General features: G+C 62.6%; 419 protein-coding genes, 13 tRNA genes, 1 other RNA gene and 2 pseudogenes (2 of these 435 only partly in view). 199 read left to right on the forward strand and 236 right to left on the reverse strand.

What is annotated here, in order from left to right; translation table 11 throughout:
• Window positions 1-61, forward strand: partial view of a hybrid sensor histidine kinase/response regulator gene (locus tag BUS12_RS25375; RefSeq protein WP_074300181.1) — the 3' portion only. 2,288 nt of this gene lie to the left of the window's left edge; the window shows 61 of its 2,349 coding nt (coding positions 2,289-2,349); its start codon lies off the left edge, out of view; it ends in the stop codon at window positions 59-61.
• Window positions 62-85: 24 nt separating this feature from the next.
• Here the strand turns inward: BUS12_RS25375 and BUS12_RS25380 are convergent, their stop codons facing one another.
• The 4 genes from BUS12_RS25380 to BUS12_RS25395 form a co-directional block, all read right to left on the reverse strand.
• On the reverse strand, window positions 86-313 hold the full coding sequence (locus BUS12_RS25380; protein WP_074301701.1) for a sulfurtransferase TusA family protein: 228 nt from the start codon (window positions 311-313) through the stop codon (window positions 86-88).
• Window positions 314-469: 156 nt separating this feature from the next.
• Window positions 470-1,504, reverse strand: a complete 1,035-nt coding sequence (locus tag BUS12_RS25385) for a Gfo/Idh/MocA family oxidoreductase (RefSeq protein ID WP_074301702.1) — start codon at window positions 1,502-1,504, stop codon at window positions 470-472.
• Window positions 1,504-2,526, reverse strand: a complete 1,023-nt coding sequence (iolG, locus tag BUS12_RS25390; protein ID WP_074300182.1) for an inositol 2-dehydrogenase — start codon at window positions 2,524-2,526, stop codon at window positions 1,504-1,506. Before iolG ends, BUS12_RS25385 begins: the two co-directional genes overlap by 1 nt.
• Window positions 2,519-3,400 (reverse strand): MurR/RpiR family transcriptional regulator, encoded by an 882-nt coding sequence (locus tag BUS12_RS25395; RefSeq protein WP_074300183.1) that lies wholly within the window; start codon window positions 3,398-3,400, stop codon window positions 2,519-2,521. The genes iolG and BUS12_RS25395 overlap by 8 nt, the downstream gene beginning before the upstream one ends.
• Window positions 3,401-3,679: 279 nt before the next feature.
• On the opposite strand from BUS12_RS25395, the gene BUS12_RS25400 reads away from it, so the two are divergent.
• From BUS12_RS25400 to iolB, 7 genes are all read left to right on the forward strand, one after another.
• A complete protein-coding gene (locus BUS12_RS25400) occupies window positions 3,680-4,726 on the forward strand; it encodes a sugar ABC transporter substrate-binding protein (RefSeq protein ID WP_074300184.1) in 1,047 nt (348 codons plus the stop codon).
• Between the two features lie 203 nt (window positions 4,727-4,929).
• Window positions 4,930-6,102: an ABC transporter permease gene (locus tag BUS12_RS25405; RefSeq protein WP_074300185.1), complete on the forward strand. Its 1,173-nt coding sequence runs from the start codon at window positions 4,930-4,932 to the stop codon at window positions 6,100-6,102.
• Between the two features lie 14 nt (window positions 6,103-6,116).
• Complete coding sequence (locus tag BUS12_RS25410) at window positions 6,117-6,959, forward strand: ATP-binding cassette domain-containing protein (RefSeq protein WP_253190211.1); 843 nt, start codon at window positions 6,117-6,119, stop codon at window positions 6,957-6,959.
• A 97-nt stretch (window positions 6,960-7,056) separates the two neighbouring features.
• A complete protein-coding gene (locus BUS12_RS25415; RefSeq protein WP_074300186.1) occupies window positions 7,057-9,090 on the forward strand; it encodes a bifunctional 5-dehydro-2-deoxygluconokinase/5-dehydro-2-deoxyphosphogluconate aldolase in 2,034 nt (677 codons plus the stop codon).
• Complete coding sequence (gene iolD, locus BUS12_RS25420) at window positions 9,087-11,048, forward strand: 3D-(3,5/4)-trihydroxycyclohexane-1,2-dione acylhydrolase (decyclizing) (protein ID WP_074300187.1); 1,962 nt, start codon at window positions 9,087-9,089, stop codon at window positions 11,046-11,048. Before BUS12_RS25415 ends, iolD begins: the two co-directional genes overlap by 4 nt.
• Window positions 11,049-11,058: 10 nt before the next feature.
• A complete protein-coding gene (gene iolE, locus BUS12_RS25425; protein WP_074300188.1) occupies window positions 11,059-11,985 on the forward strand; it encodes a myo-inosose-2 dehydratase in 927 nt (308 codons plus the stop codon).
• Entirely contained in the window at window positions 11,982-12,779 is a 798-nt protein-coding gene (iolB, locus tag BUS12_RS25430; RefSeq protein WP_074300189.1) for a 5-deoxy-glucuronate isomerase, read from the forward strand. Before iolE ends, iolB begins: the two co-directional genes overlap by 4 nt.
• A 668-nt stretch (window positions 12,780-13,447) precedes the next feature.
• Here iolB and BUS12_RS25435 read toward each other — a convergent pair.
• The 6 genes from BUS12_RS25435 to BUS12_RS25460 all read right to left on the reverse strand — a co-directional run bounded on the left by BUS12_RS25435 (window position 13,448) and on the right by BUS12_RS25460 (window position 20,957).
• A complete protein-coding gene (locus tag BUS12_RS25435; RefSeq protein ID WP_437123878.1) occupies window positions 13,448-15,706 on the reverse strand; it encodes a hypothetical protein in 2,259 nt (752 codons plus the stop codon).
• Window positions 15,707-16,137: 431 nt separating this feature from the next.
• Entirely contained in the window at window positions 16,138-16,587 is a 450-nt protein-coding gene (locus BUS12_RS25440) for an acyl-CoA thioesterase (RefSeq protein WP_074300191.1), read from the reverse strand.
• Between the two features lie 38 nt (window positions 16,588-16,625).
• Window positions 16,626-17,777, reverse strand: a complete 1,152-nt coding sequence (locus BUS12_RS25445) for an iron-containing alcohol dehydrogenase (RefSeq protein WP_074300192.1) — start codon at window positions 17,775-17,777, stop codon at window positions 16,626-16,628.
• Window positions 17,778-17,983: 206 nt separating this feature from the next.
• A complete protein-coding gene (locus tag BUS12_RS25450) occupies window positions 17,984-18,514 on the reverse strand; it encodes an NUDIX domain-containing protein (RefSeq protein ID WP_074300193.1) in 531 nt (176 codons plus the stop codon).
• Window positions 18,515-18,592: 78 nt separating this feature from the next.
• The gene (locus BUS12_RS25455) at window positions 18,593-19,624 is read right to left on the reverse strand and encodes a threonine aldolase family protein (protein ID WP_074300194.1); all 1,032 of its coding nucleotides are present in this window, start codon (window positions 19,622-19,624) and stop codon (window positions 18,593-18,595) included.
• Window positions 19,625-19,718: 94 nt separating this feature from the next.
• On the reverse strand, window positions 19,719-20,957 hold the full coding sequence (locus tag BUS12_RS25460; RefSeq protein ID WP_074300195.1) for a YbfB/YjiJ family MFS transporter: 1,239 nt from the start codon (window positions 20,955-20,957) through the stop codon (window positions 19,719-19,721).
• Window positions 20,958-21,111: 154 nt separating this feature from the next.
• Here BUS12_RS25460 and BUS12_RS25465 point away from each other — a divergent pair, with 154 nt between their 5' ends.
• Window positions 21,112-22,032 (forward strand): LysR family transcriptional regulator, encoded by a 921-nt coding sequence (locus BUS12_RS25465; RefSeq protein WP_074300196.1) that lies wholly within the window; start codon window positions 21,112-21,114, stop codon window positions 22,030-22,032.
• A gap of 177 nt (window positions 22,033-22,209) precedes the next feature.
• Here the strand turns inward: BUS12_RS25465 and alaS are convergent, their stop codons facing one another.
• Window positions 22,210-24,834, reverse strand: a complete 2,625-nt coding sequence (alaS, locus tag BUS12_RS25470; protein ID WP_074300197.1) for an alanine--tRNA ligase — start codon at window positions 24,832-24,834, stop codon at window positions 22,210-22,212.
• Window positions 24,835-25,168: 334 nt separating this feature from the next.
• Between alaS and BUS12_RS25475 the strand changes: the two genes are divergently transcribed.
• On the forward strand, window positions 25,169-26,389 hold the full coding sequence (locus tag BUS12_RS25475) for a CaiB/BaiF CoA transferase family protein (protein ID WP_074300198.1): 1,221 nt from the start codon (window positions 25,169-25,171) through the stop codon (window positions 26,387-26,389).
• 76 nt (window positions 26,390-26,465) lie between these two features.
• Here the strand turns inward: BUS12_RS25475 and BUS12_RS25480 are convergent, their stop codons facing one another.
• A complete protein-coding gene (locus BUS12_RS25480) occupies window positions 26,466-27,029 on the reverse strand; it encodes an RBBP9/YdeN family alpha/beta hydrolase (protein ID WP_074300199.1) in 564 nt (187 codons plus the stop codon).
• A gap of 38 nt (window positions 27,030-27,067) precedes the next feature.
• Complete coding sequence (ggt, locus tag BUS12_RS25485; protein WP_074300200.1) at window positions 27,068-28,813, reverse strand: gamma-glutamyltransferase; 1,746 nt, start codon at window positions 28,811-28,813, stop codon at window positions 27,068-27,070.
• Between the two features lie 251 nt (window positions 28,814-29,064).
• Between ggt and BUS12_RS25490 the strand changes: the two genes are divergently transcribed.
• Together BUS12_RS25490 and BUS12_RS25495 are read left to right on the forward strand one after the other, a co-directional pair.
• Window positions 29,065-30,774: a glutamine--tRNA ligase/YqeY domain fusion protein gene (locus BUS12_RS25490; RefSeq protein ID WP_074300201.1), complete on the forward strand. Its 1,710-nt coding sequence runs from the start codon at window positions 29,065-29,067 to the stop codon at window positions 30,772-30,774.
• Between the two features lie 151 nt (window positions 30,775-30,925).
• Window positions 30,926-31,840 (forward strand): transporter substrate-binding domain-containing protein, encoded by a 915-nt coding sequence (locus BUS12_RS25495; RefSeq protein WP_437123890.1) that lies wholly within the window; start codon window positions 30,926-30,928, stop codon window positions 31,838-31,840.
• Between the two features lie 23 nt (window positions 31,841-31,863).
• On the opposite strand, the gene BUS12_RS25500 is transcribed toward BUS12_RS25495, so the two are convergent.
• Window positions 31,864-32,313: an NUDIX hydrolase gene (locus BUS12_RS25500; RefSeq protein ID WP_074300203.1), complete on the reverse strand. Its 450-nt coding sequence runs from the start codon at window positions 32,311-32,313 to the stop codon at window positions 31,864-31,866.
• Between the two features lie 88 nt (window positions 32,314-32,401).
• Window positions 32,402-32,791, reverse strand: a complete 390-nt coding sequence (locus BUS12_RS25505; RefSeq protein ID WP_074300204.1) for an RT0821/Lpp0805 family surface protein — start codon at window positions 32,789-32,791, stop codon at window positions 32,402-32,404.
• 177 nt (window positions 32,792-32,968) lie between these two features.
• On the opposite strand from BUS12_RS25505, the gene BUS12_RS25510 reads away from it, so the two are divergent.
• From BUS12_RS25510 to yfcF, 5 genes are all read left to right on the forward strand, one after another.
• Window positions 32,969-33,199: a hypothetical protein gene (locus tag BUS12_RS25510; RefSeq protein ID WP_074300205.1), complete on the forward strand. Its 231-nt coding sequence runs from the start codon at window positions 32,969-32,971 to the stop codon at window positions 33,197-33,199.
• Between the two features lie 140 nt (window positions 33,200-33,339).
• Window positions 33,340-33,963, forward strand: coding sequence for a glutathione S-transferase family protein (locus BUS12_RS25515; RefSeq protein WP_074300206.1), 624 nt, complete (start codon window positions 33,340-33,342; stop codon window positions 33,961-33,963).
• Between the two features lie 184 nt (window positions 33,964-34,147).
• On the forward strand, window positions 34,148-36,100 hold the full coding sequence (locus tag BUS12_RS25520) for an AI-2E family transporter (RefSeq protein ID WP_074300207.1): 1,953 nt from the start codon (window positions 34,148-34,150) through the stop codon (window positions 36,098-36,100).
• A complete protein-coding gene (locus BUS12_RS25525) occupies window positions 36,088-36,594 on the forward strand; it encodes a YgjP-like metallopeptidase domain-containing protein (protein WP_074300208.1) in 507 nt (168 codons plus the stop codon). The genes BUS12_RS25520 and BUS12_RS25525 overlap by 13 nt, the downstream gene beginning before the upstream one ends.
• Window positions 36,595-36,629: 35 nt before the next feature.
• Entirely contained in the window at window positions 36,630-37,262 is a 633-nt protein-coding gene (yfcF, locus tag BUS12_RS25530; RefSeq protein ID WP_074300209.1) for a glutathione transferase, read from the forward strand.
• Window positions 37,263-37,303: 41 nt separating this feature from the next.
• Here the strand turns inward: yfcF and BUS12_RS25535 are convergent, their stop codons facing one another.
• From BUS12_RS25535 to BUS12_RS25545, 4 genes are all read right to left on the reverse strand, one after another.
• Window positions 37,304-37,543 carry a hypothetical protein gene (locus BUS12_RS25535; protein WP_074300210.1) on the reverse strand — a complete coding sequence of 80 codons (240 nt, stop codon included), beginning with the start codon at window positions 37,541-37,543 and terminating at the stop codon, window positions 37,304-37,306.
• Between the two features lie 94 nt (window positions 37,544-37,637).
• The gene (locus BUS12_RS38400) at window positions 37,638-37,847 is read right to left on the reverse strand and encodes a hypothetical protein (RefSeq protein ID WP_143788456.1); all 210 of its coding nucleotides are present in this window, start codon (window positions 37,845-37,847) and stop codon (window positions 37,638-37,640) included.
• Window positions 37,848-38,027: 180 nt separating this feature from the next.
• Window positions 38,028-38,104 (reverse strand) — tRNA-Arg (locus BUS12_RS25540).
• A gap of 255 nt (window positions 38,105-38,359) precedes the next feature.
• A complete protein-coding gene (locus BUS12_RS25545; protein ID WP_074300211.1) occupies window positions 38,360-39,190 on the reverse strand; it encodes an undecaprenyl-diphosphate phosphatase in 831 nt (276 codons plus the stop codon).
• Between the two features lie 562 nt (window positions 39,191-39,752).
• On the opposite strand from BUS12_RS25545, the gene BUS12_RS25550 reads away from it, so the two are divergent.
• The 3 genes from BUS12_RS25550 to BUS12_RS25560 all read left to right on the forward strand — a co-directional run bounded on the left by BUS12_RS25550 (window position 39,753) and on the right by BUS12_RS25560 (window position 42,045).
• Window positions 39,753-40,697, forward strand: a complete 945-nt coding sequence (locus tag BUS12_RS25550) for an aldose epimerase family protein (protein ID WP_074300212.1) — start codon at window positions 39,753-39,755, stop codon at window positions 40,695-40,697.
• A gap of 175 nt (window positions 40,698-40,872) precedes the next feature.
• On the forward strand, window positions 40,873-41,601 hold the full coding sequence (locus BUS12_RS25555) for a peptidoglycan DD-metalloendopeptidase family protein (RefSeq protein WP_074300213.1): 729 nt from the start codon (window positions 40,873-40,875) through the stop codon (window positions 41,599-41,601).
• A 117-nt stretch (window positions 41,602-41,718) separates the two neighbouring features.
• Window positions 41,719-42,045 carry a hypothetical protein gene (locus BUS12_RS25560; protein ID WP_074300214.1) on the forward strand — a complete coding sequence of 109 codons (327 nt, stop codon included), beginning with the start codon at window positions 41,719-41,721 and terminating at the stop codon, window positions 42,043-42,045.
• Between the two features lie 698 nt (window positions 42,046-42,743).
• Here BUS12_RS25560 and BUS12_RS25565 read toward each other — a convergent pair.
• A complete protein-coding gene (locus BUS12_RS25565) occupies window positions 42,744-43,454 on the reverse strand; it encodes a pentapeptide repeat-containing protein (protein WP_074300215.1) in 711 nt (236 codons plus the stop codon).
• A 188-nt stretch (window positions 43,455-43,642) separates the two neighbouring features.
• Between BUS12_RS25565 and BUS12_RS25570 the strand changes: the two genes are divergently transcribed.
• Complete coding sequence (locus BUS12_RS25570; RefSeq protein ID WP_074300216.1) at window positions 43,643-43,951, forward strand: DUF2288 domain-containing protein; 309 nt, start codon at window positions 43,643-43,645, stop codon at window positions 43,949-43,951.
• A gap of 266 nt (window positions 43,952-44,217) precedes the next feature.
• On the opposite strand, the gene BUS12_RS25575 is transcribed toward BUS12_RS25570, so the two are convergent.
• On the reverse strand, window positions 44,218-44,415 hold the full coding sequence (locus BUS12_RS25575; RefSeq protein ID WP_074300217.1) for a hypothetical protein: 198 nt from the start codon (window positions 44,413-44,415) through the stop codon (window positions 44,218-44,220).
• Between the two features lie 169 nt (window positions 44,416-44,584).
• Between BUS12_RS25575 and BUS12_RS38935 the strand changes: the two genes are divergently transcribed.
• Window positions 44,585-44,758 carry a hypothetical protein gene (locus BUS12_RS38935; protein WP_171991714.1) on the forward strand — a complete coding sequence of 58 codons (174 nt, stop codon included), beginning with the start codon at window positions 44,585-44,587 and terminating at the stop codon, window positions 44,756-44,758.
• 106 nt (window positions 44,759-44,864) lie between these two features.
• Here the strand turns inward: BUS12_RS38935 and BUS12_RS25585 are convergent, their stop codons facing one another.
• Window positions 44,865-45,470 carry a helix-turn-helix domain-containing protein gene (locus BUS12_RS25585; RefSeq protein ID WP_074300219.1) on the reverse strand — a complete coding sequence of 202 codons (606 nt, stop codon included), beginning with the start codon at window positions 45,468-45,470 and terminating at the stop codon, window positions 44,865-44,867.
• A 123-nt stretch (window positions 45,471-45,593) separates the two neighbouring features.
• On the opposite strand from BUS12_RS25585, the gene BUS12_RS25590 reads away from it, so the two are divergent.
• The 3 genes from BUS12_RS25590 (at window position 45,594) to BUS12_RS25600 (ending at window position 47,667) form a co-directional block, all read left to right on the forward strand.
• Window positions 45,594-46,340, forward strand: coding sequence for an SDR family oxidoreductase (locus BUS12_RS25590; protein ID WP_074300220.1), 747 nt, complete (start codon window positions 45,594-45,596; stop codon window positions 46,338-46,340).
• The gene (locus tag BUS12_RS25595; protein ID WP_253190212.1) at window positions 46,337-47,446 is read left to right on the forward strand and encodes an S-adenosylmethionine:tRNA ribosyltransferase-isomerase; all 1,110 of its coding nucleotides are present in this window, start codon (window positions 46,337-46,339) and stop codon (window positions 47,444-47,446) included. Before BUS12_RS25590 ends, BUS12_RS25595 begins: the two co-directional genes overlap by 4 nt.
• Window positions 47,447-47,590: 144 nt before the next feature.
• Window positions 47,591-47,667, forward strand: a tRNA-Pro gene (locus BUS12_RS25600).
• A gap of 408 nt (window positions 47,668-48,075) precedes the next feature.
• Here BUS12_RS25600 and BUS12_RS25605 read toward each other — a convergent pair.
• Genes BUS12_RS25605 through BUS12_RS25620 form a run of 4 tightly spaced genes read right to left on the reverse strand, consistent with a single transcriptional unit; the run spans window position 48,076 to window position 53,810 of the window.
• Window positions 48,076-48,720, reverse strand: a complete 645-nt coding sequence (locus BUS12_RS25605; protein WP_074300221.1) for a GAD-like domain-containing protein — start codon at window positions 48,718-48,720, stop codon at window positions 48,076-48,078.
• On the reverse strand, window positions 48,717-50,339 hold the full coding sequence (locus BUS12_RS25610) for a polymorphic toxin type 15 domain-containing protein (RefSeq protein WP_074300222.1): 1,623 nt from the start codon (window positions 50,337-50,339) through the stop codon (window positions 48,717-48,719). The genes BUS12_RS25605 and BUS12_RS25610 overlap by 4 nt, the downstream gene beginning before the upstream one ends.
• Complete coding sequence (locus tag BUS12_RS25615) at window positions 50,332-51,687, reverse strand: DUF2169 family type VI secretion system accessory protein (RefSeq protein WP_074300223.1); 1,356 nt, start codon at window positions 51,685-51,687, stop codon at window positions 50,332-50,334. The genes BUS12_RS25610 and BUS12_RS25615 overlap by 8 nt, the downstream gene beginning before the upstream one ends.
• A 23-nt stretch (window positions 51,688-51,710) precedes the next feature.
• Entirely contained in the window at window positions 51,711-53,810 is a 2,100-nt protein-coding gene (locus BUS12_RS25620; RefSeq protein WP_074300224.1) for a type VI secretion system Vgr family protein, read from the reverse strand.
• A gap of 146 nt (window positions 53,811-53,956) precedes the next feature.
• Between BUS12_RS25620 and BUS12_RS25625 the strand changes: the two genes are divergently transcribed.
• From BUS12_RS25625 to BUS12_RS25640, 4 genes are all read left to right on the forward strand, one after another.
• Window positions 53,957-55,123, forward strand: coding sequence for a hypothetical protein (locus BUS12_RS25625; RefSeq protein WP_143788457.1), 1,167 nt, complete (start codon window positions 53,957-53,959; stop codon window positions 55,121-55,123).
• Between the two features lie 9 nt (window positions 55,124-55,132).
• Entirely contained in the window at window positions 55,133-55,903 is a 771-nt protein-coding gene (locus BUS12_RS25630; RefSeq protein WP_074300226.1) for a hypothetical protein, read from the forward strand.
• 39 nt (window positions 55,904-55,942) lie between these two features.
• The gene (tssF, locus tag BUS12_RS25635) at window positions 55,943-57,769 is read left to right on the forward strand and encodes a type VI secretion system baseplate subunit TssF (RefSeq protein ID WP_074300227.1); all 1,827 of its coding nucleotides are present in this window, start codon (window positions 55,943-55,945) and stop codon (window positions 57,767-57,769) included.
• 393 nt (window positions 57,770-58,162) lie between these two features.
• The gene (locus tag BUS12_RS25640) at window positions 58,163-58,534 is read left to right on the forward strand and encodes a Rap1a/Tai family immunity protein (RefSeq protein WP_074300228.1); all 372 of its coding nucleotides are present in this window, start codon (window positions 58,163-58,165) and stop codon (window positions 58,532-58,534) included.
• Between the two features lie 187 nt (window positions 58,535-58,721).
• Here BUS12_RS25640 and BUS12_RS25645 read toward each other — a convergent pair whose 3' ends face one another.
• Entirely contained in the window at window positions 58,722-59,039 is a 318-nt protein-coding gene (locus tag BUS12_RS25645; protein ID WP_074300229.1) for a DUF4148 domain-containing protein, read from the reverse strand.
• A gap of 215 nt (window positions 59,040-59,254) precedes the next feature.
• Between BUS12_RS25645 and BUS12_RS38940 the strand changes: the two genes are divergently transcribed.
• On the forward strand, window positions 59,255-59,392 hold the full coding sequence (locus BUS12_RS38940) for a hypothetical protein (RefSeq protein ID WP_171991715.1): 138 nt from the start codon (window positions 59,255-59,257) through the stop codon (window positions 59,390-59,392).
• A gap of 173 nt (window positions 59,393-59,565) precedes the next feature.
• Window positions 59,566-59,736, forward strand: a complete 171-nt coding sequence (locus BUS12_RS38945; protein ID WP_171991716.1) for a hypothetical protein — start codon at window positions 59,566-59,568, stop codon at window positions 59,734-59,736.
• Between the two features lie 138 nt (window positions 59,737-59,874).
• Here the strand turns inward: BUS12_RS38945 and BUS12_RS25650 are convergent, their stop codons facing one another.
• From BUS12_RS25650 to BUS12_RS25660, 3 genes are all read right to left on the reverse strand, one after another.
• On the reverse strand, window positions 59,875-60,279 hold the full coding sequence (locus BUS12_RS25650; protein WP_143788458.1) for a hypothetical protein: 405 nt from the start codon (window positions 60,277-60,279) through the stop codon (window positions 59,875-59,877).
• Between the two features lie 289 nt (window positions 60,280-60,568).
• Window positions 60,569-60,889 (reverse strand): DUF4148 domain-containing protein, encoded by a 321-nt coding sequence (locus tag BUS12_RS25655; protein ID WP_074301705.1) that lies wholly within the window; start codon window positions 60,887-60,889, stop codon window positions 60,569-60,571.
• A 196-nt stretch (window positions 60,890-61,085) separates the two neighbouring features.
• A complete protein-coding gene (locus tag BUS12_RS25660; RefSeq protein WP_074300231.1) occupies window positions 61,086-61,979 on the reverse strand; it encodes an AraC family transcriptional regulator in 894 nt (297 codons plus the stop codon).
• A gap of 159 nt (window positions 61,980-62,138) precedes the next feature.
• Here BUS12_RS25660 and BUS12_RS25665 point away from each other — a divergent pair, with 159 nt between their 5' ends.
• Window positions 62,139-62,918, forward strand: a complete 780-nt coding sequence (locus tag BUS12_RS25665) for an SDR family NAD(P)-dependent oxidoreductase (RefSeq protein ID WP_074300232.1) — start codon at window positions 62,139-62,141, stop codon at window positions 62,916-62,918.
• Window positions 62,919-62,973: 55 nt separating this feature from the next.
• Here BUS12_RS25665 and BUS12_RS38950 read toward each other — a convergent pair whose 3' ends face one another.
• Entirely contained in the window at window positions 62,974-63,132 is a 159-nt protein-coding gene (locus BUS12_RS38950; protein WP_171991717.1) for a hypothetical protein, read from the reverse strand.
• 203 nt (window positions 63,133-63,335) lie between these two features.
• Window positions 63,336-63,662 (reverse strand): DUF4148 domain-containing protein, encoded by a 327-nt coding sequence (locus tag BUS12_RS25670; protein ID WP_074300233.1) that lies wholly within the window; start codon window positions 63,660-63,662, stop codon window positions 63,336-63,338.
• 318 nt (window positions 63,663-63,980) lie between these two features.
• Between BUS12_RS25670 and BUS12_RS25675 the strand changes: the two genes are divergently transcribed.
• From BUS12_RS25675 to BUS12_RS25685, 3 genes are all read left to right on the forward strand, one after another.
• On the forward strand, window positions 63,981-64,301 hold the full coding sequence (locus BUS12_RS25675) for a hypothetical protein (RefSeq protein WP_253190213.1): 321 nt from the start codon (window positions 63,981-63,983) through the stop codon (window positions 64,299-64,301).
• 308 nt (window positions 64,302-64,609) lie between these two features.
• Window positions 64,610-65,068: a phosphohistidine phosphatase SixA gene (gene sixA / locus BUS12_RS25680; protein ID WP_074300235.1), complete on the forward strand. Its 459-nt coding sequence runs from the start codon at window positions 64,610-64,612 to the stop codon at window positions 65,066-65,068.
• A 134-nt stretch (window positions 65,069-65,202) separates the two neighbouring features.
• Complete coding sequence (locus tag BUS12_RS25685) at window positions 65,203-66,018, forward strand: GNAT family N-acetyltransferase (RefSeq protein ID WP_074300236.1); 816 nt, start codon at window positions 65,203-65,205, stop codon at window positions 66,016-66,018.
• Between the two features lie 144 nt (window positions 66,019-66,162).
• Here BUS12_RS25685 and ppx read toward each other — a convergent pair whose 3' ends face one another.
• Complete coding sequence (ppx, locus tag BUS12_RS25690) at window positions 66,163-67,743, reverse strand: exopolyphosphatase (RefSeq protein WP_253190214.1); 1,581 nt, start codon at window positions 67,741-67,743, stop codon at window positions 66,163-66,165.
• Between the two features lie 211 nt (window positions 67,744-67,954).
• Here ppx and ppk1 point away from each other — a divergent pair, with 211 nt between their 5' ends.
• Complete coding sequence (gene ppk1, locus BUS12_RS25695) at window positions 67,955-70,018, forward strand: polyphosphate kinase 1 (protein ID WP_074300238.1); 2,064 nt, start codon at window positions 67,955-67,957, stop codon at window positions 70,016-70,018.
• Between the two features lie 3 nt (window positions 70,019-70,021).
• On the opposite strand, the gene phoR is transcribed toward ppk1, so the two are convergent.
• The 11 genes from phoR to BUS12_RS25750 all read right to left on the reverse strand — a co-directional run bounded on the left by phoR (window position 70,022) and on the right by BUS12_RS25750 (window position 82,308).
• Window positions 70,022-71,335 carry a phosphate regulon sensor histidine kinase PhoR gene (gene phoR / locus BUS12_RS25700; protein ID WP_074300239.1) on the reverse strand — a complete coding sequence of 438 codons (1,314 nt, stop codon included), beginning with the start codon at window positions 71,333-71,335 and terminating at the stop codon, window positions 70,022-70,024.
• Window positions 71,336-71,462: 127 nt separating this feature from the next.
• Window positions 71,463-72,164 carry a phosphate regulon transcriptional regulator PhoB gene (gene phoB, locus BUS12_RS25705; protein WP_006051991.1) on the reverse strand — a complete coding sequence of 234 codons (702 nt, stop codon included), beginning with the start codon at window positions 72,162-72,164 and terminating at the stop codon, window positions 71,463-71,465.
• Window positions 72,165-72,191: 27 nt separating this feature from the next.
• On the reverse strand, window positions 72,192-72,896 hold the full coding sequence (gene phoU / locus BUS12_RS25710; protein WP_074300240.1) for a phosphate signaling complex protein PhoU: 705 nt from the start codon (window positions 72,894-72,896) through the stop codon (window positions 72,192-72,194).
• Window positions 72,897-72,925: 29 nt separating this feature from the next.
• Window positions 72,926-73,774 carry a phosphate ABC transporter ATP-binding protein PstB gene (pstB, locus tag BUS12_RS25715; RefSeq protein WP_074300241.1) on the reverse strand — a complete coding sequence of 283 codons (849 nt, stop codon included), beginning with the start codon at window positions 73,772-73,774 and terminating at the stop codon, window positions 72,926-72,928.
• A gap of 16 nt (window positions 73,775-73,790) precedes the next feature.
• The gene (gene pstA / locus BUS12_RS25720) at window positions 73,791-74,687 is read right to left on the reverse strand and encodes a phosphate ABC transporter permease PstA (RefSeq protein ID WP_074300242.1); all 897 of its coding nucleotides are present in this window, start codon (window positions 74,685-74,687) and stop codon (window positions 73,791-73,793) included.
• A complete protein-coding gene (gene pstC / locus BUS12_RS25725) occupies window positions 74,684-75,670 on the reverse strand; it encodes a phosphate ABC transporter permease PstC (RefSeq protein WP_074300243.1) in 987 nt (328 codons plus the stop codon). The genes pstA and pstC overlap by 4 nt, the downstream gene beginning before the upstream one ends.
• Window positions 75,671-75,781: 111 nt before the next feature.
• Entirely contained in the window at window positions 75,782-76,813 is a 1,032-nt protein-coding gene (gene pstS / locus BUS12_RS25730) for a phosphate ABC transporter substrate-binding protein PstS (protein WP_074300244.1), read from the reverse strand.
• Window positions 76,814-77,197: 384 nt separating this feature from the next.
• Entirely contained in the window at window positions 77,198-78,556 is a 1,359-nt protein-coding gene (glmM, locus tag BUS12_RS25735; protein ID WP_074300245.1) for a phosphoglucosamine mutase, read from the reverse strand.
• A 28-nt stretch (window positions 78,557-78,584) separates the two neighbouring features.
• Window positions 78,585-79,484: a dihydropteroate synthase gene (gene folP / locus BUS12_RS25740; protein WP_074300246.1), complete on the reverse strand. Its 900-nt coding sequence runs from the start codon at window positions 79,482-79,484 to the stop codon at window positions 78,585-78,587.
• 78 nt (window positions 79,485-79,562) lie between these two features.
• Window positions 79,563-81,452 (reverse strand): ATP-dependent zinc metalloprotease FtsH, encoded by a 1,890-nt coding sequence (ftsH, locus tag BUS12_RS25745; protein WP_074300247.1) that lies wholly within the window; start codon window positions 81,450-81,452, stop codon window positions 79,563-79,565.
• 193 nt (window positions 81,453-81,645) lie between these two features.
• Entirely contained in the window at window positions 81,646-82,308 is a 663-nt protein-coding gene (locus BUS12_RS25750) for an RlmE family RNA methyltransferase (RefSeq protein WP_074300248.1), read from the reverse strand.
• A 200-nt stretch (window positions 82,309-82,508) separates the two neighbouring features.
• Between BUS12_RS25750 and BUS12_RS25755 the strand changes: the two genes are divergently transcribed.
• Window positions 82,509-83,042, forward strand: coding sequence for a YhbY family RNA-binding protein (locus tag BUS12_RS25755; protein WP_074300249.1), 534 nt, complete (start codon window positions 82,509-82,511; stop codon window positions 83,040-83,042).
• Window positions 83,043-83,303: 261 nt separating this feature from the next.
• On the opposite strand, the gene BUS12_RS25760 is transcribed toward BUS12_RS25755, so the two are convergent.
• From BUS12_RS25760 to gloB, 7 genes are all read right to left on the reverse strand, one after another.
• Window positions 83,304-83,819 carry a DUF4149 domain-containing protein gene (locus tag BUS12_RS25760; RefSeq protein ID WP_074300250.1) on the reverse strand — a complete coding sequence of 172 codons (516 nt, stop codon included), beginning with the start codon at window positions 83,817-83,819 and terminating at the stop codon, window positions 83,304-83,306.
• Window positions 83,820-83,851: 32 nt separating this feature from the next.
• On the reverse strand, window positions 83,852-84,328 hold the full coding sequence (gene greA / locus BUS12_RS25765) for a transcription elongation factor GreA (protein WP_074300251.1): 477 nt from the start codon (window positions 84,326-84,328) through the stop codon (window positions 83,852-83,854).
• 151 nt (window positions 84,329-84,479) lie between these two features.
• Complete coding sequence (carB, locus tag BUS12_RS25770; RefSeq protein WP_074300252.1) at window positions 84,480-87,734, reverse strand: carbamoyl-phosphate synthase large subunit; 3,255 nt, start codon at window positions 87,732-87,734, stop codon at window positions 84,480-84,482.
• 215 nt (window positions 87,735-87,949) lie between these two features.
• A complete protein-coding gene (carA, locus tag BUS12_RS25775) occupies window positions 87,950-89,113 on the reverse strand; it encodes a glutamine-hydrolyzing carbamoyl-phosphate synthase small subunit (protein WP_074300253.1) in 1,164 nt (387 codons plus the stop codon).
• Window positions 89,114-89,559: 446 nt separating this feature from the next.
• Window positions 89,560-90,801 carry an MFS transporter gene (locus BUS12_RS25780; RefSeq protein ID WP_074300254.1) on the reverse strand — a complete coding sequence of 414 codons (1,242 nt, stop codon included), beginning with the start codon at window positions 90,799-90,801 and terminating at the stop codon, window positions 89,560-89,562.
• Window positions 90,802-90,993: 192 nt separating this feature from the next.
• Window positions 90,994-92,697, reverse strand: a complete 1,704-nt coding sequence (locus BUS12_RS25785; protein ID WP_074301706.1) for a transglycosylase SLT domain-containing protein — start codon at window positions 92,695-92,697, stop codon at window positions 90,994-90,996.
• 155 nt (window positions 92,698-92,852) lie between these two features.
• The gene (gloB, locus tag BUS12_RS25790; protein WP_074300255.1) at window positions 92,853-93,644 is read right to left on the reverse strand and encodes a hydroxyacylglutathione hydrolase; all 792 of its coding nucleotides are present in this window, start codon (window positions 93,642-93,644) and stop codon (window positions 92,853-92,855) included.
• Window positions 93,645-93,663: 19 nt separating this feature from the next.
• On the opposite strand from gloB, the gene BUS12_RS25795 reads away from it, so the two are divergent.
• From BUS12_RS25795 to BUS12_RS25825, 7 genes are all read left to right on the forward strand, one after another.
• A complete protein-coding gene (locus BUS12_RS25795; RefSeq protein WP_074300256.1) occupies window positions 93,664-94,479 on the forward strand; it encodes a class I SAM-dependent methyltransferase in 816 nt (271 codons plus the stop codon).
• A complete protein-coding gene (gene rnhA, locus BUS12_RS25800; RefSeq protein ID WP_074300257.1) occupies window positions 94,476-94,922 on the forward strand; it encodes a ribonuclease HI in 447 nt (148 codons plus the stop codon). The genes BUS12_RS25795 and rnhA overlap by 4 nt, the downstream gene beginning before the upstream one ends.
• 95 nt (window positions 94,923-95,017) lie before the next feature.
• A complete protein-coding gene (gene dnaQ, locus BUS12_RS25805; protein ID WP_074300258.1) occupies window positions 95,018-95,752 on the forward strand; it encodes a DNA polymerase III subunit epsilon in 735 nt (244 codons plus the stop codon).
• Between the two features lie 48 nt (window positions 95,753-95,800).
• Window positions 95,801-95,875: transfer RNA gene (locus BUS12_RS25810), tRNA-Val, on the forward strand.
• A 153-nt stretch (window positions 95,876-96,028) separates the two neighbouring features.
• Window positions 96,029-97,066, forward strand: coding sequence for a site-specific integrase (locus tag BUS12_RS25815; RefSeq protein ID WP_074300259.1), 1,038 nt, complete (start codon window positions 96,029-96,031; stop codon window positions 97,064-97,066).
• 52 nt (window positions 97,067-97,118) lie between these two features.
• Window positions 97,119-97,463 (forward strand): hypothetical protein, encoded by a 345-nt coding sequence (locus BUS12_RS25820; RefSeq protein ID WP_074300260.1) that lies wholly within the window; start codon window positions 97,119-97,121, stop codon window positions 97,461-97,463.
• 351 nt (window positions 97,464-97,814) lie between these two features.
• Window positions 97,815-98,693, forward strand: a complete 879-nt coding sequence (locus BUS12_RS25825; RefSeq protein WP_143788459.1) for a hypothetical protein — start codon at window positions 97,815-97,817, stop codon at window positions 98,691-98,693.
• A gap of 361 nt (window positions 98,694-99,054) precedes the next feature.
• Here the strand turns inward: BUS12_RS25825 and BUS12_RS25830 are convergent, their stop codons facing one another.
• From BUS12_RS25830 to BUS12_RS38405, 5 genes are all read right to left on the reverse strand, one after another.
• Window positions 99,055-100,422 carry a TolC family protein gene (locus tag BUS12_RS25830; RefSeq protein WP_367117662.1) on the reverse strand — a complete coding sequence of 456 codons (1,368 nt, stop codon included), beginning with the start codon at window positions 100,420-100,422 and terminating at the stop codon, window positions 99,055-99,057.
• A 151-nt stretch (window positions 100,423-100,573) separates the two neighbouring features.
• Window positions 100,574-101,995, reverse strand: a complete 1,422-nt coding sequence (locus BUS12_RS25835) for an HlyD family type I secretion periplasmic adaptor subunit (RefSeq protein WP_074300262.1) — start codon at window positions 101,993-101,995, stop codon at window positions 100,574-100,576.
• Between the two features lie 29 nt (window positions 101,996-102,024).
• On the reverse strand, window positions 102,025-104,154 hold the full coding sequence (locus BUS12_RS25840) for a type I secretion system permease/ATPase (protein ID WP_074300263.1): 2,130 nt from the start codon (window positions 104,152-104,154) through the stop codon (window positions 102,025-102,027).
• 86 nt (window positions 104,155-104,240) lie between these two features.
• On the reverse strand, window positions 104,241-109,217 hold the full coding sequence (locus tag BUS12_RS25845) for a beta strand repeat-containing protein (protein ID WP_143788460.1): 4,977 nt from the start codon (window positions 109,215-109,217) through the stop codon (window positions 104,241-104,243).
• A gap of 11 nt (window positions 109,218-109,228) precedes the next feature.
• Window positions 109,229-109,912 (reverse strand): hypothetical protein, encoded by a 684-nt coding sequence (locus tag BUS12_RS38405; protein ID WP_143788461.1) that lies wholly within the window; start codon window positions 109,910-109,912, stop codon window positions 109,229-109,231.
• Window positions 109,913-110,454: 542 nt separating this feature from the next.
• Here BUS12_RS38405 and BUS12_RS25850 point away from each other — a divergent pair.
• On the forward strand, window positions 110,455-110,661 hold the full coding sequence (locus BUS12_RS25850) for a hypothetical protein (protein WP_074300265.1): 207 nt from the start codon (window positions 110,455-110,457) through the stop codon (window positions 110,659-110,661).
• Between the two features lie 8 nt (window positions 110,662-110,669).
• Here BUS12_RS25850 and BUS12_RS25855 read toward each other — a convergent pair whose 3' ends face one another.
• The 4 genes and pseudogenes from BUS12_RS25855 to BUS12_RS25865 form a co-directional block, all read right to left on the reverse strand.
• Entirely contained in the window at window positions 110,670-111,485 is an 816-nt protein-coding gene (locus BUS12_RS25855; protein ID WP_074300266.1) for a sulfotransferase family protein, read from the reverse strand.
• Between the two features lie 122 nt (window positions 111,486-111,607).
• Window positions 111,608-117,445: a matrixin family metalloprotease gene (locus BUS12_RS25860; RefSeq protein WP_143788462.1), complete on the reverse strand. Its 5,838-nt coding sequence runs from the start codon at window positions 117,443-117,445 to the stop codon at window positions 111,608-111,610.
• An 80-nt stretch (window positions 117,446-117,525) separates the two neighbouring features.
• Window positions 117,526-118,104: a hypothetical protein gene (locus BUS12_RS38410; protein ID WP_143788463.1), complete on the reverse strand. Its 579-nt coding sequence runs from the start codon at window positions 118,102-118,104 to the stop codon at window positions 117,526-117,528.
• Between the two features lie 253 nt (window positions 118,105-118,357).
• Window positions 118,358-119,145: pseudogene (locus BUS12_RS25865) on the reverse strand (DNA adenine methylase).
• A 223-nt stretch (window positions 119,146-119,368) separates the two neighbouring features.
• Here BUS12_RS25865 and BUS12_RS25870 point away from each other — a divergent pair.
• On the forward strand, window positions 119,369-119,722 hold the full coding sequence (locus tag BUS12_RS25870; RefSeq protein ID WP_074300268.1) for a hypothetical protein: 354 nt from the start codon (window positions 119,369-119,371) through the stop codon (window positions 119,720-119,722).
• 114 nt (window positions 119,723-119,836) lie between these two features.
• On the opposite strand, the gene BUS12_RS38955 is transcribed toward BUS12_RS25870, so the two are convergent.
• Window positions 119,837-119,995, reverse strand: coding sequence for a hypothetical protein (locus BUS12_RS38955; RefSeq protein WP_171991671.1), 159 nt, complete (start codon window positions 119,993-119,995; stop codon window positions 119,837-119,839).
• Window positions 119,996-120,181: 186 nt separating this feature from the next.
• Here BUS12_RS38955 and BUS12_RS25875 point away from each other — a divergent pair, with 186 nt between their 5' ends.
• Window positions 120,182-120,352, forward strand: coding sequence for a DUF2191 domain-containing protein (locus BUS12_RS25875; protein WP_074300269.1), 171 nt, complete (start codon window positions 120,182-120,184; stop codon window positions 120,350-120,352).
• 482 nt (window positions 120,353-120,834) lie between these two features.
• Here the strand turns inward: BUS12_RS25875 and BUS12_RS25880 are convergent, their stop codons facing one another.
• Entirely contained in the window at window positions 120,835-121,647 is an 813-nt protein-coding gene (locus BUS12_RS25880; protein WP_074300270.1) for a DUF5677 domain-containing protein, read from the reverse strand.
• Window positions 121,648-122,159: 512 nt separating this feature from the next.
• Between BUS12_RS25880 and BUS12_RS25885 the strand changes: the two genes are divergently transcribed.
• Together BUS12_RS25885 and BUS12_RS25890 are read left to right on the forward strand one after the other, a co-directional pair.
• Window positions 122,160-122,528: a hypothetical protein gene (locus tag BUS12_RS25885; protein WP_074300271.1), complete on the forward strand. Its 369-nt coding sequence runs from the start codon at window positions 122,160-122,162 to the stop codon at window positions 122,526-122,528.
• A complete protein-coding gene (locus tag BUS12_RS25890) occupies window positions 122,519-123,025 on the forward strand; it encodes an HAD domain-containing protein (RefSeq protein WP_074300272.1) in 507 nt (168 codons plus the stop codon). The genes BUS12_RS25885 and BUS12_RS25890 overlap by 10 nt, the downstream gene beginning before the upstream one ends.
• Window positions 123,026-124,029: 1,004 nt before the next feature.
• Here BUS12_RS25890 and BUS12_RS25900 read toward each other — a convergent pair.
• From BUS12_RS25900 to BUS12_RS25910, 3 genes are all read right to left on the reverse strand, one after another.
• Window positions 124,030-125,322, reverse strand: a complete 1,293-nt coding sequence (locus BUS12_RS25900) for a hypothetical protein (protein ID WP_074300274.1) — start codon at window positions 125,320-125,322, stop codon at window positions 124,030-124,032.
• A 32-nt stretch (window positions 125,323-125,354) separates the two neighbouring features.
• Complete coding sequence (locus BUS12_RS25905) at window positions 125,355-126,458, reverse strand: CAP domain-containing protein (protein ID WP_074300275.1); 1,104 nt, start codon at window positions 126,456-126,458, stop codon at window positions 125,355-125,357.
• A 129-nt stretch (window positions 126,459-126,587) separates the two neighbouring features.
• Window positions 126,588-126,956 (reverse strand): hypothetical protein, encoded by a 369-nt coding sequence (locus BUS12_RS25910; RefSeq protein WP_074300276.1) that lies wholly within the window; start codon window positions 126,954-126,956, stop codon window positions 126,588-126,590.
• Window positions 126,957-127,242: 286 nt separating this feature from the next.
• Between BUS12_RS25910 and BUS12_RS25915 the strand changes: the two genes are divergently transcribed.
• Entirely contained in the window at window positions 127,243-129,555 is a 2,313-nt protein-coding gene (locus tag BUS12_RS25915; RefSeq protein ID WP_074300277.1) for a DotA/TraY family protein, read from the forward strand.
• 28 nt (window positions 129,556-129,583) lie between these two features.
• On the opposite strand, the gene BUS12_RS25920 is transcribed toward BUS12_RS25915, so the two are convergent.
• The 3 genes from BUS12_RS25920 to BUS12_RS25930 form a co-directional block, all read right to left on the reverse strand.
• A complete protein-coding gene (locus BUS12_RS25920; protein ID WP_074300278.1) occupies window positions 129,584-129,949 on the reverse strand; it encodes a hypothetical protein in 366 nt (121 codons plus the stop codon).
• 129 nt (window positions 129,950-130,078) lie between these two features.
• Window positions 130,079-131,953 (reverse strand): TraI/MobA(P) family conjugative relaxase, encoded by a 1,875-nt coding sequence (gene traI / locus BUS12_RS25925; protein WP_171991718.1) that lies wholly within the window; start codon window positions 131,951-131,953, stop codon window positions 130,079-130,081.
• Complete coding sequence (locus tag BUS12_RS25930; RefSeq protein WP_074300280.1) at window positions 131,901-132,239, reverse strand: plasmid mobilization protein; 339 nt, start codon at window positions 132,237-132,239, stop codon at window positions 131,901-131,903. Before BUS12_RS25930 ends, traI begins: the two co-directional genes overlap by 53 nt.
• A gap of 262 nt (window positions 132,240-132,501) precedes the next feature.
• Here BUS12_RS25930 and BUS12_RS25935 point away from each other — a divergent pair, with 262 nt between their 5' ends.
• The 11 genes from BUS12_RS25935 to BUS12_RS25980 all read left to right on the forward strand — a co-directional run bounded on the left by BUS12_RS25935 (window position 132,502) and on the right by BUS12_RS25980 (window position 138,318).
• A complete protein-coding gene (locus BUS12_RS25935; protein WP_074300281.1) occupies window positions 132,502-132,822 on the forward strand; it encodes a hypothetical protein in 321 nt (106 codons plus the stop codon).
• A 75-nt stretch (window positions 132,823-132,897) separates the two neighbouring features.
• Window positions 132,898-133,248: a hypothetical protein gene (locus tag BUS12_RS25940; RefSeq protein WP_143788464.1), complete on the forward strand. Its 351-nt coding sequence runs from the start codon at window positions 132,898-132,900 to the stop codon at window positions 133,246-133,248.
• 28 nt (window positions 133,249-133,276) lie between these two features.
• Window positions 133,277-133,474: a 3'-5' exonuclease family protein gene (locus BUS12_RS39470; protein WP_253190215.1), complete on the forward strand. Its 198-nt coding sequence runs from the start codon at window positions 133,277-133,279 to the stop codon at window positions 133,472-133,474.
• Between the two features lie 78 nt (window positions 133,475-133,552).
• On the forward strand, window positions 133,553-133,762 hold the full coding sequence (locus tag BUS12_RS39475) for a hypothetical protein (protein ID WP_253190216.1): 210 nt from the start codon (window positions 133,553-133,555) through the stop codon (window positions 133,760-133,762).
• Window positions 133,763-134,166: 404 nt separating this feature from the next.
• The gene (locus tag BUS12_RS25950; RefSeq protein ID WP_143788465.1) at window positions 134,167-134,532 is read left to right on the forward strand and encodes a hypothetical protein; all 366 of its coding nucleotides are present in this window, start codon (window positions 134,167-134,169) and stop codon (window positions 134,530-134,532) included.
• A 111-nt stretch (window positions 134,533-134,643) separates the two neighbouring features.
• Entirely contained in the window at window positions 134,644-135,177 is a 534-nt protein-coding gene (locus tag BUS12_RS25955; protein ID WP_074300284.1) for a hypothetical protein, read from the forward strand.
• Window positions 135,178-135,468: 291 nt separating this feature from the next.
• Window positions 135,469-135,648, forward strand: a complete 180-nt coding sequence (locus BUS12_RS39480) for an MbcA/ParS/Xre antitoxin family protein (protein ID WP_253190217.1) — start codon at window positions 135,469-135,471, stop codon at window positions 135,646-135,648.
• A gap of 213 nt (window positions 135,649-135,861) precedes the next feature.
• The gene (locus BUS12_RS25965) at window positions 135,862-136,098 is read left to right on the forward strand and encodes a hypothetical protein (RefSeq protein WP_074300285.1); all 237 of its coding nucleotides are present in this window, start codon (window positions 135,862-135,864) and stop codon (window positions 136,096-136,098) included.
• A gap of 115 nt (window positions 136,099-136,213) precedes the next feature.
• Window positions 136,214-136,438: a hypothetical protein gene (locus BUS12_RS25970; RefSeq protein ID WP_074300286.1), complete on the forward strand. Its 225-nt coding sequence runs from the start codon at window positions 136,214-136,216 to the stop codon at window positions 136,436-136,438.
• The gene (locus BUS12_RS39145) at window positions 136,435-136,929 is read left to right on the forward strand and encodes an antitoxin Xre/MbcA/ParS toxin-binding domain-containing protein (RefSeq protein WP_074300287.1); all 495 of its coding nucleotides are present in this window, start codon (window positions 136,435-136,437) and stop codon (window positions 136,927-136,929) included. The genes BUS12_RS25970 and BUS12_RS39145 overlap by 4 nt, the downstream gene beginning before the upstream one ends.
• 246 nt (window positions 136,930-137,175) lie before the next feature.
• A complete protein-coding gene (locus tag BUS12_RS25980) occupies window positions 137,176-138,318 on the forward strand; it encodes a type II toxin-antitoxin system HipA family toxin (protein WP_253190218.1) in 1,143 nt (380 codons plus the stop codon).
• A gap of 483 nt (window positions 138,319-138,801) precedes the next feature.
• On the opposite strand, the gene BUS12_RS25985 is transcribed toward BUS12_RS25980, so the two are convergent.
• The gene (locus tag BUS12_RS25985) at window positions 138,802-139,743 is read right to left on the reverse strand and encodes a replication initiation protein (RefSeq protein WP_216352737.1); all 942 of its coding nucleotides are present in this window, start codon (window positions 139,741-139,743) and stop codon (window positions 138,802-138,804) included.
• Window positions 139,744-140,330: 587 nt separating this feature from the next.
• On the opposite strand from BUS12_RS25985, the gene BUS12_RS25990 reads away from it, so the two are divergent.
• From BUS12_RS25990 to BUS12_RS26015, 6 genes are all read left to right on the forward strand, one after another.
• Entirely contained in the window at window positions 140,331-140,933 is a 603-nt protein-coding gene (locus BUS12_RS25990; RefSeq protein ID WP_074300290.1) for a hypothetical protein, read from the forward strand.
• 764 nt (window positions 140,934-141,697) lie between these two features.
• On the forward strand, window positions 141,698-143,587 hold the full coding sequence (locus BUS12_RS25995; protein ID WP_074300291.1) for an ABC transporter ATP-binding protein: 1,890 nt from the start codon (window positions 141,698-141,700) through the stop codon (window positions 143,585-143,587).
• 157 nt (window positions 143,588-143,744) lie between these two features.
• Window positions 143,745-144,311 (forward strand): TetR/AcrR family transcriptional regulator, encoded by a 567-nt coding sequence (locus tag BUS12_RS26000; RefSeq protein ID WP_074300292.1) that lies wholly within the window; start codon window positions 143,745-143,747, stop codon window positions 144,309-144,311.
• Between the two features lie 171 nt (window positions 144,312-144,482).
• Window positions 144,483-144,908, forward strand: coding sequence for an organic hydroperoxide resistance protein (locus tag BUS12_RS26005; protein WP_074300293.1), 426 nt, complete (start codon window positions 144,483-144,485; stop codon window positions 144,906-144,908).
• 35 nt (window positions 144,909-144,943) lie between these two features.
• Window positions 144,944-145,972: an alpha/beta hydrolase gene (locus BUS12_RS26010; protein ID WP_074300294.1), complete on the forward strand. Its 1,029-nt coding sequence runs from the start codon at window positions 144,944-144,946 to the stop codon at window positions 145,970-145,972.
• 135 nt (window positions 145,973-146,107) lie between these two features.
• The gene (locus tag BUS12_RS26015; RefSeq protein ID WP_074300295.1) at window positions 146,108-146,383 is read left to right on the forward strand and encodes a hypothetical protein; all 276 of its coding nucleotides are present in this window, start codon (window positions 146,108-146,110) and stop codon (window positions 146,381-146,383) included.
• Between the two features lie 105 nt (window positions 146,384-146,488).
• Here BUS12_RS26015 and BUS12_RS26020 read toward each other — a convergent pair whose 3' ends face one another.
• From BUS12_RS26020 to BUS12_RS26030, 3 genes are all read right to left on the reverse strand, one after another.
• A complete protein-coding gene (locus tag BUS12_RS26020) occupies window positions 146,489-147,358 on the reverse strand; it encodes an NAD-dependent epimerase/dehydratase family protein (protein WP_074300296.1) in 870 nt (289 codons plus the stop codon).
• 14 nt (window positions 147,359-147,372) lie between these two features.
• Complete coding sequence (locus tag BUS12_RS26025; protein WP_074300297.1) at window positions 147,373-148,263, reverse strand: hypothetical protein; 891 nt, start codon at window positions 148,261-148,263, stop codon at window positions 147,373-147,375.
• 237 nt (window positions 148,264-148,500) lie between these two features.
• Entirely contained in the window at window positions 148,501-149,565 is a 1,065-nt protein-coding gene (locus BUS12_RS26030; RefSeq protein WP_074300298.1) for a glycosyltransferase family 4 protein, read from the reverse strand.
• Window positions 149,566-150,278: 713 nt separating this feature from the next.
• On the opposite strand from BUS12_RS26030, the gene BUS12_RS26035 reads away from it, so the two are divergent.
• Window positions 150,279-152,114, forward strand: coding sequence for an ABC transporter ATP-binding protein (locus BUS12_RS26035; RefSeq protein ID WP_074300299.1), 1,836 nt, complete (start codon window positions 150,279-150,281; stop codon window positions 152,112-152,114).
• A gap of 98 nt (window positions 152,115-152,212) precedes the next feature.
• Here the strand turns inward: BUS12_RS26035 and otsA are convergent, their stop codons facing one another.
• Together otsA and otsB are read right to left on the reverse strand one after the other, a co-directional pair.
• A complete protein-coding gene (otsA, locus tag BUS12_RS26040; RefSeq protein WP_074300300.1) occupies window positions 152,213-153,652 on the reverse strand; it encodes an alpha,alpha-trehalose-phosphate synthase (UDP-forming) in 1,440 nt (479 codons plus the stop codon).
• A 55-nt stretch (window positions 153,653-153,707) separates the two neighbouring features.
• Window positions 153,708-154,457, reverse strand: coding sequence for a trehalose-phosphatase (gene otsB, locus BUS12_RS26045; RefSeq protein ID WP_074300301.1), 750 nt, complete (start codon window positions 154,455-154,457; stop codon window positions 153,708-153,710).
• 478 nt (window positions 154,458-154,935) lie between these two features.
• On the opposite strand from otsB, the gene BUS12_RS26050 reads away from it, so the two are divergent.
• Window positions 154,936-155,547: an SCO family protein gene (locus BUS12_RS26050; protein WP_429305294.1), complete on the forward strand. Its 612-nt coding sequence runs from the start codon at window positions 154,936-154,938 to the stop codon at window positions 155,545-155,547.
• Between the two features lie 53 nt (window positions 155,548-155,600).
• Complete coding sequence (locus BUS12_RS26055; protein WP_074301709.1) at window positions 155,601-156,062, forward strand: copper chaperone PCu(A)C; 462 nt, start codon at window positions 155,601-155,603, stop codon at window positions 156,060-156,062.
• A 76-nt stretch (window positions 156,063-156,138) separates the two neighbouring features.
• Here the strand turns inward: BUS12_RS26055 and BUS12_RS26060 are convergent, their stop codons facing one another.
• The 9 genes from BUS12_RS26060 to uvrC form a co-directional block, all read right to left on the reverse strand.
• Complete coding sequence (locus tag BUS12_RS26060; protein ID WP_074300302.1) at window positions 156,139-156,633, reverse strand: GNAT family N-acetyltransferase; 495 nt, start codon at window positions 156,631-156,633, stop codon at window positions 156,139-156,141.
• Window positions 156,634-156,748: 115 nt separating this feature from the next.
• Window positions 156,749-157,714: a GGDEF domain-containing protein gene (locus tag BUS12_RS26065; RefSeq protein WP_074300303.1), complete on the reverse strand. Its 966-nt coding sequence runs from the start codon at window positions 157,712-157,714 to the stop codon at window positions 156,749-156,751.
• A gap of 280 nt (window positions 157,715-157,994) precedes the next feature.
• The gene (locus BUS12_RS26070) at window positions 157,995-159,062 is read right to left on the reverse strand and encodes a hypothetical protein (protein WP_074300304.1); all 1,068 of its coding nucleotides are present in this window, start codon (window positions 159,060-159,062) and stop codon (window positions 157,995-157,997) included.
• Between the two features lie 327 nt (window positions 159,063-159,389).
• Window positions 159,390-160,139 (reverse strand): TraB/GumN family protein, encoded by a 750-nt coding sequence (locus BUS12_RS26075; RefSeq protein ID WP_074300305.1) that lies wholly within the window; start codon window positions 160,137-160,139, stop codon window positions 159,390-159,392.
• Window positions 160,140-160,397: 258 nt separating this feature from the next.
• Window positions 160,398-160,471: transfer RNA gene (locus BUS12_RS26080), tRNA-Cys, on the reverse strand.
• A gap of 114 nt (window positions 160,472-160,585) precedes the next feature.
• Window positions 160,586-160,661: transfer RNA gene (locus BUS12_RS26085), tRNA-Gly, on the reverse strand.
• A gap of 65 nt (window positions 160,662-160,726) precedes the next feature.
• Window positions 160,727-160,802, reverse strand: a tRNA-Gly gene (locus BUS12_RS26090).
• A 158-nt stretch (window positions 160,803-160,960) separates the two neighbouring features.
• Complete coding sequence (gene pgsA / locus BUS12_RS26095) at window positions 160,961-161,554, reverse strand: CDP-diacylglycerol--glycerol-3-phosphate 3-phosphatidyltransferase (RefSeq protein ID WP_074300306.1); 594 nt, start codon at window positions 161,552-161,554, stop codon at window positions 160,961-160,963.
• 176 nt (window positions 161,555-161,730) lie between these two features.
• Window positions 161,731-164,016 (reverse strand): excinuclease ABC subunit UvrC, encoded by a 2,286-nt coding sequence (uvrC, locus tag BUS12_RS26100; protein ID WP_074300307.1) that lies wholly within the window; start codon window positions 164,014-164,016, stop codon window positions 161,731-161,733.
• A gap of 112 nt (window positions 164,017-164,128) precedes the next feature.
• On the opposite strand from uvrC, the gene earP reads away from it, so the two are divergent.
• Window positions 164,129-165,361 carry an elongation factor P maturation arginine rhamnosyltransferase EarP gene (earP, locus tag BUS12_RS26105; RefSeq protein ID WP_083640745.1) on the forward strand — a complete coding sequence of 411 codons (1,233 nt, stop codon included), beginning with the start codon at window positions 164,129-164,131 and terminating at the stop codon, window positions 165,359-165,361.
• On the opposite strand, the gene BUS12_RS38415 is transcribed toward earP, so the two are convergent.
• Window positions 165,353-165,580: a hypothetical protein gene (locus BUS12_RS38415; protein WP_143788466.1), complete on the reverse strand. Its 228-nt coding sequence runs from the start codon at window positions 165,578-165,580 to the stop codon at window positions 165,353-165,355. The genes earP and BUS12_RS38415 overlap by 9 nt on opposite strands.
• Before the next feature lie 34 nt (window positions 165,581-165,614).
• Here BUS12_RS38415 and efp point away from each other — a divergent pair, with 34 nt between their 5' ends.
• From efp to BUS12_RS26120, 3 genes are all read left to right on the forward strand, one after another.
• On the forward strand, window positions 165,615-166,172 hold the full coding sequence (efp, locus tag BUS12_RS26110; RefSeq protein ID WP_074300308.1) for an elongation factor P: 558 nt from the start codon (window positions 165,615-165,617) through the stop codon (window positions 166,170-166,172).
• A 286-nt stretch (window positions 166,173-166,458) separates the two neighbouring features.
• Window positions 166,459-166,662, forward strand: a complete 204-nt coding sequence (locus BUS12_RS26115; protein WP_074300309.1) for a CsbD family protein — start codon at window positions 166,459-166,461, stop codon at window positions 166,660-166,662.
• Between the two features lie 114 nt (window positions 166,663-166,776).
• Window positions 166,777-168,159 (forward strand): sigma-54-dependent transcriptional regulator, encoded by a 1,383-nt coding sequence (locus BUS12_RS26120; RefSeq protein WP_074300310.1) that lies wholly within the window; start codon window positions 166,777-166,779, stop codon window positions 168,157-168,159.
• A gap of 96 nt (window positions 168,160-168,255) precedes the next feature.
• On the opposite strand, the gene nagZ is transcribed toward BUS12_RS26120, so the two are convergent.
• The 22 genes from nagZ to BUS12_RS26230 form a co-directional block, all read right to left on the reverse strand.
• Window positions 168,256-169,284: a beta-N-acetylhexosaminidase gene (gene nagZ / locus BUS12_RS26125; protein ID WP_074300311.1), complete on the reverse strand. Its 1,029-nt coding sequence runs from the start codon at window positions 169,282-169,284 to the stop codon at window positions 168,256-168,258.
• Window positions 169,285-169,340: 56 nt separating this feature from the next.
• Window positions 169,341-169,751 (reverse strand): holo-ACP synthase, encoded by a 411-nt coding sequence (acpS, locus tag BUS12_RS26130; protein WP_074301711.1) that lies wholly within the window; start codon window positions 169,749-169,751, stop codon window positions 169,341-169,343.
• A gap of 19 nt (window positions 169,752-169,770) precedes the next feature.
• Window positions 169,771-170,535, reverse strand: coding sequence for a pyridoxine 5'-phosphate synthase (pdxJ, locus tag BUS12_RS26135; protein WP_074300312.1), 765 nt, complete (start codon window positions 170,533-170,535; stop codon window positions 169,771-169,773).
• Window positions 170,532-171,404, reverse strand: a complete 873-nt coding sequence (recO, locus tag BUS12_RS26140; protein WP_074300313.1) for a DNA repair protein RecO — start codon at window positions 171,402-171,404, stop codon at window positions 170,532-170,534. Before recO ends, pdxJ begins: the two co-directional genes overlap by 4 nt.
• Window positions 171,391-172,290, reverse strand: coding sequence for a GTPase Era (era, locus tag BUS12_RS26145; RefSeq protein ID WP_074300314.1), 900 nt, complete (start codon window positions 172,288-172,290; stop codon window positions 171,391-171,393). Before era ends, recO begins: the two co-directional genes overlap by 14 nt.
• Before the next feature lie 54 nt (window positions 172,291-172,344).
• Window positions 172,345-173,475 carry a ribonuclease III gene (rnc, locus tag BUS12_RS26150; protein WP_074300315.1) on the reverse strand — a complete coding sequence of 377 codons (1,131 nt, stop codon included), beginning with the start codon at window positions 173,473-173,475 and terminating at the stop codon, window positions 172,345-172,347.
• Between the two features lie 176 nt (window positions 173,476-173,651).
• Complete coding sequence (gene lepB / locus BUS12_RS26155; protein WP_074300316.1) at window positions 173,652-174,545, reverse strand: signal peptidase I; 894 nt, start codon at window positions 174,543-174,545, stop codon at window positions 173,652-173,654.
• An 18-nt stretch (window positions 174,546-174,563) separates the two neighbouring features.
• Entirely contained in the window at window positions 174,564-176,357 is a 1,794-nt protein-coding gene (gene lepA, locus BUS12_RS26160; RefSeq protein ID WP_074300317.1) for a translation elongation factor 4, read from the reverse strand.
• 171 nt (window positions 176,358-176,528) lie between these two features.
• Complete coding sequence (locus BUS12_RS26165; protein ID WP_074300318.1) at window positions 176,529-176,792, reverse strand: glutaredoxin family protein; 264 nt, start codon at window positions 176,790-176,792, stop codon at window positions 176,529-176,531.
• A complete protein-coding gene (locus BUS12_RS26170) occupies window positions 176,789-178,345 on the reverse strand; it encodes a DegQ family serine endoprotease (RefSeq protein WP_074300319.1) in 1,557 nt (518 codons plus the stop codon). Before BUS12_RS26170 ends, BUS12_RS26165 begins: the two co-directional genes overlap by 4 nt.
• Window positions 178,346-178,373: 28 nt before the next feature.
• On the reverse strand, window positions 178,374-179,417 hold the full coding sequence (locus BUS12_RS26175; RefSeq protein WP_074300320.1) for a MucB/RseB C-terminal domain-containing protein: 1,044 nt from the start codon (window positions 179,415-179,417) through the stop codon (window positions 178,374-178,376).
• Between the two features lie 4 nt (window positions 179,418-179,421).
• The gene (locus tag BUS12_RS26180) at window positions 179,422-180,048 is read right to left on the reverse strand and encodes a sigma-E factor negative regulatory protein (protein ID WP_074300321.1); all 627 of its coding nucleotides are present in this window, start codon (window positions 180,046-180,048) and stop codon (window positions 179,422-179,424) included.
• Window positions 180,049-180,131: 83 nt separating this feature from the next.
• Window positions 180,132-180,731, reverse strand: a complete 600-nt coding sequence (gene rpoE, locus BUS12_RS26185; protein ID WP_006051939.1) for an RNA polymerase sigma factor RpoE — start codon at window positions 180,729-180,731, stop codon at window positions 180,132-180,134.
• Between the two features lie 101 nt (window positions 180,732-180,832).
• A complete protein-coding gene (locus BUS12_RS26190; RefSeq protein ID WP_367117664.1) occupies window positions 180,833-181,336 on the reverse strand; it encodes a protein YgfX in 504 nt (167 codons plus the stop codon).
• A 14-nt stretch (window positions 181,337-181,350) separates the two neighbouring features.
• Window positions 181,351-182,589: a beta-ketoacyl-ACP synthase II gene (gene fabF / locus BUS12_RS26195; protein WP_074301713.1), complete on the reverse strand. Its 1,239-nt coding sequence runs from the start codon at window positions 182,587-182,589 to the stop codon at window positions 181,351-181,353.
• Window positions 182,590-182,820: 231 nt separating this feature from the next.
• A complete protein-coding gene (gene acpP, locus BUS12_RS26200) occupies window positions 182,821-183,060 on the reverse strand; it encodes an acyl carrier protein (protein ID WP_004197638.1) in 240 nt (79 codons plus the stop codon).
• A 153-nt stretch (window positions 183,061-183,213) separates the two neighbouring features.
• A complete protein-coding gene (fabG, locus tag BUS12_RS26205; protein WP_074300322.1) occupies window positions 183,214-183,963 on the reverse strand; it encodes a 3-oxoacyl-ACP reductase FabG in 750 nt (249 codons plus the stop codon).
• A gap of 72 nt (window positions 183,964-184,035) precedes the next feature.
• Window positions 184,036-184,968 (reverse strand): ACP S-malonyltransferase, encoded by a 933-nt coding sequence (gene fabD, locus BUS12_RS26210; protein ID WP_074300323.1) that lies wholly within the window; start codon window positions 184,966-184,968, stop codon window positions 184,036-184,038.
• A 101-nt stretch (window positions 184,969-185,069) separates the two neighbouring features.
• Window positions 185,070-186,059: a beta-ketoacyl-ACP synthase III gene (locus tag BUS12_RS26215; protein WP_074300324.1), complete on the reverse strand. Its 990-nt coding sequence runs from the start codon at window positions 186,057-186,059 to the stop codon at window positions 185,070-185,072.
• Entirely contained in the window at window positions 186,059-187,165 is a 1,107-nt protein-coding gene (plsX, locus tag BUS12_RS26220) for a phosphate acyltransferase PlsX (protein WP_074300325.1), read from the reverse strand. Before plsX ends, BUS12_RS26215 begins: the two co-directional genes overlap by 1 nt.
• 172 nt (window positions 187,166-187,337) lie before the next feature.
• Window positions 187,338-187,517 carry a 50S ribosomal protein L32 gene (gene rpmF, locus BUS12_RS26225; RefSeq protein ID WP_074263835.1) on the reverse strand — a complete coding sequence of 60 codons (180 nt, stop codon included), beginning with the start codon at window positions 187,515-187,517 and terminating at the stop codon, window positions 187,338-187,340.
• A gap of 99 nt (window positions 187,518-187,616) precedes the next feature.
• Entirely contained in the window at window positions 187,617-188,261 is a 645-nt protein-coding gene (locus BUS12_RS26230; protein WP_074300326.1) for a DUF177 domain-containing protein, read from the reverse strand.
• A 271-nt stretch (window positions 188,262-188,532) separates the two neighbouring features.
• Here BUS12_RS26230 and BUS12_RS26235 point away from each other — a divergent pair, with 271 nt between their 5' ends.
• Window positions 188,533-189,150: a Maf-like protein gene (locus BUS12_RS26235; protein ID WP_074300327.1), complete on the forward strand. Its 618-nt coding sequence runs from the start codon at window positions 188,533-188,535 to the stop codon at window positions 189,148-189,150.
• A complete protein-coding gene (locus BUS12_RS26240) occupies window positions 189,147-189,866 on the forward strand; it encodes an SAM-dependent methyltransferase (RefSeq protein ID WP_074300328.1) in 720 nt (239 codons plus the stop codon). Before BUS12_RS26235 ends, BUS12_RS26240 begins: the two co-directional genes overlap by 4 nt.
• Before the next feature lie 36 nt (window positions 189,867-189,902).
• On the opposite strand, the gene BUS12_RS26245 is transcribed toward BUS12_RS26240, so the two are convergent.
• Genes BUS12_RS26245 through BUS12_RS26260 form a run of 4 tightly spaced genes read right to left on the reverse strand, consistent with a single transcriptional unit; the run spans window position 189,903 to window position 192,992 of the window.
• Window positions 189,903-190,907, reverse strand: coding sequence for a S49 family peptidase (locus BUS12_RS26245; RefSeq protein WP_074300329.1), 1,005 nt, complete (start codon window positions 190,905-190,907; stop codon window positions 189,903-189,905).
• A gap of 18 nt (window positions 190,908-190,925) precedes the next feature.
• Window positions 190,926-191,318 (reverse strand): Rieske (2Fe-2S) protein, encoded by a 393-nt coding sequence (locus BUS12_RS26250; protein ID WP_074300330.1) that lies wholly within the window; start codon window positions 191,316-191,318, stop codon window positions 190,926-190,928.
• Window positions 191,315-191,974, reverse strand: coding sequence for an HAD-IA family hydrolase (locus tag BUS12_RS26255; protein WP_074300331.1), 660 nt, complete (start codon window positions 191,972-191,974; stop codon window positions 191,315-191,317). The genes BUS12_RS26250 and BUS12_RS26255 overlap by 4 nt, the downstream gene beginning before the upstream one ends.
• Window positions 191,967-192,992 (reverse strand): RluA family pseudouridine synthase, encoded by a 1,026-nt coding sequence (locus BUS12_RS26260; RefSeq protein ID WP_074300332.1) that lies wholly within the window; start codon window positions 192,990-192,992, stop codon window positions 191,967-191,969. The genes BUS12_RS26255 and BUS12_RS26260 overlap by 8 nt, the downstream gene beginning before the upstream one ends.
• Window positions 192,993-193,723: 731 nt before the next feature.
• Here BUS12_RS26260 and BUS12_RS26265 point away from each other — a divergent pair.
• The 6 genes from BUS12_RS26265 (at window position 193,724) to BUS12_RS26290 (ending at window position 201,227) form a co-directional block, all read left to right on the forward strand.
• Complete coding sequence (locus tag BUS12_RS26265; RefSeq protein WP_074300333.1) at window positions 193,724-197,089, forward strand: Rne/Rng family ribonuclease; 3,366 nt, start codon at window positions 193,724-193,726, stop codon at window positions 197,087-197,089.
• A gap of 163 nt (window positions 197,090-197,252) precedes the next feature.
• The gene (gene moaA, locus BUS12_RS26270; protein ID WP_074300334.1) at window positions 197,253-198,362 is read left to right on the forward strand and encodes a GTP 3',8-cyclase MoaA; all 1,110 of its coding nucleotides are present in this window, start codon (window positions 197,253-197,255) and stop codon (window positions 198,360-198,362) included.
• Window positions 198,363-198,375: 13 nt separating this feature from the next.
• Complete coding sequence (mobA, locus tag BUS12_RS26275) at window positions 198,376-198,990, forward strand: molybdenum cofactor guanylyltransferase MobA (protein ID WP_074300335.1); 615 nt, start codon at window positions 198,376-198,378, stop codon at window positions 198,988-198,990.
• 93 nt (window positions 198,991-199,083) lie between these two features.
• Entirely contained in the window at window positions 199,084-200,379 is a 1,296-nt protein-coding gene (moeA, locus tag BUS12_RS26280) for a molybdopterin molybdotransferase MoeA (protein ID WP_074300336.1), read from the forward strand.
• Window positions 200,380-200,451: 72 nt separating this feature from the next.
• On the forward strand, window positions 200,452-200,727 hold the full coding sequence (locus BUS12_RS26285) for a hypothetical protein (protein WP_074301714.1): 276 nt from the start codon (window positions 200,452-200,454) through the stop codon (window positions 200,725-200,727).
• Window positions 200,727-201,227 carry a GNAT family N-acetyltransferase gene (locus BUS12_RS26290; protein ID WP_074300337.1) on the forward strand — a complete coding sequence of 167 codons (501 nt, stop codon included), beginning with the start codon at window positions 200,727-200,729 and terminating at the stop codon, window positions 201,225-201,227. Before BUS12_RS26285 ends, BUS12_RS26290 begins: the two co-directional genes overlap by 1 nt.
• Before the next feature lie 27 nt (window positions 201,228-201,254).
• On the opposite strand, the gene BUS12_RS26295 is transcribed toward BUS12_RS26290, so the two are convergent.
• The 5 genes from BUS12_RS26295 to pncB all read right to left on the reverse strand — a co-directional run bounded on the left by BUS12_RS26295 (window position 201,255) and on the right by pncB (window position 207,283).
• Window positions 201,255-202,733, reverse strand: coding sequence for a DNA recombination protein RmuC (locus tag BUS12_RS26295; RefSeq protein ID WP_074300338.1), 1,479 nt, complete (start codon window positions 202,731-202,733; stop codon window positions 201,255-201,257).
• On the reverse strand, window positions 202,730-203,719 hold the full coding sequence (locus tag BUS12_RS26300; RefSeq protein ID WP_074300339.1) for a 2-hydroxyacid dehydrogenase: 990 nt from the start codon (window positions 203,717-203,719) through the stop codon (window positions 202,730-202,732). The genes BUS12_RS26295 and BUS12_RS26300 overlap by 4 nt, the downstream gene beginning before the upstream one ends.
• Window positions 203,720-203,774: 55 nt before the next feature.
• The gene (locus BUS12_RS26305; RefSeq protein ID WP_074300340.1) at window positions 203,775-205,202 is read right to left on the reverse strand and encodes a sodium:proton antiporter; all 1,428 of its coding nucleotides are present in this window, start codon (window positions 205,200-205,202) and stop codon (window positions 203,775-203,777) included.
• A gap of 92 nt (window positions 205,203-205,294) precedes the next feature.
• Window positions 205,295-205,957: a LutC/YkgG family protein gene (locus BUS12_RS26310; protein ID WP_074301715.1), complete on the reverse strand. Its 663-nt coding sequence runs from the start codon at window positions 205,955-205,957 to the stop codon at window positions 205,295-205,297.
• 129 nt (window positions 205,958-206,086) lie between these two features.
• On the reverse strand, window positions 206,087-207,283 hold the full coding sequence (gene pncB, locus BUS12_RS26315; RefSeq protein ID WP_074300341.1) for a nicotinate phosphoribosyltransferase: 1,197 nt from the start codon (window positions 207,281-207,283) through the stop codon (window positions 206,087-206,089).
• A gap of 265 nt (window positions 207,284-207,548) precedes the next feature.
• On the opposite strand from pncB, the gene fdxA reads away from it, so the two are divergent.
• From fdxA to BUS12_RS26355, 8 genes are all read left to right on the forward strand, one after another.
• Window positions 207,549-207,872 carry a ferredoxin FdxA gene (gene fdxA, locus BUS12_RS26320; protein ID WP_074263818.1) on the forward strand — a complete coding sequence of 108 codons (324 nt, stop codon included), beginning with the start codon at window positions 207,549-207,551 and terminating at the stop codon, window positions 207,870-207,872.
• A gap of 238 nt (window positions 207,873-208,110) precedes the next feature.
• A tRNA-Asn gene (locus BUS12_RS26325) sits at window positions 208,111-208,186 on the forward strand.
• A 60-nt stretch (window positions 208,187-208,246) separates the two neighbouring features.
• Window positions 208,247-208,322: transfer RNA gene (locus BUS12_RS26330), tRNA-Asn, on the forward strand.
• A 203-nt stretch (window positions 208,323-208,525) separates the two neighbouring features.
• Window positions 208,526-208,999 carry a CreA family protein gene (locus BUS12_RS26335; RefSeq protein WP_074300342.1) on the forward strand — a complete coding sequence of 158 codons (474 nt, stop codon included), beginning with the start codon at window positions 208,526-208,528 and terminating at the stop codon, window positions 208,997-208,999.
• 62 nt (window positions 209,000-209,061) lie between these two features.
• Window positions 209,062-209,889, forward strand: coding sequence for a helix-turn-helix transcriptional regulator (locus BUS12_RS26340; RefSeq protein ID WP_074300343.1), 828 nt, complete (start codon window positions 209,062-209,064; stop codon window positions 209,887-209,889).
• A 159-nt stretch (window positions 209,890-210,048) separates the two neighbouring features.
• Window positions 210,049-210,717 carry an AzlC family ABC transporter permease gene (locus BUS12_RS26345; RefSeq protein WP_171991755.1) on the forward strand — a complete coding sequence of 223 codons (669 nt, stop codon included), beginning with the start codon at window positions 210,049-210,051 and terminating at the stop codon, window positions 210,715-210,717.
• Complete coding sequence (locus BUS12_RS26350; protein WP_074300345.1) at window positions 210,714-211,037, forward strand: AzlD domain-containing protein; 324 nt, start codon at window positions 210,714-210,716, stop codon at window positions 211,035-211,037. The genes BUS12_RS26345 and BUS12_RS26350 overlap by 4 nt, the downstream gene beginning before the upstream one ends.
• Before the next feature lie 266 nt (window positions 211,038-211,303).
• Window positions 211,304-212,083, forward strand: a complete 780-nt coding sequence (locus tag BUS12_RS26355) for a DUF4088 family protein (RefSeq protein ID WP_074300346.1) — start codon at window positions 211,304-211,306, stop codon at window positions 212,081-212,083.
• Between the two features lie 63 nt (window positions 212,084-212,146).
• Here BUS12_RS26355 and BUS12_RS26360 read toward each other — a convergent pair whose 3' ends face one another.
• From BUS12_RS26360 to BUS12_RS26370, 3 genes are all read right to left on the reverse strand, one after another.
• The gene (locus BUS12_RS26360; RefSeq protein WP_074300347.1) at window positions 212,147-214,327 is read right to left on the reverse strand and encodes an ATP-dependent helicase; all 2,181 of its coding nucleotides are present in this window, start codon (window positions 214,325-214,327) and stop codon (window positions 212,147-212,149) included.
• A gap of 107 nt (window positions 214,328-214,434) precedes the next feature.
• Window positions 214,435-214,689: a hypothetical protein gene (locus tag BUS12_RS26365; RefSeq protein ID WP_074300348.1), complete on the reverse strand. Its 255-nt coding sequence runs from the start codon at window positions 214,687-214,689 to the stop codon at window positions 214,435-214,437.
• 108 nt (window positions 214,690-214,797) lie between these two features.
• Complete coding sequence (locus BUS12_RS26370) at window positions 214,798-215,247, reverse strand: hypothetical protein (RefSeq protein ID WP_074300349.1); 450 nt, start codon at window positions 215,245-215,247, stop codon at window positions 214,798-214,800.
• Between the two features lie 338 nt (window positions 215,248-215,585).
• Here BUS12_RS26370 and BUS12_RS26375 point away from each other — a divergent pair, with 338 nt between their 5' ends.
• The 5 genes from BUS12_RS26375 (at window position 215,586) to fumC (ending at window position 221,932) form a co-directional block, all read left to right on the forward strand.
• Window positions 215,586-215,804, forward strand: coding sequence for an RNA-binding S4 domain-containing protein (locus BUS12_RS26375; RefSeq protein WP_074265967.1), 219 nt, complete (start codon window positions 215,586-215,588; stop codon window positions 215,802-215,804).
• A gap of 153 nt (window positions 215,805-215,957) precedes the next feature.
• Window positions 215,958-217,358 (forward strand): MATE family efflux transporter, encoded by a 1,401-nt coding sequence (locus tag BUS12_RS26380; protein ID WP_074300350.1) that lies wholly within the window; start codon window positions 215,958-215,960, stop codon window positions 217,356-217,358.
• Window positions 217,359-217,449: 91 nt separating this feature from the next.
• Complete coding sequence (panS, locus tag BUS12_RS26385; RefSeq protein WP_074301716.1) at window positions 217,450-218,409, forward strand: ketopantoate/pantoate/pantothenate transporter PanS; 960 nt, start codon at window positions 217,450-217,452, stop codon at window positions 218,407-218,409.
• Between the two features lie 416 nt (window positions 218,410-218,825).
• Complete coding sequence (locus tag BUS12_RS26390) at window positions 218,826-220,448, forward strand: phospholipase D family protein (RefSeq protein WP_083640746.1); 1,623 nt, start codon at window positions 218,826-218,828, stop codon at window positions 220,446-220,448.
• Window positions 220,449-220,531: 83 nt separating this feature from the next.
• Window positions 220,532-221,932: a class II fumarate hydratase gene (gene fumC / locus BUS12_RS26395; protein ID WP_074300351.1), complete on the forward strand. Its 1,401-nt coding sequence runs from the start codon at window positions 220,532-220,534 to the stop codon at window positions 221,930-221,932.
• Window positions 221,933-221,986: 54 nt separating this feature from the next.
• On the opposite strand, the gene BUS12_RS26400 is transcribed toward fumC, so the two are convergent.
• From BUS12_RS26400 to BUS12_RS38960, 4 genes are all read right to left on the reverse strand, one after another.
• Window positions 221,987-222,493: an acyl-CoA thioesterase gene (locus tag BUS12_RS26400; protein ID WP_074300352.1), complete on the reverse strand. Its 507-nt coding sequence runs from the start codon at window positions 222,491-222,493 to the stop codon at window positions 221,987-221,989.
• A gap of 133 nt (window positions 222,494-222,626) precedes the next feature.
• Window positions 222,627-223,727 carry a GlxA family transcriptional regulator gene (locus tag BUS12_RS26405; RefSeq protein ID WP_074300353.1) on the reverse strand — a complete coding sequence of 367 codons (1,101 nt, stop codon included), beginning with the start codon at window positions 223,725-223,727 and terminating at the stop codon, window positions 222,627-222,629.
• A 52-nt stretch (window positions 223,728-223,779) separates the two neighbouring features.
• Window positions 223,780-225,084: an MFS transporter gene (locus BUS12_RS26410; protein ID WP_074300354.1), complete on the reverse strand. Its 1,305-nt coding sequence runs from the start codon at window positions 225,082-225,084 to the stop codon at window positions 223,780-223,782.
• A 162-nt stretch (window positions 225,085-225,246) separates the two neighbouring features.
• Window positions 225,247-225,390 (reverse strand): hypothetical protein, encoded by a 144-nt coding sequence (locus tag BUS12_RS38960; RefSeq protein ID WP_171991720.1) that lies wholly within the window; start codon window positions 225,388-225,390, stop codon window positions 225,247-225,249.
• Between the two features lie 219 nt (window positions 225,391-225,609).
• On the opposite strand from BUS12_RS38960, the gene BUS12_RS26415 reads away from it, so the two are divergent.
• Together BUS12_RS26415 and BUS12_RS26420 are read left to right on the forward strand one after the other, a co-directional pair.
• A complete protein-coding gene (locus BUS12_RS26415; RefSeq protein WP_074300355.1) occupies window positions 225,610-226,323 on the forward strand; it encodes an ArsR/SmtB family transcription factor in 714 nt (237 codons plus the stop codon).
• A 169-nt stretch (window positions 226,324-226,492) separates the two neighbouring features.
• Window positions 226,493-229,165, forward strand: coding sequence for a DUF6600 domain-containing protein (locus BUS12_RS26420; protein ID WP_074300356.1), 2,673 nt, complete (start codon window positions 226,493-226,495; stop codon window positions 229,163-229,165).
• Between the two features lie 195 nt (window positions 229,166-229,360).
• Here the strand turns inward: BUS12_RS26420 and BUS12_RS26425 are convergent, their stop codons facing one another.
• Window positions 229,361-230,332 (reverse strand): thymidylate synthase, encoded by a 972-nt coding sequence (locus BUS12_RS26425; RefSeq protein ID WP_074300357.1) that lies wholly within the window; start codon window positions 230,330-230,332, stop codon window positions 229,361-229,363.
• A gap of 91 nt (window positions 230,333-230,423) precedes the next feature.
• Complete coding sequence (locus BUS12_RS26430; protein WP_074300358.1) at window positions 230,424-231,815, reverse strand: sigma-54 dependent transcriptional regulator; 1,392 nt, start codon at window positions 231,813-231,815, stop codon at window positions 230,424-230,426.
• 536 nt (window positions 231,816-232,351) lie between these two features.
• Between BUS12_RS26430 and BUS12_RS26435 the strand changes: the two genes are divergently transcribed.
• The 9 genes from BUS12_RS26435 to BUS12_RS26475 all read left to right on the forward strand — a co-directional run bounded on the left by BUS12_RS26435 (window position 232,352) and on the right by BUS12_RS26475 (window position 240,872).
• Window positions 232,352-232,852 (forward strand): hypothetical protein, encoded by a 501-nt coding sequence (locus BUS12_RS26435; protein WP_074300359.1) that lies wholly within the window; start codon window positions 232,352-232,354, stop codon window positions 232,850-232,852.
• 70 nt (window positions 232,853-232,922) lie between these two features.
• Window positions 232,923-233,423, forward strand: coding sequence for a hypothetical protein (locus BUS12_RS26440; protein ID WP_074300360.1), 501 nt, complete (start codon window positions 232,923-232,925; stop codon window positions 233,421-233,423).
• Entirely contained in the window at window positions 233,420-234,067 is a 648-nt protein-coding gene (locus tag BUS12_RS26445; protein WP_253190219.1) for a hypothetical protein, read from the forward strand. Before BUS12_RS26440 ends, BUS12_RS26445 begins: the two co-directional genes overlap by 4 nt.
• Before the next feature lie 29 nt (window positions 234,068-234,096).
• The gene (locus BUS12_RS26450) at window positions 234,097-235,491 is read left to right on the forward strand and encodes a hypothetical protein (RefSeq protein WP_074300362.1); all 1,395 of its coding nucleotides are present in this window, start codon (window positions 234,097-234,099) and stop codon (window positions 235,489-235,491) included.
• 75 nt (window positions 235,492-235,566) lie between these two features.
• Window positions 235,567-236,277, forward strand: coding sequence for a C39 family peptidase (locus BUS12_RS26455; RefSeq protein WP_074300363.1), 711 nt, complete (start codon window positions 235,567-235,569; stop codon window positions 236,275-236,277).
• Between the two features lie 6 nt (window positions 236,278-236,283).
• Complete coding sequence (locus BUS12_RS26460; RefSeq protein ID WP_074300364.1) at window positions 236,284-237,087, forward strand: peptidase C39; 804 nt, start codon at window positions 236,284-236,286, stop codon at window positions 237,085-237,087.
• A gap of 115 nt (window positions 237,088-237,202) precedes the next feature.
• Window positions 237,203-238,645 carry a hypothetical protein gene (locus BUS12_RS26465; RefSeq protein WP_074300365.1) on the forward strand — a complete coding sequence of 481 codons (1,443 nt, stop codon included), beginning with the start codon at window positions 237,203-237,205 and terminating at the stop codon, window positions 238,643-238,645.
• 228 nt (window positions 238,646-238,873) lie between these two features.
• Window positions 238,874-240,241 (forward strand): sigma-54 dependent transcriptional regulator, encoded by a 1,368-nt coding sequence (locus BUS12_RS26470; protein ID WP_429305610.1) that lies wholly within the window; start codon window positions 238,874-238,876, stop codon window positions 240,239-240,241.
• 103 nt (window positions 240,242-240,344) lie between these two features.
• Complete coding sequence (locus tag BUS12_RS26475; protein WP_074300366.1) at window positions 240,345-240,872, forward strand: dihydrofolate reductase; 528 nt, start codon at window positions 240,345-240,347, stop codon at window positions 240,870-240,872.
• Window positions 240,873-241,020: 148 nt separating this feature from the next.
• Here BUS12_RS26475 and pmbA read toward each other — a convergent pair whose 3' ends face one another.
• The gene (gene pmbA, locus BUS12_RS26480) at window positions 241,021-242,391 is read right to left on the reverse strand and encodes a metalloprotease PmbA (protein ID WP_074300367.1); all 1,371 of its coding nucleotides are present in this window, start codon (window positions 242,389-242,391) and stop codon (window positions 241,021-241,023) included.
• A gap of 180 nt (window positions 242,392-242,571) precedes the next feature.
• Between pmbA and yjgA the strand changes: the two genes are divergently transcribed.
• Together yjgA and mog are read left to right on the forward strand one after the other, a co-directional pair.
• Window positions 242,572-243,183 carry a ribosome biogenesis factor YjgA gene (gene yjgA / locus BUS12_RS26485; RefSeq protein WP_074300368.1) on the forward strand — a complete coding sequence of 204 codons (612 nt, stop codon included), beginning with the start codon at window positions 242,572-242,574 and terminating at the stop codon, window positions 243,181-243,183.
• The gene (gene mog / locus BUS12_RS26490) at window positions 243,164-243,790 is read left to right on the forward strand and encodes a molybdopterin adenylyltransferase (protein ID WP_074300369.1); all 627 of its coding nucleotides are present in this window, start codon (window positions 243,164-243,166) and stop codon (window positions 243,788-243,790) included. The genes yjgA and mog overlap by 20 nt, the downstream gene beginning before the upstream one ends.
• A gap of 79 nt (window positions 243,791-243,869) precedes the next feature.
• Here the strand turns inward: mog and orn are convergent, their stop codons facing one another.
• Window positions 243,870-244,478 (reverse strand): oligoribonuclease, encoded by a 609-nt coding sequence (gene orn / locus BUS12_RS26495; RefSeq protein WP_074300370.1) that lies wholly within the window; start codon window positions 244,476-244,478, stop codon window positions 243,870-243,872.
• A gap of 140 nt (window positions 244,479-244,618) precedes the next feature.
• Between orn and BUS12_RS26500 the strand changes: the two genes are divergently transcribed.
• The 3 genes from BUS12_RS26500 to BUS12_RS26510 all read left to right on the forward strand — a co-directional run bounded on the left by BUS12_RS26500 (window position 244,619) and on the right by BUS12_RS26510 (window position 247,246).
• Window positions 244,619-245,878, forward strand: a complete 1,260-nt coding sequence (locus tag BUS12_RS26500; protein WP_074300371.1) for a M48 family metallopeptidase — start codon at window positions 244,619-244,621, stop codon at window positions 245,876-245,878.
• Window positions 245,875-246,810: a ribosome small subunit-dependent GTPase A gene (gene rsgA, locus BUS12_RS26505; RefSeq protein WP_074300372.1), complete on the forward strand. Its 936-nt coding sequence runs from the start codon at window positions 245,875-245,877 to the stop codon at window positions 246,808-246,810. The genes BUS12_RS26500 and rsgA overlap by 4 nt, the downstream gene beginning before the upstream one ends.
• A gap of 115 nt (window positions 246,811-246,925) precedes the next feature.
• Complete coding sequence (locus BUS12_RS26510; protein WP_074301719.1) at window positions 246,926-247,246, forward strand: putative signal transducing protein; 321 nt, start codon at window positions 246,926-246,928, stop codon at window positions 247,244-247,246.
• Window positions 247,247-247,284: 38 nt separating this feature from the next.
• Here the strand turns inward: BUS12_RS26510 and BUS12_RS26515 are convergent, their stop codons facing one another.
• The 6 genes from BUS12_RS26515 to rpsP form a co-directional block, all read right to left on the reverse strand.
• Window positions 247,285-248,223 carry a CobD/CbiB family protein gene (locus BUS12_RS26515; protein ID WP_074300373.1) on the reverse strand — a complete coding sequence of 313 codons (939 nt, stop codon included), beginning with the start codon at window positions 248,221-248,223 and terminating at the stop codon, window positions 247,285-247,287.
• A 127-nt stretch (window positions 248,224-248,350) separates the two neighbouring features.
• Entirely contained in the window at window positions 248,351-249,031 is a 681-nt protein-coding gene (locus tag BUS12_RS26520; RefSeq protein ID WP_074300374.1) for a CoA pyrophosphatase, read from the reverse strand.
• Window positions 249,032-249,132: 101 nt separating this feature from the next.
• Window positions 249,133-249,519: a 50S ribosomal protein L19 gene (gene rplS / locus BUS12_RS26525; RefSeq protein WP_020069334.1), complete on the reverse strand. Its 387-nt coding sequence runs from the start codon at window positions 249,517-249,519 to the stop codon at window positions 249,133-249,135.
• A gap of 143 nt (window positions 249,520-249,662) precedes the next feature.
• Window positions 249,663-250,430 carry a tRNA (guanosine(37)-N1)-methyltransferase TrmD gene (gene trmD, locus BUS12_RS26530; RefSeq protein WP_074300375.1) on the reverse strand — a complete coding sequence of 256 codons (768 nt, stop codon included), beginning with the start codon at window positions 250,428-250,430 and terminating at the stop codon, window positions 249,663-249,665.
• A 25-nt stretch (window positions 250,431-250,455) separates the two neighbouring features.
• Entirely contained in the window at window positions 250,456-251,190 is a 735-nt protein-coding gene (gene rimM / locus BUS12_RS26535) for a ribosome maturation factor RimM (protein ID WP_074300376.1), read from the reverse strand.
• 132 nt (window positions 251,191-251,322) lie between these two features.
• Window positions 251,323-251,577, reverse strand: coding sequence for a 30S ribosomal protein S16 (gene rpsP, locus BUS12_RS26540; RefSeq protein ID WP_006050280.1), 255 nt, complete (start codon window positions 251,575-251,577; stop codon window positions 251,323-251,325).
• Between the two features lie 172 nt (window positions 251,578-251,749).
• Here rpsP and BUS12_RS26545 point away from each other — a divergent pair, with 172 nt between their 5' ends.
• Both BUS12_RS26545 and BUS12_RS26550 read left to right on the forward strand, forming a co-directional pair.
• Complete coding sequence (locus BUS12_RS26545) at window positions 251,750-252,949, forward strand: PQQ-dependent sugar dehydrogenase (protein WP_437123881.1); 1,200 nt, start codon at window positions 251,750-251,752, stop codon at window positions 252,947-252,949.
• 127 nt (window positions 252,950-253,076) lie between these two features.
• Window positions 253,077-253,544 (forward strand): TM2 domain-containing protein, encoded by a 468-nt coding sequence (locus BUS12_RS26550; RefSeq protein WP_074300377.1) that lies wholly within the window; start codon window positions 253,077-253,079, stop codon window positions 253,542-253,544.
• Window positions 253,545-253,576: 32 nt separating this feature from the next.
• Here the strand turns inward: BUS12_RS26550 and BUS12_RS26555 are convergent, their stop codons facing one another.
• Together BUS12_RS26555 and BUS12_RS26560 are read right to left on the reverse strand one after the other, a co-directional pair.
• The gene (locus BUS12_RS26555; RefSeq protein ID WP_074301721.1) at window positions 253,577-254,704 is read right to left on the reverse strand and encodes a PA0069 family radical SAM protein; all 1,128 of its coding nucleotides are present in this window, start codon (window positions 254,702-254,704) and stop codon (window positions 253,577-253,579) included.
• 123 nt (window positions 254,705-254,827) lie between these two features.
• Complete coding sequence (locus BUS12_RS26560) at window positions 254,828-255,316, reverse strand: Lrp/AsnC ligand binding domain-containing protein (RefSeq protein WP_074300378.1); 489 nt, start codon at window positions 255,314-255,316, stop codon at window positions 254,828-254,830.
• Between the two features lie 169 nt (window positions 255,317-255,485).
• Here BUS12_RS26560 and BUS12_RS26565 point away from each other — a divergent pair, with 169 nt between their 5' ends.
• The gene (locus BUS12_RS26565) at window positions 255,486-256,772 is read left to right on the forward strand and encodes a D-amino acid dehydrogenase (RefSeq protein WP_074300379.1); all 1,287 of its coding nucleotides are present in this window, start codon (window positions 255,486-255,488) and stop codon (window positions 256,770-256,772) included.
• Window positions 256,773-256,911: 139 nt separating this feature from the next.
• Here BUS12_RS26565 and BUS12_RS26570 read toward each other — a convergent pair whose 3' ends face one another.
• The 6 genes from BUS12_RS26570 to BUS12_RS26595 form a co-directional block, all read right to left on the reverse strand.
• On the reverse strand, window positions 256,912-258,702 hold the full coding sequence (locus tag BUS12_RS26570; protein WP_074300380.1) for an acyl-CoA dehydrogenase: 1,791 nt from the start codon (window positions 258,700-258,702) through the stop codon (window positions 256,912-256,914).
• Between the two features lie 101 nt (window positions 258,703-258,803).
• Window positions 258,804-259,739: an electron transfer flavoprotein subunit alpha/FixB family protein gene (locus BUS12_RS26575; RefSeq protein WP_074300381.1), complete on the reverse strand. Its 936-nt coding sequence runs from the start codon at window positions 259,737-259,739 to the stop codon at window positions 258,804-258,806.
• Window positions 259,740-259,762: 23 nt separating this feature from the next.
• The gene (locus BUS12_RS26580; protein ID WP_074300382.1) at window positions 259,763-260,512 is read right to left on the reverse strand and encodes an electron transfer flavoprotein subunit beta/FixA family protein; all 750 of its coding nucleotides are present in this window, start codon (window positions 260,510-260,512) and stop codon (window positions 259,763-259,765) included.
• Between the two features lie 292 nt (window positions 260,513-260,804).
• A complete protein-coding gene (locus BUS12_RS26585) occupies window positions 260,805-261,605 on the reverse strand; it encodes a MetQ/NlpA family ABC transporter substrate-binding protein (protein WP_074300383.1) in 801 nt (266 codons plus the stop codon).
• 84 nt (window positions 261,606-261,689) lie between these two features.
• Window positions 261,690-262,343: a methionine ABC transporter permease gene (locus BUS12_RS26590; protein WP_074300384.1), complete on the reverse strand. Its 654-nt coding sequence runs from the start codon at window positions 262,341-262,343 to the stop codon at window positions 261,690-261,692.
• Complete coding sequence (locus BUS12_RS26595; RefSeq protein WP_074300385.1) at window positions 262,333-263,367, reverse strand: methionine ABC transporter ATP-binding protein; 1,035 nt, start codon at window positions 263,365-263,367, stop codon at window positions 262,333-262,335. The genes BUS12_RS26590 and BUS12_RS26595 overlap by 11 nt, the downstream gene beginning before the upstream one ends.
• A gap of 238 nt (window positions 263,368-263,605) precedes the next feature.
• Here BUS12_RS26595 and BUS12_RS26600 point away from each other — a divergent pair, with 238 nt between their 5' ends.
• On the forward strand, window positions 263,606-264,517 hold the full coding sequence (locus BUS12_RS26600; RefSeq protein ID WP_074300386.1) for an alpha/beta hydrolase: 912 nt from the start codon (window positions 263,606-263,608) through the stop codon (window positions 264,515-264,517).
• 33 nt (window positions 264,518-264,550) lie between these two features.
• On the opposite strand, the gene BUS12_RS26605 is transcribed toward BUS12_RS26600, so the two are convergent.
• The gene (locus BUS12_RS26605; RefSeq protein ID WP_074301722.1) at window positions 264,551-265,474 is read right to left on the reverse strand and encodes a histone deacetylase family protein; all 924 of its coding nucleotides are present in this window, start codon (window positions 265,472-265,474) and stop codon (window positions 264,551-264,553) included.
• Between the two features lie 215 nt (window positions 265,475-265,689).
• On the opposite strand from BUS12_RS26605, the gene mltB reads away from it, so the two are divergent.
• The gene (mltB, locus tag BUS12_RS26610) at window positions 265,690-267,030 is read left to right on the forward strand and encodes a lytic murein transglycosylase B (protein ID WP_074300387.1); all 1,341 of its coding nucleotides are present in this window, start codon (window positions 265,690-265,692) and stop codon (window positions 267,028-267,030) included.
• 156 nt (window positions 267,031-267,186) lie between these two features.
• Here mltB and cysM read toward each other — a convergent pair whose 3' ends face one another.
• The 17 genes from cysM to gyrA form a co-directional block, all read right to left on the reverse strand.
• The gene (gene cysM, locus BUS12_RS26615) at window positions 267,187-268,089 is read right to left on the reverse strand and encodes a cysteine synthase CysM (RefSeq protein ID WP_074300388.1); all 903 of its coding nucleotides are present in this window, start codon (window positions 268,087-268,089) and stop codon (window positions 267,187-267,189) included.
• A 287-nt stretch (window positions 268,090-268,376) separates the two neighbouring features.
• Window positions 268,377-268,760, reverse strand: coding sequence for a ComEA family DNA-binding protein (locus BUS12_RS26620; protein WP_074300389.1), 384 nt, complete (start codon window positions 268,758-268,760; stop codon window positions 268,377-268,379).
• 76 nt (window positions 268,761-268,836) lie between these two features.
• Window positions 268,837-269,829 carry an ADP-glyceromanno-heptose 6-epimerase gene (gene rfaD / locus BUS12_RS26625; protein ID WP_074301723.1) on the reverse strand — a complete coding sequence of 331 codons (993 nt, stop codon included), beginning with the start codon at window positions 269,827-269,829 and terminating at the stop codon, window positions 268,837-268,839.
• A gap of 77 nt (window positions 269,830-269,906) precedes the next feature.
• Window positions 269,907-270,911 carry a D-glycero-beta-D-manno-heptose-7-phosphate kinase gene (rfaE1, locus tag BUS12_RS26630; protein WP_074300390.1) on the reverse strand — a complete coding sequence of 335 codons (1,005 nt, stop codon included), beginning with the start codon at window positions 270,909-270,911 and terminating at the stop codon, window positions 269,907-269,909.
• Entirely contained in the window at window positions 270,877-272,280 is a 1,404-nt protein-coding gene (locus BUS12_RS26635) for a UDP-glucose dehydrogenase family protein (RefSeq protein ID WP_074300391.1), read from the reverse strand. The genes rfaE1 and BUS12_RS26635 overlap by 35 nt, the downstream gene beginning before the upstream one ends.
• A gap of 134 nt (window positions 272,281-272,414) precedes the next feature.
• A complete protein-coding gene (gene lapB / locus BUS12_RS26640) occupies window positions 272,415-273,590 on the reverse strand; it encodes a lipopolysaccharide assembly protein LapB (protein ID WP_074300392.1) in 1,176 nt (391 codons plus the stop codon).
• Between the two features lie 61 nt (window positions 273,591-273,651).
• Entirely contained in the window at window positions 273,652-273,945 is a 294-nt protein-coding gene (locus tag BUS12_RS26645; protein WP_074300393.1) for a LapA family protein, read from the reverse strand.
• Window positions 273,946-274,316: 371 nt separating this feature from the next.
• Complete coding sequence (locus BUS12_RS26650; protein WP_074300394.1) at window positions 274,317-274,643, reverse strand: integration host factor subunit beta; 327 nt, start codon at window positions 274,641-274,643, stop codon at window positions 274,317-274,319.
• Between the two features lie 32 nt (window positions 274,644-274,675).
• Window positions 274,676-276,409, reverse strand: coding sequence for a 30S ribosomal protein S1 (rpsA, locus tag BUS12_RS26655; RefSeq protein WP_028200080.1), 1,734 nt, complete (start codon window positions 276,407-276,409; stop codon window positions 274,676-274,678).
• 169 nt (window positions 276,410-276,578) lie between these two features.
• Window positions 276,579-277,265: a (d)CMP kinase gene (gene cmk / locus BUS12_RS26660; RefSeq protein ID WP_074300395.1), complete on the reverse strand. Its 687-nt coding sequence runs from the start codon at window positions 277,263-277,265 to the stop codon at window positions 276,579-276,581.
• A 35-nt stretch (window positions 277,266-277,300) separates the two neighbouring features.
• Window positions 277,301-278,605, reverse strand: a complete 1,305-nt coding sequence (gene aroA, locus BUS12_RS26665; RefSeq protein ID WP_074300396.1) for a 3-phosphoshikimate 1-carboxyvinyltransferase — start codon at window positions 278,603-278,605, stop codon at window positions 277,301-277,303.
• A 19-nt stretch (window positions 278,606-278,624) separates the two neighbouring features.
• Window positions 278,625-279,566: a prephenate dehydrogenase gene (locus BUS12_RS26670; protein ID WP_074300397.1), complete on the reverse strand. Its 942-nt coding sequence runs from the start codon at window positions 279,564-279,566 to the stop codon at window positions 278,625-278,627.
• Window positions 279,567-279,646: 80 nt separating this feature from the next.
• The gene (hisC, locus tag BUS12_RS26675) at window positions 279,647-280,759 is read right to left on the reverse strand and encodes a histidinol-phosphate transaminase (protein ID WP_074300398.1); all 1,113 of its coding nucleotides are present in this window, start codon (window positions 280,757-280,759) and stop codon (window positions 279,647-279,649) included.
• 66 nt (window positions 280,760-280,825) lie between these two features.
• A complete protein-coding gene (pheA, locus tag BUS12_RS26680; protein WP_074300399.1) occupies window positions 280,826-281,908 on the reverse strand; it encodes a prephenate dehydratase in 1,083 nt (360 codons plus the stop codon).
• A 53-nt stretch (window positions 281,909-281,961) separates the two neighbouring features.
• The gene (serC, locus tag BUS12_RS26685; RefSeq protein WP_074300400.1) at window positions 281,962-283,044 is read right to left on the reverse strand and encodes a 3-phosphoserine/phosphohydroxythreonine transaminase; all 1,083 of its coding nucleotides are present in this window, start codon (window positions 283,042-283,044) and stop codon (window positions 281,962-281,964) included.
• Between the two features lie 190 nt (window positions 283,045-283,234).
• Window positions 283,235-283,843, reverse strand: a complete 609-nt coding sequence (locus BUS12_RS26690) for a DUF2059 domain-containing protein (RefSeq protein ID WP_074301724.1) — start codon at window positions 283,841-283,843, stop codon at window positions 283,235-283,237.
• A gap of 114 nt (window positions 283,844-283,957) precedes the next feature.
• Window positions 283,958-286,588 carry a DNA gyrase subunit A gene (gene gyrA, locus BUS12_RS26695; protein WP_074300401.1) on the reverse strand — a complete coding sequence of 877 codons (2,631 nt, stop codon included), beginning with the start codon at window positions 286,586-286,588 and terminating at the stop codon, window positions 283,958-283,960.
• A 483-nt stretch (window positions 286,589-287,071) separates the two neighbouring features.
• Here gyrA and ompA point away from each other — a divergent pair, with 483 nt between their 5' ends.
• The 6 genes from ompA to BUS12_RS26725 all read left to right on the forward strand — a co-directional run bounded on the left by ompA (window position 287,072) and on the right by BUS12_RS26725 (window position 292,108).
• Window positions 287,072-287,719: an outer membrane protein OmpA gene (gene ompA / locus BUS12_RS26700; RefSeq protein WP_074300402.1), complete on the forward strand. Its 648-nt coding sequence runs from the start codon at window positions 287,072-287,074 to the stop codon at window positions 287,717-287,719.
• 221 nt (window positions 287,720-287,940) lie between these two features.
• A complete protein-coding gene (ubiG, locus tag BUS12_RS26705) occupies window positions 287,941-288,639 on the forward strand; it encodes a bifunctional 2-polyprenyl-6-hydroxyphenol methylase/3-demethylubiquinol 3-O-methyltransferase UbiG (RefSeq protein ID WP_074300403.1) in 699 nt (232 codons plus the stop codon).
• Window positions 288,640-288,664: 25 nt separating this feature from the next.
• Entirely contained in the window at window positions 288,665-289,378 is a 714-nt protein-coding gene (locus BUS12_RS26710; protein WP_074300404.1) for an HAD-IA family hydrolase, read from the forward strand.
• Between the two features lie 122 nt (window positions 289,379-289,500).
• Window positions 289,501-289,870, forward strand: a transfer-messenger RNA (tmRNA) gene (gene ssrA / locus BUS12_RS26715).
• Between the two features lie 268 nt (window positions 289,871-290,138).
• Window positions 290,139-291,329, forward strand: a complete 1,191-nt coding sequence (locus BUS12_RS26720) for a Fic family protein (RefSeq protein WP_074300405.1) — start codon at window positions 290,139-290,141, stop codon at window positions 291,327-291,329.
• Window positions 291,326-292,108, forward strand: a complete 783-nt coding sequence (locus BUS12_RS26725) for a substrate-binding domain-containing protein (RefSeq protein ID WP_074300406.1) — start codon at window positions 291,326-291,328, stop codon at window positions 292,106-292,108. The genes BUS12_RS26720 and BUS12_RS26725 overlap by 4 nt, the downstream gene beginning before the upstream one ends.
• An 82-nt stretch (window positions 292,109-292,190) precedes the next feature.
• Here BUS12_RS26725 and BUS12_RS26730 read toward each other — a convergent pair whose 3' ends face one another.
• Both BUS12_RS26730 and BUS12_RS26735 read right to left on the reverse strand, forming a co-directional pair.
• Window positions 292,191-292,457, reverse strand: a complete 267-nt coding sequence (locus BUS12_RS26730; protein WP_074300407.1) for a hypothetical protein — start codon at window positions 292,455-292,457, stop codon at window positions 292,191-292,193.
• A gap of 111 nt (window positions 292,458-292,568) precedes the next feature.
• Window positions 292,569-293,648, reverse strand: coding sequence for a substrate-binding domain-containing protein (locus BUS12_RS26735; protein WP_074300408.1), 1,080 nt, complete (start codon window positions 293,646-293,648; stop codon window positions 292,569-292,571).
• Window positions 293,649-293,740: 92 nt separating this feature from the next.
• On the opposite strand from BUS12_RS26735, the gene BUS12_RS26740 reads away from it, so the two are divergent.
• Genes BUS12_RS26740 through BUS12_RS26755 form a run of 4 tightly spaced genes read left to right on the forward strand, consistent with a single transcriptional unit; the run spans window position 293,741 to window position 299,072 of the window.
• The gene (locus BUS12_RS26740) at window positions 293,741-294,280 is read left to right on the forward strand and encodes an NAD(P)H-dependent oxidoreductase subunit E (protein WP_074300409.1); all 540 of its coding nucleotides are present in this window, start codon (window positions 293,741-293,743) and stop codon (window positions 294,278-294,280) included.
• Window positions 294,277-295,836, forward strand: coding sequence for a formate dehydrogenase beta subunit (locus BUS12_RS26745; protein WP_074300410.1), 1,560 nt, complete (start codon window positions 294,277-294,279; stop codon window positions 295,834-295,836). The genes BUS12_RS26740 and BUS12_RS26745 overlap by 4 nt, the downstream gene beginning before the upstream one ends.
• Window positions 295,837-295,850: 14 nt before the next feature.
• Window positions 295,851-298,811 (forward strand): formate dehydrogenase subunit alpha, encoded by a 2,961-nt coding sequence (gene fdhF / locus BUS12_RS26750; RefSeq protein ID WP_074300411.1) that lies wholly within the window; start codon window positions 295,851-295,853, stop codon window positions 298,809-298,811.
• Between the two features lie 9 nt (window positions 298,812-298,820).
• Window positions 298,821-299,072: a formate dehydrogenase subunit delta gene (locus BUS12_RS26755; protein WP_074300412.1), complete on the forward strand. Its 252-nt coding sequence runs from the start codon at window positions 298,821-298,823 to the stop codon at window positions 299,070-299,072.
• Between the two features lie 70 nt (window positions 299,073-299,142).
• Here BUS12_RS26755 and BUS12_RS26760 read toward each other — a convergent pair whose 3' ends face one another.
• Window positions 299,143-300,855: an FAD-dependent monooxygenase gene (locus tag BUS12_RS26760; protein WP_074300413.1), complete on the reverse strand. Its 1,713-nt coding sequence runs from the start codon at window positions 300,853-300,855 to the stop codon at window positions 299,143-299,145.
• A gap of 79 nt (window positions 300,856-300,934) precedes the next feature.
• On the reverse strand, window positions 300,935-301,990 hold the full coding sequence (locus tag BUS12_RS26765; protein ID WP_074300414.1) for a cation diffusion facilitator family transporter: 1,056 nt from the start codon (window positions 301,988-301,990) through the stop codon (window positions 300,935-300,937).
• 142 nt (window positions 301,991-302,132) lie between these two features.
• Here BUS12_RS26765 and BUS12_RS26770 point away from each other — a divergent pair, with 142 nt between their 5' ends.
• Entirely contained in the window at window positions 302,133-303,980 is a 1,848-nt protein-coding gene (locus BUS12_RS26770; RefSeq protein WP_074300415.1) for a tetratricopeptide repeat protein, read from the forward strand.
• 125 nt (window positions 303,981-304,105) lie between these two features.
• On the opposite strand, the gene BUS12_RS26775 is transcribed toward BUS12_RS26770, so the two are convergent.
• The gene (locus BUS12_RS26775; protein ID WP_074301725.1) at window positions 304,106-305,401 is read right to left on the reverse strand and encodes an MFS transporter; all 1,296 of its coding nucleotides are present in this window, start codon (window positions 305,399-305,401) and stop codon (window positions 304,106-304,108) included.
• 329 nt (window positions 305,402-305,730) lie between these two features.
• Here BUS12_RS26775 and BUS12_RS26780 point away from each other — a divergent pair, with 329 nt between their 5' ends.
• Entirely contained in the window at window positions 305,731-306,276 is a 546-nt protein-coding gene (locus tag BUS12_RS26780) for a GNAT family N-acetyltransferase (protein WP_074300416.1), read from the forward strand.
• A 120-nt stretch (window positions 306,277-306,396) separates the two neighbouring features.
• Here BUS12_RS26780 and BUS12_RS26785 read toward each other — a convergent pair whose 3' ends face one another.
• The 3 genes from BUS12_RS26785 to BUS12_RS26795 all read right to left on the reverse strand — a co-directional run bounded on the left by BUS12_RS26785 (window position 306,397) and on the right by BUS12_RS26795 (window position 310,913).
• Window positions 306,397-307,155 carry a DUF2968 domain-containing protein gene (locus tag BUS12_RS26785; RefSeq protein ID WP_074300417.1) on the reverse strand — a complete coding sequence of 253 codons (759 nt, stop codon included), beginning with the start codon at window positions 307,153-307,155 and terminating at the stop codon, window positions 306,397-306,399.
• Window positions 307,156-307,498: 343 nt separating this feature from the next.
• Window positions 307,499-308,995: a gamma-glutamyl-gamma-aminobutyrate hydrolase family protein gene (locus tag BUS12_RS26790; RefSeq protein WP_074300418.1), complete on the reverse strand. Its 1,497-nt coding sequence runs from the start codon at window positions 308,993-308,995 to the stop codon at window positions 307,499-307,501.
• Window positions 308,996-309,155: 160 nt separating this feature from the next.
• On the reverse strand, window positions 309,156-310,913 hold the full coding sequence (locus tag BUS12_RS26795) for a cation:proton antiporter (protein ID WP_074300419.1): 1,758 nt from the start codon (window positions 310,911-310,913) through the stop codon (window positions 309,156-309,158).
• A gap of 165 nt (window positions 310,914-311,078) precedes the next feature.
• Between BUS12_RS26795 and BUS12_RS26800 the strand changes: the two genes are divergently transcribed.
• The 10 genes from BUS12_RS26800 to guaD all read left to right on the forward strand — a co-directional run bounded on the left by BUS12_RS26800 (window position 311,079) and on the right by guaD (window position 323,955).
• The gene (locus BUS12_RS26800) at window positions 311,079-311,765 is read left to right on the forward strand and encodes a DUF2848 domain-containing protein (protein WP_074300420.1); all 687 of its coding nucleotides are present in this window, start codon (window positions 311,079-311,081) and stop codon (window positions 311,763-311,765) included.
• 7 nt (window positions 311,766-311,772) lie between these two features.
• The gene (locus tag BUS12_RS26805) at window positions 311,773-313,140 is read left to right on the forward strand and encodes an MFS transporter (protein WP_074300421.1); all 1,368 of its coding nucleotides are present in this window, start codon (window positions 311,773-311,775) and stop codon (window positions 313,138-313,140) included.
• A 123-nt stretch (window positions 313,141-313,263) separates the two neighbouring features.
• Window positions 313,264-313,941 (forward strand): GntR family transcriptional regulator, encoded by a 678-nt coding sequence (locus tag BUS12_RS26810; RefSeq protein WP_074300422.1) that lies wholly within the window; start codon window positions 313,264-313,266, stop codon window positions 313,939-313,941.
• A gap of 33 nt (window positions 313,942-313,974) precedes the next feature.
• Window positions 313,975-315,354: an amidase gene (locus BUS12_RS26815; protein WP_074300423.1), complete on the forward strand. Its 1,380-nt coding sequence runs from the start codon at window positions 313,975-313,977 to the stop codon at window positions 315,352-315,354.
• Between the two features lie 88 nt (window positions 315,355-315,442).
• Window positions 315,443-315,952 carry a disulfide bond formation protein B gene (locus tag BUS12_RS26820; RefSeq protein ID WP_074300424.1) on the forward strand — a complete coding sequence of 170 codons (510 nt, stop codon included), beginning with the start codon at window positions 315,443-315,445 and terminating at the stop codon, window positions 315,950-315,952.
• 405 nt (window positions 315,953-316,357) lie between these two features.
• Window positions 316,358-317,902, forward strand: a complete 1,545-nt coding sequence (xdhA, locus tag BUS12_RS26825; RefSeq protein WP_074301726.1) for a xanthine dehydrogenase small subunit — start codon at window positions 316,358-316,360, stop codon at window positions 317,900-317,902.
• Entirely contained in the window at window positions 317,902-320,376 is a 2,475-nt protein-coding gene (xdhB, locus tag BUS12_RS26830) for a xanthine dehydrogenase molybdopterin binding subunit (protein WP_171991722.1), read from the forward strand. Before xdhA ends, xdhB begins: the two co-directional genes overlap by 1 nt.
• Window positions 320,361-321,368, forward strand: a complete 1,008-nt coding sequence (xdhC, locus tag BUS12_RS26835) for a xanthine dehydrogenase accessory protein XdhC (RefSeq protein WP_074300425.1) — start codon at window positions 320,361-320,363, stop codon at window positions 321,366-321,368. Before xdhB ends, xdhC begins: the two co-directional genes overlap by 16 nt.
• 72 nt (window positions 321,369-321,440) lie before the next feature.
• Window positions 321,441-322,475, forward strand: coding sequence for an adenosine deaminase (locus BUS12_RS26840; RefSeq protein ID WP_074300426.1), 1,035 nt, complete (start codon window positions 321,441-321,443; stop codon window positions 322,473-322,475).
• 124 nt (window positions 322,476-322,599) lie between these two features.
• Window positions 322,600-323,955 (forward strand): guanine deaminase, encoded by a 1,356-nt coding sequence (gene guaD / locus BUS12_RS26845; protein WP_143788469.1) that lies wholly within the window; start codon window positions 322,600-322,602, stop codon window positions 323,953-323,955.
• Window positions 323,956-323,974: 19 nt separating this feature from the next.
• Here the strand turns inward: guaD and BUS12_RS26850 are convergent, their stop codons facing one another.
• Window positions 323,975-324,664, reverse strand: a complete 690-nt coding sequence (locus BUS12_RS26850) for a DUF4136 domain-containing protein (RefSeq protein WP_074300427.1) — start codon at window positions 324,662-324,664, stop codon at window positions 323,975-323,977.
• Between the two features lie 181 nt (window positions 324,665-324,845).
• On the opposite strand from BUS12_RS26850, the gene pepN reads away from it, so the two are divergent.
• The 5 genes from pepN (at window position 324,846) to BUS12_RS26875 (ending at window position 329,752) form a co-directional block, all read left to right on the forward strand.
• Complete coding sequence (gene pepN / locus BUS12_RS26855; RefSeq protein ID WP_074300428.1) at window positions 324,846-327,548, forward strand: aminopeptidase N; 2,703 nt, start codon at window positions 324,846-324,848, stop codon at window positions 327,546-327,548.
• Window positions 327,549-327,729: 181 nt separating this feature from the next.
• Window positions 327,730-328,011, forward strand: coding sequence for a type II toxin-antitoxin system RelE/ParE family toxin (locus tag BUS12_RS26860; protein WP_074300429.1), 282 nt, complete (start codon window positions 327,730-327,732; stop codon window positions 328,009-328,011).
• Between the two features lie 17 nt (window positions 328,012-328,028).
• Window positions 328,029-328,484, forward strand: a complete 456-nt coding sequence (locus tag BUS12_RS26865; RefSeq protein WP_074300430.1) for a HigA family addiction module antitoxin — start codon at window positions 328,029-328,031, stop codon at window positions 328,482-328,484.
• A 121-nt stretch (window positions 328,485-328,605) separates the two neighbouring features.
• The gene (locus BUS12_RS26870; protein WP_074300431.1) at window positions 328,606-329,622 is read left to right on the forward strand and encodes a class 1 fructose-bisphosphatase; all 1,017 of its coding nucleotides are present in this window, start codon (window positions 328,606-328,608) and stop codon (window positions 329,620-329,622) included.
• Window positions 329,623-329,676: 54 nt separating this feature from the next.
• Window positions 329,677-329,752 (forward strand) — tRNA-Thr (locus tag BUS12_RS26875).
• A 55-nt stretch (window positions 329,753-329,807) separates the two neighbouring features.
• Here the strand turns inward: BUS12_RS26875 and BUS12_RS26880 are convergent.
• The 3 genes from BUS12_RS26880 to BUS12_RS26890 all read right to left on the reverse strand — a co-directional run bounded on the left by BUS12_RS26880 (window position 329,808) and on the right by BUS12_RS26890 (window position 332,941).
• Window positions 329,808-332,045: a TOMM precursor leader peptide-binding protein gene (locus BUS12_RS26880; RefSeq protein WP_074300432.1), complete on the reverse strand. Its 2,238-nt coding sequence runs from the start codon at window positions 332,043-332,045 to the stop codon at window positions 329,808-329,810.
• Window positions 332,046-332,216: 171 nt separating this feature from the next.
• Entirely contained in the window at window positions 332,217-332,570 is a 354-nt protein-coding gene (locus BUS12_RS26885) for a BMA_0021/BMA_0022 family TOMM bacteriocin (protein WP_074300433.1), read from the reverse strand.
• Between the two features lie 23 nt (window positions 332,571-332,593).
• Complete coding sequence (locus tag BUS12_RS26890; RefSeq protein ID WP_074300434.1) at window positions 332,594-332,941, reverse strand: BMA_0021/BMA_0022 family TOMM bacteriocin; 348 nt, start codon at window positions 332,939-332,941, stop codon at window positions 332,594-332,596.
• A gap of 621 nt (window positions 332,942-333,562) precedes the next feature.
• Here BUS12_RS26890 and BUS12_RS26895 point away from each other — a divergent pair.
• On the forward strand, window positions 333,563-334,381 hold the full coding sequence (locus tag BUS12_RS26895) for a hypothetical protein (protein WP_074300435.1): 819 nt from the start codon (window positions 333,563-333,565) through the stop codon (window positions 334,379-334,381).
• 48 nt (window positions 334,382-334,429) lie between these two features.
• Here the strand turns inward: BUS12_RS26895 and BUS12_RS26900 are convergent, their stop codons facing one another.
• Entirely contained in the window at window positions 334,430-335,491 is a 1,062-nt protein-coding gene (locus BUS12_RS26900) for a saccharopine dehydrogenase family protein (RefSeq protein ID WP_074300436.1), read from the reverse strand.
• Window positions 335,492-335,631: 140 nt separating this feature from the next.
• On the opposite strand from BUS12_RS26900, the gene BUS12_RS26905 reads away from it, so the two are divergent.
• Entirely contained in the window at window positions 335,632-336,225 is a 594-nt protein-coding gene (locus BUS12_RS26905) for a TetR/AcrR family transcriptional regulator (RefSeq protein WP_074300437.1), read from the forward strand.
• Window positions 336,226-336,264: 39 nt separating this feature from the next.
• Here the strand turns inward: BUS12_RS26905 and BUS12_RS26910 are convergent, their stop codons facing one another.
• Window positions 336,265-337,476: an MFS transporter gene (locus tag BUS12_RS26910; protein ID WP_074300438.1), complete on the reverse strand. Its 1,212-nt coding sequence runs from the start codon at window positions 337,474-337,476 to the stop codon at window positions 336,265-336,267.
• Window positions 337,477-337,601: 125 nt separating this feature from the next.
• Window positions 337,602-338,528 carry a LysR family transcriptional regulator gene (locus BUS12_RS26915; protein ID WP_074300439.1) on the reverse strand — a complete coding sequence of 309 codons (927 nt, stop codon included), beginning with the start codon at window positions 338,526-338,528 and terminating at the stop codon, window positions 337,602-337,604.
• A 118-nt stretch (window positions 338,529-338,646) separates the two neighbouring features.
• Here BUS12_RS26915 and BUS12_RS26920 point away from each other — a divergent pair, with 118 nt between their 5' ends.
• From BUS12_RS26920 to BUS12_RS26925, 3 genes are all read left to right on the forward strand, one after another.
• Entirely contained in the window at window positions 338,647-339,771 is a 1,125-nt protein-coding gene (locus tag BUS12_RS26920; protein WP_074300440.1) for an aldo/keto reductase, read from the forward strand.
• An 811-nt stretch (window positions 339,772-340,582) separates the two neighbouring features.
• Window positions 340,583-340,732, forward strand: coding sequence for a hypothetical protein (locus tag BUS12_RS38965; RefSeq protein WP_171991723.1), 150 nt, complete (start codon window positions 340,583-340,585; stop codon window positions 340,730-340,732).
• Between the two features lie 232 nt (window positions 340,733-340,964).
• The gene (locus tag BUS12_RS26925; RefSeq protein ID WP_074300441.1) at window positions 340,965-341,561 is read left to right on the forward strand and encodes a chorismate mutase; all 597 of its coding nucleotides are present in this window, start codon (window positions 340,965-340,967) and stop codon (window positions 341,559-341,561) included.
• Between the two features lie 14 nt (window positions 341,562-341,575).
• On the opposite strand, the gene BUS12_RS26930 is transcribed toward BUS12_RS26925, so the two are convergent.
• Together BUS12_RS26930 and BUS12_RS26935 are read right to left on the reverse strand one after the other, a co-directional pair.
• Window positions 341,576-342,733 (reverse strand): exonuclease domain-containing protein, encoded by a 1,158-nt coding sequence (locus tag BUS12_RS26930; RefSeq protein ID WP_074300442.1) that lies wholly within the window; start codon window positions 342,731-342,733, stop codon window positions 341,576-341,578.
• 427 nt (window positions 342,734-343,160) lie between these two features.
• On the reverse strand, window positions 343,161-343,364 hold the full coding sequence (locus BUS12_RS26935) for a cold-shock protein (protein WP_074300443.1): 204 nt from the start codon (window positions 343,362-343,364) through the stop codon (window positions 343,161-343,163).
• A 414-nt stretch (window positions 343,365-343,778) separates the two neighbouring features.
• Between BUS12_RS26935 and BUS12_RS26940 the strand changes: the two genes are divergently transcribed.
• Together BUS12_RS26940 and BUS12_RS26945 are read left to right on the forward strand one after the other, a co-directional pair.
• Window positions 343,779-344,027 (forward strand): hypothetical protein, encoded by a 249-nt coding sequence (locus BUS12_RS26940; protein WP_074301728.1) that lies wholly within the window; start codon window positions 343,779-343,781, stop codon window positions 344,025-344,027.
• Window positions 344,028-344,569: 542 nt separating this feature from the next.
• Window positions 344,570-345,721: a porin gene (locus tag BUS12_RS26945; RefSeq protein WP_074300444.1), complete on the forward strand. Its 1,152-nt coding sequence runs from the start codon at window positions 344,570-344,572 to the stop codon at window positions 345,719-345,721.
• Window positions 345,722-345,838: 117 nt separating this feature from the next.
• Here the strand turns inward: BUS12_RS26945 and greB are convergent, their stop codons facing one another.
• On the reverse strand, window positions 345,839-346,408 hold the full coding sequence (gene greB, locus BUS12_RS26950) for a transcription elongation factor GreB (protein ID WP_074300445.1): 570 nt from the start codon (window positions 346,406-346,408) through the stop codon (window positions 345,839-345,841).
• 119 nt (window positions 346,409-346,527) lie between these two features.
• On the opposite strand from greB, the gene BUS12_RS26955 reads away from it, so the two are divergent.
• Window positions 346,528-346,604 (forward strand) — tRNA-Arg (locus BUS12_RS26955).
• An 85-nt stretch (window positions 346,605-346,689) separates the two neighbouring features.
• A tRNA-Arg gene (locus tag BUS12_RS26960) sits at window positions 346,690-346,766 on the forward strand.
• Window positions 346,767-346,844: 78 nt separating this feature from the next.
• On the opposite strand, the gene BUS12_RS26965 is transcribed toward BUS12_RS26960, so the two are convergent.
• The 5 genes from BUS12_RS26965 to BUS12_RS26985 all read right to left on the reverse strand — a co-directional run bounded on the left by BUS12_RS26965 (window position 346,845) and on the right by BUS12_RS26985 (window position 351,769).
• Window positions 346,845-347,333 carry a phage protein NinX family protein gene (locus tag BUS12_RS26965; protein WP_074300446.1) on the reverse strand — a complete coding sequence of 163 codons (489 nt, stop codon included), beginning with the start codon at window positions 347,331-347,333 and terminating at the stop codon, window positions 346,845-346,847.
• An 83-nt stretch (window positions 347,334-347,416) separates the two neighbouring features.
• Window positions 347,417-349,789, reverse strand: coding sequence for a RelA/SpoT family protein (locus BUS12_RS26970; RefSeq protein WP_074300447.1), 2,373 nt, complete (start codon window positions 349,787-349,789; stop codon window positions 347,417-347,419).
• Window positions 349,790-349,870: 81 nt separating this feature from the next.
• A complete protein-coding gene (gene rpoZ, locus BUS12_RS26975; protein WP_031359151.1) occupies window positions 349,871-350,074 on the reverse strand; it encodes a DNA-directed RNA polymerase subunit omega in 204 nt (67 codons plus the stop codon).
• Between the two features lie 60 nt (window positions 350,075-350,134).
• Complete coding sequence (gene gmk, locus BUS12_RS26980; protein ID WP_074300448.1) at window positions 350,135-350,815, reverse strand: guanylate kinase; 681 nt, start codon at window positions 350,813-350,815, stop codon at window positions 350,135-350,137.
• Window positions 350,816-350,845: 30 nt separating this feature from the next.
• Window positions 350,846-351,769 (reverse strand): YicC/YloC family endoribonuclease, encoded by a 924-nt coding sequence (locus BUS12_RS26985; RefSeq protein WP_074301729.1) that lies wholly within the window; start codon window positions 351,767-351,769, stop codon window positions 350,846-350,848.
• Between the two features lie 239 nt (window positions 351,770-352,008).
• Here BUS12_RS26985 and rph point away from each other — a divergent pair, with 239 nt between their 5' ends.
• The 5 genes from rph to BUS12_RS27010 all read left to right on the forward strand — a co-directional run bounded on the left by rph (window position 352,009) and on the right by BUS12_RS27010 (window position 356,387).
• Entirely contained in the window at window positions 352,009-352,761 is a 753-nt protein-coding gene (gene rph / locus BUS12_RS26990; protein ID WP_074300449.1) for a ribonuclease PH, read from the forward strand.
• 76 nt (window positions 352,762-352,837) lie between these two features.
• On the forward strand, window positions 352,838-353,428 hold the full coding sequence (gene rdgB / locus BUS12_RS26995; RefSeq protein WP_437123891.1) for an RdgB/HAM1 family non-canonical purine NTP pyrophosphatase: 591 nt from the start codon (window positions 352,838-352,840) through the stop codon (window positions 353,426-353,428).
• Between the two features lie 5 nt (window positions 353,429-353,433).
• The gene (hemW, locus tag BUS12_RS27000; protein WP_143788555.1) at window positions 353,434-354,654 is read left to right on the forward strand and encodes a radical SAM family heme chaperone HemW; all 1,221 of its coding nucleotides are present in this window, start codon (window positions 353,434-353,436) and stop codon (window positions 354,652-354,654) included.
• A gap of 65 nt (window positions 354,655-354,719) precedes the next feature.
• Window positions 354,720-354,809 (forward strand) — tRNA-Ser (locus tag BUS12_RS27005).
• An 810-nt stretch (window positions 354,810-355,619) separates the two neighbouring features.
• Window positions 355,620-356,387, forward strand: a complete 768-nt coding sequence (locus BUS12_RS27010) for a DUF1376 domain-containing protein (protein WP_083640634.1) — start codon at window positions 355,620-355,622, stop codon at window positions 356,385-356,387.
• A gap of 265 nt (window positions 356,388-356,652) precedes the next feature.
• Here BUS12_RS27010 and BUS12_RS27015 read toward each other — a convergent pair whose 3' ends face one another.
• Window positions 356,653-357,318 (reverse strand): LexA family transcriptional regulator, encoded by a 666-nt coding sequence (locus tag BUS12_RS27015; RefSeq protein ID WP_074300453.1) that lies wholly within the window; start codon window positions 357,316-357,318, stop codon window positions 356,653-356,655.
• A 132-nt stretch (window positions 357,319-357,450) separates the two neighbouring features.
• Between BUS12_RS27015 and BUS12_RS27020 the strand changes: the two genes are divergently transcribed.
• From BUS12_RS27020 to BUS12_RS27030, 3 genes are all read left to right on the forward strand, one after another.
• Window positions 357,451-357,900: a hypothetical protein gene (locus BUS12_RS27020; RefSeq protein WP_074300454.1), complete on the forward strand. Its 450-nt coding sequence runs from the start codon at window positions 357,451-357,453 to the stop codon at window positions 357,898-357,900.
• A 90-nt stretch (window positions 357,901-357,990) separates the two neighbouring features.
• On the forward strand, window positions 357,991-358,422 hold the full coding sequence (locus BUS12_RS27025; protein ID WP_074300455.1) for a nuclear transport factor 2 family protein: 432 nt from the start codon (window positions 357,991-357,993) through the stop codon (window positions 358,420-358,422).
• 2 nt (window positions 358,423-358,424) lie between these two features.
• Complete coding sequence (locus BUS12_RS27030) at window positions 358,425-359,879, forward strand: MFS transporter (protein ID WP_083640635.1); 1,455 nt, start codon at window positions 358,425-358,427, stop codon at window positions 359,877-359,879.
• Between the two features lie 54 nt (window positions 359,880-359,933).
• Here BUS12_RS27030 and BUS12_RS27035 read toward each other — a convergent pair whose 3' ends face one another.
• Window positions 359,934-361,112 (reverse strand): DSD1 family PLP-dependent enzyme, encoded by a 1,179-nt coding sequence (locus tag BUS12_RS27035; RefSeq protein WP_074300456.1) that lies wholly within the window; start codon window positions 361,110-361,112, stop codon window positions 359,934-359,936.
• On the reverse strand, window positions 361,109-361,819 hold the full coding sequence (locus BUS12_RS27040; RefSeq protein ID WP_074300457.1) for an HAD-IA family hydrolase: 711 nt from the start codon (window positions 361,817-361,819) through the stop codon (window positions 361,109-361,111). The genes BUS12_RS27035 and BUS12_RS27040 overlap by 4 nt, the downstream gene beginning before the upstream one ends.
• Window positions 361,820-361,890: 71 nt before the next feature.
• Between BUS12_RS27040 and BUS12_RS38970 the strand changes: the two genes are divergently transcribed.
• Window positions 361,891-362,055 (forward strand): hypothetical protein, encoded by a 165-nt coding sequence (locus BUS12_RS38970; RefSeq protein WP_171991724.1) that lies wholly within the window; start codon window positions 361,891-361,893, stop codon window positions 362,053-362,055.
• Between the two features lie 134 nt (window positions 362,056-362,189).
• On the opposite strand, the gene BUS12_RS27045 is transcribed toward BUS12_RS38970, so the two are convergent.
• Window positions 362,190-362,420, reverse strand: a complete 231-nt coding sequence (locus BUS12_RS27045) for a hypothetical protein (RefSeq protein WP_074300458.1) — start codon at window positions 362,418-362,420, stop codon at window positions 362,190-362,192.
• A gap of 326 nt (window positions 362,421-362,746) precedes the next feature.
• On the opposite strand from BUS12_RS27045, the gene BUS12_RS38975 reads away from it, so the two are divergent.
• A complete protein-coding gene (locus BUS12_RS38975) occupies window positions 362,747-362,923 on the forward strand; it encodes a hypothetical protein (protein WP_171991725.1) in 177 nt (58 codons plus the stop codon).
• A gap of 452 nt (window positions 362,924-363,375) precedes the next feature.
• A complete protein-coding gene (locus tag BUS12_RS27050) occupies window positions 363,376-366,669 on the forward strand; it encodes an efflux RND transporter permease subunit (protein WP_074300459.1) in 3,294 nt (1,097 codons plus the stop codon).
• An 83-nt stretch (window positions 366,670-366,752) separates the two neighbouring features.
• Here BUS12_RS27050 and BUS12_RS27055 read toward each other — a convergent pair whose 3' ends face one another.
• The 5 genes from BUS12_RS27055 to BUS12_RS27075 form a co-directional block, all read right to left on the reverse strand.
• On the reverse strand, window positions 366,753-367,277 hold the full coding sequence (locus BUS12_RS27055; RefSeq protein ID WP_074300460.1) for a hypothetical protein: 525 nt from the start codon (window positions 367,275-367,277) through the stop codon (window positions 366,753-366,755).
• A 26-nt stretch (window positions 367,278-367,303) separates the two neighbouring features.
• On the reverse strand, window positions 367,304-367,663 hold the full coding sequence (locus BUS12_RS27060; RefSeq protein WP_074300461.1) for a hypothetical protein: 360 nt from the start codon (window positions 367,661-367,663) through the stop codon (window positions 367,304-367,306).
• 242 nt (window positions 367,664-367,905) lie between these two features.
• Window positions 367,906-368,115, reverse strand: a complete 210-nt coding sequence (locus tag BUS12_RS27065) for a hypothetical protein (RefSeq protein ID WP_074300462.1) — start codon at window positions 368,113-368,115, stop codon at window positions 367,906-367,908.
• A gap of 132 nt (window positions 368,116-368,247) precedes the next feature.
• Window positions 368,248-368,616, reverse strand: a complete 369-nt coding sequence (locus tag BUS12_RS27070) for a nuclear transport factor 2 family protein (protein ID WP_074300463.1) — start codon at window positions 368,614-368,616, stop codon at window positions 368,248-368,250.
• A 123-nt stretch (window positions 368,617-368,739) separates the two neighbouring features.
• A complete protein-coding gene (locus BUS12_RS27075) occupies window positions 368,740-369,045 on the reverse strand; it encodes an NIPSNAP family protein (protein ID WP_074300464.1) in 306 nt (101 codons plus the stop codon).
• Between the two features lie 192 nt (window positions 369,046-369,237).
• On the opposite strand from BUS12_RS27075, the gene BUS12_RS27080 reads away from it, so the two are divergent.
• The 3 genes from BUS12_RS27080 to BUS12_RS27090 all read left to right on the forward strand — a co-directional run bounded on the left by BUS12_RS27080 (window position 369,238) and on the right by BUS12_RS27090 (window position 371,671).
• Complete coding sequence (locus BUS12_RS27080; protein WP_143788470.1) at window positions 369,238-369,762, forward strand: energy transducer TonB family protein; 525 nt, start codon at window positions 369,238-369,240, stop codon at window positions 369,760-369,762.
• 260 nt (window positions 369,763-370,022) lie between these two features.
• The gene (locus tag BUS12_RS27085; protein WP_074300465.1) at window positions 370,023-371,330 is read left to right on the forward strand and encodes an MFS transporter; all 1,308 of its coding nucleotides are present in this window, start codon (window positions 370,023-370,025) and stop codon (window positions 371,328-371,330) included.
• Between the two features lie 143 nt (window positions 371,331-371,473).
• Window positions 371,474-371,671 (forward strand): hypothetical protein, encoded by a 198-nt coding sequence (locus tag BUS12_RS27090; protein WP_429308437.1) that lies wholly within the window; start codon window positions 371,474-371,476, stop codon window positions 371,669-371,671.
• Between the two features lie 178 nt (window positions 371,672-371,849).
• Here BUS12_RS27090 and BUS12_RS39685 read toward each other — a convergent pair whose 3' ends face one another.
• Both BUS12_RS39685 and waaC read right to left on the reverse strand, forming a co-directional pair.
• Window positions 371,850-371,975: a hypothetical protein gene (locus BUS12_RS39685; RefSeq protein WP_283204759.1), complete on the reverse strand. Its 126-nt coding sequence runs from the start codon at window positions 371,973-371,975 to the stop codon at window positions 371,850-371,852.
• A 475-nt stretch (window positions 371,976-372,450) separates the two neighbouring features.
• The gene (gene waaC / locus BUS12_RS27095; protein WP_074300467.1) at window positions 372,451-373,458 is read right to left on the reverse strand and encodes a lipopolysaccharide heptosyltransferase I; all 1,008 of its coding nucleotides are present in this window, start codon (window positions 373,456-373,458) and stop codon (window positions 372,451-372,453) included.
• A 219-nt stretch (window positions 373,459-373,677) separates the two neighbouring features.
• Here waaC and BUS12_RS27100 point away from each other — a divergent pair, with 219 nt between their 5' ends.
• On the forward strand, window positions 373,678-375,084 hold the full coding sequence (locus BUS12_RS27100) for a chloride channel protein (protein WP_074300468.1): 1,407 nt from the start codon (window positions 373,678-373,680) through the stop codon (window positions 375,082-375,084).
• 372 nt (window positions 375,085-375,456) lie between these two features.
• Here the strand turns inward: BUS12_RS27100 and BUS12_RS39840 are convergent, their stop codons facing one another.
• The 6 genes from BUS12_RS39840 to map all read right to left on the reverse strand — a co-directional run bounded on the left by BUS12_RS39840 (window position 375,457) and on the right by map (window position 379,648).
• Window positions 375,457-375,768, reverse strand: coding sequence for a YXWGXW repeat-containing protein (locus BUS12_RS39840; RefSeq protein WP_074301732.1), 312 nt, complete (start codon window positions 375,766-375,768; stop codon window positions 375,457-375,459).
• Between the two features lie 244 nt (window positions 375,769-376,012).
• Window positions 376,013-376,267 carry a cell division topological specificity factor MinE gene (gene minE, locus BUS12_RS27110; RefSeq protein WP_074263652.1) on the reverse strand — a complete coding sequence of 85 codons (255 nt, stop codon included), beginning with the start codon at window positions 376,265-376,267 and terminating at the stop codon, window positions 376,013-376,015.
• Between the two features lie 14 nt (window positions 376,268-376,281).
• Window positions 376,282-377,097 (reverse strand): septum site-determining protein MinD, encoded by an 816-nt coding sequence (gene minD, locus BUS12_RS27115; RefSeq protein WP_006048490.1) that lies wholly within the window; start codon window positions 377,095-377,097, stop codon window positions 376,282-376,284.
• A 92-nt stretch (window positions 377,098-377,189) separates the two neighbouring features.
• A complete protein-coding gene (gene minC / locus BUS12_RS27120) occupies window positions 377,190-378,038 on the reverse strand; it encodes a septum site-determining protein MinC (protein WP_074300469.1) in 849 nt (282 codons plus the stop codon).
• A 157-nt stretch (window positions 378,039-378,195) separates the two neighbouring features.
• Window positions 378,196-378,729, reverse strand: coding sequence for a GNAT family N-acetyltransferase (locus BUS12_RS27125; RefSeq protein WP_074300470.1), 534 nt, complete (start codon window positions 378,727-378,729; stop codon window positions 378,196-378,198).
• Between the two features lie 133 nt (window positions 378,730-378,862).
• Window positions 378,863-379,648, reverse strand: a complete 786-nt coding sequence (gene map / locus BUS12_RS27130; protein WP_074300471.1) for a type I methionyl aminopeptidase — start codon at window positions 379,646-379,648, stop codon at window positions 378,863-378,865.
• A 511-nt stretch (window positions 379,649-380,159) separates the two neighbouring features.
• On the opposite strand from map, the gene BUS12_RS27135 reads away from it, so the two are divergent.
• Window positions 380,160-381,152, forward strand: coding sequence for a ferritin-like domain-containing protein (locus BUS12_RS27135; protein WP_074301733.1), 993 nt, complete (start codon window positions 380,160-380,162; stop codon window positions 381,150-381,152).
• 124 nt (window positions 381,153-381,276) lie between these two features.
• Entirely contained in the window at window positions 381,277-382,581 is a 1,305-nt protein-coding gene (locus BUS12_RS27140) for an Nramp family divalent metal transporter (RefSeq protein WP_074300472.1), read from the forward strand.
• Here the strand turns inward: BUS12_RS27140 and BUS12_RS39690 are convergent.
• Genes BUS12_RS39690 through BUS12_RS27155 form a run of 4 tightly spaced genes read right to left on the reverse strand, consistent with a single transcriptional unit; the run spans window position 382,578 to window position 386,078 of the window.
• Window positions 382,578-382,709, reverse strand: a complete 132-nt coding sequence (locus BUS12_RS39690) for a hypothetical protein (protein WP_290439580.1) — start codon at window positions 382,707-382,709, stop codon at window positions 382,578-382,580. The genes BUS12_RS27140 and BUS12_RS39690 overlap by 4 nt on opposite strands.
• Window positions 382,710-382,714: 5 nt before the next feature.
• On the reverse strand, window positions 382,715-383,926 hold the full coding sequence (locus BUS12_RS27145; protein WP_074300473.1) for an SAM-dependent methyltransferase: 1,212 nt from the start codon (window positions 383,924-383,926) through the stop codon (window positions 382,715-382,717).
• Window positions 383,923-384,783, reverse strand: coding sequence for a DUF1365 domain-containing protein (locus BUS12_RS27150; protein WP_083640637.1), 861 nt, complete (start codon window positions 384,781-384,783; stop codon window positions 383,923-383,925). Before BUS12_RS27150 ends, BUS12_RS27145 begins: the two co-directional genes overlap by 4 nt.
• On the reverse strand, window positions 384,780-386,078 hold the full coding sequence (locus tag BUS12_RS27155; RefSeq protein ID WP_074300474.1) for an NAD(P)/FAD-dependent oxidoreductase: 1,299 nt from the start codon (window positions 386,076-386,078) through the stop codon (window positions 384,780-384,782). The genes BUS12_RS27150 and BUS12_RS27155 overlap by 4 nt, the downstream gene beginning before the upstream one ends.
• Window positions 386,079-386,398: 320 nt before the next feature.
• Here BUS12_RS27155 and BUS12_RS27160 point away from each other — a divergent pair, with 320 nt between their 5' ends.
• A complete protein-coding gene (locus tag BUS12_RS27160; RefSeq protein WP_143788471.1) occupies window positions 386,399-387,238 on the forward strand; it encodes an alpha/beta fold hydrolase in 840 nt (279 codons plus the stop codon).
• Window positions 387,239-387,245: 7 nt separating this feature from the next.
• On the opposite strand, the gene BUS12_RS27165 is transcribed toward BUS12_RS27160, so the two are convergent.
• The 4 genes from BUS12_RS27165 to BUS12_RS27180 all read right to left on the reverse strand — a co-directional run bounded on the left by BUS12_RS27165 (window position 387,246) and on the right by BUS12_RS27180 (window position 390,659).
• Window positions 387,246-387,464, reverse strand: coding sequence for a hypothetical protein (locus tag BUS12_RS27165; protein WP_074300475.1), 219 nt, complete (start codon window positions 387,462-387,464; stop codon window positions 387,246-387,248).
• A gap of 273 nt (window positions 387,465-387,737) precedes the next feature.
• Window positions 387,738-387,828, reverse strand: a tRNA-Ser gene (locus BUS12_RS27170).
• A 150-nt stretch (window positions 387,829-387,978) separates the two neighbouring features.
• Window positions 387,979-389,271, reverse strand: a complete 1,293-nt coding sequence (gene serS / locus BUS12_RS27175) for a serine--tRNA ligase (protein ID WP_074300476.1) — start codon at window positions 389,269-389,271, stop codon at window positions 387,979-387,981.
• 74 nt (window positions 389,272-389,345) lie between these two features.
• A complete protein-coding gene (locus BUS12_RS27180; protein WP_074300477.1) occupies window positions 389,346-390,659 on the reverse strand; it encodes a replication-associated recombination protein A in 1,314 nt (437 codons plus the stop codon).
• A gap of 184 nt (window positions 390,660-390,843) precedes the next feature.
• Between BUS12_RS27180 and cytX the strand changes: the two genes are divergently transcribed.
• From cytX to BUS12_RS27195, 3 genes are all read left to right on the forward strand, one after another.
• On the forward strand, window positions 390,844-392,160 hold the full coding sequence (gene cytX, locus BUS12_RS27185) for a putative hydroxymethylpyrimidine transporter CytX (RefSeq protein WP_074300478.1): 1,317 nt from the start codon (window positions 390,844-390,846) through the stop codon (window positions 392,158-392,160).
• A 298-nt stretch (window positions 392,161-392,458) separates the two neighbouring features.
• Window positions 392,459-392,752, forward strand: coding sequence for a hypothetical protein (locus BUS12_RS39490; protein WP_074300479.1), 294 nt, complete (start codon window positions 392,459-392,461; stop codon window positions 392,750-392,752).
• Window positions 392,753-392,755: 3 nt separating this feature from the next.
• Window positions 392,756-393,280, forward strand: coding sequence for a helix-turn-helix transcriptional regulator (locus tag BUS12_RS27195; protein WP_074300480.1), 525 nt, complete (start codon window positions 392,756-392,758; stop codon window positions 393,278-393,280).
• A gap of 37 nt (window positions 393,281-393,317) precedes the next feature.
• Here BUS12_RS27195 and speB read toward each other — a convergent pair whose 3' ends face one another.
• Window positions 393,318-394,307, reverse strand: a complete 990-nt coding sequence (speB, locus tag BUS12_RS27200; RefSeq protein ID WP_074300481.1) for an agmatinase — start codon at window positions 394,305-394,307, stop codon at window positions 393,318-393,320.
• 150 nt (window positions 394,308-394,457) lie between these two features.
• On the opposite strand from speB, the gene BUS12_RS27205 reads away from it, so the two are divergent.
• Window positions 394,458-395,381, forward strand: a complete 924-nt coding sequence (locus BUS12_RS27205; protein ID WP_074300482.1) for a LysR family transcriptional regulator — start codon at window positions 394,458-394,460, stop codon at window positions 395,379-395,381.
• An 81-nt stretch (window positions 395,382-395,462) separates the two neighbouring features.
• Here the strand turns inward: BUS12_RS27205 and lolA are convergent, their stop codons facing one another.
• The gene (gene lolA / locus BUS12_RS27210; protein ID WP_074300483.1) at window positions 395,463-396,179 is read right to left on the reverse strand and encodes an outer membrane lipoprotein chaperone LolA; all 717 of its coding nucleotides are present in this window, start codon (window positions 396,177-396,179) and stop codon (window positions 395,463-395,465) included.
• A 92-nt stretch (window positions 396,180-396,271) separates the two neighbouring features.
• On the reverse strand, window positions 396,272-398,587 hold the full coding sequence (locus tag BUS12_RS27215) for a DNA translocase FtsK (protein WP_074300484.1): 2,316 nt from the start codon (window positions 398,585-398,587) through the stop codon (window positions 396,272-396,274).
• Window positions 398,588-398,913: 326 nt separating this feature from the next.
• Between BUS12_RS27215 and trxB the strand changes: the two genes are divergently transcribed.
• The 3 genes from trxB to BUS12_RS27230 all read left to right on the forward strand — a co-directional run bounded on the left by trxB (window position 398,914) and on the right by BUS12_RS27230 (window position 401,565).
• Window positions 398,914-399,915: a thioredoxin-disulfide reductase gene (gene trxB / locus BUS12_RS27220; RefSeq protein WP_074300485.1), complete on the forward strand. Its 1,002-nt coding sequence runs from the start codon at window positions 398,914-398,916 to the stop codon at window positions 399,913-399,915.
• A gap of 257 nt (window positions 399,916-400,172) precedes the next feature.
• Complete coding sequence (locus BUS12_RS27225; RefSeq protein ID WP_074301735.1) at window positions 400,173-400,931, forward strand: Smr/MutS family protein; 759 nt, start codon at window positions 400,173-400,175, stop codon at window positions 400,929-400,931.
• A 13-nt stretch (window positions 400,932-400,944) separates the two neighbouring features.
• Window positions 400,945-401,565, forward strand: coding sequence for a trimeric intracellular cation channel family protein (locus BUS12_RS27230; protein ID WP_074300486.1), 621 nt, complete (start codon window positions 400,945-400,947; stop codon window positions 401,563-401,565).
• 26 nt (window positions 401,566-401,591) lie between these two features.
• On the opposite strand, the gene BUS12_RS27235 is transcribed toward BUS12_RS27230, so the two are convergent.
• From BUS12_RS27235 to BUS12_RS27255, 5 genes are read right to left on the reverse strand one after another with little or no spacing between them, the layout of a single operon-like run.
• On the reverse strand, window positions 401,592-402,353 hold the full coding sequence (locus BUS12_RS27235; protein WP_074300487.1) for an IclR family transcriptional regulator: 762 nt from the start codon (window positions 402,351-402,353) through the stop codon (window positions 401,592-401,594).
• Between the two features lie 44 nt (window positions 402,354-402,397).
• Window positions 402,398-403,159, reverse strand: coding sequence for an amino acid ABC transporter ATP-binding protein (locus BUS12_RS27240; RefSeq protein WP_074300488.1), 762 nt, complete (start codon window positions 403,157-403,159; stop codon window positions 402,398-402,400).
• Entirely contained in the window at window positions 403,156-403,806 is a 651-nt protein-coding gene (locus BUS12_RS27245) for an amino acid ABC transporter permease (protein ID WP_074300489.1), read from the reverse strand. The genes BUS12_RS27240 and BUS12_RS27245 overlap by 4 nt, the downstream gene beginning before the upstream one ends.
• A gap of 21 nt (window positions 403,807-403,827) precedes the next feature.
• Window positions 403,828-404,544: an amino acid ABC transporter permease gene (locus BUS12_RS27250; protein ID WP_074300490.1), complete on the reverse strand. Its 717-nt coding sequence runs from the start codon at window positions 404,542-404,544 to the stop codon at window positions 403,828-403,830.
• 40 nt (window positions 404,545-404,584) lie between these two features.
• The gene (locus BUS12_RS27255; protein WP_074300491.1) at window positions 404,585-405,418 is read right to left on the reverse strand and encodes an ABC transporter substrate-binding protein; all 834 of its coding nucleotides are present in this window, start codon (window positions 405,416-405,418) and stop codon (window positions 404,585-404,587) included.
• A 398-nt stretch (window positions 405,419-405,816) separates the two neighbouring features.
• On the opposite strand from BUS12_RS27255, the gene zwf (BUS12_RS27260) reads away from it, so the two are divergent.
• Entirely contained in the window at window positions 405,817-407,280 is a 1,464-nt protein-coding gene (gene zwf / locus BUS12_RS27260) for a glucose-6-phosphate dehydrogenase (RefSeq protein ID WP_074300492.1), read from the forward strand.
• Between the two features lie 112 nt (window positions 407,281-407,392).
• Here the strand turns inward: zwf (BUS12_RS27260) and BUS12_RS27265 are convergent, their stop codons facing one another.
• The 4 genes from BUS12_RS27265 to BUS12_RS27280 form a co-directional block, all read right to left on the reverse strand.
• The gene (locus tag BUS12_RS27265; RefSeq protein ID WP_074300493.1) at window positions 407,393-408,511 is read right to left on the reverse strand and encodes an ABC transporter ATP-binding protein; all 1,119 of its coding nucleotides are present in this window, start codon (window positions 408,509-408,511) and stop codon (window positions 407,393-407,395) included.
• Window positions 408,512-408,627: 116 nt separating this feature from the next.
• Window positions 408,628-409,485, reverse strand: a complete 858-nt coding sequence (locus tag BUS12_RS27270) for a carbohydrate ABC transporter permease (RefSeq protein ID WP_143788472.1) — start codon at window positions 409,483-409,485, stop codon at window positions 408,628-408,630.
• Window positions 409,475-410,416 (reverse strand): carbohydrate ABC transporter permease, encoded by a 942-nt coding sequence (locus BUS12_RS27275; protein WP_074300495.1) that lies wholly within the window; start codon window positions 410,414-410,416, stop codon window positions 409,475-409,477. The genes BUS12_RS27270 and BUS12_RS27275 overlap by 11 nt, the downstream gene beginning before the upstream one ends.
• 149 nt (window positions 410,417-410,565) lie before the next feature.
• A complete protein-coding gene (locus tag BUS12_RS27280) occupies window positions 410,566-411,813 on the reverse strand; it encodes an ABC transporter substrate-binding protein (RefSeq protein ID WP_074300496.1) in 1,248 nt (415 codons plus the stop codon).
• Between the two features lie 505 nt (window positions 411,814-412,318).
• Here BUS12_RS27280 and zwf (BUS12_RS27285) point away from each other — a divergent pair.
• The 3 genes from zwf (BUS12_RS27285) to BUS12_RS27295 all read left to right on the forward strand — a co-directional run bounded on the left by zwf (BUS12_RS27285) (window position 412,319) and on the right by BUS12_RS27295 (window position 416,566).
• Complete coding sequence (gene zwf, locus BUS12_RS27285; RefSeq protein WP_074300497.1) at window positions 412,319-413,779, forward strand: glucose-6-phosphate dehydrogenase; 1,461 nt, start codon at window positions 412,319-412,321, stop codon at window positions 413,777-413,779.
• 188 nt (window positions 413,780-413,967) lie between these two features.
• Complete coding sequence (gene pgl, locus BUS12_RS27290) at window positions 413,968-414,672, forward strand: 6-phosphogluconolactonase (RefSeq protein WP_074301736.1); 705 nt, start codon at window positions 413,968-413,970, stop codon at window positions 414,670-414,672.
• The gene (locus BUS12_RS27295) at window positions 414,650-416,566 is read left to right on the forward strand and encodes a bifunctional transcriptional regulator/glucokinase (RefSeq protein ID WP_074300498.1); all 1,917 of its coding nucleotides are present in this window, start codon (window positions 414,650-414,652) and stop codon (window positions 416,564-416,566) included. Before pgl ends, BUS12_RS27295 begins: the two co-directional genes overlap by 23 nt.
• Window positions 416,567-417,259: 693 nt before the next feature.
• Here the strand turns inward: BUS12_RS27295 and BUS12_RS27300 are convergent.
• Window positions 417,260-418,480 carry a Bcr/CflA family multidrug efflux MFS transporter gene (locus BUS12_RS27300; protein WP_074300499.1) on the reverse strand — a complete coding sequence of 407 codons (1,221 nt, stop codon included), beginning with the start codon at window positions 418,478-418,480 and terminating at the stop codon, window positions 417,260-417,262.
• Between the two features lie 197 nt (window positions 418,481-418,677).
• Here BUS12_RS27300 and BUS12_RS27305 point away from each other — a divergent pair, with 197 nt between their 5' ends.
• From BUS12_RS27305 to BUS12_RS27320, 4 genes are all read left to right on the forward strand, one after another.
• Window positions 418,678-419,319, forward strand: coding sequence for a hypothetical protein (locus BUS12_RS27305; RefSeq protein ID WP_253190221.1), 642 nt, complete (start codon window positions 418,678-418,680; stop codon window positions 419,317-419,319).
• Between the two features lie 233 nt (window positions 419,320-419,552).
• Entirely contained in the window at window positions 419,553-420,845 is a 1,293-nt protein-coding gene (gene hemL / locus BUS12_RS27310) for a glutamate-1-semialdehyde 2,1-aminomutase (protein ID WP_074300500.1), read from the forward strand.
• A gap of 75 nt (window positions 420,846-420,920) precedes the next feature.
• Entirely contained in the window at window positions 420,921-422,054 is a 1,134-nt protein-coding gene (ribD, locus tag BUS12_RS27315; RefSeq protein ID WP_074300501.1) for a bifunctional diaminohydroxyphosphoribosylaminopyrimidine deaminase/5-amino-6-(5-phosphoribosylamino)uracil reductase RibD, read from the forward strand.
• Window positions 422,055-422,068: 14 nt separating this feature from the next.
• Window positions 422,069-422,686 (forward strand): riboflavin synthase, encoded by a 618-nt coding sequence (locus BUS12_RS27320; RefSeq protein ID WP_074300502.1) that lies wholly within the window; start codon window positions 422,069-422,071, stop codon window positions 422,684-422,686.
• Window positions 422,687-422,719: 33 nt separating this feature from the next.
• On the opposite strand, the gene BUS12_RS27325 is transcribed toward BUS12_RS27320, so the two are convergent.
• The 7 genes from BUS12_RS27325 to BUS12_RS27355 all read right to left on the reverse strand — a co-directional run bounded on the left by BUS12_RS27325 (window position 422,720) and on the right by BUS12_RS27355 (window position 430,059).
• Entirely contained in the window at window positions 422,720-423,271 is a 552-nt protein-coding gene (locus tag BUS12_RS27325; RefSeq protein ID WP_074300503.1) for a hypothetical protein, read from the reverse strand.
• Window positions 423,268-423,840: a transglycosylase SLT domain-containing protein gene (locus BUS12_RS27330; protein ID WP_074300504.1), complete on the reverse strand. Its 573-nt coding sequence runs from the start codon at window positions 423,838-423,840 to the stop codon at window positions 423,268-423,270. Before BUS12_RS27330 ends, BUS12_RS27325 begins: the two co-directional genes overlap by 4 nt.
• Window positions 423,837-424,397 carry a PAAR domain-containing protein gene (locus BUS12_RS27335; protein ID WP_143788473.1) on the reverse strand — a complete coding sequence of 187 codons (561 nt, stop codon included), beginning with the start codon at window positions 424,395-424,397 and terminating at the stop codon, window positions 423,837-423,839. Before BUS12_RS27335 ends, BUS12_RS27330 begins: the two co-directional genes overlap by 4 nt.
• Window positions 424,398-424,471: 74 nt before the next feature.
• Window positions 424,472-425,062, reverse strand: a complete 591-nt coding sequence (locus BUS12_RS27340) for a hypothetical protein (protein WP_074300506.1) — start codon at window positions 425,060-425,062, stop codon at window positions 424,472-424,474.
• Between the two features lie 74 nt (window positions 425,063-425,136).
• Window positions 425,137-426,501: a hypothetical protein gene (locus BUS12_RS38425; protein WP_143788474.1), complete on the reverse strand. Its 1,365-nt coding sequence runs from the start codon at window positions 426,499-426,501 to the stop codon at window positions 425,137-425,139.
• Window positions 426,502-426,533: 32 nt separating this feature from the next.
• Window positions 426,534-429,254, reverse strand: a complete 2,721-nt coding sequence (locus tag BUS12_RS27350) for a type VI secretion system Vgr family protein (RefSeq protein ID WP_083640642.1) — start codon at window positions 429,252-429,254, stop codon at window positions 426,534-426,536.
• 436 nt (window positions 429,255-429,690) lie between these two features.
• A complete protein-coding gene (locus tag BUS12_RS27355; protein WP_074300508.1) occupies window positions 429,691-430,059 on the reverse strand; it encodes a winged helix-turn-helix transcriptional regulator in 369 nt (122 codons plus the stop codon).
• A gap of 96 nt (window positions 430,060-430,155) precedes the next feature.
• Here BUS12_RS27355 and BUS12_RS27360 point away from each other — a divergent pair, with 96 nt between their 5' ends.
• Together BUS12_RS27360 and BUS12_RS27365 are read left to right on the forward strand one after the other, a co-directional pair.
• Window positions 430,156-430,740 carry a glutathione S-transferase N-terminal domain-containing protein gene (locus BUS12_RS27360; RefSeq protein WP_074300509.1) on the forward strand — a complete coding sequence of 195 codons (585 nt, stop codon included), beginning with the start codon at window positions 430,156-430,158 and terminating at the stop codon, window positions 430,738-430,740.
• Between the two features lie 156 nt (window positions 430,741-430,896).
• Window positions 430,897-431,304 (forward strand): ACT domain-containing protein, encoded by a 408-nt coding sequence (locus BUS12_RS27365; RefSeq protein WP_074300510.1) that lies wholly within the window; start codon window positions 430,897-430,899, stop codon window positions 431,302-431,304.
• 37 nt (window positions 431,305-431,341) lie between these two features.
• Here the strand turns inward: BUS12_RS27365 and BUS12_RS27370 are convergent, their stop codons facing one another.
• From BUS12_RS27370 to BUS12_RS27385, 4 genes are all read right to left on the reverse strand, one after another.
• Window positions 431,342-432,133 (reverse strand): molybdopterin-dependent oxidoreductase, encoded by a 792-nt coding sequence (locus BUS12_RS27370; protein WP_074300511.1) that lies wholly within the window; start codon window positions 432,131-432,133, stop codon window positions 431,342-431,344.
• A gap of 2 nt (window positions 432,134-432,135) precedes the next feature.
• On the reverse strand, window positions 432,136-432,729 hold the full coding sequence (locus tag BUS12_RS27375) for a cytochrome b/b6 domain-containing protein (protein WP_074300512.1): 594 nt from the start codon (window positions 432,727-432,729) through the stop codon (window positions 432,136-432,138).
• 114 nt (window positions 432,730-432,843) lie between these two features.
• The gene (locus BUS12_RS27380; RefSeq protein WP_074300513.1) at window positions 432,844-433,458 is read right to left on the reverse strand and encodes a hypothetical protein; all 615 of its coding nucleotides are present in this window, start codon (window positions 433,456-433,458) and stop codon (window positions 432,844-432,846) included.
• 127 nt (window positions 433,459-433,585) lie between these two features.
• Window positions 433,586-433,891, reverse strand: coding sequence for a putative quinol monooxygenase (locus tag BUS12_RS27385; RefSeq protein WP_074300514.1), 306 nt, complete (start codon window positions 433,889-433,891; stop codon window positions 433,586-433,588).
• Window positions 433,892-434,000: 109 nt separating this feature from the next.
• Here BUS12_RS27385 and BUS12_RS27390 point away from each other — a divergent pair, with 109 nt between their 5' ends.
• Window positions 434,001-434,960, forward strand: a complete 960-nt coding sequence (locus tag BUS12_RS27390; protein WP_074300515.1) for a GlxA family transcriptional regulator — start codon at window positions 434,001-434,003, stop codon at window positions 434,958-434,960.
• A 77-nt stretch (window positions 434,961-435,037) separates the two neighbouring features.
• Here BUS12_RS27390 and BUS12_RS27395 read toward each other — a convergent pair whose 3' ends face one another.
• From BUS12_RS27395 to BUS12_RS27410, 5 genes and pseudogenes are all read right to left on the reverse strand, one after another.
• Window positions 435,038-437,152 (reverse strand): tetratricopeptide repeat-containing sulfotransferase family protein, encoded by a 2,115-nt coding sequence (locus tag BUS12_RS27395; RefSeq protein ID WP_074300516.1) that lies wholly within the window; start codon window positions 437,150-437,152, stop codon window positions 435,038-435,040.
• A 7-nt stretch (window positions 437,153-437,159) separates the two neighbouring features.
• Window positions 437,160-439,625, reverse strand: coding sequence for an autotransporter outer membrane beta-barrel domain-containing protein (locus BUS12_RS27400; protein WP_253190222.1), 2,466 nt, complete (start codon window positions 439,623-439,625; stop codon window positions 437,160-437,162).
• 645 nt (window positions 439,626-440,270) lie between these two features.
• Window positions 440,271-440,381, reverse strand: a pseudogene (locus tag BUS12_RS39695) (ESPR domain-containing protein); the annotation flags it as partial.
• A gap of 300 nt (window positions 440,382-440,681) precedes the next feature.
• Window positions 440,682-441,905: an NHL repeat-containing protein gene (locus BUS12_RS27405; RefSeq protein ID WP_143788475.1), complete on the reverse strand. Its 1,224-nt coding sequence runs from the start codon at window positions 441,903-441,905 to the stop codon at window positions 440,682-440,684.
• Window positions 441,906-442,113: 208 nt separating this feature from the next.
• Window positions 442,114-443,844, reverse strand: coding sequence for an ATP-binding protein (locus BUS12_RS27410; RefSeq protein WP_253190223.1), 1,731 nt, complete (start codon window positions 443,842-443,844; stop codon window positions 442,114-442,116).
• Window positions 443,845-444,022: 178 nt separating this feature from the next.
• Here BUS12_RS27410 and BUS12_RS27415 point away from each other — a divergent pair, with 178 nt between their 5' ends.
• The 10 genes from BUS12_RS27415 to BUS12_RS27460 all read left to right on the forward strand — a co-directional run bounded on the left by BUS12_RS27415 (window position 444,023) and on the right by BUS12_RS27460 (window position 452,434).
• Complete coding sequence (locus tag BUS12_RS27415; RefSeq protein ID WP_074300520.1) at window positions 444,023-444,640, forward strand: response regulator; 618 nt, start codon at window positions 444,023-444,025, stop codon at window positions 444,638-444,640.
• Between the two features lie 84 nt (window positions 444,641-444,724).
• Window positions 444,725-445,330, forward strand: coding sequence for a TetR/AcrR family transcriptional regulator (locus BUS12_RS27420; protein WP_074300521.1), 606 nt, complete (start codon window positions 444,725-444,727; stop codon window positions 445,328-445,330).
• A 119-nt stretch (window positions 445,331-445,449) separates the two neighbouring features.
• A complete protein-coding gene (locus BUS12_RS27425; RefSeq protein ID WP_074300522.1) occupies window positions 445,450-446,139 on the forward strand; it encodes a type 1 glutamine amidotransferase domain-containing protein in 690 nt (229 codons plus the stop codon).
• 163 nt (window positions 446,140-446,302) lie between these two features.
• Window positions 446,303-446,587 carry a hypothetical protein gene (locus BUS12_RS27430; RefSeq protein WP_074300523.1) on the forward strand — a complete coding sequence of 95 codons (285 nt, stop codon included), beginning with the start codon at window positions 446,303-446,305 and terminating at the stop codon, window positions 446,585-446,587.
• A gap of 237 nt (window positions 446,588-446,824) precedes the next feature.
• Complete coding sequence (locus tag BUS12_RS27435; protein WP_074300524.1) at window positions 446,825-448,012, forward strand: AAA family ATPase; 1,188 nt, start codon at window positions 446,825-446,827, stop codon at window positions 448,010-448,012.
• Entirely contained in the window at window positions 448,005-448,697 is a 693-nt protein-coding gene (locus BUS12_RS27440) for a hypothetical protein (RefSeq protein ID WP_074300525.1), read from the forward strand. The genes BUS12_RS27435 and BUS12_RS27440 overlap by 8 nt, the downstream gene beginning before the upstream one ends.
• A gap of 182 nt (window positions 448,698-448,879) precedes the next feature.
• The gene (locus BUS12_RS27445; RefSeq protein ID WP_074300526.1) at window positions 448,880-449,860 is read left to right on the forward strand and encodes an ABC transporter substrate-binding protein; all 981 of its coding nucleotides are present in this window, start codon (window positions 448,880-448,882) and stop codon (window positions 449,858-449,860) included.
• Window positions 449,861-449,969: 109 nt separating this feature from the next.
• Complete coding sequence (locus tag BUS12_RS27450) at window positions 449,970-450,944, forward strand: ABC transporter permease subunit (protein WP_074300527.1); 975 nt, start codon at window positions 449,970-449,972, stop codon at window positions 450,942-450,944.
• Complete coding sequence (locus BUS12_RS27455; RefSeq protein ID WP_074300528.1) at window positions 450,941-451,714, forward strand: ATP-binding cassette domain-containing protein; 774 nt, start codon at window positions 450,941-450,943, stop codon at window positions 451,712-451,714. The genes BUS12_RS27450 and BUS12_RS27455 overlap by 4 nt, the downstream gene beginning before the upstream one ends.
• A 222-nt stretch (window positions 451,715-451,936) precedes the next feature.
• On the forward strand, window positions 451,937-452,434 hold the full coding sequence (locus BUS12_RS27460; protein WP_216352738.1) for a cupin domain-containing protein: 498 nt from the start codon (window positions 451,937-451,939) through the stop codon (window positions 452,432-452,434).
• A 298-nt stretch (window positions 452,435-452,732) separates the two neighbouring features.
• On the opposite strand, the gene BUS12_RS27465 is transcribed toward BUS12_RS27460, so the two are convergent.
• Window positions 452,733-453,500, reverse strand: coding sequence for a tetratricopeptide repeat protein (locus tag BUS12_RS27465; protein WP_074300530.1), 768 nt, complete (start codon window positions 453,498-453,500; stop codon window positions 452,733-452,735).
• Window positions 453,501-453,793: 293 nt separating this feature from the next.
• Between BUS12_RS27465 and ribBA the strand changes: the two genes are divergently transcribed.
• Window positions 453,794-453,907 carry the 5' portion of a bifunctional 3,4-dihydroxy-2-butanone-4-phosphate synthase/GTP cyclohydrolase II gene (ribBA, locus tag BUS12_RS27470; protein WP_074300531.1) on the forward strand. It continues 1,023 nt past the right edge of the window, so only the first 114 of its 1,137 coding nucleotides appear in the window; the start codon lies at window positions 453,794-453,796; its stop codon lies off the right edge, out of view.

The following is a 453,907-nucleotide window of genomic DNA, read 5'->3' on the forward strand; positions in this document are numbered from 1 at the left end:
CTTGCGCAAGCCCTATACGTTAGACCAACTGAGCAAGGTCCTGGACAGTTCCCGGCCTTGATGGATAGAGCATGCGCCGCGCCGCTCAGCGGCGCCGCATCAGGAACACGAACACCTTGTCCTGGCTCGACACTTCGACGATCTCATTGCCGGTCTGTTTGGCGAACGCGGCGAAATCGCGCTGCGAGCCGGGATCGGTTGCAAGCACCTTGAGGATCTGGCCGCTTTCCATGTCGGCGAGCGCCTTCTTGGCGCGCAAAATGGGGAGCGGGCAATTCAGCCCGCGCGCATCGACTTCCTTGTGAACCTGAATTTGCATCGACGATGACCTTCGGGATGAGGCGCCGCGAACGGCGCCGGACAGAGGGGCAATTCTACCGCAGCCGTCATATCCACGCCGGAAGCGGCGTGGATATGAGCGCCATCGCAGAGGCGCCCGCGCAGCGCCTTTGCCGCCCCTCGCACCCCGTTACAGCGTCACCGCCTGCCCAGTCTGCAGCGACTGCCGCAGCGCGCTGCCGATGCGCGTCGCCTCCAGCGCGTCGGCCAGTGTCGCGCCCGCGGACGCCCCGCCTTGCACCGCCGCGACGAACGCCCGCGCTTCGTACAGAAACGCGTCTTCGAAGCGGTCGAAGAAGGTCGGCGTGCATTCGTTGCGAATGCCGGTGGCGTCGGTAATTTCCACGCGGTTCGAACGCGGATTGTGACCGATCGACAACGCGCCTGCCGTGCCGATCACCTCGCTGCCGCTGTCGTTGCCGTGCGCCATCGTGCGCGAGGCGTAGAACATCGCGAGACGCCCGTCCTCGAATTCGCAGATCGCCACGCCATTGTCGACGTCGCCGAATTCGCGCAGCCCTTCATGCAGCGCGATCGTGCCGCTCGCAAACACGCGCCTGGCGCGCGGCTTGCCGAGCAGCCAGCGTGCGACGTCGATGTCGTGTACCGTGCAGTCGAGAAAAATCCCGCCCGAGGTCGGCGCGAAGCGCACGAAGAAACCATCGGGATCGTTCTTGTCGGTGGTCTGCGAACGCACCATGAACGGTCGGCCGATCACCCCCGCCTCGATCTTCTCGAACGCGTCGCGATAGCTCGGATCGAAGCGGCGCATGAAGCCGATGGTGGCCTGCAGATGCGGGTGCCGTTCGGCTTCCGCAAGCACGCGCTCGCACTCCGCCAGATCCAGCGAGAGCGGTTTCTCGCAGAACACATGCTTGCCGGCGCGCAGCGCGTCGACGATCTGTTGCGCATGCAGCGCCGAGGGCGTGACGAGCCACACCGCGTCGACGTCGCGGTCCGCCAGCAACGCGGCGTAGTCTTTGTACAGACGCGGTGCCGGCAACGCTTCGCCGGCCCATGCCAGTTCGTCTTCCACGGGACTGCAGGCGGCGACCAGCGCCGCGCCCGGCACACGATACGCCAGGTTCTCCGCGTGACGCTTGCCGAGCCGCCCGAGCCCGACCACACCCACACGCACGGGCGCGCGATTGGAGGCTGTCGTCATCATGCGCTCTCCCCAAGACGCACCGGCCGTCCTTCGCGCCACGAACGGGTTGCGGCATCGGCCAGTTCCAGCGCCTTCAGTCCGTCCGCCACGGTGGTGCGAACCGGCTTGCCTTGCGTGACCGCTTCGAAGAAATGCGCGATTTCCGCGGCGTACGCCGCGCGATAGCGTTCGAGGAAGAACGCTTCGGGCACGTCGCTCGACACTTCCGTCTTCGAATACGCCACGACTTCCGTAGGACGCACGTTGCCGGCTTGCAGCATGCCGGTACTGCCCAGTACTTCGAAGCGTTGGTCGTAGCCGTAGGCCGCGCGCCGCGCCGTGTTGATCTGGCACAGGCGCCCGCTCTTCGTGCGGATCGTCACGGCCGTCGCGTCGATGTCGCCCGCCTCGGCGATCGCCGGGTCGCTCAGACAACTGCCGGTGGCATGCAGCGTCTCGGCTTCGTCGTCGAGAATCCAGCGGAAAATATCGAAGTCGTGGATCAGCATGTCCTTGAAGATGCCGCCCGAGTGCTTGATGTACTCGACGGGCGGTGCGCCCGGATCGCGGCTCGTGACGATCAGCATTTCCGGCGTGCCGATCTCGCCTGCATCGATGCGCGCCTTCAAGGCGGCGAAGGTCGGATCGAAGCGGCGCTGAAAGCCGATCATGCACACCACGCCCGCGCGTTCCACAGCCTGCGCGCAGGTGCGCGCGCGTTCGAGCGTGAGGTCCACGGGTTTCTCGCAGAACACGTGTTTCTTCTGCGCCGCCGAGTACTGGATCAGGTCCGCGTGGGTGTCCGTGCTCGAACAGATCACCGTCGCGCCGATCGACGCGTCGCCCATGGCGCCGTCGATATCCGCCACCTGTGCGCCGTGCAAGGCGGCCAGCGACGCCGCCGCGTCCTTGTTCACGTCCACCACATACTTGAGCCGCACGCCCGGTTGCCGCGCCAGATTAGCCGCATGAATCCGGCCGATGCGTCCCGCACCGAACACCGCTACGTCGATTGTCTTGCCGCCTGCCACGTCAGTCATCGTATCCTCCAGTGTCTTTCGATTCTTCTACGTTTAATTCCAGCTTGTACGCGAGCGCGATGAACAGCGCCTGGCACAAACAGATGGTGCTGGTGAGCGAGCGGAACGCAAACGCACTCCCCTCTTTCACATAGAGTTGCGTGGTGGCGTAGCGCGCGAGCGGCGACAACTGACTGTCGGTGATCACAAGCGTCTTCGCCTGATGGTGATGCGCCACACGTAAGCAGTACTGCGTTTCCTTACCGTACGGCGCAAAGCTGATCGCGATCACCACGTCGCCCTTGCGGACACTGCGGATCTGCTCGCGATACATGCCGCCGAAACCGGATACCAGATGCACGCGCTTGGGCGTGTGCTGCAGCGCGTAGACGATATAGCTCGCCACCGGAAACGAACGCCGCACTCCGACTACGTAGATGTTGTCGGCCTGCTGCAGCATCTTCACGGCTGCGTCGAACTCCGTGTCGTCGAGGCCCGCTTCGAGTTCTTCGAGTCCGCCGCGCGAGGCCGCGATGAATTCGCGCGCCACCGCGCCGCCCGAAAGCGCGCCCGGCTTTTCGTCGATCAGCTTGCGGATGCGCTGCTGATAGCTCGGCGACGACGTGCCCTGCCCCGTGTACGCCTGACGAAACACCGCCTGCAGATCGGAGAAACCCGAGAAGCCGAAGCGCTGCGCAAAACGCACGACCGCCGACGGATGCACGCCGCAGCTCGCGGCGATATCGCTGGTGCGATCCACCATCACGCTCGAGCGATGCTGCTCGATATAGGTCGCGACACTCTTCAACTGGCGCGGCAACGACTCGTAGTTTTCTGCGATGCGCTGCATCAAATCGTCGACGCTCGGCAATTCTTCTGTGCTGTCTTCCGCCATGGCTGTTCCTTTGCTGCTTTATTGCGCTGCAAAACGGCCTCCACAAAGGCTCTATGCACCGCACTGACGCTGCCGATTATAGGCAGGCACCCCGTCAAATGGAACATATTTTCCATTTTTCTTTGTCATGAAATTTTCATTGCAACACGACGGAAGATGGCCTAATCTTGGTTCTGAGCGATGGTGTTGCGAGCTGCGCGATAGCGCGAAGAGGGCTCGCAGGTATGAGGAAAGACCAGACGCTCCCTTCAATAACGAAGACCGAGAAAGGTGGAGACAATGAGACTTTGCAATGGCAAGGCAACGCTGAGGATTCTGGTAGCGGCACTGGCACTGACGGCGGGATTGGCCGCCACAACCGCGGCCCGCGCGGCCGATGCGCACTTCGTGTTGATCAGCCACGCGCCGGATTCCGATTCCTGGTGGAACACCATCAAGAACGCCATCAAACAGGCCGACGAGGACTTCAACGTCGAGACCGACTACCGCAACCCGCCTAACGGCGACATCGCCGACATGGCCCGCCTGATCGAACAGGCCGCGGCCCGCAATTACGACGGCGTAATCGTCACCATCGCCGATTACGATGTGCTGAAGGGCTCGATCGGCAAGGTCACCGAGAAGCACATTCCGCTGGTGACCATCAACTCGGGCACCGAGCAGCAGAGCGCCGACCTGGGCGCAATCATGCACATCGGCCAGCCTGAATACACCGCGGGCAAAGCCGCCGGCGAAAAGGCCAAGGCTGCCGGCGTCAAGTCGTTCCTGTGCGTGAACCACTACGCCACCAACCCGGCCTCGTTCGAACGCTGCCGCGGCTTTGCCGACGCGCTCGGCGTCGACTTCAAGACCTCCACGCTCGACGCCGGCACGGACCCGACCGGCATCCAGTCGAAGGTGAGCGCGTATCTGCGCAATCACCCGGACACCGGCGGCGTGCTCGCCCTCGGGCCGCTTTCGGCGGCGCCGACCATCAAGGCGCTGCAGCAGATGGGTCTGGCCGGCAAGCTGTGGTTCGCAACCTTCGACTTTGACGACGACATCGCCAAGGCCATCAAGGACGGCACGATCAAGTTCGCCATCGACCAGCAACCGTACCTGCAGGGTTACATCGCGGTAGCGGTGCTGGCCATCGCCAGGCACGACCACACCACCGACCCGGTGAAGATCCGCGAGGCCCTGCAGGCCAACCCGAAGTTCCAGGCACGTCTGTCCACCTACGGTCTTGCCCCTTCCTACGGGCCGCGCAATATCGGCTCGGGCCCGGGCTTCATTACCAAGGAGAATATCGACAAGGTGATCAAGTACGCAGGTCAGTACCGCTAATCAATGTCGCATTGACTTCGGGCACGGGAGAACCGTCCCCGCAGGCATGAAGGAAGCGCGTGCGGCGAGCCGCCACGGGCCCGGCCGCACCCGCTTCCCTTCGCAGGGTTTCATTCGCACTTCACTGCACTTCACTTGCATCAAGCGCCTTTCAGCGAAGCGTCGTCACGACGCCTTCCGCCGGCGCATCAAGGAGAGCTTCAATGGGCGTCGCCAACCCCTTCCACGCCAAACATCCCCCTTCCGAGCAGGATGCCGCAGCAGCTGCGGCAGCGGGCTCCGCAGCAGTATCGGACGAGCGCGTGCGTCGCGAATCGTGGTTCAAACACCTGTTGAGCCGTCCGGAATTCGCCGCGCTTGCCGGCACCGTAATGGTGTTCCTGGTGTTCGGTCTGTCCGCCGGCAACTCCGGCATGTTCAACCTCGACGGCGTGATGAACTGGTCGCAGGTGGCCGCGTATCTCGGCATCATCTCGGTGGGCGCATGTCTCCTGATGATCGCCGGCGAGTTCGACCTCTCGATCGGCTCGATGATCGGTTTTTCCGGCATGATGGTCGCGCTGCCCACCATGTACTTTCACTGGCCGATCGCGCTGTCCATCGTGTTCGCGTTCGCCGGTTCGATGCTGCTCGGCGCGCTCAACGGCTATCTGGTGATGCGCACCCGGCTGCCCTCCTTCATCGTCACGCTGGCCTTCCTGTTTATCCTGCGCGGCCTCACGCTTGCGCTCTCGGTGATGTTTGCCGACCGCACCATCATCTCCGGCGTCGGCGACGTCGCCGCGCACGACTGGCTCGCGCATGCGCTGTTTCAGGGCGTCGCCTTCAAGGGCCTGTTTACCTGGCTCGGACATATCGGCGTGGTCAAGCTGCTCGACAGCGGCCTTCCTCTCGTACCTGGGATTCCGAAAGTCATCCTGTGGTGGTTCGCGCTGGCCGCGGCCTGCGCCTTCATCCTTGCCAAGACGCAGTTCGGCAACTGGATCTTTGCGGTGGGCGGCGATTCCAATGCGGCAAAGAACGTCGGCGTGCCGGTGCGCCGCGTGAAAATCTCGCTGTTCGTCCTGACCGCGTTCTGCTCCTGCCTCTATTCGGTGCTGCAAGTGTGCGACATCGGCTCGGCAGCCGCCGACCGCGGTCTGCAGGCGGAATTCGAAGCCATCATCGCGGCGGTGATCGGCGGCACCTTGTTGACCGGCGGCTACGGTTCGGTGGTCGGCGCATCCTTCGGGGCACTGATCTTCGGCGTCGTGCAGATCGGCATCACGTATACGAACATCGATTCGGACTGGTTCCGTGTGTTCCTCGGCGCCATGTTGCTGTTCGCGGTGCTGTTTAACCACTACGTGCGCAGCCGCGTCGCGGCGTCCCGCTAATCGAGGAGTCCACGATGAACACCCCCTTGAATACGACACCGGGTACGGCTGCGGGTTTGCCCCAGGCCGCGGACACCGACTACATCCTCGCGCTCGAAAACGTCAGCCGCTATTTCGGCAACGTGATTGCGCTGAAGGACATCACCCTGCGGTTGAAACGCGGCGAAGTGCATTGCCTGTTAGGCGACAACGGCGCCGGCAAGTCCACCTTGATCAAGACGCTCGCCGGCGTGCACCAGCCGAGCGAAGGCACCTACCTCGTCGACGGCAAGCCGGTGCGTTTCACCTCGCCTAAAGACGCACTCGATCTCGGCATCGCCACCGTCTATCAGGATCTCGCGCTGGTGCCGCTGCTGTCGGTGGCGCGCAACTTCTTCATGGGACGCGAGCCGCAGAAAAAGCTGTTCGGCTTCATCAACGTGATGGACCTGGACCATTGCGCGACCGCCTCGCGCGACAAGCTCGCCGAAATGGGCATCAATGTGCGCGACCCGCATCAGCCGATCGGCACCATGTCGGGCGGCGAGAAGCAGTGCCTCGCGATTGCGCGGGCGATTCACTTCGGCGCGCGCGTGCTGATTCTCGACGAACCGACCGCGGCGCTCGGCGTGAAGCAAAGCTTCAACGTGCTGAAGCTGATCCACACCGCGCGTGCCAAAGGCATTTCGGTGATCTTCATCACGCACAACGTACATCACGCCTACCCGATCGGCGATTCGTTCACGCTGCTCAATCGCGGCAAGTCGCTCGGCACCTTCACCAAGGACACCATCAGCAAGGATGAAGTGCTCGACATGATGGCCGGCGGCGCCGAGATGCAGAAGATGATCGGCGAACTCGAAGGCGCGACGATCTGATTTGCGCCACGCGGCGCTCGCATGGCTTAAGCCCTGCCCTGCGCTCGCCGCGTGCCCCCTTGCCGTCAGTCCAGCGCTAAGACAAACAGGATATTCCATGGCCCTCACCAGCACTCCCACGCCGTCCGTTGCCAGCCCCACCAGCCGCTTTGCACCGGATCGCAGCCGCGACATCATCTGCCTTGGCCGGCTCGCGGTGGATCTCTACGCACAACAGGTCGGCGCCCGTCTCGAAGACGTATCGAGCTTTGCCAAGTATCTCGGCGGCTCGTCGGCCAATATCGCTTTTGGCTGCGCGCGGCTCGGGCTCGCCTCGGCGATGCTCGCGCGCGTCGGCAACGACCATATGGGCCGCTTTCTCACCGAAACGCTCACCAGGGAAGGTTGCGACGTCAGTCACGTGCGCGTCGATCATGAGCGCCTGACCGCGCTCGTGCTGCTCGGCCTGAAAGACCGCGACACCTTCCCGCTGATTTTCTACCGCGAAAACTGCGCCGATATGGCCGTGGACGAAGCCGATTTCGACGAGGCGTTCATTGCTTCATCGAAAGCGCTGCTGATCACCGGCACGCACTTCTCCACCGAACAGGTCAACCGCGCGAGCCGCCGCGCGCTCGATTACGCGCGTCGCAACGGCGTGCGCACCGTGCTCGACATCGACTACCGTCCGGTGCTGTGGGGACTCACCGGCAAGGCCGACGGCGAGACGCGTTTCGTCGCCAGCGAAGACGTCACCGCACATTTGCAGCGCATCCTGCCGTTGATCGATCTGGTGATCGGCACCGAAGAGGAATTCCGCATTGCCGGCGGCAAGACCGACCTGATCGACGCCCTCGCGATGGTGCGCGCGGTCACGCCGGCGACGCTGGTGGTCAAGCGCGGCCCGCTCGGCTGCCAGATCATCGACGGCGACGTGCCCGCGTCGCTCGACGACGCGCCGATTCAGGGCGGCGTCGAAGTCGAAGTCTTGAACGTGCTCGGCGCAGGCGATGCCTTTGCCTCCGGTTTCCTGTCCGGCTGGCTGCGCGATGAGCCGCTCGAAGCGTGTGCCCGCGCGGCGAATGCGAGCGGCGCGCTGGTCGTGTCGCGACATGGCTGCGCCCCGGCCATGCCGACGCCCGCCGAACTCGACTATTTCCTCGCCGAAGCGAAAGCCGATCCGCAGCGCATGCGCCGCCCCGACCGCGATGCGAAGCTCGCGCGGCTGCACCGCGTCTCTCCTGCCCGCAAGCAGCGGGACGAAGTGCTCGGCTTCGCGTTCGATCACCGCAACCAGTTCTTCGATCTGGCCCAGCAGACCGGTGCGGACGAAGCACGTATCGCGCGCCTGAAGAGCCTGTTTGTCGAGGCCGTCGCGCAGACCGAAAGCAAGCTCGGCTTGCAAGGGCGCATAGGCGTACTGATCGACGACCGCTACGGCCAGGATGCGCTGAACGCGGCCACCGGCCGTGGCTGGTGGATCGGCCGCCCGGTGGAGTTGCCGGGCTCGGTGCCGCTCGTGTTCGATCACGGCCGCTCGATCGGCACCACGCTCACCAGTTGGCCGCAGGAACACGTGGTGAAGTGCCTCGTGCAATTCCATCCCGACGAGCCGGTCGAGCAACGGCTCGAACAGGAAGCGCAATTGCGCGCGCTCTACGACGCCACCCAGGCGAGCGGCCACGAACTGCTGCTCGAAGTGATTCCGCCCAAGCACGCCCATTTGCCGAGCGCGCCGGACACCGTGTATCGCGCGTTGAAGCGTCTCTACAACATCGGCATCTATCCGGAGTGGTGGAAGCTGGAACCGATGGAAGCTGCGCAATGGCAGAGCGTCGACGCCCTGATTGCCGAGCGCGATCCGTACTGCCGTGGCGTGGTGTTGCTTGGGCTGTCGGCCGCCGTCGAACAGCTCAACGAGGGCTTTCGCGCCGCGGCGCAATCGGCCACCTGCCGCGGCTTCACCGTTGGCCGGACGATTTTCCACGAGCCGAGCCACGCCTGGCTCGCCGGCTCGATCAACGACGACGAACTGATCGCCCGCGTGCGGCAGACCTTCGAAACGCTGATCGATTCGTGGCGCAGCGCGCGCGGCAACGCCGCGCCGCATAGCGCCCCACCGCATCAAGCACACCAGGAGCAGGCTGCATGAACCAGCGCATCTTGCATCACGATACGGCCTCTGCCCACCATGCCTCCGCGACGCCATCGACTGCGCCGGCAACTGGCACGCTGCGGCTTACCACGGCGCAGGCGCTGGTCCGCTACCTCGCGGCGCAGCGCGTCAGGACCGAAGACGGCACCGCTACCGAGCCGCTGTTCGGCGGCGTCTTCGCGATCTTCGGGCATGGCAACGTCGCGGGACTTGGCGAGGCGCTGTACCAGCATCGTCATGAGCTGCCGACGCTGCGCGCGCACAACGAGCAGGCGATGGCACATAGTGCGATTGCGTATGCGAAGGCGCATTTCCGGCGCCGGATGATGGCGGTCACCACCTCGATCGGACCCGGCGCCACGAATCTGCTGACCGCAGCGGCGCTCGCGCACGTCAACCGTTTGCCGGTGCTGCTGCTGCCCGGCGACGTGTTCGTCTCGCGTGCGCCGGATCCGGTATTGCAGCAGGTCGAGGACTTTCACGACGGCGGCATCTCGGCGAACGATGCCTTCAGGCCTGTGTCGCGCTACTTCGACCGCATCGTGCATCCCGCGCAATTGCTGACGGCCTTGCCTCGCGCGCTGCGCGTGCTGACCGATGCGGCGTTGTGCGGACCCGTCACGCTCGCGTTGCCGCAGGATGTGCAGGCCGCCGCGTGGGATTTTCCGGCTGACTTCTTCGAACCGCGGGTGGTCGGCTTTCATACGCCGGCGCCGGTTGCCGAAGAAATCAGCGCGGCGGTCGAACGTCTGCGGCAGGCGAAGCGGCCGCTGATCGTCGCCGGAGGCGGCGTGCTGTATGGCCACGCAACCGATGCCCTCCACGCGTTTGCCGCCGCACATGGCGTCCCCGTGGCTGAAACCCAGGCCGGCAAAGGTGCGCTGGCCTGGAACGATCCGCTCAATACCGGCGCGTTAGGCGTGACCGGCTCGCCCGCAGCGAACGCACTCGCGCACGACGCCGATTGCGTGCTGGCCATCGGCACCCGCCTGCAGGACTTCACCACGGGCTCGAACACGCTGTTCACCCAGGCCGACGTAATCGGCATCAATGCGAACGCATTCGATGGCCTCAAACATCGCGCGCTGGTGGTGGAAGCCGACGCCCGCCTCGCGCTCGCGGCGCTCGCGGCGGAGCTAGGCGGCTGGCATGCCGACCGCGCCTGGACTGCGCGGGCCCACAAGCACGCCGCGGACTGGCGCGACACCGTCGGCATGCTCACGCATGCGCCGCAACACGAAACGGTCCTGCCGTACGACGCGGACGTGATCGGCGCGGTGCAGCGCTCGAGCGCCACGTCGGCGACCGACGACATCGTCGTGTGCGCGGCGGGCACCCTGCCCGCCGAGTTGCACAAGCTGTGGCGCGCGGGCCGACCGGGTGCGTACCACGTCGAATACGGCTATTCGTGCATGGGCTACGAGATCGCCGGCGGGCTCGGTGCGAAGCTGGCGCGTCCCGAACGGGACGTGATCGTGATGGTGGGCGACGGCAGCTATCTGATGATGAACAGCGAGATTGCCACTTCGGTGATGCTCGGCGCGAAGCTGATCATCGTCGTGCTCGACAATCGCGGCTACGGCTGCATTAACCGCCTGCAACAGGCCTGCGGCGGCGCACCGTTCAACAACATGTTCGACGATTGCGAGCAAGGCCCGCTCGGCGCACCGCCGATCGATTTCGCCGCGCACGCGCGCTCGCTCGGTGCTCAAGCCGAGCACGTCGCGAACGTGGCCGAGCTCGAAGCCGCGTTGCAACGCGCGCGCGCTGCCGACCGCACGTATCTGATCAGTATCGACACCGACGCGGCCCGCACCACGGACGACGGCGGCTGGTGGTGGGAAGTGGCCGTGCCGGAAGTGTCGGCGCGCGAAGGGGTGCGCGCCGCGCGTGCGCAATACGAAGCCCAGCTTGCCGTGCGCGCCCAGGCCGCCGGCGACACCGAAAACGAATGAGGACGCTCGCATGACTCAGTTCGACGTACGCATTGGCATCAACCCGCTGTCGTGGATGAACGACGACCTGCCGTCGCTAGGCGGCGAAACGCCACTCGAAGTGGCGCTGACCGAAGGACGCCAGATCGGTTATGACGGGTTCGAACTCGGCAACAAGTTTCCGCGCGAACCGCTGGCGTTGAAAGCACTGCTGGCGCAATACGATCTGGCGCTGGTCTCCGGCTGGTATTCGGGAAGACTCGCGCGACGCAGCGTCGCGGAAGAGATCGCCTCGGTGGACGCGCATCTGGAACTGCTGTCGCGCAACGGCTCGACGGTGATGGTGTACGGCGAGGTAGCGGATTCGATCCAGGGCGCGCCGCAACCGCTCTACCAGCGCCCGCGCTTCTTTAGCGAAGCGCAGTGGGACGCGTATGCGGCACGTGTGGACGAGTTCGCCCGTTACACGTTGAGCCGCGGCGTGCGGCTCGCGTACCACCATCATATGGGCGCTTACGTGGAAACGCCGGCGGACGTCGACAACCTGATGGCGCGCACGAGTAACGCCGTCGGCTTGCTGTTCGATGCAGGCCACATCACGTTTGCGGGCGGCGATCCGCTGACGGTACTCGACAAGTATATTGGGCGGGTCTGTCACGTCCATTGCAAGGACGTGCGGCCGGCGGTGATGAAACTTGCGCGCAACCGCAACTGGAGTTTTCTGGACTCGGTGATCAACGGCGCGTTTACGGTGCCGGGCGATGGCGCGGTGGATTTCCCGGCGATTATCGACCGCCTGAAACGGCACGGCTATCGCGGCTGGCTGGTGGTGGAAGCGGAACAGGACCCGGTGATTGCGCGGTCGTATGCTTATGCGGAGAAGGGGTATCGAACGTTGCGTTCGCTGGTGGATGCGCCGCTCGATGCGGGTGCGTCTGCAACGAAGGAGGCAGCATGAGTTTGCTGGTGAAGGCACAGCGCGAGGGCCAGACAATCGCGCGGGTCACGCCTGAGACGGCGGCATGGCGTTATGTGGGGTTTGCGGCTTATCGCATGAGCGCGGACGAAGTCGTGCATGTGTTCGAGCCGGCGCGCGAGGTGTGCATCGTGGTGCTGGCGGGCGCGGTGGACATTGAGACGGCGGATCGCAAATGGAGCAGCCTTGGCTCGCGCGACAGCGTGTTTGAGGATGCGGCGCCGTATGCGGTGTATTTGCCGCCAGGCGTACGGACGACGGTGCGGGCGGTGCGCGATGCGGAGGTGGGTGTGGCGAGCGCGCCGGCCAAGGGCGGGTTTCCGGCGCGGCTGATCGAACCTGCGCAGATGAATCGCTCGACGCGCGGCAAGGGGTTGAATACGCGCTACGTATGCGATATCTTGCCGCAGACTGAGGCTGCGGAGTCCTTACTGGTGGTTGAGGTGCGTACGCCGGGTGGGCATGCTTCGAGTTATCCGCCGCATAAGCATGACACGGACAATGTGCCGCTTGAGAGCTCGCTTGAGGAGACTTATTACCATCGGCTTAATCCGGCGCAAGGGTTTGCTTTTCAGCGGGTGTATACCGATTCGCGGGATATCGATGAGTCGATGGCTGTTGAGGATCATGATGTTGTCATGGTGCCCAGGGGGTATCACCCGGTTATCGTTCCTTATGGGTATGATTCGTACTACTTGAATGTCATGGCTGGGAAGCAGCGGGTTTGGCATTTCAAGAACGATCCGGCGCATGAGTGGATTATTAATAAGGAGTGAGGGGGGGGCCTGCGGCGCCTTTGGGGGTTTTGCCTGCGGCGCCTTGGTTTTTTGCTGCTCTTAGGGTGTTGGCCTTTCCTTGCTTTCTTAGTGGTCTATTAGCTTCGCCCCTGTGCGGGGCAGCACTTACTTTCTTTGCCGCCGCAAAGAAAGTAAGCAAAGAAAGCGGGCTCACACCGCTAGCGTTTAGTGAGCCATCTCGGTCTGCCACCGGAAACGGCCCAACACAAGACCCGCCCTCGCATTCCCACCGCTCGTGACACAGCACTCATCCACCCCACTCCGCACTACGTGCGTCGCGGTCGGGTCTGCATGGGAAGGCGAGTCGCTTGCGAGTATCGCGGCGGCGGTGCCGAGTCAGCTTCCGCAGAAGGAGTTGTGCCCCACGGCGGGGCGCGCAGCGCAACGCTGGAACGGATGACGGCCTTGTCACTAACGGCTATGCCGCGAGGGCGCATCTCGTCTTGGGCCGTTCCCGGCGGCAGACCGGGATGGCTCACTACGGGCTAGCGGTGGCAGCCCGCTTTCTTTGCTTACTTTCTTTGCGGCGGCAAAGAAAGTAAGTGCCGCCCCGCACAGGGGCGACGCCAATAGACCACTAAGAATGCAAGAAAAGACCAACACCGTAGGACCACAACCAAAGCGCCGCGCAAGGCAAAAAAAATGAATCACTTCCTCCGAGCCAAATCCACATCCAAACTCCCATCTTTAGCCATCCGAACAATCCCAAGAGCCACATCCCGCCGGTAGGCATAAAGATCAAACTTCATCACACCAGAACTGGAACCATCCCGAATCAAAGTCCTGGCATTAGTCACAAGCGAATCAAACATCTTGATATCCCCCGACTCGATCCAGACAAAACTCCCCCCCGCCCCCGCAGGCGGCCGCGCCACCACCGCCCCGCTCTCGCGCTGAAACTTCAACACCAACCCCTCATCCGTCACCGTGGCACTCACCAGATGCCCCTGCAAAACAGGCGGCGGAAACACCGTGTACTGATCGAACACCAGCTCATTCCCCTGCAACGCCACACCCTTGCGCACAAACGGCGTCAACGAAGCCAACGGAATATCCAGCGCCCGCAACAACCCCGCCTGCGGCACACCCAACACCTTCACCGACGTCGGCGCATACACCAGATGCCGCTCGTCACGCGCCACAATGGTCCCGCTCATCGTCGTCGGCAACCATACTCCTGGGAAGTGATTCCACAACTTGATGCCCCCCGTCACCTGCAACGCACCGTTCTCCGGCGTCAGCTTCAGATCGTTCAGCGAACGCGGCGCGTAATCCAGCAGATACTCGTTGAACAACGCCGCCATCGCCGGCCAGGGTTCCACCACCTCGCCGCCTATGATGCGAATGTCGTACTGCTCAGGATCGTCAAGGTCCACCGGCTGCCCCGGCTTCTTCGGCACCATCTGCGCATCCAGCGAACGCACGTGAAAACCAATCCGCCCCGAGACGAAGAAGTCGACGTTCTCCATATGAATCAGCGGCGCCGGTCCCGCCGAGTGTCGTTCGTCCGTGAGCGCCGAACCCGGTGTGGCGCCATTAGCCCCCGCAAACGCGGCACGTGTCCCGACCGGTATCGCGCGCGCCTCCGCCGTGCGCAGGTCCTGCGGGACGTGCTGCCATTGCAGCCGCGCCTCTGCTAGCGACGCCTGCTGCTCCCGGATAAAGCTATCGTTGAAACGCGCGCTCGCGCTGCCGGTTTGCTGCACGCTATCGTGTGCGGCACCCGTCAGCGTGTTGTAAGACGGTAGATGCACATCCAGTGCGCCCGCTTCATCGAACGTGAAATACCCCGCCGCCATCTGCTCGCGGTAGCGATACAGGTCCAGCACAAACGGCGCATTCGTATCGATCGGAGTCAGCGCCATGTCGATGTTCATCGGCATCGAGCGCATGAACTTCACATCGCCCCCCTCCACCAGCATGCCGCGTGGCGGCATCGTCGCAGGCCACACGATGTCGTGCAGCGTGCGATCGTCAAGCGTAAAGCGCACGCCCGCCGACGAGGTGTCGATATGCGTGATGGTCATGCGCAGCGCTGGCGGTGGCGTCAGTTTGGCGACCTGCATCACAACGTCGTCGCCCTCAAGACGCGCAATCGGCGTGTCCACTTTCAGCAGATCGGCCATCTTCACGTGCGCCGCCTGCATCAGCTTGTCCGCCCCCACGCCCGCTACTTCGACGTGGTCCGCATGGAACACTAGTTCGTTCGCGTTGCGCATCGACAGCGTGCCGGCCAGTACGATCGGCACCCAGCTATCGCGATGCATTTCGCCGGTAATGCGCAAGGTGCCGCCATCCTGCGGCACGACCCGCATATTGCGCAGCGGCGAGCCCTGGTACTGGAACAGGTAGAGGTTGAAGATCGCCGTGAGCTTGGCACTGTCGAGCGTAACGTCGCCGCGGTGGACGTCGATAGAAACGCTCGTCGGATCGTCGAACACGATCGGCGCACCCGCATGCGTCGGCGTGAGCGTCGCGGCCATGCTGTGGATCATGAAACCGATATCGCCGGTCACCCGGAAGTCCACATCGCGCGCAAACATCAGCGAGCCGTCGATGCCGGAGTCGCGCAGCGTCAAAGGACGGACACGTTGCTCAGTGAGACCGCTAATCGAGGGCACGCGCGCGGCAACGCGCTGTTCGTCGGCAAGCTGACGTTCTTTGGCAACTTCCAGCGCGGGGCGCGCGGCTGCGGCCTGGGCGGAGGACGGCGCTGGAGACTGCGTACCCGGAGAGGCATCGCTCGCCGACGAACTCGCATCCGCGCAAGCGGATACAAGCAACGCCATCGTGACCAGCATCGCAGCCGGAACAACGCGCGCACTCCTTGCCGCTTGTAGCCGTGGCCGCTCTGGCTCGTCCACCGCGACGCCTCGCGCCTCGGCACCAACCTCTGCATTTCGCATGATGTCTCCTCCCTCCCGACACCACGGCGCGAGATCGCGAGCGCGGCACGGGGTTGTCTATGGCAGTAGTGAGGACGGCTTGAAACACCCTGCCGCCCGCTCGCGCCTATGACCTGATTGTCTTTATTTGAGGCCGCGCTGCCGACAAGATTTCTGGAGGACGCTCACCAAACGATCAAGCGTTTGAATCGGCGAGCCCCCTCGCCGCCAGGCCTTATGGACAAGGGCGCAGGCGGATTTCGGAAATACGGATTCAAACAGGAAGAATGGCCCCGCCGAACAACGGGCGGGCACCAGAGGAGGACACACGGGCTGGCCGACGTCGAAACGCCAGCGAAACATGCAATGCCGCAGCGCAATAACCCAGGCGTCGAACTATCCGACGCCCAGCCGCTACGACATCACATCACACGGTTCGCAGACCGTAGTAGCTACGCCGCGTCCGCGTCGACGACAAGCAGTTCAAGCGCCGCGCGCAATTCGCGAGGCAGCGCAACCGGCCGGCGCGTCGCGCGGTCCACATAGACATGCACAAAATGACCCTGTGCGGCCGGCTGCGCTTCGCCGTCCTTGAACAGACCCACCTCGTAACGCACGCTCGTCGAACCGAGACGCACCACCCGCAAACCGGCCTCGACACGCTCGGGAAACACCAACGGCGCGAAGTAGTTGCACTGCGTTTCGACCACCAGCCCGATCGTCGCGCCGTGTTCGACGTCGAGCACGCCGGCACGGATCAGATACTCGTTCACGACGGTGTCGAAATAGCTGTAATAGACGACGTTGTTCACGTGGCCGTAGACATCGTTGTCCATCCAGCGGGTCGTGATCGGCAGGAAGTGACGGTACGCCGTGCGCGGCGCGGGAGCGGGTTTGTTCATCGTCAGCAGGGTGCGGATGGTTGATTAGGGAGGCGTCGTCAGAGCGATTCGGTCAACATGCGGCGATAGTCGTCGGCGCTCGCTTCGCGCGGGTTCGTCTTGTGGCAATGATCGGCAAGCGCGCCCTTGATCACCTTGTCGAACACGCTTTCGTCGACACCCATCTGCCGCAGACCGGTCGGCAAGCCGAGGCGCGCGGTCATGTCGAAGAGTGCCTGAGCGAGATCGGCATTTTCCGCGAGCCCCATCACGCGCCGCATGCGCGCATAGCGGCGATTCGCCACCACCGTGTCCGCGTGCTCGTTAAAGCGCAGTACGGCCGGCAGCACGACCGCGTTGAGCGTGCCGTGATGCAGCGACGTGCGTCCGTTCACCGGCACACCGCCCAGCGGATGCGACAGCGAATGCACGCAGCCAAGCCCCTTCTGGAAAGCCATCGCCCCCTGCATCGACGCGCTCATCATGTGCAGGCGCGCATCGCGGTCGCTGCCGTCGTGAGTCGCGCGTTCGATGTTGGCCCAGCCGCGCTCCAGACCGTCGAGCGCGATGCCGTCGGCAGGCGGATTGAAGGCCGGTGCCAGGAAGGTTTCGATGCAGTGCGCGATGGCATCCATGCCGGTGGCTGCAGTCAGGAGCGGCGGCAGGCCGAGTGTCAGGCCGGGATCGCAGATCGCCGATTTCGGCAGCAGATGCCACGAGTGAAAGCCGAGCTTGCGACCGTCGTTGAGAATCACGATCGCGCCGCGCGCCACTTCGCTGCCGGTGCCGGAGGTGGTGGGAATCGCGATCAGCGGCGCGGCGGCGTCGGTGATCTTGCCGCTGCCGCCTTCGATGGTGGCGTATTCGGTCAGCGTGCCCGGATGCGTGGCGGCGATCGCGACGCCTTTCGCGAGGTCGATGGACGACCCGCCGCCCACCGCGATCAGGCCGTCGCAGCCTTCCTCCTTGTAGCGCGCCGCGGCGGCCGTCACCATCGCTTCAGTCGGGTTGGAGGGCGTGTCGTCGAAAACCGGCACCGCGCCGAGCCGCAGCAGCGCATCGAGCGCGCGCTGCGCGACGCCGGCGGCCACCACACCCTTATCGGTAATCACCAGCGGCCGCTTGATGCCGACGCGCGCGCATTCCGAGGGCAGTTGCGCGAGGGCGTCATAGCCGAGATGGATGTGGGTGAGATAGTAGATATAGGCCATATCAGAGGTGCATTCCGGGTGAGGGGAAAGAAACGCATCGCCGGCGATTGGCTCGCCTCGCGATGCGTGCCTGCGTATTGCACGCGTTCCGCACGTGTTCTGCACACGCTCCGCACGCGTAGTGCATGGGCCGCGTCGGTTGCATGGGTTGCATGGGTTGCATACGCGCGCTCGATTCTGCCTGCGAGCGCCCGCGCTCTATCTCACTATTGACCGGGCCGCTCGACGAACTCGAACGGCAAGCCGCGCCGGCGCATCCATTCGCCAAGCGCTTGCCCGGTGCCGGCACGCCACGGCCGCAATTTGGCCGGCTCGACGAGCCGATACTCGAGCAGTTCCGGCGACAACGCAATCGTGCCATACGCCCGCACGTGATACGCGATAATCAGTTCGTTCTTCTTAATGAATTCGTAGACGCCGACCAGCTCGACGGTCTCGGCCTGCAGCGAGGTCTCTTCGCGGACTTCGCGCGCGATGCCCTCCTCCGGCGTCTCGCCATTCTCCAGAAAGCCGGTGATCAGCGCGAACATGCCTTCGGGCCACGCGGCATTGCGCGCGAGCAGAATCTTGCCTTCGTATTCGACAATCGCCGCCACCACCGGCAACGGATTGTTCCAGTGCACATAGCCGCAGGTTTCGTCGGGACAGGTCTGGCGTACGCGGCCGCCTTCGTGTTCGGGATCGGTGCGTTCGACGAGCGGCGTCGCGCAGCGGGGGCAGAATCGGTAATCACTCATGGCAGCAGGGCGTTGTCTCTTGGTGTGTCGTTGTAGTGGGTGCGCATGGCTGCGCGGATGGGTTGTGGGGCTCGGCGCTCACGCTGCGCACAGTTCGCGCACCTCGCCCGCAAAGCGCGCGACGGTCTCGGGCTGCGTGTCCCACGCGCACATCAGACGGCAACCGCCGGCGCCGATGAACTCGTAGAACTTCCAGCCCTTGGCTCGCATGGCCTTCGCCACGTGGGCGGGCAACTGCGCGAACACCGCATTCGACTCGGTCGGGAACATGATGCTCACGCCGGGAATCTCGGCGAGGCGCGTTTCCAGCAGTTTCGCCATGGCGTTCGCATGACGCGCATTGCGCAGCCACACGTCGCCGTCGAGCAGGCCCAGCCACGGCGCGGAGATGAAACGCATCTTCGAGGCCAGTTGTCCGGCCTGCTTGAGGCGGTAAGCGAAATCGTCGGCGAGCGCGCGGTCGAAGAACACCACCACTTCGCCGACCGGCAAGCCGTTCTTGGTGCCGCCGAAGCACAGCACGTCGACGCCGGCGCGCCAGGTGATCTCCGACGGATGCACGTCGAGCGCGGCCACCGCGTTCGCAAAGCGCGCGCCGTCCATGTGGACTTTCAGATGGCGGCGCTTCGCAATCGCGGCGATCGCGCGCACTTCTTCGACGCTGTAGACAGTGCCCACTTCCGTCGACTGCGTGAGCGTCACGACCTTGGGCTTCGGATAGTGGATGTCGGCGCGGCGCGTGACGACCGCTTCGATCGCATCGGGCGTCAGCTTGCCACCTAGGCCGGGCGCCGTCAGCAGTTTCGAGCCGTTCGAGAAGAATTCGGGGCCGCCGCACTCGTCGGTTTCGATGTGCGCGAGTTCATGGCAGATCACCGAGTGATACGACTGGCACAGCGAAGCGAGGGCGAGCGAATTGGCCGCCGTGCCGTTGAAGACGAAGAACGCTTCGCAGTCGGTCTGGAACAGGTCGCGCAGGCGGTCGCAGACTTGCTGGGTCCAGGAGTCGTCGCCGTACGCGGGTTCGTGGCCGCTGTTGTTGGCGGCGATCAGCGCATTGAGCGCTTCGGGACAGATGCCCGCGTAGTTGTCGGACGCGAAATGTTGCATGGCTGGCGACGCGCCCGGCGACGGGCGCTAGAGAGATGACTGGAAAGCGGTCATTTTAGTGCGCCAGCCGGTAAATTGTTTTTGCCTCGTGCGATTAAGGCGGACCTGGCTTGCGCGGCAGGTGCGCGACCCCAGTCAAACCGAGCGCGCCGAGCAGCAACGCGGCTGCCGCCAGCCACAACGCCGGCGAGAACGAGCCGGTATGGACGGCAATCGGCGCGGCCACCAGCGGCCCGATGATCTGCCCGACGCCGTAGGCCGCGGTCGCATAGCCCATCAGGCCGGCCGCGTGATCGCCGCGCAGGCGGCGCGCCTCGCGCATCGCGAACAGGGTGATGGCGGTGAACGGCAGACCGATCAGCACGCTGCCGAGCGCAAAGCCCGCTGCCGTCGGCCAGACGATGCCCGCTGCCACGCCCACGGCCTGCAGGACGTAGCAAGCGGCGAGCAGCGTGCGGTTGTCCCAGTGATGCGGCAGACGCGCCGCGCCCAATGCGCCGACGATCAGCGCGAGGCCGAACATCGGCCAGAACAGGTCGGGCCATGCCGAGCCTGGCAAGGCATGGCGCGCAATCACGGGCAAGAAGGTCGCGGTGATGATGTAGCCGAAGCCCGGGACGCCGTAGAGCAGGACGAGCCAGAATGCGTCGATGCGGTGGGTTGGAGGGGCTGCGTGGGCGCTTGCGGGCGTTGCGTCGGGGCGGATCGAAGCGGTTGCGGGACCCATTGCCGGCACTGAAGCCGGGTGGCCGAACACCCGCCAGACCAGCGCCGACAACACCGCCGCCGCCAGCCCAAAACCCAGCCAGCCCGCGCGGGCGCCCCAACCGCCCGCCACGCTCACCAGTAGCCCGGTGGCGGCGATTCCCACCCCCGGGCCGGAATAGATCACACCGCCCCACCCGTGCGCGTGCAGCTCGGCAAGCCGCCGCAGCCCCCATTGCGAGGCGAACACGAAGGTCCACGCGCTGACGACGCCCGCCACGAAACGCACGATCGCCCAGATCCAGAACTGGTTGGTCAAGCCCATCGCGAGGGTCAACAGCACGGTGAGCACGAGCCCTGTGCGCACCATCCGCGCCGGTTCGACGCGCAGCGCGGCACACGTCACCGCTCCGACAAAATAACCCGCGTAGTTGAACGATGCTAGCCAGCCACCGTGGCGAATATCGAGTCCGCCGCCGTGCAGCATCAGCGGCAGCAGCGGGGTAAATGCGAAGCGGCCGATCCCCAGCACCACCGCCAGCGCAACCATGCCGGCAATGGCCGCCTGGCGCGCAGCGTGGGGGCCGGTGGGGGCGACAAACTGATGGGACGCGGCAAAGTCGTTCATACAGCACCGAAAATGGCAAAAACGGGGGAAAAAGAAGGCCCATGTGGGACGGAGGCGCAGCGGGCGCCACGACAACCGATGAACCCATCTTAGCTTGACGTTTCAATCACGAAAAATGAATAATTACGATACAAACGATCACATAGAGAGAATTATGGATCTCGCCGCCCTAACGATTTTTCGCGCGGTCGTGCGCGAAAACGGGGTCACACGTGCTGCCGCGAAGCTCAACCGCGTGCAATCGAACGTGACCACGCGCATCAAGCAGCTTGAGGAACAACTCGGCACCGACCTGTTTATCCGCGACGGCCGGCGGCTGGTACTCACGCCCGCCGGCGAGACCTTGCTGCCGTATGCCGAACGCCTGCTCGCACTCGCCGACGAGGCCCGCCATGCGCTGCGCGAAAGCCGGCCCAGCGGCCGGCTGCGGCTGGGCACGATGGAAAGCGCCGCAGCCAGCCGCCTGCCCAGCCTGCTCGCGCACTATCACCAGAGCTGGCCCGAGGTGGCGCTCGAACTCGAAACCGGCACGACCGGCTGTCTGATCGAACGGGTCCGGGAGTTCGAGGTGGACGCCGCGCTGATCGCGACCCAACTCGACCCGGACCGGGACGGCGATCTGTTCGAGAGCGTGCCCGTGTTTCGCGAGGAACTGGTGATGCTGACGCCGCGCGGTCATCGGCCGATTCGCGAGGCGCGCGATATCGCGCTGTCGACGCTGATCGCGTTCGAGCGCGGCTGCGCGTATCGCAGCTACGTCGAGAAGTGGTACATGGAGCACGGCATTCGCCCGGCGCGGGTACTGGAGCTCGGCTCGTACCACGCGATCGTCGCCTGCGTGGCGGCCGGCGCCGGGGTGGCCGTCGCGCCGCGCTCGGTGCTCGAATTGCAGCACGACATGAACAACATCGCGATTCATTCGCTGGGCGATCTGGGCACCGTCGATACGCTGCTGATCTGGCGGCGCGGGCATTTCTCGTCGGCGCTCAAGGCGCTGCGCGAGACGTTGCTGGCGAACAGCAATCTGACGCAGCCTGAGGTGGGGGAGAGTGAGGTTGGGTTGGAAACGGTGTAGGGGTTCGAGTCCTCGTCACATGGTGACGCGGGTAGCTTATCGATACACCAAGGGTTACGGCAGCGGCAAGCAAAGCTAAGACCACCGCCGCATCAAAACAAAAGAGCCGCGAGTTTTTACGCTCGCGGCTCTTTTGCTTCGGGCGCCCTGCCAAGGAGGCAAGGCGATCCCGGTGACTTACAACTGCGCTTCGACCCAGCCCTTCACGCCTGCCAGCGCCGCCGGCAGATTGGCCGGTTCCGTGCCGCCGGCTTGCGCCATGTCGGGACGGCCACCGCCCTTGCCGCCCACCTGCTGCGCCACGAAGTTGACCAGTTCGCCGGCCTTCACCTTCTTGCTCGCGTCGGGCGTCACGCCGGCGATCAGGCTGACCTTGCCGCCTTCCACCGAAGCCAGCACGATGGCCGCGTTCTTCAGTTTGTCCTTCAGCTTGTCGACCGTTTCGCGCAGCGTCTTCACGTCCGCGCCGTCCAGCGTCGCCGCCAGCACGTGCACGCCGGCGACTTCGACTGCCTGGCCGACCAGTTCGTCGCCCTGGCTCGAAGCCATCTTCGACTTGAGCGCGCCGAGCTCCTTTTCCAGCGCCTTCACCTGGTCCTGCACCTGCACGATCCGCTGCGTGAGTTCCGACGGTTGCGCCTTCAGCGCAGCGGCTGCCGCATTGATGCGCGTATCGAGTTCCTGCACGTAGCGCACCGCGTTGTCGCCGGTGATCGCTTCCACGCGACGGATACCGGCCGCCACGCCGCCTTCCATCACGATCTTGAAGAAGCCGATGTCGCCCGTGCGCTGCACGTGCGTTCCGCCGCACAATTCGCGCGAGAAGCCGAGGTCCAGCACGCGCACTTCGTCGCCATACTTTTCGCCGAACAGCGCCATGGCGCCGCCCTTCACCGCTTCGTCGAACGGCATCACGCGTACGATGCCCGGCGCGTTCGCGAGCACTTCCGCGTTGACGATAGCTTCGACCTGACGGATCTGCTCGTCCGTCATCGGCGAGTTGTGCGCGAAGTCGAAACGGGTCTTGTCCGGATCGACGAGCGAACCCTTTTGCTGCACGTGCGAGCCGAGGACTTCGCGCAAGGCCTTGTGCATCAGGTGGGTAGCCGAGTGGTTGCGCTCGGTGCGGGCACGACGCACCGCGTCGATTTCCGCCTTCACGACGTCGCCGATTTTCAGCGTGCCCTGCTCGAGCGTGCCATGATGGCCGACCACATCCGCCTGCACCTTCAGCGTGTCCGCCACCGCAAAGCGCAGGCTCGCGTTGGCGAGCACGCCCGCGTCGCCCACCTGGCCGCCCGATTCCGCGTAGAACGGCGTGTGATCCAGCACGACCACGGCCTGCTGGCCCTGCGACACTTCCTTGACCGCTGCGCCGTCCACGTACAGGGCGATGACCTTCGCGTCGTCGAAGACGATTTCTTCGTAGCCGTGGAACGTGGTCTTCGCGCCCGAGTACTCGAGGCCCTGCGCCATCTTGAACTTGCCGGCGGCACGCGCCTGGTCGCGCTGGCGCGCCATGGCTTCGTCGAAAGCGGCTTCGTCGACCGTCACTTCGCGCTCGCGGCACACGTCCGCCGTCAGATCCAGCGGGAAGCCGTAGGTGTCGTGCAGTTTGAAGGCCAGTTCGCCGTCGAGCGTCTTGCCGCCCTTGGCATCCAGATCCGCCAGCGCGGCTTCGAGGATCGACATGCCGTGCTCGATGGTCTCGAAGAAGCGCTCTTCTTCCTGACGCAGCACGTCGGTCACGCGTTGTTCCGCGTCCTTCAGCTCAGGATAAGCCTCGCCCATCTGCGCGACCAGATCCGGCACCAGACGGTGGAAGAACGAACCCTTCTTGCCCAGCTTGTAGCCGTGACGGATAGCGCGGCGCACGATGCGGCGCAGCACGTAGCCGCGGCCTTCGTTGCCCGGAATCACACCGTCGACGATCAGGAACGAGCACGCGCGGATGTGATCCGCGATCACCTTCAGCGAGTTGTTGCTCAGGTCGGCCACGCCGGTTTCACGGCCCGCCGCCTTGATCAGCGCCTGGAACAGGTCGATCTCGTAGTTGCTGTGCACGTGCTGCAGCACCGCTGCGATGCGTTCCAGACCCATGCCGGTGTCGACGCACTGCTTGGGCAGCGGCGTCATGTTGCCCTGGGCGTCGCGGCTGAATTGCATGAACACGAGATTCCAGATCTCGATGTAGCGGTCGCCGTCTTCTTCAGGCGATCCCGGAGGGCCGCCCCACACGTCCGGGCCGTGGTCGTAAAAGATTTCCGAGCACGGGCCGCACGGGCCGACGTCGGCCATCTGCCAGAAGTTGTCCGACGCGTAGCGCGCGCCCTTGTTGTCGCCGATGCGGATGATCCGCTCCACCGGCACGCCCACTTCCTTGGCCCAGATCTCGTGCGCTTCGTCGTCTTCGTGATAAACCGTGACCCACAGCTTGTCTTTGGGCAACTGGTACACGCCCGTCAGCAATTCCCACGCATAGTGGATCGCGTCGCGCTTGAAATAGTCGCCGAACGAGAAGTTGCCGAGCATCTCGAAGAACGTGTGGTGACGCGCCGTGTAGCCGACGTTCTCCAGATCGTTGTGCTTGCCGCCGGCGCGCACGCTGCGCTGCGACGTTGTGGCGCGCGAGTACGGCCGCGATTCGGAGCCGAGGAACACATCTTTGAACTGCACCATCCCCGAATTGGTGAAGAGCAGCGTGGGGTCGTTGCCGGGCACAAGGCTCGACGAGCGAACGATCGTATGGCCCTTCGATTCGAAGAACTTGAGGAATTTCTCGCGGATTTCGGCGGCTTTCATAGCGTACTGGGGGACGGTCCTGGCTGGATCTGGCGACATGCGGGGGTGATATCCCGATGCGCCAACCGAAGGTTGCTGAAACGACCGATTATACGGGATCGGAGCCCGTAGGCGACGGCGCGCGCCGCCTCGCGAGCAGGATTAGCCGTTCGGCCAGGGTTTGGCCCCGGCTGCCGCGTTTGGGGCATGTCATTCGTCCTATGCCGTCCGGCCGAATGGGCCGGCACCCGGGAATCGCTTAAGATTCTGGACATCGACGCCGCGACGACATCGGCATCGTCACCACAACGCGCGCCGGCGTCATAGCCGGCCAACCTGGAGACATCGAAAGAATATGGGCGCTCTCAGTCATATCCGCGTGCTGGATCTCACCCGCGTACTGGCCGGTCCGTGGTGCGCGCAGACACTCGCCGATTTCGGCGCGGACGTCATCAAGGTCGAACGTCCGGAAGTCGGCGACGACACGCGCCACTGGGGGCCTCCGTACCTGAAAACGCCTGACGGCGCGGATACCCACGAGGCCGCCTACTACCTCGCGGCGAACCGCAACAAGCGCTCGGTGACCGTGGATATCGCCACGCCCGAAGGGCAGCGCATCATCCGCGAACTGGCCGCGCAAAGCGACGTGGTGCTGGAGAACTACAAGGTCGGCCAGTTGAAGAAATACGGGCTCGACTACGCGTCGTTGAAAGAGGTCAAACCGGACATCGTCTACTGTTCGGTCACGGGCTTCGGTCAGACCGGACCGTACGCACAGCGGGCGGGCTATGACTTCATCGTGCAGGGCATCGGCGGCTTCATGAGCATCACCGGCGAGCGAGACGGCTTGCCCGGCGGCGGTCCGCAGAAAGCCGGCGTGGCGATCGCGGACCTGATGACCGGCATGTACTCGACGATCGCCGTGCTCACCGCCCTCACCCACCGCGACCGCACGGGCGAAGGCCAGTACATCGACATGGCGCTGCTCGACGTGCAGGTCGCCATGCTGGCGAACATGAATTCGAACTTCCTCGCGAGCGGCCAGCCGCCGGTGCGCTGGGGCAACGCGCACCCGAACATCGTGCCGTACCAGACCTTCCAGACCCGCGACGGCTGGATCATCGTCGCCGTGGGCAACGACGGGCAATTCCGCAAATTCGTCGAAGCCGGCAGCCGGCCGGAACTTGCCGACGACGAGCGCTTCGCCACCAACCCCGAGCGCGTACGCAACCGCGACACGCTGGTGCCGATTCTCGCGGAGATGGTCCGCACGCTCGGCAAGCAGCAATGGATTTCCGCGCTCGAAGCCGCCGGCGTGCCGTGCGGTCCGATCAACGATCTGGCCGAGGTGTTCGAGAACGAGCAGGTGATCGCGCGCGGGATGCAGGTCGATCTGCCGCATCCGTCCGGCGGCACGGTGAAGCTGGTACGCAATCCGATCAACATGAGCGGAACGCCGCCGCAGGCGCTCACCCACCCGCCAACGCTCGGCGAGCACACGGACAGCATCCTGCGCGACGTGCTGGGGTACGACGACGAACGCATTGCGCAGTTGCGCGGGAAGTCGGTGATCTGAGCGGTGGTCTGAGCGATGATCTGAGCAGTGCCCTGAGCGAGCCGGGCCGCGACACTCGGCCCGCCGCGCCGGCCCGTCACCCGCCCGCGGCACCCCGCGCGAGCGACGCCAGCCACTGCTGACCCTCGTCCCAGTCGCCCAGGCCGCTGTCGGCATTGATATGCCCGCGCGCGCCGATCTCGCGCCAGCGGCTGCCCCACGCCGCAGCACACTCCTGCGAGAACGGGATGCCGCCATACGGATCATCCGTACTGGCAACCACCACGCTGGGAAACGGCAACGCCACCATGGGCACCGGCGCAAAACCGCCGGCATCCCGCGGAAACCCCGGACCGGCCGGATCGGGTACCGCCACCAGCAGTGCGCCCGTCACTTTCGCGAGGCTCCCGGCGCTCGCATACTGCGCGGCCCAAAACGCCACCGTGAGGCACCCCAGGCTATGCGCGGCGAAAGCAACCGGCCCAGCCGACGCCACCACCGCGGCCTCGAGCGTACGGCACCACGCATCGCGCACCGGATGATCCCAGTCCGGCATCCGCACGCGCTCATAACCCACGTGCAAGCGTTCCCAGCGCGTTTGCCAATGCCCTTCACCCGAGTTCATATACCCCGGCAGGACCCAAACCTTCTGCTCGATCATCGCGCTTCCCCGTCGCTATGTGATGGCGGCTGCGCCGCCTACTGAAACACCTTCCCCACGCCCACGCCGCGTGGATCGGCAACCGGTTGCGGCGTCGTGCCGTCAACCCGGATCAACTGCACGTCGCCGTTGAACGACTGCCCCTCGAGCATATAGCCCTTGGCCTTCAACTGCTCGGCCAGATCGCCCGTAAGCGGATGATACGGCTCCCAGTAGATCGTCTTCTGCGGCAGCAACTGGTGATGAAAGCGCATTGCGGCCACGGCGTCGGCCGGCGACAGGCCGAAATCGTAGATATCCGTCATCACCTGGAAAATCGTCGTGAAGATCCGCGAGCCGCCCGGCGTGCCGATCGCGAGGGCCACCTTGCCGTCCTTGAGCAGGAGGGTTGGTGTCATCGACGACAGCGGCCGCCGGCCCGGCGCAATCGTGTTGAGCTCGTCGCCCGTCGTGGCCGAAGTGCCGCTCGCGCTCGCGGGACTCGCGGCACGCGGCGTGGTGACGAAATCGTCCATCTCGTCGTTGAGCAGGAAGCCGCCGCCGTCCACCACTACGCCCGAACCGAACGAGCCGTCGAGCGTAGTGGTATTCGAAACCGCATTGCCCCACTTGTCGACCACCGAGAAATGCGTCGTCTGCGGTTTTTCGGCCGTCGCGTCGGCGAGGCCCGGTTTGACGGGCGCCGCGCCCGGCACCTCGTCGGGGCTCACTTCGTCGGCACGCTGCGCGAGGTAGGCGTCGCCGGTCAGCTTGTCGAGCGGCACCGGCGTCGCATCCGGGTCGTCCAGGTATTGCTGGCGGTCGGCGAACACCCGGTCCTCGATCTGCGCGATCAGGTGGATATACGGCGCGGAATTCAGATCGAGACCGCCGAAAGCCTGCTTCAGATCGGCCTTCATCTTGAGCATCTGGATCAGCCCGACCCCGCCCGAACTCGGCGGCGGCGCGGTGACGACCTGGTAGCCGTTCCAGTCGGCGCTCAAAGGCTGACGCCAGATTGCCTTGTATTGCTGCAGGTCCTGTTTGGTGACGAGCCCATGTCCGTACATCTGGCTCGCGATCAGATCCGCCGTGCGGCCCTCGTAGAATTCGCGCCCGCCATCACTGGCGATACGCGCAAGCGTCTGCGCCAGCTCGGGTTGCGGGAAATTGACACCTGCCTTCAGGTTGGCGAAGTACGCGTCGAAATTGGTCTTGCCGGCGAAGCCGGTGGCGGCGTCGTCGCGGGCCTTCTGCAGACGTGCATCGACCTTGAAGCCGTCGGTGGCGTAGCGGATGGCCGGCGCCAGCACCTGCTTCCACTTCAGCTTGCCGAAGCGCCGCTGCGCCTCCCACAAGCCGTCGACCGTGCCCGGCACGCCCACCGCACGTGCGCCCACCTGGCTCATGCCTGGGACCGCCTTGCCCTTGTCGTCGAGGTACATGTCGCGCGTCGCCGTCTGCGGCGCGCGCTCGAGGTAGTCGAGGAAATAAGGCTTGCCGTCCACGTACAGCGTCATGAACCCACCGCCGCCGAGATTGCCCGCGTCGGAATAGGTCACGGCCAGCGTGAAGGCAATCGCCACGGCGGCATCCACCGCATTGCCGCCTTCGGCAAAGATCTGCTGCGCCGTGTCGGCGCTGTAGCTATCGGGCACCGCGACGGCCGAACCGTCCAGAACCGGTTTCGGCACCGCCGTTTTGGCCAGCGCCGGCGGGGCTGTCACGAGACTCGCGGCGCAGGCGGCAAAAAGCAGCACCGCGGCCGCAGTCAGTTTCAGCCCGATGGGAGTGGCCTTGCTCATGATGGATTCCTTTCAGACGAGTTTCAGGTGCTGCCAGGCGGCCGGTGCGGCGCCGCGTCGGTCGCATCCTAAGGTCGCCGCTCATGCGCCGACAAAGCGATTTACCTCCTGTTACAGCGTGCAACGGCGCCCGAAAAGCCCCTGATCGTTGGCTGGAAGCCGCACTCGGTCTGCCGGAAGGGAAGCTGTCAGGTAGAATTGACAGATAAGTGAGCGCACTGCGCGCCCTCGACCGACCTTCTCCATCTCGCATGAATACCGAACGCAACGACGCGCCAGCGGCATCCAATTTCATTCGCAACATCATTGACGAAGACAACCGCTCCGGGAAGTGGGGCCAGCGCGTGGAAACGCGTTTCCCGCCCGAGCCGAACGGCTATCTGCACATTGGCCACGCCAAGAGCATCTGCCTGAACTTCGGCGTGGCGAGCAGCTATGGCGGCGTCTGCCATCTGCGTTTTGACGACACCAATCCGGAAAAGGAAAGCTTCGAATACGTCGAGTCGATTATCGATGCCGTGAAATGGCTCGGTTTCGAATGGAAGAAAGACGATAACGAACATCTCTACTACGCCAGCAACTACTACGACAAGCTGTACGAGTTCGCCGAGCTGCTGATCGAGCGCGGCCGCGCGTATGTCGACAGCCAGTCGGCCGAAGAGATGCGCGCCAATCGCGGCTCGGCCACGGAAGTCGGCACGCCCTCGCCGTTCCGCGAGCGCTCGGTGGAGGAGAACCTCGATCTGTTCCGCCGCATGAAAGCCGGCGAGTTCAAGGAAGGCGAGCATGTGCTGCGCGCGAAGATCGACATGGCATCGCCGAACTTCAACATGCGCGACCCGGTCATCTACCGGATCCGTTTTGCCCATCACTACCGTACCGGCGACACGTGGTGCGTGTACCCGATGTACGACTACACGCACTGCATCTCGGACGCGCTGGAAAACATCACGCATTCGTTGTGCACGCTGGAGTTCGAAGATCACCGGCCGCTGTACGACTGGATCCTCAACGAGCTGGCCGACGCCGGCATCTTCACGCGCCCGCTGCCGCAGCAGATCGAGTTTTCGCGCCTGAACCTGACGTATGCGATCACCAGCAAGCGCAAGCTGCTGCAACTGGTCACCGAAGGCCATGTGGACGGCTGGGACGACCCGCGCATGCCCACCATCGTCGGCGTGCGCCGCCGCGGCTTCACGCCGGAGGCGATCCAGTTGTTCTGCGAGCGCATCGGCGTGACGAAGGTCGATTCGTGGATCGACATGAGCGTGTTCGAGGGCGCGCTGCGCGACGACCTCGACGCCAAGGCGCCGCGCACGGCCGCCGTGCTCGATCCGGTCAAGCTGATCATCGACAACTTCCCCGAAGGCGTCACCGAGGAATGCAACGCACCCGTGCACCCGCATCATCCGGAGCACGGCACGCGCGTCTTCCCGATCTCGCGCGAACTGTGGATCGAACGCGACGACTTTACCGAAACGCCGCCCAAGGGCTACTTCCGTCTGTTCCCGGGCAACAAGGTGCGTCTGCGCTACGGCTACGTGATCGAATGCACGGGCGCGGACAAGGACGAGAACGGCAACGTGACCGCCGTCCACTGCAATTACTTCCCGGACAGCAAATCGGGCACCGAAGGCGCGAACACCTACAAGGTCAAGGGCAACATCCACTGGGTCAGCGCCGCGGGCGCCGTGCCGGCCGAAGTGCGGATCTACGACCGCCTGTTCAAGGAACCGCAGCCGGATGCCGGCGGCCGCGACTACCTCGAAGCGCTCAATCCGGATTCGAAGCGGGTGGTCAATGCCTATCTGGAACCGGGCGCGCGCGACGCGCTGCCGGAGCAACGCTATCAGTTCGAGCGGCATGGTTACTTCGTCGCGGACCGCGTCGATTCCAGGCCGGGCAAGCCTGTATTCAACCGCATCGTGACGCTTCGCGACAGTTGGGGCAAGCCGGCGTAAGCTGAGTCTGCCAGGCGTGCGGCCGATTGCAGCCGCACCGCGTCCCGGCCGGAGCGCGTGGGTGTCCAGGATGTCCACGCAGTCCGGTCCGTTCGTCGCACAACGGTCCAGCTAGAGTGACGGTGCGCGCACCGCTCCGGGAGGAACGATGATGTTTGCAGCCCGCCGTCCGTCACGCATGCGCACCGCGCTGGTCGCGCTGGCTACGGCATGGCTAGCAGGCTCGTCCGCGCACGCGCAGGAGCTCAGCGGCACACTGCGGAAGATTCACGACAACGGCGTGGTTCTGCTTGGCGTGCGCGAAGCCTCCATCCCGTTCTCCTACTTCGACGGCCACGGCACCGTAGGCTATTCGCAAACCATCGCGCTCGCGATTGTCGATCAGATCAAGAAAACCCTCGGTCTGTCCGAGCTCAAGGTGCGCGAAGTCGCGGTGACTTCGTCGAACCGCATCCCGATGCTGCAGAACAGCCAGATCGACCTGGAATGCGGCTCGACCACGCACACGCATGAGCGCGAAAGCGAAGCCGCCTTCTCCGACAGCTTCTTCCAATACGCAGTACGGATGATCGTGCACCGCAGCAGCGGCATCAGCGACTTTCCCGATCTGGCCGGCAAGGCCGTGGTGACCACGGCAGGCACGTCCGATGAACGGCTGCTACGCGAGCTGAACGTGGACAAGCATCTCAACATGCGCATTGCCAGTGTGCGCGATCATTCGGATGCGTTTGCCGCGCTCAAGGAGGACCGCGCGGTGGCCTTCGTGATGGACGAGCCGATCGTCTACGGCTTCAAGGCCACCGACCCGCACCCCGACGACTTCGTGGTGACCGGTACGCCGCTTGGCTATGAGGTCTACGCGTGCATGTTCCGCAAAGGCGATGCGCCCATGCGCGAGCTTGTGAACGGCGTGATCGAGCGGATGCAGACGTCCGGCGATGCGGAACGTCTCTACAACGTGTGGTTTACACAACCGATTCCGCCCCACGGGATCAATCTCAATTTCCCGCTGTCGGCGGCGATGCGCGCGTTGTTTGCGCATCCGAACGATCGCGCGCTGGACTGAGCGCGCCGCGCCCGGACTCGCACTTACACGCTGCGATGCAGCTCGGCTAGCGACAACGTTGTCTGGAACAGACGCGTCAGACTGCGGCTCGCATAGCGCTCGACTTCCTCCGGCGCGGCCCAGCGATAAGCGTCCATTTCGGGAATCAGCGTGCCGTCCGAGCGACGTGGAAACATCGACGTGCAGACGCAGCGCGTCAGATCGAGCTCGTCGTCATGGGCGCGCGCGGCGAACAGATGCAGATCCTTGTCGCGCCGGTAGACGAACAGGCCGAGGTCCTTCAGACGCTCGGCCGCGATCACGATGCCGGTCTCCTCGACCATCTCGCGCAGCGCCGTGACGTGCGGCGCCTCGCCCGCCTCGCCATGCCCTTTCGGGATATCCCAATGAGAGGTTTCGGTGGCATGCGCGAGCAACACGCGACCGTGCGGATCGAGCAGCACGACACCGCAGGAGACGACGCGCGCGCTCACTATTCGACGCCGCCGAGCAGCCGCAGCGCCCAGACAACAAGTTCAAGCGGTCGTGATGCCATCATGGCCGAGCGCCTTCCGCGCCTGCTCAATGCTTCTTCTGAAGTTGCCACGCGCCGCTGCCTTCGCGGCAGAACTGCGGACGCAACGTCATCGACTGCCCTTTCGCGTTCAGTACCACCGCCAGGTCGCGACAGGTGCGATCGCCTTCCTTCGCAGTGCTCTGCGGGGTGATGGTGGCGTCGATATGCACGCTGTTACCCGTGCCGTCGTTGACCCAGGTGGCGGCTTCGCCATCCTGTCTGGAATCGAGCGCGCCCATCGCGGCCGCCTTCACCGAGTCGATGTCGCGCTGTTTCATGTAGCTGATCGGCGTGTCGCTGAGGAAGCCGAGATTCGCTGCGTAGGCGCCGACGGTTGCAGCCAGCAGCAGTCCGCCCACGGTGACGTGAAACAGGACACGGGTTCGCATCGACATTGAGTGTTCTCCTCGAGAGATCGTTCGGGCGGTCACGAAGCAGTTCGTGATCTGGACCTGAAAAGCATAGCATGTGCCCGACGATTTCGGACTCGTCTCATAGTCGTCGTCTCCACGAATTCATAAGATTGGCTGTTTAGCGCAAAGCCTATGCGCCCACACTATTCCGCCGCCGTCATGGATCTCTCCTTCGCTCTCAAGTTTTTCTCGTTTACGCTCGCGCTCTTCTGCATCGCGCTGGTGCCGTTCTTCGTGCGGCGCGACCCGGCGCCCGTGCCGAGCATCGTCAGCATCGAGGCCCTGCCTCGCCCGAAGTGGCCGAGCCTTGTCACGCGCATGGGCACCGTCACGTTGCTTGCGTCGTTTGTGCTGCTGGTCGGCGGCTGCTATCTGCTGATCAACGGCTGATTGCCGAAGCAGGCGGGCCGTGTGGTCCGCATCCCCACGCGGACGGTTTGAGTGCACCGCCCGCCCCTCCCCAAACTGTATCTGTCCGCTCTCGCCTCGCTCCCCTAGAATGACGCATGCCGCCACCCACTGGACTGCGCATGCTGCAACTACTCGGAAAAATCACGTCGATCAACGTCCGCAAGGTGCTCTGGACCTGCGCGGAGTTGCAACTGCCGTTTGAACAGGAAGACTGGGGCGCCGGTTTCAGGTCAACCGAAACCGCGGACTTTCTCGCGCTCAATCCCAATGCCACCGTGCCCGTCATCAAGGACGGCGACTTCGTGCTCTGGGAATCCAATTCGATCATTCGCTACCTCGCGTCCCGTTACGGCGGCGCGCGGCTTTACCCGGCAGATCCGCAAGCGCGGGCGCGTGTCGATCAGTGGATCGACTGGCAAGCCTCGGAACTGAACCGCTCGTGGAGCTACGCTTTCCTTGCGCTCGTCAGAAAATCACCGGTTCATCAGGATGCCGAAGCGATCAAGGCATCGTCCGCGAATTGGACGCGGCATATCGGCATGCTGGACAGGCAGCTCGAAGCGACGGGCGCGTTCATCGCCGGGAGGGATTTCTCGCTCGCGGATATCCCGATCGGCCTGTCGCTCAACCGCTGGTTCAGCACCCCGCTGGACCATCCACACTTTCCCGCGGTGTCAGACTATTTCCAGCGGCTGACGGATCGGCCGGGCTTTCTCGCCTATTGCCGTAACGGCACGCCGTGAGTACCGCCCCCAGAACGCAAACGGGCTAGCGCATTCCCTGCCCTGAAAGCCGGGCCTCAGGAGCCGCCCCCAGCGGCTTGCGCCCGAAACTGCGCCCCGGGCGTGTGGATTGCTATGCTCTGCAGTTGTATCCTCGGAGCCCTGGGGATGCTGTCCCCGTCCCGCCAACCAGAATGTCGCCAAAATGAAACTTCCGTTGCCGCCCCACGGGCGGTCAAACCGCGTGTATCCGCCGGGCTCGCCCAGCCTGCACGGCCTCGCGTCGGTGATCACCGGCGTCGTCGTGGTGTGCGGGCTGTATTTCGGCCGCGCCGTGCTGATTCCGATCACGCTGTCGGTGCTGCTCAGCTTCCTGCTCGCGCCGCTGGTGGCGGCGCTACGGCGCTTGCGCATGGGGCAGTTGCCGTCGATTTTCATTGCGGTATTCTTCGCGCTCGCCATCGTGCTCGGCGCGGGCGCGCTCATCACGGCGCAAATCGTCCAGCTCGCCGCCGATCTGCCGCAATATCAGGTCGCTATCGAACGCAAGATCGAGACCGTGCAGGAAAAGACCGTCGGCCGGGCCGATGTCCTGCTGGGCCGCGCCGCGCTGACGCTGCAACGGGTCGCGCCGTCGCGCCCGGCGGCGCCGCGCAGTTTCGGCAAAGCGAACCGCAACGCCCCGCCGGCGCCCATGCCGGTCGAAGTGCACGAGCCGGCCCTCACGCCGATGCAACTGGCTCAACGGGCGTTTTCGCCGGTCATCGCACCGCTGGAGACGACCTTCATCGTGCTGGTCGTGACCATTTTTATCCTGCTGCAACGCGAGGATCTGCGCGACCGCCTGATCAGCCTGTTCGGCTCGCGCGACCTGCACCGCACCACCACCGCCATCAACGACGCCGCGAGCCGTCTGAGCCGCTATTTCGTCGCGCAACTGGGCCTGAATCTCAGCGTGGGCGGGGTGCTCGCCATCGGTCTCGCGGGCATCGGCGTGCCGGGCGCACTGCTGTTCGGCGTGGTCGCCGCGCTGCTGCGCTTCGTGCCGTATATCGGCATCTGGATTGCCGCCTTGCTGGCGGTCTGTCTCGCCGCCGCCATCCAGCCGCAGTGGACCATGGCCGTGTGGACGCTGGTCCTGTTCGTGGTCGTCGACCTGGTGGCCGGCCAGGTGGCCGAACCGTACCTGTACGGCCGCCGCTCGGGCCTCTCGCCGCTCGCCGTGGTGGTGGCTGCGATCTTCTGGAGCTGGCTGTGGGGGCCCGTCGGGCTCGTGCTGTCGACGCCTTTGACGCTGTGCCTCGTCACGCTCGGCCGCTATGCCGACCGGCTCAACTTCCTGACCATCCTGCTCGGCGACCAGCCGGCCCTGACACCGGCGCAGACGTTCTATCAGCGGCTGCTGGCGGACGATCCGCATGAAGCCATCGTGCAGGCCGACCGGCTGCTCGGCGAGATGTCGGTGCTCGACTACTACGATCAGGTGGCGCTGGAAGGGCTGCGACTCGCCCGCAACGACGCGCTGCGCGGCGTGCTGACCGCGGAACAACTGATGCGTTTCAACGAGGCGGTGATCGACATCATCGAGAACCTCGAAACGGTAGACGGCCTGCCGGACGGGATCGGGACGACCGGGACACCGGAGACGAACGACGCCGCGCACGCTCACGGCCGTACCGAGCCGCATTACGGCGGCGCTGAAAAGCCGGACCCGCAGCAGGGGCACGGCGCGGACACGGCCACGGTGCTGTGCATCTCGGGACGCGGCGCGTTCGATGAAGTGGCGGCGGCGATTGCCGTGCAACTGCTCGGCCGGCAAAACATCACGACGGTCGCGACGACCTACGAGCAATTCCGCAGCACGCGCAGCGAAACGCGGGAAGCGGACAGCGCGACGATTCTCTGCGTGGTGACGCTCGATGCCGCCGAGTCGCCGCCGTATCTGCGCAACCTGCTCCGGCGCATCCGCAATCAACCTATGCCGGCGACGGTGATCGTCGGCCTGGGCGGCCTGTCGGAAAGCGCCGCGGACGACGACGCAGCGGGCAACGCGAGCAACACGCGCAATGCCACGACGTTTCGCGACCTGATCGAGGAGTGCCGGGCCGCCGCATTCGCCACGCCAACCGAACCCGCGACCCCGCCATGCAGCATCTGAAATACCTTAGCGCCTATCCGGCCGCGCTCCAGGACAAGGTTCGCCGGCTGATCGCCGAACAGCAACTGGGCGCCTACCTCGCCGACAAATATCCCCAGCGGCACACGGTGCAAACGGACCGCGCGCTCTACGAATACGTCGCCGACCTGAAGCGCGAATTCCTGCGCAGCGGCCCCGCCATCGACAAGGTCATCTACGACAGCAAGCTCGACGTCCTGCGGCACGCCCTGGGACTCCATACGACCATCTCGCGGGTGCAGGGCGGCAAGCTGAAGGCGAAGAAAGAGATTCGTATTGCTTCGCTGTTCAAGGAAGGCGCGCCCGAGTTTCTGCAGATGATTGTCGTGCACGAACTCGCGCATCTGAAAGAAAACGACCACAACAAGGCCTTCTACCGGCTTTGTGAGTTCATGCAGCCGGGCTACCATCAGACCGAGTTCGACCTGCGTCTCTACCTGACGCATCGCGAACTGGTGCGCGAGCAGTCCGCCTGATTTCCCACGCTCCACTCCCCGCAGAGGACAACCCCGTGTCATCCACGAATCTTCGGCTCTACACAGACGCGCAATTCGCGAGCCCGTATGCGATGTCGGTCTTCGTCGCCTTGCATGAAAAAGGCTTGCCGTTCGAGCTTTCGACCGTCGACCTCGCCTGCCAGGCCAATCGCGCACCCGACTTCGCCGCGCCGTCGCTGACGCAGCGCGTGCCGATGCTGGTCCACGACGACTTCATGCTATCGGAGTCGTCGGCGATCACGGAATATCTCGACGAGGCGTTTCAAGGCACGCCCCTGTATCCGGCCGATCGGCGCCAGCGCGCGCGGGCGCGCCAGGTGCAGGCCTGGCTGCGCAGCGATCTCATGCCGATCCGCCAGGAACGTTCGACGGAAGTGCTGTTCTACGGGCCTTGCGACACCCCGCTTTCCGATGCGGCTCGCACGGCCGCCGGCAAGCTGTTCGCTGCGGCCGAAGCGCTGCTTGCGGGCGGCTCGCCGAATCTCTTCGGCGAGTGGTGTATTGCCGACGTGGATCTCGCGCTCATGCTCAACCGTCTGGTGCTGAACGGCGATGCGGTGCCGCAACGGCTCGCCGACTACGCGACGCATCAGTGGCAACGAGCGTCGGTGCAAGCCTGGGTCAAGCGGGAGCGGCCGGCGCGTTAACGGTTCGCAGTCCTGCTGTTAAAGGCGCGCGGCTTACGCTGCTAGTGCAGGTCGCAAAAGACCCCGGTCTGGACGTCGATCCATAACATCTGTCCGTTCGTCCTGTGGCTGTACACGAGCGCGCGCGATTCGCGCTGGTTGCGCAGAAAACCCAGTACCGCGTGCAGCGTATGTTTGCCGCGGTAACGCAAAGAGCGTGTAGCCTCGCCGCTGCCAATGACAATCACGATCGGGTTGATACGCACTTTCTGTGCAATCTGATCAAGCGTTGCTGCCGACATATGAGCCTCCGGTGTAGGGTGACACACGGGATAACGTCGACGCCGCTGCAAGCTTGAGCTTCAGGAAGGCACGGTAAGGCAGCGGAGCACTGCGTCACGTGTACAGGTTGATCAGACGATCGCGGTAGACCACGGCAGCGTCGGGCGAGGCCGCTTCATGGATCGGCTTGCCGGCGTAGAAGACGACGCAGCCGTGCACGGAGAGTTCGGGGAGCGGGTCGTTGGGCACAAACCTGGCAACGGCGCGGCGCTCATCGACGCATGCGGGCGTGAGAGACAGGAGTGCTGATTTTGCGGTTGACAATGGCCGGTCCGGTCATATGGCGAGAGCCGCATAATCTCACCGCATTCCAGATAGGTTGATGTCCGATAAATTTCCGTTTCTTTCCTGATTGCGCGGACTTGCGCGAGTGTCGCGCCGCGCGATTGGCGAGGGAGATGACGATTGAATCGCCGCAGTGCAATCTCTGCGACTGGGGATGGGTGGCCCGCCCTACACGATTCGAACGTGTGACCTACGGCTTAGAAGGCCGTTGCTCTATCCGTCTGAGCTAAGGGCGGAAAATACGAGGCGCCGCTGAAATTTTAACCGACCGGGCACTAAACGCCTCGGCCGATCAATAAGCGGCCGTGTGGAACGGCCGCTGCCGGCTGCCCGGCCGCTGTCGCGCGACAGCCCGACCGGTACCGCATGTCAGCCATCCGGCAAGCCTCAACAGCGAGACAGGGGCCGGATTATAACCGAACCGGCCACACAGGCCAGCGCGGCCCCCGTCCGGCTGCCGCGCCCCTCCCCGCATCATCGCCGCTGTGCGCTCAGACCGGTTGCGCGTGCAGCATGAACCAGCCGAGACAAACGATACCCGCGATCACGCAGTACACGCCGAAGCTCGCGAGGCGCCCGCGTCCTTCGAAAAAGCGCATCAGGAAGCGCACGCTGAGATACGCGGCAATCGCGGTCAACACGCCGCCGAGCAGCGCGTCACCGAGCTGGCCCGGCGCATGAAACAGCTTCGGCAGCTCGAGGATGCCCGCCGCGAAAATGATCGGCGTGCCGAGCAGGAACGAAAACTCCGCCGCCTTTTCCGCGCTGAGACCGGCCGCACCGCCGGCGATCATCGTCAAGCCGCTGCGCGAAAAGCCCGGAATCAGCGCGCCGATCTGCGCCAGCCCGACAAAAAACGCCTGGCGAAAGGTCAGCTTCTCCGGCGCCTGATGGGCACGCGCGCGTTGCAGGCGGTCACCGAACCACAACAGCACGCCATTGACGATCAACGCGATCGCCACGATGCGCAGATCGTGGAACAGCCGCTCGAGGCGCTTTTCCAGTACCAGACCGACGAGACCCGCCGGTATCGTGCCGATGATCAACGCCCACATCATGTGGCTGTCGTCGTTGCGGCGGCCGCCGAACGAGGCGAAGAAACCGCCGATCAGCGCGATCCAGCGCTTGCGGAAGTACCACAGCAGCGCGAGCGCCGTGCCGAGATGCAGCGCGACGAGGAACGGCAGCAACTGCGGCGCGTGCTCGTCAATATGCATGCCGAACAGCGCGGGCACGAGCAGGGTGTGACCGAGGCTGCTGACGGGGAACAGTTCCGTGACGCCTTGCAGCACGCTCAGAAAAATCAGAAACGACAAGCTCACGCGGCGGTCCTTTTAGTGAGTGAAGAATCAAGGAACAGCACGCCGGCTGACTGCAGCCGACGCCTGGAAGCGCACCGATTATGCCTGGCCGCTATGTCAGCGCCAAGCGTTTGAGCCACGTTTGGGGAAATTTTGCGGCATTGCGTCACAACTCGAAACGGTTGTTACGCCGTAGCAAGCCATCTGGGCCGCCCGGGCGGCCAAGCTATGCGAGGTGACGAACGGGAGAGACTCGCGTCGCAGGCGGCGGCGCGGCAGGTATCAGGACAGCGGCGCTCAGCGTCCGAGCTGGTAAAAGAAGTACACCGTGCTGACGGCAAACATGCCGAACAGGGCCACGCCCATTGCCATTGCGAGATCCATGACACCTCCGGGAGCCAGTCAGGCCCGGCGCTTTAAACGGCCGGGCGGTCAGACGAATTATCGTCACCCTTGCCGGCGGCGCGAACCCGTAATTGCCCGAGAAGGGTTTCCCCGTAGCCCAAAGCAGCGCAAAATCGGCCTCGCGGCGCCCTTTTGGCGCCGCGCAATGAATCCACCGCTTCCAACCAGACCGTCGAACATGGCCCAATTCCAGCATCAGGACATCATCGAGATCGCACAAGGCGCATCGCTCTTGCGCTTCGCGCCGCAAACCGGCGGCCGGCTACTGTCGTGGCATATCGACGGCCAGCCGGTGATCCACTGGCCCGACGTGGCCGACTGGGACCATCCCACCAAAATCCGCGGCGGCAATCCGCTGCTGTTCCCGTTTCTCGGACGCCATCGCGTCGACGGCCAGATCGGCCGCTGGCGCGACGCCGCCGGCACGGTGCGCGATCTGCCGATGCACGGCTTCGCGCGCGAACTGCCGTTCGCCGCGAGCTTCGAACCTGCCGCAACGGCTGCCACGGCTGCCACCGGGCCCGGTGCAAGCGCCACGCTGCGCATGACGCTCACCGACAGCGACGCCACCCGCACGGGCTACCCGTTCGGCTTCCGCTTCGAAGCGGCCTACCGCCTTGCCGACGATCACACGCTCGACGTCGAACTCACGACCGTCAACACCGGCAGCGCGGCGCTGCCCTACTACGCCGGCCATCACTTCTACTTCTCGCTGCCCCACACGCAACGCGGCGAGACCGTGCTGGAACTGCCGCGCACCGTGCGACGCTACCAGCAGGCCGACGGTTCGATCAGCGCCGCCGAGCCTGGCGAGCCGCGCTACACGCTCGACGAGGCAGGCATTCTCGACCGCTTCCACTGTCTCGACGGCACGCCGGACCAGCCGTTCAAGCTCGTCGCGCCCGGCCTGAACCGCACCATCACGATCGACCTGCAACGACCGGGCTCCGTGCCCTGGTACGCGGTCACGACGTGGACCGAGGCGGCCGGGTCGGACTTCTATTGCATCGAACCCTGGCTCGGCCTGCCCGATGCGATCCACAACGGCCTCGGCCTGCGCTGGCTCGAACCAGGTCAGACCGAGACAGCCGCGCTGCGCATCACCGTCGGCGCGCTGCGCTGATTCGCCACGCATAAAGCCCGCCGCCCACGGCGGTGCGGCTTTTGTGTGCCCGCCGTACCATCCGCGCGGCGCCATTCCGTTTCGCGTGTTGCGCTGCAAAACCGTTAGAATCGGACGTTTTTGCCCACCTGTCGCGTGATCGGGATCGGCGCGCGACAGCGCTTTGCGAGGTCCAATGTTGGGAACAAGAAGAATGAAACGGCTCGCGTGCGTGTCGTTGCTCGCAGTACTCGCCGCGTGCGGGTCTGCACCAGTCGGTCCGGGGTTCTATCGCGTCGAACGGGGCGATACCTTGTCGAAGATCGCCCGCAGCAGCCGGCAGTCGGTCCAGAGCATCGTGCGCTGGAACAATCTGGCGAATCCGGACAGCATCGAGGTCGGCCAGGTGCTGCGCGTGGCGCCCCCCGGCAATTCGGCGCCAATCACGTCGGCGACGGCGAGCAGCGGCGCGCGTAGCAGCAGCCGTGGCGGCGTTGCGGCCGCGCCAGCACCGCGTAGCGCGCCGGACGACGTGTCGCCGTCCCCAACGCCCGCCACCTCGATCTCGCTGATCTGGCCGGCCAACGGCACGGTGATCCGCCGCTTCGACGGTTCGAGCTCGAAAGGCATCGACATCTCCGCTGCCGCCGGCACGCCGGTCGTCGCGGCCGCCGCCGGGACCGTGGTGTATGCCGGCAACGGTCTGCGCGGCTACGGCAACCTGCTGATCATCAAGCACAATGCCGACTATCTGACCGCGTATGCGCATAACCGCGTGCTGCTCGTGAAGGAAGGCCAGAGCGTCACGCAAGGCGAGAAGATCGCCGAAGTGGGCGACACCGACACGGACCGCGTGATGCTCCACTTCGAATTGCGCTATCAGGGCCGCTCGATCGACCCGTCGCGCGCGCTACCGGCACGCTAATTGCGTCTCCATTGGTTTGGACTGCGCGCACGGGAACCTCGGCTCCCGTGCGACGCTCCATCTGAAATGGACCCGGCGAACCGCCGAGTCCGCCACCCCATCTGTGAGGAGCCTCCGATGAAATCTGGCTGGACCGCAACGGCCGTCGCCGTGGTGACGAGCTGCGCCGCCCTGACGCTCGCGAGCCTCGGCGGCTGCGCCAGTTCGACCAAAATGACCTACCTTCCCAGTGGCGACACCGGCTTTGCCATCAATTGCAGCGGCAGCGATGCGAGCGAGAGTTGGGCTGAATGCTACAAACGCGCAGGCGAAGTATGCGGTGCGTACGGCTATGACGTGATCTCGAAGGACGTCGACAACGGCGCGACTTCCGGCGGGACCGTCGGCGGCATCTTCGGTGCGAACGTCAAGAACCGTTCGATGGTGGTCCGCTGCAAGCAGTAACATCGGACAGATTGCGTGGAAACTCGCGCTGAATGTCAATTAAAGCGAATTAGCCGCATCGAATGCAATTTCCATAATCACACGAAAAAAAGCCCGGCTCGAGGGCCGGGCTAACGGGGGTTCGGCGCATATCGGTAAAGGACCGGTTCACCATGCGCCAACACGGAATCTATCAACGCAATGCAGTCCGCGCAATCAATTAATTTGACAGACAGTGTGACTCTGCGCACGGAGTACGCATTCCGTGAACGTAAATAATGAGATAAATCGAATAAAACGAGTCGAATGAAACGGGGCGGTGGCCGCGAACGGGCCACGAAAGGCATCGACCGAATAACGTCAAACCCTTACTGGGCAGGGCACAAAAGGCAATCTCCCGGCACGAAAGTTCAGCCTGACCAGCTAGAAACGTTAAATGTTAAAACGCGCCAATTCTGATTACTGCGACCTGTCGGCTTTAGTGCGAAAGCGCACCCTTCAGTGGATTAAATCGCAAAGTCATCTGGATGCCAGAACCGACTATCATCAGATTTTTTGGATTTATTCGCATCGTGCGGAGCATTTTATCTGTTAAATATGTCGAGATAAACCGCTGATTGAGCGCTTCCGCACATTCGAGATCGACTCGCGCCGGGATTACAGCTCGCCTCGAATGACGCCCGGCGCCGGGCATCGTTCGCTGGCCTGTTGCGGTCGCCTCAGAGGACGCGCAAACCTAGTTCCGTCACCAGCACGGCGGCTTGCTGATGCGAAATCGTCGCGCCCTTGAAGAGTCCCGCGTCGACGAGCCGCACGCCGCTCAGATCGGCGAGGCGCAGGTCGGCGCCGTCGAAGCGGGCGCCCTTGAGGCTCGCGTCCTTGAGACTGCCGCCTTCGAAGATCGCCTCGCGAAAATCGGCGCCGGCCAGATCGGCATCGGAAAAATCCAGTTCCTGCAGCGTGGCCTTGCGAAACGACAGGCCACGCAGATACGCGCCGATCAGCAGCGTTTCGGCAAAGCTCAGACCGAGCGCGCTGCAATCCTCGAAGTTCGCGCCGGTCAGCTTGCAACCGCTGTAACTGACCGAGGCAAGCTTGGCACGACGCCAGCTCGTGTTGTTGAGATCGCTGGACTGAAACACGGCATCGACGAGGTCTGCGGAGGCAAAATCCGCCTGCCGTGCGCGGCAGCGCAGCCAGCGAGTTTGCGTCAACGCGGCGCCGAAAAATGATGTCTCGACGATGCTGCAACGATGAAATTCGGCGCTGCGCAGATCGAGCCGCGACAGGTCCGCGCCCTCGAAGTCGCAGTCTTCGAAGCGCAGCGGCTGGCGGTGGGCGCCGATCAGTTGCTGCACGTCTTCGCGTGCGAGGGTCGCGTCGGCGACGGTGTGAACGCCGGCGGCCGGCGTTGAAGAAGTGAGCGACATGAAGAAGTTGTTCCTGTTCGGTGCCGGCGCGTGCCGCCCCAAAGACCATCACGGTCCGGTAAGGTAAAAACAAAAACCGCGCGCCAATCAGGCGCAAAATCGCAAGCGTACCGGAACCCGCGGCAGCCATGGCGGCCGCGCTCCGATGGTTTATAGTAACGGCCGCCGATCAGCCACCCTCTACTCCGATGACCTCGAACGAAGCCGCCCACAGTCCGCTCTACCTCTCGCTGCTTGCGGAAACCGCGCAAATCGGCTGGCCGGAGCTCGAGCGCTTCTTTGCCCGCGGCATCCTGCTGCACGTCGCACGTGACCTGGATCTGGTGAGCGTCGCCGAGGCCATCGCCAGCGACGATACTACGCAGGTCACCCAGTGGCTCGCATCGGGACTGCTGGAGCGCATCCAGGCCGAGACCGCCGCCGATTTCGCCGCGCGCGATCCGGAACTCTGGGCGGTGGTGGTGTCGCCGTGGGTCTGCGTGCAGGAACGCGGTTGATCTAGCCACTCGCGCTCGCGTGCCCAAGGCGCTCGGCGCTGCGTATTCCGGTTACGGGTTGAAACAAGCGCATACATATCGCGCGGGCCGCGCACCCTAGAATGGGGTCAGCCCGCGCTCTCCGCGCGAACAGTCTGCGCGGGTCAGAAGTGTCGGCGTGCCCGCGCCGGCGCTTCGCCTCCTCGTTTCTCCGGCAGCGACCCATAACGCATGATGCCTGCACAGGCATCCCAGGGCGCTGCCGGCCCCCTTCACCCAGCCGTACACTATTGCGGCGCGGCCTGCTGCGGCGCAGTTTGCACCGTATCCGGCGTGTCGAGCATGGACGGCGGACGGTCGTCGGTGGGTACGCCGTGGTAGTCAGGCGGATCTTTCGGGGGCGGACCGCGATGACCGGAAGCGGGATCGTTCGAGCAGCCCCCAAGGGCCACCGCAGCAAGGACAAGCAAAAGGGCGCGATTCATAGACTCTCTAAAATAATTAATGCTGGCGCGCCGAGAGTCTACCTGCAAAGGGCCGGCCGCTGCAGCGCCGCATTCTTTCCGCGCCACGTTGCGATGTGTGCCGCATGCCCCGTTTCGTGGAGTCTGAACTACTATGTACGCATGGCTGCAATCGTCGAAGGAGGCTGCCATGGACACCGAATCGATCGCGGGTTTCATCGGGCTCGGCGTGGGCCTGCTCGTGCTGATCGGCCTGTCGATTTTCGAATCGCGGACCTACCGGCACGAACACAACGGTGAAGGGATGATGCACCACTGGTTGTCCGAGCATCACATGCTCGACCGGATACGGCGCAAACACTAAGCAGTGTGGCCGTCGCGGTGCGCGATCCGCGCAACGTGCCACCACCTGTTATTGCGACTGAGCTTGCTGCGAGGCACTAAAGCCTGGGCGGCAAGCTTGAATGCGGCTATACGCCGGCCTTCGCCAGCACCACGATCGACACCCCCAGCGCCCCGCTCTGCGTATCCTCATTGCGATACGAATGCGGCACATGCCCCGGAAACGCGAGCACGTCGCCCGTCGTCAGTCCGTGCCGTTCTCCCGCCACGAAAATCGCGACTCGCCCTTCCATGCAGGTGAAATACTCGCGCGTGCCGGGCAGATGCGGCGTGCCGCGCATATAGGCGCCCGGTGCGAAGGCCATCGTCTCGAGGATGCCGTCCGGCATCGGCTCCGGGACCAGCGGACGGATCGTCAAACCATTGCCGCGATTTTGCGCGGAGATATCGTCGACGGACCATTTGCGCACCTTGGCGCGCGGCGAGGCGAGCAACTCGTCGAGCGGGGCGCCGAGCGCACCCGCCACCTTCATCAGCACCGCCAGCGACGGATTGCCCTCGCCCGACTCCAGATTCGCGACCGTCGAACGCGGCACGCCCGACGCTTTGGCGAGCCCCTCCTGCGTGAGCGCGCGGGCATGCCGTAACGCCACCAGATTGCGCGCCAGATGCTGGGCCGCGTGTGCCGTATCCGGTGCGGTCTCGCGAGCGGGTTCGTAAGCGGTCTCGTCCATCGTATCGACTTTCTGACAAGGAGTTGGACATCGCACTCGGCCGTGCGGCGTGGGGTTCCTATTATCGGGCCATCGAGACAGCGCAGGTAAAGCGATCGTCTCGCCCTGAACCGGAGAACCCGCATGAAACGCACCCCCAAGACCCTGCATGGCATCCGCGTCGCGCTCACAGGCGGCACCTCGGGGCTCGGCCTCGCCTTGCTGGACGAACTGCTGGCGCGCGGCGCGAGCGTCGCCTTCGTCGCACGCCACGAGCGGCGCGTGGCCGAAGTGGCCGCGGCGCGCTCGCGAGTGGCCGGGATCGTCGGCGATATCGCGGACAAGCAAGACATCTATCCGCTGGCGACGCAGATCAGCGGCCTGCTCGGCGGCGTCGACGTGCTGGTGAACAACGCGTCGGCGCTGGGGCCCGTGCCGCTCGCGTTGCTCGCCGACACCGAGTGCGAAGACTTCGAGACGGCACTCGCGACCAATCTGCTCGGACCGTTCCGCCTCACGCGCGCCTTGCTCGGCTCGCTCACCGCCGCGGCACGCGAACGAGGCGGCGCAGTGGTGCTGAACGTCTCGAGCGATGCGGCCATCGAGCCGTATCCGACGTGGGGTGCGTATGGCGCCAGCAAGGCTGCGCTGCGGCATCTGAGCCGCATCTGGGACAAGGAGCTGGCGGCCCAGCGCGTGCGCGTGCTGTCGCTCGATCCCGGCGACATGGACACGCCGCTGCATGCACTGGCCGCGCCCGGCGACGACCCCGCGACCTTGAAGCGCCCCGCCGAGGCCGCCCGTGAATTCTCCGATGCCATCGAGGCGGCATTGCAGGCGCTGCGGCAGGCCACCACCGAGACCACTAACGTTGACGGAGTACGAGCATGAGCATGCGCGCTGCCACCCTGCCTGTTCAACGCCCTCACGATGCGCGGCTGCTGGTGATCGATCCGCGCGGGCACATCGAGCATCGTCCCCGTAGCGCCTTCGCGGACTTGTTGCGACCGGGCGATTGCGTCATCGCGAACGACGCGGCAACGCTGCCTGCGAGTCTGCAAGGCATTCACCTTCGCAGCGGCGCGCAGATCGAAATCCGCCTCGCGGGACGTGCGTCGCTCGACCCCGAAGACGTCCAGCGCTTTACCGCCGTGGTATTCGGCGCAGGCGATTTCCGTACGCCGACCGAAGCGCGCATCGCCCCGCCTGAGCTCGCGCCCGGCGATCAACTGACGCTCGGAATACTTGCAGCAACCATCGTGCGGATGCTGGATCATCCGCGGCTGGTCGAACTGCAGTTCCATGGCGATGCGGCCCACATCTGGCGCGCGCTGGCTGAACAAGGCAAGCCGGTTCAGTATTCGCATCTGCACGACCCGCTCGCCTTGTGGGACGTCTGGACACCGATCGCCGCGCAGCCGGTGGCGTTCGAACCACCGTCGGCGAGCTTCGTGCTCGACTGGCGCACCCTCGATGCGCTGCATGCCCGCAGCATCCCGTTTGCGACGCTCACGCACGCAGCAGGCCTGTCATCCACGGGCGATGCGGCGCTCGATCAGTGTTTGCCATTCGACGAGCCGTACCGCATTCCTGCGGCCACTGCCGCGCTGATCGCGGCGACCCGTGCGCGGCAAGGACGCGTCGTGGCGATCGGCACGACGGTGGTGCGGGCGCTGGAACATGCGGCGAGCCGCGACGGCATCGTGCAGGCGGGCGACGGCATCGCGACGCAACGGATCGGCCCGCAGACCCGGTTGCGCGTCGCCGATGTGATCGTCTCCGGCACGCATGAACCGGATACGAGCCACTACGCCTTGCTGCGCGCCTTCACGGATACCTTGACGTTGCTGGGGGCGAGCGAGGAGCTCGAGGCGCATCGTTATCGCACGCATGAGTTCGGCGATTCGGTCTGGATCGAACGACGCGCTTGTCTGCTGCGCGATGGGCAGAAGCGACCCGTCGATGCGCGGGAACGGGAACGGAGTGTGACGTGTTGATGGTGGCCACGAGGGTGGCGCGCGTGTGGACCGCATATGGACCGCGTGTTGACCGTGTGTCGCCTTTTTAACGGCCCCGCTTCAGGTTTTTCTCATTTCGAGATTGACGGCGCCAGGTCAGACAAGATATGATCTTTGATTCGTCGGAGCGTAGCGCAGCCTGGTAGCGCATCTGATTTGGGATCAGAGGGTCGTAGGTTCGAATCCTATCGCTCCGACCATAGAATCAAAGGGTTACACGTTTCGGCGTGTAACCCTTTTTCTTTTTCTGTGCTTGACCCAACAAAGGCCCCAATGATTTGCGGGGCTGGTCCCATACCCGGTGCTCCACAATCCGGCCCGGACTACCAACGTGTCAAACGTTGACAATCGCTGGCGTTGCGACGTACCTCAAGAGTTTCTTGATCGCTTCCCGCACTGGAAAACAACGTTTTGCAGCGGGGTTGCCAGCGCCGCACATCATTTCTCAGGGTAGTGCCCGCCATCAATCGTGCTGTAGGACACTAAGATGGCTCGAACGTCCGCAATCTGTTCGGCCGCACTCTTGTTACGCCAGGTGCGGCATTCTTTATGGACATTCTGCGGGACGGCAAGCCGCTCGAACAGCATTTGGCTGTTCGTCAGCGAGTTCAACTCTTAGGTGCGCCGAAAGGAATCCGCGGAGGCGAAAGCTGACGCAGGATCGTCAAATGTATATCGGCGTTGACCTTCCTGAGATGACCCACGTCCATGCGACCGCCAGCGACTAAAGCGGGCTCAAATCCATACATCTCTTCAGTTTGCAATGGTCCCAGCTTGGCCAACGTCCTTTCAAACATTGGTTTCTTGTCCTCGTCCTTGAGGTCGCATTCGCCGGGTGTCGTGCCAGCAAAAAACATGGAGATTTCATGATTCGGATTCGCCAGGGGTTTCTTCAAATCTTTTTCCAGGGCGATCAGAGAGTGTATGGGGCACGAAACTGTGAGGCTGGGTCCAGTCTTTTCTCCCCAAGCGAATAGCTTCCCAAAGGACGTTCTCGCAATAACGTGGTAGCTGTCGATTTCTTCGAATGGCGTGTCTTCCAGCCACATGTCGAGTACGTCTGCGTAGTCGTCGGGATTCACCGTCCAGAACAAGCCATCACGATAACCGCACCAGCCCTCGCTTTTCCAATAGGCAAGCAATTGATCCGGAAGCACTCCTCGGAATTTTGCGAGGCTCTCGTCAGGTACGGTTACCTGGCTTGTGGCTTCGCCAAACTGCGAGATAAAGAACGAAAACAATTTGTCTCTCATCGCATCCCCTTGCCACGGCACGGTTCAAGTTTTACATTCATCAAAGCGCTTCCCTTACCATTCTTGATCGCATCTTCGGCCATCTCGTCCATCCCGCCTAAACGACCGCCCTGATTCCAACTTGCGCCAATTGACGAGTTGATGTTCGAACTCCCCATCCGGGTCGGATCGGGATTTGCCCAACCTCCGGCAACCATGTCGGGTTCATGCAGTGCGGCGAGCGAACTTGCGACAGAGTCCGCTCGGCTTGCCGATTCAGCAAGTGCATCTGCTGGGTCCATTCCAGATGCCATGAGTGATCGACCTATACTCTTTCGAACCTGGTTGATGAAATCCTCTCTGGCCGCCTCCTGCATTCCATCGGCCACGGGATTTCTGCCAACCGCCGTGTAAGCATCCCGAGCCGCCTGGAATTCATTCGCGGTTAGACCGTTGATCGCGTCCTGCTGTCCGCGCAACTGTTTCGCATATTCTCGCAGATACTCACGCTGTTCTGCTGGAGATAGTTTCTTGAATCCCGGTTTGTCATAGGGATGGAAACATGGCACTTTCTTTTCGGGAAGTTTTTCTTTCGGTCGGATCTTTGCACCGTCGCCGGGGCTTTCCGGGTCCTCTAGTGTCTCGGGTGGCTTGTCGCCCAGTGGCTTCGGATGTTCCACCAACTCACGGCCGGCGTCACCTGCCACATCCCGTTCGGCGCCCGCCATCACCTTCTCTCCGGTGGCGAGAACCTTTTCGGTCGCTCCGACTTCCTTCAAACCAGTTATTGCGGCTTTGCCCTCACCTGCCCCTGTGAACATTGCGGCGATGTCCAGGAGAGTTGAGCCTCCGCGCTGCGCCGGATTGCTCATTTCGAACGGCTCAGATACCGTCGGCGCTGACGCACCCGGATTTGTCATCATCTGCTGCGCAAGCGCACTTTGCGCAGCCGCATCGGTCGGAGTCATGCTTCCGAACGCAGATGCCATGACAGTGGATTGCTGTATGTCTGCACCGGCCTGTGCAGTCGCACCCGTGGCCAGCAAGTTCCACATGTCTGCCGGCAGGTTGCCGATGTTCTTTAGCGCGCCGATCGCACCCTGCCCGGGCTGCTGCACGGCCGCACCCATCTCGGTTCCCTTGTTCTGCGCCCAGTGCCATAGCTTCTGATACCAAGCTTCCTGCTGTGCAGGAGTCAATTTGACTGGCGGATCGGTATTAACCGTCGCCTTCCCGTCGGCGATCGAGCCAGAGGGAGCCGATTGCGCGACGAATATGCCGGGACAGTTGCCGCTATTCAGCGTGCACGAGTCACCAACCCGCACAAGCGGATATCCTTCGATCCGGATGGTTCCCGAACCGCTCGTGGGCTTGATCAAGCCGTTGACCGTACCGGATTTGACGCCACCAGCAGTCCCCAGATCGTCCCCTTGCGTCTTGCCCTGATAAGTGGCGTCTAGCTTATATGCGGCTTGTCCATTGAATCGAACCGTTGCTGCCGCGTTTTCGCTATTTGACAGATCGTGCTGTACAGGATAAGCAACAGGCGGCGTTCCGCCGCCGATAGGGGTTTTGTTGATCGAGGGCGCTGTTCCAATCGCTTTTAGTTTGCTGTCCTTACGCGCACCCAACTCAGCCATGGCTCGTCCCCTGCGTTGGCTGAACCAAAGAGGCGAGCCAGTCCGCGACCTGACGTTTGCGGACCTGATCGTCTGCTTCGTTACGCCATCTAACTTCGAGCCGGGTAGTTTTCCGTCCCTCGGAACGCTGCACGCGCAGGCGCCACGTCAGATATACCTTTCTGGCGTCCGTGTCGATCAACATCGTGTCTATATGCAGATCTGGCGTATCGATATCTCCATCGCTCCACTCGATAAACGCGAAAACCTTATCGTTTGGAAGCTGGAACGTCAGGAGTCCATCCCGAGTCAGATTGGCCAACTCGACGGTCTCACCACCATGAAGATAGTCGGTTTGCTGATCGGGCGGAGCCGCATTCCAGTACGCGAAGTCGAAATCGCGAGGCAGCGGCGCGTCGCTGTTTATGAATGCGTCATCAACGGTCCCCAGCAGATCACATCGTGGCGCCCAGGATCGATTTAGCGGGCCGAAACCAGCCGGAATTTGACTGGGCAAATCGGGGGGTAGTCTGCCCTCCGATGCCGCTAGAAAATCACCGACCGAAATGCGTGCCGCTGCCAGCTCTATTTGCGGTGCGGAGACCCGGCGAGCCTGCGTCGCATTTAGCCACCAACCCGGAGCAAATCCGGTCCCGATCGGATTGCCTGGCCAGTGTGCCTCAGCGAGCGTTTCGGATTGGCCACTTTCCTGCCAAACCTTTAGCAAACTGCCGTAGGTGACTCCCGTTCGCCACGCCGATTTGGCTACGCGTTTGGCCGCAGGTTCGTCCACCTGCACGCGAGCACAACCGCCAAAAGCGCGCTCGTATCTTAGCGAGAATGTCGTGATCGGTGTCGGCCTTGTCAATCGCCAATCGGGTATGCGCACAAGACCCAACGTCGCCAGTCTAATCAGCCGACTGGTGAGTCGAACAATACCGTTGCGCCTGATGAACCACCGCGGGCCTGTGATAGACAGTGTTTTCGACAACAACGTTTGGGTAGTGGGGGAATTGCTCGGCATGCCGAATTCCGGTCCGCTTCGCGGGACGGCAGAAGTGACCCGAAGACTGGCGGTAAATTGCTCGGCAGGCTGCCCGCCCGGGGCATGCGCGGTACCTCGCACCATAACGTCGCAACGAGGTTTCCAGTGGCAGAAGTCGCTCTCGTGCGAGACACTGGAAACGTTCGGATCACCAAGAAATACGTCCGCGACGGTCAGCCCCGGTTGCTCGTCGACAAGGGAAAGTGAACCATCGGTAGCAAACGCCAAGGTCGTTTTAAGGACGACAACATCAAACGTGTCACCGGTGGGTGTGACCCCCGCGTAACCGATCGCATCGAACGGCGTATGGTTAATGAATGACATGACGGCGACCCCTTACTGATTCGTCAAGGATTGATATCTACGTCCTTGCCGATAATTGTTGTTGGTCCGTCTGCCGCGATGCGAATCTGCCCACCCGTAATCGAAATATCACCGTTGCTTTCCATCACGATGCGGGCCTTGCCGACCTTGAGTTCAATCCGATCCCCAGCGGTAACCGTATAGCTCTTGCCCACCATGGTGGTTTTCGATAGCCCGACTTCCTCGGCGCTCGCGAGACCGGCCGCGGAATTGATCGCGCCCGCCACCGTCACGGTATAAGCCCCACCCACCGTGAGCGCCTTGGCAAGCCCCACCGTCTCGGTCGATGTCAGCGCAACCACCAGGTTGTCCATCCCGCTGATGGTCTCATTGCGATTCCCCCCTACCGACAGCGTCTCATTACCGCCCACCTGCTCGGTACGATTCACACCAACAGTAATCGTCTCGTTGTTGCCAACCGTCTCTGTGCGGTTGTTGTTGACCTGCACGGTTTCATCATGGTCAACGGTCTTCGTACGATCGTTACCCACCGTATGCGACTCATCGTTCTCGACCTCGATACGCTGGTCCTTCTCCGCGTGAATCCAGACCTCTTCTTGCCCCTTCATATCCTCGAAGCGGATCGCGTTGGCATTCGCGACTGTCGCGCCCTTGCTCGAACGCGTCAAAAAACCGCTCTGCGTCGCATTGGCCGGCAAATCCCACGGCGGCATGTTCTGCGCGTTGTACACCCGCGAGATGATGAGCGGACGATCCGGATTGCCGTCGAGGAATGAAACGACAACCTCGTCGCCAACGCGCGGAATCTGGATCGCCCCGAATCCCCCGCCCGCCCATGGTTGCCCCACACGTACCCAGCACGAACTGCGATTGTCCTTCTGTCCCAGACGGTCCCAATGGAACTGCACCTTCACGCGACCCAGCGAGTCCGTGTAGATTTCCTCGCCCTTCGGACCAACCACGAACGCCGTTTGCGGCCCCGCAATCATCGGCTTCTGGGTACTCAGCGAAGGTCTGAACGGGATCTTCTTGCGGATGCACACGAAGCTGTTCGAGTACGTCGCGGAACCCTCATGCGACTGATAGTTATTCGTCCCATGATGGCTGACGGAGAGAATCAGAAACTGGCTGTCCTCCTGCGTGCCGGAGTCATGGTCGTAATGCCCGGTCAACTGGAAAAACCGTCCGGGGCTAAGCGTCCGGCAATTGCTCGCGCCAATGAAAACCTTGCCCGCCGCTTCCAGTGCTTCCAGTCGAAACCGCGTCAACTCCTCGCCGCGATCCGTCGAGTCGAATCCGTGCAAGCCAACGTAATCGTAAATCTCGTAGCGCTCGGCATCGCCCTGATCCGTGGTCGTATCGGCCGACACAAAGCGGCGCGCAGCCGGTGCCTTGTAGTCGAACGTTTTCATGCTGATGCGGCCCGACTCGAGTTGCCGGTCGGCGCGCCAGCTCGTCACCACGCTCTCGTTGTCGAGCATCTCACCCGTCGCATATCGCAGCGTGGAGTCGCCATCGATTGCCTTGGCTCCCTGCGAATCGTCCGTGATGATCAGCTTGTGAGCGTCCTTCGTATGCTCGAAATAAAAGTAGAGTCCTTCCTGCTCGAGCAGCCGGCGCACAAAGTTCAGGTCCGATTCGCGATACTGGGTGCAATAGCTATAGGGCTTCGGATCCTTGCGAACGCGAAATTCATAGGACGCCAGCTTCGAGTATTGCGAGAAGACATCGCCAAGGATGTCCTCCACGGTTTTGTCCTGGAAAATACGCGTATCGAAGCGCCGGCCCAACATCCAGATCCACGGGCGCACCGTTGCCGAGTAGGTGGACAGACCGCCGTCGGTACCAAGGTGAATAAATCGCGTGACGTAGCCGTTAAAATAACGTGTCGATCCGTCATTAATCTGTAACTCGATTGACACCTTCTGGGCAATCAGTTGTTTCAGCTGGATGGTTGCATCCTGCGAGACCAGCCCGACCTCAATATTGAAGAGCTGGGACAGCTCGTCACTGCAGCTGAAATCGCTAACCAGCAGCTGGGACTGGCCGGACAGCGGGGTATCGATCGAAAAGAGCCTGCTGTTCTGCAGTCCAAAGAAGCTGCTTGGATCAGACATCTGCATGGCGTTCCCCCGTTTCCTGGTGGTCAGTTATGCGCATACAATGTCGAAGCCCTGAGAGTCCGACAAAATCCGCCTCGCGATTATATTGCGCGTTTCAGGCTATGAACAATCTCGGCAAAAATTAACAATTTAGCGAATGCTTATTAATGTGCAGCAATAATTGCTTCACATTATGCATGTTGAATAAACCAGTAATTTTTTCGCCCACGATTGATCCGATAACGCAGGTAAATATGAGCGATACCGAGTTTTACGCTTGCACCGCCGACAACCCGGGCCCACTCATGGGTAATGGGGGCATGCTCGGGCCCAGCGCATTGCCGGGCGTCGGATTCGGCGGCGCTCGCCAATCGGAGGTAACGCCCGTCCTCGTCGATCTCGGCGGTCTCTACCCGGCCGACTCGAGGGCGGTGTCGCGTTATCTCATCGCCGAGCTCAAATACGACGACAGCCTGACGGCCGAACAACGCGCGAACGATCTGGTGATGCTTCAACAGGCGCTCAGAGAGGTCGAACAGGAGTTCAACAAGACCGAGTTCGGCAAACTGTACAAGGAAGCACAGACGGTCCCGGGTCTCACCGGGGACATTCTCAACGCGTTCTACGCGCCGTCGAATATCGGCGCCACCGCCGCCACTGCTGCGGGCTCCGCGTTGTCGCTGGTGCCCAAAGCGCCGACCTCCGACTTGCTCGATATCCCGGACCAGGCCAGGCAAAAGCTTCTTGCGTGGGCAAGAAAAGGCGGAAACCAGGGCATCAAATCGGCGCAGAAGCGCTTCGGCAATACGCTCAAGCTCGTGCGTATCGACGGCAAGTGGGCCTTCGAAATTCCAGCGGGCAAAAAGGCTGCCGGTTACGTCATCAAAGGGCGTGCGGCGGCCAATGTCGTGCGTATTCCTGCGTATCGCCAGGCGGCACTTGAAGCGCTCGAGGCGAAAAACCGCGTCAACCTCGAAGGGTTTGGAGAAACCCTGGGCGGGCGCATTACCGGCGTGGGTGCGGGCGGATTGCTTGCGCTAGGTCCGCAGGCCATCCTGGACTCGATTGATGCGGACAATCTGCATCAGTTTGCAAGCCTGGAAGCACACAGCCAACCCGCTAACGCAGCAGGCTGGCTGGCCGGCTGGGGCGCTGGTGCCGCGGTGCCTGGCGTCGTGGCGCTGGTGGTGGGGGCGCCTGTGGAGGTGCCGGTCCTTGCCGTACTCGCGGTCGGTTTCGGCGTGGGGCTGACGGTTCAGGTCTTCGTGTCGCGCCACTATGGAAAGCGGATCGGCGGCTGGTGGGACGACCTGGCGGCACGTCACCACTGGTAAGCTGATCCTATGGAAAAGACCCTGATCAGGATGCCGTTCGGCATGTTCGTGTTCAATGCCGTCGCCGGCTTCATGATTGCGACGAGTTTCCCCGTCCTCGTGTGGCTGGTGCCGGTGATGCTCGTGGCTGTCTTCGCCTTCAGCATCTTTGCGGCATTTTTTGCAACCCGCTATAGCGCCTACCACCGGGGCATGAGCATACTCATGCGGCTCAATTTCAGTCTCTTCGCAGCGGCTGTGTGCGAAACCATTGCGGAACCGTTCGGTCTGTCGCAGCGGTCGGTGGTGGCCGTCGTTCTTGCGTACCTCGTGTTGCTGAGTGCCGTCTACCTTATCTACTTCCACAGCGAAAAACGCGCGCACTGGCTTCAATTCGCTACGAGCCTGGCCAGCCCAACCCTCGTCGTCAGGGAGGAGAGAGTCGCCAGGATTGTGCGCCCGCGCACAGCCAGCCGCAGGCCGTCGTCAAGCTGGTATGCGCCGATTGGCTCGGCAATCGGCGTGGCCATGCTGTCGATTGCCGGTGCGTCGCTCGGCACGCACGGCAACGATCAGTTTCAGGCCGCTGTTGGTGCGGCGCTCATCCTGTCGCCGCTGGTGTTTCTGCGCTACATGATGCCGTATTTCGTCGGCATTTCAGAAGTCAGGCGGGTCGAACGGCTGCGCGGCGCGCGTTTCGCTTTCGACAACCTCGAAGCCCTGCAACGCGAGCGTGCCACACTCGGCGTGGCACGCCTGCTTAATCCCCTGTTAAGACAGCCGCCCCGCCCTTCCCGGTAATATCCGCAGGTCCACTGAGCTCGAAGCGGCAACCCGCAAATGGAAGAACTGCTGCCTTTTTACGAACGCGAACTCTCGCTGCTCAGGCAGTACGCGCGCGCGTTCGCCGAGCGTAACCCGAAGATCGCCGCCCGCCTCGCCATGGCGAGCGACAACTCGGAGGACCCGCACGTCGAGCGCATGATCGAATCCTCGGCACTGTTGGGTGCCCGCCTCGGCGCCAGGATCGAGGACGAGTACCCGGAATTCACCGAGGCGCTTCTGGACATGCTGTACCCGCACTATCTGCGGGCAATTCCATCCTGCTCGATCGCGCAGTTCGCGACGGATTCCCGCACCGGCCAACTGACCGAAGCGGTCACGGTCAAGCGCGGGGCGGCGCTGGAGGCTCGCGTGGGCGAGTGCCGGTTTCGTACGGTCTACGATGTGACCGTGCTGCCGCTGCGTTTAACGGAGGCCCGTTATTCCGCGACGGCGACAGCGCCGATGAGCACCCAGCTTCCGGCGCACACAACCGGTCTGGTCTCGATCTCATTCGAACCGGCCGCCGAAGCCGAAGCATTTGCCGCGACGCAAGGCGGCAGTCCGGTGCGGATACACCTAACCGGGCAGCAGAGCTTCGTATCGGCACTCACCGATACCCTGCTGATGCGCCCTACCGCCGCGTTTGCCGAAGCGGATGGGTCCGGTCGGTGGAAAGCGCTCTCGCACCTACCGTTTAGTGCCGTCGGCTTCGAAGATCAGGACGCGCTGATCGGCGGGGAACCGGACGCTCCGGCGGCGTTTCGCCGGCTGATGGAGTTCTTCGCGTTTCCCGAGAAGTTTTACTTTATCGACCTCGATTTCGCGCGCCTGCTGCGGGCCACCGGCTCATGCAAAAAGTTGACGCTGCATATCGCCGTCGCAAACGTGCTAAAGGACTCTTCCGCGGCACACGTATTGGGAACCCTTCGGGCCGACAATCTTCGGCTCTTCTGCACACCCGTCATCAACCTGTTTAAACGCGAAGCGCTGCCGCTTCGAGGCGCGCGCGACGCCCTTTCGTACCCGGTGATCCCCGAAGCACCGCGCGTTCCGAACACTGAAATCTACTCGATCGATTCCGTCTATACGATCGAGCAGACCGCGGCAGGCAAGGTGGTGCGGGAAATTCCGCCTTACCGTTCGATGCGGCACGACGAATCGGCCCAGTCGTCACGAACGTACTGGCTCGCCCGTCGCGATCGATGGGTCGCGCAGCAGCGCCCCGGCTATGAGACCGAGATTTCCTTCGTGAGTATCGGGGCGACACCCGCCGAGCTGGACCCGGGTCCGTTGGGCATCGAACTGACCTGCACCAATCGGGACTTGCCGCCGGCCATGCCGTTCGGCATGCCGGGCGGCGATCTGTTGAATGAGGATGCTTCGTTTGCCTGCACGATTTCCATGCTGCGGGCCCCGACTCGAAGCGCGACGCTGGCGCAGGGCAACAGGAGTCTCTGGCGTATCGTTGCGCAGCTCACGCCAAATGCGCTGTCACTGGACCTTGCCGGTCTCAAAGCCCTGCTTTACCAGCATGCTCATTCGGCGTCGACATCCATGTCGACGCTGATCGACGGAATCGCCGGACTCGATCACCGCCCCTGCATGCGATGGATGCCCGCCAAGCCTCTGGCAAACTTCGTCCGCGGTATAGAAGTGCTGTTGACGATCGACGAGCCCGCCTTCAACGGCGTGAGTCTCGGCGTCTTCATCGGCGTGATGGAACGTTTCTTTGAACCGTACGCGCATTCGAACAGTTTTACCCAACTGGTCGTGCTTTCAAAAAATACGGGTAATGAAATCCGGCGTTGCGCCCCTCGTCAGGGCACCTCCCCGCTACTTTGATACCGAAACTCGCCTTGCCCGACGTCTCCTTGCTACAGTCCCATATCCGAAGCTGAACCCACCGTCCGAAGTCATTGAAGGATCGATCCGTGCGCAAATCTGTATTGCTCATCCTGCTTGCGGCGTGCGCCGCAGCATTCGCACCCGTTAGCGCCGAGGCGCATCCCCGTGTTGTGTGCAAACGGGTCTGGTATCGCGGCCATCTCGTGCGCCGCTGCCGTCAGGTGCCGCCGCCCCGTCATCACCCGCATCGCCGACCGCCCCAGCATCGCCGGGGCAACTACGTCTGACAGGTCCAGGAAAGACTATCGGATGCGCATTTGGAAGGCCGCCGCAGCATCGTCACAATGGCGGCACACAATAGCGCACCCTATTCTTTTGAACCGACAGCAGATGAACAAATCGATCGCCGCCCTGGCACTCATCGCACTTTGCTCCACCGCGCAGGCCAGTCCGGCATCCGATGCCGACAACGGGTTTCTCACCGGCAACTACTTTCGAGGCGGAAGCCAATCGATGCGTGCTGCCTACGTCATTGGCATCCTCGACGGCTTCTCGTACTCCACGGTGTTCGGCGCGCCGGACGCGAGGGTCGAGAAGCTCCGCCGCTGTATCGGCGCCATGAATGCCAATACCCGGGCAGTCGGCACGATCGTGGATCAATACCTCGACGCACACCCTGAGTCATGGAATGAGAAGATGCAGCCGATCGTCCTGCGCGCCATGCGGCAGGCTTGTGCAACGCATGGCGTAGCGATCGACTAAAGGCCGCCAAGGCGTACGAACCAACGAACGGCCGATCCAATACGAACATTGGCCCGCTACCGCCCATTGCGGCGGTAGCGGGCCAATTTAGCCATGAGGCGCGCAGAGGGTACTGCGCGTTCAGCGGGCGATGCCAGCCACCGGATCAGTCGCTAACGGCTCGCCAATCTGACAGCTTGGTCGTGGCTTAGTGACCTACGTAAAGCGAACGCTCGCCGGGATAGCTCGACACGGCTGCGGCGGGCGCGCCCGATTCCGACGAGCCGCTCACGACACCACCGACACCGCTCGTCGAGCCATTCTCAGCAGCAACGCGCGCTTCGGCAGCCTCGATCTGAACGGGGTAAGTAGCTTGGTCGCCACCCGGACGATAGCCGGCCTTTTCAAGCTGGACCAGTTGCGCACGCACTTCGGCGCGCGTCAGCGGCTGGTTCGATTGGGCGAACGACACGACCGGAGCGGAGAGAGCAACAGCAATAGCGACAGCCTTGATAAGCGAGTTCATGATAACGACCTCCAGAGATTGTCTTGGACAGCGCTGCAAACGGGTTTGTGTGCAGCCAGTGATCACAGTGTAGAAAGACCATGACCCAGGGTAAATACCTAAGTTATGAAATCACTTTTCTCGCAAACAGGACAATGGACGAGTCGCTTAACGAACGACGATCAGGTACGAAAACTGCTGTGTCTTCTATCGGTATCTTTGTGAGGAGCCAAGCTATGAAGAAGATCTGTATCGCCGTGGTGGTCGCTATGACAACGCTGTGTGCGACGGCGCCGGCATTCGCCGATTACGACCATCATCGTCATTGCCATTGGGAGTGGCATCACCATCATCACGTCCATGTCTGCCGATAAGCCAGCACCATAAGCGGACGAGTTCACGCCCGGCCTGCTCGCCGGGAGGTCGGTCAGTTGCCCGATGAACGAGACGGACGAACGGGACAAAGGGGGCGAGACAAGCGGCGCAAAAAGGCCTAGACTTTTCGGGCAAGCCTTCCCTATGCGTAAGCAGACACTGGAGGTCAAGCATGACTGCGCCGCAAAAACTGTACGGTGTGACGCTAAAGCCTCGCGCCAAGACACCTCCGCGCAGGCTGATTGAAACGCCTGCCTCCGAAACCCATCCGGACCTGATGGAAGCGGTTCGCCGAGCGGTGGCCGAGCATCGCGAGCTGGCCGATCGGCCGTCCCCGCGTTAAGCCTATTCTTTTTGTTTCATGAAGGCCCGCCTCGAGCGGGCTTTCGGCATTGTTGCCGCGGGGTTGCCGCGGGGTTGTCACGTTGTTGCCCGATGGCGGCGCGCGACGCTCGAGACAGGATCAAGCAGGTCTAACCGATCAATACCGCCGCCTCTGACGACTGGCCATACGCAGACCAAGTCCGCCCATGATCGCGCCGGCGATACCCGTAATCGCCCCCACGATGCCCGCAATGACGGCCACGTAGTTGATCCATTCCGTCTCAGGTGCCTTGGCGGGTGAAGGTGCTGCCGTTGCCGTCGCGACGATCGAAGGAGCGGCTGCAGGCACTTTGTCCGGCGGTGCTTCCGACGGCAGCGGGGACGCTGTGATTGCCGGCGTCGCCACGCTCGATACGGCCGCGGATGGCCCAGGCGCCGCATACAGCCCTTGCGCGAGCGCCATGGATGCGGCTGGGGTATCCCGCGCGATATCGCCGGCTAATGCAGTCGCGCAATGCAGTGAGACAAGCAGCGTTGCCGCGAGCGGGAACAGAGGCCTCATCGAACGTCGCGCTGAATCCGACTCCGCGGCATTTCGTGTGATGGGCAAGACGTGCTTGATGGACAGATGGGTAAGGGTCGATAGGCGCGCCATCCGGTCGCTCCGGTGGAAATACGATCGGGCCATTGTAACGGCTACCCGACGTCTTCCCCGTTACGCTGGTGGGCACGCCCTAAGCAATTGGCCCACTCCCGCACATCTGCGCGGGAGCGGGCCAATCGGTCCAACACAACCTGCCGCACACCCTGGCTTCAGACACACCGCCAGGGAGTCGGCTAAAACGCGTGGCTTAGTGGCCGGCGTAGACCGAACGCGAGTCGCTCACCGCCGACAACGCAGAAGTGCGAACACCCGATTCCGACGAGCCGCTAACCGCACCGCCGACGCCGCTCGTCGAACCATTCTCAGCAGCAACGCGTGCTTCGGCGGCCTGAATGTTCGCCGGATAGGTGGGGTCGTTGGAAATGGACGGGTTGTAGCCGGCCTTTTCGAGCTGGACCAGTTGCGCACGGACTTCGGCGCGGGTCAAAGGCTGGTTCGATTGAGCGAATGAAGCAACCGGGGCAGCGATAGCAACAGCAAGGGCGACAGCTTTGATGAGCGATTTCATGATCATTACCTCCAGAGATTGTTTTTAACGGCGCTGCAAACTGGTTTGTGTGCAGCCGGTAAAGACAGTCTAGAGAGCGACGGACCTAGGGTAAATACCTAAGTTATGAAATCACTTTTCTCCTAAACCTCACAATCGGAATAGGCGCCTGGCATCCGCTCGACGCAGACCGCACGCCGCGCAACAGAACAGGACGCTAAACGATGGCGGTCTTCAACGTCGCCATATCGCGACGCGGTGGCGCGCCAAACATGCGCGCATATTCACGGCTGAATTGCGAGGGGCTTTCATAGCCCACCTGATAGGCAGCCGCTTCGGCGTTCGCTTCGCCCGCCGCCATCAGATTGCGCGCTTCGAGCAGGCGCAACTGCTTCTGATATTGCAGCGGCGTCATCGAGGTGAGCGCCTTGAACTGCCTGTGGAAGGCCGACGGACTCATCTGCGCCACGGCGGCCAGCTCCTCGATGCGTATGGTTTCGGTGAACTGGTCGCGCAAGGCATGAATCGCCGTCACGACTCTTTGCGCATGGTCGTTCGCCAGCACGACTCGCGCGACCTCATTTCCATCAGGACCGCTTAGCAACCAGTAGCAGATCTCCCGCATGATCATCGGCGCGAGGATCGGAATGGCGCGAGGCGTATCGAGCAGGCGCACCATGCGCAATACGCAGTCGGTCAGCGGGCCGTCGAAATTGGCGACAAAAACGCCATGCCCGAGCGGGTCTTCCGGCGTGGGTGGCGTATCGAGGCGCTCCATCACATCGCGCATGACGGCAAGGTCGAACTCGATCACCACGCCGAGAAACGGCTCGGCCGGACTGGCCTTCGCCACCCGGCTGAGCGCCGGCATCTCGACGCTGACCACCAGCGCCTGCCCGGCCCGATAGTCATAGCGCCGGTCGCCGAAGGTCGTCCACTTCGCGCCTTGAACCACGACACAGAGAGCCGGCCTCATGATCAGATGAGAAGGCGGCCGCTCATGGTCCGAGCGGAGAATAGCCATCCCTTCGATGGCCGTCATATACGGGTTTTGCTGGTCGGCGTGCTGATCGGTATAGCGTTTGACGGCTTCGAGCAAGGCATTTGACATGGGAACACCCTCCGCATCTGCATGGCCGCATGTTAGCGCCTCTTGTGGCCCGAGGTGGGCGTGCCGGCAGGATCAGGCAAGAAGTGAGGCAGTTCGGGCATTCAGCGCCGGGAGCGGCCGGCATAAGCTTGCCTCTCCCCACCTAACGCGGAGCGCAGCATGACAGCAGGAAAATCAGCAGAGGCCACACCGAAGATCGCCATCGTCACCGGCGGCAGCCGCGGCCTGGGACGCAACACGGTGCTCCACCTGGCGAAGCGCGGCGTCAGTTCCATTTTCACCTATCGAGCCAATCAGGCGGAGGCCGAGAAGGTCGTCGGTCTCGTGGCCGAGGAAGGTCGGCAAGCGGTCGCGCTGCAGCTCGATACCGGCAAGATCAGTACGTTCGACGCGTTCGTCGGACAGGTTCGGGACTCGCTCGCACAGTTGGGCGCCGAGCGCTTCGACTACCTCGTCAACAACGCCGGCACGTCGCACCACGCACCGTTCGAGCAGACCTCCGAGGAAGAGCTGGACAGCCTCTACAACGTCCATTTCAAGGGGGTGTTTTTTCTGACGCAGAAGCTCGTTCCGCTGATCCAAGACGGCGGCCGCATCGTCAATATTTCGTCGGGGCTCACTCGCGTCGCCGTGCCGGGCAGTGCGTCCTATGCGTCCATGAAGGGGGCGGTCGAAGTGCTGACCCGCTATCTGGCGAAAGAGCTCGGCCCGCGCCGGATCGCCGTCAACACCGTCGCGCCGGGCGCGGTCGCCACCGACTTCAGCGGCGGCATGGTGCGCGACAATCCGGAGATCAACAAGCGCGTGGCGGAGTGGACGGCGCTCGGCCGTGCGGGCCTGCCGGACGACATCGGCCCGATGATCGCCTCGCTGCTCGCCGACGACAACCGCTGGGTCAACGCCCAGCGCATCGAAGTCTCGGGCGGCATGGTGATCTAAACGCCCAAAGGCGCCGGAGCGGCGAGACTCGCCCCTCTGGCGCCGGGAAACCGGCTCAGTGTTTCGGCCGGCTGAACTCGTAAAGACGACGACGCTGCATTTCGCAAATCACCCGCTTGCGCGCAGACTCGCGCCGGTAGTGGCCGACGGCGAAAATCACGGCGAACAGCAACACACAACATCCCACTGCGGTGGCCAAAACAGTCGCGTCCATGGCGGCCTCTTCTCAGGTGCTGCGCTCAGCCGCAGCGGCGTTCAATTACAACTCCGACCCACAACAACCTGCGCGCCGCACGGCGATACCCGAGTGGCAAAACAGGCCAGCCTCTCCTGCGAGAGCCGACCTGCCTGTTACTCGCGAGCGCCCCGAAGGACGCCACGCGACAATCTTCCCGCCACGCTATCCGCGCGGCTTACTTAGTGACCGTAGATCGCCACCGGGGCCGAGTACGTGCTCACTGCCGAGCTGGCGCGCTGGCCGGCTTGCGACGAACCGTTGCTGCCCGAGCCATAGCCGGTTGCATCAGCCTGCGCGGCGCCCTTTTCGGCGGCGACGCGGGCTTCCGCAGCCTGAATGTTGTCGGGGTAGTGAATCCAGTCGTTCGGGTTGTAGCCGGCCTTTTCGACCTGAACCAGGTCGGCGCGCACTTCAGCGCGGGTCAACGGTTGGCTCGACTGCGCAAACGCGGCGAGCGGTGCGGCGATCAGGGCGGCAATAACAGCAGCTTCGATAAACGACTTCATGACGACTACCTCCGAAAATTGTTTTGTGCGGCGCTACAACCACTGGGATGTACGACCGATGAAGACAGTGTATGGCTGGGAAGACCTAGGGTAAATACCTAGATATTGAAAACACTGTTGTCAAAAACATCACAATTACGGGACAGGCCGTGCGCCGCCGGCCTCACTTTGCCAGGGTCCGCCGGCCGGCGCCTGACCATTGTTGACAGTCCGCTTCCTCAGCTCGTCATAGCATCCCCGTACCGGGCCGTCGATCGTTGCCAGCCGCAGGCGCGGCCGCCCGCTAGCCGGCCACGGAACGTACGTGGTGTTTCGCACATGGATCAAAGGCAAAATCGGGAGGGCGCACACATGGTTCTGTTCCTTGACAAGGACATCGCGCACATCGCATGCGTGATGCCGGCAGCGCTGGCCGAGGGCCGCGGCGGATCGATCCTGTCGTCCGGCTACTGGCGGCGCCGGCTCAACCAGCTTCTCGACGCCGCTCATCTGACCCGCGCCCAGTTGGACGCACTGGATCGGCTGCTGCGTCAGCTCGACGCCTTCGACGCCCGACAGCCGTCGCCCGACGCCGCGAATCCATCGTTCATGTCGCTGGACATCTCCACGACGCGCGTCAAACGCCAGAAAACGTCCTGAGCCGCGCACGTCTTTTTGCGAACTGTTGGCTGGGTAACGTTGCTGCGGAATGCGGCTATCTAAGATGACTGCTGGCAAAATTCCGTCGAGTCACGCCATGCGCTATCCGTTTGATATCGCCGTTACCTATGCCTTACTGCTGCTCGTCATGTGTTGCGTTGTTAATCTGACACTCTCCTGAGCGGAGCCGACTGCGCTCAAGCCGCCTCCCCGTTGCCTCCTTGCCTTGCTGTCACGCGCCCCGCCGTGCGACAGTGGTACAACACAGCGTCGCGCGTGTTGCGCCGCTCAAGACCTGGGAGACAAACATGAATCTGATCCTCTGGCGCCACGCCGAAGCCGAAGAGATCGCCCCGAGCGACCTGGCCCGCCAGTTGACCGTGCGCGGCCGCAAACAGGCGCAAGCCGTGGCGAAGTGGCTGCGCGCGCGGCTCGACGACGACGCCGTGATCCTGGCCAGCCCCGCCGTGCGCACCATCCAGACCGTCGAAAGCCTGACCGATCAATACCGCGTGGTGCGCGAACTCGCGCCCGGCGCCAGTGCGGCTGACGTGCTCGGCGCCGCCGGCTGGCCCGAAGGCATTGCACCGACGGTGGTGGTAGTCGGCCATCAGCCGACCCTCGGTCACGTCGCGGCGCAACTGCTTGCCCAAAGCGACACAAGCTGGCCGCTCAAGAAGGCAGGCGTCTGGTGGCTGGCTAGCCGCGAGCGCGACGGCGACGAGCAGGTGGTGCTGCGCGCGGCGATCAGCCCCGATCTTTTGTAAAACACCGAAACGCAAATAAAGGGGGGACCTTACGGACTGTCACCCAATAGTCACGACGCTGCCATGCGAGCGTCACCGGGCGTTACTACATTGGCGAAAAAGCGAAAAACTCTTTTTCGACAAGGAACGCCCACATGCAAGATCTGCCGACGTCTTCCCTGCCGCTCGCTTCGAACCTCGAGACGCGCCGTCGTCTGCCGCGCGCCGAGGAAACCGTCACCGCGCAACACCGGCTGCAAGTGGCCTGGGCACGCACAGATGAAGAGCTTCGCGAAGCGCAGCATCTGCGCTACCGGGTGTTCGCCGACGAAATGGGCGCGCGCCTGACCGGCCCCGCGGGTCTCGACGTCGACGCTTTCGATCACTATTGCGACCACCTGCTGGTACGCGATCTCGATACGCTCAAGGTGGTCGGCACCTATCGTGCGCTGCCGCCGCACCAGGCGGCGCGCATCGGCCGTCTGTATGCCGAAAGCGAGTTCGACGTCTCGCGTCTCACGCATCTGCGCCCGAAGATGGTCGAAGTGGGCCGCTCGTGCGTGCATCCGGATTACCGCAGCGGCGCCGTGATCATGTCGCTGTGGGGCGGCCTCGCGTCGTACATGTTGCACAACGGCTACGAAACGATGCTCGGCTGCGCGAGCGTAGCGATGGCCGACGGTGGTCACTACGCGGCGAATCTGTACTGCGCGCTGCGCGATAGCGCGATGACCGCGCAGGAGTACCGCGCCTTCGCGCACACGCCGCTGCCGGTCGACGAACTGCAAACCGGCGCCCAGGTGGCGCCGCCGCCGCTCGTCAAAGGTTATCTGCGGCTCGGTGCGAAAATCTGCGGCGCACCGGCCTGGGATCCCGACTTCAACACGGCTGACTTTCTGACGCTGCTGCGACTGTCCGAAATCAACGCGCGCTATGCACGCCACTTCCTCGGCGATGCCTTGCCGGGTTAAGCAGAACACTACGGGGTAGGTGCAAAACGGAAACAGCCCGGCAGAGCATGCGCTCCGCCGGGCTGTTTGCTGATCGCTTTGTGGAGCGTGACGCCCGACGCAGTGCCCATCGCACACGCATCGAACCTCGCTTCGCGCGTATCGTCAGTCGTCCGTATAAACGACGCGATAGGGAATGCCCACCTTCTCCCATTCAGCCGCTTCCTGAATCAGGCTGTAGTCGGTCAGCGGATTGTTGCCCACCCACTCCTTCGGCAGACGCACTTCGTAGCCGTTGTTGACGCGCGCCACCGCGATACCCGGCAATCCGACATCCGCACGACGCCGGCACAGCAGTGCGGCGAGGCGCAAGCAGAACAGCAGCGGCCATTCCACTTCACGCGTTTGCGACAGCTTGCCGAGCTTGCCCGCATGCCCCAGCACGAGCGCCGCTAGACGCGCCTGGTCGGTGCGCGAAAAGCCCGGCATGTCGGCGTTGCTCGCGATATAGGCCGAGTGCTTGTGATACGCGCTATGCGAGATCGACAGACCGATTTCATGCAGCGAGGCCGCCCAGCTCAGGAACATGCGATTCTCGACACGCCGCTCCGTATCCGGTTCGCCGAACTGATCGTAGAAGCTCACCGCCAGTTCGCCGATGCGGCCCGCCTGCGCGCGATCCACGCCGTAGCGGCGCATGAAGCCTTCCACCGTGACCGTGCGCATGTCTTCGTGCTGCGAACGGCCGAGCAGGTCGTACAGCACGCCGAGACGCAAGGCGCCGTCGGTGGTGTCGACATAGTCCACGCCCAGTTCGTCGAACACCGCGAGCATGATGGACAGACCGCCCGCCAGCACCGGAATCCGGTCGCTCTTCAGCGCCACCAGTTTCAGGCGGTTGACGTTCTCCGCCTTGATCAACGCCCGCTTCAGGCGTTCGAGGCCGCCACGCGAAATACCGTGGGTGATGCCCGGGTCGTTGAAGCCGTTCGCTTCGACCAGTTCCGCGAGCGCGCGAGCAGTGCCCGACGAGCCGATCGCCTGTTCCCAGCCGGTCTTCTTGTACTCGTTGGAAATGATCTGGATTTCGCGGCCGGCGGCGAGCTCGGCCTGACGCATCGTGTATTCGTCCACGTTGCCCGCCGGGAAGAAGGCCCGGCTATGGCTCACGCAGCCGATATACAGGCTTTCCATCTTGATGGGGGTGTAGTGCGAGCCGATGATGAACTCGGTCGAGCCACCGCCGATATCGACCACGAGGCGCTTGCCCGGACTCGCAGGCACCGAGTGCGCCGCGCCCGCATAGATCAGACGAGCCTCTTCGCGCCCGGCAATCACTTCGATCGGGAAGCCCAGTGCCGCCTGCGCCTCGCCGAGGAATTCGCCGGCGTTCTTGGCAATCCGCAAGGTGTTGGTGGCCACCGCCCGCACGTGATCGGGGTGGAAATCGCGCAGCCGTTCGCCGAAGCGTTTGAGCGCGTCCCAGCCGCGCACCTGCGAGGCGCGGTCGAGCATCTTGTCGCTCGACAGGCCTGCGGCCAGCCGCACGGGCTCGCGCAGCGCATCGACCTGGTAGATCTGGCTGCCGGCATCGGTTTCTTCGACCCGGCCCACGATCAGACGAAAACTGTTCGAGCCAAGGTCGACGGCAGCGAGAAGTTGTGGAGTGTTGACCATCGATTGAGCGGACTCCATACGCGCTAGCGCAGCCTGCTTGTTGCCGGCTCCGCCGTTCAAAGCCACCATTTTAAGCGTACCGGACCTCACGTTGTAACCTTCACGGTGAATGCCTGCGTTATGGTCCCATATGGTCCCATATTCATTGCGTCATATTTACGACACAAGACCGATACAGCGTAAGTTTATAATCAATCGATTGTCATAAGAGCGTCATCATACTGTGAGAATTTCCGAGCGTCTTTCGCCGTCCCTACCTGACCTTCCATTCTCGCTGCCGATGTCCACCCGCTACCCTCTGTTGAATCGCGAACTGGGCATCCTGGGTTTTAACGAGCGCGTGCTGGCGCAAGCCGCCGATCCCGCCGTCCCCTTGCTCGAACGCCTCCGTTTCATCTGCATCACCAGCAGCAATCTCGACGAATTCTTCGAAGTCCGCATGGCCGGGCTGCAGGAGCAGATGCGCGACAACCCGGGTGCGCTGTCGCCGGACGGCATGTCGCTGCAGCACGTCTACGACCTCGTGGTCGAGCGTGCGCAGAAGCTCGTGCATCGCCAGTACCGCATGCTGCACGACACAGTACTCTCCGCGCTTGAACAGGAAGGGATTTATTTTCACGGCACGGAAGCATGGAACGAAGCGCAGACCGAATGGGCGCGCAATTACTTCTTCGACGAACTGCTGCCGGTCCTGACGCCGATCGGCCTCGACCCCGCGCATCCGTTTCCGCGCGTGCTCAACAAGAGCCTGAACTTTGTCGTCGAACTGGAAGGCAAGGATGCCTTCGGCCGCCAGGCGCTGATGGGCATCGTGCAGGCACCGCGTGCCCTGCCGCGGCTCGTGCGCATGCCGCAGGAACTGTCGGGCTATCCGCACGGCTTCGTGCTGCTGAGCTCGCTGCTGCAGCGCTTTGTGGGCGAGCTGTTTCCCAATCTGGTGGTGCGTAGCTGCAACCAGTTCCGCATCACGCGCAATAGCGAACTGTTCGTCGACGAAGACGAAATCACCAATCTGCGCGTCGCGCTGCAAGGCGAATTGCCGGCGCGGCATCTGGGCAACGCCGTGCGCCTCGAAGTGTCGGCGGATACGCCTGCGCATCTGGTGCAGCGCCTGCTCGACGAAAGCAGCCTGTCCGACAAGGACTGCTACTTCGTCGACGGCCCCGTCAATCTGGTGCGGCTCATGCAGTTGCCGGAGATGGTGGACCGGCCCGATCTGAAATTCGTCCCGCACATTCCGTCCATCCCGCCGCAGATCGCCAATAGCGCGAGCCTGTTCGACGTGATCGATCAAGGCGACGTGCTGCTGCATCATCCGTACGAAAGCTTCCAGCCGGTGCTCGAACTGCTGTTGCAGGCGGCCAAAGACCCGAACGTGATGGCGATCAAGCAGACCATCTATCGCACCGGCACTGACTCCCCGCTGATGGACGCGCTGATGCAGGCCGCGCGCAACGGCAAGGAAGTCACCGTGGTGGTGGAGCTACTCGCGCGCTTCGACGAAGAAACCAATATCAACTGGGCGGCGCAACTGGAAGCCGTGGGCGCGCACGTCGTGTACGGCGTGGTGGGCCACAAGTGCCACGCGAAGATGATGCTGATCGTGCGGCGCGTGTCGCACAACGGCAAGACGACGCTCAAGCGTTACGCCCACCTCGGCACCGGCAACTATCATCCGCGCACTGCGCGCCTCTACAGCGACTTCGGCCTGATGACGTCGGACCAGAATATCTGCGAAGACGTCCACCACGTGTTCCAGCAGTTGACCGGCATCGGCGGCGAACTGAAGCTGCACGAGCTGTGGCAGTCGCCGTTCACGCTGCATCCGAAGCTCATCGAAGCGATTCGCGCCGAGGCGGAGCATGCGCGCGCCGGCAAGAAGGCGCGCATCGTCGCCAAGATGAATGCGCTGCTCGAACCGACCGTGATTGCCGAGTTGTACGAAGCATCGATGGCGGGCGTGAAGATCGATCTGATCGTGCGCGGCGTGTGTTCGCTGCAACCTGGCGTGCCGGGGCTCTCGGAGAACATTACGGTACGCTCGATCGTCGGGCGCTTCCTCGAACACCACCGGATTTTCTACTTCTACAACGAGGGCAAGGAAAACGTGTATCTGTCCAGCGCCGACTGGATGGACCGCAATTTCTTCCGGCGTGTCGAAGTGGCGTTTCCGATCAACAATCGCCGCCTGAAGCGCCGCGTGATCGCCGAGGGTCTGTCGGCCTTCCTCGGCGACAATCAATCGGCGTGGCTCATGCAAAGCGACGGCCACTACCGCCGCCGTCGGCCGGGCAAGTCGTCGCGCAATGCGCAGATGAGTCTGCTGGGGAAGTTCTGTTCCTGAGCCTCAGGCCGGTGCGGGCTGGCGCCGCGCCGTGCGCGACACCGGGAAGCGCACGGTGAAGGTGCTGCCGCGCCCTTCTTCGCTCTTCACTTCAAGCTGTGCGTCGTGCCGCTGCAGCACGTGCTTGACGATCGCGAGGCCGAGGCCCGTGCCGCCGGTGTCGCGCGAGCGGCTGCGGTCCACCCGGTAAAACCGTTCGGTGAGCCTGGGAATATCCGCGGCGGGGATGCCGAGGCCGCTATCGGTCACGGAAAAGACCGCGCTGCCGCCATTGGCCTGCCACGTCACGTGAATCTTGCCGCCGTCCGGCGTGTAGCGGATCGCATTGGTCACGAGGTTGCCGAGCGCGCTCAGGATTTCGGTTTCGACGCCAGTGACGGTAAGTCCCTCGTCCGCATCGAAGGTGATGCAATGGTGATCGCTGGACAGGCTCGCCGAGTCGTCGCGCAGATGCCGCAGCACCGCGCGCATGTCGATCATCTGCTCGCTCGGCGGCTTGTTGTCGCCTTCGAGCTTGGCGAGCACCAGCAGATCGTTGACGATATGCCGCATGCGCGCCGCCTGCTGTTCCATCAATTCGAGGTAGCGGGCACGTTCGGCTTCGCTCAACGGCAACTCGCGCATCGTCTCCAGAAAACCCGACAGCACCGTGAGCGGCGTCTTCAGTTCATGCGACACGTTGGCCACGAAGTCGCGCCGCATCGCGTCGGTACGCTCGAGTTCGGTGATGTCCTGCGAGAGCACCAGCTTGCGGTTTTCGCCATACGGAAACACCTGTACCGACAGCACGTTCTGGCGCTTCTCGCCCATCCCGCGCATGATCAGCATCTCTTCGTAATGATGCGAATTCAGATAGCGGACGAAGTCGGGCTGACGCACGAGGTGGGTGATGTGCTGGCGCAGGTCGCGCTTCGCATCGAGGCCGAAGTGCACTTCGGAGATCGAGTTGCACCATTCGATCTGATCGTGATCGTCGAGCATCGCGACGCCGTTCGGCGATGCCTGGATGGCCTGAATGAAACGCGAGTGCTGCTGCTCGACCTGGCGCACCTGGGCGTGCCAGCGCTTCGCGAGCTTGTGCAGCCGGTAGTAGATTTCGCCCCAGATACCCGGCGCGCTCGGCACTTCGCCGTAGACCGGCGCATCGAGCAGACGCCACAGACGCTGTTTGTGGAAGGTGCTAAAGACGCTCTGCGCGAGCAGCACGACGATCGCCACGATCAGTGCAGCCCTGACGTTGACGAACACGCCAAGCAACGCGCACAGAACAGCAAGCAGCACGACCGACACAATGGAACGCGCCCAGATGATGTTCATGTTCTAGCGATCGAAGAGAAGACAATACGCGCCGCGATGGCATCTCGCGGCGCGGGAGTACAAACGGCGCTAGCCGTGATGAAGACGGGCCGGACGCGCGCCAGGCCTATCCACTCACCCAGCCGTATTACGCGCTCTTCGCGAGCCGGTAACCGCTGCCCCGCACCGTCTCAATCATAGCATCGCACCCTGCCGGCTTGAGCGCGGCACGCAGACGCTTGATATGAACGTCCACCGTGCGCTCTTCGACGAACACGTGGTCGCCCCATACCTGATCGAGCAACTGCGTGCGGCTATGCACGCGCTCCGGATGGGTCATGAAGAAGTGCAGCAGACGGAATTCGGTCGGCCCGAGATCGAGCTTGATCTCGCTGCCTTCCGCATGCGCCGCCACCCGATGCGTGGCCGGATCGAGCTTCAGGCCGTTGATCGCGACCACGTCCTCAGTCAGCTGCGGCGCGCGGCGGCGCAACACCGCCTTGATGCGCGCCATCAGCTCTTTCGGCGAGAACGGCTTGGTGACGTAGTCGTCCGCACCGATCTCGAGGCCGAGCACCTTGTCCTGCTCGTCGCCGCGCGCGGTGAGCATGATGATCGGAATGTGCTTGGTCCGCTCGTTGTTGCGCAGGTCGCGGGCGAACGCGATGCCCGACTTGCCCGGCAGCATCCAGTCGAGCAGGACGAGGTCGGGCAACACATCGCTGATCAGGTTCTGCGCCTGCTCCGCGTTATACGCGCGGATCGGGCAATGGCCTGCGTGCTGCAGGTTGACCGAAATCAGTTCGGAAATGGCGGGCTCATCTTCGATGACGAGAATGCTGCTGGGCATCGGCACCTCTTGACCTTTATGCAGGGGTTAACTAAGTGCTTCGCGTTCGAGAGCGTCGCGCGACTTGTGGCGCACGTCGGTCCCCTTGACGATGTAGATGATGAACTCAGCGATGTTCTTCGCGTGGTCGCCGATCCGCTCGATCGCCTTGGCGATGAAGAGGAAATCGAGGCCCACCGAAATCGAGCGCGGATCTTCAGTCATGTACGAAATCAGCTTGCGCACGAAGGCACGGAATTCCTCGTCGATCGCCTTGTCGTCGCGCACGATCTGCGCGGCCGCCACGGTATCGAGACGCGCGAACGCGTCGAGCGCACGGCGCAGGATCGACACCGCCATCTCGCCGGACAGCTTGATCTCGGCGATATTGATGGTGCGCGACGCGCCGTCTTCCATCAGACGCTTGGTGCGCTTCGCGATCTTCTCGGCTTCGTCACCGGCGCGTTCGAGATTCGTGATGGTCTTCGAGATCGCGATCAGGAGGCGCAGGTCGCGCGCGGCCGGCTGGCGGCGCGCGATGATGTTGCTGCACTCTTCGTCGATATCGACTTCCATCTTGTTCAGGCGATCTTCGGCGGTAATCACCTGCTCGCACATGTCCAGATCGAAGTTATTGAGCGCGTTCATCGCATTGACGATCTGCGATTCCACGAGGCCGCCCATTTCGAGGACCTTGGACGAAACGAGATTCAGGTCGGCGTCGAACTGGCTTGAGAGGTGTTTGTCGGACATGTCGTGCTCCCTTATGGTGCTCGCCGGAGTTAACCGAAGCGGCCGGTAATGTAGTCCTCAGTTTCCTTGCGGACCGGCTTGATAAAGATCTTTTCGGTGTCACCGAATTCGATCAGCTCGCCGAGGTACATGTAGGCAGTGTAGTCCGAACACCGTGCGGCCTGTTGCATGTTGTGGGTAACGATCACCACGGTGTAGTCGCTCTTCAGTTCGGCGATCAGCTCTTCGATACGTCCCGTGGAAATCGGGTCGAGCGCCGAACACGGTTCGTCGAGCAACAGCACTTCCGGACGGATCGCAATGCCGCGCGCAATGCACAGGCGCTGCTGCTGGCCGCCCGAGAGACCGTAGCCGCTCTGGCCGAGCTTGTCCTTCACTTCGTTCCACAGCGCGGCCTTGGTCAGCGCCCATTCGACGCGGTCGTCCATTTCCGAGCGCGGCAGCGTTTCGAACATCTTCACGCCGAACGCAATGTTGTCGTAGATCGACATCGGGAACGGGGTCGGCTTCTGGAACACCATGCCGATCCGCGCGCGCAGCAGCGAAATATCGCGCTTGGTGGTCAGCAGGTTTTCGCCGTCCATCAGGATCTCGCCTTCGGCGCGCTGCTCCGGATAGAGCGCGTACATCTTGTTGAAAGTACGCAGCAGCGTGGACTTGCCGCAACCCGACGGGCCGATGAACGCGGTCACCTTGCCTTCGGGAATGCGCAGGTTGATGTTCTTCAGCGCGTGGTACTTGCCGTAGAAGAAGTTGAGGTCGTTGACCTCGATCTTCGGCTGCGCCGACGCTTGGGCACTGTCGCCCTGGGCGGGGTCGAAACCGGCGGGCGCGGTGGGACGCGCGATCGGATTGAGTTGAGTTTCTGCCATGTTCATCGGATTTACTCCGCCCTTACTTTTTCGAAAAGATCGTGCGCGCGAGGATATTCAATCCCAGCACCCCGAGCGTGATCAGGAACACGCCGGCCCAGGCAAGCGATTGCCACTGCGGGAAGGCGCTCATCGCAAACTGATAGATCGTGACCGGCAGGTTTGCGACCGGCTGATTCATGTTCCACGAGAAGAACTGGTTCGACATCGCGGTGAACAGCAGCGGCGCCGTTTCGCCGGCAATCCGCGCGACACCGAGCAGCACGCCGGTGATGATGCCGGCCACCGAGGCCTTCAGCGTGATCGACATCACCATCTTCCACTTTGGCGTGCCGAGTGCGAAAGCGGCTTCACGCAAGGCGTTCGGCACCAGCTTCAGCATGTTTTCGGTGGTGCGGATCACAATCGGAATCTGCAGCAGCGCGAGCGCGAACACGCCGGCCCAGCCGCTGAAGTGCCCCATCTTCGCGACGAACAGCGCGTAGACGAACAGGCCCACCACGATCGACGGCGCCGACAACAGAATGTCGTTGATAAAGCGCGTGACGCTGGCAAGCCAGCCCTTCTGGCCGTATTCGGCGAGATACACGCCGGCCAGAATGCCGATCGGCGTGCCGACGAAGGTCGCCAGCACGATCAGCATCAGGCTGCCGACGATGGCGTTGGCGAGACCGCCGCCATCGGTGTTCGGCGGCGGCGTCGACTGCGTGAACAGTTCGATCGACAGACCGCCGATACCGAGGCGCAGCGTCGTATAGAGAATCCACACGAGCCAGATGAGGCCGAAGGCCATGGCCGCGAGCGAGAGCGTCAGCGCAATCGCGTTCTTCACGCGCCGGCGGCCCTGCAGCTTGGTGCGCATGGCCTCCAGAACCGCGGCGTCGTCCGAACCGGGAATGTTCAAGGTGGACTGGCTCATTTCGCGCCCTCCCCTTTTTCGAGGCGAAGCAGCATGATCTTCGAGATCGCGAGCACGATGAAGGTAATCACAAACAGGATCAGGCCGAGTTCCATCAGCGCCGACGTGTGCAGGCCCGGGTCCGCTTCCGCGAATTCGTTGGCGAGCGCCGACGTAATGCTGTTGCCCGGCGAAAACAGCGAGACGTTATCGAGCAGGTTGGTGTTGCCGATGACGAAGGTCACCGCCATCGTCTCGCCGAGCGCGCGGCCCAGACCCAGCATGACGCCGCCGATCACACCGCTCCTGGTGAACGGCAGGACGATCTTCCACATCACTTCCCAGGTCGTGCAGCCGATGCCGTACGCCGATTCCTTCAGCAGGACCGGCGTGACTTCGAACACGTCGCGCATCACCGAGGCGATGTACGGAATGATCATGATGGCAAGTATGACTCCGGCGCACAGGATGCCGATGCCGATGGGCGGGCCCTGAAAAAACGCACCGATGAACGGAATGCCGCCGAGCACGGTACCGAGCGGCTTTTCGAACCAGGTCGCGAAGATCGGCGCGAACACCAGCAAGCCCCACATACCGTAGACGATCGAAGGGATCGCAGCCAGCAGCTCGATGGCGATGCCGAGCGGCCGGCGCAGCCACGCGGGCGCCAGCTCAGTGAGGAACAGTGCGATGCCGAAGCTGACCGGCACCGCGATAACGAGAGCAATGATCGAGGTCGCGATCGTGCCGTAGATCGGCACCAGCGCGCCGAATTTCTGGCTGGGTGGATCCCAGTCGGCTGTCCACAGGAAGCTCAGACCGAATTGCTTGATCGACGGCCAGGAGGCGACGATCAGCGAGACGATGATGCCGCCGAGCAGCAGGAGCGTGATGATCGCGGCAAGCCGCGCGAGACCGCCGAAAATAACATCGCCGGCGCGACTCGGCGCTTTCTGCTGCGCCGTGCTGCCGGACGTGCTCGACACGAGGGGGATGTCGGACATGGGAACCTATGCACCTGTGACCAAACGCTGCATGACACGACGCCATGCAACCAGTACTACAGCCGCCCAGCCTCACATGAGGCGGGGCGGCTTGTTGCTACGTGCTAACGCTTACTCGGCGACCGGCTTGCCTGCAGCGTCCTTCACCTTGTCTTTCCATTGCGACTTGATTTCCGTCACAACCGATTCCGGCAGCGAGATGTAGTCGAGGCTGTCAGCAGCCGACGTACCGTTCTTGAACGCCCAGTCGAAGAACTTCAGCGTTTCGGCGCCTTGCGGTGCCTTGTCCTGCGTCGTGTGCAGCAGCACAAACGTTGCGCCGACGACCGGCCATGCGTCCTTGCCCGGTTCGTTCGTCAGGATCTGGTAGAACGACTTCGACCAGTCTGCGCCGGCAGCCGCTGCCTTGAACGTTTCCGTCTTCGGCTCGACCACGTTGCCTGCCGAGTTCTTCAGGTCGACGTAGACCATCTTGTTTTGCTTCGCGTACGCCCATTCGACGTAACCGATCGCGCCCGGCAGACGTTGCACGAAGGCTGCGACGCCGTCGTTGCCCTTGCCGCCCGTACCCGTCGGCCAGCTGACCGTTGCGCCTTCACCGACCTTCGACTTCCAGTCTGCGTTGACCTTCGACAGGTAGTTCGTCCAGATGAAGCTGGTGCCCGAACCGTCAGCACGGCGCACCACAGCGATATCCGTATCCGGCAGCTTTGCCTTCGGGTTCAGTGCAGCGATCGCCGGATCGTTCCACTTCTTGATCTTGCCCAGGTAGATGTCGCCGAGCACTTCGCCCGACAGCACCAGTTGGCCCGGGGTCACGCCCGGCAGGTTCACCACCGGCACCACGCCGCCGACGACCGTCGGGAACTGGAACAGGCCGTCCTTGGCCAGCTCGTCGTCCTTCAGCGGAGCGTCCGAACCTGCGAAATCGACCGTCTTGGCGATGATCTGCTTGATGCCGCCCGACGAACCGATACCTTGATAGTTGACCTTACCGCCGCCCGACTTTTGATAAGCGTCAGCCCACTTCGTATAGATGGGTGCTGCAAAGGTGCTGCCCGCGCCGGTAATGTCGGCGGCTTGCGCTGCGATCGCGAAGAGCGCGCCAGCCAGGCCAGCGAACGCGGTTTGCATCAATTTCATGAGACCTCCAGTGGTGTGAGCGGGTGTGAGCGGATTACACGACACCGCGAAGGATAGGGTCTCTTTATGACAGTAACGTGACTAACCGTGAATGAAGCGTGACAGTAGGGTTACTGTCGTGAAAGGCTGGGAGGTTGAATGAAAGCTGTCTGGACGACGCTTTCGCCATGTCTGTAGAGAGTAGGCGAAAAATACGCGGCGCGAACGTTTGCTCGCAATTGAAGGGCTTCTGGAAGAGATTCCAGAGAAAAGAAAGCGTTTTGTAAGTGCTTTACGTCCTGGAAGCGGCGTGAAGAGGCGATGCGCCTGAGGACAGCATGCGGGCAGGCTGCCCCGCCGCGGCAATTCGCCGCGGCGAAGGCCGCTACCCGCTTGAGGTCCTGATCAAGCCGTCTCCTGCTTGACCACGCCGGCGATCGCCTCGGCATGATGGACCGCGTCATCCACGCGCTGGGCCTCGACCATCACGCGCAGCACGGGCTCGGTGCCGGACGCGCGGATCAGCACGCGGCCGTGGCCGTCCAGCGCCGCCTCGGCTGCGCCGATTGCGCGGCGGATCGCGTCGTTACCCTTCCAGTCGGCACCCGCCTGCATGCGCACGTTGATCAGCTTTTGCGGGAACAGCGTGACGCCTTCGAGAAGCTGCGCCAGCGTCTTGCCGCTGCGCTTCATCGCGGCCAGCACCAGCAGCGACGAGACGATGCCGTCGCCGGTCGAATGGCGGTCGAGCGAGAGAATGTGTCCGGAGCCCTCCGCGCCGAGCTGCCAGCCGTGCTCGCGCAGTTGCTCGAGCACGTAGCGGTCGCCGACCGCCGCGCGCACGAACTGCACGCCGGCACGCTGCAACGCCACTTCCACCGCCATATTGGTCATCAAGGTGCCGACCGCGCCTTCCACCTTGCCGTCGGTCTCGATGCGGTCCTTGACCAGCACATAGAGCAGCTCGTCGCCGTTGTAGAGTCGGCCTGCAGAATCGACCACCTGCAGACGGTCGGCGTCGCCGTCGAGCGCAATGCCGAGATCCGCGTGATTCGCCCGCACCGCGCGCACCAGCGCGTCGGGCGCGGTAGCGCCCACGCCGTCGTTGATGTTGAAGCCGTTCGGCGCGACGCCGATGGGGATGACGTCGGCGCCGAGCTCATGGAACACGTGCGGCGCGATGTCGTACGCCGCGCCGTGCGCGCAATCGACCACCAGCTTCATGCCGCGCAGATCGAACGCGGCCGGGAACGTGCTCTTGCAGAACTCGATATAGCGACCGGCGGCGTCGTCGAGACGGCGTGCCTTGCCGAGCTGCTCGGAGGCCGCGCAGGCGAGCGGCTGGTCCAGTTGCTCCTCGATCTTCAGCTCGACTTCGTCGGGCAGCTTGTCGCCGTGCGCCGAAAAGAACTTGATACCGTTGTCGTAGTACGCGTTGTGCGACGCGCTGATCACCACGCCGGCGGCGAGCCGCAATGCGCGCGTGAGATAGGCGATGCCCGGCGTGGGCATCGGGCCGGCCAGCATGACGTCGACGCCCGCGGCGGAAAACCCCGACTCGAGCGCGGCTTCGAGCATGTAGCCCGAAACCCGCGTGTCCTTGCCGATCAGGACCGTGGGACGCTGGCCGCTATGGACCCAGCGGTCGCCGCCCGCCAACACCTTGCCGGCGGCGTAACCGAGCCGCAATACGAAGTCGGGCGTAATCGGCGCTTCGCCGACCTTACCCCGAATGCCATCGGTACCAAAAAAGCGACGTGCCATTGTGTAGTTTTCCTCTCTCTTCCAAGGGTCAGCCGCGACGGGTTGCGTCGTGCATGGCTGCCCAAACTTTTAATGCATCAACCGTTTGCGCGACATCGTGGACACGCAGTATGGCAGCGCCGCGCTCAGCGGCACAGACCGCCGCCGCGATGCTCGCCGCCAGCCGCTCGGGGGCGGCACGGCCAGTGACCGCGCCCAGCATCGACTTGCGCGACATGCCCGCCAGAATCGGAAACGGCGGTTCGCCATGTGGCGCAGTTTCAGGCAAGTGGGCAAGCAAGGCGTAGTTGTGTTCAACCGTTGCCTTGCCAAATCCAAAGCCGGGGTCGACGCTGATACGCCGTTTCGCGACCCCCGCCTGGGTGAGCGCCGCCACCCGCTCTTCCAGAAACGCCCGCACTTCGCTCACCACGTCCTGATAGGCCGGCTCGCCCACCTGCATGGTCTGCGGCTCGCCGAGCATATGCATCACGCACAGGCCACATTGACTGTCGCGCACGGCGTCGATCGCGCCGGGCAGGCGAAAGCCCCAGATATCGTTGATCAGGTCCGCGCCGGCGGCCAGCGCGTGACGCATGACCTCGGGCTTGTAGGTATCGACGGAGAGCGGCACCTGGGCGCCACGCAATTGTTCGATGAGCGGGATCACCCGCTCCAGCTCTTCGTCGAGCGGCACCGGCGGCGCGCCGGGGCGCGTCGATTCGCCGCCGATGTCGATGATGTCCGCGCCATCGACCATCATCCGCTCGGCCTGGCGCAGCGCATCGCCGCGCATCGCGAACTTGCCGCCATCGGAGAAGGAGTCGGGCGTGACGTTCAGAATGCCCATCACCAACGGCCGTTCGAAGGTCAGCGTGAAGCGGCCGCATTGCAGCGGTTCAGGGGTAGGCAAGGACGAAAATGCGGCGTTCGACACGTAACGGGCCATACAGGCAGGCAAATGAGGATGAATGCAAAACGGGCCGGTGTGAAATCACACCGGCCCGTGCTTTGGACGTGGCTTCGATCAGGCCGGTGCAGTCGCGCTGCCCGGCTTCACCTCGGTACCCGTGCTGCCACCCGAGGAGGCGTCGGTCGCCGACGGCGGCGAGCTCTTCGGTGCGCGCGGCGGACGGCCCGCCATGATGTCGTTGATCTGATCGGCGTCGATCGTTTCCCACTCCATCAGGGCTGCGGTCATCGCTTCGACCTTGTCGCGGTTCTCGTCCAGCAGGCGCTTGGCGAGGTTGTACTGCTCGTCCAGCACGCGGCGGATTTCCGCGTCGACCTTCTGCTGCGTCGCTTCCGAAATGGTCCGCGTGAAACCGCGGCCGAACGGCGTAGCGTCGTTCTCGTCGTCGACGTAGACCATCGGTCCGAGCGCATCGGTCATGCCGAAACGGGCCACCATAGCGCGGGCCGTAGCCGTTGCCTTGTTGAAGTCGTCCGAAGCGCCGGTGCTGATCAGGTTCAGGAACAGCTCTTCCGCCACCCGGCCACCGAACAGGATAGCCAGACGATCCAGCAGGTAGTCCTTCGAATACGTTTCGTTGTCGTGCTCCGGCAACTGCCACGTCACACCCAGCGCGCGACCGCGCGGAATGATGGTGACCTTGTGCACCGGATCGGCCTTCGGCAACAGCTTGGCGATCACCGCATGGCCCGACTCGTGGTACGCCGTGGCACGCTTCGATTCTTCGCGGATCACGGCCGACTTGCGCTCCGGACCCATGAAGATCTTGTCCTTGGCATCTTCGAAGTCGATCATCTCGACGATGCGCTTGCCGCGACGCGCCGCGAACAGTGCCGCTTCGTTCACGAGGTTCGCCAGATCGGCGCCCGAGAAGCCCGGCGTGCCGCGTGCGATCACCGCTGCGTCGACGTCGTTCGAAATCGGCACCTTGCGCAGGTGAACCTTCATGATGTGCTCACGACCGCGGATGTCCGGCAGGCCGACATACACCTGGCGGTCGAAACGGCCCGGACGCAGCAGCGCCTTGTCCAGCACGTCCGAACGGTTCGTGGCAGCGATCACGATCACGCCCGAGTTCGCTTCGAAGCCGTCCATCTCGACCAGCATCTGGTTCAACGTCTGTTCGCGCTCGTCGTTGCCGCCGCCCATGCCGGCGCCGCGATGGCGACCGACCGCGTCGATTTCGTCAATGAACACGATGCACGGTGCATGCTTCTTGGCCTGTTCGAACATGTCGCGCACGCGAGCCGCGCCGACACCGACGAACATTTCCACGAAGTCCGAACCCGAAATGCTGAAGAACGGCACCTTCGCCTCGCCGGCAATGGCGCGTGCGAGCAGCGTCTTACCGGTTCCCGGCGGCCCGACCAGCAGCACGCCGCGCGGTATCCGCCCGCCGAGCTTCTGGAATTTCTGCGGATCGCGCAGGAAGTCGACCAGTTCCGAGACTTCTTCCTTGGCTTCGTCGCAACCGGCGACGTCAGTGAAATTGATTGCGTTGTTGTTCTCATCGATCAGACGTGCGCGGGACTTGCCGAACGAGAACGCACCGCCTTTCCCGCCTCCCTGCATCTGTCTCATCATGTAGAACCAGAATCCGATAATCAGGATTGTGGGTCCGAGGTAATACAGCGCGGACACAAGCGCGTTCGGTTCGTCATCGGCCTTGCCGCTCACCTGAACGCCATACTTCATCAGGTCGCCGACCATCCAGATGTCGCCGGGCGACACGATCTGGTACTTCTGGCCGTCTGCTGGAGTGACCGTGAGGTTACGCCCCTGAACGATGACGTTCTTGACCTTGCCGTTCTTTGCGTCATCCATGAACTGCGAATAGGAAACGCCTTCCTGGACACGGGGCTTATCGAACTGCTTGAACACCGTAAACAGCACCAGTGCGATAACCAGCCACACTGCTGCCTTCGAAAACATATTGTTGTTCAAAGCACCACTCCTTCACTCATAGACGGGCGCCTACATTTGCCTTGCGGCACCACTAAAGCATTCTAATCCAGACCGCAGACCCCTGCCATAACGTTTCTCTACCACAGAAATAGCGTCGGAGGCTGTCCCAGTGCCGCTTTTCCGGCAAATCCGAGACTCAAAAAGGTTGCGGAACGCCCGCCGGGCAACCCACCTAAGCGGGCCGTTTCAGATGCTTACCCAAAATAAAAGTTTCGGACGATTTGTCCCGCGATGCTTTCGGCTTGCGGGCTGCCACCGTCTTAAACTGCTGCTTGAACTTTTCGACAATCTGACTGTAACCGCTGCCGTGAAAGCATTTGACTAAAAGGGCACCATCCGGCTTCAGGTGATTCTGCGAAAATTCCAGCGCGAGATCGCATACATGCTCGATCCGCGCGGCATCCGCCAGCGCCACTCCCGACAGGTTGGGCGCCATATCCGAAATTACAAGGTCGACCTGACGCGCTCCGACCAAATCTTCGAGTTGGTGCAGAACGGTGTCCTCGCGGAAGTCGCCCTGAATGAAGACGACGTCGGCAATCGGCTCCATGGGCAGCAGGTCGAGCGCGATGATCGTGCCGTCGATCCCGCCTTCCCGCGTCGCGTCGCGCTTCGAACCCTGCGCCAGCTTGTTGCGGGCGTACTGGCTCCAGCTACCGGGCGCCGAGCCGAGGTCGACGATGACCTGGCCGGGACGGATCAGCTTGTCCTGTTCGTCGATTTCCTTCAGCTTGTAGGCTGCGCGGGCGCGATAGCCCTCCCGCTGCGCCAATTTCACGTAGGGATCGTTGATGTGATCGTGCAGCCACGACGTGTTGAACTTGTTTTTTGCCATTAAACGTTGAACTCTTGCTGCGTAATGCAGCGCTTTTAGCGGATAATACGCGTTTAATTCGCGCGGCTGCCGCCCAATGGGTCATGAACCCCGGGGCCATCAACCGCGATTCTCTGTTGTTCTGACGCGCCGCCCTGCTCGATCGACCGAAGCGATCGGAACTGCAGGCGCCGCCATTTTAGTCGAGTCTCCCACTTTCCATGCCAGCCCTTAACGTCTCTACCGATCAACGCGCCGAGTTGCGCTCCCAGGCACATGCGCTCAAACCGGTGGTGCTCATCGGCGCCGAGGGGCTGACCGATGCCGTGCTGGCCGAGATCAAGGTCCACCTGGCCGCGCACCAGTTGATCAAGATCCGCGTGTTCGGCGACGAACGCGAAGAACGTCTGGCGATCTACGAACAGATCTGCGACGCGCTCAACGCCGCGCCCATCCAGCATATCGGCAAGCTGCTGGTGATCTGGAAGCCGGAAGCGGCGGCCAAACCGGCCACCCGCGCCAAACGCGGCGAACTGCCGAGCGCCCGTGAAGCGGCATCTGACGACGCCCGGCCGGGTAAAGGCCGCGCCCCGCGCGTGGTAACGGTGGTCAAGCCCTCCGAAATCCCGATGCGCAAGCCGAAGCCGAAAAAGGTGGTGGTACGCGGCAACGAACGCGTCACGGCGGGCGGCAATATCAAGCGCGCCAAGAAGCGCCAGGCCAGCGCCAAGCGTCCGCATCAGTCGGTGAAGTAATCTGTGTTGCAACTGCGGGCGGCGCTGCCCGCAGCGCTGAAGTGCGACGGCCAGCGCCTTGTGTGCGTTGGCGTTTCGCGTATTCAGCAAGTTTGAGCTCGCCGCTGAAGTCTGCGTGGCGAGCCGCGAGGCGGCAGAAAAAGATCCATAGTGCTTTGACGCCTGATACGCGTGGTCACCTGCCAGCCGGGAAAGTCTCTTAGTCCCCGCTTCTTAGTCCCCGCTTCTTAATCCCGCTTCTTAGCCCCGCCTCCTGGCCCCTTAGCCGACGATGCCCTTGCCTGCCGCGTCTCGCGCGCCTTCTTGCCCAGCCAAAGTTGCACTCGCCGCGGTGGGCAGCTTCCACACCAGAGCGATAGCCAGCAGGCTCTCGATCAGATAAAACAGGCTCGACACGCCGTGCAATATGCCGAAGCGCATCGCATCAGGCGAATGGGCGACATCCGTGCCGGCCTCGAGCGCAGCCATGCGAATTGCATTCATGAACGGCTGCAGCGCAAAGTAACCGAGCAGCACGCACACCAGCATTCCGGCAATCAGCCAGCGCAGGCGGCGATAGGTGTCGTGGCCGCGGCGGATCAGCACATTGGCCAAGCCGAGCAACAAGACCCCGCAAACCACGCCCAGCACGCCTTCGATGCGGAACAACTGCGCGGCGACCGCGCCGGCCGAGATACGATCAAGCGCGGTAAACAGCACGGGCGCAACCGCATAACCGATGGTGAGCAGACTGCCGACCCAAACCACGGTCAACAGCCGGAACACCCTATGCGGCACGGAGGACAGCGAGGTAGACACCGGTGCGTCCTTCAGACGTAGCTGACGGCAATGATTTCGTACTCGCGCACGCCACCCGGTGCCTGCACCGAGGCCACGTCGCCTTCCGACTTGCCGATCAAGGCGCGCGAGATCGGCGAGCTGATCGAGATCAGGCCATGCTCGAGGTCCGCCTCGTCGTCACCGACGATCTGATACTTGACCGACGCACCCGATTTGAGGTCTTCGAGCTCAACGGTCGCGCCGAACACGATGCGGCCGTCCGCGTCCACCGCGGCGGGATCGATAATCTGCGCGCCGGCCAGCTTCGACTCGATTTCCGCAATGCGGCCTTCGATAAAGCCCTGCTTTTCTTTCGCAGCGTCGTATTCGGCGTTTTCCGAGAGATCACCCTGGGCACGCGCTTCGGCGATCGAGTTGACGACCGCCGGACGTTCAACCGATTTCAGGTGCTGCAGTTCATCGCGCAGCTTTTTCGCGCCACGCGTTGTCAGTGGAATAGTGCTCATAAACAGCTCTAGTGGCAAAAAACGGCCGTAAAAAAATCACCGCGGTTAAGTGCATCCCCGCTGGCGCCTGAGCCCGGGCAAAGCCCATGCCGGTACCTTGAGGGACGCCGCTTAACCGCGGCACTTACATCTTGGACAGGTATTCGAAGCCTTAGTTTAGGCGAGCGTGGAGTCCTTGTAAATCATAGACTTCCAGGTCCTTCAAATACCGCAGACCTTCGACGGCAGCCCGCGCACCCGACATCGTCGTGTAGTACGTGACCTTGTTCGCCTGGGCGCTCATGCGGATCGAACGCGAATCGGCAATCGCAGCACGGGTTTCGTCGACGGTCGTGAAGACCAGCGCGATTTCGCCGTTCTTGATCATATCGACAATGTGCGGACGACCGTCCTTCACCTTGTTGACCACCTTGACCGGCACGCCGGCTGCTTCGATGGCGGCGGCCGTACCCTTGGTCGCGACGATCGGGTAGCCCAGTTCGTGGAGCATGCGGGCCACTTCGACGGCCTTCGGCTTGTCGGCGTCCATCACGGTCAACAGCACCGTGCCCGACTCCGGCAGACGCGAACCTGCCGCGAGCTGCGACTTGAACAAAGCCTCGCCGAAGGTCTGGCCGACACCCATCACTTCGCCGGTCGAACGCATTTCAGGTCCGAGCACCGGATCGACGGCCGGGAACTTGACGAACGGGAACACCGCTTCCTTCACGCTGAAGTACGGCGGGTCGATTTCCTTCGTCACGCCCTGCTGCGCCAGCGTCTGGCCGACCATCGCACGCGCCGCGATCTTCGCGAGCGGCAGGCTGGTTGCCTTCGACACATACGGCACCGTGCGCGAGGCGCGCGGGTTCACTTCGAGCACGTAGATCACGTCCTCTTTCGAACCGTCCGCCTGCGGCACTTGCTGGATCGCGAACTGCACGTTCATCAGGCCGATCACGTTCAGCGCCCGCGCCATCGCGCCGGTCTGGCGCTTCAGTTCGGCTACGGTCTCTTTCGACAGCGAGTACGGCGGCAGCGAGCAAGCCGAGTCGCCCGAGTGCACGCCCGCCTGTTCGATGTGCTCCATCACGCCGCCGATAAACACGGCCTCGCCATCGGAGATGCAATCGACGTCGCATTCGATCGCGTCGTTCAGGAAGCGGTCGAGCAGCACCGGCGAATCGTTCGACACCTTCACGGCCTCGCGCATATAGCGCTCGAGGTCGCGCGGCTCGTGGACGATTTCCATGGCGCGGCCACCCAGCACGTACGACGGACGCACCACCAGCGGGTAGCCGATTTCCTCGGCGAGCCTGAGCGCTTCGTCTTCGGCGCGTGCCGTGCGGTTCGGCGGCTGACGCAGGCCGAGGTCCTGCAGCAGCTTCTGGAAACGCTCGCGGTCTTCGGCGGCGTCGATCATGTCCGGCGAGGTGCCGATGATCGGTACACCGTTCGCTTCGAGATCGAGCGCGAGTTTCAGCGGCGTTTGACCGCCGTATTGCACGATCACGCCGACCGGCTTTTCCTTGTCGACGATTTCCAGCACGTCTTCGAGCGTCAGCGATTCGAAGTACAGACGATCGGACGTGTCGTAGTCGGTCGACACGGTTTCAGGGTTGCAGTTGACCATGATCGTTTCGTAGCCGTCTTCGCGCATGGCGAGCGCGGCGTGCACGCAGCAGTAGTCGAACTCGATGCCCTGGCCGATCCGGTTCGGGCCGCCGCCCAGCACCATGATCTTCTTGTTGTTGGTGGGGTTCGCTTCGCACTCTTCCTCGTAGGTCGAGTACATGTACGCCGTCTTGGTGGCGAACTCGGCCGCGCAGGTGTCGACGCGCTTGTAGACCGGGCGCACGTTCAGTTCGATACGGCGGGCGCGCACGGCAGCCGGCTTCGCGCCGAGCAGCTTCGCCAGACGGCGATCCGAGAAACCGCTTTGCTTCAGATACTTCAGTTCTTCCTTCGACAGGCTCGCAAGCGTGCGGCCGGCCAGCGCCTTTTCCTTCAGCACGATCTGTTCGATCTGCGCGAGGAACCACGGGTCGATCGAGGTCTCTTCGAAGATTTCCGCAGCGCTCATGCCGATACGGAACGCATCGCCCACGTACCAGATCCGGTCCGGACCGGCCTCGCCGATCTCGCGGATGATCTCGTCGCGGCTCGCGGTCTTTTCATCGAGACCGTCGACGCCGACTTCGAGACCGCGCAGCGCCTTCTGGAACGACTCCTGAAAGGTGCGGCCAATCGCCATCACTTCACCCACCGACTTCATCTGCGTGGTCAGACGCGGATCGGCTTCGCGGAACTTCTCGAACGCGAAACGCGGAATCTTGGTGACGACGTAGTCGATGGTCGGTTCGAACGAAGCCGGGGTCTGGCCGCCGGTGATTTCGTTCTTCAGTTCATCGAGCGTGTAGCCGCAGGCGAGCTTCGCCGCGACCTTGGCGATCGGGAAGCCGGTTGCCTTCGAAGCCAATGCCGACGAACGCGACACACGCGGGTTCATTTCGATCACGATCATCCGGCCATCGACCGGGTTGATCGAGAACTGCACGTTCGAGCCGCCCGTATCCACGCCGATCTCGCGCAGCACCGCGAGCGAGGCGTTACGCAGGATCTGGTATTCCTTGTCGGTGAGCGTCTGCGCCGGCGCGACGGTGATCGAGTCGCCGGTGTGGATGCCCATCGGGTCCAGGTTTTCGATCGAGCAGACGATGATGCAGTTGTCCTTCTTGTCGCGGACCACTTCCATCTCATACTCTTTCCAGCCGAGCAGCGATTCTTCGATCAGCAGTTCGCGCGTAGGCGACAGGTCCAGACCGCGCTTGCAGATCTCTTCGAATTCGTCGCGGTTATACGCGATGCCGCCGCCCGAACCGCCCAGCGTGAACGACGGACGGATCACCACAGGATAGCCGCCGCTGCCGGTTTCCGTCGCGATCTGCGCCTGCACCTGCAGCGCTTCTTCCATCGAATGGGCGGTGCCCGACTTGGCCGAACCGAGACCGATCCTGGTCATCGCGTCCTTGAACTTCTGGCGGTCTTCCGCCTTGTCGATAGCTTCCGGCGACGCGCCGATCAGCTCGACCTTGTACTTCTCCAGCACGCCGTGCGCGTGGAGATCCAGCGCGCAATTCAGCGCGGTCTGGCCGCCCATCGTCGGCAGGATCGCGTCGGGGCGCTCCTTGGCGATGATGCGTTCGACCACTTCCCACGTGATCGGCTCGATGTAGGTCACGTCGGCCGTGTTCGGGTCGGTCATGATCGTCGCCGGATTGCTGTTGACGAGAATGACCTTGTAGCCTTCCTCACGCAGCGCCTTGCAAGCCTGTGCGCCCGAGTAGTCGAACTCGCACGCCTGGCCGATGATGATCGGACCCGCGCCGATGATGAGGATGCTCTTGATGTCTGTCCGCTTGGGCATAACGCTCTCGCTAATGTATTCCTGAATTCTTTCCGTTGGCGCGCTTCGCTGCGGCGGCCGGGGCCGGTGTTACTGCCCGGCCTCCCACTTCTGCTGCGGCGGCGCGCTCTGTTCTGTTCGCCTGGGGAGCGGCCCGGCGTTGCATTCTCCGGGGCTCCGCCTGGCGTGGGCGACTTAGGTGGACACCGTCCTGGGTGACCACACAAGCTGACGCCTTAAGCCGCCGCTGCGGCTGCCGTCGTGCCGGCCTTTTTCTGGTCCATCAAGCCGGTGAAGCGATCGAACAGATACGCAATGTCGTGCGGGCCCGGCGATGCTTCCGGGTGACCCTGGAAGCAGAAGGCCGGCTTGTCGGTCAGCGCGAAGCCTTGCAGCGTGCCGTCGAACAACGACACGTGCGTGGCGCGCGCGTTGGCGGGCAACGTGGCCGCGTCGACTGCGAAGCCGTGGTTCTGCGACGTGATCACGACACGGCCGTCGTCCAGATCTTTCACCGGATGGTTCGCGCCGTGGTGGCCGGTCTTCATCTTCATGGTCTTCGCGCCAACCGCGAGGCCCATGATCTGATGGCCAAGGCAGATGCCGAAGGTCGGCACGCCGCGCTCGATCAGCTCCTTCGTGGCCGCGATCGCGTAGTCGCACGGTTCCGGGTCGCCGGGGCCGTTCGACAGGAACACGCCGTCCGGGTTGAGCGCCAATGCGTCAGCCGCGGTGGCTTGCGCCGGCAGTACGGTGACGTGGCAGCCGCGCTCGGCCAGCATGCGCAGGATGTTGTACTTGACGCCGTAGTCGAACGCGACCACGCGGTACTTCGGCGCGTTCTGCGTGCCGTAGCCTTCGCCCAGACGCCATTCGGTCTGCGTCCATTCGAACGATTCCTTCGTCGACACGACCTTCGCCAGATCCATACCGGCGAGGCCCGGGAACGAGCGTGCGAGTTCGATGGCCTTGGCTTCGTCGTCCGAGCCCGCCAGGATCGCGCCGTTTTGCGCGCCCTTATCGCGCAGCACGCGCGTCAGCATGCGGGTGTCGAGGCCGGCGATGGCGACCACGCCTTCGTCCTGCAGGTATTGCGAGAGCGTGCGCTCCATGCGGAAGTTCGAGGCGAGAACCGGCAGATCGCGGATGATGAGGCCGGCGGCATGGACTTTCGAGGCTTCCACATCTTCGGCGTTCACGCCGACGTTGCCGATGTGCGGATACGTGAGGGTCACGATCTGACGCGCGTAGCTCGGGTCAGTCAGGATTTCCTGATAGCCGGTGATAGCGGTGTTGAAAACGACTTCGCCAATCGTATGGCCGGGGGCGCCGATCGAGTAGCCACGAAAGACCGTGCCGTCGGCGAGCGCGAGCAGAGCGGGAGAAAAAGACGGCAACACGGGAGACTCCTTGGGGGAACACCCTGATGCCGACCTGTCTATCCGAGCCGTGCGAGCCGCAGCGAGGCGCATCTTTGGATGCGCGCGCAGGCTCGCTCGCGTACCGCGGCAAACGTCGCAAGGGCGCGATGGATCCATTGTGTGGACTGATCGGCTGGGTGCGGTGCGTTGGCGGCGCGCGGCGGATGAACGGTGTGGGAGAGGTAGGCGCTAGGGTGCGGGTTGATAAGCTCAAACCTTGGAATTATAGCCCGAAACTGCCCTTCCCTCCAAATCCGAGATGGCACCGCGACAGGGTGCGAGGTTCCTCACGCCGCCTCGGCGCCTTGTGGGGCTTGGCTCCCAGCCTGCCTGGCTGGGATCGAAGGAGCGGAATCGGGATACCGTGGTGGGCGGGTCAGACGAGGCTGAATCGGGGCCTGAATCTCGGCCTGACACGCCGCGCATCACGAATGCTGCCCGGTCTGCAGATGGGCGGGTTTGGCCAGCACGCCGCTTGGCAAGACGTACCAGATCGCGCTGGCAATCTGCAACGCGACCAGAATGCCCCACGCGGTGAGGTGCGCGGCGGCCGGATAGTGGCCGGCCGCCGCCGGCCACAGCGACAGCACCCCGCCGACGCCAATCTGGAAGCCGAAAATCAGCAGAAAGATAATCAGCGTGAGGGTGGTGTTGCCCCGGCCGATCAGATGCGCCGGGAAATGCCGCGCCAACACCGCGTAGCTGAGGATGCCCGTGCCGCCGAAGATGCCGTACGCGGCCCACAACAGGCCTGTCGGCAAGGGCGCACCGAACATGATCAGCAACTGGGTGACGACGAAGAGCGCCATGCCGATACCGCAAAAGGTGTAGAGCGAGATGCCGCGCTTCTCCAGGCCGCGCGCCGCAGCCCCGAAACCGACACAACCGGCCATCATCGCAAAGCCGAGAATCGATACCTGAGCCGCGGCCTCGCGGGGCGCGAGGCCCATCACATCGCGCATCCAGGCGCCGACCCACAGCGATTGCATGGCGTAAAAGACGCCCTGCGTGACCACCGAGAATGACGCAATCTTCCAGAACGCCGGGCTTTTGAGGATATGCCACGTGCCCTTGAACTGCGTGCCGAGGCTCGCCTGACGATGGCCGTCGCGGGTCTCCGGCGCGAGGGTCCACAGGGCTAGCGCGACCACGATCGTCAGCACGCCCAGCGCGCCGCACACGGCCCGCCAGCTCGCGAAAGTCAGGACCCAGGTCAGCGGCGACCCCACGGCCACGCCGCCCAGACCGCCGACCGCCATCACGAGCCCGTTCATCAGCGGCAGCCGGGCCGCTTCGAAGTGCTGCGCCAGCGCCTTGAACGCTGCGCCCAGACAAACCGACACGCCCACGCCGATCAGCAGCCGCCCGAGCATCATCATGCCGATGCTGTGCGCCGCCCCGAACACCCAGATCCCGGCGGCCGCGAACAGCAGCGTGCCGGCCGTCACACGACGCGAGCCGAAGTGGTCGAGCAGCACGCCCGCCGGCAACTGCGCGCCCGCAAAGCCGAGGAAATAGAGACTCGTCAGCAGACCCAGATCGGCGGCGGAGAGTCCCAGATCATGGGTGATCAGAGGCGCAAAACCCAGATTGACGCCACGAAACACATAGGAGACGAAGTAACCCGCGGAAAACAGCAGGAACACGCGAAACTGGGTGGACGACATAGGTAGCAAGCAGATTCAGGTCAGACGGAAGCAGGAACGATAAAGGAAAACGCGGGAAGTGGGCGCAAAGACCCCTCAAACGAAAACGCCGTCACCACAGGTGACGGCGTTGAAAAACGAGAAGTGATCGGAGCGCAATTCATGCGCTGCCCCCGCAACGCATGTGGCCACTTCCGTGGGAGCCGCTTTGCTTTAGTTTCCCTTCTTCGCCTTGGCCGCAGTCTTCGGGCGGCTTACTGCCGCAGCCTTCGACGCCTTGCTGGACGTGGCCGGCGCGGCCGCTTTCGACGTCTTGCCCTTGGGTGCGGCGCTCGACGCTGACGATTTGCTGGCCTTGCCCGCCGGATCCGACACCTTTACGACGGCGGTGCGGCCACGACCTGATTTCTTATCGTAGCGCGAATCGCTCTTCGTGTCTGTGATCTGGGTCCCGATCCGTTCGACGCCACCGCCCTGCACGCTGGTCGCGATCCGTTCCGGTCCCGGTTCGCTCGGCATGGCCTTGCCCACCGGCACATGCAGCACGATCACCTGGCCCGGGTTCACCTGGTCGCGGCGCGTGCGGTTCCACGCCTTCAATTGCCCGATCGACACGCCGTAGCGAACGGCCAGCGCCGCCATGGTCTGCTTGCGACGCACGCGAATCAGCATTTTGCGCGTGTCGGGGACGTCCGGTTCCATCGCGAGGACGGCGCTTTCGGCGACGTCAGCGCTAATGTCTTCGTCGTCGTTGTCGTCGCTGCGCGGCACGACGATCGTCGAACCCGGCTTCAGACGCATGCCGACGGGAATCTTGTTGACTTCCATCAGCGTGTCCGCGTCGACGCCGATCTTCTGCGCAATCGCCGCCGGCGCGGCGCGCTCGGTCACCGTGTAGGTCGTCCACGACGACAGGTTACCGGTGAAGGCCTTCAGATTGTGTTCGAAAGCACTCGCGTTATCGAACGGCAGCAGAATCTGCGGCTGTGTCGCGCCGAGGATGACCGGCTTCTTGAACGAGGGGTTCAGCGAGCGGAACTCGTCGGGCGTCATGTTGGCGAGCTTGGCCGCCACGTCGACGTCCATATCGTGCGCGGTGGTCACCGTCACGAAATACGGGTGGTTCGGAATGGACGGCAGCGTCAGACCGTAGGCTTGCGGGTTCATCACGATGTTCTTGACCGCCTGCAGCTTCGGGACGTAGTTACGCGTCTCGTTCGGCATGCGCAGGTCCTGATAGTCCGTCGGCAAGCCCGCCGCTTCGTTGCGCGCGATGGCGCGCTGCACGTTGCCCTCACCCCAGTTGTACGCCGCCAGCGCAAGCTGCCAGTCGCCGAACATGTCGTGCAGACGCGAGAGATAGTCGAGCGCGGCACTGGTGGAGGCGAGCACGTCGCGACGCTCGTCCTGCCACATGTTCTGCTTGAGGTTGTAGGTACGGCCGGTGTCCGGCACGAACTGCCACATGCCGGCCGCCTTCGCCACCGACAGCGCCTGCGGGTTGTAGGCGGATTCGATGAACGGCAGCAACGCGAGCTCAGTCGGCATGTGCCGCTCTTCGAGTTCCTCGACGATGTGATACAGGTATTTTTGCGACCGCTCGGTCATACGTTGAACGTATTCCGGGCGCTGGGCGTACCAGTTGGCCTGCATGTCGACGAGGTCGCTTTGCAGGTCGGGCATCTGAAAACCACGGCGAATCCGTGCCCATAGATCGGCATCGGGGCTCGTCAACTGATCGACAGAACCTTGATCGACATTGATCGTTTCTTTGGCAGAGGCTGTACTGCGAAGGGCGTCGGCTACGGCTTGCTGGGTGGCAGGATTCGGCGTGGCGGTATTGCTACTCGTCGTTGGCCCCTGGCTCGCGCACGCGGCGAGCATGAGGACCAACAACGCACTAAAGATAAATCTCATGAACGTCTCGGCTTCCACAGGACTGGAATTTGCAGCCGATAGTACGAAAGCGAAACGTTTACGTCAATCGGAAATATACGAAAAACCTAGGCAAATCTTAGGCTTGGCAGATTTTTCCGAAATTCAAGGTGAACATGACCCCATGAAACAGCGGGTCAGCGGAACCGGTTCTTCCATTCACGCAACAGTGTGAACGCAGTCAAACGATCCGGCACCGTTTCATGCAACTGTTCGATCAGCGTCGTGTGGATTGCCGGACTGTCGGCGCGCAAAAACGGATTGACCGCCCTTTCGTGCTCGATTGTCGTGGGCAGGGTCGGCACGCCGCGCTCGCGCAGCGCGGTCGCCTTGTCGCGCCACGCCTGCAAATCCACGTTGTCCGGCTCGCACGCCAGCGCAAAGCGGATGTTCGACAAGGTGTACTCGTGCGCGCAGTGGACCTGGGTCGCACCCGGCAGCGCAGCGAGTTCGTCCAGCGACTTGAGCATCTGCGTCGGGGTGCCTTCGAAGAGCCGGCCGCAGCCGCACGCAAACAGCGTATCGCCGCAAAACACGTGCGGCGTGCCGCCCGGATCGGCCGCCTGAAAGTAGGCAATATGGCCGCGCGTATGACCGGGGACGTCCAGCACGCCCAGTTCGAGCGCCGGTGCGGCGATGCTCACGCGGTCGCCGCTTTTCAGGCGGTGGGTTAGGTGCTCGATCGACTCGCCGGCCGGTCCATACACCGGCACGGCCTGGCCATTCAGCAGATCGGCCACCCCGCCGACGTGGTCTTGGTGATGGTGCGTGAGTAAAATAGCGCTCAACCGCCAGCCCCGTTTCGCCAGATAGGCGCGAACCGGAGCGGCCTCACCCGGATCGACGACCACCGCATGGTGCCCGTCCGACACGAGCCAGATGTAATTGTCTTCAAAAGCCGGGACGGGTACGTACTCGAGCGCATTCATAGGCGACGCAATCTTCAATATGTCTGACCGAACGATTATAGACTGGCCCGCCTGGACCGATTCGCCACCCGGACGTTACGTGCTGGAATGGGAACAGGCGCAACTCGACCGCGTGGTGTCGGACGTGTTCGGCTACCACGCGCTGCAGCTCGGCCTGCCGCAGCTCGACGCGCTGCGCGAGAACCGCATGCCGTGCCGCGGTCTCGTGCTGGACGCGGCCAGCGGAGCCAGCGCGCCGTACCGCTTTCCGCGCGCGGGGGGCGCCGCCACGCCCGAACAACATGCCCCGCTCGGCCGCAGCGCGGTCTGGTGCGACCTGCTCGACTTGCCGTTCGAAGCGCAGAGCGTCGACCTGATCGTGATGCCGCACACGCTCGAATTCACCCGCGACCCGCACCGCCTGTTGCGCGAAGCCGAACGCGTGCTGATGCCGGAAGGCCAGTTGATCATCCTCGGCTTTAATTCGCTGTCGCTGTGGGGCGCCCGGCAATCGGTCGGCAAGGTCACCGGGCGGCCGTTCGTGCCGGCCACGCACGACCTGATTGCGTTCACTCGCCTGAAGGACTGGATTAAACTGCTCGGCTTCGACCTTGAGCGCGGACGCTTCGGCTGCTATCGTCCGCCCCTCGTCAGCGACCAGTGGCTCGCGCGCTACGGCTTCATGGAAGCCGCCGGCGACCGCTGGTGGCCGATCTTCGGCGCCACTTACATGGTGAAGGCGATCAAGCGCGTGCGCGGCATGCGTCTCATCGGCCCACTGAAGGTGAAAAAGCCCGTCCTCGCGGCGGGCCTCGCCCCCGCCGCCACCCCGAACACACGCAATCAGAGAAAATGACGTCCGAACTCATCGATATTTATACCGACGGCGCCTGCAAGGGCAATCCCGGCCCCGGCGGCTGGGGTGCACTGCTGCGCTTCGGCGCGCAGGAAAAGGAAATGTTCGGCGGCGAAGCGAACACCACCAACAACCGCATGGAGCTGATGGCGGTGATCGCGGCGCTCGAAGCGCTGAAGCGGCCCTGCAAGGCGGTCGTGCATACCGACTCGCAATATGTCCAGAAAGGCATCAGCGAGTGGATCCACGGCTGGAAGAAAAAAAACTGGATGACCGCGGCGAAGACACCGGTGAAGAATTCCGACCTGTGGAAGCGGCTCGATACCGCGGTCCAGCAACATGAGATCGAGTGGCGCTGGGTGAAGGGTCACGCGGGACATCCGGAGAACGAGCGCGCCGATGCGCTGGCCAATCGCGGTGTCGCGTCGCTGGCGGAAATCTGAAGCGTGCGCTTGCGCCCTTCTGCGTGGGCCGCGCCGCTTCCGTGCTTCTGCTTTTATGTTTCATCAAGCCAAATTTTAGAGCGGGCTAATCCGACATGCGTCAACTCATCCTCGATACCGAAACCACCGGCCTGAATGCGCGCACCGGCGACCGCATCATCGAAATCGGCTGCGTCGAACTGGTGAACCGCCGGCTCACGGGCAACAACCTGCACTTCTACGTCAATCCGGAACGCGACAGCGATCCGGGCGCACTCGCCGTCCACGGACTCACCACCGAATTCCTGCGCGACAAGCCGAAGTTCGCGGAGATCGCCAACGAGCTGCGCGATTTCATTCAGGGCGCGGACCTGATCATTCACAACGCGCCGTTCGATATCGGCTTTCTCGACGCCGAGTTCGGACTGCTCGGCTTGCCGCCGTTCAGCTCGCAGTGCGGCGAAGTGATCGATACGCTGGTGCGCGCCAAGGCCATGTTCCCCGGCAAGCGCAACTCACTCGATGCGCTGTGCGACCGCTTCGGCATCAGCAACGCACACCGTACGCTGCACGGCGCATTGCTCGACTCGGAGCTGCTCGCGGAAGTTTATCTGGCGATGACGCGTGGCCAGGAGAGCCTCGTCATCGACATGCTGGGCGAGGCATCGAGAGGCGGCGACGAAGGCGCACCGCGGGTGGCGCTCAACTCGCTCGAGCTGCCGGTGATCGTCGCCAGCGAAGAGGAGCTCGCCGCGCATCAGGCCGTGCTCGACGGCCTCGACAAGGCGGTCAAAGGGACGAGCGTGTGGCGTCTGCAACCGGTGGCAACCGCCGATGAGCAAACCGCTTAAAAAGTACTTTACGAACCCGAGATCCTCTGACATAATCTCAATCTCTTCGGGTGGTTAGCTCAGCGGTAGAGCACTGCCTTCACACGGCAGGGGTCACAGGTTCAATCCCTGTACCACCCACCAGATTCGCGTGACCCGCAAGACGAAAGGCCCTGAGGCGTATGCCCAGGGCCTTTTTCTTTGTCTGCATAACCTCCAAAAATCCGCATATGGCGGAAGAATGGCGGAAACCCGATAGTGCCCTGACTTCAACATCGAACGATCGGAGCCTTTCGCATGGCTGCAATCTGGAGACGGGGTGACAACTGGCGCGCAGAGGTGCGTAGGCGCGGTTACCCCCTCGTTACACGCACCTTCGATACAAAAGCCCAAGCCGACGCTTGGTCTCGGCGCACCGAAACCGAGATGGATCGCGGCTGCTTCGTCGACCGGACGGAAGCAGAACGCAACACGCTAGGTGACCTTCTACAGCGGTATGCGGACGAAATCTCGCCGCACAAGAAAGGGGGCGACGGCGAAATTATACGAATCCGGAAGCTTCGCAAGGATGTGCTGGCACAGTACAAAATCGCCGCGCTCAGCAGCAAGGTCGTCGCCGAGTATCGCGATCGCCGACTAAGAGGTGACAGCAAGTCAAAACCCGTTTCTGGCTCAACCGTGAACCGTGAGCTAACACTCATCGGACACGTTCTCAGTGTCGCCCGGAAGGAATGGGGTGTTCACATCGAAACCAATCCAGTATCAATCATCCGCCGCCCGCGCGAAAACCGAGGGCGCACCCGCAGGCTATCCTCCGACGAGGAGCTCCGGCTGCTCGCCGAGCTCTCTCCGAGTCCTCGAGACGAGCACGGTCGTTTCGGCCTCGGCGGAACTCGAAACGACTGGGTGCTACCCGTGGTAGTTATCGCGATTGAGACCGCAATGCGCCGCAGCGAGATTCTGTCGCTGTGCTGGGCTGATGTCTTTCTCAATGACAGGTATGTTCGCCTCCACGACAGCAAGAATGGCGAAGCGCGCGACGTCCCGCTTTCCATCCGTGCCGGTGCCACGCTATCCGCCCTGCCCCGGCATATCAGCGGCCGAGTATTTCCGATCACACCAGATGCGCTTAAGAAAGCTTTTGTCCGCGCATGCGATCGCGCGGAACTGGAGAACCTTCACTTTCATGATCTTCGGCACGAAGCGACATCGCGAATAGCTGAACGCCTCGACAACATTCTGGAGCTATCTGCCGTGACCGGGCACAAGACTGTACAAATGTTGAAGCGGTACTACCATCCGCGCGCCTCCGACCTGGCACGAAAGCTGGGCTAGCGAAAAGGCCGCGAATCATCTCAGACGCTACTCATTTAAACGGATAAAAAGCATGAAGTCATATACGCCGACAGAAGCACGTGATCTTCTGGTTAAATTCTTCGAAGCCTTCCCCGAAATGGGGCGGACAGTTCTCAGGGGCGCCGATCTCGAAGAATTCAATGCAGCCGCGGACGCCGCATCGGCCGCCTCCAGTCTTCAGGCCACGACTTCGACGTGTCGCGAGTTGGAGCAATGCCTAGGGCTCATGTTTAACCTCGTTTTCGACTCGCCCCTGTTCAAGGCCAAGCCCCTGTTTGAACGACAGTTGATGATTGATTGCATAGAGGTGACGGGCAGCGCACTCGCCATTGCGGCCGGTACATGGGAATGCGTCGCCGCGGGTACGCCACATTAGATGACTGGACTAGAGATACTTGCAGGAATCAGGAGGGAGGGACGAGAAGCACCAATCCTCGTGCACTTCGTCCGTAACGAGAGCGTACAACGTCCTTGGTCAGCTGCGCGGGCCGAAGCAATTGAAGCACTCTCTGGGCTGAAGCCGTGCCATCCACGTCAGTCTCAGGGCCGCCGACACGTACCACCCCCTAGTTCAGGGGGTGGAATGACAGGCGCAAGGCCTGTCAGATATGGATTTCTACAATTGCTGTAGCAAATCTGTAGCACGCAAAAACCTCCCCTTTTTGCCCCTCCGCCGACTGCTACGTGCTCCCGGCTCGCGTGCGCCCATCCGGCGACAATCGGCCAGATGGGGTCAATCGACGGTCAAGGCCAAATCGTAGACAATGGCGGCAACCATATGCCGCAATTTCACCATTGGGGGCTGACGTTGTCTTCATCACCGATCTCACATGCTGACGCTTCGTACGAGAAGCGCGCGATTGCGTTTCTGGACATTCTTGGCTTCTCTGACCTGATAAAAGAAGGTGGACATGAGCGAGAGATAGGCCAGATCTTTGACCAACTGAAGATTCGTGCTGCACAAGCTGAACGGCACCACGGGAAAGGCCGTATGCAGTTCACCGCATTCTCGGACTGCATCGTTGTATCCGAGGAATTTCTCGATGGCTTCGGCGCCCTCCGCATCGCGAGTTACGCTGGATACCTAGCGCTCGAGCTCTTGGGGTACGGCTTTTTGGTTCGAGGTGGACTAACGGTGGGTGATCTTTACCATCGCGAGGGCGTTGTATTCGGCCCCGCGATGAATGAGGCATACAATCTTGAAAGCAAGATCGCTGTCTATCCTCGTCTCGTGGTGACAGAGTCGTTCAGAGCATCAGCGTTCCAAGGTGTACTCGCGGAAGTTGATGGGCAAACCGACCATATGCGCGTTCAATGGACAATGTCGCAGTACCGCAGCGACTTTGATGGTGTAACACATTACGATATCTTCCATCCGCTAGCACCAACACCTGATCGATTTATATCAATGGGTGGAGGCAAGGGTACGTCCAACGAGATACGAGGACGAGCTTCTATAGCTGCTGTTCGTAACGTTCGCCAACTTCGTTTCAAGGACGCCGTCGCACAAAAGTACAACTGGATGGACAACTACCTCGCAGTCTCCGTTAAGCAATACGGCTGGCAACGTCTGCTCGAAGAGGCCGACGCTCCACCAGTTTCATAAAGAAAGGGCGAGCAAGCGCTCCCCCTTTATCTACTACCATTCCGGCAACGCTTAGCCGCACTGATCTCAGCACGTTGATCGAAGTTCAGCGAAGGTGAAGGTCTGCTGTTGGGGGATCTGAACGTCGCTTTCGGGTCGAACTGGGACGCCCAAAGTTGCTTTGCCAGCACAGGCTCAACCGGCCTAAACGGCTTTGCAGGCCGCTGTACATTTATTTAAATCAGTAACTTGCTGACATTAACCACCCAACCCAGCCACCCGCGATGTGTAGCACATCCTAGACCGTACGCAGCAGCGGTGCCGACAAGCACCGACAACAGGCGCGATGAAGCGAGAACCAAGAATCTCTACTTTACTCATGCTATTCCACGCTCCGGGTCTGCTGATCAACAATATCCCACATCCGCAGCTTGCCAAGCTTAGCTGCCAGTTGAAGTCGCGCAGAACGCCAGTCAGTCAACGCCTGGATACGCTGACGCTTCGCTCCCGCCAAGGACGATTGCGCGTTGAGCAACTCAAGGATATTTCCAACTCCGACCTGGTATCGGCGTTGTGCAGCGGTGTAGGAGCGTCGTGCGACGTCAAGCAGCATGGCAATGTTATCCAGATTGTGTGTCGCAGTCTGCAACGTCTGATAACTCGTCCAAACATCAAGGCCTACCTGCTGCTGCACCTCATTCAGCGTGTCACGCTGCAACTCGGTTTGCGCCTCGGCCTGACGAATCTGGTACGTTCGGGTGAAGCCTTCAAAGATGGGTATGGAAACCTGAATACCCAGATACCATTCGTGTCCGTTGGCAGGAAACTGCGGGAAGCCGACATCGAGAACAGTGGGTTGATTGTTCCAGCTGTACTTTGCGACAAAGCTAACGCTCGGCAACCCTTCCGCGCGTGTCTGCCTTAGTTTTGCCGCGGCCGCTTCGACCTGAGCCTCAGCGGCCAGAACGCTCGGATGAGAACGTTTGGCTTCTTCGATAAGTTCTGCGACCGAATCGTCAAAGTCCGCGTCCGGCGTCACGCCGTCACCGACATCAGGCAAGGTTATCGGCATACTCGGGTCAAGATCCATATCGGAGGCTAGCGTCCCAAGGGCGGATTGCCAGTCTCCCTGCGCTTTCGTCCGGTTGATAACGGCCTCCGCCCACGACGTCTGGGCCTGCAGCTCGTCGGTAATGGGTGCTATACCTTTGCTGACGCGAGCGGTCGCGGCCTTGAAACTGTCGTTTGCGGTCTGCTCGATTTCCTGGGCGGCAGCAAATGCGCCTTGGGCAGCCTGTGCTGCGTAGTAATCTTTCGCCACGTCCGCAAAAGCCTGTTCCAACGCTGCTTCCTGGCTGGCCCGCGCAGCAGCGAGCAGCGCCGTCGCGTTCGCCAGCGCCGCCTTGCGCCCTCCGAAATCGTATAACACCCAGTTCAGCGACACACTCTCAGTTCTGAGTACGCTGTTCCGGTAGTCCGAACTGTATTGGGGATAACCACTGACGTTCGTGGCGGTGTCGTCCCGTACACCCTGCCAGTTACCCGTCACTGTGGGCAAATATGCGGCTCGACCAATGCCGACTCCTGCCGCCTGAATCTTGACCTGCGCCCAGGCCTCGCGCGTTTTGGGGTTGTTGCATAGGCCGCGCTCCACCGCATCCTGCAACGGCAGCGGATTGGGCAACGGGCCAAATGCACAGACACCAGCGCTGCCGTCGCCAAGCATCGCCGCTGCGGCGGTCGCTGGCACCGACCGTCCGGTTAGCATTGGATCAAAAGCCCACGCAGGATATACGCCGCCGCACGCCATCGACAAGACCAATAGCCCGACTGCGCGGCCTCGTGTGTACCGACTCTTTCCCATACCCGATCGGCCAGCCTCCTGCCCATTCCAGTTTCTCTTACCGCTCACGCATGCTCTCCTGGCCCGTCTGCATCACGGGATCGAAGAAGTAGTGCGCCACGCTACGTTTGCCGGTCTTGATCTCGGCCGTCACTTCCATACCGGGTGTCAGGTTGATCCACTGACCGTTGGCGAGGATGCGATTCGTGGGTAGCCGGATGTGAGCGACGAATGTCAGGCCGAGTTTCTTGTCCTGAACTGCATCGTTCGACACAGCGACGACCTTGCCCGTCAGATAGCCGTAACGGGTATATGGAAATGCCTCGATCTTGACGGTCGCAACCTGTCCTGCTTTCACAAATCCGATATCCTTGTTTTCGATATTTGCTTCCACTTCGACCGAATCGATCGGCACAATTTCCATGAGCGACTGCGCAGAAGTAGCGACGCCTCCGACCGTATGAATAGCCAGTTGCTGCACCGTGCCATCTACGGGAGAGGTCAGACTCATCAGCTTCTGTCGGGTATCAGCCTTGGTCTCGTCGTTGCGGCTCTGCTCTAACTGCTGGGTCGCCTTATCGAGTGCATCAAGCTGGGTGCTGCGAAACTGCGATGTGGTCGACTCGATGTCTGCGTGCTGTTCGGCGATACCTTCGACCAGTTCATGAGCATGACTTTGCTGGGCAGCAAGCTCATGCTCTTTCTCTAGTGCGGCCTGTTCCTTGTCGAGATAATCCGTCTGGGCTACGTATTTATCGGCGGCGAGTGACCTGTACTGATTGGCCTGCTGGCGCGCGAGTGGTGCAGTGGCCGCCAGCCTGGCGATTTCCTGGCGAGTCTCATCCAGTTCGGCCTCCCGCTTTAGCAGTTCGGCCTGCGCACTGTTCAGCTTGTCCTGATATTCGCGATACAAGCCATCGGCAAAGTGCTGCGCTTCCTGCTGTTCCGCAGGTGATGCACCCTCGACTTGCGCCATTTCAGGAGAACGGCCCGCGCTCTGCGCCGCGAGCAATGTGCGGGAGCGTTCTGCCGCGAGCGCAGCGTCGATTCGGGACGAACGGGCCTTATCGGCATCTGCAGTTGCCTGGGTTGGGTCGAGCTCCATCAGCAATTGCCCCGCATGTACGCGTTCACCGTCCTGCACGAGAATCCGTCGAACGACGCCCGTAATTGCAGGTTGAATCACTTTTACCCGCTCGTCGGGTAACAGCTTGCCCTTTGCTACCGCCACAATGTCAAGCTGACCGAAGAGTGCAATCAGGATAATCAGGATCGCCAGTAAGACGATGATCCGCATTGTCCATCGTGGTGCGGGATGGACCGGCGTTTCCACCAGTTCGAGATTGGCTGGCAGGAACGCGCGTTCGTGCGAAAGGCGTGGTTGGGTATCGAGTTGATGGCGAATCGACCATGCTGTGCGAAACACGGCACCGTAGCGACGCAGCAGGTCACCCAGCGCCTGTGCTCTTATAGAATTCATAATGAACTTTGCCGTATCTGTGTGTCGTGTCAGCTGTTCTGAAGCGAGACCAGGTGAGAGTAATAGCCACCTAACTCGATCAGTTGTTCGTGGCCTCCGCGCTCGACAATCTTTCCCTTGTCCATCGCGACAATGTGATCGGCATGCCGGACGGACGTCAATCTGTGCGCAATAATGATTACGGTGCGCCCCTGACACATCGCACGCATGTTGTTCTGGATGACCCGCTCGGTTTCAAAATCGAGCGCACTGGTCGCTTCGTCGAATATGAGAATGCGCGGATTAGTCACCAATGCGCGCGCGATCGCGATGCGCTGCCGTTGACCACCAGAGAGATTTGAACCGTGTTCGCCCACGATGGTGTCGTAACCTTCCGACATCTCTGAAATGAAATCGTGAGCGCCGGCGAGTCGTGCCGCGTTGATGACCACTTCCAGCGAGATACCCGGGTCGGTAACGGCAATGTTGTCGCGGATTGACCGGTTGAACAGCAGGTTCTCCTGGAGAACGACGCCAATCTGTCGCCTCAGCCACGCGGGATCGGCGAGCGCGAGATCGATTCCGTCGATGCGCACCCGCCCATGCTCCGGAATGTAAAGACGCTGTAGCAACTTGGTCAGTGTGCTTTTCCCTGATCCTGAGCGGCCCACGATACCGATGACCTCCCCCGCACGAATGTCGAGAGACACGTCGTTCAGGATCGTCGGACCATCCGCTCGGTACCGGAAACGAATGTTCTGGAAACTGATATCACCCTTAAGAGCGGGCAAGGCCTGACGACTTTGCGGCACTTCTGTGCGGGTGTTAAGAATGTCACCGAGCCGTCCCATGGAGATGCCAATCTGCTGGAAATCCTGCCAGAGTTGGGCGAGGCGCAGAACGGGCGCGGCGACCCGTTGGGACATCATGTTAAAGGCGATGAGCTCGCCCACCGAGAGCTTGCCGTCGATTACCAGTTTTGCGCCGAAAAAGAGTGTGCACAGTGTCACGAGCTTGCCGACTAGCTGGATAAGCTGCTGTCCGATATTTCCAAGTTCGCTTACGCGAAATCCTGCCGCCACATAGGCAGCAAGCTGGTTGTCCCAGCGCCGGGTAAATTGCGGTTCGACAGCCATTGACTTCACCGTCTCCGCGCCTGAGATGGTTTCGACCAGGAAAGACTGGTTGTCGGCGCTACGTGCGAATTTCTCGTTCAGGCGGCGGCGCAGCACTGGATTGAGCGTCATCGAGATTGCTGCGTATACAGGCAGTGAAATGACTACGATGAGTGTCAGCCATACGCTGTATACGGCCATGACGGCCAGAAAAATGAAGGAGAAAAACAGGTCGATGACTGCAGTCACTGCCTGTCCAGTCAGGAAGCTGCGGATATTCTCAAGCTCACGCACACGTGCGACGGTGTCCCCTACGCGTCGCGAACCAAAATAGTCCAGCGGAAGCGCGAGCAGATGCCGGAAGAGCCGAGCACCCAGCTCAACGTCGATGCGGTTCGCCGTATGCGAAAACACATAGTTGCGTAGCCCAGTCAGCGAGATCTCGAATATCGAACTGACGAAAAGCGCAATACACACGACATTCAACGTGTTGAACGCACGGTTGACGAGGACCTTGTCCATGACTACCTGGAACATCAGCGGCGACACCAGGCCGAATAGCTGCAGGATGGCGGAGACCAGCAGCACCTCGAGCAGCAGTCTGCGGTATTTGATGACCGCCGGGATGAACCAGGAAAAGTCAAATCGCGCCAGCTCGCCAGCGAGCGACGCACGGGACGCAAACAGCAGCATCTGACCGCCGCAGCGCGCTATCACTTCGTCAGGAGAGCTTGCAGCAGTAGCGCTTGCGCCTGCGTCAAGTATGAGGGCGCGCTCCGAATTGCAACCTGCAACGATGAAGTGCTGACCGTCCTGGTCGAGTGCAAGGGCGGGGAAAGGGGTTCGGGACAGGCGGTCGATTGAAACCCTTACCTTACGCGTCTTGAGGCCTAGCGAACGGGCGGAGAGCGCCAGTTCACTGTCGTTAAACGCGTCAGACTTGATACCGGCAGCGTGACGCAGTTGTTCAGCGTCAGCCGCGATGCCATGGAAGCGGGCGATCAGCACGAGCGCGGCAAGTCCGGGGTCGCTCTCTGCAGCAACATTGTTTTCTTGGTCAGCCATGGAGATTGCAGGTCTCGCGTGAGACCTGCGAAATACGCGTTAATGAAATGCCCGCAACCCAGGTCGCGGGCATTGTGCACAGCCGTTTAGTGCGAACTGGCGGCCAGGACCATGTGGTGCTGGCCGTGCTCGTCGTGCATCAGGTTCGTGCTGCCAGCAGACTGAGGGTTGAAAGACGCCATTCCAGCGATCAACTGGTTGAGCCGGTGATCGACAAACGCCTGGCTGGTGACCGATGCATTCCCACCCGCTGCAGTCGATTGAATCGATCCTGGGTTGAACTGCAGCGCGACCCCGGCGACATCTCCCGTGCTGCCATCTGTTCTTGTGAATGTGCTGTTGGCCAGAATGATGTTGCCGTTCTGACTGACCTCTTCGGCAGTGGCGTTCAGGTTGATCGAACTAATGCCAAGTTGGCCTAGCGTAAATAACTGGTCTGGCTGCCCGTTGCCGACGTCTACCAGCACCCTCAACTGACTCCATGCACTATCGCTGGCGTTCAGTACGCCATCGCCGTTACTGTCGAGTGCATCTAGCGCAGCGAAGCCGGATACAAGGTCTGCATCATCAGTCGCCGAGTTGGGGTTTGCCGGGTCATAGACCAGCATGCCTTCGCCCGGGGTCATCCATGCGGTCTGTACCGACTGACCGTCGTTCTGCATGTCAAAGTAGGTGGTCGAACCCGTAACGGATGTCGTCTGTACCTGGCCACCGGTCAGATTCAATATGACTGGATCGTCTATGCCATCGTCAGGGTCCGGGTCCGGGTCGCCGTCCCCTCCACTGGGGTCGCCGGTATTGCCGCTACCGTCGTCGGTGTCGCTAAATGAACCACTGCTGCTCAAGTCCGCAGTGCTATCGTCTGCAATGGTCTGGCCGTTCAATGTATCGCCAGAGCCGTCCGCCATGACACTCGTATCGTCCCCCCCACTGGTAGTGTCATCGTTGCCGTATATGTCCGCCTGCGAATCGCCCGTCATGACGATGCCGGTTGGCTGGCCGTTTGCTGTTGTGCCGCCCGAGTCGTCATCATTCGCCGTGATCTTGTCGGCGTCGCCATCAGTTCCGCTAATGTAGACTAAAGCGCCTGCGGTCGAGTCAATCGAATTGCCACCGCCATAAATGCCTGCGCTGTCGCCCGCTGACTCGGAGATACCGTCGCTGTTACCGAATATATTGGCCTGCGAATCGCTAGTCATGATAATACCGGTCGGCTGGCCGTTTGCTGTCGTGCCGCCCATTGCATCATTGCTCGCGGTAACGGTGTCGTCGCTTCCGTCGGTGCCGCTGATATAGACCAAAGCACCTGCGGTCGAGTCAATTGAGTTGCCACCGCCATAAATGCCCGCGCTATCACCCGTCGATTCTGAGATACCGTCACCGTTGCCAAATATGTTGGCCTGCGAATCGCTAGTCATGACGATGCCGGTCTGCTGGCCGTTAGCTGTCGCGCCGCCCATCGCATCGTCGCTCGCGTGAACGGTGTCGTCGCTTCCGTCGGTGCCGCTGATATAGACCAAAGCACCTGCGGTCGAGTCGATTGAGTTGCCACCGCCATAGATGCCCGCACTATCGCCCGCCGATTCTGAGATACCGTCACCGTTGCCGAATATGTTGGCCTGCGAATCGCTAGTCATGACGATGCCGGTCTGCTGGCCGTTAGCTGTCGTGCCGCCCATCGCGTCGTTGCTCGCCGTAACATCGTCGTAGTTCCCGTTGGTATCGGTTATATACGTCAGTGCTCCAGCAACGGTGTCGATCGAGTTGCCTCCTCCTGCGACACCCATGCTATCGCCGGTGGTTTCGCTGATTCCGTCATCGCTACCGGTAATGTTGGCCTGACTGTCGGCGGTGAGGACGATCCCGGTGTCTTGTCCGTTAGCGGTAGTTCCGCCGAACTGATCACCATTTCCGGAAACCGCGTCGGCGTCCCCGTTAGTGCCGGTGATATAAGTCAGTGCCCCAGCACCTGTGTCGATCGAGTTGCCCCCTCCTTTAACACCCATACTATCGCCGGTGGTTTCGCTGATTCCATCGTCGCTTCCGGTAATGTTGGCCTGGCTGTTGGCTGCAAGTAGAATCCCAGTGCCTTGCCCATTTGCAGCGGTTCCGCCGAACTGGTCTCCATTTCCGGAAACCGTGTCGGCATCCCCATTGGTCCCGCTGATATAGACCAAAGCACCTGCGGTCGTATTGATCGAATTGCCAGCCCCGTATACTCCGGCACTATCACCGGTCGTCTCGCTGATCGCGTCAGCGGAGCCGTTAATATTCACGGAAGTGTTTCCGTCCAACGCCACCGTCGTTTGGGATGCGTCGATGGTATTGCTCAGCCCAGCGATCGTAATGCTGCTTCCTGAGTCAGCGCTCACGCTGTCGCTTCCGCCATCAATGGTTATGTTGTCGCTTGCGGCACCGACGACGGTGTCGTTGGAGCCTTCGATGGTGACCGAACTGTCTGCCGTCAGGGTGATGGTGGCGTTGCTCAGGTCAATCACGTCACCCGAGGCGGCTGCCACATTGTCACCTGTACCCGAGATGGTTGCCTGGCTGTCGGCGGCGAGATCAATAGTGCTGCCAGAAGCCGTGACGGAATCACTTTGCCCGCTGACGTCAATCGTGCTACCGGTTCCGGCGGTAACGGTATCGCCGATGCCGTCCAGTGTGATGCTATCACTCGTGCTGGCCGTCACCGTGTTATCCGATCCGCTCAGAGTAGCCTGATTGCCCGACGCAATCGACACCGTGCTGTTCGAGACGCTCGCGCTATCGCCAGTCCCCGCGAGGCTATACTGGCCGCCGTTCGCGTTGAGCGTGACGTTGACGCCAAGGATGTTCAGGTTGTCGCCCGATGAACCTGTAACGATGCCGCCGCCATTTAGGCTGCTCACCGTTGCACTGGTGGACACGAAACCGACGTCGGTCGTTGTATCCCCCAGCAGCACCGACACGTCCGTCGCGCCAGCTAAGTTCACCGTGTCGGCGTTGGTCCCCGTGCCTTCGAGGGTAAACGTGTTTCCGGAAATGCTTCCACTACCAGAAATGGTGTTTCCGCCGCCATTTATTGTTCCGGAGCTATTGTTTAATGCGAAAACAGTATTGGCATCGCCCACCACGTCAGATATGGAGTTTTCGGCGAGGGTAACGGAACTCCCCGACCCTTGAAACTGGTTATCTGTGCCGCTATACGTTAATGCATTCCCCGAAAGCGCGGTTGTTGTGACGTTATTATCTCCCGTCACGCTAACCGAGTTGCCCGTGCCGGTAAGAATCGTCGTGTTGTCCGAACCGGCAATGCTGACCTGGGTATTCGCGCCCAGATCGAACTGGGCACCCGTCGTATTCGCCACCTCACCGGTACCCGTCAGGCTGTACTGCCCGCCGCTCGCATTAAGCGTGACGTTGACACCCAGGATGTTCAGGTTGTCGCCCACTGAACCAGTGACGATGCCGCCACCGTTCAGGCTGCTCACAGTCGCGCTGGTGGAGACGAAGCCAGCCTCGGTTGTTGCATCCCCGAGTAGCACCGATACATCGGTTGCACCGTCTAGATTGAGGGTATCGACATTGGTACCCGTGCCTTCAAGCGTAAACGTGCTGCCTGAGGCGTTGCCATCCGCCGAGATGATGTTTCCGCCACCAGAGAGGGTAGTGGTGTCGTTTTGCCCAACCGACACGCTGTTGCTCGAACCATTGATCGTCGCCTGATTACCCTGTCCGATATTGACCGTATTACCAGATGTGGTGATATTGTCACTGGTCCCAGCAAGATTGACTGCATTTCCAGCACCGTTGACGGTGCCCCCTGAATTCGCCTCAAATGTCACTGTCGATGCCGCCCCAGTTGCCGACAGATTCACATCATAACCAACGCCGGTTAGCTGGAAGTTGTCGCCAGCCTGGGCATTGATGACGTGATCGCCGTTCAGGATCGTCGTGTCATAGTCCGCCCCATTTACGTCGATCGTGCTCGCGTTGGTGGTCAAAGTAACGCCGGAAGCGTTAACATCCGATGTAGAGGATGGATCGGCGAACGTCTGGGTCTCGGCACCGGAACTGGAAAAGCTTTCCGTTGATACGACCGCACCGGTCCCATCCGTTATCGTTGATGAGTAACTTCCGTCTGCATTGTGTACATATGCGATATTTTCTACATTATTCCCTAGTGAATCGACGTATATCGCCGAACTGACCTGGTTATTAGTGAAATTTAATGTTTCACCCCCCCCCGAGCTGAAGCTCAGCGTTGACGAGCTTAAATTTCCATTCGAGTCATTGATTTCTATTCCAGAAATATCCGACGGGGTATATGTTTTAACCCCATTTAAGCTTGCATTAGAATATTCTTGCTGGAGCGCAGCTGGATTTTGCTGATACTCATCGGGATAGCTCTCGCCGTTCACGGCCGGGAACGTCCCTATTACACCAAGCGCTGCTGTAGTCAAGGCTGCAAAGGCATCCGTTGATGACGCATTCGCCAGATTTTGACCCTGCCATGCATTTGTTAGAGTTTGCTGGATAGCGCCGTTAGCATTGTTCGGCCCATCCCCATCTATGGTGAAAGTCGCCCCGGACGTAGAAGCGATTTGCTGCTGAACCTGATAGCTAAAGGCGGCTGACCAAGCCTCGGTAAGAGTTCCTACCACTGCTGCTGCATTGCCGTAATTCGGATCATTAGGATTCAGATTTGCAACTGCATTGTACAATTGCTGACCTTGACTGAAATATACAAATTTCCCCATTTCCCAGGTCAAAGCAGAAACGTAGCCCGCAGCATCAGTCTTGTCGGGGTCGGTAATCGCTCCGCCCAGCAGTATCTGCACCTGGCCTGCGCTATTGGTGATCGTCTCCTTTCCATTGGAGTACGCTACAGTGGGATCGCTCGAGAGATAGACTCCTATCGACGCGGCAGTTCCGGCTTGTATGGCATTATCATATTGGTTAATTGATTGAACCAAAATCTGACTATTGTTGATCTCCGCCAGCACGCCCGCAGAAGGAGGATTGCCGCCCCAGATAGCAGCTGCTGGGGTGATCGTATTGTTAAGATTATCTTGACTCACTTAAACCCCCGTTAAAATGATTGCGTTAGCATGGCCGTTTCAATGCACGCCGAAAACGAATTTTTTTGAGATGATATGAAATAAATATCCATCCCACTCTTATCACGATAATCATATAAGAACATTTTTGGCGTTGATCGAGCATCCCGCCTCACATTCGGAAAACTCTTTTCAATATCCGACGCCGTAATACAGACATCTTTCATATCGAATTCCAATTTCGCCATAACCTTCGAAACTCGCCCTTGATCGTCCAGACGCTCAACATAATCGGCCGAGCAAGAATTCGGATGCTCAACCGGTTTTTTCAAAAACGATGGCACATTGGCATATTGGTATCGCCTCAATTTCGATGGCGAATTTTCAACAGGATCTGGATCCTCGGGAACCCCACATATCTCGAAACTAAATAAGGCATTCCTATCAGGAAGCTGATTCATTTTCAGACCAATTGCTTTTGCAAAAAAACTGGCATCTGCTAAATCCCCATGTTGCGCCACACTGTAAATCCCGGAGAGCACGGCATTTACATTTTCCGATGAAGCCGCGACAGTCCCCTGATCGTCTGAATTCTCCTCCGCGAATGCCTTCGAAAAATCAACATTAAAAATCATAGTCAAGCAAACTGATATTGTTGCCAATAAAATTCGAATAAATTTTTTGGCATTAAACTTGATTTCTTGGCAATCTTTCAAAAAAATCTCCGAAAATATTTTAATCCCGAAAAACGTAAACAACAGTTCTTTATTTAAGCATCCACAGATCAAATGATCTACGTAGCAAGCGGAAAAATCAGCGCATCAAGATTGACTTGGGTCGCCAGATCATGCGACATGTTTGCCAAGGTGATACAGTGAATTTCTTACATAAAATTACTTTATGTTATCGGGGTTCGGCACGATTTACAAGGACATCCATCCAACAATTCAATACATTACAATATTTAATGCTTTTGAAACCGAATTGAACTATAGAGAAAGGCAGCTGAATGATTTGTCGATCATGCGAAGGAATATTGAAAGATTATTCATATTGAATAAACTCCATCGCCTATCTGCGCACCGGCTTCGTGAATGCGAGACGTCAAAACAGTTAGCAACAGTTACGAAGAGAGGTATCGGCCAGCGTCGCAGGGAGCCGCGCGAATCGACGACTCCATTTCTGCCGATGATGTCGACGGCGAAGACGGTTTTCCTTATAAGGCTCGGCGAAACCCCTGCGTCCTAATTGAATAGAAATGTATGATCGTTTTAGAAGGATGGACAGGCACATAAGTTTTCATTTAGAACAACCGTGCTGGTTCTCGACTTTCGTCCCAGCTAAAAATGACCAGTTCTTTTCGGGCGGCGGCACGCTCGCCGCTGCCACCAACGCTGTACCGTATTTCGACTGTTTCGATATGGAAGCGCTCGAACTGGGCAAAGCCAGGCTGCTCCACCAGTGAATGCCCGTTCAGATCACACTGACACCGCGCGCATTCAGCTCTGGCTTCATCCAGAAGCTACTGCCTGAATACTTGGCGAACAGGTCTGGCGGAATGCAGGGCCTGCGGTCCTCGAATGCAACCTGCTCACGCACCTTGTGCAATCCGGGCATGCCAATATGGGCGTCGTAGTCCGGCTCGTCGTAGCTGACGTGATCAAAGTCGTGCGCGAAGGGCGTTTCGCCGAGTTCTGTGTACAGTCGTTCCAGCGTACGCCGCGGCTGCTTCGCCAGACCGTCGTAGGGCACGACGATCAGACGCTGCCCGTGCGGCCCAAACCACGCTTCGCGCAGCGTACTCCATGCAAGACCGATCAGGCCACTCTCGGGATTCATCAGCATATCTGCACGCGCGTAGACCGAAGTACCCGGCTGGAACCTGAACATTCGCGAAAGCTGCAGCGGATTTTTCTGTAGCATCCGTTCTATGCTATCGATAATCCAACCGGGCTCTCGCACGCAACAGATAACGCGCGATTCCGGATACAGTGCTCCAAGTAGCGCCATGCGCCCTGTCCAGCTCCGATTTGTGTCGAACACGACATCACCGTCCGGCACCTGCGAGTAATACGAACCGAAAATCCCGCGCAGCAGCTCGGCTCGCTTCGCGTCGTCAAAGAACACACCGAATTCACCTCCGCAGGTTTTGGCGTGCATCGCACCACACAGGCTCGCAACTGGACTGGTCATGGCGGCGTGAAACCGGGGATTCTGGCGCAGCAGCGCGCACAACAAGGTCGAGCCGGAGCGCGGCAGACCGGAAATGAGATGGAATTGCTTGGCCAAGGACGTGGCTTCCCTTTATTTTCATTATCAGTATTCCAGACGATGTGTCGGGGGTACCGAAGAAAACCAACCGCAGCAGTCTGCGCAAACAGAACTGCTGCGATACAGGTCGGTTCGAAAGATCAGTGCGCAGCCGCCAGGTGCAGGTCCGGCGTCATGAGCTCATTCGCAGGCGTGAGGGCGGTCGACGCTGCGCCAACGACGGAGTAGCCCGCCATAGCCTGGATCATCTGGGCAAGACGGATATCGTCCTCCGTGGCTCCTTGCCCATAGAGTAGGCCGGCCCCGGCGAGATCGGTCCCATCAAGCACGCGATTGCTGGACGTTAACTCGTAATACATGATCGAGTTCTGGTCCGCGTTGTCCGCAAAGCCCAGTGCATGACCAATCTCGTGCAACATCACCTGCTCGAACGTCGCATCAGTGCCCGTGTAGGTGAGGTCTCCATCCGGGGCTGCGATGAGCGCGTCCTGCGAAGGGTCTTCGAGCTGGATGCCGACGCTGCCGATTACGTCGTCCGAAGCATGACCGGCGGTATAGCCGATTACACCCGTGCTGGGCGTATCGAGCTGCCCGAAACCGACACGGATATCGGCCTGCGACGGATCAGACACTTCCTTGAACTCCAGACCCGTTGCCGTTGACCAGGTGGCAAAAGCCTGCTGCATCTGACTCAAAAGTGTCGCATCCTCAGCGGCGTCCGCGCCCAAGGGCGCGGTGAAGCCCCAGCTCACAACCTGGCTATCCCACTTTGCACCTTCGAGGACAGCATTACCGCTGCCCGCAGTCGGCGTGGCTGCCGCAATCGTTGCTGCCTGATTTAGCGCGAATTCCGCAGCAGTAGCGCCCGCCTTGTTGCCTCCGGCTAGATCCAGCCCGGCGATTGAGCCGATACCGCTGCCCACGGCCGCCTGAACGGTTGCCTGACTTCCGGCAAAGCCATATCCGCCGAAATCTGCTCCGTAAAATCCGCCGTCAAAATAGTCGGAACCGTCGTAGTCTCCATCGATCATCGCCCCATCCGGATCAAAATAGCCGAACCCGATCTCGCTGCCGCTGGGGTCGTATAACTCGCCCTGATAGGACGTTTCCGCGCCTTCCGCGTTATAGGAGAAGTTGAATTGGGCAACGTCGCCGTTCGACTGGTGAATGGATTCAGATGTCAGTTGGCCGGAACCGTTGGTGCCATTGAAATTTTCCGTGCCAGATGAATCTCCAGTTGGCAAGCCGTTAAAAACGGCTATCTGGGAATCACCTGAATAGAAATTGGTTAACTGGCTCTCCAGTGTCCCCGTGCCATCCGATCCACTGAAATTCTGGGCCTCATACGAAATGTCGTCACCCAAGCCTGCAAAGTACTGAACCTGCGAGCCGACACCGCCGCCGCCGCCGCCGCCGCCGCCGCCGCCGCCGCCGCCGCCGAAGTCTATCGTATTCGAAGTATGAGTACCGCTTCCGTTGCTACCTGTGTACGTGCTGCTGACGGATGACTCTCCTGAGCCAAGTCCTGTGTAGGACGTTTCCGACGAGCCCCCCCCCACGTAGTCGGTCACAGAGGACGTTTCCGTACCAGTTCCGTTCGCTCCCGTAAAATTCTCGAAGATCTCGGAATCACCACTCGGCAAACCCGTGAAGAGTTGAACCTGGGACCCACCGTCGGTCAAATTGAACAAGTTTTCTGAAATCGATCCAGTCAAGTTTGTGCCGCTGAACCATTCGGTCTCCGACGATTCGCCGGCAGACAACCCCGTGTAGAGCGACTCCGTCGAGGTGCCATTCGTGTAGTCGGTCACGGACAGGGTTTCCGTGCCGCTTCCGTTCGCTCCCGTGAAATTCTCGACGACATTGGACTCGCCACTCGGCAAACCCGTGGAAAGCTGAACCTGGGAACTCCCGTCTGTCAGATTGAGCAGGTACTCCGAAATCGATCCAGTCCCATTCGCGCCGCTGAACCATTCGGTCTCCGACGATTCTCCGGTAGACAACCCGGTATAGAACGACGCCGTCGAGGTGCCGTTCGTATAGTCGGTTACCGACTGGGTTTGCGTGCCGCTTCCGTTCGCTCCCGTGAAGTCCTCGAACACTTCGGATTCGCCGCTCGGCAAACCCGTGAAAAGCTGAACCTGGGAACTCCCGTCCGTCAGATTGAACACGTACTCCGAAATCGATCCAGTCGCGTTCGTACCGCTGAACCATTCGGTCTCCGACGACTCACCGGTAGATAAACCGGTGTAGAACGACGCCGTTGAGGTGCCATTCGTGTAGTCGGTTACGGACTGGGTTTCCGTGCCAGTTTCGTTCGCTCCCGTGAAATCCTCGGTGACGGATGACTCTCCTGAGCCAAGACCTGCGTAGGAAATTTCCGACGAGCCCCCTCCCGCGTAGTCGATCATTGACGACGTTTCCGTGCCGCTTCCGTTCGCTCCCGTAAAACTCTCGATAACCTCGGAATCACCGCTCGGCAAACCCGTGAGAAACTGAACTTGGGAACTCCCGTCTGTCAGATTGAACACGTACTCCGAAATCGCTCCAGTCCCATTCGTGCCGCTGAACCAGTCGGTCTCCGAAGACTCGCCGGCCGACAAACCGGTGTAGAACGACGCCGTTGAGGTGCCATTCGTGAAGTCAGTCACGGACTGGATTTCCGTGCCGCTGCCGTTCGCTCCCGTGAAATCCTCGAACACTTCGGATTCGCCATCTGCCAGTCCGGAATCTTGCTGGATTTCCGATCCGCCGGCAATCAGGTTAAGAAGTGTTTCCGTAAGCGAGCCTGTCGCATCGGCTCCGCTAAACCATTGGGTCTGGCCAGAAACACCAGCCGCCAAACCAGTGTATAGAGCCTCAGAAGAGCCTCCAACCGTGTAATTTGTAATCGCCGACGTTTCTGTACCAGTACCGTTCCACTGAGAAAAATTTTCCATCACTTCCGATTCACCACTGCCGAGTCCAGTGAACAGATCGACCTGCGAAAAATCGGCCAGTGTCGTTGAATCCCTCAGATTTATAACGGTCTCCGTCAGTCCCGTCGCATCGAGACCGCTAAACCATGATGTTATCGAAGTCTCGAGAGCGGACAGCCCTGTGTAGATATTCTCGGACGACGTTCCATCCGTGTAATCAGTAATCGCCGATGTCTCCGCGTCCATCCCCGAATAGTTGACGATCTCTTCCGATTCCCCGCTAGGCAGGCCGGTAAAGGTCAACGATTGATACCCTCCCGTGGAAAGATCAACAGTCGCTCCAGTCTCTACGCCAGTACCATCGAGACCACTATAGATTTTAGTTTCGCCGGTTTCGCCCGATGGCAAATCCGTGAATGACTGGACTTCGGATGTTCCGTTACTATAATCGTACACCTGTGAGAGCAACTCACCAGGGTCGCTTTCACTGCCGGCGAACGCCTGGGTAACTGAAGTTGCTTGTACACCCGATCCACTATTGCCGTAGAAGGACGTCTCTGACCAACCACCACCAGAATAATCGGTGATCGACGCTGTTTCGGCACCTGTCGTGGAATACATATCGGTCAGATCCGAAATCCCTTCTCCGATACCCGTATAGAAAGTATCTTGAGATATCTGCCCGTTAGAATAAAAATACTTATCCTCCGCCATATTACCGTCAGACGTAAATGTGGCATCTTCACTCATGTATCCGTCGGTGAAAGCGACTTTCCCCGTCTGCACTCCTGCATTGGTATATGTATTCTCGTAACCGGTTCCTATTGTAATATCGTCGTCCTGCTGACCGTAGATATTGACTCCACCGCGGGCAATGTCCAACGTATAGTTGGACCCTCCTATCAATTGAACGTAGCCGTAACCGCCCTGATCGACCCGAACAGTATCATCACCACCGGTGAGAGTAACGGTTCCCCAAGAGCCGACATCGATCTCGTTGTTGCTACCGTTTATTGCTGTAGAACTGTCTGGTCCTTCGTAAGTCGCAGGGTTGACCGTCACCGACGCATTGTTGGCATCGACAATATCGTTGTTGCCGCTCAAATTATATTGTCCACCTGCCGCGTTCACCGTCACACCGTCGCCTCCGATATTGACTGTGTCGCCCGTGGTACCAGAAACCGTGCCACCCCCATTCAAACTCTGTACGGTCAAGCTGTCGTTGATGCCCAGATCAATCGCAGTCGTCGTATCTCCCAGCAAAGCGGTGATATCTGTGGCTCCGGCGAGATTCAGGGTGTCGGCGCTTGTTCCTGTATCTTCGAGCGTGAAGGTGCTCCCCGAAGCGGAGCTATCGGCCGAAATCGAATTTCCAGCGCCGCTAAATGTTGCTGTTACAGCACCACCGGAAACGGTTGCGCTGTTATTGTCGCCGGTCGCGAAATAATCGGCTGAAACATCGGTGATTGCATTCAGGTTGCCGAAGATGTCAGTTGAGGAGTTCTGGGCAAGCTGTATCGAAACCCCGGAGGCATTGACCTGATTGCCCGTTCCCTCCAGTGTCAAGGCGTTCCCGGAGAGAGATGTCACGGCATTATTTGAACCGGCAATACTGGCTTGAGTATTCGCGCCAAGCGAAATCTGGCTGCTGGTTGCATTCGCCACCTCGCCCGCGCCAGTCAAGCTGTACTGACCGCCACTCGCGTTGAGCGTGACGTCGACTCCCAGGATATTCAAATTATCGCCTGTCGAGCCAGTCACGATGCCACCGCCGTTCAGGCTGCTCACCGTTGCGCTGGTCGACACAAAGCCGGCTTCGGTTGTTGCATCGCCCAGCAACACCGAGATGTCCGTCGCACCCGCCAAGTTCACGGTGTCGGCGTTACCACTTGTGCCCTCAAGCGTGAACGTACTTCCCGATGCATTTCCATTGGCCGAAAAGGTGTTTCCGCCGCCTACAGAAGTCACCGTGTCATTCTGCCCGAGAGCGGTGGAGTTGCCGGACCCATTCACCAGCACACTGTCAGTCGAAGCTGCGCTTACCGCGAGACCGGTTCCGTTTGCAATGAGCGTGGAGCCGCTGCTCGTTGAAATCAACGTATCCCCAGTTCCACCGACCAGCGTCGCCGCTGCATTTCCTGTAGTTAAAGTATTGCTATTACCGCTTATGTCATAAACTGCATTAACGCCCAACAGCTCTGCACTGTAGGTAGCGCCACTTCCGCTGAAGACCGAGATATCATTTACCGCGCCTCCGCTCACCGGAATAGTGCTGGTAAATGCATAATTTGAATTACTAAGATCAATTGAGGTGCGCGAGTTTATTGCACCACTTGAGTCATAAGAAAAGAAATTTTGGCCAGTCAAATTTCCGGTGGCCGGATCTAGAAAATATTGCGATAATAACTCACCGCTGGCCGAGTAACGATCATCTTCGGTTTGCTGACCAGACGAGTTGAATACCTCGACCGAATAGTCTCCCGTCGCGCCCCCTGAAAAATTACCCGATGTGTCTGCAGAAAATCCTTGAATAATGAAAGAGACATTCGTGGGGTTATTCCACCAAACCCCCCCAGTGTTTATTGACGAATCACCTAAACTCTTTTTAAGGTTATACAGGCCACCGCCAACCTCTGCTTCGGTGAGGGTTAGTCCTGCAGCTGCTACCGCCAGTCCAAAATTATAGCTCGCCGCAGCCTGGAAGGCCGGCACATCCGCCACATTGACCTGTCCGTTATATGAGCGCTGGAGATCATCTGGCTTGCCAGCGGCAAAATTGGAATATAAATCGTTATATATCGTTCCACGGGCGTTAAGGGCGGCGTCAGCACCTGAGAGCGCGTCGGCCGAATATGCCTGCTGCGCGAGGGCTGTGAATTGTTGCATTGTTTGAGTAGGGTCATAATCCGCTGGCACCACCAACGGAGTGCTGCCGTTCATGACATAGTTCCCGCTTGAGTCGACGAGATATTTTGCGGCAACGGGATTGCCATTAATATCATAAACCGTAAAATTATCTGGACCAAACCCGCCGGTTCCATCTTGGATTTCAGCCATCATTTTTCCTTATTTATCTTTTTGGAAGCAAACCAAAAATCCGTCGAATATAAGTTAATAGCAATTCACCTGCCAATCCAAATTCAATTTCCTCGAAACAATCTGGCAGCAACCAACCAAAACACTGAACCAGCAACCGCACCTGCTGCGCCAAACAGTTTACTTATCGATAAAAATTCGTGCCAAATATCCAATGGAGCGCTATTCGGAGTATCCGTATACCAACTCCAATTATGCGTAAGATGAACCACAATCAATGCTGAGACAAGTCCAATGGAAACGCCGGCGATCACATAGAAAATCAGATTAGATATTTGCCATCGCTGTGTAATAACGAATAGTAGAGAACATGGCACTGCTGACAAGAGCATTGCCGGTAGCCAAAGCAGGGGAAACGTAAAGCAGTCGGTGAGTATTACGAACAGGGTGCCTGAAATGGGCAAAAGCAAGCCATCCTCGGACCTGTGCAATATCGCCCGTCCAAGGGCCCAACCGAAAATGCAAGTGGTCGCCGCCGTTACACTGAGGAGATATCCAACAGTGATGCGCCCTAGAGCTGGTTGTTTGGCCACATCGTTTTCCTGCATATTTCCTCGATGTATATCTATTTTTCCACGTTTTGACCTGACAGTTCTATCTGGCCCGATTTTGAAGCTTTTCATACCAAGAAAGACGGCTGCAAACGGGATATTTCAATATTGAACAATCATCAAAATTCAAAAAACCAACACAAACCATATGCCAATGGCATACTAAAATTACAACTAAACTACACGTTTATTTCAAAATAATAACTTCCAGCACACCTATTTTATACATTTCTTTACCCGAAAGTAAACCGCGGCCAAATGACAAGTTTTCAGTGTCTGTTTTATGAAATTTGCAGGTCTATCCTTCCGCAAACGTTTTACAAAACTAGAACGGACCTGACGGATCCTCCTTTTCATTCAAGCTATAAATGACAATCTCTTTCCGGGCCGCCCCCTTTCCACCGCCGACGGTGTAATGGATTTTGACAGTCTTAATGTAAAATCCATCGAACGCCCGCCGGATATCCGGATGGTCATTCAGACTTACGATCGCCCTGCCCTTCAACGACCGAAGTCTTGAGGCCATCTCCAGATATTCGGCGAAAGGAAACGGCACACCGTACCCTTCAGTTTTCCAGTACGGTGGGTCTAGATAAAACAGCGTGTGTGGCCGATCGTACTTGTCAATACAGGACTTCCAGTCGAGCCGCTCGACGAACGTGCTGGACAGCCGCAGGTGCGCGGCGGACAGGGTCTCTTCGAGTCGCAGCAGATTCAGGCCCGGTGGCGTTGTCGTAGCCGTGCCGAATGACTGCCCTTCGAGCTTTCCGCCGAAGCAGTTCTGCTGCAGGTAATAGAACCGTGCAGCACGCTGGATATCGGTGAGCGTTCCCGGGACAGTGTCCTGAAGCCACTTGAATACCTGCCGGCTGCTGAGCGCCCACTTGAACTGGCGCACGAACTCCTCGAGGTGGTGCTGCACAACGCGGTACAGGTTCACCAGCTCGCCGTTGATATCGTTGATTACCTCTACCTTTGCCGGCGGACGCATGAAGTAAAGCGCCGCCCCGCCCGCGAAACCTCGACGTAGCATTCATGTGCGGGAAAGCGCGGGATGATGTGATCCGCGAGGCGGCGCTTGCCGCCGATCCATAGAATGATGGGAGTTGCCATATGTGGATTGCCTTGTTGGGAATTTGTTAGAATTCGCCCCGCCTACCGGTAGGTGTCAGGGCCTTGGCTAATTCACTGGCTGATTCAGAGGAAAGGCGACCGGGAAGAAGCTCTAACATCAACCCGGCCGCCCTGTCTTCTCACGCGTCGCAAGACGCGATCAAGGTAACTTTGGTGCGGAACTGCGATTTGAGGGACGCACCACAGCACGGCAAAGCACTGTATGTTTACACAGTTATGTATTTTGCTGTCCGCTGCCGTGAACCTACCCGCCTTCATTCCCCCTTCGCTGACCGAGTTGCGCGCACTCTGGCGTGAGCATCGGGGCAACGAAGACATCGAACGTCTGATCCTTGAGATCCAGCATCAACGCCAGACGCTAATGCAGATGCGCTCACTCGTCGACGCCAGCGTCAAGGAAGTGCGATCGATTTCTCTGGTGCCAGTCGACCACGCCTCGCCGCTGATCGCGCTTCAAACGAGGCTGGTCCAAGAGACCGTACGCGCGAGTGAGGCGGGTGGTCATTTGCCGTCAGTGCAATATCGCGGCAAGAAAAATGAACGCGACGATAGATGAATGGACTTCGGACGATTTCATGCTGTCTGAGCGCACACCACCGCCCTACCATGGCGTTCGCGTTCAGACTGGATCCCCGAACGCCTGCGCCCGCTCTTTCGAGCGGGCGTCTTTTTATTTCGATCTGTGCGCCCAACCGCAGTGTGCGGCGCCTGCTTCGTCATGCGCCAGAATCGCCTGCGCGGTAGAGTCGGTCAGCACGTCCAGCGCGCTCACGTAGATCGGGCGCGTCCAGTCGCAGGCGGTATCAATGATCCGGGTCTTGACCTGCACCTAGGGCCGCGCGCGGTTGCACCTCCCAGTTGATAAAATCCTGGTCACATCGACCCGATCGACCGCGCAGCGGTTTGACGGCGATTCGCGCGCTGTTGCGGAACTTAGGAGTTGTGCAACACCGTGCTTTCGTTAGATGTGAATATTGGGGCACAATGATGTCGCCATTGATGCGAGGAATGTCCTATGCGTACAACTGTCACCATTGACGATGCCCTTTACGAAAAGGCATTGGAAGTGGCCGACCCGGACATGAACAAGTCCGACGTTTTTCGCGAAGTGATCAAGACCTTCGTGCGGGTCGCCAAACGCCTCGAGGCGCTCGGCGGCACCATGCCTGACATGCAGGATGTGTAGCGTCGACGCTCGAAGCGCGGTTAGCATGAGTGTGCTCGTCGACACACCGCTATTGTGACCGCGCAAAGTTGCTGACCCAACAGCGCCGACAAGGACGGAGGACACCTGATCCCCCAAAGCAAATCGACCTGAAAAAAATGCAGTTGCGCAAGGACGTACAACGGCAAAGTCGATCTACGCCAACGACAAGATTTGCGCCGCATCAGATAACCTAGCGAGTTGACGGCAACTAACTGTTTCACTCGATAAGCAACCTTGTCTTGCGCAGAAGACCGTCACCCACCAGCATTGGCTTATAAACCATGCCCTTAACGGCACACGCCACTAAGCCGCGCAAGAAGGACCCTGCAAGCTCATCGCTTGACCACCGCCTCATGCCTTCGGCATGACCTGTGCACAACCGGCCTCTTGCGTGCGGCAAGGCCGCCCGGCCGGTTGCACACAGGCAAGGTCGGTGGACAAGCCGCGCGTCGACTTAGCACCTAGTCGACATTCGCTCCGGAACCGCGCATCTGCTTCCAGCCCTCAACACATAGCTCCATCTCCGCGTGGTTAGGTGAAAGATCAAACCATTCGATCACCGTCGCCAACGCGTGCAGGATCGCAGCGCACGCAGTGAATAGCGTGTCTTCGATATCCGAGCGATCCGGCCGGAAAACGAATCCTGACTTCTCGTCGGCGTTGCCCGGAGAGTGATAGCGACTGAGACTCCACACCGTGCAATGTGCGCCGTCTCCAGACATGGTGCGATATGCCATGTCGTAGAGGTCACTGACGCCACCTGCGTTAGCTTTTTCGGCCCAGTTTATCTTGCGTGGCCCGCGGGCTCCATATTCTGCCGCGACTTCTTTTACTACGGCTGCCAACGATGCGACGCGGTCGGCAGAGAGAATTTCCTTGGACCTATCCGCAGCAAGTAGCGCGTTGGCGAGCTTGCTTCGATGCTGATCCGCATCTTCCTTAATCTGGGCCGGCATCGAATCGTCCACCCTGCAAGCGGCCAACGCGATAACTGTCTCCGTGCAGGATCGGACGAGCGTTCTTGAATCAACAAGAGCGCCCTTCTGCGCCAGCAGGATTGCTGATTGAAACGCCTGAAGCGCGCGGCCGAAACAAAGATTCGCAAACATGTGCGCTTCCGTCATTTCTTCCGCAGGTAAATCAAAGAGAACGCGCATCGCAAGCCTGTCTATCCGCTCCACAATGCCGAACTCAAACGCGAAGTCGGCGCGCAGCTGGTCGGCCCAGGTCGCCAACTCCGGCGACAGGAAGCCGATATCGTTGAATTTGTCCACCCCTGCCCCCTATCCGATCCGGCTGTCCAGCGGCTTCCTCGCAAACAACCCCGTGTCGTCACCGCCCCCCAGTCTCTCACAGAAAATATAGGCTCGGCGTCCGCGGAGGAACACGGGCACTCGGCGGGACGTCGCCCCGAACATCCTAGCGCCTAGCGATCGCAAAGCTTACGTCATGTCAGGGTGCAGCACCCTTTGATACCCTGTTAAAGGGTGCAAAAACCGTCCGCCGATGCTCTTCCTTTCAGGAAGTCAGGGTGTTACACCCTTTAAAGCCCTGTTTTCAGATCGCGCGGCCGCAGCCCGACCGCTTGACTGGCGAAGCGGCACCCAATTACGATTGATGCCATGCGAATGCTCCTCATACGCCCCTCGTCATATCGGCCAGCTACTGGTCGAATTAGTCTGGCTCGCGCGACGCACGCGCGAGTCGACATCACGGGGCGGCCGCGCTGAATCAATGCTGCTGCCTCGCACCGCCAGTAAATGGCTTAGCCCTCGAGGATCGCAGCATGACACCGCAGCAGCAGAATTATTTCGCAATCGCATATCCCCTGTCGTTCGCTCCGCCGTCGCGAACCACCATCGACTGCCCACGCGGCTGGTTCGATCTCTTGGACGAGCTTCTATACCGCCTGGAGCGGCATGCAGAAGAGGCGTGCGCTGCCGGCGAAGCGGTGCCCGTGCTTACCGACATTAAAGAGACGCGAGGAGCCTTGTCGTTCCAGTCGTCGCATGACGATCCGCGCAGTATTGCCGTCATCGCACGGGCAATGAGCCGCAGCCAGCAAATCTGTTCGGACTGCGGTGCACCTGCAACCCGTCGCGACGGCTTCTATCACGTTTGCGTTGCTCATCATCGGGGGGGCTCATGGACCTGATCGTGTTGTTTCTGGATTTTGACGGTGTGGTGCATCCCGAGTCCGTTTTCAAGATCCGCGGCTTGCCGACGCTCGTCGGAGAAGGCCAACTGTTCATGTGGGCAGGTCTGCTCGAGGAAATCCTCGCGGCGTATCCAAACGTTCGCATCGTCCTTAGCACGTCGTGGTGTGTGCACCGCGGTTTCAAGCGTGCGCGCGCTGCGCTGCCAGCCGGCTTGCAGGCGCGGGTGATCGGCTCGACATACCATTCAAAAAAGGATCGAACCCAGTTTCTAGCCATGTCTAGGTTCGATCAAATCGTGACCTGGCTCGCGAACCGCAATCCCAAGCCCCGTCACTGGGTCGCCATTGACGACGACGCTGTAGGCTGGGCAGAGATGAACCTCGACATGCTCGTCCGGACCGATGGTGAGAGGGGTTTGTCAGACCCGTCCGTGCAAAGACAGCTAAGAGACCGGCTGGCCGATTGGGAGAGGGAAAAGGCAGCCAGCGCGTAGCCTCCAAAGACCTGACACGGATAAGAAAAAGCCCCGCGCGGGGCTCTTTCTTTAACTCCTTCTCAGACTCTGATCCGGCACAGGACTACGGGGTGCATTGCGCCAAGCCCGGATTGCTGGCCGAGTTGGCAAAGACAGTACTGGTGTTTAAAGAATATCCCGCAGGGCACGAATAACAGAACGTGTCGTCGTGTCCCCCGGTGCCGCCGCTGCCGGCCCACCAGAGGTTGTTGGCACCCTCTGTGGTACTGGTGTTGCCGGTGCAACCCATGAGCGTCAGTTCGGGGTTGGTCAACGTACCACTCGGTGCTGAGAAAGTAGCTGTCGGGGAGGTGGCCCCAGGCGTGATCCAGTATATAGAGCCCGCGAGCGAACCCGTTGCAACGCCCAACGACGTCCCGTTGTTGACGAAAACGGGATGTGACGCGCAGCGAAGGTGTGCCGTGCCTATCCCGGAGGTCCCATGATAGGTCACCGACTCGCTTACGACTCCACAGTAGCCGACGACGATCGCGTATGGAATGCCCGACCCGCTGCACGAATATCCGCCCGGGCACAGCGCAATATTTGGGGTACACCCCGGGGCAGTCCAGGTCGACCCGGTCCACGTCGGTGCCGCATATTCGGTGTATCCGCCCGGACAGACAGGCGCAGCCGTATAGCTGCAGCTTGGGTCAGACCACGACGATCCGTTCCATGACGCGCCGACCACAGTGGTCCATCCCGCGGCAGTCGAACAGACTGGTGGCGCGGTGTAGTTGCACGTCGGTGTCGTGTAGCCGGATCCGATCCACTGCGCCGGCGTCGTGGTGGTCCAACCCGCGCCCGACGAGCACTGCGGCGCAGGTATCGGCGCGCCAACAAGCGGCGTTGTGCAGGTCGAGTCCACGTAGCCCGGCGAACACCTAACAGGCGTCGCGAACGCAGTACCACCGACGAACAACAGGCACGTGAAAACAGCCAGTTTAAATATCAGGCGATGGAAAGTCATTGTTCCCCCTTCTTCAATATGCGCAATACGTTGACGCGACGGCCGTCCCTGGTATCGACGTCCCGCTCCCGTCCGTGATGCGAACCGTCCACGGACCAGTGCCGATGTTCGGCCCCAAATTGACCTTCGCTGTGTCGTCGACGGACAAGGTCTGCGGGTCAACTTCCATCAGCGCGATGCCTCCCGCAGGACAGACCGGCGCGGGGACCACAGACCCATCGGCAACTGAGTAGTAGGCCATGCGTATCTGATGACCGCCCATCGGCACCCACTCCCCGAACAGACATGACAGCCATTGCCCAGAGCCGTCAGCATTGGTAGCCGCGATGCCGTTTGGAGAGCAGACCGTGCCTGGAGTCGCAATAGCGCCGGCCTGTAGCGTGCCGCTCGCGGTAACGTTTTGGACCTCCGCGATATTGGCTGGACCTGACCCGTTCAACGTCTGGATGTAGACGTTGCCGGAAGCGGAGCGGATAGCCGCACCGTTTCCATCGCCGTAATACGCCGCGTTGCCCCCAATCGTCAGTGCATTGGCATTTGCGAGCGTTGCAGAGGCCGCGTTCACGCTTCCGGTGACGTTGACGTTTCCGCCGACCGTGACGTTGCCGGTTGTAACGACAGCGGCCGCATTCACGGTTCCCGCAGCGTTGACGTTGTTGACGTTGTCGATGTCCTGACCACCGCCAGCGAACGGCGCCGTGATCGGATAGAGGCCGTCCAGACGGTAGTACACAGAATCATTCGATGAGACGTTGCTCAAACCAAGCAGCGCGGCCGGTGTGTTACCCAGTGGGTTAGGCTCGGACCAGCCAGCGCTATACGAGGTGATCGTTCCTGAGTTTGCGATGGCGGAAAATCCGATCGCACCGCTTGAGCCGGCCGCTATCTGCGCGGCGCCGACCACGTCAGCCTTACCCACTGTTGCCACGGGAAGTGAGGTGTATAGCTGACCCTGCAAGGCGCAGTTCGGTGCGACACACCCTGCCGGCGACTTCGTTATGGTTACGAGGTACTGACCGCCCCAGTAGGGAGGATTCACACGTGGCAACTGGATGTACTTGCCTGCGATCAGTTCGTCTACGGTGGGATTGAGCGGGTCCGCTATACCTGAAACAACCGGAGTTGATTGAGTGAGGGCAGTCGCCTGCCTGTTCAGATACCGCTGGACCCCCGTGTTCAGCGTTTCCATCAATTGCCCTTGGGCCGCGAAAATCTGCGACCGCCCAATCTCGACCTGCTGAATCGCCCAGACGGTCTCACCAGCCATGGCAAGCGCGAGTACTATAAGCATTTCGATGAGAGTCATCTTTCCCCTCCGGTTTTACCGCGGCGCGATCGTCAGTTGGAACCAGTGGAAAACGACCACGTAACGTTCACCGGAGAGCCATCGCGTTCGCCTGCGAACGTCGCTGTGTATGTCGTACTCGGAGCAAGCGGTGCCTGCGGAACCAAGAACACCGTTCCGGGAGGCAGAAGCCCATTTGCATCGACGACCGCCGCGCTAGTTGAACCGGCTTGCGCGCCCGTGGGAATCAGGATCTCGCCGGCGACAGCGGCACCGCTGTTGGACGTCAGCGTGAAACTCGACACAGTGAGTTCGGCGCCGGCCTGGTCAGCGCGCACACGGACCATGAGCGGCCGGCCGGGCGACGTGATATTGGGAACAGGGTTCGGCGATTCGGCGGCCATTGCGAGTGCTACTCCCGACTCGTTTGCGAGCGGAACGTGCGCCACGGCCGTTGCCGCCATCTGCTGTCCGGCGGTGATCGGGATATCGTTGGCCTGCGGTGTGCCCGAGGCGTTGGTTACCCCCACGTCCAGGACGCACATAGAACTGATGTTCGATGTGATGGGTGTGAACCCGATACCGAGGGTGGTCTCTGTCGCAACGAGGCCGCTCAGGTGATATACGGAATTCAGCAACCCGGTGACACAGTCATTCCCAGCAGCCGTAGCGTTAGTCAGCGGTGACGCTGTAACCTCCTCACCCACGAATTCTGTGGCCGGAGCCCCTGCCTTGTCCGCACGGGCGAGCGGTGTTTCGGCATAGAAATCGGGCAAGGTCGAGATCTCGTCGTGGGAAAACGCAGTCAGATTGCCGTTCGCAAAATTTACCTCGAGGTACGTGGCATGCGCCAAAGCAGCGCTGTCCAGAATGGGATCATCCGTTAGCTGACCGACACCGAGCGCAGACCGATAACTGTTGACGGCTGCGAAGATCGCGCTCGGGCCAGTGCCCGCCACAAATGGGTTTGTAGCCGACGTAGTCAGCGACGCGCTGGGCGGCGTACTCGGAACGGACGGCGAGGAAGCCGACGCCGGTGCGCTCGCCGTTACCGACGCAGACGCAGGCGAACTGCCTCCGCCACCACATGCGGCAAGAGAGATCGAAAAGCCAGCGGCAAGCACGGCCAAGACACTTTCACTTCGCTTCTTGTTCATTCTGGGACCCTTTGAATTGGTTGTCGTGGAACTACCCGATCAGCCTGCCTGGCTGCCCATAGCTCACGCAATAAATTCGCAGTAGGTCCCAAAATAAATTTCACTCGCCGTATCGACCGTAGCAATGTCTCAGGCGCAGCTGTCTGGAGTACCGCGGAGGCTATCCCCACTCTGGTCTTGTGCCATCCGCCTCGAGTCGACCATGATCTTTGCAATCCACGCATGCGCGGCATGAGCGGCCGTAACGTAGCGGCCCACGTGCGCATCAAGCGTCTGGAGTCCTGCGCTCAAGCCGTCGTCTGTACCGACGGCCTGCTCCATCGCGGAAATGGCGCCACGCAATGCTCGCACCGCGTCCCACAGTTGCATCTCGCGCTGATCACGATGTCCCAGCTGAGATTTGAACGGGAGCCGGATCGGCTCACGCCCTTCAAACTTCACGGTTTGATACCACTGAATTATTTGTTGCGCGACAGGGATAAAATTGGATCCAGCCATGATTCACCTCGACGTAGGTGGGTTTTGGTCAGGCCGCGCTGGGTGTTGGCGCACCCTTCGCGGCCGCTAACGCGACTCTTCAGCGATCATTGAGCCTCGAGATATTTTTCAGGTTTGCAATGAGTTCACGCAACTGCCCCGGTGGTCTTTTTGTTGCAATTACTGACTAAATTGATAATTTTCGTGAAAGAGCGCTGTTGAAAAAATGTTTCCGCGGAAGTTGTTGCGTGAGCTATTTAGAGTCTGAAATGCTGTTCGGATCACAACCAGTACGAGGGTGGTCCAGATGAACCTGAAACGAACGGGCGGATGGTTTTTGGCTTGTGCGCCACTGATATCGCTGGCCGGACCCGCGTCGGCGCAGTCGATGAGTTTGGGCAACGCCAGCTCGCTATTGGCCGCCACAGGCGCGACCGACGAGTCCAAGAATCTGCTGCGGTACATCTTTGGTTCGTTCAGCGACAATCCATTCTCAGGGTTTGGTTCGCCGCCCACCAGCCTGTTGGGCAATCTGTTCCTGTATCTGAACATGTTTGTCTTCCTGATCGCGTCGCTATGGACGGTCTACACGATCACGAGTGGCGTTGTATCTACCGCCCACGAAGGGAAGTTCCTCGGAAAGCGGTACTCAACCGTTTGGTACCCAATTCGACTTGTATGGGGCGCGGCTACGTTGGTTCCCGTGTTTGGAGGCTTTTCATTGGGCCAGGCCATCTATATGTTCTTCACGCTGATCTCTGTCGGCGCAGCAAATACGTTGGCTGGCGTCGCCGTCTTGAGTACAGCCACGTTTACTGCAATGGTGCCGGCTCCGTCCGGACTACCAGCGTCAACGTTACTGCAGTCGTCCATCGCGGAACAGATGTTTTACATGTGGCTATGTGCCGAAACGTTGGCTGCCCAGCCGCTCAATCAGCCGGATTCCATGATGCAAGTTACCGCCTTGGGAACAGCTAACGGTGCAGCGCCTTCGTCTCCTTCTGGGTCGGGCATGAGCGTGCAAAATATCGGCGTGCAGCTGGGCACTGCCGCACAACCAGACGAATGCGGCAGCGCTGGCGTTTCTCTGGCCAATAGCGCTGCGGTCGTCGGATCCAACTCCAGTTTGTTCGGGTTTAAGGTCGACTCGGTCGATTACTCGGCCATAGTCACGGCCATTCAAAATAATGTCCAGCAGGCACACCAGTCGGCTATGTTCGCTCTCTCATCGACCATGCAGGGACTCGCGACCAGCTGGTATCAAAGCTATCTGACGTCCAAAAACGCAGGCAGTGGTAACCAGATTGTTCCGTTTCCATATGCCCAGATCCAGGCCGCAAAGACCCAATACGATGCTACCGTCACGCAAGCCCTGCAACAGGCAGCGGCTGTCAGCGGCCTATCGTCAATTACTCTGTCGGCGCTATACAACATGCAGCAGATGGGATGGGTGGGCTTAGGGACGTGGTACCAGACATTTGCTGAAGTTAATGGCGCAGTGGCGGATGCATCAAAGGTCAACTTTGTCTTTTCAAAGCCGCATTCTGACGACTCGGCTTGGGAAGAGGTAGATGATGAGGCGACTAAAGCCAAACGCCTCGTCTACACAGCGGGGCGAGATGGCTCAGGCGGAGAGAACGGATTCTCTCCGTCCAAAGCCATTAGCTATATGCAGACGCTACTTTGCGATAACACGACTGGCAACTTGTCGATTGGCCAATGCCTGCTTCACGGGATGCAATGGTTGACATTCCAGAACACAGGCGGCAGCCAGCTTGTGAATCCGGTAATCGCTGCAAAGAATCTCGGCGACACACTGATGGTCGCTGGCGAAACTTTGTGGGGGGTATCAGCACTAGCCGCCGCCGAGACGGACGACAGCGGTTACAACCTCATTGGAAAAGCCGCCAAGATCGTTGCAGACACTGTTACGGATGGACAAACGGCGGTGTTGCGCGAGGTCATACAAGCAGCCGTCCGGATCGTCATCACGTTCGCCGGCATCATCTTCTCGATTGGACTGGTTTTATCCATATACGTGCCGCTAATCCCTTTCATCACTTGGTTCTCAGCCGTCCTGACCTGGCTGGCTGTGGTCGTCGAGGCGATCATATCGGCGCCGCTTTGGTCTCTTGTGCACGGGGAAGGTGAAGGCGAGGGAATGGGACAGCGCACGCAACACGGCTACCTGTTCCTTATGAATGTTACCTTTCGTGCCCCCCTTATGGTGCTGAGCTTCTTCGTTGCATCCGCGATGACGATTATCGGCGGCACATTGCTCTATGCGACGTTTGGATCCGCGTTTGCAAACGCGTCAGGCAATTCGATTGTCGGCCTAGCCTCGATCGTGGGTGGCCTCGTTGTGCTGACGGGCCTGATGATTCTTGTCGTGCAGACCAGCTTTAACCTTATCCACCTGATCCCTGACCAGGTGCTCGGCTGGCTAGGCGGAAATCTCGGCGCACACCTAGGCCGCGAGATGGAAGGACGTATCCACGGAATGTTCCTCGCCGGCGGGCGCAACCTGCAGACCAGCGTGTCCGGTGCGATTCAAAAGCCGCAACGCCCTTCCAGCCAGCCCCACGGCGGCTCACTGGGATCCACGAAAGACAAGGCGTAAAGCGGTTGAGGCGCGGCACTCTGCTCCCTTAACGGATCCGCAGAGCGCCGTTCGAAACAACCTTAGCGTCAGCAAGCGCACGACGGCCATTGTGGACGTATGCCTTGACACCCTTTTCCCCGACGGCTTGCCGAGCCTCATCTCGAAGCAGCAGGTTGCCCGGATCGACCCGACGCAGCTCCGACAGAAGCGCATCCCGAACAGCGTTGTGAAACGCTGCTTCGTCCCAGCCTTCCCAGCCTAGAGCACCCTCCTGAAAACGTGCACGGTCGGCCTGGACTACTGCTTCGCGATCGGCACGTCGTCGGTCAATACGGTCAAAGACTGCGTGGGCAAGGGCCGCACCTTCCCGGCCTAACATTTCGCAATGGTCGCCAACCAGGCTGCTCGTCATGATGTCGCTCCAAAGGCATTGAGGATAAGGCCAAGAGTACAGACGGCTGCATGTCTCACGCAACACGGGGCACTAAAGTGTGTCTTTCGCGCGATTTCTTGCAGCAGAAAGAGAATACAGCGAGGTGACCTAGCCTCGCGGGCGATCCACGTCACCGATGTATTCTTGGTCTTCTATGTTCTCCCAATCATCGACACCACCCGCCTGCAAAACGCCCACTTCCGTCATGTCGCCAAAGCTCAGCGCGCGACCTACCGCAGTCTGGTTCAGCGGCAATCCGGCCCGGTCGAAGATGGCCACGGGCGGCATCCGCGCATCAGCCATAGCGGCAACCGTGCGTCGGAAATCGATGTCGCCATCAATCCAGCACTCCGTCCAACCAGTGTGGGCAGCATGGTGCAATGCAAGTTTGGCCGCAAGCACGACATCCGTCGCATCTACTACGACCTGGTCGCGATCTCCCGACACGCGCGCGACAAGGTTTCCAGTCAAGTCGAATAGGTCAAAGTGACGACCCGCGCGATCCAACCCATCGTGAGGTCGCATACGCTTGACGACCGTGACCGGAATCCGGAACATTGTTGACCCAGTCAACGTCCGCTGCGGCACGACCTTAAAGGTGTACTTAGAGGCTTGCTTCGCGGGCGTATGTGATCCACCCAAATGGTTGGTGCCAGGGTTAGAACGGCCAGTGTCCGCCGGCGGCGCTTCTGTATCATCAATTTCATATCCGTTGCGATGCCGCCAGCGTTCCGCCAGATCTTCGCGACCTCGCGCTCTAAGGAATTCCTCGAAACTGGGTGCCGGTGGGAATCGCTCTGCCAGCCGCACCCTCTCGTCCTTGTGGAAGGCAGCAAGCGCCGCCCGTTCCAGATCCTGTTCGTCTTTCAGGACACTCCGCAAGGCGTTCAACGCGACGCCGTGTCCTCGCCAGTTTCTACCTGGCGGCCGTAAAAGCACCTCCCGATAACGCCTCTGGCGCAAGGCAAGCGCTTCTTTCTCACGCGCATGCCGACGGCGTAGTTCGAATAGCGAGGATTTACGGGCTGAAGCCTGCTGCTTTCTCGAGGTGTTGTACTCCGCCCACATCTCGAAACCAGGCATTAGGGGCTCGGCGACACGCGGTCGAACCTCGATCCGCTCGCCCGCGGATTCAAATGCGCCGAGGCGTTTCTCCATTTTGCTCAACGTTGCCGAGCGATGAACATTGGATGCCTTCACAGGGATATCGCCGAGGAAGACCACCGCACCGGAGCCCTTTCTTTCGTACCTGAACCCTTCAGCAGCCAACCGCTCGTGCAGTTCCTGCCAGCTCTTCGCGGCCAAAATAATAGGTGCGGCCCGTTCGATAGCCATTCTTTCGACGGACTTCTCACCAGTCCGATTTTCTTGATCCTGCTTCTTGTACCCAGGCTCTCGCCTGATCGCGGATCTTCGGCCCCCGACCCGTTCCACGGTCCCGCTATCATCTACATAGTACCGGGCGTTCGGCGAACGTTTCCACCCTTGAACTGAGTCAATGCGAGCGATCGCCATGTGGATGGCTTCGAGGTCAAAACCTTTATTCACAGCAACCATCTTGTGCGTCTCTGGATGTACACGATTGACCACGACATGTACATGAAAATTGTCGGTGTCCGTGTGCGCCGCGTAGATCGCTTGATGGCCTGCGAATCCCATTGCCCTCAGAAAAATCGCCATTGCTTCGTCGATCTGCTTCTTTGATGGGGTTTCACTCTCTGGCCAGCTCATCACAAAGTGGGACACGGTGTCCTTGCTGCGCACCGCTTCTTCCGATAGCGCGATCATCTCCGCCGTCCAGGCCGCCCGTCCATCCGTTAGGAATCCGAGTGCACCGCTATAAACGCACTTCTCCGCTCCTTCGCCATCGTCGGGGTTGAGACAGTATCGGATCAACTCTGTTATCCGCTTCGCCTTGCTCGCGCGTCGATCAGGATTTTTGATTTTTTTTATGTTCATCACTTTCTCTTGCGATGCGTTCAATGGCGCGCTTCACGTCAAGCAGCACAGAAGCAGTCACGCCAGAATACGCGCCCCCGCTTTCGTTGTGCACGCGCGCTGCCAGTCCGGCGACCCGTCGAAGTTCCTTGATCATGGCCCGGTCGACACTCGCACTGATAGGTCGCCCAAAGTATCGACGTCGGACCAACTCCGACACACTCAGTCCCGCGATATCCGCGTCTTCGCGAAGGACCTCTTTCTCCTCTACGGTCAGCCTGACATTGACTATCGCATCAAGTCGCTTCTCGCCTCGAATCTCGAACGGCATGGTCAATACTCCAAAAGTCAAATAACCAAACAAATCGGGTCCAGGGTGCCCCTGGCAAGATTGAGATGGCATGTGAGAAGCGAAGCGCCGAACGTGCCATCGTGGTTTGTTGCACACGTGGGCGGAGCCCATGTGTGTGACAAACCCCATCTTGTACTCTCTTTGGCACTTACCTTCGTATTGAAATCACTACGGAAATTATCGCTTTTTGCGTTGTGTTCTGGCAATATGTTTTCGTGAGGATTCCAAATGGATAATTCAAATGCAACAGTACAAAATCGATCAGATCGAACAGTTAGCACAGAAGCTGGTGGCTCTCCCTGCCAACCATAATCGTGACGTTTCGCGGCGGGAGGCGGTACAACTGATGGCGCGTGCGATTCGTGAAGCGCAGGACAAGGGTTACACACTGGAACAGGTTGCCAGCGAGCTCAGTTCGGGAGGCTTCACAATCTCATCGAGCTCGCTCAAAAGTTATCTGGCGGCGGCTAAAACCAAACCAAAGAAGACTCGCGCGCCGACAAAGTCCGCTGCAACCGATCACCAGGCATCGGCCGGCGCCGCATCGCAAACCGCCGGATAGATGCGGTCGTCACGCGTAGGCGTGAGACGCCCACTGTTATCAACAGCTTTGAAACCGTTTTGCAAGGGGTGAGACGTGGCAAGCTCGGCGAATAATTCTTGGCGTTGGTTGGTCCTGCCAGCGCACTGGCTAGCGTGGCTATTTTTGTATCAGGGTGTGGTCGGCAACCACCTGCAAATGCTCGGCCAGCTGCAGCTGCTTATGCCGTTGATAGCGTTCGCATGGCCCCTCTGGTTTGTGCCAAAAACGATCGCTGCGTTTCGCTCTTTCTGGAAAACCGAGCTCGTTAAAACATGGTTCGTGCAACAAGGCCAAAAGCTAATCCTGTCTGGCGTGGATCTCTTTTTTATGACGGCGCTGGAGCCTGTTTTCCTGTTGGGTCGCCGGCTGCTTGAGCTCGCCGGATTTCGCCCACGCAACCGGTAGAAATGCAGCAAGATCCCAACCCCATCCCGTGACTGGTGGCTACCGGCCGTCTCGAGGACGACGAAAAACCCGCTACTTCATCGACACCGAATTCACTGATTTTGAGGCATGCCAGATCATCAGCGTGGCAATCGTCGGTGAGGACGGGCACGAGTTCTATGGCGAGGTTTCGGACTTCGAGCGCCCGTTGTGCAACAACTTTGTGCGCGACACCGTATTACCGTAACTCGGTCAGTTTCCTGGCCGCTCTATCCCTTTCAGTGAGCTTAGGGGTGAATTGAGCCGGTGGTTGACCAGCGTACCGATGAAACCGAGACCCGTCCTGTGCTACGACTTCGACGGCGACTTGGCGTTGGTCAACCATCTGCTCGGCGCCCCCCTGCCACGCGGCTGGAAAGCGGAAAATATCGAGGGGAGGCTCGATGCTGGAAGACTTGCCGAGTACTTCCGCAAGTACGGCGGTGAGCATCACGCGCTACACGACGCTCGCGCGAACTGCTACGCATTCTTTTAGGTTTCCCCGGAGAAACTTGGCCGAGTGCATCAGACCATAAACCCGGTGGTAGGGTAACGCCGGAAACGTTTCCCCGGGGAAAATGCTCAGATCTGAACACTTTTTCTGCCGCCCGAAAGGTGAGCGGTTACGGGACAACTACGCTAAGGACGCCCCCCTTCGCATAAAGTGGCATCGTCGCTAGGTCGCTCCACGCTGCGTGGTACGCGCCGACACAAGTTGAACCCAGCCACGACGCTTTATTGCATGCCGCCGCGCTTAAATACGCGGTGACGCTGGTCGCAAGGACGGCGTGACTTCTGGACATAGCGCGACGGTATCGGCTACATTGCTTTGGCATGAAAGCGGCAGCAAAGCCCAACCGAGGCCCATGCTCCGAACTCACCACACCCTATAAATAGTGAATGAATAATATGCTAGTAATGATGCGCGTTTTTGACGAGAACCAAAAAGAAACGATCTACTTTCAAACCTCAATCAATGCGTCGGCATTGATCCAGATCGCGCGACCGCGGGAAGCGACTATGAGGGAAAAGGGCAAAACGTTCACCCAGGGGGGTGTGGCATTCTTTGGGGAGGAGTTCATCAAGGCCGTGCAAGCCGGCGAGAAGCAGGAAATTGAAAAAACTGCCATGCAGGCCGCAATGGCAGCATGGCTGTCAGATCACATTTTCGGAGGCATAAGCGAGGCGGAATTCCTGCGCTGCGATCTCGAGTTCAACATGCACCCTACAGGTATGGTGGTCTACAACCGGAAGCCTGCAAAGTAGACGCTTCAATGACGAGTCCCGTGATCGCGGGACTCTAGCTAGAGAACCGAGATCGCGCAAATCGTTACGGATCGGCTACTCTATTTGCATTTTTCGTCCGCGGAGAGTCGGATGTTTCTTCCCCGTTTCGTCGTGACTCACAAGTCCGAACTCCTGCTCGGCATCTTGTTCCTGGCGGGCGTCGCCCTAGGTCTTGCGGTGTTGCTAGTACCGCACTCGACAGTCGTCACAATTTTGCTTACCCGCGCGCTAAAGCTCATCCTCGGCATTACAACGATCGTTAACTACGCCGTGGTGGCTCTCCTGTGTGTCGCGTCAACGCTTCTACCGACGCGCTATCGCAACAGCGTCTTGCTGAGCGCTGGCGCCCGCGTTGCGGCAAAGCGTGTCGCGCGCCTGTCGATGCGCGCTGTCGCGGCTCTGCTCGGCTTGAACTGTGTGATCGCGTATTCGCACGATTGGCATGCCCTTGCGGCCGTCCTCTCGGCCACGGTCTGGTTTCTCGCCCTTCGCCGGCTGACTATCGAAAACACCACCGGAATTCCCCACCCTCGCGTCGCGGCCGCATGCGCCGGCTGGCTAATCGGGGTCTCGTTTCAACCGACTATCGGACATTTTGTCGCCCTCGCAATGCATGTAGTTTAATCAGGACCGTTTCAACGTGTTGCCCTACTCAGCGGCTACGAGCCGATTGCGCCGCTTTCGATAGTGACACTAGAAGAGCTAGGGTCTCACCAGTTGCGTTTGCCTGCATCTTCTCGCAGGATCGCTCACTTTCGCATGCGACATTCCGGGCCGCCAATCGCCTGCGCACTCAAGGGGGAATGACCATGAAGGTTCGCAAGCGCATCCGGCGGGCCATGCAGATCACGCTACGGCCGAAAAGCGAGCAGCCTGCTGCGGCCGTCGCTCGGCTGACGGCACAGGTTCAGTGCGATGGTTAATCAGTCAGGAAGTTCCGCGGACTTCGACGCTCAGGCGTGGCTTATCCACTGGTTGGGCAGCCCCGTGCCCGCGCTCGGCGGACGCCCCCCGGGCGAACTGCTCGATACCGCCGAAGGCGTCAGGCTCGTGTCCGAAACGCTAGCAAGAATGCAGAGCGGCGCGTACATGTAGGCTCTCGCGCAGATTGCGGTTGCCCGCTACACTGAATGCATCTAACGCGTCGGAGTCAACGTGGACACTCGACCACTGTACATTGAAGATAACTATCCGGCGAGTCGCGCGCTCACGATACTCGATCGCATATGACCGCGGCCGGACTGCTCGAACTGCTGCGCACCTCTCCCGCTGATCATCGATTGAGAATGGAAGGCTAAAGGCCACGCTATGCTTGAATATCAGGAGAAGACCGTGCAGGAGGTTGCTGTCTGCACCTGCGACCGCTGCGAACGGCGCATGACGCCAGACGACGATTTCAACTGGCATGAAAAACTGTCGATCGCGTATCGGGGCGGTTTCGGTTCGATATTCGGCGACGGCTGCAATATCAGTGTTGATCTATGCCAACAGTGCGTCAAGGAAACGCTCGGCACTTGGCTTCGGATAACTCCCGGCGATGATTGATCTGCGTCAGGATCGGTCAAGGCACTAGAGGGCATTGTGCGCAAACCAGAACGTTCCGTATCGGTGGAGGACATGAATCAGGCTACCGAACGATTGCGCGGTACAGTGCTGCGATATGAAGACCCCACCGATCCAGTTTAGCGCGACATTGATCAAACGCAAACTGATTGGCCTAGTAACTGCAATTGGGGCTGTGGTGTGGCTCGCACGCATCGTTTTTTCAGGATCGGAGCGCCGCAGGCTCGACGCGGCCATGGAGGCGCTGGAGGCGCTGGAGGCGCTGGAGGCGCTGGAGGCGCTGGAGGCGGCAATGATGAATCAGACAGCGAGGCAAATGTGATTGCATGGCGGGTGGTAAAGCTTCGGGTGTTGCCCGGCCATCGCCTAGAAGTCGAGTTTGCGGACGGACTGCGCGGTGTGGTGGACATGTCGAGAGACGACTTCAGCGGTCTGTTTCAGCCACTGGCAGATGAAGCGTACTTTCAGCTCGCGTCGATCAAGGAAGGTGTTGTAGCGTGGCCGAACGGTGTCGATGTCGCGTCAGATGCGATGTACGCCGAAATTTCAGGCGAACCACTAATGCCACACTCAACCACCACCGACGCAGTGTGTAACGTCGATGCGACCGGCGAGGGAACTGACATAAATTCTATCGCGCGGATCATCGCACTGGCCAACGCCACATTTAGCAATCAGCAAAAGGCAATGCGCTGGCTACGGGCCAAACAAATCCGCTTCGGCGGACGTTCACCGATTGAGGTCGCAAGCACCGAACAAGGGGCTCGGCAGGTCGAGCAGGCGCTTGGCCAGCTCGACGAAGGTTACTTCTGACGACACCCGGATGCCCTCGCCCACATCCAGGTTCTCAGCGCGATATGCGCGGCTCGAATGACAACTAAGCTACCCCCAGACCGATCACTCCTTGTCTACAGCGATTTGGACGGAGGCCCCGTCTGGGTTGGCACACTCGACCTCGAAAACAGCCCTGGCGAAGTGTCGGCAGCAGTCCTCGCCAACTTCAGCTACGCGCCTCATTACCTCGAGAGCGCAGGTGCTTTGCCTCTGGATCCGCTGAACATGCCTCTACGCGACCATGGCTTCCGTACAACAAGCCGCTTTCACCTGCTCGGCGCGCTCTTCGACGCGGCTCCGGATGCGTGGGGTCGTAGGGTAATCCGGGCGAGCGGCGACAGTGTGACGGTGTCCGAACGCGACGTGTTCGTGCACGCACGCGGCCTAGGCGCGGGAAACTTGTTCTATAAACCGATACAAGCAAACGATGAACTCGGCGCCGCCACCGAGTTGCCGGCAGCGGGCGACATCCCTAGCCTTACTGACATCCCAACAATTGCGAAAGCGCTCGCCGCGATCGACTCCGGAGATCCGCTCGAGGCCGCATGGCACAGCATGCTTGCGAGTTCATGTGCCATTGGAGGTGCGCGGCCCAAAGCGATCCTTCGCGACGCCTGGAATGACCTGTGGGTAGCCAAATTCCCGCGGCAAAACGATTCGTTCGACAAGCAACGGGTCGAGTGGGCGAATCTGGAGATGGCCCGCGATATCGGCATCACCGTACCAAAGACGCGACTCGTGGAAATCGGGCGCGATGCCGTTCTGCTTGTGAAACGCTTCGACCATACGATAGTCGACGAGAACATCCGCCGGCGGCACTATGTGAGTGCCGCAGCGCTCACCAGCCCACCGCCTGACTTCGACAAGCGGGAAATGGACAAGCCTTTCGGCCAGTCTATCTTTTCGTATGCACGTCTAGCCGAGATTGTTCGCCGGGTTTCGTCCAACCCTGTGCGCGACTTGCAAGAGCTATACGCTCGCATGCTGCTCAATGTCGCGGTGCACAACACAGACGACCACCTGAAGAACACAGGGTTTCTGCGCGACGAGTCAAGCAACGCTGGCAACTTCAGGCTGTCGCCCCTGTTCGACGTGGTCACGCAGGAAGGCAACGCTCGACATATGCTGCACCTTGGGCCGGCCGGCCGGGAGAGCACGTTCCAGAACGCGCTCGACGGTGCTGGTCGTATTGGGCTGCGTCCGCGCGCGGCGGTGGATATTCTCGATCGCGTGCTAGCGGTGACAGAGCGACGGCAGGATTACTACCATCGCGCGGGGCTTGAGGCCGACGAATTGGCGATCGTTGAACGATGTCAGAGCGCATGGCGGGCGATCGGACACAAAAATATCCAAGTGAAATCGCAGTAACCAAACTTCGCACCCCCGGATTGTCCAGCCATGCAGGCACACATTGGAGTATTAAAGGACCCGGCTCTAAACGGAGACGGAGTCAAGGGGTTGGTGCGGCCCGCAGCCGCGTAGCGGCGAGGACACGGCCCCTTGACGCCGTCGGAGTGACCCACGCTCAAGTCAATGGGGAGGGGTTGATTCTTTACCCCTCCCCATTGACGACAGAGGGCGACTCGCTCCCTTCCCGTTCACGGGAAGGGCGGGGGGATGGGCAGCCATTTTTGTCTTCGCGCTGCAAGCGCGCATTTCGAGCAATCGGCAACACACGGGGCGCAGCGCACCTCAAGTTAAGAGTTGTCCACAGGCAATCAAGGTAGAGAAGAGGTAAAAGAAGGTAAACGACTTAATGCCACCCGGTCGATCAATAGCGGCGCCCTGCTCCAAAGGAAGGAGGCGATGCTATCCCGACGCGGCGCGATGCTGTCCCGAGCGGACGCGATGCTATCCCGAGACGAGCGCGATGCTATCCCGATGCCGCGATGCTACCGAGCTAAGCTTACCTCTCGGCATAATCCGCAGCACCAGCTGCTCTCTGCCCTTGGTGCTTGTCTCGATTTCTCCAAAGGCAATCTCAACTCGGGTGAGCTCGGCAGTCGCTCGCGCGAGTGCTGTTTTGAAGTCCCGCATTCGGCCGGTGTATTGCATCTTGTCCTTTAACCACTCCAGCGCGTATCGCTGTACGGAATCGGACGACGTCGCTACAAGACGCTGCAGCGCCTTTGCGATTTCATGCCCACGCCTCATTTGCAGCCGCTTTCCCCAATCAATCAGGGCGAACTCGTGGTTGCTAAACAGAGTCGCCCACTGACTGTCCAGGATAAATTTATAAATCTGTGATTTGTCGTCGTAAGCGAAGCGCTGAACGATGTGAAAGCCTTCGGTATCACCCACTCTGTATTTAATCGTCCCATCTGGCTTCCTTGCTTCGATAAACAGAGTCGCCACGGTCATTGCCTTTATCCGCCGATGGAGCCAAGCGTAGTCACTCTTTCCAGTATTGCGCCCCATGGCGCGCAACAGCGCGGCTCGATTCACCGTAACAGCAGCACCAAGCGGGAACAAGCGAGCTTGGTAGATTAACTGCAAGAGCAAATCGGCATCTGCCTCATCCAATTGCTCTCCGGTATATGTCATCACCACGTCAGCGCGTGTGACTAGCGGAGTTTCACGGTGGAATGTTCGTCTCCCCCGAGCGATGGGCGCGCACAGCGATGACCTAGCGAGATGGTTCGGCATGGCGCGCAAAAATTCCTGCATTTCCGGCAGGATTGCATGCTCGCGGCCGGCCGATCGATCGGCCGCCTGTCGAGCGGCGATGCGAACTTGTGCATCTGCCGTACACTCCAAAAGCCGGTCTAATGCTGAACGGGACACCTGATTCATCGACGCACGTCCGTCGGCAGCCGAGGACGGCCTGAAGGTCGCCGCCCTGCGGTCCGAAGGTGTACATCGTCTGCGTTTAGCTCAGTGTGACCTGCTCGCACCGCGGCCAACCATGCCTGCACGTCGCCGGCGGACCATCTAAGGAAGCCTCGACGCTGAATGCTTGGAGACGGGAGTCGGCCTTTAGATTTCAATTGATACAAGGCGTTGGGACTGATACTAAGCAGCTCAGCGAACTCGCACGCTGTTATTAAAGCAGAGGGTCCCATATGGCCGAAACGGACGCGAAAATCTCGCAAAGAGTGTTCAACGTCTTTCTCCATTTTTCTCTACCTGTTGTTGCTTGAGCCCACATCGTCCCCGTAGCATGTATGGCATTCCATATGCGGATTCGCGGAGGTTATGTGGGACGCCACAGTGCTGCACTACCCGAGATGTCATCTCTGGCCGGCGCGCTTTGCAGGCGCATCAGCAAGGATTCCGGACTAACGCCTCATCAACTTGAACGAATTTTCGGAATAGGCCTTCGGTCATGGGTATATGAGAGCGCTCAGCCATGTACTGGGCAAAAGCTGCGAGGCTCTGCAATGCCGAGTAACGGGAGCCGCTGGAGCCGAATTTGCCGCGAGGTACGTGGCCAAGGTCTGTCCGATTCCGCGTTTTCCGAAATCCTAACCAAGGCGACCCAGCATGGGCTGCTACGACTCTCCATTGCGGACAAGTTTGCGTTGGGTGTTACGGGTGACGGTCGTTGCGATCTTTCAGGGCTGGCGAAAGCAGTCACCGCTCAGAGAAACTCGCTCGAATTATACGAAGCGGGCTTGAGCCGGATGGGTAAGGGCAAAATGCCGATCAGCAGAGGCGGTCAACAAGGCGGAGCGCCTGCGAAACCCCTTGATGCAGAGGAGATGCAGTTGGCTGTCGCGCAATGGGAGCTGCGAGTCAGCCGTGATTGTCTGATCCACGAGGACACTCGCTTTCGGGCAATGGTTTCGTCGCTAGCGTACTTTTTGGGCGAGGTAACCGATGCCGAGTACAGACTTCTGGGCAAGGCCTTAAATACCCCTGGTCTCGAGATGCATCTATCCGAGCAGATGGCGCTGAGCAAACCCCTCATGGTCATGCTCCCGCCCTTCCCCCTGACCAGCACTCGAGGCGGGGAAATGGCGGATTGCGATCGAAATCTGTAGACAACTCGAGAAAGCTGAAAAGGGAAAAAACCTTGAAAAATCAACTGAGATGAGGAAAAATGAATACTGCTTCAAGGCACCTCGTCCGATTCACACGGCAGGGGTCACAGGTTCAATCCCTGTACCACCCACCAGAATTTCTGGTTTAGCGACCGAAGATTAAAGGCCCTCAGACGAAAGTCTCAGGGCCTTTTTCGTTGCTGCGTAACACGCGATTAATTCCGACGATGCAACGACGCGCGAAACCCAAAGTGGATGCGCACTCAACTATCGTATTTGCGTAGCTCTGCGAATTTGTTTGGCGCCGTCCCGAACAACTATGAGTGTATTGGGCGCACTACAACTACCCCGCAATCTCCTCTATACGACGCGCAAAAATGCGACACGCATTTTCCACGCGCCGCCCCCACCCGCACGCCCGCATTCTTCGTACCAAATCGACCACATCCAGGCATCGGTCGCTTGCCACCGCAATAAAGCCACTATATATTCGAGGCTCGGACATCAGTTCCGATCAACATCTTCTTCACTTCACTCAACACTAAAGGGAGGCATCACATGTTGTTCAGCGTGCAGATTGCCACTCTTTACGTGGCCTCGCGACCTTAACTAGTCGCCTACGCAGGTCAGCCGTTTTGGCGAGCCTGCGCATTTTCCAGACGGTCCAAAGTCAGCACACCAGTTCATTCTGGCCCGCTGCGGCTGTCTATTCCTATTGCTCCTGACTGGAATCCCGGGGTCTCTGTGTCCCCAGGCCGTGACCAATGACTACTAAAAAACTCGACTTTCGCGGACAAGCCTTTAAGGACGTCCTCGGCTTCACCGTTCGCCACTGGCGCGAACAACCCTGGCGTATCTTTGCCGTCACTTCGCTGGTGCTGCTCTCGGCATTGGCCGACGTGCTCACGCCGATGTTCGCCGGGCATCTCGTCGACGCCATCGCCTCAGGCTCGGCGGGCAATCCGGCCGCCTGGCACGCGGCCATCACCGCGTTCTGCATTCTGGCCGGACTCGGACTCGGCGCCACGCTGCTGCGTCAAGGCGTCTTCATGAACATCATCCCGCTGACGCTCGAGATGATGAGCAAGATTGCCGCCAACGCATTTCATCGCGTGCAGCGCTTTTCGACCGACTGGCACGCCAACAGCTTCGCCGGCTCGACCGTGCGCAAGATCACGCGCGGCATGTGGGCGCTCGACATTCTCAACGACACGCTGCTGATCGCGCTGTTTCCGTCGCTCGTGATGCTGGTCGGCTCCACGGTGTTGCTCGGCGTGCGCTGGCCGCTGATGGGTGCGGTCGTCGGCATCAGTTCGTTGCTGTATATCGCGGTCACGGCAATGCTGTCGCTCGGCTTCGTCGCGCCTGCCGCGCGCCTCGCCAATGCCTGGGACACCCGGATGGGCGGCGCGCTGGCCGACGCCGTGAGTTGCAACACCGTCGTCAAGGCATTCGGCGCCGAAGTGCGCGAAGAAGCCCTGCTCGCCCGCATCATCGGCAAGTGGCGCCATCGCACCAAGCGCACGTGGGTGCGCGGGACGCTCAATGGCGGCGTGCAAGGCGGCATGCTGGTGCTGATCCAGGCGTCGATCCTCGGCGCGGCGCTGTTGCTGTGGGCACGCGGCGAAGCGAGCGTGGGCGACATCACGTTCGCGCTGACGATGTTCTTCATGTTGCAGGGCTATCTGCGCGAAGTGGGCATGCATATCCGCAACCTGCAGCGCTCGGTCAACGACATGGAGGAACTGGTCGCGCTCGACAAGCAAGCTCTCGGTATCGAGGACAAGCCGGGCGCTCGCGCAATCGCCATCGGCAAGGGCGAGATCCGTTTCGAGCATGTGACGTTCCACTATGGTTCGCTCGCTACGCCGCTCTACGACAACTTCTCCGTGCGGATTGCGCCGGGTGAGCGCGTCGGGTTGGTGGGGCATTCGGGCTCGGGCAAGACGACCTTCATCAAGCTGATCCAGCGGCTCTACGACGTGACGGGCGGCCGCATCACGATCGATGGGCAAGACATCGCCCTCGTCAGCCAGGCGTCGTTGCGCAGCCAGATCGCGATCGTGCAGCAGGAGCCGGTGCTGTTTCACCGCACGCTGGCGGAGAACATCGCCTATGCGCGTCCCGGCGCCACCCGCGCCGAGATCGAGCGGGCGGCGAAGCTCGCCAGCGCCCACGACTTCATCGTGACCTTGCCTCAGGGCTACGACACACTGGTGGGCGAACGCGGCGTCAAGCTGTCGGGTGGCGAACGCCAGCGCGTCGCGATTGCGCGGGCGTTCCTCGCCGATGCACCGATCCTGATTCTGGACGAAGCCACGTCGAGCCTCGACAGCGAAAGCGAAGTGCTGATCCAGCAGGCCATGGAACGGCTGATGGTGGGCCGCACGACGCTCGTCGTCGCGCACCGGCTGTCCACCGTGCGTGCGCTGGACCGCTTGCTGGTGCTCGACAAGGGCAAGGTCATCGAAGAAGGCAGTCACGAGGCGTTGATCCAGCTCGAGAAAGGCTTGTACCGCAGGCTGTTCGAACGTCAGGCGCTCGAATTGATCAAGGGCCTGTCCGAGCCGGACGTGAGGCGCGCGGCGCAGGGCGTCAACGCGAGCGCCAGCGCCAGGCAGATCGACGACCCGGAGATGCTCATGGATGAATAGTCGACCAGGCAACCGCCCCCAAACATGAGTCACTCCTCCGGCTGGCGTATCCCATACGCCAGCCTTTTTTATCCCACCCGCCACCGCACTTTTCCATTCGAAAATTTTTTTGCACCCATGCTTGACAATCTATCTATCAGTAGATAAAGTTCAGTCCATGGAAACGACAACGACAGTGCGCGAACAGATTCTCGACCACGCCATCACGCTCATCATGCTGCGCGGTTACAACGGTTTTAGTTACCGGGATCTGTCGAGTCTGGTCGGCGTAAAGACCTCGAGCATCCACTACTACTTCCCGTCGAAAGACGATCTGGTCCTGGAAGCGGTCAGCGAGTACAGCAAAGAGGTACTTAACGCCCTCCACGCTGTCGACGCTTCGTTGTCGGCCGATGCAAAGCTCAGCAAGTACGCGAAGCTGTTCGGCAGGACCCTTGGTGACGGCAATCAGATCTGCCTGTGCGGCATGCTGGCTGCGGACATCGAGTCACTGCCCGACACTATCCGGCAAGCCGTGCAGGCGTTTTTCAAGGCGAACGAAAGCTGGCTCGCGAAGGTTCTCGCACAAGGCGCGCAAGAAGGGACGCTGGCAGTGAACGGCAAACCGGACAATGCGGCACGCGCGCTGTTCGCAGCGTTTCAGGGCAGCGTGCTGGCGGCCCGCTTGTTTCACACCAAGGCTCGGCTTGAAGATGTCGAGGCTTCGGTGAGAATTGCGCGGTAAGGCAGTTCAATACGAGGTGGTACGCCACCTCTTTGTTTGGCCACATTATCTATCTTTGAGTAGATAGATAATGTGGCAGATGTGAAAGGGAAGTCATTGTTGTTTCGCGCCACAATCTATCTAGTAGTAGATAGCAAACTGGCAACCCAACCTACTGAAAGGAGTTTCACCATGTCCCTCGAAAAAGTTCTTTACCGCGCCCATGCCCACGCAACTGGCGGCCGTGACGGCCGTGCTGTTGTGCCCGCAGGCAACCTCGACTTCAGGCTGACCACGCCCAAAGAACTCGGCGGCGCAGGCGGCGAAGGCGCCAACCCGGAACAGCTGTTTGCTGCCGGCTACAGCGCCTGCTTCCTCGGCGCGATGAAGTTCGTCGCCGCCCGCGACAAGATCGCGATCCCGGCGGATGTCTCGATTGACGGCAGCGTGGGGATCGGCGTGATTCCGAACGGCTTCGGCATCGAAGTGGAACTGAAGATTTCGCTGCCGGGCATGGCGCGCGAAGCGGCGCAAGCGCTGGTCGACAAGGCGCACATCGTCTGCCCGTACTCGAACGCGACCCGCGGCAACATCGACGTCACGCTGACGATCGCCTAAGTCCCACACGTCAACCACACACACCAGAAGCCATCATGAAGACCTTGAAGCCCCTGCTCCTTGCAGCCGCCCTCGCTGCTCAAACGACCTTCGCAGTCGCCGCAACCCCGGCGGCACCCGCCGGACCCGATCAGGTGACGAGCCAGTTTCTCAAGGCGCTCAACAGCGGCACCGGACCGGCCATCAATACGTTGACCCCGGCGCAGGCGCGCGCGGTGCTGGTCGGTGCGCAGAACAGCGTCAAGGTGGATCTGTCAGGCATCGATGTGTCGAACCAGACCATCGAGCAGGACGGCATCACCGTGCCGATCACCATCGTGCGGCCGCAAGGCGTCACGGGTACGCCGCCGGTCTTCATGTTCTTCCACGGCGGCGGCTGGATCCTCGGCGATTTCCCGACTCACGAGCGGCTGGTGCGCGACCTCGTAGTGCAATCCGGCGCGGTGGCGGTGTTCGTCAACTACACGCCGTCGCCCGAAGCACGCTATCCGGTGGCGATCAATCAGGCGTACGCGGCCACCAAATGGGTCGCGGCGCATGGTAGCGAGATCGGGGTAGATGGCAGCCGTCTCGCGGTGGTGGGCAATAGCGTGGGCGGCAACATGGCCGCGGTGGTCTCGCTGATGGCGAAGGACAAGCAAGGCCCCGCGATCCGCTTCCAGGGTTTGATGTGGCCCGTCACGGACAACAATTTCAATGACGGTTCGTATAACGCCTATCCGGAAGGCCACTTCCTGACCCGTCCGATGATGCAGTGGTTCTGGGATGCGTATACCAAGGACCCGAAGCAGCGTAACGAGATTTACGCGTCGCCGTTGCGTGCTTCGCTGGCTGAGTTGAAGGGACTGCCGCCGGCGTTGATTCAGGTGGCGCAGTCCGACGTGCTGCGCGACGAAGGCGAAGCCTACGGCCGCAAGCTCGACGAAGCAGGCGATGACGCGACCACGGTGCGCTACAACGGCACGATCCACGACTTCGGTTTGCTCAACGCGCTGGCTGAAGACGCCCCGACGAAAGCGGCCATCAAACAGCTCGCCAACGAATTGCAGTCGCGCCTGAAGTAAGACCCGGGTGTCAGCAACACAAGCTTTATTCCGGCAGCGGCGCGGTCAACAAGCAGCACTGCGCCGCCGTCTCCGGTTAGCGGAGCGCCGCCGGACTCACAAGACATTTATTTAACGCACATTGGAGTGAATCTCATGAACCGCCATCTCATCACCGCCCTTCTGATCGCCGCAAGCGCCGCTGTGGCCGCCCCCGCATTTGCCAGCAGCGGCTACGGCCCTGCTCCGTCGTATAACCCGATCGCCGGCGCCCCGGCGTCGCAGCGCGGCCAGAGCGCGCAGACCGTCGCCGCCGAGCAGGCCGCGTACGGCGCGAATGGCAATGCGTATGGTGGCGTGGCGAGTGGGCTGTCGGACTCGGGCAGCCGCGTTCAGAGTCTGAATGTGCAAACGCCCTTTGCGCATCACTAAGCAGTCCCTTCGATTGGGCCGCTCACCTGGATCCGGTCAAGGCCGCGCGAATCGATGCCGCGCGTTCCCAACCGGACCGCTGTTCGGCAACGCTTTAGCAGACCGTCAGGCCTTCGGTTCCATCGGACCGGCCAGCACAAACGGGCCGCCCTGGAAGCGTTGGGTGGGATCGTCGAGGTTCGTGTCCGGCGCCTTGGGCGAGAACAGATGCTCGAACTCCACCGAACTGTCTTGCGGACGAAAACCGAGGAATGCCGCCTTCGTGTTGTCCACCCACTTGCTGCGATTGTCCGACACGCCGTACACGATCGCATGCCCCACCCGGTTGGTGAAGAGCGAACAGCGCACCAGTTCGATGAAGTCGCGATAGCTCAGATACGTCACCAGCATGCGCGGATTCTTCGGTTGCTCGAACGACGAGCCGATCCGCAGGCACACGGTCTCCAGGCCGAAGCGGTCGAAGTAGTAGCGCGACAGCGATTCGCCGAAGCACTTGGTCACGCCGTACAGGCTATCGGGACGCAAGGGCGCGTCGATATCGACCACCGAGGTCACCGGATGAAACCCCACCGCGTGATTCGAGCTCGCGTAGACGATGCGCTTCACGCCCTGCTTTTGCGCCGCCGAATACAGGTTGTAGAGACCACGAATATTCGCTTCGAGGAGATCCTCGAACGGCGCTTCGACCGAGATGCCGCCCAGGTGGATCACCGCGTCGACGCCTTCCAGCAATGCATGCACGGCCTGCGCATCGGCGAGGTCCACCACCGACGCCTCTTCATGCGCCGCCACTTCGCCAAGCGGTGCGATATCGCTGACACGCACGACATCGGCCCAGGCGGCAAGCGCGCCGCGCAACTGCCGGCCGAGGTTGCCAGCGGCGCCGGTCAACAGCAGGCGCCGGAAGGGTTTGGCGGTCGAGGCGTACTCCGGCGTGGTGGCGATGTTGTGCGTGACGGGCGTGGTGTGGGTCATAAAGTGTCCGTGGATCAGGCCTGACGCAGCGAGGTATCGAGGGCTCGCGCGGCGACGCGATCTCCCTCGCTCACGAGCGCGGCGCGAAATACCGTCTGATGGTTGTGTCCCGCAGCCGCGGGCGAGTCCCACAGCAACTCGACCTTGGGTCGCCGGTGCGGCCAACCGGCGTGCGCCGCGGCCCGCGGCGCTACTGAAGCAGAGACAGAGGCAGACGCAGAAGCCGCGGACGAACCCGCACTCGCTGCAGCCGCGGCGTCCTCCGGGCCAGGCATCGCGACCGGTGCCGCAACCGGCGCCACACCCGCATCGCCCTGCCCATCCGGCCAGCGCACCGACAGCTCACGGGCATCGTACTGACCGAGCTTGCGGCTTTCCACCCAGACGATCACCGTGCGCGTCGCCGTATCGACGGAGATCGCATAGCGGCCTATCGCGAAGCGGCGCGCCGCCACGTTGGTGCGCCACAGCGCGCGCGGACGGCAGATCCACAGCACCGCTGCATACAGCGCGGGCGCCGCCACCAGCCAGCCGTTGGTGGCGGCCACCGCATGAATCGCACGCCGGCCGCCGGCGCTCCAGACGAAGGCGCCCACCGAAAACACCGCGAACAGGAATCCGAGGAAAGCGAACAGCCGCAGCGCCTGGCGCAGCCATTGCGGCAGCGGATGAAACGGGCGCTCGGCCTGGGCGCGCGCGCCCGGCAGGAAAATCAGCAGGAACAGAAAGACGAGGTTGATACAGGCCCACGGCGACGAGGCCATCGCGGCCAACGACGCGACGAGGTCCATCTGCGACATCGAAAACAGCCATCGAGCCAGAATCACGAGACCGATGGCGCGCAACGCGAAGATCGTTCCGGCGCCAGGCGCCGCGTTCGCACGCGTCTCTTTCGTTCTCGCCAAGGCATCCTCCTGTCGTCGACGACGCCGCAGCCAAATTTGCGGCAGGGCCATTATAGGGATATTACCGAGGCGGCTCACGGTTCCTACCCCCAAAACGCCACTTTCAGACGAATCCGCGACAAATGCGCGGCGCCCATGCAACAACGCCCCGCGTGTTTGACACACGCGGGGCGTTGCTGGCGCCGGACGGCGCCGCCCGGAGGCGGCGCCGCGACAGGCTGGCGAATGCTGACGGACTTAGCTTGCGTTGACTTCGCGCAGGACCGTGCGGCGCTTCTGGCGCAGCAGCTCTTCGTACGACGCGACGTAGTTCTGGGCCATGACCTTCGACGAGAAACGCGATTCAAACGCTTTGCGCACGGTTTCGCGCGGCAGCGTATTGAGACGCTTGACGGCAGCGACCGCGCTGATTTCGTCTTCGACGACGAAGCCCGACACGCCGTTCTCGATCACTTCCGGCACCGAACCGCGCTTGAACGCGATCACCGGCGTGCCGCACGCCATGGCTTCGATCATCACCAGACCGAAGGGCTCCGGCCAGTCGATCGGGAACAGCAGCGCGTGGGCGTTGCCGAGGAATTCGGTCTTCTCTGCTTCGCTGATTTCGCCGATGTATTCGACGTGCGGCAGCGACATCAGCGGCTTGATGACTTCTTCGTAGTACGCGCGGTCAGCCTTGTCGAGCTTGGCGGCAACCTTGATCTTCATGCCGGCCTGCTCGGCGATGCGGATAGCCGTGTCGAGACGCTTTTCCGGAGAAATACGGCCGAGGAACGCGAGATAGCCCGGCTTGACGTTGGGGATCGGCTTGAGCAGGTTTTCCGGCAGGCCGTGATACACGGTCGACAGCCAGTTAGCCTGCTGCAGCGGCATGCGTTGATTGTCCGAAATGGACACCACGGGCACGTCGCTGAACGTGTTGAAGATCGGTTGCAGTTCGGGCAGGTCGAGACGGCCGTGCAGCGTGGTCAGAAACGGCACCGGCTGGCGCGCGAACAGCGAGAACGGGTAGTAGTCGATGTGGAAATGCAGCACATCGAATTCATCGGCGCGACGGCGCACTTCTTCCAGCAGCAGCATGTGCGGGGCCATCACGTCGCGGATGGTCGGGTCGAGGCGCAGCGCCTGCGGCCAGAATGCTTCGAGTTTCGCCGAGGTCTGCGAATCGCCGCTCGCGAAGAGCGTCACATCGTGTCCCTGTTCGACCAGTGCCTCGGTCAGGTAGGACACTACCCGTTCCGTTCCGCCATACAGCTTGGGAGGAACCGCCTCGTGCAACGGAGCGATTTGTGCGATTCGCATAGAGAGAACTCCTCGTAAAAAATCAGGCAAAAGTACTGCGGTTTGTTAAAAGCGACTCGCTTTGCTCGCCTGGCCAGTCGCGCCGGAGGGACCGGCACGGGCCTGTTTCTTCGAGAAATCCTGCGATGGATCGCTTGGTAAGGATGCCCAGACTGATCATCGTCACCAGGCTGTACATGTGCCATAAACGCGCATGCGTCAGACTCGTTGACAAACTGTCAGATATTTTCGTGGGACTACCGAGCACGCATTATGGGTGCCGGAAGCCCCTCCCGGGACGAAACATTTCAAACACTTTACGTTGTTACAAAGCGGAAACACTTTGCAAACCCTTGTTTTATAAGACAGTTCTACAGTAAGGGCTGGCTGTGGCGCGCGGCCGGCAAAGCGCTTTTTTGCAAATTCTTCCGCCCATGTTTCCATGCGTGCCGCTCTTCAACGCGTAGCTTCAGGTCCCCACGCGTTGAATGGCTTTTGTAATTATATCCCGAAATTATTCCGCAATCTGCATGAACGACTGCCGCCTGGCGGGGTCGAGCAAACAAGGTGTTGCGGATGCCCATCGCGAAATCAGTCGCGTCCCGTTGCCGTTCGAACACGGCGGAATGCCTTTTGCGTGTTTACAATGCGAAGCATCTGCCTTTTGTGGCGATGCGTCCCGTGGCCCATGCCGTTGCATGACATAACCTGAAACACACCGACCACACGATCAATTGGAACATCTCACCATCGCCCAGCGTAACGCCCACAACGCAAAGCTTGCGAGCTATGCGCACAGGCCGCTTGCGTTTCTTTTTCGCTATATCCGCCGCCACCCGCTCGCTCATGCGATCGTCCTGTGCAGCGTGTTCGCGGCTGTGGGTTGTGCGCTCGCCTCGCAATATGCCATCAAGCATCTGATCGACGTGCTCGGCGGAGGCCGGCATCATCCCGGCCCGCTGTGGGGCGCGTTCGCCATCCTTGTCGGCCTGATTGCCGCGGACAACCTGCTGTGGCGGGTCGGCGGCTGGGTCGCGGCGCACACCTTCGTGGCTGTCACCGGCGACCTGCGCCGCGATCTGTTCCAGTACCTGAGCGGCCACTCGCCCACGTACTACTCGGAAAAGCAGCCCGGCATGCTCGCGAGCCGCATCACGGCCACCTCGAACGCGGTCTACACGGCGGAGAACACCACCGCCTGGAACGTGCTGCCGCCGTGCATTGCCGTGCTCGGCGCCATCATCATGATCATCGCCGTCAATCCGTTGATGGCGGCGGGCCTGATGTTCTGTTCGGCGATCCTCTCCGTCGTGCTCTACAAGCTGGCCGGGCGCGGTTCGGCGCGTCATCATCACTTCGCCACCAAGGCGGCTTCGGTGGACGGCGAACTCGTCGACGTCATCAGCAACATGGGTCTGGTGCGCGCGTTCGGCATGACGATTCGCGAGCAGGCGCGCTTCGGCGCCACCGTCAAGGCCGAGATGGACGCGCGCCAGCAAAGCCTGCTCTATCTGGAGAAGCTGCGCCTGCTGCACGCGGTCATCACGGCGATGCTGTCGGCGGGTCTGCTCGGCTGGGCGCTGTGGCTCTGGGATAACGGCCGGGCCACCTCGGGCGACATCGTGCTGGTCAGCTCGCTCGGCTTCACGATCCTGCACGGCACGCGCGACCTCGCCGTCGCGCTCGTCGACGTCACGCAGCACGTCGCGCGACTCGCGGAAGCGGTACGCACGCTGCTCGAGCCGCACGGCATGCCGGACCGCTCGGACGCCGTCGAACTCGTGCCGCAAGGCGGACGCATCGACTTCGAGAGCGTGACGTTTGCGTATCCGCGCCGCCGGCCGATTCTCGATCACTTCGAACTGCATATCGAACCGGGCCAGCGGGTCGGCCTGATCGGCAAGTCGGGCGCCGGCAAGTCGACCGTGCTGTCGCTGCTACAGCGGTTCTACGAGACGCAAGGCGGCCAGATCAAGATCGACGGCCAGGACATCGCCTCGATCGCGCAGGACAGCTTGCGTCACGCTATTGCGGTCGTGCCGCAGGATATCGCCCTGTTCCACCGCACCGTCTACGAGAACATCGCCTACGGCCGCCCCGAGGCGAGCCGCGAAGAAGTGCTCGCGGCGGCGCGCGAAGCGCGCTGTTCGGACTTCATCGAAGCGATGCCGGAAGGTTACGACACGATCGTCGGCGACCGCGGCGTCAAGCTCTCGGGCGGCCAGCGGCAGCGCATCGCGATTGCGCGCGCCATCCTGAAGAACGCGCCGATCCTGCTGCTCGACGAAGCCACCTCCGCCCTCGACAGCGCCTCCGAAGAGGCCATCCAGAAAGCGCTCGACCGGCTGATGGTGGGCCGCACGGTGGTTGCCATCGCGCACCGGCTGTCGACGCTGAACAGTTTCGACCGGATCATCGTGATGAGCACGGGCAAGGTGGTCGACGACGGCACGCCCGAAGAGCTGCGCAACCGGCCCGGGCTGTATCGCGACCTGCTCTCGAAGCAGTACGGCAAAGGCGCGACGCTGCATGCCGGCGGCAAGAAGGTCGACGAGCAACACGTCGTGTGACCGTTGGTGGCGGCCACGCCTCTGCGTAAGGCTCGGCCCGAAAGTAAAAAGCCGCTTCGATTGGATTCGAAGCGGCTTTTTTTGTGCTCACCCTGCTCTCATCCAGCCAGCGGCTCGCGTACCACCGGCGCGCCTTCGCCGTCATCCTTCGCGGCCCCTGCCGCCTGCAGATCGCGCATGAAGTTATCGCGCCACACCGACACGTTGTTCTCGCGCAGTCGCACCATCATGTCTCGATAGCGGGCCTGACGTTCGGCAAGCGGCATCGACAAGGCCGTCGCCAGCGCCTCGGCCATCCCGTCGATATCCACCGGATTGACGATCAACGCGCCGTCCAGTTCCTGCGCCGCGCCCGCGAAGCGCGACAGCACCAGCACGCCCGGATCTTCCGGGTCCTGCGCCGAGACATATTCCTTGGCCACGAGGTTCATGCCGTCGCGCAACGGCGTCACATAGCCCACGTGGGCAGTCCGGAACAGCGCAGCCAGCACCGGCCGTTCGTACTGGCGATGAATGTAGAGAATCGGCGCCCAGTCCAGTTCGGCGAACCGGCCGTTGATCCGGCCCGACTCGCCTTCCAGTTGCAAACGGATGTCCTGGTAGGCATGCAGATCGGCGCGCGTCGGCGGCGCGATCTGCAGGAACGACACCTTGTTGCGCTGCGCGGGCGAATGTTCGAGCAGCCGCTCGAAGGCGCGGAAACGCTCCACCAGCCCTTTCGAATAGTCGAGCCGGTCGACGCTCATGATCAGCTTGCGCGAATGCAGCGTGGCCTTCATCGTACGCACCGGCTTACCGCGCTCGCCCGCTTTCGCGAGTTCCGCGATCTCGTCCGGATAGACGCCGATCGGATACGCCGACGCCTTCAAGGTCCGGCCGAAGGCCTGCACGACAGTCGGCCCGTCAGCCGGAATCTCGACGCTGCCGTTGGCCTCATTGACGATGTAGTCGCAGAACGCCCGCAGGTCGGGGCTGGTCTGGAAACCGAGCAGATCGAACGAGCAAAGCGCTTCGACCAGTTCGCGATGCGGCGGCACCGCCAGCAAAACCTGCGAGGCCGGAAACGGGATATGCAGAAAGAAGCCGATGCGGTTCTTGACGCCCGCCGCCCGCAAGGCCTGCGCAAACGGAATCAGGTGATAGTCGTGCACCCAGATCACGTCGTCCGGGCGCAGGAGCGGCACGAGTTGCTGGGCGAGCCACGTGTTGACGCGGCAATAGCCGCCGAAGTCATGCCGGTCGTACTGCAGCAAATCCGCGCGGTAATGGAACGCCGGCCACAAGGTGGCGTTCGAAAAACCGCGATAGTACTGGTCGTAGTCGCGCCGCATCAGCGCGATGGTGGCGAACGTCACCGGGCCGCGTTCTTCGACCTTGATCTGCGGCTGCCCCGAGGCGAGCACCTCGCCGCTCCAGCCGAACCACATGCCGCCCGTTTCCTTCAGCGCATCGTAGACGCCCACCGCCAGGCCGCCCGCCGCCGGGCCCCCTTCCGAGATCGGCGCGACCCGGTTCGATACGATAATCAGTCGACTCATGAAGCGCGATTTCCGTGCAGAAGGACGTTCGGAACGATGCGAGCGCGCGCGGACATCATGCGCCGCGCGCCGTGGTGACGACAGCCTCGAGCCAGTCGAGCAACGCGCCCACCGACTCGAGCCGCGAACGCGCAATCGTGTCGCCGGGGCCAACCTTGATCGATACACCGCCGCGCTCGTTGACGACCGCAAAGCCCTTCTCGTCGGTCAGGTCGTCGCCTGCGAAGACCGGCCGGCGGCCGGTGAACGGCGGCTCGTCCAGAAAGGCCCGCACCGCGCGCCCCTTGTCGACGTCTTTCGGCTTGATCTCGTAGACCATCTTGCCGGGCTGCAGCACATAGGCGCCCGGATAGTCGGCCACCAGCCGCTCGGTGACCTTGCGCGCCACCGGCTCGCGGTCCGGCGCGTTGCGATAATGCAGTGCCAATGCCGCGCCCTTGATCTCCAGCAGCATGCCAGGATGCTGATTGACGACCTCGGCCAGCACCTGCTCCATGCGCAGGAGCCGTTCATCATGAAAGCCGATACGCTGGGTGTCGCCGTTCGAGTCGCGCCGTTCGGCGCCATGCAGGCCGGCGATGGGCAGGTCGGGCATGCCGAGAAAGGCGTCGATACTGTCGATGCCGCGGCCCGAGACCACCGCGACGGCGCCGTTCGTCAGCCGGCGCAGCTCGGTGAGCAGGGTGATGACCTGGGGTTGCACCAGCACGCCGTCGGGCGTGGGGGCCAGTTCGACCAGCGTGCCGTCGAAATCGAAGAAAAATGCCGTCTCGCTGGGAGACAGAACAGCCGGAAGTGCTTGCATCGGTTTATCTTGCCTTTCAGCCGCTCGCAGCCGCAAAAGTGTGCGCATCTTACCGCGCATCCCGCTATTTTTCGGGAAAGTCAGGCTTAGTGCAACGACGGCATGGGAATCCGGCCGCCCGCTGCGGAAATCCTGTTCCAGATCCGCACGTTTCCGTTCCAGGCGGCCTCAGATCAGGATGCGTCAAATTGCCCCGCGATGCCGGTCCTGCGGGGCGGCGTATGACGCGCCCCAATGATTTACGATACAGTCCCAGCCACGCTGACAGGTCCGCGCGACAGCCACAGCGCCGGATTGCGCGGTGCGCAAGGCCATCTGCCAGCCGCTTTCGCCGGGCGACGCGCTGCTGCGATGCGCCCTCGCGGGGTTCCCTTTAATCGAGTCACGGATGCCTGCTTTGTTCCCCAGAATTTCGCGTCACCGGGTGCAACTGGATGGACCTGAACCGCTGCGGCAAGCGCCTCGCAAGGCACGCGCCATGCGACGCCTGCAACGCACCGCGTTGCCGGGGATGTTGGCGCTCTCCATGACGCTCGGCCTGCTCGCCGGTTGCTCGCACAAGGAAGAACCCTGGCATCTGACGAACGTGACCGGCCATCTGCCCGATCTCGACTTCTCGCTCGTCAGCGACAACGGCAAGCCCATCACCGGCGAGGCCTTCAAGGGCGACACCGCGCTCGTCTACTTCGGCTACACGCACTGTCCCGACGTTTGCCCTGAAACCATGGCGCGCCTGATGCAGGTACTCGCCAAGCTCGGCCCGGACGCGCACAACGTGCGCATCCTGTTCATCACCGTCGACCCGGCGCGCGACACGCCCGCGGCGCTGCATGACTACGTCGGTGCATTCGATGCCGAGCATGCCGTGGGGTTGACCGGCAGCGACCGGCAGATCGAAACGCTGGCGCGCAAGTATCGCGTCGCCTACCAGATGGAAAAGCGCGACCCGAACGGCAACTACGAAGTCACGCACAGCTCCGCGGTCTACGTCTTCGATGCGCAAGGCCACGCGCGTCTGCTCGGCACCGACCGCGATTCGCCCGAGGTGTTCGCCGCCGATCTGCGACGTATCATTGACGACCATTCCTAACGATGGGCGGCAAGCTGCCGCCCTACCTGCTCTTCCTTTCCGAGTCTGCGCCTATGAACCTGAAGACCCCCTCTCTCGCAGCGCTGGGCTGCGCCCTCGCCCTCTCGTTCGGTTTCGCCGGCACCGCCGAAGCGGCCGGCCCGCAGTCCATCACCGCCCAGCACGCATGGGTGCGCTGGTTGCCGAACAACCTGCCCGCAGCCGGCTACGTGACGCTCGTCAACGCGAGCGACAAGCCGATCGATCTCACCGACATTTCGAGTGACGACTACCAGGGCGCGATGTTGCATCAGACGGTCTCGAACGGCTCGACGCAGCAGATGGTGATGGTCGACAAGCTGACCGTGCCCGCGCATGGCCAGGTGGCGATCGCACCGGGTGGTTATCACATCATGCTGGAACACGCGCAGCACAAGGTGGCGCCGGGCGACACCGTGCACCTGAAGCTGCAGTTCTCGGATGGCGAGACGCTCGACACGGCGTTCGCGGTCAAGTCGCCGGCCCAGGCGAACTGACGGACTTGTCGCAGGTCGCTCACCGCAAGGCGGCGGTCAGGCAAGCGCGGCGAATCGCTTCGCCGCGCGACGGCTCTCAGGCCGCGCGCATCCAGACGTGCGGGATGCCATCCTCATCGTGGATGTCCGAAATCGGCACGAAACCGAAGGCGCCATAGAAGCCCTGCAGATGCGCCTGGGCATGCAGACGCACCGGCACGTTGGGCCATTGCTCGGCAATGTGTCCCACGGCGCGTTCGAGCATCTTGTTGCCCAAGCCGATGCCGCGAAAATCCGCGGTAGTCAGCACGCGGCCAATGCGGATGTCCGTCTCGTTCTCATCCGGCAGCAACACGCGCAGGTAACCCGCCAGTTTCGGCCGGGGCTCGCCCGGGCCGAACGCGAACAGATGCCACGCCCCGGTATCGAGACCGTCGATATCTCCGTACACGCAGTTCTGCTCGATCACGAACACCTCGCTGCGTGCGGCCAGCATGGCGTAGACCTCGGCGGTCGTCAGGTCGTCGAAGAATTTCCAGCGCCATTCGATAGGCGGATGCGGCGTGGCTGTGGAATGCTGCGGCTCGTTCATGGGGAACACGTCAAAAGGAATGCGCCCGAACGGGCGACGATGGCCGAATTATGCCGCGAATCGCGCGGGAGCATGGCAAGCCGCCCCTGCACCGCACGCGCGGCGCAGCGAGACATCAGACGCGCTGTCCCGCCTGCGCCTTCGACGCCCGCTTGTTGACGTACATCGCGGCATCGGCCGCGGCGAGCAGTTCGGCAATCGACGCATGGTCCTGCGGATCGTATTCGATCTGCCCGACGCTAAAGCGGATCTCGTAGCCGCGTTGCGCAGCCGAGTTATGTGCCGCGAGTTGCTCGTGCAGACGCCGGGTGACCGCGGCCGTCTCCGCGATGTTGGAATCGGTCAGTAGCGCCACGAATTCGTCGCCGCCCAGACGGCCGATCACGTCGCTCTCGCGCAACGCGTCGCGCAGCACTTCGGCGAAACCCACCAGGGCACGGTCGCCCTCGGCATGACCGTAGGTATCGTTGATCGCCTTGAAATCGTTCAGGTCGAAAAACAGCAACGACGCGGGCCGGCTCATGCGCTTGCAGACATTGAGCGCATGCTGCGAAAGCGCTTCGAAACCGCGCCGGTTCGACAACTGCGTCAGCGGATCGAGCGTCGCCAGTTCTTCGCCCGCCATGCGGCCGAGATCGTGCAAGAGCGCGCGGTCTTCCTCGTCGAGTCCGCGCGGCTTGACGTCGATCAGGCACAGCGTGCCCAGCTTGCTGCCGTTCGGCACGGTCAGCGGGCACCCCGCGTAGAAGCGAATGCCGGGCTCCCCCGTCACCAGCGGATTGTCCTGGAAGCGCTCGTCCATCAACGTATCGGGCACCATCAGGATGTCGTCGTGGAGGATTGCGTGCGCGCAGAACGAGACGTCGCGCGACGTTTCACTGGCATCCAGACCCACACATGATTTGAACCACTGGCGGTTTTCGTCGACGAGGCTGACAAGCGCAATCGGCACGCCGAAGATGCGCCTCGCCAGCCGGGTCAGGCGGTCGAAACGCTCTTCAGCAGGAGTATCGAGGATGCTCAGCGTCCGCAAGGTGTTCAGGCGGGTGCTCTCGTTCGCGGGAATAGGAGGGACGAGCATGTCGGATTCCGTTGAGGGTTGGCCGTGGTCATAGTGTATAGCGGCAAATCGCGCCTGAGATTGAGTGCGGTTCGGATAACGCTCTCTTGCGAACGCGCAATCTTGACCGGGCAGGACGCGTATGGTGCGACGCGGGCGCCGAACAGAAACGACAAAGCCCCGACGAATCGGGGCTTTGCGTGATCTGAAGCAATCTTTACCGGAGGCTTGGCTCCCACATTCCGAGTGCCGGGCGGCATTGGCGCCAAGTAAATATAGAGATCATGCCGGTTAAAAACGATTAAAAATTGAGCGCCGACTTGACGGATTGAAGCGCGGCGCTGTTCAGGAAAATATAGAAATTCGTCGGCGTTCCGCCTCCGGACGGTGCGACCTGAAGCGGTGTGCCGTCCTTGATCAAGGCGCCGGTATAAATGCCGCCATTGCTCTGATAGAAAACGCGGTACTCCGGGGTCGCCGTCGACAGCGCCGTGTTGGCAACCCACGCACGCACGCCGGCCACCGTTGTGATCTGGCCGGCAGCAAGCTGGTAGATCGTACCGTCCGTCGTGCTCGTGTAGGGGAAGAAATTCTCGAGCGTCGACACCGTGGTCGAACAGGGTGTGATGTTGGTACCCGTCGTTGCCGGCGCGACGCAATCGCCGACGCCCAGCGTATTGCCGACCACCTGCCTGACCACCTTCACGTACGCCGAGCCCGCCTGCCAGCTCGCCTGCAGGTTATAAAGCGATTGACCGTTGATGGAATCGGTCAGAAGGCCGAAGTCGCTGTCCGACACGAGTTCGCTCGGCGCGCCCGAGAGCAGCCCCGACAACGACACGGTCGTATAGCTGGTGCCCAGCAGGGTCTCGACAACGGTCTGGCCGTCCGTGGCGAGATAGTTCTCCTGCACGTTCGATCCCGAGTAGCTGACCTTCGCCTGATCGGGGACCGGCCTGACGAAGACCGAACCATTGACCAGATAGCGAACCGGGGTGAAAGAGGGAACCGAGAGCGTCGAAGCCACCGAGGTCTGCGTAAGCGTGACGGTCTGTGCGCCGTTCGCCGGGCTGGCGGGAATGCTGGAATTGTCGCTATAAAAATAACTGCTGGGACTGAGCGAAAGTACGCCGGTCGATGAAGTCGAAAAGCTCAGCTGTCCTGACAGATAGTGCAATCCGCCATTGCTCGCTAGCGCGATGCTTTCATAAGCCTGCTGCACGGCACTGATATTGGAGCCGCCCGAACCGTTGAACAACGGGTTCGGCGACGAACTCGAACCGCCGCCGCCACACCCGGCTGCCAGCACGGCCGACAAAGCAATGACGATTGCATGCCGCTTCCCCGAAAATCCGCCTTTATATTTCATTTGTCTTTGCTTTGTCTTTCGATTTGAATTGTTCGACTGGTTATCCCGTGATGGTCCGCCAGTCGACCCCGATTTATATTCGATGATGTGTTATGCCCCACGCCGGCGTGGCGGCCGCGCCAGCCGTGTCGCCTGAACCTAAACCTGAACCTGAACCTGAACCAGATCAGGAACATACCCGACTATGGCAGAACTGGAAATATGCCAGTTTCCGGCCATCGTCCGATAGTGGTGAAAATATCGACGCGTGGAAAATTGGCTGATTGATGAGGGTGTGTGATATTCGAGCCGGGGCAATGGATCTTCGTGTCGGTGCGCAAACGTTAATCAATCAGTCAAAGGAACAGGCTCTACCGGATGCTGCAGACGCTCGATCAGATTGTCGGGCCCACATAAATGCAACGCGCCCACCACCACGAGCGTGCGCGCCGGACTATCCAACGCTTCCCGCACGCGCGGCGCCCAGGCAAGATTACGTGCGTCGAGGATCGCGCTGCGAATGCCGGGCAGTGTGAACATCGGCGATTCGGCCGCCACGTCATAGACGCCCTGAAGATCGCGCTGCAGCCAGGCGGCCTGCATGCGCTCCAGCGTACGCTGAGGCTCGGTCAGATCGGCGAGCAGCAATTCGAGTCCGGTGCAGATGGCCGACAATGGGATCGACTCGAGCGATGCCACCACTTCATCGGCCGTCTCCAGAAAGCGGTACGGTTTCGCTTGCGCCGCGGCTTCTCTCAGCATCCTCGGTTCGACGCCTTCGACCACGCGCTGGCAAAGCGTCGGCGCGACCATCATCGCAGCCCACGGGCGCAGTTCGCCGAGCGGCGCCAATACGCCTGCGGAAGGCCATGTTGCGTCAAGGCGGCGCCACACTTCAGGCGGCAGCAGATGCTCGAGAGATTGACCGCCTTGCCGCTTCAGAAACGGCAAGATGGACTGCGCATCGGATTCGAAGACGAGCGTTTCCGCCCAGTCGAACGCTTGCGAGACCCACGCAGGCGTGCGCGGACTGGCGGCGGAAAACAGATGCATCGAGCCAAGCAACCGGACCTGGGTGCCGGTGAGCTGTAAGTACATGGATGGGGGTCTGCGGGTTCGGGAGATGACTGACAGTATTTCATACGCGGTGGGCGAGGCGTTGGTTGATGCATGCTCGCTGCGTTGCTGTTTCGCTGACAGGCTGTGCGTCCTGCTGCCGGAGATTCGCAACCGTGCATGTGCTTGCTTTGCTGCGCGCCCTTGCATGCCGCTCACACGGTGCAAGCGTTGCACTTCGAAGAAACCCCGCGCCGAAAAAAGAAAAGCCCCGACAAGTCGGGGCTTTTCTTTAACTGCTGGAGGCGCGAGCCGGAGTCGAACCGGCCTAAACGGCTTTGCAGGCCGCTGCATAACCGATTTGCTATCGCGCCATAAGCGGACTGCTGAACCGTCGCAACAAGTTGCGTGTACAACGGGTTCGCAGATTTGTTCGATGGCCGGTTAGTCCACCAAACAAAAAGGGAAGCGTTGCTTCCCCGAATGTCTGGAGCGGGAGACGAGTCTCGAACTCGCGACCTCAACCTTGGCAAGGTTGCGCTCTACCAACTGAGCTACTCCCGCATGGTCCTGCTATACAACGTTTTGCTACTGTCACACTTGCCACACAAAACGCTGCTTCAAAAATTTGGAGCGGGAGACGAGTCTCGAACTCGCGACCTCAACCTTGGCAAGGTTGCGCTCTACCAACTGAGCTACTCCCGCGTTTTGCTGCTGCTTTTTTTGCTGCTACTTTTCACTGCTTGACTACCGTACTGCGCCCCGGTGTTCAGAACTGCTCGCATCGGAGAAACGAGATTATGTATAAAGCGCTGAAACGTGTCAACCCCTTTCACACGGGTCTTTAACGGAACAGTTTTCGCTCACACGATCCCGCCCCGTTCACGAATCTGCGGCCACGCAAGCTTCATGTAGTAGAGCATCGACCAGATCGTCAGGAACGCGGCCAGCAAGATGAGCCACATGCCCCACACGCGCGTATCGATCGTCACGCCCGGCGCGATCGGCACCGGACCATAGAGCAGCAGCATCGGAATCGCGATCATCTGGCAGGTGGTCTTGAACTTGCCCAACGAATTCACCGCCACACTCTTCGAGGCGCCGATCTGCGCCATCCATTCGCGCAACGCCGAAATCGCGATCTCGCGGCCTACGATCACCAGCGCAATCGCCGAATCGAGCCGCGTCAGTTGCACCAGCACCAGCAGCGCCGCCGTCACCATCAGCTTGTCGGCCACCGGATCGAGGAACGCGCCGAACGCGGAGGTCTGGTTCCATTTGCGGGCCAGGTAGCCGTCGAACCAGTCGGTCAGCGCCGCGAGGATGAATACCGTCGCGGCCGCGAGATTGCGGTGCGCGGGGCTCATCATCATGTCGGGCAAATAAAACACGCCGACGACGAGCGGAATCAGAACAATCCGCAGCCACGTCAGGAAAATCGGGAAATTAAACGGCATGGGCAGGCGCAGCGTCTGACAAGGGAGTTGCAATTGTGCCGTGTCATAAGGCCTGCCACAAGCAAACAGGCCGCAAACCGGGGCGAACAGGACGCAAACTGACGGCAAGGTGGCGCGCGGGCGGCATTTCGCTGTCAAGGCGCGGCCAACGTGGGCCACGCCGGCCTCAAACGCAATCAGTGCAACTGCCGATAGATCTGCTCGGCCAGCGAACGGGAAATCCCTTCGACACTGGCAAGATCGTCGACGCTCGCCGCCACCACGCCGCGCAGTCCGCCAAAGCGCGCAAGCAGGCGCTGACGGCGCTTTGCGCCCACGCCTTCGAGTTCTTCGAGGCGCGAGGTTTGCCGCGTCTTGCCGCGCTTCGCACGCATGCCGGTGATGGCGAAACGGTGCGCCTCGTCGCGAATCTGCGCGACCAGCATCAAGGCCGCGCTCTCCTTGCCGAGTTCGAGCGGCGCGCGGCCGTCCGCGAAGATCAGTGTTTCGAGACCGACCTTGCGCCCCTCGCCCTTCGCCACGCCGACCAGCATGCCGCAATCGAGACCCACTTCGGTGAACACCTGGCGCGCGATCTCCACCTGGCCTTTGCCGCCGTCGATCAGCACGATATTCGGCAATAGACCGCCCGCGGCCGGCTCGGGCGCATCGACCGCGAGCGCGGGGTCGAGCGCCAGCGACGGATCGGACGCGGGTTGCTCGATCGCCTGCTCGGCGGCGTTCGCCGCGGCCTGTGCGACCATCTTTTCATAGCGGCGCGTGAGCACCTGGCGCATGGCGGCGTAATCGTCGCCCGGCGTGATGCCCGTGATGTTGTAGCGCCGGTACTCCGACGACTGCATCTTGTGATGGTGATAGACCACGCACGACGCCTGGGTCGCCTCGCCCATCGTATGGCTGATGTCGAAGCATTCGATGCGCAGATGCGCGAGGTCGTCGCACTCGAGACCGAGCGTGTCGGCGAGCGAACGCGTGCGCGATTGCTGCGAGCCCTGTTCCGAGAGCAGCCGCGCGAGTGCGAGCCGCGCGTTCTGCTCGGCCATCGCCAGCCACGCGCGCTTTTGCCCCTGGGGCTGGCGCAACACGGTGACCTTATGACCCGCCTGCTCGATCAGCAGGTCGACCAGTTCCCGGTTGGACGGCGCGTGACTCACGACCAGCACCGGCGGCACACGATTGCCGAGGTAGTGTTGTGCGATGAAGGCTTCGAGGACTTCCGATTCGATACCGGTTACGCGGCGGCGCGCAGGTTTGCGGGAGCTTGTCGACGCGGCTTCGTCTGTTTCATCGGCTTCGCCGGAAGCGGACTCGTCGACGGCATCGTCAGCGGACGCATCCACTTCGTCCAATGCTTCGTCATCTACGCCATCCACGTCATCCGTCTCAGGCGGCAACTCCTGCGCAATCGCCAGCGCATCCGCCGTGTGATCGGCATCCGTTGCGGCAGCCCTGCGCTTCGCCGCCACACTCGCCAACGACGCCTCCTCTGCCACCCTCAGCCCTTGCGCGACCACCGCCTTCAGCACGCCTTGCGCATCGGCATCGCCGTCGTCCAGACCGCCCTCGTCCGCAGTCAACGCGCTTTCCACGTGCGACGGGAAATAAGCCTTGTCGCCCAGATGTCGGCCGCCGCGCACCATCGCCAGGTTCACGCACACGCGTCCGCCGAGCGCGACCACCGCGAGAATGTCGACGTCGCTGTCGCTGCCCACTTCGATGGCCTGCTGATGCAGCACCGTCGACAGCGAGCTCATCTGGTTGCGCACCGCCGCCGCCTGCTCGAACTTCAGCTCGGCGGCGAACGCGTGCATCTTCTCCTCGAGCTCGCTCATCACTTCGCTTTGCCGGCCGAGCAGAAAACGCGAGGCATTGGCGACGTCGCGCGCGTAATCCTCCTCGTTGATCGCGCCGACGCACGGCGCCGTGCAGCGGCCAATCTGATGCAGCAGACAAGGCCGCGTACGGTTGTTGAACACCGAGTCTTCGCAGGTACGCAACTGGAACACGCGCTGCAGGATCTGGATGCTCTCGCGCACGGCCCACGCGCTCGGGAACGGTCCGAAGTACTGGTTCTTGCGATCCACCGAACCGCGGTAGTAAGCCATGCGCGGAAATGTGTGGCCGGTCAGCTTCAGGTACGGGTACGACTTGTCGTCGCGAAACAGGATGTTGTAGCGCGGCGCGAGCGCCTTGATCAGATTGTTTTCGAGCAGCAGCGCCTCAGCCTCGGAACGCGTGACCGTGGTCTCGATGCGGACAATCCGCGTCACCATCATCGCAATACGCGGCGACAGCAGCGTCTTCGTGAAGTAGCTCGAGACGCGCTTTTTCAGATCGCGCGCCTTGCCCACGTACAGCACGGCCCCCTGCGCGTCGTAATAACGATAGACGCCGGGCAGATGCGGCAACTGGGCGAGCACCTTCTTTGGCTCGAATGCTTCGGAAGCTTCAGAATCGGTCATGCAGAATCGGGCTGAGCCCCGCGTCTGGATTCACGCGGAGAGTGGGGTGAGTGCTTTAGAATCGCCAGTTTAGAACATTCCGCACGCGTCCGAGACCCGGATGCCGGCCACCATGTCCTCCGCGCGCCCTTCCGCCCCGCCGCCGCATCCCGTTTCGCCCGCCACGCCGTCCCCGACGGCACCTTCGGAGACGAGCGGCGCCATCGCCTGCGACCTGTTTTGCGCCGTCATCGACAACTTCGGCGATATCGGCGTCTGCTGGCGTCTCGCGCGTCAACTGACGAGCGAGCACGGCTGGCAGGTGCGCATCTTCGTCGACGATCTGCACGCGTTCCAGAAGCTCTGCCCCGCGCTCGCCGTCGACCGCAGCCGCCAGGCGGTGAGCGGCATCGTCATCGAACACTGGCGCGAACCGGCACACGCGGGCGACACGCTCGAAGTGGCGGACGTCGTGATCGAAGCGTTCGGCTGCGAACTGCCGCACGTCTACGTCGCGGCGATGGCGCGCCGCGAGCGCGCCCCGGTATGGCTGAACCTGGAATACCTGAGCGCCGAAGACTGGGTTGCGGACTTTCATCTGCGCCAGTCGCCGCACCCGCGTTATCCGCTCACGAAGACATTCTTCTTCCCGGGCCTCGGTGCAGGCACCGGCGGCGTGCTGAAGGAACACCATCTGGACGCCGCACGCGCCGCCTTCGAAGCGTCGCCGCAAGCACGCGACGCCTGGTGGCGTCACACGACCGGCCAGCCGGCGCCCACTCCGGACGCCACCGTCATTTCGCTGTTCGCCTATGAAAACCCCGCGGTCGACAGCCTGCTCGAACAATGGCGCGACGGCCCGGACCCTGTGGTGCTGCTGGTGCCGGAAGGGCGGATTTCGGGTGCGCTCGCGCGCTTTTTCGGCCTGCCGTCGTTCGCGGCGGGTTCGCATGCCGAACGCGGCAAGCTGCGCGCTCACGCGCTGGCCTTCACCGACCAGCCCGGCTACGACGCGCTGCTATGGGCCAGCCACCTCAACTTCGTGCGGGGCGAAGACTCTTTTGTGCGGGCCCAATGGGCGGCCCGCCCATTCGTCTGGCATATCTATCCGCAGGCCGACGACGCCCACCTGCCGAAGCTCGACGCCGCCCTCGCCCACTACGCCGATTCCCTGCCCGCCGAGTCACGCGCAGCGCTGGCGCGCTTCTGGCACGCCTGGAACGGCGTCGGCCAGCCGGACTGGGCCGATTTTCAGCGCCATCGCGCGGTTTTCGAGCGGCGCGCGGTGCAATGGGCGCAGGAGCTGGCGGCCCTTGGCGACCTCGCCGGAAATCTGGCCGTATTCGCAAAAAGTCAGTTAAAATAAGCGGTTATCCAACGGCCGACGACGCAAGCGCGGCACGATGGCGGCGGCGAACCCCGGCACCGGAAGGTGCTTCTTCACGGAAACCGGGTCGTCCTCGCGCATCGGCGCCACTCGTGTACGCGCCCGCTCCGGGTAAAACAGGTTATCGGAAGGTGACGAGCCGCGGGCAAACAGCAGCAACAGGTGCCTTACCCGCTTGCGCCGTATGCCGTTGAGCACAGTTGAAGCTACTTATTTCGTACAGGACAGTTTTATGAAGACCGCACAGGAACTCCGCACCGGCAACGTCGTGATGATCGGCGCAGACGCGATGGTCGTGCAAAAGGCCGAATACAACAAATCGGGCCGTAACTCCGCCGTCGTCAAGATGAAGTTCAAGAACCTGCTGACCGGCGCAGGCATGGAAACGGTGTACAAGGCCGACGACAAGTTCGACGTCGTTCTGCTGGACCGCAAGGAAGTGACCTACTCGTACTTCGCTGACCCGATGTACGTATTCATGGACGCCGACTACAACCAGTTCGAAGTCGAAGCCGAAATGATGGGCGACGCGCTGAACTACCTCGAAGACGGCATGGCTTGCGAAGTCGTGTTCTACAACGAGAAGGCTATTTCGGTCGAACTGCCGACCACCCTGGTCCGCGAAATCATCTACACGGAACCGGCTGTCAAGGGCGACACGTCGTCGGGCAAGGTGCTGAAGACCGCCAAGCTGCAAACCGGCTACGAACTGCAAGTGCCGCTCTTCTGCAACATCGGCGACAAGATCGAAATCGACACGCGTACTCACGAGTACCGCAGCCGCGCTTAAAAGCAACCAAGCGCCGCCCTGCAAGGCCGTCCCCGCGACTCGCGGGAAGCGCGGCCGAATTAAAAAGCGCCCCTTTGGGCGCTTTTTCTTTTTTCCGCGACCGTGTATGGTTGAGGAAAACTTTACCGGTACTGTTTTCGATTTTTCCAATCCCAATGCATTCTGGGCGCCTTCACGGGCGACAAACCATTGATAAGCTTAAGTAATTGCTAATGGCACGCTCCCTGCTAATAGAAGAATATCGGCCTCCCAAGGCCTTTCTTCTTTCTCACTACGGAGATGCGCTATGAATAACGACATCGCTGAAGGCAAGTGGAAGCAGATTATCGGCAAAGCGAAAACCGCGTGGGGCGAACTGACGGACGACGAGTTGACGAAGGCCGAAGGTCGCGCCGACAAGCTCGCCGGGCTGATTCAGGAGCGCTACGGCAAGACTCGCGAAGAAGCCGTGCGTGAAGTGAACCGCTTTTTCGATATGTACCGGGACTAACACCGCGCGTGGCGCCGTATTCCGCAAGGAACAGCGCCCGGCCAACGCACCCCGCACGGCGTCAGATTCATGGCGCCAGGACGGGGTCTCCATCCACCTAAAATTGCGCTCGCCATGCCACACGCCCTGATTGTCGAAGACGATCCCAATAGCCTGTCAGGCCTGTCCGCGATCCTCGCAGCCGACGGCTTTTCGGTCGACACCGCGACGACGCTCGCCGAAGCGCGCGCGGCGCTGACGCGCTTCATCCCCGACGTCGTGCTGGTCGACCTGAACCTGCCTGACGGCAGCGGCCTCGACCTGCTCCAGCATCTGCCTGCGCAACCGCCCGGCGGCGCCCTGCCCGTCATCGTGATGACCGGCAATGCCACCGTCGAAAGCGCCATTGAAGGTCTGCGGCACGGCATCTGGGATTATCTGCTCAAGCCCGTCAACATTCCGCGCCTACGCAGCCTGCTCGCACGCATTCCGCGTCCGTACGAGCTGACCGAAGAAGTTCAGACCCTGCGCGCGACCTTGCGCCAGTTGGGCCGCTTCGGGCCCATGCTCGGCAGAAGCGGCGCGATCCAGCACGTGTACGACCTGATCGAACACAACGCGCCCACCGAGGCCGCCGTGCTGATCTCCGGCGAAGCCGGCACCGGCAAGGAAGTCACCGCGCGTACGCTGCACGAGATGAGCCGGCGCCGCAAAGGGCCGTTCGTGACGTTCGATTGCCGTTCGGCGGCCCAGCTCGCCGCGAACCGCTCGCTCGACAGCGTCCTGTTCGGCCACGAACGCGGCGCGTTCAACGGCGCCGAGCAACGCGAACAGGGCCTGTTCGAACAGGCGAGCGGCGGCACGCTCTTTATCGACGAAATCGCCGAATTGCCGCGCCCGCAACAGGAAGCGCTCTTGCGGGCCCTCGATTCGCAGACCTTCATGCGGGTCGGCGGCACCCATCAGGTAGTCACGGATTTCCGGCTGATCGCGTCGACCCGCAAGTCGCCGCGCGCGGCGGTGGCCGATGGCAGCCTTCACGAAGATCTCGCGCTGCGCCTCGACGCAGCGGCCGTGGCGCTGCCGCCGCTGCGCGAACGCGGCGACGATGCCGCGCTGTTTGCGCAGGCGCTGGTCGACGAGCTGAATCGCGAGGCGAGCGCTCGCGGCATCACCGATGCGACCAAGCAGGTCGGGCCGAATTTCCTGCGCGAGTGCCTCTCGTATGAATGGCCGGGCAATGTGCGCGAATTGCAGGAACGCGTGCGGCGCGCCTATCAGGCCTCGGGCGACGTGCTCGAAACATTGCGCGCCGACGAGGCCGGTTCGGCCGGCGGCCGCGACCTGAACGGCAGCCGCGTGCAGGTGACGGTCGGTACGCCGCTCGCGGATGTGGAGGAGATGCTGATCCGCGCGACGCTCGATGCTGTCGGCGGTACGCGGCACCGCGCCGCGTCGCTGCTGGGGATCAGTCCCAAGACGCTCTACAACAAGCTGCAGCGGATGCGTCTGAACTGAGCGGGCGAAGCCTAAAAAAAACGGCCGAAGGCGGTGCGATAGCGCCGCCTTCGGCCGTTTTACTTCGCGCTGCGTGTTGAGTACTCAGGCGAGTACTCAGGCAAACGCGCTGCGCAACAGCGCCTGAGCCTGCAGATACTCGGGCTCGGCCACCAGCTTGCTCCACTTGAGCGCCTTGCCGCGCGGGCGCATCCGCTTGAGGCGCGCCTGCGATTCCTTCGACGGCGCGAAGCGCAACGCGTCGAGCACCTTCTCCGCTTCCTCAGGCTGATTGCAGATCAGCACCATGTCGCATCCCGCGTGCAGGGCCGCGCTCGCCGCTTCGGTCAGCGTGCCGCCCTGGCGCGCGGCCTCCATCGACAGGTCGTCGCTGAAGATGGCGCCCGGGAAACGCAGCTTGCCGCGCAACACGTCTTCCAGCCAGACCTTCGAGAAACCGGCCGGCCTGGAATCGACCTGCGAATAGATCACATGCGCAGGGATCACCGATGCCAGCGCGAGGCCAAGCCAGTCATACGGGGCGACGTCGTCGCGCAGAATCGCCTCGAGCGGACGATCGTCCACCGGCATCGCAACATGCGAGTCCGCAGTGGCGAAACCGTGTCCGGGAAAATGCTTGCCGCAATTGGCCATGCCCGCCAGCGCGAGACCGTGATTCAGACTCTTCGCGAGCATCGCCACCACGCGCGGATCGCGATGGAATGCGCGGTCGCCGATCACCTGCGACTGGCCGTAGTTCAGATCGAGCACCGGCGTAAAGCTCATGTCGATCCCGCAGGCACGCAATTCGGCGGCGAGGATATAGCCCACCGCCGTGGTGACCTTGGTGGCGTGCAGCACATCCGAGTCCCACAGCGCGCCGAGCTTGCCCATGGCCGGCAGCACCGTGAAACCGTCGGTACGGAAGCGCTGCACGCGGCCGCCTTCGTGATCGACAGCGATCAGCAGGTCTTCGCGTACCGCGCGGATCGCATCGGTCAGCGCAATCAGTTGCGCACGGTTCTCGTAGTGACGCGCGAACAGGATCACGCCGCCGGTCATCGGATGCGCGAGACGGCGCTTGTCGTCGTCGCTCAGCGTTTTGCCGACCACGTCGAGCATCACCGGTCCGGGATTGGTTTTCATCGAATTCCGCAAGAAAAAGAAGAAGGCACGGGTTGCCGACCCCGCGCCGGGATAAGTCAGGGGGCAGCAGGGTCCGCCGTCTCGGCGATCACGAACGACACGGCATAGTCGTGCTCGTCGCTGATCGTGACCCGGGCGGTGATGCCGCGAGCGGTCAGCCATTCGGCCAGTTCGCCCGAGGCGACCACCATCGGCTTGCCGCTCGCTTCATTGAGCGTCTGCAGCGCACGCCAGGTCATCGGCCAGCGCATGCCGAGTCCGATCGCTTTAGAGAACGCTTCCTTCGCCGAAAAACGGGTGGCGAGAAACGCGAGTCCACGCACGGCCGAGCGGGCCTGGCGCGCGTGATAGATCTTCAGCTCGTCCGGGCCGAGCACCTTCTCGGCGAAGCGCCCGTTGGTGCGGGTCATCACCGCCGCCACGCGGCTCACCTGGACGATATCGGTGCCGATGCCGTAGATTGCCATGCGTAACGACGCGGCGGCGTTAAGCGCGCGCCGCGAGACGCGCGGCAACCATGATCGCCTTCATCTCGCGCACGGCGTTATCCCAGCCGGCGAAAATCGCATGCGCGACGATCGCGTGGCCGATATTCAGCTCGACAATGCCGTCGATCGCCGCGATCTGCTGGACGTTCGTGTAGTGCAGGCCGTGGCCCGCGTTCACCTTGATGCCGAGCGACAGGCCGAATTCGACGCTGCGCACCACGCGCTCATACTCGCGCTGTTGTTCGGCCGGATCGTGCGCTTCGGCATAGCGGCCGGTGTGCAGCTCGATCACCGGCGCGCCGGCTTCGTGCGCGGCGCGGATCTGCGTTTCGTCCGGATCGATGAAGAGCGACACGCGCGAGCCCACCTCAGCGAGTTGCTTGCAGGCGGCGCGTACGGCTTCGAACTGGCCGGCGACATCGAGTCCGCCTTCCGTCGTCAGCTCTTCGCGCTTTTCCGGCACGAGGCAGACATCATGCGGTTTCACTTCACAAGCGATGTCGAGCATCTCCTGCGTGACCGCGCATTCGAGGTTCATGCGCGTCTTAAGCAACGGACGCAGCGTGCGCACGTCGGCGTCGACGATATGCCGGCGGTCCTCGCGCAGATGCAGCGTGATCGCATCGGCGCCGGCCGCTTCGGCGTCGAGCGCCGCGCGGATCGGGTCCGGATAGGACGTGCCGCGCGCATTGCGCAGCGTAGCGACGTGATCGATATTCACGCCCAGGTCGATCACATTAGGCGACGTAAGAAAGAAGCTCATAAGTTCTGCAAGTCGATCAGGATCTGGCGCGTCGCGAGCGGCGTGCCGCCAAGGTAAGTGTTGAGCAGAAAGCGCATCAGCGTCTTGCTTTGCGCCACGGTCTGAGGACGATGGTAATCGTCCGCTTCCATATCGAGCAAGGTCTGACCGGCAATCACCGGCCATTGCGCGGGCAGATCGTCGGAGGCGTCACGCACGCCGCGCTCGGGATCGAACACGTAGCGGCCTTCCGCCACGACCGCCTTGCGCGCCACCGTCCGGTTCAGCGCCATGGCGTAGCCGGTCTCGCGCAGCAGCACGCGCTCGAACGAACGCAGCACCTGCACGGCCGGCTCATCATGCGCGAGACGTGCGAGTGTGACCACGTAGTGTTGAAAGAGTTGCGGATGGGGATCTTCGCGACCGCAGAACTTGACCAGCAGTTCGTTGACGTAGAACCCGCACAGGAGCGCGTCGCCGGCGAGCGGCAGCATGCCGCCTACCCACTCGGCGCCGGTCAGCGTGCGCAATTCGGATTTGCCGGACCACGAAAGCGCGAGCGGCTGGAAGGTTTGCAGCACGCCGCGCAAGGCGGAGTGCGGGCGCTTGGCGCCTTTCGCCACCAGGGCGAGGCGGCCATGATCGCGCGTCAGGACGTCGATGATCAGACTGGTCTCGCGATGCGGATAGCTATGCAGCACGAAAGCCGGCTGTTCGGTGATCTTGTACTCGGAGCCGGAACTGCGCGACGGCCGGCGCGCGGGCGCCTTGCGCGCTTCGCCGGACTTCGCTGCGCGAGCCTTCGATGGCTCGCGCGCCGGCGCGTCCGGCTCGGCGTCGTCCGGTTCAGCGTCGGGTTGCAGCGTCATCCATGCGTCATTCGTACCCATACGCACGGAGTCCGGCTTCGTTGTCCGCCCAGCCACTCTTCACCTTGATGAAGGTTTCCAGATACACCGGACCGTCGAACAGCTTTTCCATGTCGAGGCGTGCTTCGGTGCTGATCTGCTTCAGCTTGGCGCCCTTCTGGCCGATGATCATTGCCTTGTGCATGTCGCGCTCCACCATGATGGTGGCGAAAATGCGGCGCAGACGCCCTTCCGTTTCGAACTTGTCGATCAGCACCGTGCTGGTGTACGGCAGTTCGTCGCCGGTCCAGCGGAAGACTTTTTCGCGCAGGATTTCGGCGGCGAGAAAGCGCTCGCTGCGGTCGGTCAGATCGTCTTCGCCGTAGATCGGCGCACCTTCCGGCAGGAACGGCTTGACGGTCGCCATCAGGCGCTTGATGTCGTCCAGATTCTTGGCGGACAGCGGCACGATCTCGTTGAACTGGCGCAGCGCACTCACCTGCTGCATGAACGGAAACAGCGAATCCTTATCCGAGACGCGATCGAGCTTGTTGGCGATCAGCAGCGTCGGTACCGACGGCGGGATCAGGTCGAGCACTTTCTGATCGTCCGGACCGAAGCGGCCTGCTTCAATCACGAACAGGATCGCGTCGACCGAGGTCAGCGTCGAGGTGACCGCGCGATTGAGCGAGCGGTTCAGCGCGCCACTGTGCTTGGTCTGAAAACCCGGTGTGTCGACGAAAATGTACTGCGCGTCTTCGAGTGTATGAATGCCGGTGATGCGATGGCGCGTGGTCTGCGCCTTGCGCGACGTGATGCTGACTTTCTGGCCGACCAGCGCGTTCATCAGCGTGGACTTGCCGACGTTGGGGCGGCCGACGATCGCGACCATGCCGCAGCGAAAACCAGTGGGGGTGGAAGCGTTCATATTAGGCTACGGCAAGTTCGTGAGGACGCGCGACGATGCGCGCGTCCCATGACATCAGTGGCCCGCATCGGCGACGCGCGTTTGCACCGCGTCGGCAATGCCGGGTTCGAGTTCGGCAGGCTCCACCACGCCAGGCGCGGGTTCGCGGCTACGGGATGCGGCGGGTTTGTCGGTGCTGCGTGAATGGGCGTCGGCTTTATCGGTCTTGTCGGCTTTGTCGGTCTTATCCGACTTGTCCTTCTCCGGCCCTGCCTGGTTGCTGTATTCGACGTGGGCGGCGCGGATCACGGCGAGCGGCGCGACAACCGGCGCCGCGGTGGCCGCCGGGCGCTCGGCCAAAGCCTCGGCGACGGTGGCTTTCGGCTCGCCGCGCGCGTGGCGCTCGGTCTTGCGATCGGGCGCGCGCAGGTCGAGCGCGGTCTGCACACCGGTCACGCCGGGGACGATCTCCGGTTCGGCATGCTTCGCCGCCCGGGCGCCCTTCGAGCGCTTCGGCTTGGCGACCACGGCGGGCGCGGCCGCCATTACCTCGTCGAGCGCCTTCTTGGCAGCCGCCTGCTCGGCCGCGCGACGACTGGCGCCGGAACCGGACACCTTTACTTCGAGCTTCGGAACAGTGCACTCGACTTCAAACTGCTGATTGTGCGCCGCACCATGCGTGGCGACGACGGTGTAGGTGGGCAAGGCGATCTTGTGGCCCTGCAGGTATTCCTGCAGCAGCGTCTTGGAGTCCTTGCCGAGCGTGCGCGGGTCGATATGGTCGAGAATCGGCACATAGAGCCGCTTGATGACCGTCTGCGCGGCGTCGAAGCCACCGTCCAGGAAGATGGCGCCCAGAATTGCTTCGAGCGTGTCAGCGAGGATGGACGGGCGGCGGAAGCCGCCGCTGCGCAGTTCGCCCTCGCCCAGCCGCAGGCCGTCCGAAATATTCAGGGCCTGAGCAATTTCGTAAAGTGACTGCTGTTTGACCAGATTCGCGCGGACGCGCGACAGGTCGCCTTCGTCCAGTTTGCCGAAACGTTGGAACAATAGCGCAGCCACCGCGCAGTTCAGAACGGAGTCGCCGAGAAACTCGAGCCGTTCGTTATGCGTGGCGCTGTGACTGCGGTGAGTTAAAGCCTGGCGCAACAATTCCGCATTGCGAAATTCGTAGCGCAAACGGCTTTCCAACGGAGATAGGGGCATGTGCAGAGTATAACGCGGGCGCCAGCCCCGGCGAAAACGCGGGACGGCCAACGGAAAAAGCGTAGTGAAGCGACCTTACCGCACGTTCTTAAAGTAGCGTGATAACACGCCGCACGCGATGAACGACATGCGCGCGGCGTGTTGTGCGGTCAGTGAGCGGTCAAATGCGATGACGCTCAGTGGAACGTCCCGATGCGTTTCAGATTGCTGAAATTCATCCAGATAAAGAACGCACGGCCGACGATATTCTTGTCCGGCGCGAAACCCCAGTAACGGCTGTCCGCACTGTTATCGCGGTTGTCGCCCATCATGAAATAGTTGCCGGGCGGCACCTTGCAGATCACGCCACGCGCGTTATACGTGCAGTTATCGCGATACGGATAATCTTCCGCGCCGACGATGAACGGCGGCACCGCGGGATTATTCAGAATGGCGTTCTTGCGGCCGTCGATGTCCTCTTCGAACTGCTTGGCGTAACCGACACGCTCTTCGTCGAAGTAGTCAGGCAACGCCGTCTCCGGCACAGGCTTGCCGTTGATGGTCAGCTGCTTGTCCTGATAGGCCACCACGTCGCCCGGCAGACCGATCACGCGCTTGATGTAGTCGACCGACTCGTCTTTCGGATAGCGGAACACCACCACGTCGCCGCGCTGAAGCGGGCTACCTTCGGTGATCTTCGTATTGGTGATCGGCAGACGGATGCCGTATTCGTACTTGTTGACGAGGATGAAGTCACCCACCAGCAGCGTCGGCACCATCGAACCCGAGGGGATCTTGAACGGCTCGACCACGAACGAGCGAACCACGAACACCACCAGAATCACCGGGAAAAAGCTCGCCGAGTACTCGAGCCACCACGGTTGACGCAGCTTTTCGTCACGCAGACGTGCCCGCGTTTGCGGGGCGTTTTCGTCGGCGAAGCGCTCGCCTACCCGCGCTTGCTGGCGGTCGAACTCGGCCACTGCCTCGTCCGCCGCGCGCCGCCGTTGCGGGATGAAAACCAGCTTGTCTGCGACCCATGCGATACCCGTCAGGATGACGAGCACAAAAAGAATCAGCGCAAAATTCATAGAGTTCCGTTCTTCGTCTTATTTGTCTTCGACACGCAGGATCGCGAGGAAAGCCTCTTGCGGAATCTCGACGGATCCGACCTGCTTCATTCGCTTCTTGCCTGCCTTCTGCTTTTCCAACAGCTTCTTCTTACGCGAGATGTCGCCGCCGTAGCATTTTGCCAGCACATTCTTACGCAAAGCCTTGATGTTTTCGCGGGCGATAATATTCGAGCCGATCGTCGCCTGAATCGCCACGTCGTACATCTGACGCGGGATCAGTTCGCGCATCTTCGCCGCCACTTCACGGCCACGGTACTGGCTCTGCGAGCGGTGCACGATCACCGACAGCGCATCGACCTTGTCGCCGTTGATCAGCATGTCGACCTTCACGACGTCCGCTGCGCGGTATTCCTTGAACTCGTAGTCCATGGACGCATAGCCGCGCGACATAGACTTCAGGCGATCGAAGAAGTCGAGCACGACTTCACCCATGGGGATTTCATAGGTGAGCTGAACCTGGCGGCCGTGGTACTGCATGTTGATCTGGTTGCCGCGCTTTTGCGTACAGAGCGTGATCACTGCACCCACATAGTCTTGCGGCATGTACAGGTTCACGGTGACGATCGGCTCGCGCACTTCCTCGATCTTCGACGGATCCGGCATCTTGGCCGGATTTTCGACCATGATGGTCGTGCCGTCGCGTTGCAGGACTTCATACACCACGGTCGGCGCCGTGGTGATCAGGTCCATGTCGAACTCGCGCTCCAGACGCTCCTGCACGATCTCCATGTGCAGGAGACCGAGGAAGCCGCAACGGAAGCCGAAGCCGAGCGCCTGTGAGACTTCCGGCTCGTACTGCAACGAAGCGTCGTTGAGCTTGAGCTTTTCCAGCGAGTCGCGCAGTGCGTCGTACTGGTTCGCTTCGACCGGATAGAGACCGGCGAACACCTGCGGCTTCACTTCCTTGAAACCCGGCAGCGGCGCGGCGGCCGGACGGTTCACCAGCGTGACGGTGTCGCCCACCTTCGCCGCGGCCAGTTCCTTGATGCCGGCGATGATAAAGCCCACCTGCCCCGCGGACAGCGACTCGAGGTTCTTCGACTTCGGCGTGAACACGCCGATGTGCTCGACCGGATACTGGGCCTCGGTCGCCATCATGCGGATCTTGTCTTTCGGACGCAGCGTGCCGTTGACGATACGCACCAGCATCACGACGCCGACGTAGTTGTCGAACCACGAATCGATGATCAGCGCCTGCAGCGGCGCTTCCGGATCGCCCTTGGGCGCCGGCACTTTCGCGACCAGCGCTTCCAGCACGTCCTCGACACCGAGGCCGGTTTTCGCGCTGCAACGCGTTGCGTCGGTTGCGTCGATGCCGATCACGTCTTCGATTTCGGTGATCGCGTTTTCCGGGTTGGCGGCCGGCAGGTCGATCTTGTTGAGCACCGGAATCACGTCGACGCCGAGTTCGATAGCCGTATAGCAGTTCGCCACCGTCTGGGCTTCGACGCCCTGACTCGCGTCGACGACCAGCAGCGCGCCTTCGCACGCCGACAGCGAGCGGCTGACTTCGTACGAGAAGTCGACGTGCCCCGGCGTGTCGATCATGTTGAGGTTGTAGATCTGCCCGTCGCGGGCCTTGTACGTCAGTGCGGCCGTCTGTGCCTTGATGGTGATGCCGCGCTCGCGCTCGAGATCCATCGAGTCGAGCACTTGCGATTCCATTTCGCGGTCGGACAGGCCGCCGCAAATCTGGATGATGCGATCGGCGAGCGTCGACTTGCCATGGTCGATGTGCGCAATGATCGAGAAATTACGAATATGATCCATTCAGTACCGATCAAGCGAAAAAGGCGCGCCCGGACGATTGCGGAGCACGCCTTGGAAGTAGGTGAAAAACCTGTCTATTTTAGCCGAAAAAGGCTTCCGCCCGGCATATCTTGCAGGAGAGCACGGAAAGTGGGCCCAGACATGGTGTCGGGCCCGGCGACTTTCGATGCGCTAGCGGGTCTGTTCGGCACGTGCGCTCAGCGCTGCGCGGACCCGCCCTTCGTCGAGATGATAGTGGCACAACTCGACACCATCGCACACCAAAACCGGCACTAACTCGTTGTAACGTGCTTCGAGTGCAGGATCGGCGTCAATGTCGACGACTTCGACTTGCGCGCCGAACTCAGCCAGTAACGGCTCGAGTCCGGCCCGCATGTCGTCGCACAGATGGCACCACGCGCGCCCAAAGAGCGTGAGCGGTGCCGCCGGCGTCATTTCTGCGCGGAACCGCTACGCGGGCGCAGCGGCACAAACTGCGTGTTGTCGCCACGACGCACGAGCAGCGCAACCATCTTCTGCGGGTCGAGATGCGCGGTGACATCGTCGAACTGCTTGGCGTTCGCGATATCCGTGTCGCCGACGCGCAGGATCAGATCGCCCTTCTGCAAGCCGACACGCGCAGCCGGTCCGTCCACCTGGTCGACCTGCACGCCGCCATGCACCTTCAGCGTCTTTTGCTGGTCGGCCGGGATGTCGCTCACCGCAATGCCGAGCGCGTTGGTGGCGCGCTGCTTCGGCGGCGGCGCCTGCTTCTCGTCGAGCTTCGCCGTCTTGTCCGGCTGCATCTCGGCAATCGTCACCGGCAAGTCGCGCGTTTGACCCTTGCGCCATACGGTGATGGTGGACTTGGTGCCCGGCTTCGTATCGCCGACCATGCGCGGCAGATCGGTGGCCGTGTCGACAGAATGGCCGTTGAACTTCAGGATGATGTCGCCCGGCTGCACGCCGGCCTTGTCGGCCGGACCGCCCGGTTCGACGCTGCTGACGAGCGCGCCTTGCGCCGTCGGCAGGCCCAGCGAATCGGCCACGTCCTTGGTCACTTCGCCGATCGCCACCGCGATGCGGCCGCGCGTGACCTTGCCCGTGGTCTTGAGCTGGTCGGCTACGCGCATCGCTTCGTCGATCGGGATCGCGAACGAAATGCCCATGAACCCGCCCGTACGGCTATAGATCTGCGAGTTGATGCCGATCACCTCGCCCTGCATGTTGATCAGCGGACCGCCGGAGTTGCCCGGATTGACCGGCACATCGGTCTGGATGAACGGCAGGTAGTCGCCCGTGTCGCGGCCCTTGGCGCTGACGATACCGGCGGTCACCGTGTTCTCCAACCCGAACGGCGAGCCGATGGCCACAACCCATTCGCCCACGCGCACCTTGGTCGAATCGCCAATGGTGACGGCCGGCAGATTCGATGCGTTGATCTTCACGACCGCGACGTCGGTACGATCGTCGACGCCGATCAGCTTGGCCTTGAATTCGCGCTTGTCGGTGAGCGTGACGTAGATGTTGTCGGCGTCGTCCACCACGTGGGCGTTGGTCATGACATAGCCATCCTGCGACAGGATGAAACCGGACCCTACACCGCTGCTTTGCTCGGAATCGGAATTGTCGGGCGCATCCTGACTGCCGCCGTTGCCGCCACTCCCGCCGCTACCCCCGTTGCTGCTGCCGTTATCGCCGTTGTCGCCGCCACCGCCGCCATGCGGCGAGCCGCCCGGTTGCTGCGGCATCGGAATGCCGAAGAAGCGCCGGAAGAACTCCGACATGTCGCCATCGTCAAGCCCCGGTGCCGAGCCATGGGCACTTCCGCCGCTCGACACACGGGTGGTGGTGCGGATGTTGACGACCGCCGGGCCGACTTTGTCGACGAGATCGGTGAAGTCGGGAAGATTGGCTGCGGGGGCCGCCGACGCCGCATGCGGCACCAGCGGCAGACAAACTGCCACCACCGCGGCTGCGAGAAATTTGCGCACCGTGAAAATCGTCATATCTTAGCCAGCCGAGGGATTCGAGGGATTACTTGGGAGCCTTATATTCTATGGCAGACGCAAATTGCTGCAATGTGGCCTGGGGCACTTCCCCTAGCAGAGTAATCCAGAAGTCACCGCGACGCTTCACCAGGACGTGCGTCGCCCCGCTACTGCCCGCGCCTTCCTTGCGCGTGTTGTTTTCAACCGGTTCGACAAACACCGAAATCGCCGCGAGACCGTCCGAGAACACGGCCTGATCGACCGGGATGGCCGGCTCGCCCGGGTCGCGCGCCGCCATTGGGCGGCGCAACTCGCGAATCTTGTGGAAACCGGGCACGGTGGGCTCGATGTCCCAGCCTTGCGCCTCCATGTCCACCGGCTCGACCGGCGGACGCACCACCGTCCAGCCTGCGGTGTTATGAATGCCGTTGACGATCGCGGTCTTGTCGACCGGGACGCCAATGCTGATCTGCGAGAACGACAACTGCTCGAGTACCTGGCCGCTCGGGTCGAGCGTTTGCGCGCGCAGCAGCAGGCCGGTCTTCTTGTCGGCCCACAGCTTGTACGCGAACCGGTAGGCGTCTTTCGGATCGAGTTCGACGACGTCGCTGTCGATTCCCGCCACACGGTCGTCGCCAAGCAGCTTGGGCTCGTAGACCGCCAGCACCTGGTCGCTGCTGGCGGCTAGCAGTGCGGGGAACGAATCCTTGTTTTGGCGCTTTTCGACGACACACAGATGCCGTTCGGGGATGAACGTGTACATGTCGTCGTTATGGCGCAACATCTTGCGCGGCTTGCCGTCGAGGCTTTCGAGCTGCTCGAACTCGCCGTCGTTGCGGGTGGCGTAATGGGCGATCCGCGAGGTCTGGACGAAATTGCCCCGCTGATAGACGAACGCACCCTCGTAATTCTGCTGCTGGGCAGCCTGGTGGATCCGGTTGAGCAAGTCCGCCGCAGTGCGGCGGACGACGAGCGGATCGTCTGATTGCGCAAAGACACGCGGCGTGGCGGACAACAATACGGCTGCGCAGAACAGAAATGCTGGCAGCCGCCCCCAGATAGTCGTTTTATTCAACCGCAGTGTCTGCATCAGACTATTGGCCTTGCGTGGTCATGGCGGAGGTACGAATCAGCGGCATCGAACCGGGCATGACCGGCTGCTGCGCAAACTGCTGATGGGCTTCCAGATACTGGTCGAGACTGGCGTCGCGGATGATATTGCCGTCCTGGACCGGCTGCGCGGCGGTTACAGCCGGCACGGAGGCCATCGCCACACGCTGCATCGCATCCCCATGGGACTGGATCGACGCGACCTGGCTCACGCCGGCGCCGCCCGGCACACCCTGCAGTTGCGGCACGACAATCCACGTCAGCGTGGCGGCGGCCGCGGCGACCGCAAAGGCCGGCACGACACGGCGGCGCAGCGCCAGCAGACGGCGTGCAACCGGCAGCGCGGCAGGCGCGAACACGTGCGGCTCCTGCTCGAGGCGCGCCGCAAAGCCGGCGAGGAACGCACTGCTGGCCGCGGGACTCACCGCCAGATCGTCGGAGCGCATGGCGTCGCCGATCAGGTGGTATTGCGACCAGGATGCACGATCTTCGTGATCCAGCTCCGAAATAAACTTGTTCAGATGCTCTTCGCCGAACAGCTCACCGTCGACAAAAGCGGACAGACGCTCGCCTCGCGAGCTTGCTTGCGATTGCATCGAGACCGACCCCATGATGCTCCCCATCTTACAGACACCCCTAGTGACACCACCTAACCCAGATATTGCCCCATTGCCCCGCAGGGCGAGCTGGCCGACTACCAGCGTTTGCCTTCGGGTGTGTCAAGCAATGGACGCAATTTTGCCGCAATGGCTTCGCGAGCGCGAAAAATTCGTGATCTGACCGTGCCGATTGGGCACCCCATCATCTCAGCGATTTCCTCATAGCTCAAACCTTCAATTTCACGAAGAGTAATGGCGGTACGCAACTCTTCCGGTAAAACCGCCATCGCAGCATTGACCGTCTCAGCGATCTGCTTGCTCATCAACATCGACTCAGGCGTGTTGATATCCCTTAGTTGGTCGGCGTCCGAGAAAGTTTCAGCTTCTTCAGCATCCGCTTCGGTCGAGGTAGGTGCGCGCCGCCCCTGGGTCGCAAGGTAGTTCTTTGCCGTATTGACCGCAATCCGGTACAACCACGTGTAAAAGGCCGATTCGCCGCGAAATTGGGGCAACGCCCGGTATGCCTTGATGAAGGCATCCTGAGCCACGTCCTCAACTTCAGCGGGGTCGCGCACGAGGCGCGAGATCAGCCGGAGGATCTTACGGTGGTATTTGGAGACCAGAAGCTCGAACGCGGCCTTGTCGCCCTTCTGGACGCGTTCGACCAGCACCTGATCAATTTCTTTTTCGCTCACCTGATAAATCCGTTAACTATAGGGCGCATCGCGGGGCACCATTGTAGCGTCCCCATCATCGCGTCACGATACTAAGGTAACAGCGGTTACAGTCGTTACAGTCAAACGTGCGCGGCGCGCCGGCCCAGCACGGCCAGCTCGCGAAAAGCGTCGGCGCAAAGCGCGTCCGCCGCGATCAGTAGTGTCCGGGAACGGCCGCCCGCGTCCGCGAGCGCCAGAATGAGAAGCCGGCCGCTCCACTGCGAACAGCCGGCAATGCGGCCCTGCACAAGCATCTGCCCCGCGTGGTTCCAGACGGCTAGGCCATCCGGCCCGATTTTGATGGCGCCGGGCTCGGCGCGTTCATGCCGCCACGCGCCTAGCATCAGCGAGGCTAGCACAGCCAGCGTGGCGGGTGCGGCCGGCAAGACACCGAGACGCGCTGCCAGACACATTTGCACCGCCGCGACGGCGATCAGGATAAACGCTGCCGTTGCGCAGCGCATCGTGGCGGAGCGCCGCAGCGTGATCAACGACGCCCCATGGGACGAGGCCGGTCCGGGCATCAGCACCGGACCGGCCTGCGTGGGGTGTTGCGTGAGCGCGGGTGTCGACGTTGGGGTCAAGCGGCCAAGCCTGCTCAGGCGCGCTTGAAGACCAGCGTGCCGTTGGTGCCGCCGAACCCGAACGAGTTCTTCAGCGCGACGTCGATCTTCATCTCCCGCGCGGTGTTGGCGCAGTAGTCAAGATCACACGCGGGATCCTGGTTGAAGATGTTGATCGTCGGCGGCGACACCTGATGATGCACGGCGAGCACCGTGAACACCGACTCGAGACCGCCGGCGCCGCCCAACAGGTGGCCCGTCATCGATTTGGTTGAATTCACCACGATGTTCTTCGCGTGATCGCCGAAAGCGCGCTTGATGCCGGTGGTTTCCGCCAGGTCGCCCAACTGCGTGGAGGTGCCGTGTGCGTTCAGGTAGTTCACCTGATCCACGCTCACGCCCGCGTTCTTCAGGGCCGCCAGCATGCAGCGGCGCGCGCCGTCGCCGTCTTCCAGCGGCGCAGTCATGTGATACGCGTCGCCGCTCATCCCATAGCCGCTGACCTCGGCGTAAATCTTCGCGCCACGGGCCTTCGCGTGCTCATACTCTTCGAGCACCATCACGCCTGCGCCCTCGCCCAGCACGAAGCCGTCGCGATCCTTGTCCCACGGGCGGCTCGCCGTTGCCGGGTCGTCATTGCGTTGCGACAGCGCACGCGCGGCCGCAAACCCGCCAATGCCGAGCGGCGACACGGTGGATTCCGCACCGCCCGCAATCATGACGTCGGCGTCGCCGTATTCGATCAGGCGCGATGCTTCACCGATGCAATGCAGGCCAGTGGTACACGCAGTGACGATGGCGAGATTCGGGCCCTTGATGCCGAATTTGATCGACAGGTGGCCGGAGATCATGTTGATGATCGAAGCCGGCACGAAGAACGGCGAAATCCGCCGCGGGCCGCGGTTGAGCAGTTCGGTTTGCGTGACTTCGATCATCGGCAGACCGCCGATGCCCGAGCCGACCACCACACCGATGCGCTCCGAATTTTCATCGGTGACTTCGAGTCCGCTGTCCTGCATCGCCTGGATGCCGGCAGCCACGCCGTAATGGATGAACGTATCCATGTGGCGCGCTTCCTTACCGGGGATGTAGTCCTCGATATTGAAGCCCTTCACCTCGCCGGCAAAGCGGGTCGTGAAGTTCGACGCATCGAACTTCGTGATATTGGCAATACCCGACTTGCCTGCGACCAGATTGGCCCAGCCGTCGGCAACATTATTGCCAACAGGCGAAATCAGCCCCAGGCCTGTAACGACAACACGACGACGGCTCACGGTAACCTCTTTTTCATAGGTGACAAAAGCAAAAGCCACAGCGGCTACAGGAATCAGACCTGTGAGCCCTGTGGCTGTTAACCTGGAAACTGCGCTGAAAACTGCGCTCGAGACCGCGCCGGCAACTTCATCGCCAGCCTGGTCGGCAATAGCGCCAACCCTGCAGTTGCCGGAAACCGGCACGACAGGGCGTCACACGCAGCCAACCCAGCAACGCGGGCGCGAATGACCTTAGGCCTTGACGTTTGCGCGAGCGTAGTCGATGGCTTGCTGAACGGTCGTGATCTTCTCAGCTTCTTCATCCGGAATTTCCATGCCGAATTCGTCTTCGAGGGCCATCACGAGTTCGACGGTGTCGAGCGAGTCAGCGCCGAGGTCGTTCACGAACGATGCTTCGTTCTTGATCTCCGCTTCCGCAACGCCCAGTTGTTCTGCGACGATCTTCTTGACGCGCTGTTCGATATTGTCCATTAACCCCTCCAAGGGAAAAGAAGTTCAAAAATACAGGTGCGCGCATTTTATCAGGTTTGCCCCTGCAAAAAAGCGGCGCGCACGGTTCCTGTCAAGGCATCCGCCCCACCGCGTCGAGAAACGCGTCACGGCGCGGATGGTAACCGAATTCCGTTACGACATGTACATGCCGCCGTTTACATGGATCGTCGTGCCGGTGATGTAGCCGGCCTGCGGCGAAGCAAGAAACGCGACGGCGTGAGCAATGTCTTCCGGGCTACCCAGACGGCCAAGCGGAATCTGCGCCTTCAGCGCGGTTTGCTGCTCTTCCGGCAGGGTCTTCGTCATGTCGGTGTCGATAAAACCCGGCGCAACGCAATTCACGGTGATGCCGCGGCTGCCGATTTCACGCGCCAGCGCCCGCGTCATGCCTGCCACGCCAGCTTTCGCCGCTGCGTAGTTGGCCTGCCCCGGGTTGCCGGCCGAGCCGACCACCGAAGTGATGTTGATGATCCGGCCGCCACGCGCCTTCATCATCGGACGCAAGACGGCGCGCGACAAGCGGAATACGGACTTGAGATTGGTGTCGATCACCGCGTCCCAGTCGTCGTCCTTCATGCGCATGGCCAGTTGATCCTGTGTGATGCCCGCGTTGTTCACGAGGACGTGCAATGTTCCGAATTCTTTCACGGTGCCGTCGATCAGCGCTTCAGCAGCCGCGGCGTCGTTCACGTTCAGCACGGCACCACGGCCGTTCACGCCGGCGGCCTTGAAGGCTTCGCTAATCGCGCTGGCGCCGCTTTCGCTGGTTGCCGTGCCGATCACCGTTGCGCCCTGGCGCGCCAGTTCGAGCGCAATGGCGCGGCCAATGCCGCGCGAGGCGCCCGTCACGATCGCGATCTGCTTATCGAGAGTCTTTTCCATCTGTAGTCCGGATTGCCCGTGAGGGCTGATTGCACGTTAGGCGGGTTGGGTCTTGCGATGCCGGCGCGGCGTTCAGGCCGTCACGAGCTTGAGCGTTTCTTCGAGCGAGGCCGGATCGAACACCGACGCGCCGACCAGATTGCCGTCGATGCGCCTGGTCAGACCCGCCAACACCTTGCCGGGACCGCATTCGATCACATGCGTCACACCTTGGCCCGCGATTGCCTGCACGCATTCCACCCAGCGCACCGCACCGGCTGCCTGACGCACAAGCGCATCCTTGATGGCGGCCGGCTCGCTAACCACGGCCACGTCGACGTTGTTGACGACCGGAATCGCCGGCACCAGCACTTCGACGCTCGCCAGATACTCGCGCAACTGGTCCGATGCCGGCTTGAGCAGCGACGAGTGGAACGGCGCCGAGACCGGCAACGGCAAAGCGCGCTTCGCACCTTTGGCCTTGGCAAGTTCGCAGGCCTTCTCGACCGCGGCCTTGTGGCCTGCGATCACGACCTGCGCAGGCGCGTTGAAATTCACCGCTTCCACAACGCCCGCGGACGCCGCTTCCGCACAGACCGCGCGCACTGCGTCATCGTCGAGACCGAGGATGGCTGCCATGCCGCCCACGCCAACCGGCACCGCCGTCTGCATGGCCTGGGCGCGGAAACGCACGAGCGGCACCGCGTCGCGGAACGCCAATGCGCCCGCCGCGACCAGCGCCGTGTATTCGCCGAGACTGTGGCCGGCGACGATGGCCGGCGCCGGACCGCCCGCAGCCGTCCATGCGCGGTAAATCGCGTACGCCGCCGTCAGCATGACCGGCTGGGTATTGGTGGTGAGATTCAGGTCGTCCGCCGGACCTTCGGCAATCAGCTTGCCCAGATCCTGGCCGAGCGCGTCGGACGCTTCCTGAACCGTCTCGCGCACGATGGCGTGATCGGCAAATGCATTAAGCATACCGACCGATTGCGAGCCCTGACCAGGAAAAACAAACGCAAATTTCATAGGATCCTCAACATTCGATATTTCAGAGTCGCGCGGCACACGGTCCGATCGACGCAATCAACCGCTGCGGACGGCGCGCATGCGCCGCCTCACTCAGCAGATCAATAGCGGATAACCGATGCGCCCCACGTGAAGCCGCCGCCGACGCCTTCGATCAGGATGTTCTGGCCGCGCTTGATGCGGCCGTCGCGCACGGCGACGTCGAACGCGAGCGGAATGGACGCAGCCGACGTATTGCCGTGCTCGCCCACTGTGACGACCATGCGCTCCTGCGGCAGGCCGAGCTTGCGGCACGTGCTTTGCATGATACGGATATTGGCCTGGTGCGGAATCAGCCAATCGACCTCTTGCGGTGCGAGGCCAGCTTTGCTAAGCGCTTCGACCGCGACCTTCTCGAGCACGTTGACGGCAAGCTTGAATACCGCCTGGCCGTCCATATGCAGGAACGCGCTGCCGGCGATCACACCGCCGTTCACGTTGCCCGGGGTGCAAAGAATGTTCGAGTGGCTGCCGTCGGCATGCAGGGCGCTCGCGAGCACACCCGGCTGGTCGGAGGCCGAAAGAATTACCGCGCCGGCGCCGTCGCCGAACAGCACGCAGGTCGTGCGGTCGTTGAAATCGAGCAGGCGCGAAAAGGTCTCAGCGCCGATCACCAGCGCAGTGCGATGCTGGCCGCTGCGGATGAAACTGTCGGCCGTCGCCACGGCGTAAGCGAAACCGGAACAGACCGCCTGCACGTCGAACGCAGCGCCGTTGTTCTTGATGCCGAGCTTGTTCTGCAGCAGGCACGCCGTGCTGGGAAATACATAGTCCGGCGTGGAAGTGGCGACAATGATCAGATCGATCGATTGCGGGTCGATGTCGGCCGCTTCGATCGCACGCTGGGCGGCGATGAGGGCGAGGTCGCTGGTGGTGACGTCGGGTTCTGCGAAATGGCGCGCATGGATGCCCGTGCGGGCTACGATCCACTCGTCGCTCGTCTCGACGCCCTGCCTGGCGAGACGTTCAGCCAGATCCTGATTGGTGACGCGCCCGGGCGGCAGATAGCTGCCGGTGCCCAGCACGCGGGAATAAATTGTCGATTGAGCCATTATGCCTTCGAGGATAGCGCAGCGTAGGGCTCGGCTGGCTGGCCTGCGGCCGGGCTTGCGTAACCCGCGCCGCTTGCGTCGCGCGTGGCCTGTTCCAGAGAACTCGCATTCTCTTCCATCGCCCGCGCAAGGCGCTCCAGCACGCCGTTTTTGACGGCATCATACCCGCGTTTGATCGCCCACTCAAACGCGTAGGCGTCCGCCGAGCCGTGGCTCTTGATGACGAGACTGCGCAGGCCGAGCAGTGCAGCACCATTGTATTGCCGAGGATCGACCCGCTTCTTGAAGCGCAACAGCACCGGCAACGCGAGCACCCCCATCACCTTGGTCAGCCACGAACGGCCGAACTCTTCCTTGATGATGTTGTTGAGCATCTGCGCGAGCCCTTCCGACGTCTTCAGCGCGACATTGCCGACAAAGCCGTCGCAGACGATCACGTCGGTCGTGCCCTTATAGATGTCATCGCCTTCGACGTTACCGCGAAAATTCAGTGTACTCGCCCGCAGCAGTTCACCGGCACGCTTGATGGTCTCGTTGCCCTTGATGACCTCTTCGCCGATGTTGAGCAGGCCGATTGTCGGACGCTCCTTGCCTTCGAGCGCCGACACGAGCGCATGCCCCATCTCCGCAAACTGCAGCAGATGCTGCGGCTCGCAATCGACGTTGGCGCCCAGGTCGAGCATCATCGTATAGCCGGTGGGATTGGGCAGCGCGAACGCGATCGCCGGGCGTTCGATGCCCGGGAGCGTTTTCAGGACATAGCGGGAGACGGCCATCAACGCGCCGGTGTTGCCGGCGGAGATGCAGGCCTGGGCCTCGCCTTCCTTGACGCGGTTCAGCGCCACGCGCATCGACGAGTCTTTTTTCTTGCGCAATGCGACTTCAACCGGATCGTCCATGGCGACGATCTCGGAAGCAGGCACGACGATCAGGGAAGGCTCGCTCTCAGCCTTTAACTTCTTGAGCTGGGCGCGAATGGCACTTTCGATGCCGACGAGCATCAACTGCGCGTCGGGATGCGAACGAACGAAACTGACAGCCGCGGGAACGGTCACGGACGGGCCGTGGTCGCCTCCCATGCAATCTATTGTGAGCTTTACTGTCATGGAGTGCGACGAATTTCAGGCGCTCTGCATGGGATCGCAATAGGCGTTAAAGCGCCAACTGCGATGGACACAAAAAAGCGGCAGTAGAATGCCGCCTTTTTGCCGAGCCGGGAAAGTGTCAAGCGAGCCGATCGCGACGCGAAACGCCAAGGGGCGCAACGCAGTGCAACGATTAGTCGTTCTTCGTCTTGACGACTTTCTTGCCGCGATAGTAGCCGTTCGGGCTAACGTGGTGACGCAGATGCACTTCACCCGTGCTCGGTTCCACAGCCAGCGGCGCTGCGCTGAGGAAATCGTGCGAGCGGTGCATACCGCGCTTCGACGGCGACTTCTTGTTTTGTTGGACTGCCATGATAACTCCTAAAAATTTTCCGAATTCTAACACAGCCCGATACTGCAATCGCCAATGGCCGGATGGCCAACGCGCCGCATCGCGCTCCTATGCAACTGTTCAGTGCTTCTCGCCGCCGGAACCGCCCTTCTTGAGCGCTTCGAGCGCCGCGAACGGATTGGGCCGAGCGGGCTCGCCACCCGTTTCAGCTTCGTCCTGCGCGGCTTCGTCGCCCTCGCCCTCGTCACCCGCTGCCCCCGACACGAGAGACTCGTGCACTTCAGGGCAAACCTCGTGCTTGGGCACCAACGGCAAATTCAGCAGCAACTCTTCTTCGATCAAGTCGATAAGATCGAAATGGGCTGAGCCCACGATCACATCGACTTCATCCTCGTCGAGCGGAAACTCTTCGGCTTCCGCCTCAGTGTTGACGATCCGGTAAGTCGCATCGACGTTGAACGCCTGCAAATACGGTGTGAGACACCGCTGGCATTCGAGCCATGCCGACCCGTGAATCGCAAGCCTCAGATAAGGCTGCGGACCCTCGGTGCCGTCGTCCTGCAATTCCGGCTGCGTCGCCCCTTCGGCCTGCCAGGTGAACGCGCTTTCGCGCTCTGGCGCTTCCGCCGGGACTTCGTTTAACATGCGCGGCAGTTGCGAGACGCGCACGAGACCCGCGGCCTGGCGCCCACTACGCGCGAATTCGAACAGATCGAGATCATGCGGGTCGGCGAGACCTACAGGTTTGCCAGGATGTTGAGTCATGTGCGCTCCTGTGTCGGCACGGATTTAGCCGGGGTAATCGGTATGGTGAGTATGCTGCCTGTTACGGCATTGCTACTACGAGACAAACCCTGATTGCAGCGACGCCGCGCGAGGTTTGCGACGTGGCGGCAACGGGCTTGAAACTGCGTTGCAACACACGCATACCGATGAAAAGCCCAAAATCATATCCGTTTTATCTTTTCGAGTCAAACACTTAAGCCCGCACGCGCCAAGGCCCGTGCGGCCTGCCCTCTCTAGCCGTTGGTTCACCATGCCGGATACCCTTTCCCGCCCGCCGCGCCTGATTCTGGCGTCGAGTTCGCGCTATCGCCGCGAGCTTCTGGAACGCCTGCGCGTACCGTTCGACGTCGTCGTCCCCGCCGTCGACGAGACGCCCCAGCCGGGCGAAACGCCCGAAGCGACCGCGCTGCGGCTCTCCGAGGCCAAAGCACGCGCCGTCGCCGCCAAACTGCCCGCCGGCGAGCACGCGCTCGTGATCGGTTCGGACCAGGTCGCCACCTACGACGGTCTGCAAATCGGCAAACCCGGCTCGCACGACAGGGCCCTCGCCCAGTTGCAGGCGATGCGCGACCGCGAAGTGCTGTTTCATAGCGCACTGTGCCTGTTCGATAGTCGTGACGGCAGTGCCCAGACGCTCGACGTGATTACGACGGTACGCTTCAGGAATCTGTCCGACGCCGCGCTGGACGCTTATCTGCGCGCCGAAACACCCTACGACGTGGCGGGCAGCGCCAAATCCGAAGGACTCGGCATTGCGCTGCTGGACGCGATCGAATCGGACGACCCGACGGCCCTCGTCGGACTGCCGCTGATTGCTTTGTCGCGGATGCTGCTGGCAGCCGGCTTTCCTCTGCTGGGGGCGCAATGAGCGGCACACTGTATTTGATCCCGAACACCCTCGGCGAAGGCGACGCCGAGGCGCTCGACGCCGTCCTGCCCGCGCCGGTGCGGGCTCGCGCCGCGGCGCTGCACTACTACATCGGCGAAAACGCGAAAACGACGCGGGCGTTCCTGAAGAAGGTCGGTACCGAACGCCCGATCCAGGAAATCGAAATTCGCGAGCTGAATGTGAATACGCCGGCGGGCGAGATCGACAAGCTGCTCGCGCCGATTCTGGCCGGCACCGACGCCGGGCTGGTCTCCGAAGCCGGCTGCCCGGCCGTGGCCGATCCGGGCGCGTTGCTGGTCCGGCGGGCGCACGAGCGCGGCGTCAAGGTCGTGCCGTTCGTCGGACCTAGTTCGATTCTGCTGGCGTTGATGGCATCCGGCCTGAACGGCCAGAGCTTTGCGTTTCACGGTTATTTGCCGGTGGACGCCACGGAGCGGGCCACGCGGCTGCGCGATCTGGAGCAGCAATCCCGCAAGGGGAAGCAGACCCAGATCTTTATCGAGACGCCTTATCGCAACAAGGCGCTGCTCGATACGCTGCTGTCGACCTGCGCGCCGTCGACGCTGGTGTGCGTCGCGGTCGATCTGACGCTGGAAACGGAGACGATCGTCAGCCGCACGGTGACGGACTGGAAAAAAACGCCGGCGCCCGATCTGCACAAGCGCCCGGCGATTTTCCTGCTGCTGGCCGTCTGAAAGAGGCGCCCGCCGCCCAGCGGCGGCGGCCCGCCCTCACCGCAAGCTCATCTTCCCACCCAGCACCATCGCATGCACGGCGGCGCTGCCCACGGCGGCGCCGAACTTGCGCGCCACGCGGTCGGTGATGCTTTCCTTCACCGTGTAATCGACGATATCCGGCGCCTTGATGATGTCGCGCGCCACGTAATCGGTATCGCCAAAGCCATCCGCCAGCCCCAGATCGACACTCTGCTGACCGGTCCAGAAGAGGCCCGAGAAGATATCCGGCGTCTCATGCAGCCGCTTGCCGCGACCCTCACGCACCGCGTCGATGAACTGCTGGTGGATCTGGTCGAGCATTTCCTGCGCATGCGCGTCCATCTTCGGTGTTTCCGGCGAGAACGGGTCGAAGAAGCCCTTGTTTTCGCCCGACGTATGCAGACGCCGCTCGACCCCGAGCTTGTCCATCAGCCCCGTGAAGCCAAAGCCGTCCATCAGCACGCCGATCGAGCCGACGATGCTCGCCTTGTCCACGTAGATCTTGTCTGCCGCCGCTGCCGCGTAGTAGCCGCCGGAGGCGCACATATCTCCCACCACCACATACAGCGGAATGGACGGATACTTGGCCCGCAAGCGGCGAATATCGCGGTTGATGATGCCCGCCTGCACCGGACTGCCGCCCGGACTGTTGCAGCTCAGGATCACGCCAGCCGTGCCGGCATCGTCGAAGGCGCTTTCCAGCGCGGAGTCGACGTCATCGGCATTCGCGTTGGTATCCGCGGCGATCTCGCCGTCCAGCGACACGAGCGCCGTGTGGCGCCCGGTGGTCGCCACCTTCTCGCCGGAAAAGTCGAACACGCCCCAGACGACCAGCAGCACGATGACGATGAACACGAAGCGGAAAAAGATTTTCCAGCGCCGCGCCGCGCGCTGCTCGCTGATGGCCGCGAGCGCAATGCGTTCGAGGGCGGCGCGTTCCCAGCCCGGTTCATCAGTTGGCGTCGGCTTGCGGCCCGCTGAGGACGGTTGGTTTGGATCGGGAGTGAGATTGTCGGCCATGCGTCGCAGATCGAAGAGTCAGGGGGTGACCGGACACAGGTCGTCGTCCGGCAGCCAGAATACCGCGCGGCCATCCGGCGTATCCCGTTCGTCGACCTGAACGGGACGCAGCCTGCCGCCACGGCACGGACCGCCGACACACTTACCCGTGTCCGGCGCGTAAATTGCGCCGTGCGTGGCGCACATCAAGTATAAGCCCGAAGATTCGAAGAACTGGCCTTCGACCCAGTCGAGCTCCATCGGCACGTGCGCACAGCGGTTCAGATAACCGTAAGCCTCGCCACCATAGCGGACAAAAAAGACTACCGCATCGCCGCCGGCATATTTAGCCGGGCGGCGCAGCCCGGCGCCGCCTTCGAGCAGTTCATCGGAGGCGCAGATCCGCACCGGTTCCATGGCGGCTGCGCTCATGCGTTCTCGAGCAGCCAGGCGGACAGCGCGGCGACGTTCGGCGCGACGAACTTCGGCTCGAGCGCGGCAAGCGCGGCGGCCGGATGGGCGCCGTAAGTGACGGCGATGCCCGCCACGCCGGCGTTGATCGCCATCTGCAGGTCATGGGTGGTATCGCCGACCATCACGGTGCGCGTCACGTCCTGACCCAGCTCGCGGGTCAGTTCGTGCAGCATCGCCGGATGCGGCTTCGAGAAGGTTTCGTCGGCGCAGCGGGTGCCGTCGAAGAGGCTCGTGAGGCGCGACTGGTCGAGCGCCCGGTTCAGGCCCACACGGCTCTTGCCGGTGGCGACGCCCAGCAGATAGCCCTGGTCGCGCAAGGCCTGCAGCATCTCGCGCACGCCGGTGAACAGCTCGGTGGTCTGGTCCTTGACCAGATAGTGGAAGCGATAACGCTCCGCCAGCCGCGGATAGTCCGACGGATCGAGCGTCGGCGCGGCGATCTGCAGGGCGTCGCGCAAGCCGAGGCCGATCACGTAGCTGGCCGCTTCGTCCGCCGGCACCGGCAAACCGAGATCGCGGCAAGCCGACTGGATACTCCGTGTGATGTGCACGGTCGAATCCATCAAGGTACCGTCCCAGTCGAAGACGATCAGATCAAATTGCTCTCTAGCCATGCAGTTCCGTCTCCGGGTTGGACCCTTGGTTCAGTTCATTGAGCTGGTCGATGAAGCGCCGGCATTCCGCCGGCAGCGGCGCCTCGAACTGCAGCACCGCGCCCGTGACCGGGTGCGCCAGCTTGAGCCGGTACGCATGCAGAAACATCCGCTTCAGCCCCGGGCGCGCATTGCTGCGCGCCAGATCTTTGTTCAGCGAGAAATCGCCGTATTTGGCGTCGCCGACAATCGGCAAGTCCAGATGCGCGAGGTGAACCCGGATCTGATGCGTACGCCCCGTCTTCAGTTCCGCTTCGAGCAGCGCGTACTCCGACCAGCGGTTGACCAGATTGAAAACCGTATGCGACGCGAGGCCGTCCGCCTGAACCCGCACGCGGCGCTCGCCGTCCGCCGTCAGATATTTATGCAACGGCTCCTTGACCGCCCGGCGGCGGCCCCAGTCGCTCGCCCACTCGCCATGGACGCACGCATAGTAGCGCTTGTCCATGCGGTTCTCGCGGATCTGCTCATGCAGGCCGACCAGCGCCGCGCGTTTCTTCGCCAGCATCAGCACGCCGGAGGTCTCGCGGTCCAGCCGGTGCACCAGTTCGAGGAATTTCGCCTGCGGACGCGCCTCGCGCATCTGCTCGATCACCCCGAAGGCGACGCCGCTGCCGCCGTGCACGGCGACGCCGGCCGGTTTGTCGATGACCAGCATGTGGTCATCTTCAAAAAGAATATTGAAATTAGCGGCCGGGACCGGCGTGTGAGCACTCGCTTCGGTTCCCTGGGCAATGCGGATGGGCGGCACGCGCACCAGATCGCCATGCTCGAGGCGGTACTGGGCGTCGACCCGACCCTTATTCACACGCACTTCCCCGCTACGCAGGATGCGGTAAATATGGCTTTTCGGCACGCCTTTACAGACGCGTAGGAGGAAGTTGTCGATGCGCTGTCCGGCCGCGCCGTCGTCGATCTCGATCATCGAGACCTGGTCGCTTGCGACCGATTTCTGGGATATTTTGCCTAACTCTTTCATTCTGAATATAATTTGCCCAGCAGTCTGCGGCGGCCGGCGCATTGTCCGGTATTCCGGCGGTCTGCGCAGGTGCAAGCGATAAACAGTCATTTTACTTGCGCCCGGGTCTGGTTGCTCACCCGCATAACGAGATGCAACAAGTTGTACGCACGGAGTCAGCACCCGGCAGGGACGGCGCCCACAGGCGCGTTCGGTCATGGTCGGCTCCGCGGAAACGGAATTTTGGTAAAAAAGAATTTAACTGCGAGCCTTGGTATCGGGCGGTTTGACGCCCTGCAGGACGAGGCTTCCAGTTGCGAAAATACGGCGTGCGCCCGAGGCGTCTTGTAGAAAGTACAAGACATGGCGACGTCAAAATGAGGCGAGACACCCCCGGCGAGAAAAGACGCGCCTTTTGCGCGAACTTCCCGCTGCGGCATGACCCCATCCTTCGACCCTCCGGTCACGCGCCCAGTTGGCGCACCGGCGCGAGTGGACGAAGGCAGATGCAAGGTCAGCCGGCAGAACCCGCGGCGTGTCGGGTCGTTATTTGAAGCCGTGTTCGCATGTGCCCTGCGGCACCGCGCCCTTTTTGTGTGGGCCGGGCCCTCTCAGGCAATTCTCCCCGCCATTTTTCCCGCTCCAGCGTGCTTGTGAAAACACAATAAGGCGCGGCATGCCGCTGCCCTGATCGTCCTTTGCGTCCGACAAACGTGAGGCGTGGGCAGGCTAAGCCGCTCTGGAGCCGTTCAATGAAACGAATGTTGTTCAACGCAACGCAGCAGGAAGAACTGCGCGTAGCCATCGTCGATGGGCAAAAACTCATCGATATCGACATCGAAACCGCCGGTCGCGAACAGCGCAAAGGCAATATTTACAAGGGCATCATCACCCGCATCGAGCCGTCGCTCGAAGCCTGTTTCGTCAACTACGGCGAAGACCGCCACGGTTTTCTGCCGTTCAAGGAAGTCGCCCGCCAGTATTTCCGTGACGGCGTCGACATGCGCTCCGCGCGTATCCAGGACGCCCTGAAAGAAGGTCAGGAACTGATCGTTCAGGTCGAAAAGGAAGAGCGCGGCAACAAGGGCGCCGCCCTCACCACGTTCATTTCGCTGGCTGGCCGGTATCTGGTCCTGATGCCGAACAACCCCCGCGGCGGCGGCGTGTCGCGCCGGATCGAAGGCGACGACCGTCAGGAACTGCGCGAAACCATGGCGCAACTGCAACTGCCGGAAGGCATGAGCATCATCGCGCGCACGGCCGGCATTGGCCGTTCCGCCGAAGAGCTGCAGTGGGACCTGAACTACCTGATGCAACTGTGGCGCGCCATCGAAGCCGCGTCGCAAAGCGGTTCGGCCGGCCAGCCGATGCTGATTTATCTCGAATCGAGCCTGGTGATCCGCGCGATTCGCGACTATTTCCAGCCGGACATTGGCGAAATCCTCATCGACACCACTGAAATCCATGACCAGGCGCGCGCCTTCATGGATATCGTGATGCCGGACAATGTCAGCAAGGTGAAGCGGTATCACGACGACGTGCCGCTCTTCTCGCGCTTCCAGATCGAACACCAGATCGAAACGGCGTACTCGCGCACGGTACCGCTGCCTTCCGGCGGCGCCATCGTGATCGACCACACCGAAGCGCTGGTGGCGATCGACGTGAACTCGGCCCGCGCCACCAAGGGCGCCGACATCGAGGAAACCGCAGCCCGCACCAACCTCGAAGCCGCCGACGAAGTGGCCCGCCAGTTGCGCCTGCGCGACCTGGGCGGCCTGATTGTGATCGACTTCATCGACATGGAATCGGCCAAGAGCCAGCGCGAAGTCGAACAGCGCCTGAAAGATGCGCTCAAGCACGACCGTGCGCGCGTCCAGATGGGCAAGATTTCGCGCTTCGGCCTGATGGAACTGTCGCGTCAGCGTCTGCGTCCGGCCCTGTCGGAAGGCAGCCACGTGACCTGCCCGCGCTGTAACGGCACGGGCCACATCCGCGATACCGAATCGTCCGCGCTGCAAGTGCTGCGGATCATTCAGGAAGAAGCGATGAAGGAAAACACCGCGGCAATTCATTGCCAGGTGCCGGTCGAAGTGACCGCCTTCCTGCTGAACGAGAAGCGCGCCGAAATCAACAAGATCGAGTCGCGTTTCAAGGTCAATGTCGTCCTGATCCCGAACAAGCATCTCGACACGCCGCATTACAAGCTCGAACGCCTGCGTCACGACGATGCGCGCCTCGACGAGCCGCGTGCTTCGTGGAAGATGGCCGAAGAAGCGGCCCGCGAACTGGAATCGGAAACCGGTTATAGCAAGCGCGCCGAAGAAGTGAAGCCGAAGCAGGAAGCGGCGGTCAAGGGCATCACGCCCGAGAAGCCGGCGCCGAGCGCACCGGTTCGCCCGGCTGCCCCGGCTACGCCTGCGCCTGTCGCAGTCACGCCGGCTGGCGGCGGTTTCATCGGCTGGCTGAAGAACCTGTTTGGCGTGGCACCGGCCGCGCCCGCTCCGGCAGCTCCGGCACCCGCCGAGAAGACGGCGCGTCCGGCCCGTGGCGATCGTCCGGAACGTGGTGAGCGTACCGGCGAGCGCGGCGGCGACCGCAACCGCAATCGCCGTGGCGGCGCAACCGGCCGTGACGGCGCCGCTCGCGGCGAAGCTGCTGCCGTCGGCGGCCGTCCGGGCCAGCCGTCGCAACGTCGCGACGAGCGGGAAGGACGCGAAGGCCGTGAAGCGCGCGAAGGTCGTGAGCCGCGTGAAGCACGCGAGCCCCGCGAACCGCGTGAGAGCCGCGAAGCCCGTGATGTCCGCGAGCCGCGTGGCAACCGTGAACCGCGTGAAGGCCGCGAACCCCGTGGCGAGCGCGAAGGCCGTGACAACCGTGCCGAGCGTGGCCAGGACCGTGCTGACCGCGGTGAAACCGTGGACAGCGCACCGCGTGCCGAACGTGGCGAGCGCCCGGAACGCGGCGAACGTCGTGAGCGTGGCGAGCGTCCGGAACGCGGCGAGCGTCGCAAGCAACAGCCGGAATCCGCCGAAGCGCTGGGCCAGGACGAAAATCAGGAACTGCTGACTCAGAACCAGGCAGGCAACCTCGAAGCTGGCGCGCCGGTCGATCAGGAAGCCGTGGCACGCGAAGGCGAAGAGCGTCGCCGCCGCCGTCGCGGTCGCCGTGGCGGTCGTCGCGAGCGTGAAGAAGAAGGTGTGAACGGCAACGTTGGCGTGGAAGGTGCCGAAGGTGCTGAAGCAGTCGAAAGCGCCGAAGCGGACAATGAAACGGCCAGCGCCGCGAGCGAAGCTCCGGCTCAACAGCCGCGTCACGAAGCGCCGGCAGTCGCGCCGGTCGAAGTGGTCGTCGCAGCGGTCGCAACGGAAACCGCCGTCGTCGCCGAACTGCACGCTGCAACCGAAACGCCGGTTCTGGCCGCCGAACAGGCTGCCAAGGCGGAAGCCTTCGTGCCGGCTCCGGCCGCTGAAACCGTCGTTGCCGAAGCCCCGGCGGTTGCACAGCCTGAGCCGACGCCGGTTCCGGCCGCAGCGGTTGCCCCTGAAGTGTCTGCAGCTCCGGTCGTGACCGAAGCCGCAGCCGCCGCCGTCGAAACGACGCACGCAGCGGTTGAAGCACCAGTGTTTGAAGCGCCCGTGCAGGCGCCGGCCGCGGTTGAGCCGATTGCTGCGGAGCCGGTGGTCGCTCAGGCGCCCGTCAGCGATGCCGCATCGGTAGCGCCGGCCGTTCAGGTTGCCGCACCGGTAGAAGCCCAGCCCGTGGCCGAAGCAGCGCCGCAGGTCCACGCCGAAGCCGCCGCTCCGGCAGTTCCGGCAGCCCCGGTCGCAGCGCAACCGGCGTTGGTCGCCGAACAGGCACCGGTGCAGGCAGCCGCCCCGGCTCCGGTCGCCGCCGCGCAACCAGCCGCACGCAACGGTCTGTCGCCGGAAGCCCTGCAGCCGGTGCTGGAAAACGCCGGACTGGTGTGGGTCAACACCGACACGTCCAAGCTGCGCGCCGCGCAGGAAGCCGCTGCGCAGGCCGTCAAGCCGGCCCGCGTGCCGCGCGAGCGCAAGCCGCTGCCGCCGGTCGACAGCGCGCCGATGCAACAGGTCGAGACGGCGAAGCACCAGCAGTAAGCCGTCGCTCCGGGGGCGGTGAGTTAGCCCCTGGTTCAGAAAGCCCGCCGTCACTGGCGGGCTTTTTTTGTTATGTTCGTGCACACGTTCGCCCCACTATGACCGCGCGCCCCTTCCGCTAGAATGGAAGTCTGCCTCCTTTAAAAGCACCATCCTGCCTTCCATGTCCCGACGCATCATCCCTGTTGCCGATGTCAGCGCAGTGCCGGTCGTCTCCGGCCCCGTGCAGACGCCAAGCGGCGTGCTGCGCGACACCCTGTCGCGTCCGCTGCGGGATTTGCGCATCTCGGTGACGGATCGCTGCAACTTCCGCTGCGTCTACTGCATGCCGCGCGCGGTGTTCGACAAGGATTACGGGTTCCTGCCGCATAGCGCGCTGCTGAGCTTCGAGGAGATCGAACGGCTGGCCCGCCTGTTCGTCGCCCACGGCGTGGAAAAAATCCGCCTGACCGGTGGCGAGCCGCTGTTGCGCAAGAACCTGGAATTCCTTATCGAGCGGCTCGCGCGGCTCACCACGCCGGATGGCCGGCCGCTCGATCTCACGCTCACCACCAATGGCTCGCTGCTCGCCCGCAAGGCGCGCAGCCTCAAGGACGCCGGCCTCACCCGCGTGACGGTGAGCCTCGACGCGATCGACGACGCCCTGTTTCGCCGCATGAACGACGCCGACTTCGCGGTGGGCGACGTGCTCGAAGGCATTGCCGGGGCCCAGGCGGCCGGGCTCGCGCCGCTCAAGGTCAACATGGTGGTCAAGCGCGGCACCAACGACACGGAAGTCGTGCCGATGGCGCGCCACTTCAAAGGCTCGGGCACCATCCTGCGCTTCATCGAATACATGGATGTCGGCACCTCGAACGGCTGGAACATGGCCGAAGTGCTGCCGTCCGCCGAAGTCGTGGCGCGGATTGCCGAGCACTTTCCGCTGGTGCCGCTCGAAGCCCACAGCGCCGCCGAAACCGCGCAACGCTGGGGCTACGCGGACGGCAGCGGCGAAATCGGCGTGATCTCGAGCGTCACGCGCGCGTTCTGCGGAAGCTGCACGCGCGCCCGGCTTTCGACGGAAGGCAAACTCTATCTGTGCCTGTTCGCGTCGGCGGGACACGATCTGCGCGCACTGATGCGCAACGGCTCAAGCGATGCCGAGATCGCCTCGGCGCTCGCCCACATCTGGCAGGCCCGCGGCGATCGTTACTCGGAATTGCGCGGCAGCAACGCCATCGCGCCTCATTCCCCGGAAGAGCGCCGGGTCGAAATGTCGTACATCGGCGGCTGAGGCTGCCTTGTCCATGAACCTCACCCCAGCGAACCTCACGGGCCTCGTCCTTGCCGGCGGCCGCGGCACGCGCATGGGCGGCGTCGACAAAGGGCTGCAACTGCTGCACGGCGAGCCGCTCGCGGCACACGTCCTGAAGCGGCTCGCTCCGCAAACCGGGCCGCTCCTGATCAGCGCCAACCGCCACGCCGAGGTCTATGCCGGGCTCGGCGCGCCGTTCGGCGCGGCCGTCGTGGCCGACACCCTGGCGGGCTTTCCCGGACCGCTGGCGGGTCTGCTGGCCGGTCTGCGCGCCGCCGGCACGGACTTCGTGCTGAGCGCGCCGTGCGATTCGCCCGGGCTGCCGGCCGATCTTGCCGCGCGGCTCGGCGAGGCGCTCGACGCGCACGGCGCGGATATCGCCACCGTCACCACCACCGACGCGCACGGACAGACGTCGATTCATCCCGTCTTCGCGTTGTTGCGCACGAGCCTCGCCGACGACCTGGCCGCCTTTCTGGACGCGGGTGAACGTAAGGTGCGCGCGTGGTACGCGCGCCACAAGACGGTGGAAGTCGCCTTTGCCGATGAGCGCGCGTTTTACAATATCAATTCTTTGCAGGAGCTCGCCGACCTCGAGCGTCACTGAGACGCCGCGGAGGTTGTAGCCGATGCCCTGCTCCAGCCGCACGGCGGCCGCCGGATCCGGCCGACCGTCTCCGGTCGCGACGCTCCTCCATTCATGACCACGCTTAACGAATTTTCCAACTGCGTCGCCCAGTACGATCCTCATGCGCTGCCGGTCACGGCCGCGCAGGCGATCGTGCGGCAGTGGGCCACGCCGGTCGCCGCCGTTGAACGCGTGCCGCTGCACGACGCGCTCGACCGCGTGCTGGCCGAAGACATCGTCTCGCCAAGCGACGTGCCTGCCCACGACAACTCGGCCATGGACGGCTACGCATTCCAGAGCGCCGCGCTCGCGGATGCATCCGCCACCGTCGAACTCACAGTCGCCGGCAAGGCGCTGGCCGGTCACCCGTTCGGCGGCGCCGTGGCGCTCACGCAATGCGTCCGGGTCATGACGGGCGCCTGCATGCCGGCCGGTTGCGATACGGTCGTGCCGCAGGAACGGGTCACGCGCAGTGGCGAGACCGTTCAGTTCGCTGCCTCTGCCGTGCGCGGGGGCGCCAACCGGCGTCTCGCCGGCGAAGACCTCGCCCGCGGCAGCGCAGCCTTGCGCGCCGGTCGCATCCTGCGCGCATCGGACCTCGGTCTGATCGCGTCGCTCGGCATCGGCGAAGTGCCGGTGCGGCGGCGTCTGCGCGCGGCGTTCTTTTCGACCGGCGACGAACTGCGTTCGCTCGGCGAACCGCTCGAACCGGGCTGTGTGTACGACAGCAACCGCCACACGCTGTTTGCGATGCTACGCCGCATGAATATCGACACGCTCGACCTGGGCGTCGTGCGCGATCAGCCTGCCGCGCTCGAAGCCGCGCTGCGCAGCGCCGCAGCCAGCGCCGACGTGGTCCTGACCTCGGGCGGCGTCTCGGTCGGCGAAGCGGATTTCACCAAGCAGTTGGTGCAGACTTTCGGCGACGTCGCGTTCTGGACGCTCGCCATGCGCCCCGGCCGCCCGCTCGCGTTTGGCCGCGTCTGGTCGGGCGACCGGCCGGGCCTTGGCCTGCCCGCCCTGTTCTTCGGTCTGCCGGGCAATCCGGTCGCCGTAATGGTCACGTTTTATCAGATCGTGCGCGAGGCGCTGCTGGTCATGTCCGGCGCCACGTCGCAACCGGTGCCGCTCCTGCAGGCCGCCAGCCGCGAGGTGATCCGCAAGCGCGCCGGCCGCACCGAGTATCAACGCGGCGTCGCCGAACGCGACGCCCGCGGCCAGTGGCATGTCACGCCAACCGGCTCGCAAAGCTCCGGCGTGCTCAGTTCGATGAGCGAAGCGAATTGCTTTATCGTGCTCGAACACGAGCGCGCTGACGTCGCCCCCGGCGAGAACGTCGACATCATGCTGTTCGACGGCCTGATCTGACGCCCCCGCCGGTTGCCCGCTCCGAACTCCTTACCCCTTACTCTTTACCTACGACCAACGGGTTTGACCTACATGAAAAAACAGATCTCTTTCATCGCGCCGGGACAGACCGCCAAGGCGCTGATCCTGGTGTATCTGACCTTCAGCGTGCCTATCGTGCTGCTCGGCGTGCTGGTCGCCTTTATCCGCTATGGTTCGGTCGAACTGAGCACCGTATTCAGCGCACTGCTGCTCAATGCGATCCTCGGCTTCGTGCTGCTGTGGATTGCCTGCCATGCCTATAACTGGGTGGCCTCGCGTTTCGGCGGCATCGAGATCCAGTTGAGCGACGTACCCGAGGAAGCGTAATGAGCGCAACGATCCGTGCCGCCACACCCGCCGACGTCGGCGCTATCTTTTCGCTGATGCTCGAGCTGGCCGAGTTCGAAAAGCTGACCCATCTGTTTGTCGCCACCGAAGCCGGTGTGCACGATGCACTATTCGGCGCGCGGCCGTCGTCGGAAGCCATGGTCGCGCAGGAAGAAGACGGCCGCATTGTCGGCTACGCGCTATTCTTCCATAACTTCTCGACCTTTCTGGGCCGGCGCGGACTGTATCTCGAAGACCTGTACGTGCAACCGACGCAGCGCGGCAGCGGTCTCGGCACCCGCATGCTCAAGGAACTGGCCGCGCTGGCCGTGGAGCGGCAATGCGGCCGCTTCGAATGGACGGTGCTCGACTGGAACCAGCCGGCCATTAGCTTCTACGAGAAGATGGGCGCGACCGTGTTGTCCGACTGGCGCGTTGTGCGCATCACGGGTGAAGCGCTGGAAAAGCTGGCGGGAACGGCGGCAGTGAACGCCGGGTGAAGGTCCGCTGAGAGCGTGCGTCTCTCGCTATTCGTCGCCATCCGCGCCGAGCAGCGCGTCCCCTAGCAGACCGCTCGCCTCATCCCCCGGCAGCGCTTCGACATCGCGCAGCTTGCGGTTCATCATGCGGGTGCGCGTCTCGGCGGCTTCGATCGAACGGGTCACCGTTTCGAGCTGCGACTTCGTCTTCGCCAGCACGTCGCCGAACTTGCCGAACTCGGTCTTCACCGCGCCCAGCACCTGCCAGACTTCGCTCGAACGCTTCTCGATGGCGAGCGTGCGGAAACCCATCTGCAAACTATTCAACAAAGCGGTGAGCGTAGTCGGGCCGGCAATCGTCACGCGGTAGTCCCGCTGCAGCATATCCGTGAGCCCGGGCCGGCGCAGGATTTCTGCGTAGAGTCCTTCGGTGGGCAAGAACAGCAGTGCGAAGTCCGTGGTGTGCGGCGGCGAAACGTATTTCTCCGCAATCGCGCGGGCCTCGGCGCGAATCCGCGCCTCGAGCGCGCGCGACGCGTCTTCGACCGCCACCGGGTCGGCCCGCTCCTGGGCATCGATCAGGCGTTCGTAGTCCTCGCGCGGGAATTTCGCATCGATCGGCAGCCACACCGGCACGGCGGGGCCATCCGGGTCCTGACGGCCCGGCAGCTTGATGGCGAATTCGACCCGGTCGGCGCTCTTCGGTATGGTCGCGACATTCTTCGCATACTGGTCCGGCGTCAGCAACTGTTCGAGCAAGGCCTCGAGCTGCACCTCGCCCCACGTGCCGCGCGTCTTGACGTTGGTCAGCACCTTCTTCAGATCGCCCACGCCCGCAGCCAACGTCTGCATTTCGCCCAGCCCGCGATGCACCTGCTCGAGGCGATCCGACACCTGCTTGAACGATTCGCCGAGGCGCTGTTCGAGCGTGGCATGCAGCTTCTCGTCCACCGTGCGGCGCATCTCTTCGAGTTTGGCCGAGTTGTTCGCTTCGATGTCCTTCAGACGCTGTTCGATCGTCGCGCGCACTTCGGCAAAGCGGCGGTCGTTCGCCTCGGTCAGCCGCCCCAATTGCAAGGTCAGCGTCTCGCCAAAATGCCGCAGCGCCACGCCCTGCTCGTCGCGCGCCTGCTGGGCCTGCTGTTGCAAGCTCTGGCGCGTCGTCTCGAGTTGCAGCGCGTTCGTCTCGGTCAGCTTGACAAGCTGTTGCGCGAAGCCGTCGATCTTGCCGCTCTGCAGCGTCGTCATGCTGGTGAACTGCGCGGCTAGCGTCTGCTGAAACTGCGCGAAGCCGCCGTTCAGTTCGGTACGCGAGACGCGGGCGGTTTGCTCGATCTCGCTGCGCAACTCGCGCTCTAGCCGCTCGAACGCACGCGTCTGCGCTTGCCCCGTCGAGCCGATGTGGTCACCCAGGCCGTCGATCTGCGCTTCCAGATCGCCGTGGCGGCCGCCGCGCATCAGGATCAGCAAGGCAATCGCCAACGCGACAGCCAGCACCACCACCGCCGCAAGCAAAATCATCGTCATGCGCGGGCCTTGCCGATCACGTCAGGATTGATCGGGTTCGCCGGACGTCCCGCATTCGGCCCCTCGCCGAGCGCCGCAATCAGATTGTCCGCGGCGAGATTGGCCATGGCGCGCCGTGTCGATTCGGTGGCGCTCGCGATATGCGGCGTCAGCACGACATTCGGCACCGTGAGCAAGGCCGGATTCAGGTTCGGCTCGCCTTCATAGACATCGAGCCCCGCCGCCGCGATACGTTTGGCGCGCAAGGCCTCGGCGAGCGCCGCATCGTCGACGATGCCGCCGCGCGCGATGTTGGTGAGCGTCGCGGTCGGCTTCATCTGCGCGAGTTCCGCGGCGCCGATGGTGTGATGGTTGTCCTTGGTATAAGGCAACACGAGCACGACGTGATCGGCCCGCTTCAACAACTCCGTTTTCGACACATACTGCGCGTTCAGCTCGGCTTCGATCTCCGGCGCGACCCGCGAGCGGTTGTGATAAATCACCTGCATGTTGAAACCGCGGGCGCGGCGCGCCAGCGCCTGGCCGATGCGTCCCATGCCGATCACACCGAGCGTCGAGCCATACACGTCAGTGCCGAGAAAACCGTCGTAGGCCCACTTCTGCCATTTGCCGGCGCGCAGCCAGTGTTCGGACTCCGTCACGCGGCGCGCCGCGGCCATCATCAGCGCCCAGCCGAAGTCGGCGGTGGATTCGTTCAGCACGTCCGGCGTATTGGTGCCGAGGACGTTCGAGGCATTGAACGCCGCCATGTCGAAGTTGTTGTAGCCGACGGCCATGTTCGACACCACCCGCAACCGCGGCGCCGCGGCCAGCACCGCCGCGCCGACCGGGTCGCCGGCGGTCAGCGCGCCGTCCTTGTCGGCGAGGCGGCGCGTCAGTTCTTCGGCGGAGAGGACTTCGCCGTTGTTCCAGTCAACCTCGAAATGCTGTTTGAGGCGTTCGATTACATCCGGAAAAATCGGACGGGCAACCAGGATCTTTTGCATTGCAATTCTCCGAATAGCGCGACGGAACCGTCAGCGGTCCCGTCGTCATCAACCGCTAAAAGAACAACCAGGTGGTCACGAGAAACACCGGCACCAGGATCGCGACCGACCACATCAGATAGGCGAAAAAGCCCGGCATGCGCACGCCGCGCGATTCCGCGATCGCCTTCACCATGAAGTTCGGCGCGTTGCCGATATAGCTGTTCGCGCCCATGAATACCGCGCCGGCCGAAATCGCGGCCAGCGTGGTTGCACCCTGGGTCATCAAGGTCTGCGCGTCGCCGCCGGCCAGATTAAAGAACACCAGATAGGTCGGCGCGTTGTCGAGGAACGACGAGAGCAAACCGGTCGCCCAGAAATACATCGCATCGTGCGGCTGGCCGGACGCATCGTTGACCAGATGCACGATGCCCGCGAACGCGCCCGCGTCGCCGGCGCGCAGGATCGTGATGACCGGCGCAATCGTCACGAAGATGCCGGCGAACAGCTTGGCCACCTCTTCGATCGGCGCCCAGTTGAAGGCATTGCCCTCGCGCGCCGCACGCGGCGTCACAGCCAGCGACAGCAGCGTGACGCCGATCAGCGCCACATCGCGCACCGCGTTCTGCAAGGCGACGTGCGTGCCGAATACGTCGAATTCGATGCCCGGTTTCCACAGGCCGCTCATCAGCACGAGAGCGATCACCGCGCCGAGCAGCACGAAGTTGATCTTGCCGTCGATGCCGAGGAGCGGCGTATCGGGCGTCGGATCGAGAAACCGCGAGCGCTCCTCTTCACGACGATGGTAATAGTACGAATCGAGCGCGTAAAACGTCACTAGCAGCACGGCGCAGACAAACAGCATCGGCAACGCCAGATGCGTGGTAGTCCAGAAGAAACTCACGCCGTTGAGGAAGCCGAGAAACAGCGGCGGGTCGCCGAGCGGCGACAGCGAACCGCCGGCATTGGCGACCAGAAAGATAAAGAACACGACGACGTGCACGACATGCTTGCGATTGTCGTTGGCGCGCAGCAGCGGCCGGATCAGCAGCATGGCGGCGCCGGTCGTGCCCATGATGCTTGCGAGCACCGTGCCCAGCGCGATGATCGCCGTATTCATGCGCGGCGTGCCGTGCAGGTTGCCACGCACGCAGATGCCGCCGGCCACGGTGTAGAGCGCGGTCAGCAGCACGATAAACGGCACATACTCTTCGAGCATCGCGTGAACGAACGTGCCCCATGCGACGCCCGCGCCGAACGCGACGGCGAACGGCACGAGGAACAGGACCGCCCATGCCGCTGCGATCTTGCCGAAATGGTGATGCCAGAACGTCGGCGCGATGAGCGGAAACACCGCGATCGACAACAGCACGCCGGCGAACGGCAAGCTCCACCACGCCGACAGCGCCGCGCCGTCGAGCGTCGCCGCCGATGCCAGTTGCGGCCACCACAGTGCGAGTGCGGCGACGAGCCCCATGCTCGTCCATCCGGCATGTCGCGTCATATTCGAATCCTTTGGTTTTCCAGGCTAAGCGAGGCGCTTATGAAAAGCGTACGGGGCACGCGGGGTGCGGACAAAACGGCCATGCATGGCGCTCACGCGCCGCGCACGACGATCGCATGGACCCGATACGGCCCGTGTGCACCGAGCACGATGGTTTGCTCGATATCGCCGGTGCGCGACGGACCCGATACGAAGTTAACCGCGCGCGGCAGTTCGCCACGCTCACTGCGGATCAGATCGAATGCCTCTTCATGACCGGCGACGATACGCGAGGCCGGCACGATAGCAATGTGCGTCTCAGGCAGCAACCCCGCGGATGCATAGGTTTCAGGCCCGGACAACAGCACCAGGGTGCCAGTCTCCGCAGTCGCACAGAAACAGCCTGTGATGCCGACCACGTCGCTGTCTTGCGGTTTGCGGAATTCGACGGTGAGACCCGCGGCGGCCCAGCCGAGATCCTGCAGCGTTTGCCAGGCAATTGCCTGCACCGGCAAGCCTTGCTGCGTGAGATAGCGATGCGCAGCGGCCGGCACTTCGCTCAAGGCCTCGACGGTCTCGACGCTGGTGGCCAGCTTCTGCGCCTCCTCGATAAAGCGTGCGATGAGATCGTCCGGCATGGGCGGCCGCGGGCCTTGCGGATGACGTGCGAGATAGTCGGCGACGGCCTCGCGCTCGGAGGCCGCGGGTTCGGCGTCGCGCCCCTGCGCCGCGCGGATGCGCGCGAGAATGTTGCGGCGGGCGATCGATGTATCCATGGGCGAAGTCCTCGCGAGGTTGCCGTTGCGATAGCCGTGCGGCATCGCGAGGATTATACCGGCCACCCCGCGCGCAAACACTCGTCCAGATGGCCAGGGTGGGCACACGAAGCGCGTTCGCTGCGAACCTTAGCTCGACACTTCCTCGTCCGGCTGTTTGATGCCGAACACCTGGCGCAGATAGGCGAGATAGGCCTTGTCGTCGCACATGTTCTTGCCCGGCGAATCCGACAGCTTGGCTACCGGCTGGCCGTTGCAGCGAACCATCTTGATCACGATCTGCAGCGGGTTATAGCCCAGGTCGTTGGTGAGGTTGGTGCCGACGCCGAACGCCAATTTGCAGCGGCCGCGGAAGCGTTCGTACAGTTGCAGGACCTTCGGGATATCCAGCGCGTCCGAGAACACCAGGATCTTGGTACGCGGGTCGCAGCGGTTCGCTTCGTAGTGCCTGAGCAGGCGCTCGCCCCACTCGAACGGATCGCCGGAGTCGTGGCGCGCGCCGTCGAACAGCTTGCAGAAGTACATGTCGAAATCGCGCAAGAACGCTTCCATGCCGTACACGTCCGAGAGCGCAATGCCGAGGTCGCCGCGATATTCCTTCGCCCACATCTCGAAGCCGTAGATCTGCGAATCGCGCAGCCGCGGTCCGAGCGCCTGGCAGGCCTGCAGATACTCGTGCGCCATCGTGCCGAGCGGCGTCAGGCCGTGCTTCATGGCGTAAAAGACATTGCTCGTGCCGGTGAACTGTTCGCCGAGATCGTCTTTCAGCGTGAGGATGACCTCTTCGTGCCAGCGCTTCGAGAAGCGGCGCCGCGTACCGTAATCGGCGATCTTGCAGTCCGCGAATTCGGGGCGTGCGCCGAGCAGCTTGATCTTTTCGGAGAGACGCTCGCGGCCTTCGCCGTAGGCCGGCTCCCGCTGCGTGTTGCGGAAGTAGACCTCGTTGACGATCGCCAGCACCGGAATCTCGAACAGGATCGTGTGCAGCCACGGACCCTTGATCTCGATGTCGATTTCGCCGTTGCCCTTCGGCGAAGGCGTGATCGAAATGTACTTGTCGTTCAGATGGAAGAGCGCGAGGAACTCGATGAAGTCGCCCTTGATGAAGCGCATGCGCCGCAGGTAGTCGAGTTCGTCGTCGGTAAAGCGCAACTCGCACAGCTTGCGCACTTCCTCGCGGATCTCCTCGATATACGGCACGAGGTCGACGTTCTGGGTCCGGCAGCGGAAGCGGTATTCCACGCTCGCGGCAGGGAAATGATGCAGAACCACCTGCATCATCGTGAACTTGTACAGATCAGTATCGAGCAGTGAAGTAATAATCATGATGGTACGAACCGACTGCAGGAGAAACGGAAGGCCTCAGCGGGCCCATGCGCCTGCGGCACGCCCCGGCGCGCCGACCTGACGCATGTTACCCGAATGCGCACGGCCATATCGCGCCGGCGGCCCGGCTGCCTGAGGCGCCATAAACTAATCACGAAAACGTATAAACCGGTTGGGCCACCGCTGCATACGCCACTTGACGTTACGTTACAATAGCGCTTTTGGCGTTTCGCCTCCCCAGATACCGCATGCAGGAGCTGCCTGAATGACTCACGTTGTGACCGAAAGCTGCATCAAGTGCCGCTATACCGACTGCGTTGATGTGTGCCCGGTGGACTGCTTTCGCGAAGGTCCCAACTTCCTCGCGATCGACCCCGATGAGTGCATCGACTGTGCTGTGTGCGTCGCCGAATGTCCGGTGAACGCCATCTACGCTGAAGAAGACGTGCCGGGCGACCAGCAGGACTTCATCGCGCTGAACGCCGATCTCGCCAAAGGCTGGCCCAGCATCACGAAAACCAAAGCTCCGCTGCCCGAGGCAGACGAGTTCAAGGACGTGAAGGAAAAGCTGACCCTGCTCGCCCGCTGAGCGGCCATGGGCGGTGCGCCCGCCTGGCCAGGGCTTCAGCGCGGCGCGCCTGTCGACCAGCGTTCGCGCTTCAGCTGCCGACCAGAGTTCGCGCTTTAGCGCGTTACTCTGGTCCCATGCAAAGCTCGTTACTCTGGTCCCATGCAAGATGCTCGCGGTTCGAATGAAATAGAGATGGGCTCGGGGTATTGACAGGTCCTGGAGCACCCCCTACAATTTCGTTCTCTGCTTTTGCTGTTCCCCGATAGCTCAGTCGGTAGAGCGCCGGACTGTTAATCCGTAGGTCCCTGGTTCGAGCCCAGGTCGGGGAGCCAAGAATTGCAAAAGGCCCGTTAACCAAAACGGGCTTTTTTATGTAAAGGTTGTACTGCTGTTCCTCGATAGCTCAGTCGGTAGAGCGCCGGACTGTTAATCCGTAGGTCCCTGGTTCGAGCCCAGGTCGAGGAGCCAAAAAATTCGAAGGCCCGCATCCGTGCGGGCCTTTTTGTTTTGGCGCTGCGCAACATATCAATGTGCGCAACGGATGCGAGCCGCTTCGGCCGTCCTATATTCCGCGCTCCCCTTCGACAGTCCCCACACACTCACACACCCACCTGCGTCAGGCTTGCCGTTATACGATGGTACTTTCCCTGCGCGATCATTCCGGTCTCCCGATGAAATCCACCTTGTTGTGCATCACCCTCGCCGCTGCTGCGCTCTTCGCTCCGCTCGCCCACAGCGAGGAAGTGGCCAGCGTCAACACCAACTTCCATCTCACCGGCTCCGACCGCGTGGTGGTCGAGGCCTACGACGATCCGCTCGTCAACGGCGTCACCTGCTATGTCTCGCGAGCCCGCACGGGCGGTATCAAAGGTACGCTGGGTATCGCGGAAGATCCCACGGAGGCGTCGATTGCCTGCCGGCAAGTCGGCGCGATCAAATTCACCGGACCGCTCAAACAGCAAGCCGATGTGTTTTCCATGAGCATGTCGCTGATCTTCAAGACCCTGCACGTCGTGCGCGTGGTCGACGCGAAGCGCAACACGCTGGTGTATCTGACCTATAGCGACAGGGTCGCGAGCGGCAGCGCAAAAAACAGCGTGACAGCCGTGCCGATGCCCGCCGGCACGACCATTCCGCTTAAGTGAAAGCGGCCAGGCCGGTATCGGTCCGCCCGCGCTAAACTGGCAGACCGAGCTGGACTTTCATCATGACCGTCACCCGTTTCCGCGATTCCGCCCGCTACTGGCGCACGCCGCTTTTGCCCGGCGCGGATCTGCTCACAGCCGAATATCACGATCACGAGTTTTCGCCGCATTGGCATGACGCGTACACCATCCCGGTGATCGTGGCCGGCGCGGAGGGCTACCGGTATCTGGGCACGGACTACGTCGCCGAAGCGGGTAGCGTGCCCATCATCAATCCGGGTGAACTGCATACGGGCGCGCGGGCGATCGAGGCAGGCTGGCGCTATCGCGTGCTGTATGCGCCGGTGGACTTCCTCCAGCAACTCGCCTCAGACGTCGCCGGCCAGCAGCAGGATTTGCCATGGTTCGAACCCGGCGTGATCCGCGATCCGGAGCTCGCCCAGCGCCTCGCCCGCGCTCACCGTCTGCTCGAAGCGCAAGCCGATCCGCTCGCGGCTGAAGCCGCGATGCTCGACGCCCTGTCGACACTGCTCGTCCGCTATTCGGGCAGCCAGAGCAGGCCGGCGCGGCTCGCCTCGGACGACGCGCGCGTGGCCACCATGAAAGAGCGTCTGACCGGCGACCTCACCACCCCGCTGCAGCTAGCCGAGCTCGCGGGTGCCGTGGGCCTGTCGCCGTTCCACGCCGCGCGCCTCTTTGCCGAGAGCACCGGTCTGCCGCCGCATGCGTGGCGCAACCAGGTCCGGCTGCAACGGGCGCTGGCGCCGTTGCGCGCGGGCGTGTCGGTCACCGAGGTGGCTGCGGCCAGCGGTTTCACAGACCAAAGCCACTTCACGCGGCATTTCCGGCGCATGTTCGGGGTACCGCCGGGGCGCTGGCAGGCCGCCTGAGCGCAGGCGCGCCGACACAGCACCCCCCACCGCAAGAACGTACAAGCGCTCCCACCCCGCCGCAGCTATGCTCGGCGGACCAAGGAGACAAGATTGACCCACCCCAACCACTCGACCCGACTCGCCGAACTCACCGCCGGCGCCCGCGACATCATCCCCATGATGGTCGGCGCGGCGCCGTTCGGCGTGATCTTCGGCACGCTCGTCACGTCCGGCCCGCTGCACCTGTGGCACGGCCAATTGATGTCGCTCGTCGTCTTCGCCGGCTCGGCCCAGTTCATTGCGCTGGGCCTGATAGCCGGCCACGCGAGTTTCGCCGTGGTGCTGGCCACCACCCTCGTCGTCAACCTGCGCCACGTGCTGTACAGCGCCACGCTCGCCCCCTACGTCTCGCATCTGCCGCTGCGCTGGCGGCTCGCGCTCGGCGGCGTGCTCACCGACGAAGTCTTCGCCGTCGCCTGGTCGCACTACCGGCACCATCCGCCCGGCTCGGTGAGTCCGTACTACTTCCTCGGCGCGGGCCTCGCCATGTATCTCAACTGGCAGATCTGGACGCTCGCCGGCCTGCTGTTCGGCGCGGCGTTCCCCGGTCTGCAGTCGCTCGGGCTCGATTTCGCCATGGTCGCCACCTTTATCGCGATCGTCGTGCCGCAACTGGTCGCGCTGCGGTACCTCGCCGCCGCGGCCACCTCGGGCGCGCTGGCTTTCTTCTGGCAGGCCTGGCCGTACAAGCTGGGCCTGCTTGGTGCGGTGTTCGCGGGGGTCGTGGTCGGCGTCCTGCTGTCGCGCCCCGGCAGCCAACGGCGCACGGCGGAGGTGGCGCAATGAACTACGTCGTTCTGATTCTCGGCATGGCGCTGATCACCTGGACGATCCGCGCGGCCGTGTTCGTGCTCGGCGACCGGCTGGTATTCCCGCCGCTGGTGCGCACCGCCCTCGGCTTCGTGCCGGTGACGGTGCTGACCGCCATCATCGTGCCGATGGCCGTCTCGCCGCACGGCGGCGGCGCCGAGCTGACCTGGCGCAATCCGCAGTTGATTGGGGCGCTTGCCGCCGTGGCGGTCAGTGCGCTGACCCGCCGGCCGCTGCTGACGATTGCCGTCGGACTCGCCGTATTTTTCGTCTGGCAGGGCGTCGTGCTCAAATAGAGTTGGCCATCTGATTGCGCCGCGCGCCTTGTGCAGCGCCGCAATCGGCGCGACTCCCGGTTCCGGAAGCGCATCGTACCCTCAAGTTTTACCCTGGTCCGCCGTTATGCAGTCGAGGTCCGCTCGTCGGGAAGGTATCCCCGCTGGTTACGCGGCAACAAAGCAGGATCAACCGCGTCGAGCATCGACGTCGCCCTCTCACGGGGGCAGTTCGCAGATGGCGGCACTTTTGCGATGCCACGCGGGAGGACCAAACGGGATAAGACATGGGTCAGATCACCCTTTCACTCAAAGACGAAACCCTCGCCACCTTGCGCAAGGACTTCGACGCTTTTTTGCGCGTCTCGCTGAAGCTCGACCCGCAGTTCGCGACGCCGTCGTTTGAGGACTTTCTGCGCGCCAAGCTGCTCGACAACATGGTGCCGCTCACCGAACACGCGGTGAAGCGGATGTTGCAGGGCGGCCAGTACGCGTGGGCCAAACGCACGCTGGACAAGGAATTTCCGGACGTCGTGGCGATTTTGATGCAGCAGGCCTCCGAGTTCGGCTTCGGCTTTGCGTCGCGCTCGGAATGGACCCCTGAGGAACTGGCCAAGCAGTGCCACGACTGGGCCGCGGCGATCGTCAAGGAGTCGGAAGGCGATGCCTCGCTGGTCGATCCGCTCGCCGCGCAGATCAAGGGCGCCGCGCAGGACATCCAGGCGCTGGAAGAAGCCATGCAGACGCCCGCCTGGCGGCTCGTCGAGTCGCTGCGGCAGCGGGTGTACGAAGCCAAGGTGGCCTGCGAGACGAGCATCGGCAGCACCGCGCGCGAAAAGCTCGGCGAACTGCGCGGCCTGTTGCGCCTCGGCATCTCGCACGGCTCGTTCCAGAAACAGGAAGCGCAGCAGATCATGGAATACCTGCGTCTGCTGAAGCCGGAAATCTTCGTCGAAGAACCCTACGATGTGTTCTCGCGGCTCGCGGCGTGGCTACGCGCTTTCTTTACGCCGCCTCCGCGGCCGGCGCAGCCACGGCAGCAGCAACAGCCGCGGCAGACACGTTAAACGCGTTGCGGGCTAGCCGCGGTCCTACGAGGCGCGTGGTGCTGCACGGCCGCCGCACCGCGCTCAGTCCCACATGCTCTTGAGCTTCGCCGCAATGTCGAGCTTCGCCTGCGCCGCCGCGGCAAGTCCCGCTGCGCTCGGCGCGGCGGGCTCGACCACGCGCGGCCAGGCGTAGGTGTCGAACAACGGCATCAGATGCGCCGGGATAAAGCGCGTGCGCGACGCCCAAACGTGGCGGTCGCCCAGATGCGTCTGGTTATGCACATAGAAGCGCTGCGGCACGACGATATGAAGATCCTCCTTGGCGCGCGTCATCGCCACATATAGCAGGCGGCGCTCTTCGTCGATTTCCGCATCGCTGCCAGTGCCGAGATCCGACGGAATGCAACCGTCGACGCCGTTCAGCACAAACACATTGCGCCATTCCTGCCCTTTCGCCGAGTGAATCGTCGAGAGGATCAGGTAGTCCTCGTCGAGCAGGGGCACGCCGGATTCGCCGCTGGTGGCGTCGGGCGGATCGAGCGTCAGCTCCGTGAGGAAGCGCTCGCGCGATGCGTAGGTGGCGGCGATGCTCTCCATTTGCAGTAGGTCCGCGTGACGCATGGCCGCGTCTTCGTGATTGCGTTCGAGGTGCGGCTCGTACCAGCGGCGGATCAACTCGAACTCGGCCGGCCACGACGAGCTTCGACTGCACACGCTCGACATCAGCGCGACAAAGGGCGGCCAGTCTTCGAGCGCGCGCGGCGGCGGGACGAAGGCGGCGAGCGCGTTGGCGGTATCGCCGCCCGCCACGCCACGCGCCGCCACGGCATCGAGCAGCCGTGCCGCCGTGGCCGGCCCGACGCCAGGCAGAAGCTGCATGACCCGAAACCCGGCAACGCGATCACGCGGATTTTCCGCCCAGCGCAGCACTGCCAGCACGTCTTTCACGTGCACGGAATCGAGAAACTTGAGGCCGCCGAACTTCACGAACGGGATGTTGCGCCGGGTCAGTTCGACCTCCAGCGCGGCGCTATGATGCGCGGCTCGAAACAGCACCGCCTGCGCTTTCAGCTTCATGCCGGCTTCGCGCGCTTCGAGTATCTGCTCGACCACGTAGCGCGCCTGATCGGCTTCATCCGCCACGCTCACAAGACGCGGGCGTTGAGCAGACGCCTTGTCGGTCCAGAGGTTTTTTGTGAAGCGTTCGGTAGCGAGCCCGATTACCGCATTCGACGCGGCCAGAATGGGCTGCGTGGAGCGATAGTTACGCTCGAGCGTGACCTGTTTCGCGGGCGGATTGAAGTGGCCCGGGAAATCGAGGATGTTGCGCACCGTCGCGCCGCGAAACGAGTAAATCGACTGGGCGTCGTCGCCCACCACGGTCAGACCGCGCCCGTCCGGCTTCAAGGCAAGCAGGATGGACGCCTGCAGACGGTTGGTGTCCTGATACTCGTCGACCAGCACGTGATCGAAGCGGCCCGTCAGATCCGCGGCAATCGTGGGCTGCCCGGCCATCAGGGACCAGTAAAGCAGCAGGTCGTCGTAGTCGAGCACGCTCTGTTTCTGCTTGGCCTCGACGTAGGCGGCAAACAGCATCCGCAGATCCGCCTCCCATTCGCGACACCACGGAAACGCGCTCGCCAGCACGTCCGCGAGCGCCGCACCGGTATTGACGACGCGCGAGTAGATCGCAAAGCAGGTGCCCTTCGCCGGAAAGCGCCGCTCCTTGGCCGACAGCCCGAGTTCGTGCCGCACCAGGTTCATCAGGTCGGCGGAGTCCTCACGGTCGTTGATCGTGAAGGTGGGGGCGAGGCCGATCAGATCGGCATATTCGCGCAACAAGCGCGCGCCGATGCCGTGAAACGTGCCCGACCACGTCAGGCCCTGCGCCACCGCCGCCCGCGCGCCCAGCGCCTCGCCGGCGATGCGCGTGACCCGCCGGGTCATTTCGAGCGCGGCCCGGCGCGAGAACGTCAGCAGCAGAATGCGGCGCGGATCGACACCCTTGACCACCAGATGCGCCACGCGATGCGCCAACGTATTGGTCTTGCCCGAACCCGCACCGGCGATCACGAGCAAGGCGCCCGACGGCTGCGTGGGATTTTCGACGCCGTATTCGACGGCTTCGCGCTGCGCGTCGTTGAGCTTCGCCAGCCAGGCGGCGGTATCGGACGGCGCGGAGTCGGCAACGGAGAGCACGGTGGTCGGGATCGGGAGGTAAGGGTCGCAGGAGAAGGTCGGCGCCGCATACTGTATATCCATACAACCGGCGCCGACAAGCGCCCTTTTTTCGATGAAGCCTCGTCAAAAGCAAACGGCCCGGGCGCTGATGCGCACCGGGCCGCTGTTGGGCACTCACGAAAGGAAACCTATTCCTTCTTCGCGTCCTTTTCCTTGGCGTCGGCGGCAGCCTTATCGGCGTCAGTCTGCGCTTCCGTCTTGGACTTGTCGGCCTTCGCCTGGGCGACGTCAGACTTCTTGTTCGCCTTGGCCTGTACCTTGGCGGCCTTCTTGTCCGCGTGCGTGGGCGCCGCCGACGGGTCCGTCGTCTGCGCCAGGGCGACCGAGGACAGGCAACCGGCGATCAGCGCCGCGTAAATCCGGTTCATGCTGGGCTTGTTCATGCGTGACCTCCCTGATGGCCTGAAGTGAACGAAACTGAGGTGAAGCGGCTGGCCGCGAACCAGACCGGCCGGGACGGCCAGACGAACTCGCCGCCCCATGCGTCATGCTTAGTGCTTGATGTCTGAAGCATCGTCCTGGCCCGGCGTCTGGCCTTGCATGTTCATCTTCATCTCGTTGTTGGCGGTCTGCTTGTCGGCCTTCTTGTTGAGCTTGGCGTCCTTGACCTGTTCCTTGTACTTCGCCTTGGCGGCCGCTTGCTGTTCCTTCAACTGGCTCTTCGAGGCCTTCTTCGAAGCGCTGTACTCAGCGTTGGCCTGCGCGTCGGCATCGCGCTTTTGCACCAGCGGATCGGTCGAACCCGATGCCGTAAGGCGCTGCGGCGCCGGCGTCACCGGCTGGACGCCTTGCGCGGCCGGAGCGGCGGTATCGGCGCCCGGCGCCATCATTTGCTGGCCCGCCGTGCCGGCGTCCGGCTGCGCGTTGGTCTGCGCAAACGCGCCGGTAGCGGCAAAAGCGGTCAGGGCGGTACCGATCAGGAGCGAACGAATCTGGGTCATAGCAATCCTCTCTAAAATTGTTGTCAGGACTCGGGCGCCGACGCATCCATCCCCAGTCGAATGAAGACTGGACGTCGACAGCGAGGCTGGCACTGCAGCTCGCCCGGTCTGCTGTCGCCCGTCGCCGAACGTGACCGTACGTCACGAAGGCAGCAGGCTTTTCTACAGACCCGCCCTTTGCGAGTGAAGTTCGTGAGAAACGTACACTGTTACGCAACGTTTCATTTTCTAACAATCACCCAACGCGGGCTTTCATTTACCCGGACGCCGCATCGGCCAGGCCACTGCACCGGCTTCTGGCTTATGATGCGAACCCCGTTACCCAAGCCGCAATCGCCATGCCCAACCTCGATTTCACCCTGACCGGCGACTATGTCGAACTGCACAATCTCCTGAAGATAACGGGGTTGGCCGACAGCGGCGGCTCCGCGAAATTGATGGTTGCGTCGGGTGCCGTGACGGTCGACGGCCAGGTCGAACTGCGTAAAACCTGCAAAATCCGCGCAGGACAGGTCGTTTTGCTGGGCGATACCCGCATCGCCGTGCATGAGGCATAGCGGCGCGGCAAGCGCTAGCACGGCCGCTCTCCCGCACCGCCAAAAATCCGCACCAAAAATGTGCTTACAGATCGACAACAGCCCGCCCACACAATAAGCTGTCTGTTTTGACAGAAAACGGCGCGGGCATCGCCCCGCAACCCTGCACTTTTGATGACCCAATCCGGCCTCTCCCGGGTGGCCGCCCCGCCGCCGACCTTATCTCGTCACGCCGCCGACACCGCCCGCCTCGCCGCCCCGCTCGCCATCGCCCAACTGTCGCAGATGGCCATGGGCGTCACCGACACCATCCTGCTCGGCTCGCTCGGCGCTGACGCGCTCGCCGCCGGCGGTCTCGGCGCGAACCTGTTCTTCGTGGTCGTGACGCTGCTGCAGGGCGTGCTGACCTCGGTAAGCGTGAGCGTGTCGCATGCCCGCGGGGCCCGGGCCGAAGAACGCGTGCCGCATATCTACTGGACCGGCCTCGTGATGTCGGTGCTGCTGTCGATCCCCGCCTTCATGCTGCTGTCGTTCGCCACGCCGGTCCTGCTGGCGTTCGGCGAGCCGGCCCTGCTCGCACACAACGTCGGCGAATATACGGCCGTGCTGCGCTGGGGCGCGCTCGGCAGCCTGATCGGTATCGGCCTGATGCGCTCGTTCCTGCCCGCCATCGGCGCGGCGAAGCGCCTGCTGTGGGTCTCGCTGGCCGGCGTCTTCGTGAACGGTTTTCTGAACTACGGCCTGATCCACGGGGCTTACGGTCTGCCGCGCCTCGGTTTTCTCGGTTCGGCCTGCGCCACCACCATCACCGTCTGGGTGACGGCGCTCGTCCTGATGGCATGGTTGCATCTGCGGCCGCGCTACCGTCATTTCGTCACGGCGACGCGGCCCAGATTGCCGCTGATGGGCGAGCTGTTCGGCATCGGCTGGCCGGTCGCGATCACCTATGGCGTGGAATCCACCTTGTTCCTGGCCACCGGCCTGATGGTCGGCTTGCTCGGCGAATCGCAGCTCGCCGCCCACCAGATTGCGCTGAACGTTGCGTCGGTGGCCTTTATGGTGCCGCTCGCAATCGGTCAGGCGGCCAATGTGCGCGTGGGCTACTGGTCGGGCGCGGGACAACCGCTCGCCGCGCGGCATGCCGGCTTCGTGGCGATCGCGCTCGGCGTCGCCTTCATGTCCTTGTCGGGGCTCGTGCTGATTCTCGCGCCGCACTGGATCGTCGGCCTGTACCTGCATCTGGACGACCCCGCCAACGCGGCCACGGTCAAGCTCGCCAGTTCGCTGCTCGGCGTCGCTGCCATCTTCCAGATCGTCGACGGCATGCAGACGGTCGGCTCGGGTTGCCTGCGCGGCCTGAAGGACACGCGCGTGCCGATGCTGGCCGCCGCATTCGGTTACTGGGGCATCGGCTTTCCGACCGGCTACACGCTGGCGTTTCACTTTGGACTCGGCGCACGCGGCCTGTGGTGGGGTCTCGCCGCCGGCCTCGCGAGCGTCGCGCTGCTGATGACGCTGCGTTTTCACCGCCTCAGCCTGCGCCGCGTACCGGCGGCGCCGAAACCAGCGGCATGAAGAAAGGCCCGCGCGTCCCACAAGGCCGCGCATGCGCCGCCATCGCATTGAAACCAATTATTCGTTGAAACAGAATCAAGGACCTCCTGACATGCTTGCCCGGGTAACCCGTCTCTTTCCGCTGTGGGCCGTGCTGATTTCGCTGGCCGCCTATTTTTCGCCGGCATCCTTCAGCCCCATCGCGCCGCACGTCACCACCCTGCTGACCCTCATCATGCTGGCGATGGGCGTGACCCTCTCCCTCGCCGATTTCAAGCGTGTCTTCACACGACCGGCGCCGGTCGTCGCCGGCATCGTGCTGCACTATCTGGTGATGCCGCTCGCCGCCTGGGCCATCGCCAAGGCGTTGCACATGCCGCCGGACCTGACCGCCGGGATGGTGCTGGTGGGCAGCGTCGCGAGCGGCACCGCCTCGAACGTGATGATCTATCTGGCGCGCGGCGACGTCGCGCTGTCGGTGACCATCAGCGCGCTGTCGACGCTGGTCGGCGTGTTCGCCACGCCGCTGCTCACGCGCCTTTATGTCGACGCCTCGATCGTCGTCGACGTGCACGGCATGCTGATTAGCATTCTGGAGATCGTCGGCCTGCCGATCGTCGTGGGCCTCGTCATCAATCATCTGTTCGGCAAGCTGGTGCGCAAAGTGGAGCCGGTTCTGCCGCTCGTGTCGATGATTGCGATCCTGCTGATCATCTCGGCGGTCGTCGGCGGCACGCAGAAGAGCATTGCCTCGGTTGGGCTGGTGGTAATGCTCGGCGTGGTGCTGCATAACGGCATCGGCCTGCTCGGCGGCTATTGGGGCGGCCGGCTGCTCGGCTTCGACGAAGCCGTATGCCGCACGCTCGCCATCGAAGTCGGCATGCAGAATTCCGGTCTCGCAGCTACGCTCGGCAAGCTGTATTTCTCGCCGCTCGCCGCACTGCCGGGTGCGCTGTTCTCGGTGTGGCACAACCTGTCGGGCTCGCTGCTGGCGGGCTATTGGGCCGGGCGTCCCGCCAAAGGGTCCACGCATCCGGACGGCGCCTCGGCCTTCGAGGTCGAACGCGGATAAAAGCCGTTCACGGGCGGCGGCTCGCAAAGCTCGCGAGGCTCCCGCTGCCGCCCTTCCATGACAAGCCGCACCGGGCGCGCGCAGGCTCTCTTATGCGAACGCAACCCATGCTTTGTCATTCGTTAGCATAACGAACAGATTCACTCACACATGATGGCTTGAACGGCACGCAAGCCACCAAGCCGAGACAGGATGCGCACCGTCTGCATCCACGTCAACTGCGCGATCGGGCCACTCGTCCGGTCAATTCCCCTTAGAATGCTTTCCTCAACAGCGCCCAGAAGCATCGGGTGCGCGCCGGCTTCGAAGCCGTGTGCGCGCACCGACTCAAGCGGAGGAATAGCGTGCCGGCGTACGACAGCAACAACAACATCGCGTCGCAATCTCGTCAGGGTCCTGCAGGCATAACGCCGTCGATGCGCACGGCAGCGCAAACCGCGGCGCGCATCGGCAAGCGTTGCCTGTTGCTGTGCACCGTCGCGGCACTTTTGACCGCCTGCGCGAGCCGGCCACCCGCCGCCGCCTTCGACCGTCCGGTCACTCACGCGCTGCCTGTGACCACCACCACGGCACTGAGCACCGCCCTCGCCCCCGTCGAACTGGCCCATCCCGGCGAATCGGGTTTTCGCGTCCTCTCGAACGGCACCGAGGCGCTGCAGATGCGTATCGCACTGGCCCGCGCCGCGACGAAGACGCTCGACATGCAGTACTACATCGCCAACGAGGACACCACCGGCAAACTGCTGCTCGGCGCCGCGCTGTATGCGGCCGATCACGGCGTGCGGGTGCGCATGCTGGTCGACGACCTGAACTTCAAGGACATCGACGACGTGATGGCGGGCTTGAACTCGCATCCCAACATCGAGATCCGCGTCTTCAATCCGTACGGCAGCACGCATCGCAGCGTGTTCGAGCGCACCACGAACCTGCTGACGAAGATCGACCAGTTCACGCGCCGCATGCACAACAAGGCGATGATCGCGGACAACCAGTTGGCGATCGTCGGCGGCCGCAATCTCGGCGACGAGTACTTCAGCGCAAGCCCGACGCTGCAGTTCCGCGATCTCGACGTGCTGGCCGCCGGCCCGATCACCGCCGACGTCTCAGCCAGCTTCGACGAGTACTGGAACAGTTCGGGCGCCTATCCGCTGAAGGCGCTGAACCATCAGACCTTCTCGCCGCAGGAGCTGGACGCCACGCGCGATAGCCTGCGCCAGCACTGGCGCACCAACGCCGACCCGTATAACGCGAAACCGCTGAACGCGACGCCGCTCGCTGCGCAGATCGCGAACGACGAACTCGGCCTGACCTGGGCGCCGGCGGAATTCAAGGCCGATACGCCCGGCAAGATCGATCAGCCGTCGCCCGATTACGTCAGTCCGCCGATGCAACGGCTTGTCGAACTGATGAAGGACGCGCAGACGGAGTTTCTGGTGGTGTCGCCGTACTTCGTGCCGCACGATGCCGGCGTGAAAGCGCTCGCGCAACTCACGCAGCGCGGCGTGCGGGTGGCGGTGCTGACCAACTCGCTCGCCGCCACCGACGCCGTCGCCGTGCAGGCCGGCTACAGCCCGTACCGCGTGCCGCTGTTGCAAAACGGTGTCGAGCTCTACGAGTTCAAGCCGGAGCAGAGCAGTTCGCGTACGTCGGTCGAAGGCTCGCGTTCGCGCGCGAGCCTGCATGCGAAAACCTATGTGATCGACCGCAAGATCCTCGTCGTCGGCTCGATGAATCTCGATCCACGCTCGGCCAATCTGAACACCGAACTGGCGCTCGTGATCCACAGCCCGGCGCTGGCCGGACAAGTGGCGACGATGTTCGACCACGCCACGGCACCCGAGGTCAGCTACCGCGTCACGCTGGCGACGCCGGCACAACTCGCCGGACTCCGCTACATTGGAGCGCCGCAGTCGCAACTCGAATGGACCGATGTCGAGAACGGCGAGCAGCGCACCTATAACTTCGACCCGCAGGCAGGTTTGTACCGGAATCTGCTGACGGGTCTATTCTTGCTATTGCCAGTCCAGGGACAGCTTTGATGTGCGCCATGCGGCAGCGGCGCGCAGGCTACCCAAACCATGCATTATTCAGCGCAGTTATTCAGCAAAAGCGGAGTTGAACCATGACCGAAGACGTACGATTGGAGCGCGACACGTTCGGCGAGATTGCCGTGCCGAACGCTCGCCTGTGGGGCGCACAAACCCAGCGCTCGCTGCAGAATTTCAAAATCTCGACGGAGAAGCAGTCGCCCGAACTGATCACGGCGCTGGCCGTGATCAAGCGCGCGGCGGCCGAAGTCAACCAGGGTCTCGGCGTACTCGAGGAGAGCAAGGCCCGCGCGATCATGCAGGCCGCCGACGAGATCATCGAAGGCAAGCATGCCGGCGAATTTCCGCTGGCGGTATGGCAGACCGGCTCCGGCACGCAGACCAACATGAACCTCAACGAGGTGATTGCCAACCGTGCGAGCGAGCTGCTGGGCGGCGAGCGCGGCGAAGCGCGCAAGGTGCATCCGAATGACGACGTGAACCGCGGCCAGTCGTCCAACGACGTGTTTCCGACCGCCATGCACGTGGCGGCGGCAGTGGGCATCGTCAAGCATCTGGTGCCGGCGCTGAAGACGCTGCGCGCGACGCTCGACAGCAAGGCGAAGGCGTTTGCCGGGATCGTCAAGATCGGCCGCACGCACTTGCAGGATGCGACGCCGCTCACGCTCGGCCAGGAATTCTCCGGCTATGTCGCGCAACTCGACCACGGCATTCGCCACGTCGAAGCGGCGCTGCCGCATCTGTACGAACTGGCGCAGGGCGGCACCGCGGTCGGCACCGGTCTGAACGCGCATCCGCAGTTCGCCGACAAGGTCGCGGCGGCGATCGGCAAGCTCACCGGCGTGCCGTTCGTGTCGGCGCCCAACAAGTTCGAAGTGATGGCCGCCGCCGACGCGCTGGTGTTCGCGCACGGCGCCCTCAAGACCGTGGCCGCCAGCCTGATGAAGATCGCCAACGACGTGCGCTGGCTCGCGAGCGGTCCGCGTTGCGGTCTCGGCGAGCTGTCGATTCCGGAGAACGAGCCGGGCAGCTCGATCATGCCGGGCAAGGTCAATCCGACCCAGTCCGAAGCGATGACCATGCTGTGCTGCCAGGTGTTCGGCAACGACGTCGCAGTGAATATGGGCGGCGCGAGCGGCAACTTCGAGTTGAACGTATTCCGTCCGATGATTGCGCACAACGTGCTGCAATCGATCCGCCTGATCGCGGACGGCGCGCACAGCTTCAACGACAACTGCGCGGTGGGCATCGAGCCGAATCGCGAGCGCATCGACACCTTGCTCAACGAGTCGCTGATGCTGGTCACCGCGCTCAATCCGCACATCGGCTACGACAAGGCCGCCAAGATCGCCAAGCAGGCCCATAAGGAAGGCACCACGCTGAAGGCAGCGGCGCTCGCGCTCGGTTATGTCACCGAGCAGCAGTTCGACGAGTGGGTGCGGCCGCACGACATGGTCGGCCATACGCCGGGGTGATGGCGCGTTAGGGCGCGACGCCGGTCCGCAGGATCGGCGCAGCCCACCGCGCGCTTAGATCTTGCCCTTGGCCACTTCTTCCGGCTTGAGTTCGACGATGGCGTCGAGCGCCTCTTTCACGTCCAGCGCGTATTTGGCGAGGCGCTTCTGTTCATCGGTCTCGGGCACGTACGCGGGCACCGGCACCGGATGCCCATTCTCGTTGACCGCCACCATCACGACGAGGCAGTCGGTGGTCTGCATCAGTTCGCCGCCCTTTGGATCTCCCGCCTGCACCGACACGTGAATGTGCATGCTGGTGCGGCCCGTGTTGACGACGCGCGCACGCAGTTCGACGAGGTTGCCCACGAGGATGGGCCGGCGAAAGCGGATATTGCCGACGCTGACCGTCACGCAGTAGCGCCCGGACCAGACGGCGGCGCACGCATAAGCGGTCTCGTCGATCCACTTCATCAGCGCGCCCCCGTGCACCTTGCCGCCGAAGTTGACCGAGGTCGGCTCGGCGAGAAAGCGGAACGTGGTTTCAGAACGGTCCAGCGGCGCAGCGGCAGGGGTGCTCATCTTGACTCCGGTCAAACGAATGTCGAAAGGAGCCGATTATACGAGTGCAATTTTGACTGCGGCGCGTAATGAAGGGCGGTAACGCTGTTTTGCCTCCCGCGAAAGGGTCGCAACGGGCGCTGCGGCGTGCGCCTCAGGACAGCGGCTCCGCCGCGGCAAAGCGCTCGCGATAATCGAGCGGCAACACGCCGAAGCGGCGCACGAACGCCCGCCGCAGGTTCTGTTCGCTGCCGAAACCGCACTCGAGCGCAATCCGCTTGAGCGGTCGGCGCGATTCGGCAAGCCAGCGCGAGGCGGCCTCCAGACGCAGCGCCGCGACGGTCGTGGCGGGCGTGCGGCCCACTTCGTCGACATAGCGCCGCGCAAAGGTGCGCGGGCTCATGCGGGTGCGCTCGGCGAGCCGCTCGACCGACAGGTCGTCGCGCAGATTCGCCGCCATCCAGCTATGCAGGGCCTCGAACGGGCCGCCGGCCGACGCTTGCGCCGCGAGCGCCGCGCTGAATTGCGACTGGCCGCCCGGCCGCTTCATGAACACCACCAGCCGCCGGGCGGCCTGCATGGCGACCGCGTGGCCGAGATCCTCTTCGATCAACGCCAGCGCCAGATCGATGCCGGCCGTCACGCCCGCCGAGGTCCACACCGCCCGGCCATCGCGCACGTCGCGGATGAAGATCGGATCGGCGTCGACCTCGACCTTCGGAAAGCGCCGCGCGAGCAGCGCCGCGTCGCGCCAGTGGGTCGTCGCGCGGCGGCCGTCGAGCAGGCCCGCGGCGGCCAGGTAAAACGCGCCGGTGCATACCGAGCACACGCGCCGCACCTGGGGTGCACGGCGCGCGAGCCACGCGACGAGTTCCGGTTGCAACGGCGCGTCGTCGTCGACCGGCACGCCGGGGACGATCAGCGTGTCGATCGGCTCGTCGTCGAGCGCATCCAGCCGCGAGGTCACCACGGGCAGGCCCGGAAACGTCTGCAGCACCCCGCCGTCGATCGACGCCACCGTCGTCCGATAGACCGCCGCCGCGCCGCCATGCGCCGCCGGCTGCGCGCCCGCCGGAGTGGTCCGGCGCGCTGCGATCGTCAGTTCGGCGCGCCAGAACGCCTCGAGCGGACCGCACGCGTCGAGCAGCACCAACTCAGGCGCCACGGCGAACACCACATGGCGCACCTCGGGCGCCACTTCTGCACCAGGCAATTCACCCGCACCTGAAACCACAGCGTCAAACGAAGAGACCATCAGCGTGTTTCCCCAATCGAAGCCAATCGGACCACCGGACGACCGACCGCCCTCACGACACCCACGCCGGTTGCCGGGCGCGCGACCAGGCATAGCCGAGCGTCGCCACCGCGGCGAGCGCGAGCGGCGGGAAGATCGCCGCGTTGATCGCCGCCCAGCCGAAACGCGCGAGCAACTGCCCCGCGAACAGCGAACCGAGCGCCGAAAACGCGAAGGTGGTGAACTCGCTCGTCGCCTGTGTCTTGGCGCGCTCGGCCGGCCGGTACGATTGTGCGAGCAGCGTCGTGCCGCCCACGAACATGAAATTCCAGCCCACCCCGAGACAGGCGAGCGCGGCGTAGAAATGCGGCAGATCCGTCGAGCGCAGCGCGAACACACCGCACAGCGCCGACAGCACGATCCCGCAGCCGATCACGCGCAGCACGCCGAAGCGCTGGATCAGCCGTGCCGAGAACAGCGACGGCGCGTACATGCCGACCAGGTGCCACTGGATGATCTGCGCGCCGTCGCCGATCGTGTGCCCGCAGGCGACCGCCGCAATCGGCGTCGCGGTCATCACGAACATCATCACCGCGTAGCCGAGAGCATTGTTCGCCAGCGCGGCGACGAAGATCGGCTGCCGGACGATCTGGCCGAGCGGGCGCGGCCCTTCGACGGCCTTAAAGGCGGCGGCGGAACCGGCGTGAGTGGATGGCGCGACGTCGCGATACGCCAGCGCCAGCAACGCCACCGAGGCCAGCCCCAGCGCCGTCACCAGCGCATACGAACCGGCGAATGCGACCGGGGCGAGCCAGTCCTTGCTCCATGCCGCGAGCAACGGCCCGAGCACGGCGGCGACCACGCCGCCGGTCAGCACCGTCGAGATGGCGCGGCTCTTCGCGTCCACGGCCACCGCATCGGCGGCGGCGAGGCGGTAGTACTGCGCGAAGGCCTGAAACACGCCCACCGTCGCCGTGCCCGCACAGAAGGCCCAGAAACTGTGATGAAAAATCGCCCACACGGAAATCGAACCGCCCAGCGCGCCGACGCCGGCGCCAATCAGGAAGCCCGCACGCCGGCCGATGCGCGCCATCAGGAAGGAGGCGAGGACCGTCGTCAGCGCGGCGGCGACGGTGATCAGCGAAAACGGCAGCGTGGCGAAGGCTTTGTCGTCGGCGAGGTTGTAGCCGACGAGGCCGGTGAGCGTCAGATCGATCGAGACCGAGGACGTGTAAAGCGCCTGACAGACCGCCAGCACGCGGGTGCCGCGCCGGTGATCCGGTTGCGGCGCGGAGCGGCCGGAGTCGACGGCAGCGGTGGAACCTGCACCGGAGCGGGCGTCGGCGCAGGCGGTGGGAACATCGGACGATGACGACATCGGCAAGCCTCGTATGGCAGGAAGAACGAAGCCTGATCGTCACATAGCTGACGTTGGCAGAAATGCCAATGATGCATCAATTCCTGCCAAACGTCGTCGCCGCATTCACCGTTGCCGCGCTCGTACGTTGTCGCGAGCGCCGGCGCGCAGCGGCACTACGTTTCATTTGCTGTGGTAGGAAATGCCTTCGTCGACCGTGCCGTACATCGTGATGCCGCTCGAATCCGCGCTCGGCGGCGCCGAGCCGCCCTGCGCACAGGCGGCGCACAACAGCACGGTAGCGGCAATGGCTAGCAGGAATTTCATGGGCGCGTGTTTCTCCGAAGACAGGTTTTGATTCTAGCCTGGTGCCCCGCAGTCGCGCGAAAGCGCGCCGCGCTGTCCTGCCCGCCCCGCCTGCATTTCCCAACGCTGCCCGCGCGCTCGCATTCATAGTTCACGCCAGACTGAAACGTCGAATGCCGCACTCCGATATAGTGAAGAAGTCGGCGAGCGCTCATGCGCGCCAAGCCTCAGGAGGCTGCCATGCCTGCTTCACTGTCCGATGAACAGAATCACTTCCCCGGCTTGAGCCGGATCGGCGCGCTGCTCGCCGACCCCGGCCGTGCCGCCATGTTATGGGCGCTGATGGACGGCAGCGCGCGCCCGGCCGGCGAACTGACGATGGTGGCCGGCCTGTCGCCGTCCGCCGCCAGCGCCCACCTGGCGCGTCTCACCGAAGGTGGACTGCTCGCCGTCGAGGAGCGCGGCCGGCACCGCTACTTCCGGATTGCCTCGCCGGATATCGCGGCTTCCATCGAAGCGCTCGCCAACGTGGCGCAAGTCAGCGCGCCGCAACGCATGACGCCGCGCCCGGCGCGCACCGTGCCGGTCGACATGCGCTACGCGCGCACCTGCTACGACCACATGGCCGGCGAACTGTCGGTGCAGCTCTTCGAGCGGATGCTGAGCCACAAGCTGCTGAACCTGCACGGCAACACGCTCGAAGCCACCGAGGACGGCGCGGCCCAGCTCGCCCGCTGGGGCATCGACGTGGCCGGCCAGCACAGCCGGCGGCGCCGCTTCGCCTGCACTTGCCCCGACTGGAGCGAGCGGCGGCCCCACCTGGGCGGCGCGCTCGGCGCGGCCCTGCTCGACGCCTGGTCGACCCACGGCTGGGTTGAGCGCACCGAACGGCCGCGCATCCTGCGGGTCACGCCGGCCGGTCACCAGCAGTTCAACGATTTTCTGAAGGACTGAGCGCAAACCGGCGACATCGAAGCGTCCGTTTCATTGCGAATTTGAACCGCCACATTTTTTGTTACACGGCAGGTAAGGAGGCTTACAAATGTCGACGCCTTGAAACAGGCCGCGACGGTAGAGTGCTTTCACGGATGCAAAAACGAAGCGTCCGTTTGAGAGACACAACATGAAAAAGCTCACCGCCCCCCGCCTCGCACTGCGCCGCGTCACCGGTTACACCCTGATTGCTGCGGCAGTGTTCACGCTCGCAGCCCAGACCACCTTCGCTCAGGAAGCGCCGCCGGACAATGCGCCGGCCGTCGCGCAGAACACTGGAAATACCGATCCGCCGGGACGTGTGGCGCGCCTGAACTACACCTCGGGCGCGGTGACCACCGAGCCCGCCGGCGCGACCGACTGGTCCTACGCACAGATCAACCGTCCGCTTACCACCGGCGACCAGCTCTGGGACGACCAGAACGCGCGCGCCGAACTGCATATCGGTTCGACCGCGGTGCGGCTCGGCGATACGACCAGTCTCGACATCCTCAATCTCGACGACACCAGCGCGCAGCTCAAGGTTGCGCAAGGCACGCTGTCGACCCGCGTGCGCGAACTCGCGCCGGGTTCGACCTACGAGATCGACACGCCGAATCTCGCGCTCGGCGTGAACGGCCCGGGCGATTACCGCGTGGACGTGGCGCCGGACGGCAGCAGCACGACCGTCACGGTGCGCAGCGGCAGCGCGACCGTGTATGGCGACAACGGCCAGGTGCCGGTCGCCGCCGGCCAGCAGATCCGCTTTGCCGGCACGGCCCTGCAGCAGGTGGCCGATAACGGCGCGCCGGGGCTCGACGGCTTCGATCAATGGGCCGCGAGTCGCGATGCGGCCGAAGACCGCTCGGTGTCGGCGCGCTACGTGTCGCGCGACGTGCCGGGTTACGAAGACCTCGATGCGAACGGCAGCTGGCGCAGCAGTCCTCAGTATGGCGAAGTGTGGGTGCCGAGCGTGGTGCCGACAGGCTGGGCGCCTTATCACGACGGTCACTGGGTGTGGCAGGCGCCGTGGGGCTGGACGTGGGTCGACGACGCGCCGTGGGGCTTCGCGCCGTACCACTACGGCCGCTGGGCCTATGTCGACGATTCCTGGGCGTGGGTGCCGGGCCCGGTCGTCGTCAGCGAGCCGCCCGTCTATGCGCCGGCGCTGGTCGCGTTTGTCGGCGGCGGAGGCGGCTCGTTCAACTGGGGCGTGAGTCTGGCGATCGGCGGCGTGGCCGCGGCCGGCGTGGCCTGGTTCCCGCTCGGGCCGGGCGAACCGTGGCATCCGCGCTGGGGCGGCTGGAGTCCCGGTTACTACAACCGTGTCAACAACACGGTGGTGGTCAACAACTACAACCGCAACGTGAATGTCACGAACATCACCAACATTCACAACACCTACATCAACTACCGCGCACCGGGCGGCGTCACCGCCGTGCCGGCGACAGCCTTCGTGCATGGCCAGCCGGTCGGCCGCTTCGCGCAGAAGGTCGACCCGCAACAATGGCGCAATGCGCAGATCAACCCGGGCGGCCCGGGCATCGCGCCGGTGCGTCAGAGCTTCGATTCCGGCTTGCGCAACGCGAACTATCGGCCGCCCGCAGCGGTGATGTCCCGCTCGGTGGTGGCAACGCGCAGTCCGGCCGTCCCGCCGGCGTACCACGACACGCTTGCGCAACGTTTTGCGCAAAGCGGCGGGCGGGTGCCGGGCGCCGGCGAACCGATCGTGCGCACCTCGGTGCCGGCGCATTTCGCCGCTGCCCAAACGCAAGGCGCGCATGGCGGACCCGCGACGGGGGCGCAGAACGTGCGCGTAGTCCAGGCGAACTCGCCGCGCATGGCACCCGGCGCCGAGCCGCGTGTCGCGCAGGGTGCGCCGCGGCCCGGCGAGCCTGCTGCGAATGGCGGCCGGCCGGCGCCATTTGGCGGCGGTGCGCAGAATGCGGCGCAAGCGCCTCATGGCGTGCCTGAGCAGGCAGCACGGCCGGGGACGCCCGGCGCGCCGGCCCAGGTAGCCAATGAGCGGCCGCAGCCGAACAACGGCGTGCCGCGTCCGCCGCAAGCGGCCGGCGGCAATCCGGGCACGTTCGCACAGCATGGCGCTGCAGCGCTTACGGCCGGTCAGCAGACCGCTGCACAGGCTCACCATGAGCCGGCGTGGACGCAGCCGCATACGCCGATGGCCGTGCAGGCGCAGCAGGGTCAGCAAGGGCAGGCTCACGGTGTAACCCAGCAGGCCGCCGGACGCGAGCCGGTTGCGCAGCAACCAGGCGAGCCGCAGAATCGTCAGCAGCCAGGTGCGTTCGCCGCGCCGCAGGCGCAGGAGCATGGTGGTGTGCCGCATCCGGGGGAGAATCCGTCGCCGGCGGCGCGTGCGCCTCAACAGGCTGAGCGGGAAGTCAATGCCCAGCCGCACGCACCGGCGCCCGAGGCGCAGCAGCAACAGCAGGCACGTGCAGCGGAGTCTCGTCAGCAAGAGGCACAGCAGGCCCCGCGTGAAGAAGCACGGCCCCAGCCCCAGCCGCAGCCGCGTCAGGAATATCACCCGCAACAGGCTCAGCAGGCCCCGCGCGAGGAACTCCGGCCGCAGCCGCAAGCCCAGCCGCGGCAGGAATACCATCCGCAGCAGGCTCAGCAGGCCCCGCGCCAGGAACCCCGGCCGCAGCCGCAGGCCCAGCCGCGTCAGGAATATCATCCGCAGCAGGCCCAGCAGCCGCGCCCTGAACCGCGTCCCGCGCAACAGGCTCAGCAACCGCGTCCTCAGCCGCATCCGGAGCAACATTCGAATAACGGCGGCCACGAGGAGCACCGCAAGGGCTAAGGGTACTCACCGGCGAAAGCGGCGCTTGCGAGGTAGCAGCGCCGCTTTCGTACTCACAGATGGCTTCAAATGCCGCCGCTTGCCGACGCCCATAATGAGCGTTTTGACGAGCATGAAGGTCACTCAAGCTTCCAGCCTCCCGCCGTCACTGCTCGAACAGAGCAAGCGCTTACCGTGAGAGGCCCCAGGCCGGCCTCAAACCGCCATCGGCGCGGTCAGCGGCTCGTGATGCCGATAACCGACCAGCGAGAAATCCGCCGGCTCGATCTTCTCCAGCCACTCCGGCTCGTACACGCCCGTTTTCGCGTAATCCGGCACGCGTTCGTCGATCGCGAACTGCGGGCTCTCATACGGCTCGCGCGTCAGTTGCCGTTGCAGCATGTCGAGCTGATTTTCGTAGATATGAGCGTCGCCGATGAAGTACGTAAACCAGCGCGGCGTATAGCCCGTCAGCCGCCCGACCAGATGCAGCAGGGCCGCGCCCTCGGTCAGATTGAACGGCGTGCCGAGGCCCACATCGTTGCTGCGGATATACAGGCACAACGAGATTTCATGCCGCGCCGCATTCGGTAAAAACTGATAAAGCAGGTGGCAAGCCGGCAAGGCGATCTCTTCGAGCACCGCAGGGTTCCATGCATGAAACAGAATGCGCCGGTCGCCGGGGTTCTGCATGATCGTGTCGAGACACTGCCGCAACTGATCGATGGCCTTGTACAGCAGCACCTTGCGGCTGCCGTCTTCGTCGAACTCGGTGATAACCCGGTAGCCGCGACCGGTCGCATCCGCGAGCTGCGCGCTCGCCGACGCATCCAGCACCTTGTAGGCCGGCCACTTGCGCCATTGCACGCCGTACACGTCGCCGAGGTCGTCAGGACCTTCGCGATACGGATTGGCAAGCCATTGCGGATTCTGATTGGCGTTCGCGTCCCACACCTTGCAGCCCAGATCGCGAAAGTCCGCCGCGCTGCGCGACGCGCGCAGGAATCCCACCAGCTCGCCAATGGCCGACTTGAACGCGAGCTTCTTGGTCGTGACGGCGGGGAAACCCTGCTGGAGATCGAAGCGTAGCATCGCGCCGGGCATGCTGATGGTGCGGATGCCAGTGCGATTTTCCTGCCACGTGCCGGTGTCGAGAATCGAGCGGACGAGGTCGAGGTATTGTTTCATTCGGGTTCCTTCGGCCCGGCGCCGAACGCCTGGGACTTTTTGCGACAAAACCCGATTCTAACAAGCGCGGGCGACGGGCGTCCGACGCGTCTCAGATGTGAGGCACCGAGGCCGGCTCGGCATGCGGCACGATGGGCTCGCCTTCCATATGGCGCATTCCATGCGCGCACAGCAGACGGTACAGCGTGACCCGCGAAATGCCCAGTTCCTGCGCCGCGTCGCCGAGGCGGCCGCGATGGCGCAACAGCGCCAGTTCGATAGCCTGCCGCTCCGCCGCTTCGCGTGCCTGGGCAAGCGAAACCGGCACGATCTCCACGTACTCCGCCAGCTCGAGATCGCGGGCCGTAATCGCGCGCCCTTCCGACATCACGATGGCGCGCCGCACCCGGTTGATCAGTTCGCGCACGTTGCCCGGCCAGCTGTAGTTGTGCAGCGCGGCGATCGCATCGGGCGCAAAGCCGCGCAAGCGGCGGCTTGCATCCTTTTTGAAACGTTCCAGCATGTGCCGCGCCAATAGTTCGATATCCTTACCACGTGCCCGCAACGGCGGTTCGTCGATCTGCAGCACGCACAGGCGGTGATACAGGTCCGAACGGAAACGCCCCTCGATCATCGCGGCATTCATATCGACGTGAGTGGCCGAGATGATGCGCACGTCGACGTCGATCGCGCCGTGGCCACCCAGCCGTTCGACCTTGCGCTCCTGCAGGAAGCGCAGCAGGCTCGCCTGGCTTTCGAGCGGCAGATCGCCGATTTCGTCGAGAAACAGGGTGCCACCGTTGGCGGCTTCAACCCGGCCGATCTTGCGCTGGTTGGCGCCCGTGAAAGCACCGCGCTCATAGCCGAACAGTTCGGATTGCAACAGATGCGGCGGAATCGCGCCGCAGTTGATCGGCACAAAAGGCGCGCTGCGGCGCGACGAACGCTCGTGGATCGCCACCGCCGTGAGTTCCTTGCCGGTACCCGATTCGCCCGAGATAAACACCGGCGCATCGGTCATCGCCACCTTGCGGATCGAGCGGAACAGAGCGAGCATCGCGTCGCACGAACCGACCATTTCGCCCTCGGTGCCGCTCGGCGAGGCGTCGTTCGAGGCAGACTCGCCGAGCGAGATCATGCCGTAGGCGTGTCCCACCGAGTCGACGATCCTGTCGCCCGAGTACGGCACCGTTACGTAATCGAAACAGTAGTCGCGCACGAGCCGGCGCAGCGCGGCGTCCTGCAGTTGGCCGGGCATGGTCGCGGCGACCCAGCCGACGTTCGGCATCGTCAGGCACGATTCGAACGCAGCGATCTCATGTTGCTGGAAATGGCTCGACAGATCGAGCAAACCGCCCGCGGCCATACCGGCGCGAACGGCACGACGGACATCGCGCGCCGAACCCACCACTTCGACGTGCCAGCCGCGCTGGTGAAACCGCGTATTCAATTCCGCGCTAGGGTCACGCGAAACGTAAATCAGTTGCCGCGTTGCGGGTTCCATTATTCAGATCCTCTCGTCAACGAACGTTAAGGATGACGGCACGCACCTGAACAAGTTTCAGACACGTTGACTCAGCTCGGGATTCGCGCATAGCAAAAACCGAACGGCCATTCCATTCCGTGCGGACAGCTGATCCCCGAAAAGCGGCGTGTGTGATTGAGACGGCCCAGCTTCAGGCTTTTTTTAAATGTGACTCTGTTTTCGAGAGCTTACTATACGCGCGCCGCTTCGAAAACAAATATGCGAATTTAATCGCCTCGGACGCCGCTCAGCAAGGCTGGGCGGGCGTTGCACAAGTCTACGTATTCTGAATAAAACGTTTCCAGGAAGGCCGGCTACGTATCTACCCTGGCCTTTCGCGTACCGACGCTAATTGCGATTTATCGGTATTTCCTGCCACCCGTTTCAGGGCTGAAACGTTTTTGCCGCATTTTTGCGGATTCCCTTCTCACTGCTTACCTCACACCCAGACGCATCAACGGATTGCGCCTCATGGCACATGTTTCGCTAAAAGTCCTGCACCAAGGAGACACACCATGCGACTCGCTTTCCGCATCGACTTGCGCCACTTCCGGCCTCACGCCGCAATCTGCGCCGCATTGCTGATTGGTGCACTGCCCCCTGCCGTCAATGCACAGGAACCCGTCACTGCCAGTTCCCCCGATACCGGGTCCGTCACCCTCGCGAGCGTGACGCCCGCAGCGGCGACGGCCCCGGATACCGCGGCGGCCGATCCAGCCAACACCGCGAATCCCGCTGCCCAGCCCAGCGATCTCGCCGGCGACGCGCTGAGCATCCCGGCCGACGCGGTCGCGGCGAACGATCTGGTGCTCGACGATCAGGCGTTGTCGCAACAGCGCGGCGGCTTCGGCGGCATGGTGATGGTCGCCGCCACGCCGCAACTGATGCGCAGCAGCAACAACGGCGGCAACGGCGTGACGCTGTGGGACGAAATCGCCCCGCCCTCGCCGCTGCCGATTCCCGTCGACGTGGCCCGCTCGGCACAGGGCAACGTGACCACCTATCAGCGCAATTAGCTGAACGACGCCCGCCGGCTGCCCGCTAAAAAAACGGCACCGAACGATCGTCTGCCAGCAAGGAACCGACATGAACGCCTCAACCCAGATGCCACGCCTGCGCAGCGACCACACCGCGCTGCTCTGCGTACTGTGCAGCGTGCTCGCCGCCGGCGCCGCGATGCCCGCCGCCGCGCAGCAGGCGACGCAGCCCGGCAACCTGATTATCGAGCGCGACGTCACTCCGCGTGATGCGTTCGTGCCGGTGCCGAAGAACGACGATCCGATCGGCGTGCAGGTCCAGACGTTCCCGACGGCCGCTTTCGACGCCGCGATCGGCTCGATGGCGAGCGATCTCGACCTGAACGGCGCGCACGGCACCGCGGGCATCGCGGGCAATGGCTTCATGCCGGCGCTGGTCGGCAGCAACGGGCTCGAACACCTGCTCGCGGGCAACGGCAACGGCAGCGGCCTGCCGGTCGGTGCGGCGGCCGGCCTGAGCGGCGGTGCGGGCGGGATCGGCAGCACGATTACGCAGACCGTCACCGGCGCCCTCGCCCCGCTCGGCGCAGCAATGGGAGCGATCAAATGACAACGTCCCGCGCTCCGGCCATGCACACCTTGCCGTCACGCCAGCCCGTACGGACGCTGATCGCCCTCGCGCTGCTCGGTTGGGCCAGCTTCGCGGCCCACGCCCAGACGCTGCCCGCCCTGGTGGACGCGCAGTCGCTGATCGGCAGCGGCGTCGCGAACGGCGCCATGGGAGTCGTGGCCGTCAACGAGGCATCCGGGCTCGACAACGTGCAGGCCAATCAGGGCGTCCTCATGAATGGGCCCGCGCCCATCAACCTGACTGGCAGCGTGCAAGCCGCGTCGACCAACGCGAAGACGACGGCTGCAAAAAGCGACATCGGTAATAACGCATTCTCAAACACCTCTGGCCTTATCGAAGTGAATCAGTCGGCGGGTGTAGCGAATCTTCAGCGGAACAGTGCCGTGATCGGTTCTGCGCCGGTTGAAGGGGAGATCGTAGGGGATGGGGTCCTATCCGCTACGACCGCCAAAAACGGCGGTACAGGTAGATCTGGCGAAAACCACGACGCACGCGAGGTGTCCATCGGCACGGACGCGCTCAAGAACGTCAGTGGGATTGTCCAGATCAACCAGGCTGCCGGTACAGGCAATGTCAGTTCAAACAGTTTTGTGCTCCGTCCCCCGGCGGGCACCTTTTTCTAACGAGCCACACTCTTTATCGGAGCGTCATCATGAAGCGCACTCTCATTGCAGCAGCGGTTCTTTCGACGATGGCAGCAAGTTCGGCTTACGCCGAATGCACAGCGGGCTGCGACCCGGCTGAGCTCTTTACGGCCACCAACGTCTACACCGACATCGGCGAATTCGGCTTCATCACCCTGCACGGCAGGGTCAATGTGTCGAGCAGCAACGGCGCCACGGTCAACAACACGCAGAACGTCGACCTCGGCGGAGTCGACATGAAGACGCCGCCGCAGACCTACACGTCCGGCAATGTGACGACCAAGATCAATACGAAGGACAGCTGGAACAACGCGAGCGGCAGCAGCAGCGGCGGCGGCTACAGCCAGTCGTACAGCACCAGCGGCTATGCGTACAAAAACACCAACACGCATACGACGACCAGCTCGTCCAGCGGCGGCTTTATCGCCGGTGGCGGCTTCGCAACGGGCCTGTCGACGGCTTATCAGGGCTACAACTATGTGAACACGCACGCCTCCGCCAACGGCGCGCTGGCTGCGGGCTTCATTGCCGGTCTCGGCTTCGGCCCGGGCGTGATCCTCGGCGGCGTGGCAGCAGGCTTCGCGGCAGAGCTGAACACCCATGCGTCGGATAGCTTCGGCGGCGGACTCGCGGTTGCAGCAGCAGGCTATGGCGTCGCCTACGGCGGCTACGCAGCCGGCAGCACGAGCACATCAACGAAGTCCGACTCGGGTTCCGGCAGCAAGACGAACTACAGCTTCTCGGAAGGCAGCCACGCCTATGCATGGACGCATGACTACTCCGACAACTCCGGTTCGGTGACGGTAACGGGCAGCGTCACGCAGCACATCAACACCGAAACGGCCACGGATATGTCGGCAGGCATCGGCAACGGCGCCCTGAGCGGCACGAGCGGCAACATCGGCGTCAACATCGCCACCGGTGTCGACAACGCGCAGTCCAACGACGCGGCTCTGTCGAACATGGATGTGGGCCCGGTGTTCGGCAGCTCGCAGATCTACTCGACCCAGGCATCGAGCGGCAAGGCCACGATTGGTGACTTCAACTTCATCGCTGCGGTCGGCACAGGCGCACTGGCAGGTGCGACCGGTAACGTCGGCGTGAACGTGGCGTCGGGTGCTGGCAACGTGCAGAACAACAGCCTCTCTGCATCGGCCACGACTGACAGCACCCCGAGCGGCAAGGGCTGGTCGCATGGCAGCTCCGGCGACGGCGGCGAAGTGATCGCCAGCGATCAGAACTGCCAGACCGCCAGTGCTAGCGTGAACGGGGAGTTCACCGGCTCGTCGCTGCTCGGTAACGGTGCGCTCGTCGGCGCAACCGGCAACATCGGGGTGAACATCGCGTCGGGGGTAGGCAACCTGCAACACAACGGCCTCGCAGTCGCCAGCGTGTCGCACTAAGCAACTAAAGCATCAACGCAGGAAGACTCCGGTCAGCCTTCGGGCTGGCCGGCCGTCTCCGCAGGGGGAAGTACCATGTTCGGGGTGAGCAGGGTAGCGCGTTGTCTGATGGTCGCGCTCGGTGCCGGCCTTTTGCTGTCGCAGCCGGGTCATGCGCAGAGTGCGCTCAACATGTATGCCTCGGCGGGCGTGCCGTTCGACCTGAACGTGCATTCGATCCGCGAGCTGCGCTACAACCACATCGTTTCCCAGCGTTACGACTATAGCTGCGGGTCCGCAGCGCTCGCCACGTTGCTGAAGTACGGCTACGGCATCGACATTCCCGAAACCGAAATGATCCGCCGCATGATGGTGTTCTCGACACCGGAAGTGGTGGTGAAAAACGGCTTCTCGATGCTCGACATGAAGAAGTTCGTCGAAACGCTCGGCCTGCGCGGCCGCGGCTTCCGGGTCGCATCCGAAGCGCTCTACCACCTGCAGATTCCCGTGATCGTGCTGATGAACAGCGACGGTTACGAACACTTCGTCATCGTCAAGCACGCGGAAAACGGGCTCATCTTCGTTGCCGACCCTGCGTTGGGCAACCGCATTATTTCCGAAGACGATTTCGTCAAGAAGTGGAACGGCCTCGTATTCGCGGTCGTGGGCAAGCCATTTATGGAGGATTCTCCGCTCTTGCAAGGCAACGAGTCGCTCGCGCTCAAACTGCGTGAACGTGCGCTGGAAAACGGTACGGCAGCGACTCCCTTTGTTGAATACGGTTTGATCAAGGCAGAGCTGTTCTGACTCATCATGGATCGAAACCTAATCACTGTCGGCTGCGCGTTATGCTTCACCACCTGCAGCCTTGCCTCCGTCGCGCACGCTGCCGAGCCGACGACAGCCCCTATTTTTGAAGACGTCGCCGCCGTCAAACTGCAACCGGTCGACGACACTATCCTCGCTGCGCAAAGCGGCAAAGGCATCGCAGGCGACATCATTTCCGGCGTCGTGGTGAACCTGCTGTCGCAATGGAACCTGCCCAACGGCACCACCGCCGTGGCGCAGGGCGCGCTCGCCATCGTCACCAACACGCTCAACCAGGTGTCCGTTCAGGTCGGCTCGTCCGCCGCCGTGATCGGCTCGAACAACACCTCGGGCAACGGCGCCAATCCGAACGCCAGCGCCACCGGCGGCCAGAACGCGAACGTCAACGGCGTCTCGCAGATCACCCAGGTAGCCGGTAATGGCAACTCCGGCAACAACCAGACGGTGATCGACTTCAACACCCCGTTGAACAGCCTCTCCGGCGGCACCTATAACAACGAGACATCCTCCTTCGCCAGCAACACCAGCGGCTCCGTCAAGGCCAGCGTCGCGTTCGGCAACGGCGGCATTTCGATCGCACTGCAGACACCGGCGGGCCTCGCCAGCCAAACGATCAACCCGGGTACTTCACAACAAGCCGGCCAGATCGCCCAGCTACTCCAGATTGCAGGTAATAACCAGCAAGTCGTCAACGCTTTGCAACTGCATTTGCAGACGCAACAGATGTCGGCCTCGATGCTTCGCCAACTCGGCGTATTACAAGCCCTGCAAAACACGGCGAGGAGATAACACACGGGCTGCAACCCGATGAAAAAGAGGAATACGAAGTATTGAAGCATCAAGGCGACCGCGCAATGCACAAGGAGACATGTGACGCGCTGTCAGAATACCGGGGGAACAAAAAATGACCAGACTTTCCACGACCGGGGCACCGCGCATGATGTTAGCGGCCATCCCTGCTGCAGTCTTGCTGTTCGCACTTTCACAAGGAGCCAGCGCGCAGGCGCTCGCGGATCAATCCGTAGAAGAACGGCTGAACACGCTGATGCGTGTGGTCAGCCAGCAGCAGAAGCAGATCAATTCGCTCGAACAACAGGTCACCAACCTCGAAATGTCGCAGCGCGGCCGGGGCGTACCGGGCGTCGGCGCACCGACCGACAGCGCCGCGGTCGCCGAGCAGCCCGGCGCCGACGGGCTGCCGGTGCCGCTCCCGCCGCTCGCCCAGGTCAACCCCGGGACGCCCGCGCCCGCCGGCGGCGGCACGGGCACCGCGACCGGCGTGCCGGTCAATCCGCCCACGCCGGATAACAGTAGCGGCGGCGGCCTGCCTGCTGCCACCGACGGCACCGGCGCCGTCGGCCAGACCCAGAAAGAAGCCCAGCCGGTGCGCACGCAATCGGAAGACGCCGTGGTGCAGAGCCAGCAGCACACGCCGCTGTTCGACCACAAGCTGACCTTCGACTGGGGCATCAGCGATACCTACTACGACCGCCGCCAGCTCCAACTGTCCGGCTTCCTCGCGCTCGATGCGATTTTCCTCGGCAACATCAATCTGGGCGAGACCAAGTCGCACCAGGTGATGGCGGACCTCGACACGCGCTACGGCATCACCGACCGGATCAGCGTCGACCTCGACGTGCCTTACATCTACCGGCACAGCAACTTCATCGTCGGCGGCGCGGGTGGCGCGGCGAGCACGCTGTCGGACGCGTCGGCGAATTCGAGCGACATCGGCGACGTCAACTTCGGGGTGTATTACGAGTTCCTGAAGGAGACCAACAATCTGCCGGACCTGGTCGGCAGCCTGCGCATCAAGACCCCGAGCGGTTCGTCGCCGTTCGGCATCAAGCTGCAGCAGGTCGACGCCGACAACACCAACCTCGTCGCGCCCAGCAAGCTGCCTACCGGCACAGGCTTCTGGAACATCACGGCGGGCTTGTCGGCCTTGAAGACGTACGATCCGGTCGTGCTGTTCGGCAGCATTTCGTACACCTACAATATCGCGCGCTCGTTCTCGGACATCTCTTCGGTCATCGGCCAGACCGAACCGGCGACCGTCAAGATCGGCGACGTCATCCAGTTCGGCGGCGGCGCGGCGCTGGCCTTCTCCGACAAGGACTCGGCGAGCGTGTCGTACACCATGGCACTGGAGCCGGAGTCGCAGACCAAGGCGCCTGGCGGCACTTACTCAAAGGTACCCGGCAGCGAGACCGCGGCGGCTGCCCTGACCTTTGGGTTGAATCACGTAGTGAACAAGCACCTGACGATCAACGGTTCGGTGTCGGTCGGGCTCACGCCCGATACGCCGAACTTCGTGGTCGGCGTGCGCTTTCCCTACACCTTCTGACGTGCCAACGATACGAGGTTGATCGTGCGCGAATCATCCCATCTGACCAGTGTTGCACCGCCCTCAGGCACGCATCTCTCTTTGGCACGGCCGCAGGAAGTCCTCGCCGGGGTGCCCCGGGAGCTGCCCGTGGGGCGCGCCCTGGACGCTTCGATACGACGCGCGCAGGACACCGCCGCAGGGTCGCAAGAGGCGCCGAAGCCCCCGCATGCGCAGAGCGAGCGGGCGCTGCTGTACGTCGCACGCACGCCGGACGAAACGCTCACCGCGCATTTGAAGAGCCGCGGCTGGAACGTCATGGTCGCGCGCTCGGCGCACGAAGCGGGTCGCCTCATCAAGCCCGACGTGGTCTGCGCGGGGATCGTCGATCTGGCGAGCTTTGCCGCGCGCGACCTGGGCGGCCTCGAAGCGGGGCTGCGTCAGCAGCAGATCGGCTGGATTGCGCTGTCCACTTCCGAGCGTCTTACCGATCCGGAAGTGCGCCGCCTGATCCGCCACTACTGTTTCGACTACGTCAAGATACCGGTTGCCAACGCCACGATCGATTACCTCGTCAGTCACGCGTTCGGCATGGTGACGTTGTGCGATCCCGACGACATCGGCAGCGCGCCGGCCTCCGACGAAGACGAAATGGTCGGCACCTGCGAGGCGATGCAGCAACTGTTTCGCACCATCCGCAAGGTCGCCAACACGGACGCCAGCGTGTTCATCTCGGGCGAATCGGGCACCGGCAAGGAACTCACCGCGCTGGCGATCCACGAACGCTCGCGGCGGCGCAAGGCGCCCTTCATCGCCATCAACTGCGGGGCGATTCCGCATCATCTGCTGCAGTCCGAACTATTCGGCTACGAACGCGGCGCGTTCACCGGCGCCAACCAGCGCAAGATCGGCCGGGTCGAAGAGGCGGACGGCGGGACGCTGCTGCTCGACGAGATCGGCGACCTGCCGCTGGAAAGCCAGGCGAGCCTGCTGCGCTTCCTGCAGGAAGGCAAGATCGAGCGGCTGGGCGGCCGCGAATCGATTCCCATCGACGTGCGCATCATCTCGGCCACTCACCTGGACCTCGAAACCGCGATGCGCGACGGACGGTTCCGCGCCGACCTGTTCCATCGCCTGTGCGTGCTGCGCGTCGACGAGCCACCACTGCGCGCCCGCGGCAAGGACATCGAGATCCTCGCTCATCACATCATGCACAAGTTCAAGACCGACAGCGCGCGCAAGATCCGCGGCTTCACGCCGTCGGCGATCGAGGCCATGTACAACTACAACTGGCCGGGCAACGTGCGCGAGATGATCAACCGCGTGCGCCGCGCCATCGTGATGGCGGAAAACAAGCTGATTTCCGCCGAGGACCTCGATCTGGCCCATTTCACCGCGCAGCAGACCATGAGCCTGGCGCAAGCCCGCGAAGCCGCCGAAAAGCGCGCGATCGAAGCCGCGCTGCTGCGCCACCGGCATCGCCTGTGCGAGGCGGCGCTGGATCTGGGCGTCTCGCGCGTGACGCTGTCGCGCCTGATGGGCGCGTACGGTCTGCGCGAGATGAGCGCGCCGGACGAGGAAGGGTTGCCCAATGAGCGTGCCGAGGCAAGCGAGTGACGGCGCGGGCCCGCATGCCCCACTCCGCCCGCACACACCGATGTAGCCGACCCGGGGTGGGCGTCAGGTAGAATCGGAGCGATTACGTTCCCGTGTTCACTCGATGACGACGCTCACCCTGATCGTCGCTCGCGCCCGCAACGGCGTGATCGGCCGCGACAACCAGCTACCCTGGCGCCTGCCCGAGGATCTTGCGTTCTTCAAGCGCACGACCATGGGCGCCCCCATCATCATGGGCCGCAAGACCCATGAGTCGATCGGCCGGCCGTTGCCGGGACGGCGCAATATCGTCGTCACCCGCGATGCGGCGCGCCGCTTTACCGGCTGCGACACCGCCACCAACCTCGAGGACGCGCTCAGGCTGGCGGCTCAGGACCAGGCGCCGGAAGCCTTCCTGATCGGCGGCGCCGAACTGTATGCCGAAGGACTGCGCCACGCCGACAAGCTCGTCATCACGGAAATCTCGATCGACTTCGAAGGCGACGCTCACTTCGCCGCGCTCGATCCGCAGGAATGGGAAGAAGTGGCCCACGAGACGCACCGCGCCCACGCGCCCAACGAGTTCGACTACGCGTTTGTGACGTACCGGCGCAAGGGCGCCGTGGCGGGGGCGCGCGAGGCGTCGGCTTAAGCGGGTACGCGGCGCTGGGGGTAGATAGCGTCGTCAGGCGCCCGCCGGCGCACGCAAACAAAAACGCCACGGAAAGTACTTTCCGTGGCGTTTTGCTTTATGCAGCGCACCAGCCCGGCGCGTTGCCGCGCCGCTGGCTGCGCAGGCCTTACTGCCCAGCGATCGTCATCCGTTCGATCAGCACCGAGCCGGTCTGCTTGGTGCCGCGCACGAGCGTGTCCGCGCCGATCGCGACGATGTGGTGGAACATCTCCTGCAAGGTGCTCGCCACCGTGATCTCTTCCACCGGGTACTGGATCTTGCCGTTCTCGACCCAGAAACCCGACGCGCCGCGCGAATAGTCGCCCGTCACGTAGTTGACGCCCTGCCCCATCAGTTCGGTCAGCAGAAGGCCCGTGCCGAGTTTCTTCAGCATCGCCTCGAAATCGTCCTCCGGACGCGTCTTCGAGCTCAGCAGCTTCAGGTTGTGCGAGCCGCCGGCGTTGCCGGTGGTCTGCATGCCGAGCTTGCGCGCCGAGTAGGTGGACAGGAAGTAGCCTTCCACCACGCCGTCCTTCACCACCGAGCGCTGCTTCGTGCGCACGCCTTCTTCGTCGAACGGGGCGCTGCCCATGGCGCGGGCTACGTGCGGGTCTTCGACGATCTGCACGTGCGGCGCGAACACCGGCTTGCCGAGACTGTCGACGAGGAACGAGGTCTTGCGGTACAGCGCACCGCCGCTCACCGCCTGCACGAACGCGCCGAGGATGCCCGCCGCCAGCGGCGCCTCGAACAGCACCGGCACCTTGCGCGTGTCGAGACCGCGGGCGCCGATGCGCGCCAGCGCGCGTTGCGCGGCATAGCGGCCAACGGCTTCGGGATCGGCCAGTTCTGCCGCGCTGCGCTGCGAGGTGTACCAGTCGTCGCGCTGCATGTTGCGGCCGCTGCCGGCGATCGGCGCGCACGCCACATAGTGGCGCGAATACGGGTAGCCGGAGAGGAAGCCGCGCGACGTCGCCAGCACGAACTGCGAGTGCTGGGCGGAGACGCTGGCGCCTTCCGAATTGCGGATCTGCGGATCGGTGGCGAAGGCCGCGTCTTCGGCGCGGCGGGCGATCTCCACCGCTTCGTCGGCGGTGAGGTTCCACGGATGATACAGATCGAGGTCACGCGGCGCGGTTTCGAGCAGCTCGGCCTCGGCGAGGCCTGCGCAGTCGTCTTCCGCCGTGAAGCGCGCGATGTTGTAGGCGGCCGCGACCGTATCCTTCAGCGCCTGCGGCGAAAAGTCCGAGGTGCTCGCATTGCCGCGCTTGTTGCCGATGAAAACCGTGACGCCGACCATCTTGTCGCGGTTATGTTCGATTGTCTCGACCTCGCCACGCCGCACGGAGACGGACAGGCCGTCGCCCTCGGAGATTTCAGTCGCCGCGTCGGTGCCGCCGAGCGACTTTGCGTGACGCAGGATGTCCGAGGCGATTTCCTTCAGTTCATCCTGGGTATGCGGGAAAAAGCGCTGTCTGACGTCCATGTCTGCTGCCATATTCGTTGCCGTCCTTCGTTGCGTCCTGGGCGGGGCCGCGAGCGGCCCTCCGGTGTGTTCTCAAGTACGTCGCTACGTATCCCGCGATCATAGCAAGGTCCGCGCGGACGCACCTGGCATTTGCTGCGCCGAAAAGGCGTAACGGCTGGAGGCGCGGGCACGGCACGCTACAATATCGGTATGACACGCAAAACCCGCATTCAACCGATGGAACCCGCCGCCGACAACGTCGTCGACGAAAACGGGTATGACCGTCCCAGTAAATCCCAGCTCAAGCGCGAAATGCACGCGCTGCAGGAGTTGGGCGAGGCGCTGATCGCGCTGCCGAAAGATGCTTTGAAACGCATGCCGATGCCCGAAAAGCTCGACGACGCCGTGCGCGAAGCGCGCCGCATCACCGATCACGAGGGCAAGCGCCGCCAGGTCCAGTACGTGGGCCGCGTGATGCGCTCGCTGCACGAAGACGAAACGGCCGCGCTGCGTACCGCGCTGGACTCGTACAACGGCGTCAACAAGGCCGAAACGGCGCGCATGCACTGGATCGAGCGCACCCGCGAGAAGCTGCTCGCCGACGACGCCGCGCTCACCGAATTCATCCGCCAGCACCCGGCCGCCGATCCGCAGGAAGGCCGCACGCTGATCCGCAACGCCCGCAAGGAGGCGCAGCAGAGCAAGCCGCCGCGCTATTTCCGCGAGTTGTTCCAGTGGATCAAGCATGCGGACGGCCCGGCAGCGGCCGAGGATGATGCAGACGACGCCCCGGAAGACAACGATGACGAAGATCGCGCGTAGCCATCCCGACGAGATCGTGATCGGCCTGGTGTCGGTCAGCGACCGCGCCAGCACGGGCGTCTACGAGGACAAGGGGATTCCGGCGCTGCAGGAATGGCTCGGCACGGCGTTGAGCTCGCCCTGGCAGGCCGTCACCCGGCTGATTCAGGACGACGCGCCGACGATCTCCGCCACGCTCGTCGAACTGGTGGACCAGCTCGGCTGCGATCTGGTGCTGACCACCGGCGGCACCGGGCCGTCGCGGCGCGATGTCACGCCGGAGGCGACGCTGGCCGTCGGGACCAGGGAAATGCCGGGGTTCGGCGAGCAGATGCGGCAAATCAGCCTGAATTTTGTGCCGACCGCGATTCTGTCGCGCCAGGTGGCGGTGATCCGCGAGACGGCGGAGCATGCCGCGCTGATCGTGAATCTGCCGGGGCAGCCCAAGTCGATCCGGGAAACGCTGGAAGGCCTGCGCGACGAGGCGGGCACGGTGAAGGTGCCGGGCATTTTCGCCGCGGTGCCCTACTGCGTGGACCTGATCGGCGGTCCGTACGTGGAAACGAACGCCTCGGTCGTGAAGGCGTTCCGGCCGAAAACCGCCATTCGCGCGCCGCGGCCGGACTGAGCCGCGGAGCTTGCCCGCCCGGCTTGGCTGGCCTCGCCGGGTGGTGTCTAACGATAGATTCGGGCGCGCCCGGGCAGGTTCAGGCCTCGGCAACCGGCGCGCTGGCCGCCGGGATCAGAAAATGCTCACGGTAGTACTTGAGCTCGTCGATCGACTCGTGGATGTCGGCCAGCGCCGTATGCATGGCGCGCTTCTGGAAGCCCTTGTAGATGGCCGGCTGCCAGCGGCGGCACAGCTCCTTCAGCGTGCTGACGTCGAGATTGCGGTAATGGAAGAAGCGCTCCAGATCCGGCATCCAGCGCGCCATGAAGCGGCGGTCCTGGCAGATCGAATTGCCGCACATCGGCGATTTGCCTGGCGGGACGAACTGGCCGAGAAATTCGCGGATCTGCTCGGTGGCGTCCGCTTCGCTGACCGTCGAGGCGCGCACCCGGTCAATCAATCCCGAACGGCCGTGGGTGTTCTGGTTCCACTGATCCATTTTGGCGAGCGTTTCGTCGCTCTGATGGATGGCGAGCACCGGCCCTTCGACCAGCCTGTCGAGCGTCGAATTCGTCACGACGACGGCGATCTCGATGATGCGGTCGGTATCGGGCTCGAGCCCGGTCATTTCCATGTCCAGCCAGATCAGATTCATGTCGCTGCGCACGAGCGACGGCTGGTCAGCGGATTCGAGAATGTCAGTCATGAAGGGCAACCTTGGTGGAGAGCGCCACGCGCCCTGAGCGACGCGCGTTTTTGGCTGTTGAAACAGTTCGTTTTAGCGTGGCCCCGCCAGCCGGCGGGAACAAACATATAATTCTCGCATAGATACCACGGATTCCCCGGATGCCTACCCTGTACTTCACCGTTCTGTTCGCCATCGCCGTCGTGGCGATGGTCGGCACCAAGCTCTGGCTCGCGTCGCGGCAAATCCGCTTCGTCGCGGCGCATCGCGAGAAGGTGCCGGGCCAGTTCGCAGCCACGATCGCGCTCACGGCACACCAGCGCGCCGCCGATTACACGGTCGAACGCACGCGGCTGACGATGATCGAGATTGTCGTGAGCGCGGCCGTGCTGATCGGACTCACGCTGCTGGGCGGCGTGCAGGCGCTCGATCTCGCCATCTCCGACTGGCTTGGGCGCGGTTATGTCGGCCAGATTGCACTGATCGCGGCGGTCATCGCCATCACCAGCGTGATCGATCTGCCGTTCGACTACTACCGCCAGTTCGGCATCGAAGAGCGCTTCGGCTTTAACCGCATGGGCAAGGGCATCTTCTTCGCCGACCGCATCAAGGGCGTGCTGCTCGGCGCGGCTTTCGGGCTGCCGCTGCTGTTCGTCGTGCTGTGGCTGATGAACCAGGCCGGCAGCCTGTGGTGGCTGTGGACATGGGTGGTCTGGGTAGTGTTCCAGTTGCTGGTGCTGGTGCTGTATCCGTCGTTTATCGCCCCGCTCTTCAACAAGTTCGAACCGCTCAAGGACGAGGCGCTGAAAAGCCGCATCGAAGCGCTGATGAAACGCTGCGGCTTCGCGGCCAAGGGTCTGTTCGTGATGGACGGCAGCCGCCGCTCCGCCCATGGCAATGCCTACTTCACGGGCTTCGGCGCGGCCAAGCGCATCGTGTTCTTCGACACGCTGCTCGCGCGCCTGTCCGGCAGCGAAATCGAAGCGGTGCTCGCGCATGAGCTCGGTCACTTCAAGCGCCGTCATGTGATCAAGCGGATGATCGTGATTTTCGCCGTCAGCCTCGTGATGCTCGCGCTGCTCGGCTGGCTCATGCAGTGCGTGTGGTTCTACGAGGGGCTCGGCGTGCGGCCCTCGCTGCTGGGTGGCAACAGCGGACTCGCGCTGGTGCTGTTCTTCCTCGCACTGCCGGTGTTCCTGTTCTTCGTGACGCCGCTTAGCAGCCTCAGTTCGCGCAAGCACGAATTCGAAGCCGACGCGTTCGCCGCCACTCAAACCGATGCGCAGGATCTCGTCAACGCGCTCGTGAAACTGTACGAGGACAACGCGTCCACCCTCACGCCTGACCCGCTCTATACCGCGTTCTATTATTCGCATCCGCCGGCGTCGCAGCGGATCGACCGCCTGCTGCGGCACGCATGAGCGCCCGCTCCCCGAAGGCGCCGCGCGCACCGTCCACGACGCGCGTGGGCGGCCTGGTGATCGCGGCCCATGGCCGGCACTACCTGGTCGCACCGGAAGACGGCGGCGCGATGCTGCAGTGTTTTCCGCGCGGCAAGCGCAGCGAAGTGGCGGTCGGCGATCGCGTGATTTACGAACCCACTTCGGCTGATCAGGGCGTGATCGTCGAGATCGGCGAGCGGCGCAATCTGCTCTACCGCTCCGACCAGTACAAATCGAAGCTCTTCGCGGCGAACCTCGATCAGTTGCTGATCGTGCTCGCCACCGAGCCGCATTTCAGCGAGGACCTGCTCGGCCGCGCGCTGGTCGCCGCCGAAGCAAACGGGCTGAAGCCGCTGATCGTATTGAACAAGACCGACGTCACCGCCGAGTTACCCGGCGCACGGACGCGGCTCGCGCGCTATCAGGCGCTCGGCTATACGGTGGTGGAACTGTCGATCAAGACCCAGCCGGAGGCGGCGCGCGCGGCTCTCGACGAGCATCTGCGCGGTCATGCCACGCTGCTGCTCGGGCAGTCGGGGATGGGCAAGTCGACGCTGGTCAACCTGGTGGTGCCCAATGCCGAGGTGGCGACCCGCGAGATTTCCACCGCATTGAACAGCGGCCGCCATACGACCACCTTCACGCGGCTTTACCCGCTGCCGGATGGCGGTGCGCTGATCGACTCGCCGGGGTTCCAGGAGTTTGGGCTTCATCACCTGACCGAGGGCAAGCTCGAGCGCGCGTTTCCTGAATTCAGGCCGCTGTTGCCGAATTGCCGCTTCTACAACTGTCATCATCTGCAGGAGCCGGGCTGTGCGATTCTCGAGGCGGTCGCCGACGGACGGATCGCACCGGCACGGCACGCGCTGTATGCGCAGCTCGTGCATGAGGCGAGTCAGATCGTACGTTGAGTGCGGCGCGGCGCCTGAGCGGCCTACCGGCCTGGGCACCTTGATCGGCACACTGGCACATCAGATTGGCAACCCCTAACCCGCCTCACTCACCCGCCACGGATCTCCCCTCATGATGAAACTGATGCGCGCGCCGAATCTGCTGATCGGACAGCATTGGATCAATGTGCTGGCGACAGCGGGGATTGCCTGTGAGTTGCACAACCGCTACCTGAACGGCGCGTTGGGGGAGATTCCAGCGGATCAGTGCGCGCCGGAATTGTGGCTCGTCGACGAACGCGACGAGGTCATCGCGCGCAAGCTCATCGACGTGGCGGCACATGGCCCGAGCGCGGGTTCGCCGTCATGGCGCTGCGCTCAATGCGGCGAGACGCTGGAGGCGCAGTTCACGGTCTGCTGGCAATGCGGGACGGCGCGTAATCCGCTCGACGGCTGAGGCACCTGAAGCACCTGAAGCACCGCGCTTATTTGCGCTTAGGCGAGCCACACGGCGATCGTCAGCATCAGCAGCAAGATCATCCACAGGATCACCGCGCGCCAGACCAGGCCCACCGCCGATTGCAACGTGCGCGGCGTGCAGTCGTCGCCGACCTGCATCGGGCCGCCGTCGCCCGTCGCCAGCGCGTCGAGACTCGACGGCTCCGCGAGCGGCCCGCTCAGGCGGGCGCCCAGGGCGCCGCTACCCGCTGCCAGCAGCACGCCGTCATTGGTGTCGGGCCATTGGCGCGCATGATTGCGCCATGCATAAATCGCGTCCTCGAAATTGCCGACAATCGCAAAACCCAACGACGTCAACCGCGCCGGCAACCAGTCGATCACGAAGAAGGCCCGTTGCGCGAAGCTGGAAAAGGCCACGGTGCGGTCATCCGCCGGGCGCGACCAGGTGCGCGCCAGATACTCGGCGATCCGGTACAGCACCGCGCCCGCCGGCCCCACCGGCACGAGGAACCAGAAGAACACGCCGAACACATGGCGATGCGACGCGACCACCGCGTGAATCAGCGTATGACGCACGATCTCGCTGACCGGCATGTCGACCGTATCGAGGCCCGTCCATTCATTGAGGATTTCCCGCGCGCGCGGCACGTCGTCGTTGTTGAGCGCGAGGTGAATGTCCGTGAAGTAGTGGCTGAACTGGCGGAAGCCGAGCGTGAAATAGACGATCACGACGTTCCACAGGAACGCCAGCACGAAGTTGATGTGATACAGCACGTAGTAGACGAGCGCGACGGCCAGCGTCCATGGCACCACCACCACGAGCCACGCGAGCAGGCCGTGCTTGGGCTTGCCGGCGTCGAATCCGTGCGCCGCCGACTCCGCATGATATTGAAGCAGCGCGGACACCGGATTGTTCGGCGACAGCGCGCGCACCTGTTCAATGATCAGAGCCAGCAATACGGAGAAAAAAGTCATGCGGTGCGCCGTGCCATTCGGGTTTTTACGATTGTTTTATAACGATAGCACAGGGTCGGATGCGACTGAGCGCAGCGATGGTTGCAAAGCCGCGACACTCGCACCGGTTCCGGCCGCCCGGCGCCCGTCATGCGGCGAGGAAGCGATAGAAGTTGCGTAACATACCCGCCGTTGCCCCCCAGATGAAGTAGTGACCGGCCGCGTCGCCGCGCGGGTAAGGCATCGAAAAAAAGCGCCGCTCACCGCCTTCCCAGCGGAACACCCGGACCTCGTGATGGGCCGGGTCCATCAGAAAGCGCAACGGCACTTCGAAGACCTCGGCGACTTCGAGCGAATCGGCCTCGACGGTAAACGGCGGATGCACGAGCCCCACCACCGGCGTGACGCGAAAACCAGTGCCCGTCAGATAGTCAGGCAAGGAACCGAGAATCTCGACGCGCTGAGGATCCAGCCCGACCTCTTCCTGCGCCTCGCGCAGCGCGGTAGCCGTTGCGTCCGCATCGAACGGTTCGTGGCGTCCACCCGGAAAGCTGACCTGGCCCGCATGATCGTTCAGGTGATCGGCACGTTGGGTGAGCAGCACCGTGAGCCCCTCGTCGCGCACCACCAGCGGTACGAGTACGGCCGCGACCCGTGGATCGCCGAACTCTTTCCAACGTGCATCGCCTGGCTCCGCCGTCCATGACAGGCGCTGCTCGAAGCGCGCACGCAGTCCGTCTGGCGTCAGACGCGCGGGAGCAACCAGTGGCAGATCGTCGCCCGTCGATTCGACAGGCAGGGTTTCGGGTTCGAAGACAGGGCGGGTCAACGGGATCTCAAAGCGAGCGGGTATAGGGCATGTTGCTATTCTGACCCAACAAAGAAAAAAGCACCCGCAAAGGGTGCTTTTTCTTACAGCTCTTACAGCTTTTATGCCTGGGAAGCAGCACGGTCTTTCGAGACCAGCTTTTCCTTGATCCGGGCCGACTTGCCCGAACGGTCGCGCAGGTAGTACAGCTTCGCACGACGCACATCGCCACGACGCTTCACGACGATGCTTGCCAGCAGCGGCGAGTACGTCTGGAACGTACGCTCGACGCCTTCGCCCGACGAAATCTTGCGGACGATGAACGACGAATTCAGACCACGGTTACGCTTGGCGATCACGACGCCTTCGTAAGCCTGAACACGCTTACGCGTACCTTCAACTACGTTCACGCTGACGATCACCGTATCGCCGGGGGCGAATTCGGGGATGGTCTTCTCGCCGAGGGCGCGCGCGATTTCTTCCTGCTCGAGTTTTGCAATCAGATTCATCACTGACTCCTAATGCCATCTTGTCGGCGTTCGTACCTGCCTCACAGAACACTGCTTGGCTACGGCCCCGATAGAGGATGGGTTCACATCAGGCACCGTACACGCATGTGCGGTGCCGCCAATTCGCAAGTGACACCGGGGCTTTACGCCTTCGATGCTTCCTTTGCGAGACTTGCGAGCCATGCCTCGTCGGCACGGCTCAACATCTTGTTCTTTCTGGCCTTCTCGATCAGATCGGGCCGCTTGTTGACGGTGTTGCGCAGCGCTTCGCGCCGGCGCCACAACTCGATCTCCGCATGATGGCCGCCGAGCAGCACATCGGGCACACGCACACCCTCGTATTCCTCGGGACGCGTGTAATGCGGACAATCCAGCAGCACGTCAACAAAACTATCCTGCACCGCCGACTGCGAGTCGTTCAGCACGCCGGGCAACTGACGCACCACGGCGTCCATCAGGGCCATGGCCGGCAATTCGCCGCCCGACAGCACGAAGTCGCCAAGGCTCACTTCTTCGTCGACGCAGCGGTCGAGCAGACGCTGGTCGATCGCTTCATAGCGGCCGCACAGCATGATCAAGCCAGGTTCCGCGGCAAATCCCATCACCCGTTCGTGATTGAGCGTCGCACCTTGCGGGGACATCATCACGACGCGCGAACCGGTAATGCCCTGCTCCGCCTGCGCGGCTTTCGCCGCGCCGATCGCATCTTCCAGCGGCCTGCCCAGCATCACCATGCCTGGGCCGCCGCCATAGGGGCGATCGTCGATTGTGCGGTAGTTGTCTGTCGTGAAATCGCGCGGATTCCACGTACGCAAACCGTAGCGCTCCTGCTTCGCCGCGCGACTGGTGATACCCCAGTCGGTCAGCGCACGAAACATCTCAGGAAAGAGCGTGACGACATCGAACTGCATCGCTCCCTCCAGTCACCGAGCTCGTTTAATAGTCGGCTTCCCAATCGACGACAATCTGCTTCGCCTTCTGGTCCACCGTTTTGACATAGACACCGACGAACGGGATCAAACGCTCGCCAGTTGCCGGCTTACCGTCTTTGCCGGTAGTCGGATACTCGATGCGCAACACCGAATGCGCACCATTGTCGATCATGTCGGCCACCTTGCCGAGGGCGACCCCGGTCAGGTTCACGACATCCAGGCCGAGCAGGTCGACCCAGTAAAATTCGTCAGCGTCCAGTGCCGGGAAATCGCTGCGGCAGATGTACACACGCGTGCCACGCAGCGCGAGCGCCGCATCGCGGTCAGCCGTGCCGCCCAGATGGGCCACAATGCTGTCGCTGTGAATCTTTGCCTGCAACGCCGGCGCTGAAGTGCGCTCGTGGCCTTTCATCAGCCACCAGCGCTTTGCGCTCAGCAACGCGTCGCCACCTCGCCCGGCGTCCGCATGCGCGGCTACCTTGACCCAGCCCTTGAGGCCGTAGGCGTCGACGACTGCGCCCACTTCGACAGCGTCGTCCGGCCAGCTTTCGGCCGTTTCGGCTCGCAGAGCTGCAGCGCTCGAATCGACCACGGCATCTGACTTGGCCTTGCCCTGGGCGCGCTCGACCGGCTTGCGGACGAATGCGCCGAATGGGGCTTGTTTCGGTGCCTGCGTTGATGCCTCAGCACGCGGACCTGCCTTGGCGCGACCTGAACTTCCCGAATCACGCTCAGACATGAGAACACCTCAAGGCGACGCTCGCTGCTACCTTCGACGTCTGCTGTTTCAGTAAAACACGCAGCAAAACTCGCGCATCGGACACCTCGCGCAAGCTGCGCGAGCCGCCGGCGATGCACACGCTAGCGACCATTAAGCAGCCGGCTGCGCCTTTTGCGCTTCCTTCACGAGACGCTCGACCGTCGGCGACAGTTGTGCGCCAACGCCTTGCCAATACGTCAGGCGGTCTTGAGCGATACGCAGCGACTCACCCTTCGTAGCGACCGGGTTGTAGAAGCCAACGCGTTCGATGAAGCGGCCGTCACGACGGTTACGCGAATCGGTTGCGACGATGTTGTAGAACGGGCGCTTCTTGGAGCCGCCACGAGCCAAGCGGATGATGACCATACTAGAATCCTTGAAAACCGGGGTTCGGAACCACTGAAACACGCGATTATAGCGGGAAACTGAAGCCATAACAAACACTTACCGGGATAAACTGAGATTCGCGGTTGCGCTGGCCATACAGTCCAGCCGGCCGGGGGCCGTCAAATCGCCTGAATAACCGGATGGAAAGCCCGTGAAACCTGCCCTCACTGCCGCGCTAACCGTGACGCGCGTCGCCTCGCTCCGGTTTGTCGTGCTCGCCCGTGCGACGCGCGTCGGGCGTTGCGCTCGCCTCGGTGCTGGCTACCTGGCGGCCACGCTGCTGCTGATCCTGAGCGCCCGCTCGGCGCTGGCCGCCCTGCCGGTCGAACGGCTCAGGCTGCCGCCGGGTTTCCACATCCAGGTGCTCTCCGACGACGTACCCAGTGCGCGCGAGATGGCGCTTTCGCCGAATGGCGTGCTCTACGCCGGCAGCCTCGACGGTCATGTGTATGCGCTGGAATTGCGCGACTCGCATGTCGTGGCGCGTCACGTGATCGCGTCGGGATTGGAGCTGCCGGCCGGCGTGGCATGGCGCGACGGTGCGCTCTACGTCTCGGCCGTCTCGAAGATCCTGCGTTTCGACGCGATCGACACCCATTTAAATGACCCGCCCACACCGGCTGTCATCACCGACAAGCTCCCCACCGACCGCCATCACGGCTGGAAATTCATCGCTTTCGGCCCGGACGGCAAGCTCTACGTCCCGCAAGGCGCGCCGTGCAATATCTGCCTGCCCGACCGCGACCGCTACGCGATGATCGGGCGCATGGATCCGGACGGCAGCCATGAAGAAACCGTGGAGCGCGGCATACGCAATACGGTCGGCTTCGCCTGGCACCCGGTCACGCACGAACTCTGGTTCACCGACAACGGCCGCGACATGATGGGCGACGACGTCCCCGACGACAAGCTGAACCGCGCCCCGCGCGCCGCCATGGACTTCGGTTATCCATACTGTCACGGCGGCGACACGTCCGACCCCGAGTACGGCAAGGATCACCCCTGCAGCGCCTTCACGCCGCCGGTGCTAAAGCTCGGCGCCCACGTCGCTTCGCTGGGCATGCGTTTCTATACCGGCTCGATGTTCCCCGCCGCGTATCGCAACAACATCTTTATCGCCGAGCACGGCTCCTGGAACCGCAGCAAGAAAGTCGGCTACCGGGTCATGCGCGTCGTCACGAACCCAGACGGCAGCGGTATCCATCAGGAGGTGTTCGTCGAAGGGTGGCTGATACCCGATGAAAGCGTCTGGGGCCGCCCGGACGACGTTCTGCCGATGCCCGACGGCTCCTTGCTGATCAGCGACGACTACGCAGGCGCGATCTATCGCGTGACGTACACGGCGCCCTGACGCGACGAATGCTATCCATCAGGGTGCGACATGACCGCCGCCATGCCACCGGGCGTAGAATGCGCGTCGGTCCGCGCACCGTTGCGCGCCGGTCCTTGCGACTGCCTGTCACTGAACTCTTGCCCACATGTCCACGCGCGTTTCGAATTCCTCACGCTTCAGGTCCAAGACGCTGACCGCGGCGCTCGCCTTCTTTTTCGGCAGCCTCGGCGCGCACCGCTTCTATCTATATGGAAAGCGCGACGTGTACGGCTGGCTCCACCTGATCTGCACGCTCGCCGGCATTCCAGGCGTTCTGCTGCTGATCGCCAGTGAACGGACCTCGGCGCCTGGTTGGGTGCTGGCGGTTCCGGGCGCCATCTCCCTGTTTGCCGCCTTCCTCGCGGCGATCGTCTACGGCCTGCGCCCCGACGAAAAATGGGACGCGCAATTCAATCCGCAGTCCCAGCAACATAGCCGCTCCGGCTGGGCTGTGATTTTCGTGGTGATCTTTTCGCTGTTCATTGGCGCAATGCTGCTCATGACGGCCCTCGCCGTAACTTTCCAGACTTACTTCGAATCGCAAGTCCAGCCGGACAAGACGCTGTCCCAATAGCAGAGACGGCGCCCAGGTGTTGCGCGCCCCGCCTAGAACAGATTCATCTGCGGATCGTCGCGCACCGGGCCCGCCGTCGGCGCCGCGCGCATGAACTGCGACATATCGAGAATGCCGCGCCGGCGCTCGTTCAAACCGAGCCGGCGGACAGCCTGATGAAACCGCTGCTTCAGCAGGTCGGCCCACAAACCCTCGCCTTTCATACGCGTCGCAAAGTTGGCGTCGTAGTCCTTGCCACCCCGCATATCGCGCACGCGGCTCATCACCCGCTCCGCGCGATCCGGAAAATGCGCCGCGAGCCAATCTTTGAAGAGCGGCGCCACTTCCCACGGCAGACGCAGCACGATATAGCTGGCATTGCTCGCGCCGGCTTCGGCACACGCCTCCAAAACCCGCTCCATGTCCGGCTCGGTGACGAACGGAATCACCGGCGCGATGCTCACGCCCACCGGGATGCCGGCTTCACTCAACGTGCGGATCGTGCGCAGCCGGCGCGCCGGGGTTGCCGCGCGCGGTTCGAGCGTGCGGGCGATCTCGGCATCCAGTGTTGTAATGGTGATGGCCGCCATGAATTGCCCGCGCGCCGCCATAGGCGCCAGCAGATCCAGATCGCGCTCGATCAGCGACGATTTCGTAATCGCCGCGAACGGATGTCCCCGCGCGCTCAGCACTTCGATCACCCGCCGCGTCAGGCGCAACTCGCGCTCGACCGGCTGCCAGGCGTCGGTATTGACGCCTAACGCAATCGGCTCCGGTACGTAAGACTTCTTCGATAGCTCGCGCTCCAGCAATTCCGGCGCATTGACCTTGGCATAAATGCGGCTCTCGAAATCGAGCCCCGGCGACAAGCCCAAATAACTATGCGTAGGCCGGGCGAAGCAGTAGATGCAGCCATGCTCGCAGCCCCGATACGGGTTGAGCGACACGCTGAAGGGAATGTCCGGCGACGCGTTGCGGGTCAGAATGGTTTTCGCCCGCTCGTCGAAGACCTGCGTGCGCAGCGCGGGCGGCCCACCCTCTTCCTCCTCGTGCAGCACCCAGCCGTCGTCGACCGCTTCGCGCTGGTCGACTTCGTAGCGGCCCTGCAGGTTCGTGACGGCGCCGCGACCCTTGCGCGGTGCGGGCGGGGCGATCGGATATTCGGGGACGGAATCGGTCACGGTGAGGTCCAGCGCAAACGGACAGCGGATACGAAAAAGGCTCAAACAATACTGTATAAATATACAGTGTTTGAGCCGTTTGTCGAGTCCTCTTTGAGCCCGTCTGACCTGGCCCGCAGCGGCCTACTCGCCGACCGCGATCGTCAAGGTTTCCTTGATTTCTTCCATCACCACATAGCTCTTCGACTGCACCGCGCCCGGCAGTTGCAGCAGGATGTCGCCGAGCAGTTTCCGGTAATCGGCCATCTCGCCGATACGCGCCTTGATCAGATAGTCGAAGTCGCCCGAGACCAGATGGCATTCCAGCACCTCGGGAATCTTCTGCACTTCGCGGCGAAACTGGTCGAACATATTGCCGCTCTTGTGGTCGAGCGTAATCTCGACGAACACCAGCAGCGCCGCACCCAGTTCGGCCGGATTGACGCGGGCGTGATAGCCGGTAATGACGCCGTCACGCTCCATGCGCTTGACCCGCTCGATACAGGGCGTCACCGACAGCCCGACCTGCTCCGCGAGGTCTTTCATCGCCATCCGGCCGTCCTGTTGCAGGAGCCTGAGGATCTTGTGATCGAGCTTGTCGAGTGCACGAATCGGTTGACGCTGAGTTCGCATGGTTTTTCTACTGAAAATCTGAAAAATACAATAACAAAACCTAGTGGACACTCAATAGTATAGCGGTTAACACTGGGCTGAAAGCGTATCACCTCGTTAATCGAATGATTCACCAACGAGTTGAGCCATCTACGGACGCGCGAGCCCCAAAGAACCTTCTGGAGCAGCTATGCGAGTCGTCGTTTTGGGCAGTGGCGTCGTCGGGGTCACGAGCGCCTATTATCTTGCGCGCGCGGGTCATGAAGTGACCGTGATCGACCGCGAAGCCGGTCCCGCGCTCGAAACGAGCTTTGCCAACGCGGGCCAGATTTCGCCGGGCTATGCGTCGCCGTGGGCAGCGCCGGGCGTGCCGCTGAAGGCCGTCAAGTGGATGTTCCAGAAGCACGCGCCGCTCGCCATCCGGCTCGACGGCACGCAATTCCAGCTGCAGTGGATGTGGCAGATGCTGCAGAACTGCACGTCCGCGCGCTATGCGGTGAACAAAGGCCGCATGGTGCGCCTCGCCGAATACAGCCGCGACTGCCTGCAGGCGCTGCGCGCCGACACCGGCATCCAGTACGAGGGCCGTACGGGTGGCACGCTGCAGGTGTTCCGCACACAGCAGCAATTCGACGGCGCCGCGAAAGACATCGCCGTGCTGCAAGACGCCAATGTGCCTTATGAACTGCTGTCGTCGGCCGAACTGGCACGCGCCGAGCCGGCGCTCGCCGCCACCGCGCACAAGCTGACCGGCGGCCTGCGCCTGCCGGGCGACGAAACCGGCGATTGCCAGCTCTTCACCACGCGCCTCGCGGCACTGGCCGAAGAACTGGGCGTGACGTTCCGCTACAACACGCCGATCGACGCGCTCGCCATGGCCGGCGGCCGGATTGCCGGCGTGCAGTGCGGCAACGACCTGGTCCGCGCCGACGCGTTCGTCGTGGCGCTCGGCTCGTATTCGACCAAGTTCCTCGCGGACATCGTCAAGATTCCGGTCTATCCGCTGAAGGGCTATTCGATCACGGCACCCATCGTCAACGCGGCGGCGGCTCCTGTGTCCACCGTGCTCGACGAAACCTACAAGATTGCGATCACGCGTTTCGACGACCGGATTCGCGTCGGCGGGATGGCGGAGATCGTCGGCTTCGACAAATCGCTGCGCCAGGCGCGCCGCGAAACGCTCGAAATGTGCGTGAACGACCTGTTCCCCGGCGGCGGCGACACAGCCAAGGCCAGCTTCTGGACCGGCCTGCGTCCGATGACACCGGACGGCACGCCGATCGTCGGCCGCACGCCCGTGTCGAACCTGTTCCTCAATACCGGCCACGGCACGCTCGGCTGGACGATGTCGTGCGGTTCGGGCCAACTGCTCGCCGACCTGATGTCGGGCAAGCAGCCTGCGATCCAGTCGGACGATCTGTCGGTGCATCGCTATCTGGGCGAGACCGGCGGTACGACGCGTCCGGCGTACGCCTGAGGGATTGCTTCAGGTAGCCTTGGCCGGAGCTCTGACGTCATCCGGTTAGACGAAAAAACGGCACCTTTGCAGGTGCCGTTTTATTTTGCGCGATCAAATTCGATCGACCACGCAGCGACTCACTGACGAATGCGCAAAATCAGAACTGATCTTCCGACAACGCCAGCACCCCTTCATCGCCCTTCGCGCTGACAATCGACGCTTCCAGCGCCGACGCTTGCGGCAGCACATGCTCGGCATAGAACTGCGCCGTGGCAATCTTCGCGCCGTAGAACGACGGATCTTCCGCGCGCTTCTCGTCGGCCACCAGCAACGCACGCGCCATCTGCCAGCCGCCGAGCACGATGCCCGCCAGCTTCAGATACGGCACGCTGCCGGCAAACACCGCATTCGGATCACGCTTCGTATTCGCGACCACGAACTCCACCGCCGCGCCTAACGCACGCTGCCCCTGCGCGAGTTGCTGCTGCATTGACCTGAACGCCGCCCCTTGCCGCGAGCCGAGCGCCTCGACCGTCTGCGCGATACCGGCCAGCAGCGACTTCGCGACCGCGCCGCCGTCGCGCAAGGTCTTGCGTCCGATCAGGTCGTTCGCCTGGATCGCGGTGGTGCCCTCGTAGATGGGCAGAATGCGCGCGTCGCGGTAATACTGGGCCGCGCCCGTTTCTTCGATGAAGCCCATGCCGCCATGCACCTGCACGCCGAGACTCGTGACGTCGATCGACAGCTCCGTGCTCCAGCCCTTCACGATCGGCACGAGGAATTCGTAGATCGCCTGGTGTTCAGCGCGCTTCGTCTCATCAGGATGACGATGCGCGATATCGCAATGCGCTGCGGCCACATAGGCAAGCGAGCGCGAACCCTCGGTCAAGGCACGCATCGTCGCAAGCATGCGGCGCACGTCCGGGTGATGGATGATCGAGACCGATTGTTTGGCAGAACCATCCACCGGACGGCTTTGCACGCGGTCTTTCGCATACGCAACGGCCTTCTGATAAGCCCGGTCCGACACGCCGACACCCTGCATGCCCACCGCAAAGCGGGCAGCGTTCATCATGATGAACATGTACTCGAGACCGCGGTTCTCGTCGCCGATCAGATGACCGATCGCACCGCCGTGATCGCCGAATTGCAGCACCGCGGTCGGGCTCGCCTTGATGCCGAGCTTGTGTTCGATCGACACGCAATGCACGTCGTTACGCTCGCCGAGCGAACCGTCTTCGTTGACGAGGACCTTCGGCACGATAAAGAGCGAGATGCCCTTCACGCCTTCGGGCGCACCCGGCGTGCGTGCCAGCACGAGATGGGCGATGTTCTTCGCCATGTCGTGCTCGCCCCACGTGATGAAAATCTTGGTGCCGAACAGCTTGAACGAGCCGTCGCCCTGCGGCTCGGCGCGCGTGCGCACGAGCGCCAGATCCGAACCGGCCTGCGGCTCGGTCAGGTTCATCGTGCCGGTCCATTCGCCCGAAATCAGCTTCGGCACGTAGCGTTGCTTCTGCTCGTCGCTGCCGGCCGTGAGCAACGCTTCGATGGCGCCGTCCGTCAACAGCGGGCACAGTGCAAAGGAAAGATTCGACGCATTCAGCATCTCGATACAGGCTGTTGCGATCAGCTTCGGCAGCCCCTGGCCTTCGTAGTCCAAAGGATGCTGCACGCCTTGCCAGCCGCCCTCGGAGAATTGCCGGAACGCGTCGGCGAAGCCGGGCGTCGCCGTGACCTTGCCATCTTTCCAGCTGCTCGGATTGCGATCGCCTTCAACATTCAACGGCGCCAACACCTCGCCGCACAGCTTGGCCGATTCTTCGAGAACGGCCTGCGCGGTGTCGAGGTTGGCGTCCTCGAAACCCGGCAGCGTCGCGATGTCTTCGAGTGCTGCCAGTTCTTTCATCACGAACAACATGTCCTTGACGGGCGCCGTATAGCTCATTTCAGTTCTCCTCCTGCCTGCGATATAAAAAGGGACGCCGGACTATGGGTCCCTGCGTCCCTTTGTGTGCTGCCAGACGCCTTTTTGCGGCGTGGCTGGCTTTAGCCCAGCTCGCTCACCAGTTCCGGCACCACCGTGAACAGATCGCCCACCAGACCGTAATCGGCGACGCTGAAAATCGGCGCTTCCGGGTCCTTGTTGATCGCCACGATGACCTTCGAGTCCTTCATGCCGGCCAGATGCTGGATCGCACCCGAGATGCCCACCGCGACGTACAGTTGCGGCGCGACGATCTTGCCGGTCTGGCCCACCTGGTAGTCGTTCGGCACGAAGCCTGCGTCGACTGCGGCGCGTGAAGCACCGAGGGCCGCGCCGAGCTTGTCCGCCAGCGGCTCGAGCACCTTGGTGTAATTCTCGCCGCTGCCCAGACCCCGACCACCGGAAACGATGATCGACGCCGAGGTCAGTTCCGGACGGTCCAGCTTCGTCACTTCACGGCTAACGAACTGCGACAGGCCGCTGTCGGCTGCGGCGGCGATCTTCTCGACCGCTGCGCTGCCGCCTTCTGCCGCCACCGGGTCGAAGCCGGTGGTACGCACCGTGATGACCTTGATCGGGTCGCCCGATTGCACCGTCGCGATCGCGTTGCCTGCGTAGATCGGGCGCTCGAACGTGTCGGCGCTATCCACGGCGGTGATATCGCTGATCTGCGCGACATCGAGCTTCGCGGCGATACGCGGGGCGATGTTCTTGCCGTAAGCGGTAGCCGGCGCCAGGATATGCGAGTAGTCCTTCGCAATGTTCAACACCGTGGCTTCGACGTTTTCCGCGAGGCCCGCTTCGAGTTGCGGCGCATCGGCCAGCAACACCTTGGCGACGCCTGCAACCTTCGCTGCCGCATCCGCCGCGCCTTGCGCGTTGTGACCCGCGATCAGCACGTGGACGTCGCCGCCAATCTTCGCGGCTGCCGCAACCGTATTGAGCGTCGCCGCTTTCAGCGACGCGTTGTCGTGTTCCGCAATTACCAGAATCGTCATTTCGTCCGTCTCCTGCGTTGTCCTTAGAGCACCTTGGCTTCGGTCTTCAGCTTCTCGACCAGCGTCTTCACGTCAGCAACCTTCACACCGGCGCTGCGCTTGGGCGGCTCGACGACCTTCAGCGTTTTCAGACGCGGCGTCACATCAACGCCGAGGTCTTCCGGCTTGAGCGTTTCCAGCGGCTTTTTCTTGGCCTTCATGATGTTCGGCAGCGTCACATAGCGCGGCTCGTTCAGGCGCAGATCGGTGGTGATCACGGCCGGCAGCGTCAGCGCCAGCGTTTCCGCCCCGCCGTCCACTTCGCGCGACACCGTTGCCTTGCCGTCGGCCACGACCACCTTCGAGGCGAACGTCGCTTGCGGCAGATTCGCCAGCGCAGCCAGCATCTGACCGGTCTGGTTCGAATCGTCGTCGATGGCCTGCTTGCCGAGAATCACCAGCGAAGGCTGTTCCTTGTCGACCAGCGCCTTGAGCAGCTTGGCCACGGCCAGCGGCTGCAGGTCTTCGTTCGACTCGATCAGGATCGCGCGGTCCGCGCCGATCGCCAGCGCCGTACGCAGCGTTTCCTGCGCCTGCGCGACACCCGCCGACACGGCGATCACTTCCGTCGCCACACCCGCTTCCCGCAGACGCACCGCTTCTTCCACGGCGATCTCGTCGAACGGATTCATCGACATCTTTACATTCGCAATGTCGACACCCGTGCCGTCCGACTTCACCCGGACTTTCACGTTGTAATCGACCACTCTCTTGACTGGCACCAGGATTTTCATGCACACGCTCCAAAGTTACGAATACGTCAACCCAACGGACATTATAACGACTGCCCCTTTGCGGCAGCCGTGTCGCAGGCTGGTTTACCTCGAGGATAGCGCTCCTCAGCGGCGTGACGGCAATAACGAACGATCGTTCTATTTTAATCCCGAAAAAACCCGGGCGACAACCCCGGGTCCCGACTTACGACTCTAATTCATCATTTGCCATCCATGACGGATGCGATGACTCAATCATCGTGCAGCGCGCCACCTTCTTGCATCACCCGTTTGGGTGGCTAGCTCAGATTGCTCACCACGCGGCAATCACCGCACCGCCGTATTTCGTGTCGATGTACTGCTTCACTTCCGGCGAGTGATACGCCGCGATCAGCTTCGCCACCCACGGCTTGTTACGGTCCGCTTCGCGGATCGCGATGATGTTCACGTACGGGCCTTTCGGATCTTCGATCGCGATCGCGTCCTGTTTCGGCTTGAGGCCCGCCTGCATCGCATAGTTGGTGTTGATCGCGGCAGCATCCACGTCGCCGAGCGAGCGCGGAATCTGTGCGGCGTCGAGTTCGACGATCTTCAGCTTCTTCGGGTTGTCGACGATGTCGAGCGGCGTGGCCTTCAGGCCAGCGTCGGCGCGCAGCTTCAGCAAGCCTTCCTTCTGCAGCAGCAACAAGGCGCGGCCGCCGTTGGTCGGATCGTTCGGCACGGCGATCTTCGCGCTAGGCTGCAGTTCGGCGAGCGACTTGATCTTCTTCGAGTAAATGCCCATCGGGAAGGTCACCGTGTCCGCGACCCTGATCAGCTTGTAGCCGCGATCCTTCACCTGCGCCTCGAGGTAGGGGTCGTGCTGATAGCTGTTGGCATCCAGATCGCCACTGGCGAGCGCCGCGTTCGGCTGCACGTAGTCCGCAAATTCGACGATCTTGATGTTCAGACCGTTCTTCGCGGCGACACCCTTCACGACTTCCATCAGTTCCGCGTGCGGACCGCCGGTGACGCCGACCTTGATGGTGTCGTCGGCATAAGCCGCTGTGTTTGCGGCGAAGAGCGCTGCGGCGCCGAGAGCAGCCGCTACCTGCAGAATGAAACGACGTTGCATGACTGACCTTCTCCAATTCTCATCAAACGGGTTCCGATAACCCTTGTTCTAGTTGCGACGCCCTGTCTGCCGCTGAAGGGCGTCTTACTTGTGGCTCAGGCGACGCACGAGCCAATCCCCAAACGACTGCACCAGTTGCACGAACACGATCAGGATCGCCACGACCGTCCACATCACGTCCGGCTCGTAGCGTTGATAGCCATAGCGGATGCCCAGGTCGCCGAGGCCGCCGCCGCCGATCGCGCCGGCCATCGCCGAATAGCCGACCAGCGAGACGAACGTGATCGTCAGCCCCGCGACCACACCGGGCCACGATTCAGGCAACAGCACCTTGAAGACGATCTGGCTGGTGGTTGCGCCCATGGCCTGGGCGGCTTCGATCAGGCCGCGGTCCACTTCGCGCAGCGCCGTTTCCACGAGACGAGCGATGAACGGTGCAGCGGAGATCGTCAGCGGCACGATTGCCGCAGCGGTCCCAATGGAAGACCCGACCACCAGCCGCGTAAACGGAATCACCGCGACCAGCAGAATGATGAACGGTGTCGAACGCACCGCGTTGATCACGATCCCCATCGAGCGATTGAGGCCGACGTTCTGCAGGACGCCCTGACGGTCCGTCAGATACAGCAACACACCGAGCGGCAAACCGACCAGCGCGCCCACGAGGCCCGAGATGCCCACCATGATGAGCGTCTCCCAGAACGACTGGACGAACATATCGAGCATTTCACTCAACATAGGACATCTCCTCCACCACCACACCTTGTTCGCGCAGATACGCCAACGCCTGCGCCACATTCACCGGTTCGCCGCCCGCGAGCACCGCGAGCGAGCCGAACGCCTGCCCCTGGATCTCGTCGATCTGGCCGTGCAGGATGTTGAAGTCGAGTTCGAAGCGGCGAATCGTTTCCGAGAGGATCGGTTGATCGACGCCCGTGCCGGTGAACGCGAGGCGCAGCAGATGACCGCTGCCGGTCTTCAGACGTTCGGCGACACGCGCCTTTAGTGCAGGCGGCAACTCCTGCGCAATCACATCGCCGATCAGCGCGCGCGTGACTTCGTGATGCGGCTGCAGGAACACGTCGATGACCTTGCCGTGTTCGACGACCCGGCCCGCATCCAGCACCGCGACGCGGTCGCAGACCTGCTTGATCACGTCCATCTGGTGCGTGATCAATACGATGGTCAGGCCGAGTTCGCGATTGATGCGCTTGAGCAGATCCAGAATCGAGCGGGTAGTTTCCGGGTCGAGCGCCGAAGTGGCCTCGTCGGACAGCAAGACCTTGGGCTTGCTCGCCAGCGCCCGGGCAATCCCCACGCGCTGCTTCTGACCACCGCTGATCTGTGCCGGATAACGGTCTTTCTGCGCCGTGAGGCCCACCAGTTCGAGCAGCGGCAACACGTTGGCTTCGATCTCGGCGCGCTTCAGGCCGGCCAGTTCGAGCGGCAGCGCGACGTTCTCGTACACGGTGCGCGACGACAGCAGGTTGAAATGCTGGAAGATCATGCCGATCTCGCGCCGCGCCTCGCGCAATTGCGCGGCGGAGAGCGTGGTGAGATCGCGGCCGTTGACGACGATGTTGCCTTCGGTCGGACGTGTCAGCAGGTTGATGGTGCGCACGAGCGTGCTCTTGCCGGCGCCGCTGCGACCGATGATGCCGAACACCTCGCCCGCCGGAATCGACAGGTTGACGTTGTGCAGCGCCTCGACCCAGCCCCGCGGTCCGGCAAAACGCTGGGAGATATTGCGAATTTCGATCATGAAAAAACGAAACGGCGGGACTGCCGGCGAGCGTGGATGCGCTCCCGACAAGCGGCCGCCGTTACTTTTATAGGGATTTGGTCCGCGATTCTACCGCAGCGTCGACATTCCCTTTAATAATCAATTCCGATTTTTTCATAACCCAAAGGAATTAGAGGCACATCCCGCACGCAGCGCTCGCGCGTGTCGCATGCGTACGACTATGATCGGGCGGGTCAAAACTACAACGATGGCGGACATGGAGACTACCCAGCACAACAACGCTCGTCCTGACTCAGCGACCGCGGCGGTCGCCCCACAGCGGGGCGGGGGCGCGGCGCGCCCGGTCGTAACGACACGGGACGGCGTCGAGCTGCCGCTGTACCGGTGGCCCGTCGCCGGTACCCGGCGCGCGACGGTGGCGCTACTGCACGGCCTCGCGGAACATGCCGGCCGCTACGCGGCGCTCGCCGAGCGGCTGAACGCAGCAGGCATCGAACTGCTCGCCATCGATCTGCGCGGCCACGGGCAAGCACCCGGCAAGCGCGCCCGGATCGATCGCTTCGATGACTATCTGCTCGACGCCGAGGGCTTGTTAGGCGTCGCGGCACGCGAAGGCGACCCCTTGTTCCTGATGGGCCACAGCATGGGCGGCGCGATTGCCGCGCTGTACGCGATCGAACGTCTGCCGGCAAGCGGCCACCGGCTGGCGGGGCTGATCCTGTCGAGTCCCGCGCTCGCGCCGGGCCGCGACGTACCGCGCTGGATGTTGACGATGAGCCAGATCATCAGCCGCGTCTGGCCAGGCTTTCCCGCCATGAAGATCGACGCGGCGCTGCTGTCGCGCAACGCGGCGATCGTCGAGGCGAACCGCAACGATCCGCTGGTGCATCACGGGGCGATTCCGGCTCGCACCGGCGCGGAGATCTTGCTGGCGATGGCGCGCATCGAGCGCGGCCGTGCCGGTCTGCAGGTGCCCTTGCTGGTGTATCACGGCACCGCCGACAAGCTCACCGAACCCGACGGCAGCCGCGCGTTCGGCCAGCATGCCGGTTCGCCGGACAAGACGCTGACGCTTCACGAAGCGAGTTACCACGAAACGATGAACGACCTCGATCGCGAGCGGGTGATCGGCGAGTTGCTGGCGTGGATCGAGGCGCGGTGCGGTTGAAGTTGCGCACGCCGCGCCGCGTGCCGGGGACGCTCAGATTCCCGCGAGCGCCCGCACGTGGGCGACCACGCTGCGCCCCAACGCCGACAGGTTGTATCCGCCCTCGAGGCAACTGACGATCCGCCCCTGCGCATAGCGGTTGGCGATCTCGCGCACCTGATCGGTCAGCCACGCGTAATCGTCTTCGACGAGCCCCATGTTGCCGAGATCGTCCTCGCGATGTGCGTCGAACCCCGCCGAGACGAAGATCATCTCCGGCTTGAAGGCGTGCAGGCGCGGCAGCCACATCATATCCACCGCCTCGCGCACTTCCATGCCCTTGGAGCGTGCCGGCATCGGCAGGTTGACCATATTGGGCGCCTGGTTGTCGGCGCCGCTGAACGGATAGAACGGGTGCTGGAAGATGCTGCACATCAACACCCGCGAGTCGCCGGAAAAAGCGGCTTCGGTGCCATTGCCGTGATGGACGTCGAAATCGATAATCGCGACTCGCTCCAGCCCATGCACTTCCAGTGCGTGGCGCGCGGCAATCGCGACGTTGTTGAAAAAGCAGAAGCCCATCGCGCGAGCCGGCTCCGCATGGTGACCGGGCGGCCGCACGCTGCAAAACGCGTTGTCGTAACGGCCTTCGATCACCGCGTCGGTGGCGGCCACCGCAGCGCCGGCGGCGCGCAAGGCGGCCTGCCAGGTATGCGGATTCATCGAGGTGTCCGGGTCGATCTCCGCGTAGCCTTCTTCAGGCGACCGGCTGCGGATGTAATCGACGTGCGCCTGGGTATGCACGCGCAGCAGCGCGGCCTCGTCGGCAAGCGGCGGCGACTCGCGCTCGATGAGCGCGTCGATGCGGCTGGCGATCAGTTGATCTTCAATTGCCTGCAGGCGCGCCGGACATTCGGGATGCCATTCGCCCATCTCGTGAAGCAGGCAGTCTGGGTGGGAATAAAAGGCTGTTGCCATGATTCTCTTCTGCGTCGCTTCGCGCAAGCGCGCGCGGCGTGTCTCCGTCCAAAGGCGCGCACACGCGGCGCGCCCAACCCCATCAAGTTACCACACCCTTTGCCGGAGACGCCCTGCGGCAACGGTTCTGCACAGTTCCGCAATGGGCCTCGGGTATACTGCCCCGTAACCTTCCGTCACCGTCTGTCTCCTTCGCACTGCTCTCCCAGTTCACTATGACCGTCAAGCTTGCTCCGTCCGCACGAAACCGGCTACGCACCCAGAAAGTAGCCACTGCACTATCCGTCGCATGGTGCGTGTTCGCGGCAGCCAGTCCGGCCGAGGCACAGACCAGCGCCCCGCAGCGGCCGCTGCTGGTGACGCAGTCTCAGCCGCAACAAGCGGTGCCGCAAGGCCAGACCTTCGAAGAAGAAATCATTCCGCAGCGCTACGCGAACAACCCTGACGTCGACGGTTTCATCAACGACATGGTGGCGCGCTACGACTTCGATCCCGCCACGCTGCATACGTTGTTCGCCGGTGTCAGTTACTCGACGACCGCGGTCAAGCTCGTCACACCGTCGACGGCGCCGTCGGTGAAGAACTGGCGCGTGTACCAGTCGCGCTTTCTCGACCCGGTCCGCATCAATGCGGGCGTGCGGTTCTGGCGTAACAACCAGGCCACGCTGCAACGCGCCTATGAGGAATTCGGCGTGCCGCCCGAGGTGATCGTCGGCATTCTCGGTGTGGAGACCATCTACGGGCGCTTCATGGGCAACTTCCGCGTGCTCGATGCACTGACCACGCTCGCCTTCGATTACCCGAACACGCCGAACCGCGCCGATCGCGAGCAGACCTTCCGCAAGAATCTCGAAGACTATCTGGTCTGGACCCGCGACTCGCAAATCGACCCTACCTCGGTACTCGGTTCGTACACGGGCGCAATCGGCATTCCGCAGTTTCTGCCGAGCAGCATCGTGCAGTATGCGATCTCGTATGACGGCAACAAGCAGATCGACTTGCGCACCAGCCAGGCCGATGCGATCGGCAGCGTCGCGAACTATCTGAAGCAGAACGGCTGGGAAAACGGCCGCCCGGTGATCTGGGACATCAGCCCGGATGCCGGCAGTCAGGGCATCGCCCAGGCCGCCGCCGATGGTCAGCCCGAGCCGCACTGGCCGCTCGAACAACTGCTGCGCGCCGGCCTGCTGCTGAACCAGCCGGGTCTGGACATGGCCGCGGAGGCCGGTACGCCGGTGACCATCGTCGACCTCCCCTCACCTGGACTGCCGACTGAATACAAGCTGGGGCTGAAGAATTTCTACGTCCTGACGCGCTATAACCGCAGCTTCTTTTACGCGCTATCGGTGTATCAGCTCGGCGAGAAGATCAAGGCGCAAATGGAGGCGTCCGGCGATCTGGACAGCAACGGCGCACCGGCCTCGATGGCGCCGCCTGCGGCACTGCCAGGTACAGCGCCTGCACCGATGGTCAGGCCTGCGCCTGCCGCTGTTCCGGGTACTGCGCCGCTGGGCCTGCCGGCTCCGATACCGGCCCCCGCTGAGGACGCGCAATAAGCGGCCGGCAAGCGCTTCGCTTCCTTCCGCTGGAATCGAAGCGGGAATTGCCTGAATGAAAAAGCGCCGGTCAGTTTGAACTGAGCGGCGCTTTTGTTTGGTGAAGCGTTTGGTGAGACGTCTGCGACGTATCAGGCCATCAAGGCCTGCCCTGACTCACGCCGGGAACACGCCCGTGGACAGATAGCGGTCGCCGCGATCGCACACCACGAACACGATGGTCGCATTCTCGACCTGCCGCGCGATCCGCAAAGCCACTTCGCACGCGCCCGCTGCCGAAATACCGCAGAAGATCCCTTCGACCGCCGCCATCTTGCGCGCCATCGCTTCGGAGGCCGCCTGGCTCACGTTCTCGACGCGATCGACCCGGCTGCGATCGAAGATCTTCGGCAGATACGCTTCGGGCCACTTGCGGATACCCGGAATACGTGAGCCCTCTTCCGGCTGCGCGCCGATAATTTCCACCGCCTGATTCTGTTCCTTCAGATACTGCGATACGCCCATGATCGTGCCGGTGGTGCCCATGGCCGACACGAAGTGCGTGATGCGTCCTTCGGTCTCCTGCCAGATTTCGGGGCCGGTGGTTTCGTAATGAGCGAGCGGGTTGTCCGGGTTCGCAAACTGGTCGAGGATGATGCCCTTGCCTTCGCGCTGCATCTGCTCGGCGAGATCGCGGGCGTATTCCATGCCGCCCGTCACCGGCGTCAGCACGATCTGCGCGCCGTAGGCAGCCATGCTCTGACGGCGCTCGACGGACAGGTCTTCCGGCATGATCAGCACCATCTTGTAGCCGCGAATGGCGGCCGCCATGGCGAGCGCGATGCCGGTATTGCCGCTGGTGGATTCGATCAGCGTATCGCCCGGCTTGATGCGGCCGCGCATTTCGGCCTTCTTGATCATCGACAACGCCGGGCGGTCTTTCACCGAACCCGCCGGGTTGTTGCCTTCGAGCTTGCCGAGGATCACGTTATTGCGGCTGCGGATCTCGTCGTCGGGCAGGCGGACGAGCTGTACGAGCGGCGTATTGCCGATCGTGTCTTCAATCGTTTTGTAAGCCATATCGGGGTGCGGTGCAGTCGCTGCGCGGAGTCTTCAATCCAACGATTCTAAACTACCGTGCGTCGGCCTGCCGTGCGGCCCTGTCAGCGGCATGGATGCAGCCGCGCACGGGCATGGCGATATAACGTTGAGATATAAGCCGGCGCGCAACGCAAAAAGCCCGCGGTCGAGCACCGCGGGAGCCAGTCATCTGAGTGACGGCTGAAGGAGTGTGCTGTGCCGACTCCAACCAGAAAGGACATTCACCTTGCGGCGGCGCGGGGGCAAGCACGCGCCGCCGCACGGGGCTATTTCTTCACCACCACGGCCGCGCCGCTCTTCTGCGTGCCGGCCGCATTCGCGGCAGCGGCCGTAGCAGTCGCGGCCTTGCCCTGCGCCGGCGCCGCAGCCTGTGCGCCAGCAGCAGCGCCAGCCGGACCGACAGCGAGACCCTCCGCCTGCAGGCGCTCGACGGTATGCCCGCCCATGCCCTTGACGCGCTTGCTGAGATCCGCCGTGTCCTTATACGGACCGTGCGCATCGCGCTCTTCAAGAATCGCTTTCGCTTTGGCCGGACCGATGCCCTTGATGCCACGCAGGGCGGCTTCGTTGGCCGTGTTGACGTCGACCGCCGCATAGGCGTGACCGAACGCGGCGAGCATTGCCGCGGTAACCATGATTTTTCGCAACATATGGAATCTCCCTCTACAACCTGCCGGTGACGACCACCGGCGAGGAGATTCCAGTTTAAAGAGGTCTACGAATGATTTATAGCTGGCCGAATAGCCAACGCACGTAGCGGTCGACACCTTCCTGCACGCTCAGGAACGGCGCGTCGTAGCCGGCGGCGCGCAGCTTCGTGAGGTCCGCTTGCGTGAAGCACTGATACTTGCCGCGCAGTGCGTCGGGAAACGGAATGTACTCGATCAGCCCACGTTGCACCTGCTCGGCGAGCGAAAGCGGAGCCTCGTTGTTCAGCGCGCGCAACGTATTGACGACGGTGCTCGCGATGTCGTTGAACGGCTGCGCGCGACCGCTGCCGAGATTGAAGATACCCGAGCGCTCCGGATGATCGAAGAAGTGCAGATTGACCTTCGTGACGTCTTCAACCGAAACGAAATCGCGCGTCTGCTCGCCGGCGGCATAACCGTTGTATTCGCCGAACAGCTTGACCTTGCCCTCGGCGCGGAACTGGTTGAAATTGTGGAACGCCACCGAGGCCATGCGGCCCTTGTGGGTCTCGCGCTGACCATACACGTTGAAGTAGCGAAAGCCCGCGATCTGGCTTTTCGCGGTGGGCAGCACGCGGCGGATCACCTGATCGAACAGGAACTTCGAATAGCCGTAGACGTTGAGCGGCTGCTCCACTTCACGCTCTTCGACGAAGCGGCTGGAGCCGCCGTACGTGGCCGCGGAAGACGCATAGAGGAACTGCGTGCCCTGGGCGAGACACGCGTCGAGTACCGCGCGGCTATAGCGGAAATTGTTGTCCATCATGTAGCGGCCGTCGGTTTCCATCGTGTCCGAACAGGCGCCTTCGTGGAACACCGCGCGCACCTTGCCGAAATCGCCGCGCGCAAAGCGTTCGACGAATTCGGTCTTGTCGAGATAGTCGTCAATTTCGCAATCGACGAGGTTCTTGAACTTGTCCGCGCGCGTGAGATTGTCGACCGCGATGATGCGTTGTTCACCGCGCTCGTTGAGCGCTTTCACGAGATTGCTGCCGATAAAGCCGGCCGCGCCGGTGACGATGAGAGTCATGGTCGTCCTGTCCCGAAATTGGGTTCGACTGACGCCCGCCGCCCGCGCCGCAAACGCGCGCGAGGCGGCGTGCGGCATTAGAGAAAGAGTTCGTCGTAGTCGACGGTAGCGGTGCCGAGCTTGCCGACCACGATGCCGGCCGCGCGATTCGCCAGCGCCACCGCATCGACAAGCGACAGGCCCGCGCCGAGCATCACGGCGAGCGTGGCGATCACGGTGTCGCCGGCACCCGAGACATCATACACTTCGCGTGCCACGGCCGAAGCGTGCAGGATGCCGTCGTCCGAGAAGAGCGTCATGCCTTCTTCCGAGCGCGTCAGCAGCAGCGCCTTGAATTCGAGTTCGGTGCGCAGCTTCGTCACGCGCGCAATCAGATCGTCTTCCGACTTCCATTGCCCGACCACCTCGCGCAACTCGGCGCGATTCGGCGTGATCAGGGTCGCGCCACGGTAGCGCTCCCAATCGTCGCCCTTCGGATCCACCAGCACCGGCTTGCCTGCCGCATGCGCCTTCGCGATCATTTTCGTGACGTGCGTCAGGCCGCCTTTGGCGTAATCGGACATCAGGATCACGTCGTGAGCGGGCAGCAACTCGTCAAAGCGTGCGAGGCTGGCGAGCAGCACTTCGTGCGTCGGAGTGTTCTCGAAATCGACCCGCAGCAACTGTTGCTGACGCGACAGCACGCGCAGCTTGATCGTGGTCAGCAAGGCCGGGTCGCGCTCCAGATGCGGCACCACACCGCTATCGTCGAGCAACTGGACGATGCGCTCGCCGGGCTCGTCGTGTCCGACCACGCAGAGCAGCCCCGCCTGCGCGCCGAGCGCGACCGCGTTGCGTGCGACGTTCGCCGCGCCGCCCAGCCGGTCTTCCTGCTTCTGCACGTGCACCACAGGCACCGGCGCTTCCGGCGAAATACGGTTGACGTCGCCGAACCAGTAACGGTCGAGCATCACATCGCCGACCACCAGCACCCGGGCTCCGGCGAGCCGCTCACGCGGCACGGCGACGGCCCCGGGAGCGGACACGGCGGTTTCGTTGAGGGTGGTCTCAGGCATCGGCTGGGAGTTCGGTGGGTTGGGCATAGGGACGTCCAATCGAGTGGTAATCGATACCCAGTTCGGTCATCGCTTCCGGTTCGTAGAGGTTGCGGCCGTCGAAGATCAGCGGCGTCTTCAGCACCGATTTCAGATGCACGAAGTCCGGGCTCTTGAACTCCTTCCATTCGGTGACGATCACCAGCGCGTCGGCGCCGACGAGAGTCTCGTTCTGGGTACTCGTGAAGTGCAGACGCGACAGGTGTTCGGGCGCATCGTGCAGGTCGATCGCGAAAACGCGGCGCGCTTCGGTGATGGCGACCGGATCGTACGCCCGCACGTTGGCGCCGCGCGCCAGCAGCTCGGCGATGATGCGCCGGCTCGGCGCTTCGCGCATATCGTCGGTGTTCGGCTTGAACGCGAGGCCCCATACGGCGAAGGTGCGGCCGCTCAGATCCTCGCCGAGCTTGCCGGTAACCTTGCGCACAAGCACTTCCTTCTGCTCGTGATTCACCGCTTCGACCGCTTCGAGAATGCGCAGGTTGTGGCCGCTCTCGCTGGCGGTGCGCACGAGGGCCTGCACATCCTTCGGGAAGCACGATCCGCCATAGCCGCAGCCGGCGTACAGGAAGTGATAGCCGATGCGCGGGTCGGAGCCGATCCCGCGGCGTACCGCTTCGATATCCGCCCCGACGCGATCCGCGAGGTTCGCCATCTCGTTCATGAACGAGATGCGCGTGGCGAGCATGGCGTTCGCCGCATACTTGGTGAATTCCGCCGAGCGCACGTCCATGTAGAGCGTGCGTTCGTGATTGCGGTTAAACGGCGCGTACAGACGCTTCATCAGCTCGCGCGCACGCATGCCGGCGTCGTCTTCGTCATGGCCGAGCACGATGCGGTCGGGGCGCATGAAGTCGTCGACCGCCGCGCCTTCTTTCAGGAACTCCGGGTTCGAGACGACCGAGAAGCGATGCTGCTCGCTCTCGCCGAGACCGCGCTTCGTCAGCTCTTCTTCCACGACAGCGCGCACGCGTTGCGCGGTGCCGACCGGGACCGTCGACTTGTCGACGATCACCTTGAAGCCGTTCATCGTGCGGCCGATATTGCGCGCCGCTTCGAGAACGTATTGCAGATCGGCCGAGCCGTCTTCATCGGGCGGCGTGCCGACCGCGATGAACTGGACCTCGCCGTGCGCCACGCTCGCTTCGACATCCGTCGAAAACGTGATGCGCCGCGCGGCCCGGGTGCGGGCGATGATTTCCTGCAACCCAGGTTCGTGAATCGGGACGCCGCCATTGTTCAGAATCTCGATCTTGCGCGGATCGACATCCAGACAGAAAACGTCGTGGCCGATTTCGGCAAGGCACGCGCCAGTGACAAGGCCGACATAGCCCGTGCCGATAATGGTGATTTTCATACGCGTTCCGCTAATGGGTTCCGGTGAGGATTTCCGGTATTGAATCCGGCGCTGACTGCCGTACACGAACAGCCCATGCATGCTGCAACGGCCGGCACACTCCGGCGTGGCGTTGCGCGGTCATGACGCGCCGCTCAGCTTGACGCTGCGATCGGCTCGACGCGCCGCGGTGCATAGGTTTCCCACCCACTGCAACCCGGACACTGCCAATAGAAAAGACGTGCCCGGAAACCGCAATTCTGGCACGTATATCGTGGCAGATTTTTGGTGCGCTGCTTGATCAGCGTACGCATCAGTTCCAGTTCGCTGCGGCGCGGCTCCTCCGCGCTCGCCTGCTGCGCTTCGAGCAGCCGCGTCATGCCGGCGAGGTTCGGCGATTTCTGCATCTGCGAGCGTGCGAGCGCGTGCGCCGCATCCTGCCCGCGCAGGGCCGCGACGTGCTGGTAGGCCACGTCCAGCAGATCGTTCGAAGGATAGCGGTCGACCCAGCTCGTCAGCAGATCCGCCCCGTCCTCCGGGCGCCCGAGCGCTTCATACGCTTTCATCAGCTTTTCGGCCACCAGCGGCAGATACGAAGAGTTTTGCTCCTCGACTTTCAGCCAATGCGCGATTGCAGCCTCCGGCGCGCCGCCCACCATGTCCACATCGCCGAACAGGATGGTCGCGCGCACGCTTTGCGAGTTGGCCTTCAACGCCAGATGCAACTGGTGGCGAGCCTCATCGGGCTTCTTTTGCTGGAGTGCTTCCTGCGCCAGTTCACAGTGGAACTGGGCGATTTCCTTGTCCAGCGACTCGGCGCCCATTGTTTCGAGGTGACGCGCGGTGTCGATCGACTTGTGCCAGTCCTTCTCGATCTCATAGATGGTGAGCAGCGCGCGCTGGGCGCCCAATGCATGCTCACCGGCCTCGAGCGAGCGGAAGGTCTCTTCCGCGCGGTCCAGCAGGCCCGCCTTCAGGAAGTCCTGCCCCAGCTCATAGGCCGCATGATCGCGCTCCTTGACCGGCAGGTCGGCACGGCTCAGCAGGTTCTGATGCACGCGAATCGCGCGGTCCGTCTCGCCGCGGCGGCGGAACAGATTGCCCAGCGCGAAATGCAGCTCGATGGTTTCCGGGTCGAGCTTGACGACCTCGATGAACGCATCGATAGCCTGGTCCGGTTGCTCATTGAGCAGGAAATTGAGGCCGCGGAAATACGAACGCGGCAGGTTGGCGCTCTCGGACAGCAGCGTCTTGAGGTCGTAGCGCGCGGCCATCCAGCCGAACGCGAAAGCGACGGGAATGACCAGCAGCCACCAGAAGTCTAGATCCATGCGATTGATCGGGAGTACAGAAACGAAAGCCGCGTGCCTCGGGCACACGGCATGGGAAAACCTAGATCAGCGGCGGCAGCGGCGGTTGCTCGACCACCACCGGGGCCTCGCGCGCCACGCGCAGCTCACGCTTCAGGCGGCCGTTTTCGAGCCGCAGCCGAAACAGCGCCGGCACCGCCGACACCAGCCCGGCCAGCAAACCGACCACAAAGAACGCGAGGCCGATGAGGATCAGCGGGGCGGACCATGCGTAGCCGGCCAGGAAATTCAGCGTAGCGGTTTGCGTGTTGGAGAGTGCGAGCACCAGCAGCAGCACGAACACCAGAACGCGGATCAGCCAGACGATAAATTTCATGAATAAGGTCTCTTGACGGCAGTTGCGGGTATGACGCCGGCTTGATGACGCGCGTCGCGCCATGGTGTCGCCCGCGCCGAAGTGACCCGTATTGTAATGGAAGGCCCAGCGAGTGGGCAGGAACAAGGCGTCTGGATGCGCTTACGTGGGGTTTACCGCCCGGTTTGCCTGGCGTCTCGCGCCGCGCGGATCTTCCACGCGGCAAAAAGGCAGTCGCCGGGTAACCTGAGCGTGTCCGGCGTGCTCCCCCGGCGAAGCGCCGGAGCGTAGACGAAAAAAAAGCGCCCGAAGGCGCTTTTTCTGGTCTTTTGCCGTCTGGCTTTGGCCGCTGACGCTACCAATGCCACGCTGCGAACCGCACAGCGGAACATTTACAGGTCGTCGTCATCCGGCTCTTCAGCCTTCAGCGGCTCGCCCGAACGTCGATCTACCCGCTCGCGCAATTCCTTGCCGGGCTTGAAGTGCGGTACGTACTTCTCGGGTACCAGCACCTTCTCGCCCGACTTCGGATTGCGTCCGACACGGGAGGGACGACGATTGAGGCCGAAGCTGCCGAAGCCACGAATTTCGATGCGATGGCCGTTGGCAAGCGCCTCCGACATCGCATCAAGCATCGTCTTCACCGCGAAATCCGCATCTTTAAGTACAAGCTGCGGAAATCGCGTAGCCAGCTGGGCGACCAATTCCGATTTGGTCATACTGCAGCAGACCTCTCAAGAAAACTCAAGGCTTACTGGTTCTGGCCGTCGAGCTTGGCCTTCAACAGCGCGCCGAGGTTCGTCGTGCCGGTGGCAGCCGAGCTGGAATCCGACGAAGCCAGGCCGCGAATCGCTTCCTGTTGCTCAGCCGAGTCCTTAGCCTTGACGGACAGGTTGATACCACGCGACTTGCGATCGATGTTGATGATCATCGCGTTGACCTTGTCGCCTTCCTTCAGCACGTTGCGAGCATCTTCCACGCGGTCTTGTGCGATTTCCGAAGCGCGCAGGTAGCCTTCGACTTCTGCCGACAGCTGAACCACAGCACCCTTCGCGTCTACCGTCTTGACCACGCCGTCGACGATCGAACCCTTGTCGTTCATTGCAACGAAGTTGCTGAACGGGTCGCCTTCGAGCTGCTTGATACCCAGCGAAATGCGTTCCTTCTCGACGTCGATGCCGAGAACGATCGCTTCCACTTCGTCGCCCTTCTTGTACTTGCGAACCGCTTCTTCGCCCGTTTCGCTCCACGACAGGTCCGACAGGTGAACCAGACCGTCGATGCCGCCAGGCAGACCGATGAAGACGCCGAAGTCGGTGATCGACTTGATTGCGCCTTGCAGCTTGTCGCCCTTCTTGAAGTTGCGGCTGAAGTCGTCCCATGGGTTCGGCTTGCATTGCTTCATGCCGAGGCTGATACGGCGGCGGTCTTCGTCGATTTCGAGAACCATGACTTCGACTTCGTCGCCCAGCTGCACAACCTTCGACGGTGCAACGTTCTTGTTCGTCCAGTCCATTTCCGACACGTGAACCAGGCCTTCGATGCCCGATTCGACTTCGACGAATGCGCCGTAGTCGGTGATGTTGGTGACCTTACCGAACAGGCGCGTGCCCGACGGGTAACGGCGGGAAATGCCTTCCCACGGATCGTCGCCCAGTTGCTTGATACCCAGCGAAACGCGGTTCTTCTCTTGATCGAACTTGAGGATCTTCGCGGTGACTTCCTGGCCAACCGACAGCACTTCGCTCGGGTGACGCACACGACGCCATGCGATGTCGGTGATGTGCAGCAGGCCGTCGATACCGCCGAGGTCCACGAATGCGCCGTAGTCCGTGATGTTCTTCACCACGCCTTCCACGATCGCGCCTTCCTTCAGCGTTTCGAGCAGCTTTGCGCGCTCTTCGCCTTGCGTGGCTTCGATCACGGCACGGCGCGACAGCACGACGTTGTTACGCTTGCGGTCGAGCTTGATGACGCGGAATTCCAGCGTCTTGCCTTCGTACGGGGTCGTGTCCTTGACCGGACGCGTGTCAACCAGCGAACCCGGCAGGAACGCGCGGATGCCGTTGACCATGACGGTCATGCCGCCCTTGACCTTGCCCGTGATCGTGCCGGTCACGAGTTCGTTGTTGTCGAGGGCCTTTTCCAGCGACAGCCACGAAGCCAGGCGCTTCGCCTTGTCGCGCGACAGGATGGTGTCGCCATAGCCGTTTTCCAGCGCGTCGATCGCGACGGAAACGAAGTCGCCCGCCTGCACTTCTACCTCGCCCGCGTCGTTCAGGAACTCTTCGAGCGGGATGTAGGCTTCGGACTTGAGACCAGCGTTGACGACCACGAAGTTGTGGTCAACGCGCACGACTTCGGCGGAGATCACTTCGCCGGCGCGCATGTCTTGCTTGGTCAGCGACTCTTCGAACAGAGCCGCAAAAGATTCGGTATTCGGGTTGGAAGTTTGCAGGTCGGACATAAAAATCAAAATTTGCATGGTTCTCGCGTGCCCGGCTGGCCGGACGGTCAGCAATTTCGGCGAGGTGCGAATCCCACGCGGGGTTAAAGGGTTAATACACGCTCCACGACGATCGCGGAGCACCTACACGACAACAGACTGCTTTCACTGCTTGCTACTTGATACGGTTGATGCCCGAGCCGCATTTTCATGTGGCCGGAAGAAGCGCCTGGTACCACTGCACGACCTGATCGACCGCCTGGTCGACCGACAATGCGGAGGTATCGAGCAGCTTCGCATCCGCTGCAGGCTTGAGCGGCGCGGCCGCGCGCTGACTGTCGCGCTCGTCGCGTTCACGCAAATCCCGGAGCAAGTCATCTATATTAGCAGAAAAACCTTTTTGGATCAATTGCTTATGTCGCCGGGCGGCACGGGCCTCGGCGCTGGCCGTCAGAAACACCTTGAGGGCCGCGTCCTGGAAGATCACTGTGCCCATGTCGCGGCCGTCTGCGACCAGTCCCGGCTCCTTGCGGAAAGCCCGCTGACGGGCCACCAGCGCGGCTCGCACGGGAGCGTGGACGGCGATGGCGGAGGCCCGTTTGCCGATTTCTTCGGCGCGAATCTCGCTCGATACATCCACGCCGTCGAGCTGGGCAAGCCCCTCGCGGAAGGTGATATGGAGGTCGTCGATCAGCTTCGCAAGGGACTCGGCGTCGTCCGCCGCAATGCTGTAACGGACGCTCGCCAGCGCGGCGAGCCGGTACAGTGCGCCGCTATCGAGCAGGTGGAAGCCGAGATTGGCGGCGACCAGCGCGGCCACGGTGCCTTTGCCGGAGGCGGTCGGGCCGTCGATCGTAATGACGGGCGTCTGGTGAAAGGGACGGGTCGGTTTCATCGAAAAAGTCGCACGTCAGGTCGGTTCAGGTCGAATCAGGGTTGGGCCAGCGCCATGAAGCGCTCGAAATAGTCCGGGAAGGTTTTGCCGACGCATTTCGGATCGTTGATCCGCACCGGCACCCCGCCGAGACTCACCAGCGAAAAGCACATCGCCATGCGGTGGTCGTCGTAGGTGTCGATCGCGGCGTTCGGCGTCAGTTTCTCGGGCGGCGTCACAGCAATGTAGTCCTCGCCCTCGGTGACCTTGGCGCCGACCTTGCGCAACTCGGTCGCCATGGCCGCCAGCCGGTCGGTTTCCTTGACGCGCCAGCTGGCGATGTTGCGCAGCGTGGTCGTGCCGTCGGCGAACAGCGCGGCAACGGCAATCGTCATCGCCGCATCCGGAATCAGGTTGCAATCCATGTCGATCGGTTCCAGCTTGCCATGATCGTGGCCAATGCCGCGCACTTCAATCCAGTCTTCGCCCATCGTCACGTTCGCCCCCATCCGGATCAGCGCGTCGGCAAAACCGACGTCGCCCTGGATGCTGGCCCGTCCGACCCCTTCCACCCGCAGCGGACCGCCGCCGAGCACACCGGCGGCAAGGAAATACGAAGCGGTCGACGCATCGCCCTCCACCATGATCCTGCCCGGCGACTGGTAGCGCTGGCCGGCCGGCACGGTGAACTGGTGCCAGCCGTGGCGTTCGACCTTGATGCCGAAGCGCTCCATCAGCTTGATCGTGATCTCGATATAAGGCTTCGAAATCAGCTCGCCGTCCACCTGAACGATCGTCACGCCGCTGTCCGTGCGCAACAGCGGCAGCGTCATCAGCAGGGCGGTCAGGAACTGGCTCGACACGTCGCCGCGCACGCGGATCGGCGCTTCGACGGCGATCTTGGCCGGACGAATCCGCAGCGGCGGAAAGCCGTCGTTTTCCTCGTAGTCGATCTTCGCCCCGATCTGCCGCAGACCGTCGACCAGGTCGCCGATCGGCCGCTCATGCATGCGCGGCACGCCGTGCACACGGTAGTCGCCACCGTTGACCGCAAGCGCTGCCGTCAACGGCCGCACAGCCGTGCCGGCGTTGCCGAGGAACAGGTCCGCGGTCCTTGCCGTGAACGCGCCGCGTGTGCCGGATACGACGCACTCGTCGCCCTCGCGCTTCAGCTTGACGCCGAGCTTTTCGAGCGCGTCGAGCATCACGCGCGTGTCGTCGGAGTCGAGCAGATTGGTGATGGTGGTTTCGCCCTCAGCCAGTGCCGCGAGCAGCAGGACGCGGTTCGAAATGCTCTTCGAGCCAGGCAGGCGAATCGTGCCGGACGCACGGGAAAACGGTCCGAGATCGAGGTATTCCATGATTGTGTCCAGTTTCCGGTTATTTCTCGGGGTCAGCGGCGGCGCTGACGTTGGCGCGCTGCTCCTGCCATTCGGTACGCGCGACGCGGGAGCGGGCGAACACCGCCTCGAGCGCGGCGCCGTCCGCGGCCTCGACGGCCGCGCGCAGGCGCGCGAGCACTGCCGTGTAGGCGTCCAGTTCATCGAGCAGCGCAGCACGGTTGGCGACGCAGATGTCCCGCCACATTTCCGGACTCGACGCGGCAATCCGCGTGAAATCGCGGAAACCGCCCGCGGCGAAAGAAAACTTCAGCGCCGCGTCAGGCGAGTTCAGGATCTGCTCGACCAGCGCAAACGAGAGCAAATGCGGCAAATGGCTCACCGACGCCAGCACGCGGTCATGCTGCTCCGGCGTCATCTCGTGCACCGTCGCGCCGGTGGCGCGCCACATCGCGGCGACGCGCTCCACCACGTCAGGCGGATTGTCGGGCAACGCGCACAACACGACGTTGCGGCCTTCGTAGAGATCGGGCAGCGCGGCATCCGCGCCGCTCGATTCGCGCCCGGCAATCGGATGCCCCGGCACGAATTGCCCGACCCGCTCGCCGAGCGCGGCACGCGCCGCGGCGACCACGTCGGACTTGGTGCTGCCCGCGTCGGTGACGATGGTGGAGGCTTCGAGAAACGGCGCGATCCGCTCGAGCAGCGGCTGGGTCTGCGCAACCGGCGCCGCCAGCAACACATAATCCGCGCCGGCGAGCGCGGCCTGCAGCGCCGCGTCGTCGCTCAACGCCACCGCGGCGTCGACCACCCCCAGTTCGAGCGCGCGCGCGATCGACGCGGGCGTGCGCCCTACCCCGATCACGGCGCGCGCACCGGCCACGTCGCCGCGCTCGCGCAATCCGCGCGCCAGCGAACCGCCGATCAGGCCGACACCTAAAATCACCAGCTTGTTAAAAGAAAACCCGGCCACGTCGATCACAGGAAAAAGCGCGCCATCGCGTGAAAAACGCTGGCGCGCGGGTCAAAATCTCACGCTCGGTTCGAGCGCGCTTGCACCACTCAGGCAGACGCGAGCGTCTTTTCGAGCGCGGCGATAAATGCTTCGTTTTCTGCCGGCAGGCCGATCGTAATGCGCAGCCATTGCGGCAGACCGTAGTTGCCCACCGGACGCACGATCACGCCCTGCTTGAGCAACGCGAGATTGACGCGATTGCCGGCGCCGTCGTCCTGGCCGACACGCACGAGGACGAAGTTGCCGAACGACGGCACATACTCGAGGCCGAGCCGGTCGAACGCTTCCGTCAAAAGACGATAGCCCTGCGCATTGAGTGCCGCGGTCTTTTCCAGGAAAGCCTTGTCGTTCAGGGCAGCGATCGCAGCAGCCTGGGCCAGCGTATTGACGTTGAACGGCTGGCGCAGGCGATTCAGCAGATCGGTCAGCTCCGGCTGGGCAATCGCGAAGCCGACGCGCAAACCGGCGAGGCCAAACGCCTTCGAAAACGTGCGCGACACGAGCAGGTTCGGATAGCGGCGCACCCATGCGATCGAGTCGTAGCGCTTTTCCGGCGCCAGATATTCCGTGTACGCCTCGTCCAGCACCACCACGACGTTGCGCGGCACCTTGTCGAGAAATGCCTCGAGCGCCGGGCCCTCGATGAAGGTGCCAGTGGGGTTGTTCGGATTGGCGACGAACACGAGACGGGTGTCGTGGGTGATGGCCGCGAGCATCGCGTCGAGGTCGTGGCCGTGCTTGACCGCCGGCACGACGATGGCGCGCGCGCCCAGCCCCTGGGTTGCCAGCGCATACACCGCAAACGAATACTCGGCGTAGACGATCGACTGGCCCTTTTCGACAAACGCATGCGCCGCGATTTCGAGAATGTCGTTGCTGCCGTTGCCGAGCGTGACCCAGTCGGCCGGGACGTCATAGCGCGCGCTCAACGCCGCCTTCAGTTCGAATGCGTTGGCGTCCGGATAGCGGCCCAGTTCGCTCGCAGCCTGCGCCAGGGCGCGCTGCGCCGACTCCGGCATGCCCAGCGGATTCTCGTTCGACGCAAGTTTCACAATGCTCGCCTCGTCGAGGCCAAACTCGCGGGCCACTTCCGAAATCGGCTTACCGGCGATATAAGGCGCAATCGCGCGCACATAGGAAGGACCGAAAGGCGTTGTCATGAATATCTCCGGTTCGACTAATTGAAGTAATGAATGAGGTTCGACGAAAAGGGCCAGGCAGGCGGATCAGCGCGCCCGCGGGTACGAGCCGAGGATCTTCAGGAATTCGGCCTTCTGACCGAGCTCGGCGAGCGCCGCCGCGACGGACGCATCGTCCCGGTGTCCTTCGACGTCGATGTAGAAGTAGTACTCCCACGTCCCGACACGGGCCGGACGCGACTCGAAACGCGTCATCGACACGCCATGCCGAGCCAGCGGCTCGAGCAGCTTGAACATCGCGCCCGGCTCATTCGCCACCGAGACGATCAACGAGGTCAGATCGCTGCCGCTCACACCGGTCGGCTCCTTGCCGATCATCACGAAACGCGTGCGGTTGTGCGGGTCGTCCTGGATCAGCGCGTGCGCGACTTGCAGGCCGTAGTGGATCGCTGCGCGATCGCCGGCGATCGCTGCCACGGTTGGATCGGCCGCGGCGATTCGCGCGCCTTCGGCATTGCTCGCCACCGCCTGCCGCTCCAGATGCGGCGCGTTCGACGCGAGCCAGCCCTGGCATTGCGCAAGCGCCTGCGGATGCGCGCAAACGCGCGTCACGCCACTCAGGTCGCCGTTGAGCGTCAGCAGATTGTGGTGGATCGGCAAAGCAAGTTCGCCACCGATCAGCAACTGCGTTTGCAGCAGCAGGTCCAGCGTGCGCGAGACCGCGCCTTCGGTCGAGTTCTCGATGGGCACCACGCCGAATTCGGCGGCACCCGCTTCGACCGAACGGAAGACTTCATCGATGGACGGACACGGCAGGCCTTCGATCGACTGACCGAAGTACTCGTGCATCGCCTGTTCGCTATAGGTGCCCGCCGGGCCGAGATACGCGGCCTTGATGGTCTTTTCGAGCGCGCGGCTGGCGGCCATGATTTCGCGCCAGATCGCACTGATGTGCTCGCTGGCGAGCGGCCCGTCGCTCATGTCCTGCAGACGCGCGATCACCTGCTGCTCGCGCTCCGGCCGGAACACCGGCGCGTTGAAATGCTTCTTGACTTCGCCAACCTCGAGCGCAACCGCGGCCCGCTGGTTCAGCAGCGCGATGAGTTGTGCATCGAGCGCGTCAATACGCTCGCGCAGCGGTTTAAGTCGTGTATTAAGTTCGTCGTCCATGCGTGAAACGGCTCTGCCGGGAAACTGCGGGAAGGGATGCCCGCGCCTGAGGCTCAGGCGCTGCGCTGTTCGAATTCCTTCATGTACTCGACGAGCGCTTTAACGCCTTCGAGCGGCACCGCGTTGTAAATCGACGCCCGCATGCCGCCGACGGACTTGTGGCCCTTCAGCTGCACCAGCCCGCGCGCTTTCGCACCGGCCAGGAAATCTTCGTTGCGCGCTTCGTCGGCGAGGAAGAACGGTACGTTCATCCGCGAGCGCGAAGTGCGTTCAATCTTGTTCAGGTAGAAGCTGCTTGCATCGATGGTGTCGTAGAGGAGCTTCGACTTCTCGATGTTGCGCGCTTCCATGGCGGTCAGGCCGCCCTGCTTCTTCAGCCACTTGAACACGAGCCCGGCGATGTAGATCGCGTACGTGGGCGGCGTGTTGTACATCGAATTGTTGGCGGCGACGGTTTTCCACTCGAACGCGGACGGGCACACGCTCATCGCGCGGTCCAGCATGTCCTCGCGCACGATCACCACGGTGACGCCGGCCATGCCGATGTTCTTCTGGGCACCGCCGTACAGTACGCCATATTTGGCGATATCCATGGGACGCGAGAGGATATGCGACGACGCGTCGGCCACCAGCGGAACGTCGCCGAGGTCGGGAATTTCGAAGGTTTCGACGCCGTGGATCGTCTCGTTCGTGCACAGATGCACGTAGGCAGGATCGTCGGACAATTGCCACTCGGCGCGCGCCGGGGCGCGTGTAAAGCCGTCGGCAGTTTCACCGCTCGCGGCCAGATGCACGCTGCCGTACTTTTGCGCTTCCTTAAACGATTTCTGCGACCAGGAACCCGTCACCACGAAATCGGCGCGCGGCTTCGAACCGAACAGGTTCAGCGGCACGATGGCGTTCTCGCCCAGACCGCCGCCCTGCAAAAACAGAATGCGATGGCTGGCTGGCACGTCGAGCAGGTCGCGCAGATCGGTCAGCGCTTCCTCGTGAATCGACATGAACTCTTTGCCGCGATGGCTCATTTCCATCACGCTCATGCCGCTGCCGTGCCAGTCGAGCATCTCGTCGGCGGCGAGGCGCAGCACTTCTTCGGGCATGGCCGCAGGTCCGGCCGAGAAATTAAAGACGCGCATCGTGAAACCCCTGAAGCGGGCGCGCAACGAATCACCGTTGCGAATTCGCGCCCGAAAAGAAAATGGCCGTCTGCGCGTGTGCGCAAACGGCCATTATCGCATTGACACCGCTACCCCGCCAAACCCGGGCGCCGCGAGGCGCCTGTGGCCGGCCGGTTAGCCCGGCATCAGCAAAGCCCGATCGACCTGCTTACTTGGCCGGCTTGACCGAAGCGACTTCCTGGTCAGCTTGAGCGCGCGTTGCCTTGATCGATTGCGGCATGTACTTTTGCATCAGACCGTTCACGACGTCGCGGCCAACCTGGTCCTGGACCTGGATGAACTTGCGGCCCGTCGGGCTCTTGTAGAACGCCGTCAGATCTTTGATTTCCGACGTCGAATAGTACTTCGCGTAAGCGTCGTACTGAGCTTGCATTGCGTCCTGACGGAAGCCATCCGTTGCGAAGACCTGGCCTGCCGCGTCAACCAGCTTCGGCACAGCGTTCTTCTGCAGCGTCGGGACGGAAGCTTGCTTCTGCTTGTCCGTCATCGTCTTGTTTTCGCTCAAAGCGTCCGACAGGATGGCCGGAACCAATTGCTTGGCTTGCATTTGTGCGCTGTTACCGATTGCGCCGACGAGCTTCTGCGCGTCGATCGCGTCCAGCAGATCCTTGATGGCAGCCTGCTTGGCCGGATCAACCGGCGCTGCAGCAGCCGTGCTGTCCGCCGGAGCCGGCGTTTGGCTTTGGAGCGCCTGCGCCATTGCAAGGGTCGGCACGAAAGCAGCCAGCAACATCAACTGTTTGAATCCTTTTTGCATCATTACTCCCTAAGAGAAATTAGTCGAACTGCTTGCTGCGTGGACTGCGCATCGGCCCGATGCGCCAGTCTGCGTCCCCGCAGCGTTCACCCTGTACATGATTGCCGGTGCGAATCAGGCTGCGCCGCCCTCTTCACCGCTTTCGTCACCGTCAGCGGGACCTTCGGCGTCGCCATCCACATCAGCTTCGGCCTCAGCAACCTGCTGCAAACCGGAAAGCTTCGTCCCTTCATCAAGACTGATGAGTGTAACACCTTGGGTTGCGCGGCCCATTTCACGGATTTCCGACACGCGCGTGCGAATCAGCACGCCCGTATTCGTAATCAGCATGATCTGCGCCTCGGAATCCACCAGCGTGGCGGCAACCACACGGCCGTTGCGCTCCGACGTCTGGATCGCGATCATTCCCTTCGTACCCCGCCCGTGGCGGGTGTACTCAGTGATCGGCGTACGTTTGCCGAAGCCATTTTCCGTGGCGGTGAGCACTGACTGCTGCTCGTCGCCGGCGACCAGCAGCGCAATCACCTGCTGCCCGTCGTCAAGCTGCATGCCGCGGACGCCGCGCGCCTCCCGGCCCATCGGACGCACGTCGTTCTCGTCGAAGCGCACTGCCTTGCCCGAATCCGAGAACAACATCACGTCGTGCTGACCGTCGGTGATAGCCGCGCCGATCAGGTAATCACCATCATCCAGACCGACCGCAATAATACCCTTGCGCAGCGGCCGACTAAAGGCTTCTAGCGGCGTCTTTTTTACCGTTCCTAACGCGGTGGCCATGAACACGTATTTATCCGCCGAGAATTCCTTGACCGGCAGGACCACCGTGATCTTCTCGCCGTCCTGCAGCGGGAACATATTGACGATCGGGCGGCCGCGCGAGTTGCGCGAACCCTGCGGCACTTCGTAGACCTTGACCCAGTAGACGCGGCCGCGGTTCGAGAAGCACAGGATGTGATCGTGCGTGTTGGCGATGAAGAGCGTGTCGATCCAGTCGTCTTCCTTCATGGAAGTCGCCTGTTTGCCGCGACCTCCGCGCTTCTGGGCGCGATATTCGGACAACGGCTGCGATTTCACATAACCGGCATGCGACATGGTCACCACCATGTCCTGCGGCGTGATCAGGTCTTCGGTGTTCAGCTCGGTCGCGTTCAGCTCGATCTTCGAACGGCGTGCGTCGCCGAATTCGGCCTTGATCGAGGTGAGTTCCTCGACGATGATCGCCGCAATGCGTTCCGGACGCGCCAGGATGTCGAGCAGGTCGGCGATTTGGGCCATCACTTCGCGGTACTCGCCGATGATCTTGTCCTGCTCCAGACCGGTCAGGCGTTGCAGACGCATCTGCAAGATTTCCTGAGCCTGGGTGTCGGACAGACGGTAGAGGCCATCGGACTGCATGCCGAACGCGGGGTTCAGGCCTTCCGGACGATACGCTTCGCGACCGCCCGCCGAGGCGTTTTCCGTCTCGGCGCGCGACAACATTTCGCGCACCAGCGACGAATCCCACGGCCGGTTCATCAACTCCTGCTTCGCGATAGGCGGAGTCGGCGCAGCCTTGATGAGGGCGATGAACTCGTCGATATTGGCGAGCGCCACCGCCAGGCCTTCCAGCACATGACCGCGTTCGCGCGCTTTACGCAGTTCGTATACGGTGCGCCGCGTCAGCACTTCCCGCCGGTGCGACAGGAAGCAGGACAGCATTTCCTTCAGGTTCAGCAGCTTGGGCTGGCCGTCGACCAGCGCGACCATGTTCATGCCGAACGTATCCTGAAGCTGGGTCGCCTTGTACAGGTTGTTGAGGATGACCTCGGGCACCTCGCCACGCTTCAACTCGATCACGACCCGCATGCCGCTCTTGTCGGACTCGTCGCGGATGTCGGAAATGCCTTCGAGCTTCTTCTCGTTGACGAGTTCGGCAATGCGCTCGAGCAGCGAGCGCTTGTTCACCTGGTACGGCAACTCGTCGACGATGATCGCCATCCGCTGGCCGCGGTCGATTTCCTCGAAGTGCGTGAGCGCGCGCATCACCACGCGGCCACGGCCGGTGTGATAGCCGTCGCGCACGCCGGCCACGCCGTAGATGATGCCGGCCGTCGGGAAGTCGGGCCCCGGAACGATTTCGATCAGCTCGTCGATCGTCGCTTCCGGGTTCTTCAGCAGATGCTGACAGGCGTCGACGATTTCGTTCAGGTTGTGCGGCGGGATGTTCGTTGCCATCCCCACCGCGATCCCGGACGAGCCATTGATCAGCAGATTGGGAATGCGCGCCGGGAGGATAGCCGGCTCGTTTTCGCTGCCGTCGTAGTTCGGCGTGAAGTCGACCGTTTCCTTGTCGATGTCGGCGAGCAGCTCATGGCCGATCTTGGACATGCGGATTTCGGTGTACCGCATCGCCGCGGCGTTGTCGCCGTCGACCGAACCGAAGTTGCCCTGACCGTCCACCAGCATATAGCGCAAGGAGAAGTACTGCGCCATCCGGACAATCGTGTCGTAGACAGCCGTGTCGCCGTGCGGGTGATATTTACCGATCACGTCGCCGACAATACGCGCCGACTTCTTGTAAGCTCGGTTCCAGTCGTTGTTCAGCTCGTGCATCGCGTACAGCACGCGCCGGTGCACCGGCTTCAGGCCATCGCGGACATCGGGAAGCGCACGCCCCACGATCACGCTCATCGCGTAATCGAGATACGAACGGCGCATTTCCTCCTCTAGGGAGATTGGCAGAGTCTCTTTGGCGAATTGATCCATTATCCGTATCTTTTACGTGCGAAGACGATGGCGGGACCCCGTCTTCGCGTAGGCGCTGCAGGCGCAACGCATCACGCGATTCTAACACGCGAGGCATCCACCCCCGGCGGGGGCACGTATACCTATTAGTGGACAGCACACGAAGGGCGCCTGGGAGGCTCCAGGGACAGGCAGGAGCGGGCCCGATTTATGCTGGCCCCTATTCGGCTCTCAGCCATGACTGGCGGGGCGTACCGCTCCCCCCACGCTTCTGTTGCGGATGCACCACAATCGGACAGGGGTAGGGAACGGGGGCAGATTTTTTTACGTGGGAAGGGAACGATATGGCAAAATGCCAACGCACAAAGAAGTTAGACACTGCTCGAAGTCTACACAGCGCGTTTTTTGTTCCGCACCAATGTTATACTTCGAGCAATGTATGACTTGTCATCGTCAACAAGCTCGCAGTAAACCTGCGGTAATCTCAATTTCGAGAGGAGAAATATGAATAAACTTTCAAAGCTCGCGTTCATTGCAGCTACCGCAGTAATGGCTGCATCCGCAATGGCACAGTCGGTGCCGGCGTCGCGACAAGCTACGAACGACAACTGGGTGAACGGTACGGGCGAGTACGTGTGGATGAACGGCACGAACGAACTCTGCTGGCGCGATGCATTCTGGACGCCGGCAACCGCTAACGCAAAGTGCGATGGCGCCCTGGTTGCTCAGGCACCGACCCCGCCGGCACCGCCGCCGGTCGCTCCGGTTATCCAAAGCCAGAAGATTACGTATCAAGCTGACGCGCTGTTCGACTTCGACAAGGCTATCCTGAAGCCGGCTGGCAAGGAAAAGCTGGACGATCTGGCATCGAAGATCGGCGCGCTGAACCTGGAAGTTGTGGTCGCAACGGGCTACACGGACCGTATCGGTTCGGACAAGTACAACGACCGTCTGTCGCTGCGTCGTGCACAAGCTGTCAAGGCATACCTGGTCAGCAAGGGCATCGAAGCCAACCGTATCTATACGGAAGGCAAGGGCAAGCGCAACCCGGTTACGACCGGCTGCAACCAGAAGAACCGCAAGCAACTGATCGCCTGCCTCGCACCGGATCGTCGCGTGGAAGTCGAAGTTGTCGGTACTTCGAAGCAGTAAGCTCCAAGTTACCGCAGTATCAAAGCCCCGCTTCGGCGGGGCTTTTTTTATGCCCGAATGCTTCGTTACGTCACGTCAGGGCGACCCACCGGGCATCGACCTTAGGCCGGTTGCCGGCAGCCGAGGTGCCCGTGGCATTTTGCCGCCCTGTGCGTCGGCCTATATACTCGGGGCTTATCCTCGACACCCGTTCACCCGCTCTCATCAAGGCCTCATCCGTCATGACCAATGCCGATCCCCACGAACTGCAGAAATTCAGCGATCTCGCCCATCGCTGGTGGGACCCGAACGCCGAATTCAAACCGCTGCACGAACTGAATCCGGTCCGGCTCAACTGGATCGACGCGCATGCGCAGCTCGCCGGCAAACGGGTGCTCGATATTGGATGCGGCGGCGGTATTCTGACGGAATCGATGGCCGGATTAGGTGCACAGGTGAAGGGAATCGACCTGTCGAGCCAGGCGCTCGGCGTGGCAGATCTTCACAGCCTTGAAAGTGGTGTAACCGTCGATTACGAAGAAATCGCCGCAGAGGCGCTCGCCGCCCGCGAACCCGGCGCTTACGACGTCGTGACCTGCATGGAAATGCTGGAACACGTGCCCGAACCGGCGGCCATCGTCGCGGCCTGCAAGACCTTGGTGAAGCCTGGCGGGTGGGTTTTCTTCTCGACGCTCAACCGCAACGTGAAGTCCTATCTGTTCGCGGTAATCGGCGCGGAATACATTGCGCGGATGCTGCCCAAGGGCACCCACGACTACGCGCGCTTCATCCGCCCGTCGGAACTGGCAGGTTTCGTCCGCGCCGCCGAGTTGCGCACCGCGGACATCAAGGGCATCGCATATCACCCGCTCAGCAAGCACTTCGCCCTGTCGGACGACACGAGCATCAACTACATGCTCGCCTGCCGCCGCGACGCCTGACGCGCACCGACTCCACTACGCATCCATGAGCGACCCTACCCCCCTGCCGCAGCGCGAAGACGAAGACGCCTCGATCGGCCTTTGCCAGGCGGTCCTGTTCGACCTTGACGGCACCCTGGCCGACACGGCGCCCGACCTGGCCGCAGCCGTCAACAAGATGCGCCACGAGCGCGGCCTCGAGATGGTGCCGCTCGACGACCTGCGACCGCTGGCATCGGCCGGCGCACGCGGGCTGATTGGCGGCGCCTTCGGCATTGGGCCGGAGCACCCCGAGTTCGCGGCGATGCGCGAAGAGTTTCTCGCCAACTACGAAGCCGACCTGTGTATCGAAACCACGCTGTTCCAGGGCATCGACGCCGTGCTCGATGAACTGGACGCGCGCGGCGTGCGCTGGGGCATCGTCACCAACAAGGTGGCGCGCCTGACCGATCCGCTCGTCGCCCTGCTGGGGCTGGATCTGCGGGCCGGCTGCGTGGTCAGCGGCGACACGACCCCGCACTCGAAGCCCCATCCCGCGCCGCTGCTGCACGCGGCCCGGATGCTGGACCTCGCGCCGGAGCGAGTCGTCTACGTGGGAGACGACTTGCGCGACATCCAGGCGGGCTTCGCCGCGGGCATGGTGACGGTCGCAGCCGCCTACGGCTACTGCGGCAACGACATTCCCCCGACCCGCTGGCATGCGCAGCATGTGGTCCAGTCGCCGGCCGAACTGCAAAAGCTGCTGCGCGAGATCAGTTGAACAGGCTGCCGGCTGGCGGCCTTGGTGAACCCGGCGGCGGTCCTATCCAAAGACAGCCAGGACAGGGCTGTCAATCTATTGTAAAATCTACTTTGGTTCAGAAGTTTTGGGCAACAAACCGCGGGGGCGACCTGGTTTCGACAGGGGTTGCGAAGCGGCTAGGGCATACCGAGGACCCGTCACCTCGTTAATCAATGGGAAAAACGTAACTGCAAACGACGAAACGTTCGCACTGGCAGCCTAAGGGCCGCCGTCCTCTGCCTAGTTTACTGACGGGCTAGAGTCGCAAGACCGGTAGCAATACCGACAGAGGTCATATACGTCAGTTAAGCCTTGGCGGCGTCACGACGCCTGGGTCGAAAACCTAGTGAATCGCCGTCATGCAGCGTGTTCGTCCGCGTCGTGGTGGTTAAATCAAATGACAGAACTAAGTATGTAGAACTAGTCGTAGAGTGCTTCTGGACGCGGGTTCGATTCCCGCCGCCTCCACCAAACACCCTGCAAGTGGCAACACTGTTTTACTGGAAACCCCGACAGCGTCAGGCTCTCGGGGGTTTTTGCTGGGTACTGCGTTAGCTCGGCGGACGCGCAGATGCACCCCATCGGCAAGACACGAGAAGCTTGAGCCAAGTCATATCCATACCGTCAAGAACTGCTTTTGCTAAACTTTAGCGAGCTAAACTTTAGTTAGCCGGATTGCTATTAAAGTTTCGATAGCAGCCTCCGGTCTGATTAAACTCTTTGGCCCCAGCCTTTAGTTATGACAGAACGAATCGCTGGCGACTACGTTGACGGCTCACTCGCCGCCGAACGCTATAAAGCGTTTGTTCCCCGTCCCCTGCCGCCTGATCCGCCCATCGCGATTGACTCGACCATGTTCATACTGCTCGAGGGTGCGAATCGCGCTCTCGGCAGATTGGACGGACTGGCGGCCCTGTTCCCCGACCCGGATCTGTTCATCTATTTCTGCGTTCGAAAGGAAGCGCTGCTATCCAGCCAGATCGAAGGCACCCAGTCGTCACTGTCCGATCTGCTTTTATTCGAGAATGATGAAGTACCCGGCGTCCCGCTGGACGATGTTCAGGAGGTGTCCTGCTACGTTGCGGCGATGAACTATGGCTTGGAGCGTATCAGGGCCAATTTCCCTTTGTCATTGCGGCTGCTGCGTGAGATTCACGGCAAACTGCTCAATAACGGGCGAGGAGCCGAGAAGGACCCAGGTGAGTTTCGGCGTCAGCAAAACTGGATTGGCGGGAGTCGGCCGAGTCTGGCGATGTTCGTGCCCCCACCTCCGGATCGCCTGATGCAATGCCTGGGAGACTTCGAGCGTTTCCTGCACGCCGATCCGCCAGCGGTCCCCCTGCTGGTCAAAGCAGCCATGGCACATGCCCAGTTTGAAACGATCCACCCGTTTTTAGACGGTAACGGACGCCTTGGACGCCTGCTCATCGCGCTTCTCCTCTGTGCGGAGGACGCCATGTCGCAGCCAATTTTGTACCTCAGCCTGTACTTCAAGGCCAACCGCAACGAATACTACGAACGGCTGCAGCCTGTCCGGGAAAAAGCCGACTGGGAAGGTTGGATCAATTTCTTCCTGCAAGGCGTCAAAGAGACTTCCGAACAAGCGGCGGACGCGGGCCGACGGATCTTGAGTATCTTCGACGAAGACCGCAAAGCGATCGAACAGTTGGGCCGAGCCAGTGGGTCCGCCGCGCGATTGTTCCAGGCGCTGCAACGCAGGCCCATGTTGACCATTCCAGCCGCAGCTGAAAAACTGCAACTGTCTCAACCGGCAGTCACTGCTGCATTTGCAAACCTGATCGAATTGAAGATCGCCAGCGAAGTTACCGGGAAGCAACGTGGACGGGTTTTTGTCTACAGTCGCTATCTGGCAGAACTTGCACAGGGAACCGAGCCTATCAGGCGGTATCCAACGACACTCCCCACATGAAATCACGCCTCCCAACCCTGCTCACCACAACCCTCCTCTGCGGCTCGCTATTCACCCAAACCGCGCAGGCTGTCGACCTCCACGTCATGAACTCCGGCGGCTTCACCGCTGCCTATCAGCTACTGGCGCCGAAGTTCGAAGCAAAAACGGCAGACACGCTGAACATTGCCTACGGACCGTCCATGGGCAACTCGCCCGAGGCGATTCCCAACCGTCTCGAGCGCAAGGAACCCGCCGACGCCGTCATCATGGTGGGCTACGCGCTCGACAAGCTGATCGCCGAGGGCAAGATCATCCCCGGCTCGCGGGTCGAATTAGCGGACTCGCGCATCGGCATGGCGGTTCGCGCAGGCGAACCCAAGCCGGACATCGGCAGCGTGGAAGCATTCAGGACGACCTTGCTGGAGGCAAAGTCGGTGGCGTATTCGGATAGCGCGAGCGGCGTCTATATCCAGAATCAGCTCTTCGAGAAAATGGGCATCGAAGCGCAGCTCAAGCCGAAAGCCACGATGATCCCAAAGATTCCTGTGGGCTCGGTCGTGGCCAAGGGGGACTATCAACTGGGATTCCAGCAGGTCAGCGAGTTGTTACCGGTGCCGGGCATCGAGTTCGTCGGGAAGATTCCTGAGTCGCTGCAATCGGTCACCCGTTATGCGGCCGGCATTCCGGTGGGTGCCGCTCATCCGCGTGAGGCCAAGCAGTTCCTCGACTTCCTGGCCTCGCCCGAGGCCGCGCCTGATGTGGCCAGCACCGGTCTCGATCCGCTAGCCGCGCACTAGCAAGCAATCCGTACCAGCAAAGCGAAGCCCGTGCGTGGCGGTGGCGCGAAGGTGCGGCAGCACCATGCCGCGCCAATGCGCGTTACTGATCCTGCGGGCACTGCAGATTGCAACCGTCCGGGTCACCGTTGTCGCCCTTGCGGCGCATGGCGGACTTCTTGTCGGACTGGTACTTGTTGGACGGCGCCGATGCCGCGAACGGCAGTTGCGGATGCTCCTGCAGATGGAATTCATCGTCCAGAATGCCGCCCGGCACGCCCGGCGAATTTTGCGCAAAAGCAATGGACACTGTGGCGCACAACGCGCCTGCCGTCACGGCCACGGCACAGGCTTTGAAAAGAACGTTCATGTCGATCCGGCGCGGTGTGGCCGCGCAGTTGAGGCTAAATCATAAGACTACAGAGTATCTCATACCACTCTGCGACGCAGCGGCAGGCCCCTGCGCGCTTGTTACAGCCGCTTACCCGACGGTCGCGCCGAGCCCTTCGTCGAGTTCCAGCAAGGTGCCGCAATCCTGTGGATTGTAGCCTTCCAGCCGCGCCACCCCGCTCTTGAAGGCAACGCTACGCAGCATGTCGATGACCGTGACAAGCGGCGCGCGCTCCAGCGCCGCCCGGTCGCATGCGAAGTAATAGTCTTCGTCGACGATCGGCACGAAATCGAGGCCGAAGTGATGCGCGGCCGGCTCGACGCCGAATCCCACATCGGCCATGCCGCTGGCGACAAACGCGGCAATCGCCGAATGCGTCAGCTCCGTCGACGCATAGCCGTTGACCCGATCCGGATCGACACCCACGCGGCGCAGCGCCAGATCGAGCAGCATCCGCGTGCCGGATCCCGGCTGGCGGTTCACGAAGCGGATGTCGTCGCGCGCGAGATCGCCCAGTCCATTGATCCGCTTCGGGTTGCCCTTCGACAGAAACAGGCCCTGCTTGCGCTGCGTGAGGTGAAGCAGCACATGGCGCTCGGGATCGAGCCAGCGCCGGTAGGTATCGGCACAGGCAGCGCGAAACTCGCCGCGCGGCAGATGGAAGCCGGCCAAGTCGCACTCGCCGCGCGCCAATGCGGTGACCGCATCCGCGCTGTCGCGATACTTGATGTCGACGGGCACGTCATCGGCCACCAGCGCCGTGACCAGCGCTGCTACGGCATAGCCGTGCGAAGCGTGAATCCGTACATCGTCGGCGGGCGGCGCGAGCCATCGGTTCAGGTCGCTCGCCACCTCGCTCGCCAGCGCCCGCATGTTGCCGTCGAGCCGCTCGCTGCACAGCCGCTGCGCGCGCAACACGGCCTGGCCGAGTTCCGACAGCACCGAGCCGCGCCCACGCTCCTTGGCGATCAACGGACCGCCCAGCCGCTCCTCGATACTGCGCAGCAAACCCCATGCGTGACGGTAGGACAAACCCTTAAGCGTCGCCGCCTGGGCAATGCTGCCGGCTTCGTCGACGAGCGCCAAAAGCTGCACGACGTCCGTCAGGCTGGCTTCGCGGCCGTCCGGGTCGCGGACAACCAGCTGTGCGTGGCATTCGATCCTGATCATATATGTTGACTTGCCTCCTATTGCGTAAGGGCCAGTACCCGCCTATCGTTGGCTCTACACCTACAAACGAATGAAGCATAAGTGCACACTTTATGAAAGACAAGTGCATATTAGACTTCGGAGGAGTCCCCACTTTGCACGATTCCAACGCGATCGCGCCTGAGCCACTGGTGCAGCGTCACGCGCAACCCGGCCGCTCGCTGCTTGCCGTACTGCACGCCATCCAGGATGAACTCGGCTTTGTGCCGCCGGATACCGTGGCACCACTCGCCCGCGCAATGAACCTGTCGCGCGCGGAAGTCCACGGTGTGCTGACCTATTACCACCACTTTCGCACCCATCCCGCTGCGCCCGTCACCGTGCAACTGTGCCGCGCCGAAGCGTGCCGCAGCATGGGCACCGAGGCGCTTGCGCAGCACATCGAGGCGCGCACCGGCTGCCGCTTCGACAGCGCACATCAACATCAAGACGCGGAAGGCGCAGCGGTCGGACTGGAATCGGTGTATTGCCTTGGTCAGTGCGCGCTGTCGCCGGCCTTGACGATCAACGGCACGTTGCACGCGAAAGTGACACCCCAGAAGTTCGACGCGCTGCTCGCGGCCGCGACGAAGCGGGTGGAGGAAACCGCATGACGCGCATTTACATCCCTCGCGATTCCGCAGCGCTTGCGCTCGGCGCCGACGCGCTCGCCGACGCGATTGCCCATGAAGCGGCGCAACGCGGCATCGCCATCGAACTGATCCGCAACGGTTCGCGCGGCTTGCTGTGGCTCGAGCCGCTCGTCGAAGTAGTCACGCCGCGCGGGCGGATCGGCTATGCGAATGTCGACGCCGCAGACGTCGTCTCCTTGTTCGACGCGGGCTTCATTGAGGGCGGCGCTCATCCGAACCATGTGGGTGTCGTCGACGAGATTCCTTATCTGCAAAGGCAGCAGCGCCTGACCTTTGCCCGCATCGGCATTACCGATCCGTTATCGACCGACGACTACCTCGCCCACGGCGGCCTTGAAGGTCTGAAGCGGGCGCTCGCCGCCGACGGCGATGCCGCCTGCGAAGCCCTGATCGAATCGGGCTTGCGCGGCCGCGGCGGTGCGGCGTTCCCCGCCGGCATCAAATGGCGTACTGTGCGTGGCGCCAGCGCGCCCCAGAAGTACATCGTCTGCAACGCCGACGAAGGCGATTCCGGCACCTTCTCCGACCGTCTGATCATGGAGAGCGATCCGTATGTGCTGATCGAAGGCATGATCATCGCGGGGATCGTGACGGGCGCGACGCTCGGCTATATCTACGTGCGCAGCGAGTATCCGCATTCGATCGCGACGCTCGAAGCCGCCATCCAGCGCGCCCGCGACGCCGGCTGGCTCGGCGACAGCGTGCTCGGTTCGGCTCACCGTTTCGAACTGGAAGTCGCCAAAGGCGCGGGCGCCTATGTCTGCGGCGAAGAAACCGCGCTGCTCGAATCGCTCGAAGGCAAGCGCGGCATCGTGCGGGCCAAGCCGCCCGTGCCGGCGCTGGTGGGCCTGTTCGGACAACCCACCGTCATCAACAACGTCATCACGCTCGCCACGGTGCCGATCATCTTCGCGCGCGGCGCCGCGTTCTATAAAAACTTCGGCATGGGCCGCTCGCGCGGCACCCTGCCGTTTCAGCTCGCCGGCAACGTGAAGCAAGGCGGACTCGTCGAACTCGCGTTCGGGGTCACGCTGCGCGAGCTGCTGTACGACTATGGCGGCGGCACCGCGAGCGGCCGGCCGGCGCGCGCCGTCCAGGTGGGCGGCCCGCTCGGCACCTATCTGCCGGAAAGCCAATGGGACATTCCGCTGGACTACGAAGCGTACGCGGCGGTCGGCGCCGTGGTCGGTCACGGCGGCATTGTCGTGCACGACGACACCTCGAATCTCGCGGAGCTCGCGCAATATGCCATGCATTTCTGTGCGCTCGAATCGTGCGGCAAATGCACGCCATGCCGGATCGGTTCGACGCGCGGCGTCGAGGTGATCGCGCGGATTCGCAACGGCGATACGTCGACGCGGCAAGTGCAACTGCTGCGCGACCTGTGCGACACGATGGTGTCCGGTTCGCTCTGCGCGATGGGCGGCATGACGCCCTACCCGGTGCTGTCCGCACTCGACCACTTTCCCGAAGACTTCGGTCTCGACACCGTCCAGCCCAAAGCGGCGGCGGCCTGACGATGGAGCCCACCATGTCCGACGTGCTCAAATCCACTGCCGGCGGTTGCGGCTCCGGCAATTGCGCGTGCAAGTCGCAAGCGCAGTCTCAGTCGCAAGGAAATCCGCAACCCCGCTCCCCCTTCGACGACACCGACTACGGCACGCCACTGCGCCACGCGGATGTCGACGTGACGCTCGAAATCGACGGTCAGGCGGTGACCGTTCCGGCCGGCACCTCCGTGATGCGGGCCGCGATCGAAGCCGGCGTGAACGTGCCGAAACTGTGCGCCACCGATTCGCTCGAACCGTTCGGCTCGTGCCGTTTGTGTCTCGTCGAGATCGAAGGCAAGCGCGGCTATCCGGCCTCGTGCACGACGCCGGTCGAAGCGGGCATGAAGGTGCGCACGCAAACGGACCGTCTGCAGTCGCTGCGCCGCAATGTGATGGAACTGTACATCTCCGATCACCCGCTCGACTGCCTCACCTGCCCCGCCAACGGCGACTGCGAACTGCAGGACATGGCGGGCGTGACGGGTCTGCGCGAGGTGCGCTACGGCTTCGACGGCGCGAACCACCTGAAGGATCAGAAGGACGAATCGAATCCGTACTTCACCTACGATCCGTCCAAGTGCATCGTCTGCAACCGCTGCGTGCGTGCCTGTGAGGAAACCCAGGGCACCTTCGCGCTGACGATCGCCGGACGCGGCTTCGAATCGCGCGTCGCCGCCAGCGCCAGCGAGCCGTTCATGGACTCGGAATGCGTTTCGTGCGGCGCGTGCGTCGCTGCGTGCCCCACCGCGACGCTGCAGGAAAAGAGCGTTGTGATGCTCGGTCAGGCCGAGCATTCGGTGACCACGACCTGTGCATACTGTGGCGTCGGCTGCTCGTTCGAGGCCGAGATGAAGGGCAGCCAGGTCATACGCATGGTGCCGAATAAAAACGGCCAGGCCAACGAAGGCCACGCATGCGTGAAGGGCCGCTTCGCGTGGGGCTATGCCACCCACAAGGACCGCATCACCAAGCCGATGATCCGCGCAAAGATCACCGACCCCTGGCGTGAAGTCAGTTGGGAAGAAGCGCTGAGCTATGCGGCCTCGGAGTTTCGCCGCATCCAGGCGAAGCATGGCCGCGATTCGATCGGCGGCATCACGTCGTCGCGCTGCACTAACGAAGAAACCTACCTGGTGCAGAAGCTCGTGCGCGCCGCGTTCGGCAACAACAACGTCGACACCTGCGCGCGCGTGTGCCATTCGCCGACCGGCTATGGCCTGAAGACTACGCTCGGCGAATCGGCCGGCACGCAAACTTTCGCATCGGTCGACAAGGCCGACGTCATCATGGTGATCGGCGCGAATCCGACCGACGGTCATCCGGTGTTCGGCTCGCGCCTGAAACGCCGCGTGCGCGAAGGGGCGAAGCTGATCGTGGTCGATCCGCGCCGCATCGATATTGTCGATACGCCGCATGTCAAGGCGTCGCATCATCTGCAACTGCGGCCGGGCACCAACGTCGCGATCGTCAATGCCCTCGCGCATGTGATCGTGACCGAGGGCCTCCTCAACGAAGCGTTTATCGCAGAACGTTGCGACACGCGCGCGTTCGATCAATGGCGCGCCTTTGTCGCGCTGCCGGAAAACGCACCGGAAGCCACGGCGGACATCACCGGCGTACCTGCCGAACACGTACGTGCAGCGGCGCGTATCTACGCCACGCCCGGCAATTCCGCGATCTATTACGGCCTCGGCGTCACCGAACACGCGCAAGGCTCGACCATGGTGATGGGCATCGCCAACCTTGCGATGGCTACCGGCAACATCGGCCGCGAAGGGGTGGGCGTGAATCCGCTGCGCGGCCAGAACAACGTGCAGGGTTCGTGCGACATGGGCTCGTTCCCGCACGAACTGCCGGGTTACCGCCACATCAGCGACACGACCACCCGTACCCTGTTCGAAGAAGCCTGGCACGTCACGCTGCAACCCGAACCGGGCCTGCGCATTCCGAACATGTTCGACGCGGCGCTCGACGGCAGTTTCAAGGGGCTCTACTGCCAGGGCGAAGACATCGTGCAGTCGGATCCGAATACGCATCACGTGTCGGCTGCGCTGTCGTCGATGGAGTGCATCGTCGTGCAGGACATTTTCCTCAACGAAACCGCGAAGTACGCGCACGTACTGCTGCCCGGTTCGTCGTTCCTCGAAAAGGACGGCACCTTCACCAACGCGGAACGCCGCATCTCGCGGGTTCGCAAGGTGATGCCGCCCATTCCCGGTTACGCCGACTGGGAAGTCACGGTGATGCTCGCCCGCGCGCTCGGCTATGAAATGGACTATGCGCATCCTTCCGAGATCATGGACGAAATCGCGCGCCTCACGCCGACCTTCCACGGCGTCTCGTATGCGAAGCTCGAGCAGCTCGGCAGCATTCAGTGGCCGTGTAACGAGAACGCGCCGGACGGCACGCCGACCATGCACATCGATACTTTCGTACGCGGCAAGGGCAAGTTCGTGATCACGAAGTTCATCGCGTCGCCCGAAAAGGTCACGCGCAAATTCCCGCTGATCCTCACGACAGGCCGCATCCTGTCGCAATACAACGTGGGGGCGCAAACGCGCCGCACGGAAAACTCGCGCTGGCACGACGAAGACCGCCTCGAGATTCATCCGCACGATGCCGAGGAACGCGGCATCAAGATGGACGACTGGGTAGGCATCGAATCGCGCGCGGGCCAGACCGTGTTGCGCGCCAAGGTGACCGAACGGATGCAGCCGGGCGTCGTCTACACGACGTTCCACTTCCCCGAATCGGGCGCCAACGTGATCACGACGGAGAGTTCCGACTGGGCCACCAATTGCCCCGAATACAAGGTGACAGCCGTGCAGGTGATGCCGGTCGAACAGCCGTCGCAATGGCAGAAGGACTATTCGCGCTTCAACACGGAACAGCTCGACTTGCTGCGCCAGCGCGAACTGGCCAACGCAACGTCGGGCAAATGAGGGCGCGCCATGGATGAACAGAACCTGATCGACATGGCGAACCGGATCGGCGAATTTTTCGATTCGATGCCGGATCGCGAAGAAGCGCTCGCCGGCATCGCCGATCATATTCGCCGTTTCTGGGAGCCGCGCATGCGGCGTGCGTTGCTGGCCACGCTCGATCGGCCGGATGCGGACGGCCTGCAGATGTCGGGCATCGTCAGAGAGGCCGTGCTGGCGAATCGCGAGAAGCTGACACCGGCGGCCGCTGTGGCCGGCTGACCTGGAGGCGAGCGCGGCATGCGACGCGTCACAACGTCATGCCGCGCCAGGTGTCGCTGGGCACATCGCCCTAACCGGCCGCCTGCTGCGGCGTCACGCTCCTCGCGAACCACGCCTCGCAGTGGCGCAGCAAGCCGTTCAGATCCGACGCCGGACGCCCACGCGCACAGATATACCCGTCTGGACGCATCAGATAAAACGCCGGCCGGGTTCGCCCATAGGACTCGGACAGCGGCGGCGCGCCCTCGCCTGTCGTATCGCTGATCCGCCAGATTCGCACCGCGCCGGGCAAGAGCCGCTCGATGGCGTCGCTCAGGCGGTCGAGATCGGCGTCGCGCGCCGCGTGGCGGCTCGCAGCCGGATCGAGCGGCGCTTCGTTGGGCGCGACCGGTGCGACCAGCAGAAACAGCGAAAAAAGCGCCGGGTCGTGCAGATCGAAAATGCAGCCGATACCGGGTGCACGCCCCAGTGGTCCATCCACGACATGCACAAGCGCATCGGGTGCGCGCTCACCGGCGCGCGGTCCGCCATCGAGCACCCGTTCGAGCGTGAGCGGACTGCGCCGGTACTGGATCGACAGTTCGCTCACCGTCAGGCGTGCGGCATCGCGCAGCGGGCCGAGCGCGGCAAGCGCCGGCATGACGTGCTCGCGCAATAGCTTGAGCGGCCCATGATCGGCTTCCGCCATGTGCGTCACAAAGCTGGTCTGCCGCAACACATCGCGCTCGATCGGATGCCGCTCCAGGTGATACGAATCGAGCAGCCGGTCCGGCGCATGCCCCTTCATCACGCGAGCCAGCTTCCAGCCCAGGTTGAACGCTTCCTGAATTCCGGTGTTCATACCCTGCGCGCCGGCGGGGCTGTGCACATGCGCGGCGTCGCCGGCCAGAAACACGCGCTCGACCCGCAACTGTTCGACCATCCGGCTGTTCAGATGAAAATGCGTCGCCCACGTCAGGTCCGCGAACTTCACCGGATGATGGATACGCCGTGCGGCAAGCGCGCGGCATTCCTCGAGCGAAGGCGCGGGCGCAGGTGCTGCCACCTTTGGCGCTGTCTCGCCGGAACCGTCCGGTGAGGCCGGCATTGCCGGATGATCCGCAATCAACCGGTAGCGCCCCGCGCCCATCGGAAACAGGGCCGCGAGTCCTTCGCCTGAGGCAAAGATATGGAACTCGTCGTCTGACCAGTCCGTCTCCGCCTGCAGATCGGCGAGCAGGAAAGTCTGCTCGAAAGTCTTGCCGGCGAAGCTCATGCCGAGGCGGTGGCGAATCGCGCTATGCGCGCCGTCCGCCGCGATCAGGTACGAGGGATGGACGGTTTCGCTGCGTCCGTCGGCGTGTTGCAGCGTCGCACTGAGCCCGGCCGATCCCTGCGCGAACATCGTCAGCTCGACACCGCGCTGGATGTTCACGCCGAGCGTCGCCAGATGCTCGGTCAGCAAGCGTTCGGTGACGGCCTGATCGAGGAACAGCACGTACGGATAGCGCGTCTGCAGCGGATCGAAATCAAGGCGCGCGAGACGTTGCCCATTGGAATAGAGATTCGCTGCGCGGGCGCGATGTCCCAGTTCCAGAAACGGCTCGATGAGGCGATGCTGTTCAAGCAGTTCAAGCGTGCGTGCCTGAATGCCGATGGCCCGCGAATGCGGATCCGGCTGCAGCGCCTTGTCGATCAGACGCACGGAAATATGCGCACGAGCGAGGCTCATGGCTGCAGCAAGCCCGGTTGGGCCCGCCCCAACGATCAGCACCGGCGACGCATCGTATGAAGCGGCGGCCATGCAGAACTCCGGAGACCAACATGCCGCCTAGTGTACGCCGCTGCCCCGCCGCCTGACGGTGCACTGCGTCAATCCCGCATCAGTGCGCGTGCGGATGCTCGAGCGAGCAGTGGTGATCGGTCGTGCCGAGATCGACCTGCAGGGTGGCGTGCTGCATCGCAAATCGCTCGCGCAGCGTGAGTACGATGGCGTCGACAACTGCGTCGCCGGGATGTCCCGCCGGGATCACGAGATGCGCGCTCAGCGCGTTGCCGGTGGTGGACAGCGCCCACACGTGCAGGTCGTGCACGTCGGTGACGCCCGGCTGGCCCGCGAGATAGTCGCGAATGCGCTGCAGGTCGACGCCGGGCGGAACCGCATCCAGCGCGAGCCGCACCGAATCGCGCAGCAGCCCCCACGTGCCGTACACAATCACCGCCACGACAACGAGACTCATGACCGGGTCGAGCCAGGTCCAGTTCGTACCGAGAATCACGAGGCCGCTCACCGCGACGGCCGCGGAAATCAGCGCATCGCCGGCCATGTGGAGAAAGGCGCCGCGAATATTGAGGTCTTCCTTCTGGCCGCGCATGAAGAGCCACGCGGAGAAGCCGTTGACCAGCATCCCGACCGTAGCGACGACGAACACCGTCAGCCCCGCAACGGGCGCGGGGTTCATCAGACGGCCGATCGCTTCGGCGACGATCACGCCGCACGCGAACAACAGCAGCCCGGCATTCGCAAGCGAAGCGAGGATCGAGGTGCTGCCATAGCCGAAGGTGTAGCGCGCCGAGGGGCGCCGCGTGGTGAGCCACGTCGCGCCCCAGGCGAGCAGCAGGCCCAGCACGTCGGAGAGATTGTGGCCGGCGTCGGCGAGCAGCGCAGTGGAATGCGCGAGCACGCCGTAGATGCCCTGAACCAGGACAATGACGACGTTCAGTACGACGGCGATAGCGAAGGCGCGTCCATGGCCCGCGACCGGCGCGTGGTGGTGATGGTGGCCGCCGTGGCTGTGGTTGTGATCGTGGGTATGGCTGTGACCGTGCGCGGCGTGCTCATCGCCGTGTGCGGCGTGATCGTGTCCGGTGTGGTCATGCCCCGCGTGATTTTCGTCGCGCTCGCCGGCGGGGTCATCGGGAACGGGAGGGGTCGTCATAGGATACGGGCCGCGTCGTCGACACACACATGAACAGTGCGTCATACGTTATAGATCAACATCCCGACCGTCAATCGATGGGTGGGAGGCCGCGAGTGTGGGAAAATACGACATTTGCCTTACAAGACTTGCCCTTCCCGTCATGGAACCCCTGTTTGAGAGCGCCTACGCGGCGCATCGTGACGGCCGCCTCGACGATGCCGAGCGCGGCTATCGTGCCGCGCTCGATATCGATCCCGCGCATGTCGATGCGCTGCACCTGCTGGGCGTACTGCGCCACCAGCTGGGTCAGCACGCCGAAGCAGCCGACCTCGTCGGCCGCGCGGCCGACCTGCGTCCGCAGGATGCCGCGCTGCAGCTGAATCTCGGCAACGCGCTCAAGGCACTGGGGCAACTCGACGGCGCCATCGAGCGCTTTCGCAACGCCTTGACGCTGGCACCGTCTTTTCCGCTCGCGCACTACAACCTCGGCAACGCGTATGCGGCGGCCGGCCGTCACGAAGACGCCGCCGACGCTTTCCGGAAATCGTTGCGCCTGCAACCGGATAACGCCTCGATTCACAACAACCTGGGCAACGCGCTGCACGCGCTCGGGCGCCACGACGAAGCAATTGCCTCGTTCCAGCGCGCGCTCGAACTGCAGCCGGGTCACGCGGGCGCCCACAACAATCTCGGCATGGCGCTCAATGCGCTTGGCCGGGCCGATGAAGCCGTCGAGCAGTTTCGCGCCGCGATTTCCGCGCAGCCGCGCTTTGTCGCCGCGCATTTCAACCTCGCCAACACGCTGGACGCCACCGGCCAGCACGCACAGGCGCTCGGCGCATTCGAAGTCGTGCTGGCATTGCAGCCGCAGCTTCCGCCGGCGCTGTACGGCTTGGGCAACGCGCTCGCCGCGTTGGGGCGTCACAAGGAGGCGCTGCCGCGTTTTGAACTCGTGGTGGGCCTCGATCCGAAGTTCGCGCTCGCGTGGCTGAGCCTCGGCACCACGCACCACGCGCTCGGCGCGCATGCTGCGGCCGTACGCGCATTCGATCAGGCGTTGCGCCTGCGGCCCGATCTGGCGTCCGCGCATATGAACCGGGCCCTGGCGTGGCTCACGCTCGGCGATTTCGCGCGTGGACTGCCCGAATACGAATGGCGTCTCAAGACCACGGCGCAGCGTGCCCCGCAGACGCTGCCCCGCTGGCAAGGCGAGCCGATCGAAAAGCGCACGCTGTTCGTGCATGCCGAACAGGGTTTCGGCGACACGCTGCAGTTCGTGCGTTTCGTGCCGATCGCGGCGCAGCGCGCAGCGCGCGTCGTGCTCGAGGTGCAGCCGCAGCTCGCGCCGATTCTCGCGCCCGCCGCACTCGAGTGGCGCGTCACGCTGATCGCCCAGGGCACGCCGCGCCCACAGGCAGATCTGCAATGTCCGCTGCTGAGCTTGCCGCTGGCGCTCGGCACGAACAGCGAGACCATTCCGGCGCGCACGCCCTACCTCAGCGTGCCGCCTACCTACCGGCGCAAGTGGCGCGGTTCGCTCGGCGGCCACGCCAAGCGCAAGATCGGCCTCGCCTGGTCCGGCCGCGTCCAGCAACATGAAAACCGCACGATGCCGCTCGCCGTGCTCGAGCCGCTCTTCGCGCTCGAAGGCATCGACTGGATCGTCCTGCAGCCGAATCTCAGCGCAGCGGAATGCGCCACGCTCGACTCGCATCCGCGCGCCGGCTCGATTCACCGTTTCGACAAACGTGTCGGCGATTTTGCGGACACCGCGGCAATCATCGAACGGCTCGACGCGGTCGTTTCGATCGACACCTCGATTGCCCATCTGTGCGGCGCATTGCGCAAGCCGCTCTGGCTGATGCTGCCGTTCGCCGCCGACTGGCGCTGGTTCGTCGACGAACCGCGCAGCCCGTGGTATCCCGGCGCGCGCCTCGTGCGTCAGCCGCAACCGGGTGCGTGGGATGCCGTGGTCGAGAAGGTCGCGAACGAACTACGTCAGGCGTAGACGGCCGCCTTCGCAGCCCCAGACGCTCCAAAAGAAAACCCCCACGCTCTTGCGAGCGTGGGGGTTTTCTTTGCGTAGCGGCCTGAAGCCGCTTTGAAGCCGCTTTGAAGCCGCTTCGAAACCGCTTAAGCCGCGCGGTACTGGTTGCGCGATTCGGGCGTGCGATACAGCACGAGCGTCGCGATCAAACCGCAGATTGCCGCCAGACCGAGCCACAAGCCAGGCGCAGCCTTGTTGCCGGTCGTATGGATCAGCAGCGTGGAGATGGCCGGCGTGAAACCGCCGATCGTCGTCGCAAGGCTGTAGGCGAGCGAGAAACCCGCGGTACGCACTTCGACCGGCATCACTTCGGTCAATGCCACCACCATCGCACCGTTATAGCAGGCGTACAGGAACGAGAGCCACAGTTCGACAATGAGCAGGCGAGCGAACGACGGCTCGGCCACCAGCCATTGCACCGCCGGATAGGCCGTGAGGATCGTCAGGATGGTGAACACCAGCAGCACCGGACGACGCCCGACGCGATCCGAGACCGCGCCGGCGAGCGGCAGCCAGACCAGATTCGACAGCCCGATGCAAACCGTGACGACCAGCGAGTCGAGCGACGACAACTTCAGCACTTCCTTGCCGAAAGTCGGCGTGTAGGCCGTGATCATATAGAACGAGACCGTCGTCATGATCACCATGCCCATGCCGCCGAGCACAATGCCCCAGTTGTCGAGCATCGACTTCATGATCTCGCGCATGCTCGGACGATGCTTGCGCGCCGCAAACTCTTCAGTTTCCTGCAGCGAACGGCGGATCAGGAACAGGAACGGCACGATCAGGCAACCGATCAGGAACGGCACGCGCCAGCCCCAGTCAGTCATCTGTTCAAGCGGCAGAATCTGGTGCAAGACGACACCAATCAGCGCCGCAAACACGACGGCCACCTGCTGGCTGCCCGACTGCCAGGAGCAATAGAAGCCCTTGTTACCCTTGGTCGCGATCTCCGACAGGTAGACCGACACGCCGCCCAGTTCCACGCCGGCCGAGAAACCTTGCAGCAGACGGCCCAACAGAACGAGAGCCGGCGCGAGCATGCCGATTGTCGCGTAGCCCGGAATGGCCGCGACCGTCAGCGTGCCGAGCGCCATCAAGCCGAGCGTCAGCATCAGGCCTTTGCGCCGGCCGTGATGGTCGATGTAAGCGCCGAGGACGATGGCGCCGAGCGGCCGCATCAGGAAGCCTGCGCCGAATACCGACAACGACAGCATCAGCGAAGCGAAATCGCTCCCGCTCGGGAAGTAGGTCTTGGCAATATACGAAGCGTAATAGCCGTAGACCATGAAATCGTACATTTCCAGAAAGTTGCCGCTGACGACGCGGAAAACTGTCCGGACCTTCGATTCATTGGAAGATGCGTGAGACGCAGTAGACATGACATTCTCGAAATGGCCCACCGCCGGATCGAGCCCGGCATGATTGGGCAGTTGACAACACTTCACCGCGTCGGCGAGCAGAGGCCACTGGCGAGGGAAAACCTGGGAACAAACAACGCGCCGGGGGCGCTGCATTTTGATGCTGTGCAGATTGCAGCGGTATAAGGGTAAACCTAGGGGTGCCGCCGCGATATCTGCGAGACCGCATGTTACCGTTCCTGACGCAAGCTTGCAGTCAAGTAACGCAATGATCGCGCCCCTTCGCGGCGCTCGCAGTACACTCGCGGTACCCTTGGTTGATTCCCCTCTTTCACGTGACTGTCGAACAGATGTCCACCGCCCGCGCGCTTTCGTTGCGCCCCGCCACGCCGGCCGACGCCGACCTGATCGCCTCGATCCATTCCACCAGTTGGCAAGCCACCTACCGTGGCCTCTTGCCCGACGCCTTCCTCGACGGCGAGGTAACGCGCGAACGCGCCGCCTACTGGCAGGTGCGGCTGAACGCGCCGGGCGCCGAACGGCGCAATGTGGTGATCGCCGAGATCGCCGGCAAGCCGATCGGGTTTGCGTGCGTCGAACGGCAACCCGACTCCCAGTGGGGCGTCTTGCTCGACAACCTGCATGCGCTGCCCGGCCACCAGGGAATCGGCGTCGGCAAGCTGCTGATGCGGGCGGTCGTCGACTGGGCACGCGCGCAAGGCGAAAGCCAGATTTATCTGTACGTGCTGGAGGGCAATACGCCGGCCATCGGTTTCTACGAACGCCAGGGCTGGCAATTCGTCGGCGCGGAACCCGATCACATGGGCGGCGTGGATATCACCGCGCTGCGCTATGTATTGCGGCTGGAAAGCGCCGCCGGTACCGGCGGACGTTGAAGCAGCCGGCGGCGTCGGTACGTCGGCAAAGCGGGAACCCATCAGCGGCGGCCCACAAGCAGAAAGCCCGGCAATTTGCCGGGCTTTCTGCCTGAAACCACTGCGAGGATTGCGGCCTGCCTAACGCGTTGGCGGCAACCCCGACTCGTTCTGACGCTGCAGTTGCAGCACCTGGTTTTGCACGGCACGCAACTGGGCCTGAGCCTTTTCCTTCTCGGCCCGCAGCGCAACCGCCTCGGTCTGCGACTGGCGCTGGTAATCGTTGACCTTGGCCTGCTGGGTACGCGCCACATCCAGGTCAGCCTGCAGGCGCTTCGCGCGGTCTTCCGACAGTGCAATCACATCCTGGATAAACGCCTTTTGCGCCTGCAACTGCGTGCGGCGGATTTCCACTTCGGCCAGTTGCGCGGTTTGCTGCACGAAGCCGGCATAAACAGCCTCGGCGCGCGCATCGTCCTGCGACTTGATGACCCGCCAGAAATGCTTGTCTTGAAACAACGCTACGTAGTACGTCATTTCCTGCGGATAGAAAAACAGACTCGCGCCATAGCTGCCGTTGTAGCTGGTACGCAATTCGGTGAGTTGCGAGTCGTGAATCATTTGCATCAGCTCGGCGACATTGCCTTGCGCATCGCCGCCGGCGCTATCTGCAGCAACGGCGCCACTCGAATCGCCGGCACCGCCTGCAACCGACGCCGCTTGCAAGGCCGCGGCAACCGGCTGTGGCGTCAGCGTATTCATGGCCGGACGCGTGCCGACGACCGGCACCGAACCCGACGAACCGGCGCCCTCTCCTGCCAGCACGAGACCACCATGCTGCAGCAGCGCACACGTGATCGCGAGCAGCATTGCGCGCCGTACAGTTAAGAGGTACTTCATACTTGCATGCTCCATGCGAATTCCAAACAGCCGTGGATTATCGCGCGGATTTAGATGCAAGCGAAGCGTTACCGTGTCGCGTAACGACACTTTAAATCGAGATAGATGACAATCTTAGGATTCCATCAAATCAATCTGCACATCGCGAAAAAGTGTCCTGCTTGATGCGCTAAAAAAGAAACAATTGCATCACTTACTATCGCGCTAAAGCAGCGCATGGCCGCTGTCCTCTTTCAATCAAATCGCGAGACAGTATCTCCATAAGAAAACGGCTCCGTATGAAAACGGAGCCGTCTGGGTGTCGTCGCATCGAATCCGGCAGCGTGGTGCTGCAAACGCGTCCCTAGAAACGCGTTTCGCGCGCCACACGCAAAAACGTATCGAGCAGCGGTGTGCAGTCGAGCAACTCGGGGCCACCGGCACGGTGAAACTCAGGGTGCCACTGCACGCCCATCACGAAGGGCGCGCGTCGATAGCGAACCGCTTCGATGATGCCGTCCGCCGCCGACACCGCCTCAATATTGAGATCGCGTCCGAGCGTCTTGACTGCCTGATGGTGAATCGAATTGACGATCGCGTCGCGGCGGCCCGGGAACATGTTGGCCAGCGTCGAGCCGTCCGGAAAATGGATGCCGTGGCGGTGCTGGTCGTAGTGCTCGTTGACGTGCGCGCCGGCGGTCGGCACATCCGTGGCGATGTCCTGATACAGCGTCCCGCCGAATGCCACGTTGATTAGCTGACAGCCCCGGCACACGCCGAGCACCGGCTTGCCCGACTCGATGAATTCGTGCAGCAGTTCCAGCTCGTACATGTCGCGCACGCGGTCGCCTGGCCACTCGGGGCTCGTCGCCTGTTCCGCGTAAGACTGCGGCGACACATCCGCGCCACCTTGCAGCAACAGGCCGTCGAGATTCTTCGCGTAGTCGCGCAAACGGATATTGCTCGGATGCAGCATGCCCTGATGGCCGACCGTCGGGATCATGAAGACCAGCACGTCACGCGACATCACCCAGTGCGCGATCGATTCTTCGAGATATTGCAGGGTCTTGCCGCGCAAGCCTTTGGCGCCCGGCTCCGGGTGGAAGATCCGCGCCGATACGCCAATCCGCAAGGTACGCTGGGTGATCCGTCGCCCTGCCCGGTCGAAGATCTGGCGCGCCCGCGCCGCGATGATGCGGCCGAACACGGACCAGGCCGAGTCCGTCTGCTTCAGATAGCGCGGCGGAGACGGCGGCAGCGCGTTCGGCGGTGGGGGATTCGTGGCGGTGAAATCCGGGGCGGCGCCGAAACCCGGCGGCACCGAACCCGCTCCGGCACGCGCGCCGGATGGAGCCGACGAGGCGCTCTCGGCATTCGCATTCGCTGCTGCCGCAGACGCCGCTTCCGCGGCGCGCGGCGCGGCGGCCGGCGCGGCACGCGCGGCGTCGCGTAACTGCTTCGTCTGGGTTTCCTGCTGTGCGTAAGCCTCCTGCCGCGCCGTCGATTCGGCAGCGGACGCGCGCGCTTCGGCGGCATCGCGTTGCTGGGCCGCTTTGGGATCGGTGGGTGTGACGCTCGATGCGCTGGCGGGATCGTCGGTCGACGAGAGAACCGCAGCTGCTTCGGCCGCAGGCGATGGCGTGACCGCCGGAGCAGACAGATCTTTGAGCGGCGACTGGACGGAATCCTCGTGTGAAGGCGGCAAGGCGACCTTCGGGGAGGCGGACGCAGTATCGGCTTGCGAGCCAGCGGCCTGTGAACCCGCTGACTGTGAAACTTCAGGCTTGGAAACCTCAGCCGGCGCGCCGGACGGGGATGGGGTGCCGGGCGTACCGGCATTCTCTGGCTTGTTTTCGCTCATGACTGTCGGACGGGCGCCTTCCACGCGAACGAATGGATATGGTTTGATTATCCGCTACCGGGCCATGCGCGGCAAACCTGCACACAATTGCTCACATTGTTCCGCCACGTTCGCCGGTTCATCGGCCGGCGCGACAACAGGATTCACGCGCGGCCGTCGCTCATGGATCAGGCTGCTCGTCGAACGTTTCGCGCAGTGCGATCTGCAAGGTCGCGTGGATTTTCACGCACCAGCGCCACAGCAGCGTCATCAGCAGCGCGGCGCACACCAGCACGACGATGAGCAGCCCGGTGGGCGGCAGGATGCCGCCCGAGAGCGCCGCCACCAGCAGAAACACGCCCACCATCGAGACCACCGGCACGAGGTCGGAAATCGCCGAGCGGATCGCGCGGTTGAAGCGCCCCGCTTTGGCCGGCTGGACGCTCAACTCGGCAAGCAGCAGCGCGAGCGATTTGGTCTTGCGATAGACCGCCACCAGAAACGGCATCGACACCAGCAAGGCGGCACTCCAAAGCACAACGCGCTGCATCGGTTCGGACGGCAGCCAACGATCGAGCAGCGCACTCGCGTGAGGCGCGCCGTACGTCGTCGCGAGGAAGATCGCCACCACCAGCGCGAGGTTCACGACGATCTGCAGAACGATCCGGCGTGTGATGCCGAACAGCGTCGGGCCGTCGCTGGCAGGCCGCAGGCTGCCGAGCCATTGCGAATACATGCCGAACACATTGGCCACCGTGCGCGGCATTGCGTGGCCGAGCCGCTGCGTGAGGGGATCGGCGGCGCGGATCAGGTAAGGGGTGAACAGGGTCGTCAACGCCGACACCGCGACCGCGATCGGGTACAGGAACGCGCTCGTCACCTTCAGCGTGAGACCGAGCGAGGCGATGATGAAGGAGAACTCACCGATCTGCGACACGGTCATGCCGACCCGCATCGCCGTGCGGCCGTCCTTGCCGGCCAGGAAAGTGCCGAGGCCGCACGAGACGATCTTGCCGACGATCACCGCCACCGTGATCACCGCGATCGGCCAGGCGTAGTCGACCAGCACATGCGGGTTGAGCATCAGCCCAATGGTGACGAAAAAGATCGCCGAGAAGGCGTCGCGCAGCGGCGCAATCAGATGTTCGATGCGCCGCAGATGCCGCGACTCGGCCATGATCGCGCCGATCAGAAATGCGCCGAGCGCGATGCTGTAGTCGAGCTTCACAACCAGCAGACAGAAGCCGAAACAGAAACCGAGCACCGACACGAGCAGCATCTCGTCGCTACCCGAGCGCGCCACGTAATTCAGCGCACGCGGCACGACGAGAATGCCCACCACCAGCGACACGGTCATGAACAGCAGCAGCTTGCCGAGCGTGACCAGCGCGACGCCGGCGCTCAACTGCCCGGTCTGCGCGATGCCGGACAGTAGCACCAGCATGGCGATGGCGAGGATGTCCTCGACGATCAGAATGCCGAACACCAGTTGCGCGAAGTTTTCGCGCTTGAGGCCGAGCTCGGACAGCGCCTTGACGATGATGGTGGTGGACGAGATCGCGAGGATCGCGCCCAGAAACAGCGAGTCCATCGGGCTCCAGCCGAACGCGCTGCCGATCTCGTAGCCGAGCCACAGCATCAGCACGATCTCGGACAAGGCCGCGACGATCGCCGTCGCGCCGACCTGAAACAGCTTGCGCAAACTGAATTCGAGCCCCAGCGAAAACATCAGGAACACGACGCCGAGCTCGCCGAGCGTCTGGATGGTCTGCTCGTCGTGGATCAGCTGGAACGGCGGTGTGTACGGCCCGATGATCACCCCAGCGGCGATATACCCGAGCACCACCGGCTGTTTCAGGCGATGGAACAGCACGGTGACGACGCCCGCGAGCGCCATGACCACCGCCAGGTCCTGAATGAAGCCGATACCGTGGTGCATGGGCCAAGCCTCCTTACAAAAAGTAATCTGAACGCCAGATAGTAACGCACCGCGACGACAAGCCCATCTGCCGTGCCGTCCGACACAAAAATGTTTTTGAAACGCTGGACGCCTGTGAAATATCACAATAATATTTGCCGAATATTCAGCAGACGGAGTGCAGCAATGACGCAGGTATCGTTCAACGTGGTCAGCCGTTCGGGGGCAAGCGCCGCCTGTGCGGTCGAGGTGAACCGCTTGACCATCGCAGGCTGGGCGGGACGCGACCGCGCCGCGATCGAACACCACATCGCCGAACTCGCGGAACTGGGCGTCAAGCGGCCGTCGACCACGCCCTGCTTCTACCGCCTCGGCGCGGAACTGCTGACGCAGGCCGAACAGATCGACGTGGTCGGCGCGCATTCGAGCGGCGAGGCCGAGTGCGTACTGGTGCAATCGGCGCAAGGCCTGCTCGTGACGGTCGGCTCGGACCACACCGACCGCCTCGTCGAAGCCTATGGCGTCACCGTGTCCAAGCAGATCTGCCCGAAGCCCATCGCGCGCGACGCGTGGCGCTTCGATGACGTCGCCGGGCATTGGGACCAGTTGCAGTTGCGCGCCTTCGCGATCGTCGACGGCGTGCGGCGCGTCTATCAGCAAGGCAGCGTCGCCACGCTGCTGGCGGCCTCCGACCTGCTGGAGCGCGCCCCCGTCGCAGCAGGGGCGGCCATGTTCTGCGGCACGCTCGCGGTGGAAGGCGGCATTGTCGGCATGGCCGAGGGCGACGCACTCGAACTCGAACTGCACGACCCGGTTCTGAACCGCACGCTGCGCCACGCCTATCGCGTGCATGCGCTGCCCATCGTCGAATGAGACGCCCATGAACCCCGTTCCGTCTTCAGCCACGCCGCCCGCCGCTCAAGCCGCCGGCTCGAGCGCGGCGCCCGACGCCGCCCTCGAAGCCGCCGCGCTGCGCAAGATCACCTGGCGCATCATGCCGTTCCTGTTCCTGGTCTACGTGCTGTCGTATCTGGACCGCGTCAATATCGGCTACGCGAAACTGCAGTTCACCGGCGATCTCGGTCTGTCGAACACGGCCTACGGGCTTGGCGCAGGCATCTTCTTCTTCGGCTATTTCGTCTTCGAAGTGCCGAGCAACCTGCTGCTGAAGAAGTTCGGCGCGCGCGCGACGATCGCCCGCATCACGATGCTGTGGGGCGCGCTGTCGTGCGTGATGATGTTCGTGCGCTCGGAGACGATGTTCTACGTACTGCGCTTTTTTCTCGGCGTGGCCGAAGCCGGACTGGTGCCGGGCGTGGTGCTGTACCTGACGTTCTGGTTTCCGTCGGACCGGCGTGCCCGCATGGTCGCCGTGTTCATGGCGGCGATTCCGGTGGCCGGGATCATCGGTGCGCCGCTCTCGGGCTTTCTGATGTCGGCGCTACACGACGCCCACGGGCTGCGCGGCTGGCAGTGGATGTTCCTGATCGAAGGCATTCCCTCGATCCTCGCCGGCTTCTGGGCGCTCGCGGTGCTGCGCAACACCCCTGCCGAAGCCGCCTGGCTCAGCGATGACGAAAAGCGCGTGGTCCTCACCCGGCTGGCCCGCGAAAACACCGCCGCCGCCACGGCCGGCGCCGAACATAGCCTGCGCGCGGCACTCGCGTCGGGACGCTTCTGGCTGCTGACGCTGATCTACTTCTGCCTCGTCACCGGCAACGCGGGCTTCTCGTTCTGGCTGCCGCAGATCGTCAAGGATCTCGGCGTGACGAATCTGGTGAGCAACGGCTTCGTCACCGCGATCCCGTATCTGGCGGCGGGGATCGGCATGATCCTGATCGGCCGCTCATCGGACATCACCGGCGAGCGGCGCTGGCACTATGCCGTGTGCTGCTTCATCGGCGCGGTGGGGTTGCTGGGCAGCGCCTCGGTCACAAACTCGATCCCGCTGGCGGTGACGGGGCTGTCGATTGCCTACATCGGCATCCTGGCCGGCTTCGGCATCTTCTGGTCGATGTCCACCACGTTCCTGCAAGGCAGCGCCGCCGTGGCCGGCATCGCCGTGATCAATTCGATCGCGAATCTCGCCGGCTATGTGAGCCCGTATGTGCTCGGCGTCGTCAAGGACGCCACCCATAGCGTGACCTTCGGCCTTGTGCTGATCGCCGGCGCGCTGATTGTCGGCGGTCTGGTGACGCTGATGATGCCGCGGGTCAAGGTGCCGCACGGCGTGGCGGAGCTGGCCTGATGGCGCGCTTCGGGTCGCCTGAGGGTGCGCCGCCAGCCTCAGGCCGGCGGCGTGAAGCCTTGTTCTACAATGCGTGCGAATGAGTTTCACCTTGGCCCCCGACCCCGTCCGCACTTCCTGTTCATGACGCTTTCGCAAACTTCCCACGCTCCCAGGGCCGCCCGGCAAAACGGCGCGAGCCTCGCCGAACAGGCCTATGAATTCGTCAAGCGCGAAATCATCACGATGCGTTTGCGTCCGAGCGAAGTGCTCAACGAAGCCGAACTGATGACGCTGACCGGCATCGGCCGCACGCCCGTGCATCAGGCGCTGCACCGGCTCGTCCACGAAGGCATGCTCACCATCATGCCGCGCAAGGGCATCATGGTGCGGCCGGTCTCGCTCGACGACGTCCTCGCCATCATCGACGTCCGCCTGATCAACGAAGGCCATTGCGTCGAACTGGCGGCGCGCCACGCCCAGGCGCACGACTACGCCGCGATGGAAGCGCTGCTCGAGCGCTCGAAGGTGTGCGTCGCCGCGCACGACGTGGAAGGCATGATGGAGATCGACCGCGAGTTCCATCTGGCCATTTCGGCGGCCTCGCGCAATCCGGTACTCGCCGACATCCTGCGCGGCCTGCATGAACGGTCGCTGCGTTTCTGGTTTATCTCGCTGTCCGAGCCGCACCATCTCGAAGATGTCCACGAGGAACATCTCGAACTGTTTCGCTTGCTGCGCGAGCGCGATGCCGAGGGCGCCCGCCAGTCGGTGCAGCGCCATATCGAAGCGTTTCGCGCGACTCTCTTCAACCGGATTTAACCGTCAATCGCCTCTAACCGGACCCGAACGACCATGGCCACTGAATTCACGCCCTTCCCGCCGCTCGCCCAGCTTGCCGCCGATCTGGCCGCGGGCCGCACCACCAGCCGCAAGCTCGTCGAAACCGCGCTCGAACGCATCGCCGATCCGGCCGGCCAGGGCTCGACCGTCTTCATGCACGTGGATGCCGACAGCGCCCGCGCCGCCGCCGACGGCCACGACCGGCTGCGCGCCGCCGGCACGGTGCTGTCGCCGCTGGCGGGCATCCCGGTGTCGGTGAAGGACCTGTTCGACATCGAAGGCCAGGTGACCCGCGCCGGTTCGACCGTGCTGGCCGATGCGCCGCCCGCCACCGCCGATGCAGTCACGGTGGCTCGCCTCAAGCGGGCCGGCGCGGTGATCGTCGGGCGCACCAACATGAGCGAGTTCGCGTTCTCCGGGCTCGGCCTGAACCCGCACTACGGCCATCCGCTGTCGCCCTATCGCCGCGACGTGAAGGGCGACGAGCGGGTGTCCGGCGGCTCGTCCTCGGGTGCGGCGGCCTCCGTGGCGGACGGCATGGCAGCGATCGCGCTCGGCACCGACACCGGCGGCTCGATCCGCATCCCGGCGGCGCTGTGCGGCCTGACCGGCTTCAAGCCCACCGCCGATCGCATCCCGAAGCACGGCGGCGTGCCGCTCTCGGCGACGCTCGATTCGTTCGGGCCGATCGGCGTCTCGGTGGCGTGCTGCGCGCTGGTCGACCGCATGCTGGCGGGCCTCGAGCCGCGCATTCCGGCGGTTCGCCCGCTCGAAGGCGTGCGCCTCGGCGTGCTGACCAACTATGTGACGGATGGCGTAGAGCCGGCGGTGGCCGCCGCCCTCGACACGGCGCTCAAGCATCTGGAAGCCGCCGGCGCGATTGTCAGCGAAGTGCGCTTTGCGCCGCTCGACCGCTTGCCGGAGATCAACCGCTTCGGCTTTCCGTCGATCGAAGCGTATGCGTGGCACCGGCCGCTGCTGAACAAGCACCGCGAGCAGTACGACCCGCGCGTGCTGCTGCGCATACTGAAGGGGCAGCCGGCCAGCGCCGCCGACTATCTCGACCTGGTGGCCGAACGCACCGCGCTGCTGGACGCGGCCCGCAGCACGCTGTGGCAACGCTTCGACGCGATCGTCGCGCCCACGGTGCCGGTGGTGCCGCCGCGCGTAGCCGACCTCGTTCAGGACGACGATGCCTTCACCCGCACCAACGCGTTGATCCTGCGCAATCCGAGCGCGTTTAACTTCCTCGATACCTGCGCGCTCTCGCTGCCCTGCCACCGGCGCGGCGACGCCCCGGTCGGGCTGATGCTGGCGGGCGCGCCGCACGGCGACGACGCGCTGCTGGCGATCGGCCGCGCCGCCGAAGCGGTGCTCAACACGATCCGTTAGCGATCCATCAGACGAAAAACAAAGGGGCGGTGTTCGCGCTAGAATCGCGGGCACCCGCCCCTTTGGATTTTCGACAGCCACACGATCCATGAATAACGACAACGCGATGCTGCGCCGCGAGCGCACCCTGCTGGTTCTGCTTGGCCTGATCTGCGTGGCGCTGGTCGCCGGCGCGCTGTACCTGCAATACGGCCTGCACGAAGACCCTTGCCCGCTGTGCATTCTGCAGCGTTACTTCTTTCTGCTGATTGCGATCTTTGCGTTCCTCGGCGCGCGTTTCAATACCTGGCGCGGCGTGCGGCTGCTTGAAGTGCTGGCCGCCATCTCGGCGCTGGCCGGCATCGTGACGGCGGCACGTCATGTCTACGTGCAGGCGAACCCGGGTTTCAGTTGCGGCTTCGACGCGCTGCAACCGGTGGTCGACAGCCTGCCGCCGGCTCACTGGCTGCCGGGCGTGTTCAAGGTCGCCGGCTTGTGCGAGACCGCGTATCCGCCGATTTTCGGCCTTTCGCTGCCGCAGTGGTCGCTGCTCGCCTTCTTCGTGGCGTATGTGCCGCTGGCGCTGAGCCTGATCCGCAATCGCCGCCGGATTGCCTGAAAAATAAGCTATGAACCCGGCTCCCCGCCGGGTCGCGACACGCCGCCAAAGCGCGCGTCGTCGTAAACACCTGGGCGCCGGCTCGGCCCCTTTTACCCCCTTCCAGCCTCGATTTCCGCCCATCGGCACCTGATCGGCGCCTCTCAGCGCCCCACGCGGCGGCCGCTGCGCCCGGCTCCGCCTGGCTTTCCGGCCCAACCGCCCGCCCTCGCCGCCGCGCCGCAACCCGCGTCGCGCCCGACGCTCATGACCACCCGCGAATAACCCGCATCACCCAGGGGAAATATTTTCGGGACAAGGTAGTGCTATCGTCGGATATGGATGGCGATCTACGTGCGCGAGGCCGGCTACGGTACGACCCCCTGCGTAACGCGCGCCCGGTCCGCAATGTCTTTCGGATTCGCCATGACAACGCAAACCATCCGTTTCTATCACCGTGGGGCCGTCCGTGAGGTTCAGGGCGTGCCGGCGACGCGCACCGTGCTGCAGCACCTGCGCGAGGACCTGCATTGCACGGGCACCAAGGAAGGTTGCGCGGAAGGCGATTGCGGCGCCTGCACGGTTGTGGTCGGCGAACTCGACGTCGACGGCGGCCTGACGCTCAAAGCCGTCAACGCCTGCATCCAGTTTCTACCTACGCTCGACGGCCGGGCGCTCTTCAGTGTCGAGGACCTGCGCGCGGCAGACGGCGCGCTGCATCCCGTGCAGCAGGCCATGGTCGACTGTCACGGCTCGCAATGCGGCTTCTGCACGCCCGGCTTTGTGATGTCGATGTGGGCGCTGTACGAAAACCAGCCCGCTGCCGCCGGACTTCCTACGCGCGACGAAATCAATACCGCCTTGTCCGGCAATCTGTGCCGCTGCACCGGCTACCGGCCAATCGTCGAGGCGGCGCAGAAGATGTTCGACTACGGCCAATACCCGCGCGTGCCGTTCGATCGCGCCGCCGTCGCCGAGGCGCTCGAGCCGCTGCAACGCAAGAACACCTTCGAATACCTCGCGCCCGACGTGCGCGGCGCCGCTTTCGGCACACCAGCTTTCTACGCACCGGTGACGCTGCAGGCCTTCGCCACCTTGCGCGCGCAGCATCCGCTGGCTCGCATTCTCGCCGGCAGCACGGATGTCGGCCTGTGGGTCACCAAACAGTTTCGCGACCTCGGCGAGATCCTGTATCTCGGCAACGTGGCCGAACTGAAGCGCATCGAGCGCGATGCGCAAACGCTGACGATCGGCGCGGCGGTCACGCTGGAAGACGCCTACGCCGCGCTCGCCGTGGATTACCCCGAACTCGCCGAACTCTGGACCCGCTTCGCCTCGCTGCCGATCCGCAATGCGGGCACGCTCGGCGGCAATGTCGCGAACGGCTCGCCAATCGGCGATTCGATGCCGGCGCTGCTCGCGCTCGGCGCCGAAGTCGTGCTGCGGCACGACGCCAAAACCCGCACGCTACCGCTGGAGGCGTTTTACCTCGGCTATCAGAAGACCGCACTCGCCGCCGGCGAATTCGTCGCGGCGATCCGCGTGCCGCGTCCGGCGCCCGATCTGCGCTTTCGCACCTACAAGGTCTCGAAGCGGTACGATCAGGATATCTCGGCGGTGTGCGCCGCCTTCGCGCTGCGCGTCGCGGACGGCGCGATCGTCGAAGCGCGCGTTGCCTTCGGCGGCATGGCGGCAACGCCGAAGCGCGCCGCCCACGCGGAAGCCGCCCTGACCGGTGCGGTCTGGGATGACGCGACGACCCAGCGCGCAATGGACGCGCTCGCCGCCGACTATCAGCCGCTCAGCGACATGCGGGCGTCGAGCGTCTATCGCTTGAAGGTGGCGCGCAATCTGCTGCGGCGCTTCCAGATGGAAACGCGCGATAACGCACCGCTCGCCCTGCTCGACGTGAATGCCTTCGCATCCGAGGCCGGCGTGATGGGCGCGGCGGCCGCGCAGGAGTCGTCGTGATGAACAAGCAAACCGACGCTTTCATCAAACATGCCGCGGACCGCGAGCAAACCGCCGCGATCGGCACCTCCTTGCCGCATGAATCCGCTGCGCTGCATGTGAGCGGCGAAGCCACCTATACCGACGATCTGCCGGAACTGCACGGCACGCTGCATGCCGCGCTCGGACTGGCGCGCCATGCGCATGCGCGCATCGTGTCGCTCGACCTCGCCGCGGTACGCAAGGCGCCGGGCGTGATCGCGGTGCTGTCCGCGGCCGACATCCCCGGTGAAAACAACTGCGGCCCGGTGCTGCACGACGATCCGATTCTGGCCGACGGCGAAGTGCTGTATCTCGGTCAACCGGTGTTCGCGGTGATCGCCGAGAGCCACGAACTGGCGCGCCGCGCCGCTGCGCTCGCGAAAAGCGACGACGTGGTCCGCTACGAACCGTTGGAAGTCGTGTTGACGCCGGCCGAAGCCAAGGCGAGGAAGCAGTTCGTCCTGCCGCCGCTGCATCTGAAACGCGGCGAGCCCGCCGCTAAAATCGCCGCCGCGCCGCACCGGATCGAGGGGACGTTCGAAGTCGGCGGTCAGGAACAGTTCTATCTCGAAGGTCAGGTCGCCTATGCGATCCCCAAAGAGATGAACGGCATGCTCGTCTACAGTTCGACCCAGCATCCGAGCGAAATGCAGCAGGTGGTCGCGCATATGCTCGGCTGGCCGGCACATGGCGTGGTCTGCGAATGCCGTCGCATGGGCGGCGGCTTCGGCGGCAAGGAATCGCAGTCGGCGCTGTTTGCCTGTATCGCAGCGCTCGCAGCCCAACGACTGCAGCGCCCGGTGAAAGTGCGCGCCGACCGCGACGACGATTTCATGATCACCGGCAAGCGACACGACGCCGTCTACGAATACGCAGCAGGCTTCGACGAAACCGGCCGCATTCTCGGCGCGCGCGTCGAGATCGCGCTGCGCGCGGGCTATTCGGCGGACCTGTCCGGCGCCGTGGCCACGCGGGCCGTGTGCCACTTCGACAACGCGTATTACCTGTCCGACGTCGAGATCGTCGCGTTGTGCTGCAAGACCAATACGCAGTCGAACACCGCGTTTCGCGGCTTCGGCGGCCCGCAGGGCGCACTCGTGATGGAAGTGATGCTCGACAGCATCGCGCGGCAACTGAAGCGCGATCCGCTCGAGGTACGGCTCGCCAACTACTACGGCGTGGGCGAGCGCGACGTGACGCCGTATGGCCAGCGGGTCGAAGACAACGTGATCGCGCCGCTCACCGACGAACTGCTCGCCAGCAGCGACTATCGCGCGCGCCGCGCGGCGCTGGCGGCGTATAACGCGGCGAGTCCGGTGCTCAAACGCGGCATCGCCTTCTCGCCGGTGAAGTTCGGCATTTCGTTCAACGTACCGTTCCTCAATCAGGCCGGTGCGCTGGTGCATGTCTACAAGGACGGTTCGATCCTCGTCAATCACGGCGGCACCGAGATGGGCCAGGGCTTGAACACGAAGGTGGCCCAGGTGGTGGCGAACGAACTCGGCGTGCCGCTCTCGCGCGTGCGCTCGACAGCGACGGACACCTCCAAGGTCGCCAACACGTCCGCGACGGCCGCCTCGACCGGCAGCGATCTGAACGGCAAGGCGGCCGAAGCCGCGGCGCGTACGATCCGCGACCGGCTGGCCGCGCTGGCCGCCAGAGAACTCGGCGGCGAACCCGAGACGGTGCAGTTCAGGGACAGCATGGTGCACGCCAACGGCGCGGCGATGCCCTTCGCACAACTCGTTAACGCCGCGTATCTGGCCCGCGTGCAGCTGTGGTCCGACGGCTTCTATACGACGCCCAAGGTGCACTGGGACGCCAAGACGCTGACCGGGCATCCGTTTTACTATTTTGCGTATGGTGCGGCGGTATCGGAAGTGGTGATCGACACGCTGACCGGCGAATGGAAGCTCGTGCGCGCCGACGTGCTGCACGACGCCGGGCAGTCGATCAACCCGGCCATCGACATCGGTCAGGTAGAAGGCGGCTTCATCCAGGGGATGGGCTGGCTCACCACTGAGGAACTCTGGTGGAACCGCGAAGGTCGACTCATGACGCACGCGCCGTCGACGTACAAGATTCCGGCCGTGAGCGACACCCCGGCGGCGTTCCACGTGCAGCTCTATCGCAACGAGAATGCCGAGCCGACGGTGTTCCGCTCGAAGGCGGTCGGCGAGCCGCCGTTGCTGCTGCCGTTCTCGGTGTTCCTCGCGATTCGCGACGCGATTGCGGCGGCAGCGCCCGAAGCGAACCATGCACCGCCGTTGCGCGCCCCGGCGACGCCCGAGGCGATTCTCGACGCGCTGGAGGCAATGGTGCCGCCGGCAGCGACACCGCCACCTGATTCTTCACGCGCCGCGCGACACGAACGCGCAGCGCCATGCGTAACCGGCCATACGGACACCCCGTGCGGCCATGGACGGAGCACCACCGGATGCAAGCCTGGCTAACCGATCTGCAACAACTGCTCACTCACGGCGACGCCGCCGTGCTGGTGACGGTCGCGCGCGTCGAGGGTTCGGCGCCCCGCGAGGCCGGCACGAAGATGATCGTCACGCGCGATTCGGCGCGCCATACGATCGGCGGCGGCCACCTCGAATGGAAAGCCATCGAAACCGCGCGCCAGGTCCTCAAGGAAGGCATGCGCGTGCCGCATCTGCGCCGGCTCGAACGCTTCGCGCTCGGCCCGAGTCTTGGCCAATGCTGCGGCGGCGCGGTGGTGCTGGCGTTCGAACGGCTGGACGTCGGCGATCTCGGCTGGATCAGCTCGCTCGCGAAGCGCGTGGCGGCAGGTCTTTCGACGGTGCGTAGCGTATCATTCGGCCCCGCACCGGATGCGGTGATGCTGTCCGAGCCGGAACCGGGCGTCGAAAGCGCCGACTGTCTGCTGTGGGACGGCGCCGGTTTCGACGAGAGCAGTTCGCTGCTCACCGAAACCGTCGCGCCGCGCGACTTCGCCGTCGTGCTGTTCGGCGCCGGTCATGTGGGCGCGGCGCTGGTACGCGTGCTGGGCACGCTGCCGTGCCACGTACGTTGGGTCGACGAGCGCGATGCGCAGTTTCCGCCGCCCGAATTGCTGCAGGCGTCGAACGTGACGATCGATCCGAACGACGCGCCCGACGAGGCCATCGACCAGGCTGCGCCGCACACGTACTTCATTGTGATGACGCACAACCACGCGCTCGATCTCGACCTCGCCGAGCGCATCTTGCGGCGCGGCGACTTCGCGTTCTTCGGCATGATCGGCTCGCACAGCAAGCGCAAGCAGTTCGAGCACCGGCTCGCCGCGCGCGGCCTCGATCCTGCGCTGGTGGCGCGGATGAAATGCCCGCTCGGCGTGGACGGCATCGTCGACAAGTCGCCGGAGATCATTGCGATCTCCGCGGCCGCGCAGGTGTTGCAGGCGGTCGAAGCGAACGCTCACGCCACCCAGGCAGCATGATGGGGCAACGTTCGGCCGCACGCATCCGGCACGGCTCGACTCATCCCGAATCACCTCATTAAACCAACGAACATGAATACGACGACCACCCTCACTCTCGCCGACAAGGTGGCAGCCGCGCCGAAGGCCGAGCTGCATATCCATATCGAAGGCTCGCTGGAACCCGAACTGATCTTCGCGCTTGCAGAGCGCAACGGCGTGAAGCTCGCCTACGACTCGATCGAGGCGCTGCGCGCCGCGTATGCGTTTACCGACTTGCAGTCGTTCCTCGACATCTACTACGCCGGCGCCAGCGTCCTGCTGCATGAGCAGGACTTCTACGACATGACGATGGCCTACGTCGAGCGCTCGCTCGCGGACAACGTCACGCACACCGAAATTTTCTTCGATCCGCAAACGCATACCGAGCGCGGCGTATCGATCGCCACCGTCGTGGCGGGTATCGAGCGCGCGCTGGCCGACGCCGAAAAGCGCGGCCTGACGAGCAAGCTGATCCTGTGCTTCCTGCGCCATCTGTCCGAAGAGGATGCGCTCGCAACCTTCGAAGAGGCGTTGCCTTTGTTCGACCAGTACCCGCATCGGCTGATCGGCGTGGGCCTCGATTCGTCGGAGCGCGGCCATCCGCCGTCGAAGTTCGAGCGCGTGTTCGCGAAGGCGCGTGCCAAGGGGCTGAAGCTCGTCGCGCATGCGGGCGAAGAAGGCCCGCCGTCGTACATCTACGAAGCGCTCGATCTGCTGAAAGTGGATCGTGTCGATCACGGCGTGCGCAGCATCGAAGACCCGGCGCTCGTCACGCGTCTGGCCGACACCCGCGTCGCGTTGACCGTGTGCCCGCTGTCGAACCTGAAGCTGTGCGTATTCGACGACCTGACGAAACACACGTTGAAGGCGCTGCTCGACAAGGGCGTCGCCGTCACTGTGAATTCCGACGATCCGGCTTACTTCGGCGGCTACGTCAACGCGAACTACCTCGCCACCATCGAGGCGCTCAAGCTCACCGACGCCGAGGTCTACACCATCATCCGCAACAGCTTCGAGGCCGCGTTCGTCACGCCTGCCGAACGCGACGCCTTGATCGCGAAGCTCGACGCGCACTGGCACGGCTGAAACACGAACCGACTGGCGCGGTTGCGATTGACCAGCAGGGGCGGCGCATTCAGTGTCGTTCAAGCGCCGTCGCCTGCGTCCCCTCTACACGCTTATTGCTCATATAACGGAGACAGTTTTCCTCATGACTCACTCGGCTCAAGCGGTCCAAACCGCATTCCGCGCGCAACTGCTGACGTTCAACGGCGACCCGGCGCAATCCTCCAACGCGGCGGTCTTCCACGAAGACGGCCTGCTGATCGTCGCAGACGGCCACGTCGTCGCGACCGGCGCGTATGCCGCGCTCGCGTCGCAACTCGCGCCCGGCACGCCGGTGCAGGACCTGCGCGACAAGCTGATCGTGCCGGGCTTCATCGACACGCACATCCACTATCCGCAGACGGACATGATCGCCTCGCCGGCGCCCGGTCTGCTGCCGTGGCTCGACACCTACACGTTCCCGACCGAGCGCCGCTTCACCGACCCGGCCTATGCGCAGGACACCGCGAGCTTCTTCGTCGAGGAACTGCTGGCCTGCGGCACGACCACGGCGCTGGTGTATTGCACGGTGCATAAGGAATCGGCGGATGCGCTGTTCACCGAGAGCGAAGCGCGCAACCTGCGCATGGTGGCCGGCAAGGTGCTGATGGACCGCAACTGCCCCGAGTTCCTGCGCGACACCGCGCAGTCCGGCTACGACGACAGCGCCGAGCTGATCGGCCGCTGGCACAACCGCGGACGCCAGATGTATGCGCTCACGCCGCGCTTCGCGCCGACCTCGACCGAAGCGCAACTCGAAGCCTGCGGCGTGCTGGCGCGCCAGCATCCGGACATCTTCATCCAGAGCCATGTCGCGGAGAACACCGACGAAGTGAAGTGGGTAGCGGACCTGTTCCCCGGTCACCGCAGCTATCTGGACATCTACGATCACTATGGCCTGCTGCGCGCCCGCGCCGTGTACGGCCATTGCATCTACCTCGATCAGGAAGACCGCAAGCGGATGGCGCAGACCGGCACGGTGGCCTCGCACTGCCCGACCTCGAACCTGTTCCTCGGCAGCGGCCTGTTCGATTTCGACAAGGCCGACGAAGCCGGAATGCCGATCGCACTCGCCACCGACGTCGGCGGCGGCACCTCGTTCTCGATGCTGCAGACCATGAACGAAGCGCACAAGGTGGCGCGCCTCACCGGCCATCATCTGACGGCCACGCGCATGTTCTGGCTCGCTACCGCAGGTGCGGCCGAAGCGCTCGACCTGGCGGACAAGGTGGGCACGCTCGCGCCGAAGTCGGAGGCGGATTTCGTCGTGCTCGATCCGCAGGCTACGCCGCTGCTCGCGCGCCGCACGGCGCGCACCGGGTCGCTTGAAGAACTGCTGTTTGCCTTCGCCCTGCTCGGCGACGACCGCGCCATCTTCGAAACCTACGCAGCCGGCAAGCGGGTACACAAGCGCGACGCAGCGCGTCAACATGCGGCGCGCGGGACGAAGATCGCGGCGTAACGCCCTCAGGCCAGAACCGTTACTGCACCACCACCGGCGCGGAAGCCGGCGAAGCGGGCGCCGGCGCGCCGGCCGCCTCGTTCGAGATCCCGGCGTTCTTGTCCACCGGCAGCTTGACCGTACGCACGGCGCCGTTGCCGAGCGGGAAGTCCGCCAGCGCGCTACGCGCCAGATACGGCATGGCCCGCACCAGCGACGGCTCGTCGCCTGCATTGCGCGCCATCACGTTGTAGACCTCCTTGCCGGTCGCACGCTCGACGATGCGGATGCCAAGCGTATGCGTAAATACCGGGTACGACTGGCTCACATAGGCCGGCGGGAACGCGCCGAACGGCCCCCACGGGTCGAGCGGACGGCCCCAGTAAGGCCCGGGCCACGGGCTGCTGTAGAACACCGGCTGGGTGACGCTCATCGTCTCCGTCTTGCTGCCGTAGGAGAGGCCCACCAGGTAGTGAGCCTGCTGCGCATCGACCTGGCGGAACGCGCGCGTGGCCAGTTCATTGGCCACCAGCACTTCATAGGTTTGCTGCTCCAGGCTGTTCTGCTGCGTAGGGCCGCGCGTGAACGCATAGGTGCGGCTCGCGTCGTTGCCGCTCCAGTCGGAGAAGGCCGTCACCTGGGTCGTCACATAGCTGGTGCAGCCGGAGAGCACTGCCGTCAACGCCGCCAGCATCAGCATGGCGCGCCGGGTCCAACGATCTGATTTCATGGTCTTCCTCGTCCTTACGTTTAATCGCCGCACGCACGCGCGGCGGCCCGATCATACGCTGACCTGGCCCCAAGGCAAAAAGTTCGGCGCGCAGAGCGCGCCCGGGCTTTGTACAATGGCTCGGTATACCGGTGCGCACTGGGTGCGCGGCCGGCTTGAGACCCTATTCTTACAAAGTGCCATGGCTGATACCGCTACGCCCCCTGTCATCCGCCGCGCAGACTATGCGCCGCCCGCCTTTCTGATCGATACCGTTGCACTCGAATTCGATCTCGTTGCCGAACGCACAGTCGTCAAGAATACGATGCGCGTGCGCCGCAACCCCGACGCCACCCGTGCCGCACATCTCGAACTGCTGGGCGAGCGCCTCGAATTCGTTAGCGCAGCCATCGACGGCGCGCCGTACGCCGCCGTGCGCCCGAACGAACACGGCCTGACGGTCGAGAACGTGCCGGAAGCCTTCGAGCTGACGCTCGTCAGCCTCTGCAAACCCATTGAAAACACTACGCTCTCCGGCTTGTACGTGTCCAGCGGCAACTTCTTCACCCAATGTGAAGCGGAGGGCTTTCACGGCATCACCTACTTCCTCGACCGGCCGGACGTGATGGCGACGTATACGGTCACGCTGCGCGCGGACAAGGCCGCGTACCCGGTGCTGCTGTCGAACGGCAACCTGCTCGAAGAAGGCGACCTGCCGGACGGCCGTCACTTCGCCCGCTGGGAAGATCCGTTTCGCAAGCCCTGCTATCTGTTCGCGCTGGTCGCGGGCAAGCTGGTGTGCGTCGAAGAGCGCGTGAAGAGCGGCTCGGGCAAGGAAAAACTGCTGCAGGTGTGGGTCGAACCGCACGACCTCGACAAGACGCGTCACGCCATGGACTCGCTGATCCATTCGATCCGCTGGGACGAGGAGCGCTTCGGGCTCGAACTGGATCTGGACCGCTTCATGATCGTCGCCGTGAGCGACTTCAACATGGGCGCAATGGAGAACAAGGGGCTCAACATCTTCAACACGAAGTACGTGCTGGCGAACCCCGAAACCGCGAGCGATACCGACTTCGCCAACATCGAAGCCGTGGTCGGCCACGAGTATTTCCACAACTGGACCGGCAACCGCGTGACCTGCCGCGACTGGTTCCAGTTGAGCCTGAAGGAAGGCCTGACGGTGTTCCGCGACCAGGAGTTCTCCGCCGACATGGCAGGCGGCCAGAGCGGCGCCAGCGACGAAGCCGCGCGCGCCACCAAGCGGATCGAGGACGTGCGGGTGCTGCGCCAGATGCAGTTCGCCGAGGACGCCGGTCCGATGGCGCATCCGGTGCGCCCGGAAAGCTACGTCGAGATCAACAACTTCTACACGATGACCGTCTACGAGAAAGGCGCGGAAGTCGTGCGAATGTATCAGACGCTGTTTGGCCGCGACGGCTTCCGCAAGGGCATGGACCTGTACTTCAAGCGCCACGATGGTCAGGCGGTGACCTGCGACGACTTCCGTCATGCGATGGCGGACGCCAACGGCCGCGACCTCACGCAATACGAGCGCTGGTACAGCCAGGCGGGCACGCCGCGCGTGGCCGTCAAGACCGCGTACGACGCCGCCCAGCGCAGCTATCGCGTGACGCTCACGCAGGGTTACGGCGACGCCGCACCGGCTGCTCGCGAAACGCAAAAGGGCGCGCTGCTGATCCCGTTCGCCATCGGTCTGATCGGCAAGGACGGCGCCGATCTGCCGCTGCGGCTGGAGGGCGAAGCGAGCGCCACACCGGCCACCACGCGCGTGCTCGAACTGACGGAGACCACGCAGACGTTCACATTCGTGGATGTCGCCGAGAAGCCGCTGCCTTCGCTGCTGCGCAATTTCTCGGCGCCGGTGATCGTCGAATACGACTACACCGCCGAGGAACTGGCCTTCCTGCTCGCTCACGACAGCGATCCGTTCAACCGCTGGGAAGCCGGTCAACGGCTCGCAACACGTGAGCTGCTCGCGCTGACCGGGCGGGCCGCGACCGGCGTGCCGCTGCAACTGGACGATTCGGTCGTCGCCGCGTTTGCGCGCGTGCTGAGCGACGAGTCGCTCTCGCCGGCGTTCCGTGAGCTGGCGCTGATCCTGCCGTCCGAAGCGTACCTGGCCGAGCAGATGGCCGAGTCGAACCCCGCCGCCGTTCATACCGCCCGCCAGTTCGTACGCCAGCGCCTCGCCACCGCCCTCAGGAGCGAATGGCTCGCGGTGTACGAGCAACACCATGCACCGGGTGTGTATGAGGCGACGTCGAAGGCCAGCGGTCATCGCGCGCTGAAGAACCTCGCGCTCTCCTACCTCGCCGAACTGGACGATCCCGCCGAGGCCGTGCGGCTCGCTTCGGCGCAGTACGCCGCGGCCAATAACATGACCGATCGCTCGGCAGCGCTATCCGCCCTGCTCAATGCGGCGGCAGCAGGCGGCGGCACGCAGGCGCAAGACGCATTGGCCGACTTCTATCGCCGCTTCGAGCAGGAGCCGCTCGTCATCGACAAGTGGTTCGCCCTGCAGGCCACCCAGCGCGGCAGCGCACAGCGGCCGGTGATCGACACCGTGCGCAAGCTGATGACCCATCCGGCCTTTAATCTGAAGAACCCGAACCGCGCCCGCTCGCTGATTTTCAGCTTCTGCATAGCCAACCCGGCGCAGTTCCACGCCGAAGACGGTTCGGGCTATGCGTTCTGGGCCGAGCAGGTCATCGCGCTCGACGCGCTGAATCCGCAGGTCGCCGCGCGTCTGGCCCGCTCGCTTGAACTGTGGCGGCGCTTTACCCCCAGGTTGCGCGACGGCATGCATGCGGCGCTGGAAAAGGTCGCCGCGCAAGCGAAGTCGCGCGATGTACGGGAGGTCGTGGAGAAGGCCCTGGCCTGATCTCGCAGGCGCATTCGCGTAGGAAAAAGCCGGCACGTGTTGCCGGCTTTTTTTCGCCCGTAAGAATGAGTCGTAGGAATTAATTAGCCATCCGGACGACTGTTCTTGTTGGCTCGCAGGGGTGAAAGTAAACACATTCAATTAACGGTTTACGCTTAACGCATCGCGTTATATCATTCCCATGATCACAACATTTGGCAACAAGGCTACGGCACTCTTGTTTAGCGGCAGCTTCGTCCGGTCGCTGCCCACGCAGATCCAGCACATGGCGTTTCGCAAGCTGGTCATGATCGATACCGCGTCATCGGTCGAAGACCTGTACACGCCACCCGGCAATCGGCTGGAGGCGCTGCAAGGGCAACGCAGTGGGCAATGGAGCATCCGCATTAATGCGCAGTGGCGTATCTGCTTCCACTTCGTGGGCGGCGAGGCGCTGAATGTCGAGATCGTCGATTATCACTGATTGATTGGGAGACCACTATGGTCATCAAACGCTCCGAGCTGGACAGCATCGACTTTTCGGACATCGACACCGGCGAGCGGATTGCGCCGGTCCATCCGGGAGAGATCCTGCGCGGCGAATTCCTCGACCCGCTCGGCATGTCGGTCAACGCACTGGCAAAGGCCCTGCATGTGCCTACGCCGCGCATCAACGACATCATGCTCGGCAAGCGCGCCATCTCGGCAGACACGGCACTGCGCCTCAGCCGCTATTTCGGTGCGAGCGCGCAGTTCTGGCTCAACCTGCAGATCGACTACGACCTGCGTATCGCCACCGCAGCAGCCGGCGAGCAGATCGCCAACGAGATCGAACCGCTCGCCAGAGCGCGGCGCCCGAAGCTGCCCGGAACGCCGCGCGCTCGCGCAAGCGCTACCGCTCTGGCTAGAAAGGTCGCCAGCAGCGTGGCTGCGGTCAAACCTCGGCGCAAGCCCTGAGACTGCGCCGGAATGCGCTGGAATGAGCCGAGGTAGCGTGCACATTCCGTCTCAAAAGCGCGGGAAAGTCACAGCGAGCGGTTAAAATCGCACTATTCCTTCGCCTTATCGGAGTACTGCAATGGCTTTGCAACGTCGTACCACTCTTACGAAGTACCTGATCGAGCAGCAGCGTGAGACCAATAACCTGCCGGCGGATCTGCGGCTCCTGATCGAAGTCGTTGCGCGGGCGTGCAAGGCGATCAGCTACCACGTCAGCAAGGGCGCACTGGGCGATGCGCTCGGCACCGCGGGCAGCGAGAACGTTCAGGGCGAGGTGCAGAAGAAGCTCGACATCCTGTCCAACGACATCCTGCTCGAAGCGAACGAATGGGGCGGCAACCTCGCCGGCATGGCGTCCGAAGAAATGGAGAAGTTCTCGCCGATTCCGGCCAACTATCCGAAGGGTGAATATCTGCTGGTGTTCGATCCGCTGGACGGCTCGTCGAATATCGACGTGAACGTGTCGATCGGCACCATCTTCTCCGTGCTGCGGTGCCCGGACGGTCAGCAGCCGACCGAACAGTCGTTCCTGCAACCGGGCACCCAGCAGGTTGCCGCCGGCTACGCCGTCTACGGTCCGCAAACCGTGCTGGTGCTCACCACCGGCAACGGCGTGAACTGTTTTACGCTGGACCGAGAACTGGGTTCGTGGGTGCTCACGCAGAGCGACATGAGCATTCCGGTCGAAACGCGCGAATTTGCCATCAACGCGTCGAACGAGCGCCACTGGTACCCGCCCGTCGAACAGTATGTCGGCGAGCTGAAGGCCGGCCAGGACGGCCCGCGTCAGGCCGACTTCAATATGCGCTGGATCGCCTCGATGGTTGCCGACGTGCACCGTATCCTGAACCGCGGCGGCATCTTCATGTACCCGGCCGACAAGCGCACGCCGGACAAGCCGGGCAAGCTGCGCCTGATGTACGAGGCCAATCCCATGGCGTTCATCGTCGAACAGGCGGGCGGCGCCGCGACCAATGGCGAGAAACGCATTCTGGATATCGTCCCGAAGAGCCTGCACGAGCGCGTGGCGGTGTTCCTCGGCTCGAAGAACGAGGTGGATCGCGTCACCCGCTACCATCGCGAAACAAAAAATTGAGTCAGGGGCTTGCCAAAGCGCCAATGAAGTCCCTATAATCTCGGTTCTCCTGATGCCGGAATAGCTCAGACGGTAGAGCAGCGCATTCGTAATGCGAAGGTCGGGGGTTCGATTCCTCTTTCCGGCACCAACAGATTCAAGCACTTAGCCCAGTCATCGCGACTGGGCTTTTTGCTTTCTGGCTGTCAAAGAAAGAGCAGCGCGCCATTCAACGCTTCTTCATCCCGAGGATGCGTGAGCCACCCCTGCTTGACCGGCACCGAATAAAGACGAGGCGCGCCAAAGCGCGGCCAGAAATGACAAAGCCCCGGCACAATGGCCTGTACCACCGGCAGGCCGATGTCGGGGCGGGTCTTGTCGACCACCAGCAGTTCCATGCCGGCAGCGGCGAGCCGCGCCTTGCAATGCTCGATGGCCTCTTTCAGGCTCTGGAATTCGAGGCGCGGCCAATTCGATGCGTCGGCCACAGCTAACGTCTCGGCCGGATAGAGAAACTGCTTCGAGGTGAGTTTCGCTGCGTCCCACGGGCTCGGCGCATCCGCCGCGAGGTCGAGCAGTTGATTGACCTCGGTGAGGGCGCGCTGCACGGCGATGCGGCTGTCGAGATGGCAGCCGAACCCGATCGAGAAGCGCCCCGTCTCCGGCTCCTCGGCGAGAGCGACCACGACGGGAATGCCGAGATCGTGCGTGATGTCGAGGGCCCATAGACGCCAGCCGAACGACGCGTACTCCCGCACGAGCGAATCGAAGTAGGCATCGCCAAAGCTCGCCAGGTCGATGCCGGGGCGCGCGACCTGGTTGTACCACCAGATCGCGGTCGCGTCGCGCTCGATCAATTCCAGCAAGCCTTGCAGAATCGCTTCCTCCAGGCAGGCGCCGGCGGCGCTGCCGTTCGGATTGTGCACGCAAAAGAACAGCCCTTGCGCGGACTCGGGTGTTTCGGCATAGCAGTAGCTCAACGGCACGCAGCGGCGTGCCCCTGTGGTCAGCGACCATGCCGGCGTCCAGTCGATTGCGACATCCGGCGGAAACGGCAGGGGAACCTGCTTGCGGACGTCGTCGGTCAGCGGATTGTCCTGCTCGCGCCGCGCGAATTGACGCTCGCTGAACTGCTGAAGATCGTTGATATCGATTGGCAATCCGAAATATTCAGGATCGGCTCGCAGTTCGTTCATGCTTGCGCGGACCGTCGCCTCATCGCCTTGATACACGCCGCTGAAACGCTCCAGCGTCTCGCAGAGTGCGCTGACGCGCGCCTGTTCGTCGGTGCGGCCCTTACCCGAGCAAATCCGGTCGAAGCGGTTGGTGCGCGGCGTGCCGGCCGGACGGACCAGATAACCGGCCGCATAGACATGGCGCAGGCCCACATGACGCTTGGGCATCGGATGCAGATAGGCGATTGCGCCGCTAACCGGCGATATCAAATGCTGATAGCGTTGCCAGACTTGCCGGGGATCGGCCGACCGGAAGCCCGACTCGCGCTGCGCAATGGACGTACTGTCCGTCAGCGACGGCGCGCGCGCGGCCTGCTGCCGCATCCAGTGCGGATTGCCGCAGCAATGGCACTGAGGACGTTTGACGACACGATGCGCGGCCACCATCGACGTATCGAGCCGTAGCGACAGAATCTGCCCGCGCGCGGTGTCGCGACGCGCCTCGCTCACCGTGATCTGCTCGACCAGCGCGGCGACGAATGCGCACACGGCGTTCACGCCGGCCGACGTATGCGCGGGCGCGAGGCGCCTCGCCGCATCCCCGTGATGCCGGGCGAGGACGGCTTGTACGGGTTGATTCAGGCCGATCCAGTATCGGACACATTCGATGCACGGGCCATCATGTCCGTCGTTGGGTCCGGCCAACAGCGGGCCGACCAGCGGTTGCACACCGTAGGGCATCACGACGAGCAGCATGCCGTCGCGCGCAAGCACTTGTACCGCGAGTTCGGCAAGCTCATCCCGCTCGTATGAGTCGGTCAAGGCGACGACCAGCGGCGCCTCGCCGCTCACCTCCATGCCGCTTGCCTCGAATGCGCGAATCTGGGCGCGCGCATCGACACCGAATGCGCGTACCTCGACACGCTGGCGATCGATACGCTCGCAAGCCGTCCGCGCATCGATCCCGATACGCTCGAAAAAGCCACGCGCCGCGTCGCGTTCGTCGGCAAGATCGATGCTGACGTAGCCCTTGCTCACCAGGTGATCGAGCGCGGCAAGCACCTGCCATTCGGAGAACGTTTCCGACAGCGTCGCCAGCGTTTGCGCGATCGTCATCTGCTCGCGCATGCACGCGGCGATCCGGACGTAGAGCGCGCCCGCGAGTACCGATCGCCTGAACTCGTCCACCACGAACAGCGTTTCGGGGCCTGCATCGAGTACAAGCAGATGGGATTTGAAGCGCAGCACACGGGAGAAATCGCCGAGCATGACGTGATCGATCGGAGGGGAAAAGCGGGAAAGGGAAATACCGGGAACATGGCCGCACCGAACCGCGGCACCGCATTCAGCGAGCATGGGCGCACATGTCAGTGCGCCCATGCCCTTCACGGATTACCTGCGACGAGGCAATCGATCGCGGGTTAGCCGGGTCACCGCGGCTCAGCAGCAGGTGAACAGATAGGCCGGGCCTGCATCGTTGTAGGCGGCCAGCGCAATCGCTTCTTCGCTACCCGCCGAAGGGCGCACCGGCACGCCGAAGCTCATGACATTGTTCGGCAGCGACCAGCTTTGTTTTCCTGCGTCCCACCCAGCGCCTTCCGGTGCTTCGACCACCTTGAGGTCGATCAGCCAAGGGCAGGTGTAGTGAAAGTAGCGGCCCAGTGCTTCGAGAGGGTTTTTCAGCAGCGCGCCCTTGAATTCAGCGTCCTCCCACGAGAGCGCAATTGCGCGCAGATAGACTTCCTGAAACTCGAGCATCGACTCGAACGACGGAACAGCATTGTTGAGCGCCATATCGGACTCCGTAGTTATTCAGTTCAATCGAGGATGTGGATGTGTTCCGTGTTGTAGGCCGCGAGTGCCGCGGCACGCTGCTCTTGCTGCGCGGGTGCCGGAGGCAGGACCAACTGGAGCGTGTCGTTCTGTTGTGTCGTCCAGCCACCCGTTCTCGCCGGCGTCCACGCGGCGCTGCCGGTACGCACCTTGAGGTCGAGGCTGAACGGATACTTGTACCCGAAGCGATCGAACAGTGCCTGCCTGGGGCTGTCTTTCAGGTACTCGAGGAAGGCCGGGTCGTGCCACGCGGCGGCAATCGCCTGGATGACGACGGCGCGGTATTCAAGGAACTGCTCGTAGGTTGGAATCCTGCTGCCTAGCTCACTCATTGACGCTCTCCAGAGGGATGATGGTTTCCTGCTGAAATTGCCTGAACGAAACGGACTGCGCAGATCGGCGCAAACATTGCGCGATGTGTTCCTGGTGCGGAGCCTGGCCATGCGCCGAAACGACAACAGGCGCAGATCAGGCGGCGATCATGACCTCGCGATGACCAGCCCGGAGCCGCACTGGAATGGGGAGTGCTTCAGCAACAGTGCAGCGCGCCGGACTTGCGCAAAACGTCAATACGAGTCACTGACGCGTTGAGCGCAACCGATCCTACTCTTCATACCAGGTGCATGCAAGGCGTCGAAATAGTTGGGTCAAGTGTGCAAAAAAGCGGCGAAATCTGGCGGCGAACCCGCATGTTGCAGAGTCGTTAGATTCGGTAAGGAGCCAACGTCCTCGACGCCGCTCGCGATCCGTACAATCGCCTCAGAATGAAACTCAGGCGGGGGCGCCAGGTGAAAGCAATGCAAGTACACGTCCGGCTTTGCGCTCGATTATTTCGATGCCTGTCAGTCCTTGCCGCTCTTGTCTGCAGTGGTGCCCAATCCGCGTATGCCGACTGCGTCTCCAACGGTATCAACCTGCCTCTGGATCTCACGCTGCCGTCCGCGAATATCGCCGTGTCGCCGAGCTTGCCTCTGGGTGCGACGCTCGGCTCGGTACGCGTCGCGGCGCCGCAAAATATTCCGTTCGCCTGTAGCGGCACGTCGAACACGCGCGAGGCGCGCTTCGTCATGGCGGCGATTCCCGTGACTGATTTCGCCGGCGTCTATCGCACCAACCTCGCCGGCGTTGGCATGCGAATCAGCGTGAGCGGCGGGAGTTTTGCGGGTATCGACGACGGTCCCCGCCTCGCGCCCTACAAAGTCCCGCTGCCGCACGAAGCAAGCCATTTGACAGGCTTCGCGCTCCAGGTCGACTTCATCAAGACCGGGCTGGTGCAAAACGGAACCCTGGCTGCGGGCAAGCTCGTGAGCGTGCTGGTCGGCGGGGCGGAGCTTGTCGACGTGGCGATCCCGAGCGACGCCGTCGTGTTTGCGGCGAATCAGTGCGACGCGGTGCGTGTCGGAGGGGCTGTCGCAACAGGCATCGGCAGCGGCGGCGCGTTCACGGACGAAAGCATCGCCGTGGGTTTCGGCTGCAATCCAGGAATCGGCGTCATGGTGCAATTGAATCAAGGCTACGTGTACGGTAGCGCGCCGCTGCTGACTCACGACAATCCGGACAGGAAGGTCGCGGCAGCCCCTGACGGCGCGTTCGTTCACCATGCCGACCGGCGCCTCCCGGACCCGAATTCAATCGACGCCATCAACAGCGGTCCCAGCTTCAACTCAGGTGCGTTCGATTCGAACGCGTCCGGCTCCGGTTCTTTAAGCGGGAACACCTTCGGCGGAAATGCATTTGACGGAAGCAGCCGGGCAATGGACTTTCGCCGATAAGCCCGGCGCTCCACGAGCAAACATTGACGCAACCGAAGTCGCGCGCCTTCATCGTGCCGGCCCGGGCTCGACTCTCCTGCTGAACGGCAGCCTCGACGAAGCGTCGTAGGACACCGTCACCGTCTCGAGCGCGGCAAGAAAGTCCCGCGCATCGAACAGGTCGCCAAGACTCGAGACGCCGCCGCCCGCTGCAACCTTGCCCTGCAGCAGACGCTCAGTCGCCTCCACCACGATCGGTGCGCTGACCGCATAGATATCGCGACCAATTGCCGTGGCACGGCGCGTCGTTCCGCTTTGTTCGATCACAACGTCCACGATAAATTGCTGAGCCGAGCGACCCTGCTCGTCCTGAGGATGGGGCGTCGGTGTGTTGGGATCGCGAATGTCGCGCAGGGCCGAGAGCGCAAGCCAGGACTCGAGCGTGTCAATGCGCAAATGACGCGAAACGGTGAGCACTTCGGTAAAAGGCAGCATCACGACGTCCATGCTGCCGAGCGGCGACGGGAACGACCACACGCCTTCCGGCGCAGGCTGCGGAACAGGCGCGAGTCGCCCCGCCTGCTGGATGAGCCGCGTCGCGCGATTGCGGGCGCCGGTCAGACGCGTGCCGGGGGTGGGATGCCAACTGTCGAGGCCGATCGCGATGTCGACCCTGTCGAGCGGCTTGTCTTCGTCTGCGATTGCCGTGACGAGCAGATCGGCGAGTCCACCATAGAACGCCGCTGCGGGGATGAGCCTCACCCCGGCCGCGCGCGCGTTCGTGTCGCGTTGCTCGATCAGTTCCTGCAGCGCAGCCTGTTCCGCCATCACGTCGAGATAAGGAATCCCCGCGCGCAACGCGGCATCGACGATCGGCAACGCGGTATCGAGGAAAGGTCCGGCGCAGTTGATGACGGCGTCCGTACCATGAATCGCCGCGTCGAGTTGCCTGGGGTCGTCGATGACTGCGACGCGCCATGGAGCCGAATCGCCAGCGCCGCCTTCCCGCAGGCGCGCCGCATCGCGCCCTATCCGGACCACGCCAATGCCACGCCGCTCCAGCTCCGCCACAACAAACTTGCCCGTGTGACCCGTGGCCCCGTAAACCGCAACCGTAATTCGATCGTTCATGCTTGTCTCCGCTCCTGGATTGATTGATTAACGCTACAGACCGGTATGTTTTATAATACAGATCTGTAGCGCCGTCAACCGGCGAGTGCTATGATCGAAGCGAGTGTTTCGGCATGACCAATCTTTGAGGTTGAAGCGGAATGAAGAAGGGAGAAACAGCGCGCGCAGCCGCACCGGATACGCGCGAGCGCATCCTGCGGACCGCCAGCGAACTTTTCTATCGCGAGGGCACGCGTGCAGTGGGCGTCGACCTGATCGTGGAGCGGGCGGGTGTCGCCAAGACCAGCCTGTATCGTCATTTCGGCACGAAAGACGATCTGATCGAAGCCTTCCTGCTCCTCGAGGACGAAGACTTCTGGCGGCACTGGGATGGCGTCGCCGCACAGCACAAGGGCGCGCCGCGCGAGGAACTGGACGCGCAACTTCAATGGATCGGCGAACGTATCGCACGGCCGGGTTATCGCGGTTGCCCGCAGATCAACATCGCCGCGGAATATGCGGACGACAGCCACCCGGCCCGCAAGGTCGCGGTAGCGCACAAGCAGGAACTGCGGCGGCGGCTCGCGGAGTTGGGGCGAGCCTTGCGCGTCGATGAGCCGGAGACGTTTGCCTTACGGCTGGGAACCATCATCGACGGCGCACTCAGCAGCGGTCGCGCACTGCACGCAGAGGGCCCCGTACGGTTCCTGCAGGAACTGGCGCAACTCCTGATTCCGAAAAAGACCCGCAAGTGACGCCCTCGTCCTGCATCGCGTCACACCATACATCGGGCCTCAGGCGGCCGGCGCGGCGCCATCCAGCGCGGGTCTACGGCGCGTAAGCAGCAACAGCAGAAGCAGCGCCGTACCGGAACACAAGATCGCAACCTCCAGCAAGGCGTCGCTGCCTAACCGGATCAACAGCGCGATAAACAGCGGCGGCGCAGCGGCTGAAATCACGTTCAGAGGGAGCGCGATGCGCGACGCAGCCAACGCGTACTCGGCCTGGTCATAGAACACCAGCGGTATGGTTGCGCGCGCAACGGCAAGTGCGCCGCTCCCCAACCCATAGACCACGACGAACACCACGACCGCCGAATGCGACCCGTGACCCACGATCAGCAGCACCATCGCCACAGGAAGCGCAATGCCCGCAAAGATGCCGGTGGAAACGCCATCCCATTTGCCGCCGCCGAGGAAATCCACCGCTCGCGCGCCGACCTGAATCACGCCGAGCGCCGAACCGAAGGCGACGGCCTGCACCGCGGGCAGTCCGACTGCCTTGAGCAATTCGATAAAGATCGCGCTAAACCCAAACGTGACGAACGCATTCAAGGCGATTGCTGCCGCGATGAAGTAGAACGTGCTGCGGCGCGCCGGCACCTGGGCCGCTGCGGCGGGGAGACTGCGCGCGCGTTGAGGTGCGCCCGGCGTCTTCGCCGGAAGTCCGAACACGTAGAGCGGAAGGGATACGAGCATCATCATGCCGGCATAGACCGCGCAGGTTCCCTGCCAGCTCAACGCGTTCGACAGCAGCGATGCCAGTGGCCAAAAGAAACTGCTCGATAGCCCGGTGAGCAACATCAGGCCGCCGATCGCGCGTTTCGCCTTCGCTCCGGCCAGTTCGTTGAGCATGATGTAGGCGGCCGTCGAGAGCGTGGCGCTCCCCGCGGTTCCCAGTGTTACCCAGGCCGCGAAATACATGAGCGGTCCACGAGACGACGCAAGCACCAGGAACCCCAGGGCCGCCAGGACCGTGCCGCCCATCATCAGGCGCCGTGCGCCCAATCGGGCGAACGCGCGGGCCAGAAGCGGCGCCCACAGTCCCATCACGACATAGAACACGGAGCCGCCGGCGAACACCGACGAAAGATCCATCCGGAGATCGACGGCCATCTGCCTTCCCACGATCGCCGGCAAGCCGACGGTGCCCCAGCCGATGATCTGCGTGACGGACAAGACGAAGAGCGGGACGGCGATCTTTCTGTCGAATGAAGGAATACGCATCGGCTGTCCGTCGTCAAAGGAAATGGGACTTCAGTGGGCGAACCGGTGTGCAGCGTTTCGACTGCCGGCGCAAACCGATTTTAAGCAGTCTTTTTAGGCGCGTCTCGGCAGACAGGCGGATTGGATCATCGGATTGGCGCCGCAGGCCGGTTCAGCTTGCCCTGCAGGAAGTCGATCAGCACGCGCAGCTTGAGCGGCATCTGCGCACGGCTCGCGGTGTACAGATAAAAGCCGGCGAATCTCGGGCACCACGCGTCGAGTACCGGCACGAGCCGGCCATCGGCAAGCTGCTCCCGCACAAAGTCTTCCATCACGTGCAGCAATCCGACACCCTGCTCCGCGGCGCGCACCATGGTGCGCAAATCGTTGGTCACGAAGCTGCCGTGCGTGTCCGCCTCGAACACCCGCGACGGATCGCCCTGCGCCGCAAACTCCCAGCGGTAAATCCCGCCGCTGGTCGAGAAGCGGTAGCGCAAACAATCGTGCGCGGACAGATCGTCGGGCGTCTGCGGCTGGGGATAGCGCTCGAAATAAGCCGGCGAGCCGGCCACCACAATGCGGATCTCGCCGCCCAGAGGAATCGCCACCATGTCCTGCGCGAGCCGCTCGCCCAGCCGGATCCCGGCATCGAAGCCTTCGCCGACCAGGTCCGCGAGACCGTCGTCGAGCGACATCTCCAGGCTGATATGCGGATACAGGCGAGCGAACTCGCCCAGATGCGGCGCGACCAGCAGTTCGCTCGCCACGCGCGCGAGGTTGATGCGCAAGGTGCCGGCCGGATGATCGCGGGTTTCGTCGAGCGCGTCGAACGCGGACTCGAGGGCCGCGAGCGCGGGCCGCACGCGCTCCAGAAACTGCATGCCCGCCTCGGTGAGGGCGACGCGGCGGGTGGTCCGGTTGAACAGGCGCACCTTGAGCTGCGTTTCCAGCGTGCGCACCGACTGGGACAACGCCGACGCCGAGACGCCCGACTCGCCCGCCGCACGCGTGAAGCTGCCGTGCCGCGCTACGGCGGCAAATGCCATCAATGCCGGTAATTGAGCGGGATCCATACGTCGTTTCCATTGTGAAGCACGACTTCATAATCCTTCCAGACAACCGCTATTTTTCCAAGCAAAGAATCGGCGCAGGATAGCTCCATCGACCCACGTGTTCTGGAGGACACCCGCCATGACCATGAATCACTACACCCTGCTCGGCCGTTCCGGCCTGCGCGTCAGCCCTATCTCGCTCGGCACGATGACCTTCGGCACCGAGTGGGGCTGGGGCGCGCAGGAGCAGTCGGCGCAGCGCCTGTTCGATCTCTATGTGGATGCGGGCGGCAACTTCATCGACACCGCCGACCTCTACACCGAAGGCACCAGCGAAACATGGCTGGGCAAGTTCGTCGCGGCGCGCGGCCTGCGGGACCGCCTGGTGATCGCGACCAAATACGGCTACAACGCCGGGAGCGGGAATCCGAATGCCGGCGGCAACCATCGCAAGAATCTGCTGCGCGCGCTGGAGGGCTCGCTCAAACGCCTCGGCACCGACTACATCGACCTGTACTACCTGCACACGTGGGATCGCGTCACGCCCGTCGACGAAGTCATGCGCGCGATGGACGACGCAGTGCGGGCGGGCAAGATCCGCTACGTCGGCCTGTCGGATACGCCCGCGTGGTTCGCCGGACGCGCCCAGACGCTCGCCGACTGGCGCGGCTTCGAGCCGGTGGCGGCCATGCAGCTCGAATACTCGATGATCGAGCGCAATGCCGAGAATGAGTTTGCCGACCTCGCCGCCAGTCTCGGCATGGGGCTCGTGCCGTGGAGTCCGCTCGGGATGGGCGTGCTGTCGGGCAAGTATCGTCCGTCGCAGGACGGCGCGAGCCGCGGCGTATCGGGTGACGGCCGGCTGGCAAGCCTCGCGGGCAGTCCCCCGCCCGGCTTCGACAAACTGACCGAGCGCAACTTCCGCATCGTCGCCGAACTGGAGGCCGTTGCACGCGAAGCGGGCCGGCCAATGGCGCAGGTTGCGCTGAACTGGCTGCACCAGAAGCGCGGCGTGTCGAGCATCATCGTCGGCGCCACCAAACCGGAGCAATTGCAGGAATCGCTCGGGTCACTGGAGTTCACGCTCGAGCCGGCGTTGATCGCACGACTCGATGCGGTGTCGGAGCCCTCCCGGCCGTTTCCGTATTACATGTTCGCCGACGGTCATCAGGCGCGCATCCACGGTCAGGTCGAGGTGACCGACAAGCCCGCGGCATTCGACCGGCCGGTACGCGTGCCCGCTCCGCGACCTGCTGCTTCCTGACGCGCGCGGTAGATCGGCTGACAGATTGTTCCGCGTTAATTCGTCAGGCTAATTCCTGAAACCGTTTACAACCTTCCGACAATTGCACGCCGCTTTCAATCGGAATGCGGCGTGCATTCTTCTTTTCATAGACATACGTAAAAGAACGTCAGACGCGTCAACGGAATGCGCTAATTCGTCGTTAACCAAAAAATGCGGGGCAATTCGACGCATTTGAATTGGGCAGCGAACGGAGCCTATACGTTTCGGATCACATTGTGTCCTGTGTGCAGTGCAGCGAATGGATTGCTTAACGCTCCTGACAATCGGCCGACGTGACTGGGGAGCCCGGCATGTCTGGACGCAACGCGCGCCGCAGTGAAGGCTGCGCGAAGCACCATGACCTGTACGGCATGTCCACGCGCAAAGGATGTCGGTACGCTGCAACGCACCATTTTAGCGCTGCATTTGCAGGGCGAAACGTATTTGGCGCACATCGGGCACGCACGACGACGAAGCACCGGTAGCGAGCCGTTGCAGGTTTCAGGTTGGACTAGCGAGCGGGGTCGAGACTATGCACAACACGCTGCCGCAAGACCGTGCGCTACACGTGGTGGCGCGCGCGGCGGACACCGCACCGACGATCCGAGCGAATCAGTGCGACCGTTCGCAAATGCAGGGCAACCGTTAAATTTTATTCAAACGAATTCAAGCAAAGTGACGCTGTGCCGTTAAAGCAACAAATGGCGAATGAAATGCGGCGTTATGGGTTTGCAGCACTGGTGCAAAACGGGGACCGAGGCTGATAATCGGTCCGTACAGGAGAAATATCATGGATGCCAAACCGCCCAAGATTCCGACCCCGGATAAAGTTTTCAGTCCGGATCCGGAACCCGCTGGCGTTGAGTTCCTGGGCGCCGAACTGCCTGAGCATGTTCGCGCGTTCTTCGACGAACAACGCAAGTCGTGCGAGCAGAAGTAACAGTCAGCTGGCGCGCTGCAACATCGGGGAGTCGCACGCTGTGCGTCGCCGGTGGCCCGCTGCGCGCGTGCTACGCAGGTCGCAACGGGTCGCGCTAGCCGATCGTACGCGCTGAGGTTCGCCTCACAGCGCGTGATCGTCGTGCGTCTCGTCACCGCATCCGCGCCGCTTCCCCTTCGCATCGTTTATTCTTCAGGCTTTTCCGCTTCGACCGTTCGGTCGCTCTTCCTTCATGAACCGTTTGTATCGTAGTGGCGTGCTGGGCGCGCTTGCGTGGTGTGCCGCATTGGCTCTCACGCCGACACCCGCTCACGCAGACAGCGACGACACCGCCCTGACCAACCTGATCTCGCTCGTCTCGCAACGGCTCGCGCTGGCCGAGCCGGTCGCGCGCTGGAAATGGGCCAACCATCAGGACATCACCGACACGCCGCGTGAAGCCGCCTTGCTCGCCGACGTCGCCAAACGCGCCGCGGCCGCGCAGGTCGATCCGGCGTTCGCCCGTGCCTTCTTCCAGGACCAGATCGACGCCAGCAAGGAAGTGCAAAACGCCCTGTTCGCCACCTGGCGCAGCACCCGGCCGCCCGAAGGCGCGCCGCCCGACCTCGCCACCAGCACCCGGCCGCAGCTCGATCAGCTCACCCAATCGATGATCGCCGGGCTCGCGCGCGTGCAAACGCTGCGCGCGGCGGCGGACTGTCCGTCGCGCGTCGCGCAGGGGATTGCAAACTGGAAGACGTTGACGCGCTATGACTCCGCGCGCTCCGGTGCCCTCACCCATGCGCTCGGTCACGTGTGCGAAACGGGCGGAGTCGGCGCGACCGGCTAGATCGGCTATACCGCTTAGGCGACGCTCGCCGCGGCCGCGACGACGGAAACGCCCAGCGGCATGACCCGTAAGCCACGCGCCAGATGGCTTTGCAGAATCCGGTAGGTAGAGAGTTCGAAGGTACCGGTCCCGGTGACGCTCGTTGCATGCAAGCTCGCCGCCTCGGCAAGCGTCGGGGCATGCCCGACGTAACGCCAACGGTCCACCACGTGAAAGGCGCGCGCCTGCAATTCCGCGTCGCGCTCTTCGAAGACAATGGGACCGTCGAACGGCCAGGGGGCATCGACAGGGTCGCTCTTCGCCCCCCGCGGCAAACGGTTTTGCCCCGGGCGCAGCGTCGCGATCCATTGCGCTTCCGCCAGCATGGCGCCCAGTTCGCCGCCGGTTGCGAGCCATTCGACACGCCGCACCTGTTGCGCGAGCCGCAGGTCTTTCGACGAACGGCGCTCGCCGGTCAGGTGCGAGCGCAGACGCTGCCGGACCCGCACACTACGGCCGACGTAAAGCGGCACATCCTCCTCCCCGAAGAACGCATAGATGCCGCAGCCGGCGGGCGCCGTGTCGAGCAGGTCTTCCGTGATCTCGCCGGCCAGCCGGTAACGCCTAAGCGTGCGCTCGATCTGCGCCTGCAGCACCTCGAGCGGGACGAGGCCATGCAGACGCTGCCAGAACTGCCACAGCAGATCGGCGTCGGCGAGAGCACGGTGGCGGTCGGACGGCACCAGCGCGTGACGCTCCACCAGCGCGTCGAGTCCATGGCGCTTTTCCGCCGGAAACAGCGCGCGCGACAGACGCACCGTGCACAGCACATCCGGGTTGAACGCGAAGCCCGCGCGACGAAACTCACTGCGCAGAAAGCCGCGATCGAAACTTGCGTTATGGGCAATAAACAGCTTGCCGTCCAGACGCTCGAAAAGGCCGGGCGCGACGGCATCGAAGGTGGGGGCGCCGCGCACCATGGCATCGGTGATGCCGGTCAATTGCTGGATAAACGGCGGAATGGCCTGTTGCGGGTCGACCAGCGTACTCCAGCGGGACACACCCTCGGGCCCCACTTCGACGACGCCGACTTCGGTGATGCGATGCTCGCCGGTCGAACCGCCTGTGGTCTCGAGATCGACAAATGCGATCGGCATATCGATCGCGGGGTTCTGCAAAAACTGTTCAGACATGGGGACGGATAGGTTTCGATGCGTAGCTTGCGGCAAGTATGCACCAGTTGGCGTCCGGACACGCAGGCGGCATGGCCGCTTTAACGCCACACGCGAACAGTCCGCGGTCATTGCTCTTTGTGATTGGAAGCCGCAGTCGCCCACGCGGGATTATATTTTTATGACCGGCATGCGGGAGAGCCGGGTGTTTTTTATACTCGAAAACCCTGGGTAACTAGCGTGAAACGGCGCAATATAACTTAAGCACGTTATATAAACAAAACGGCGACCTTTTTAACCGGATTCCGACATGCCATGACGACGCTCGCCAGAACATGTTCCCGAAAAGACCGGCACCAATGCTTTGGCCCATAAAAAAAGCCCCCGGCAATGCGAGGGCTTTCTTCGTTCCACGATGCAGTGCATGCGACTGCATGGTCCGCACGACTTACAGGGGCTGGATGTTTGCCGCCTGCTTGCCCTTCGGGCCGGTCTTCACTTCGAAGGAAACGCGCTGGTTTTCCTTGAGCGACTTGAAACCTTCGCTGCGAATTTCCGAGAAGTGAGCAAACAGGTCGTCACCGCCGGAGTCCGATGTGATGAAGCCAAAGCCCTTAGCATCGTTGAACCATTTTACGATACCGGTTTCCATATTCCAGTTTCCCTCGAGATTTGATTTAAGACGGGCAATGCCCTCAGCCGATTACGATGCGCCCTGATACAGGTACGTGGCAACGATACGCTATCACGTTTGCCAATCGAAAATTCAGCATTGCCGTTATACGGGGAAGAAAGATCGGCCGTCAAGAGAATTTTTAATCGGCGCTTATCAGGTTAAAACATAACGGAATAACACCTGATCTGGCGCAATAGCCAACCACCTGTTAAGTAACAACCGAATAAGCGATACGTCGTTTTTACTCGATTAAATCCTCATTACGCATATCACCGGGAATTTTTCCCGCTATGTGTAACAAACCATGACATTCGTAAGTGTTTGTCCGGGTTGCTCGAGTAATAGGCCCCGCTCATGATGGACATGCGCAGTTGGTATCGGGAGATTGGCATGCTACTGAACGAATACCGTCGCCTCGCCGCATGGCTTGGCCGCGCGATCCACAAGGCACCCGTGGACACGACAACGCCGGCGGCCACAACCAGTTCGGCGTTCGACTTCGATCCCATGTGGCACGGCGATCACTGGCAAAACCTGCTGTCTTCCCCAATGGACGCACGCCACTATGTAATGGAAGATTGGAGCGTCGTAACGGACACTGATTTCGAGACAGCCGGACTGGCCGCCCAGATTCGCTAAAAAGAACCCGCCGGAATGATGGGCAAACGAAGGGCAAAAAAAAGCGCGACTGGGAAGTCGCGCCGACAAAGGTTTGGAGATCTTTTTCGTCAACGAAAAAGTCTGCTTCGGAAAGCAGAGACTTAAGTATATAGCGGAAGCATCTGATGATTTGAGGCGCAATCGGCAATCATCTATTGCGGATACGACAACAATGTCGATTTTTCATCGTTTTGGCGTTGTTTTTTTACATCGTTTCATGTAGCAATTGAACAACGCGCCACGGTTGACACCGCCGCCCTCACCCCCTTCTATCCCCGCAAAGCCTTTTCCAGCAAGGCCTCAACAGGCATCGCCAATAATTGCGCGTCAAGTAATACTTTATTGCGCAAATCGGAATGTCAGCTGGCCGACCGCATCCCTACACTCTGCCTGTCCGGAAACAAGCGCGCTGGATGTACCGCGCGTTTTCACGCAGATCACATCGCCTCTCGCAGCGTAAGCGTGACGTTTCCTTGAAGCCTGGGTTTCCAGAAACCCATCCTGTTCTCGGAGTTACAAAGATGAAAAAGACACTCATGGTCGCGGCCCTGACGGGCGTTTTTGCTACTGCAGCGCACGCACAAAGCAGCGTCACGCTGTACGGCCTGATCGATGCCGGCATCACCTACACGAACAACCAAGGCGGTCACTCGAACTGGCAAGAAACGAGCGGCTCGGTCAACGGTAGCCGTTGGGGCCTGCGTGGTTCGGAAGACCTCGGTGGCGGTCTGAAGGCAATCTTCACGTTGGAAAACGGCTTCAACATCGCTAACGGCAACCTCGGCCAAAACAGCCGTGAATTCGGCCGTCAAGCGTTCGTCGGTCTGGCAAGCGACCAATTCGGCGCAGTGACCCTCGGTCGCCAGTACGACAGCGCTGTTGACTACCTGGGCCCGTTGGCACTGACCGGCACGCAATACGGCGGCACGCAGTTCGCTCACCCGTTCGACAACGACAACCTGGACAACTCGTTCCGCGTTAACAACTCGATCAAGTTCCAGAGCGCAAACTACAGCGGCTTCAAGTTTGGCGGCCTGTATGGCTTCTCGAACGACGCAGGCGAGTTCTCGAACAACCGCGCATACAGCGTGGGCGCGTCGTACAACTACGGTGGCCTGAACGTTGCAGCTGCATACCTGCAACTGAACAACAGCGTCGGCGCACTGGGCGCGAGCACGAACTCGAGCGGCGCGGTCAGCGGCGACAACACGCTGCTGGCTGGTCGTCAGCGCACGTTCGGTGCTGGCCTGAACTACACGTTCGGCCCGGCAACGGCAGGCTTCGTGTACACGCAAACGAACCTCAACAACTTCGCTGGCATCAGCTCGGGCGCTTCGGGCATTGCTACGACGGGTGTGCAGTTCGCAAACGTAACGAGCGGTCACTTCCAGAACTTCGAACTGAACGGCCGTTACCAGATCACGCCGGCTATCAGCGTTGCTGGTGCGTACACGTACACGCAATCGAGCATCGAAGGCACGAACCCGAAGTGGAACCAGTTCAGCCTGCAAACCGCGTACGCGCTGTCGAAGCGTACGGACGTGTACCTGCAAGGCGAATACCAACACGTCAGCCAGGACGGCTCGGGCCTGAAGGCAGACATCAACAGCCTGGCAGCTTCGGGCAACAACAACCAAGTCGCTGTGACGGCTGGCCTGCGCCACCGCTTCTAAAGCATCAGGTTGTAGCAGTATCGAAAGGCGCCGCTTGCGGCGCCTTTTTTTCGTTCTCAGATAGGCGCAAGCGATCCCGTGGTGGGCGCCCTGTCCGTGTCCGCGCCTTGGGACCGATCAGCCGCCCGTATCCGGCGGCGGATAATGGACGTCGACCACATCGATCGGTTCAGGGCCCGCCGGCGTATGCAGCGTCACCTGGTCGCCGATCCTCGCCTTCACCAGCGCCCGTGCAACGGGCGAGATCCAGCTCACCCGGCCGTGGTCCAGGTCGACCTCGTCGACGCCGACAATCGTCACCGTGTGCGTCTCGCCGTCCTGTGTCTCGTAGTCGACGGTAGCGCCGAAGAACACCTGATCGACGTTTTCCTGCTTGCTGCTGTCCACGATCTCCGCGAGATCGAGGCGTTTGGTCAGGAAGCGGATGCGCCGGTCGATTTCGCGCAGACGCCGCTTTCCGTAGATGTAATCGCCGTTTTCCGAACGGTCGCCGTTCGAGGCCGCCCACGACACCAGCTTCACGACCTCCGGGCGCTCCTCGTCGATCAGATGCAGCAATTCATCGCGCAGCCGGCGGTAGCCGGCAGGCGTAATGTAGTTCTTCGCACCTGCGGGAATCGCAGGTTGCGCGACGTCGAGGTCGTCGTCATTTTCTTCACTCGACTCTTTGACAAAGGCCTTGTTCATGATCTTCCATAGACTGCAGCAAACCCTGCCTATCAAGGTTACACGATCGAGACAATGAGACAAATCGTAGTTTGAGGCTTCCCTTTTTTTGAAGCTTTGCTATAATCCCGTTTCTGCGTGCGGCTGTAGCTCAGTTGGATAGAGTACTTGGCTACGAACCAAGGGGTCGTGGGTTCGAATCCTGCCAGCCGCACCACTTATTTCGAGGGCCTCCCTCCGGGGAGGCCCTTCTGTTTCACCCCGGGGTTGTTGTGATACCGGCGTTGTACCCGTTTTAGCGTGCGGCTGTAGCTCAGTTGGATAGAGTACTTGGCTACGAACCAAGGGGTCGTGGGTTCGAATCCTGCCAGCCGCACCACCTTATAAAGGGCCTTCCAGATGGAAGGCCCTTTGTCTTTGGTTCGACGGATTACGACACCCCGCAGGGACGAACACGTTACCGGGGTGCAGACTGAATGTCGCCGATCTGCCCATCGGGCACCGGTATGTCTTCGACAGAGAGATCCCGGGTTTCTTCGCCGATAAGCGCCGCACTCAGGCCTGCGAGCGCCTGAGACTGCTGCAGCACGTCATCCACAGCGTCGCCGAAACGGCTCGCCACAAATGCGCGCAGTAGCGCGATACGCAGCGTCTCGCCGCGCCCCTCTGCCGTCCTGTGACCGCCTTCGAAGTCCGCGATGCAGTACGCCTGCTGACGGCTCCCGTGCTCGCGCACCTCCAGCCGCTGTGCGCGCTCCAGCACGACCGCCGCCGCCTCCCACGACGTGGACGGCGTGAAGCGTCCATCCCACGGACGTCCGCGATCCTCGCCTCGAATCGAGACGGTCTCTCCGCTGTCGGTAAAGTGAATTTCGCGCACGAAGTCGTGCAGGCTGCGAGCCACCCAATAATCGAGCGCCGCGCCGGCCAGGTCAGCTACGTTCATCGCATGTCCCCTTAAGAACAGGGTGAGACTCGAATCCGATGTGAGTGTTCAGACTTGCGCCGCGGCGCGCGGGCGGTGCCCGGTCAGTAATCGGCCCGTTCGCGATCGATACGCATCCCGCCGTCATGACGGTGATGCCCTTCCTCGCTTGGCCGTTCGCGCGCGATGCGCATCACGTCCGGATTGGTCCTGACGCGGCGCATCACATTGGCAAGATGCACCCGGTCGCTGACCTGAATCACGAAGCGCAAAACGGTGGATTCCTGCGACAGGTCTTCGTCCATCGCGATGTGGACGATGTTCGCGTCGGCGGAAGTAATATCCGCCGCCACGCGGGCGAAGACGCCCTTGGTATTCTTAACGAGCACCTTCACCGCGACGTCGAACAGACGTCCGGGCTGCGGCGCCCATGCCACGTCGATCCAGCGGCCTGGGTCGCGCTTGTGGATGCGCTGGGCGACGCGGCAGTCGGTGGTATGGATGGCCATGCCGAGACCGATGCCGATATAGCCCATGATGTCGTCGCCCGGAATCGGCCGGCAGCAGGCCGATAGCTGGACGGACATGCCTTCCGTGCCGGTGATCACCACCGGCGGCGCATGCGAGGTGTGGCCGGATTCGGAGCGCGGGCTGTCGTCGTCGGCGTCGCGGCCGCTCATCAGCACCTCGATGCGCTTGGCCATCACCGCTGCCACGCGCCGGCCGAGGCCGATGTCCGCGAAAATCTCCTGGCGGCTCTTGTTACCGGTCCACTGCACGAGCTTTTCCCACGCTTCCGGCGTCACATCCGACAGCGCGAGGTCGTAGCCCTTCAGCGCCTGGTCGACCAGCCGTTCGCCCAACTGCACCGACTCGTTCAGGCGCATCGTCTTCAGATAATGACGAATGGCCGAACGCGCTTTGCCGCTTCGCACAAAACCGAGCCAGGCCGGATTCGGCTTCGAATACGGTGCCGTGATCACTTCCACGATATCGCCGCTCTTCAGCTCGGTGCGCAGCGGCAGCAATTCATTGTTGATCTTCACCGCGACGCACTGGTTGCCCAGGTCGCTGTGGATCGAATACGCGAAGTCGAGCGCGGTCGCGCCGCGCGGCAACGCCATGATCTTCGACTTCGGCGTGAACACGTAGACCGCGTCCGGGAACAGATCGATCTTGACGTGCTCGAGGAATTCGCTCGAATCGCCCGCTTCGCTCTGAATATCGAGCAGCGACTTCAGCCACTGATGCGCGCGCTTTTGCACGTCGTTCAGGTCGGCGCCGCCGTTCTTGTACAGCCAGTGCGCCGCGACGCCCGCTTCGGCGATCTCGTGCATCTTGCGCGTGCGCACCTGAAACTCGATGGGTGCGCCGAACGGACCCACCAGCGTGGTATGCAGCGACTGGTAGCCGTTCACCTTCGGGATGGCGATGTAGTCCTTGAACTTGCCCGGCACCGGCTTATAGAGCGCATGCAGTGCGCCGATGCAGGTGTAGCACTCCAGCGCGCTCTCGACGACCACGCGGAACCCGTACACGTCGAGCACCTGCGAGAACGACAACTGCTTGTCGCGCATCTTCTTGTAGATGCTGAAGATGGTTTTCTCGCGGCCGGTGACTTCGGCGTCGAGCTTCGCGTCCGCAATGGCGCGCTGCACCGACTCCAGAATCTTGCCGACCACTTCCCGCCGGTTGCCGCGCGCCGCCTTGACGGCTTTTTCGAGCGTGGCGTAGCGATGCGGGTTGAAGTTCGCGAAGCTCAGGTCCTGCAGCTCGCGGTAGGTATTGTTCAGACCGAGCCGGTGAGCGATCGGCGCGTAGATATCCAGCGTTTCGCGTGCCACGCGGCGGCGCTTTTCCGGCGGCACCGCACCGAGGGTGCGCATGTTGTGCAGCCGGTCGGCCAGCTTGACGAGAATCACCCGCACGTCGCGCGCCATCGCGAGCAGCATCTTGCGGAAATTCTCCGCCTGCGCCTCCTCGCGATTGCGAAACTCCATCTTGTCCAGTTTCGACAGGCCGTCGACCAGTTCCGCGACCTTCGCGCCGAAGCGCTCGGCGAGTTCGGCCTTGGTCACGCCCTGGTCTTCCATCACGTCATGCAGCAGCGCCGCCATGATCGACTGGGCGTCGAGCTTCCAGCTGGCGCAGGTCTCCGCGACAGCAACCGGGTGCGTGATGTAGGGTTCGCCGCTCTGGCGATACTGGCCGAGGTGGGCCTCGTCGCTGAAGTGGAAGGCCGCCTTGACGTCCTTGATCTCTTCCGGCGACAGATAGCCGGACAAGGTGGTGGTCAGCTTGGCGATCGAAACGACGTCGTGCCGGCGCGGCTGCTCCGGCGTAGCGGTCGGCCCGAACAGATGGCGAAACGACTGTTCGAGGACCGCGTCGATGTACTTGCGTGCAGAAGCCGGTGAGTCGCCCTCGTGGGCTTCGTGCTCCACTTCCGTGACGGGGGGCGAGGGGTTGGTGCTCATATTCGCCTCCGTATCGGGTTGGGCGCCGGTCTGCACGCGTGTGTTGAATTACATGGCAATCGAATACGGATGAAGCGTACCTTAGACCGGTACCTTCTTCAGCATTTCGACGCCAACCTGGCCTGCCGCGATTTCACGCAGCGCGACAACGGTGGGCTTGTCGCGGCTTTCGATCTTCGGTGTGTGCCCTTGTGCGAGCTGGCGTGCGCGATAAGTTGCGGCAAGTGCCAGTTCGAAACGATTCGGGATCATTTTCAGACAGTCTTCGACGGTAATGCGGGCCATGTTGGGTTCCTTCTCAGTATGTTGCTTATTCTACCTTATGTGCTCGGTACCTCGCCGCGATCACGCGTGCGGAAGGTGGATGCCAAGCTGCACAAAAAGGTCCGTGTGGCGTGCGTATTGGGAGGCGAAGCGCAAGCGCGTCGAAGCAACCAGACACTGCAGCTCCGCGAGTGCGCGGTCGAAGTTCTCGTTGATCACCACGTACTCCGCTTCAGCCGAGTGTGCGATCTCGCTACCGGCCGCCAGCAGGCGCCGCGTGATCACGTTCGGTTCGTCCTGGCCGCGCTTTTTCAAACGCTCTGCGAGCGCTTCGAGCGAGGGCGGCAGAATGAAAATTTCGACTGCATTGCGAAACTGCTTTTTGACCTGTTGCGCGCCCTGCCAGTCGATTTCGAGCAGGACGTCATGGCCGCTTTTCATCTGCTCTTCGATCCACAGACGCGAGGTCGCATAGTAGTTGCCATGCACCTCGGCGCTTTCGAGGAACTCGCCCTCGGCGTGGCGCTTCAGGAAATCGTCGACAGTCGTGAAGTGGTAATGCTCGCCGTCCTTCTCCTTCGGACGCGGTGGGCGCGTCGTGTAGGAGATCGACAGGCGGATCGCCTCGTCGCGCGCGAGCAGCGCGTTGACGAGCGTCGACTTGCCCGCGCCCGAAGGCGCGACCACCATGAACAGGTTGCCGGGATAAGCACCGGCGTAGGGATTGCGCGGTGCGCTGCTTTCGCGTGTGTGGTCGGTCATTGCAATCGTTGTCCGAGAGTGGCTCGAAGATTACTCCAGATTTTGTACCTGCTCGCGCATCTGTTCGATGAGCAGCTTCAGGGTCATCGACGAATCCGCCAGTTCCTTCGCGGCCGCCTTCGAGCCGAGCGTGTTCGCTTCGCGATTGAGCTCCTGCATCATGAAGTCGAGGCGCTTGCCCACCTTGCCGCCCTTTTCGATCACGTGACGCGTTTCGTTCAGGTGAGCGGTCAGACGCGACAGCTCTTCCGTGATGTCGATGCGGATGCCGTACATCGTCACTTCCTGACGGATACGCTCGGCGATTTCCTCGCGCGAGATGCTGGTCGTCGCCGTGTCCGGCACGGCGATGCCGAGCGCTTCCTGCAGACGCTCGACAATTTTCTGTTGATGCCGGGTGATCAGTTCCGGCACCAGCGGCGTGATCCTGGCGACGATCGCTTCCATCTCCGTGACGTTGGCGAGCAGCATCGTCGCCAGTTGGGCGCCTTCGCGGCCGCGCACGTCGATCAGATCGCCAATCGCCTGCTTGCCGCACGCCAGCACCGCGTCGCGCAACAGATCCGCGGCCACGCCGCTCTCGGCCAGCACGCCCGGCCAGCGCAGGATCTCGCCGGTGCGCAGGCGGCCGGCTTCCGGAAACGCGTTCACAACCGCGCGTTCCAGCAGCGCCAGTTGGCCGAGCGCCTCATGATTGATCGCGCCGGCGTTAGCCGACTGTTCGCTACGCTGCAGATTGATACGGATATCCACCTTGCCGCGCGAGAGCTTGTTCATCAGCATTTCGCGCAAGGTCGGCTCGCAGACCCGCACGTCTTCGGGCATCCGGAAGTTCAGATCGAGGAAGCGCGAGTTCACCGTGCGCAGTTCGACCGATACGCTCACGCCGCCGTTGCCTGAGGCCGCTGCGAGTTCGCGCGTGGCGCTCGCATAGCCAGTCATGCTGTAGATCATCATTTGTCTCGCGATGGAGGCCATGCCGTTGAGCGGCTGGCCGGAAGAGTCGAATCGCCCGGCGTGTACGAGACGCGGGGCGGGGAAGCCGCATTATCCCATTTTTGGCGGGATGCCCCGCCGTACGCGGATCGGGCCTCCCCGGCAGCGTACGCTGGAGCGCACAAGGAGCCGCCCCGCGCGATCAGCGGTAAAATCCACGTTTCCCTCCCGCACTCTCTCCACACCGATCCCCAACGATGAACGACACCACCGCATTTTCCAAAGGCCGCCCCAGCGGCCGCCGCGCCGACCAGTTGCGCGACGTGCGCATCACGCGCCACTATACGAAGCATGCGGAGGGCTCGGTGCTGGTCGAATTCGGCGACACCAAGGTGATCTGCACGGCGAGCATCGCCGAAAGCGTGCCCGGCTTCCTGCGCGATCGCGGCCAGGGCTGGTTGACGGCTGAATACGGCATGCTGCCGCGTGCCACCAACACCCGCAACGACCGCGAAGCCGCGCGCGGCAAGCAGACCGGCCGCACCCAGGAAATCCAGCGGCTGATCGGCCGCGCGCTGCGCTCGGTGTTCGACCTCGAGAAGCTCGGCCAACGCACGATGAACATCGATTGCGACGTCATCCAGGCCGACGGCGGCACGCGCACGGCCAGCATCACCGGCGCGTTCGTAGCGGCGCACGACGCGGTGACGAAGCTGCTCGCCAGCGGCAAGATCGAGCGCTCGCCGATTACGGACTTCGTGGCGGCGATTTCGGTGGGCGTCTACAACGGCCTGCCGGTGCTCGATCTCGACTACGACGAAGACTCGCAGTGCGACACGGACATGAACGTGGTGATGACCGGTGCAGGCGGCTTCGTGGAAGTCCAGGGAACGGCCGAGGGCACGCCGTTCTCGCGCGACGAGATGAACACGCTGCTCGATCTCGCGCGCGACGGCATCAGCACGCTGGTCGCGAAACAGAAGGCAGCGCTGGAGTGGCAGGGTGAATGATCGTCAAGGCGCCGGCGGCGCGGCTTCGCAGGCTTCAGGGGCTGCGCGGGGCGCAGCCCCTGGTTCGCTCGGCAAGGTGGTGCTGGCCTCGAACAATGCGGGCAAGCTGCGCGAGTTCGCGGCCCTGCTGGACGCGGCCGGCATCGAACTGATTCCGCAAGGCGCGCTCAACGTGCCCGAAGCGGAGGAGCCGTATCCGACCTTCGTGGAGAACGCGCTGACAAAGGCGCGTCATGCGGCGAGGCTCACCGGCTTGCCGGCACTCGCCGACGATTCGGGACTCTGCGTGCGGGCACTGCGTGGCGCACCCGGCGTGTATTCGGCGCGCTACGCGCAACGGGCCGGCGGCCCGAAGAGCGACGCGGCGAACAATGCGCATCTCGTCGGGCAACTGCAAGGCGAGGCCGACCGTCGCGCCTACTATTTCTGCGCACTCGTCCTCGTGCGCCACGCTGACGACCCCGAGCCGCTGATCGCCGAAGGCCGCTGGCCAGGACAGATCATCGACGTGCCGCGCGGCGCGCATGGCTTCGGCTACGATCCGCACTTTTTCCTGCCGGAGCTGGACGCCACCGCGGCCGAACTCGACCCGGCGGTGAAAAACACCAGCAGCCATCGCGCGATCGCGCTGCGGCAACTGCTCGCGCGTCTGACGGAGGAAGCGTGATTCCCATCCAGCCCGCCGGCCAGAGCGGCGCCGGGGTGATCAAGGCGTTCACGGCGCCGGGCCGCATCCATCTGACGTCCCTGCCGCCGCTGGCGCTTTACGTGCATTTCCCGTGGTGCGTGCGCAAGTGTCCGTACTGCGATTTCAACTCGCACGAGTGGAAAGGCGATGCGTTCCCGGAGACCGAGTACCTCGACGCGTTGCGCACCGATCTCGAACTGGCGCTGCCGCTCGTGTGGGGACGCCAGGTGCATACGGTGTTCATCGGCGGTGGGACGCCCAGCCTGCTGTCGGCGGCGGGACTCGACCGGCTGCTCTCCGACGTGCGCGCACTGCTGCCGCTCGACGCCGACGCCGAGATCACGCTCGAGGCCAACCCCGGCACCTTCGAGGCGGACAAGTTCGCACAGTTTCGTGCGAGCGGGGTGAACCGGTTGTCCGTGGGGATCCAGAGTTTCAACGAGGCGCATCTGAAGGCGCTCGGGCGGATCCACGACGCGGCGCAGGCGCGCCATGCCGTAGAGGTCGCGGCTACCACCTTCGACAACTTCAATCTCGACCTGATGTTCGCGCTGCCACGGCAAACGCTCGCGGAGTGCCAGGCGGATATCGAAACCGCGTTGTCGTTTGCGCCGCCGCATCTTTCGCTGTACCACCTGACGCTCGAGCCGAACACGCTGTTTGCGAAATTCCCGCCGCCGCTGCCGGACGACGATTCGTCCGCCGACATGCAGGACTGGATTCACGAGCGCACCGCAGAGGCCGGTTACGGACGCTATGAGGTGTCGGCGTATGCGCAGCCGCATCGTCAGAGCCAGCACAACCTCAACTACTGGCGCTTTGGCGACTACCTGGGCATCGGCGCCGGCGCGCATACGAAGCTGTCGTTTCCGAACCGCATCCTGCGGCAGATGCGCTACAAGCATCCGACCACTTTCATCGAACAGGCCAAAGCCGGTACACCCGTGCATGAAGAGCACGAAGTCACGCCGCGCGATCTGCCGTTCGAATTCATGTTGAACGCGTTGCGGCTCGTGGAGGGGTTTCCCGTGCATCGGTTCATCGAACGTACGGGCATGTCAATGACGTCGATCGAACCAGCGTTGCAGGAAGCGGAACAGCGTGGCCTGATCGTGCGGGATTACGAAAAGATCGCACCGACGGCGCTTGGGCAAGCTTTTCTGAACGATCTGCAGGGGCTGTTTCTGAAAGACCCTGAGCCGTAACTTCGCAGTGATTTTGCGTGCGGAGTTGCCGGGGCGGGGAGATTTCAGGTTACAATTTCGGGCTTGGAGGTGTGGCCGAGCGGTTTAAGGCACCGGTCTTGAAAACCGGCGAAGGAGCAATCCTTCCGTGAGTTCGAATCTCACCGCCTCCGCCATAACATCCCGCTTGGGCTCATGCCGTTAGAGCGGGATTTTTGCTTTCTGAGCGACTCACTCATACCCACGCTGTTGTCGCAAGCGTACTGCGCTCTACTCTGCTTCGCACTGCGGTCGCAATACCGCAAACAAGGTTAGCGAATCGAGCAAGCGGGGCGCAAGAAAATAAAAAAGCCACCGTCAGGTGGCTCTAACATTACTTTCGAAGACGCCGGTTGGTGCGCACGCGCTCCCTTTCGGCCCGCGCGCGAAACCAACGGTGCCGAACGTCTAATCTGACTTCTTCGCCTTTAGGTGGGAAACGAGAACGTATTTCTCCCCGTCGCCCACTGCTCCGTCAAATACCGGCCGAAGATTCATACCGTGGGTGCTCTTTCAATGCCTTGTCGGTCTTGAATACAAATACCGGCTCCCGCATCTCCGCAGGAAAACCGCACGAACGAACCTGCGGCCTTGGCGCGAACGGTCTGGCGACAATGCCCGATTAGGGATGCCGCCACAAAAATTTGCTACGTCGCCTCATACGCCGAAAGAAACTCCTGGGATTCGGGCAATGTCCCGCCGTGACGACTCCGGCTCGAATGTCATGTGTCGCTCGTCGCGGCGGCAGAACATATAACAGCGCCGCGCATCAATCATCAGTTCTGCCAACCTACCTTCGCGGCGATGATACCGAAGCGGAAAGCGAAGAAGGTCAAAATCCGTAAAACCTCAATCGGCGCCACTCGATAGTCGTTTTTCAGACTTTTCTCATATTTCTCGAGCGGGCTAATCGTTTATCTTGCCCAGGCAAAACACTCGGAGATAGAATGAAAAATAGCAGTCCTACGCTTATCCCGTCCTGCTCGTCGGTTCCGGATCGAACTACAACCATTGAGGCAACAGCGACGGCAAGCACGGCCGAACTACCCGAACCCCTTACGCCAACCGAATGCGACCTGCGCGACATCCCCTGCATGCCGCTCGATGTCACCCGCCTGCGCGATTCCGACAGAGCTGCCGACGAAAGTCCAGCCGCGCGCTGGGCCGGCATCCTGCTGTGGTGCGCCGCGTGGCATCAGGTGCCGGCCACGTCACTGCCTGACGACAACGAATGGCTCGCCAAGCGCGCGAATTACTGGCATCGCGGCAAGATCGACAAGGATTGGTCCGCAATCCGCGCGGGCGCACTGCGTGGCTGGATCAAATGCAGCGACGGGCGTTTGTACCACCCCGTCATCGCAGAAAAGGCACGCGCGGCGTGGAGTTCGAAACTCAAGCAGCGCTTCAAGACGCTGCGCGCACGCATCAAAAGGCGCGGCCAAAGACAGCACATCGAATACGATGAACCCGATTTCGACGAGCGGCTGTCGTCAGGCTGTCCCCAAGGACATCCGTTGGCGCCTCCAGAGACCGGACCCCGAAGACAATGTTCTCCGGACGAAAAGAACGGCCCGCCAAGACAAGCCGGCGACGTACCCAGCGAAACATCGACCAAAGGAGCGAACGAAGTCACCCTTAGAACCATGGCGACTGACGGCGGCATAGAGGTGCACGTCCGCGCAAGCGCAGTCCCGAGGGTAAAGACACCGCGATGAACACCTCCGCCATTAAAGACGTTGGTGACGAGGCGTCGCAACCATCCCAGGAAGCGGCCAACGGTTGACGACAGGCACAGCGCGCTTGCCCGAGAAGCATAGACGCAACGTCGCGCGTTCATGCAAGCGCGCTCCGAAAACGTCTGGTGCTGGCGTCAGATAGCAACTGGGTCGTCTCTCTTGCGTCGGACATCGACGCGACCACAAGAGTATAGAAAATCAATCGGCAAAAGTAAAGTTACCTATACTTTTGCCGCCACATTCCTTACTCAGGCCGCCACATGGAGGCCTTCACAATCGCCGCGACGTAGTGCAACTGCTCGATCTCCGCATCCTCGAACGAGATCCGCCCATGCTCCTCGTTCACTGACATGAAGTATTTGCGACCATCACGAGAATAGAGGAAGGTCTTGATCATGACGCGACCGTCCACCGCCTTGATAAGGACCTCGTCGCCCGATTGGACAGCATGGTCGGGTTCGACGATCACGAACTCTCCGTCGCGGATGCGGGGCATCATGGAATCGCCCTTGCAGCGCAGTCCGTACGCCTTCTCCCTGGACGGAAACTCCAGATAACCATCGCCATGCCCTACAGGGGATTCAATTTCAGCCCAAAAGCCTTTGTCGCCTAGCTGTGTCATGCCCACTACCGGAATGCGTTGTCTGCCGGGCAACGAGGTCGGGTCGAACTCGCTGCGCTGCCCGACTTCGGTCACCTTCTTCTCTCCTTTGCCCGTGATGAGCCACTTAACGCTGTAGCCGAACTTTTTCTCGATCGCCTCCGCGTACTCGAACCTCAATTTCTTGATGCGGCGGGACAACCACTGGTTGACGGTGCCTTTGGTAGCGCCGGCAGCATCAGCCAGTTCGGTCTGCTCGAGGCCAGTCTCGTCCAGGACGATCTGAATACGTTCGGGTAGGGTGCTCATGGAACAGGAATCTAAACTATACACGGTTTAGATAACTTTCATTTTTGAGTTTAGCTTTCTGCACTTAACTTTTCGCCATCCCAGCCGATATCACAGGTACGAGTTTCATCAGGACTCGTCTGGGAGCCACACATGAAACTTCGTCCCCTCATCACCCTTCTCATTTCAGTCGCCATCGGCGCCTCCCCCGCCCTCGTCAACGCGCTGGCGTCCACCGATCCCGATGTCGCGTCCCTGCTCGGCGCCACGAAGCTTACGACCCTCCAGCAGACGAGCGGCAACGCGACGCTGTCCACGTCGATGGCGTCAGTCGGCGCGGATGTGCTGCGCGGCGCCACCGGTAACGTCGGCGTCAACATCGCTACCGGCGCGCTGAATGCGCAGGCCAATCAGATCGTGCTCGTCAGTTCGCCGTCCGCCGACGTCAACACGCTGCAGGATGCCCACGCTACGGCCTCGGTCACCGGCGGCGGCACTGCCACGCTCGGCGCAGGCGCGTTGTCGCATGTGAGCGGCAATGTCGGCGTGAACATCGTGTCGGGCGCAGGCAACGTGCAATCGAACGCGCTCGTGATCCACTAAAGGCCGTCCGTATGGTTCGGTACGCGTCGAAGCATCCGGTCGGGGGGCAGCCTCAGACTGGAAGTCCTGCAACGACGACGGAAGCCGACCATGAGCGAGGCCACGCAAGCCGAAATTCGCCACATTTACGACCAATGGCACGACTCGGTCCAAAGGCGCGATCTGAACGCGCTAATGACGCTGTACGCCGACGATGCCGTCCTCGAAAGCCCGCTGATCCTCGCCACGTGGGCGGACCGGCAGAGCGGCATTCTGACCGGCAAAGCCGCAATCCGGGCGTTCTTCGACGCCGGTCTGCGCGCGCCGCCTAACGATCTGGGCCGCTGGTACCGCACCGGCACCTTCTTCTGCAACGGCCAGCAGCTCACCTGGGAATATCCGCGGCACACGCCGGAGGGTGATCAGGTGGATCTGGTCGAGATGATGGATATCGCCGGCGGACTGATCGTCCACCATCGGGTCTACTGGGGATGGGTCGGCTTCAGGTCGCTGCGCGTGGCGTTCGCGAACGAGCACGCCTAGCCATGCCGCTCCCCATCAACGCCGCGGCAAGCTCTACCGCCGCCGCCATCTCGCGCCGGGTCCTCGCGGCCACCAGCATCAGCTACACCATCGTTCTGCTCGACGCCTCGATCGTCAACGTCGCGCTCGAACAGATCGGCCGCACGCTGCACAGCAACGTGACCGGCTTGCAGTGGGTCGTCAACGCTTACACCTTGAGCTTCGCCAGCCTGCTGCTCACCGGCGGCACGCTCGGCGACCGGCTCGGCGCGAGAAACGTCTACGTGGCGGGTCTGGTGCTCTTCGCGCTGGCTTCGGCACTGTGCGGCATGGCGCCCGACCTGGCCACACTAACCATCGCCCGCGCCCTGCAAGGCATGGGCAGCGCAATGCTGGTGCCGTGCTCGCTGGCCCTGATCAATCGCGCCTTTCCCGACTCCGCCCAACGCGCCTCGGCGGTCGGCGTATGGATGGGCTGCGGCGGTATCGCGATGGCATCCGGACCACTCGTCGGCGGCATCCTGATCCACTGGTTCGGCTGGCGCAGCATCTTCACCGTCAACGTCCCGATCGCGCTGGCCGGTATCTGGCTGACACGCTCGATCGGTCGAAACGACGACGGCGTCGCCGCGCGTCGTCATTTCGACCTCGCGGGACAGGCGGCGGCAATCGTCGCGCTCGGCACGCTGATTGCCGTGCTGATCGAAGGTTCGCGGCTCGGCTGGCGTTCCACGCCTATCGCAATGGGAATGATGATTTGCGCTTCAGCCTGGGTGGCATTCCTGAGCATCGAGAAGCGCCGCGCGCATCCCATGCTGCCGCTCTCGTTCTTCAGGAGTCCGCTCTTTTCGGCGTCCACCGCTGTGTCGATGGCGTCTGCCTTTGTGTTTTACGGACTGCTGTTTACGTTCAGCATTGCCTATCAGCAACAGCATGGCTTTTCGGCGCTTGAAACCGGCCTGGCATTCCTGCCGATGACCGCCATGGTCGCCATCGGCGGTCTCGCGTCGCACCGGATCGTCGAGCGCTGCGGCCCGCGCGCTTCGATGTGCGCGGCGTTCGGGCTCTACGCCGCCGGATCGCTGGGCATGCTCGCCGCCACGCCGCACGCGCCTTACTGGATCGCCATTGCGCCGATGCTGGCCATCGGCCTCGCCTCGGGCTTCGTTTCGCCCGCCGCAACCTCACCGGCCATGGGCACCGTCGAAAAACAACGCGGCGCCGTTGCAGCGGCGGTCCTCAATTCGGCCCGGCAAACCGGCGCTGCGTTGGGTGTGGCGATCTTCGGCGGCTTCATCGCTGCGGTGAAGCCGTTCGAGCTTGCCATGCAGGTGGCGCTCGGAAGCGCCGCCGCAGTTGCGCTCGCTGCCGCCCTCATCTGGTGGATTGCGGCAAGCGCGTTCAGTGTGGCCGGCGTGCGCCATAAGCCGACGTCGTCATCACAGCTTCAATCTGCAAAACGAAGTGAAGTGCGCTGACCGGGGCCACGGGGCCACAGAGCGGGCGTGTGTGCCAACGCATGTCCTTGTTGCTCACCAGCCGTGAAAACGACTCCACACGCTGATGGCGCCATCGTCGGATAGCGCGTGATACTCGGGAAACTGCGCGCCCGTCGCGCAGGCGTGATTTGGCACGATGCGCAGTTTCGTGCCGATCGGCAAGCGGGTCGCAATATTGTCCGTGGCGACGCCGGGCTCGCCGCTTGCGCTGTCACCTTCACCCACAGGCCGAGCAGGCGCCACGATCCCATGCTCCTGATTCGCACCGATCATCACGTAACCGTCCAATGGCGTACCGTCGAGCGCGCACACCTGACCATAACCATAGTCGTGTGCCTGCTTCGCCGTGCCGCGATCGCGGCTCATCGCCATCCATCCAGCGTCGACAATCGCCCATCCCTTCTCGCTCTGATGACCGATCACCGTGGTCAGCACGCTCAACGCAATCTCGCTCGTCTCGCATACACCAACGTTGCGCATCACCAGATCGAAAAACACGTAGACGCCCGCGCGCACCTCGGTGACGCCTTCAAGATGCTGCGCGCACAGCGCAGTCGGCGTCGAGCCGATACTCACTCCGGCGCACGGCAGGTTTGCGTCGCGCAGTCGCTGCGCGGCGCGCACGCACCCGGCGCGCTCCTGTTCAGCCAGCGCAACCAGCGCATCGAACGCGTTCAACTCGTAGCTTGAACCGGCATGCGTCATCACGCCGCCAATCTGCATGCCGTTGTCGTGCAAAAGATGCGCGATCTCCAGCAACGCGTCGTCCTCTGGACGGATGCCTGAGCGATGACCGTCGGTATCGACTTCGATCCAGACCTCGAAGCGTTCGCCCTGCGCCTGACCGAATGCGGCGATCGCCCGCGCCGCGTCGGGATGGTCCACCAGCAGCTTGAGGTCGCAACCGGCCCGGCGTAATGCCAGCGCTCTAGGTAGCTTCGATGGAGCAATGCCGACCGCGTACAGGATGTCGGTGAAGCCGGTGGCGAAGAATTGCTCGGCTTCCTTGAGCGTCGACACGGTGATGCCGCGCGCACCCGCTTCGCGTTGCGCCCGGGCGACCTCGATGCATTTCGCTGTCTTCACGTGCGGCCGAAAGCGCACGCCGAGCGCATCCATACGCTGCTGCATGCGTGCGATATTGCGCAGCATGCGCGAGCGATCGATCAGCGCGGCCGGTGTGTCCAGGGTATCGAGGGAGTCGGTGGTCATAAGGCGTGTGGTACTTGTGAGGAAGTCGAGGTCGAAGCCGCGCCAAAGTTGCGCAGCCATGGAATAAGCGCATCGAGGTCCGGCGCTTCGATTTCCGCTGCCGGCGCGCCGTCGACCGCTCGCAATCCCACACGGTTATGCCAATAGGTACGCAAGCCGAGCGCGCCCGTGCCGAACATGTCGTAGCTCGAACCAGCAACGAAAGCCGCCTCACTCGCCTGCAGACCCAACTGCTCGAGCGCAAGACGATAAGGCTGCGGATGCGGCTTGTAGAAGCCTGCGTCTTGCGCGGTGACAATCACGTCCCAGTCGATCGCGAGGCGCGCCGCGGCAGCACGTCCTAACCGGGTCGAACAGTTGGTGACAACCGCCAAACGACAATGCGGCGCCAGTTCGCGCAAGGCCTCGCGTGCCCCGCTCCACGGCTGCAGATCGAGCCAGTTCGCTTCAAGCGCAAGCGGCGCGGACTCGGACAAACCGACATTCAGCGCCGCGCGCCGCACCAGCGTCTCGTAGTCGACGTACTCGCCGCAACCGTAGGTGAGCCGCAGATATTCGGCGCGCCAGGAGCGTCCGGCCGCCTCGGAGCCCGCAGCGGCATTCCACAGCGACCATGAATCCAGCAGCGCGGTCAGCAGATCGAACAGCACGGCTTTCGGCCAGCCGCCGCGCGCATGAAAAGTTTGGGGTGAAGGGTTCTCGTTCATGCCGCTGACTATAGAGCCACATCGATCGATGAAGGTTAAATCTCACCACACCCATCGTTAAACGGAATTGAATGATCGATCTTGCAACGCTACAAGGGGGAATGAAAAGTCAGGCAGTGCGAATGCGCAGCGGCGCAAGCCATGAAAGCAACGAAAGCGCGCCACCAAGTAAAACGCTCCGTGGCAAGGGCATGCTGCACCTCGTCACGGAGCGTAATAGCTGTAAGAGCTTATGAAACCCATTGTGCTGCATGCGCGGCTACACTGGATTCACCTCATCCCCCGTGAGGTATGTTGTGTGAATCTCCTCAGCTTGGCCCGCCCCGACCGGCGGGCTTTTTTCTGGTGCCGCGCCAACGAGCCCCGACGCTTACACGGCCACCAGTGTCTGTTTCTCGCGCGCATCCGCGCAGCGGCAATTCAGATCGCGGTGTATGGCCTGGCTATCGAGCAAGGCCGATACGTCCGCCAACCCCTGGTCAAAACGCAACACGTATTCGATATCGGTGTAGTCGTGATACGCGCCGCTGTCCGCCAGCTTGCGTGCTTCGGCGATGGCGGCACGCAGCCGCTCGCTTTTGGTCAAATCTCTGATCGCCATGTTTGCCGCTCCCGAGGAACAGTGACTCCATCATAGCAACGCCGCATGCGTTGCAAGGTAGCGCGCGCGCAACACCTGGGACTTTCCACAAGGACACCGTCGAACGAGCATGCGCTTTCGGCGCCACGCTGCATTCGTCAGACCACTAGAACGTAAGCATCTGTAAATAGGGCGCGCTCGCCTTGTCGCGGCGCACACAGCGTAGCCGCCCCACCGGCGGGATTCACGGCATCCGGTCCGTAATGCGCCGTCACACGACAACCCGGCGAGGCCAGAACGAACGCCACGGCGCGGGGCTCCAATCTACAAATAATGGAGGGATCATCATGCTCAGGGTAATCGCACTTATGGCGCTCGCGGCCAGTCTCGGTGGTTGCGTGGTCGCCCCCGCACCGTACGGCTATGGTTACGGCTACGCTCCGGCATACGGCTACTATGCGCCGCCGGCGGTCAACGTTGGGATCGGCGTAGGCGGTGGGTGGGGCGGCGGCTGGCATCGGTAAGCACGCGCAGTGTCGCCCTGTGGCGATGCGCCATGCCGTTTGATGCACCCCGCTTGATGCACTCCCGGTAGAAGGTAAAAAGAATGCCCGCACGAAGCGGGCAAAGAAAGACCTTCCACCGATGCCTCCTTGGGAGAGGCAACTGCAGTGTAGAAGGATTTAAGCGTTGCCGTGTTGCAGCCATGTTTCGGTCGATTACACCGGTGCGATCCGATCCGCATGCAGCTTCGGAACAATTTGCATACGGCGTGTGAAGCGTCGCGCAGCAATGCCCAGGTTTTCATTACCGCGCGTGATCGACGCGGCACGCGGCGCTGATTTCGCGGGCTCGAAGCTGACAAATATTTCCCGGCTATTACCCCGTAACGGGGCGAAAAAGGCCGGTAACGCCCGTACGAGGTTGCTCCTCTAGCATCGACAGACGCTGCTCCGCCAGCCCCCTCCACCTGTCGATGAATCTCTCACGTCCCTTTATCGAACGCCCCGTTGCGACCACGCTGCTTTCGTTGGGCGTAGCGCTCGCCGGTGTCTTCGCGTTTATCAAGCTCCCTGTCGCGCCGCTGCCGCAGGTCGACTTCCCGACTATTTCCGTGCAGGCGAGCCTGCCGGGCGCGAGTCCCGATACGGTGGCCAACAGCGTCGCGAGTCCGCTTGAACGGCACCTCGGACAGATTGCCGACGTGACGGAGATGACGTCGCAAAGCACGGTGGGTTCCGCGCGCGTAACGCTGCAGTTCGGTCTGGATCGCGACATCAACGGCGCGGCGCGCGACGTGCAGGCGGCCATCAATGCCGCGCGCGCCGATCTGCCATCCAGCCTGCGCAGCAATCCGACCTATCACAAGGTCAATCCCGCCGACGCGCCGATCCTGATTCTCGCGCTCACCTCGCACACGCTACCGCGCGCGAAGCTCTACGATCTGGCCTCGACGATCCTCGCGCAATCGTTGTCGCAATTGCCGGGCATCGGCGAGGTCGACGTCAACGGTTCGGCCAATCCGGCGGTGCGCGTCGAGCTGAATCCAACAGCGCTCTATCACTACGGCATCGGCCTCGAAGACGTGCGGGCCGCGCTCGCCTCGGCGAACGCCAACAGCCCCAAAGGCACCATCGAAAGTTACGGTCAGCGCTATCAGCTCTACGCCAACGATCAGGCGCGCATCGCGGACCAGTACAAGGATCTGATCGTCGCATATCGCAACGGCGCGGGGGTCAAGCTCTCCGACGTCGGCGAGATCGTCGATTCGGTCGAGGACCTGCGCAACCTCGGCCTCGCGCGCAACAACCAGCCGGCCGTGCTGGTGATGCTGTACCGTCAGCCGGGCGCCAATATCATCAGCACCGTGGACAGCGTGCGCAAGCAGATCGAGCAACTGAAGCCCGCGCTGCCCGCCGACGTCGACGTGATCGAAGCATCCGACCGCTCCACGACGATCCGCGCCTCGCTGCGCGACACGGAGGCGACGCTGATTATTGCGGTGGGCCTCGTGATCCTCGTCGTGTTCGTCTTCCTCGGCAGCGCACGCGCGGCGCTGATTCCGAGCGCGGCCGTGCCGGTGTCGATCGTCGGCACCTTCGGTTTCATGTACCTGTTCGGCTATTCGATCGACAACCTCTCGCTGATGGCGTTGACCATCGCCACCGGCTTCGTGGTCGACGACGCGATCGTCGTGCTGGAAAACATCGCCCGCCACATGGAGGCCGGCATGCCGCGCATGCAGGCGGCGCTGCTCGGCGCACGCGAGGTGGGCTTTACGGTGCTGTCGATTTCGATCTCGCTCGTCGCGGTGTTCATCCCGATCCTGCTGATGAGCGGTATCATCGGACGCCTGTTCCGCGAATTCGCGGTGACGCTGTCGCTCGCCATCGCGGTGTCGCTGGTCGTCTCGCTGACCACCACGCCCGTGATGTGCTCGCGCCTTTTGCGGACCGCCGGACCGAAGACGTCCACCCGCCTCGGCCGCGTCTTCGCCGTGCCGTTGCAGCGTCTGAACGACGGCTATGCCCGCTCGCTCGAATGGTCGCTGCGCCATCCGTTTCTGCTGCTCATGACGCTGCTCGTCACGATTGCGCTGAACGTCTTCCTGTACGTGACGATTCCCAAAGGGTTTTTCCCGCAGGAAGACACGGGGCGCCTGACCGGCGGCATCCAGGCCGACCAGAGCACCTCGTTCCAGGCGATGGAACCGAAGCTCAGACAGGTCATGAAAATCATCGGCGACGATCCGGCCGTGGAAAACGTGGTCGGCTTCACCGGCGGCAGGCAGACCAACACCGGTTCCGTTTACGTGGCGCTCAAGCCGCTGTCACAACGCAGCGAAACCGCCGACGAGGTGATCGCCCGGCTGCGCCCGAAGCTCAATGCCGTGCCGGGCGGCCGGCTGTTTTTGCAATCGGTGCAGGACATCCGGGTCGGCGGCCGGCAAAGCAACGCGCAGTATCAGTTCACGCTGCTCGGCGATTCGACCGCCGAGCTCTACACATGGGCACCGCGCCTCACGCAGGCGCTGCAAAACGTGCCCGAACTGGAGGACGTCAACTCGGATCAGCAGCAAGGCGGTCTGGAAGCGGACGTGGATATCGATCGCGGCACCGCCGCGCGTCTGGGCATCACGCCGGCGCAGATCGATAACACGCTCTACGACGCGTACGGCCAGCGGCTCGTGTCGACGATCTATAACCCGCTGAACCAGTACTACGTCGTGATGGAAGTCGCGCCACGCTATTGGCAATATCCGCAGACGCTCGACGAACTGTACGTCAGCACCTCGGGCGGCACGCCGAGCGGCACGCAGTCGACCAATGCCGTGGCGGGCACGGTCTCGACGCCGACGAGCCCGGCCAGTTCCAGCTCCTCCAGCACCGCGAGCACGGCAACCACCGCGGCTGCGATCGCCACCGACTCGGCGCGCAATCTCGCGATCAATTCGCTGGCGGCCAGCGGCCATTCCAGCGCCTCGGCAGGCGCCTCGGTCAGCACCGCGCTGGAGACCATGATTCCGTTCAGCGCCTTCGCCCGCTGGAACCCGGGCCATACGCCGCTCGGCGTCAATCACCAGGGCAACTTCGTCGCCACCACCATCTCGTTCAATCTGCCGCCCAACGAACCGCTCTCCACGGCAGTCGCCGCGATCGATCGAACCATGGCCGAGATTCGCATGCCAGGTTCGATTCACGGCGGCTTTCAGGGCACGGCGCGCACCTTCCAGCAATCGCTATCGGACGAGCCGCTGCTGATTCTGGCGGCGCTCGCAGCCGTGTATATCGTGCTCGGCATCCTCTACGAAAGCTACGCCCACCCGCTGACGATTCTCTCGACGTTGCCTTCGGCAGGCGTCGGTGCACTGCTCGCGCTGATGGCGTTCCATGTCGAATTCACGGTGATGTCGCTGATCGGCGTGATCCTGCTGATCGGCATCGTCAAGAAGAACGCCATCATGATGGTGGACTTCGCCATCGACGCCGAGCGTGGCGGCATGACGCCGCGCGATGCGATCTATCGCGCCAGCCTGATGCGCTTCCGGCCGATCATGATGACGACCTGCGCCGCGCTGCTCGGCGCGCTACCGCTCGCCTTCGGCCACGGCGAGGGTGCGGACCTGCGCAGGCCGCTGGGTATTTCGATTGTCGGCGGCCTGATTGTCAGCCAGTTGCTCACGCTCTACACGACGCCGGTGGTGTATCTGTACATCGACCGCCTGCAGTCCTGGATGCGCTCGCGGGGTCGGCACCGCGCGCCGGCCTGAAACCCCGGCCCCAATGACAACGCGGCTGCCGTTGGAAGCGGCAGCCGCGTGCGGGTCAAACACCTACGCCATGCTCGATCCGGTCAATACGAGCCGGGCGGAGGAGGCGGCGGCGAACCGGGCGGCGGGGGCGGCGGCGCGGTCACGTAACCGCCACCATCCGAGGGCTGAATGGTGCGCATGCGGCCCTGCACCGGGATCCGGTCGCCGTTCGCATACATGCATTGCAGGTACGCATAGTCGTAGCGGCGCTGGACGTCGTAAGCCGAACCTTGCGCAGCGCCTGCGCCGAACAGGGTGCCCGCCAGCAGGCCGGCACCGGCGCCAACCGCAGCGCCGCTACCGCCGTTGAAGGCAGCACCCGCTGCCGCACCGAGCGCCGTGCCGACCACCGCGCTACCCACTGCGCTGTTGGTCGCCGCCTGATTGGTCGTGGCCCCACCCACCTGCTGGAAGGCGAATTGCCGGCACGAGTTATCGTCCGCGCGGAACTGGTCGAAAGTCTTGCCGGTACCCGGCAGCGCCATGACGCTAGGGCCGGGAGGCATGACCGAACACGCCCCGAGAACACTCAGCGAGGCGATCAAAGCTAACCTTGAATATTTCATTTGCTTCTCTTTGCGGTAATGCGTTTTTAATTTGCAGGGCCCTGCGACTGCTGCGCAGGCACCGGACGCCAACCCGACGAGCAGGACTTCACATACGGGTAGTAAGTTTTGGAGTCGTCGCAGTAATACCAGGTGCCGCTCTGCTGCCCAGGCGCCGCCTGCGCCGGAGCCGCGCCATACTGGCCCTGCTCCACGTACTCCTGCGGTTCGGCCGGAACCGGCACCGGCACGGCGACCGCCGGCGGATACGGGTAGTAGGCCGGCCCCCACGGGTAGTAATACCCGCCCCCGCCGATGTAGACCCCCACATGCGCTGCATGTGCCACGCCGCTCGCACAGACCATCACGGCGGCTGCCACTCCGAGCAAGATATTCAACCTTTTCACAACACTCTCCACGACAGAAACCGGCACCGAACTGGTGTCCCAAAGTACTACTGAACGCTATTCCACTCTGATCCGCAATACAATTACTTAAGACCTTGCGTATTTTTCAACTCATTACATCGCAAGGTGTTTGTCATCAAGAGGAAAGCAGGATTTGTTCCGCAACGCCCCATGGGCGGCCATCTTACGGGCAAGCCGGCACTGCGGGGATGGCAGACGTGCGATGTGGCGCTGAAGCGTCCCTATTGCAAGCGGCCGCCGTCCAGATGCAAGCGCTGCAACAACTCGCGGCCGCGCCGGGTCAACTGCAGCGTCGAGCCGTCACGGTCCTGCGTGCGTACTTCGACCAGCTCATAGTGGCGCAACGCAAGCACATCAGGATCGAATTCTTCCATATGCCGTCCGGTATCCCGGAGCAACATGAGCGTCGCGAGTTCGTGATGGCTCAGCATCCGACACCTCCGTTGGTAAATGCATGGGCGATGTCGACATCCTAGTGAGCCAGAACGACACTTTGGCTACCGCGTTGTTTCGCGCGTTTACGCGGTTACATCTCCAAGGCGTACGCGCTCGCTGCGGCACGCCTAACCGGCGCGATCGAGCGTACGGCTGCCGGCGATCACCCACGCCCGTGCGATACGCTCCGCCTCCACCTCGTAGATCATCAGCATGTCGATCTGGCCGGGTCCTTCCGGGAAGGTACGGGTCACCCGTTCGTGGTCCACGATCCGATTGCCCATTACCATGCGGTTGAGTAGCGCGGCGTGGAGATTGGGTTCCTGCAGACGCGCGGCCATGCGTTCGCGCACCGCGGCAGCGCCGCTGGCGAGCAGCGTCGCGGGATGCTCGAATAACTGGGCGTCATCCGCGTAGGTGGCGATCAGCGCGTCGAGATCGCGCGCGTTGTAGGCGTCCAGTTGACGCTGGACTACGGCTTCAGGGGAAAGCGGCATGGGAGGTTCGTGCGAAAGGCGAAAGGTGATGGTTGAAGGCAACGCATATCGGCGCGCGCGCTTTGCGTTACGGAAATGAGGCTGCGCGGCGGCCGTCTCGCCGGCATCCCGGCAAGAGGCGGCCTACTCGAATACCGGGCGGAAAAAACTCCGTTCGTAACTGACGATGCAGCGCGTTTGCTCGGCGTAAGCGAACGCGGCCTGACAGGCTGGATCGTCGAAGGACTTGTTGCGGTATTCCTCGTAGAGCGCCAGCGAAGGAAAGGTAAACATCGCCAGCGCCACGTTGCTGATGCCTTCCGACGGCAGGAAATAGCCGTGATGCCGGCCGCCGAATTTTTCGACGAGCGGAATCCACAGCTTGCCGTAATGCTCGAACTCCTTGAGCTTGTAGGGATCAATGATGTAGCGAAGGTAGCAGGTAATCATCGTTGAGGTTCCTGTGTGCTTATGAGTGGCTTTCCGGTTACGCAGGCCGTCGGGTACGCCGTGGTTTGCAGTACTGGACTGCAGCCAGCGATAGTAAGCCAGTTCGCGCGCTGGCACAGGGCCAATGCTGATTGAAACCTGGCGGGTTTTGACTACCATGAAGACACGTCCTGCTCTCGAGCTTCTCCTGCGATGCTCACCCGCACACGCCACCTTCGTCGCATGACATCGGTCCACGGCTCGTGGAGGTCGCGCGTACGCGGCACGACGCTCATGCTTGCTGTCGCGCTGGCGACGGCCGCCTGCACCTTTACGCCACCGGACCGGCCGCTGCTCATCACACCACCGGCCGCGGTGAACAGCGCAACGCTCGATCAATACCGCATCGCCGTTGCACGACGCATCCTCGACCGCAATCCGTCGTACGTACTGCAAGGCACGCTGCAGCCGATGCTGCGTTCGCTGGTGGTGGTCTCCTTCACGGTCGACCGCGACGGCCAGGTCTTGCAATCCGCCGTGTATCGCACCAATGGCGACGACGAAGCCGAAAGTACCGCGCTCGCGACCCTGCGGCGCGCGTCGCCGCTACCGCAACCACCCGCCAGGCTGCTCAACACGCACGGCCAGGTCGAGCTGTTCGAGGATTGGCTGTTCAACGACAACGGCAAGTTCCAGCTGCGCGAGTTCGCCTCGCCGCAAGCGCAGACCATCGACTGAAAGCAGGTCCCGCACGCGCACGCTATAATTTTCCGATCCCAAGCCGGAACCCTCCGGCACGGCTGTCGCCGCCCGCTCACCCGCCGGCGCCGCACAGCCCGCCCCTCGCGTCGCCGCGCCACCCGCGCGTCGTGCACCGCGCTGTCCGGCCGTCGAGCGCTGCGGCGCACACGAAAGCAGAAAGCAAACACAATACGATGCTGCACGAGTACGCCGCCCACCGGGCGCGTCACGCTGCATCACGAAACTGGAGACCTTGAATGTCCACTTCGCCGATTTCCGCGAGCCAGCCCGAGGCAGCCGGCCAAAACAGCAGTTCGCGGATCATCTTCGCAAGCTTCATCGGCACTGCGATCGAGTTCTACGATTTCTATGTCTATGCGACGGCCGCCGCGCTCGTCATCGGACCGGTATTCTTCCCGCATGGCTCCGCCACCGCGCAGGCGCTCTCCGCGTTCGTCACCTTCGGCATTGCGTTCGTCGCGCGCCCGATCGGCTCGTTCCTGTTCGGCCACTTCGGCGACCGCATCGGCCGCAAATCGACCCTCGTCGCCTCGCTGCTGGTAATGGGCGTCTCGACCACGCTGATCGGTTTCGTGCCGGGCTATAACGCGATCGGCAGCCTCGCGCCGATCCTGCTGTGCATCCTGCGCTTCGGCCAGGGGATCGGCCTGGGCGGCGAATGGGGCGGCGCGGCGCTGCTCGCCACCGAAAACGCCCCGGCCGGCAAGCGCGGCTGGTTCGGCATGTTCCCGCAACTCGGACCGTCGATCGGCTTTCTGGCCTCCAACGGCCTGTTCTTCGGCCTCGCGCTTTCGCTGTCCGACGAGCAGTTCCGTAGCTGGGGCTGGCGCGTGCCGTTCATCGTCAGCGCGGTGCTGGTCGCGCTCGGACTGTACGTGCGGCTGAAGATCGCCGAGACGCCGGCCTTCCGTGCCGCCATCGAACGCGAAGAGCGGGTGCGCGTGCCGATCGCGACGCTCTGCTCGCAATACTGGCGGCCGACGCTGCTCGGCGCACTCGCCATGGTGGTGTGCTACACGCTGTTCTACAACGCGACCACCTTCTCGCTCTCGTATGGCGTGTCGGTACTGCACATTCCGCGTCAGAGCTTCCTCGGCCTGCTGTGCGTCGCGGTGCTGTTCATGGCGCTCGCCACGCCGCTCGCCGCCTGGGCCAGCGACCGCTATGGCCGCAAGCCGGTGCTGATCGTCGGCATCCTCGCGGCGATCCTGTCGGGCTTCACCATGGCGCCGCTGCTCGGCAGCGGTTCCATGCCGCTCGTGCTGCTGTTCCTCGTGATCGAACTGTTCCTGATGGGCGTGACCTTCGCACCGATGGGCGCGCTGCTGCCGGAGCTGTTTCCCACTCACGTGCGCTATACCGGTGCAGGCGTGTCGTACAACCTGGGTGGGATTCTCGGCGCGTCGGTGGCGCCGTACATTGCCCAGGTGCTGGCCGCGCATGGCGGCCTGACGTGGGTCGGCGCCTACGTGTCGATCGCCGCGGCCGTCAGTCTGTTCGGTGTGCTGTGCATGCGCGAAACGCGCGACACCCGCTTGATGTAAACGCAAACCCGGTATGGGCTGCCCGCGGCGCAGATGCGTGGGCAGTCTCGCCTGCCCTCCTCACCTCGCCGACCTGCGCCCCCTGGTGCGTTTCCCCTCTTGCACGGCTTTTTGGCTTGCTTATACTCAAGTCACCTACCCCAATGAGCCAGGAGGTCACAGTGAGGCTATATCTCCAGAACTCAGACGTCGTGATGATCATTGCGCTGGCACTGCTGTGCTCGCTGCTACTGGCCATCCGTTTCCGCCCTTCCAGCTGGAAAGCCATCATGCTGGAAGCGCTCGCCGCCAACGCGGCGGCCATCGTCGCAGTGGTGGCGTTCGAATTGATGCTGAGCTAAGCCTCCTGCCGTCTTCGGACTGACTCGAAGGCAAGCCCGTTGCTTGTGTGAGCTGCGCAGGCAAGCGTCGCACATCCGGCTCGCGCGGACTGTGCGACGGATTGCCTTCTGCCCCATCTGAAGCCCTTGCCTCCCGCGCTGCGCAAGCGCTAGCGCATGCTACGACTCCCCGTGTTGATCAGTAGTAGTACCCATGATGGTAATAGCCCCCGCCGTAGTAACCCGGCGCCGGTGCGATCACACAACCACCCAGCGCGGCAGCCAGCAGCGCGCCTGCAATCAAAGTTAGCGTCAAGCGTTTCACGTTCTTCTCCAGTCGTTTCAGTGTTATTCGAGTGCGCCTCGAATGATGTTGATTGGACACGAAGCGGCCCGGCGAGGACGTTGCATTTTGTAAGCGATGATAAGCACGGCGTTACAGGTTTCGCGGCTCGCGCAGGGCTGGGCAGGCGGTAAAGTCGTCGCAGCGGCAGCGCCATAAGCCGATGCCGTGTGTAAGCTGCGCGCGGGCCGCCAACCAAAAGCGACACTTTTAACAGCCGTGTAATGCGGCGATACCGCGCTACTACCCGCCGGCCCGCGCAAGCACTCACTGGACGCGGCATGACGACGGCGATTGAACTCGCCGTGCCGCACGCAGTCTCTATGGATGCAGTTCTGTTGTGTTCATTGCAGGATCCTCTCCGCCCGTCGTTCCCCGACGCGGGCGCTTTTAGAGGCGTGCCGCGGCGGCGCCCGTTAACCTGGGCGGACTGTGCGCCACGCCTTTTTTCTTTTGCTCAGAGGTGCGAGGCCGAATGCGTCGACGCAGGGGCGGCGAGCGGGTCGCTGTGGACGTAGTCGATGGCCTGCAAGGCTTCGCTCACCGGCGGCACGGAATGACCGTCGCCAATGGAGACCGAGCGATGCGGCGCTTCAATGCCGAAGTGGGAACGCGAGGTCGCGACAAAGATCATCACCGTGCGCTTTTGCAGCGCATGCGCGACGTGGACAAAACCGGTGTCCGTCCCGATGACGAGCGAGCACGCGTCGATCATGTGGGCGATCTCGGTCACGCTCATCTGCGGCAAAACGGTGGCGCCCGGTACCTGCGCCGCGATAGCCTCCGCTTCCTCGCGCTCGCGGGGCGAGCCCCACGGCAGCACGATGCGAAAGCCGCGCCGCACCAGTTCGTTGGCAACGGCGGCCCAATGCGCGACCGGCCATTTCTTGTCTTCTTTGGAGGTGGCGTGAAACAGCGCCGCTACGGGTGCGTCGCCCGCCTCGAAGGTCGCGGTGGGTAACGCGGGCAGCTTCAGATCGTAGACGGCCTGTCCTTCCGGCTCAAAGCCCAGCGCCTCGCCGACGCTGATACGCATGCCTTGCCACGCGTTGCCGGGCGGACGCGGGCCGACGCGGCTCGTGTAGGCAAACGCGGCGCCACGCTCGCCGAGATCCTTGTTGCGATAGCCGAAGCGGCGCGACGAGCGGGCCAGAAAGGCGATGATCGCGCTCTTGTAGACGCCCTGGATATCGATGATGGCGTCGTAGCGGTAGGCCCGCAATTCGCCGATGGAGGCCGCAATCGCCTTGAAGTCGGCCCAGCGGCGCGCCTTTTTGAAGCGGCGCAGCGGCGCGCACAATACGCGGTCCACGGCCTGGCTCCAGTGAACCACTTCGGCAAACGCCTCGTCTGCGGCCCAGTCGACCTGCACCCCCGGAAATGCCCGCTTGATGTCGGCAATGACCGGCAGGGCCTGCACAATATCGCCTAGTGAAGTCACCTTGACGATAAGAATTCGCTTCATTAATTAGCCCGTCACAGTATCGGTCGCAGCGCTATTTTAGCTGACCGTGCTTTGATCTTATACACGCGGCGGCGGATTTGCTGCAGCGCGGCCCGCCAGGGCGGACGGCGGATTATCGCTCAGTCGGGCTACCTGTCACATTTATTTCAATCTGCTTTCGTACGGTCGGCCGCCGCGATCGATCGCTATAATCGGGTCTTTGCCTGAGCCATCCCTCTCATGCGGGCATTCCCACCTCTGTCCTCCAGCGTCGCCCGACGCACGCGCCGCCTGTGGCGTCAATACGGTGTGTTCTGGCTCGGCGCGATCGCCGTCGGCCTTGTCGCGGTGCTTTACGCCCGGCTGATCGACTTCGGCTACAGCGAATTCCGCGCCATGCAGCACCGCCATATCTGGCTGCCGCTGTTCGTGACGCCGGCTGTCGCCGCGCTCTCGGTATGGCTCACACGGACCTTCTTTCGCGGCGCGGAAGGCAGCGGCATTCCGCAAGTGATCGCCACGCTGCACGCCAAACCCGGCGAATACGGTGCGCGCCTGCTGTCGTTCCGGATCCTGTTCGGCAAGATTCTCGTGTCCTTCCTCGCCATCCTCGGCGGCTTTACGATTGGCCGCGAGGGACCGACCGTGCAGGTGGGCGCCGCACTGATGTTCAACCTGCGGCGCTTCTACCCGCGCTCGAACGCGCAGATCGAGCGGCAGCTCGTGCTGGCCGGTGCCTCGGCGGGTCTGTCGGCGGCGTTCAACACGCCGCTGGCGGGGATCGTATTCGCCATTGAGGAGCTCACCCGCAGTTTCGAGGCCCGTGCGAGCGGCGTGCTGATTACCGCGATCATCATCGCGGGGGTGATCGCGCTTGGGCTGAACGGCAACTACACGTATTTCGGCACCATCGAGATCGGCACGCACTTCCCTGATCTGCTGGCGGTGGCCATTGTCCTCACGGCCATCGTCACCGGCATTGCCGGCGGCTTCTTTTGCTGGCTGCTGCTCAACACCGCGCGCTGGATCCCGGCGCCGCTGCGCAAGCTGCATAGCGAGCGGCCGGTTGCGTTTGCCGCCCTGTGCGGGCTGGCGATTGCGCTGGTCGGCCTGATTTCCGGCGGCGTCACTTTCGGCAGCGGCTACGCCGAAGCACGCGGCCTGCTCGACGGGCGCGAGCAGCTGTCGGTGTTCTATCCGTTCCTGAAGATGATCTCGATGGTCGGCTCGTACCTGCCGGGCATTCCGGGCGGCATTTTCGCGCCGTCGCTGTCGATCGGCGCGGGCTTCGGCAATCTGCTGCACATGGTGTTCGGCAGCATGCAATTGCAGATGCTGATCGCGCTCGCCATGGTGGGTTATCTGGCCGCGGTGACGCAGGCGCCGATTACGTCGTTCGTGATCGTGATGGAAATGATCAACGGCCACGCGCTCGTGATCTCGCTGATGGCGACCGCGCTGATCGCCAGCCGGGTCTCGCGTCTCTTTGCGCCGCCGCTGTACGAGGCGCTATCGCAGCGCTATATGGCGCCCTTGCCGCAACCGGCGCCCGCGCCGGTCCCGGAAGTGCCCGAAGCGCTGATCGACGATGAACCGCAAGCAGACGAGGCCAACGCAGCCGACGAAGCCAACGCGCCGCCCCGCTGATTGGCGAAGCCGCGCGCCGCGTCGTTCACGCGCTCCGTGCGCGCGACGCTCGCATCGTCAACCGTCCGCTCAATAGATCACGACAGGCGCCGGTCGGACGTACACCGGCCGTCCCGGCACCACGACGCAGCCGGCCAGCGTGATCGCCAGCAAAACGATCGCCAATAGATTCCGTTTCATTTCTACTCTCCGCGAGCGCGCAGACAGCCGGCACACCGATGGCGCGCGGCGTGACTGTGTACTCAGTGTCTGGATGGTGGGCGGGCCGTAGCGGGCCCGCTGCGCGGCGTCTGGACACACTCGACGGTGTGCCCTCACGCAGCGCTCAGATAGGGCTGGCGCGTTGCCGACGCAACGCGCCGTCGATGAGGCTTAGGCCCAGTGCCCTTCAACCCAGTGGTAATTCGGACCGTGTGCGACCCAGTGGCCGGGCACCCAGTGATAGCCGACGCGCTCGGGCTGCCAGTGGCCCGGCACCCAGACGTAGCGGCCATGGTCCCAGCGCCAGTGACCGTGATCCCACACATAGCCCACGCGCGGCGCCGGCATGGCTTCGTAGCGCACCGGCGGCGGTGCCGACGGCGCAATCACGACGACTTCTTCAGCGGATGCCGAACCGACGACCGAGGCGCCCGCGGCGATCAACACAGCCTGAGCGAGCAGCAAGCGAAAGGTTTTATTCATGTTCTCCTCTTGAGTAAAGGCGCCGGTGAAGGCGTTACCCATTTAATGCGCGAGACGCCGTTTTGGCTGACGTGGCACACGTAACGCGCGGCACGCAAGTGCAACGGAATATTTCGCGCGCGCGACGGCGCGGGTCGTTAGATGGGGAGGAGCAAAACGGAGGGAAGGACATCACAATTCGCGCACCCATCGCCATCAGGCAACGGGTGCGCGACACAACTCATGCAGACCGCCCTTGCGGGACTCAGGCCTGCGGAATTTCGATCTTGACCTCGAGTACTTCAAGGTCGTCCTGGCGCTCGAGACTGACGCGAATATCCTCATCGGAAATCTTCACGTACTTGGAAATCACAGCGACGAGTTCGCGTTGCAACGCAGGCAGATAATCGGCGGGCGCATGGCCGCCGGCGCGCTCATGCGCGATGATCAACTGCAGGCGTTCCTTCGCTATTGACGCGGACTTCTTCTTCTCGCCCAGCAAAAACGAAAGAATCGACATTACGTGCGCTCCCCTTACTTGGTGCCGAAGAGGCGCTGCAGGAGGCCTGGCTTCTGGTAATCGGTAAAGCGAAGCGATTTCTGCTCGCCGAGGAAACGCGACACGACATCCTTGTAGGCTTCGGCGACATCCGTGCCGTCCAGGTGCACGGCCGGCAAGCCCTGGTTCGACGCATGCAGCACGGCTTCCGATTCCGGAATCACGCCGATCAGGTCGATACGCAGGATTTCCTGGATGTCGGTCAGCGACAGCATCTCGCCTTCGCTGACGCGCTTCGGGTTGTAGCGCGTGATCAGCAGGTGCTCCTTGATCGGCTCCTTGCCTTCGATCGCACGCTTGGTCTTCGACGACAGAATGCCCAGAATGCGGTCCGAGTCGCGCACCGACGACACTTCCGGATTCGTCACGATCAGCGCTTCGTCGGCGAAGTGCATGGCCAGCAACGCGCCCGATTCGATACCGGCCGGCGAATCGCAAACGATAAATTCGAAGTCCATCGCGATCAGGTCGTTGATGACCTTTTCGACGCCTTCCATCGTCAGCGCGTCTTTGTCACGCGTCTGCGAGGCCGGCAGGATGAACAGGTTCTCGCACTTCTTGTCCTTGATCAGCGCCTGGTTCAGGTTGGCTTCGCCCTGGATCACGTTGATCAGGTCGTACACCACACGACGCTCGCAGCCCATGATGAGGTCGAGGTTACGCAGGCCGACGTCGAAGTCGATCACGGCCGTCTTGCTGCCGCGCAACGCGAGGGCCGATGCAAAACTCGCGCTCGTGGTCGTCTTGCCCACGCCACCCTTGCCCGATGTCACCACAATGATTTTTGCCATTACCCTTACCCTGTGTTCGTCAAATTCGTTCAAATAAGTCCCGCGGCAGCCCGTATCGGGCACGCGCCGGGCACGGCGCGCGCAACGGATAGTCAGGTGAGCCGCAGCGGTTCAATCATCAGCTTTTCTTCATCGAGCCAGATCTGCACCGGCTTGCCGAGTACGTCAGGCGGCAGCGGTGTCTCGGTCGTACGGTAGATACCGGCGATCGAGATCAGTTCCGGCTCCAGACACGTGCAGAAAATGCGCGCGTCGTGGTTGCCTTGCACGCCGGCCAATGCCCGGCCGCGCAACGGCGCGTAAATATGGATGTTGCCTTCGGCGATCACTTCGGCACCGTAGCTCACAAGGCCGAGCACCACCAGGTCGCCCTTGGCGTAGATGCGCTGGCCGGAGCGCAGCGGCTTGTCCACCACCGTGGTCTGCGACGAGGTGACGAGCTTCGCGGCGTCGCCTGCGGCTCCCGCCTGGCCGCCCGAAGCCGGCCCCGCTGCCACCACCTCGACGGCGGATGCCGGCGCGTCCATCGGCAATTCGCCCTGCACCGGCGCGGCGCCTTCGGCGCTTCCGCTACTCTCCGCGGCCGGAGCGTCCTCTTCCGCCGCCGCTTTGGCGCTTGCGCCGCGCCGGTCGCGCGCTTCGAGCAACGGCAAGGCGGACTCGGCGGCCCAGCCTTGCTGCGGATTCGCCACCACGCCCACCGGGCGCATGCGCACGCTGTCGAGCAGCGCCGCGATCTCGGCGAGCGGCACGCGCTCGTCGTCGGCGAGGCGCCGCACGTCGATGGCGACGACGTCGTTAGCGAAAAATTCGGGGGTCGCCTCGAAGCGCCGGGTCAGTTCGGCACGCATGGCGTCGAGATCGATGGTCTTGACCACGAACAGGAGCGTGTCGACACTGCCACTGCGGAGTTCGAAATATGGCGATTTCTTGGGCGACATAGCGTTCGGCAAAAAATTTTGCGTATTTTACAGGCGTCCACGCGAGGAGCCAGTATTTTCGGCGATGGGAATGAACGCCGCGCCCCAACGAGAGGCGGCAGACGCTGCAGCAGCGCGGGAAGACAGGGAGCGGCGCCCGGCGGGACCGCTCGCCGGATCACTGGGAGGAGGCTTGCGAGGCGCGCTGCACGTGGCGCACCAGCAGGCTTTCCGACTGGTCGGGCCAGCGCGCCGTGCGGGCATGCTCGCCGGTCGGGCCAAAACCGAGGCGCTCGTAGAAACGCATGGCGTTGCGATTGGCGTCGGCCACCCACGCGTAGATTTCCTCGGCGCCCGCACCGGCCAACCACTCGCTGGCGGTATTGACGAGCAACTCGCCGCCACGCAGATGACGCACCGCCGGCGCCACCCACAGCTCGCCGACAAAGGCGCGGCGCGCCGCGCTGTCTTCGAAATGGGCTTCGATCAAGCCGGCGGGGTGCCCCTCGGTGTACAGGATGAACGACGTAGCCGCCTTCGAGACCGCGTGGTCCGCCGCGGTGACATCGAAGGTTGCGGCGTCGACCGAGAGGGCGTCCTCGAGCGTCTCACCGAAGGCATAGGGCGCCTCCCGCAGCGACGCAGTACGGAGTTCGCGTAAAACTGCGCCCTGATCAGCGGCGATGCGGCGAACGGTCAATGACGGACTCATGCAGACGAAAACCCCTTGTAACACTAAGGCGTAGCTTTAACCGAACCGGCGCGCGAGTCAAATCCTTATTTTGGCGATTTGTGCGCAGACGGCCTTGACGGCGGCCGCTTATGGCCGGCCCCTCATTGGCCGCTCAGGGCGCCTCGTAACGGCCCGTACCGTCCGGCCAGGGCGTCAGCAGCTCGAAACCGTCTTCCGTGACGGTGACCATATGCTCCCACTGGGCCGACAGGGAACGGTCCTTGGTGACCACCGTCCAGCCGTCGCGCAGGACGCTCGTACCGGCGCGGCCGGCGTTGATCATCGGCTCGATGGTGAACACCATGCCCGGCCTCAGACGCACGCCCTGCCCCGGCTGGCCGTAGTGCAGCACCTGCGGATCTTCGTGGTAGACCTTGCCGATGCCGTGCCCGCAGTAGTCGCGCACGATCGAGAAACCGTCGCGCTGCGCGACCTTCTGGATGGCATGGCCGACGTCGCCGAGCGTCGCGCCAGGCTTCACTTCGCGGATGCCGGCCAGCATCGCCTCGTAGGTCGTGTCGATCAGTTGCCGCGCCACCGTGCTCGGCTGGCCGACGCAATACATGCGGCTCGTATCGCCGAAGTAGCCGTTCTTGATCACGGCCACGTCGATATTGACGATGTCGCCGTCCTTGAGGATTTCGGCCCGGCTCGGGATGCCATGGCAGACCACCTGGTTGACCGAGGTACACACCGTCTTCGGAAAGCCCAGGTAGCCGACGTTTGCCGGAATCGCTTTCTGCGTATTGACGATGTAGTCGTTGCACAGCGCGTCGAGGTCGTCCGTCGAGACGCCGGCCTGCACGTGTTCGCCGATCATCGCGAGCACGTCGGCGGCGAGCCGTCCGGCAATGCGCAGCGCGGCGATGTCCTCGGGAGTCTTGTAGGTAATGGCCATGAAATCAAGGGCGGTTCGTGAGCGCGTGGCGGGCAGGCCGCGACTTGCGCTCGTGTGCGGAAAGGCAAACTGGCTGAAATACAAGGCGGCGCAGAGCGCTCGCGCAAGCCTCCAAACCGGTCGTCGATCAGGGAATTGTACAGAGGATGGCGGCAGGACCCACACCAGGCCGGCCAACGCCCTCTTCGAGCGCGTGTGACGACGGCATCGCAAGCGCTCGCGAAACAGCGTGACGCGACGCCTCGGCACGCGGTGAATTCGCCCGTTCGCGCCTGAATTGCTGCAGGTGCACGCAAATATCTTTTGTGCGCGCTGCATCCATGCGCGGATTCGGATCGTAAAGTGCGTTGAGGACTCGCCTCTTCTGCGTTGCGACCAGATTCTTCATTGAGGAGCGATGCGTCTTCGTGTCCGCGATTTGCGCCAGTGCATCGCGTCAGTTGTCCTGTTGTGTACGCGTTTGCGTCGCGAATGGCGTGGCTTTCCTGTGATCTATCTGAGGAGCACGGTCATGTCCGAACAGTCAGAAAAGTCTCAACGTAATTCAGCAGAACTAATCGATACATTTGACCGCCGCGTCGAACGGCGCAAGCAACGTCGGCAATTTTTTCGCAACGCCGGCGGCCTCAGCCTGGGACTCGTGGGCGGCACGCTGATCAGCGCGTGCGGCGGCGGCTCCGGCGGCTCGTCGATGGCCCAGACGGCCGCGCCCACTGACGAAGAGATTCTCAACTTCGCCCTCAACCTCGAGTACCTCGAAGCCCAGTTCTATACCTATGCGACGACGGGCAGCGGCCTACCGGCCAGCATGCTGAGCGGCGTCGGCACGCAGGGCACCGTGATGGCCGGCGCTCAGGTGCCGTTCCAGGACCCGGCGGTGCAGGCCTACGCCAATGAGATCGCGAACGACGAACGCGAGCACGTGGCCTTCCTGCGCAGCGCGCTCGGGTCGGCGGCGGTCGCCATGCCGTCCATCGACGTGAGCGGCACCAATCCGAACGGCGCCTTCTCGGTAGCGGCGCGCGCCGCGGGCCTGGTCGCAGCGGGCGTGGCCTTCGACCCGTATGCGAGCGACAACAACTTTCTGCTCGGCGCGTTCATCTTCGAGGACGTCGGCGTCACCGCCTACAAGGGCGCCGCACCGCTGCTCGCGAGCAAGACCTTCCTCACCGCTGCCGCCGGCATTCTCGCGGCCGAGGCGTATCACGCCGGCATCGTGCGCACGACGCTGTATGCGAAAGGGCTCGACACGGCGAGCCTGATCACCGCGGCCAATGCGATCTCCGCGGCACGCGACAGCCTCGATCAGGTCGGCAACGACGACCAGGGCATCAGCGGCGCCACAGCGGGTACGTCGAACATCGTGCCGCTCGACAGCAACGGCCTCGCCTTCGGACGCAGCTATTCGGACGTGCTCAACATCGTGTACCTGACCAGTACGGCAGCGGTGAAGGGCGGCTTCTTCCCGAACGGCGTGAACGGCGTGCTCAACATGAGCGCGTGATGCCGGCCTGAACGCGGTATCGGGAATCCCGGCGACGGATGATCGCGACGGCGCTCGCGGTCCCGCTGGCCGGCCCTCCTCCACACCAACGCCTGACCTCGGTTGACGACACGCCGGAGATGCCATGAACGAAGCCCTGAGTCAGGCGGTCACGCCGCTGACATTGACCGAGCAGACCTGTTTCCATGCGCGCGAAGCGCTCGCCGGCCGCCGCAGCGGACCGCGTGTGATGCTGTCGTTTGCCGGGCCGGCGGTGGTCGCTTCGATCGCTTATATGGACCCCGGCAACTTCGCGACCAACATCCAGGCAGGCGCTGGTTACGGCTATACATTGCTGTGGGTGGTGGCGGTCGCGAATCTCGTCGCCATGCTGTTCCAGTCGTTGTCGGCGAAGCTCGGATTGGTCACCGGGCGCAATCTCGCCGAACTGTGCCGCGAATCGCTGCCGCACCGCTACGTGTACGCCATGTGTGGCATGAGCGAGATCGCTGCGATGGCGACGGATCTGGCCGAATTCGTCGGCGGGGCGATCGGCGTCTCGTTGCTGCTGCATCTGCCCATGATGGCGAGCATGCTGGTCACCGGCGCCGTCACCTACGGGCTGCTGCAGTTCGAGAGAAAGGGCTTCCGTCCGCTCGAACTGGTGATCGCCGCGCTCGTGGGCGTGATCGGCCTGTCGTATCTCGCGGAGTTGCTGATCGCACCGGTACACTGGCCTGCGGTGTTTCTGCATACCGTCAAGCCGAGCATTCCCGACAGCAATGCGCTGACCATTTCCGTGGGCATCATCGGTGCAACCGTGATGCCGCATGTGCTGTTCTTGCACTCGGGCCTGACGCAAAATCGTGTCACGCCGCGCAACGAACGCGAACGCACCAAGCTGCTGAAGTTTTCCAACATTGAGGTTGTCGTGGCGCTCGGTGTCGCCGGCCTGATCAACATGGCAATGGTGATCATGGCGTCCAGCGCGTTTCATCACGGCCACGCGGATATCGCCAGCATCGAGACCGCGTGGCATACCCTCACGCCCCTGCTCGGCAGCGCCGCGGCGTGTCTGTTTCTGGCTGCGCTGATTGCTTCCGGCATCTCGAGCTCGGTGGTGGGCACCATGGCCGGCCAGATGATCATGCAGGGCTTCGTCGGCTTTCGCATTCCGGTCGGCGTGCGCCGCCTCGTCACCATGGCGCCGGCCTTCGCGGTAGTGGCCTGGGGCGTCGATGCAACCCGGGCGCTGGTGTTAAGCCAGGTCGTGCTGAGCATCGCCTTGCCGGTGCCGATGATCGCGCTGGTATGGTTCACCTCGCGCCGCGATCTGATGGGGACGTACAGGAACCGCCGCCTGACGAACGCCGGCGCGGTGGCCGGCACCTTTGCCGTGCTGGCGTTGAATGTCGTGCTGTTGCTGCAGACCGCCGGGCTTTCCTTCTAACCCCGCGCCGGATCGTCGAACTCGCCGGTCTCACGCTCGCCCGAATAAAAACGCACACCCTTGCCCGGCAGAAACACCGCGCTCAGTTGATCGCTGCGCTCGACGTCGCCAAAGGCGCGCATCGTCATCGCACTCAGTCAGCCCGCGCGAGGACGAACTGCATCACGTCGGTACGGCCTTCGTCGAAGCCCGCCTCGCAATACGCGAGGTACAGACGCCAGGTGCGCACGAAGGTTTCGTCGAAGCCCTGTGCGCGGATCGCTTCGAGCTGCGTCTCGAAGGCATGGCGCCAGCGGCGCAGCGTCTCCGCATAGTCGCGGCCGAACGCCAGCGTCACCTCGCCCGCGAGTTTCGCGCGCTTCGCTACCGCGATGAAGCGTTCCGGACTCGGCAGCATGCCACCCGGGAAAATATATTCGCGGATGAAGTCGCTGGTGGCGCGATAGGCGGCGAAGTGCGAATCGTCGATCGTGATGGTCTGCACCAGCGCCCGCGCGCCGGGCGCGAGCCGCTCGCGCAGGATGCGAAAGTACGTCGGCCAGAAACGCTCGCCGACAGCTTCGAACATCTCGATCGAGACGATGCCGTCATACTGGCCGGTCAGCGTGCGGTAGTCGCGCAGTTCGAGCTTGATGCGATCGCCGAGGCGTTGCTCCTGCACGCGCTGCTGGGCGAATTCGAGCTGCGACAGCGAAATGGTCACGCCATGCACGTGAATGCCCTGACGCGCCGCATGCAGCGCGAAGCCGCCCCAACCGCAGCCGATCTCGAGGATACGCATGCCGGCGCGCAGGCCGAGCGTATCGATGATGCGCTGATATTTCGCGTGCTGCGCCTCTTCGAGCGAGGCCTCAAAGCGCCCATCGAACACGGCGCTCGAGTAGGTGAAACCTGGGTCCAGCCAGCGCGCGTAGAACGCGTTGCCGATGTCGTAGTGCGCGTGGATGTTGCGACGGCTGCCGGAGCGCGTATTGCGGCGCAGGCGGTGGCGCAAGCCGTACCAGACCTGCGCGAGCCAGCCGCCATAGACGGTGCGTTGCAGGGCGCGTTCGTTGCGGATCGCCACGCGCAGGAGCGCGGCGAGATCCGGCGTGTCGACCCAGAAGGCGCGCCAGGCGTCGGCAAAACCGATATCGCCCTTACGCAGGATCGCGCCGCACGCGCGCCAGTCGTGCAACTCCAGACGCGCGCCCGGCGACGCGTGCGGATCGCCGAACACGCGTGGCTGGCCATCGGGCGTGATGAGTACCAGGTGCCCGACGCGAATCCGCTCGAGCAACGACAAAAACAACCGGCCCGACGCAGGGGCGGATCGAGGTCCGCTCAGGGTCCTGGAAAGCGTCATGGCTGAATCTCCTCAGTCGGCGAAGGATGACGCGTGGAACCAGGCGGACAACCCGCTCCACGATGACGGATGAGGGCCTCGGCAAGGCGGCCCGGCGCAGGATGTTTGCCGTAGAAAGGGACTTTCTTCAGAAACAGCCGCAGCGCTTGCCAGTGAATGCGGACGACCACGCCGAGCGTCAGCAACGGTTGGCGCGCCAACGCACCGAGCGCCGCCGCGCGCGTCAACGGACGCAAGCGGCCGCCGAGCACCGTGCGGATCAGCAGGCCGTCGGCATCGTGATAGTCAATCGCCACGGATGACGTGCTGTGCGTCTCGCGCACGCGGAAGCGATAGCCGCCTTCGACCTGGCAGAACGGCGACACGTGCAGTACCTTGCGGCAGGTCAGTTCGGTAGACGCGTCGATCGGCGCGCCGTTGGGAGCGCTCAACAGATAGCTGTGGCGTGCGCCGAACGTGTTGCGCACCTCGGCCAGCAGCGCGCGCAACGCGCCGTCGCGATCGTGGCAAAACCAGAAGCTGACCGGATTGAAGGCGTAGCCGAACACGCGAGGAAAGGCCTGCAACCAGATCTCGCCGTCAGCGGGCAAGCCTGCCGCGGTTAGTTGCGTGCGCATCCATGTGTCGAGATCGCTGCCGTCGCATGGACCGTGGTCGCGCGCGAACAGACTGAGCGGTCTCCAGCGATTGATGCCGAACCATCCGCTATCGAGCGTAGCAAGGCGCGCGAGATTGCAGCGCACGTAGAACACCGGATAGGCGAAGCGGTGATGCCGTGGCCGCAGCCGCTCGTGCATCACCTGGCCGATCATCAGCCATGCGGCGCTATCGCGCGGCTCCGTCGGCGCGCGGTTCATAGCCTGGCCCACGCCGGCAGCGCGTCGAAATCGGCGGCGATGCGCAGCGCCGATTTCAGGCCGTCCTCATGGAAACCGTAGCCGGTCCAGGCACCCGCAAACCACGTATGACGGCGGCCCTGCAGCGGCGGCAGGCGGCGCTGGGCATCGATGGCGGCCAGATCGAACAGCGGATGGTCGTAGACGAAGCGGCGCAACTCGGTGCCCGGCGACGGCTCGGCAACCGGATTCAGCGTGACGACCACCGGCGTGTCGAACGGCAGCGGCTGCAACTGGTTGACCAGATAGCTGACGCAGACCGGGCGCGTGCCGTCGCGATGACGGCCACCCAGGTAATTCCAGGCCGACCAGACCCGGCGGCGGCGCGGCAACAGAGTCGTGTCCGTATGCAGCACCGCGACGTTCGGCTGGTAGCGCACGGCGCGCAGCACGCTGCGCTCGGCATCGTCCGCGTCGTCGAGCAGGGCCAGCGTGTCGGGCGCGTGGGTGGCCAGCACCAGCGCGTCGAAGCGCTGCGGACCGCGATCGGTCAAGACGTCGACGCCATCCGCGTCGCGCCGCACGCCGCGTACCGGCGTCTCGATGCGCACGTCGTCGAGCTTGCGAACGATCTGCCGCACGTACTCGCGCCCGCCCCCCGCCACCGTCTTCCATTGCGGACGGCGATTGACCTGCAGCAGCGCGTGGTTCTGGCAGAAGCGCAGAAACGTGGTGGCGGGAAAGCTCAGAACGTCGGCGGTGGCGCTCGACCAGATCGCGGCGGCCATCGGCAGCAGGTAGTGCTGCTGGAACGCGCCGCCGTAGCCGCCTGCCGTCAACAGGTCGCCCATCGACGCGCCGCTTTGCACCGCCGCGACCAGATTGCGCTCGGCGCTGCCGTTAAAACGCAGGATGTCGCGCAGCATGCCAATGAAGCTCGGCGAGAACATGTTGCTGCGTTGGGCGAAGACCGTGTTGAGATTCGTGCCCGCCCATTCGAGGCGGCCTTCGTCGAGCGAGACTGAGAACGTCATCTCGCTCGGGTGAGATTGCACGCCCAGTTCGGCGAACAGCGCGATCAGGTTCGGATAGGTGCGATCGTTGAAGACGAGGAAGCCGGTATCGACCGGATGCGTGTGACCTTCGAGCGTCACGTCGACCGTGTTGGTGTGGCCGCCTGGGTAAGAACCGGCCTCGAAGAGCGTCACCTGATTGTGCTTCGACAGCAGGTAGGCGCTCGCCAGTCCCGAGATGCCGGCGCCGACGACAGCGATTCGTTGACCGCGTGGCTGGGAGTTCGAAGCGGACTGACTCATGGCTAGGTCTCCGGCATGAAACGGGCGCTTATGGGAGTAGGAAACGACTGGGTGTGTGCGCCCATGATCGAAATACGCAGCAGGTGCGGGATCGGATGCAGGCGGTGTGACGATTGAGGTGGGATGGTGTCCAGGCTGGCGCCGGGGCGACACGAAGTCTGGAAGATGCAAGCAGGCCAGGCGGCTGGGCATAATTGCCCGCTGGGAGACGAAACAACGAGGCGGAGAACGTGCGCAAGCTGTGTGAAAGGCGGCAGTCCCGATGGGTAGCAGCGGGCGGGTGGACGGCGCTCAGGTTGCTGGCTGCCGCGGTGCTTGTCGTGAGTGGGGTTGGACACGCGTTCGCCGCGCCGATCGCCCCCGGCGATGCGCAACAGATAGCCTCCGTGGACGGAGTCGAGTTGCCGGTGTTTACCTACCGGCCGAGCGGCTGCGAGCCGCGGCTGTTGCTACTGGTGTTTCATGGCGTCGGACGCGACGGCGGCCCCTACCGCGATCACGCCCGGCCGCTCGCCGACCGCGTCTGCGCGATCGTGGTGGCGCCGCAGTTCGATCGCAAGCGGTTTCCGCGCGACGAGTATCAGTACGGTGGCGTCACGTCTGCGGCGTCGGCTGCGGGTTCTTCGCTGGCGCGACGGACTGTGGATCTGATACCGGCGCTGGTGAGCTGGGCGCAGGATGCCGCAGGGCAAGCCGGCATGCCGTACGTCCTGCTCGGACATTCGGCCGGCGCGCAGTTTGTGGACCGCGTGGCGGCGTATGCGCCTGTGCCCGCTGTGCGTGTCGTGATTGCTAACCCGTCCACATGGGTATTACCCGATACGGCGACGGCGGTGCCGTTCGGATTCGGCGGACCTGGAACCGATGAGGTCGCACAGAAAGCGTTACGCGCTTATCTGGCGGAGCCGCTGACCGTGCTGCTCGGACAGGAGGACACCCGCAAGCGCTGGCTCGCGCAAGGACCGCAGGCGGAGGCTCAAGGGGATAACCGCTATGTCCGTGGGACAAGAGCGTTTCACGCGGCCGAGGAGCTCGCGAAACGCAACGGTTGGGTGTTCGGATGGAAGCTGATCGAGGTGCCCGGGGTTGGGCACGACGCCGCGGCGATGTTCGGGTCGCCGCAGGCGGTGGAGGCGTTGGGTCTGGGCGGTGGGCGCTAACTGGGCGCTAGTCCCACATGTTCCGGAATGCGACGGCCACGATCACCGGCACGCACAGGACCAGCGGAATGGCGAAATACGGCACTTCGAGATCGACGTAGTAGCTGTAGACCAGCCAGCCTACGCCCGCGCCAAGCGTTGCGATAGCGACCAGCCACGTCAGGATGGTCAGCGTGCGCTTTGACGGTTGCTTGCGCGGCCGCTGATCTGTAGGAGGGGTTTTCATCGCAGCACCAGAGTTTTTTGTGGTGGGTTACTGAAGCCCTAATTTTACTCCGGTGGTGGAGCGATGAGCAGATAGCGGCCGAGGGGGACGAAAAGGTGCCTGATGCGCGAATTTGACGACGTAATTAGTCATGCTTAGGGAAACTTCGGAAGTTAGGCCCGGGCAAATTCGAATTTTGTCGCCGCGGCCCGAACGCTCCCTTTTGATAGCCGGATCGTCAGTCGAAAAACAAAAAACCCCGCAGAACTTCTTCTGCGGGGTTTTTCAGAATCTTGGCGGAGAGGGTGGGATTCGAACCCACGGTACGGGGAAACCGTACGCCTGATTTCGAGTCAGGTACATTCGACCACTCTGCCACCTCTCCGGGATACTGCCTTGTCACTGCCTCTCCGGCATTGGTCGGCTACCGGAGAAGCGAAGATTATAGAACGTTTTTTGAATTTTACAAGCCCTCGTTCGAACAAATTTCGAGGCCCGGAAAACTCGCATGCCCTGGACCGGGGCGAGGCGCCGTTCAGGACGCCGCTTCGAGGCGAGCCACGCCACCCATGTAGGGACGCAGCGCTTCGGGCACCGTCACCGAGCCATCCGCATTCTGGAAATTCTCCAGCACGGCGACGAGCGTACGGCCCACGGCCAGCCCCGAACCATTCAGCGTATGCACGAGTTCAGGCTTGCCCTGCGCATTGCGATAACGGGCCTGCATCCGGCGCGCCTGGAACGTCTCGGTATTCGAGCAGCTCGAGATTTCGCGATAGGTGTTCTGCGCGGGCAACCAGACCTCGAGGTCGTACGTCTTCGTCGCGGAAAAGCCCATGTCGCCGGTGCACAGCGTGATCACGCGATACGGCAACCCGAGCTTCTGGAGGATCGCCTCGGCATGGCCGACCATCTGCTCGAGCACGTCATACGACGTTTCCGGCGCGACGATCTGCACCATCTCGACCTTGTCGAACTGATGCTGGCGAATCATCCCGCGCGTGTCGCGTCCATACGAACCCGCTTCCGAACGGAAGCACGGCGAATGAGCGGTCAGCTTGATCGGCAGCGCGTCCCCTTCGACAATGCTCTCGCGCACTGTGTTGGTCAGCGAAATTTCCGACGTGGAGATCAGATACTGCGTCACCGTGTTCTCAGCGCCGCCCTTCTCCACGCGGAACATGTCGTCGGCGAACTTCGGCAACTGGCTGGTGCCGTACAGAATCTCCGGATTGACGATGTAGGGCGTATAGATTTCCGTGTAGCCGTGCTGCTGCGTATGCGTGTCGATCATGAACTGCGCCAGCGCGCGATGCAGCCGCGCAATCTGTCCGCGCAGCATCGTGAAGCGCGCGCCGGAGAGCTTCGCGCCGGTCTCGAAATCGAGGCCGAGCGGCGTGCCGACATCCACGTGATCCTTCACTTCGAAGTCGAACTGGCGCGGCGTGCCCCAGCGGCGCACTTCGACGTTATCTGCTTCGCTCTTGCCGGCCGGCACGCTTTCGTGCGGCAGGTTGGGCATGCCGAGCATCAGGTCGGACACACGGTTCTGGATATCTTCGAACTGCACCGCCGAGGCCTTCATCTCGTCGCCCAGACCGCCCACCTCGGCCATCACCGCCGAGGTATCTTCGCCACGCCCCTTCATTGCGCCGATCTGCTTCGACAGGCTGTTGCGGCGGGCCTGCAGCTCTTCGGTGCGGGTTTGAACGGCGCGGCGTTCCGCTTCGAGGGCGGTGAAAGCCGCCACGTCGAGGGTATAGCCGCGGTCGGCGAGGCGTTTCGCGACGCCGTCGAGGTCTTTGCGCAGCAACTGGATGTCGAGCATGGGATGGGGCGGGTATTCGTTGTATGAAGCTGAGATTTTAGCGCACCGGCGCGGGCCGCCGGTGCATCGGGGGCTTAGTTCTTTTTCGGCTTGTTCTCGCTGCGCCATTGCGCATCGAGTTCGGACAGACGCGCCAGCTTCTCGCCGATCTTGCCTTCAAGGCCGCGCGGCGTCGGTTCGTACCAGTGCGGCTCGCGCATGCCGTCGGGCAAATAGGTCTCGCCGGCCGCGTACGCGTCCGGTTCATCGTGCGCGTAGCGATACTCGTGGCCGTAGCCGAGCTCCTTCATCAGTTTGGTTGGCGCATTGCGCAGATGCACCGGCACCCCGCGCGACTGATCCTTGCTGACGAAGCGCCGCGCCTCGTTGTACGCCATGTAGCCGGCGTTCGATTTCGGCGCGACGGCCAGATAAATGATCGCCTGAGCCAGCGCGAGCTCGCCTTCGGGTGTGCCGAGGCGTTCGTAGGTTTCGGCTGCGTCGAGGGCAATGCGGGCGGCGCGCGGATCGGCGAGGCCAATGTCCTCCCACGCCATGCGCACAATGCGGCGCGCGAGATAGCGCGCGTCGGCGCCGCCGTCGAGCATCCGGCAGAACCAGTACAGGGCGCCGTCCGGATTGCTGCCGCGCACGGACTTGTGCAGCGCGCTGATCTGGTCGTAGAACGCGTCGCCGCCCTTGTCGAAGCGGCGCAGATTTTCGGCGAGCGCACTGCCCAGCAGCGCGCCGTCGATCTCCGTGGTCTTCTGCTGCGCCGCGGCCCGCGCAACGATTTCGAGGTTATTGAGCAGCTTGCGGCCGTCGCCGTCGGCGGAGCCGATCAGCGCGTCGCGGGCTTCGTCGGTGAAAGTGAGGCCGCCGAGTTCCTGCTGCGCGCGTTCGAGCAATTCGCGCTGCTCGTCGTCGTCGAGACTCTTCAGCACGTACACCGCGGCTCGCGAGAGCAACGCGCTGTTCACCTCGAACGATGGATTCTCCGTCGTCGCACCCACAAACACGAACAGGCCCGACTCGACGTGCGGAAGGAACGCGTCCTGCTGGCTCTTGTTGAAGCGATGCACTTCGTCGACAAACACCAGCGTCTGATGGCCATGCGCGCGATGCACTTGCGCGGTCTCGACGGCTTCGCGGATATCCTTCACGCCCGAGAGTACCGCAGACAGTGCGATGAATTCGGCGTGGAAGGCGTCCGCCATCAGCCGCGCGAGCGTCGTCTTGCCGACGCCGGGCGGGCCCCAGAGGATCATCGAATGGGCCTCGCCCGATTCGAAAGCGACCCGCAACGGCTTGTTCGGACCCAGCAGATGCTTCTGGCCGATCACTTCGTCGATATTGCGGGGGCGCAGTCGCTCAGCGAGCGGGACATTGGCACGGGTTTCTTCAAACATGGTGTTTTGTGGATAATCTCGGCTTTCCGGGCATGGCTCGGCAACATGACGCGAACCGGCACGATGCGCGCCCGGCCAGCGAAAGAGCCGGCGCGCAGTCTGCGGCCCGGTCCTGCATTATGACAGTGAGCGCGCCGGGACGAGCCGGGCGCGTGTGCGGACGACAAAACAGGGACAACACCAGATGGCACAAGATCCACTCGCCGGCGACGCCGGTTCCACCTACGCGCCGCTCACGCCGGTGCCCGACGCGCGCCGCGCGTTTCGCACCGGCGACGCCTTCGCGCTGTGGTTCTCGCTCGGCATCGGCCTGCTGGTCGCCCAGGCGGGCGCGCTGCTGGTGCCGGGCCTGTCGCTGCCGCATGCGCTGGCGGCCATCGGCATCGGCAGCGTGATCGGCGTCGTGCTGCTCGCGCTGGCCGGCGTGATCGGCACGGATACGGGGCTCGCGGCCATGTCGTCGTTGCGCCCCACGCTCGGTGTACGCGGCGCCTCCGTGCCGGCGGTGCTCAATGCCGTGCAACTGGTCGGCTGGGGCTCGTTCGAAGTGATCGTGATGCGCGATTCCGCCGACGCGCTCGCCAAGCAGGCGTTCGGCCTGTCGATTCCGCTCGTCTGGACGATCGTCTTCGGCCTGCTGGCGACGCTGCTCGCGATCAGCGGCCCACTGTCGTTCGTGCGCCGCTTCCTGCGGAGCTGGGGCATCTGGCTGCTGCTGGCAGGCGCAGCGTGGCTGTCGTGGAACCTGCTGGCGCGGCACGATCTGGCCGCGTTGATGCGCAAACCCGGCACCGGCGACATGTCGTTCGGCGGCGCGATCGATCTGGTGGTCGCGATGCCGTTGTCGTGGCTGCCGCTGATTGCCGACTACACGCGCTTCGGCCGCCGCGCCGGCGAGTCGTTCCGCGGCACGCTGCTCGGCTATGGCATCGCCAATATCTGGTTCTACGCGCTCGGCGCGATCTACGGGCTCGCCGCCGGCGGTGGCGATGCGCTCCTGACCGGCGCGCTTGCGCAAGCGGGCGGCGGCTTCGCGCTGCTGCTGATCCTGATCGACGAGGTCGACAACGCCTTCGCCGATATCCATTCCGCAGCGGTCTCGACCGGCACGTTCTGGACGCGGGCAACGGTGCCGATGCTGTCGGCGGCATTCGGTGCGCTGTGCACGGCGATCGCCCTGCTCGTGCCGATGGCGAAGTATCAAAACTTCCTGCTCCTGATCGGCTCCGTGTTCGCACCGCTGTTCGGCGTCGTGCTGGTGGATCATTTCATCTTGCGCAAGCGCCGCATCGAAGCGGCCGCCCTCGCCGACCTGCAAGGCCGTTATGGCTTTTCGGGCGGCTGGCATCTGAGCGCCTTCGTCTCATGGGCAATCGGGATCGTCGCCTATCAGGCCATCAATCAATGGCTGCCGAACCTCGGCGCGACGCTTCCCGCGCTGGCAATCGGCGCCCTCTGCTATTTCGTCATGGTGTCGGCGCGCAAGACCGCCTACGCCTGAACAAACACGCCCGGGCGGCCCGTGCAACGCGGGCCGTTTGGCCGATTCTTCCGCGCGCCGCATTCGCCTCATCGCGCGCCTGCATCCCTGATATTCCATTCGTCCTATGACTTCTGGTGAGGGTGCGCAACGGCTCCCAGCGTGATGTAGTTGCTATCTGGCACGCCCGTTTGCGAGATAGATTCCCTCCCATTCTCCGACTTCCGAAAACGAATCTCTGACGCATTTCGAGCGTGCCTCCATCGCATCAGGTTGTCACTTGACAACCACGATTCACCCACTTAAGATGAGGCTATTGATGACTCGAGGGACGCACTCAAAGAAGGAAGTAGAAAACGCACTGGCCTACGCCGAAGCACTCGGCTGGCGCGTCAAGAGCGGCGGCAAAGGGCACGCCTGGGGAAAAATGTACTGTCCGTACAACGACTCGGAATGCCGGTGCGGAGAGTTCTGCATCACCAGTGTCTGGAGCACGCCCAGGAATCCAGGAAATCACGCTCGGCTGCTCAGAAGGGTGGTCGACAATTGCACGACACATCGGCAAAAGCGCGCGCCTCAAGGCGCAAGCCAACATGTCGAAACGCAGGAGTAACACATGGAATACGACTTCACGCTGAAATACCAGCTTGCAGCAGAAGACTGCGACCACGACGCGATCGTGGAACGCCTGGCTGAAGCAGGATGCGACGACGCCACCATCGGCATCGGGCAACCGGGGCGCATCGCGCTCGTCTTCACCCGCGAGGGCGCCACGGCGCTCGCGGCTCTGATGAGCGCCCTCGCGGACGTGAAACGCGCCATGCCGTCAGCACGCCTCGTCGAAGCCGCGCCGGACTTCGTCGGCCTCACTGACGTGGCCGACGTCGCGGGTGTGTCGCGCCAGAACATGCGCAAGCTCATGCTCAGCCATGCTGCCGATTTCCCGATTCCGGTCCATGAGGGCAACCCATCGGTCTGGCATCTGTGGGATGTCCTTGCATGGTTGAAGACGCGCGGCGGCTATGACATCAAGCCCGACGTCCTCGATGTGGCGAAATCGGCCAAGCAGGTCAACCAGGCGAAAGAAGCGCGTGAGCTCGAACCGCAGGTCAATCGCCAGCTCGAAGACCTCATTGCATAAACCTTTGGCGCGTCTCAGGACTTCTCCTGAGCACGTCTCACCCCCTGGCAGGCCGATATTCCACGCCCGGCAGAACACACAGCAGTTCGAACGCCAGGTTCGCGCCCAGCAGAGCAGTCGTACCGAAGGGATCGTAGGGTGGTGCAACCTCCACCAGATCGCAGCCAACGATATTCAGCCCGCGTGAGCCGCGAATAATCTCCAGCGCTTGCGGCACCGTCAGCCCGGCAATCTCGGGTGTGCCGGTGCCGGGCGCAAAGGCCGGATCGATGCCGTCGATATCGAACGTGATGTACACCGGGCCATCGCCCATCCGTTCGCGCACGCGTTGCATCAGCGGCGCAAGCGACTGGTTCCAGCACGCCTCGGCCTGCACCACTTCGAAGCCCTGGTCGCGGCACCAGTCGAAGTCTTCGGCCTCGTAGCCCGTGCCGCGCAAACCGATCTGCACCACGCGCTCGCAATCCAGCAAGCCCTCTTCCACCGCGCGGCGGAACGGCGTGCCGTGCGCGATCTTCTCGCCCATCATGGTGTCGTTGACGTCCGCGTGCGCATCGACGTGGATGAGGCCAACCTTGCCGTACTTGCGGTGAATCGCACGCAGAATCGGCAGGGCAATGGTGTGATCGCCGCCGAGCGTAATCGGCTTGGCGCCGTGCTGCAGGATCTCGTCGTAAGCGGTTTCAATGCGCGCGATCGAATCGAGCAGGTTGTACGGATTGATCGCCACATCGCCGATATCCGCCACACGCAGCGAGTCGAACGGCGCAGCACGCGTGGCCATGTTGTAGGGGCGCAGCAGCACCGATTCGCTGCGAATTTGCCGCGGCCCGAAGCGCGCGCCGGTTCGGTTCGACGTGCCGAGATCGAACGGCACACCCACGAAACAGGCGTCGAGCCCTTCGGCCGAGCCGGCATTGGGCAACCGCATCATCGTCGCAATGCCGCCGCAGCGTGGCATCACATTGCCTGACAGAGGCTGGGGACGGTCAGTGAGGTCGGGGGAAATGAAGGAGGAGGAATTCATCGTGGCTCAGCAATGAAATGGAAAGGCGGGCAAACCGGGCAGCAACTCGCCCGGCTCGCAGGATTTATCCTCATTTTTGAGCACTTCGTATCAATATAAAATGGCGGCAGAATAAACTTCACATCGACTCCAAGCGATGTATCTACCCTCATGTTCTCGCAACTCACCGATCTCGACCTGCGCCTGATCCGCGTTTTCCTCGCGATCGTCGACGCCGGTGGCGTCTCACCCGCTCAGGCGACGCTGAATGTCGGGCAGTCCACCATCAGCACGCAGCTCGCCACGCTGGAGACGCGACTCGGCTACCGGCTGTGCGAACGCGGCCGCAGCGGCTTTAGCCTGACGGCACGCGGCGAGCAGTTCATCGAAGCGGCCCGCGCGCTGCTGGCTGCTGTGGATACCTTCGGCATGCAGGCGCGCAACGTCGGCCGCAAGCTGGTCGGCACGCTCGATATCGGCATGATCGGCCACACGCCGGTGTCGGCGAGCGCGCGTATCAGCAGCGCGATCGGGCGCTTTCGCACGCGCGACCAGTCGGTGCGCTTTTCGATCCTCGTGCGCTCGCCGGGCGAGCTGGAGGAGTTGCTGCTGAACGGGCGCATTCAGGTCGGCATTGGCTACTTCTGGCACCGGGTGCCGTCACTGGAATACACGGAGGTGTTCGCGGAGGAGCAATTCGCGTACTGCGCGAAGGGCCACCCCTTGTTCGAGCAGGCCGGCGAGGTCGCCCCTGCCGAGGCCGCGCAACACGAATGGGCGTGGCGCAGCTATCCGCTCCCCGAAGCCGAGAGCTCGACCACGCCGCAGAACGTCACCGCGGTGGCCGACAACATGGAAGCCGTCGCGATGCTGGTTTTGTCGGGCCATCATCTTGGCTACCTGCCCGGGCACTTCGCCGCGCCGTACGTCAAGGACGGTTTGCTGGCGGCGCTGAATCCCGCGCAGATGAAGTACCGCGTGGCGTTCCATATGGTCACGCGAGGGCGGCAGCATCGCAGCGATATCGCCGAAGCGTTTATCGACGACATGAAGGCAGCACATCCTCCGCCTGGCGCCGACGAAGCGGACGAATAGCGCGCAACACGGCGAAGCTGCAATAAAAAAGCCACACAGAACCTGCGTGGCTTTTCGCACCAACCGCCGCGCAGTACGCGCTTAGCCGTTGATCACATCCGCGCCCTTCGGCACGGTGAACTTGAACGCATCCGCCGGCAGCGGCGGATTCTTCTGGATGTTCGAGAACGTCAGCAAGGTCACATTGCCGAACACGTCGTGCAATTCCATGGCCTGCAGATTGCCGTCCTTGAAGCCAATACCCACGCTCTGGAACTGCGTGTCTTTCGCTTTCGGGATCAGTTCGAGCCAGTCGATACCGCCCTTCACACCCGCATCGTGCAGCGTGAAGTTCTTGTCCAGATCGTTGCTGCCGAACAGGATCGCCGCGGGGCTTGCGCCCAGTGCGCCGCCGAGCGCCCGCACGGTCACCTGGTTCAGGTCTTTGTCGAACACGTAGAGCTTGTCGCCGTCCGCTTGCAGGATCTGTTCATACGGCTTCTCGTACGACCAGATGAACTTGCCCGGACGTGCGAACACAAACGTACCGCTCGAGGTGGTGTTTTTCGGCATGACCTGCGCGGCGTCGCTTGCGGCTTGTGCCTTGCTGGGCGCCCGCACTTCCTGCTGCACGAAATCGCCACGCGCCGAGTGCACCTGTGCGACAAACGCCTTGAGTTGCTCGGTGCCGCTCGCAAACGCCTGTTGCGCGACCAGCAACGACGCACCGATCGCGACGCTGCCGATTCCGCGCGCCAGCGTTCGAACCAGATGACCGAGGCGGCCAGGATGGGCACTGTGCCCGGCGTATTGCTGCATATCATTCTCCGTGGATTGAATCGGACCAGGGACGGAGGCGGTTGAACCCAGGATGAGCGTCACCGCCTGTCGAGGCAAGGGGTGTGCCGCGCCTAATCGGTTTCGCGCGCGGGCGTGAGAATCTCGCGATTGCCGTTCGACGACATCGCCGATACGAGCCCGGATTGCTCCATTTGCTCGAGCAGGCGCGCGGCGCGGTTGTAGCCGATCCGCAAATGCCGCTGCACCAGCGAAATCGACGCGCGGCGATTCTTGATGACGACCTCCACCGCCTGATCGTATAGAGGGTCCGACTCGCCGCCGGCCGCTCCAGTTCCCTCGGCGCCGGCGGAACCTTCGTCGCCGTCGCCGGTGACGCCGCCCTCGAGGATGCCCTCGATATAGTTCGGCTCGCCCTGCTCCCTGAGTTTTTCGACGACGCGGTGCACTTCCTCATCGGACACGAAGGCGCCGTGCACCCGCACCGGCAAGCCGCTGCCGGGCGGCAGATAGAGCATGTCGCCCATGCCGAGCAGCGATTCCGCGCCCTGCTGGTCCAGAATCGTGCGCGAGTCGATCTTCGACGACACCTGGAAGGCCATCCGCGTCGGCACGTTGGCCTTGATCAGGCCGGTGATGACGTCGACGGAAGGCCGCTGCGTTGCCAGAATCAGGTGGATGCCGGCCGCACGGGCTTTCTGCGCGATCCGCGCAATCAGCTCTTCGACCTTCTTGCCGACCACCATCATCAGGTCGGCCAGTTCGTCGATCACCACCACGATGTTCGGCAGGCGCGACAGCGGTTCCGGATCGTCCGGCGTCAGGCTGAACGGATTCGGCAGCTTTTCTTCGCGCTTGGTGGCTTCGTCGATCTTGTTGTTGTAGCCGGCGAGGTTACGCACGCCGAGCTTGCTCATCAGCTTGTAGCGGCGCTCCATTTCGGCGACCGCCCAGTTCAGCGCGTGACCGGCCTGGCGCATGTCCGTGACCACCGGGCAAAGCAGATGCGGAATGCCTTCGTAGACGCTCATCTCGAGCATCTTCGGGTCGATCAGGATCATCCGGACCTGCTCGGCGCTCGCCTTGTAGAGCAGCGACAGGATCATCGCGTTGATCCCCACCGACTTGCCCGAGCCGGTGGTACCGGCCACCAGCAGGTGTGGCATCTTGGCGAGGTCGGCACACACCGGCTTGCCGCCGATGTCCTTGCCCAGACCCATGGTGAGCGGCGAAGCGGCGTCGGCATAGACGGCCGAGCCGAGAATCTCGGAGAGGCTCACCGTCTGACGACGCTGGTTCGGCAACTCCAGCGCCATGAAATTCTTGCCGGGGATGGTTTCAACCACGCGAATCGATACCAGCGACAGCGAACGCGCCAGATCCTTCGCCAGCCCGACAATCTGGCTGCCCTTCACACCCGTGGCGGGCTCGATTTCGTAACGCGTGACGACCGGGCCCGGATAGGCGGCAACCACGCTCACTTCGACGCCGAAATCCTTCAGCTTCTTCTCGATCAGGCGCGAGGTGAATTCGAGCGTATCGGGAGAAATGGTTTCCTGCGCGGCGGGCGCGGCATCGAGCAGCGAAATGGGCGGCAGTGTGGAATCGCCCGGCAGGTCGGTAAACAGCGGCACCTGACGCTCTTTCTCGACGCGCTCGGATTTAGCCGGCGTGACCACCGGTGGCACGATCATGACCGGCTCGTGCTCTTCGATGCGCACGCGGCCCTGCTCCACCTTGCCTTCGCGCTTGACGGCGGCGGCCTCGCCCAGTTTGCGGTCGCGACCGGCTTCACGGCGCAGACGGGCAAAGGTGACGGCGGAAATGATCGATTCGCCGACTCGTTCGGCCACGGAAAGCCAGGAAAAGCGGAAATACAGCGACAAACCGATGGCGAGCGCCACCAGCAATGCCAAAGTGCCGCCCGTGAAGCCGAGCGCGTGCGACACACCGCGCGCCACAGCCTCGCCGATCACGCCGCCCGGCGCGCGCGGCAGTTGAACCTTGAGCGACCACATGCGCAGCGCCTCGATGCCGTCGCTGGCGAGCAACACCAGCACGAAGGCGAAAATCTCGGCGAGCCAGGTCACATCACGCGGCTTGTCTTCGGGCAGCGCCTCGTGACGGGTGATGCGACGGTAATTGGCCGAGATGCTGCGGCCGAGCAGCACCACCCACCAGTAAGCGGACAGGCCGAACAGGAGCAGCAGGATGTCGGACGTCCACGCGCCGACGCGGCCGGCCCAGTTGGCGATGCGGTCGACCTGGGCGGCGTGCGTCCAGCTCGGGTCGTGCCGGCTGTAGCTGACGAGCGCCATCAGCAGGAAAACGCCGAGCGCAACCTGCAGGATCCAACGGATTTCGGTGAAGAGGCGCGACATACGGTGCGGCAATGCCTGCGCGCTCGCGGAATAAGGAGCTTTTGCCATTGATCCTGTTGCGGGTGCGGCCAAAATGCGCGCCCCCAGGCCGTGCTGGGTGCCCGGTCGTGGCCGCCGGGTCGTTTGATCCGGGCTATTGTAAACGCAGTGTCGTGCGCAAGGCTGTAAATGACGGTAACTGGGGCCAGGCGGCGTGGTTTTCGGGCCAAACGGCGGCGTCAGGCTATCGGGACGATCAAGAAGCATCATGAAGCGGGCCGGCTTGGCGACCTTTATAATGCCGGTCTGATACCCATCTACAGTTTCAACTAACGTTCAACTGTAGCCGCGCGGGCTCGCATGGGCGAGCCGGGCGCTTTTTACGGATTTCGATCATGCCCGCAACCACCACGAAACACGCCAAAGTCCTGATTCTCGGTTCCGGCCCCGCAGGCTATACCGCTGCCGTCTACGCGGCGCGCGCCAACCTGAATCCGGTGCTCGTCACGGGTCTGGCCCAGGGCGGCCAGCTGATGACCACGACGGACGTCGAAAACTGGCCGGCCGACGCGAACGGCGTGCAAGGCCCGGAACTGATGGCGCGTTTCCTCGAGCACGCCGAGCGCTTCAACACCGAGATCATCTTCGACCACATCCATACGGCGAAGCTCGACGAAAAGCCGATCCGTCTGATTGGCGACTCGGGCGAATACACCTGCGACTCGCTGATCATCGCGACCGGCGCGTCGGCGCAGTACCTCGGCCTGCCGTCGGAAGAGGCGTTCATGGGCAAGGGCGTGTCCGCCTGCGCGACCTGCGACGGTTTCTTCTACAAGCAGCAGCACGTAGCGGTGATCGGCGGCGGCAACACCGCAGTCGAGGAAGCCCTCTACCTCGCCGGCATCGCGAAGAAAGTGACGGTGATCCACCGCCGCGACAAGTTCCGCGCCGAGCCGATCCTGATCGACCGCCTGCTGGCCAAGCAGAAGGAAGGCCTCGTGGACATCAAGTGGAACCATGTGCTGGACGAAGTGACCGGCGATCAATCGGGCGTGACGGGCTTGCGCATCAAGGATACGAAGAGCGGCGAAAAGACGGATATCGCGCTGCAGGGCCTGTTTGTCGCGATCGGCCACAAGCCGAATACGGATATCTTCGAAGGCCAGCTGGAGATGAAGAACGGCTACATCATCACCAACGGCGGCCTGTCGGGCAACGCAACGGGTACCAGCGTGCCGGGCGTGTTTGCCGCGGGCGACGTGCAGGATCACGTGTATCGTCAGGCGATTACCAGCGCCGGCACGGGCTGTATGGCCGCACTGGATGCGCAGCGCTACCTCGAAACCATCGACGAGATGGCCGGCGAGCACGCGATGAGCGCGGAAGCCGAGCGTTAATCGGGGCATCGGGCAAGCCGGGCAAGCGGGCCTGCTTCATGACGCGGAGAAGGTAAAATAGCGCCCGGGCTTCGGCCTGAGCGCTTACCGTACACCGCACGCATCACCCCCTATGAAGGGCCGCGGCTGGCAAGCTGGCGGCCCTTTTTGCATCGCGTTGTGTCTTGTTGCAGCTGCAGGTCCGTTTTGACCTGCGGATGCATGGCGAGGCCCGCGGCAGTTTCACACGACGCTCTACTTTCCACCGTGTCACCGTCATGGCAAAGAATCGGCCTCATCCTGGCGAACCCAAACGTCCCCGCGCGGCGGCTGTGCAGCCGACGCCGGTGCCGGTTGCGCCGTCTAAACCGCAGATCGAGCCGGCAGCCGGGCTCGCCGGTCTGGGTGCTCTGCGTGCCGCGCTAAAAGGCGATGCCGAGCGACGTGAGCGCGACCGCGCCGCGGCGGCTGTGGCACAGCGTGAAGCGTCGGCGGATGCCGATCTGTTCCGGCGGGAGATTGGCGCGGTTGCGCCCCTGGTGGTGCCGCCCAGGGTGCCGCCGGCGCGCACGCCGCCCTCGCCTGTGCCCACGCAAACCAAGCTCGATGAAGAGGCTGTCCTGCATGAGGCGATTTCGGATGAGTTCGATCCGGAGGTGTTGCTTGAGACCGATGAGACGCTTTCGTATTGCCGGCCTGGAGTGAGTCAGGAGGTGGTGCGCAAGCTGCGGCGCGGCGCGTGGATTGTGCAGGCCCAGTTGGATCTGCATGGGATGCGGCGTGAAGAGGCGCGTGAGGCGCTGGCGGAATTCATTCGCGAGTCGGTCAAGCGCGGGCTGCGTTGCCTGCGCGTGATTCATGGCAAGGGGCTTGGGTCGGTCGGCAAGGAGCCTGTGCTGAAGGGCAAGGTTCGGGCCTGGCTCGTGCAGAAGGAAGAGGTCATTGCGTTCTGCCAGGCAAGAGCGCATGACGGCGGCGCCGGCGCTGTGCTCGTGCTGTTGCAGCCGGGGGCGCAGGTCGCTCATCCCAAACCGTGACGGGGCTCCGTTAATGCATCCGAGGCTTACCCTCGCGCTCACCATCATGGAGGCGCTGGCGATCTTCGCCTACGCGATCTCCGGTTTTATTGAAGCGCGCACGCGGCAGCTCGATGCGGTCGGGACGTTTCTGGTGGCGATGGCGACGGCCTTCGGTGGTGGGACCGTGCGCGATGTGCTGCTGGAGCGCAGGCCGTTTTATTGGGTCGAGCATCAACCGTATGTAATCGCGATCTTTGTGATGTCGCTGTTCGCGCCGATGCTGTTGAAGATGACGTCGAAGCTGTTGTCCGAGCGGGTGTTGTTGGTGGCGGATGCGGTTGGGCTGGGGCTCTTTAGCATCTCGGGTACTTCGATGGCGCTCGACGCGCAGATGCCGTGGTTTACGTCGGTGATGATCGGGGTTCTGGCTGGGGTGTTCGGCGGCGTGATTCGCGATGTGCTTTGCAATGAAGTGCCGCTGATTTTGAAGGATTCGCGACCGTATGCGACCTGCGCGTTTGTTGGATGCTGGTTGTATCTACTGCTGGATTACTTCAACTTCGATAGCGTATATAGCGTGCTGATCGCCACTGCGTTCATCCTGCTGGCGCGACTTGCGACGTTCAAATTCAATGTCCGTTTGCCGCATTGAGCGGCGAGAGCCCTCTCGCGCGGCTCCTACAAACGGACATACGGCTGCGATAACGCTTTCGACGACCTGATGAGGTCTTCCAGCATCGTGGCGCGCTTTTCCGGATTCGTGTCGCGGCTCGTCATAAAGCAAAGCGCCGCGACGGGAAGACCGGTTCGATCGCGTATCGGCGCTGCCATGCAGTATCGAAAGGTGTGCGAAAGACCTTCGGTGCAACAGTAACCCTGTTCAGCGGCACGTTCGACGTCGCGCAGAAAATCCTCAAATTCAACGCGCCTTCCGTTATCGAGGACAAAGTCTTCGTCCGGGATCAGCGCGCGAATCTCGTCCGCGCGCAGATGTGCGAGCAACAGGCGGCCCGTCGCGGTCCACGGAATCGGCACCTTCACGCCAATGTCGGAACTGATGTTGAACGGCCGCGAACTGTTCTCGGACAAAACCACGGTGTACTTGTTGCCCTCCAGCATGCACAACTGCGCGGTCTCGTCGTGGTTTCTGACCAGCGCGAGGATGGCCTGGTGGGCGCGACTGATCAGATCGTTATGCACCGCGTAGTCGGCGCCGTAGTAATGCATTTCACGGCCGAAAAAGACACTACCGTCGACCGTTGTCTCCAGCCATCCTGCTTCCGTGAGAATGGTGACCAGTTCGTAGATGCTGGAGCGCGGCGCGCCGGTCGCCTCAATCAGTTCGCGCATCGTCATCGGACGACGCGCGATATGCAGTTGCCTGAAAATGCCGACGACGCGGTCAACGCCTCGCGCTCTTGATGACTCTGGTGCTGACATGCCTTCAACTCCGTCGGCGATAGGGTTCGCAGTTTAGCGCAAGGTCAATGGTCGAGCACGCGGTGCAGGAACTGCCGGGTACGTTCGTTCTGCGGGTTCACGAAGATATCCTCGGGCGCGCCCTGCTCCGCGATCACGCCTTTATCCATGAACACGACGCGATCAGCAGTCTTGCGCGCAAAACCCATTTCGTGGGTGACGACAACCATCGTCATGCCGTCGCGCGCCAATCCGCGCATGACCTCGGTCACTTCGCCGACCAGTTCCGGGTCGAGCGCGGAGGTGGCCTCGTCGAAGAACATGATGCCCGGCTCGACCGCCAATGCTCTGGCAATCGCCACGCGCTGCTGCTGGCCGCCTGAGAGCTGGCTAGGATAGTGATCGGCACGGTCGGCGAGACCCACGCGATCGAGCGCGTCCATCGCACGCTTGCGCGCGTCCGCCGGACTCATCTTGCGTGCCTTGATCAGCGCGAGCGTCACGTTGCCAAGCGCGGTCTTGTGCGGAAACAGGTTGAATTGCTGAAACACCATGCCCACGTGACCGCGAATCTCTTTGGCGCGGCGAGCGTCGTGCAGCGGCACCTCGTTGACCCAGACCTCACCTGTGTCGGCCGTTTCCAGACCGCTCATGATGCGCAGCACCGTGCTCTTTCCAGAACCGGATGCGCCGATCAGCACGAGCACTTCACCAGGTCGCACATCGAGATTGATTTCCTTCAGGACCTGCGTAGCGCCGAAGGACTTGCTGACGCCGGCGAGGTTGATGATGGGCCTGGAAGTGGCGATAGAGGTAGTAGCGGTCATGACAACAGGCTCCTTCTACGATCATGGTGGCGCACCCACTGCGAAAGTGGAAAGCACACAACGAAATACAGCACGGCAACGAGGCCATATATCTCAACCGGTTTGCCGACCCGGTCGACGATAGCCTGACCCGCGTGCATCAATTCCGACATGCCGATCATGCTGACGATCGACGTATCCTTGATAAGCGACAAGTACTGGCCGACGAGAGGCGGTATGACGATCTTCCCGGTCTGTGGCAACGCCACCGAAAAGAATGCCTGCGTCTTGCTGAGCCCGAGGATCTGCGACACCTCCCACTGTCCTTTAGGCACGGCTTCGATGCCCGAGCGGAATATCTCGGCAATGTAGGCGCCTTGATAGACGCTCAAACCCACCACACCGGCTGCAAAGACATCGATTGCATAACCGAAGTACGACACGCCGAAATAGATGAACATCAGCGTGATCAGCACAGGTGTGCCGCGGAACAGTTCGGTATAGAGCCTGGCGATACGCGGCGTGCCCCATGGTCCGAATGACCTTAGGACGGCTGCCAGCAGCCCGATCAGCGTTCCACCGACGATCGACGCCGCGGACAGAAGCAGTGTCGCCACCAGACCCTGAATCAGGATCGCGAGGCTGGTCGTGAGCAATTCGCTTGACATGTTCGATCTCCGGTTGGGCGCTCAGGTGCGATCGGTCTGTCGCGCGAAAAAGAACGCGCGGCGCGGACGTTTCTTCAGTACGAGCGGTGGATGAAAGACACGGACGCTCACCTGGCCCGCCGCCCACGACAGGACATTGCTGAGTACCAGATAGGCGATCAACGTAATCGTGAAGGTCTGGATGTAGAGCAGCGTACGTGCGTTGATCACCGTCGCCGTTCCGCTCAGTTCCGGTAGCGCGATCGCCGACAGAAGCGATGTGCCGAGCAGCAACTGAATCAGGTTGTTGACGATCGCCGGATAAACGGCACGCGCGGCCTGCGGCAGCACCACTTCGACGAAGATCTGCGAGCGCCCCAGGCCGAGGATCGACGCCGCCTCCAGTTGACCGCGCGGCACGGACTGGATGCCCGCACGGAACACCTCAGCCAGGTACGCACCGACATTCACCCCTAACGCAATGACACCGGCGGCATAGGCATTCAACGTGATGCCGAGCGATGGCAAACCAAAGAACACGATGAAGATCTGCAGCAACACCGGCGTATTACGGATCGCTTCGATATAGGCACTCGCGATCGCGCGCAACAGTCTGGCGCGCGATGCGCTGGCCAGCGCCGTCAGCAAACCGAGCAGCAGCGCAAGGATGAAGGCCAGCACCGTGATCTGAAGCGTCAGCCACGCCGCGCGAACGAAATCGTTCCAATAGCCCGCAAGGGTCAGCCATTCATAGCTCATGGTTCCTCCGTCTTTCAACCGACGTTGAGCGCGCGCAGATTCAGTACTGCGGATTAAGCGGGAAGCGCGGATCTGTGCCGAACCACTTCTTGTAGAGCTGTGCGTTCAGCTTGGAAGCGTTGGTATTGAACAGGAACAGGTTCAGGTAATCGAGCCAGACCTGGTCCCCCTGCTTGACGCCGAACGCGTTGTATTCGAGCGGAACGAGCGCTTCGTTGGTCACAGTCAGGTCCGGATCGAGCGTTGCCTGATACGCGAGAAAGTTGTTGTCCTCGATCATCGCGTCGGCCTGGCCTTGTTTGACCGCAAGGATCGCAGCCTCCGAACTGTCGAACTCCTGAATCTTGACCTGCATGTTCAGCGAGCGCACTTCGTCACCGTTCGTCGAGCCCTTGACGGTTGCAATCGTGCGATTCGACATGTCGTTGATGGACTTGATGCCGCTGCTCTTTTTCACCAGCAGCGCTTCGCTCGCCACCACGTACGGGTTCGTAAAGGAGATTTCCTTCGCCCGCTCGAGGTTGCGGGTGAAGTTGCAGAACACCACGTCCACCTTGCTGGTTTGCAGGTTCGGAATGCGGTTAGCGCTCGTCGTATTCACGACTTCGAGCTTGACGCCCATTTGCCTGGCCAGTTCTTTCGCGAGGTCGACGTCGTAACCGTCGGGCTGGCCATCCTTGTTGTAGAAGCCGAACGGCGCGAAAGTCAAACAATCGCCCACGCGCAAGGTACCGCGCTGCAGGACCTGTTTGAGTGTCGAATCGGCGACGCCGCCCTGATCTGGCGTAGCGATCTTCGTGCAACCGGCAAACACCAATAGACCGGCCACAGCGAACAAACACGCGAATCTTGCGCTTTCCCTGATGATTCTCATTTTTCGATCCCGATCTGGAGTGAGAAGTCCACATGTGGACGGAAACGGCGATCAACCTGGCCTTCTCGGCATGCTCAGGGTGACGAGCTCGAGTTGATCGAACGTCAATATTCGTTTGTCTGGTATATCGGACTTCAATCCGACACAGCAGATGAAGAGCAGTGTTTCATGGGAAAAAAATCGTTGCAATGGGGTATACGCCAGCGTCGTTGGGCGTGACTCGGGGACACAACGCTACTTTCAGTGTGAAAGCCTTCGTGCGTTTGCCGAATCAGCCTGGACTCGAGCGGGCTCTTCAAGCTTTCGCCGCGTAGAATTGCTGGCTGAAACCCAGGCCGGGTTTCGCTCTTGCGGATCACCTTTTCGTTTGACGTTGCTAACCTAGAAGGATTTGCACGATGGCGAAGATCTCCCCAGGCGTGGGTCCGCGGTTTCCGCAAGTCGTCGTGCTCTTCGGCGCCACCGGCGATCTGGCGCGACGCAAGTTATTGCCCGGCTTATTCCATCTCTCGAATGCGGGCTTCATTCCAGGTTGCCGGATCATTGCGGTCGCGCTCGATGACATCGAAGCGGATCAGTTTCGCCGGACGGCCCGTGAAGCACTCGATGAGTTTTCTTCTCGCCCGATCGTCGAGACGGAATGGAACACCTTTGCGGCCCACCTCGACTATCTGTCGCTGGCTGCAGGTGCAGAGGCGCTTAAGGTTGCGGTTGAACGTGCCGAGCAGACCTTCGAAGGCGAGTGCCGGCGACTGCACTATCTGAGCGTACCGCCGAACGCGGCCTTATCCGCAGTCGGCATGCTCAAGGAAGCGGGCCTCGTCGAGCGCTCGCGGATCATCATGGAAAAACCCTTCGGCACCGATCTGGCAAGCTCGGTGTCATTGAATGCCAGGCTGCACGAAGTATTCGAGGAAGAGCAGATTTTCCGCATCGACCACTTCCTTGGCAAAGAGCCGGCGCAAAACATTCTGGCGTTCCGCTTTGCGAATGGGCTTTTCGAACCTATCTGGAATCGCAACTTTATCGATCACGTTCAGATCGACGTCCCCGAGACGCTAGGGCTCGGTAAGCGCGCGGGATTCTACGAGCAGACCGGGGCGTTTCGCGACATGGTGGTCACTCACCTGTTCCAGATTCTCGCGTTTATGGCGATGGAGCCTCCCACATCACTGGAGCCAGCGCCGATCAGCGAGGAGAAGAACAAGGTCTTTCGCAGCATGTTGCCAATTCAACCTTCTGATGTCGTGCGAGGGCAGTACACGGGTTATCGAGCTGAGGATGGGGTCAATCCGGAGTCGGAGACTGAGACCTTTATTGCGTTGAAGTGCTCCATCGACAACTGGCGTTGGGCTGGTGTGCCGTTCTATCTCCGGACCGGGAAGCGGCTGGCCGAAGGACAACGGATTATTTCTATTGCGTTTCGCGAGCCGCCCAAGAGTATGTTTCCGGCGGGGTCGGGGGTGGGCGCGCAGGGGCCGGATCATTTGACTTTTGATCTGGCGGATGCTTCGAAGATGTCGCTTTCGTTTTATGGCAAGCGGCCTGGGCCTGGGATGCGGCTGGATAAGCTCAGCTTGCAGTTCGCCATGCATGACACTGGCATGATCGGGGATGTGCTTGAGGCCTACGAGAGGTTGATTCTTGATGCGATGCGGGGTGATCGCACGTTGTTCACAACCGCGGAAGGGATTGAGCGGTTGTGGCAAGTTTCGACCGCGTTGATTGAATCGCCTCCGCCGGTTCGGTTTTATTCACCGGGATCGTGGGGGCCCAATGCGATTCATCAGCTTGTCGCGCCGCGGGCGTGGCGGTTGCCGTTTGAGCGGGCCTGGCGGGATCCGAATAAGTTGGGGAGTTGAGGGTTGTGCGGAGGGCGAGGTTCGTGAGCACGGCAAGATGGCAAAAAGCCCCACACGTCTCCCAACGCATGGGGCCTTTCCTTATCTTCGCTCCAACTTACAGCGCTAAACCTTAAGCAATCCGCTCTTCATTAGCCGGATCAAACAACACCGCCTTCGACACATCAAACAACAGCGTCATATTCGAAAGCGGCTGCGGATTCGAAGCCGGGTGCACACGGCTCACCACACGCTTGCCATTAACCTGCGCAAACACCAACGTATCCGGCCCGGTAGGCTCGATCACATCAACCTTAACCTCGACCGGCTGCAACTGCGCGTCTTCAACGTTATGCGCACTACGAGCATCGGTAATCCGCTCGGGCCGCAGACCCAGGATCACTTCCTTGCCCACATGCGCCTTAACCTTGGCCGAGGTGAACGGCAAATTCAGAACGGAGCGCTTGATCCCGGTATCAATCTCAACCCCAACCCCCGAACCCTGCTCCACCAGCTTGCCCTGAATGAAGTTCATCGGCGGCGCGCCAATAAACCCGGCCACGAACAGGTTCGAAGGCGAATCATAAATATCCTGCGGCGCGCCGAACTGCTGCACAACCCCATCCTTCATCACCGCGATCCGGTCACCCAGCGTCATAGCCTCGATCTGATCATGCGTCACATAAACGATCGTCGTGCCGAGGCGTTGATGCAGCAACTTGATCTCCGAGCGCATCTCAATCCGCAGCTTCGCGTCCAGATTCGACAAAGGCTCGTCGAACAGGAACATCACCGGATCGCGCGCCAGCGCCCGCCCCATTGCCACACGCTGCCGCTGACCACCGGAGAGTTGCCCCGGCTTGCGATCCAGCAAATGCTGAATCTGCAGCATGCTCGATACACGGTCGACAATCTGCGCCTGCTCCGGCTTCGGCACCTTGCGAATACCCAGGCCGAACGAAATATTCTCGCGCACCGTCATGGACGGATACAGCGCATACGACTGGAACACCATCGCGATATCGCGATCCTTCGGCGACAGGTTGTTCACCGTCTTGCCGTCGATCTGGATGTCGCCCTTCGTCACGGTCTCGAGACCGGCGATCATGTTGAGCAGCGTCGACTTACCGCAGCCCGAGCCGCCCACCAGAATCAGGAACTGGCCGTCTTCGATGTCGATGTTGACACCCTTCAGGACCGGCACCCCGTTCGGGTAGGTCTTGTACACGTCACGGATGGAAAGGCTTGCCATGCTGTGAATCCTCTTGTCTCTGGTACAGCTTCAGGTGCGTCGCACTCAGGCGGCGCAGGCCGGATGCCGGTTCGCACCGCAGCGGCCACGGGGCGCGCTGCGGCAATCGTTTGGGGTTAGCCCTTCACTGCGCCTGCCGTCAGGCCACGCACGAAGTATCGGCCGGCGATGATGTAGACGAGCAACGTAGGCAGCGCCGCGATAATCGCGCCTGCCATGTCGACGTTGTATTCCTTCACACCGGTCGACGTATTCACGAGGTTGTTCAGCGCCACCGTAATCGGCATCGAATCGACACCCGAGAACACGATACCGAACAGGAAGTCATTCCAGATCTGCGTGAATTGCCAGATCAGGCAGACCATGAAGATCGGCAACGACACCGGCAGCAGAATCTTCGAGAAAATCAGGAAGAAGCCTGCCCCGTCGATACGCGCCGCCTTCACCAGCTCCGCCGGAATGCTGACGTAGAAGTTGCGGAAGAACATCGTCGTGAACGCAATGCCGTACACCACGTGCACCAGCACCAGTCCGCTCACCGTGTTCGACAGGCCCATGAAGCCTTCAAAACGCGCCATCGGCAACAGGATGGCCTGGAACGGAATGAAGCAGCCCACCAGCAGCATCGTGAACAGAATGTCGGCGCCACGGAAGCGCCAGTGCGTCAGCACGTAACCGTTGAACGCGCCGATGATCGACGAGATGAGCACGGCCGGAATCACCATGCGCACCGAGTTCATGAAGAACGGCTCCATACCGTCGCAACGCACGCCCGTACACGCCTGGCTCCATGCCTTGATCCACGGCGCGAAGGTGGGGTGCGACGGCGGCGTCAGCAGGTTGCCGGTGCGCAGTTGATCGATGTCCTTGAACGACGTCGACAGCATCACGTACAGCGGAAACAGGAAGTACAGCGCAAACAGAATCAAGGCCGCATAAATGACGGCACGGCTGATCGTCATCTTAGGCTGCATTACGCGTGCTCCTCGATTCCATATACATCAGCGGCACGAGCACGGCCACGACGGTTGCGAGCATCATCATCGACGACGCTGCGCCGACGCCCAGTTGCCCGCGGTTAAACGAAAACGTGTACATGAACATCGCCGGCAGCGACGACGAGGTACCCGGGCCACCCGCCGTCAATGCAACGACGAGGTCAAAGGTCTTGATCGTGATGTGGCAGAGAATCAGCAGCACCGAGAAAAACACCGGACGCATGCTCGGAATCACGATCTTGCGGTAGATGGTGGGCAGCGTTGCGCCATCCACTTGTGCCGCCTTGAAAATTTCCGCATCCACACCGCGCAGGCCGGCGAGGAACAGCGCCATCACAAAGCCGGTGGACTGCCACACGGCCGCGATCACGATACAGAAAATCGCGCGGTCCGGATTGTCGAGCCAGTCGAACTGGAAACTCGTCCAACCCCAGTCGTGCAGCACCTTTTGCATGCCGAGATTCGGGTTGAGAATCCATTGCCATGCCGTGCCGGTCACGATGAACGACAGCGCCATCGGATACAGGAACACCGCACGCAAAGCGCCTTCGTTGCGGATGCGCTGATCGAGCAGGATGGCGAGGAACAGGCCCAGCGCCACGCAGATTGCAATGAACGGAATGCCGAACCAGCCGAGGTTGGCGGCCGAGGTCCACCAGACGTCGTTATCGAACAGCTCGCGATAACGGTCGAGGCCGACGAAATCGTAGCGCGGCATCAGCCGCGAATTCGACAGCGACAGAAAACCCGTGATAAAGATGAAGCCGTAAACAAAAACAATGCTGATCACGATGCTGGGAGAAAGCACCAGCTTCGGAATCCAGCGGTCGGCGAGCGCCGCTATCGGCGACGTGCGGCGGGTCACGGTGGCCGTGGTTTTCCCGTTTCCGCTAAGAGAAGCAGTCACTACTCGACTCCTGAAACTGTGCCGCCGGTTTCGGCGCGCTGAGCGCGCGACACTGGACTGGCAAAGGCTGTGACTCTGGGTACATCTTCATGCCTGAAGCGAACGCCCGGTTACGCGTGGAGTCGCAACCGGGCGCCCTGCTACCGTGCTTACTTCGTCTTCGCAGCCTTCGCGAGCGCTTCAACTGCGCTCTTCGAATCCTGGTCCGAGTTCATGAACTTCGTCACGACGTCGGTAATCGCACCCGCCGTTGCATCCGGCTGAGCCATACCGTGCGCGAGCGACGGAACATAACCGCCGGCCTTGATGGCCGTCTGTTCATCCGCGTACGACTGCTTGCCGCATGCGTCGAACTTGTCCATGTTCACGCCCAGACGAACCGGAATCGAACCCTTGTACAGGCTGAACTGCTCCTGGAAATCCGGGCTCATGATCGTCTTCGCCAGCGCCAGCTGACCTGCCGTTGCATCCTTCGCGCCCTTCTGCTGGAAGAACACGAACGAGTCGACGTTGAACGTGTAACCCTTCGAGGTGCCCGGGACCGGTGCGCAGATATAGTCCGTACCCGGCTGCTTGTTCGCGTTCGCGAACTCGCCCTTCGCCCAGTCGCCCATGAACTGCATGCCGGCCTTGCCGTTGATGACCATGGCGGTAGCCAGGTTCCAGTCACGGCCCGTACGGCCCGTGTCCATGTACGACTCGATCTTGCGGACCGTGTCGAACACACCGACCATCTGCTGCGACGTCAGGGTCTTCTGGTCGAGGTCGACGATCGCCTTCTTGTAGAAGTCAGCGCCTTGCGACAGCACGACGTCTTCCCACAGCGTCAGGTCTTGCCACGGTTGACCGCCGGCAGCGACCGGCTGGATGCCGGCAGCCTTCAGCTTGTCAGCGAGGGCGAAGAATTCCGGCCACGTGGTAGGCGGCTTCGCGCCAACCTTGTCGAGCGCTGCCTTGTTGATCCAGATCCAGTTGACGCGGTGCACCGAGAACGGCGCGGCGACGTAGTGACCGTCTGCGTGCATGATCTTGTCGATCTGCGGCGGCAGGTTCTTCTTCCAGTCACCCGCGACGGAGTCGATCGGCACCAGCACGCCCTGCTCCGCCCACTCCTGGATCAACGGACCCTTGATCTGCGCAGCGCTCGGCGCATTGCCCGAGATCACCTGCGTCTTCAGTGCCGTCATGGCCGCCGCACCCGCGCCGCCCGCAACCGCGAAGTCCTTCCAGGTGTAGCCCTGCTTCGTCATGTCATCTTTCAGCACGCCGACGGCTTTCGACTCGCCGCCTGACGTCCACCAGTGCAGCACTTCGATCGACTCGGCAGCTTGCACTGCGGATACGCCACACATCAGACCTGCGGCGCACAAAGCGCCCATGATCGCGCGGAATTTCATTGCTTATCTCCTCCAGACACCTGAACAAAAAACGAATGGCCCCTGATTCTCCAGGGTGCTGTGGTTGGTTCAAACAGGCAAAACACTGGGCGATCGAGCCTCGGGCAGACGCATGCGCATGCATGTGCCGGCGAGCCGACGTTCGGCCGCAGGAAGCTCAGAAGATGAGTGGTTCGGGATGCAACTTGACTGTCTCCTCTTTTGATTTTTGCCTGCCCGCGTCGCGCGCGGCAGACTCGAGGTTCCTCACAGGTTAACCCTGATATTGCAGCGCGGTTTGCCGCCCCAAAGCAGCCAACACGTGCAAAAACGCAATGTCCGTTAACATGCAGGGGACGCGGGCCGATTCGGGAAAACGCGCATCTTGCCTAAGCACGCACGCTTTTTTCATCGATTTATCGCTACCTCTTGATTTGGATTGTAGTTAAACTACAATTCAGTGTCAAAAAAAATTTTATCGGACTACGGTCGCCTGGAGCGGCCCCCTGGACATCGACGGAGACACATGTTTACCGATTCAAGTTTCACCTTCGTTCTCTTCGGCGGAACCGGCGACCTGTCGATGCGCAAGATTCTGCCGGCACTGTATGAAGCACACCGTGCAGGGATGCTGGCAGAAGGCGGCAAGATCGTTGGCGTGGCGCGTCATGCCGAGGACCGGGCTGGGTATATCGAGTGGGTCAACGCGCACGTCAAGCCGTACGTCTCGAAGAACGGTCTCGACGAGACGGCATGGGCGAGCTTCCTTGAACGCATCCAGTACGTGAAGCTCGACCTGGGCAAACCCGAAGACTTCGCGCTGCTGCGCGACGCGGTCAGCGAGTTGCCCGGCATCCGCGTGTTCTATCTCGCCACCGGCCCGTCGCTGTTCGTCCCGATCTGCCATGCGCTGGCCGCAGTGGGCCTGAATACGAATTCGCGCATCGTGCTGGAAAAGCCGCTCGGCTACGACCTGAAGTCGTCCAACGCGATCAACGACGCCGTGGGCGAAATCTTCGCTGAAGAGCAGATCTACCGGATCGACCACTACCTCGGTAAAGAGCCGGTGCAGAACCTGCTCGCGCTGCGCTTCGGCAATGCGCTGTTCGAACCGCTGTGGCGCCGCGAATGGGTCGAAAGTATTCAGATCACGATTGCGGAAGAGCTCGGCGTGGAAGCGCGCGGCGACTTCTACGACAATACCGGCGCGCTGCGCGACATGGTGCAGAACCACTTGCTGCAGTTGCTTTCGATCGTGGCAATGGAGCCGCCCCATTCGATGGATTCGGATTCGGTGCGCGACGAAAAGCTGCGCGTGCTGCGCGCGTTAAAGCCCATCGATCCGCGCGACATCGGCAAGGTCGCGGTACGCGGCCAGTATCATGCCGGCGGGATCCGCGGCACCTCGGTGCCGGCTTACGCCACGGAACCGGGTGTCAAGGCGAACACCAACACCGAGACCTTCGTGGCTCTGAAGGTGGAAATCGAAAACTGGCGCTGGGCCGGCGTGCCGTTCTTCCTGCGCACGGGCAAGCGTCTGGCGGACCGCGTCGCTGAGATCGTCGTGAACTTCCGTGCGGTGCCGCATTCGGCGCTCGGGCCAACCGCCTTGCGCCCCGGCGCAAACCGGCTGGTGATCCGGCTGCAGCCGAACGAAACGATTCGCCTGTACTGCCTCGCCAAGCAGCCTGGCGAGGGCATGAACCTGGCGAGCGTCCACCTCGACCTCGCGTTCGACCAGTTCTTCCGCGAAGGACAGATGGAGGCTTACCAGCGTCTGCTGCTCGACGTGATCAACGGCCGGCTCGCGCTGTTTGTGCGGCGTGACGAGCAGGAAGCGGCATGGCGCTGGGTCGAACCGATCCTGAACGAATGGGCGGCCGCCAACAAGCCGCCCAAGCCCTATGCAGCGGGCACGTGGGGGCCGGCGGCGTCGAGCGCGATGTTGGCGCAGCACGGCACCTGCTGGCTCGAAGAAGAAAACTGACAGGCGGCAACGCAGCGTGGCTCAACGAGTGCTGCGTCTGGCGCATGCAAGACCGCAGAAATTGACTGAACGGGGTGGCGCCGTAACGGCGGCGGCAATGGCAGCAACGGGCAGTGCCCTGCAAGCGGCCGTTGCCCTGCGTTAAGGCATATTCCGCAGACCCAACAAAAAAGCAGTACGGAGGAGAAGTGATCGAGCTTCACGCTTTCGACGACCAGCGCGCCCAATCGGACGCGCTGGCGAAAGCGGTGGGCGACGCTTTACAAGCGTCCCTCGCCGCTCAGGCAACCGCGACTGCTACCGGCGCGGCCCATACCACGCTTGCAGTGTCCGGCGGCAGCAGTCCGCGTCCGTTCCTGCAGACGTTGTCCACGCAACCGTTCGACTGGTCGCGCATTGCCGTGACGCTGGTCGACGACCGCTGGGTCCCCGAAACGGACAGCGCCAGCAATTCGCGTTTTGCGCATGAGGCACTGTTGCAGAATGCAGCGCAAGGCGCGGCGTTCTGGCCGCTGGTGGACACCACTCAATCGCTCGAGGCGCACGTTGCTGCGCTGAACGCCGACCCGCGCCGCACGCTGCCGGATGTCGCCGTACTGGGCATGGGCGAGGACGGCCATACGGCGTCGATCTTCGCGGATGCGCCGGAGTGGGACTTCGCCATCACGACGTCCGAACGTTTTGTCGCGGTGCATCCGGGCAGTGCGCCGCATGCACGCGTGAGCTGGTCCATGTCCGCGTTAAAGCAGATGGGCCGCCTGTTTCTGTTGATTGCAGGACCGCGCAAGCTGGACGTGCTGAATGCCGCCGCCGCTGCGCCACAAAAAAATGCCATCTCGCAGTTGGCAAACGACAAGGGAGTGAGACTCGATGTCTACTGGTGTGAAAAGTAACGCTGTCCCGGCTGCGGGTCAGCACGCCGACGGACCGCGGCTGTTGGCCGACATCGGCGGCACCAATGCGCGTTTTGCACTGGAGACAGGGCCGGGCGAGATTGGCCAGGTGCAGGTGTATCCGTGCGCCGACTATCCGGGCGTGGCCGAAGTCATCAAGAAGTACCTCAAGGATACGAAGATTGGCCGTGTGAACCACGCGGCGATTGCGATTGCGAACCCGGTCGACGGCGACCAGGTCAGCATGACCAACCACGACTGGACCTTCTCGATCGAAGCCACGCGCCGCGCGCTGGGCTTCGACACGCTGCTGGTCGTCAACGACTTTACCGCGCTGGCCATGGCGTTGCCGGGCCTGACGGATTCGCAACGCGTGCAGGTGGGCGGCGGTGCACGGCGGCCGAACAGCGTGATCGGCCTGCTGGGGCCGGGCACGGGCCTGGGCGTCTCCGGCCTGATTCCCGCCGACGACCGCTGGATTGCGCTGGGCAGCGAAGGTGGCCACGCCACTTTCGCACCGGCCGACGAGCGCGAGGATCTGGTGCTGCAGTACGCCCGCAAGAAGTGGTCGCACGTGTCGTTCGAACGTGTGTCGGCGGGTCCCGGCATCGAGGTGATTTACCGGGCGCTGGCGGCGCGCGACAAGAAGCGCGTCCCGTCGAACTTCGACACATCCGACGTGGTCAAGCGCGCGCTCGAGGGCGAGCCGCTGGCGGCGGAATCGGTGGATGTGTTCTGCGGCATCCTCGGCACCTTCGCCGGCAATATTGCGGTGACGCTGGGGTCGCTGGGCGGCATCTACATTGGCGGTGGTGTGGTGCCGCGGCTGGGCGAGTTCTTCGAGCGTTCGTCGTTCCGCGAGCGCTTCGAGGCGAAGGGCCGTTTCGAGGCGTATCTGAAGAACGTGCCGACCTATGTGATCACGGCGGAGTATCCGGCGTTCCTGGGGGTCTCGGCGATTCTGGCGGAGCAATTGTCGAATCGTACGGGCGGGAGTTCGTCGGCGGTGTTCGAACGGATTCGCCAGATGCGCGATGCGTTGACGCCGGCGGAGCGGCGCGTGGCGGATCTGGCGTTGAATCATCCGCGTTCGATCATTAACGATCCGATTGTGGACATTGCGCGCAAGGCTGACGTGAGCCAGCCGACGGTGATTCGTTTCTGCCGCTCGCTGGGATGCCAGGGCCTGTCCGATTTCAAGCTGAAGCTGGCGACCGGGTTGACCGGGACGATTCCGGTGAGTCATAGCCAGGTGCATCTGGGCGACACGGCGACGGACTTTGGCGCGAAGGTGCTGGACAACACGATCTCGGCGATTCTGCAGTTGCGCGAGCATTTGAACTTCGAGCACGTCGAGCGGGCGATCGATCTGTTGAACGGCGCGCGGCGCATCGAGTTCTATGGGCTGGGGAATTCGAACATCGTCGCGCAGGATGCGCACTACAAGTTCTTCCGCTTTGGCATTCCTACGATTGCTTATGGCGATCTGTACATGCAGGCGGCGTCGGCGGCGCTGCTGGGCAAGGGGGATGTGATTGTTGCGGTGTCGAAGTCAGGGCGTGCGCCGGAGTTGCTGCGCGTGCTGGATGTGGCGATGCAGGCTGGGGCGCAGGTGATTGCTATTACGTCTAGCAATACGCCGTTGGCCAAGCGGGCTACTGTGGCGCTTGAGACTGATCACATTGAGATTCGCGAGTCGCAGCTTTCCATGATTTCGCGGATTTTGCATCTGGTCATGATTGATATTCTTGCTGTTGGGGTCGCTATTCGGCGCGCTGTGCCTAGTGAGGATGTGGCTGAGACTGTCGCTAAGGCTCGTAGTGGAGCGGATGATGATGCCACCGCTGTGCTTGACTGGTTAAGTCATGGGGCTGCTTCTTCTGCTCGGGATTAGTGTGTGCTTTTTTTGCCTGCGGCGGTCTGGTTTTGTCGTTGTTCTTGGGGTGTTGGCCTTTCCTTGATTTCTTAGTGGTCTATTAGCTTCGCCCCTGTGCGGGGCGGCACCTACTTTCTTTGCCGCCGCAAAGAAAGTAGGCAAAGAAAGCGGGCTCACACCGCTAGCGCTTAGTGAGCCATCCCGGTCTGCTACCGGGAACGGCCCAAAACGAGACCTGCCATCGCATTTCCCCCCTCAGTGACACAGCGCTCATCCATCCCGCCTTCGCACTCCGTGCGCAGCGGATGGGTCCGCCCATGGTGGGACGCAGATGTGAACTGGCTATGCATGCGCTAAAATGTTTGGATGCCTAAATAGTGCACGGCAAGGCGCAACAAGATGAGCGTATCGAAGAATTGTTATGCCCGACGGCGGGGCGCGCAGCGCAACGCTGGAACGGATGAGTGCTGTGTCACTAACGTAGATGGTGCGAGAGCGGGTCTCGTCTTGGGCCGTTCCCGGTGGCAGACCGGGATGGCTCACTAAACGCTAGCGGTTGCAGCCCGCTTTCTTTGCTTACTTTCTTTGCGGCGGCAAAGAAAGTAAGTGCCGCCCCGCACAGGGGCATCGCTAATAGACCACTAAGAAATCAAGGAAAGGCCAACCCCGCAGGAACAACAACCAAAGCGCCACCCAGGCAAAAAGACAGCCCTAAGCAACACCCCCAGGCACCCCCCGCCCGTGCCAGCGAACAACCAACAGCTTGCCACAATAACAAAGCCCGCCGGCAACGCCAATAGCAACCCCCATCCCTTTAGGCGAAGCCCCCTCCCAAACTCCCACAGCAAGAGAAGCCCCCGCCCCCAACGCCAGTTGCACCGCCCCAAACACCGCCGCCGCAGCCCCAGCATTGTTCGGATACCGATGCATCAAATCCGTCGTGCAGTTAGCCGACAACAACCCCACCACCCCAACCACAAAAAACAACCCCGCCACGATCGACCACAACCCACCCCACCCGGTCAGGCAGACCAACGACACAAACAGCGAAGCCACACAGCTAACCGTCGCCGAAAACGAAATGATCGGCAACGACCCCAACCGCCCAATCAGCCGCGTATTCATAAAGTTGCCGAACATGATGCCGACAATATTCAACGCAAACAGAAACCCATAATGCTGCGCGGAAACATGGAAGTACTCGATGTACACAAACGGCGTCGCCGTGATGTACGCGAACATCGATGCAAACGCCATCCCGCCGCATAACATATGCCCCCATGCCACCGGGTCGCGCAGCAACTTCCCATACGCCGCAAACGACTGTAGCACCGCCGAATGCTTGCGCTTTTCCCGTGGCCACGTCTCCGGCACCTTCAGGTACGCCGTCACCGCGCACGCCGTGCCAAACAGCGTCAGCGCAACAAACACCACCCGCCATCCGCCCAGCAACAATAACTGGCCGCCAATCAGCGGCGCCAGCAACGGCCCGATCGACGTCACAATCGCAAGCATCGATAACACCCGGGCCGCATCGGCCGGCTCGTGCGCATCCCGTGCAATCGCGCGCGCCAGCACCGACGCCGCACCCGCGCCAAGCGCCTGCACGAAACGGAACGTCACCAGCGATCCAATCGAAAACGAAAAGCCGCAGGCGATGCTCGCCAGCGCATACATGATGATCCCGCCCAGCAGCACCGGCCGCCGTCCGTACGAGTCCGAAAGCGGCCCGTACAACAACATGCCGATCGAAAAGCCAAACATGAAACTCGTGAGCGTCGTCTGCGCGGCACTAGTGCTGACCAGAAACGCCTGCGCAATCGATGGCAGGCTCGGCAGGTACATGTCGATGGAAATCGGTCCGCACGCAGCCAGCGCGCCGAGCAACAGGATCAGCCGGCCATCGGGCCGGCGTCGAGTGACGTGAGACATGGGAATCCAGAAGAAGCAGCCCGCTGACCTACGCGTCGGACCGCGGAAAACAGTGAAGACCGCTGCATTGACAGCCGCAATTGTACGCGACGGTCAAATGGGTCGTCGCGCGTACGCCTGGTCAGCATGGCCGCCAATCGGTTAAGCTCCCGCCTAAGCCATCAACGACTCTCCCAACCCATCTGCCCTAGTCCGTCATGACCGCCTTCCTGCTGATCTGGAGCCCCAAGAAATGGCCCTGGCCAGAGCTGCCCGATGTCGTCAAGCGGGTCGCCGCCGGTGAAGCGGTGACCGATGTCTGGGGCTGCGGCGTCGCCCGCAGCATCCTGCCCGGCGACCGTGTGTTCCTCCATCGGGTCACCCAGGAACCCCGAGGCGTGTTCGGCTCCGGCTACGTCACGCGCGCGCCGTACGAAGTGCCCGATCCCTACTCCAAACGCGGCTATCGTCTGTGCATTGACTTCGTCTACGACTGGCTCGTCGACGCTCATCAGGAGGTCGTCGTCACGCGCGACGCCTTGCGCGTCCATCCCTTCTCCGTGCAGACGTGGGATGCGCAGGCATCCGGTACGTCGATCAAGCCGGTCGCCGAAGGCGCGCTCGAAAAACGCTGGGCCGAACTGACCGGCAAGCGCAAACCACCGCCGCTTGCCCCGCCTACGGGGCCGACGCAGTCCTCCAAGTTTTCGGCCCATGCCGCGGCAAAGCGCGCCGGTGAAGCAGCGGCCGTCAGGCACCCGCCCTTCAGCACCGCGCTCTCGCTGACGTCGGGGAATGGTGCCGCGGGCCCCGCGAGCCCCACCGGCGGCCCCGGGCGATCTGTCCGAAAGAAAGCCTAAACCCGGCCAAACGGGCGTCGCAGACCGGCCCGTGCGGCGCTCGCCTACCACACCGCACCGGGACAATCCACCGCAAGCCCCTCTGCTGCCGCGGCCCGCCGACTGCGCGTGACTCCGGTACAATTTCAGATAACCATTCAGCTGCCGCGAAACGGGCATGCGGGCCGGCCGTCCGCCGGCCGTCGGTCAATCCCGCGCGCCTCTGTGCATCCCTATCAGACAGGTCCACGTCCATGTCCAGCCATTCCAGGAACGAAGCGCTTTTCGAACGCGCCCAGCTCACCATCCCCGGTGGGGTCAACTCGCCCGTGCGCGCCTTCCGCTCGGTCGGCGGCACGCCACGCTTCATCGAGCGCGCGCAGGGCGCCTACTTCTGGGACGCCGACGGCCAGCGCTATATCGACTACATCGGCTCCTGGGGCCCGATGATCCTCGGCCACGTCCATCCGGAAGTGCTCGAAGCCGTGCAGAAGGTGCTCGTCAACGGCTTCTCGTTCGGCGCGCCGACCGAATCCGAGGTCGAGATCGCCGAGGAAATTTGCAAGCTGGTGCCATCCATCGAACAGGTGCGCATGGTCTCGAGCGGCACGGAAGCCACCATGAGCGCGCTGCGTCTCGCCCGCGGCTTCACGAACCGCAGCCGCATCGTCAAGTTCGAAGGCTGCTATCACGGCCACGCGGACAGCCTGCTGGTCAAAGCCGGCTCGGGCCTGCTGACCTTCGGCAATCCGACTTCGGCCGGCGTGCCGGTGGATATCGCGAAGCACACCACGGTCCTCGAATACAACAACGTCACCGCACTTGAAGAAGCCTTCAAGGCCTTCGGCAACGAAATCGCTTCGGTGATCGTCGAGCCGGTAGCGGGCAACATGAACCTCGTGCGCGCCACGCCGGAGTTCCTCGGCGCCCTTCGGCGCCTGTGCAGCGAATACGGCTCCGTGCTGATTTTCGACGAAGTGATGTGCGGCTTCCGCGTCGCGCTGGGCGGCGCCCAGCAGGTCTACGGCATCAAGCCGGATCTCACGTGCCTCGGCAAGGTGATCGGCGGCGGCATGCCGGCTGCCGCATTCGGCGGTCGCCGCGACATCATGGCCCACCTCGCGCCGCTCGGCGGCGTCTACCAGGCGGGTACGCTGTCGGGCAATCCGATCGCCGTGGCGGCCGGCCTGAAGACGCTGCAACTGATCCAGGCACCAGGCTTCTACGACACCCTCAGCGCGCGCACCACGCGTCTCGTGCAAGGTCTCAGCGAGGCGGCTCGCGAAGCGAAGGTGCCGTTCGCGGCGGACGCGCTCGGCGGGATGTTCGGCCTCTACTTCGCGGACAAGGTGCCGGCAAGCTTCGCCGAAGTCACCACCAGCGACGTGCCGCGCTTCAACGCGTTCTTCCACAAGATGCTCGACGCGGGTGTGTACTTCGCGCCGTCGGCCTATGAGGCGGGCTTCGTGTCGATTGTCCACGACGACGCGATCATCGACGCGACGGTCGACGCGGCACGCGGCGCCTTCGCCGCGCTGGCGGCCTGAAGCATCTGAAGCCATGGATGCAAGCGTAAAGACCTCACGATAGAACACGCCACAGCACTTAACGACCGGACGCCGATGTTCTCGCAAACCGATTTCGTCCATATGGAACGCGCGCTCGCTCTGGCGAAGCGCGGTATGTACACGACCGATCCGAACCCGCGCGTCGGCTGCGTGCTGGTCAAGAACGGCGAAGTGATCGGCGAGGGCTTCACGCAGCCGGCCGGGCAGGATCATGCCGAAGTGCGGGCGCTGAAGGACGCGCGTTCGCGCGGCCACGATCTGCGCGGCGCCACGGCCTACGTCACGCTCGAACCATGCAGCCACTTCGGCCGCACGCCGCCGTGCGCCAATGCGCTGATCGAAGCACAGGTGGACCGCGTGGTCGCGGCCATGGAAGACCCGAACCCGCAGGTGTCGGGGCGCGGCCTCAAGATGCTGCGCGACGCGGGTATCGAAGTGCGCTGCGGTCTGCTCGCCAATGAAGCCGCCGAACTGAACATTGGTTTCGTGTCGCGCATGACGCGCGGCCGGCCGTGGGTGCGCATGAAAGTGGCGGCCTCGCTCGACGGCCGCACCGGACTGCCATCCGGCGAAAGCCAATGGATCACAGGCGAAGCCGCGCGCGCCGATGGCCACGCCTGGCGCGCCCGCGCGTCGGCGATCCTGACGGGCATCGGCACCGTGCGGGAAGACGATCCGCGCATGACCGTGCGCGCCGTGGACACGCCGCGCCAGCCGCAACGCGTGCTGATCGACAGCCAGCTCGATGTGCCACCCACCGCGCAGATTCTCGCCGGTGCGCCGACGCTGATTTTCTGCGGCAATCTCGACGAGCGTCACACCGCGCGCGCGAACGTGTTGCGCGACCATGGCGCGGAGATCGTGCAAATGGCGAACGCGGCCGGTAAGGTGGATCTGCCGGGCATGCTGAAGGCGCTCGGCGAGCGCCAGGTCAACGAACTGCACGTCGAGGCCGGCTACAAGCTGAACGGCTCGCTGCTGCGCGAGGGCTGCGTCGACGAGCTGCTGGTTTATCTGGCGCCGAGTCTGCTCGGCATCGACTCGATGGGCATGTTCAGTCTGGTCGCACCGCAAGCGCTCGATAACCGGGTACGCCTGACCTTCCACACCGTCGACCGGATCGGCGACGACGTGCGGATTCTGGCGCGCTTCGCGCCGCAACCCGCGCCCCACCCTACTGCGAACTAAAAGGAATCAGCACGATGTTTACCGGAATCGTCGCGGCGGTCGGCCGCATTGAATCAGTCAAGCCCCTCGGCAACGATGGGATTGCGGGCGTACGCCTGAACGTCAACGCGGGCGCCCTCGACCTCGAGGACGTCCAGCTCGGCGACAGCATCACGATTCAAGGCGCCTGCATGACCGTGGTGGCCAAGACGTCGAACTCGTTCGAAGTGGATGTCTCGCGCGAGAGCCTGAACTGCACGGCGGGCCTTGGCGAGCCGGGCGAGGTCAATCTCGAGAAGGCGCTGCGTGCGCATGACCGGCTGGGCGGCCATATCGTGTCGGGCCATGTGGATGGGCTTGGGACGGTCACGCATTTCGCGCCGGTGGGCGAGTCGTATGAATTGCGCGTGCTGGCGCCGCGTGAGATTGGCCGCTATCTCGCGTACAAGGGGTCGATTACCGTCAACGGCGTGAGTCTCACGGTCAACTCGGTGAAGGATCGCGATGACGGCTGCGAGTTTTCGATCAATCTGATTCCGCATACGGTTCAGGTCACCGCGCTCAAGCATCTGCGTGAGGGGGTGAAGGTGAATCTGGAGATTGATTTGATTGCGAGGTATGTGGAGAGGATGCTTAGTACGTCGCCACAATAGTCGTGGCCACCTTAATAAGGCTGCGGGTTCCAATCACTTGATGCGGATCAGATCGCGTAGCGCAACCGGTAGCTGGTCCGTGGGCGTGCTTTCGTCCGGTTGCCCTTTACCCGCTTCGTATCGATAAACGAGATACTTCTTGTCCGTCTCATCACCCTCGTTGGGAATAATCACCAACATCTCCTTGCGCCCGGAATACAACCAGCGAGGTAAGGCTTTCTCTGCAAAGTAAATTCGTTCGTCAGCGTGCGTTACCGGGTTCTGTCGAATTGCGCCCCCCTTCAGGTAAGGTGGTCCGTAATTCAGCGCAAAAATGAGCGTCTTGCCGACGCATTTTGCCAGTGCAATGTGACCGACAAAATCGGTACGTGGCATGTCAAGAAACGCACGCTCGGTTTTACCCCCCACCTGTACGAATAACGAATCTCCATCCAGACCGTGCGAGCTTGTTTCAAGTTTTGCGCGACTTCCGTCTTCGAGGACACACGAAAGCACTGGCCGCAGGGTGCCAGCATCGCCGGCGTCCGGCGTTGCGCCGAGTGCGGCGGTAGCGACCAGTACAAGGCTGAGAGCGAGACTTTTCATTTCGTCGTCACCATATCGCGGAGAACCTGCATTGAGTCAGGGTCGGCGGCGAGCTTCGTCGCAGCAGCACTAATTTTCTTGTAGTAAATCCCGTTATCTACGCCTCGATACGCTTTGTACGCATCTTCGATAGAACTGGAACGATCAAGCCAATATTGCATGTACTCTGTCCCGAGCTGTATGTTCGTTGCTTCATCGAAGATTTCAGGGCTGTCATGCATGGCAGCCCCGTCACTAAAAGCCTGCTTTGTTTGCGCGTCGCTAGGCATGCGCCCACCGCGCTCTTTCTGCTTCCTGTATTTGTAAACCTGCTGGACACCCCCGAGTTGCATCTGGAAAAGCCCCTTCGCATCGTGCGAGGCGCCAGCATGCGCGTCAAATCTTGATTCCATGTATATCTGGCAAATGATCAGATTCTCATCAAGGGTCGAGTGATTGTTCGCCTCAACCAACTTTCGGATTTCACGCAGTCTTGCTGAATCATCGACCGGCACGGTAGCCGGATTCTGATCCGACTTGGGTGTCAGCTCCGCCTTTTGCGTCTTGATCGCCTTCTTCCCATCTGTCATAGGTGTCGATCCCAGTCGGGGTCCAGCGGCGCATGCTCTTCGAACACGTCGATAGTGGCGGTCACGGCACTGTCTGCATACACCTTTTCGGTGTGTCCGTGTTCATCGGTGCGACCTTCGATCTCTTCCCCGTCGTCAGTCACGATCTTGTAGGGCGTATTCTTGAGTGGATGACCAGTGCGCTCGTCTTTCAAGAGAAAATGCTGATCGTAGGATGCATCGCCGATGTATCTGCCCTGAGGCGTGTACCCCATCGTCGCGAGTTCGGCCGAATCGAAATCCATGAACGCGTTGCTCTGCGACGCAATCAGCTTGGGAGGCGGGTTACATTTGCAGATACAGAGGTCGTTTTCCAGCGCGACCTGCTTACCCATCAATACCATCGGTCGGTTCGGGCCGACGTTACGGATGTATCCCTCCGACTTGCAGGCGTGACAATTGACCTTTGCTTCCTGATACGCGAAAGGTTGCCCACGCGCGGTCGAAACGGGTTCGCCTTCAAGCACGACACCATCCGCCGTCGTCTTGTCACCCAGCATAATGAGGTAACGCCTCACACCATATACTCCCATCAACTATTTGAAGCCGGAAAAATCAAGTCACACATTAAAAGACGAGAAATTGCATTTCGTTACCACGCAAGATTCTGGCAACCTATTATTACGTGACCACCCCCATTATTGTGACCTACCGCACTAAAGATAGTATAGGGAAACTGCTCTTTTCCACTGCCCAACTTCCGAATATAGCTAGCATCGAAATCCTCGAAATATCCGTACCCGTCCGGATTGCCCCTGGGAACGGGATTGAGCTTCAATTTTTTATTAATCGCAGCCAACTGATTCGAGTCAGCCCGCAGAATTACAAAAAATAATGTGGTGCTCGAGTCAAAATAACCCACCTCACTTGCCTCATAGCCAAATACTTTCACGCCCGGTGGGAGGAGATATCTCATCCCGCCATGTTTGTCCTGGCTAACCATCTTCACCCCTAAAGCTTCGAGTGGTTTTTGTGGATCGTCAGGACCACCATCAAACTCACCTCCACTGAAAATTCCAATCGCTTCCGTCTTGCACATCACCGCATTTTCCAGTGCGACCTCCAAACTCTTCTGAGATGAAATTGTCTCCTGTGCAAATGCAGTTAAAGAGAAACTCAATACGCACATCAGCATCACACCAAAAATCGCTCTTGGCAGCCTTCCATCCATGTCCAGATGCATAGCAAGTCCATCCTCGCGTCAATCAATTCATTATTAAGAATAAAGTACACACAATCAACCAAACAACTCGACGCTCATTCATACTTCACCGTAATGTGCATATGAGTGTCGTGTGGTTCGACCCAATTGAGCCACGGCGTATAAACGTAAGGCGCATCCACTTCATTGTCGCCGCGCAACTCTTGATAGAGTCGAGCGAGCTTCTGCCCACCAGCACTGGTAGGGAATGGGGCCTTACGCTCTGCGTGGCTGTGATTGTGAATTTTAAAATCGAGACTCTCCGCCGAATCAACGATCTCCGTAACATCCAATCCAACACCCATCTTGTGCAGTCTGGAGCCGAGCATCGGTCGCCACGAACTTGAGAGATCGACAGTGTTGATATTGAGACGCCATGCTGCTTTCAGAATCGCCGCAAATGCACGAGGCGACGTCCGCTGAAGGGCTTGTTGCACAGTAGTATTGGCACTTGTGTTAATAGCATTCGCGACGGCTCGCGCGGCAAATTTAAGTGTGATGCCCAGTTGGGAAATCTGGACACTGAATGCGTCCATGGAGCGGGAATCTACTCCTGCACTATAAATGGGCTGTAGCGTGGTCGCCCAATCGATCGCTACACTTTGAGGCGCGGCAACGCTTTGGGCCACATTTTGTGGCGTGACTCCGTTTTGGTCCGCACCTTGAGGGATAGTGCCCCCTGCTGTTGCACTTTGAGGAGGGGCACTGCCGCTCGGGGCCGAACTGCCAAGCGTTGGCCGGGATAGCGTTTCTGGCGGGCACAGCCGTGTAATTTCATCATTGGTGAATTCGTGGCTGAGTTTTAGCCACAGGTCGCCATTCAGATAGCCGAAGTATTCGTTGGTCGCCCCGGGTTTCGCTACGATCTCGTTTTCTGCCGGAGTGCTTCCGAGACTATTTTCTGTTGAAAATTTGTCCTGTAAATCCGCTCGTATCTCATAGATATGCACCTTGATGTGCGCGACATCCGGGACGGTCCACGGGAACAATTGAAAACTCCGGTGCAACTCAAAGGCATCGTTGGCAATATGCAACGCGATGCGTGTTACGTCATTTGGGATATTGATTGGTGGCAATGTATGCACATTACGAAGGCCATCATGCAATCCGCTGGAGGTCACCGGAGCTAGAAATTTCGCGGTCTGGCCATGAGTACTGACATAAGGGTAAATGACCTTACGTGCATCAGCATCGACCACCACAAACGGAAGACCGTTGAGATAGGATGCGGAATCGGTCACACCCAAATGCGTCGCGTCATGGCCATAGACGGCTGTGTACATTGGATTGAGATTGTTATCGTCCCGCGGCGCGCAGTAAAAAACGAAAGTGACCTTGCGAGTCAAACAATGCGCATCTTGTGTAGGTTGATTAGCGTCAGCCGTAACCGTGCCAATAGGTGCGCCACTGGAATTTGTCATTTCCTTTCCGTTCTCATCGGTTGTTATCGGAATCAGCAATCGTGCGGATCGTCAACGTAGTCGTCCCCATCTTGACCGGGATCATGCGGATGCACATGAACATTCTGCGGGCTCGCCAGCCATACACGCTGTGTCAATCCGTTCTCGTCGGTGCGTCCATACCACGTCGGTCCGCTTTCGGACTCCAGACGATATGGGTAATCTTTAAGAACTGCACCGCTTTTATCTTTCACGGTGAATTGCGCGCTGTATTGCTTCGCTCCGGGCAGGTCCGGCAAAGGCATGCGCATTGACGCCGCTCCCGGCAAACTCCATTGCGCGCATTTCTCCCAAATCTGTCCGGTTGTGCCATTCTCGATGCCTTGTGCCGTGATGCGAATGTATGACCCGCCGACACCGATCCAGATTTCTTTCGAGGCGTTCAGGACAATCTTTCCGTCGGTGCTCGTGATGGCCAGGTCCTTGAGTGCAGCCAGCGCCATCTCATCGCTTTGAGCTTCAATTCTCACTTTTCCCGCTGCGGCAATCAGTTTCATCCCCGCCTGCTGTACAAACAGACTCAGCTTGTCCCGCACGCTCGCAATCAAGGATTTGCCGACAGCAAGATGAGTGCTTTGGCCACTTACGATGTTGATGTGACGGTCAGCCGTTAGGTGCATTGAATCTTGCGTCGATGTGCCAATTCCAACCGGGCTGGCGAAGAGCATCAGGGCTTTCTGGAACGCGTTTGCGCTGCCCGTGCCACCGCCCGCTGTGCGCCCGCTCGTGGCGTCGGGAGTGAATGCGGATTGCGTTGCATCCGTAAAGCTCTTCAACGAATCCTGCCCGTTCTTCAGGCTTTCCGCCTGATGTGTCTCGCTAGCCTGTGACAACGCCTCGATCACGCTTTCCGAATTATCGAGTTGACTACTCGCGTCGCGTACGTCGAGCGGCTGAGTCGTCGCATCAGCAGTGGGGTGAGTCGAGACATAAAGTCCCTGGCCGGCCCTGATCGCACCATACGCGTCCGACTTGAGATCGAAGCCGCTGCCCACATACGCGCCTCGCGCATTGCCAGTCTGGCTAATCAGGTACCCCAAATGCAATTGCGCATTCGTGCTGCTGCTGAATAACTGCACACGATTCTGACCACTCGAGTCATCCATCACCATCTGGTTGTAGCCACTGCCGCCATACTCTTTCGAGCGGTAGCCTGACAGCAGTCCGTTTGAATGCCAGTGTGGTTTTGCTGACCCGTTATACAGACGCGACATCACCACCGGCCGGTCACAATCCCCACCGATGTGATCGATCAGTACCTCTTCGCCCACCCGCGGCATATGCACGCCGCCATATCCGTTACCCGTATCGGCTTGCGCCACCCGCACCCAGCAAGATGCCTTCTCGTCGCCGCCGTTAAGTCGATCCCAGACGAACTGCACCTTGATGCGGTTCAGTTCGTCCGTGTAGATTTCTTCGCCCTTCGGACCCACCACTATCGCCGACTCCAGATGCGTCTCCGGCTTCTGATGGTCGAACGAGCTGCGATACGGCACGCTTGTGCGCTGCGCCTCGATCTCAGCCAGGTAGAAGCCTTCCGAGCCGTCCGCGTGCGTCACCTTGAGCCCGGTATCGCTGGCGTGGCTCGCGCGTACCTCATCGAGCGTGCCCTGCAGGCTGTGCGGATAGTCCGGCCCCGGGTTGCCGGCCGGCACGTTGTTCGCGATCACCCACGACGCCTCGATCACCGCGAACTCCTTCTGGCTCGACTGATCCCGGTCGTGGTCCGGGTGGCCGCTGAGGATAAAGCGCCGTCCCGCATCGATTCTTCGAACCCCACCTACGCCCTTAAAGCGCTTGGCTCGCGACTCCCACTCCTCCATCCGGATCCCGGAGAGCTGGTCGCCCCGGTCCTGTTTCGGATAGGTGTACGCGCCGGTGTATTCGTACACCTCCGCCTGATCAGGCAACGCGCCCTGGTTGGGCATCGTCGGCACGTTGGTACTTTTGGGGTTGAACTGCGTCGAGGGGCTTTTGTAGTCGAATGTGCGCGTGCTCAGCGACGTGCTTTGCAGCGTGCGTGTGCCCGACCATTGGGTGAGCGCATCCGTCTCGCTGCCAGTGCCCGCCCGGTAGAACGGCACTGTTTCCGGCGACAGTGCATCAAGCGTCGCGAGACGGTCGGTGATCACCAGCGTGTGCGATTTGCCATCCTGCGCCTGCTGCCAGAATCCATATAAGCCTTCGGATTCGAGCAGGCGGTGTACGAAGTTCCAGTCATCTTCGTCCTGGCGGCAGTACGAGCGCGAGGGCAGCGGCTTTGAGAGTGCGAACTGGAATAAACCTTGGGCCTGGGGATGCGTGTTAAAGACGTCTGTGATGATGTCGTCGGCGGTCTTGTCCTGCCAGATCCGCTGGTCGCGGCGGAACTTGAGGAAGTGCATCCAGGAGGCGAAGCCGAGCTGGTAGCTCGTCAGTCCGCTGTTTGAACCGAGGCGGCGTGCCGTATGCGCATAGCCGTTGTGGGGCAGGTAGGATTTGTCGGCCTGCTGGATCCACAACGTGACCGGTTGCGCGATCAACGTCTTGAGTTCGATATAACTGGAGGTCGATACCACGTCGACCGTGAATTCGAAGTGGCGGCCCAGGCGCGAGCGGCCCACCACGCGTTGCGGGACCAGCACATTCGACCCCAACGGTGTATCCAGTTTCAGCAGGCGGTCAGTTTGTGAAACGCCGCCCGTTATTGCGCTGATTAAATCCTGTGCTCCCATGCTACCCCGCCTTTCGTCTTTCTTGTGTTCAATACGCGCTCCCGCGTTACCGCGCGATAGTACAAAACTTCAAATTTATTCGCCAGCGTCAAAACATGTAAAACCGCCGTATGGCATGTATTTCCACAGTTTGCATATGCGCCGGGCATATCGGTAAATATCGTCGAGTCAATCCAGCCGTTTTCCAGTTTGCACCCGATTGTCATGCGGGTTTAAAAACGCAGCATTCAGATTCATGTCATGAAACAGTAGCAAATGGCCAGCGCCAAAGAAGTCGAATCGAAAGCGTCTGACTACACCGTGCTGTTGCTGCACACAGTCACCTATGTGCGGAGACCCGTTTTGCACAACCGCCTCTCACTGGCCGCCTCTCGAACCGGCTCGGGAAACCGAGACTTGCCGGCCTCCCAAAAGCCAGCCCCTTGCTCACCCCACCTCACCGATTTTCGTCATACCGCAACCGGTGGTCTTGAATGCTTGCGAGGTGCGCCCTCGCCCATCTCGCGAGTTGACGCACCGGTTCGGACAGCGATAGTCCAAGTTCGGTCAGTGCATAGTCCACTTGCGGCGGCGCCGTATCCCGAACTGTACGCACCACCATTCCATCACGCTCAAGCGTCTTGAGCGTGCGCGTCAACATCTGCTGCGAAATACCGGCCACATGGCGCTTGATATCGTTGAAGCGGCGCGGCTGCTCACGCAGCGCCACCACCACCTGTATGGTCCATTTATCACCGACCCGAGTGAGGATTTCGCTCACCCCACGGCAATCGCTGGGCGGGTCGCGCGGCGCGGTCACATCCATATGACTTAGTCCTGAAAATATGCGTTTTTACCAAGTAGAAAATGATCAGATACTTGGCCCTGACCAACAATCCCGATTGATCAATCCGAGAATATCATGATCCTTTTTTACCATCCTGGTGCTTGCAGTCTTGCCGTTCACATCGCGCTTATCGAGACGGGGATGCCATATAAACTGGTAAGCATTACGAAGGACAAGCGAACATCCGACGGGCGCGATTTTCTAAAAATCAATCCGAAGGGCTTCGTCCCGACCCTGGAGCTCGACGATGAAACTGTGCTCGGCGAAGCCCTGGCCATTCTCGCCTACGTCTGTCATCGGACAGGCACGCTGCTACCCGAGGACGGGCGTGTCCGTTGGCAAGCCCTGGAAGCGACCTCCTTCATGACGACCGAGGTCCACGGCAACTTCAAGCCTTTCTGGAAGAACGCACCCGAGCCGGAGAAGGAAAACGCCCGGCAGGCGCTGGTCAAGCACTTCGATATCCTCGCCGGGCAACTCGGGAACCAGGCGTTCCTGACGGGCGACCGGATGACCATCGCAGACCCTTACCTGTTCGTGATGCTAATGTGGGCGTCCATACACGGAATCAAAGTATCGGAGCGATTCGATGCTTTCTTTACCCGGATGAACGCGCTGCCCTCGGTCGCACAGGCGCTCGCAGAAGAAGGTCTGGCCTGAGCACGACCGCTCGGCGACCCGTTGAATCCGCAGCCCGTTCCGGTCAGTCAACGTAGGCGCCTGAATCGACAACAGCCTCAAATCGGTCAACAATCGGTGACGTCGACAAACCAGCGTAACCTGAACGATCTGGAGCGATGCCACATAGGAGATTACGTGAACCCCGTTTCCGATCTTTCTGTTTTGTTGAGAACATTAGAGCCGGTGCTTAACTCAGGCGTGTTTGTGTTTGCGTCGGTCAAGGATGGTCATGCTATTGACCCGGCCGCTATCGTCGCATCGATTCGAGAGCCCGAGGGTTTGTCGGTTGTTGTGAGCGAGACTGACGCGGCAATCAGTGGTTTGAACGCGTTATTCAAATGCGCCTGGATTACGCTGACCGTGAATTCAGCGCTGGATGCGATCGGGTTGACCGCAGCATTCGCCAGTGCATTGGGCCGCGCCGGCATCAGCTGTAACGTGGTGGCAGGCGCGTACCACGATCATATTTTTGTTCCTCTCGAATCGGCACAGGCGGCGATGCAGGTGCTTCGTCAGTTGCAGACGAAAGGAGGCGCGGCGTAAGCACGCATTCGACCGGCTGTTCGATGAAGTGTGTCGCTCAGGAACCACCAAACCAGTTGTAGCCCTGGTTCTCCCAATAACCGCCGGGGTAGTCGTTCGTCACGATGATCGCGACGATGTGTTTGGGATTCTTGTAGCCGAGCTTGGTGGGCATGCGCAGCTTCATCGGAAAGCCGTACTTCGGCGGCAGCACCTGGCCATCGTAGGTCAGCGTGAGAAGCGTCTGCGCATGCAGCGCGGTGGGCATGTCGATGCTCGTCCAGTAGTTGTCCGCACAATGCAACGACACGTAGCGTGCCGTCGTATCCGCGCCGGCGCGCTTCAGGAAGTCGGCAAAGCGCACGCCGCCCCAGCGGCCGATCGCGCTCCATCCTTCAATGCAGATATGGCGGGTGATCTGGTCCTGCTGCGGCAGCGCGCGCAGCTCGTCGAGCGTCCAGACACGTTTGCCATGCGCAAGACCGCCTACCTGAAGCCGGTACGAGGCCGGGTCGACTTCCGGCACGTCGTCGATATCGTAGAACGCGTTGAACGGAAACGGCCGCGTGATCATCGAGTCGGGATAGGTCGGCGCCATCCTGTTCGAATCGAACAGCAGGGACTGTACGTCGTCGTTGAAGAACGAGATCCTGCGCAGCATCGTGTTGACCGATTTGTCGTTGCTGAGATCGCAGCCGGACAACATCGCCAGGCCGCCGAGCGAGAGAATCCGCTTGCCGAGCAGGCGGCGCGCGGGATTTCCCAGTTCGTTGCGCGCATCCTTGATGATGGATTCAGCGTGAGACGAAAGAAACGAACCCGGCTCCTGAGCTCTTTTTCGAAAGGTCACGGTTACCGTCCGCGGATCATCAAAAGCAGCGAGCGCGGCACCAGCGCGACCATTGCGACGTGTACGACGAAGAACGCCACCAGCACGCTCATTGCAAAAAAATGCACGACACGCGCGTTGTCGTACCCGCCCATCAGCATGCGCAGCAGCGGAAACTGGACCGACTTCCATATAGCCAGTCCCGAGAGGATCACCAACGCGATATCGAAGATGACGGCCAGATAGGCGAATTTCTGCACGACGTTGTAGCGTGTGAGGTCCTCGTGCCCGAGCGTGCCGCGCAGCGCGGCGACGAGATCCGTCGCAAGCGACCTGAGTCCGATCGGCAGCAGTTTCCGGCGCAGACGTCCGGAAGCGACATTCAGCATGAGGTAGACGAGGAAATTCGCCACCAGCATCCACATGACCGCGAAGTGCCACAGCAAGGCACCGCCGAGCCACCCGCCCAATGTCATGGCGGAAGGAAATCGCAAGACTGGAAAAATCGGCGAGGCGTCGTAGACCTGCCAACCGCTCATCGCCATCAGGACGACAGCGAGCGCGTTAATCCAGTGTGTGATGCGGACCCAGGCGGGTTGAATCGTTGCGTGGCTCAAAGCGATCTCGTGATGGATGAGGGCCGATATCAGGCCGGTACTGTGGCCAACCGCGCTTGCCGCAAATGGGGCAGCTCGCCGCCATGAGCGGCCACAGTGAACCGGCATCCTGCGTTAGAACTGCGGCGCCACGCCGTCCTTCTCGACGAACAGCACGTGCGCGTCATAAATGCCGTTCGCACCGGGTGTCACCACGAGGAACACCTTCTTCCCTGCCGTGAGATCCGTTCTGCTCGCCGGAACCGGCGTCACGACGGGCACGTTTTCCGGCACTGTCACCGTGCTGCTGCCGCCCTTGTACGACAGATTCAATTCACGTCCGCTGGTACCAGTGACCACCGACACCACGTTTGCATTCGTCATCGTGCTGTTGGGACCGAAGTCATAAGCGAAATGCCCTTCGGCCGTACCGCGTGCAGCATCAGGAAAGACAATCATCGACGTGGCCGTCAATTTGCCATCGCTGCCCGCTAGCGCCGGCGTCCCCACGTATGTACCGACTTTGGCGTCGGAAAGCCTGGCGGCCTTGAGCGCCGAGACCCCGACGTCCGGCTTGACATCGACCGCCACGGTGTCGCCGCTGTTCCGATGCACGGTCAGCGTTTCGCCTTTGAACGACACAATATCGCCACGAATCCGCTCCGGTTTGACGTCCGGCGTTTGCGCAAAAGACACGCTCGAAAACGCAACAGCAGCGAACCAAACACCTAGTTTGTAATGAATCGACACGAGTTACTCCATCTACATGAATGCCATTGAATCGGGACGCCAGACGCTGACGGATGCCACGGTTGTCACGGTCGCCGAAGACCGGCCTCCGACGTCTGGACGTGTGCGTTGCCGGGGTGTTAGCCACTCAGGACAACTGATTCTTCATGGCCAGGACGTCGATCGGTTCGATCGACGGGGGGCTTGCCAGCAGCTCGTCGACGCGCGCCATCAGGGCACCGGCCATATTGCCGCGCAGGTGTGCCTGGCGATCCTCTTCGCTCGCAAACGCGTCGAAGACACCGAAGGTCGTCGGCGACAGCCTGAGGGCGAACCAGATCGGCGTGGTCGTCTCCCGATTGGTCATTTCAAGGCCCGCGGTGAGGAAGTCGGCGACCGCCTGCTCCTTTCCCGGTTTGGCTTCAAGTCGGACAAAAAAGGCGTGCGTGATCATCTGTGTTCTCCGGTGCCCGCGTGAGGAGTTCATGCGGTGAGCCACACTGTACAAACAGAGTCCGTTAGCGAATACTGTCTGAATCGACAATTTTGGTATCAATCCTGCCATGCGAATTTTTGTCCTCGCGCTCGACGGGGTGTTCGACACGGGCCTCACCACGGTGCTCGATAGCTTGACGATGGCCAACGGCCTTGCAAGCACGACAGGGGTGGCCACAGCGGGCTTTGACATCACCGTGGTGGGGATGCGGCCGCAGGTGCACACCGAGCTTGGCATGCAAGTGCCCGTCCGCGATATGAGCGGCGCACCTGCGCCGGACTGGGTCGTCTTGCCGGCACTCAACCGCATGACGGGCGAGGCGCTTGTGCCTGTACTCGGCCGGGACGATGTGGTCGATGCGCTGGGCGCCTTGCGCGCATGGCGAAGTGGCGGCGCCCGCGTTGCAGCCGCCTGCACGGGTACGTTCGTGCTGGCTGAAAGCGGCTTGCTCGACGGTGGCGAAGCCACGACCACCTGGTGGCTCTCACCGCTGTTCCGGCAGCGCTACCCAAAGGTGAATCTGGATGCGCACCGGATTGTCGTTCCCAGCGGCGGCGCGCTAACGGCGGGGGCGGCCCTGAGCCACCTCGATCTTGCGCTCTGGCTGATCCGCAACAACAGCCCTGAGCTTGCGGCGCTCGTGGCGAAGTACCTCGTGTTCGATACGCGACTGTCGCAGTCTGCCTATGCGATCTCCGATCACCTCTCCCACTCGGACCCGCTCGTCGAGCGGTTCGACCGCTGGGTGCGCGATCACCTCGGCACGGCAATCGCACTCGACGTCGTCGCCGATGCGTTGGCGACCAGTCCGCGAACGTTGACGCGACGTCTGAACGCGGTGCTCGGTAAAACCCCTATCGAGTACATTCAGGATCTGCGGATCGAGCGCGCGGTCCAATTACTCAAGACAACCAGGCTCACCGTCGATCGCATTGCGGAGCAGGTCGGATACGCGGACGGCCACACGTTGCGAACGTTGTTGCGACGGCGGATCGGTAAGGGAGTCCGCGAGTTGCGGGTGTCGTGAATCGGGCGCGAGCCGGAAAACAATCGCGGCAACATCGATCGGCAGACCAGAGGCTTCACGGGACTGAACGCCCGCTGTCACGGCGCATCGATCCCCAACGCTTCGAGCAGCGGTCCGAGATACGCCGCGTAAGCCTGCCAGCGGCCTTTCGATGTTGCATAGAGCGGCTGGCGCACCTGGTTCACACTGGCCGTGCGCACCACGCGGCGGTTCTCGTGGAAGTTCAGACACGCATCGTCCCAGGGCAGATCGAGGAATTCGATCAGCCGCTTCGCTTCGCCTTCGATGTCATCCACCACGGCTTCGTAATCCACCTCGATGAAGCGATCTTTCGGCAAAACCTCGCGCCAGTGCGCCATCAGACGCTCGTAGTAGCGGTAGTACGTGCCGAGTTCGGTCTGGTCATAGCTGAACGACTGCTCACCAATAAAGAGTTTCGTATAGCACGACAGACAGGTATCGACCGGATCACGCCGCGCGTGGATGATGCGCGCACCGGGCAGGATTAGCGGAATCAGGCCCGCGTACAGGAAGTTGCCCGGCATCTTGTCGACGAGGCGTGTGCGGCCCTGCGCGAGCGGTGCGATGCGCTCAAGGTAGTGGCGTCCAATCTGTTTCAGCACACGGCTGGCTTCGCCTTGGTTCGCATCGTCATTGACCAGCGCGGGCAGATGGTCAGGATAAATTCCGCTCCCCTCTACCACCAGCCGCAACGCCGACAACTCGCCCGCACCCGTTACCTGCGGATGCGATGAAACGATCTGCTCGATCAGCGTGGTACCCGAACGCGGCATGCCGAGGACGAACACCGGCAAATCGGAGGCCTCGCCTTTGCCGCTCAGCCTGTGGTACAGCCCGGGTGTAAAGGTGCGCGCAAGGTGCGCCATCCACTGGCCGGATTCGACCACGTCATAGTCGAAGGTCGTACGTTTCTGGCGACAGCCCGCCTCGAAATGGGCGAACGCACGTTCACCATCCTTGATATCCAGATACGCCTTGCCCAGCGCAAAATGCACCGCAATCCGGTTGGGCAGCGGCCGGCGTTCGCCTTCCGCGAGAAACGCTTCAAGTACGGTAAAAGCGGGGTCGCCCACGCTGAATTTGTGCGCATCGGCACGGGCAGCGAGAATCGGTGCGGAGTCCGGAAAGATTTCCAGTGCATGATCGAACGCGGCGAACGCGGCGTCTTTCCGGCCCGCTTCCATTAACAGCCTCGCACGGCCTAGCAGGGCGTCCTCGGCCAACGCGCCAGGCAACTGTGCCGCATGGTCGAACTCCACGAGCGCCTCGTCGGTCTCGCCCAGCGCCTGCAACACCAGCGCGAGCGCATGATGCGCATCCGTGCTGTGGGGCACAAGCGCCACCGCCTGACGCGCGAAATCAAGCGCTTCCGTCAAGCGCTCGATCTGCCGAAGCACTTTGGCGCATGCGATGAGTGCGGACGGATGTTGCGGTGCGAACGCGCGGAGCATGTCGAGCGCATTCAGCGCATCGTCGTAATGACGGCGCGAGGTTTCGACCTCGGCCAGGTTCAGGTAAGCATCAATCAGACGCGGGTTCAGATCGATCGCAAAGCGGGCCTTGATGGCCGCTTCGTCGTAGCGCCCCTGCGTGGACAGCAGATACCCGAGATTGCTGTGCGCTTCAGCGTAATCCGCATCCAGTTCCAGCGCCCGGCGGTAGTGGAATTCGGCAAGATCAAGGCGGTCAAGGCGCCGGCAGGTATTGGCGAGATTGTTGTGCGCCTGCGCCCAGCCGGGTTGTAGTGCGATCACGCGTTCGAGGCAGATCCGGCTTTCCTCGAACTTGCCCGCCTCCTGAAGCACGATGCCGAGGTTGTTCCAGCCCGACACGAGCGAGGCATCCATCGCCACGGCACGGCGGCCTGCTTCCTCGGCATCCGCGAGCAATCCCTTTTGTCGGCACAGTTCGGCGAGATCGCTTGAATACGCAGCGGGTGCACCCGCTGCGTTGCACGCTTGGCGTATGTGAGAAATCGCTAGATCGAGCTTGCCGTCGGCGTGGGCCATCAGGCCGAGCAGATGCAGCGCATCGGCCTGCCCCGGCCACACTGCCAGCACGCTCTGGCAGCACTGTTCGGCCTGCGTGGCCTGGCCGGCGCTCCAGTGTGCGCGCGCACGCTGGAGGGCTTCAGGGATACCTGGAGTGTCCTTGCGGGGAACGGTGGGCATGACGGTTTCAGAATTGATAACCCACCCGAATGCTACCCTGCTGAGCCGACGCATGATCCGTGTTGATCACCGTGTCGTAGTTCAGCGATACGTCCATGTTCTTCGTCGGATGCAGCGTGACGCTTGCGCCTGTCGTCAGGTAGCCACGCGGCAGGTTGGTCCCCGGAGCGGCGAACCCCGTGCCGTCCTGTGCGGCAACTGTCATTGTCCGGTTCACATCGAGCAGTTCACGCGCGTAGCCGAGCCGCAACTCGACGTTCACAGGCTTCACCGCATCGCCGAATGCCTTGTCGAGCGTGACGCCGGCATACGGCTGCAAGCTGTGCACGTTGTCCGTGCCGACGTTCAGATCTTCTCCACCCGCCCCGCTCTCACCGAAGCCGTTCGCGTGGAAATACGCGTAGCGCAGTCCGACGCGCGGCGTGACCGTTACGTCGCCGAACCTCATCGGCAAACTCGCCTGGGCACCCGTGGTGACGTCCTGCCCCATGTGGTTGCCTTCGGCTGTGCCTGTCGAGTCACCGAATGGACGCTTTTGCGACAGGAAGTCGAGGCCGACGCCGAGTGTCGCGGCCAGACTCACCGGCCCCACGAAGCGACTGCCGTACAGCGCTGCGCGCAGCGTGTCGATCGTGCCCGAGTCGCCAGTGCCCTGTTCGTCGATGTCCGAATGGTCGTAACCGGCCGACACGCCTACGGTGTAGTCACCGAGTTTCTGGTCGAGCCCGGCGAGGAAGCCATAGCGATTCGTCTGGAAGCCGGGTTCGCTGTTGGTGCCTTCCACCTTCGTCTGGACACCGGTGGCAGCGACCCAGCCGTCGGGCTGTCCAGCAGTGGCCGCTGACGCGTGATCCAGGCGGTCGAGCAGCGCGGCGCCCGTGGCCTGCGCGCCGAGAAGGGCGGAGGTGCCGACTGCCGTGTAGATGCTGGTGTCGGTTGGTGCAACGACCACGGGTGCCGCAGGTGCGTCAGGCGTGACGGCATCGGCCAGCACAAGCTGGACGTTATTCGCGCCATAGGTGACCGATGTCGTGAGCGTGCCGAGGTAGGACGTGCCCGTGCTCGTCGTGCTGGCGAAGGTGCCGGAGAGACTGTGTGCCGAGACCAGCGTGTAGCTTCTCGCCGAGTACGTGCCCGGATCGTAGGTAATCGCCAGTGTTCCGCCGAGCGTTGCCGTGCCGCTCACTGCCAAAGCCGAAGCCGCTGTCGGGCTAACCTCGATAGAGAGCGTCGCGGCACTCGCCTGCGTGTAGTTGCCGCCCACAGTCAACGTGCCGACCGTGCCGCCTGGCATGACCGTGCCGTTATTGGTCACGCTGCCTGTGACCGTACCGTGGCCACGCAGCGTGCCGGCCGCGTCGACCTGAACATCGCCACCGAGTACCGCCGATGGCGTGTTGATATCACCCACTTCGAGCAGGCCGCCCGTAATCTCGGTGGTGCCGGTAAACGACGAACTGTTGCCATCAAAGATCTGCGAGCCGCTGCCCTGCGTAAGCAGTTTGCCACTGCCTGTGATCGTTCCTCCGAAGGTGCCGCTCGCGTTCATGAGCGTCAGGCTCTGCGTACCCAACGCCACCGTCCCTGTACCGGCGAGACTCGCAATGGAAGCGCCAGCCGTGGTACCGGAGATATCGAATGTGCCGTTGTCGGTTACGCCGCTCGACGCCGCAACACTGCCGGCGCCCGATAGCGACAGCGTCGCGCCGCTGTTGATTGTCGTCGCGCCCGTGTAGGTGTTGGTGTTAGTCAGGGTCAGCGAGCCGCCACGGATACTGCTGGCGACCGTCAAGTTGCTGCCACCGCTGATCGTGCCGCTGATCGTCGACGCCACGCCATCCGTATCGATCGTGCCGTTACCGCTCAGCACAATGCTGCGGCTGGAGGTGATGCCCGCTGTGGTTTGCAGTGTGCCGCCGTTGAAGGTCATCGCACCCGCTGAAGCGCCAAGATTTCCATCGGACGAAATCGCCAGCGTGCCGCCGGTAATCGTCGTGCCGCCACTGTAGGTATTCGTGCCCGATAGCGTCAGCGTACCGGTGCCGCTTACCGTCACGTTGCCACTGCCCGAGATGATGCCACTTACGCCAAAGTTATTCGTGCTACTGAGTGTCAATGCTGAGGTGCTGCCGTCGAGCAGGATGGCATTGGTCAACGTCACGCCACTAACTGCTGCGCCAATGGTGGCACTTACCGTACTCACAGTCGTGCCCACCACCGTGCCCGCATCCAGCTCGATGGGGCCGTTGAGAGCCGCATTGGTCGTTTCAATCGTCAGCGAATTCGTGCCGCCAGTGAACCGGATCGCATCACCCTGCGCCCCACTGCCTCCATTCGCCAAGCCACCGGAGATCGTGCCGCTGTTGGTAATCGTCATGTTCGAGCCGCTAACGCCGGCACCACCCGCGCCACCGCTACCACCATCGCTACCCGTACCCCCGTTGCCGCCTTGAATGGTGCCCGCGTTGGACAAGGTCCCGCTGCTAATCAGAACACCTGTGCCACCACCACCGCCACCGCCGCCACCATTGGTAACCCCATTCCCCCCATTACCGCCATCGCCCGCTTGAATAGTTCCCGTGTTAGACAACGAGGTCCCTGTATTGGCCAGGACACCCGTACCGCCACCACCACCGCCGCCGCCCAAAAAGCCACCACCCCCATCGCCACCGCGACCACCTTGAATGGTGCCCGCGCTGGATAAGGTCCCTGTGTTGATCAGGACGCCGGCACCACCACCGCCGCCGCCACCACCACTACCGCCAGCAGAAGCATTGCCGCCATTCTGGGCATTACCCCCTGACACAAGACCGGTTATGGTTTGCGTACTTGCGATTGTCTGTCCGACCCCGCCTCCACTACCACCACCGGTACCGCTAAAACGGCCGGCGCTCCCGTTGGAACCGCTACCCGTGCCTGCCGACGGAGAACTCGTCGGGCTAGATTCACCGCCCGCGCCACCCCCACCGTCCCCTTGTCCGCCGTGTCCTGCGATACCCAGCGCTCCTGCTCCGCCGGCACTCTGCGCCTGCCCGGACACTGCGCCCCCCATCAACCCCAAGGCGAGCATCGCAGTCACGACCTTGCGCATTGGCAACGAACCTACCGCACGTCCTGCAACCACACCGGCCTTGCCGCCCCCCGTTTTCCCGCGCGAATTTGCCAGTTCCGATGCCGCCACCCACGTTTGGCGCGCATGGTTCCACACTACGCGATAGATACCGTTCACTTTTTCGATTCCCCGTATGCGCCAACCGTACGGGGGCAGGCATCGGCTGCGTTGATGCAGCGAGACGCCTGCTTCCTCCGTGCTGTTTCGATGTGTTTCTTTTCTGTTTCGCCGTAACCACGTAACCGCGCGCGGACTTCAGGCAGAGAGATCGTTGGTTTTCGCATGGTTCTGCCCGACTCCCCGTCTATACATGATTTGGATTTCTAATCATGTACGGTCACCATACAAAGTCTTTATCACTGCGGCACGCGGCCGCCGTGCCCGACGGCGAAACTGTCACCGGGCACGGCGTCGTGCTTATTGCGCCGTCGGAGCGAGCTGAAACACGCCCGCGCTGGTCCCCTCGGCCGTCACATACAGATTCTCGTTCGAGCCCACCGCGATCGCGGTAGCCCCGGTTACCGTCGACAACGTCGTGACGACGCCGGAGGACGGGATGATCTGTCGCAAAGCTCCACTACCGGAATCCACCACATAGAGGTTGTTGCTCGCGTCTACCGTGATTGCGCCCGGCGCGTTGAACGACGCCGCCGTGGCCGTGCCGTCGGTGTCCACCGCGCTGCCCGATCCAGCCAGAACGGTCGGCGTGCCCGACACGATCTTGAACACCTCGTTGTGGGTCTGGTCGGTGACGTACACGTTCTTGTTCGAGTCCACCGCTACAGCGTAGGGCGTGAACGTCGACGTGCCGCTCGCCAGTGTGGCGACCTTCGTTCCACTCGATGTGTATTCCGTCACCGTGGCCGGACTCGTGCCGGTGTCCACGACGTAGACGTTGCCGCTGGAATCGACCGCCGCGCTGTTCGGATGGGTCAACCCGGTCGCTGCCAGGTAGCTGGCCGTTACGCTGGCCGACAGCGGATTTGGCAATTCGACGATGTAATCGTCCCCGCCATCCGCCTCGTACAGCGTCGAATTCGTCGCGCTGTAGGTCATCAACCCCGCCGACCCTGCTGCGGTGTAAATGAACTGCGGAGCGGCACTGCCCGTGGGAATTCCGAACACGTCCCCGAAATTGTTATCCGATGCGTAGACGTTGCCGCTGCCGTCGACTGCCACACCCACCAGCTTCGTGCCGTCGCTCGTGCCACTCGCATTCCTGGCGGATCCAAATGCAGCCGCGCTGACCAGCGAAGTCGGGCTGGTCTTATCGACCGCGCAGCTCACGCCGACATTGGTGACGTTGACTGAAGACGTGCCGCTGCCTTGACTCACGGTACAGTTCCACCATGCCGGCTGCGACACGACTGTCACGGCGTATGCCGAACCCGCAGCAACTGCCGTGGCGAACGAGAACGCGCCGCTTGCGCTCACTGTCACCGGACCGCCGCCATTGTTTTCCAGCACCAGCGATGCACCGGCCGGCAGCCCGCTCACCGTTCCAGACACCGTATAGCTGCTGGCGCTTGCGCTATTCGAAGCACTGCTCTTGCCGACGTTATCGCCCCCGCAGGCAGCCAGCATCAGACACATGGCCGCCCCCGCAGCCAACGGACGCAACTGCCCCATCATTCTTGTCATAACCCCGCTCCATTGATTTTTTGTTCTACCCCGATTGCCCCGATTTTTCTGCGCTAGCCCAAGCCGCAGATTTCTGCGATTTCCAACCGTAGGGAAGGTACTGCACCCAAATAGCCGGGGTAAATACTGCATCCGTAGTATTTGCAGCGCGGAGCAACGGGTTCGGAGCGTTACCGATTATTAAACGGCGCGCGCGAGGGCAATGTCGTCAGGCAGGTTGCGCATCGATCAGGGCCCGCAGTTCTTGCGGGTCGAGTGGCTTATGCAAGACGCGAAAGCCGCTTGACGAAGCCGCATTGATGCCATCAGCCGAGGTGTCGCCGGTAATGATGATCGCCGGTATCGTGCGCCCGATGGACCGGAACACGGCGTGGATGACATCCACCCCCGTCACATGCCTTGCCAGCCTGAAGTCCGTCACGATCATTTCCAGTACTAAACGATGCGACTTTGCTGCCACGATCGCCTGCTCCAGGGATTGCGCGGCGACCACCGTGTGGCCCCACGCTCGCAACAGCGTCTGCATGCTGGCAAGTACGTCGCGATCGTCGTCGATCACCAGAACAGCCTTCTGTGCGCGGCCCGAAACCGGTTCGCCGTGTCGCTCGCTCATTGCGGCGCGAGGCGCCTCGATATGCTGCAACGCCGGCAATCGCACGGAAAAGAGCGAGCCGCGGCCTGGCGCCGACTGCACCGCGATGCGCGCGCCGAGCAGTGCCGCCGTGCGCTGCACAATGGCGAGGCCGAGGCCCAGTCCTTGTTCCCGGTCGCGCGCTGCGTTGCCGACCTGGTAGAACTCCCGGAAAATGCTCGACAGTTGGCTAGACTCAATGCCAATGCCGGTGTCGAATACCTGGATCTCCACCTCCCCCTTGCGGCGGCGGCAGGCCACCAAAATGCCGCCACGGTCGGTATAACGCACCGCATTCGACAACAGGTTGGACAGCATGTTGTGAAGCAGGACTGCATCGGTTTCCAGCCAGATCGAAGTTGAGCGGATCTTGAGTGTCAGCCCTTTGGACAACGCGGCCTGGGAGAACTGATTTTCCAGTGCGTCGAACTCCTGCTGCAACGGAAAACAGCGCGGTTCGACATCGATCACGCCCGCATCCAGACGCGAGATATCCAGCAATACGTTCAGCAATTGCGACATGCCTCTCAACGCCGTCCGAAGCCGTTCGGCAATGTCATTGAGCGCTGGGCGCTCAATGGTCGGTGCCTGGGCGATGGCGCGCAGCGTCGCGATGTAGAGGCCGAGCGCATGGGTTGGCTGACGCAGGTCGTGGCTGGCGGCGGCGAGAAATTGCGATTTGCTTTGATTGGCGAGCTCGGCGCGCTCCTTTTCCTCGGTCAGTTGCCGGATCAGGGTAACGTTCTCAAAGCGCAACAACACCGCATCCCGCACGGTACGTTGCAAGGTCCGGCTAAAGGCGAGGTTGACCCCCAGCAGAAAGAGCGACAGGAGTCCCAGCACCGAAAACAACGCATTTCCGTACACAAAGGAACGAATGGCAAACGGCAGGACGGTCGGCAATACATAGGCGAGATAGGTCGGCCACCAGGAGGATAGCGATGCCACCGAACCGCCGCTCATGCCGGCCAGCACAATGCAGATCAGAGCCGTCACGATCGTGTCGTGCGGCGCAAAGAACAGAATGCCCATGGAACCCCATAGGCAGCCCGACATGCCGGAGAACAGGACGTATGTCCAGGCGCGCCTGCTGGCTGTCCCGGTGGGATGCTCAGTCGCTCGACGATCGCGCCACACCATCACGATCCGGATGGCGGTCAGCACGTAGATTGCAGCAGCCCAGCCCAGCAGAGCGCGTTGCGAAACCTCGCGCCACAACAGGAAGGTCGTCAGGCTCACTACGGCGATATTGCCGAAAAGAATAGGCGGCGACTGGCGGTAAAGCGTGTTGACCAGTTCGAGTCGCACATTGGCGCTATATTCTTGAGGTATCTTTTTTGCCATCTTGAACGCGCGTATCCGATCTTGTTTAAAGTCGGGTTTCCGTAAAATCCTGTCCGCCGTATGATGCGGCTTTATCCGGGATCATTTTGCATTGTCGCAAAAGAATCGGCTTTGGGGCGCCCGAGAAAGTAATGAAAGAAAAATGAAAAAAATCGTACTTGCCGAAGACCACGCCATTATTCGCGATGGCTTGAAGTTACTGCTGATGACTCGGACTAACTGGCGCGTAGCGGGCGAAACGGGTGACGGTCGGATGGTCAGCCAGATTGTGCGAGATACGCAGGCAGATTTACTGTTACTGGATCTGGATTTACCTGGCTATCCCGGCGTCGAACTGGCACAGCAAATCAAGGCGCAGTCTCCACAGACCAGAATCCTGGTTGTGACGGGCAGTCAGAATCCTGCAGCGGTCAGATCGGCCCTGGCCGCTGGCGTCGACGGGTATCTGCTTAAACACGAAGATAGCGACGAACTTCTTCATGCCATTTCCCTCGTCTTGTCGGGCATCCGCTATGTGAGCAAGGCACTCGCCCATGTGCTGGAGATCGCGGACTGCACTGCCGCAACGTCGATCACGGCGCGGGAAAAGGAAATCCTTGTGCTGATCGCCAGCGGACACTCCAGCCAGGACATCGCAGAACAACTGAATGTGAGCGTGTTGACGGTACGCAAGCACCGGCAGAATCTGATGTCGAAACTGTCGTTGCATAACGTTGCCGAAGTGACGGCGTATGCAATCCGCGATGGCCTGAGGAATTGATGTCATGGACCCATCGCGCAACGCCATGAATATCTCTTGAAAATTCTTGTAGACGACTGGTCTACTATCGGCTAAAGTCAGCACATGGCTACCGCAAACACATCCGAAACAGTCGACGTCCGCGAGAACATTATCGCTGTCGGCCAGCGTCTCATCGGCGCCAAAGGGTTCTCGGCCGTGGGCCTGAACGAGATTCTGTCGGAGGCCGGAGTTCCAAAAGGGTCCTTCTATCATTACTTCGGGTCGAAAGATGCGTTCGGCGTGGCAATGCTGGAAAGTTACTTTGAGGAATACCTGGACGACCTTGACCAAACGCTCGCTCAGCCCGGCCTGAACATGGCGCAACGGCTCATGAACTACTGGCGCATATGGCAGGAAACCCAGTCGTTCTTCGACTGCCAGGGCAAATGCCTGGCGGTGAAGCTAGGCGCCGAGGTGGCGGACATGTCGGAGGCGATGCGCGCTACGCTCAATCGCGGCACGGCAGGAATCGTCAGCCGACTGGCGCGAGCCCTCGAAGCCGGCGTGGCCGAGGGCTCGCTTTCGGTCGCGGGCGATCCGCAGAGCGTCGCACAGAGTCTTTACCAGCTCTGGCTGGGCGCCAGCATCATGGTCAAGATCGTTCGCAACGTGCAACCTTTCGAAACGGCGTTGATGACAACGCAGCAGATGCTCCACCTTGCTCCCTGAAGAATCGGGCGGCAAACGCACTTCTCCGGAAGTGCTTTTTTAGGCCTCGAAACTAGACGACTGGTCTACTATTTAGACACGATTCACCCACCGACTCACTCACCCGACGGAGAAGCAACATGAAAGTACTGATGGTTCTGACCTCGCATGACCAACTGGGCAACACAGGCCGCAAGACGGGTTTCTGGCTCGAAGAACTGGCGGCGCCCTACTACACGTTCATGGAAGCCGGCGCGGAAATCGTGCTGGCTTCACCGAAGGGCGGCCAGCCGCCGCTCGACCCTAAGAGCAACGAGCCGGCCAACCAGACCGAGATGACGCGCCGCTTCGAACTCGACGCGCAAGCGACCGCGCAGCTTGCCGCCACGGTGCGGCTCGACAGCGTCTCGCAGGCGGACTTCGATACGGTCTTCTATCCGGGCGGTCATGGCCCGCTATGGGATCTTGCCGAAGACAGGAACTCGATCGCCTTGATCGAATCGTTCATCGCCGCCGGCAAGCCCGTCGCGCTCGTTTGCCACGCCCCTGGCGCGCTGCGCCACGTGCGCACGGCAGATGGCGCGCCGCTAGTCGAAGGCAAGAAAGTCACCAGCTTCACGAACTCCGAGGAAGCCGCCGTCGGGCTGACGGACATCGTGCCGTTCCTCGTGGAAGACGAGCTCAAGGCCAAAGGCGGCGTCTATTCGAAGACCGACGACTGGGCGCCGTACGTCGTTGCCGACGGTTTGTTGATCACGGGACAAAACCCCGCTTCGTCCTCGCCGGCCGCAGCCCTTCTGCTTGAGCACCCGGCGCTCGCCGCAAAGTGAGCGACATCGACAAGGCCGTCGAAGCCGATGAAAACGCGTGTTCGCCCAGGACTCGATGATGCACGCTTAAAAGCAGCACGGTCTAATATGGTGGTATTCGCACCGGCTCGAGTCCGTTAGCGGCTCGCCGGTGCACCCCGCAACCGAACCCGGAGATCCCATCATGCAGATTGCGAAAGTCGTAATCGGAGTGGCCGCCCTCGTCGGCGTAACGGCGGCCTATGCCGACGGGTTCGACATCACCCGATCCCTCTCGAACGGGCGTGAGCTGCGCCTAGTCGAACACACGGCGGAATGCGATGGCGGCCCCGGTGCGTTCATCTACCGGCAAGGCAAGCGGCTCGATCAGACCTGCCATGTCAGCCTGACTGCAACAGGCGCGACCGTGATCATGCCGGCTTTCGAGCCGCGGATGTTCTTCCCGCGCGACACGTTGTACCCAAACTAGCGGGAGGAAGTGTCAGTTTGGCACGGCAGTGAAGCCGTTCGATCGCGCATCCGCTCAAACCTCGCCATTTCCAACGCCGTAAAAACAAAGCGCCGGCCAGCTACCAGGTCGGCGCGGGTCGGCTGCGGCCGATTTCCAACCCATTACGGACATCAGGCCCCGACGGTATATCTGACGGTATACTGACCGCCGGTCAAGACTTGCGGTGCCCCAACATGCGACAACAGGACTACTGGCATGCTTCGTAAATTGAGCGTTTACGGTTTCAAATCGATCCACGAGGAAAGCATCGACCTGGGCCGTGTGAACTGCTTCATTGGCGCAAATGGTGTTGGGAAGAGCAACGTTCTGGAAGCGCTAGGCGTGCTGGGTGCCGCGGCCAATGGGGTCGTCGATGATGAAAGCCTGCTTCGTCGAGGCGTACGCGCCGGCCTGCCGCGACTCTACAAGAGTTCGTTCTCTTCTGAACGAACACCTGCCCATATCGGCATCGGCATCGTGGGGAGTCACGAGGAGGCATACCGCGTCTCTCTACTGAATCCTCTCGATTCACCCGAGCCTGCCTGGTCCTACAAAACTGAGGTCCTATCGGATGGGACGCACGAAATAGTGTCCGACGGCGTTCGCAGCAAAAAGAATCTGAACCCCCAATCGGGCCTGGCGGCACTGAAGCTGGTGGACCTGATGCCTGAGAACGCTGCGGCAAGATTAATGCAGCGCTTGCAAGAGTACGCAATCTATTGCCCCAACACGCCCTCGCTGCGCGGCATCGTTCCCGATGTACAAGCGCGTCAGCCCGTAGGACTTAGCGGAGGCCAGCTAGCGGAAAGTTTCGACGCATTGCGCAAGCATCTGGAAAGCCAGGGCGACGAGGGCGAGGAAATATTAGATCAGGTGCTGGAGTTGATCGACTGGGTAGCCGACGTGCAAACCACCAGTCACGGCGGCTCGCTGATCTCCAGCAAGGTCCCAAGAACCACGCTGATGCTGAAGTTCACCGACCGTTTCATGAACAGATCGCGCAACGAGTTGACCGCTTACGATGCCAGCGAGGGGGCGCTCTACATCCTGTTTTGTGCGGCGCTTTGTCTATTGCCCAAAGCACCCAAAATCCTGGCGATCGACAATCTGGATCAAGCGCTGAATCCACGCCTGCTGGCGAAGCTGACGACCTTCCTTGGTCATTGGCTGATGCACAATGGCCCCGATCGCCAGCTACTGTTCACCGCACATAACCCCGCCGTACTGGATGGACTGGACCTGTCTGACCCGGAGATCCGGTTGTTTGCCGTTGAGCGCAACAGCAATGGTTTGACAGTCGTAAGACGCGTCGAGTTGACTGAGCAGTTGGCGGAGATGAACCTGCAGTATCCGCTATCCAGGCTCTGGATGATGGGACATCTGGGGGCGGTGCCGAATGTCTGACTTGCATATTGCCCTGGTTGTGGAAGGCGACACCGACCTTGTCATTATTGAAGCAGCGCTCAAAGCGATTCTCCAACGGCCTTTCATTCTGACCAAGCTTCAACCGGAAGCCACCGCGCCCAAGATGGGCACAGGCTGGAGCGGTGTTCTGAAGTGGTGCCATGCGTCGGGCCAGCGGCATGGCGCGGATCTCGACAGCGACCCAACGCTTCAACAGTTCGATCTACTGATCATTCACCTGGATGTCGATGTTGCCGGGGAGCAGTACACCAATGCGGGAGCAACGATTGAAGCGATGGCCGTGCAACACGGTTGGCAGGCACTTCCTTGCGCACAACCCTGCCCTCCCGTCGCAGATAGCGTTTGCGCGCTGACCACCACGCTGGATAGTTGGCTAACCCCGGCTAGCAGAGGGGCGAAAACCGTACTATGCCTCCCTGCACAGGCATCTGGAACGTGGCTTGCCGCTGCAACGCTCCCGGCCGGTCATCCACTGCTGGCTGCTGCGGAATGCAATGTCAGCGTCGAATCCAACCTTGGCAAACTGGCGCTGAACCAACGAATCCGCAAGAAAGTGCGCGAGTATCAGGCGAAGGCCCATTCGGTGACAACCAATTGGCCTGCCATCAAGGCAGTCTGCACACAGGCGATCGCTTTCGAAACGGCCGTTCTCGCGGCGCTCTGATTGGCCGGCGCCGCGCGCGCACATTTCCCCTTCCGGATCCGGCGTATGCTCGGGTTCGCCACCGGTGCAGTGGTCACTGACGCCGCTCGCGCCTATACTGCCCACAGCCGATTGCAGTCGCCATGGAGCATGCATAACAAGTCGGGCGTCGCAAGTCGGACTCATAACTGGAGGAAGACAAAATGAAGCGATTCGTGTCCCGCTGTATGGTTGCCGTCTCAACGATCATCGTCTGTTCGCTGTCGGGGCTGGCGCACGCGGATGCTGCTCATCCGGTGGTGGCGCTCCTGCCCGGTGTGGTCGATCCGTTCTACTTCACCATGCATCGCGGCGCCGAACGAGCCGCCAAGGAAGAGAACGTCGAGTTGCTGTTCCAGGTTCCCAAAGAATGGAACACTAGTGAACAGGTACCTATCCTCAAGGCGTTTATCGCCAAGCATCCCGATGTCCTGCTGATTTCGCCCGTCGACAAGCAACAGCTGATTCAACCGCTGAAAGAAGCCGCCGACGCCGGCATCAAGGTCATTACCGTCGACACCTATATCGGCGACGGCCACTACCAGACCGGCAAGGGCGATGCGGACTTCCCTCTTTCCTATATTGCTTCGGACAACCTGGAAGGCGGCCGCGTCGCGGCGCGCGCGCTGGCCAAAGCCATCGGCGACAAGGGCACGGTCTATTGCGAGAACAACAAGCCGGGCATCTCGAGCACCGACGCGCGTGCCGAAGGCTTCGCGGACGAGATGAAGAAGCACCCGAACATCACCGTGCTGCAGACGCTCTACAACGAGGATGACGCCAACCAGGCCGCTGCTCACGTCGCCGCGGTATTGGCGCGCAATCCGAATCTGGCCGGCGTGTTCGGCGCCAATACGTTCTCCGGCAGCGGCGCGGCTCAGGGGGTCAAGGCGGCGGGCAAGCAGGGTATCGTCAAGGTGGTGGTATTCGATGCGGTGCCGGGTATCGACAAGCAGATCAAGAGCGGCCTCGTGGATATCGCCATCGCGCAGCGCCCGGACGAAATCGGCTACTACGGCGTCAAGTTCGCCGCCGACGTGATCCACGGCAAGAAAATTCCCGCCCTCAAGAGCACGGGCTTCGAGGTTCTCGACAAGAACAACATCGACCAGCCCGACATGCAGCAATACATCTATTCCAACTAGCCGAGGCCAGGCTGGCCGACGTCATCTTGCGCGGTGCGCAAGTACGTCCGTCCTCCCTGCGTGCGCGGCTGCGCACGCGGGTTCTGCTCCTGATAACGCGGATAACGCCATGGATAGCTCGCGTCTCGACAAGATCGCGCTGATTACCAAGCTGTGGCCGTGGCTGTTCCTGTGCGCCCTGCTCGTTTTTTTCGAGGCGTATGCGCAGGTCTCGGCTCATCGGTCGTTTCTTTTCAACGCCTACAACCTGCAGTCGATCGGTCTTGCGGCCGCTGCCCCGCTGCTGTTGGCCATCGGCCAGACCTTCGTGATCATCACGGCCGGCATCGATCTGTCCGCGGGCTTCGTGATGGGACTCGCGGCCGTTTGCGTCGCACAGTTCACGCTGTTCGGCAGCGGCTCGCCGTGGATCCTGATCGTGTCCATCCCGCTCACCATCTTGGTCTGCCTGATTCCCGGGCTGGTCAACGGCGTGCTGATTGCGTGGCTTGGCGTGCCGGCCTTTATCGGCACGCTCGGCATGTACGGCGTGGCGCGAGGCGCGGGCTTTCTCGCGGCCGGCAGCGGCATGACCGTCTCGGTGGACAACGCGGGCCTCGTCTGGCTTGGCGCCGGCTGGACGCCGGTCGTGCTGACGGCGGTGTTGCTGATCGTCATGCATCTGCTGCTCTCGAAAACGCGTTTTGGCCAGTACACCTACGCGATTGGCGGCAACCCGCAATCGGCGGTGCGAGCCGGCATCAACGTCAAGCGTCACCTGCTGGTGGTGTATCTGATCGCTGCAGCGTTCGCCGCGATCGGCGGCATCATCTATACCGCGCGTTTCGCGGCCGGCGCCGCCAACGCAGGCGAGCCGATGCTGCTCGATTCGATCGCGGCGGTGGTGATTGGCGGCGCGAGCCTGTTTGGCGGGACCGGCAATGTGGTGGGGACGCTGATCGGCGCGTTGATCATTGCGGTGATCCAGTTCGGGCTGGTGTTTATCGACGTCAATGCGTTCTGGCAATTCATCGTGGTGGGCATCGTGATCATCCTGTCGGTGCTGATCGATCAATACAAGGACCGTCTGGGGGGCGCGCAATGAGCACACCGATCCTTGAAGTGCGCGACGTCTCGATCCGCTTTGGCGGGGTGGAGGCGCTCAAGCACGTGTCGTTGCGACTGATGCCGGGCGAGGTGCTGGCGCTGGCCGGCGACAACGGCGCGGGCAAGTCGACGTTGATCAAGATCATTTCGGGCGTGTACCGGGCCGATCAGGGCGACCTGCTGTTCGACGGCGCGCCGTTGCAAATGCGCGATCCGCAGGACGCGCGGGCGCAGGGGATCGAGACGATCTATCAGGATCTTGCGCTGGCCGACAACCTGGACGTCGGCAGCAACATTTTCCTGGGACGCGAACCGACGCGCCGGCAACTGGGCTTCCAGGTGATCGACCGGCCGCGCATGGCGCAGGTGGCGCGCGAGGTGCTGAAGCGCCTGGACATTGTGATACCTGAGCGCAAGCTGGGTGGACCGGTGAAGATGCTCTCGGGCGGCCAACGCCAGGCCATTGCGATTGGCCGGGCGATCTACTGGAATGCCCGGGTGCTGATCATGGACGAGCCCACGGCGGCGCTGGGCGTGCCGGAGCAGCGCAAGGTGATGGAGCTGATTGCGACGTTGAAGGCCGAGGGCGTCTCGGTGATCCTGATCTCGCACAACCTGCACGACATCTTCGCGATTGCGGATCGCATCGTCGTACTGCGACGCGGCGAAGTGGCGGGCGAACGGCAGGTCCCACAAACCAACGGCGACGAGATCGTGCATTTGATGGTCGGCGACACGTACGTAAATCCAGGCGACGCGAGCCATTAGACGAAGAACACGCATCTAATAGGCACCCGTGACCGCCCATAGATGCCTGGCAGCAGGCACGGCCACACAAGCAACCGCGAATGCCCTCCTCGCAGACCGTCCGCGGACGGTTGACCTATAGTGATATTCGCCCGGCGACAGCGAGTGAAACGAACGCGGCCGGCGTGGCGAGCTGGACACCACTGACGATGGACAAGGAGAGTCTAGATGGCGGGAGACGGCATGAACCGACGCGAGATGCTCGCGCTGCTGGGTGGAATGGCATCGTTGTTGGTGGCGGGGGGAACGGAGGCGAGCCCGATCGACACAAGCGAGACGATGTACACGTTGCCGGAGGACATCAAATTCGTGGGACAGGATGGGGCACCGCCGAAGAGTGTGGAGAGTGCGTTCCTGTACAGCAACCCGGGGAGGGAGGGCATTTACTACGCGCTGTTACGCTGGCATCCGGGATACATGAGTGCGCCGCACAGCTACGCGACGGATCGACTGTGCGTGGTGATATCGGGTACGTGGTGGATTAACAGCGGGGTGGACTTCGACCCGGGACACACGGTCCCGGTGAAAGCCGGCACCTTTGTGCGCCGCATAGCGCGCACGTGGCACTATGACGGCGTGCCGCGGGGCGGGGCGGAACCGGCGACGATAGCGATTTGCGGAATAGGCCCGGTGGACATCCGTTTGGCGGAGCCGGACAAACCGCTGGCGAGGACGGTATAAAAAAGCGCCAGCCGCGTAGCAAACCCAACGGCGGAGCGCGAAGCGCAACGCTGGAGCGGATGACGGCCTTGTCACTACGCGGGAAAACGCGAGGGCGGCCCTCGTCTCGGACCACTCTGGGCGGCCAAACAGAGGTGGACACCTACGAGCTAGCGGTGTGAGCCCGCTTTCTTTGCTTACTTTCTTTGCGGCGGCAAAGAAAGTAAGTGCCGCCCCGCACAGGGGCAACGCCAATAGACCACTAACCAAGCAAGTAAAGGCCAACACCGTAGGTAAACAACCGAAAAGCGAAGGTAAATCACCGCCTCGCCCCGGCCCCTGCCAGAGCAGCCTGCGCCCGCATCAACCACTCCCGATTATGCTCCCGCGCATGACGCGGCCAATGCCGTGCATCTTGAGCGATCTCGGCATACAGACTATTAGCCCGCTGGCGATCCAACTCATCCCCTTGTGCCGCGAGCCAATCGGCAAACAAACACCGCGGAGCGGCATCACTGGCACAGGCAAGCGCCTGCTCAAAAGCGGCCCGCGCCGCGGGCGAACCAAGCGCAGCGAGCGTCCGCGCGTACAACAGAGCAGATTCAGGCTGCTGCCGAGCCTGCGAATTAGCCGCAAACAACCGCCCGAGGCTGGCATCCGCAGCAGCATACTGCCCAACAGCAAACTGAGCCTTGGCCATCCCCAACAGCAAAGCAGGATCGGTAGCAAAAGGCCCATTCGCAGCCGCCTGATAATGCTCGAGCGCTTCATCCGGCTGACCGGCCTCAAGCAAAGCCGCCCCCAACCGCATCCGATGCTCGACAGTAGGCGCCCGATCGAAGTTAACCCGCGCCTCGCGCACAGCACGATTAGGATCCACCAACTGCGTAATAGCCCGCGAGGCAGCCCGAGCCCCCCGCGACTGCCGCAGGCTCGGCAAATAGATCGCAAACAGATACACGAGACTGCCGAGCAGCGGAAAAGCGAACAGCAGCAACAGCCAGTACATGTTCTGCTGAGTACGCACCACGTGCACTGCAAAGAACAGCGCAACAATGACGTGAAGACCGATTCCGAAAAATGACATATTGATTCGACTTGAGGCCCAGGGCGAAGCGATAAACGGCCGCGCCGGACGAAGACGCGCAGCCACCACGGGGACGCGGAGAAGATCGACGCCCCTCGACGGAACGCAATCCGTCGATTTGCTGCATTGCAGAGCCCATAGTCTACCGAAGACCGGGTAGAGCGATGTTCCGACCGGTGTGCGAGGGCCGCCGAACCCCTTCGCAGGCCCGCCAAACGGCCTATCCCGTTCGGGGGAACGACGCGGACTCGCGCGTGGCGTAAAATACGCGCTTTCCCGAAACTCTCGCCAACATGACGCTCTCCTCCACACTTGAGATCATCGCCGAACTGAAAGCCGGTCGGATGGTGATACTCGTCGACGAAGAAGACCGCGAAAACGAGGGCGACCTCGTGATCGCCGCCGAA

Origin of the sequence: Paraburkholderia phenazinium, assembly GCF_900142845.1 — a bacterium.
GTDB classification, from domain to species: domain Bacteria; phylum Pseudomonadota; class Gammaproteobacteria; order Burkholderiales; family Burkholderiaceae; genus Paraburkholderia; species Paraburkholderia phenazinium_A.

Excerpts from the sequence above, each read along its gene's own strand:
- BUS12_RS25385 (WP_074301702.1), bottom strand. The coding sequence starts at position 1,504 with ATGACGACAGCCTCCAATCGCGCGCCCGTGCGTGTGGGTGTGGTCGGG.
- iolG (WP_074300182.1), bottom strand. The coding sequence starts at position 2,526 with ATGACTGACGTGGCAGGCGGCAAGACAATCGACGTAGCGGTGTTCGGT.
- BUS12_RS25395 (WP_074300183.1), bottom strand. The coding sequence starts at position 3,400 with ATGGCGGAAGACAGCACAGAAGAATTGCCGAGCGTCGACGATTTGATG.
- BUS12_RS25400 (WP_074300184.1), top strand. The coding sequence starts at position 3,680 with ATGAGACTTTGCAATGGCAAGGCAACGCTGAGGATTCTGGTAGCGGCA.
- BUS12_RS25405 (WP_074300185.1), top strand. The coding sequence starts at position 4,930 with ATGGGCGTCGCCAACCCCTTCCACGCCAAACATCCCCCTTCCGAGCAG.
- BUS12_RS25410 (WP_253190211.1), top strand. The coding sequence starts at position 6,117 with ATGAACACCCCCTTGAATACGACACCGGGTACGGCTGCGGGTTTGCCC.
- BUS12_RS25415 (WP_074300186.1), top strand. The coding sequence starts at position 7,057 with ATGGCCCTCACCAGCACTCCCACGCCGTCCGTTGCCAGCCCCACCAGC.
- iolD (WP_074300187.1), top strand. The coding sequence starts at position 9,087 with ATGAACCAGCGCATCTTGCATCACGATACGGCCTCTGCCCACCATGCC.
- iolE (WP_074300188.1), top strand. The coding sequence starts at position 11,059 with ATGACTCAGTTCGACGTACGCATTGGCATCAACCCGCTGTCGTGGATG.
- iolB (WP_074300189.1), top strand. The coding sequence starts at position 11,982 with ATGAGTTTGCTGGTGAAGGCACAGCGCGAGGGCCAGACAATCGCGCGG.
- BUS12_RS25435 (WP_437123878.1), bottom strand. The coding sequence starts at position 15,706 with ATGCGAAATGCAGAGGTTGGTGCCGAGGCGCGAGGCGTCGCGGTGGAC.
- BUS12_RS25440 (WP_074300191.1), bottom strand. The coding sequence starts at position 16,587 with ATGAACAAACCCGCTCCCGCGCCGCGCACGGCGTACCGTCACTTCCTG.
- BUS12_RS25445 (WP_074300192.1), bottom strand. The coding sequence starts at position 17,777 with ATGGCCTATATCTACTATCTCACCCACATCCATCTCGGCTATGACGCC.
- BUS12_RS25450 (WP_074300193.1), bottom strand. The coding sequence starts at position 18,514 with ATGAGTGATTACCGATTCTGCCCCCGCTGCGCGACGCCGCTCGTCGAA.
- BUS12_RS25455 (WP_074300194.1), bottom strand. The coding sequence starts at position 19,624 with ATGCAACATTTCGCGTCCGACAACTACGCGGGCATCTGTCCCGAAGCG.
- BUS12_RS25460 (WP_074300195.1), bottom strand. The coding sequence starts at position 20,957 with ATGAACGACTTTGCCGCGTCCCATCAGTTTGTCGCCCCCACCGGCCCC.
- BUS12_RS25465 (WP_074300196.1), top strand. The coding sequence starts at position 21,112 with ATGGATCTCGCCGCCCTAACGATTTTTCGCGCGGTCGTGCGCGAAAAC.
- alaS (WP_074300197.1), bottom strand. The coding sequence starts at position 24,834 with ATGAAAGCCGCCGAAATCCGCGAGAAATTCCTCAAGTTCTTCGAATCG.
- BUS12_RS25475 (WP_074300198.1), top strand. The coding sequence starts at position 25,169 with ATGGGCGCTCTCAGTCATATCCGCGTGCTGGATCTCACCCGCGTACTG.
- BUS12_RS25480 (WP_074300199.1), bottom strand. The coding sequence starts at position 27,029 with ATGATCGAGCAGAAGGTTTGGGTCCTGCCGGGGTATATGAACTCGGGT.
- ggt (WP_074300200.1), bottom strand. The coding sequence starts at position 28,813 with ATGAGCAAGGCCACTCCCATCGGGCTGAAACTGACTGCGGCCGCGGTG.
- BUS12_RS25490 (WP_074300201.1), top strand. The coding sequence starts at position 29,065 with ATGAATACCGAACGCAACGACGCGCCAGCGGCATCCAATTTCATTCGC.
- BUS12_RS25495 (WP_437123890.1), top strand. The coding sequence starts at position 30,926 with ATGTTTGCAGCCCGCCGTCCGTCACGCATGCGCACCGCGCTGGTCGCG.
- BUS12_RS25505 (WP_074300204.1), bottom strand. The coding sequence starts at position 32,791 with ATGTCGATGCGAACCCGTGTCCTGTTTCACGTCACCGTGGGCGGACTG.
- BUS12_RS25510 (WP_074300205.1), top strand. The coding sequence starts at position 32,969 with ATGGATCTCTCCTTCGCTCTCAAGTTTTTCTCGTTTACGCTCGCGCTC.
- BUS12_RS25515 (WP_074300206.1), top strand. The coding sequence starts at position 33,340 with ATGCTGCAACTACTCGGAAAAATCACGTCGATCAACGTCCGCAAGGTG.
- BUS12_RS25520 (WP_074300207.1), top strand. The coding sequence starts at position 34,148 with ATGAAACTTCCGTTGCCGCCCCACGGGCGGTCAAACCGCGTGTATCCG.
- BUS12_RS25525 (WP_074300208.1), top strand. The coding sequence starts at position 36,088 with ATGCAGCATCTGAAATACCTTAGCGCCTATCCGGCCGCGCTCCAGGAC.
- BUS12_RS25535 (WP_074300210.1), bottom strand. The coding sequence starts at position 37,543 with ATGTCGGCAGCAACGCTTGATCAGATTGCACAGAAAGTGCGTATCAAC.
- BUS12_RS25550 (WP_074300212.1), top strand. The coding sequence starts at position 39,753 with ATGGCCCAATTCCAGCATCAGGACATCATCGAGATCGCACAAGGCGCA.
- BUS12_RS25555 (WP_074300213.1), top strand. The coding sequence starts at position 40,873 with ATGTTGGGAACAAGAAGAATGAAACGGCTCGCGTGCGTGTCGTTGCTC.
- BUS12_RS25560 (WP_074300214.1), top strand. The coding sequence starts at position 41,719 with ATGAAATCTGGCTGGACCGCAACGGCCGTCGCCGTGGTGACGAGCTGC.
- BUS12_RS25565 (WP_074300215.1), bottom strand. The coding sequence starts at position 43,454 with ATGTCGCTCACTTCTTCAACGCCGGCCGCCGGCGTTCACACCGTCGCC.
- BUS12_RS25570 (WP_074300216.1), top strand. The coding sequence starts at position 43,643 with ATGACCTCGAACGAAGCCGCCCACAGTCCGCTCTACCTCTCGCTGCTT.
- BUS12_RS25575 (WP_074300217.1), bottom strand. The coding sequence starts at position 44,415 with ATGAATCGCGCCCTTTTGCTTGTCCTTGCTGCGGTGGCCCTTGGGGGC.
- BUS12_RS38935 (WP_171991714.1), top strand. The coding sequence starts at position 44,585 with ATGGACACCGAATCGATCGCGGGTTTCATCGGGCTCGGCGTGGGCCTG.
- BUS12_RS25585 (WP_074300219.1), bottom strand. The coding sequence starts at position 45,470 with ATGGACGAGACCGCTTACGAACCCGCTCGCGAGACCGCACCGGATACG.
- BUS12_RS25590 (WP_074300220.1), top strand. The coding sequence starts at position 45,594 with ATGAAACGCACCCCCAAGACCCTGCATGGCATCCGCGTCGCGCTCACA.
- BUS12_RS25595 (WP_253190212.1), top strand. The coding sequence starts at position 46,337 with ATGAGCATGCGCGCTGCCACCCTGCCTGTTCAACGCCCTCACGATGCG.
- BUS12_RS25605 (WP_074300221.1), bottom strand. The coding sequence starts at position 48,720 with ATGAGAGACAAATTGTTTTCGTTCTTTATCTCGCAGTTTGGCGAAGCC.
- BUS12_RS25610 (WP_074300222.1), bottom strand. The coding sequence starts at position 50,339 with ATGGCTGAGTTGGGTGCGCGTAAGGACAGCAAACTAAAAGCGATTGGA.
- BUS12_RS25615 (WP_074300223.1), bottom strand. The coding sequence starts at position 51,687 with ATGTCATTCATTAACCATACGCCGTTCGATGCGATCGGTTACGCGGGG.
- BUS12_RS25620 (WP_074300224.1), bottom strand. The coding sequence starts at position 53,810 with ATGCAGATGTCTGATCCAAGCAGCTTCTTTGGACTGCAGAACAGCAGG.
- BUS12_RS25625 (WP_143788457.1), top strand. The coding sequence starts at position 53,957 with ATGTGCAGCAATAATTGCTTCACATTATGCATGTTGAATAAACCAGTA.
- BUS12_RS25630 (WP_074300226.1), top strand. The coding sequence starts at position 55,133 with ATGGAAAAGACCCTGATCAGGATGCCGTTCGGCATGTTCGTGTTCAAT.
- tssF (WP_074300227.1), top strand. The coding sequence starts at position 55,943 with ATGGAAGAACTGCTGCCTTTTTACGAACGCGAACTCTCGCTGCTCAGG.
- BUS12_RS25640 (WP_074300228.1), top strand. The coding sequence starts at position 58,163 with ATGAACAAATCGATCGCCGCCCTGGCACTCATCGCACTTTGCTCCACC.
- BUS12_RS25645 (WP_074300229.1), bottom strand. The coding sequence starts at position 59,039 with ATGAACTCGCTTATCAAGGCTGTCGCTATTGCTGTTGCTCTCTCCGCT.
- BUS12_RS38940 (WP_171991715.1), top strand. The coding sequence starts at position 59,255 with ATGAAGAAGATCTGTATCGCCGTGGTGGTCGCTATGACAACGCTGTGT.
- BUS12_RS38945 (WP_171991716.1), top strand. The coding sequence starts at position 59,566 with ATGACTGCGCCGCAAAAACTGTACGGTGTGACGCTAAAGCCTCGCGCC.
- BUS12_RS25650 (WP_143788458.1), bottom strand. The coding sequence starts at position 60,279 with ATGAGGCCTCTGTTCCCGCTCGCGGCAACGCTGCTTGTCTCACTGCAT.
- BUS12_RS25655 (WP_074301705.1), bottom strand. The coding sequence starts at position 60,889 with ATGAAATCGCTCATCAAAGCTGTCGCCCTTGCTGTTGCTATCGCTGCC.
- BUS12_RS25660 (WP_074300231.1), bottom strand. The coding sequence starts at position 61,979 with ATGTCAAATGCCTTGCTCGAAGCCGTCAAACGCTATACCGATCAGCAC.
- BUS12_RS25665 (WP_074300232.1), top strand. The coding sequence starts at position 62,139 with ATGACAGCAGGAAAATCAGCAGAGGCCACACCGAAGATCGCCATCGTC.
- BUS12_RS38950 (WP_171991717.1), bottom strand. The coding sequence starts at position 63,132 with ATGGACGCGACTGTTTTGGCCACCGCAGTGGGATGTTGTGTGTTGCTG.
- BUS12_RS25670 (WP_074300233.1), bottom strand. The coding sequence starts at position 63,662 with ATGAAGTCGTTTATCGAAGCTGCTGTTATTGCCGCCCTGATCGCCGCA.
- BUS12_RS25675 (WP_253190213.1), top strand. The coding sequence starts at position 63,981 with ATGGATCAAAGGCAAAATCGGGAGGGCGCACACATGGTTCTGTTCCTT.
- sixA (WP_074300235.1), top strand. The coding sequence starts at position 64,610 with ATGAATCTGATCCTCTGGCGCCACGCCGAAGCCGAAGAGATCGCCCCG.
- BUS12_RS25685 (WP_074300236.1), top strand. The coding sequence starts at position 65,203 with ATGCAAGATCTGCCGACGTCTTCCCTGCCGCTCGCTTCGAACCTCGAG.
- ppx (WP_253190214.1), bottom strand. The coding sequence starts at position 67,743 with ATGGTGGCTTTGAACGGCGGAGCCGGCAACAAGCAGGCTGCGCTAGCG.
- ppk1 (WP_074300238.1), top strand. The coding sequence starts at position 67,955 with ATGTCCACCCGCTACCCTCTGTTGAATCGCGAACTGGGCATCCTGGGT.
- phoR (WP_074300239.1), bottom strand. The coding sequence starts at position 71,335 with ATGAACATCATCTGGGCGCGTTCCATTGTGTCGGTCGTGCTGCTTGCT.
- phoB (WP_006051991.1), bottom strand. The coding sequence starts at position 72,164 with ATGCCCAGCAGCATTCTCGTCATCGAAGATGAGCCCGCCATTTCCGAA.
- phoU (WP_074300240.1), bottom strand. The coding sequence starts at position 72,896 with ATGTCCGACAAACACCTCTCAAGCCAGTTCGACGCCGACCTGAATCTC.
- pstB (WP_074300241.1), bottom strand. The coding sequence starts at position 73,774 with ATGAACATGGCAGAAACTCAACTCAATCCGATCGCGCGTCCCACCGCG.
- pstA (WP_074300242.1), bottom strand. The coding sequence starts at position 74,687 with ATGAGCCAGTCCACCTTGAACATTCCCGGTTCGGACGACGCCGCGGTT.
- pstC (WP_074300243.1), bottom strand. The coding sequence starts at position 75,670 with ATGTCCGACATCCCCCTCGTGTCGAGCACGTCCGGCAGCACGGCGCAG.
- pstS (WP_074300244.1), bottom strand. The coding sequence starts at position 76,813 with ATGAAATTGATGCAAACCGCGTTCGCTGGCCTGGCTGGCGCGCTCTTC.
- glmM (WP_074300245.1), bottom strand. The coding sequence starts at position 78,556 with ATGGCACGTCGCTTTTTTGGTACCGATGGCATTCGGGGTAAGGTCGGC.
- folP (WP_074300246.1), bottom strand. The coding sequence starts at position 79,484 with ATGGCCCGTTACGTGTCGAACGCCGCATTTTCGTCCTTGCCTACCCCT.
- BUS12_RS25750 (WP_074300248.1), bottom strand. The coding sequence starts at position 82,308 with ATGGCAAAAAACAAGTTCAACACGTCGTGGCTGCACGATCACATCAAC.
- BUS12_RS25755 (WP_074300249.1), top strand. The coding sequence starts at position 82,509 with ATGCCAGCCCTTAACGTCTCTACCGATCAACGCGCCGAGTTGCGCTCC.
- greA (WP_074300251.1), bottom strand. The coding sequence starts at position 84,328 with ATGAGCACTATTCCACTGACAACGCGTGGCGCGAAAAAGCTGCGCGAT.
- carB (WP_074300252.1), bottom strand. The coding sequence starts at position 87,734 with ATGCCCAAGCGGACAGACATCAAGAGCATCCTCATCATCGGCGCGGGT.
- BUS12_RS25780 (WP_074300254.1), bottom strand. The coding sequence starts at position 90,801 with ATGTCGTCCACCCAGTTTCGCGTGTTCCTGCTGTTTTCCGCGGGTTAC.
- BUS12_RS25785 (WP_074301706.1), bottom strand. The coding sequence starts at position 92,697 with ATGAGATTTATCTTTAGTGCGTTGTTGGTCCTCATGCTCGCCGCGTGC.
- gloB (WP_074300255.1), bottom strand. The coding sequence starts at position 93,644 with ATGAATGCGCTCGAGTACGTACCCGTCCCGGCTTTTGAAGACAATTAC.
- BUS12_RS25795 (WP_074300256.1), top strand. The coding sequence starts at position 93,664 with ATGTCTGACCGAACGATTATAGACTGGCCCGCCTGGACCGATTCGCCA.
- rnhA (WP_074300257.1), top strand. The coding sequence starts at position 94,476 with ATGACGTCCGAACTCATCGATATTTATACCGACGGCGCCTGCAAGGGC.
- dnaQ (WP_074300258.1), top strand. The coding sequence starts at position 95,018 with ATGCGTCAACTCATCCTCGATACCGAAACCACCGGCCTGAATGCGCGC.
- BUS12_RS25815 (WP_074300259.1), top strand. The coding sequence starts at position 96,029 with ATGGCTGCAATCTGGAGACGGGGTGACAACTGGCGCGCAGAGGTGCGT.
- BUS12_RS25820 (WP_074300260.1), top strand. The coding sequence starts at position 97,119 with ATGAAGTCATATACGCCGACAGAAGCACGTGATCTTCTGGTTAAATTC.
- BUS12_RS25825 (WP_143788459.1), top strand. The coding sequence starts at position 97,815 with ATGGGGTCAATCGACGGTCAAGGCCAAATCGTAGACAATGGCGGCAAC.
- BUS12_RS25835 (WP_074300262.1), bottom strand. The coding sequence starts at position 101,995 with ATGAATTCTATAAGAGCACAGGCGCTGGGTGACCTGCTGCGTCGCTAC.
- BUS12_RS25840 (WP_074300263.1), bottom strand. The coding sequence starts at position 104,154 with ATGGCTGACCAAGAAAACAATGTTGCTGCAGAGAGCGACCCCGGACTT.
- BUS12_RS25850 (WP_074300265.1), top strand. The coding sequence starts at position 110,455 with ATGTATGATCGTTTTAGAAGGATGGACAGGCACATAAGTTTTCATTTA.
- BUS12_RS25860 (WP_143788462.1), bottom strand. The coding sequence starts at position 117,445 with ATGATGGCTGAAATCCAAGATGGAACCGGCGGGTTTGGTCCAGATAAT.
- BUS12_RS38410 (WP_143788463.1), bottom strand. The coding sequence starts at position 118,104 with ATGAAAAGCTTCAAAATCGGGCCAGATAGAACTGTCAGGTCAAAACGT.
- BUS12_RS25870 (WP_074300268.1), top strand. The coding sequence starts at position 119,369 with ATGTTTACACAGTTATGTATTTTGCTGTCCGCTGCCGTGAACCTACCC.
- BUS12_RS25875 (WP_074300269.1), top strand. The coding sequence starts at position 120,182 with ATGCGTACAACTGTCACCATTGACGATGCCCTTTACGAAAAGGCATTG.
- BUS12_RS25885 (WP_074300271.1), top strand. The coding sequence starts at position 122,160 with ATGACACCGCAGCAGCAGAATTATTTCGCAATCGCATATCCCCTGTCG.
- BUS12_RS25890 (WP_074300272.1), top strand. The coding sequence starts at position 122,519 with ATGGACCTGATCGTGTTGTTTCTGGATTTTGACGGTGTGGTGCATCCC.
- BUS12_RS25900 (WP_074300274.1), bottom strand. The coding sequence starts at position 125,322 with ATGACTCTCATCGAAATGCTTATAGTACTCGCGCTTGCCATGGCTGGT.
- BUS12_RS25905 (WP_074300275.1), bottom strand. The coding sequence starts at position 126,458 with ATGAACAAGAAGCGAAGTGAAAGTGTCTTGGCCGTGCTTGCCGCTGGC.
- BUS12_RS25910 (WP_074300276.1), bottom strand. The coding sequence starts at position 126,956 with ATGGCTGGATCCAATTTTATCCCTGTCGCGCAACAAATAATTCAGTGG.
- BUS12_RS25915 (WP_074300277.1), top strand. The coding sequence starts at position 127,243 with ATGAACCTGAAACGAACGGGCGGATGGTTTTTGGCTTGTGCGCCACTG.
- BUS12_RS25920 (WP_074300278.1), bottom strand. The coding sequence starts at position 129,949 with ATGACGAGCAGCCTGGTTGGCGACCATTGCGAAATGTTAGGCCGGGAA.
- BUS12_RS25930 (WP_074300280.1), bottom strand. The coding sequence starts at position 132,239 with ATGCCGTTCGAGATTCGAGGCGAGAAGCGACTTGATGCGATAGTCAAT.
- BUS12_RS25935 (WP_074300281.1), top strand. The coding sequence starts at position 132,502 with ATGCAACAGTACAAAATCGATCAGATCGAACAGTTAGCACAGAAGCTG.
- BUS12_RS39475 (WP_253190216.1), top strand. The coding sequence starts at position 133,553 with ATGAAACCGAGACCCGTCCTGTGCTACGACTTCGACGGCGACTTGGCG.
- BUS12_RS25950 (WP_143788465.1), top strand. The coding sequence starts at position 134,167 with ATGAATAATATGCTAGTAATGATGCGCGTTTTTGACGAGAACCAAAAA.
- BUS12_RS25955 (WP_074300284.1), top strand. The coding sequence starts at position 134,644 with ATGTTTCTTCCCCGTTTCGTCGTGACTCACAAGTCCGAACTCCTGCTC.
- BUS12_RS39480 (WP_253190217.1), top strand. The coding sequence starts at position 135,469 with ATGGTTAATCAGTCAGGAAGTTCCGCGGACTTCGACGCTCAGGCGTGG.
- BUS12_RS25965 (WP_074300285.1), top strand. The coding sequence starts at position 135,862 with ATGCTTGAATATCAGGAGAAGACCGTGCAGGAGGTTGCTGTCTGCACC.
- BUS12_RS25970 (WP_074300286.1), top strand. The coding sequence starts at position 136,214 with ATGAAGACCCCACCGATCCAGTTTAGCGCGACATTGATCAAACGCAAA.
- BUS12_RS25980 (WP_253190218.1), top strand. The coding sequence starts at position 137,176 with ATGCCTCTACGCGACCATGGCTTCCGTACAACAAGCCGCTTTCACCTG.
- BUS12_RS25985 (WP_216352737.1), bottom strand. The coding sequence starts at position 139,743 with ATGAATCAGGTGTCCCGTTCAGCATTAGACCGGCTTTTGGAGTGTACG.
- BUS12_RS25990 (WP_074300290.1), top strand. The coding sequence starts at position 140,331 with ATGCCGAGTAACGGGAGCCGCTGGAGCCGAATTTGCCGCGAGGTACGT.
- BUS12_RS25995 (WP_074300291.1), top strand. The coding sequence starts at position 141,698 with ATGACTACTAAAAAACTCGACTTTCGCGGACAAGCCTTTAAGGACGTC.
- BUS12_RS26000 (WP_074300292.1), top strand. The coding sequence starts at position 143,745 with ATGGAAACGACAACGACAGTGCGCGAACAGATTCTCGACCACGCCATC.
- BUS12_RS26005 (WP_074300293.1), top strand. The coding sequence starts at position 144,483 with ATGTCCCTCGAAAAAGTTCTTTACCGCGCCCATGCCCACGCAACTGGC.
- BUS12_RS26010 (WP_074300294.1), top strand. The coding sequence starts at position 144,944 with ATGAAGACCTTGAAGCCCCTGCTCCTTGCAGCCGCCCTCGCTGCTCAA.
- BUS12_RS26015 (WP_074300295.1), top strand. The coding sequence starts at position 146,108 with ATGAACCGCCATCTCATCACCGCCCTTCTGATCGCCGCAAGCGCCGCT.
- BUS12_RS26020 (WP_074300296.1), bottom strand. The coding sequence starts at position 147,358 with ATGACCCACACCACGCCCGTCACGCACAACATCGCCACCACGCCGGAG.
- BUS12_RS26030 (WP_074300298.1), bottom strand. The coding sequence starts at position 149,565 with ATGCGAATCGCACAAATCGCTCCGTTGCACGAGGCGGTTCCTCCCAAG.
- otsA (WP_074300300.1), bottom strand. The coding sequence starts at position 153,652 with ATGAGTCGACTGATTATCGTATCGAACCGGGTCGCGCCGATCTCGGAA.
- otsB (WP_074300301.1), bottom strand. The coding sequence starts at position 154,457 with ATGCAAGCACTTCCGGCTGTTCTGTCTCCCAGCGAGACGGCATTTTTC.
- BUS12_RS26050 (WP_429305294.1), top strand. The coding sequence starts at position 154,936 with ATGCGACGCCTGCAACGCACCGCGTTGCCGGGGATGTTGGCGCTCTCC.
- BUS12_RS26055 (WP_074301709.1), top strand. The coding sequence starts at position 155,601 with ATGAACCTGAAGACCCCCTCTCTCGCAGCGCTGGGCTGCGCCCTCGCC.
- BUS12_RS26060 (WP_074300302.1), bottom strand. The coding sequence starts at position 156,633 with ATGAACGAGCCGCAGCATTCCACAGCCACGCCGCATCCGCCTATCGAA.
- BUS12_RS26065 (WP_074300303.1), bottom strand. The coding sequence starts at position 157,714 with ATGCTCGTCCCTCCTATTCCCGCGAACGAGAGCACCCGCCTGAACACC.
- BUS12_RS26070 (WP_074300304.1), bottom strand. The coding sequence starts at position 159,062 with ATGAAATATAAAGGCGGATTTTCGGGGAAGCGGCATGCAATCGTCATT.
- BUS12_RS26075 (WP_074300305.1), bottom strand. The coding sequence starts at position 160,139 with ATGTACTTACAGCTCACCGGCACCCAGGTCCGGTTGCTTGGCTCGATG.
- pgsA (WP_074300306.1), bottom strand. The coding sequence starts at position 161,554 with ATGCCGTTTAATTTCCCGATTTTCCTGACGTGGCTGCGGATTGTTCTG.
- uvrC (WP_074300307.1), bottom strand. The coding sequence starts at position 164,016 with ATGACCGATTCTGAAGCTTCCGAAGCATTCGAGCCAAAGAAGGTGCTC.
- earP (WP_083640745.1), top strand. The coding sequence starts at position 164,129 with ATGTCCTCCGCGCGCCCTTCCGCCCCGCCGCCGCATCCCGTTTCGCCC.
- efp (WP_074300308.1), top strand. The coding sequence starts at position 165,615 with ATGAAGACCGCACAGGAACTCCGCACCGGCAACGTCGTGATGATCGGC.
- BUS12_RS26115 (WP_074300309.1), top strand. The coding sequence starts at position 166,459 with ATGAATAACGACATCGCTGAAGGCAAGTGGAAGCAGATTATCGGCAAA.
- BUS12_RS26120 (WP_074300310.1), top strand. The coding sequence starts at position 166,777 with ATGCCACACGCCCTGATTGTCGAAGACGATCCCAATAGCCTGTCAGGC.
- nagZ (WP_074300311.1), bottom strand. The coding sequence starts at position 169,284 with ATGAAAACCAATCCCGGACCGGTGATGCTCGACGTGGTCGGCAAAACG.
- acpS (WP_074301711.1), bottom strand. The coding sequence starts at position 169,751 with ATGGCAATCTACGGCATCGGCACCGATATCGTCCAGGTGAGCCGCGTG.
- pdxJ (WP_074300312.1), bottom strand. The coding sequence starts at position 170,535 with ATGAGCTTCTTTCTTACGTCGCCTAATGTGATCGACCTGGGCGTGAAT.
- recO (WP_074300313.1), bottom strand. The coding sequence starts at position 171,404 with ATGGGTACGAATGACGCATGGATGACGCTGCAACCCGACGCTGAACCG.
- era (WP_074300314.1), bottom strand. The coding sequence starts at position 172,290 with ATGAACGCTTCCACCCCCACTGGTTTTCGCTGCGGCATGGTCGCGATC.
- rnc (WP_074300315.1), bottom strand. The coding sequence starts at position 173,475 with ATGCCCCTATCTCCGTTGGAAAGCCGTTTGCGCTACGAATTTCGCAAT.
- lepB (WP_074300316.1), bottom strand. The coding sequence starts at position 174,545 with ATGAATTTTGCGCTGATTCTTTTTGTGCTCGTCATCCTGACGGGTATC.
- lepA (WP_074300317.1), bottom strand. The coding sequence starts at position 176,357 with ATGGATCATATTCGTAATTTCTCGATCATTGCGCACATCGACCATGGC.
- BUS12_RS26165 (WP_074300318.1), bottom strand. The coding sequence starts at position 176,792 with ATGACGCCGGCGGCACCGCTCACGCTCTTTGGGCGCGCGTGGTGCCAT.
- BUS12_RS26170 (WP_074300319.1), bottom strand. The coding sequence starts at position 178,345 with ATGACGATTTTCACGGTGCGCAAATTTCTCGCAGCCGCGGTGGTGGCA.
- BUS12_RS26175 (WP_074300320.1), bottom strand. The coding sequence starts at position 179,417 with ATGCAGACACTGCGGTTGAATAAAACGACTATCTGGGGGCGGCTGCCA.
- BUS12_RS26180 (WP_074300321.1), bottom strand. The coding sequence starts at position 180,048 with ATGGGGTCGGTCTCGATGCAATCGCAAGCAAGCTCGCGAGGCGAGCGT.
- acpP (WP_004197638.1), bottom strand. The coding sequence starts at position 183,060 with ATGGACAATATCGAACAGCGCGTCAAGAAGATCGTCGCAGAACAACTG.
- fabG (WP_074300322.1), bottom strand. The coding sequence starts at position 183,963 with ATGGAAAAGACTCTCGATAAGCAGATCGCGATCGTGACGGGCGCCTCG.
- fabD (WP_074300323.1), bottom strand. The coding sequence starts at position 184,968 with ATGAAATTTGCGTTTGTTTTTCCTGGTCAGGGCTCGCAATCGGTCGGT.
- BUS12_RS26215 (WP_074300324.1), bottom strand. The coding sequence starts at position 186,059 with ATGGCTCAATCGACAATTTATTCCCGCGTGCTGGGCACCGGCAGCTAT.
- plsX (WP_074300325.1), bottom strand. The coding sequence starts at position 187,165 with ATGACAGTAAAGCTCACAATAGATTGCATGGGAGGCGACCACGGCCCG.
- rpmF (WP_074263835.1), bottom strand. The coding sequence starts at position 187,517 with ATGGCAGTCCAACAAAACAAGAAGTCGCCGTCGAAGCGCGGTATGCAC.
- BUS12_RS26230 (WP_074300326.1), bottom strand. The coding sequence starts at position 188,261 with ATGACTCAACATCCTGGCAAACCTGTAGGTCTCGCCGACCCGCATGAT.
- BUS12_RS26235 (WP_074300327.1), top strand. The coding sequence starts at position 188,533 with ATGCCGGATACCCTTTCCCGCCCGCCGCGCCTGATTCTGGCGTCGAGT.
- BUS12_RS26240 (WP_074300328.1), top strand. The coding sequence starts at position 189,147 with ATGAGCGGCACACTGTATTTGATCCCGAACACCCTCGGCGAAGGCGAC.
- BUS12_RS26245 (WP_074300329.1), bottom strand. The coding sequence starts at position 190,907 with ATGGCCGACAATCTCACTCCCGATCCAAACCAACCGTCCTCAGCGGGC.
- BUS12_RS26250 (WP_074300330.1), bottom strand. The coding sequence starts at position 191,318 with ATGAGCGCAGCCGCCATGGAACCGGTGCGGATCTGCGCCTCCGATGAA.
- BUS12_RS26255 (WP_074300331.1), bottom strand. The coding sequence starts at position 191,974 with ATGGCTAGAGAGCAATTTGATCTGATCGTCTTCGACTGGGACGGTACC.
- BUS12_RS26260 (WP_074300332.1), bottom strand. The coding sequence starts at position 192,992 with ATGAAAGAGTTAGGCAAAATATCCCAGAAATCGGTCGCAAGCGACCAG.
- BUS12_RS26265 (WP_074300333.1), top strand. The coding sequence starts at position 193,724 with ATGAAACGAATGTTGTTCAACGCAACGCAGCAGGAAGAACTGCGCGTA.
- moaA (WP_074300334.1), top strand. The coding sequence starts at position 197,253 with ATGTCCCGACGCATCATCCCTGTTGCCGATGTCAGCGCAGTGCCGGTC.
- mobA (WP_074300335.1), top strand. The coding sequence starts at position 198,376 with ATGAACCTCACCCCAGCGAACCTCACGGGCCTCGTCCTTGCCGGCGGC.
- moeA (WP_074300336.1), top strand. The coding sequence starts at position 199,084 with ATGACCACGCTTAACGAATTTTCCAACTGCGTCGCCCAGTACGATCCT.
- BUS12_RS26285 (WP_074301714.1), top strand. The coding sequence starts at position 200,452 with ATGAAAAAACAGATCTCTTTCATCGCGCCGGGACAGACCGCCAAGGCG.
- BUS12_RS26290 (WP_074300337.1), top strand. The coding sequence starts at position 200,727 with ATGAGCGCAACGATCCGTGCCGCCACACCCGCCGACGTCGGCGCTATC.
- BUS12_RS26295 (WP_074300338.1), bottom strand. The coding sequence starts at position 202,733 with ATGACGATGATTTTGCTTGCGGCGGTGGTGGTGCTGGCTGTCGCGTTG.
- BUS12_RS26300 (WP_074300339.1), bottom strand. The coding sequence starts at position 203,719 with ATGCAAAAGATCCTGGTTGCCCGTCCGATTTTTCCGGATGTAATCGAA.
- BUS12_RS26305 (WP_074300340.1), bottom strand. The coding sequence starts at position 205,202 with ATGACGCGACATGCCGGATGGACGAGCATGGGGCTCGTCGCCGCACTC.
- BUS12_RS26310 (WP_074301715.1), bottom strand. The coding sequence starts at position 205,957 with ATGGATACATCGATCGCCCGCCGCAACATTCTCGCGCGCATCCGCGCG.
- pncB (WP_074300341.1), bottom strand. The coding sequence starts at position 207,283 with ATGATTATTACTTCACTGCTCGATACTGATCTGTACAAGTTCACGATG.
- fdxA (WP_074263818.1), top strand. The coding sequence starts at position 207,549 with ATGACTCACGTTGTGACCGAAAGCTGCATCAAGTGCCGCTATACCGAC.
- BUS12_RS26335 (WP_074300342.1), top strand. The coding sequence starts at position 208,526 with ATGAAATCCACCTTGTTGTGCATCACCCTCGCCGCTGCTGCGCTCTTC.
- BUS12_RS26340 (WP_074300343.1), top strand. The coding sequence starts at position 209,062 with ATGACCGTCACCCGTTTCCGCGATTCCGCCCGCTACTGGCGCACGCCG.
- BUS12_RS26345 (WP_171991755.1), top strand. The coding sequence starts at position 210,049 with ATGATGGTCGGCGCGGCGCCGTTCGGCGTGATCTTCGGCACGCTCGTC.
- BUS12_RS26350 (WP_074300345.1), top strand. The coding sequence starts at position 210,714 with ATGAACTACGTCGTTCTGATTCTCGGCATGGCGCTGATCACCTGGACG.
- BUS12_RS26355 (WP_074300346.1), top strand. The coding sequence starts at position 211,304 with ATGGGTCAGATCACCCTTTCACTCAAAGACGAAACCCTCGCCACCTTG.
- BUS12_RS26360 (WP_074300347.1), bottom strand. The coding sequence starts at position 214,327 with ATGGATATACAGTATGCGGCGCCGACCTTCTCCTGCGACCCTTACCTC.
- BUS12_RS26365 (WP_074300348.1), bottom strand. The coding sequence starts at position 214,689 with ATGAACAAGCCCAGCATGAACCGGATTTACGCGGCGCTGATCGCCGGT.
- BUS12_RS26370 (WP_074300349.1), bottom strand. The coding sequence starts at position 215,247 with ATGACCCAGATTCGTTCGCTCCTGATCGGTACCGCCCTGACCGCTTTT.
- BUS12_RS26375 (WP_074265967.1), top strand. The coding sequence starts at position 215,586 with ATGCCCAACCTCGATTTCACCCTGACCGGCGACTATGTCGAACTGCAC.
- BUS12_RS26380 (WP_074300350.1), top strand. The coding sequence starts at position 215,958 with ATGACCCAATCCGGCCTCTCCCGGGTGGCCGCCCCGCCGCCGACCTTA.
- panS (WP_074301716.1), top strand. The coding sequence starts at position 217,450 with ATGCTTGCCCGGGTAACCCGTCTCTTTCCGCTGTGGGCCGTGCTGATT.
- BUS12_RS26390 (WP_083640746.1), top strand. The coding sequence starts at position 218,826 with ATGCGCACGGCAGCGCAAACCGCGGCGCGCATCGGCAAGCGTTGCCTG.
- fumC (WP_074300351.1), top strand. The coding sequence starts at position 220,532 with ATGACCGAAGACGTACGATTGGAGCGCGACACGTTCGGCGAGATTGCC.
- BUS12_RS26400 (WP_074300352.1), bottom strand. The coding sequence starts at position 222,493 with ATGAGCACCCCTGCCGCTGCGCCGCTGGACCGTTCTGAAACCACGTTC.
- BUS12_RS26405 (WP_074300353.1), bottom strand. The coding sequence starts at position 223,727 with ATGGTCTCTTCGTTTGACGCTGTGGTTTCAGGTGCGGGTGAATTGCCT.
- BUS12_RS26410 (WP_074300354.1), bottom strand. The coding sequence starts at position 225,084 with ATGTCGTCATCGTCCGATGTTCCCACCGCCTGCGCCGACGCCCGCTCC.
- BUS12_RS38960 (WP_171991720.1), bottom strand. The coding sequence starts at position 225,390 with ATGAAATTCCTGCTAGCCATTGCCGCTACCGTGCTGTTGTGCGCCGCC.
- BUS12_RS26415 (WP_074300355.1), top strand. The coding sequence starts at position 225,610 with ATGCCTGCTTCACTGTCCGATGAACAGAATCACTTCCCCGGCTTGAGC.
- BUS12_RS26420 (WP_074300356.1), top strand. The coding sequence starts at position 226,493 with ATGAAAAAGCTCACCGCCCCCCGCCTCGCACTGCGCCGCGTCACCGGT.
- BUS12_RS26425 (WP_074300357.1), bottom strand. The coding sequence starts at position 230,332 with ATGAAACAATACCTCGACCTCGTCCGCTCGATTCTCGACACCGGCACG.
- BUS12_RS26430 (WP_074300358.1), bottom strand. The coding sequence starts at position 231,815 with ATGGAACCCGCAACGCGGCAACTGATTTACGTTTCGCGTGACCCTAGC.
- BUS12_RS26435 (WP_074300359.1), top strand. The coding sequence starts at position 232,352 with ATGCGACTCGCTTTCCGCATCGACTTGCGCCACTTCCGGCCTCACGCC.
- BUS12_RS26440 (WP_074300360.1), top strand. The coding sequence starts at position 232,923 with ATGAACGCCTCAACCCAGATGCCACGCCTGCGCAGCGACCACACCGCG.
- BUS12_RS26445 (WP_253190219.1), top strand. The coding sequence starts at position 233,420 with ATGACAACGTCCCGCGCTCCGGCCATGCACACCTTGCCGTCACGCCAG.
- BUS12_RS26450 (WP_074300362.1), top strand. The coding sequence starts at position 234,097 with ATGAAGCGCACTCTCATTGCAGCAGCGGTTCTTTCGACGATGGCAGCA.
- BUS12_RS26455 (WP_074300363.1), top strand. The coding sequence starts at position 235,567 with ATGTTCGGGGTGAGCAGGGTAGCGCGTTGTCTGATGGTCGCGCTCGGT.
- BUS12_RS26460 (WP_074300364.1), top strand. The coding sequence starts at position 236,284 with ATGGATCGAAACCTAATCACTGTCGGCTGCGCGTTATGCTTCACCACC.
- BUS12_RS26465 (WP_074300365.1), top strand. The coding sequence starts at position 237,203 with ATGACCAGACTTTCCACGACCGGGGCACCGCGCATGATGTTAGCGGCC.
- BUS12_RS26475 (WP_074300366.1), top strand. The coding sequence starts at position 240,345 with ATGACGACGCTCACCCTGATCGTCGCTCGCGCCCGCAACGGCGTGATC.
- pmbA (WP_074300367.1), bottom strand. The coding sequence starts at position 242,391 with ATGGCAGCAGACATGGACGTCAGACAGCGCTTTTTCCCGCATACCCAG.
- yjgA (WP_074300368.1), top strand. The coding sequence starts at position 242,572 with ATGACACGCAAAACCCGCATTCAACCGATGGAACCCGCCGCCGACAAC.
- mog (WP_074300369.1), top strand. The coding sequence starts at position 243,164 with ATGACGAAGATCGCGCGTAGCCATCCCGACGAGATCGTGATCGGCCTG.
- orn (WP_074300370.1), bottom strand. The coding sequence starts at position 244,478 with ATGACTGACATTCTCGAATCCGCTGACCAGCCGTCGCTCGTGCGCAGC.
- BUS12_RS26500 (WP_074300371.1), top strand. The coding sequence starts at position 244,619 with ATGCCTACCCTGTACTTCACCGTTCTGTTCGCCATCGCCGTCGTGGCG.
- rsgA (WP_074300372.1), top strand. The coding sequence starts at position 245,875 with ATGAGCGCCCGCTCCCCGAAGGCGCCGCGCGCACCGTCCACGACGCGC.
- BUS12_RS26510 (WP_074301719.1), top strand. The coding sequence starts at position 246,926 with ATGAAACTGATGCGCGCGCCGAATCTGCTGATCGGACAGCATTGGATC.
- BUS12_RS26515 (WP_074300373.1), bottom strand. The coding sequence starts at position 248,223 with ATGACTTTTTTCTCCGTATTGCTGGCTCTGATCATTGAACAGGTGCGC.
- rplS (WP_020069334.1), bottom strand. The coding sequence starts at position 249,519 with ATGAATCTGATTGCAAAACTCGAGCAGGAAGAAATCGCGCGCGCCCTC.
- trmD (WP_074300375.1), bottom strand. The coding sequence starts at position 250,430 with ATGCAGTTCGATGTCGTCACGCTCTTTCCTGAGATGTTTCGTGCGCTG.
- rimM (WP_074300376.1), bottom strand. The coding sequence starts at position 251,190 with ATGTCTGAGCGTGATTCGGGAAGTTCAGGTCGCGCCAAGGCAGGTCCG.
- rpsP (WP_006050280.1), bottom strand. The coding sequence starts at position 251,577 with ATGGTCATCATCCGCTTGGCTCGTGGCGGCTCCAAGAAGCGCCCGTTC.
- BUS12_RS26550 (WP_074300377.1), top strand. The coding sequence starts at position 253,077 with ATGTCCACGCGCGTTTCGAATTCCTCACGCTTCAGGTCCAAGACGCTG.
- BUS12_RS26560 (WP_074300378.1), bottom strand. The coding sequence starts at position 255,316 with ATGCGAACTCAGCGTCAACCGATTCGTGCACTCGACAAGCTCGATCAC.
- BUS12_RS26565 (WP_074300379.1), top strand. The coding sequence starts at position 255,486 with ATGCGAGTCGTCGTTTTGGGCAGTGGCGTCGTCGGGGTCACGAGCGCC.
- BUS12_RS26570 (WP_074300380.1), bottom strand. The coding sequence starts at position 258,702 with ATGAGCTATACGGCGCCCGTCAAGGACATGTTGTTCGTGATGAAAGAA.
- BUS12_RS26575 (WP_074300381.1), bottom strand. The coding sequence starts at position 259,739 with ATGACGATTCTGGTAATTGCGGAACACGACAACGCGTCGCTGAAAGCG.
- BUS12_RS26580 (WP_074300382.1), bottom strand. The coding sequence starts at position 260,512 with ATGAAAATCCTGGTGCCAGTCAAGAGAGTGGTCGATTACAACGTGAAA.
- BUS12_RS26585 (WP_074300383.1), bottom strand. The coding sequence starts at position 261,605 with ATGCAACGTCGTTTCATTCTGCAGGTAGCGGCTGCTCTCGGCGCCGCA.
- BUS12_RS26590 (WP_074300384.1), bottom strand. The coding sequence starts at position 262,343 with ATGTTGAGTGAAATGCTCGATATGTTCGTCCAGTCGTTCTGGGAGACG.
- BUS12_RS26595 (WP_074300385.1), bottom strand. The coding sequence starts at position 263,367 with ATGATCGAAATTCGCAATATCTCCCAGCGTTTTGCCGGACCGCGGGGC.
- BUS12_RS26600 (WP_074300386.1), top strand. The coding sequence starts at position 263,606 with ATGGAGACTACCCAGCACAACAACGCTCGTCCTGACTCAGCGACCGCG.
- BUS12_RS26605 (WP_074301722.1), bottom strand. The coding sequence starts at position 265,474 with ATGGCAACAGCCTTTTATTCCCACCCAGACTGCCTGCTTCACGAGATG.
- mltB (WP_074300387.1), top strand. The coding sequence starts at position 265,690 with ATGACCGTCAAGCTTGCTCCGTCCGCACGAAACCGGCTACGCACCCAG.
- cysM (WP_074300388.1), bottom strand. The coding sequence starts at position 268,089 with ATGGCTTACAAAACGATTGAAGACACGATCGGCAATACGCCGCTCGTA.
- BUS12_RS26620 (WP_074300389.1), bottom strand. The coding sequence starts at position 268,760 with ATGTTGCGAAAAATCATGGTTACCGCGGCAATGCTCGCCGCGTTCGGT.
- rfaD (WP_074301723.1), bottom strand. The coding sequence starts at position 269,829 with ATGACTCTCATCGTCACCGGCGCGGCCGGCTTTATCGGCAGCAATCTC.
- rfaE1 (WP_074300390.1), bottom strand. The coding sequence starts at position 270,911 with ATGCCCAACCCACCGAACTCCCAGCCGATGCCTGAGACCACCCTCAAC.
- BUS12_RS26635 (WP_074300391.1), bottom strand. The coding sequence starts at position 272,280 with ATGAAAATCACCATTATCGGCACGGGCTATGTCGGCCTTGTCACTGGC.
- lapB (WP_074300392.1), bottom strand. The coding sequence starts at position 273,590 with ATGGATCTAGACTTCTGGTGGCTGCTGGTCATTCCCGTCGCTTTCGCG.
- BUS12_RS26645 (WP_074300393.1), bottom strand. The coding sequence starts at position 273,945 with ATGAAATTTATCGTCTGGCTGATCCGCGTTCTGGTGTTCGTGCTGCTG.
- BUS12_RS26650 (WP_074300394.1), bottom strand. The coding sequence starts at position 274,643 with ATGACCAAATCGGAATTGGTCGCCCAGCTGGCTACGCGATTTCCGCAG.
- rpsA (WP_028200080.1), bottom strand. The coding sequence starts at position 276,409 with ATGCAAATTTTGATTTTTATGTCCGACCTGCAAACTTCCAACCCGAAT.
- cmk (WP_074300395.1), bottom strand. The coding sequence starts at position 277,265 with ATGAAACCGACCCGTCCCTTTCACCAGACGCCCGTCATTACGATCGAC.
- aroA (WP_074300396.1), bottom strand. The coding sequence starts at position 278,605 with ATGGAATACCTCGATCTCGGACCGTTTTCCCGTGCGTCCGGCACGATT.
- hisC (WP_074300398.1), bottom strand. The coding sequence starts at position 280,759 with ATGACAACGCCTTTCGGTCCTTCCTATGTGCGCGCGATTGCGCCTTAT.
- pheA (WP_074300399.1), bottom strand. The coding sequence starts at position 281,908 with ATGGACGACGAACTTAATACACGACTTAAACCGCTGCGCGAGCGTATT.
- serC (WP_074300400.1), bottom strand. The coding sequence starts at position 283,044 with ATGCGCGTCTTTAATTTCTCGGCCGGACCTGCGGCCATGCCCGAAGAA.
- BUS12_RS26690 (WP_074301724.1), bottom strand. The coding sequence starts at position 283,843 with ATGCAAAAAGGATTCAAACAGTTGATGTTGCTGGCTGCTTTCGTGCCG.
- gyrA (WP_074300401.1), bottom strand. The coding sequence starts at position 286,588 with ATGGATCAATTCGCCAAAGAGACTCTGCCAATCTCCCTAGAGGAGGAA.
- ompA (WP_074300402.1), top strand. The coding sequence starts at position 287,072 with ATGAATAAACTTTCAAAGCTCGCGTTCATTGCAGCTACCGCAGTAATG.
- ubiG (WP_074300403.1), top strand. The coding sequence starts at position 287,941 with ATGACCAATGCCGATCCCCACGAACTGCAGAAATTCAGCGATCTCGCC.
- BUS12_RS26710 (WP_074300404.1), top strand. The coding sequence starts at position 288,665 with ATGAGCGACCCTACCCCCCTGCCGCAGCGCGAAGACGAAGACGCCTCG.
- BUS12_RS26720 (WP_074300405.1), top strand. The coding sequence starts at position 290,139 with ATGACAGAACGAATCGCTGGCGACTACGTTGACGGCTCACTCGCCGCC.
- BUS12_RS26725 (WP_074300406.1), top strand. The coding sequence starts at position 291,326 with ATGAAATCACGCCTCCCAACCCTGCTCACCACAACCCTCCTCTGCGGC.
- BUS12_RS26730 (WP_074300407.1), bottom strand. The coding sequence starts at position 292,457 with ATGAACGTTCTTTTCAAAGCCTGTGCCGTGGCCGTGACGGCAGGCGCG.
- BUS12_RS26735 (WP_074300408.1), bottom strand. The coding sequence starts at position 293,648 with ATGATCAGGATCGAATGCCACGCACAGCTGGTTGTCCGCGACCCGGAC.
- BUS12_RS26740 (WP_074300409.1), top strand. The coding sequence starts at position 293,741 with ATGAAAGACAAGTGCATATTAGACTTCGGAGGAGTCCCCACTTTGCAC.
- BUS12_RS26745 (WP_074300410.1), top strand. The coding sequence starts at position 294,277 with ATGACGCGCATTTACATCCCTCGCGATTCCGCAGCGCTTGCGCTCGGC.
- fdhF (WP_074300411.1), top strand. The coding sequence starts at position 295,851 with ATGTCCGACGTGCTCAAATCCACTGCCGGCGGTTGCGGCTCCGGCAAT.
- BUS12_RS26755 (WP_074300412.1), top strand. The coding sequence starts at position 298,821 with ATGGATGAACAGAACCTGATCGACATGGCGAACCGGATCGGCGAATTT.
- BUS12_RS26760 (WP_074300413.1), bottom strand. The coding sequence starts at position 300,855 with ATGGCCGCCGCTTCATACGATGCGTCGCCGGTGCTGATCGTTGGGGCG.
- BUS12_RS26765 (WP_074300414.1), bottom strand. The coding sequence starts at position 301,990 with ATGACGACCCCTCCCGTTCCCGATGACCCCGCCGGCGAGCGCGACGAA.
- BUS12_RS26770 (WP_074300415.1), top strand. The coding sequence starts at position 302,133 with ATGGAACCCCTGTTTGAGAGCGCCTACGCGGCGCATCGTGACGGCCGC.
- BUS12_RS26775 (WP_074301725.1), bottom strand. The coding sequence starts at position 305,401 with ATGTCTACTGCGTCTCACGCATCTTCCAATGAATCGAAGGTCCGGACA.
- BUS12_RS26780 (WP_074300416.1), top strand. The coding sequence starts at position 305,731 with ATGTCCACCGCCCGCGCGCTTTCGTTGCGCCCCGCCACGCCGGCCGAC.
- BUS12_RS26785 (WP_074300417.1), bottom strand. The coding sequence starts at position 307,155 with ATGAAGTACCTCTTAACTGTACGGCGCGCAATGCTGCTCGCGATCACG.
- BUS12_RS26790 (WP_074300418.1), bottom strand. The coding sequence starts at position 308,995 with ATGAGCGAAAACAAGCCAGAGAATGCCGGTACGCCCGGCACCCCATCC.
- BUS12_RS26795 (WP_074300419.1), bottom strand. The coding sequence starts at position 310,913 with ATGCACCACGGTATCGGCTTCATTCAGGACCTGGCGGTGGTCATGGCG.
- BUS12_RS26800 (WP_074300420.1), top strand. The coding sequence starts at position 311,079 with ATGACGCAGGTATCGTTCAACGTGGTCAGCCGTTCGGGGGCAAGCGCC.
- BUS12_RS26805 (WP_074300421.1), top strand. The coding sequence starts at position 311,773 with ATGAACCCCGTTCCGTCTTCAGCCACGCCGCCCGCCGCTCAAGCCGCC.
- BUS12_RS26810 (WP_074300422.1), top strand. The coding sequence starts at position 313,264 with ATGACGCTTTCGCAAACTTCCCACGCTCCCAGGGCCGCCCGGCAAAAC.
- BUS12_RS26815 (WP_074300423.1), top strand. The coding sequence starts at position 313,975 with ATGGCCACTGAATTCACGCCCTTCCCGCCGCTCGCCCAGCTTGCCGCC.
- BUS12_RS26820 (WP_074300424.1), top strand. The coding sequence starts at position 315,443 with ATGAATAACGACAACGCGATGCTGCGCCGCGAGCGCACCCTGCTGGTT.
- xdhA (WP_074301726.1), top strand. The coding sequence starts at position 316,358 with ATGACAACGCAAACCATCCGTTTCTATCACCGTGGGGCCGTCCGTGAG.
- xdhB (WP_171991722.1), top strand. The coding sequence starts at position 317,902 with ATGAACAAGCAAACCGACGCTTTCATCAAACATGCCGCGGACCGCGAG.
- xdhC (WP_074300425.1), top strand. The coding sequence starts at position 320,361 with ATGCAAGCCTGGCTAACCGATCTGCAACAACTGCTCACTCACGGCGAC.
- BUS12_RS26840 (WP_074300426.1), top strand. The coding sequence starts at position 321,441 with ATGAATACGACGACCACCCTCACTCTCGCCGACAAGGTGGCAGCCGCG.
- guaD (WP_143788469.1), top strand. The coding sequence starts at position 322,600 with ATGACTCACTCGGCTCAAGCGGTCCAAACCGCATTCCGCGCGCAACTG.
- BUS12_RS26850 (WP_074300427.1), bottom strand. The coding sequence starts at position 324,664 with ATGAAATCAGATCGTTGGACCCGGCGCGCCATGCTGATGCTGGCGGCG.
- pepN (WP_074300428.1), top strand. The coding sequence starts at position 324,846 with ATGGCTGATACCGCTACGCCCCCTGTCATCCGCCGCGCAGACTATGCG.
- BUS12_RS26860 (WP_074300429.1), top strand. The coding sequence starts at position 327,730 with ATGATCACAACATTTGGCAACAAGGCTACGGCACTCTTGTTTAGCGGC.
- BUS12_RS26865 (WP_074300430.1), top strand. The coding sequence starts at position 328,029 with ATGGTCATCAAACGCTCCGAGCTGGACAGCATCGACTTTTCGGACATC.
- BUS12_RS26870 (WP_074300431.1), top strand. The coding sequence starts at position 328,606 with ATGGCTTTGCAACGTCGTACCACTCTTACGAAGTACCTGATCGAGCAG.
- BUS12_RS26880 (WP_074300432.1), bottom strand. The coding sequence starts at position 332,045 with ATGCTCGGCGATTTCTCCCGTGTGCTGCGCTTCAAATCCCATCTGCTT.
- BUS12_RS26885 (WP_074300433.1), bottom strand. The coding sequence starts at position 332,570 with ATGGCGCTCAACAATGCTGTTCCGTCGTTCGAGTCGATGCTCGAGTTT.
- BUS12_RS26890 (WP_074300434.1), bottom strand. The coding sequence starts at position 332,941 with ATGAGTGAGCTAGGCAGCAGGATTCCAACCTACGAGCAGTTCCTTGAA.
- BUS12_RS26900 (WP_074300436.1), bottom strand. The coding sequence starts at position 335,491 with ATGAACGATCGAATTACGGTTGCGGTTTACGGGGCCACGGGTCACACG.
- BUS12_RS26905 (WP_074300437.1), top strand. The coding sequence starts at position 335,632 with ATGAAGAAGGGAGAAACAGCGCGCGCAGCCGCACCGGATACGCGCGAG.
- BUS12_RS26910 (WP_074300438.1), bottom strand. The coding sequence starts at position 337,476 with ATGCGTATTCCTTCATTCGACAGAAAGATCGCCGTCCCGCTCTTCGTC.
- BUS12_RS26915 (WP_074300439.1), bottom strand. The coding sequence starts at position 338,528 with ATGGATCCCGCTCAATTACCGGCATTGATGGCATTTGCCGCCGTAGCG.
- BUS12_RS26920 (WP_074300440.1), top strand. The coding sequence starts at position 338,647 with ATGACCATGAATCACTACACCCTGCTCGGCCGTTCCGGCCTGCGCGTC.
- BUS12_RS38965 (WP_171991723.1), top strand. The coding sequence starts at position 340,583 with ATGGATGCCAAACCGCCCAAGATTCCGACCCCGGATAAAGTTTTCAGT.
- BUS12_RS26925 (WP_074300441.1), top strand. The coding sequence starts at position 340,965 with ATGAACCGTTTGTATCGTAGTGGCGTGCTGGGCGCGCTTGCGTGGTGT.
- BUS12_RS26930 (WP_074300442.1), bottom strand. The coding sequence starts at position 342,733 with ATGTCTGAACAGTTTTTGCAGAACCCCGCGATCGATATGCCGATCGCA.
- BUS12_RS26935 (WP_074300443.1), bottom strand. The coding sequence starts at position 343,364 with ATGGAAACCGGTATCGTAAAATGGTTCAACGATGCTAAGGGCTTTGGC.
- BUS12_RS26940 (WP_074301728.1), top strand. The coding sequence starts at position 343,779 with ATGCTACTGAACGAATACCGTCGCCTCGCCGCATGGCTTGGCCGCGCG.
- BUS12_RS26945 (WP_074300444.1), top strand. The coding sequence starts at position 344,570 with ATGAAAAAGACACTCATGGTCGCGGCCCTGACGGGCGTTTTTGCTACT.
- greB (WP_074300445.1), bottom strand. The coding sequence starts at position 346,408 with ATGAACAAGGCCTTTGTCAAAGAGTCGAGTGAAGAAAATGACGACGAC.
- BUS12_RS26965 (WP_074300446.1), bottom strand. The coding sequence starts at position 347,333 with ATGAACGTAGCTGACCTGGCCGGCGCGGCGCTCGATTATTGGGTGGCT.
- BUS12_RS26970 (WP_074300447.1), bottom strand. The coding sequence starts at position 349,789 with ATGAGCACCAACCCCTCGCCCCCCGTCACGGAAGTGGAGCACGAAGCC.
- rpoZ (WP_031359151.1), bottom strand. The coding sequence starts at position 350,074 with ATGGCCCGCATTACCGTCGAAGACTGTCTGAAAATGATCCCGAATCGT.
- gmk (WP_074300448.1), bottom strand. The coding sequence starts at position 350,815 with ATGACCGACCACACACGCGAAAGCAGCGCACCGCGCAATCCCTACGCC.
- BUS12_RS26985 (WP_074301729.1), bottom strand. The coding sequence starts at position 351,769 with ATGATCTACAGCATGACTGGCTATGCGAGCGCCACGCGCGAACTCGCA.
- rph (WP_074300449.1), top strand. The coding sequence starts at position 352,009 with ATGAACGACACCACCGCATTTTCCAAAGGCCGCCCCAGCGGCCGCCGC.
- BUS12_RS27010 (WP_083640634.1), top strand. The coding sequence starts at position 355,620 with ATGAAAAATAGCAGTCCTACGCTTATCCCGTCCTGCTCGTCGGTTCCG.
- BUS12_RS27015 (WP_074300453.1), bottom strand. The coding sequence starts at position 357,318 with ATGAGCACCCTACCCGAACGTATTCAGATCGTCCTGGACGAGACTGGC.
- BUS12_RS27020 (WP_074300454.1), top strand. The coding sequence starts at position 357,451 with ATGAAACTTCGTCCCCTCATCACCCTTCTCATTTCAGTCGCCATCGGC.
- BUS12_RS27025 (WP_074300455.1), top strand. The coding sequence starts at position 357,991 with ATGAGCGAGGCCACGCAAGCCGAAATTCGCCACATTTACGACCAATGG.
- BUS12_RS27030 (WP_083640635.1), top strand. The coding sequence starts at position 358,425 with ATGCCGCTCCCCATCAACGCCGCGGCAAGCTCTACCGCCGCCGCCATC.
- BUS12_RS27035 (WP_074300456.1), bottom strand. The coding sequence starts at position 361,112 with ATGACCACCGACTCCCTCGATACCCTGGACACACCGGCCGCGCTGATC.
- BUS12_RS27040 (WP_074300457.1), bottom strand. The coding sequence starts at position 361,819 with ATGAACGAGAACCCTTCACCCCAAACTTTTCATGCGCGCGGCGGCTGG.
- BUS12_RS38970 (WP_171991724.1), top strand. The coding sequence starts at position 361,891 with ATGATCGATCTTGCAACGCTACAAGGGGGAATGAAAAGTCAGGCAGTG.
- BUS12_RS27045 (WP_074300458.1), bottom strand. The coding sequence starts at position 362,420 with ATGGCGATCAGAGATTTGACCAAAAGCGAGCGGCTGCGTGCCGCCATC.
- BUS12_RS38975 (WP_171991725.1), top strand. The coding sequence starts at position 362,747 with ATGCTCAGGGTAATCGCACTTATGGCGCTCGCGGCCAGTCTCGGTGGT.
- BUS12_RS27050 (WP_074300459.1), top strand. The coding sequence starts at position 363,376 with ATGAATCTCTCACGTCCCTTTATCGAACGCCCCGTTGCGACCACGCTG.
- BUS12_RS27055 (WP_074300460.1), bottom strand. The coding sequence starts at position 367,277 with ATGAAATATTCAAGGTTAGCTTTGATCGCCTCGCTGAGTGTTCTCGGG.
- BUS12_RS27065 (WP_074300462.1), bottom strand. The coding sequence starts at position 368,115 with ATGCTGAGCCATCACGAACTCGCGACGCTCATGTTGCTCCGGGATACC.
- BUS12_RS27070 (WP_074300463.1), bottom strand. The coding sequence starts at position 368,616 with ATGCCGCTTTCCCCTGAAGCCGTAGTCCAGCGTCAACTGGACGCCTAC.
- BUS12_RS27075 (WP_074300464.1), bottom strand. The coding sequence starts at position 369,045 with ATGATTACCTGCTACCTTCGCTACATCATTGATCCCTACAAGCTCAAG.
- BUS12_RS27080 (WP_143788470.1), top strand. The coding sequence starts at position 369,238 with ATGCTCACCCGCACACGCCACCTTCGTCGCATGACATCGGTCCACGGC.
- BUS12_RS27085 (WP_074300465.1), top strand. The coding sequence starts at position 370,023 with ATGTCCACTTCGCCGATTTCCGCGAGCCAGCCCGAGGCAGCCGGCCAA.
- BUS12_RS27090 (WP_429308437.1), top strand. The coding sequence starts at position 371,474 with ATGAGCCAGGAGGTCACAGTGAGGCTATATCTCCAGAACTCAGACGTC.
- waaC (WP_074300467.1), bottom strand. The coding sequence starts at position 373,458 with ATGAAGCGAATTCTTATCGTCAAGGTGACTTCACTAGGCGATATTGTG.
- BUS12_RS27100 (WP_074300468.1), top strand. The coding sequence starts at position 373,678 with ATGCGGGCATTCCCACCTCTGTCCTCCAGCGTCGCCCGACGCACGCGC.
- BUS12_RS39840 (WP_074301732.1), bottom strand. The coding sequence starts at position 375,768 with ATGAATAAAACCTTTCGCTTGCTGCTCGCTCAGGCTGTGTTGATCGCC.
- minE (WP_074263652.1), bottom strand. The coding sequence starts at position 376,267 with ATGTCGATTCTTTCGTTTTTGCTGGGCGAGAAGAAGAAGTCCGCGTCA.
- minD (WP_006048490.1), bottom strand. The coding sequence starts at position 377,097 with ATGGCAAAAATCATTGTGGTGACATCGGGCAAGGGTGGCGTGGGCAAG.
- minC (WP_074300469.1), bottom strand. The coding sequence starts at position 378,038 with ATGTCGCCCAAGAAATCGCCATATTTCGAACTCCGCAGTGGCAGTGTC.
- BUS12_RS27125 (WP_074300470.1), bottom strand. The coding sequence starts at position 378,729 with ATGAGTCCGTCATTGACCGTTCGCCGCATCGCCGCTGATCAGGGCGCA.
- map (WP_074300471.1), bottom strand. The coding sequence starts at position 379,648 with ATGGCCATTACCTACAAGACTCCCGAGGACATCGCCGCGCTGCGCATT.
- BUS12_RS27135 (WP_074301733.1), top strand. The coding sequence starts at position 380,160 with ATGTCCGAACAGTCAGAAAAGTCTCAACGTAATTCAGCAGAACTAATC.
- BUS12_RS27140 (WP_074300472.1), top strand. The coding sequence starts at position 381,277 with ATGAACGAAGCCCTGAGTCAGGCGGTCACGCCGCTGACATTGACCGAG.
- BUS12_RS39690 (WP_290439580.1), bottom strand. The coding sequence starts at position 382,709 with ATGACGATGCGCGCCTTTGGCGACGTCGAGCGCAGCGATCAACTGAGC.
- BUS12_RS27145 (WP_074300473.1), bottom strand. The coding sequence starts at position 383,926 with ATGACGCTTTCCAGGACCCTGAGCGGACCTCGATCCGCCCCTGCGTCG.
- BUS12_RS27150 (WP_083640637.1), bottom strand. The coding sequence starts at position 384,783 with ATGAACCGCGCGCCGACGGAGCCGCGCGATAGCGCCGCATGGCTGATG.
- BUS12_RS27155 (WP_074300474.1), bottom strand. The coding sequence starts at position 386,078 with ATGAGTCAGTCCGCTTCGAACTCCCAGCCACGCGGTCAACGAATCGCT.
- BUS12_RS27165 (WP_074300475.1), bottom strand. The coding sequence starts at position 387,464 with ATGAAAACCCCTCCTACAGATCAGCGGCCGCGCAAGCAACCGTCAAAG.
- serS (WP_074300476.1), bottom strand. The coding sequence starts at position 389,271 with ATGCTCGACATCCAGTTGCTGCGCAAAGACCTCGACGGCGTCGCGAAA.
- BUS12_RS27180 (WP_074300477.1), bottom strand. The coding sequence starts at position 390,659 with ATGTTTGAAGAAACCCGTGCCAATGTCCCGCTCGCTGAGCGACTGCGC.
- cytX (WP_074300478.1), top strand. The coding sequence starts at position 390,844 with ATGGCACAAGATCCACTCGCCGGCGACGCCGGTTCCACCTACGCGCCG.
- BUS12_RS39490 (WP_074300479.1), top strand. The coding sequence starts at position 392,459 with ATGACTCGAGGGACGCACTCAAAGAAGGAAGTAGAAAACGCACTGGCC.
- BUS12_RS27195 (WP_074300480.1), top strand. The coding sequence starts at position 392,756 with ATGGAATACGACTTCACGCTGAAATACCAGCTTGCAGCAGAAGACTGC.
- speB (WP_074300481.1), bottom strand. The coding sequence starts at position 394,307 with ATGAATTCCTCCTCCTTCATTTCCCCCGACCTCACTGACCGTCCCCAG.
- BUS12_RS27205 (WP_074300482.1), top strand. The coding sequence starts at position 394,458 with ATGTTCTCGCAACTCACCGATCTCGACCTGCGCCTGATCCGCGTTTTC.
- lolA (WP_074300483.1), bottom strand. The coding sequence starts at position 396,179 with ATGCAGCAATACGCCGGGCACAGTGCCCATCCTGGCCGCCTCGGTCAT.
- BUS12_RS27215 (WP_074300484.1), bottom strand. The coding sequence starts at position 398,587 with ATGGCAAAAGCTCCTTATTCCGCGAGCGCGCAGGCATTGCCGCACCGT.
- trxB (WP_074300485.1), top strand. The coding sequence starts at position 398,914 with ATGCCCGCAACCACCACGAAACACGCCAAAGTCCTGATTCTCGGTTCC.
- BUS12_RS27225 (WP_074301735.1), top strand. The coding sequence starts at position 400,173 with ATGGCAAAGAATCGGCCTCATCCTGGCGAACCCAAACGTCCCCGCGCG.
- BUS12_RS27230 (WP_074300486.1), top strand. The coding sequence starts at position 400,945 with ATGCATCCGAGGCTTACCCTCGCGCTCACCATCATGGAGGCGCTGGCG.
- BUS12_RS27235 (WP_074300487.1), bottom strand. The coding sequence starts at position 402,353 with ATGTCAGCACCAGAGTCATCAAGAGCGCGAGGCGTTGACCGCGTCGTC.
- BUS12_RS27240 (WP_074300488.1), bottom strand. The coding sequence starts at position 403,159 with ATGACCGCTACTACCTCTATCGCCACTTCCAGGCCCATCATCAACCTC.
- BUS12_RS27245 (WP_074300489.1), bottom strand. The coding sequence starts at position 403,806 with ATGTCAAGCGAATTGCTCACGACCAGCCTCGCGATCCTGATTCAGGGT.
- BUS12_RS27250 (WP_074300490.1), bottom strand. The coding sequence starts at position 404,544 with ATGAGCTATGAATGGCTGACCCTTGCGGGCTATTGGAACGATTTCGTT.
- BUS12_RS27255 (WP_074300491.1), bottom strand. The coding sequence starts at position 405,418 with ATGAGAATCATCAGGGAAAGCGCAAGATTCGCGTGTTTGTTCGCTGTG.
- zwf (WP_074300492.1), top strand. The coding sequence starts at position 405,817 with ATGGCGAAGATCTCCCCAGGCGTGGGTCCGCGGTTTCCGCAAGTCGTC.
- BUS12_RS27265 (WP_074300493.1), bottom strand. The coding sequence starts at position 408,511 with ATGGCAAGCCTTTCCATCCGTGACGTGTACAAGACCTACCCGAACGGG.
- BUS12_RS27270 (WP_143788472.1), bottom strand. The coding sequence starts at position 409,485 with ATGCAGCCTAAGATGACGATCAGCCGTGCCGTCATTTATGCGGCCTTG.
- BUS12_RS27280 (WP_074300496.1), bottom strand. The coding sequence starts at position 411,813 with ATGAAATTCCGCGCGATCATGGGCGCTTTGTGCGCCGCAGGTCTGATG.
- zwf (WP_074300497.1), top strand. The coding sequence starts at position 412,319 with ATGTTTACCGATTCAAGTTTCACCTTCGTTCTCTTCGGCGGAACCGGC.
- BUS12_RS27295 (WP_074300498.1), top strand. The coding sequence starts at position 414,650 with ATGTCTACTGGTGTGAAAAGTAACGCTGTCCCGGCTGCGGGTCAGCAC.
- BUS12_RS27300 (WP_074300499.1), bottom strand. The coding sequence starts at position 418,480 with ATGTCTCACGTCACTCGACGCCGGCCCGATGGCCGGCTGATCCTGTTG.
- BUS12_RS27305 (WP_253190221.1), top strand. The coding sequence starts at position 418,678 with ATGACCGCCTTCCTGCTGATCTGGAGCCCCAAGAAATGGCCCTGGCCA.
- hemL (WP_074300500.1), top strand. The coding sequence starts at position 419,553 with ATGTCCAGCCATTCCAGGAACGAAGCGCTTTTCGAACGCGCCCAGCTC.
- ribD (WP_074300501.1), top strand. The coding sequence starts at position 420,921 with ATGTTCTCGCAAACCGATTTCGTCCATATGGAACGCGCGCTCGCTCTG.
- BUS12_RS27320 (WP_074300502.1), top strand. The coding sequence starts at position 422,069 with ATGTTTACCGGAATCGTCGCGGCGGTCGGCCGCATTGAATCAGTCAAG.
- BUS12_RS27325 (WP_074300503.1), bottom strand. The coding sequence starts at position 423,271 with ATGAAAAGTCTCGCTCTCAGCCTTGTACTGGTCGCTACCGCCGCACTC.
- BUS12_RS27330 (WP_074300504.1), bottom strand. The coding sequence starts at position 423,840 with ATGACAGATGGGAAGAAGGCGATCAAGACGCAAAAGGCGGAGCTGACA.
- BUS12_RS27340 (WP_074300506.1), bottom strand. The coding sequence starts at position 425,062 with ATGCATCTGGACATGGATGGAAGGCTGCCAAGAGCGATTTTTGGTGTG.
- BUS12_RS38425 (WP_143788474.1), bottom strand. The coding sequence starts at position 426,501 with ATGACAAATTCCAGTGGCGCACCTATTGGCACGGTTACGGCTGACGCT.
- BUS12_RS27350 (WP_083640642.1), bottom strand. The coding sequence starts at position 429,254 with ATGGGAGCACAGGATTTAATCAGCGCAATAACGGGCGGCGTTTCACAA.
- BUS12_RS27355 (WP_074300508.1), bottom strand. The coding sequence starts at position 430,059 with ATGGATGTGACCGCGCCGCGCGACCCGCCCAGCGATTGCCGTGGGGTG.
- BUS12_RS27360 (WP_074300509.1), top strand. The coding sequence starts at position 430,156 with ATGATCCTTTTTTACCATCCTGGTGCTTGCAGTCTTGCCGTTCACATC.
- BUS12_RS27385 (WP_074300514.1), bottom strand. The coding sequence starts at position 433,891 with ATGATCACGCACGCCTTTTTTGTCCGACTTGAAGCCAAACCGGGAAAG.
- BUS12_RS27390 (WP_074300515.1), top strand. The coding sequence starts at position 434,001 with ATGCGAATTTTTGTCCTCGCGCTCGACGGGGTGTTCGACACGGGCCTC.
- BUS12_RS27395 (WP_074300516.1), bottom strand. The coding sequence starts at position 437,152 with ATGCCCACCGTTCCCCGCAAGGACACTCCAGGTATCCCTGAAGCCCTC.
- BUS12_RS27405 (WP_143788475.1), bottom strand. The coding sequence starts at position 441,905 with ATGACAAGAATGATGGGGCAGTTGCGTCCGTTGGCTGCGGGGGCGGCC.
- BUS12_RS27415 (WP_074300520.1), top strand. The coding sequence starts at position 444,023 with ATGAAAAAAATCGTACTTGCCGAAGACCACGCCATTATTCGCGATGGC.
- BUS12_RS27420 (WP_074300521.1), top strand. The coding sequence starts at position 444,725 with ATGGCTACCGCAAACACATCCGAAACAGTCGACGTCCGCGAGAACATT.
- BUS12_RS27425 (WP_074300522.1), top strand. The coding sequence starts at position 445,450 with ATGAAAGTACTGATGGTTCTGACCTCGCATGACCAACTGGGCAACACA.
- BUS12_RS27430 (WP_074300523.1), top strand. The coding sequence starts at position 446,303 with ATGCAGATTGCGAAAGTCGTAATCGGAGTGGCCGCCCTCGTCGGCGTA.
- BUS12_RS27435 (WP_074300524.1), top strand. The coding sequence starts at position 446,825 with ATGCTTCGTAAATTGAGCGTTTACGGTTTCAAATCGATCCACGAGGAA.
- BUS12_RS27440 (WP_074300525.1), top strand. The coding sequence starts at position 448,005 with ATGTCTGACTTGCATATTGCCCTGGTTGTGGAAGGCGACACCGACCTT.
- BUS12_RS27445 (WP_074300526.1), top strand. The coding sequence starts at position 448,880 with ATGAAGCGATTCGTGTCCCGCTGTATGGTTGCCGTCTCAACGATCATC.
- BUS12_RS27450 (WP_074300527.1), top strand. The coding sequence starts at position 449,970 with ATGGATAGCTCGCGTCTCGACAAGATCGCGCTGATTACCAAGCTGTGG.
- BUS12_RS27455 (WP_074300528.1), top strand. The coding sequence starts at position 450,941 with ATGAGCACACCGATCCTTGAAGTGCGCGACGTCTCGATCCGCTTTGGC.
- BUS12_RS27460 (WP_216352738.1), top strand. The coding sequence starts at position 451,937 with ATGAACCGACGCGAGATGCTCGCGCTGCTGGGTGGAATGGCATCGTTG.
- BUS12_RS27465 (WP_074300530.1), bottom strand. The coding sequence starts at position 453,500 with ATGTCATTTTTCGGAATCGGTCTTCACGTCATTGTTGCGCTGTTCTTT.